This window comes from Agrococcus sp. UYP33 (assembly GCF_054060915.1).
Map to the genome: position 1 here is coordinate 222,141 of NZ_JBSSDR010000001.1, position 448,323 is coordinate 670,463.

430 protein-coding genes, 11 tRNA genes, 1 other RNA gene, 3 pseudogenes and 1 riboswitch (1 of these 446 cut by a window edge) are annotated in these 448,323 nt (G+C 73.0%); of the genes and pseudogenes, 165 read left to right on the plus strand and 280 right to left on the minus strand.

The features are described from left to right. Nucleotides 1–381 carry the end of a hypothetical protein gene (locus tag ACVWW9_RS01025; RefSeq protein ID WP_456515422.1) on the plus strand. The gene continues 2,931 nt to the left of window position 1, outside the view, so the window shows 381 of its 3,312 coding nt (coding positions 2,932–3,312); its start codon lies beyond the left edge, outside the window; the stop codon is at nt 379–381. 191 nt (nt 382–572) lie between these two features. Here the strand turns inward: ACVWW9_RS01025 and ACVWW9_RS01030 are convergent. The 5 genes and pseudogenes from ACVWW9_RS01030 to ACVWW9_RS01050 form a co-directional block, all read right to left on the minus strand. Further along, a pseudogene (locus ACVWW9_RS01030) lies at nt 573–719 on the minus strand (FAD-dependent oxidoreductase); the annotation flags it as partial. 119 nt (nt 720–838) lie between these two features. Further along, on the minus strand, nt 839–3,418 hold the full coding sequence (locus tag ACVWW9_RS01035; RefSeq protein WP_456514037.1) for an excinuclease ABC subunit A: 2,580 nt from the start codon (nt 3,416–3,418) through the stop codon (nt 839–841). 45 nt (nt 3,419–3,463) lie between these two features. Next, a complete protein-coding gene (locus ACVWW9_RS01040) occupies nt 3,464–4,189 on the minus strand; it encodes a competence/damage-inducible protein A (RefSeq protein WP_456514038.1) in 726 nt (241 codons plus the stop codon). Between the two features lie 79 nt (nt 4,190–4,268). Beyond that, nucleotides 4,269–4,781 (minus strand): hypothetical protein, encoded by a 513-nt coding sequence (locus ACVWW9_RS01045; protein ID WP_354259556.1) that lies wholly within the window; start codon nt 4,779–4,781, stop codon nt 4,269–4,271. A 61-nt stretch (nt 4,782–4,842) separates the two neighbouring features. Then, on the minus strand, nt 4,843–5,316 hold the full coding sequence (locus tag ACVWW9_RS01050) for a hypothetical protein (protein ID WP_456514039.1): 474 nt from the start codon (nt 5,314–5,316) through the stop codon (nt 4,843–4,845). A gap of 78 nt (nt 5,317–5,394) precedes the next feature. Here ACVWW9_RS01050 and ACVWW9_RS01055 point away from each other — a divergent pair, with 78 nt between their 5' ends. Beyond that, the gene (locus ACVWW9_RS01055; RefSeq protein WP_456514040.1) at nt 5,395–5,991 is read left to right on the plus strand and encodes a hypothetical protein; all 597 of its coding nucleotides are present in this window, start codon (nt 5,395–5,397) and stop codon (nt 5,989–5,991) included. Here ACVWW9_RS01055 and ACVWW9_RS01060 read toward each other — a convergent pair. Next, nucleotides 5,943–6,596 (minus strand): TetR family transcriptional regulator, encoded by a 654-nt coding sequence (locus ACVWW9_RS01060; RefSeq protein ID WP_456514041.1) that lies wholly within the window; start codon nt 6,594–6,596, stop codon nt 5,943–5,945. The genes ACVWW9_RS01055 and ACVWW9_RS01060 overlap by 49 nt on opposite strands. Before the next feature lie 149 nt (nt 6,597–6,745). On the opposite strand from ACVWW9_RS01060, the gene ACVWW9_RS01065 reads away from it, so the two are divergent. The 3 genes from ACVWW9_RS01065 to ACVWW9_RS01075 all read left to right on the plus strand — a co-directional run bounded on the left by ACVWW9_RS01065 (nt 6,746) and on the right by ACVWW9_RS01075 (nt 8,020). After that, a complete protein-coding gene (locus tag ACVWW9_RS01065; RefSeq protein ID WP_456514042.1) occupies nt 6,746–6,949 on the plus strand; it encodes a hypothetical protein in 204 nt (67 codons plus the stop codon). Between the two features lie 10 nt (nt 6,950–6,959). Continuing rightward, on the plus strand, nt 6,960–7,694 hold the full coding sequence (locus tag ACVWW9_RS01070) for an SDR family NAD(P)-dependent oxidoreductase (RefSeq protein ID WP_456514043.1): 735 nt from the start codon (nt 6,960–6,962) through the stop codon (nt 7,692–7,694). 131 nt (nt 7,695–7,825) lie between these two features. Further along, nucleotides 7,826–8,020, plus strand: coding sequence for a hypothetical protein (locus ACVWW9_RS01075; protein ID WP_456514044.1), 195 nt, complete (start codon nt 7,826–7,828; stop codon nt 8,018–8,020). A 97-nt stretch (nt 8,021–8,117) separates the two neighbouring features. Here the strand turns inward: ACVWW9_RS01075 and ACVWW9_RS01080 are convergent, their stop codons facing one another. The 4 genes from ACVWW9_RS01080 to ACVWW9_RS01095 all read right to left on the minus strand — a co-directional run bounded on the left by ACVWW9_RS01080 (nt 8,118) and on the right by ACVWW9_RS01095 (nt 11,027). After that, complete coding sequence (locus ACVWW9_RS01080) at nt 8,118–8,735, minus strand: hypothetical protein (RefSeq protein ID WP_456514045.1); 618 nt, start codon at nt 8,733–8,735, stop codon at nt 8,118–8,120. A gap of 267 nt (nt 8,736–9,002) precedes the next feature. Beyond that, nucleotides 9,003–9,491 (minus strand): SOUL family heme-binding protein, encoded by a 489-nt coding sequence (locus ACVWW9_RS01085; protein WP_456514046.1) that lies wholly within the window; start codon nt 9,489–9,491, stop codon nt 9,003–9,005. Between the two features lie 39 nt (nt 9,492–9,530). Continuing rightward, nucleotides 9,531–10,604 carry a redox-regulated ATPase YchF gene (gene ychF / locus ACVWW9_RS01090; RefSeq protein ID WP_456514047.1) on the minus strand — a complete coding sequence of 358 codons (1,074 nt, stop codon included), beginning with the start codon at nt 10,602–10,604 and terminating at the stop codon, nt 9,531–9,533. 42 nt (nt 10,605–10,646) lie between these two features. Next, nucleotides 10,647–11,027: a VOC family protein gene (locus ACVWW9_RS01095; RefSeq protein ID WP_456514048.1), complete on the minus strand. Its 381-nt coding sequence runs from the start codon at nt 11,025–11,027 to the stop codon at nt 10,647–10,649. A 159-nt stretch (nt 11,028–11,186) separates the two neighbouring features. On the opposite strand from ACVWW9_RS01095, the gene ACVWW9_RS01100 reads away from it, so the two are divergent. The 4 genes from ACVWW9_RS01100 (at nt 11,187) to ACVWW9_RS01115 (ending at nt 13,461) form a co-directional block, all read left to right on the plus strand. After that, complete coding sequence (locus ACVWW9_RS01100) at nt 11,187–11,612, plus strand: hypothetical protein (RefSeq protein ID WP_123695903.1); 426 nt, start codon at nt 11,187–11,189, stop codon at nt 11,610–11,612. Between the two features lie 29 nt (nt 11,613–11,641). Next, complete coding sequence (locus ACVWW9_RS01105; RefSeq protein ID WP_456514049.1) at nt 11,642–11,887, plus strand: acylphosphatase; 246 nt, start codon at nt 11,642–11,644, stop codon at nt 11,885–11,887. Between the two features lie 206 nt (nt 11,888–12,093). Next, complete coding sequence (locus tag ACVWW9_RS01110) at nt 12,094–13,158, plus strand: Glu/Leu/Phe/Val dehydrogenase dimerization domain-containing protein (RefSeq protein WP_456514050.1); 1,065 nt, start codon at nt 12,094–12,096, stop codon at nt 13,156–13,158. A 117-nt stretch (nt 13,159–13,275) separates the two neighbouring features. Continuing rightward, complete coding sequence (locus ACVWW9_RS01115; RefSeq protein ID WP_456514051.1) at nt 13,276–13,461, plus strand: hypothetical protein; 186 nt, start codon at nt 13,276–13,278, stop codon at nt 13,459–13,461. A 21-nt stretch (nt 13,462–13,482) separates the two neighbouring features. Here the strand turns inward: ACVWW9_RS01115 and ACVWW9_RS01120 are convergent, their stop codons facing one another. Continuing rightward, nucleotides 13,483–14,064 carry a DinB family protein gene (locus ACVWW9_RS01120; RefSeq protein ID WP_456514052.1) on the minus strand — a complete coding sequence of 194 codons (582 nt, stop codon included), beginning with the start codon at nt 14,062–14,064 and terminating at the stop codon, nt 13,483–13,485. A gap of 85 nt (nt 14,065–14,149) precedes the next feature. On the opposite strand from ACVWW9_RS01120, the gene ACVWW9_RS01125 reads away from it, so the two are divergent. The 3 genes from ACVWW9_RS01125 (at nt 14,150) to ACVWW9_RS01135 (ending at nt 16,514) form a co-directional block, all read left to right on the plus strand. After that, complete coding sequence (locus ACVWW9_RS01125; protein ID WP_456514053.1) at nt 14,150–14,671, plus strand: PadR family transcriptional regulator; 522 nt, start codon at nt 14,150–14,152, stop codon at nt 14,669–14,671. Beyond that, entirely contained in the window at nt 14,668–15,459 is a 792-nt protein-coding gene (locus tag ACVWW9_RS01130; protein WP_456514054.1) for an alpha/beta fold hydrolase, read from the plus strand. Before ACVWW9_RS01125 ends, ACVWW9_RS01130 begins: the two co-directional genes overlap by 4 nt. Nucleotides 15,460–15,566: 107 nt before the next feature. After that, on the plus strand, nt 15,567–16,514 hold the full coding sequence (locus tag ACVWW9_RS01135) for a DMT family transporter (protein ID WP_456514055.1): 948 nt from the start codon (nt 15,567–15,569) through the stop codon (nt 16,512–16,514). On the opposite strand, the gene ACVWW9_RS01140 is transcribed toward ACVWW9_RS01135, so the two are convergent. The 7 genes from ACVWW9_RS01140 to leuC are packed head-to-tail and all read right to left on the minus strand — an operon-like array spanning nt 16,489 to nt 23,348. Continuing rightward, entirely contained in the window at nt 16,489–17,040 is a 552-nt protein-coding gene (locus ACVWW9_RS01140; protein ID WP_456514056.1) for a DUF488 domain-containing protein, read from the minus strand. The two genes, ACVWW9_RS01135 and ACVWW9_RS01140, sit on opposite strands and share 26 nt — an antisense overlap. Before the next feature lie 4 nt (nt 17,041–17,044). Beyond that, nucleotides 17,045–18,151 (minus strand): D-alanine--D-alanine ligase family protein, encoded by a 1,107-nt coding sequence (locus ACVWW9_RS01145; protein WP_456514057.1) that lies wholly within the window; start codon nt 18,149–18,151, stop codon nt 17,045–17,047. Between the two features lie 4 nt (nt 18,152–18,155). After that, complete coding sequence (locus ACVWW9_RS01150) at nt 18,156–19,154, minus strand: NAD(P)H-dependent glycerol-3-phosphate dehydrogenase (protein ID WP_245989678.1); 999 nt, start codon at nt 19,152–19,154, stop codon at nt 18,156–18,158. Beyond that, nucleotides 19,147–19,923, minus strand: coding sequence for a lysophospholipid acyltransferase family protein (locus ACVWW9_RS01155; protein ID WP_123695912.1), 777 nt, complete (start codon nt 19,921–19,923; stop codon nt 19,147–19,149). The genes ACVWW9_RS01150 and ACVWW9_RS01155 overlap by 8 nt, the downstream gene beginning before the upstream one ends. Next, nucleotides 19,923–21,239: a UDP-N-acetylglucosamine 1-carboxyvinyltransferase gene (murA, locus tag ACVWW9_RS01160; protein WP_123698353.1), complete on the minus strand. Its 1,317-nt coding sequence runs from the start codon at nt 21,237–21,239 to the stop codon at nt 19,923–19,925. Before murA ends, ACVWW9_RS01155 begins: the two co-directional genes overlap by 1 nt. A 41-nt stretch (nt 21,240–21,280) precedes the next feature. Continuing rightward, nucleotides 21,281–21,889, minus strand: a complete 609-nt coding sequence (leuD, locus tag ACVWW9_RS01165) for a 3-isopropylmalate dehydratase small subunit (protein WP_456514058.1) — start codon at nt 21,887–21,889, stop codon at nt 21,281–21,283. Nucleotide 21,890: 1 nt separating this feature from the next. Beyond that, the gene (leuC, locus tag ACVWW9_RS01170; RefSeq protein ID WP_456514059.1) at nt 21,891–23,348 is read right to left on the minus strand and encodes a 3-isopropylmalate dehydratase large subunit; all 1,458 of its coding nucleotides are present in this window, start codon (nt 23,346–23,348) and stop codon (nt 21,891–21,893) included. Between the two features lie 137 nt (nt 23,349–23,485). Here leuC and ACVWW9_RS01175 point away from each other — a divergent pair, with 137 nt between their 5' ends. Both ACVWW9_RS01175 and ACVWW9_RS01180 read left to right on the plus strand, forming a co-directional pair. After that, the gene (locus tag ACVWW9_RS01175; protein WP_456514060.1) at nt 23,486–24,502 is read left to right on the plus strand and encodes a magnesium and cobalt transport protein CorA; all 1,017 of its coding nucleotides are present in this window, start codon (nt 23,486–23,488) and stop codon (nt 24,500–24,502) included. Nucleotides 24,503–24,564: 62 nt separating this feature from the next. Beyond that, nucleotides 24,565–25,551, plus strand: coding sequence for a malate dehydrogenase (locus tag ACVWW9_RS01180; protein WP_456514061.1), 987 nt, complete (start codon nt 24,565–24,567; stop codon nt 25,549–25,551). Nucleotides 25,552–25,564: 13 nt separating this feature from the next. Here the strand turns inward: ACVWW9_RS01180 and ACVWW9_RS01185 are convergent, their stop codons facing one another. After that, nucleotides 25,565–26,005 (minus strand): TFIIB-type zinc ribbon-containing protein, encoded by a 441-nt coding sequence (locus ACVWW9_RS01185; protein WP_456514062.1) that lies wholly within the window; start codon nt 26,003–26,005, stop codon nt 25,565–25,567. Nucleotides 26,006–26,208: 203 nt separating this feature from the next. On the opposite strand from ACVWW9_RS01185, the gene ACVWW9_RS01190 reads away from it, so the two are divergent. After that, complete coding sequence (locus ACVWW9_RS01190) at nt 26,209–28,104, plus strand: FAD-binding monooxygenase (protein WP_456515391.1); 1,896 nt, start codon at nt 26,209–26,211, stop codon at nt 28,102–28,104. A 187-nt stretch (nt 28,105–28,291) separates the two neighbouring features. Here the strand turns inward: ACVWW9_RS01190 and ACVWW9_RS01195 are convergent. Both ACVWW9_RS01195 and ACVWW9_RS01200 read right to left on the minus strand, forming a co-directional pair. Beyond that, a tRNA-Glu gene (locus tag ACVWW9_RS01195) sits at nt 28,292–28,364 on the minus strand. A 234-nt stretch (nt 28,365–28,598) separates the two neighbouring features. After that, nucleotides 28,599–29,489 (minus strand): diacylglycerol/lipid kinase family protein, encoded by an 891-nt coding sequence (locus tag ACVWW9_RS01200; protein ID WP_456514063.1) that lies wholly within the window; start codon nt 29,487–29,489, stop codon nt 28,599–28,601. Nucleotides 29,490–29,562: 73 nt separating this feature from the next. Between ACVWW9_RS01200 and ACVWW9_RS01205 the strand changes: the two genes are divergently transcribed. Beyond that, nucleotides 29,563–30,195 (plus strand): MBL fold metallo-hydrolase, encoded by a 633-nt coding sequence (locus ACVWW9_RS01205; RefSeq protein ID WP_354259485.1) that lies wholly within the window; start codon nt 29,563–29,565, stop codon nt 30,193–30,195. A 31-nt stretch (nt 30,196–30,226) separates the two neighbouring features. Next, complete coding sequence (locus ACVWW9_RS01210) at nt 30,227–30,988, plus strand: sulfite exporter TauE/SafE family protein (protein ID WP_456514064.1); 762 nt, start codon at nt 30,227–30,229, stop codon at nt 30,986–30,988. A 47-nt stretch (nt 30,989–31,035) separates the two neighbouring features. Here the strand turns inward: ACVWW9_RS01210 and ACVWW9_RS01215 are convergent, their stop codons facing one another. Next, nucleotides 31,036–31,950, minus strand: a complete 915-nt coding sequence (locus ACVWW9_RS01215; protein WP_456514065.1) for an NAD(P)/FAD-dependent oxidoreductase — start codon at nt 31,948–31,950, stop codon at nt 31,036–31,038. Nucleotides 31,951–31,978: 28 nt separating this feature from the next. On the opposite strand from ACVWW9_RS01215, the gene ACVWW9_RS01220 reads away from it, so the two are divergent. From ACVWW9_RS01220 to ACVWW9_RS01230, 3 genes are all read left to right on the plus strand, one after another. Beyond that, nucleotides 31,979–32,428: a helix-turn-helix domain-containing protein gene (locus tag ACVWW9_RS01220; RefSeq protein ID WP_456514066.1), complete on the plus strand. Its 450-nt coding sequence runs from the start codon at nt 31,979–31,981 to the stop codon at nt 32,426–32,428. 75 nt (nt 32,429–32,503) lie between these two features. Next, complete coding sequence (locus tag ACVWW9_RS01225) at nt 32,504–33,235, plus strand: IclR family transcriptional regulator (RefSeq protein WP_123695925.1); 732 nt, start codon at nt 32,504–32,506, stop codon at nt 33,233–33,235. A gap of 2 nt (nt 33,236–33,237) precedes the next feature. Further along, a complete protein-coding gene (locus tag ACVWW9_RS01230) occupies nt 33,238–33,990 on the plus strand; it encodes a TSUP family transporter (protein WP_456514067.1) in 753 nt (250 codons plus the stop codon). A gap of 36 nt (nt 33,991–34,026) precedes the next feature. Here ACVWW9_RS01230 and ACVWW9_RS01235 read toward each other — a convergent pair whose 3' ends face one another. Then, complete coding sequence (locus tag ACVWW9_RS01235) at nt 34,027–35,532, minus strand: APC family permease (protein ID WP_456514068.1); 1,506 nt, start codon at nt 35,530–35,532, stop codon at nt 34,027–34,029. Between the two features lie 145 nt (nt 35,533–35,677). Between ACVWW9_RS01235 and ACVWW9_RS01240 the strand changes: the two genes are divergently transcribed. Beyond that, a complete protein-coding gene (locus ACVWW9_RS01240; protein WP_456514069.1) occupies nt 35,678–36,697 on the plus strand; it encodes an AraC-like ligand-binding domain-containing protein in 1,020 nt (339 codons plus the stop codon). 62 nt (nt 36,698–36,759) lie between these two features. After that, nucleotides 36,760–38,823 carry a primary-amine oxidase gene (locus tag ACVWW9_RS01245; RefSeq protein ID WP_456514070.1) on the plus strand — a complete coding sequence of 688 codons (2,064 nt, stop codon included), beginning with the start codon at nt 36,760–36,762 and terminating at the stop codon, nt 38,821–38,823. 52 nt (nt 38,824–38,875) lie between these two features. On the opposite strand, the gene ACVWW9_RS01250 is transcribed toward ACVWW9_RS01245, so the two are convergent. Then, nucleotides 38,876–40,279: an aldehyde dehydrogenase family protein gene (locus ACVWW9_RS01250; protein ID WP_456515392.1), complete on the minus strand. Its 1,404-nt coding sequence runs from the start codon at nt 40,277–40,279 to the stop codon at nt 38,876–38,878. A gap of 149 nt (nt 40,280–40,428) precedes the next feature. Further along, nucleotides 40,429–43,407, minus strand: a complete 2,979-nt coding sequence (locus tag ACVWW9_RS01255; protein WP_456514071.1) for a cytochrome P450 — start codon at nt 43,405–43,407, stop codon at nt 40,429–40,431. 111 nt (nt 43,408–43,518) lie between these two features. On the opposite strand from ACVWW9_RS01255, the gene ACVWW9_RS01260 reads away from it, so the two are divergent. Both ACVWW9_RS01260 and ACVWW9_RS01265 read left to right on the plus strand, forming a co-directional pair. Beyond that, a complete protein-coding gene (locus ACVWW9_RS01260) occupies nt 43,519–44,442 on the plus strand; it encodes a LysR family transcriptional regulator (protein ID WP_456514072.1) in 924 nt (307 codons plus the stop codon). Next, nucleotides 44,439–44,840, plus strand: a complete 402-nt coding sequence (locus ACVWW9_RS01265) for an HtaA domain-containing protein (protein WP_456514073.1) — start codon at nt 44,439–44,441, stop codon at nt 44,838–44,840. Before ACVWW9_RS01260 ends, ACVWW9_RS01265 begins: the two co-directional genes overlap by 4 nt. 78 nt (nt 44,841–44,918) lie before the next feature. Here the strand turns inward: ACVWW9_RS01265 and ACVWW9_RS01270 are convergent, their stop codons facing one another. Then, nucleotides 44,919–46,334 (minus strand): MFS transporter, encoded by a 1,416-nt coding sequence (locus ACVWW9_RS01270; protein ID WP_456514074.1) that lies wholly within the window; start codon nt 46,332–46,334, stop codon nt 44,919–44,921. A gap of 183 nt (nt 46,335–46,517) precedes the next feature. Here ACVWW9_RS01270 and ACVWW9_RS01275 point away from each other — a divergent pair, with 183 nt between their 5' ends. The 9 genes from ACVWW9_RS01275 (at nt 46,518) to ACVWW9_RS01315 (ending at nt 55,863) form a co-directional block, all read left to right on the plus strand. Further along, the gene (locus tag ACVWW9_RS01275; protein WP_456514075.1) at nt 46,518–48,032 is read left to right on the plus strand and encodes a fumarylacetoacetate hydrolase family protein; all 1,515 of its coding nucleotides are present in this window, start codon (nt 46,518–46,520) and stop codon (nt 48,030–48,032) included. Beyond that, a complete protein-coding gene (locus ACVWW9_RS01280; protein ID WP_456514076.1) occupies nt 48,029–48,733 on the plus strand; it encodes a GntR family transcriptional regulator in 705 nt (234 codons plus the stop codon). The genes ACVWW9_RS01275 and ACVWW9_RS01280 overlap by 4 nt, the downstream gene beginning before the upstream one ends. Nucleotides 48,734–48,791: 58 nt before the next feature. Beyond that, nucleotides 48,792–50,285, plus strand: a complete 1,494-nt coding sequence (gene hpaE / locus ACVWW9_RS01285; protein ID WP_456514077.1) for a 5-carboxymethyl-2-hydroxymuconate semialdehyde dehydrogenase — start codon at nt 48,792–48,794, stop codon at nt 50,283–50,285. A gap of 24 nt (nt 50,286–50,309) precedes the next feature. Beyond that, nucleotides 50,310–51,419 carry a 3,4-dihydroxyphenylacetate 2,3-dioxygenase gene (gene hpaD, locus ACVWW9_RS01290; protein ID WP_456514078.1) on the plus strand — a complete coding sequence of 370 codons (1,110 nt, stop codon included), beginning with the start codon at nt 50,310–50,312 and terminating at the stop codon, nt 51,417–51,419. Beyond that, nucleotides 51,416–52,243: a 2-keto-4-pentenoate hydratase gene (locus ACVWW9_RS01295; protein WP_456514079.1), complete on the plus strand. Its 828-nt coding sequence runs from the start codon at nt 51,416–51,418 to the stop codon at nt 52,241–52,243. Before hpaD ends, ACVWW9_RS01295 begins: the two co-directional genes overlap by 4 nt. Then, entirely contained in the window at nt 52,240–53,037 is a 798-nt protein-coding gene (locus tag ACVWW9_RS01300) for an HpcH/HpaI aldolase family protein (protein ID WP_456514080.1), read from the plus strand. The genes ACVWW9_RS01295 and ACVWW9_RS01300 overlap by 4 nt, the downstream gene beginning before the upstream one ends. A 119-nt stretch (nt 53,038–53,156) precedes the next feature. Continuing rightward, complete coding sequence (locus ACVWW9_RS01305; RefSeq protein ID WP_456514081.1) at nt 53,157–53,984, plus strand: alpha/beta fold hydrolase; 828 nt, start codon at nt 53,157–53,159, stop codon at nt 53,982–53,984. Next, the gene (locus ACVWW9_RS01310) at nt 53,977–54,516 is read left to right on the plus strand and encodes a TetR/AcrR family transcriptional regulator (RefSeq protein WP_456514082.1); all 540 of its coding nucleotides are present in this window, start codon (nt 53,977–53,979) and stop codon (nt 54,514–54,516) included. The genes ACVWW9_RS01305 and ACVWW9_RS01310 overlap by 8 nt, the downstream gene beginning before the upstream one ends. Nucleotides 54,517–54,594: 78 nt before the next feature. Continuing rightward, a complete protein-coding gene (locus tag ACVWW9_RS01315) occupies nt 54,595–55,863 on the plus strand; it encodes a YihY/virulence factor BrkB family protein (RefSeq protein ID WP_456514083.1) in 1,269 nt (422 codons plus the stop codon). A gap of 97 nt (nt 55,864–55,960) precedes the next feature. Here the strand turns inward: ACVWW9_RS01315 and ACVWW9_RS01320 are convergent, their stop codons facing one another. The 5 genes from ACVWW9_RS01320 to ACVWW9_RS01340 all read right to left on the minus strand — a co-directional run bounded on the left by ACVWW9_RS01320 (nt 55,961) and on the right by ACVWW9_RS01340 (nt 57,729). Further along, nucleotides 55,961–56,359, minus strand: a complete 399-nt coding sequence (locus tag ACVWW9_RS01320) for a DoxX family protein (protein ID WP_456514084.1) — start codon at nt 56,357–56,359, stop codon at nt 55,961–55,963. After that, complete coding sequence (locus ACVWW9_RS01325; RefSeq protein WP_123695941.1) at nt 56,359–56,757, minus strand: DUF1304 domain-containing protein; 399 nt, start codon at nt 56,755–56,757, stop codon at nt 56,359–56,361. The genes ACVWW9_RS01320 and ACVWW9_RS01325 overlap by 1 nt, the downstream gene beginning before the upstream one ends. A 34-nt stretch (nt 56,758–56,791) precedes the next feature. Next, entirely contained in the window at nt 56,792–57,034 is a 243-nt protein-coding gene (locus tag ACVWW9_RS01330) for a hypothetical protein (protein ID WP_456514085.1), read from the minus strand. A gap of 65 nt (nt 57,035–57,099) precedes the next feature. Then, nucleotides 57,100–57,513, minus strand: coding sequence for a hypothetical protein (locus ACVWW9_RS01335; protein WP_456514086.1), 414 nt, complete (start codon nt 57,511–57,513; stop codon nt 57,100–57,102). A gap of 144 nt (nt 57,514–57,657) precedes the next feature. Beyond that, nucleotides 57,658–57,729 (minus strand) — tRNA-Gln (locus ACVWW9_RS01340). A gap of 214 nt (nt 57,730–57,943) precedes the next feature. Here ACVWW9_RS01340 and ACVWW9_RS01345 point away from each other — a divergent pair. Continuing rightward, complete coding sequence (locus tag ACVWW9_RS01345; protein ID WP_456514087.1) at nt 57,944–58,498, plus strand: DUF5655 domain-containing protein; 555 nt, start codon at nt 57,944–57,946, stop codon at nt 58,496–58,498. A gap of 135 nt (nt 58,499–58,633) precedes the next feature. On the opposite strand, the gene ACVWW9_RS01350 is transcribed toward ACVWW9_RS01345, so the two are convergent. The 3 genes from ACVWW9_RS01350 to gltX are packed head-to-tail and all read right to left on the minus strand — an operon-like array spanning nt 58,634 to nt 61,819. Continuing rightward, nucleotides 58,634–59,404, minus strand: a complete 771-nt coding sequence (locus ACVWW9_RS01350) for an ABC transporter permease (RefSeq protein ID WP_456514088.1) — start codon at nt 59,402–59,404, stop codon at nt 58,634–58,636. 13 nt (nt 59,405–59,417) lie between these two features. Then, nucleotides 59,418–60,329, minus strand: a complete 912-nt coding sequence (locus tag ACVWW9_RS01355) for an NAD(P)/FAD-dependent oxidoreductase (RefSeq protein ID WP_456514089.1) — start codon at nt 60,327–60,329, stop codon at nt 59,418–59,420. Next, nucleotides 60,329–61,819, minus strand: a complete 1,491-nt coding sequence (gene gltX, locus ACVWW9_RS01360) for a glutamate--tRNA ligase (protein WP_456514090.1) — start codon at nt 61,817–61,819, stop codon at nt 60,329–60,331. The genes ACVWW9_RS01355 and gltX overlap by 1 nt, the downstream gene beginning before the upstream one ends. A 36-nt stretch (nt 61,820–61,855) precedes the next feature. On the opposite strand from gltX, the gene ACVWW9_RS01365 reads away from it, so the two are divergent. Continuing rightward, nucleotides 61,856–62,551 (plus strand): permease prefix domain 1-containing protein, encoded by a 696-nt coding sequence (locus ACVWW9_RS01365; RefSeq protein WP_354259407.1) that lies wholly within the window; start codon nt 61,856–61,858, stop codon nt 62,549–62,551. Here the strand turns inward: ACVWW9_RS01365 and ACVWW9_RS01370 are convergent. The 5 genes from ACVWW9_RS01370 to ACVWW9_RS01390 all read right to left on the minus strand — a co-directional run bounded on the left by ACVWW9_RS01370 (nt 62,520) and on the right by ACVWW9_RS01390 (nt 66,774). Next, nucleotides 62,520–62,846, minus strand: a complete 327-nt coding sequence (locus ACVWW9_RS01370) for a helix-turn-helix transcriptional regulator (protein ID WP_354259404.1) — start codon at nt 62,844–62,846, stop codon at nt 62,520–62,522. The genes ACVWW9_RS01365 and ACVWW9_RS01370 overlap by 32 nt on opposite strands. A 122-nt stretch (nt 62,847–62,968) precedes the next feature. After that, the gene (locus ACVWW9_RS01375) at nt 62,969–63,679 is read right to left on the minus strand and encodes a DUF937 domain-containing protein (protein ID WP_456514091.1); all 711 of its coding nucleotides are present in this window, start codon (nt 63,677–63,679) and stop codon (nt 62,969–62,971) included. Between the two features lie 169 nt (nt 63,680–63,848). After that, complete coding sequence (locus ACVWW9_RS01380; RefSeq protein ID WP_456514092.1) at nt 63,849–64,631, minus strand: fumarylacetoacetate hydrolase family protein; 783 nt, start codon at nt 64,629–64,631, stop codon at nt 63,849–63,851. Then, entirely contained in the window at nt 64,631–65,719 is a 1,089-nt protein-coding gene (locus tag ACVWW9_RS01385) for a branched-chain amino acid aminotransferase (protein WP_456514093.1), read from the minus strand. The genes ACVWW9_RS01380 and ACVWW9_RS01385 overlap by 1 nt, the downstream gene beginning before the upstream one ends. Then, nucleotides 65,716–66,774, minus strand: coding sequence for a 3-isopropylmalate dehydrogenase (locus ACVWW9_RS01390; protein WP_354259392.1), 1,059 nt, complete (start codon nt 66,772–66,774; stop codon nt 65,716–65,718). Before ACVWW9_RS01390 ends, ACVWW9_RS01385 begins: the two co-directional genes overlap by 4 nt. A 172-nt stretch (nt 66,775–66,946) precedes the next feature. Between ACVWW9_RS01390 and ACVWW9_RS01395 the strand changes: the two genes are divergently transcribed. After that, on the plus strand, nt 66,947–67,204 hold the full coding sequence (locus ACVWW9_RS01395; protein WP_123695954.1) for a DUF6458 family protein: 258 nt from the start codon (nt 66,947–66,949) through the stop codon (nt 67,202–67,204). 72 nt (nt 67,205–67,276) lie between these two features. Here the strand turns inward: ACVWW9_RS01395 and ACVWW9_RS01400 are convergent, their stop codons facing one another. Next, nucleotides 67,277–68,800, minus strand: coding sequence for an MFS transporter (locus ACVWW9_RS01400; protein WP_456514094.1), 1,524 nt, complete (start codon nt 68,798–68,800; stop codon nt 67,277–67,279). 94 nt (nt 68,801–68,894) lie between these two features. Between ACVWW9_RS01400 and ACVWW9_RS01405 the strand changes: the two genes are divergently transcribed. Together ACVWW9_RS01405 and ACVWW9_RS01410 are read left to right on the plus strand one after the other, a co-directional pair. Next, the gene (locus ACVWW9_RS01405; RefSeq protein ID WP_170165476.1) at nt 68,895–69,434 is read left to right on the plus strand and encodes a TetR/AcrR family transcriptional regulator; all 540 of its coding nucleotides are present in this window, start codon (nt 68,895–68,897) and stop codon (nt 69,432–69,434) included. A 73-nt stretch (nt 69,435–69,507) separates the two neighbouring features. Continuing rightward, nucleotides 69,508–70,677 (plus strand): sensor histidine kinase, encoded by a 1,170-nt coding sequence (locus tag ACVWW9_RS01410; protein WP_456514095.1) that lies wholly within the window; start codon nt 69,508–69,510, stop codon nt 70,675–70,677. 21 nt (nt 70,678–70,698) lie between these two features. Here the strand turns inward: ACVWW9_RS01410 and ACVWW9_RS01415 are convergent, their stop codons facing one another. Further along, nucleotides 70,699–71,424, minus strand: coding sequence for an alpha/beta fold hydrolase (locus ACVWW9_RS01415; RefSeq protein WP_456514096.1), 726 nt, complete (start codon nt 71,422–71,424; stop codon nt 70,699–70,701). A gap of 96 nt (nt 71,425–71,520) precedes the next feature. Between ACVWW9_RS01415 and ACVWW9_RS01420 the strand changes: the two genes are divergently transcribed. Further along, a complete protein-coding gene (locus ACVWW9_RS01420; RefSeq protein ID WP_456514097.1) occupies nt 71,521–72,225 on the plus strand; it encodes a hypothetical protein in 705 nt (234 codons plus the stop codon). An 18-nt stretch (nt 72,226–72,243) separates the two neighbouring features. Here ACVWW9_RS01420 and serA read toward each other — a convergent pair whose 3' ends face one another. Next, nucleotides 72,244–73,836 carry a phosphoglycerate dehydrogenase gene (gene serA / locus ACVWW9_RS01425; protein ID WP_354259366.1) on the minus strand — a complete coding sequence of 531 codons (1,593 nt, stop codon included), beginning with the start codon at nt 73,834–73,836 and terminating at the stop codon, nt 72,244–72,246. Nucleotides 73,837–73,957: 121 nt separating this feature from the next. Between serA and ACVWW9_RS01430 the strand changes: the two genes are divergently transcribed. Both ACVWW9_RS01430 and ACVWW9_RS01435 read left to right on the plus strand, forming a co-directional pair. After that, nucleotides 73,958–74,422 (plus strand): YbjQ family protein, encoded by a 465-nt coding sequence (locus ACVWW9_RS01430; RefSeq protein WP_456514098.1) that lies wholly within the window; start codon nt 73,958–73,960, stop codon nt 74,420–74,422. Nucleotides 74,423–74,469: 47 nt separating this feature from the next. Beyond that, the gene (locus tag ACVWW9_RS01435; protein ID WP_456514099.1) at nt 74,470–74,865 is read left to right on the plus strand and encodes a DoxX family protein; all 396 of its coding nucleotides are present in this window, start codon (nt 74,470–74,472) and stop codon (nt 74,863–74,865) included. 41 nt (nt 74,866–74,906) lie between these two features. On the opposite strand, the gene ACVWW9_RS01440 is transcribed toward ACVWW9_RS01435, so the two are convergent. The 8 genes from ACVWW9_RS01440 to ilvD form a co-directional block, all read right to left on the minus strand. Further along, complete coding sequence (locus ACVWW9_RS01440; RefSeq protein ID WP_456514100.1) at nt 74,907–75,275, minus strand: hypothetical protein; 369 nt, start codon at nt 75,273–75,275, stop codon at nt 74,907–74,909. Continuing rightward, entirely contained in the window at nt 75,272–75,664 is a 393-nt protein-coding gene (locus tag ACVWW9_RS01445) for a hypothetical protein (RefSeq protein ID WP_354259354.1), read from the minus strand. The genes ACVWW9_RS01440 and ACVWW9_RS01445 overlap by 4 nt, the downstream gene beginning before the upstream one ends. Before the next feature lie 64 nt (nt 75,665–75,728). Beyond that, a complete protein-coding gene (locus ACVWW9_RS01450) occupies nt 75,729–76,718 on the minus strand; it encodes a DUF2332 domain-containing protein (RefSeq protein ID WP_456514101.1) in 990 nt (329 codons plus the stop codon). A 94-nt stretch (nt 76,719–76,812) separates the two neighbouring features. Next, a complete protein-coding gene (locus tag ACVWW9_RS01455; protein WP_456514102.1) occupies nt 76,813–78,288 on the minus strand; it encodes an FAD-dependent oxidoreductase in 1,476 nt (491 codons plus the stop codon). A 106-nt stretch (nt 78,289–78,394) separates the two neighbouring features. After that, nucleotides 78,395–79,420, minus strand: a complete 1,026-nt coding sequence (gene ilvC / locus ACVWW9_RS01460; RefSeq protein WP_123695965.1) for a ketol-acid reductoisomerase — start codon at nt 79,418–79,420, stop codon at nt 78,395–78,397. A 33-nt stretch (nt 79,421–79,453) separates the two neighbouring features. Then, the gene (ilvN, locus tag ACVWW9_RS01465) at nt 79,454–79,972 is read right to left on the minus strand and encodes an acetolactate synthase small subunit (protein WP_354259345.1); all 519 of its coding nucleotides are present in this window, start codon (nt 79,970–79,972) and stop codon (nt 79,454–79,456) included. Continuing rightward, nucleotides 79,972–81,759: an acetolactate synthase large subunit gene (locus ACVWW9_RS01470; protein WP_354259343.1), complete on the minus strand. Its 1,788-nt coding sequence runs from the start codon at nt 81,757–81,759 to the stop codon at nt 79,972–79,974. Before ACVWW9_RS01470 ends, ilvN begins: the two co-directional genes overlap by 1 nt. Before the next feature lie 32 nt (nt 81,760–81,791). Then, a complete protein-coding gene (ilvD, locus tag ACVWW9_RS01475; protein WP_354259340.1) occupies nt 81,792–83,489 on the minus strand; it encodes a dihydroxy-acid dehydratase in 1,698 nt (565 codons plus the stop codon). Between the two features lie 103 nt (nt 83,490–83,592). On the opposite strand from ilvD, the gene ACVWW9_RS01480 reads away from it, so the two are divergent. Continuing rightward, nucleotides 83,593–84,423, plus strand: coding sequence for a sugar phosphate isomerase/epimerase family protein (locus ACVWW9_RS01480; RefSeq protein ID WP_456514103.1), 831 nt, complete (start codon nt 83,593–83,595; stop codon nt 84,421–84,423). Between the two features lie 66 nt (nt 84,424–84,489). Here ACVWW9_RS01480 and ACVWW9_RS01485 read toward each other — a convergent pair whose 3' ends face one another. From ACVWW9_RS01485 to ACVWW9_RS01505, 5 genes are all read right to left on the minus strand, one after another. Beyond that, nucleotides 84,490–85,959: a multicopper oxidase family protein gene (locus ACVWW9_RS01485; protein WP_456514104.1), complete on the minus strand. Its 1,470-nt coding sequence runs from the start codon at nt 85,957–85,959 to the stop codon at nt 84,490–84,492. Nucleotides 85,960–86,053: 94 nt separating this feature from the next. Beyond that, the gene (locus ACVWW9_RS01490; RefSeq protein ID WP_354259331.1) at nt 86,054–86,509 is read right to left on the minus strand and encodes a hypothetical protein; all 456 of its coding nucleotides are present in this window, start codon (nt 86,507–86,509) and stop codon (nt 86,054–86,056) included. 197 nt (nt 86,510–86,706) lie between these two features. Next, nucleotides 86,707–88,761 carry a hypothetical protein gene (locus tag ACVWW9_RS01495; RefSeq protein ID WP_456514105.1) on the minus strand — a complete coding sequence of 685 codons (2,055 nt, stop codon included), beginning with the start codon at nt 88,759–88,761 and terminating at the stop codon, nt 86,707–86,709. Next, complete coding sequence (locus tag ACVWW9_RS01500) at nt 88,758–91,691, minus strand: MMPL family transporter (RefSeq protein WP_456514106.1); 2,934 nt, start codon at nt 91,689–91,691, stop codon at nt 88,758–88,760. Before ACVWW9_RS01500 ends, ACVWW9_RS01495 begins: the two co-directional genes overlap by 4 nt. Further along, complete coding sequence (locus ACVWW9_RS01505; protein ID WP_456514107.1) at nt 91,691–92,278, minus strand: TetR/AcrR family transcriptional regulator; 588 nt, start codon at nt 92,276–92,278, stop codon at nt 91,691–91,693. The genes ACVWW9_RS01500 and ACVWW9_RS01505 overlap by 1 nt, the downstream gene beginning before the upstream one ends. Nucleotides 92,279–92,399: 121 nt before the next feature. Here ACVWW9_RS01505 and ACVWW9_RS01510 point away from each other — a divergent pair, with 121 nt between their 5' ends. The 5 genes from ACVWW9_RS01510 (at nt 92,400) to ACVWW9_RS01530 (ending at nt 95,608) form a co-directional block, all read left to right on the plus strand. Further along, the gene (locus ACVWW9_RS01510; protein ID WP_170165468.1) at nt 92,400–92,624 is read left to right on the plus strand and encodes a hypothetical protein; all 225 of its coding nucleotides are present in this window, start codon (nt 92,400–92,402) and stop codon (nt 92,622–92,624) included. Further along, the gene (locus ACVWW9_RS01515) at nt 92,621–93,484 is read left to right on the plus strand and encodes a PfkB family carbohydrate kinase (protein ID WP_456514108.1); all 864 of its coding nucleotides are present in this window, start codon (nt 92,621–92,623) and stop codon (nt 93,482–93,484) included. Before ACVWW9_RS01510 ends, ACVWW9_RS01515 begins: the two co-directional genes overlap by 4 nt. 68 nt (nt 93,485–93,552) lie before the next feature. Next, nucleotides 93,553–94,776 (plus strand): pyridoxal phosphate-dependent aminotransferase, encoded by a 1,224-nt coding sequence (locus tag ACVWW9_RS01520; RefSeq protein ID WP_123695975.1) that lies wholly within the window; start codon nt 93,553–93,555, stop codon nt 94,774–94,776. Between the two features lie 75 nt (nt 94,777–94,851). Then, nucleotides 94,852–95,097, plus strand: a complete 246-nt coding sequence (locus tag ACVWW9_RS01525; protein ID WP_354259316.1) for a hypothetical protein — start codon at nt 94,852–94,854, stop codon at nt 95,095–95,097. Between the two features lie 58 nt (nt 95,098–95,155). Next, nucleotides 95,156–95,608 (plus strand): hypothetical protein, encoded by a 453-nt coding sequence (locus tag ACVWW9_RS01530; RefSeq protein ID WP_456514109.1) that lies wholly within the window; start codon nt 95,156–95,158, stop codon nt 95,606–95,608. Nucleotides 95,609–95,632: 24 nt separating this feature from the next. Here ACVWW9_RS01530 and ACVWW9_RS01535 read toward each other — a convergent pair whose 3' ends face one another. Continuing rightward, nucleotides 95,633–96,658, minus strand: a complete 1,026-nt coding sequence (locus ACVWW9_RS01535; protein ID WP_456514110.1) for an NADPH:quinone reductase — start codon at nt 96,656–96,658, stop codon at nt 95,633–95,635. A gap of 293 nt (nt 96,659–96,951) precedes the next feature. Between ACVWW9_RS01535 and ACVWW9_RS01540 the strand changes: the two genes are divergently transcribed. Continuing rightward, on the plus strand, nt 96,952–98,112 hold the full coding sequence (locus tag ACVWW9_RS01540; protein ID WP_456514111.1) for an L-dopachrome tautomerase-related protein: 1,161 nt from the start codon (nt 96,952–96,954) through the stop codon (nt 98,110–98,112). Between the two features lie 22 nt (nt 98,113–98,134). Here ACVWW9_RS01540 and speB read toward each other — a convergent pair whose 3' ends face one another. Together speB and ACVWW9_RS01550 are read right to left on the minus strand one after the other, a co-directional pair. Beyond that, nucleotides 98,135–99,043 carry an agmatinase gene (gene speB, locus ACVWW9_RS01545; protein WP_456514112.1) on the minus strand — a complete coding sequence of 303 codons (909 nt, stop codon included), beginning with the start codon at nt 99,041–99,043 and terminating at the stop codon, nt 98,135–98,137. Nucleotides 99,044–99,281: 238 nt separating this feature from the next. After that, nucleotides 99,282–99,354, minus strand: a tRNA-Lys gene (locus ACVWW9_RS01550). Nucleotides 99,355–99,460: 106 nt separating this feature from the next. On the opposite strand from ACVWW9_RS01550, the gene bcp reads away from it, so the two are divergent. Further along, on the plus strand, nt 99,461–99,931 hold the full coding sequence (bcp, locus tag ACVWW9_RS01555) for a thioredoxin-dependent thiol peroxidase (protein WP_456514113.1): 471 nt from the start codon (nt 99,461–99,463) through the stop codon (nt 99,929–99,931). A gap of 6 nt (nt 99,932–99,937) precedes the next feature. Here bcp and ACVWW9_RS01560 read toward each other — a convergent pair whose 3' ends face one another. Then, complete coding sequence (locus tag ACVWW9_RS01560; RefSeq protein WP_354259305.1) at nt 99,938–100,336, minus strand: hypothetical protein; 399 nt, start codon at nt 100,334–100,336, stop codon at nt 99,938–99,940. Between the two features lie 139 nt (nt 100,337–100,475). Here ACVWW9_RS01560 and ACVWW9_RS01565 point away from each other — a divergent pair, with 139 nt between their 5' ends. Next, nucleotides 100,476–100,724, plus strand: coding sequence for a WhiB family transcriptional regulator (locus ACVWW9_RS01565; RefSeq protein WP_021010012.1), 249 nt, complete (start codon nt 100,476–100,478; stop codon nt 100,722–100,724). 76 nt (nt 100,725–100,800) lie between these two features. On the opposite strand, the gene ACVWW9_RS01570 is transcribed toward ACVWW9_RS01565, so the two are convergent. The 3 genes from ACVWW9_RS01570 to ACVWW9_RS01580 are packed head-to-tail and all read right to left on the minus strand — an operon-like array spanning nt 100,801 to nt 104,202. After that, the gene (locus ACVWW9_RS01570) at nt 100,801–102,309 is read right to left on the minus strand and encodes a sensor histidine kinase (RefSeq protein WP_456514114.1); all 1,509 of its coding nucleotides are present in this window, start codon (nt 102,307–102,309) and stop codon (nt 100,801–100,803) included. A gap of 37 nt (nt 102,310–102,346) precedes the next feature. Beyond that, the gene (locus ACVWW9_RS01575; RefSeq protein WP_456514115.1) at nt 102,347–103,597 is read right to left on the minus strand and encodes an AAA family ATPase; all 1,251 of its coding nucleotides are present in this window, start codon (nt 103,595–103,597) and stop codon (nt 102,347–102,349) included. Next, the gene (locus ACVWW9_RS01580; protein ID WP_456514116.1) at nt 103,594–104,202 is read right to left on the minus strand and encodes a hypothetical protein; all 609 of its coding nucleotides are present in this window, start codon (nt 104,200–104,202) and stop codon (nt 103,594–103,596) included. The genes ACVWW9_RS01575 and ACVWW9_RS01580 overlap by 4 nt, the downstream gene beginning before the upstream one ends. Before the next feature lie 105 nt (nt 104,203–104,307). Here ACVWW9_RS01580 and ACVWW9_RS01585 point away from each other — a divergent pair, with 105 nt between their 5' ends. Then, the gene (locus tag ACVWW9_RS01585) at nt 104,308–104,556 is read left to right on the plus strand and encodes a helix-turn-helix domain-containing protein (protein WP_456514117.1); all 249 of its coding nucleotides are present in this window, start codon (nt 104,308–104,310) and stop codon (nt 104,554–104,556) included. A 25-nt stretch (nt 104,557–104,581) separates the two neighbouring features. On the opposite strand, the gene ACVWW9_RS01590 is transcribed toward ACVWW9_RS01585, so the two are convergent. Further along, entirely contained in the window at nt 104,582–105,148 is a 567-nt protein-coding gene (locus tag ACVWW9_RS01590; RefSeq protein ID WP_456514118.1) for a hypothetical protein, read from the minus strand. Nucleotides 105,149–105,326: 178 nt separating this feature from the next. Between ACVWW9_RS01590 and ACVWW9_RS01595 the strand changes: the two genes are divergently transcribed. Further along, nucleotides 105,327–105,719, plus strand: a complete 393-nt coding sequence (locus tag ACVWW9_RS01595) for an Rv3235 family protein (protein WP_354259286.1) — start codon at nt 105,327–105,329, stop codon at nt 105,717–105,719. Nucleotides 105,720–105,934: 215 nt separating this feature from the next. Here ACVWW9_RS01595 and ACVWW9_RS01600 read toward each other — a convergent pair whose 3' ends face one another. Both ACVWW9_RS01600 and mca read right to left on the minus strand, forming a co-directional pair. Beyond that, a complete protein-coding gene (locus tag ACVWW9_RS01600; RefSeq protein ID WP_456514119.1) occupies nt 105,935–106,252 on the minus strand; it encodes a hypothetical protein in 318 nt (105 codons plus the stop codon). Then, nucleotides 106,252–107,106: a mycothiol conjugate amidase Mca gene (gene mca, locus ACVWW9_RS01605; RefSeq protein WP_456514120.1), complete on the minus strand. Its 855-nt coding sequence runs from the start codon at nt 107,104–107,106 to the stop codon at nt 106,252–106,254. The genes ACVWW9_RS01600 and mca overlap by 1 nt, the downstream gene beginning before the upstream one ends. Nucleotides 107,107–107,193: 87 nt before the next feature. Here mca and ACVWW9_RS01610 point away from each other — a divergent pair, with 87 nt between their 5' ends. Beyond that, nucleotides 107,194–107,598: a DUF4307 domain-containing protein gene (locus tag ACVWW9_RS01610; RefSeq protein ID WP_456514121.1), complete on the plus strand. Its 405-nt coding sequence runs from the start codon at nt 107,194–107,196 to the stop codon at nt 107,596–107,598. 42 nt (nt 107,599–107,640) lie between these two features. Continuing rightward, the gene (greA, locus tag ACVWW9_RS01615) at nt 107,641–108,129 is read left to right on the plus strand and encodes a transcription elongation factor GreA (RefSeq protein ID WP_456514122.1); all 489 of its coding nucleotides are present in this window, start codon (nt 107,641–107,643) and stop codon (nt 108,127–108,129) included. A 58-nt stretch (nt 108,130–108,187) separates the two neighbouring features. On the opposite strand, the gene ilvA is transcribed toward greA, so the two are convergent. Together ilvA and ACVWW9_RS01625 are read right to left on the minus strand one after the other, a co-directional pair. After that, entirely contained in the window at nt 108,188–109,483 is a 1,296-nt protein-coding gene (ilvA, locus tag ACVWW9_RS01620; RefSeq protein ID WP_456514123.1) for a threonine ammonia-lyase, read from the minus strand. Next, nucleotides 109,480–110,679 (minus strand): AI-2E family transporter, encoded by a 1,200-nt coding sequence (locus ACVWW9_RS01625; protein WP_456514124.1) that lies wholly within the window; start codon nt 110,677–110,679, stop codon nt 109,480–109,482. Before ACVWW9_RS01625 ends, ilvA begins: the two co-directional genes overlap by 4 nt. Before the next feature lie 68 nt (nt 110,680–110,747). Between ACVWW9_RS01625 and ACVWW9_RS01630 the strand changes: the two genes are divergently transcribed. After that, nucleotides 110,748–111,980, plus strand: coding sequence for a winged helix-turn-helix domain-containing protein (locus tag ACVWW9_RS01630; RefSeq protein ID WP_456514125.1), 1,233 nt, complete (start codon nt 110,748–110,750; stop codon nt 111,978–111,980). A 115-nt stretch (nt 111,981–112,095) separates the two neighbouring features. Here ACVWW9_RS01630 and ACVWW9_RS01635 read toward each other — a convergent pair whose 3' ends face one another. The 9 genes from ACVWW9_RS01635 to ACVWW9_RS01675 form a co-directional block, all read right to left on the minus strand. Continuing rightward, a complete protein-coding gene (locus ACVWW9_RS01635; protein WP_456514126.1) occupies nt 112,096–112,644 on the minus strand; it encodes a LemA family protein in 549 nt (182 codons plus the stop codon). Between the two features lie 35 nt (nt 112,645–112,679). Next, entirely contained in the window at nt 112,680–113,972 is a 1,293-nt protein-coding gene (locus tag ACVWW9_RS01640) for a D-arabinono-1,4-lactone oxidase (RefSeq protein ID WP_456514127.1), read from the minus strand. Nucleotides 113,973–113,988: 16 nt separating this feature from the next. Next, the gene (locus tag ACVWW9_RS01645; RefSeq protein WP_456514128.1) at nt 113,989–115,197 is read right to left on the minus strand and encodes an alanine racemase; all 1,209 of its coding nucleotides are present in this window, start codon (nt 115,195–115,197) and stop codon (nt 113,989–113,991) included. Nucleotide 115,198: 1 nt separating this feature from the next. Next, nucleotides 115,199–115,795, minus strand: a complete 597-nt coding sequence (locus ACVWW9_RS01650; protein ID WP_354259259.1) for a TetR/AcrR family transcriptional regulator — start codon at nt 115,793–115,795, stop codon at nt 115,199–115,201. A 104-nt stretch (nt 115,796–115,899) separates the two neighbouring features. Beyond that, on the minus strand, nt 115,900–117,234 hold the full coding sequence (locus tag ACVWW9_RS01655; protein ID WP_354259256.1) for an NAD(P)/FAD-dependent oxidoreductase: 1,335 nt from the start codon (nt 117,232–117,234) through the stop codon (nt 115,900–115,902). Nucleotides 117,235–117,277: 43 nt separating this feature from the next. Then, on the minus strand, nt 117,278–117,811 hold the full coding sequence (locus ACVWW9_RS01660; protein ID WP_456515393.1) for a DUF501 domain-containing protein: 534 nt from the start codon (nt 117,809–117,811) through the stop codon (nt 117,278–117,280). Between the two features lie 26 nt (nt 117,812–117,837). Then, nucleotides 117,838–118,290: a septum formation initiator family protein gene (locus tag ACVWW9_RS01665; protein ID WP_170165479.1), complete on the minus strand. Its 453-nt coding sequence runs from the start codon at nt 118,288–118,290 to the stop codon at nt 117,838–117,840. Between the two features lie 83 nt (nt 118,291–118,373). Continuing rightward, nucleotides 118,374–119,654, minus strand: a complete 1,281-nt coding sequence (gene eno / locus ACVWW9_RS01670; protein WP_354259253.1) for a phosphopyruvate hydratase — start codon at nt 119,652–119,654, stop codon at nt 118,374–118,376. A gap of 81 nt (nt 119,655–119,735) precedes the next feature. Beyond that, nucleotides 119,736–120,956: a histidine--tRNA ligase gene (locus ACVWW9_RS01675; RefSeq protein WP_456514129.1), complete on the minus strand. Its 1,221-nt coding sequence runs from the start codon at nt 120,954–120,956 to the stop codon at nt 119,736–119,738. A gap of 81 nt (nt 120,957–121,037) precedes the next feature. On the opposite strand from ACVWW9_RS01675, the gene ACVWW9_RS01680 reads away from it, so the two are divergent. Beyond that, complete coding sequence (locus ACVWW9_RS01680) at nt 121,038–121,757, plus strand: Pr6Pr family membrane protein (protein ID WP_456514130.1); 720 nt, start codon at nt 121,038–121,040, stop codon at nt 121,755–121,757. Here the strand turns inward: ACVWW9_RS01680 and ACVWW9_RS01685 are convergent. Next, the gene (locus tag ACVWW9_RS01685; protein WP_456514131.1) at nt 121,664–122,353 is read right to left on the minus strand and encodes a TetR/AcrR family transcriptional regulator C-terminal domain-containing protein; all 690 of its coding nucleotides are present in this window, start codon (nt 122,351–122,353) and stop codon (nt 121,664–121,666) included. The genes ACVWW9_RS01680 and ACVWW9_RS01685 overlap by 94 nt on opposite strands. Before the next feature lie 77 nt (nt 122,354–122,430). On the opposite strand from ACVWW9_RS01685, the gene ACVWW9_RS01690 reads away from it, so the two are divergent. Further along, nucleotides 122,431–123,378, plus strand: coding sequence for an NAD(P)-dependent alcohol dehydrogenase (locus ACVWW9_RS01690; RefSeq protein WP_456514132.1), 948 nt, complete (start codon nt 122,431–122,433; stop codon nt 123,376–123,378). A gap of 30 nt (nt 123,379–123,408) precedes the next feature. On the opposite strand, the gene ACVWW9_RS01695 is transcribed toward ACVWW9_RS01690, so the two are convergent. The 16 genes from ACVWW9_RS01695 to ACVWW9_RS01770 form a co-directional block, all read right to left on the minus strand. After that, complete coding sequence (locus ACVWW9_RS01695) at nt 123,409–124,803, minus strand: PepSY-associated TM helix domain-containing protein (RefSeq protein ID WP_456514133.1); 1,395 nt, start codon at nt 124,801–124,803, stop codon at nt 123,409–123,411. Continuing rightward, nucleotides 124,800–125,528 carry a DUF1775 domain-containing protein gene (locus tag ACVWW9_RS01700; RefSeq protein WP_456514134.1) on the minus strand — a complete coding sequence of 243 codons (729 nt, stop codon included), beginning with the start codon at nt 125,526–125,528 and terminating at the stop codon, nt 124,800–124,802. Before ACVWW9_RS01700 ends, ACVWW9_RS01695 begins: the two co-directional genes overlap by 4 nt. A gap of 101 nt (nt 125,529–125,629) precedes the next feature. After that, nucleotides 125,630–126,271 (minus strand): hypothetical protein, encoded by a 642-nt coding sequence (locus ACVWW9_RS01705; protein ID WP_456514135.1) that lies wholly within the window; start codon nt 126,269–126,271, stop codon nt 125,630–125,632. Next, entirely contained in the window at nt 126,268–126,921 is a 654-nt protein-coding gene (locus tag ACVWW9_RS01710) for a MazG family protein (RefSeq protein ID WP_456514136.1), read from the minus strand. The genes ACVWW9_RS01705 and ACVWW9_RS01710 overlap by 4 nt, the downstream gene beginning before the upstream one ends. Further along, a complete protein-coding gene (gene mfd, locus ACVWW9_RS01715) occupies nt 126,918–130,472 on the minus strand; it encodes a transcription-repair coupling factor (RefSeq protein ID WP_456514137.1) in 3,555 nt (1,184 codons plus the stop codon). The genes ACVWW9_RS01710 and mfd overlap by 4 nt, the downstream gene beginning before the upstream one ends. Nucleotides 130,473–130,518: 46 nt before the next feature. Beyond that, nucleotides 130,519–130,998: a hypothetical protein gene (locus ACVWW9_RS01720; protein WP_456514138.1), complete on the minus strand. Its 480-nt coding sequence runs from the start codon at nt 130,996–130,998 to the stop codon at nt 130,519–130,521. A gap of 50 nt (nt 130,999–131,048) precedes the next feature. After that, nucleotides 131,049–131,627: an aminoacyl-tRNA hydrolase gene (pth, locus tag ACVWW9_RS01725; protein ID WP_456514139.1), complete on the minus strand. Its 579-nt coding sequence runs from the start codon at nt 131,625–131,627 to the stop codon at nt 131,049–131,051. A gap of 18 nt (nt 131,628–131,645) precedes the next feature. After that, a complete protein-coding gene (locus ACVWW9_RS01730) occupies nt 131,646–132,287 on the minus strand; it encodes a 50S ribosomal protein L25/general stress protein Ctc (protein WP_456514140.1) in 642 nt (213 codons plus the stop codon). 198 nt (nt 132,288–132,485) lie between these two features. Continuing rightward, nucleotides 132,486–133,895 carry a GntP family permease gene (locus ACVWW9_RS01735; RefSeq protein ID WP_456514141.1) on the minus strand — a complete coding sequence of 470 codons (1,410 nt, stop codon included), beginning with the start codon at nt 133,893–133,895 and terminating at the stop codon, nt 132,486–132,488. A gap of 81 nt (nt 133,896–133,976) precedes the next feature. Next, on the minus strand, nt 133,977–134,561 hold the full coding sequence (locus tag ACVWW9_RS01740; RefSeq protein WP_456514142.1) for a gluconokinase: 585 nt from the start codon (nt 134,559–134,561) through the stop codon (nt 133,977–133,979). Further along, nucleotides 134,558–135,616, minus strand: coding sequence for a zinc-binding dehydrogenase (locus tag ACVWW9_RS01745; protein WP_456514143.1), 1,059 nt, complete (start codon nt 135,614–135,616; stop codon nt 134,558–134,560). Before ACVWW9_RS01745 ends, ACVWW9_RS01740 begins: the two co-directional genes overlap by 4 nt. A gap of 20 nt (nt 135,617–135,636) precedes the next feature. Continuing rightward, nucleotides 135,637–136,413 (minus strand): SDR family oxidoreductase, encoded by a 777-nt coding sequence (locus tag ACVWW9_RS01750; RefSeq protein ID WP_456514144.1) that lies wholly within the window; start codon nt 136,411–136,413, stop codon nt 135,637–135,639. Beyond that, nucleotides 136,413–137,468, minus strand: coding sequence for a D-2-hydroxyacid dehydrogenase (locus tag ACVWW9_RS01755; protein ID WP_354259208.1), 1,056 nt, complete (start codon nt 137,466–137,468; stop codon nt 136,413–136,415). Before ACVWW9_RS01755 ends, ACVWW9_RS01750 begins: the two co-directional genes overlap by 1 nt. Nucleotides 137,469–137,540: 72 nt before the next feature. Then, entirely contained in the window at nt 137,541–138,305 is a 765-nt protein-coding gene (locus ACVWW9_RS01760; RefSeq protein ID WP_456514145.1) for a fumarylacetoacetate hydrolase family protein, read from the minus strand. Continuing rightward, on the minus strand, nt 138,305–139,732 hold the full coding sequence (locus ACVWW9_RS01765) for an MFS transporter (protein WP_456514146.1): 1,428 nt from the start codon (nt 139,730–139,732) through the stop codon (nt 138,305–138,307). Before ACVWW9_RS01765 ends, ACVWW9_RS01760 begins: the two co-directional genes overlap by 1 nt. Nucleotides 139,733–139,833: 101 nt before the next feature. Then, nucleotides 139,834–140,652, minus strand: coding sequence for an IclR family transcriptional regulator (locus tag ACVWW9_RS01770; RefSeq protein ID WP_456514147.1), 819 nt, complete (start codon nt 140,650–140,652; stop codon nt 139,834–139,836). A 112-nt stretch (nt 140,653–140,764) separates the two neighbouring features. Here ACVWW9_RS01770 and ACVWW9_RS01775 point away from each other — a divergent pair, with 112 nt between their 5' ends. After that, nucleotides 140,765–141,688 carry an NAD(P)-dependent oxidoreductase gene (locus tag ACVWW9_RS01775; protein WP_456514148.1) on the plus strand — a complete coding sequence of 308 codons (924 nt, stop codon included), beginning with the start codon at nt 140,765–140,767 and terminating at the stop codon, nt 141,686–141,688. On the opposite strand, the gene ACVWW9_RS01780 is transcribed toward ACVWW9_RS01775, so the two are convergent. The 3 genes from ACVWW9_RS01780 to ACVWW9_RS01790 are packed head-to-tail and all read right to left on the minus strand — an operon-like array spanning nt 141,685 to nt 144,182. Further along, nucleotides 141,685–142,644 carry a TIGR03557 family F420-dependent LLM class oxidoreductase gene (locus ACVWW9_RS01780; protein WP_456514149.1) on the minus strand — a complete coding sequence of 320 codons (960 nt, stop codon included), beginning with the start codon at nt 142,642–142,644 and terminating at the stop codon, nt 141,685–141,687. The two genes, ACVWW9_RS01775 and ACVWW9_RS01780, sit on opposite strands and share 4 nt — an antisense overlap. A gap of 49 nt (nt 142,645–142,693) precedes the next feature. Continuing rightward, nucleotides 142,694–143,572, minus strand: a complete 879-nt coding sequence (locus tag ACVWW9_RS01785; protein ID WP_456514150.1) for an SMP-30/gluconolactonase/LRE family protein — start codon at nt 143,570–143,572, stop codon at nt 142,694–142,696. Between the two features lie 43 nt (nt 143,573–143,615). Continuing rightward, nucleotides 143,616–144,182 (minus strand): dihydrofolate reductase family protein, encoded by a 567-nt coding sequence (locus ACVWW9_RS01790; protein ID WP_456514151.1) that lies wholly within the window; start codon nt 144,180–144,182, stop codon nt 143,616–143,618. Between the two features lie 134 nt (nt 144,183–144,316). On the opposite strand from ACVWW9_RS01790, the gene gndA reads away from it, so the two are divergent. Continuing rightward, nucleotides 144,317–145,795: an NADP-dependent phosphogluconate dehydrogenase gene (gene gndA / locus ACVWW9_RS01795; RefSeq protein ID WP_456514152.1), complete on the plus strand. Its 1,479-nt coding sequence runs from the start codon at nt 144,317–144,319 to the stop codon at nt 145,793–145,795. Between the two features lie 28 nt (nt 145,796–145,823). Here gndA and ACVWW9_RS01800 read toward each other — a convergent pair whose 3' ends face one another. After that, nucleotides 145,824–146,507, minus strand: a complete 684-nt coding sequence (locus ACVWW9_RS01800; protein ID WP_354259182.1) for a response regulator — start codon at nt 146,505–146,507, stop codon at nt 145,824–145,826. Beyond that, entirely contained in the window at nt 146,504–148,162 is a 1,659-nt protein-coding gene (locus ACVWW9_RS01805; RefSeq protein ID WP_456514153.1) for an ATP-binding protein, read from the minus strand. Before ACVWW9_RS01805 ends, ACVWW9_RS01800 begins: the two co-directional genes overlap by 4 nt. A gap of 122 nt (nt 148,163–148,284) precedes the next feature. Between ACVWW9_RS01805 and ACVWW9_RS01810 the strand changes: the two genes are divergently transcribed. After that, the gene (locus ACVWW9_RS01810; RefSeq protein ID WP_456514154.1) at nt 148,285–149,685 is read left to right on the plus strand and encodes a cation:dicarboxylate symporter family transporter; all 1,401 of its coding nucleotides are present in this window, start codon (nt 148,285–148,287) and stop codon (nt 149,683–149,685) included. 49 nt (nt 149,686–149,734) lie between these two features. Here the strand turns inward: ACVWW9_RS01810 and ACVWW9_RS01815 are convergent, their stop codons facing one another. The 5 genes from ACVWW9_RS01815 to glmU all read right to left on the minus strand — a co-directional run bounded on the left by ACVWW9_RS01815 (nt 149,735) and on the right by glmU (nt 155,099). Beyond that, nucleotides 149,735–151,009, minus strand: a complete 1,275-nt coding sequence (locus ACVWW9_RS01815) for an APC family permease (protein WP_456514155.1) — start codon at nt 151,007–151,009, stop codon at nt 149,735–149,737. Between the two features lie 69 nt (nt 151,010–151,078). Next, nucleotides 151,079–152,200, minus strand: a complete 1,122-nt coding sequence (locus ACVWW9_RS01820; RefSeq protein ID WP_456514156.1) for a methyltransferase domain-containing protein — start codon at nt 152,198–152,200, stop codon at nt 151,079–151,081. A 4-nt stretch (nt 152,201–152,204) separates the two neighbouring features. Further along, complete coding sequence (locus ACVWW9_RS01825) at nt 152,205–152,645, minus strand: hypothetical protein (RefSeq protein WP_354259167.1); 441 nt, start codon at nt 152,643–152,645, stop codon at nt 152,205–152,207. A 22-nt stretch (nt 152,646–152,667) separates the two neighbouring features. Continuing rightward, nucleotides 152,668–153,645 carry a ribose-phosphate diphosphokinase gene (locus ACVWW9_RS01830; protein WP_354259165.1) on the minus strand — a complete coding sequence of 326 codons (978 nt, stop codon included), beginning with the start codon at nt 153,643–153,645 and terminating at the stop codon, nt 152,668–152,670. A gap of 11 nt (nt 153,646–153,656) precedes the next feature. Continuing rightward, complete coding sequence (gene glmU, locus ACVWW9_RS01835) at nt 153,657–155,099, minus strand: bifunctional UDP-N-acetylglucosamine diphosphorylase/glucosamine-1-phosphate N-acetyltransferase GlmU (protein WP_456514157.1); 1,443 nt, start codon at nt 155,097–155,099, stop codon at nt 153,657–153,659. 87 nt (nt 155,100–155,186) lie between these two features. On the opposite strand from glmU, the gene ACVWW9_RS01840 reads away from it, so the two are divergent. The 3 genes from ACVWW9_RS01840 to ACVWW9_RS01850 all read left to right on the plus strand — a co-directional run bounded on the left by ACVWW9_RS01840 (nt 155,187) and on the right by ACVWW9_RS01850 (nt 156,449). Further along, a tRNA-Gln gene (locus tag ACVWW9_RS01840) sits at nt 155,187–155,257 on the plus strand. An 88-nt stretch (nt 155,258–155,345) separates the two neighbouring features. Then, nucleotides 155,346–155,945 carry a hypothetical protein gene (locus tag ACVWW9_RS01845; RefSeq protein ID WP_456514158.1) on the plus strand — a complete coding sequence of 200 codons (600 nt, stop codon included), beginning with the start codon at nt 155,346–155,348 and terminating at the stop codon, nt 155,943–155,945. Between the two features lie 24 nt (nt 155,946–155,969). Further along, a complete protein-coding gene (locus ACVWW9_RS01850) occupies nt 155,970–156,449 on the plus strand; it encodes a MarR family winged helix-turn-helix transcriptional regulator (RefSeq protein WP_123696036.1) in 480 nt (159 codons plus the stop codon). Between the two features lie 6 nt (nt 156,450–156,455). On the opposite strand, the gene ACVWW9_RS01855 is transcribed toward ACVWW9_RS01850, so the two are convergent. From ACVWW9_RS01855 to ACVWW9_RS01880, 6 genes are all read right to left on the minus strand, one after another. After that, nucleotides 156,456–156,890, minus strand: coding sequence for a hypothetical protein (locus ACVWW9_RS01855; protein ID WP_456514159.1), 435 nt, complete (start codon nt 156,888–156,890; stop codon nt 156,456–156,458). 1 nt (nt 156,891) lies between these two features. Continuing rightward, the gene (ahcY, locus tag ACVWW9_RS01860; protein WP_456514160.1) at nt 156,892–158,331 is read right to left on the minus strand and encodes an adenosylhomocysteinase; all 1,440 of its coding nucleotides are present in this window, start codon (nt 158,329–158,331) and stop codon (nt 156,892–156,894) included. Nucleotides 158,332–158,525: 194 nt separating this feature from the next. Beyond that, nucleotides 158,526–159,944, minus strand: coding sequence for a sugar nucleotide-binding protein (locus ACVWW9_RS01865; protein WP_456515394.1), 1,419 nt, complete (start codon nt 159,942–159,944; stop codon nt 158,526–158,528). A 25-nt stretch (nt 159,945–159,969) separates the two neighbouring features. Further along, nucleotides 159,970–160,968 carry a dTDP-glucose 4,6-dehydratase gene (gene rfbB, locus ACVWW9_RS01870; RefSeq protein ID WP_456514161.1) on the minus strand — a complete coding sequence of 333 codons (999 nt, stop codon included), beginning with the start codon at nt 160,966–160,968 and terminating at the stop codon, nt 159,970–159,972. A 41-nt stretch (nt 160,969–161,009) separates the two neighbouring features. After that, nucleotides 161,010–162,398: a phosphomannomutase/phosphoglucomutase gene (locus ACVWW9_RS01875; protein WP_456514162.1), complete on the minus strand. Its 1,389-nt coding sequence runs from the start codon at nt 162,396–162,398 to the stop codon at nt 161,010–161,012. Nucleotides 162,399–162,434: 36 nt separating this feature from the next. Further along, nucleotides 162,435–162,659, minus strand: coding sequence for a DUF3499 family protein (locus ACVWW9_RS01880; protein ID WP_354259140.1), 225 nt, complete (start codon nt 162,657–162,659; stop codon nt 162,435–162,437). 56 nt (nt 162,660–162,715) lie between these two features. Between ACVWW9_RS01880 and ACVWW9_RS01885 the strand changes: the two genes are divergently transcribed. Then, nucleotides 162,716–163,138, plus strand: coding sequence for a hypothetical protein (locus ACVWW9_RS01885; RefSeq protein WP_354259137.1), 423 nt, complete (start codon nt 162,716–162,718; stop codon nt 163,136–163,138). A gap of 14 nt (nt 163,139–163,152) precedes the next feature. Here the strand turns inward: ACVWW9_RS01885 and ACVWW9_RS01890 are convergent, their stop codons facing one another. The 5 genes from ACVWW9_RS01890 to manA all read right to left on the minus strand — a co-directional run bounded on the left by ACVWW9_RS01890 (nt 163,153) and on the right by manA (nt 170,559). Beyond that, nucleotides 163,153–164,742, minus strand: a complete 1,590-nt coding sequence (locus ACVWW9_RS01890) for a DUF5719 family protein (protein ID WP_456514163.1) — start codon at nt 164,740–164,742, stop codon at nt 163,153–163,155. Next, nucleotides 164,739–167,513: a glycosyltransferase gene (locus ACVWW9_RS01895; RefSeq protein WP_456514164.1), complete on the minus strand. Its 2,775-nt coding sequence runs from the start codon at nt 167,511–167,513 to the stop codon at nt 164,739–164,741. The genes ACVWW9_RS01890 and ACVWW9_RS01895 overlap by 4 nt, the downstream gene beginning before the upstream one ends. A 94-nt stretch (nt 167,514–167,607) precedes the next feature. Further along, nucleotides 167,608–168,894, minus strand: coding sequence for a glycosyltransferase family 2 protein (locus tag ACVWW9_RS01900; protein ID WP_456514165.1), 1,287 nt, complete (start codon nt 168,892–168,894; stop codon nt 167,608–167,610). A 72-nt stretch (nt 168,895–168,966) separates the two neighbouring features. Beyond that, complete coding sequence (locus tag ACVWW9_RS01905) at nt 168,967–169,224, minus strand: WhiB family transcriptional regulator (RefSeq protein WP_170165653.1); 258 nt, start codon at nt 169,222–169,224, stop codon at nt 168,967–168,969. A 225-nt stretch (nt 169,225–169,449) separates the two neighbouring features. Next, nucleotides 169,450–170,559 carry a mannose-6-phosphate isomerase, class I gene (gene manA, locus ACVWW9_RS01910; RefSeq protein WP_456514166.1) on the minus strand — a complete coding sequence of 370 codons (1,110 nt, stop codon included), beginning with the start codon at nt 170,557–170,559 and terminating at the stop codon, nt 169,450–169,452. A 119-nt stretch (nt 170,560–170,678) separates the two neighbouring features. Here manA and ACVWW9_RS01915 point away from each other — a divergent pair, with 119 nt between their 5' ends. From ACVWW9_RS01915 to ACVWW9_RS01925, 3 genes are read left to right on the plus strand one after another with little or no spacing between them, the layout of a single operon-like run. Further along, entirely contained in the window at nt 170,679–171,857 is a 1,179-nt protein-coding gene (locus ACVWW9_RS01915) for an acyl-CoA dehydrogenase family protein (RefSeq protein WP_456514167.1), read from the plus strand. A gap of 32 nt (nt 171,858–171,889) precedes the next feature. Further along, nucleotides 171,890–172,135, plus strand: a complete 246-nt coding sequence (locus ACVWW9_RS01920) for a hypothetical protein (RefSeq protein ID WP_354259121.1) — start codon at nt 171,890–171,892, stop codon at nt 172,133–172,135. After that, nucleotides 172,135–173,817: a rhamnan synthesis F family protein gene (locus ACVWW9_RS01925; protein ID WP_456514168.1), complete on the plus strand. Its 1,683-nt coding sequence runs from the start codon at nt 172,135–172,137 to the stop codon at nt 173,815–173,817. Before ACVWW9_RS01920 ends, ACVWW9_RS01925 begins: the two co-directional genes overlap by 1 nt. A gap of 154 nt (nt 173,818–173,971) precedes the next feature. On the opposite strand, the gene ACVWW9_RS01930 is transcribed toward ACVWW9_RS01925, so the two are convergent. The 3 genes from ACVWW9_RS01930 to ACVWW9_RS01940 form a co-directional block, all read right to left on the minus strand. Beyond that, a complete protein-coding gene (locus ACVWW9_RS01930; RefSeq protein WP_456514169.1) occupies nt 173,972–174,754 on the minus strand; it encodes a toll/interleukin-1 receptor domain-containing protein in 783 nt (260 codons plus the stop codon). A gap of 480 nt (nt 174,755–175,234) precedes the next feature. After that, complete coding sequence (locus tag ACVWW9_RS01935) at nt 175,235–175,972, minus strand: polyprenol monophosphomannose synthase (RefSeq protein WP_354259115.1); 738 nt, start codon at nt 175,970–175,972, stop codon at nt 175,235–175,237. An 11-nt stretch (nt 175,973–175,983) separates the two neighbouring features. After that, complete coding sequence (locus tag ACVWW9_RS01940; protein ID WP_456514170.1) at nt 175,984–177,321, minus strand: hypothetical protein; 1,338 nt, start codon at nt 177,319–177,321, stop codon at nt 175,984–175,986. Nucleotides 177,322–177,409: 88 nt separating this feature from the next. Between ACVWW9_RS01940 and ACVWW9_RS01945 the strand changes: the two genes are divergently transcribed. The 3 genes from ACVWW9_RS01945 to ACVWW9_RS01955 are packed head-to-tail and all read left to right on the plus strand — an operon-like array spanning nt 177,410 to nt 181,682. Then, the gene (locus ACVWW9_RS01945) at nt 177,410–178,702 is read left to right on the plus strand and encodes an O-antigen ligase family protein (protein ID WP_354259111.1); all 1,293 of its coding nucleotides are present in this window, start codon (nt 177,410–177,412) and stop codon (nt 178,700–178,702) included. An 11-nt stretch (nt 178,703–178,713) separates the two neighbouring features. Then, complete coding sequence (locus ACVWW9_RS01950; protein ID WP_354259108.1) at nt 178,714–179,571, plus strand: NAD-dependent epimerase/dehydratase family protein; 858 nt, start codon at nt 178,714–178,716, stop codon at nt 179,569–179,571. After that, complete coding sequence (locus tag ACVWW9_RS01955) at nt 179,568–181,682, plus strand: glycoside hydrolase family 99-like domain-containing protein (RefSeq protein WP_456514171.1); 2,115 nt, start codon at nt 179,568–179,570, stop codon at nt 181,680–181,682. The genes ACVWW9_RS01950 and ACVWW9_RS01955 overlap by 4 nt, the downstream gene beginning before the upstream one ends. Before the next feature lie 70 nt (nt 181,683–181,752). On the opposite strand, the gene ACVWW9_RS01960 is transcribed toward ACVWW9_RS01955, so the two are convergent. The 7 genes from ACVWW9_RS01960 to ACVWW9_RS01990 form a co-directional block, all read right to left on the minus strand. Further along, nucleotides 181,753–183,258, minus strand: a complete 1,506-nt coding sequence (locus tag ACVWW9_RS01960) for a DUF222 domain-containing protein (RefSeq protein ID WP_456514172.1) — start codon at nt 183,256–183,258, stop codon at nt 181,753–181,755. A gap of 108 nt (nt 183,259–183,366) precedes the next feature. Further along, the gene (locus tag ACVWW9_RS01965; RefSeq protein ID WP_456514173.1) at nt 183,367–186,162 is read right to left on the minus strand and encodes a hypothetical protein; all 2,796 of its coding nucleotides are present in this window, start codon (nt 186,160–186,162) and stop codon (nt 183,367–183,369) included. A gap of 83 nt (nt 186,163–186,245) precedes the next feature. Beyond that, entirely contained in the window at nt 186,246–187,448 is a 1,203-nt protein-coding gene (locus ACVWW9_RS01970; protein WP_354259097.1) for an ABC transporter ATP-binding protein, read from the minus strand. After that, nucleotides 187,448–188,305, minus strand: a complete 858-nt coding sequence (locus tag ACVWW9_RS01975) for an ABC transporter permease (protein ID WP_354259094.1) — start codon at nt 188,303–188,305, stop codon at nt 187,448–187,450. Before ACVWW9_RS01975 ends, ACVWW9_RS01970 begins: the two co-directional genes overlap by 1 nt. Nucleotides 188,306–188,393: 88 nt before the next feature. Further along, on the minus strand, nt 188,394–189,584 hold the full coding sequence (locus ACVWW9_RS01980) for an alginate O-acetyltransferase AlgX-related protein (protein WP_456514174.1): 1,191 nt from the start codon (nt 189,582–189,584) through the stop codon (nt 188,394–188,396). After that, nucleotides 189,581–190,798 carry an acyltransferase family protein gene (locus tag ACVWW9_RS01985; RefSeq protein ID WP_456514175.1) on the minus strand — a complete coding sequence of 406 codons (1,218 nt, stop codon included), beginning with the start codon at nt 190,796–190,798 and terminating at the stop codon, nt 189,581–189,583. Before ACVWW9_RS01985 ends, ACVWW9_RS01980 begins: the two co-directional genes overlap by 4 nt. After that, entirely contained in the window at nt 190,795–192,642 is a 1,848-nt protein-coding gene (locus tag ACVWW9_RS01990) for a rhamnan synthesis F family protein (RefSeq protein ID WP_456514176.1), read from the minus strand. The genes ACVWW9_RS01985 and ACVWW9_RS01990 overlap by 4 nt, the downstream gene beginning before the upstream one ends. A gap of 120 nt (nt 192,643–192,762) precedes the next feature. Here ACVWW9_RS01990 and ACVWW9_RS01995 point away from each other — a divergent pair, with 120 nt between their 5' ends. Next, a complete protein-coding gene (locus ACVWW9_RS01995; RefSeq protein ID WP_456514177.1) occupies nt 192,763–193,674 on the plus strand; it encodes a glycosyltransferase in 912 nt (303 codons plus the stop codon). A 19-nt stretch (nt 193,675–193,693) separates the two neighbouring features. Here the strand turns inward: ACVWW9_RS01995 and rfbA are convergent, their stop codons facing one another. Then, complete coding sequence (gene rfbA / locus ACVWW9_RS02000; RefSeq protein WP_123696063.1) at nt 193,694–194,578, minus strand: glucose-1-phosphate thymidylyltransferase RfbA; 885 nt, start codon at nt 194,576–194,578, stop codon at nt 193,694–193,696. A gap of 95 nt (nt 194,579–194,673) precedes the next feature. Beyond that, nucleotides 194,674–195,636 carry a hypothetical protein gene (locus tag ACVWW9_RS02005; RefSeq protein ID WP_456514178.1) on the minus strand — a complete coding sequence of 321 codons (963 nt, stop codon included), beginning with the start codon at nt 195,634–195,636 and terminating at the stop codon, nt 194,674–194,676. Between the two features lie 104 nt (nt 195,637–195,740). Here ACVWW9_RS02005 and ACVWW9_RS02010 point away from each other — a divergent pair, with 104 nt between their 5' ends. The 4 genes from ACVWW9_RS02010 to ACVWW9_RS02025 all read left to right on the plus strand — a co-directional run bounded on the left by ACVWW9_RS02010 (nt 195,741) and on the right by ACVWW9_RS02025 (nt 200,222). Further along, a complete protein-coding gene (locus ACVWW9_RS02010; protein WP_354259077.1) occupies nt 195,741–197,111 on the plus strand; it encodes a cell wall-binding repeat-containing protein in 1,371 nt (456 codons plus the stop codon). Nucleotides 197,112–197,173: 62 nt separating this feature from the next. After that, nucleotides 197,174–198,157, plus strand: coding sequence for a dTDP-glucose 4,6-dehydratase (gene rfbB, locus ACVWW9_RS02015; RefSeq protein ID WP_456514179.1), 984 nt, complete (start codon nt 197,174–197,176; stop codon nt 198,155–198,157). Further along, a complete protein-coding gene (locus ACVWW9_RS02020) occupies nt 198,154–199,260 on the plus strand; it encodes a glycosyltransferase family protein (protein ID WP_456514180.1) in 1,107 nt (368 codons plus the stop codon). The genes rfbB (ACVWW9_RS02015) and ACVWW9_RS02020 overlap by 4 nt, the downstream gene beginning before the upstream one ends. A gap of 2 nt (nt 199,261–199,262) precedes the next feature. Further along, on the plus strand, nt 199,263–200,222 hold the full coding sequence (locus tag ACVWW9_RS02025; RefSeq protein ID WP_456514181.1) for a glycosyltransferase family 2 protein: 960 nt from the start codon (nt 199,263–199,265) through the stop codon (nt 200,220–200,222). A 15-nt stretch (nt 200,223–200,237) separates the two neighbouring features. On the opposite strand, the gene ACVWW9_RS02030 is transcribed toward ACVWW9_RS02025, so the two are convergent. The 5 genes from ACVWW9_RS02030 to ACVWW9_RS02050 all read right to left on the minus strand — a co-directional run bounded on the left by ACVWW9_RS02030 (nt 200,238) and on the right by ACVWW9_RS02050 (nt 204,759). Then, a complete protein-coding gene (locus ACVWW9_RS02030) occupies nt 200,238–201,605 on the minus strand; it encodes an LCP family protein (RefSeq protein ID WP_456514182.1) in 1,368 nt (455 codons plus the stop codon). Continuing rightward, the gene (purE, locus tag ACVWW9_RS02035; RefSeq protein WP_456514183.1) at nt 201,602–202,105 is read right to left on the minus strand and encodes a 5-(carboxyamino)imidazole ribonucleotide mutase; all 504 of its coding nucleotides are present in this window, start codon (nt 202,103–202,105) and stop codon (nt 201,602–201,604) included. The genes ACVWW9_RS02030 and purE overlap by 4 nt, the downstream gene beginning before the upstream one ends. Before the next feature lie 197 nt (nt 202,106–202,302). Further along, nucleotides 202,303–203,424: a 5-(carboxyamino)imidazole ribonucleotide synthase gene (locus ACVWW9_RS02040; RefSeq protein WP_456514184.1), complete on the minus strand. Its 1,122-nt coding sequence runs from the start codon at nt 203,422–203,424 to the stop codon at nt 202,303–202,305. 91 nt (nt 203,425–203,515) lie between these two features. Next, nucleotides 203,516–204,016 (minus strand): PH domain-containing protein, encoded by a 501-nt coding sequence (locus ACVWW9_RS02045; protein ID WP_170165487.1) that lies wholly within the window; start codon nt 204,014–204,016, stop codon nt 203,516–203,518. A gap of 17 nt (nt 204,017–204,033) precedes the next feature. After that, nucleotides 204,034–204,759 (minus strand): biotin--[acetyl-CoA-carboxylase] ligase, encoded by a 726-nt coding sequence (locus ACVWW9_RS02050; RefSeq protein WP_354259058.1) that lies wholly within the window; start codon nt 204,757–204,759, stop codon nt 204,034–204,036. Between the two features lie 156 nt (nt 204,760–204,915). Between ACVWW9_RS02050 and ACVWW9_RS02055 the strand changes: the two genes are divergently transcribed. The 3 genes from ACVWW9_RS02055 (at nt 204,916) to ACVWW9_RS02065 (ending at nt 207,723) form a co-directional block, all read left to right on the plus strand. Next, entirely contained in the window at nt 204,916–206,487 is a 1,572-nt protein-coding gene (locus ACVWW9_RS02055; RefSeq protein WP_354261575.1) for an acyl-CoA carboxylase subunit beta, read from the plus strand. After that, complete coding sequence (locus ACVWW9_RS02060; protein ID WP_456514185.1) at nt 206,484–206,684, plus strand: acyl-CoA carboxylase subunit epsilon; 201 nt, start codon at nt 206,484–206,486, stop codon at nt 206,682–206,684. The genes ACVWW9_RS02055 and ACVWW9_RS02060 overlap by 4 nt, the downstream gene beginning before the upstream one ends. A gap of 76 nt (nt 206,685–206,760) precedes the next feature. After that, nucleotides 206,761–207,723 (plus strand): DNA topoisomerase IB, encoded by a 963-nt coding sequence (locus ACVWW9_RS02065; protein WP_354259053.1) that lies wholly within the window; start codon nt 206,761–206,763, stop codon nt 207,721–207,723. Here the strand turns inward: ACVWW9_RS02065 and ACVWW9_RS02070 are convergent. Further along, nucleotides 207,720–209,792, minus strand: coding sequence for an acyltransferase family protein (locus ACVWW9_RS02070; protein WP_456514186.1), 2,073 nt, complete (start codon nt 209,790–209,792; stop codon nt 207,720–207,722). The genes ACVWW9_RS02065 and ACVWW9_RS02070 overlap by 4 nt on opposite strands. A 124-nt stretch (nt 209,793–209,916) precedes the next feature. Here ACVWW9_RS02070 and ACVWW9_RS02075 point away from each other — a divergent pair, with 124 nt between their 5' ends. Then, entirely contained in the window at nt 209,917–211,056 is a 1,140-nt protein-coding gene (locus ACVWW9_RS02075; RefSeq protein ID WP_456514187.1) for an FAD-dependent monooxygenase, read from the plus strand. A 161-nt stretch (nt 211,057–211,217) separates the two neighbouring features. On the opposite strand, the gene ACVWW9_RS02080 is transcribed toward ACVWW9_RS02075, so the two are convergent. Continuing rightward, nucleotides 211,218–212,483: a class I SAM-dependent RNA methyltransferase gene (locus tag ACVWW9_RS02080; protein WP_456514188.1), complete on the minus strand. Its 1,266-nt coding sequence runs from the start codon at nt 212,481–212,483 to the stop codon at nt 211,218–211,220. A 66-nt stretch (nt 212,484–212,549) separates the two neighbouring features. Further along, nucleotides 212,550–213,404: a GDSL-type esterase/lipase family protein gene (locus ACVWW9_RS02085; RefSeq protein ID WP_354259041.1), complete on the minus strand. Its 855-nt coding sequence runs from the start codon at nt 213,402–213,404 to the stop codon at nt 212,550–212,552. Between the two features lie 137 nt (nt 213,405–213,541). Here ACVWW9_RS02085 and ACVWW9_RS02090 point away from each other — a divergent pair, with 137 nt between their 5' ends. Further along, on the plus strand, nt 213,542–214,183 hold the full coding sequence (locus ACVWW9_RS02090) for a Maf family protein (protein WP_456514189.1): 642 nt from the start codon (nt 213,542–213,544) through the stop codon (nt 214,181–214,183). A 2-nt stretch (nt 214,184–214,185) separates the two neighbouring features. After that, entirely contained in the window at nt 214,186–214,920 is a 735-nt protein-coding gene (locus ACVWW9_RS02095; protein WP_456514190.1) for a hypothetical protein, read from the plus strand. A 47-nt stretch (nt 214,921–214,967) separates the two neighbouring features. Here ACVWW9_RS02095 and ACVWW9_RS02100 read toward each other — a convergent pair whose 3' ends face one another. From ACVWW9_RS02100 to ACVWW9_RS02115, 4 genes are read right to left on the minus strand one after another with little or no spacing between them, the layout of a single operon-like run. Continuing rightward, nucleotides 214,968–217,055, minus strand: a complete 2,088-nt coding sequence (locus ACVWW9_RS02100) for an ABC transporter ATP-binding protein (RefSeq protein WP_456514191.1) — start codon at nt 217,053–217,055, stop codon at nt 214,968–214,970. Between the two features lies 1 nt (nt 217,056). Then, a complete protein-coding gene (locus ACVWW9_RS02105) occupies nt 217,057–218,781 on the minus strand; it encodes an ABC transporter ATP-binding protein (protein ID WP_456514192.1) in 1,725 nt (574 codons plus the stop codon). A gap of 2 nt (nt 218,782–218,783) precedes the next feature. Continuing rightward, nucleotides 218,784–219,416 (minus strand): TetR/AcrR family transcriptional regulator, encoded by a 633-nt coding sequence (locus ACVWW9_RS02110; protein WP_456514193.1) that lies wholly within the window; start codon nt 219,414–219,416, stop codon nt 218,784–218,786. Between the two features lie 25 nt (nt 219,417–219,441). Then, nucleotides 219,442–220,293: a hypothetical protein gene (locus ACVWW9_RS02115; RefSeq protein WP_456514194.1), complete on the minus strand. Its 852-nt coding sequence runs from the start codon at nt 220,291–220,293 to the stop codon at nt 219,442–219,444. Between the two features lie 144 nt (nt 220,294–220,437). On the opposite strand from ACVWW9_RS02115, the gene ACVWW9_RS02120 reads away from it, so the two are divergent. Next, nucleotides 220,438–222,204 carry an acetyl/propionyl/methylcrotonyl-CoA carboxylase subunit alpha gene (locus ACVWW9_RS02120; protein ID WP_456514195.1) on the plus strand — a complete coding sequence of 589 codons (1,767 nt, stop codon included), beginning with the start codon at nt 220,438–220,440 and terminating at the stop codon, nt 222,202–222,204. Nucleotides 222,205–222,215: 11 nt separating this feature from the next. On the opposite strand, the gene ACVWW9_RS02125 is transcribed toward ACVWW9_RS02120, so the two are convergent. The 4 genes from ACVWW9_RS02125 to ACVWW9_RS02140 all read right to left on the minus strand — a co-directional run bounded on the left by ACVWW9_RS02125 (nt 222,216) and on the right by ACVWW9_RS02140 (nt 225,977). Continuing rightward, the gene (locus tag ACVWW9_RS02125; protein ID WP_456514196.1) at nt 222,216–223,433 is read right to left on the minus strand and encodes a DUF6596 domain-containing protein; all 1,218 of its coding nucleotides are present in this window, start codon (nt 223,431–223,433) and stop codon (nt 222,216–222,218) included. A gap of 46 nt (nt 223,434–223,479) precedes the next feature. Continuing rightward, complete coding sequence (locus ACVWW9_RS02130) at nt 223,480–223,854, minus strand: YciI family protein (RefSeq protein ID WP_456514197.1); 375 nt, start codon at nt 223,852–223,854, stop codon at nt 223,480–223,482. A gap of 102 nt (nt 223,855–223,956) precedes the next feature. Next, the gene (locus tag ACVWW9_RS02135) at nt 223,957–225,396 is read right to left on the minus strand and encodes an NAD(P)H-quinone dehydrogenase (protein ID WP_354261573.1); all 1,440 of its coding nucleotides are present in this window, start codon (nt 225,394–225,396) and stop codon (nt 223,957–223,959) included. 41 nt (nt 225,397–225,437) lie between these two features. Continuing rightward, entirely contained in the window at nt 225,438–225,977 is a 540-nt protein-coding gene (locus ACVWW9_RS02140; RefSeq protein WP_456514198.1) for a YaeQ family protein, read from the minus strand. A 114-nt stretch (nt 225,978–226,091) separates the two neighbouring features. Here ACVWW9_RS02140 and ACVWW9_RS02145 point away from each other — a divergent pair, with 114 nt between their 5' ends. Beyond that, nucleotides 226,092–226,937 (plus strand): purine-nucleoside phosphorylase, encoded by an 846-nt coding sequence (locus ACVWW9_RS02145; protein WP_354259013.1) that lies wholly within the window; start codon nt 226,092–226,094, stop codon nt 226,935–226,937. Further along, nucleotides 226,934–228,604 carry a phospho-sugar mutase gene (locus ACVWW9_RS02150; RefSeq protein ID WP_456514199.1) on the plus strand — a complete coding sequence of 557 codons (1,671 nt, stop codon included), beginning with the start codon at nt 226,934–226,936 and terminating at the stop codon, nt 228,602–228,604. The genes ACVWW9_RS02145 and ACVWW9_RS02150 overlap by 4 nt, the downstream gene beginning before the upstream one ends. 67 nt (nt 228,605–228,671) lie before the next feature. Here ACVWW9_RS02150 and ACVWW9_RS02155 read toward each other — a convergent pair whose 3' ends face one another. The 11 genes from ACVWW9_RS02155 to ACVWW9_RS02205 all read right to left on the minus strand — a co-directional run bounded on the left by ACVWW9_RS02155 (nt 228,672) and on the right by ACVWW9_RS02205 (nt 240,758). Further along, nucleotides 228,672–229,109, minus strand: a complete 438-nt coding sequence (locus ACVWW9_RS02155) for a PTS sugar transporter subunit IIA (protein WP_456514200.1) — start codon at nt 229,107–229,109, stop codon at nt 228,672–228,674. Next, a complete protein-coding gene (locus tag ACVWW9_RS02160) occupies nt 229,106–230,212 on the minus strand; it encodes an adenosine deaminase (RefSeq protein WP_456514201.1) in 1,107 nt (368 codons plus the stop codon). Before ACVWW9_RS02160 ends, ACVWW9_RS02155 begins: the two co-directional genes overlap by 4 nt. A 61-nt stretch (nt 230,213–230,273) precedes the next feature. Beyond that, nucleotides 230,274–231,566: a thymidine phosphorylase gene (locus ACVWW9_RS02165; protein WP_456514202.1), complete on the minus strand. Its 1,293-nt coding sequence runs from the start codon at nt 231,564–231,566 to the stop codon at nt 230,274–230,276. A 105-nt stretch (nt 231,567–231,671) separates the two neighbouring features. Continuing rightward, nucleotides 231,672–232,085: a cytidine deaminase gene (locus ACVWW9_RS02170; RefSeq protein ID WP_123696099.1), complete on the minus strand. Its 414-nt coding sequence runs from the start codon at nt 232,083–232,085 to the stop codon at nt 231,672–231,674. 8 nt (nt 232,086–232,093) lie between these two features. Beyond that, complete coding sequence (locus ACVWW9_RS02175) at nt 232,094–233,389, minus strand: ABC transporter permease (protein ID WP_354258999.1); 1,296 nt, start codon at nt 233,387–233,389, stop codon at nt 232,094–232,096. After that, entirely contained in the window at nt 233,386–234,792 is a 1,407-nt protein-coding gene (locus ACVWW9_RS02180) for an ABC transporter permease (protein WP_456514203.1), read from the minus strand. Before ACVWW9_RS02180 ends, ACVWW9_RS02175 begins: the two co-directional genes overlap by 4 nt. Next, nucleotides 234,789–236,315, minus strand: coding sequence for an ABC transporter ATP-binding protein (locus ACVWW9_RS02185; RefSeq protein WP_354258994.1), 1,527 nt, complete (start codon nt 236,313–236,315; stop codon nt 234,789–234,791). Before ACVWW9_RS02185 ends, ACVWW9_RS02180 begins: the two co-directional genes overlap by 4 nt. A 132-nt stretch (nt 236,316–236,447) precedes the next feature. Next, nucleotides 236,448–237,551: a BMP family lipoprotein gene (locus ACVWW9_RS02190; protein WP_456514204.1), complete on the minus strand. Its 1,104-nt coding sequence runs from the start codon at nt 237,549–237,551 to the stop codon at nt 236,448–236,450. A gap of 129 nt (nt 237,552–237,680) precedes the next feature. After that, a complete protein-coding gene (locus ACVWW9_RS02195; RefSeq protein ID WP_456514205.1) occupies nt 237,681–238,751 on the minus strand; it encodes a BMP family lipoprotein in 1,071 nt (356 codons plus the stop codon). Nucleotides 238,752–239,004: 253 nt separating this feature from the next. Further along, nucleotides 239,005–239,349, minus strand: coding sequence for a GIY-YIG nuclease family protein (locus ACVWW9_RS02200; protein ID WP_456514206.1), 345 nt, complete (start codon nt 239,347–239,349; stop codon nt 239,005–239,007). A gap of 296 nt (nt 239,350–239,645) precedes the next feature. Continuing rightward, entirely contained in the window at nt 239,646–240,758 is a 1,113-nt protein-coding gene (locus tag ACVWW9_RS02205; RefSeq protein ID WP_354258983.1) for a mannose-1-phosphate guanylyltransferase, read from the minus strand. 111 nt (nt 240,759–240,869) lie between these two features. On the opposite strand from ACVWW9_RS02205, the gene ACVWW9_RS02210 reads away from it, so the two are divergent. The 8 genes from ACVWW9_RS02210 to ACVWW9_RS02245 all read left to right on the plus strand — a co-directional run bounded on the left by ACVWW9_RS02210 (nt 240,870) and on the right by ACVWW9_RS02245 (nt 250,394). Continuing rightward, on the plus strand, nt 240,870–242,021 hold the full coding sequence (locus ACVWW9_RS02210) for a glycosyltransferase family 4 protein (RefSeq protein ID WP_456514207.1): 1,152 nt from the start codon (nt 240,870–240,872) through the stop codon (nt 242,019–242,021). 213 nt (nt 242,022–242,234) lie between these two features. Continuing rightward, nucleotides 242,235–242,582 (plus strand): succinate dehydrogenase, cytochrome b556 subunit, encoded by a 348-nt coding sequence (sdhC, locus tag ACVWW9_RS02215; RefSeq protein WP_245989978.1) that lies wholly within the window; start codon nt 242,235–242,237, stop codon nt 242,580–242,582. Then, nucleotides 242,582–243,040 (plus strand): succinate dehydrogenase hydrophobic membrane anchor subunit, encoded by a 459-nt coding sequence (locus tag ACVWW9_RS02220; protein ID WP_354258980.1) that lies wholly within the window; start codon nt 242,582–242,584, stop codon nt 243,038–243,040. The genes sdhC and ACVWW9_RS02220 overlap by 1 nt, the downstream gene beginning before the upstream one ends. 25 nt (nt 243,041–243,065) lie before the next feature. Then, entirely contained in the window at nt 243,066–244,853 is a 1,788-nt protein-coding gene (sdhA, locus tag ACVWW9_RS02225; protein ID WP_456514208.1) for a succinate dehydrogenase flavoprotein subunit, read from the plus strand. 239 nt (nt 244,854–245,092) lie between these two features. After that, entirely contained in the window at nt 245,093–245,815 is a 723-nt protein-coding gene (locus ACVWW9_RS02230) for a succinate dehydrogenase iron-sulfur subunit (RefSeq protein ID WP_245989981.1), read from the plus strand. A gap of 122 nt (nt 245,816–245,937) precedes the next feature. After that, nucleotides 245,938–246,762, plus strand: coding sequence for a tryptophan-rich sensory protein (locus tag ACVWW9_RS02235; protein ID WP_456514209.1), 825 nt, complete (start codon nt 245,938–245,940; stop codon nt 246,760–246,762). A 21-nt stretch (nt 246,763–246,783) separates the two neighbouring features. Next, the gene (locus ACVWW9_RS02240) at nt 246,784–248,748 is read left to right on the plus strand and encodes a dynamin family protein (protein WP_456514210.1); all 1,965 of its coding nucleotides are present in this window, start codon (nt 246,784–246,786) and stop codon (nt 248,746–248,748) included. Further along, nucleotides 248,745–250,394, plus strand: coding sequence for a GTPase (locus ACVWW9_RS02245; RefSeq protein ID WP_456514211.1), 1,650 nt, complete (start codon nt 248,745–248,747; stop codon nt 250,392–250,394). The genes ACVWW9_RS02240 and ACVWW9_RS02245 overlap by 4 nt, the downstream gene beginning before the upstream one ends. Nucleotides 250,395–250,601: 207 nt before the next feature. Here the strand turns inward: ACVWW9_RS02245 and ptsP are convergent, their stop codons facing one another. Continuing rightward, complete coding sequence (gene ptsP / locus ACVWW9_RS02250; protein WP_456514212.1) at nt 250,602–252,200, minus strand: phosphoenolpyruvate--protein phosphotransferase; 1,599 nt, start codon at nt 252,198–252,200, stop codon at nt 250,602–250,604. Nucleotides 252,201–252,349: 149 nt separating this feature from the next. On the opposite strand from ptsP, the gene ACVWW9_RS02255 reads away from it, so the two are divergent. From ACVWW9_RS02255 to ACVWW9_RS02270, 4 genes are all read left to right on the plus strand, one after another. Next, nucleotides 252,350–253,288: a YihY/virulence factor BrkB family protein gene (locus ACVWW9_RS02255; RefSeq protein ID WP_456514213.1), complete on the plus strand. Its 939-nt coding sequence runs from the start codon at nt 252,350–252,352 to the stop codon at nt 253,286–253,288. Nucleotides 253,289–253,354: 66 nt separating this feature from the next. Further along, nucleotides 253,355–254,185: an exodeoxyribonuclease III gene (locus tag ACVWW9_RS02260; protein WP_456514214.1), complete on the plus strand. Its 831-nt coding sequence runs from the start codon at nt 253,355–253,357 to the stop codon at nt 254,183–254,185. A 21-nt stretch (nt 254,186–254,206) separates the two neighbouring features. Then, entirely contained in the window at nt 254,207–255,202 is a 996-nt protein-coding gene (gene trpS / locus ACVWW9_RS02265; protein WP_456514215.1) for a tryptophan--tRNA ligase, read from the plus strand. Next, a complete protein-coding gene (locus ACVWW9_RS02270; RefSeq protein ID WP_456514216.1) occupies nt 255,199–255,789 on the plus strand; it encodes a GNAT family N-acetyltransferase in 591 nt (196 codons plus the stop codon). The genes trpS and ACVWW9_RS02270 overlap by 4 nt, the downstream gene beginning before the upstream one ends. A gap of 198 nt (nt 255,790–255,987) precedes the next feature. Here ACVWW9_RS02270 and ACVWW9_RS02275 read toward each other — a convergent pair whose 3' ends face one another. Further along, nucleotides 255,988–256,848: a DUF559 domain-containing protein gene (locus tag ACVWW9_RS02275; protein WP_456514217.1), complete on the minus strand. Its 861-nt coding sequence runs from the start codon at nt 256,846–256,848 to the stop codon at nt 255,988–255,990. A gap of 428 nt (nt 256,849–257,276) precedes the next feature. Continuing rightward, nucleotides 257,277–257,420: riboswitch (FMN riboswitch) on the plus strand. A gap of 49 nt (nt 257,421–257,469) precedes the next feature. Between ACVWW9_RS02275 and ribD the strand changes: the two genes are divergently transcribed. The 5 genes from ribD to ACVWW9_RS02300 all read left to right on the plus strand — a co-directional run bounded on the left by ribD (nt 257,470) and on the right by ACVWW9_RS02300 (nt 262,388). Beyond that, a complete protein-coding gene (ribD, locus tag ACVWW9_RS02280; RefSeq protein ID WP_456514218.1) occupies nt 257,470–258,486 on the plus strand; it encodes a bifunctional diaminohydroxyphosphoribosylaminopyrimidine deaminase/5-amino-6-(5-phosphoribosylamino)uracil reductase RibD in 1,017 nt (338 codons plus the stop codon). Further along, a complete protein-coding gene (locus ACVWW9_RS02285) occupies nt 258,486–259,097 on the plus strand; it encodes a riboflavin synthase (protein ID WP_354258952.1) in 612 nt (203 codons plus the stop codon). Before ribD ends, ACVWW9_RS02285 begins: the two co-directional genes overlap by 1 nt. Next, on the plus strand, nt 259,094–260,362 hold the full coding sequence (gene ribB, locus ACVWW9_RS02290) for a 3,4-dihydroxy-2-butanone-4-phosphate synthase (protein ID WP_456514219.1): 1,269 nt from the start codon (nt 259,094–259,096) through the stop codon (nt 260,360–260,362). The genes ACVWW9_RS02285 and ribB overlap by 4 nt, the downstream gene beginning before the upstream one ends. Before the next feature lies 1 nt (nt 260,363). Further along, a complete protein-coding gene (gene ribH / locus ACVWW9_RS02295; protein ID WP_456514220.1) occupies nt 260,364–260,846 on the plus strand; it encodes a 6,7-dimethyl-8-ribityllumazine synthase in 483 nt (160 codons plus the stop codon). Between the two features lie 174 nt (nt 260,847–261,020). Continuing rightward, nucleotides 261,021–262,388, plus strand: a complete 1,368-nt coding sequence (locus tag ACVWW9_RS02300) for an MFS transporter (protein WP_354258943.1) — start codon at nt 261,021–261,023, stop codon at nt 262,386–262,388. 137 nt (nt 262,389–262,525) lie between these two features. On the opposite strand, the gene surE is transcribed toward ACVWW9_RS02300, so the two are convergent. From surE to ACVWW9_RS02325, 5 genes are read right to left on the minus strand one after another with little or no spacing between them, the layout of a single operon-like run. Then, entirely contained in the window at nt 262,526–263,284 is a 759-nt protein-coding gene (gene surE, locus ACVWW9_RS02305; protein WP_456514221.1) for a 5'/3'-nucleotidase SurE, read from the minus strand. Next, nucleotides 263,284–264,213 carry a 1-phosphofructokinase family hexose kinase gene (locus ACVWW9_RS02310; protein ID WP_456514222.1) on the minus strand — a complete coding sequence of 310 codons (930 nt, stop codon included), beginning with the start codon at nt 264,211–264,213 and terminating at the stop codon, nt 263,284–263,286. The genes surE and ACVWW9_RS02310 overlap by 1 nt, the downstream gene beginning before the upstream one ends. Before the next feature lie 48 nt (nt 264,214–264,261). Beyond that, nucleotides 264,262–265,086, minus strand: a complete 825-nt coding sequence (locus ACVWW9_RS02315; protein ID WP_354258934.1) for an ABC transporter permease — start codon at nt 265,084–265,086, stop codon at nt 264,262–264,264. Continuing rightward, the gene (locus ACVWW9_RS02320) at nt 265,083–265,940 is read right to left on the minus strand and encodes an ABC transporter permease (RefSeq protein ID WP_123696120.1); all 858 of its coding nucleotides are present in this window, start codon (nt 265,938–265,940) and stop codon (nt 265,083–265,085) included. Before ACVWW9_RS02320 ends, ACVWW9_RS02315 begins: the two co-directional genes overlap by 4 nt. After that, nucleotides 265,937–266,863: an ABC transporter ATP-binding protein gene (locus tag ACVWW9_RS02325; RefSeq protein ID WP_456514223.1), complete on the minus strand. Its 927-nt coding sequence runs from the start codon at nt 266,861–266,863 to the stop codon at nt 265,937–265,939. The genes ACVWW9_RS02320 and ACVWW9_RS02325 overlap by 4 nt, the downstream gene beginning before the upstream one ends. Before the next feature lie 95 nt (nt 266,864–266,958). Between ACVWW9_RS02325 and ACVWW9_RS02330 the strand changes: the two genes are divergently transcribed. From ACVWW9_RS02330 to ACVWW9_RS02340, 3 genes are read left to right on the plus strand one after another with little or no spacing between them, the layout of a single operon-like run. Continuing rightward, nucleotides 266,959–267,162, plus strand: a complete 204-nt coding sequence (locus ACVWW9_RS02330) for an AsnC family protein (RefSeq protein WP_354258928.1) — start codon at nt 266,959–266,961, stop codon at nt 267,160–267,162. 17 nt (nt 267,163–267,179) lie between these two features. Next, the gene (locus tag ACVWW9_RS02335; protein WP_456514224.1) at nt 267,180–268,967 is read left to right on the plus strand and encodes an ABC transporter ATP-binding protein; all 1,788 of its coding nucleotides are present in this window, start codon (nt 267,180–267,182) and stop codon (nt 268,965–268,967) included. 46 nt (nt 268,968–269,013) lie between these two features. Beyond that, nucleotides 269,014–269,949 carry an NADP-dependent oxidoreductase gene (locus tag ACVWW9_RS02340; protein WP_456514225.1) on the plus strand — a complete coding sequence of 312 codons (936 nt, stop codon included), beginning with the start codon at nt 269,014–269,016 and terminating at the stop codon, nt 269,947–269,949. Between the two features lie 360 nt (nt 269,950–270,309). Here ACVWW9_RS02340 and ACVWW9_RS02345 read toward each other — a convergent pair whose 3' ends face one another. The 3 genes from ACVWW9_RS02345 to ACVWW9_RS02355 all read right to left on the minus strand — a co-directional run bounded on the left by ACVWW9_RS02345 (nt 270,310) and on the right by ACVWW9_RS02355 (nt 274,709). Continuing rightward, complete coding sequence (locus ACVWW9_RS02345; RefSeq protein WP_456514226.1) at nt 270,310–271,779, minus strand: NAD-dependent succinate-semialdehyde dehydrogenase; 1,470 nt, start codon at nt 271,777–271,779, stop codon at nt 270,310–270,312. Nucleotides 271,780–271,858: 79 nt separating this feature from the next. Continuing rightward, nucleotides 271,859–274,057: an MMPL family transporter gene (locus tag ACVWW9_RS02350; RefSeq protein WP_456514227.1), complete on the minus strand. Its 2,199-nt coding sequence runs from the start codon at nt 274,055–274,057 to the stop codon at nt 271,859–271,861. A gap of 79 nt (nt 274,058–274,136) precedes the next feature. Then, on the minus strand, nt 274,137–274,709 hold the full coding sequence (locus ACVWW9_RS02355; RefSeq protein ID WP_354258914.1) for an isochorismatase family protein: 573 nt from the start codon (nt 274,707–274,709) through the stop codon (nt 274,137–274,139). A gap of 76 nt (nt 274,710–274,785) precedes the next feature. Between ACVWW9_RS02355 and ACVWW9_RS02360 the strand changes: the two genes are divergently transcribed. After that, nucleotides 274,786–274,989 (plus strand): hypothetical protein, encoded by a 204-nt coding sequence (locus ACVWW9_RS02360; RefSeq protein ID WP_354258911.1) that lies wholly within the window; start codon nt 274,786–274,788, stop codon nt 274,987–274,989. 12 nt (nt 274,990–275,001) lie between these two features. Here ACVWW9_RS02360 and ACVWW9_RS02365 read toward each other — a convergent pair whose 3' ends face one another. Then, a complete protein-coding gene (locus tag ACVWW9_RS02365; protein WP_456514228.1) occupies nt 275,002–275,880 on the minus strand; it encodes a CHAP domain-containing protein in 879 nt (292 codons plus the stop codon). Nucleotides 275,881–276,128: 248 nt separating this feature from the next. Here ACVWW9_RS02365 and ACVWW9_RS02370 point away from each other — a divergent pair, with 248 nt between their 5' ends. Then, complete coding sequence (locus ACVWW9_RS02370) at nt 276,129–276,482, plus strand: hypothetical protein (RefSeq protein WP_456514229.1); 354 nt, start codon at nt 276,129–276,131, stop codon at nt 276,480–276,482. Nucleotides 276,483–276,548: 66 nt separating this feature from the next. Here the strand turns inward: ACVWW9_RS02370 and ACVWW9_RS02375 are convergent. The 12 genes from ACVWW9_RS02375 to ACVWW9_RS02430 form a co-directional block, all read right to left on the minus strand. Beyond that, nucleotides 276,549–276,624 (minus strand) — tRNA-Thr (locus ACVWW9_RS02375). Between the two features lie 66 nt (nt 276,625–276,690). After that, complete coding sequence (locus tag ACVWW9_RS02380) at nt 276,691–277,533, minus strand: SDR family oxidoreductase (RefSeq protein ID WP_456514230.1); 843 nt, start codon at nt 277,531–277,533, stop codon at nt 276,691–276,693. 72 nt (nt 277,534–277,605) lie between these two features. Beyond that, nucleotides 277,606–279,156 carry an alpha/beta hydrolase gene (locus ACVWW9_RS02385; RefSeq protein ID WP_456514231.1) on the minus strand — a complete coding sequence of 517 codons (1,551 nt, stop codon included), beginning with the start codon at nt 279,154–279,156 and terminating at the stop codon, nt 277,606–277,608. 86 nt (nt 279,157–279,242) lie between these two features. After that, nucleotides 279,243–280,406: a DNA polymerase III subunit delta' gene (locus tag ACVWW9_RS02390; RefSeq protein ID WP_456514232.1), complete on the minus strand. Its 1,164-nt coding sequence runs from the start codon at nt 280,404–280,406 to the stop codon at nt 279,243–279,245. 38 nt (nt 280,407–280,444) lie between these two features. Further along, nucleotides 280,445–281,077, minus strand: coding sequence for a dTMP kinase (gene tmk / locus ACVWW9_RS02395; protein WP_456514233.1), 633 nt, complete (start codon nt 281,075–281,077; stop codon nt 280,445–280,447). Further along, the gene (topA, locus tag ACVWW9_RS02400; protein ID WP_456515395.1) at nt 281,074–283,848 is read right to left on the minus strand and encodes a type I DNA topoisomerase; all 2,775 of its coding nucleotides are present in this window, start codon (nt 283,846–283,848) and stop codon (nt 281,074–281,076) included. Before topA ends, tmk begins: the two co-directional genes overlap by 4 nt. A 73-nt stretch (nt 283,849–283,921) precedes the next feature. Next, the gene (locus ACVWW9_RS02405) at nt 283,922–284,362 is read right to left on the minus strand and encodes an Rv3654c family TadE-like protein (RefSeq protein ID WP_456514234.1); all 441 of its coding nucleotides are present in this window, start codon (nt 284,360–284,362) and stop codon (nt 283,922–283,924) included. After that, on the minus strand, nt 284,359–284,640 hold the full coding sequence (locus ACVWW9_RS02410) for a hypothetical protein (protein ID WP_354258892.1): 282 nt from the start codon (nt 284,638–284,640) through the stop codon (nt 284,359–284,361). Before ACVWW9_RS02410 ends, ACVWW9_RS02405 begins: the two co-directional genes overlap by 4 nt. 28 nt (nt 284,641–284,668) lie before the next feature. Next, nucleotides 284,669–284,842 (minus strand): DUF4244 domain-containing protein, encoded by a 174-nt coding sequence (locus ACVWW9_RS02415; protein WP_123696144.1) that lies wholly within the window; start codon nt 284,840–284,842, stop codon nt 284,669–284,671. 111 nt (nt 284,843–284,953) lie between these two features. Further along, entirely contained in the window at nt 284,954–285,112 is a 159-nt protein-coding gene (locus ACVWW9_RS02420) for a hypothetical protein (RefSeq protein ID WP_456514235.1), read from the minus strand. Between the two features lie 201 nt (nt 285,113–285,313). Then, the gene (locus tag ACVWW9_RS02425) at nt 285,314–286,168 is read right to left on the minus strand and encodes a type II secretion system F family protein (protein ID WP_456514236.1); all 855 of its coding nucleotides are present in this window, start codon (nt 286,166–286,168) and stop codon (nt 285,314–285,316) included. Further along, the gene (locus tag ACVWW9_RS02430; RefSeq protein WP_456514237.1) at nt 286,165–287,169 is read right to left on the minus strand and encodes a TadA family conjugal transfer-associated ATPase; all 1,005 of its coding nucleotides are present in this window, start codon (nt 287,167–287,169) and stop codon (nt 286,165–286,167) included. Before ACVWW9_RS02430 ends, ACVWW9_RS02425 begins: the two co-directional genes overlap by 4 nt. 315 nt (nt 287,170–287,484) lie before the next feature. On the opposite strand from ACVWW9_RS02430, the gene acs reads away from it, so the two are divergent. After that, nucleotides 287,485–289,428: an acetate--CoA ligase gene (acs, locus tag ACVWW9_RS02435; RefSeq protein WP_456514238.1), complete on the plus strand. Its 1,944-nt coding sequence runs from the start codon at nt 287,485–287,487 to the stop codon at nt 289,426–289,428. A gap of 175 nt (nt 289,429–289,603) precedes the next feature. Continuing rightward, nucleotides 289,604–290,581: a hypothetical protein gene (locus ACVWW9_RS02440; RefSeq protein ID WP_456514239.1), complete on the plus strand. Its 978-nt coding sequence runs from the start codon at nt 289,604–289,606 to the stop codon at nt 290,579–290,581. On the opposite strand, the gene ACVWW9_RS02445 is transcribed toward ACVWW9_RS02440, so the two are convergent. Further along, entirely contained in the window at nt 290,578–291,036 is a 459-nt protein-coding gene (locus ACVWW9_RS02445; RefSeq protein WP_456514240.1) for a RidA family protein, read from the minus strand. The genes ACVWW9_RS02440 and ACVWW9_RS02445 overlap by 4 nt on opposite strands. Beyond that, nucleotides 291,033–291,200, minus strand: coding sequence for a hypothetical protein (locus ACVWW9_RS02450; RefSeq protein ID WP_343920604.1), 168 nt, complete (start codon nt 291,198–291,200; stop codon nt 291,033–291,035). Before ACVWW9_RS02450 ends, ACVWW9_RS02445 begins: the two co-directional genes overlap by 4 nt. 49 nt (nt 291,201–291,249) lie before the next feature. Between ACVWW9_RS02450 and ACVWW9_RS02455 the strand changes: the two genes are divergently transcribed. The 3 genes from ACVWW9_RS02455 (at nt 291,250) to ACVWW9_RS02465 (ending at nt 294,865) form a co-directional block, all read left to right on the plus strand. Beyond that, nucleotides 291,250–293,808 carry a transglycosylase domain-containing protein gene (locus tag ACVWW9_RS02455; RefSeq protein ID WP_456514241.1) on the plus strand — a complete coding sequence of 853 codons (2,559 nt, stop codon included), beginning with the start codon at nt 291,250–291,252 and terminating at the stop codon, nt 293,806–293,808. Beyond that, complete coding sequence (locus ACVWW9_RS02460; RefSeq protein ID WP_456515396.1) at nt 293,798–294,742, plus strand: metallophosphoesterase; 945 nt, start codon at nt 293,798–293,800, stop codon at nt 294,740–294,742. Before ACVWW9_RS02455 ends, ACVWW9_RS02460 begins: the two co-directional genes overlap by 11 nt. 46 nt (nt 294,743–294,788) lie before the next feature. Continuing rightward, nucleotides 294,789–294,865 (plus strand) — tRNA-Pro (locus tag ACVWW9_RS02465). A gap of 52 nt (nt 294,866–294,917) precedes the next feature. Here the strand turns inward: ACVWW9_RS02465 and ACVWW9_RS02470 are convergent. Genes ACVWW9_RS02470 through ACVWW9_RS02480 form a run of 3 tightly spaced genes read right to left on the minus strand, consistent with a single transcriptional unit; the run spans nt 294,918 to nt 297,680 of the window. Then, nucleotides 294,918–295,511 (minus strand): thymidine kinase, encoded by a 594-nt coding sequence (locus ACVWW9_RS02470; protein ID WP_354258871.1) that lies wholly within the window; start codon nt 295,509–295,511, stop codon nt 294,918–294,920. 2 nt (nt 295,512–295,513) lie between these two features. Then, a complete protein-coding gene (locus ACVWW9_RS02475) occupies nt 295,514–296,146 on the minus strand; it encodes a helix-turn-helix transcriptional regulator (protein ID WP_456514242.1) in 633 nt (210 codons plus the stop codon). Nucleotides 296,147–296,159: 13 nt separating this feature from the next. After that, nucleotides 296,160–297,680: a malate:quinone oxidoreductase gene (locus tag ACVWW9_RS02480; protein WP_456514243.1), complete on the minus strand. Its 1,521-nt coding sequence runs from the start codon at nt 297,678–297,680 to the stop codon at nt 296,160–296,162. Between the two features lie 104 nt (nt 297,681–297,784). On the opposite strand from ACVWW9_RS02480, the gene ACVWW9_RS02485 reads away from it, so the two are divergent. Next, nucleotides 297,785–298,150 carry a hypothetical protein gene (locus tag ACVWW9_RS02485; RefSeq protein ID WP_354258863.1) on the plus strand — a complete coding sequence of 122 codons (366 nt, stop codon included), beginning with the start codon at nt 297,785–297,787 and terminating at the stop codon, nt 298,148–298,150. 57 nt (nt 298,151–298,207) lie between these two features. Here ACVWW9_RS02485 and ACVWW9_RS02490 read toward each other — a convergent pair whose 3' ends face one another. The 5 genes from ACVWW9_RS02490 to ffs all read right to left on the minus strand — a co-directional run bounded on the left by ACVWW9_RS02490 (nt 298,208) and on the right by ffs (nt 303,747). Further along, entirely contained in the window at nt 298,208–299,284 is a 1,077-nt protein-coding gene (locus tag ACVWW9_RS02490) for an aspartate-semialdehyde dehydrogenase (protein WP_456514244.1), read from the minus strand. Beyond that, nucleotides 299,281–300,555 (minus strand): aspartate kinase, encoded by a 1,275-nt coding sequence (locus ACVWW9_RS02495; protein WP_456514245.1) that lies wholly within the window; start codon nt 300,553–300,555, stop codon nt 299,281–299,283. Before ACVWW9_RS02495 ends, ACVWW9_RS02490 begins: the two co-directional genes overlap by 4 nt. 89 nt (nt 300,556–300,644) lie before the next feature. Then, a complete protein-coding gene (gene recR, locus ACVWW9_RS02500; RefSeq protein ID WP_354258858.1) occupies nt 300,645–301,244 on the minus strand; it encodes a recombination mediator RecR in 600 nt (199 codons plus the stop codon). A gap of 4 nt (nt 301,245–301,248) precedes the next feature. After that, complete coding sequence (locus tag ACVWW9_RS02505; RefSeq protein ID WP_456514246.1) at nt 301,249–303,567, minus strand: DNA polymerase III subunit gamma and tau; 2,319 nt, start codon at nt 303,565–303,567, stop codon at nt 301,249–301,251. A gap of 83 nt (nt 303,568–303,650) precedes the next feature. Next, nucleotides 303,651–303,747: signal recognition particle sRNA small type (gene ffs, locus ACVWW9_RS02510), an RNA gene on the minus strand. A 56-nt stretch (nt 303,748–303,803) separates the two neighbouring features. Between ffs and ACVWW9_RS02515 the strand changes: the two genes are divergently transcribed. Then, on the plus strand, nt 303,804–304,583 hold the full coding sequence (locus ACVWW9_RS02515) for a cytochrome b5 domain-containing protein (protein ID WP_456514247.1): 780 nt from the start codon (nt 303,804–303,806) through the stop codon (nt 304,581–304,583). An 8-nt stretch (nt 304,584–304,591) separates the two neighbouring features. Here the strand turns inward: ACVWW9_RS02515 and ACVWW9_RS02520 are convergent, their stop codons facing one another. After that, entirely contained in the window at nt 304,592–305,779 is a 1,188-nt protein-coding gene (locus tag ACVWW9_RS02520; RefSeq protein WP_456514248.1) for an acetate/propionate family kinase, read from the minus strand. Beyond that, the gene (pta, locus tag ACVWW9_RS02525; protein ID WP_456514249.1) at nt 305,776–307,884 is read right to left on the minus strand and encodes a phosphate acetyltransferase; all 2,109 of its coding nucleotides are present in this window, start codon (nt 307,882–307,884) and stop codon (nt 305,776–305,778) included. Before pta ends, ACVWW9_RS02520 begins: the two co-directional genes overlap by 4 nt. A 146-nt stretch (nt 307,885–308,030) precedes the next feature. Here pta and ACVWW9_RS02530 point away from each other — a divergent pair, with 146 nt between their 5' ends. The 5 genes from ACVWW9_RS02530 (at nt 308,031) to ACVWW9_RS02550 (ending at nt 315,160) form a co-directional block, all read left to right on the plus strand. Beyond that, entirely contained in the window at nt 308,031–311,975 is a 3,945-nt protein-coding gene (locus ACVWW9_RS02530) for a cell wall-binding repeat-containing protein (RefSeq protein WP_456514250.1), read from the plus strand. A gap of 91 nt (nt 311,976–312,066) precedes the next feature. Next, a tRNA-Ser gene (locus ACVWW9_RS02535) sits at nt 312,067–312,151 on the plus strand. 191 nt (nt 312,152–312,342) lie between these two features. After that, a complete protein-coding gene (locus tag ACVWW9_RS02540; protein WP_245989700.1) occupies nt 312,343–312,702 on the plus strand; it encodes a response regulator transcription factor in 360 nt (119 codons plus the stop codon). Next, nucleotides 312,699–313,667 (plus strand): HEAT repeat domain-containing protein, encoded by a 969-nt coding sequence (locus ACVWW9_RS02545; RefSeq protein WP_354258841.1) that lies wholly within the window; start codon nt 312,699–312,701, stop codon nt 313,665–313,667. The genes ACVWW9_RS02540 and ACVWW9_RS02545 overlap by 4 nt, the downstream gene beginning before the upstream one ends. Further along, nucleotides 313,664–315,160 carry a glycosyltransferase family 2 protein gene (locus tag ACVWW9_RS02550; RefSeq protein WP_456514251.1) on the plus strand — a complete coding sequence of 499 codons (1,497 nt, stop codon included), beginning with the start codon at nt 313,664–313,666 and terminating at the stop codon, nt 315,158–315,160. Before ACVWW9_RS02545 ends, ACVWW9_RS02550 begins: the two co-directional genes overlap by 4 nt. Here the strand turns inward: ACVWW9_RS02550 and ACVWW9_RS02555 are convergent. The 14 genes from ACVWW9_RS02555 to ACVWW9_RS02620 all read right to left on the minus strand — a co-directional run bounded on the left by ACVWW9_RS02555 (nt 315,125) and on the right by ACVWW9_RS02620 (nt 331,243). Further along, nucleotides 315,125–316,771 carry a sensor histidine kinase gene (locus ACVWW9_RS02555; RefSeq protein WP_456514252.1) on the minus strand — a complete coding sequence of 549 codons (1,647 nt, stop codon included), beginning with the start codon at nt 316,769–316,771 and terminating at the stop codon, nt 315,125–315,127. The two genes, ACVWW9_RS02550 and ACVWW9_RS02555, sit on opposite strands and share 36 nt — an antisense overlap. A gap of 2 nt (nt 316,772–316,773) precedes the next feature. Then, nucleotides 316,774–318,624, minus strand: coding sequence for a helicase HerA-like domain-containing protein (locus ACVWW9_RS02560; RefSeq protein WP_456514253.1), 1,851 nt, complete (start codon nt 318,622–318,624; stop codon nt 316,774–316,776). Between the two features lie 73 nt (nt 318,625–318,697). Continuing rightward, nucleotides 318,698–319,918 carry a multidrug effflux MFS transporter gene (locus tag ACVWW9_RS02565; protein ID WP_354258830.1) on the minus strand — a complete coding sequence of 407 codons (1,221 nt, stop codon included), beginning with the start codon at nt 319,916–319,918 and terminating at the stop codon, nt 318,698–318,700. Further along, nucleotides 319,915–321,129, minus strand: coding sequence for an amidohydrolase (locus ACVWW9_RS02570; protein ID WP_354258828.1), 1,215 nt, complete (start codon nt 321,127–321,129; stop codon nt 319,915–319,917). Before ACVWW9_RS02570 ends, ACVWW9_RS02565 begins: the two co-directional genes overlap by 4 nt. An 82-nt stretch (nt 321,130–321,211) precedes the next feature. Next, a complete protein-coding gene (locus tag ACVWW9_RS02575; RefSeq protein ID WP_456514254.1) occupies nt 321,212–321,625 on the minus strand; it encodes an SRPBCC family protein in 414 nt (137 codons plus the stop codon). Beyond that, nucleotides 321,622–321,969, minus strand: a complete 348-nt coding sequence (locus tag ACVWW9_RS02580; RefSeq protein WP_456514255.1) for an ArsR/SmtB family transcription factor — start codon at nt 321,967–321,969, stop codon at nt 321,622–321,624. The genes ACVWW9_RS02575 and ACVWW9_RS02580 overlap by 4 nt, the downstream gene beginning before the upstream one ends. Nucleotides 321,970–322,062: 93 nt before the next feature. Then, on the minus strand, nt 322,063–323,373 hold the full coding sequence (mmsB, locus tag ACVWW9_RS02585) for a multiple monosaccharide ABC transporter permease (RefSeq protein ID WP_354258821.1): 1,311 nt from the start codon (nt 323,371–323,373) through the stop codon (nt 322,063–322,065). Then, nucleotides 323,357–324,883 (minus strand): multiple monosaccharide ABC transporter ATP-binding protein, encoded by a 1,527-nt coding sequence (gene mmsA / locus ACVWW9_RS02590; RefSeq protein WP_354261566.1) that lies wholly within the window; start codon nt 324,881–324,883, stop codon nt 323,357–323,359. Before mmsA ends, mmsB begins: the two co-directional genes overlap by 17 nt. Nucleotides 324,884–324,974: 91 nt before the next feature. Beyond that, nucleotides 324,975–326,102 (minus strand): multiple monosaccharide ABC transporter substrate-binding protein, encoded by a 1,128-nt coding sequence (gene chvE / locus ACVWW9_RS02595; protein ID WP_354258819.1) that lies wholly within the window; start codon nt 326,100–326,102, stop codon nt 324,975–324,977. 74 nt (nt 326,103–326,176) lie between these two features. Beyond that, entirely contained in the window at nt 326,177–327,697 is a 1,521-nt protein-coding gene (araA, locus tag ACVWW9_RS02600; RefSeq protein WP_456514256.1) for an L-arabinose isomerase, read from the minus strand. After that, nucleotides 327,694–328,398, minus strand: coding sequence for an L-ribulose-5-phosphate 4-epimerase (locus ACVWW9_RS02605; RefSeq protein ID WP_456514257.1), 705 nt, complete (start codon nt 328,396–328,398; stop codon nt 327,694–327,696). Before ACVWW9_RS02605 ends, araA begins: the two co-directional genes overlap by 4 nt. Nucleotides 328,399–328,524: 126 nt before the next feature. Beyond that, the gene (locus tag ACVWW9_RS02610; RefSeq protein WP_456514258.1) at nt 328,525–329,532 is read right to left on the minus strand and encodes a LacI family DNA-binding transcriptional regulator; all 1,008 of its coding nucleotides are present in this window, start codon (nt 329,530–329,532) and stop codon (nt 328,525–328,527) included. Nucleotides 329,533–329,601: 69 nt separating this feature from the next. After that, the gene (locus ACVWW9_RS02615) at nt 329,602–330,039 is read right to left on the minus strand and encodes an SRPBCC family protein (protein WP_456514259.1); all 438 of its coding nucleotides are present in this window, start codon (nt 330,037–330,039) and stop codon (nt 329,602–329,604) included. A gap of 40 nt (nt 330,040–330,079) precedes the next feature. After that, nucleotides 330,080–331,243 carry an ROK family protein gene (locus tag ACVWW9_RS02620; protein ID WP_456514260.1) on the minus strand — a complete coding sequence of 388 codons (1,164 nt, stop codon included), beginning with the start codon at nt 331,241–331,243 and terminating at the stop codon, nt 330,080–330,082. A gap of 174 nt (nt 331,244–331,417) precedes the next feature. Between ACVWW9_RS02620 and xylA the strand changes: the two genes are divergently transcribed. Further along, complete coding sequence (gene xylA, locus ACVWW9_RS02625) at nt 331,418–332,608, plus strand: xylose isomerase (protein WP_456514261.1); 1,191 nt, start codon at nt 331,418–331,420, stop codon at nt 332,606–332,608. 7 nt (nt 332,609–332,615) lie between these two features. Further along, complete coding sequence (locus ACVWW9_RS02630; RefSeq protein WP_456514262.1) at nt 332,616–334,046, plus strand: FGGY family carbohydrate kinase; 1,431 nt, start codon at nt 332,616–332,618, stop codon at nt 334,044–334,046. On the opposite strand, the gene ACVWW9_RS02635 is transcribed toward ACVWW9_RS02630, so the two are convergent. Genes ACVWW9_RS02635 through ACVWW9_RS02655 form a run of 5 tightly spaced genes read right to left on the minus strand, consistent with a single transcriptional unit; the run spans nt 333,998 to nt 341,170 of the window. Beyond that, a complete protein-coding gene (locus ACVWW9_RS02635) occupies nt 333,998–335,548 on the minus strand; it encodes a family 43 glycosylhydrolase (RefSeq protein ID WP_456514263.1) in 1,551 nt (516 codons plus the stop codon). The two genes, ACVWW9_RS02630 and ACVWW9_RS02635, sit on opposite strands and share 49 nt — an antisense overlap. Before the next feature lie 3 nt (nt 335,549–335,551). Then, entirely contained in the window at nt 335,552–337,987 is a 2,436-nt protein-coding gene (locus tag ACVWW9_RS02640; RefSeq protein ID WP_456514264.1) for a beta-xylosidase/alpha-l-arabinosidase, read from the minus strand. Then, nucleotides 337,984–338,856, minus strand: coding sequence for a carbohydrate ABC transporter permease (locus tag ACVWW9_RS02645; protein ID WP_456514265.1), 873 nt, complete (start codon nt 338,854–338,856; stop codon nt 337,984–337,986). Before ACVWW9_RS02645 ends, ACVWW9_RS02640 begins: the two co-directional genes overlap by 4 nt. After that, nucleotides 338,853–339,887: a carbohydrate ABC transporter permease gene (locus tag ACVWW9_RS02650; RefSeq protein WP_123696183.1), complete on the minus strand. Its 1,035-nt coding sequence runs from the start codon at nt 339,885–339,887 to the stop codon at nt 338,853–338,855. The genes ACVWW9_RS02645 and ACVWW9_RS02650 overlap by 4 nt, the downstream gene beginning before the upstream one ends. After that, a complete protein-coding gene (locus tag ACVWW9_RS02655; RefSeq protein WP_456514266.1) occupies nt 339,884–341,170 on the minus strand; it encodes an ABC transporter substrate-binding protein in 1,287 nt (428 codons plus the stop codon). The genes ACVWW9_RS02650 and ACVWW9_RS02655 overlap by 4 nt, the downstream gene beginning before the upstream one ends. Before the next feature lie 174 nt (nt 341,171–341,344). On the opposite strand from ACVWW9_RS02655, the gene ACVWW9_RS02660 reads away from it, so the two are divergent. Together ACVWW9_RS02660 and ACVWW9_RS02665 are read left to right on the plus strand one after the other, a co-directional pair. Next, the gene (locus ACVWW9_RS02660; protein WP_456514267.1) at nt 341,345–342,391 is read left to right on the plus strand and encodes a LacI family DNA-binding transcriptional regulator; all 1,047 of its coding nucleotides are present in this window, start codon (nt 341,345–341,347) and stop codon (nt 342,389–342,391) included. A 75-nt stretch (nt 342,392–342,466) separates the two neighbouring features. Then, nucleotides 342,467–343,819 (plus strand): MFS transporter, encoded by a 1,353-nt coding sequence (locus tag ACVWW9_RS02665; RefSeq protein WP_456514268.1) that lies wholly within the window; start codon nt 342,467–342,469, stop codon nt 343,817–343,819. Nucleotides 343,820–343,838: 19 nt separating this feature from the next. Here the strand turns inward: ACVWW9_RS02665 and galK are convergent, their stop codons facing one another. Together galK and galT are read right to left on the minus strand one after the other, a co-directional pair. Next, entirely contained in the window at nt 343,839–344,993 is a 1,155-nt protein-coding gene (gene galK, locus ACVWW9_RS02670; RefSeq protein WP_456514269.1) for a galactokinase, read from the minus strand. After that, nucleotides 344,986–346,134 carry a galactose-1-phosphate uridylyltransferase gene (galT, locus tag ACVWW9_RS02675; protein WP_456514270.1) on the minus strand — a complete coding sequence of 383 codons (1,149 nt, stop codon included), beginning with the start codon at nt 346,132–346,134 and terminating at the stop codon, nt 344,986–344,988. Before galT ends, galK begins: the two co-directional genes overlap by 8 nt. A 57-nt stretch (nt 346,135–346,191) precedes the next feature. On the opposite strand from galT, the gene ACVWW9_RS02680 reads away from it, so the two are divergent. Further along, a complete protein-coding gene (locus tag ACVWW9_RS02680; protein WP_456514271.1) occupies nt 346,192–347,028 on the plus strand; it encodes a DeoR/GlpR family DNA-binding transcription regulator in 837 nt (278 codons plus the stop codon). 22 nt (nt 347,029–347,050) lie between these two features. Here the strand turns inward: ACVWW9_RS02680 and ACVWW9_RS02685 are convergent, their stop codons facing one another. Both ACVWW9_RS02685 and ACVWW9_RS02690 read right to left on the minus strand, forming a co-directional pair. Next, nucleotides 347,051–348,214, minus strand: a complete 1,164-nt coding sequence (locus ACVWW9_RS02685; protein WP_456514272.1) for a cystathionine gamma-synthase — start codon at nt 348,212–348,214, stop codon at nt 347,051–347,053. Then, the gene (locus tag ACVWW9_RS02690) at nt 348,211–349,593 is read right to left on the minus strand and encodes a cystathionine beta-synthase (RefSeq protein WP_456514273.1); all 1,383 of its coding nucleotides are present in this window, start codon (nt 349,591–349,593) and stop codon (nt 348,211–348,213) included. Before ACVWW9_RS02690 ends, ACVWW9_RS02685 begins: the two co-directional genes overlap by 4 nt. A gap of 198 nt (nt 349,594–349,791) precedes the next feature. On the opposite strand from ACVWW9_RS02690, the gene ACVWW9_RS02695 reads away from it, so the two are divergent. Further along, on the plus strand, nt 349,792–350,169 hold the full coding sequence (locus ACVWW9_RS02695) for an MGMT family protein (RefSeq protein ID WP_456514274.1): 378 nt from the start codon (nt 349,792–349,794) through the stop codon (nt 350,167–350,169). Between the two features lie 19 nt (nt 350,170–350,188). On the opposite strand, the gene ACVWW9_RS02700 is transcribed toward ACVWW9_RS02695, so the two are convergent. From ACVWW9_RS02700 to ACVWW9_RS02730, 7 genes are all read right to left on the minus strand, one after another. Beyond that, nucleotides 350,189–352,045 (minus strand): ABC transporter ATP-binding protein, encoded by a 1,857-nt coding sequence (locus ACVWW9_RS02700; RefSeq protein ID WP_456514275.1) that lies wholly within the window; start codon nt 352,043–352,045, stop codon nt 350,189–350,191. A 67-nt stretch (nt 352,046–352,112) separates the two neighbouring features. Next, entirely contained in the window at nt 352,113–352,325 is a 213-nt protein-coding gene (locus tag ACVWW9_RS02705; protein WP_456514276.1) for a hypothetical protein, read from the minus strand. A 71-nt stretch (nt 352,326–352,396) separates the two neighbouring features. Continuing rightward, entirely contained in the window at nt 352,397–352,780 is a 384-nt protein-coding gene (rplL, locus tag ACVWW9_RS02710; RefSeq protein ID WP_123696193.1) for a 50S ribosomal protein L7/L12, read from the minus strand. Nucleotides 352,781–352,813: 33 nt separating this feature from the next. Beyond that, complete coding sequence (rplJ, locus tag ACVWW9_RS02715) at nt 352,814–353,332, minus strand: 50S ribosomal protein L10 (RefSeq protein ID WP_123696194.1); 519 nt, start codon at nt 353,330–353,332, stop codon at nt 352,814–352,816. 233 nt (nt 353,333–353,565) lie between these two features. Then, on the minus strand, nt 353,566–355,071 hold the full coding sequence (locus ACVWW9_RS02720; protein ID WP_456514277.1) for a sensor histidine kinase: 1,506 nt from the start codon (nt 355,069–355,071) through the stop codon (nt 353,566–353,568). 34 nt (nt 355,072–355,105) lie between these two features. After that, entirely contained in the window at nt 355,106–355,849 is a 744-nt protein-coding gene (locus ACVWW9_RS02725) for a response regulator transcription factor (protein ID WP_123698394.1), read from the minus strand. 77 nt (nt 355,850–355,926) lie between these two features. Beyond that, a complete protein-coding gene (locus tag ACVWW9_RS02730; RefSeq protein ID WP_456514278.1) occupies nt 355,927–356,928 on the minus strand; it encodes a phosphotransferase enzyme family protein in 1,002 nt (333 codons plus the stop codon). 73 nt (nt 356,929–357,001) lie between these two features. Between ACVWW9_RS02730 and ACVWW9_RS02735 the strand changes: the two genes are divergently transcribed. After that, on the plus strand, nt 357,002–357,598 hold the full coding sequence (locus tag ACVWW9_RS02735; protein ID WP_123696197.1) for a YqaJ viral recombinase family protein: 597 nt from the start codon (nt 357,002–357,004) through the stop codon (nt 357,596–357,598). Next, complete coding sequence (locus ACVWW9_RS02740) at nt 357,598–358,353, plus strand: alpha/beta hydrolase (RefSeq protein ID WP_456514279.1); 756 nt, start codon at nt 357,598–357,600, stop codon at nt 358,351–358,353. Before ACVWW9_RS02735 ends, ACVWW9_RS02740 begins: the two co-directional genes overlap by 1 nt. On the opposite strand, the gene ACVWW9_RS02745 is transcribed toward ACVWW9_RS02740, so the two are convergent. Beyond that, on the minus strand, nt 358,350–359,027 hold the full coding sequence (locus tag ACVWW9_RS02745) for a DUF998 domain-containing protein (protein ID WP_456514280.1): 678 nt from the start codon (nt 359,025–359,027) through the stop codon (nt 358,350–358,352). The genes ACVWW9_RS02740 and ACVWW9_RS02745 overlap by 4 nt on opposite strands. A gap of 100 nt (nt 359,028–359,127) precedes the next feature. Between ACVWW9_RS02745 and ACVWW9_RS02750 the strand changes: the two genes are divergently transcribed. After that, a complete protein-coding gene (locus ACVWW9_RS02750) occupies nt 359,128–360,081 on the plus strand; it encodes an NADP-dependent oxidoreductase (RefSeq protein WP_456514281.1) in 954 nt (317 codons plus the stop codon). A gap of 37 nt (nt 360,082–360,118) precedes the next feature. Further along, nucleotides 360,119–361,777, plus strand: coding sequence for an ABC transporter ATP-binding protein (locus ACVWW9_RS02755; RefSeq protein WP_456514282.1), 1,659 nt, complete (start codon nt 360,119–360,121; stop codon nt 361,775–361,777). 504 nt (nt 361,778–362,281) lie between these two features. On the opposite strand, the gene ACVWW9_RS02760 is transcribed toward ACVWW9_RS02755, so the two are convergent. From ACVWW9_RS02760 to ACVWW9_RS02770, 3 genes are all read right to left on the minus strand, one after another. Beyond that, the gene (locus ACVWW9_RS02760; RefSeq protein ID WP_456515397.1) at nt 362,282–363,202 is read right to left on the minus strand and encodes an ABC transporter permease; all 921 of its coding nucleotides are present in this window, start codon (nt 363,200–363,202) and stop codon (nt 362,282–362,284) included. Nucleotides 363,203–363,216: 14 nt separating this feature from the next. Beyond that, complete coding sequence (locus tag ACVWW9_RS02765; RefSeq protein WP_456514283.1) at nt 363,217–364,221, minus strand: ABC transporter permease; 1,005 nt, start codon at nt 364,219–364,221, stop codon at nt 363,217–363,219. 112 nt (nt 364,222–364,333) lie between these two features. Continuing rightward, the gene (locus tag ACVWW9_RS02770; protein WP_456514284.1) at nt 364,334–366,007 is read right to left on the minus strand and encodes an ABC transporter substrate-binding protein; all 1,674 of its coding nucleotides are present in this window, start codon (nt 366,005–366,007) and stop codon (nt 364,334–364,336) included. Between the two features lie 228 nt (nt 366,008–366,235). Here ACVWW9_RS02770 and ACVWW9_RS02775 point away from each other — a divergent pair, with 228 nt between their 5' ends. Continuing rightward, the gene (locus ACVWW9_RS02775; protein ID WP_456514285.1) at nt 366,236–367,657 is read left to right on the plus strand and encodes a sensor histidine kinase; all 1,422 of its coding nucleotides are present in this window, start codon (nt 366,236–366,238) and stop codon (nt 367,655–367,657) included. Next, nucleotides 367,654–368,301, plus strand: a complete 648-nt coding sequence (locus ACVWW9_RS02780; RefSeq protein ID WP_456514286.1) for a response regulator — start codon at nt 367,654–367,656, stop codon at nt 368,299–368,301. Before ACVWW9_RS02775 ends, ACVWW9_RS02780 begins: the two co-directional genes overlap by 4 nt. On the opposite strand, the gene ACVWW9_RS02785 is transcribed toward ACVWW9_RS02780, so the two are convergent. From ACVWW9_RS02785 to ACVWW9_RS02810, 6 genes and pseudogenes are all read right to left on the minus strand, one after another. Continuing rightward, nucleotides 368,302–369,012, minus strand: coding sequence for a FadR/GntR family transcriptional regulator (locus tag ACVWW9_RS02785; protein ID WP_456514287.1), 711 nt, complete (start codon nt 369,010–369,012; stop codon nt 368,302–368,304). 84 nt (nt 369,013–369,096) lie between these two features. After that, nucleotides 369,097–369,786 (minus strand): 50S ribosomal protein L1, encoded by a 690-nt coding sequence (gene rplA / locus ACVWW9_RS02790; RefSeq protein ID WP_354258725.1) that lies wholly within the window; start codon nt 369,784–369,786, stop codon nt 369,097–369,099. A gap of 80 nt (nt 369,787–369,866) precedes the next feature. Further along, nucleotides 369,867–370,298: a 50S ribosomal protein L11 gene (gene rplK / locus ACVWW9_RS02795; protein ID WP_123696209.1), complete on the minus strand. Its 432-nt coding sequence runs from the start codon at nt 370,296–370,298 to the stop codon at nt 369,867–369,869. Nucleotides 370,299–370,373: 75 nt separating this feature from the next. Next, nucleotides 370,374–370,979 (minus strand): annotated as a pseudogene (gene nusG / locus ACVWW9_RS02800) (transcription termination/antitermination protein NusG); the annotation flags it as partial. Between the two features lie 120 nt (nt 370,980–371,099). Continuing rightward, nucleotides 371,100–371,306, minus strand: coding sequence for a preprotein translocase subunit SecE (gene secE / locus ACVWW9_RS02805; RefSeq protein WP_245989992.1), 207 nt, complete (start codon nt 371,304–371,306; stop codon nt 371,100–371,102). A gap of 131 nt (nt 371,307–371,437) precedes the next feature. Next, nucleotides 371,438–371,510: transfer RNA gene (locus ACVWW9_RS02810), tRNA-Trp, on the minus strand. A 189-nt stretch (nt 371,511–371,699) separates the two neighbouring features. On the opposite strand from ACVWW9_RS02810, the gene ACVWW9_RS02815 reads away from it, so the two are divergent. The 6 genes from ACVWW9_RS02815 (at nt 371,700) to ACVWW9_RS02840 (ending at nt 377,369) form a co-directional block, all read left to right on the plus strand. After that, nucleotides 371,700–372,893 (plus strand): pyridoxal phosphate-dependent aminotransferase, encoded by a 1,194-nt coding sequence (locus ACVWW9_RS02815; RefSeq protein WP_456514288.1) that lies wholly within the window; start codon nt 371,700–371,702, stop codon nt 372,891–372,893. Nucleotides 372,894–372,896: 3 nt separating this feature from the next. Next, nucleotides 372,897–373,793: an alpha/beta hydrolase gene (locus ACVWW9_RS02820; RefSeq protein WP_456514289.1), complete on the plus strand. Its 897-nt coding sequence runs from the start codon at nt 372,897–372,899 to the stop codon at nt 373,791–373,793. Nucleotides 373,794–373,863: 70 nt separating this feature from the next. Continuing rightward, a complete protein-coding gene (locus tag ACVWW9_RS02825; RefSeq protein ID WP_456514290.1) occupies nt 373,864–374,718 on the plus strand; it encodes an ABC transporter ATP-binding protein in 855 nt (284 codons plus the stop codon). Continuing rightward, entirely contained in the window at nt 374,715–375,590 is an 876-nt protein-coding gene (locus ACVWW9_RS02830; RefSeq protein WP_456514291.1) for an ABC transporter permease, read from the plus strand. Before ACVWW9_RS02825 ends, ACVWW9_RS02830 begins: the two co-directional genes overlap by 4 nt. Before the next feature lie 34 nt (nt 375,591–375,624). After that, entirely contained in the window at nt 375,625–376,758 is a 1,134-nt protein-coding gene (locus ACVWW9_RS02835; protein ID WP_456514292.1) for a sensor histidine kinase, read from the plus strand. Then, nucleotides 376,755–377,369 carry a response regulator gene (locus ACVWW9_RS02840; RefSeq protein ID WP_456514293.1) on the plus strand — a complete coding sequence of 205 codons (615 nt, stop codon included), beginning with the start codon at nt 376,755–376,757 and terminating at the stop codon, nt 377,367–377,369. The genes ACVWW9_RS02835 and ACVWW9_RS02840 overlap by 4 nt, the downstream gene beginning before the upstream one ends. On the opposite strand, the gene ACVWW9_RS02845 is transcribed toward ACVWW9_RS02840, so the two are convergent. From ACVWW9_RS02845 to ACVWW9_RS02880, 8 genes are all read right to left on the minus strand, one after another. Further along, complete coding sequence (locus ACVWW9_RS02845) at nt 377,370–377,819, minus strand: SRPBCC domain-containing protein (RefSeq protein WP_456514294.1); 450 nt, start codon at nt 377,817–377,819, stop codon at nt 377,370–377,372. It lies immediately after the preceding gene. 171 nt (nt 377,820–377,990) lie between these two features. Beyond that, entirely contained in the window at nt 377,991–379,136 is a 1,146-nt protein-coding gene (locus ACVWW9_RS02850; RefSeq protein ID WP_456514295.1) for a UDP-N-acetylmuramate dehydrogenase, read from the minus strand. Continuing rightward, the gene (locus ACVWW9_RS02855; protein ID WP_354258714.1) at nt 379,133–379,555 is read right to left on the minus strand and encodes a MaoC/PaaZ C-terminal domain-containing protein; all 423 of its coding nucleotides are present in this window, start codon (nt 379,553–379,555) and stop codon (nt 379,133–379,135) included. The genes ACVWW9_RS02850 and ACVWW9_RS02855 overlap by 4 nt, the downstream gene beginning before the upstream one ends. Nucleotides 379,556–379,572: 17 nt before the next feature. Then, on the minus strand, nt 379,573–380,016 hold the full coding sequence (locus tag ACVWW9_RS02860) for an FAS1-like dehydratase domain-containing protein (protein ID WP_456514296.1): 444 nt from the start codon (nt 380,014–380,016) through the stop codon (nt 379,573–379,575). 9 nt (nt 380,017–380,025) lie between these two features. Next, entirely contained in the window at nt 380,026–381,027 is a 1,002-nt protein-coding gene (locus ACVWW9_RS02865) for a homocysteine S-methyltransferase family protein (RefSeq protein WP_456514297.1), read from the minus strand. A gap of 149 nt (nt 381,028–381,176) precedes the next feature. Then, nucleotides 381,177–381,250: transfer RNA gene (locus ACVWW9_RS02870), tRNA-Met, on the minus strand. Between the two features lie 38 nt (nt 381,251–381,288). Continuing rightward, nucleotides 381,289–381,360 (minus strand) — tRNA-Thr (locus ACVWW9_RS02875). A gap of 56 nt (nt 381,361–381,416) precedes the next feature. Continuing rightward, nucleotides 381,417–382,328 (minus strand): LysR family transcriptional regulator, encoded by a 912-nt coding sequence (locus ACVWW9_RS02880; protein WP_456514298.1) that lies wholly within the window; start codon nt 382,326–382,328, stop codon nt 381,417–381,419. A gap of 72 nt (nt 382,329–382,400) precedes the next feature. Between ACVWW9_RS02880 and ACVWW9_RS02885 the strand changes: the two genes are divergently transcribed. Further along, complete coding sequence (locus ACVWW9_RS02885; RefSeq protein WP_354258705.1) at nt 382,401–383,339, plus strand: EamA family transporter; 939 nt, start codon at nt 382,401–382,403, stop codon at nt 383,337–383,339. Nucleotides 383,340–383,349: 10 nt separating this feature from the next. On the opposite strand, the gene ACVWW9_RS02890 is transcribed toward ACVWW9_RS02885, so the two are convergent. Genes ACVWW9_RS02890 through ACVWW9_RS02905 form a run of 4 tightly spaced genes read right to left on the minus strand, consistent with a single transcriptional unit; the run spans nt 383,350 to nt 387,399 of the window. Next, nucleotides 383,350–384,168 carry a glycosyltransferase family 2 protein gene (locus tag ACVWW9_RS02890; RefSeq protein ID WP_354258702.1) on the minus strand — a complete coding sequence of 273 codons (819 nt, stop codon included), beginning with the start codon at nt 384,166–384,168 and terminating at the stop codon, nt 383,350–383,352. Continuing rightward, a complete protein-coding gene (locus tag ACVWW9_RS02895) occupies nt 384,165–385,133 on the minus strand; it encodes a glycosyltransferase (RefSeq protein ID WP_456514299.1) in 969 nt (322 codons plus the stop codon). Before ACVWW9_RS02895 ends, ACVWW9_RS02890 begins: the two co-directional genes overlap by 4 nt. Further along, the gene (locus ACVWW9_RS02900) at nt 385,130–386,248 is read right to left on the minus strand and encodes a glycosyltransferase (RefSeq protein ID WP_456514300.1); all 1,119 of its coding nucleotides are present in this window, start codon (nt 386,246–386,248) and stop codon (nt 385,130–385,132) included. The genes ACVWW9_RS02895 and ACVWW9_RS02900 overlap by 4 nt, the downstream gene beginning before the upstream one ends. Beyond that, entirely contained in the window at nt 386,248–387,399 is a 1,152-nt protein-coding gene (locus ACVWW9_RS02905) for a glycosyltransferase (RefSeq protein WP_456514301.1), read from the minus strand. Before ACVWW9_RS02905 ends, ACVWW9_RS02900 begins: the two co-directional genes overlap by 1 nt. A gap of 138 nt (nt 387,400–387,537) precedes the next feature. Between ACVWW9_RS02905 and ACVWW9_RS02910 the strand changes: the two genes are divergently transcribed. Genes ACVWW9_RS02910 through ACVWW9_RS02920 form a run of 3 tightly spaced genes read left to right on the plus strand, consistent with a single transcriptional unit; the run spans nt 387,538 to nt 390,697 of the window. After that, on the plus strand, nt 387,538–388,446 hold the full coding sequence (locus tag ACVWW9_RS02910) for a WcbI family polysaccharide biosynthesis putative acetyltransferase (RefSeq protein ID WP_456514302.1): 909 nt from the start codon (nt 387,538–387,540) through the stop codon (nt 388,444–388,446). Then, entirely contained in the window at nt 388,443–389,414 is a 972-nt protein-coding gene (locus tag ACVWW9_RS02915) for a hypothetical protein (RefSeq protein WP_456514303.1), read from the plus strand. Before ACVWW9_RS02910 ends, ACVWW9_RS02915 begins: the two co-directional genes overlap by 4 nt. Continuing rightward, nucleotides 389,411–390,697, plus strand: coding sequence for a glycosyltransferase family 2 protein (locus ACVWW9_RS02920; protein ID WP_456514304.1), 1,287 nt, complete (start codon nt 389,411–389,413; stop codon nt 390,695–390,697). Before ACVWW9_RS02915 ends, ACVWW9_RS02920 begins: the two co-directional genes overlap by 4 nt. 25 nt (nt 390,698–390,722) lie before the next feature. Here ACVWW9_RS02920 and ACVWW9_RS02925 read toward each other — a convergent pair whose 3' ends face one another. From ACVWW9_RS02925 to ACVWW9_RS02945, 5 genes are all read right to left on the minus strand, one after another. Further along, entirely contained in the window at nt 390,723–392,273 is a 1,551-nt protein-coding gene (locus ACVWW9_RS02925; protein WP_456515398.1) for a solute symporter family protein, read from the minus strand. A gap of 50 nt (nt 392,274–392,323) precedes the next feature. Further along, nucleotides 392,324–392,671 (minus strand): DUF485 domain-containing protein, encoded by a 348-nt coding sequence (locus tag ACVWW9_RS02930; RefSeq protein ID WP_456514305.1) that lies wholly within the window; start codon nt 392,669–392,671, stop codon nt 392,324–392,326. 123 nt (nt 392,672–392,794) lie between these two features. Further along, entirely contained in the window at nt 392,795–393,649 is an 855-nt protein-coding gene (locus ACVWW9_RS02935) for a sugar ABC transporter permease (RefSeq protein WP_245989997.1), read from the minus strand. A gap of 74 nt (nt 393,650–393,723) precedes the next feature. Further along, a complete protein-coding gene (locus ACVWW9_RS02940; RefSeq protein ID WP_456514306.1) occupies nt 393,724–395,319 on the minus strand; it encodes an ABC transporter permease subunit in 1,596 nt (531 codons plus the stop codon). Nucleotides 395,320–395,402: 83 nt separating this feature from the next. Further along, nucleotides 395,403–396,665 (minus strand): sugar ABC transporter substrate-binding protein, encoded by a 1,263-nt coding sequence (locus tag ACVWW9_RS02945; RefSeq protein ID WP_456514307.1) that lies wholly within the window; start codon nt 396,663–396,665, stop codon nt 395,403–395,405. A 185-nt stretch (nt 396,666–396,850) separates the two neighbouring features. Between ACVWW9_RS02945 and ACVWW9_RS02950 the strand changes: the two genes are divergently transcribed. After that, on the plus strand, nt 396,851–398,509 hold the full coding sequence (locus tag ACVWW9_RS02950) for a glycoside hydrolase family 13 protein (RefSeq protein ID WP_456514308.1): 1,659 nt from the start codon (nt 396,851–396,853) through the stop codon (nt 398,507–398,509). Nucleotides 398,510–398,732: 223 nt separating this feature from the next. Here the strand turns inward: ACVWW9_RS02950 and ACVWW9_RS02955 are convergent, their stop codons facing one another. Together ACVWW9_RS02955 and ACVWW9_RS02960 are read right to left on the minus strand one after the other, a co-directional pair. Beyond that, nucleotides 398,733–399,917, minus strand: coding sequence for a M23 family metallopeptidase (locus tag ACVWW9_RS02955; RefSeq protein ID WP_456514309.1), 1,185 nt, complete (start codon nt 399,915–399,917; stop codon nt 398,733–398,735). Nucleotides 399,918–400,098: 181 nt separating this feature from the next. Continuing rightward, a complete protein-coding gene (locus ACVWW9_RS02960) occupies nt 400,099–400,902 on the minus strand; it encodes an inositol monophosphatase family protein (RefSeq protein WP_456514310.1) in 804 nt (267 codons plus the stop codon). A 90-nt stretch (nt 400,903–400,992) separates the two neighbouring features. On the opposite strand from ACVWW9_RS02960, the gene ACVWW9_RS02965 reads away from it, so the two are divergent. The 3 genes from ACVWW9_RS02965 (at nt 400,993) to ACVWW9_RS02975 (ending at nt 403,112) form a co-directional block, all read left to right on the plus strand. After that, nucleotides 400,993–401,074 (plus strand) — tRNA-Tyr (locus ACVWW9_RS02965). Nucleotides 401,075–401,168: 94 nt separating this feature from the next. Further along, nucleotides 401,169–401,657, plus strand: a complete 489-nt coding sequence (locus tag ACVWW9_RS02970) for a YajQ family cyclic di-GMP-binding protein (RefSeq protein WP_123696238.1) — start codon at nt 401,169–401,171, stop codon at nt 401,655–401,657. A gap of 9 nt (nt 401,658–401,666) precedes the next feature. Then, nucleotides 401,667–403,112, plus strand: coding sequence for a phospholipase D-like domain-containing protein (locus ACVWW9_RS02975; protein WP_354258656.1), 1,446 nt, complete (start codon nt 401,667–401,669; stop codon nt 403,110–403,112). A 4-nt stretch (nt 403,113–403,116) separates the two neighbouring features. Here the strand turns inward: ACVWW9_RS02975 and ACVWW9_RS02980 are convergent, their stop codons facing one another. Genes ACVWW9_RS02980 through ubiE form a run of 4 tightly spaced genes read right to left on the minus strand, consistent with a single transcriptional unit; the run spans nt 403,117 to nt 407,087 of the window. Continuing rightward, a complete protein-coding gene (locus ACVWW9_RS02980; RefSeq protein ID WP_456514311.1) occupies nt 403,117–403,881 on the minus strand; it encodes a sulfite exporter TauE/SafE family protein in 765 nt (254 codons plus the stop codon). Nucleotides 403,882–403,911: 30 nt separating this feature from the next. Continuing rightward, nucleotides 403,912–405,261, minus strand: a complete 1,350-nt coding sequence (locus ACVWW9_RS02985; protein ID WP_456514312.1) for an FAD-dependent oxidoreductase — start codon at nt 405,259–405,261, stop codon at nt 403,912–403,914. A gap of 54 nt (nt 405,262–405,315) precedes the next feature. Continuing rightward, on the minus strand, nt 405,316–406,326 hold the full coding sequence (locus ACVWW9_RS02990; protein WP_456514313.1) for a polyprenyl synthetase family protein: 1,011 nt from the start codon (nt 406,324–406,326) through the stop codon (nt 405,316–405,318). Then, on the minus strand, nt 406,326–407,087 hold the full coding sequence (gene ubiE / locus ACVWW9_RS02995) for a bifunctional demethylmenaquinone methyltransferase/2-methoxy-6-polyprenyl-1,4-benzoquinol methylase UbiE (protein WP_456514314.1): 762 nt from the start codon (nt 407,085–407,087) through the stop codon (nt 406,326–406,328). Before ubiE ends, ACVWW9_RS02990 begins: the two co-directional genes overlap by 1 nt. Before the next feature lie 99 nt (nt 407,088–407,186). Here ubiE and ACVWW9_RS03000 point away from each other — a divergent pair, with 99 nt between their 5' ends. After that, nucleotides 407,187–408,395: an isochorismate synthase gene (locus ACVWW9_RS03000; RefSeq protein ID WP_456514315.1), complete on the plus strand. Its 1,209-nt coding sequence runs from the start codon at nt 407,187–407,189 to the stop codon at nt 408,393–408,395. 356 nt (nt 408,396–408,751) lie between these two features. Here ACVWW9_RS03000 and ACVWW9_RS03005 read toward each other — a convergent pair. From ACVWW9_RS03005 to ACVWW9_RS03025, 5 genes and pseudogenes are all read right to left on the minus strand, one after another. After that, nucleotides 408,752–409,582 (minus strand): annotated as a pseudogene (locus ACVWW9_RS03005) (PPK2 family polyphosphate kinase); the annotation flags it as partial. A gap of 22 nt (nt 409,583–409,604) precedes the next feature. After that, the gene (locus ACVWW9_RS03010; protein WP_354258641.1) at nt 409,605–410,762 is read right to left on the minus strand and encodes an AI-2E family transporter; all 1,158 of its coding nucleotides are present in this window, start codon (nt 410,760–410,762) and stop codon (nt 409,605–409,607) included. After that, nucleotides 410,762–411,634 (minus strand): SDR family oxidoreductase, encoded by an 873-nt coding sequence (locus ACVWW9_RS03015; protein WP_456514316.1) that lies wholly within the window; start codon nt 411,632–411,634, stop codon nt 410,762–410,764. The genes ACVWW9_RS03010 and ACVWW9_RS03015 overlap by 1 nt, the downstream gene beginning before the upstream one ends. Further along, nucleotides 411,618–413,285, minus strand: coding sequence for a 2-succinyl-5-enolpyruvyl-6-hydroxy-3-cyclohexene-1-carboxylic-acid synthase (gene menD / locus ACVWW9_RS03020; RefSeq protein ID WP_456514317.1), 1,668 nt, complete (start codon nt 413,283–413,285; stop codon nt 411,618–411,620). Before menD ends, ACVWW9_RS03015 begins: the two co-directional genes overlap by 17 nt. Continuing rightward, entirely contained in the window at nt 413,278–413,730 is a 453-nt protein-coding gene (locus ACVWW9_RS03025) for a PLDc N-terminal domain-containing protein (RefSeq protein WP_456514318.1), read from the minus strand. Before ACVWW9_RS03025 ends, menD begins: the two co-directional genes overlap by 8 nt. Nucleotides 413,731–413,778: 48 nt before the next feature. On the opposite strand from ACVWW9_RS03025, the gene ACVWW9_RS03030 reads away from it, so the two are divergent. Continuing rightward, nucleotides 413,779–414,096: a DUF4229 domain-containing protein gene (locus tag ACVWW9_RS03030; RefSeq protein ID WP_354258629.1), complete on the plus strand. Its 318-nt coding sequence runs from the start codon at nt 413,779–413,781 to the stop codon at nt 414,094–414,096. A gap of 20 nt (nt 414,097–414,116) precedes the next feature. Here the strand turns inward: ACVWW9_RS03030 and ACVWW9_RS03035 are convergent, their stop codons facing one another. The 8 genes from ACVWW9_RS03035 to ACVWW9_RS03070 form a co-directional block, all read right to left on the minus strand. Then, nucleotides 414,117–415,073, minus strand: a complete 957-nt coding sequence (locus tag ACVWW9_RS03035; protein WP_456514319.1) for a 1,4-dihydroxy-2-naphthoate polyprenyltransferase — start codon at nt 415,071–415,073, stop codon at nt 414,117–414,119. Nucleotides 415,074–415,105: 32 nt separating this feature from the next. Then, on the minus strand, nt 415,106–416,107 hold the full coding sequence (locus tag ACVWW9_RS03040) for an AMP-binding protein (RefSeq protein ID WP_354258624.1): 1,002 nt from the start codon (nt 416,105–416,107) through the stop codon (nt 415,106–415,108). Between the two features lie 25 nt (nt 416,108–416,132). Further along, nucleotides 416,133–417,029 carry a 1,4-dihydroxy-2-naphthoyl-CoA synthase gene (locus ACVWW9_RS03045; RefSeq protein ID WP_123698397.1) on the minus strand — a complete coding sequence of 299 codons (897 nt, stop codon included), beginning with the start codon at nt 417,027–417,029 and terminating at the stop codon, nt 416,133–416,135. A 76-nt stretch (nt 417,030–417,105) separates the two neighbouring features. Further along, nucleotides 417,106–418,044, minus strand: a complete 939-nt coding sequence (locus ACVWW9_RS03050) for a hypothetical protein (protein ID WP_456514320.1) — start codon at nt 418,042–418,044, stop codon at nt 417,106–417,108. A 20-nt stretch (nt 418,045–418,064) separates the two neighbouring features. Beyond that, entirely contained in the window at nt 418,065–419,105 is a 1,041-nt protein-coding gene (locus ACVWW9_RS03055) for a hypothetical protein (protein ID WP_456514321.1), read from the minus strand. 90 nt (nt 419,106–419,195) lie between these two features. Beyond that, nucleotides 419,196–420,227: a hypothetical protein gene (locus tag ACVWW9_RS03060; RefSeq protein ID WP_456514322.1), complete on the minus strand. Its 1,032-nt coding sequence runs from the start codon at nt 420,225–420,227 to the stop codon at nt 419,196–419,198. A gap of 67 nt (nt 420,228–420,294) precedes the next feature. Beyond that, a complete protein-coding gene (locus ACVWW9_RS03065) occupies nt 420,295–420,672 on the minus strand; it encodes a hypothetical protein (RefSeq protein WP_456514323.1) in 378 nt (125 codons plus the stop codon). A gap of 48 nt (nt 420,673–420,720) precedes the next feature. Beyond that, nucleotides 420,721–421,050, minus strand: a complete 330-nt coding sequence (locus ACVWW9_RS03070; RefSeq protein ID WP_456514324.1) for a hypothetical protein — start codon at nt 421,048–421,050, stop codon at nt 420,721–420,723. 34 nt (nt 421,051–421,084) lie between these two features. Here ACVWW9_RS03070 and ACVWW9_RS03075 point away from each other — a divergent pair, with 34 nt between their 5' ends. Beyond that, on the plus strand, nt 421,085–422,053 hold the full coding sequence (locus tag ACVWW9_RS03075; RefSeq protein ID WP_456514325.1) for an o-succinylbenzoate synthase: 969 nt from the start codon (nt 421,085–421,087) through the stop codon (nt 422,051–422,053). 139 nt (nt 422,054–422,192) lie between these two features. After that, nucleotides 422,193–423,062: an endonuclease domain-containing protein gene (locus ACVWW9_RS03080; protein ID WP_456514326.1), complete on the plus strand. Its 870-nt coding sequence runs from the start codon at nt 422,193–422,195 to the stop codon at nt 423,060–423,062. 73 nt (nt 423,063–423,135) lie between these two features. Here the strand turns inward: ACVWW9_RS03080 and ccsB are convergent, their stop codons facing one another. From ccsB to ACVWW9_RS03105, 5 genes are read right to left on the minus strand one after another with little or no spacing between them, the layout of a single operon-like run. Continuing rightward, complete coding sequence (gene ccsB, locus ACVWW9_RS03085) at nt 423,136–424,026, minus strand: c-type cytochrome biogenesis protein CcsB (protein WP_456515399.1); 891 nt, start codon at nt 424,024–424,026, stop codon at nt 423,136–423,138. A 47-nt stretch (nt 424,027–424,073) separates the two neighbouring features. Next, nucleotides 424,074–425,693, minus strand: a complete 1,620-nt coding sequence (resB, locus tag ACVWW9_RS03090; RefSeq protein WP_456514327.1) for a cytochrome c biogenesis protein ResB — start codon at nt 425,691–425,693, stop codon at nt 424,074–424,076. After that, nucleotides 425,677–426,453: a cytochrome c biogenesis CcdA family protein gene (locus ACVWW9_RS03095; protein ID WP_456515400.1), complete on the minus strand. Its 777-nt coding sequence runs from the start codon at nt 426,451–426,453 to the stop codon at nt 425,677–425,679. The genes resB and ACVWW9_RS03095 overlap by 17 nt, the downstream gene beginning before the upstream one ends. Nucleotides 426,454–426,488: 35 nt before the next feature. Next, complete coding sequence (locus ACVWW9_RS03100) at nt 426,489–427,049, minus strand: TlpA family protein disulfide reductase (RefSeq protein ID WP_456514328.1); 561 nt, start codon at nt 427,047–427,049, stop codon at nt 426,489–426,491. A gap of 11 nt (nt 427,050–427,060) precedes the next feature. Further along, entirely contained in the window at nt 427,061–427,714 is a 654-nt protein-coding gene (locus ACVWW9_RS03105) for a histidine phosphatase family protein (RefSeq protein ID WP_456514329.1), read from the minus strand. Between the two features lie 77 nt (nt 427,715–427,791). Here ACVWW9_RS03105 and ACVWW9_RS03110 point away from each other — a divergent pair, with 77 nt between their 5' ends. From ACVWW9_RS03110 to aspS, 3 genes are all read left to right on the plus strand, one after another. Further along, on the plus strand, nt 427,792–428,508 hold the full coding sequence (locus ACVWW9_RS03110) for a 3-keto-5-aminohexanoate cleavage protein (protein WP_456514330.1): 717 nt from the start codon (nt 427,792–427,794) through the stop codon (nt 428,506–428,508). A gap of 37 nt (nt 428,509–428,545) precedes the next feature. Further along, nucleotides 428,546–428,839: a hypothetical protein gene (locus tag ACVWW9_RS03115; RefSeq protein ID WP_456514331.1), complete on the plus strand. Its 294-nt coding sequence runs from the start codon at nt 428,546–428,548 to the stop codon at nt 428,837–428,839. Nucleotides 428,840–428,901: 62 nt separating this feature from the next. After that, nucleotides 428,902–430,194 carry an aspartate--tRNA(Asn) ligase gene (aspS, locus tag ACVWW9_RS03120; RefSeq protein ID WP_354261556.1) on the plus strand — a complete coding sequence of 431 codons (1,293 nt, stop codon included), beginning with the start codon at nt 428,902–428,904 and terminating at the stop codon, nt 430,192–430,194. A 57-nt stretch (nt 430,195–430,251) separates the two neighbouring features. Here aspS and ACVWW9_RS03125 read toward each other — a convergent pair whose 3' ends face one another. From ACVWW9_RS03125 to ACVWW9_RS03135, 3 genes are all read right to left on the minus strand, one after another. Continuing rightward, on the minus strand, nt 430,252–430,509 hold the full coding sequence (locus ACVWW9_RS03125) for a glutaredoxin family protein (RefSeq protein ID WP_456514332.1): 258 nt from the start codon (nt 430,507–430,509) through the stop codon (nt 430,252–430,254). A gap of 85 nt (nt 430,510–430,594) precedes the next feature. After that, the gene (locus tag ACVWW9_RS03130) at nt 430,595–430,693 is read right to left on the minus strand and encodes a 30S ribosomal protein bS22 (RefSeq protein ID WP_021011861.1); all 99 of its coding nucleotides are present in this window, start codon (nt 430,691–430,693) and stop codon (nt 430,595–430,597) included. A gap of 160 nt (nt 430,694–430,853) precedes the next feature. Next, nucleotides 430,854–431,570: an ArsR/SmtB family transcription factor gene (locus tag ACVWW9_RS03135; RefSeq protein ID WP_456514333.1), complete on the minus strand. Its 717-nt coding sequence runs from the start codon at nt 431,568–431,570 to the stop codon at nt 430,854–430,856. Nucleotides 431,571–431,764: 194 nt separating this feature from the next. Between ACVWW9_RS03135 and ACVWW9_RS03140 the strand changes: the two genes are divergently transcribed. Genes ACVWW9_RS03140 through ACVWW9_RS03150 form a run of 3 tightly spaced genes read left to right on the plus strand, consistent with a single transcriptional unit; the run spans nt 431,765 to nt 434,256 of the window. Next, entirely contained in the window at nt 431,765–433,195 is a 1,431-nt protein-coding gene (locus ACVWW9_RS03140) for a TrkH family potassium uptake protein (RefSeq protein ID WP_456514334.1), read from the plus strand. Beyond that, nucleotides 433,188–433,859, plus strand: a complete 672-nt coding sequence (locus tag ACVWW9_RS03145) for a potassium channel family protein (RefSeq protein WP_354258579.1) — start codon at nt 433,188–433,190, stop codon at nt 433,857–433,859. Before ACVWW9_RS03140 ends, ACVWW9_RS03145 begins: the two co-directional genes overlap by 8 nt. A 7-nt stretch (nt 433,860–433,866) precedes the next feature. Continuing rightward, the gene (locus tag ACVWW9_RS03150) at nt 433,867–434,256 is read left to right on the plus strand and encodes a YchJ family protein (protein ID WP_354258576.1); all 390 of its coding nucleotides are present in this window, start codon (nt 433,867–433,869) and stop codon (nt 434,254–434,256) included. Between the two features lie 27 nt (nt 434,257–434,283). On the opposite strand, the gene proC is transcribed toward ACVWW9_RS03150, so the two are convergent. Beyond that, entirely contained in the window at nt 434,284–435,108 is an 825-nt protein-coding gene (proC, locus tag ACVWW9_RS03155; RefSeq protein ID WP_456514335.1) for a pyrroline-5-carboxylate reductase, read from the minus strand. Nucleotides 435,109–435,249: 141 nt separating this feature from the next. Between proC and ACVWW9_RS03160 the strand changes: the two genes are divergently transcribed. From ACVWW9_RS03160 to ACVWW9_RS03170, 3 genes are read left to right on the plus strand one after another with little or no spacing between them, the layout of a single operon-like run. Beyond that, on the plus strand, nt 435,250–436,212 hold the full coding sequence (locus tag ACVWW9_RS03160) for a cation diffusion facilitator family transporter (protein ID WP_456514336.1): 963 nt from the start codon (nt 435,250–435,252) through the stop codon (nt 436,210–436,212). A 23-nt stretch (nt 436,213–436,235) separates the two neighbouring features. Continuing rightward, nucleotides 436,236–436,652: a hypothetical protein gene (locus ACVWW9_RS03165; RefSeq protein ID WP_354258571.1), complete on the plus strand. Its 417-nt coding sequence runs from the start codon at nt 436,236–436,238 to the stop codon at nt 436,650–436,652. Between the two features lie 10 nt (nt 436,653–436,662). After that, complete coding sequence (locus ACVWW9_RS03170) at nt 436,663–436,923, plus strand: hypothetical protein (RefSeq protein ID WP_456514337.1); 261 nt, start codon at nt 436,663–436,665, stop codon at nt 436,921–436,923. 52 nt (nt 436,924–436,975) lie between these two features. Here the strand turns inward: ACVWW9_RS03170 and tadA are convergent, their stop codons facing one another. After that, complete coding sequence (gene tadA, locus ACVWW9_RS03175; RefSeq protein ID WP_456514338.1) at nt 436,976–437,437, minus strand: tRNA adenosine(34) deaminase TadA; 462 nt, start codon at nt 437,435–437,437, stop codon at nt 436,976–436,978. Between the two features lie 50 nt (nt 437,438–437,487). Here tadA and upp point away from each other — a divergent pair, with 50 nt between their 5' ends. Next, nucleotides 437,488–438,126 carry a uracil phosphoribosyltransferase gene (upp, locus tag ACVWW9_RS03180; protein ID WP_123696269.1) on the plus strand — a complete coding sequence of 213 codons (639 nt, stop codon included), beginning with the start codon at nt 437,488–437,490 and terminating at the stop codon, nt 438,124–438,126. A 463-nt stretch (nt 438,127–438,589) separates the two neighbouring features. Beyond that, nucleotides 438,590–439,309 (plus strand): winged helix-turn-helix domain-containing protein, encoded by a 720-nt coding sequence (locus ACVWW9_RS03185; protein WP_456514339.1) that lies wholly within the window; start codon nt 438,590–438,592, stop codon nt 439,307–439,309. 182 nt (nt 439,310–439,491) lie between these two features. Here the strand turns inward: ACVWW9_RS03185 and ACVWW9_RS03190 are convergent, their stop codons facing one another. Continuing rightward, nucleotides 439,492–440,247 carry an alpha/beta fold hydrolase gene (locus tag ACVWW9_RS03190; protein WP_456514340.1) on the minus strand — a complete coding sequence of 252 codons (756 nt, stop codon included), beginning with the start codon at nt 440,245–440,247 and terminating at the stop codon, nt 439,492–439,494. A 69-nt stretch (nt 440,248–440,316) separates the two neighbouring features. Between ACVWW9_RS03190 and ACVWW9_RS03195 the strand changes: the two genes are divergently transcribed. After that, nucleotides 440,317–441,006 carry a type 1 glutamine amidotransferase gene (locus ACVWW9_RS03195; protein WP_456514341.1) on the plus strand — a complete coding sequence of 230 codons (690 nt, stop codon included), beginning with the start codon at nt 440,317–440,319 and terminating at the stop codon, nt 441,004–441,006. 88 nt (nt 441,007–441,094) lie between these two features. Beyond that, nucleotides 441,095–441,880 (plus strand): MerR family transcriptional regulator, encoded by a 786-nt coding sequence (locus ACVWW9_RS03200; protein WP_456514342.1) that lies wholly within the window; start codon nt 441,095–441,097, stop codon nt 441,878–441,880. On the opposite strand, the gene ACVWW9_RS03205 is transcribed toward ACVWW9_RS03200, so the two are convergent. Next, nucleotides 441,877–442,143 (minus strand): helix-turn-helix domain-containing protein, encoded by a 267-nt coding sequence (locus ACVWW9_RS03205; RefSeq protein ID WP_354258550.1) that lies wholly within the window; start codon nt 442,141–442,143, stop codon nt 441,877–441,879. The genes ACVWW9_RS03200 and ACVWW9_RS03205 overlap by 4 nt on opposite strands. Before the next feature lie 61 nt (nt 442,144–442,204). Here ACVWW9_RS03205 and map point away from each other — a divergent pair, with 61 nt between their 5' ends. After that, nucleotides 442,205–442,984, plus strand: a complete 780-nt coding sequence (gene map / locus ACVWW9_RS03210; protein WP_456514343.1) for a type I methionyl aminopeptidase — start codon at nt 442,205–442,207, stop codon at nt 442,982–442,984. 78 nt (nt 442,985–443,062) lie between these two features. Next, a complete protein-coding gene (locus ACVWW9_RS03215) occupies nt 443,063–443,749 on the plus strand; it encodes a Type 1 glutamine amidotransferase-like domain-containing protein (RefSeq protein ID WP_456514344.1) in 687 nt (228 codons plus the stop codon). Nucleotides 443,750–443,756: 7 nt separating this feature from the next. On the opposite strand, the gene ACVWW9_RS03220 is transcribed toward ACVWW9_RS03215, so the two are convergent. The 4 genes from ACVWW9_RS03220 to ACVWW9_RS03235 form a co-directional block, all read right to left on the minus strand. Next, nucleotides 443,757–444,674, minus strand: a complete 918-nt coding sequence (locus ACVWW9_RS03220; RefSeq protein WP_354258541.1) for an asparaginase — start codon at nt 444,672–444,674, stop codon at nt 443,757–443,759. A 62-nt stretch (nt 444,675–444,736) separates the two neighbouring features. After that, nucleotides 444,737–445,351 (minus strand): methylated-DNA--[protein]-cysteine S-methyltransferase, encoded by a 615-nt coding sequence (locus ACVWW9_RS03225; RefSeq protein ID WP_456514345.1) that lies wholly within the window; start codon nt 445,349–445,351, stop codon nt 444,737–444,739. Next, complete coding sequence (locus tag ACVWW9_RS03230) at nt 445,344–445,808, minus strand: RNA polymerase sigma factor (RefSeq protein WP_456514346.1); 465 nt, start codon at nt 445,806–445,808, stop codon at nt 445,344–445,346. Before ACVWW9_RS03230 ends, ACVWW9_RS03225 begins: the two co-directional genes overlap by 8 nt. Beyond that, nucleotides 445,805–446,308 (minus strand): methylated-DNA--[protein]-cysteine S-methyltransferase, encoded by a 504-nt coding sequence (locus ACVWW9_RS03235; protein ID WP_456514347.1) that lies wholly within the window; start codon nt 446,306–446,308, stop codon nt 445,805–445,807. Before ACVWW9_RS03235 ends, ACVWW9_RS03230 begins: the two co-directional genes overlap by 4 nt. A 91-nt stretch (nt 446,309–446,399) precedes the next feature. Here ACVWW9_RS03235 and ACVWW9_RS03240 point away from each other — a divergent pair, with 91 nt between their 5' ends. Next, the gene (locus tag ACVWW9_RS03240) at nt 446,400–446,960 is read left to right on the plus strand and encodes a histidine phosphatase family protein (RefSeq protein WP_456514348.1); all 561 of its coding nucleotides are present in this window, start codon (nt 446,400–446,402) and stop codon (nt 446,958–446,960) included. After that, nucleotides 446,957–448,300, plus strand: a complete 1,344-nt coding sequence (locus tag ACVWW9_RS03245; RefSeq protein WP_456514349.1) for an FAD-binding oxidoreductase — start codon at nt 446,957–446,959, stop codon at nt 448,298–448,300. The genes ACVWW9_RS03240 and ACVWW9_RS03245 overlap by 4 nt, the downstream gene beginning before the upstream one ends. The last annotated feature ends 23 nt before the right edge of the window (nt 448,301–448,323 follow it).

The window sequence follows — 448,323 nt, forward strand, 5'->3', positions numbered from 1 at the left end:
CTCGACTGGTACACGGTCGAGAACCGGCAGTTCCGTGCCGACCTGGACGAGGTCCGGTCCTCCGGGCTCGTGATCTCCTGGGTGCGGGAGGACCGCGACTACTGGCAGCGGTGGCTCGACCGGGCGGATGATCCGGAGGACCCGGGCATCGGCCTGCATCTCTGCCCTGCGGTCGTCTCTGCCGCTGCGCCGGCAGTGCCTCCGAACATGCTGGCGCGGCCCGTCGTGTTCGACCACGCGTCGGTGACGAAGCGGAACGACCCGGGCGCTGCGTTCACCGAGGGCGAGATCGTCCTGCCGCTGGGCAACGGCGACCCCTCGCGCTTCCACCTGAGCTTCCACGCCGAATCGGCGGGGCACGTCAGCCTGTGCGTGCTGTGATCCGCGGCTGCATCAGCTGCGCGCGCTGAGGCGGCGCTCCACGGCACGGCCCGCGCGATCACCAGCGACGAGCGCTCCCTGGATCGATGCCGTCTCGCGGTCGTCGCCCGTGACGAGCACGCGCCGCGCTCCCCGCCCGGAGCGGACCTCGGCGGAACGGCCCGGGCGCCTGGGCAGTCCGACGGCGTCGGGAAGCCGTCGATCACGTCGGTGCGCATCTGGCCGCCGACCGCGTCCTCCGCCTCGAGGACCACCACCGACCGGCCGCCGGCCTCGAGTCGCCGAGCGCGCTGCAGCCCGGCGAGACCCGCCCCGATCACGACGACATCCGCGTCCATGCAGCCTCCCCCGATCGCGTGACGCTCAGTCGCTCGCGTGCCGCCTCGCCGCCGTCTCGATGGTGACCGACGAGGTGTCGGGCATGGCGGCATCGAGCTCCAGCACGCCGAGTGAGCCGTCAGGCAGGCGCGGCCAGGCGCTGCAGCGCTGAAGCAAGATACGGCGCCGTCCGGCTCGCGTCGACCCCCGCGACGTGCTCGGGCGTGCCCTCCGCGACGACGGTGCCGCCCGCATCCCCGGAGCCCGGTCCGAGATCGATCACCCAGTCGGCCTCGGCCACGACCCGCATGTCGTGCTCGACCATGATCACGGTGCTGCCGCCGTCGACGAGGTCGTGCAGGTGCGCCAGCAGCCGGTCGGCGTCGGCAGCGTGCAGGCCGGACGTGGGCTCGTCGAGCAGGTAGAGGGTGTCGCCGCGTTGGCCTCGCCGCAGCTCGGATGCGAGCTTCACCCGCTGCGCCTCTCCCCCGGAGAGCTGCGTCGCCGGCTGCCCGAGCGCGACGTAGCCGAGCCCGACGTCGATCAGGGCGTCGAGGTGGCGATGCACCTCGGCGTCGGTGAACCACGCGCGCGCATCGCTGACGCTCATGCCGAGGACGTCGGCGATCGTGCGTCCGTCGAGCTTGACCTCGAGCGTCTCCCGGTTGTAGCGGCTGCCCCCGCAGGTGGCGCAGGGCGCGTGGACCGTCGGCAGGAAGAGCAGCTCCACCTCCATGGTCCCCTCGCCCTTGCACGTCGGGCAGCGGCCGGCGGCCACGTTGAAGGAGAACCGGCTCGCGCTGTAGCGGCGACTGCGAGCCTCCGGTGTCGCCGCGAACAGCGCTCGGACGCGGTCGAAGAGCCCCGTGTAGGTGGCGACGTTCGACCGCGACGTGCGGCCGATCGGCTTCTGGCTCACCTGCACGATGCGCCGCAGACGCTCCTTCGGGCCCCGCGCTCGGCCGGTCGTGACCGAGACCGTGCCCTGCGCCAGCGGATCCTCGGGCGCCGCGGGCCGCTCGTCGGCTCCGGATGCGTGCTCGTCGACCTCGGCGGCGAGGCTCGCCTGCAGCAGCTCCGGCAGCGCCTGCACCACGAGCGTGGACTTGCCCGAGCCGGAAACGCCCGTGACCGCGGTGAGCGCCCCGAGCGGGAACGCGACGGTGAGGTCGTGCACATTGTGGCGCGAGACGTCGATGAGCTCGACGCGGTCGTCGCCGGTTCGCCGCGAGCGCGGGTCGCGCTCGGCGTGCGGCGCCTCGAAGAGGTAGCGACGCGTCACCGAGCCCCTCTCGTCGCGCAACCCGTCGAGCTCGCCGCTGTAGATCACGTCGCCGCCCTCGGCGCCGGCACCAGGCCCGATGTCGACGATCCAGTCGGCCTGCCGGATCACGTCGAGCGAGTGCTCGACGAAGTAGACGGTGTTGCCGGTGTCGCGCAGGGTGGTCAGGATGCGGAGGAGCGACTCCGTGTCGGCCGGATGCAGGCCGGCCGACGGCTCGTCGAGCACGAAGACGACGCCGAAGAGCTGCGAGAGCACCTGCGTCGCGAGCCGCATCCGCTGCAGCTCGCCGGACGACAGCGTCGAGGTGGCCCGGTCGAGCGAGAGCGAGCCGAGCCCGAGATCGATGATGGGCGACAGGCGTGCGAGCACGTCGGTGACGAGCCGCCTCGCTGCGAGCAGCTGCTCCGGGGCGGGCGCGCCGGACGCGGCGCGCGGCGTCCAGTCGGGCTCGAGGACCGCGCGGAGCACCACGGCGACGTCGTCGAGCGGCATGGCGGCGAGCTCGATGATGTCGCGCCCCTCGAACGTCACCGCGAGCGCCTCGGGCTTCAGCCTCCTGCCCCCGCACTCGGGGCAGCGGACGCTCACCATGAACGATGCCGCGCGCTCCCGCATCCGGGCGCTCTTCGAGTTCGCGAAGGTGCCCAGCACGAAGCTCCGGACGCCCTGGAACGTGCTCATGTACCGCGGCTCGACGCCCTCGGCGACGGCCTTCCGCACCTCCGCCGGCCCGCGATCCGTGAACACCGGCACCTGCGGCGACTCCTCGGTGAAGAGCACCCACTCACGCTGCTCGCGAGGCACGTCCCGCCAAGGGATGTCGATGTCGTAGCCGAGGGAGATGAGGCTGTCGCGCAGCTGCTTGCCGTGCCACGCGGTCGGCCACGCGGCGAGCGCGCCCTCCCGGATGGTGAGCGAGTCGTCCGGCACCATCAGCGCCTCCGGCACGTCGTGCACGCGCCCGAGCCCGTGGCACGTGGGACATGCGCCCTGCACGGTGTTCATGGAGAAGTCCTCGGCGAGGAGCATCGGCGCTCCCTCCGGGTACGTGCCGACGCGGGAGTAGAGCATCCGGAGCACGTTCGCGATCGTGGTGGCGCTCCCGACGGTGGAGCGCGCCGAGCCGCCCGACCGCTGCTGCGGGAGCGCGACCGCCGGCGGCAGCCCTTCGATCGAGTCGACGTCGGGGCTCCCGACTTGGCTCATGAGGCGTCGCGCATAGGGCGCGACCGACTCGAAGTAGCGGCGCTGCGACTCGGCGTAGATCGTGCCGAACGCGAGCGAGCTCTTGCCGGAGCCGGAGATGCCGGTGAACGCGACGAGCGCATCGCGGGGGATGTCGAGGTCGACGCTCCGCAGGTTGTGCTCGCGGGCGCCGCGGACGCGGACGCGCTCGAGCCCGGCGTTGTGCGGCCAGCGCTCGGGTGCATCCATGTGCGCCAGTCTCTCGTGCTCCCGCTGAGCCGGAGTCGAGACCGCTCAGCCGACCGAGCGGCGGATCGCCGTGAGCCGCTCGATCGCGCGGTCGATCGCCGCCTGATCGGTGCCGCGGACGACGATGTTCGTGCCGTAGCCGGAGCCGTCGCTGAAGGGGTACGACCCGATGCTCAGCTCGGGCATCGCCTCAGCGAGCTCGCGCAGCGGCGCGGCGATCCGACCCTCCCCCACCTCGAAGCGCAGCTCGCCGGACAGGACCGGCAGCCCTGCCTCGAGGCTCGGCAGCAGCGCGTCGAGCATCGCGACGAAGATCGACGGGACACCCGCCATGACGTGCACGTTCTCGACGCTGAAGCCGGGGGCACCGCTGATGCGATTGGCGATGAGCTCGGCGCCGTGCGGGATGCGCGCCATCCGCAGATGCTCCGCCGTGAGCGTCCGCCCTGACCCGACCGCGGCCTGCAGGTCCGCGCGGGCGTCGTCGCGCACGTCGATGCCCACGCCGAACGCAGCGGCGACAGCGTCCGCCGTGATGTCGTCGTGCGTCGGGCCGATGCCACCCGAGGTGAACACGTGCGTATGCCGCGCACGCAGCGCGTTCAGCGCATCGACGATCACGGCGTGGTCGTCGGGCACGACGCGGATCTCACGCAGGTCGATGCCGGCTCGCCCGAGCCGGCCGGCCAGGTGGTGCGCGTTCGCCTCGCGGGTGCGCCCGGACAGGATCTCGTCCCCGATCACGAGCATCGCGGCGGTCGGATTCGTCATGCCTGCAGACTGTCGTGCCGGGCTGTGGGAATCCAGGGCGCGGTGATGCGGCGGGCGCAGATCTCGGCGGATTGCCCCGTCACTCCCAGCGCGCCGGATCGATCGCGGCGTCGGGTGACCACGCATGGAGCTGGAAGGAGGTGACGACACGAGGCCCGTCGACGAGCTCACCGCGGTCGCCGAGGTGCAGTGCGCGAACGTTGAGCCGCTCGAGCGGCGCTCCCGCGCCATGGGCTTCGATCGACACGGCGATGGCCGTGGCCGCCTCGATCAGCTCGTCGCGCGACATCGGCTGCTCGCGGCAGACGCCGACGAACGCTTCGATCTTGACGCCGTCCGAGGGCATCCACTCCATCCATGGCCGCTCGCCGACGAACGCACCATCGCCCACATCCGCTGCATAGGCCGCCTCCCAGATCTCCTCTGAGCCATCGGGCACCCCGATGTCGGCGTGGTTGAGCCAGCAGTTCGAGATGATCTCGGCGACGGGCGTCGCCGTCGGAGCGGGCGTCGGTGCCGGCTCGACCGCGCTCGCGCAGCCGCTGAGTGCGGCGGCGATCAGGATGAGCGAGGCGACGGTGCGTGCGCGCATGCCCTGAGCATAGGTCGCGACCGCGCCACCCCCTCCTGGCGAGGCGCGACCGCTCGCGGCGTCACATGCCGAAGAGTGAGAACGGGCCGCCGTCCTGCGGCAGCTGCGCGAAGACCGTCCCGACGACATCACGGCGATCGTCCTCCGACAGCTCCAGCCCACTGAGGTCGATGACGACGTAGCGGTCCTGCTCCGCGTCGTCCACGCCGCTCGCGAATCCAGTCGCCACGTCGATCGAGTCGAACCGGATGAACGTGCCGAGGTCGGAGACCCACGCTTCGGCGCACGGGATCGCGGCCGAGCAGAGCTCCGCGGTCGCGAGGCGCAACGACGAGACGGCGCCCTCGGGCAGCGGCATCTCGGGATTGGTGAGCGTCCTCTCGAGCGCGAACTCGTCAGCGCTCGGCGGCAGGTACGACGTGTAGCAACCCGTGAGCGAAGCGCACAGGAGGACCACGGCAGCGATCGAGCTCGCTCTGCTGACGCGGGTCGGCCGATCGGCGCGGCCAGACGCTCCAGCGGTCGTGGTGAACACGTCATGAGGATAGGCACGTTCTCCACAGGAGCGCTCGACCCGCACCCGTCGTCGTGGCGTTCGGCGCAGAGTGTGGCCATGACCGACTTCGATGGCACCGCTCAGCAGCATCCCGTCCTCGTGGATCCCGCCAGCCGGCGCGGCAAGGCCTGGACCGAGGAGGACTACACCGACCTCATGCGCGGGTGCCGGAGCGACTCGGACGTCGTCGACCTGGCGCGTCAGCTGGGCCGTTCGGTGCAGAGCGTGCAGTCACAGCTGCGGCGCCTGCTGCCCGCCGACGAGCGACATCTGCCGCTCGACCTCGCGCTGCCGCGACTCCGACAGCTCGACATCGACGGCGACTACGACTGGCTCGAAGCGCTGGCCAAGCGCACACCGTCTCCGTGGGACCCGAACCCGCTCGTCGTGACCGACCCGGACGCGCGAGGGCTCGGCGGACTGACGGATGACGAGCTGCTCAGCGTCGCGCTCTCGATCGTGATCTCCGGTCAGGAGTGCCCAGCGGACCTGCTGCGCCGGCTCGGACGGGAGCTCCGCCGGCGCGGCATGCTCGAGCAGCTCGAACGCGGTGCCGCCATGGCCCACCGCGAGGCGCTCGATCGTCTGCGCGAGCCCGACTGGCCCTATGGCGCGTTCACTCCAGGCTCCGAGCCACCCACCTGGCCGATGTGATCCGAAGCCCTGGTCGTGCTGGGGGCGTCGGCCGGTGCCCAGCTCCGGACGATCGTCGTGATGACCGACCGCCGGCGAGCGAGCCGGGCCGCGTCGCCGGGCGCCGCCCCCGTGTACAGGACATCCAGGTTGGGCAGCGCCTGCCAACCGTCGGCCAATGTGAGGATCGTCAGCAGCAGCTCCTCCGCCTCCTCGCGCGTGAGCTCCGGCACCGCGGCGAGCACGCGGTCGACCTTGTCGACCGACCGCACCCGTCGATGCTCCTCCGCGACGGGGGTTCCCAGCTCGAGGCCCTCCCAGAAGGTCAGTCGCGCGAGCTCGGGGTGGGCGCACTGGTAGTCGAAGAGCCGGCCGGCGTAGTCGGCGATCGCGTCCATCCCGGTGCCGCGGATCGGCACCGCGTCGACGATCAGCCCGAGCTGGTGGGTGAGGACCGCGCCGAAGAACTCCTGCTTCTTGCCGAAGTACTGGTAGATCCGCTCCTTGTTGACCCCCGCGGCGGTGGCGATCCGATCGACGCGCGCGCCGGCGAGGCCGTGGGCGCTGAACTCCACGACGCCAGCGTCGAGCAGGAGTCGCTTCGTCCGTTCGGGATCCCAAGCCATGCCCCCAGCCTACGACAAGCCAACCACTCGGTTGGAAATCGTGCTACGGTCAACCCAACCATCCAGTTGGAGGCATCATGGAACCCACCCGTTCGTCCTTCGTCCCGCCCGTCGCCACGCTTGCACCGCCCTCGGTCCACGCGCGGGCCGTGATCACCTGGCTGGCGATCTTCCCCCTCGTCGCCATCGGCATGAGCCTCATGGCGCCGGTCTCCGTCGACTGGCATCCGATCCTGCGCTCCTTCGTCCTCACGCTCGTGGTGGTGCCGCTCGCCGTCTACGTGGTGGTGCCGCGGCTCATCGCGCTCTACCAGCGGCTGCGCTCCAGGCGCCGCCCGACGAGCGAGCGATAGCGGGCACGGCATGGACCGCATCCTGGTCACGGGCTCCACCGACGGCGTCGGTCGCGCCACCGCTGAGGCGCTCCTCGACGCCGGTCACGGGGTCGTCCCGCATGCGCGCACCACGTCACGCCTGGACGCCATCGCGAACCTCGTCGATCGAGGTGCGGAGGCGATCGTCGGCGACCTGAGCCGCCTCGAAGAGGTGCACGACCTGGTCGAGCAGGCGAACGCGCTCGGGCCGTTCGACACGGTCATCCACAACGCCGGCGTGCTGCGCGGCCCGGTGCTGCCGGTCAACGTCACGGCTCCCTACGTGATGACCGCGGGCATCCCGGCGTCGCGGCTCATCTACCTCAGCAGTGGCATGCATCGCGGCGGACGCCCCGACATCGCCGGCGTCGACTGGATCCGCGAGACCGGAACGCGCTCGTACTCCGACTCGAAGCTGTTCGTCACCGCGCTCATGGCCGCCGTCGCCCGGCTGCGGCCGGACGTCGTCGCCCACGCCGTCGATCCCGGCTGGGTGCCGACGAGGATGGGCGGCCCAGGCGCGAGCGACGACCTCGCCCTCGCGCACGTCACACAGGTCTGGCTGGCGACGACCACCGACGACGAGGCGCGCGCGCCCGGCCGCTACTGGCATCACCGGAAGGTGCAGGAGACGCACCCGGCGGTGGGCGACGTGGACTTCCAGCAAGCGCTGCTCGCCTCGCTCGCAGAGCAGACCGGCATCGAGCTGGCCGCCGCACGCTGAGGCCGATTCGGCGGGCGGGAGCCTCACGGCTGCACTCCCCACCTCAACGCAAACATGGTGATTGCTCAGCACACGCCGTCGGGGGTGCGCCACGCCAGCGTCACCCGCATCCCGTGACTACGTTCGAGCGCATGACAAATGCAGAGACGAGGGAGCTCGGAGCAGGAGACGCGGCCGCGCGCCTGCGCGAGCTGCTCAACCAGATCGAGAACGCGGTGACCGCACCGCGCTCCGACCCCCGAGCCCAGCAGCAGCTCGAGCTCTGCGAGGAGATCGAGGCGATCCTGCGCGTCCGGTCAGAGGCGCGGGTGTCGCCGCTGCGCTGAGCAGCGACCGGTTGCAGCGAAGGTCCCGCGCGGGTCGTGGAGACGGGGAAGCAGGACCGCAAGCGCGGGCGGGCACCAAGGGCGGCGCCCCGCGTCATCAGCCTTCGGACTCCATCGTCGCGGGCGCATCCCGGGTGGCTGCCACGACGTCGAGCGCTCCCTGCAGGCTCGAGCGCACCTCCTCGACGACCGGTTCGGGCGATCCCAGCGAGCCCACCACCAGCCGACCAGCCGCGGTGTCGATGCCCACGGACACCAGGTCGCCGCCGGACGTCGTCTCGTCCATGATCCGCTGCATGCCATCGCACAGATCTGCGAACGTCACGGGCGACTCGCTCTCCTCGATCTCGATCGGCGCGGACGCCACGGCATCCGAGTACATCGCAGGCAAGGCGGCGACGGCCGCGCTGACCGCCGCGTCGGCGTCGAACTGCGAGCCCTGCGAGAGCGAGACGCGCAGTCCCGTCACGGCTCCGCTGTCGTCTGTGGTGCGATCGACCGTGGCGATTGCAGCGGCGTGCGCGTTCAGGAGGTCGTGCTGCAGCGTCCTCGCCGCGACCTCGAGCACAGCGCTGGCAGGAGGTTCGTGGCCCAGATTGGCGGGAGCGATCGGCACGATCGCGTTGCGCAGCAGGCAGGTGCCCACGTCCGCCGACGGCAGCGCCTCAGCGGCGTCCGGCGTCGACGACGGCGCGGGAGCTGCGGGTGGCGTCACGGCACTCGAGACCGCGAGCGACGAGCATGAGACGAGACCGCCAGCGACGGCCAGCACCAGGACGACCACAGTTCGCGGCCGCACCTTCGGACCGGCTGCATTCCCTCGCGCGTTCATGCGGGCCTCCCTCGCCTCGACCAGACATGTCCGGTCTGCTCGTGAGGTTACATCGTGCGGAGCCGATGTGCACGGGTGTCGGCCGATGTGCAGCGCTGAAGCGGAACGTCGCGCGGTGCCGTCAGACAGCGGCCCATCGTGCTCGACGCGTCACGCGAGCGCGACGAGCGCCTCGTTGCGCTTCAGGAATCCGGGCTTCCAGGGCGGGTCGTAACGAGCGAAGTAGACCGGTCCCTCTGCTGCTCTGCCATCCCGAGCAAGGGCAGCCACGAGTGCGTCGGCGTTCTGCTGATATCGCGTCTCATTCGATCCACCGCTGAACCTTCGCGCGGCAACTCGCCTCTCGGGGACTTCGACGGTGCGGACGGAGGCGTCGGTCGGAGCGGGTATGCGCGTGGCACCGGCCGGCATCACGAAGCTCACGGTGTACGTCTTCTCTGCGCGAGGAGCCTGGATCACGGGTGCCGTCATCGAGATGTTCGACGCGGTGATGTAGCGGATGAGTGGGCCGAAGCCCCGATTGCCCGCCTCGAAGAACGACCCTGCGGCGTCCACCTGCGCGAGCAGATGCGCGGGATACACGCGCACCTCGTAGCCGACGTGTGCGGATACCACTGTGTAGCGCTGCTGCTCCGTCATGCAGCCACGGTACGCTCGCCCGATCGCGGACGCGCCCGCTCACACGTTGAAGCGGAACTCCACGACGTCACCGTCGGCCATGACGTAGTCCTTGCCCTCGATGCGAACCCGGCCGGCGGCCTTCGCATCCGCCATCGAGCCCGCGGCGTCCAGGTCGGCGAACGAGACGACCTCCGCCTTGATGAAGCCGCGCTCGAAGTCGGTGTGGATGACGCCGGCGGCCTGCGGGGCGGTCCAGCCCTTGCGGATCGTCCAGGCGCGCGATTCCTTCGGCCCGGCCGTCAGGTAGGTCTGCAAGCCGAGCGTCTCGAAGCCGATGCGGGCGAGCTGGTCGAGGCCCGACTCCTCCTGGCCGAGCGACTGCAGCAGCTCGAGCGCCTCGTCCTTCTCGAGGTCGACGAGCTCCGACTCGACCTTCGCGTCGAGGAAGACGGCCTTGGCGGGCGCGACGAGCGCCGCGAGCTCCGCCTTCTTGTCGGCATCCGAGAGCACGTCCTCGTCGACGTTGAAGACGAACAGCACGGGCTTGGCGGTGAGGAGGCCGAGCTCCTTGATGGGCGTCGTGTCGAAGCCGACCTGTCCCAGCGTCCTGCCGCTGTTGAGGATCTCGTTCGCCTCGACCGCGGCCGCGAGCACGGAGGCGTCGACCTTCTTGCCCTTGACCTCCTTCTCGAGGCGCGGGATCGCCTTCTCGAGCGTCTGGAGGTCGGCGAGCATGAGCTCGGTGTTGATCGTCTCCATGTCGGAGGACGGGTCGACGGCACCCTCGACGTGCACGACGTCGCTGTCGCCGAAGCCGCGCACGACCTGCGCGATCGCATCGGCCTCGCGGATGTTGGCGAGGAACTTGTTGCCGAGCCCCTCACCCTCGCTCGCGCCCTTCACGATGCCGGCGATGTCGACGAACGACACCGCGGCAGGCAGGATGCGCTGCGAGCCGTGGATCTCGGCGAGGCGCGTCAGGCGCTCGTCCGGCAGCTCGACCACCCCGATGTTCGGCTCGATCGTGGCGAACGGGTAGTTCGCCGCGAGCACGGTGTTCTTGGTGAGCGCGTTGAAGAGGGTCGACTTGCCCACGTTGGGGAGTCCGACGATGCCGATCGTGAGTGCCACAACAGGTCAGCCTACCGGCGACCCGAGCGCCACCGACCCGGCTCAGCTGCTGCCGTCGTCGCCGATCACCGCGATGATGTTGCCCGCGGGGTCGCTGCACCACGCGATGTCGGGTCCCAAACCGCTCGCGATGCCCCGCTCGTCCTGCTCGAAGCCGTCGTAGCGCTCGAACGTCACGCCCTTGCCGACGAGCTCGTCGATCGAGGACGTGATGTCGGGCACGACGAGGTTGAGGATCGTGAACACCGCGGGCTGGTGATCGTCCTTCTGGTAGACGAACACCCTCGCGCCGCCGGGCAGGGTGAGCGCGAGCTGTCCCATCTCCTCCCCCACCTCCAGCCCGAGCACGTCGCCGTAGAACGTCCGTGCCGCATCGAGGTCGGGTGCGGCGAAGCCGCTGAAGCCATCCGTGTACTGCGCCATCTCGGCACCTCCTGCGGGCATCCTCGCGCCGCATCCGCTCGCGCACCAGGGGCGAGTTGGTGCGCGAGCCCGCACGCGGGGCCGGCGCCCTGGCCACCCACAGGCAGCGGCCGTAGCGTGTGGATCCAGCGCCGCCCCGGCGCACGTTGAGGAGCGATCATGGGCACGAACGACGACAACCCCCCGCACGACAGCCGCGAGGGCCTCCCGGTCTACGAGGGCGCCGACCAGCCGGACGACGGACGCGACGTCTCGCAGGCCGCCAACGGAGGCGACGGCTCGCTCGGCCAGGACACGACCCCCGAGCACGACAACCGCGAGGCCGACCAGACCTACCAGGAGGCACCCCCCGCCGGCTCCGGTGGCGCTGACTCATTCGACTCCCGTCACAACGAGTTCGACGAGGGCGAGGGCCAGCCCGGGGCCGGCATCGACCCGCAGACCGGCGAGGCCGTGCACGGCGACGGCCTGGCGCACGAGCACGCGGAGGAGACCCGTTCCACGGGCTTCGACGCCGAGCAGCCGCAGCAGGTCCAGGACGCCGGCGACGAGCCCAACGCGGAGCAGCCGCGGGAGCAGCGCTGACGACCGACCGCATCCGACGCCGATTCGTCGTGCACGGCAGCGTGCAGGGCGTCGGCTTCCGCTGGGCCGCGAACGCCGAGGCCGAGCGCCTCGGCGTCGCGGGCAGCGCCCGCAACCGCTTCGACGGCACCGTCGAGGCGGAGGTCGAGGGCGCGCCGGATGCGGTGGCCGCCATGGCCGAGTGGTTGGGGCACGGTCCTTCCTCCGCGCGCGTCGATCGCGTCGACGTGGACGAGCTCGAACCGCGTGGGGACACGGGCTTCCGGATCAGCTGACGCGAGCCGCCACCGCGCACCGGGTCGTGTCGAGCTGCGCAATCGAGCCGACGTCGCGGGGCGCTGCCTGCGCGCCATGCGCAGCGGCGACGATCCGGCTTGCGCGGGCAGCGCATCCGGACGATGATCTGAGCAGCCGCGCGACCCGCGGCACCACCCTCACAGCGCCGTGAGATCCGCGGCGCCATGCATGGAAACGAGCTGCCATGAGCGCCATCCCCGAGTTCACCCACGAGCGCGTCCTGACCTCCATGGGAGCGAGGAGCGACGTCGTCATCACCGTGGCCCTCCATTCGAGCGTGCTGGGACCGGCGCTCGGCGGCTGCCGGATGTGGACGTACCCGACGTGGGCGGATGGACAGGCGGATGCGCTGCGGCTCTCGTCCGCGATGACGCTCAAGAACGCCGCGGCCGGCCTCGACGCGGGCGGCGGCAAGGCCGTGATCGCGCTGCCGATGGGCACGCACATCGACGCGGACCGCCGCCGCGCCGCCCTCCTCGACCTCGGTGACCTCGTCGAGGCGCTCGACGGGCGCTACCGGACCGCCGAGGACGTCGGCACGACCGAGCACGACATGCTCGTCGTGCGCGAGCGCACCGAGCACGTCGTCGGCCTGCCCGCTGAGAACGGCGGCGCCGGCGAGCCCGCGGGCGCGACCGCGCTCGGCGTCTACTCGTCGATCGCGCCCACGCTCGAGGAGGCCTTCGGCTCCGAGGACATCGCCGCCCGCTCCTTCGTGATCTCGGGCCTCGGCCAGGTCGGCGGCCGCCTCGCGCGCATGCTCGCCGGCCACGGCGCGACGCTCTTCCTCACCGACATCGATGGCCGCAAGCAGCAGCTCGCCGACGACCTCGGCGCCACCTGGATCGCGCCCGGCGAGGCCCTCACCACCCCGGCCGACGTGCTCGTGCCGGCCGGCCTCGGCGGCATTCTCACCGAGGAGGCGATCGAGGCGCTGCCCGTGCGTGCCGTGGTCGGCCCCGCGAACAACCCGCTCGCCGAGCACTCCGGCGCCGCGCGGCTCGCGGAGCGCGGCATCGTCTACGCCCCCGACTTCGTGGTCAACGCGGGCGGCGTCATCCACCTGCAGGGCATGGCCGACGGCATGCAGTGGCCGGCGATCGCCGAGCGGCTCACCGGCATCAGCGACACCCTCCGCGGCGTGTTCGCCAGCGCGCGGCAGCGCGGCATCACGCCGCTCGAGGCCGCCGAGGCGCTCGCCGCCGAGCGCATCGACGCGGCCCGCGGGCACATGACGGTGAGCGCCTGACGCATCCGCCTCGCTCTGCGGGCGCGCACGGCACCCGGCGGATGCGTGGCGGGCGTCCAGGCGCCCGGCGTAGCGTCGCCGTGCGGGGTGCCGACGCCCCGCGGAGAGAGGATCACCATGAGCCAAGAGCAGCAGCCCGGCCACGACCACTCCAGCCAGGACGAAGCCGTGACCGGCGGCTACGGCGACCCCGGCGAGGCGGAGGCGCTCACGGGCGACTCCGAGTCCGAGACGGATCCCAAGGAGCACCCGAAGGCGGATCCCGCTGAGGGCTCCGACCCCGAGAACCCGCGCGGCCTCTAGTCGCGCGAGCGGCCGGCGGCGTCAGTCGCCGGCCGCCTCGGCCGTCGCGCGGAGTCGCGCGACGTAGTCCGCCCACCAGGCCGCATCGTGATCCGGCAGGTTCGAGACGCCATCGCGGAGGCCCGCGGCGCCGTCGATCGTCTCGCGCACGATGTCGGCGTGGCCCGCGTGCCGCGCGACCTCAGCGATCATGTGCACGATCAGCCGATGCAGCGTCGTGTCGGCGTTCGGTCCCCACCACGGCACGTGCGCTGGGGCATCGAGCGGCAGCTCGTCGATCGATGCGTCGGCATGCGCCCAGACCCGGTCCCAGAGCTCGAGCACCGACGCCCGCGTCTCGTCGGGCCCGGCCCACATGTCGGCGTTGTCCTCGGCGTCGTCGTCGGCCCAGGCGAGGTGCTCGGGGAACGGACGGCCGACGCACGCGCCGAAGTAGTCGGCCGCCACCGTCGCGACGTGCTTGACGAGCCCGAGCAGGTTCGTGCCCGTCGGGGTCATCGGCATGCGGGCCTCCCGCTCCGACAGCCCCTCGAGCTTCCAGCGCAGCGCCTCGCGCTGCACGCGCAGGTAGCGGACCAGGGTCGCCTCGGCATCCTCGCTCATGCCCGCATCCTCGCAGGTGCCGCCGACCACACCCAGCGGCAGGCGGTAGTTGACATGTCGACTAGTTGCATGGTCGACTAGCGCCGTGATCCTCTCCCGCATCATCCTCGGCCTGCTCGCGATCGCGCCGATGACCGGCGCCGACCTCAAGCGCCACTTCGACTCGACCGTCACACACCTCTGGTCGGCCGACAAGGCGCAGATCTACCGCACGCTCGCCGCGCTCGTCGAGCAGGGCTTCGCGAGCGTCACCGTGGTGCCCGGCACGAACGCCCCCGACCGCCAGGAGCACCACCTCACCGACGCCGGCCGCGCCGCGCTCGTCGCGTGGCTGCGCTCCGACCTCGACCGGCAGCCCGAGCGCGAGGCCTTCCTCGCGCGGCTCTTCGTCGCCGACGCGCTCGACGACGCAGACGTCGTCGCACTCGTCGAGCGGCGCCGCGCGGCGGCGCTCGAGCAGCTCGCCGTCTACGAGGGCATCCGCGCCTCGACGCTGCCCGCCGAGGACCGCGGGCAGCGCCTGCGACTCGCCACCCTCGACCACGGCATCCGCCACGTGCGCACCGAGCTCGCGTGGCTCGACGCGCTCGAGGAGCAGCTGCGATGACCGCGTTCCCCGAGGTGCACCCGCCCCGCGTCGGGGCTGGCGCTGAGCACCGCCCGGTCGTGCTGCTGCACGGCGGCAACGTGGCCAACTGGATGTGGGAGCCGCAGCTCGGCGCCCTCGGCGACCGGCTCGCGCTCACACCGCACCTGCCCGGCTTCGGCGCGCGGATCGCGGACGACTGGCCCGGCCTCGCGGGCGCTGCCGACGACCTGGCCGACCGCATCCGCGACCTCGCCGGCGGCCGCGGCGTCGACGTCGTCGGCCTCTCGCTCGGCGGTGTCGTCGCCCTGCACCTCGCGGCCCGCCACCCTGACCTCGTCACGTCGGTGCTCGCGAGCGGCGTCGCTGCGCTGCGGGTCGGCGGCGCCGCGCGCGCGACCTCCGCGCTGCAGCTCGCCCTCTGGCACCGGCGCTGGTTCTGGAAGGCGCAGGCGGTCGCCTTCGGCCTGCCGGCCGACTCGCACGCGCCCTACGTCGAGCACGGCGTCTCGATCCGGCGCGAGACCGCCGCGGCGATGCTCGCCGAGGTCTACGCCGGCGGCGTCCCCGAGGGGCTCGCCGACTACCCGGGGCGGATGCTGCTGGTCGCCGGCGAGCGCGAGCCGCAGGTGATCCGCCGGTCGCTCGCCGCCCTCCGGCGCAGCGTGCCGCAGGCGGCGACGCGCATCGCACCCGGCATGCACCACGTCTGGAACGTCGAGGACGTCGACCGCTTCAACGGGATGCTGCGCACGTGGCTGGGCGGCGACGTCGACGACTGGCTGGTCGCGCCCGCGACCGCTCGATGACAGCGGCCGCCGCTTGCTCGCAGCGCCCGCCGCGCTTGGCGGGATCTTGCCGAACACCGGCGGCCACGGCGCTCGTGGCCGTCACCTGCCGACCGTAGGCTCACGAGGTGACCGCAGCACCGCTCCGCGCCCGAGCATCCGTCGTCGTCGCGATCGCCATCGCACTGGCGGCGTGGGCCTCGGCCTTCGTCGTCATCCGCGCCGTCGCCGACGACTTCGACCCCGGTGCGCTGACGCTCGGCCGGCTCGCCGTCGCGGTGATCGTGCTGGGCATCGCGCAGGCGGTGCACGGGTCGTGGGTGCGTCCCAGCGGCCGGCAGTGGCTGCTGCTCGGCATCTTCGGCGTCCTGTGGTTCCTCGTCTACAACCTCGCCCTCAACGCGGCGGAGCATCTGCTCGACCCGGGCACCGCGGCGCTGCTCGTCAACGTCGCGCCGCTCATCGTGGCGCTCGTCGCCGGGACGCTGCTCGGCGAGGGGTTCCCGCGCTGGCTCATCATCGGCGCGATCGTCGCCTTCGGCGGCATCGCGATCATCGGCGCGGCGACCGCGACCGGCTCGCTCAGCCTGCTCGGCGTCGTCCTCGCGCTCATCGCGGCGGTCACCTACGCCATCGCGGTGCTGCTGCAGAAGCCGCTGCTCGCCGCCCTGCCGGGCCTGCAGATCACGCTCATCGGCGTCGCGATCGGCGTCGTCGGCAGCCTCCCGTGGGGTGGCGCGCTCGTCGCGCAGCTCGCGGCAGCGCCGGCCGCGTCGACGATCGGCGTCGTGTACCTCGGGGTCGTGCCGACGGCGATCGCGTTCCTCGCGTGGGCCTACGCCCTCAAGCGGATGCCCGCCGGCCGCCTCGCGATCACCACCTACCTCGTGCCCGTGCTCGCGACCGGCATGGCATGGGTGCTGCTCGGCGAGGTGCCGCCGCCGCTCGCGCTGCTCGGCGGGCTCGTGTGCCTGAGCGGCGTGGCCCTCACGCGCGTCCGGAGCACCGCGCGTGCGGCGGACGAGACGGCCCGCGCGGCGGCGACCGAGATCACGCCGGCGGAGGAGCCGCGCTAGCGTCCGCAGGCCATCGCACGGCGCCGTCGACGGCGGTCGCCGCCTCGCTCAGCGGATGCGGGCGCAGCGTGCCGTCGTGCATGAGGTGCTGCACCTCGACGCCGTGCAGGAGCGTCGCGACGTCCGCGACGACGCGGCGATGGCACCGCCACCACACCGCCTCCGAGCACATCACCGCCGTGCGCACGCGGGATGCGTCGTCGAGCACCGACGTGAGCCCGTCGACGAAGTCGGCCGACCGCGTCCACGCGGCGTAGGCACGGAACGCGTCGACGCGCCACCAGCCGTCGGGCGAGACCGCGTCGTCGGCGGCGCTCAGCCTGCGGCGGCCGCCGAGCCGCTCCTCCCAGCGCCAGCGGATGCCGCCGGCGCCCAGCTCCGCCTCGATCGCGTCGCGCGACGCCGCCGGGTTCGCGCGGCTGCCGGGGAAGCGCCGGATGTCGACGACGAGCTCGACCCCAGCATCCGTCAGCAACGCCCGGAGGGCGTCGCCGTCGAGCCTGCCGTGGCCGACCGTCAGCAGCACGGGGCTACCGGTCCTCCTGCAGCCCCAGCTCGATCAGCTCGGTGATGAGGTCGGCGTAGGCGATGCCCGTCGCCTCCCACAGCACCGGGAACATCGAGATCGACGTGAAGCCCGGCATGGTGTTGATCTCGTTCACGACGATGCCGTGCTCGGGCGAGACGAAGAAGTCGACGCGCGCGAGGCCCGCACCCTCGATCGCCTCGAACGCGCGCACCGCGGTCGCCTGCAGCGCGGCGAGCGTCGCGTCGTCGAAGGGAGCCGGGCAGACGATGCGGGCGCCGTCACCGCCGCGGTACTTGAGGTCGAAGTCGTAGAACCGACCCTCGTCGAGCTCGATCTCGCCCGGGACCGATGCGCGCGGCAGCTCGCCGGCGCGGCCCGAGAGCACGCCGAGCTCGACCTCGCGGCCGCTCACACCCACCTCGACGAGGGCACGCGAGTCCTCCGCGAGCGCGACGGCCATCGCGCGGTCGAAGTCGAGCACCGAGTCGACGCGGCTGACGCCGACCGACGAGCCGGCGCGCGCCGGCTTCACGAAGACCGGCATCGGGAAGTCGCCGAGCCGCGCGCGCACCGCGTCCGGGTCGCGCTGCCAGTCGCCGCGCGACACGGTCATCCACGGGGCGACGCGGATGCCCGCGTGCTCGAGCACCGTCTTCGTGTAGTGCTTGTCCATGCCGACGGCGCTCGCCAGCACACCGTTGCCGACGTAGGGCAGGCCTGCGAGCTCGAGGGCGCCCTGCAGGGTGCCGTCCTCGCCGAACGGCCCGTGCAGGATCGGGAACACGACGTCGACGGTGAGCGTGCGCTCGCCCGCCTCGTCCTGCACGGTGAGCTCGCGCTCCCCCGCCACCTGCGGCAGCCGCACGCGAGAGCCGTTGTCGGCCACGACGGCCATCGCCTCGAGCGTGAGGTCGGCGGGGTCGCCGTCCCAGAGCGTCCACGCGCCCTCGGGCGTGATGCCGACGACGATGGGCTCGAAGCGCTCGCGGTCGAGGTGCCGCAGCACGCTGCCGGCGGTCGCGCACGAGATCGAGTGCTCGCTCGAGCGTCCGCCGAACAGCAGGGCGACGCGGATCCGCTGCGCGGCTCCAGGCTGGGTGTCGTGCACGGTCCTACTCCTCGATCGGCTCGTCGTCGGTCGTCAGGTGCGGCGCGATGTCGCGGGGGTCCATGGCGCCGTCGAGCACGAGGCGCACCTGCTCGAGGATCGGCATCCGCACCCCGCGGGCGGCGGCGAGCTCGGCGACCGGGTCGACGGATGCGAGGCCCTCGGCCACCTGCTCCATGCGCGCGATCACGTCGGTGCGCGAGTAGCCCATGCCGAGCAGCCGGCCGGCGGTGAAGTTGCGCGAGAGCGGCGAGCCGCACGTCGCGATGAGGTCGCCGAGGCCCGCGAGGCCGCGCAGGGTCTCGCGCTCGGCGCCGTGCGCCACCGCGAAGTCAGTGAGCTCCGCAAGTCCGCGCGTGATGATCGACGCCTTCGTGTTCTCGCCGTAGCCGACGCCGTCGACGATGCCGATCGCGAGCGCGACGAGGTTCTTCAGCACGCCGCCGAACTCGGTCCCAATGACGTCGGTGTTGATGAAGGAGTGGAAGTAGTCGTTGCGCGCGCGCTTCGCGACGTCGCGGGCCGTCGTCGGGCTCGTCGACGAGACGACGGCGGCCGTGGGCTGCTCCTGCGCGATCTCGAGCGCGAGGTTCGGGCCGGAGACGACCGCGATGCGCTCGGGATCGATGCGCAGCTCCTGCGCGATGACCTCGCTCATGCGCAGCCGCGTGCCCGCCTCGACGCCCTTCATGAGGCTCACGACCGGGGCGCCCGCCTCGATCGCGTCGCCGTGCTCGCGCAGCAGCTGGCGCAGCTGCTGGCTCGGCACGGCGAGGTACACCTGGGATGCGCCCTCGAGCGCGGCACGGATGTCGCTCGTCGCGTGGAGCGACGCGGGCAGCGTGATGCCGGGCAGGTAGCGGGTGTTGCGGCGCGACTCGTCGATCTCGCGCGCGGCCTCGGGTCGGCGCGCCCACAGCACCGTGTCGGCGCCGCCGTCGGCGAGGGTCTTCGCGAAGGTGGTGCCCCAGCTGCCGGCACCCAGCACCGCGACGTCAGCCACGCGGCAGCCCGTCGTCGCCGTCCTCGAAGCGCCCGATCTCCGACTGGCCGGCTGCCGACGGGTTCCACCGCTCGGGCGGCGGCACCTCGCCGCGCAGCTCGCCGAGCAGGGCGGCGATCGCGGCCATGAGCCGGTCGGTCGCCTCGTTCATCGCGGCCTGATCGGTGCGCCCGGCGAAGTCGCTCAGGTCGATCGGCGGGCCGAAGAGGATCTCGATGCGCTTCCGCGGGAAGGGATGGATCGTCTTCCCGTAGCGCGGCATCAGGTGCTGCGTTCCCCAGTGGGCCGCCGGGATGAGCGGCACGCCGGCCTCGAGCGCCATGCGCACCGCGCCGGTCTTGCCCCGCATCGGCCACAATCCGGGATCGCGCGTGAGCGAGCCCTCGGGGTAGATGATCACGCCGAGCTCGTCACGCACGACCTGCCGCGCGGCCTCCATCGGCGCACCCTGCGCTGCACGACCCGCGCGCTCGACGGGAATCTGCCCGGCGGCCGCGAGGATGCGTCCGACCACGGGGATCTTGAACAGGCTCGCCTTGGCCATGAAGCGCGGGATGCGACCCGACTTGTAGATCGCCACGGCCATGATGATCGGGTCGATCTCGCTGTAGTGGTTCGGCGAGAGCACGAAGGCGCCCTTCGCCGGCACGTGCTCATGCCCACGGATCTCGAGCTTCGCCATGCCCGCGACAGCAGGCAGCACGAGCGCGGCGAGGCCGCGGTAGACCGGCACCCGCTCCGCGCTCGGCGGCTTGCCGGGCAGCGCCATCAGCCCTCCACGTCGAAGTCGGCGCCCAACGTCTCGAGCTTCTCGATGAAGCGCTCGTAGCCGCGGGCGATGATCCCGACGTTCGAGATGCGGCTCGTGCCCTCTGCGGTGAGCGCGGCCACGAGGTGGCTGAAGCCGCCGCGCAGGTCGGGCACCACGACATCGGCGCCGTGCAGCTGCACCGGCCCCGCGATGACGGCCGAGTGCTGGTAGTTGCGCGCGCCGAAGCGGCACGCGTGGCTGCCGAGGCAGTCGGTGTGGATCTGGATGCGCGCACCCATCTCGACGAGCGCCTCCGTGAAGCCGAAGCGCTGCTCGTAGACCGTCTCGTGCACGATCGAGATGCCGTTCGCCTTCGCGAGCGCGACCACGAGCGGCTGCTGCCAGTCGGTCATGAAGCCGGGGTGCACATCCGTCTCGACCACGACCGGCTTGAGGTCGCCACCCGGGTGCCAGAAGCGGATGCCGTCGTCCTGGATGTCGAAGCGGCCGCCGGCCTTGCGGTAGACGTTGAGGAACGTCGTCATCTCGGGCTGGCGGGCGCCCTCGAGGAAGATGTCGCCGCCGGTCGCGAGCGCCGCGCACGCCCACGAGGCTGCCTCGTTGCGGTCGAAGAGCGCCGTGTGGCTGTAGCCGTAGAGGCGGTCGACGCCCTCGACGCGGATCGTGCGGTCGGTGTCGACCTGGATCTCGGCGCCCATCTTCTGCAGGATCGCGATGAGGTCCATGATCTCGGGCTCGACCGCGGCGTTCTTGAGCTCGGTGCGGCCCTTCGCGCGCACGGCGCCCAGCAGCACCTGCTCGGTCGCGCCGACCGACGGGTAGGGCAGCTCGATCTTCGCGCCGTGCAGGCCGTTCGGGGCCGACATGCGGATGCCGCTCGGCAGCTTCTCGACGACGGCGCCGAAGTTGCGCAGCACCTCGAGGTGGAAGTCGATCGGGCGGTCGCCGATGTGGCAGCCGCCGAGGTCGGGGATGAACGCCTCGCCCAGCTGGTGCAGCAGCGGCCCGCAGAACAGGATCGGGATGCGGCTCGAGCCGGCGTGCGCGTTGATCGACGTCTCGTGCGCCGTGCGGACGTTCGCGGGGTCGAGCGTGAGCGTGTCGCCGTCGCGCACGACGGTGACACCGTGGAGCTCGAGCAGGCCCTGCACGACGCGCACGTCGCTGATCTCGGGCACGCTGCGCAGCTCGCTCGGCGTCTCGCCCAGGAGCGCAGCGACCATCGCCTTCGTGACGAGGTTCTTCGCGCCCTTCATCTGGATGCGGCCGTTGAGCGGCTTGCCGCCGCGCACGGTGATGCGGTCGACGTTCATGCCGACGGCTGCGCCGGCATTCTTCGAGAACTCGGTCAGGTTCACGCTGTTCCTTCCCTGACGGGCTGCGTCGTGGGCATCCACGCCGGTCGGTTGGCTTCGAACGCGGTGATCGCGTCCTCATCTCGGAGGGTCAGGGCGATGTCGTCGAGGCCCTCGAGCAGGCGCCAGCGAGTGTAGTCATCGATCTGGAAGTCGTGCGTGACGCCGCCCGCGGTCGCGGTGCGCGCCTCGAGGTGGACGGTCACGGGCTCGCCCGGGTTCGCCTTCGCGACCGCCCAGAGCGCCTCCATGGCGCTCTCGGAGATCTGCCCGACGAGCAGCCCCTGCTTGCCCGCGTTGCCGCGGAAGATCTCGCCGAAGCGCGGGCCCAGCACGGCGGTGATGCCGAAGTCGCGCAGCGCCCAGACGGCGTGCTCGCGGCTCGAGCCGGTGCCGAAGTCGTGACCGACGACGAGCACGCCGCCGTGGCGGTAGGGCTCCTGGTTGAGCACGAACGTGGGGTCCTGGCGCCACGAGTGGAAGAGGGCGTCGTCGTAGCCCGTCTTCGTGACGCGCTTGAGGAACACCGCGGGGATGATCTGGTCGGTGTCGACGTTCGATCGCTCGAGCGGGATGATCGGCCCGGTCAGCGTGCGGATCTTGTCCATGTCAGGCCTCCTCGGTCTGCTGGCCGTGCTGGGTGTCCTGCGTGTTCTGGCTCTGTGCCTGCAGATCCCAGGGGCTCGACAGTGTGCCGCGGATCGCGGTCGCCGCCGCGACGAGCGGCGACACGAGGTGCGTGCGGCCGCCCTTGCCCTGGCGGCCCTCGAAGTTGCGGTTCGAGGTCGACGCGCAACGCTCACCGGGGGCGAGCTGGTCGGGGTTCATGCCGAGGCACATCGAGCAGCCGGCGAAGCGCCACTCGGCGCCGAAGTCCTTGAACACCTTGTCGAGCCCTGCGGCCTCGGCCTCGAGGCGCACCCTGGCCGAGCCCGGCACGACCATGACGCGCACGCCATCCGCCTTCTTCTGGCCGCGGATGATGTCGGCGGCCGCCGTGAGGTCCTCCATGCGCGAGTTCGTGCAGGAGCCGATGAAGACGGTGTCGACCGGGATCTCCTTGAGCTTCGTGCCCGGAGCGAGGTCCATGTACTCGAGCGCGCGCTCGGCGGCGGCGCGGTCGTTGGGGTCGTCGAACGAGGCCGGGTCGGGCACCACGCCCGAGAGCGACGCACCCTGGCCGGGGTTCGTGCCCCAGGTGACGAAGGGCTCGAGCAGGTCGGCGTCGATCGTGATCTCGTTGTCGAAGACCGCGTCGTCGTCGGTCGGGAGCGTGCGCCAGTACTCGAGCGCGGCATCCCAGTCGGCGCCCTTCGGCGCGTGCGGCTTGTCCTTGACGTAGGCGAAGGTCGTCTCGTCGGGCGCGACCATGCCGGCACGTGCGCCCGCCTCGATCGACATGTTGCAGATCGTCATGCGGCCCTCGATCGAGAGAGCGCGGATGGCGCTGCCGCGGTACTCGAAGACGTAGCCGGCGCCGCCACCGGTGCCGATCTTCGCGATCACGGCGAGGATGATGTCCTTCGCGGTGACGCCGGGGCGCAGCGTGCCCTCGACGTTGATCGCCATCGTCTTGAAGGGCTTGAGCGGGAGCGTCTGCGTCGCCATGACGTGCTCGACCTCGCTCGTGCCGATGCCGAACGCCATCGCGCCGAAGGCGCCGTGCGTCGACGTGTGCGAGTCGCCGCACACGACCGTGACGCCTGGGAGCGTGAGCCCGAGCTGCGGGCCGACGAGGTGCACGATGCCCTGCTCCTTGTCGCCGAGCGAGTGGATGCGCACGCCGAACTCCGCTGCGTTGTGGCGCAGCGTCTCGATCTGCTTGCGGCTCGTCGGGTCCTGGATGGGCTTGTCGATCTCGAGCGTCGGCGTGTTGTGGTCCTCGGTCGCGACGGTGAGGTCGGTGCGCCGGAGGCCGCGGCCCGCCTGCCGGAGGCCGTCGAAGGCCTGCGGGCTCGTCACCTCGTGGACGAGGTGGAGGTCGATGTAGATGAGGTCGGGTGTGCCGTCGGCACCCTTGACGACGACGTGGTCGTCCCACACCTTCTCTGCGAGCGTCCTGCCCATTTCCGTCTCCCCAGCACTTGTCGACCGCGACCGGCCATCTCCCGAGTCTACGCGTCGGGGCGATCCGCTCCCCTGACGGCGAACACGCTCGGCAGGGCGCCGCATTCCCGAGCGCCTGCCCGACGTACAGTGCTCCCATGCCCATCGCCGACGCATCCGTCTGGGCGCACGGCGCCCGCGTGGCTGATCCCGTGCCGTTCGACCGGGTGTTCGAGACCGCCGCAGAGCGGGGCGGCTTCGCGTGGGTCGACCTCGTCGACCCGACCGAGGCGGAGCTCCGGCAGGTGGCCGACGAGCTCGACCTGCACCACCTGCTCGTCGAGGACGTCATCTCTCGCGGGCAACGGCCGAAGCTCGAGCCCTACGGCGACACCGAGTACTGCGTCGTGCACCGGGTCGAGGCGCGGGGCGACGCCGACGACGACGAGCTCGTCGGGCGCGAGGTGCACGCGATCCTGAGCGAGCGCTGCATCGTCACGGTCTCGTGGCACGGCGACGACGCCCCCACCCGCGTGCGCGAGCGCTTCGAGCGCGGCATCCTGCCGCTCGAGCTCGCGCCCCGCACCGTGCTCTACGCGATCCTCGACGACATCGCCGACGCGCACGAGAGGCTGGCGATGGCGGTGCACGGGCAGATCGAGGGCGTCGAGGACATCTTCTTCGGCGAGGAGCACCCGCCGACCGTCGAGATCTACCGCGCGATGCGCCGGGTGCTGACGCTGCAGCGCGCCGCGGATCCGATGAGCGACGTCGTCTCGCGGGTCGCCGCGCGCGTCGGCGACGACCAGCTCGAGCTGCGGCGCCACCTCCGCGACGTGGACGACCACGCCCGGCGCACCGCGACGCGGCTGAGCGGCGACCGCGACCTGCTCGCGAGCATGCTGCAGCTCGCCTCCGCGCGCGTCGCCGAGCGGCAGAACGACGAGCTGCGCTCGATGACCGAGCACCAGATCGAGCAGAACGACCAGACGAAGAAGGTCACGTCGTGGGCGGCGATCCTCTTCGCGCCGACGCTCATCGCCGGCATCTACGGCATGAACTTCACCCACATGCCCGAGCTGCACTGGCTGCTCGGCTACCCGTTCGCGATCGTGCTCATGCTCGCGTTCGCGGGCGTGCTGTACCTCGTCTTCAGGCGGCGGCGCTGGCTGTAGGACGCGCTGGCCTCATCCGGAACCACTGGCCGCGCCGAGGCCGGGAGGTGCACGATGGTCGCATGACCGCTCCCCTCACGATCGCCGTCACCGGCGGCGCCGGCCAGATCGGCTACCAGCTGCTGTTCCGCATCGCCGCCGGCGACATGCTCGGCCCCGACCAGCCCGTGCGGCTGCGCATCCTCGAGGTGCCGCAGGCGATGGCGGCGCTCGAGGGCGTCGTCATGGAGCTGCAGGACGCCGCCTTCCCGCTGCTCGCGTCGGTCGACACGACGGCGGATGCGTCGGTCGCCTTCGAGGGGGCCGACCACGCGCTGCTCGTCGGCGCGCGGCCCCGTGCGAAGGGCATGGAGCGGTCCGACCTGCTCGCCGCGAACGGGGCGATCTTCGCCGCCCAGGGGCGCGCGATCCAGGAGGCTGCGAGCGACCGCATCCGCATCACCGTGACCGGCAACCCGGCCAACACCAACGCGCTCATCTCCGCGGCGGCCGCGCCCGACATCCCGCGCGAGCGATTCTCGGCGCTCACCCGGCTCGACCACAACCGCGCGATCGCGCAGCTCGCCGCGAAGACCGGCGCGCCGGTCGCCGACGTGCGGCGGATGATCGTGTGGGGCAACCACTCGGCGACGCAGGTGCCCGACATCACGCACGCGACCGTCGGCGGTGAGCCGGCGGTCGACCTCGTCGAGCGCGAGTGGGTGAAGGGCGAGTTCGTGCCGACCGTCGCCAATCGCGGCGCGGCGATCATCGAGGCGCGCGGCGCCTCGTCGGCCGCCTCTGCGGCGGCGGCCACGATCGACCACGTGCGTGACTGGGTGCTCGGCACAGCCGATGGCGACTGGACCTCGATGTCGGTCATCTCGCGCGGCGAGTACGGCGTACCCGAGGGGCTCGTGTCGTCGTTCCCGGTCACGACCGCCGACGGCGACTGGTCGATCGTCGAGGGCCTCGAGCTCGACCTCGACGTCGAGGCGCAGGTGCGCTCGTCCGTCGCCGAGCTCGACGACGAGCGGACGCAGGTGCGGGCGCTCGGCCTGCTGGGCTGAGCGCCTCCCGCGATCAGCCGAGGATGTCGCCGAGCCAGCCGCCGCGGCTGCGGCGCTGCTGCTGGTCGTAGCGCCCGCGCTGCCCGCCGGAGCGCTCCTGCACCATGCGGAGGGCCTTGTCGGCGAGCTTGCCGACGGTGTCGGTCGATCCGGACTGCTGGCCGGGCTGCTGGGCGTAGGGCTGCTGGCCGCCAGCCTGCTGGCCGTACGGCTGCTGGTGGCCGTACGACTGCTGCCCGTGGCCCTGCTGCTGGCCGTGGCCCTGGCCGTAGGGCTGCTGCTGTCCGGCGGAGGACTGGTGGCCGTAGTCCGGCTGCTGCTGCTCCGCGCGCTCGATGATCTTGTCGAGCTCACCGCGGTCGAGCCAGATGCCTCGGCACTCCGGGCAGTAGTCGATCTCGATGCCGCTCCGCTCGCTCATCACCAGGGTCGCTGCGTCGTTCGGGCACTGCATGGGCGTCTCCTTCCAGACGCGACGAGCCTGACGCATCCGCCTGTGGCCGAGCCCAGTGCCTGGCGCGTGCCGCCGCAAGCCCGTGCTTGTCCGCGTCCGAGCCGCACCGTATGCTCGTACTCAGTAGTTGAAGCCGGTGTTCAGATATAGAACACTGCGAGACCATGTCGTCCGACGTCCCACAGAGAAGTGAGGCAGCTGCCGTGCAGTTCCACCACCACGGATACGTGTCCACCGACCCGCGCATGCAGCCCGCCGCAGGCATCGGACTCGACCGGCCGACGACGCTCCCCGACGAGGTCGACGTGCTCATCGTCGGGACGGGGCCCGCCGGCATGATCACCGCCGCGCAGCTCGCGCAGTTCCCCGACGTCAACGTGCGCATCATCGAGCGCCGACCGGAGCGGCTCGCGATCGGGCAGGCCGACGGCATCCAGGCACGCAGCGTCGAGACCTTCCAGGCCTTCGGCTTCGCCGAGCACATCACGGCGGAGGCGTACCGGATCACCGAGATGGCCTTCTGGGGACCCGACCCCGAGGACCCGACGCGCATCGTCCGCGGTGCGACGCCCGACGACGACCCCGCGGGGATCAGCGAGTTCCCGCACCTCATCGTGAACCAGGCGCGCGTGCTCGACTACTTCGCCGAGGCGGCGCGGTTCGCCCCCGGCCGCGTCGAGCCCGACTACGGCTACGAGTTCAAGACCCTCGAGGTGACCGACGAGGGCGAGTTCCCCGTCGTCGTGACCCTCTCCCACACCTCCGGCGACCGGAAGGACGAGGAGCGGATCATCCGCGCCAAGTACGTCGTCGGCGCGGACGGCGCCCGCAGCGCGGTGCGCTCGGCGATCGGCTGTACGCTCGCGGGCCAGTCGGCGAACCACGCGTGGGGCGTCATGGACGTGCTCGCGGTGACGGACTTCCCCGACATCCGCACGAAGTGCGCGATCCAGTCGGCGTCGGGCGGCAACATCCTGCTCATCCCCCGGGAGGGCGGCTACCTCTTCCGCATGTACGTCGACCTCGGCGAGGTGCCCGAGGACGACCGCGGCGCGGTGCGCAAGACCACGGTCGAGCAGATCATCGCCAAGGCGAACGCCATCATCGCGCCCTACACGCTCGATGTGCGGAACGTGGCGTGGAGCAGCGTCTACGAGGTCGGCCACCGGCTCACCGACCGCTTCGACGACGTGCTCGCCGACGAGCGCGGCACCCGCACGCCGCGCGTCTTCATCGCCGGCGACGCGTGCCACACGCACAGCGCGAAGGCGGGCCAGGGCATGAACGTGTCGATGCAGGACGGGTTCAACATCGGCTGGAAGCTCGGCCACGTGCTCGACGGCCGCGCGCCCGAGTCGCTGCTCGACACCTACTCGCTCGAGCGGCAGGTGGTCGCGCAGGCGCTCATCGACTTCGACAAGGAGTGGTCGACGCTCATGGCGAAGCCGGTGAGCGAGCTCGGCAGCCCGCAGGAGGTCGCCGAGTTCTACACGCGCACGGCGGAGTTCCCGGCCGGCTTCATGACGCAGTACGAGCCGTCGATGATCGTCGGCAGTCCCAAGCACCAGGAGCTCGCGACCGGCTTCCCGATCGGCAAGCGCTTCAAGTCGGCGCGCGGCGTCAAGGTGTGCGACACGAACCCGGTGCACATCGGCCACTTCCACCAGGCCGACGGCCGCTGGCGGATCTACGCCTTCGCCGACAGCGCCGCCCCCGGGCAGGCCTCGGCGCTCGCCGAGTGGGCGGCGTGGCTCGCGCACGACCCGCAGTCCCCCATCGCCGTGCACACCCCGGCGGGGCGCGACACGAGCGCGCTCTTCGACGTGCGGGCGATCTACCAGCAGGGCCACCACGACATCGACCTGAACGACGTGCCGGAGGCGTTCAAGCCCATCGTCGGACCGTTCGGGCTCATGAACCTCGAGAACGTCTACGCGACGCTCCCCGACGACGACATCTTCGACGTGCGCGGCATCTCGCGCGACGGCGCCGTCGTGGTCGTGCGCCCCGACCAGTACGTCGCGCACGTGCTGCCGCTCACCGCGACGGACGAGCTCGCGGCGTTCTTCCGCGGGGCGCTGACGCCCGCAGCCGCGTAGTCGGTGCATGCAGGGGCCCGGTCGCATGTCGGCCGGGCCCTTCGCGTGCGTCCCGCCGTGCGTTCGATCGGCCCGAGCGGCGGGCGGAGCGCACATGGCGCTCGACGGCGCGCTGTGCCCGATCGGACGCACTCGCCCGCGAACAGCGAAGCGCCCCCGGTCGATGACCGGGGGCGCTGTCTCACTGTGACCCCAGCGGGATTCGAACCCGCGTTACCGCCGTGAGAGGGCGGCGTACTAGGCCGCTATACGATGGGGCCGGTGTCGCTGTCCTGCGAAAGCAACCTGGATAGTGTGCCACACGGATCGGCGCAGTTCCAAATCGGGTGGGTTGCGGCCGCTGGAGATGCGTCGGTGGGCGTGTCGCGACCGGGGCGTGGCGCGGGAGTTCGGGCAGCGTCCTCGGCCCGGGTTGCGGTACGAACGTGTCGTCTCGGGGCCTCGCAGGCGACACTTCGGTACCGCAATCGGGCGGGCGCCCAGAGGCCGGACCGTCAAGGCAGGCGGTGCACCTGCAGGGCGCCGGGCATCACGCTGCAGCGGACCGGCAGCCGACCGACGATCTCGCCGTCGGCGCAGACGATCACCGTCTCGTCGCTCGCGATCTCGGCGGTCTCACAGTCGACGACCGTGACGCGCCGATCGCTCGTGTGCGTGCCGCGCAGCACCCGCGCGAGCAGCGCGAGGAACGCCGGGTACCGCAGCTCGTCGGCGAAGACGGCGGTGAGTCGACCGTCGCGCATCGACGCGTCCGGCGCGATGGGGATGCCGCCGCCGAAGGTGCGGTTGTTCGCGATCGCGGCGACGAGCGTGCGCCAGGTGCGCTCCGCTCCCCCGTCGAGCCGCACCCGGAACGTGCGATGCTGCGGCCGCAGCACCGTCGCGAGGATCGACGCCTGGTAGCGGATGCGGCTCGGCACGCGGGTGAACCGGAACGACCGCACGTTGACGTCGGCATCGAACCCGACCGAGACGACGCCCGCGGCGATGGTCACGCCGTCGGGGTGCTCGATGCGGAGGAGGTCGACGCGGTCGGGCTCGGACGCGAGCATGGCCTCCAGCCCGTCGAGGGCCGCCTGCAGCGACCCGATCCCGAGGCCCGCCGCGAAGTCGTTGCCGCTGCCCGCCGGGATCACGACCAGCCGCTTCGACGTGCCGCCGACGATGTTGACCCCGAGGTGCACCATGCCGTCGCCGCCCACGACGACGAGGGCATCCGCTCGGATCATCGCGAAGCGCGTCTGCTCGAGCTGGCCCGCGTAGTCGGCCGCGGCGATGTGCTCGACCTCGTTGCCGAGATCCGCGATGCGTGCCGCGACGATCGCGCCGAGCGCGCCGTTGTGGCCGAAGCGGGCGGTGGGGTTCGAGGCGACGACGATGCGCACGCGACAGAGCCTAGGGGCGGGCGGGAGCCATACGAGTGCGCGCCGACGGTCGCGAGCGCATATCGTGGAGCGCATGCGAGTGACGAAGCGAGAGCACGCCTGCATGATCCTCGACGAGGAAGGGCAGCAGCTCGTCATCGACCCGGGCAACCAGACGGGTGCGGTCGTCGCGCGTGGCCTGGTCGCGATCGTGATCACGCACGAGCACGCAGACCACTGGGACGTGCCGCACCTCGAGGCGCTGCGCGCCGCCCACCCGTCGGCGCGCATCTTCGCGCCCGCCGGCGTCGCCGCCGCGGCCGAGGGCTTCGACATCACCGTGGTCGAGGCGGGCGAGCGCGTGACGGCCGGCCCGTTCCGGCTGCGCTTCTTCGGCGGCACGCACGCCGAGATCCACCGCACCATCCCGCTCGTCGACAACCTCGGCGTGCTCGTGAACGAGCGCTTCTACTACCCGGGCGACTCCTACGCGACGCCCGACGTGCCGGTCGCCGTGCTCGCGACGCCGGCGGGCGCCCCGTGGCTGAAGATCGGCGACGTGATCGACTTCGTCACCGAGGTCGCCCCGCGCGCGACCTTCGCCGTGCACGACGCGCCGCTCTCCCCCATGGGCCTGGGCATGGCCCACGGCCGCATCGAGGCCGCGGTGCAGGAGGGTGGCGGCGAGCACCACCGACTGGAGCCCGGCGACTCGATCGAGGTCTAGTGCCGCACCCGCTCCCAGGGGCGGCCTCCGCGTGATCGACCCCGTCACGCTGCTGCTCTACGCGGCAGCGCTGCTCATCGCGACCGTCGCCCAGCGCGTCATCGGCCTCGGGTTCGGGCTCATCATGGGCCCGGTCTCGGTGATGGTCGCCGGCCCCATCGCGGCCGTGCCGCTCAACTGCATCTTCGCGACCGTCGGCTGCGCGCTCATGCTGCCGGGCGTCTGGCGCGACGTCGACTGGCGGCGCCTCGCCTGGCTCGTGCTGCCGGCGATCCCCGCGAGCGTCGCCGGGCTGCTGCTCGCGCGCACGGTGCCGGCGGATGCGCTGCGCATCGCCGTCGGCGTCGTCACGATCGCGGGCCTGCTGCTCTCGCTCGCCTTCACCCGCTCCCGCCACACGCTCGACGGCCCCGCGACGCGCATCACCGCCGGGCTCGCCATCGGCGGACTCAACGCGGCGGTGGGCGTCGGCGCACCGCCGGTCGGCGCGTACGCGCTCGTCAGCCGCTGGACGCCGCGCACGATGGCCGCGACGATGCAGCCGTTCTGGGTCGTGCTCAACCTCTCGACGCTCGCCGGGCGCGAGCTGCTCGTGCCGCAGGGCTTCCCCGAGTGGCCCTGGTGGGCGTGGCTCGGGGCGTCGGCGGCCGCCGTCCTCGGCACCCTGCTCGCGCACCGCATCGCCCACCTCGTGCCCGAGCGCGCGGCGCGCGTCACGATCGTGGTCCTGTCGCTCGCCGGCGGCGCCGCCGTCATCGCGAGCGGCGTCGCGGGCCTCCTCGCCGCCGCCTGACGCCGCCGGCCCCGACGGCGCCCGGCCCGGCAGCCCGCCCGACCGCGCTACGCGATCAGCGCCCGCACGACGCCGAGCGCGGCCATCTGCCCGGCCGCTGCGCTCGCGATGACCGAGTGGCCAGGGCCGGCGGTCGCCCGGTGCGCGGCGTCGCCCGCGGCGAAGACCCGCGGCACGCTCGTGGCGCCCACCTCGTCGACCTCGATCGCGCCGTCCGGCAGCATCGCGCATCCGAGGTTCTCCGGCAGCGCCGACCGCTGCACCCACGCGCCGCCGGTGAGCACGCCGTCGCACGGCAGCACGTCGCCGTCCTCGAGCCGGATGCCGACGAGCCGCCCGTCCCGCTCCTCCACGCCGACCGCGCGCCGCGCATCGACCGCGATGCCGAGCGGCTCGAGCCCAGCGACGACCGCAGGGTCGAGTGGCACGCCGTCGGTCAGCCACGTGAGGTGCTCGGCGACGCCCGCCATCATCCGCAGCGGGTGCTCGCGCTGCGGCTCACCGCCCAGCACGATCACCCGCTCGCCCAGCTCGTGGCCGTGGCAGAACGGGCAGTGCGCGACCTGCCCGCCCCAGTGCCGGGCGAGCCCCGGCAGCGGGAGCGGCAGGTCTGCGACGCCGGTCGCGAGGATCAGGTGGCGGGCCCGCAGGAGAGCGCCGTCCGCGAGCTCGACGCGCACCTCGTCGTCGGTCGCGCGAGCGTCCACCACAGCGCCGTCCGTGATCCGCACGGTGGCGTACGCGCCGAGCTGCTCGCGCGCGATGGCGCGGAACTCGGCGGGCGGTGTGCCGTCGCGCGTGACGACGTTCTGCATGTGGGCCGCGGCGGCGTTGCGCCCCGCCCCTTCGTCGACGAGCGCGACGGTGCGGTGCACCCGCGCGAGGGTGAGGGCGGCCTGCAGCCCGGCGGGGCCGCCGCCGAGGACGATGCAGTCGAGGAGCTCGGTGTCAGGAGTTGCCATGTGCACCAGGATGTGACTTCATGTCGACATGAGGTCAAGTCTGCTGTCGATCGGCGAGCTAGCGAGCGAGTTCGGGCTCGAGCCGCACGTGCTGCGCCACTGGGAGTCGGAGGGCGTGCTCGCGCCGACGACGCGCGTCGGCGGCAAGCGGCGCTACGACGACGCGGCGCGGATGCGCATCGGCACCATCCTGCGCGGCCAGGACGCGGGGATGTCGCTCGCCGCCATCCGCGCCGTGCTCGCGACCTCGAGCGCAGCCGAGCGGCACGCGATGCTCGCCGACCAGGTGGCCGCGCTCGAGCAGCGGCAGGCGGAGCTCGAGGCGGCGCTCGCGGTCGTCCGCCACCTGCAGTCGTGCGAGCACAGCGACTTCGCACAGTGCCCCGGGTTCCGCGACCTGATCACCGCGGAGCCGCAGCCGATCGCGCCCTCGCCGCGGGTGCACGCTCGCGCCCGACGCGAACGAGCCGCTATCTGAACGCCCTGTTCTATGCTTGCGACACGCGCTCGGCACGTGCGATGACGAGCGGGAGCGACACGGAAGCGAGCGACGATGCCCGAGCCCCGCACGACCCCCGCGAAGGGCGCCGGCGGCGCGGGTGACACGAGCGGCTCCCAGACGCTCTCCCGCGGCCTGACCGCCCTCGCGCTGCTCGCGGACCACGGCAGCCAGACGATCCAGTCGCTCGCCGACCTGCTGGGCGTGCACCGCTCGGTGGCCTACCGGCTCGTCCGCACGCTCGAGGAGCATCGGCTCGTCGTGCGCGCCGGCGGCCTGCTCTCGCTCGGACCGCAGCTCGTCGTGCTGGCGCGCGACGTCGAGCACGACCTGCAGTCGGCGTCCCTCCCCCACCTGCAGCAGCTCGCCGACGAGCTGGGCATGACCGCGTTCCTGACGGTGCGCGACGGCGACGACGCCGTCACGCTCGTGACGGCCGTGCCGCGCGGCGTGAACGCATCCGTCGCCCAGCATCCCGGCCACCGCCATCCCATCGCGCTCGGCGCGCCCGGCATCGCGATCCAGGCGATGCTCGACGACGCGGTCTGGCGCGAGCTCGGGCACGACGAGCCGATGCACCCCGAGGTCGCCTCGGTGCGCTCGCGCGGCTGGGCGGTGAGCGCGAACGAGGTGATCCAGGGCATCACGTCGGTCGGCGCCCCCATCCGCGACCGCCGGTCGACGGATGCGTCCGTCGCGGTCGTGACCGTCGGCCAGCCGGACACCGACGCGCTCGGGCGTGCCGTGGTGGCGACGGCCGCCGCGATCGCGGCCGACCTGCGCTGAGCGTGGACCTCGTCTCGTTCGTCGTCGCGCTCGTCGCGGTGCTCATCGGCGCCGTCGGCCAGCGGATGATCGGCATGGGCTGGGGGCTCGTCGTCACGCCCGCGATCGCCCTCGTCGCGGGCCCGCTCGCGGCCGTGCTCGTCGTGAACCTCTACGGCGCGATCGCGTGCCTTGTGATCCTCCCGACGGTCTGGCGCGACGTCGACTGGCGGCGGCTGCTGTGGATCGCGATCCCCGCGGTCGCGCTCATGGTGCCGGGGCTGCTGCTCGCGAAGGGGCTCGACACCGACCTGCTGCGCGTCGTCGTCGGCGCCATCGCGATCGCCGGCGTCGTCATCAGCGTCGCGTTCACGAGCGCGGCCCGCACCCACGACGGGCCGGTGCTCCGCGTCGCCACGGGCACCGTGATCGGCGTGCTCAACGCGAGCGTCGGCATGGGTGCGCCGGCGGTCGGCGTCTACTCGCTCGTCTCCGGGTGGCAGGACCGCACGTTCGTCGCCACGATGCAGCCGTTCTGGGTGCTCGTGAGCGGCGCGATCGTCGTCGTGCGGCCCTTGGTCGCGCCCGACGGCTCGCCGGACTGGCCGCTCTGGGCATGGCTCGTGCTCGCGGTGCCGGTCGTGGCCGGCGTGCTGCTCGGCAACCGCCTCGCCCACCTCGTGAACCGCACCGTCGTGCGAGCCGCCATCATCGGCCTGTCGGTGCTCGGCGGCGGCGCCCTCATCGTGACGGGCGCGATGGGCCTCGCCGGCTGACGCGGTCCGTTCGGCCCGCGCCAGCCAAAGCCCGCTTCAGCGGGCGTCCGTGCGCACCGCGGGCATGACGCCCGTGCCGATCGACTCGAACGCCTCCGGCCGCCGGTGCCGCGCGTGCAGCGCGATCGCCACCCCGACCACGGCGGCGACGACGAGCAGCCCCGGGAGCACGAACGTGAGCGGCGTCGACGACTCCTGGCCCAGCAGCAGGTTCCAGTTCGAGAGCGTCAGCACCGTCACCGTCGCGAAGAAGACCGCCGCGATCGCCGGCGCGATGAGCCGCGACCAGGTCGTCGTGTCGCGCCGGTCGCGGGCGAAGAAGCCGATGACCGCCGCCGAGACGACCGCCATGAGCACGATGAGCCCGAGCGCGCCGAGGTTGGTCAGCCAGGTGAAGAGGGTGAGCACCGGGTAGAGCGGCCCGAGCTCGCTGCCGGTGCCCGCGATCGCGAAGGCGATCACGATGACGGCCGCGAGCACCGACTGCGCCATCGAGCCGAGCGCGGGCGCGCCGCGGCCGTTCGCGCGCCCGAAGGCTCGGGGCAGCATGTGCTCGCGCCCGAGCGCGAAGGCGTAGCGGGCGACGGCGTGGTGGAACGAGATGAGTGCGGCCAGCAGGCTCGAGATGAAGAGCACCTGGCCGATGTCGGCCATGAGGGTGCCGGCGCGGTCGCCCAGCTCGACGAAGAGCAGGTCGGGACCGTTCGCCTGCGCGTTCGCGACGACGGCGCTCGGGCCGCTGCTCATCTGCATCGCCCACGCGCTGAAGGCGTAGAAGAGGCCGATGACGATGACCGCCGCGTAGGTCGCGCGCGGCACCGTGCGCGCAGGGTCGCGCGCCTCCTCCGTGTAGATAGCCCCCGACTCGAAGCCCATGAAGGCGGCGATGCCCATGACGAGCACGACGCCGATGCCGGTCGCGAAGAGATCGCCCGGCAGGAAGCCGGCGGCCGAGATGCCCTCGGGAGCCGTGCCGAGGGCCAGCAGATCGTAGACGATCACGACGAGGAACTCGAGGGCGACGAGCACGCCGACCACCTTGACCGAGACGTCGACCCGGTTCACGCCGAGCACCGCGATGAGCGCGATGGCGACGAGCACGAAGACCCACCACGGGATCTCGACGCCGGTCTTGGCCGCGACGAAGCTCGAGGTCGCGAAGCCGAGCATGCCGTAGATGCCGATCTGCATGGCGTTGTAGGCCACGAGCGCCGTCCAGGCGCTGCCGACCCCCGCCTCCGGACCGAGGCCGCGCGCGATGTAGGCGTAGAAGGCGCCCGCGTTGCGCACGTGCCGGCTCATCGCGACGTAGCCTGCCGCGTAGATGAGCAGCCCCGCGGCGAGCAGCAGCATGCCGAGCGGCACTCCGGTGATGCCGGAGACCGCGTAGTTCGTCGTCACGCCGCCCGCGACGACGGTGAGCGGCGCGGACGCCGCGATGATCATGAAGACGATCGCGGGCACGCCGAGGCGCCCGACGCCGCCGCCGAGGGCGGTGCGCGAGCGCTCCGTCGCGCCGGTCTCCTGAGATGCGATGGCCATGGCAGCTCCCTTGCTGTCACCGATGTTGCATCCGATGCTCGTCCTCGCCCGTAGCGATCGAGGGCCACCGGCTTGACGCACCGCGCACGATCGCCGCGGCGGCTATCCTGGCGACGACCGCACCGGCGCGGCGGCAGGAGGCACGGTGGCAGGCAACTTCGACTTCCCCCCGCTCGAGGGTCCGACCCACGGCATCGCGGCGTGGCGCCGCGAGGTGGCGACGAGCTTCGTGCCCCTCGACGTGCATCCGCTCGGCGACACGCCGTTCTGGGCGCGCAGCAGCCGGATCGACGTCGGCGAGGTGTCGGTGTTCCGCATCGAGCACGCGCCGAGCGTCGTGGCGCGCACGCCGAAGCTCGTGCGCCGGAGCCCGTCCGACCTCATCAAGGTGAGCCTCCAGCTCGAGGGCGAGGAGCTCATCGAGCAGGACGGCCGCGTCGCGCTCCTGCACGCCGGCGACCTCGCCATCTACGACACCTCGCGCCCCTACGCGCTGCGGTTCGACGGGCCCACGAGCCTGCTCGTCTTCACGTTCCCGCACGGCTACCTCGACATCCCCCGCGACGAGCTCGCGGCCGTCACCGCGACGGCCTTCGCACTCGAGTCGCCGCTCGGCCGCGTCGTCAACCCGTTCCTCGTCGGGCTCGCCCACAGCCTCTCGGAGCTGCCGGGCGCGAACGGCCAGCGCCTCGCGCGCACGGGCCTCGACCTGCTCATGACGCTCGTCTCGACGCAGCTGCAGCAGGGCGTGCAGCGCGACCCGCGCCGGCAGCTGCTGCACGAGCTGCTCGCCACGATCGACCGCATGCTCGACGACCCGTCGCTCTCCCCCGCAGCGATCGCCGCGGCCCACTACATCTCCACCCGGCACCTGCACGCCGTCTTCGCCGAGCACGGCATCACCGTCGCCGGCTGGATCCGCGAGCGCAGGCTCGAGCACATCCGGCGCGACCTCGCCGACGCCTCGATCGCCGACCAGCCGATCGCCCGCATCGCCGCGCGCTGGGGGCTCGTCAACCCCGCCCACTTCTCGCGCCTCTTCCGCACCACGTTCGGGCAGAGCCCGAGCGAGTACCGCGCGTCGACCTCGCTCGAGCCCGCGTCGGCGCCCGCACCCGCGCCCGCACCCGCCGACGAGCATCGCCTCGCAAGCAGCCTGCGCTGAGGGGCAACCGCCCGGACCTCGGCCGCGCCTAGCGTGAGGAGCACGCTGGACGAGGAGGTCCCATGCCCGACGCCACCCACACCCACGGCGCCCGCGACTCGCACGTGCTCGAGGCGACGCATCCGCTCGACGGCCTGACGCCGAGCGAGATCGACCGCGTGCGCGCCGCGCTCGAGGCCGCGGGCGAGCTGCTGCCTGACACGCGCTTCCCGCTGCAGGTGCTGCTCGACCCGCCGAAGGCGACGGTCGCCGCCTGGCGCCCCGGCGTGCCGCTCGGCCGTCGCGTGCTCTCGACGCTGCTCGACACCGCATCCGGCCGCGTGCGGGAGGCGGTGGTCGCGCTCGACGACGACCGCGTCGAGTCGGTCGAGGTGCTGCCGACCGCCGAGCACCCCTACGGCCAGCCGCCCTACCTGTTCGAGGAGTACGAGCTCGTCGACGCGGTCGTCAAGGCGGATGCCGGCTGGCGGCAGGCGATGGAGGCGCGCGGGCTGCACGACCTGGATCGCGCGCTCGTCGTGCCGCTCGCGCCCGGCCAGTTCGGCGAGGTCGACGAGGTCGGCAAGCGCATGATGCGCTCGCTCACCTTCATGCCGCCGAACGAGGGCGACAACCCGTGGTCGTTCCCGGTCGAGGGCCTCGTGCTCATGGTCGACGTGACGGGTCAGCGGGTCGTGAAGCTCGTCGACGAGCGCCAGGTGCCGCTGCCGGTGCTCGACGCGAACTACGACGACGCGTCGGTCGGCGAACGGCGCACATCGCTCAAGCCGCTCGAGATCACGATGCCGGAGGGCCCGAGCTTCTCGGTCGACGGGTCGGAGGTGATCTGGGAGCAGTGGCGGTTCCGGGTCGGCTTCTCGATGCGCGAGGGCCTCGTGCTCCACCAGCTGGGCTGGCAGGACGGCGACGAGCTGCGCCCGGTGCTGCACCGCGCGAGCGTGCCGGAGATGGTGGTGCCCTACGGCGACACGACCGAGACGCGGCGCTGGATCAGCTACTTCGACGCCGGCGAGTACAACCTCGGCAAGAACGCGAACGCGCTGTCGCTCGGCTGCGACTGCCTCGGCGCCATCCACTACTTCGACGCGCACCTCGCCGCCGACACCGGCGAGGCGATCACCATCCCCCGCGCCGTCTGCATGCACGAGGAGGACGCCGGCATCCTGTGGAAGCACCGCGAGCTCGACGGCGAGACCGTGCACGGGCGTCGCTCGCGCCGGCTCGTCATCTCGTACTTCGCGACCGTCGGCAACTACGACTACGGCTTCTTCTGGTACCTCTACCTCGACGGGTCGATCCAGTTCGAGGCGAAGGCGACCGGCATCGTCTTCTGCGGCGCCGACCTGCCCGGCCTCGACCTGCCGCACGCGACCGAGATCGCGCCGGCGCTCTACGCGCCGATCCACCAGCACATCTTCTGCGCGCGGCTCGACTTCGACGTCGACGGCACCGACAACTACGTCGACCAGGTCGACCTCGTGCGGATCCCGATGGGCGACGCGAACCCGTGGGGCAACGCCTTCGGGCACCGGCGCGATCGCGTCCGCGAGGCGTCGGGCGTCTCGGGCGACGGGTCGCTCGGCCGCACGTGGCACATCGGGTCGTCGAGCCGCACGAACGCCGTCGGCCGGCCCACCGAGTACCAGCTCATCCCCGAGGCGCGGGCGACGCTCATGGCGGACCCGGGCTCGACGGTGGCGGCCCGCGCGACCTTCGCGACGAAGCACCTCTGGGTGACGTCGCAGCAGGACGACGACCTCTATCCCGCCGGTCGCTACCCGAACCAGCACGCGGGCGGCGCGGGACTCCCGGCGTCGGTCGCGGCCGGCGGCGACGTCGACGGCGCCGACCTCGTCGTCTGGCACGCGTTCGGGCTCACGCACATCCCCCGGCCCGAGGACTGGCCCATCATGCCGGTCGACCTCACGGGCTTCTGGGTGAAGCCCTACGGGTTCCTCGACCGCAACCCGGCGCTCGACGTGCCGGATGCGATGGACGAGTGCGCGCACGAGCACGGCGGTCACGAGCACGGCCACGAGGCCAGCCACGAGGGCGGCGGCGACGAGCGCGGCGGCCACGAGGGGCACCACGGCCACGACGGCGAGGAGCACGTCGCCATCCGCTGACCCCACGACGAAGGGACCCCCGCACCGCGGGGGCCCTTCGCCGTGCTGCCCGTCAGCCGTGGATGACCTGCGGCACGCCCATCGCCTTGAGGCCCTCGACGCCGAACTCGAGGCCGTAGCCGGAGCCCTTCACGCCGCCGAACGGCGCCATGGGGTGGATGGTGCCGTGCGAGTTGATCCAGACGGAGCCCGCCTGGATGCGCGCCGCGACCTCGCGGGCGCGCTCGGGGTCGGACGACCACACGCTCGCGCCGAGCCCGGCGTCGCCGCGGTTCGCGCGCTCGATCGCGTCGTCGACGTCGGCGTACTTGAGGATCGGCAGCGCCGGTCCGAACTGCTCCTCGCGCACCAGGTCGGCGTCGTCGTCGAGGCCGTCGATGAGCGTCGCGGGGTAGAACCAGCCGGCCGCATCCCGGTCGGGGTCGCCGCCGAGCACGACCCGGCCGCCGCGCGCCTTCGCGTCCTCGACGAGCCGGTCGACGACGCCGAACTGCTGCTCGGTCGTGAGCGGACCGAGCACGTTCTGCTCGTCGGTGCCCGGACCCATGGGCATCGCGCCGGCGATGGCCGCGAGCTCCCGCACGACGTCGTCGTAGACGTCCTCGTGCACGTAGAGGCGCTTGAGCGCCGCGCACGTCTGGCCGGTGTTGATGAAGGCGCCCCAGAAGAGCCCCTCGGCGATCGCCTTCGGGTCGACGTCGGGCAGCACGATGCCGGGGTCGTTGCCGCCCAGCTCGAGCGTGAGCCGCGTCAGGTTGTCGGCGGATGCGCGCATGATCGCCTGCCCCGTGCGCGCCGAGCCGGTGAACGTGACCTTGCCGAACGCGGGGTGGCTGCCGATCGCCTCGCCCAGCTCGCGGTCGCCCGCGAGCACGGTGAAGAGGCCCTCGGGCAGGTGGCGGTTCACGAGGTGCGCGGTGGCGAGCACGCTGAGCGGCGTGTACTCGCTCGGCTTCATGACGACGCCGTTGCCCATCCGCAGCGCCGGCGCGAACTGCCAGGTGGCGATCATCGCGGGCCAGTTCCACGGGCCGATCGCGCCGACGAGGCCGATCGGGCGGTAGTAGACGGTGGCCTTGGCCTGCCCGTCGTCGACGACGACCTCCGGCTCGAGCGGCGTGGCGATCGTGGCGCGCAGCCAGCCGACGACCGCGCCCACCTCGAAGCGCGCGCCGGGGCCGCTCAGCGGCTTGCCCTGCTCGCGGGCGATGAGCTGCGCGAGCGCCTCGGCGCTCGCCTCGACCTCGTCGGCCGCGGCGGAGAGCGCGGCGCGGCGCTCCTCGTCGGTGCGGGCGGCCCACTCGCGCTGCGCTGCGCGCGCGGCCTGGATGGCCTGCTCGAGGTCGTCGAGCGTCGCGCGCGGGGCGTGCGCGAACGCCTGCCCCGTCGCCGGGTCGATCACCGGCGTGCCGTGCTCCACGCTGACCGCTGCCAGCAGGCTCTCGTACGTCTCCACGGTCCCTCGTCCTTCCATGACGTCCGGCATGGGGCTCCCCTCCGCCGCGCTCCGTCGCACGGCTGCCGCCATGCTCACAGAGCCGCGCGGCCGCCGGTTATCGCGTCACGGTGCTCGGGTTGCCGATCCGTGCACGGCCATCGCAGTACCTAGACCCCGACCGCCGCGCCAGCGACCGAGAGCACGCCGTCGGCCCAGTCGCGCGCCGCCTCGGTGGCCAACACCGGCCCGCCAGCGTCGTGCCGGCCGTACTCGCCGACGCGCTGCGCGCCCCGCGCCGCGAGCGCCTCGTCGACGAGCTCGCTGCCGCGCGAGTAGGTCTTCGTGTAGCTGCGATCGCCCATGCCGAAGACGCCGTAGCGCAAGGCTCCGAGATCGGGCCGCTGCTCCTGGAGCGCACGCAGGAAGGCGCGCGCCGCGGTCGGGACCTCGCCGTCGCCGTACGTCGAGCACACCACGAGGTGCAGGCGCGACGCATCGAGCCCGGACGGGTCGGTCTCGGCGAGGTCGAGCACCTCGACCGACGCGCGATCCGCGAGCGCGCGGCGCAGCTCGTCGGCGACGAGCTCCGCACCGCCCGACTCCGTGCCGAAGAGCACGGTGACGGGCAGCCCGCCGCCGGATCCCACGGCGTCCTCGGCGACCTCGGGCAGCGGGATGCCCGCGTCGGCGGCGGCCGCGAGCATCCGGTCGACGGCCTTGAGCTTGACGCGCTCCCGCCCGGGGGCCGCGCCGAGCCGCTCGAGCACATCGATGCGGCGCCAGCCGTCGAAGCCGACCTCGCCCGTGGTCGCGGCGAGCCCCGGCGCACCGAGCGCGACGGCGCCCGAGTCGATGTCGTCGGCGATCGCGCGCGCGAGCTCGCGCGCATCCGTCCGCTGGTCGGGGATCGTGCCGCGCGGTCCGCGCCGCAGCCATCCCGCCGTGTAGAGGCCCGGTTCGACGCGCCCGTCCGGATGCGCCCCCGGCACGCTCGGCGAGTCGGCGTCCGCCTCGAACCCGACGGCCGTCACCACCGCGTCCGCCGCGAGCGCGACCTCGCCCTCCGCACCCGCGAAGACCGCGCGCTCGACGCGGCCGTCGCCCTCGATCCGGGACGGCGCGAGGCCGAACCACCAGTGGACCTCGACGCGCGCGGACTCCGCCGACGCTGCCGAGAGGGCGCGCACCGCATCCGCACGCGCATCCTTGCCCTCCGCGAGCGCCTCGAGCGCCGCGCCGTGCACGTGGTGCGCGACACCGGGCAGACCCGCGAGCTCGCGCACCATGACCGGGTCGAACTTCGCCGCGGTCGGGCCGCTGCGCCCGACGACGTGGATCGTCCGCACGCCCGCCGCGAGCCGCGCGTGCGCCTCGTCGTCGACGTCGGTGCCCTCGAGCCCGTCGGCGTCGCGAGCGAGCAGCCGCACCAGGTCCATCGCGACGTTGCCGTGCCCCACGACCACGACCCGCTCGCCGAGCGACGGCGCGTCCCCCTCGTCGGGATGCGCGTTGAGCAGCCGGGTGATGCGGCCCGCGCCGTGCACGCCGTCGAGCGCGGCGCCCGGGATGCCGAGCCCACGATCGGCGTGCATGCCGGTCGCGAGCACGACGGCGTCGTACGCGCCGCGCAGCGCGTCGAGCGAGACGTCGGTGCCGAGCCGCAGGTTGCCGCGGAACCGCACGCCCTCGCGCAGGAACAGGCGGTCGAACTGCGCCGTCACCGACTTCGTGCCGGCGTGGTCGGCGGCGACGCCCGAGCGCACGAGCCCGTACGGCACGGGGAGCGCGTCGAGCACGTCGAGCTCGGCGCTGGGGAACCGGCGCCGCAGCGCCTGCGCCGTGAAGCAGCCGGCGGGGCCGGAGCCGACCACGGCGATGCGCGGTGCGACGGCCTGGCCTGTCCCCTCCGACTCCGACGCGCCGGGGGATGCCGCCGTGCGGGGTGCGACCGAGGCCCAGCGCACCGGCAGCCGCAGCATGCCGCGGAAGACCCATCCGCCGATCTCGGCCGGCTGCTCGGGCACGAGCTCCAGCCCCCGCAGCCGCTCGAACAGCATCGGCAGCGCGACGTCGGCGACCTCCGAGCGCGCGACCCACGCGCCGAGGCAGACGTGCACGCCCTTGCTGAACGCGAGGTGCGGCTTGACCTCCCGACGGATGTCGAACGCGGCTGCGTCGTCCCAGACGCGCTCGTCGCGGTTCGCGGACAGGATGCAGATGCCCAGTCGGGCGCCCGCCGGCAGGCGCACACCGGTCAGCTCCACGTCGCGCGTCGTCTGCCGGGAGTAGAGGCCGATGGGCGCGATCCAGCGCAGTGTCTCGTCGAACGCCGCGTGCCAGAGGCTCGGGTCCGCCTCGACCGCGCGACGCTGCTCGGGATGCGCGAGCAGCCCCCACGCCGCGACGCCCAGCACGTCGCGAGGCTCGTTCAGCCCGCCGCCGATCGTCATCTTCACATTGGCGCGGATGCGCTCCATCGGCATCTCGTAGTCCGGGATGCGCAGCAACTGCGACAGCAGCGACTCGTTGGGGTGGGCCGCGTGCCACGGCAGCATCTCGTCGAGCACCGCGTCGACCTCGTCGAACGAGCGCTTGCCCTTCGCCCAGACCTCGGGGTCGTCGGCGTAGTTGCCGGTCGCGTCGATCAGCGTCTGCGACCAGCGCTGCAGATCCTGCTGGCTGGCGCTGTCGAGGCCGATGATCTGCCGCAGGCTCTCGGCGGCGAAGGGCGCGGCGAAGTCCCAGATGAGGTCGGCATCGCCACCCCGCTGCACCTTCGCGACCATCTCGTCGAGGTACTGCTCGGCAGTGCGCTCGAACACCTGCTGCCAGTGGCGCTTCACGACGCCGGGGCGCAGGGTCGGCTGCCATGCCTTGCGCTCGAGGTAGTGCTCGGGGTCGTCGCGCCGCAGCATCGAGTGCCCCATGGCGCGGATCTGCAGCGAGCCCCGCTCGTTCGCCGAGAAGACGGTCTGGTCGAGCTCCGTCTCGTGCACTGCCGCGTACGAGGTGATCAGGTAGCGACCGACGGCCGGCACCCAGTGCACACCGCCCTCGGCGCGTAGGCGCTCGTAGATGGGGAACGGATCGCGGTACAGGTCCGGGATGGTCACCCAATCGGCGACGGGAGCTTCCTTGCTCGGCATGGCACGTCCTCGTGGTCGGAGCAGCCACATCGGTGCTCGTCTCGAGTCTGCCCGCGCGTCTACTGTTGGAAAAGCGGATTGATCGTCCGTTCAACTTCGGATGGACCGAACATGCACGCCTTCGACTCGCCGCCCTTCACGCTGCGGCAGCTGTCGTTCCTCGTCGCCGCGGCCGACGAGGGCACCGTCGCCGGCGCCGCCGCACGGGTGCACGCCTCGCCGTCCGCGGTCTCGGAGGCGCTCACCGAGCTGGAGCGCTCGCTCGGCGCGCGCCTCATGGTGCGGCGCCGCGCGCGTGGGCTCACGCTGACGAGCACCGGCGTGGAGGTCGTGGCCCGGGCGCGCGAGCTGCTCACCTCGGCGCGCGAGCTCGAGAGCTCGCTGCACGGCGCGGCGGGCGAGCTCGTCGGGCCGATCACCATCGGCTGCTACCCCACGCTCGCGCCGACGGTGCTGCCGCCGATCCTGCAGGGCTTCGGCAGCGCGCATCCGCGCGTCGAGCTCGAGATCGTCGAGGCGACGCACGACCGGCTGCAGGGCAGGCTCGAGTCGGGGCAGGTGGACGTCGCGTTCGTCTACGACACGCTCGTGCCCGGGCAGCCCAGCCGGGCACGGCTGTTCGAGCTGCCCGCCCACGCCGTGCTCGCGGCCGACGACCCGCTCGCCGCCGGCGAGACCGTGCGGCTCGAGCAGCTGGTCGAGCGCGACCTCATCCTGCTCGACGCCCCGCCCTCGAGCGAGCACACCATGTCGCTCTTCGCCGCCCAGGGGCTCGTGCCGCGCGTGCGCCACCGCGTGCAGAGCTACGAGGCGGTGCGGGCGCTCGTGGGACGGGGTCTCGGCTACGGCATCCTCGTGCAGCGGCCCGCGAACCGCGCGAGCTACGAGGGCTACCCTGTCGCCATGCTCGAGATCACCCCGGCGGTGCCGCCCGTCGGGATCGACGTCATCTGGCCGACCGCACCGGCGCCGACCGAGCGCGTGCAGGAGCTCATCCGCTTCGCCCGCTCGCTGCCCTGGCCGCAGCCGCGATGACGGCGCTGGACTGGGGCATCAAGGCCTCGCTGCTCGCGTACGTGCGCAGGATGGCCGACGGCTCGGTCGAGGCCACCGACGGCGCCACGACGACGGACGCGGGCATCCGCTTCGAGGGCGTCGGCGGGCTCGCGTTCCGCGGCGCGGTCGCGCTCACCGGGCACGGCGGGATGCTGCGGGTGACGATCGCCGACCCCGCCATCGTCGAGGCCGACGACGGCTGGCTGCTCGAGATCGCCGATCCCGACGACCCGTCGAGCCGGCTCGCCTTCGCCACGATCGCCGCGTTCGACGGCCGGCGCGCGAGTGGCACCGCGCTGACGCAGGACGGCGCGGACCTGTTCTTCGGGCCCTACGCGCTCGGGACGGCGATCGACGACCCGGTCATCACCGACTGACCGGCCGCTCCGCAGCCCTCGAGCCGCCCAGGCACGCGAACGGGGGCCCCGCCGCAGCGGGACCCCCATCGGATGCGCCTACTTGGCGGCGTGCGCCGCGCGGTCGACGTCGGAGAGCTCGACGTACTCGTCGCCCTTCTGCCACGACTCCCAGCGGCCCGAGCGCTCGAACTCGATCGAGAGCGGGATGCCGGTGCGGTCCTTCATCAGCAGCGTGCCGATGAGCGAGATCACAACGGTCACGAGCAGGTAGCCGACGATCGACCACGTCGAGCCGGTCGCCTGCAGGAGGGCCTGGGCGATCGTCGGCGCGAACGCGCCGCCGATGATCGCGCCGATCGCGTAGGCGATCGAGACGCCCGAGTAGCGCACGCCGGCCGGGAAGGACTCGGCGTACCAGGCGGCCTGCGCGCCGTAGGTGAGGCCGAGGCCCGCGCCGAGCAGGATGGTGCCGAGCGCGACGCCCCACACGCCCTGCTCCACGAGGACGAACAGCGGCACGATCGTCACGGCGAGCACGATCCAGCCCATGATGTAGAGGCGCTTGCGGCCGATGCGGTCGGAGAGCGCACCCGCGACGAACGTGAACACGAGCCACGACAGCGAGCCGGCGAAGGTCGCGAGCTGCACGCCCACCGGGTCGAAGCCGAGCCCGGGCGGGGTGCCGTCGACGGGGCGGGAGGCGAGGCCCTGCACGTAGCCACCGGTCGTCATGTAGCCGGTCGCGTTGTTGGCCATGAAGACCATCGCGGCGAAGAGCACGATGAGGCCGTACTTGCGGAAGACCTGGACGATCGGCGCCGACTCCTGCTGGGCCGTCTGCTTGATCTCCTGGAAGACCGGCGACTCGTCGACCGAGCGGCGCACGACGTAGCCGACCACGACGAGCAGGATCGAGACGAAGAACGGGATGCGCCAGCCGACCTCGAGGAACGCGTCGCCCGGGAAGGCGGCGCGGATGCCCGCGAGGATGCTCGTCGCGAGCAGCATGCCGAGCGGCACGCCCGCCTGGACGAACGAGCCGTAGAGGCCGCGACGACCCTGGGGCGCGTGCTCGATGGCCATCAGCACGGCGCCGCCCCACTCACCACCGGCGGAGATGCCCTGCAGGATGCGGAGCAGGATGAGCAGCACCGGTGCGAGGAAGCCGGCCTGCTCGAACGTCGGCAGCGCGCCGACGAGCGTGGTCGCGATGCCCATGAGGAGCAGCGTGAGCACGAGCATCGGGCGGCGGCCGATCTTGTCGCCGAAGTGGCCGGCGAGGAACGCGCCGAGCGGGCGGAACAGGAACGAGATGCCGATGGTGATGAGCGACAGGATCTGCATCATGCCCTCGCCGGCGGGCTGGAAGAACAGCTGCGCGAAGACGAGGTTCGCCATGAAGGCGTAGATGAAGAAGTCGTACCACTCGATGGTGGTGCCGACGACGACGGCCGCGAGGACCTTGTTGCGCTCCTTGGTGGAGGTGATGCCGTGAGTCGTGCTGTGAGACACGCTGACTCCTTTGTCAGTGAGGTGGCCAGGAGGGGTCCAGCCGGGATCTGTGGCGAACATATACGATTTCGTGCACGACAGCAAGGCCCGCTTGGAGCGCCAGACTGCGGCCCTCGCAGGGCCACCATCGACTCCTCCAATGGAGCCTTGCACGGCCGATACGGAATCGTATACGATGCCCGCATGGATGCATCGTCGCACCGCCCAGCGGGCGCTCCCCCTGCCGCCGAGGCCGCCTGGGCGCTGCTCGGCGCGAGGCCCGGCAAGGTCTTCGCGATGCACATCGGCTACGCCGCCCGCGCCGCGCAGAAGGGCCGCACGCCCGAGGCGCCGGGCTTCTTCCTGAAGCCCGCGACGTCGCTCTCCACCGGCGGCGAGGCCGAGGTGCCGGCCGGCACCGCGATCTTCGGCTTCGAGGGCGAGATCGCCATCGTCATCGGCCGGCACGCGCGCCGCGTCGACGAAGCGGATGCCTGGGCCCACGTCGCCGCCGTCACCGCGGCCAACGACCTCGGCGTCTTCGACCTCCGCTGGGTCGACAAGGGCGCGAACCTGCGCTCGAAGGGCGGCGACGGCATGACGCCGATCGGCCCCGTGCTGCTGCCCGCCGAGCGGCTCGATCCGGCGGCCATCGAGGTGCGCACCTGGCTCGACGGCGAGCTCGTCCAGGCCGACTCCACCTCGACGCTGATCTTCTCGCTGCCGCAGGTCGTCAGCGACCTCTCGCAGCTCATCACCCTCGAGCCGGGCGACGTCATCCTCACCGGCACGCCCGCCGACGCCTCGACGTTCTTCCCCGGCCAGCGCGTCGAGGTCGAGGTCACCGCGACCGCGCTCGACGGCGAGCAGCTCGCGACCGGCAGGCTCGTGACCACCCTGCGGGTCGGCGAGCAGCAGCTGCCGCCGTACTCCGCGCAGCCGAAGCCGACCCCCGAGCAGTGGGCCGACGCATCCGGGCGCCCGATCGCCGAGTTCCAGGCGCCCGCCGCACCCGTGCTCGACGACGAGCTGCGCGCGCGGCTCTCGCAGGTCGCCCTCGCGACCCTCTCGTCGGGGCTGCGGAAGCGCGGCCTCAACAACGTCTCGATCGACGGGCTGCGCACGACGCAGCCGGGCAAGCGCCTCGTCGGCACCGCCCGCACGCTGCGCTACGTGCCGAACCGCGAGGACCTCTTCAAGACCCACGGCGGCGGCTACAACGCGCAGAAGCGGCTCTTCGACTCGCTGCAGCCCGGCGAGGTCGTCGTGATCGAGGCGCGCGGCGACAACCGCTCCGGCACCCTCGGCGACATCCTGGCCCTCCGCGCCCGGCACCTCGGCGCAGCGGGCCTCATCACCGACGGCGGTGTGCGCGACCTCGACGTCGTGACCGAGATCGGCGTGCCGACCTACCACGCGGGCGGCCACCCCGCCGTGCTCGGCCGCCTGCACGTGCCGTGGTCCTTCGACGAGACGATCGCCTGCGGCGGCGCCACCGTGCAGCCCGGCGACATCATCGTCGGCGACGGCGACGGCGTGCTCGTGATCCCGCCGGGCATCGCGCGCGAGCTCGTCGACGAGGCGATCCAGCAGGAGCGCGAGGAGGAGTTCATCGCGGCCCAGGTCGACGCCGGCCACCCGGTCGACGGCCTCTTCCCGATGAACGCCGAGTGGCGCGCGAGGTACGAGGCGTCGATCGCCGACGCGGGGGACGCGTGAGCGGCCGGCGCGCGAAGACCGCGGCGATCGCCGGGGACGGCGGCGCCATCGCGCCCTCGAAGTCGCAGCGCGCCTATGACCTGCTCCACGATCGCATCGTCGACGGCACCTACTCCCCCGGCTACCGGCTCGTGCTCGACGCGATCGGCCGCGAGCTCGACATGAGCGTCGTGCCCGTGCGCGAGGCGATCCGCCGGCTCGAGGCCGAGGGCATGATCACGTTCGAGCGCAACATCGGCGCGCGCGTGGCCGAGATCGACGAGCTCGAGTACCACGACACGATGGAGACGCTCTCGTTCGTCGAGGGCGCGGCCGTGATGCTCGCCGCGGGCCTGTACTCGAAGTCGGACGTCGACGAGGCGCGGGCGATCAACGCGCAGATGCGCGAGAGCCTCGCCGCCTTCGACCCCGTGCAGTTCACCGCGCTCAACGAGGCGTTCCACCGGCGGCTGACGGATGTCTGCCACAACGAGGTGCTCGGCGACGTCATCGACAACGGCTGGAAGCGGCTCGCCCGGCTGCGCCAGTCGACGTTCTCGTTCGTGCCCAGCCGCGCGATCTCATCCGTCGACGAGCACGACGCGATCCTCGCCCTCATCGAGGAGGGCGCCGACCCGCGCTCCATCGAGCTCGCCGTGCGCGCGCACCGGCTCGCGACGCCCGACGCCTTCCTGCACCGCAAGCGCCCCGCCGCTCCCTGACCTCCCCATCCCCTCGCCGCCCATCGGCGCGCCCCGAACCGACAGAAACGGAGCCATCATGGCCACCCAGCCCGCAGGCATCCCCGACCTGATCCCCCACTACATCGACGGCGAGCGCGTCGGCTCGGTCGACGGCGACACGTTCGGCGTGCTCAACCCCGTCACGAACGAGGACTACACCGTCGCCGCGTCGGGCAAGCAGGCAGACATCGACCTGGCCGTCGCCGCCGCGACGCGCGCGTTCCACGAGGGCCCGTGGCCGCGCATGAAGAACCGCGAGCGCGCCCGCATCCTCAGCCGCATCGCCGACATCGTCGAGTCGCGCGACCAGGAGCTCGCGCAGCTCGAGTCGTGGGACTCCGGCCTCCCGATCACCCAGGCGCGCGGCCAGGCGCAGCGCGCGGCCGAGAACTTCCGCTTCTTCGCCGACCTCATCGTGGCCGGCCGCGACGACACCTACAAGGTGCCCGGCACCCAGGTGAACTACGTCAACCGCAAGCCCAAGGGCGTCGCCGGCCTCATCACGCCCTGGAACACGCCGTTCATGCTCGAGTCGTGGAAGCTGGGCCCCGCGCTCGCCTCTGGCTGCACGGTCGTGCTCAAGCCCGCCGAGTTCACGCCGCTGTCGGCCTCGCTCTGGGCCGGCATCTTCGAGGAGGCCGAGCTGCCGCGCGGCGTCTTCAACCTCGTCAACGGCTTCGGCGAGACTGCCGGCGACGCGCTCGTGAAGCACCCCGACGTGCCGCTCATCTCGTTCACCGGCGAGAGCAGCACCGGCAAGCTCATCTTCGGCAACTCGGCGCCGCACCTCAAGGCGCTGTCGATGGAGCTCGGCGGCAAGAGCCCCGCCGTGGTCTTCGCCGACGCCGACCTCGACGCAGCGATCGACTCGACGCTCTTCGGCGTCTTCTCGCTCAACGGCGAGCGCTGCACCGCCGGCAGCCGCATCCTCGTCGAGCGCTCCGTCTACGAGGAGTTCCTCGAGCGCTACGCCGAGCGCGCCAGGAACATCGTGGTCGGCGACCCCGGCGACCCGAAGACCGAGGTGGGCGCGCTCGTGCACCCCGAGCACTTCGACAAGGTGATGTCGTACGTCGAGATCGGCAAGGGCGAGGGCCGCCTGCTCGCCGGCGGCGGCCGGCCCGATGGCTTCCCCGAGGGCAACTACGTCGCCCCCACGGTGTTCGCCGACGTCGCGCCGGATGCGCGGATCTTCCAGGAGGAGATCTTCGGCCCGGTCGTCGCGATCACGCCGTTCGACTCCGACGAGGAGGCGCTCGAGCTCGCGAACAACACGAAGTACGGGCTCGCCGCCTACATCTGGACGAACAACCTGAAGCGCGCGCACCTGTTCTCGCAGAACGTCGAGGCCGGCATGGTGTGGCTGAACAGCCACAACGTGCGCGACCTCCGCAGCCCGTTCGGCGGCGTGAAGGCCTCCGGCCTCGGCCACGAGGGCGGCTATCGCTCGCTCGACTTCTACAGCGACCAGCAGGCCGTGCACATCACGCTCGGCGACGTCCACACCACCCGCTTCGGCGCATCCGCCTGACCCGAACTGCGAAGGAGCAGCACCATGAACGCGACCCCCACGCCCGAGATCACGAAGCCCAGCGTCCCGGCGCCCGACATCATCCGCTGCGCGGCGATGGACCTCGTCGTCACCGACCTCGCCGCGAGCCGCGCCTTCTACGTCGACGTGCTGGGCCTGCACGTGACCGAGGAGGACGACGAGGCGATCTACCTGCGCTCGTTCGAGGAGTTCATCCACCACAACCTCGTGCTGCGGAAGGGCCCGGTCGCGGCCGTCGCCGCCTTCGCCTACCGCGTGCGCGCCCCCGAGGACGTCGACCGCGCCGAGGCCTACTACCGGGAGCTCGGCTGCCGCACCGAGCGTCGCGCCGGCGGCTTCCAGAAGGGCTTCGGCGACAGCGTGCGCGTCGAGGACCCGCTGGGCTTCCCCTACGAGTTCTTCTACGCGACCGAGCACGCCGAGCGCCTGCACCAGCGCTACGACCTGATCTCGGCGGGCGAGCTCGTGCGCCTCGACCACTTCAACCAGGTCACCCCCGACGTGCCGCGCGGCCGCAAGTACCTCGAGGACCTCGGCTTCCGCGTCACCGAGGACATCCAGGACGACCAGGGCGTCACCTACGCGGCGTGGATGCAGCGCAAGGGCACCGTGCACGACACGGCGCTCACCGGTGGCAACGGGCCGCGCATGCACCACATCGCGTTCTCGACGCACGAGAAGCACAACATCATCCAGATCTGCGACAAGCTCGGCGCGCTCCGGATGTCCGACCACATCGAGCGCGGACCGGGCCGCCACGGCGTCTCGAACGCGTTCTACCTCTACATCACCGATCCCGACGGGCACCGCATCGAGATCTACACGCAGGACTACTGGACCGGCGACCCGGACAACCCCGTCATCACGTGGGACGTGCACGACAACCAGCGTCGCGACTGGTGGGGCAACCCGGTCGTGCCGTCCTGGTACACCGAGGCGTCGCCGGTGCTCGACCTCGACGGCAACGTCGTCGAGGTCGTCGAGCGCACCGACTCCAGCGAGATGGAGGTGACGATCGGCGCCGACGGCTTCTCGTACACGCGCGTCGGCGACGACGACGGCACCTACCGGGGTGAGGCGTCGAAGGGCTTCAAGATCGGCACCCAGCTGTGACGGCGGGACCCGCGGCGACCCCGGGCGGCCCCGGCCGGGGCCTCGACGACGCGACGGTGGCGCGGATCGCCGACGAGCTCGCCGAGGCCACCCGCTCGCGCGGCACGATCGAGAGGATCTCGGCGCGGTTCCCCGAGGCGACGATCGAGGACTCCTACGCCGTCCAGCGCATCTGGCGCGCGCGTCGCGAGGAGGCCGGCGCGCGCCTCGTGGGCCGCAAGATCGGGCTCACGAGCAAGGCGATGCAGTTCGCGACCGGCATCACCGAGCCCGACTACGGCGTGATCTTCGCGGACCAGGCGTACCCCTCGGGCGCCACGGTCGAGCACGCGCAGTGGTCGAACGTGCGCGTCGAGGTCGAGCTCGCGTTCGTGCTCCGCTCGCCGCTCGAGGGGCAGGGGCTGACGGTCGAGCAGGTGCTCGACGCGACCGAGGTCGTCGTGCCGGCGCTCGAGATCCTCGACTCGCACATCGAGCTCGAGGGGCGCACGATCGTCGACACGATCAGCGACAACGCGGCGCTCGGCGCGATCGTCGTCGGCGACGTCGAGATCGGGCCACGCGACCGCAACCTGGCGTGGATCGGGGCGCACTGCCTCGTCAACGGCGAGATCATCGAGACGGGCGTCTCGGGCGGCGTGCTCGGCAATCCCGCGCACGGGGTCGCGTGGCTCGCGGGCAAGCTCGCGCAGCACGGCGACCGCCTCGAGGCGGGCGAGCTCATCCTCGCCGGGTCGTTCACGCGACCGGTGTGGGTGCAGCCCGGCGACGTCGTCACGACGCACTTCCAGGACATGGGCTCGATCGAGGTGACGTTCCGATGAGCACCTTCCGCGATGTGCTCGCCGCGGCCGACGCGCCGCTCGTGGGCCTGTGGAACGCATCCGGCAGTGCCGTCGCCGCCGAGATCATGGCCGGCTCCGGCGCCGACCTGCTGCTCGTCGACGGCGAGCACGGGCCGATCTCGATCAGCGAGATGCTGCCGATCCTGCAGGCCGCGGCCGCGTACCCCGTGACGACGATCGTGCGGGTGCCGTGGAACGACCCCGTGACGATCAAGCAGGTGCTCGACCTCGGCGCCGTCAACGTGCTCGTGCCGATGGTGTCGACCGCCGCGGATGCGGCGGCCGCCGTCCGCGCCGCCCGCTACCCGGGCGGCGACGGCGCGCGCGAGGGCGCGCGCGGCATCGGCTCGGCGCTCGCGCGCTCGTCGCGCTGGGGCCGCATCGCCGGCTACGTGCAGGACGCGGATGCGCACGTCTCCGTGACCGTGCAGATCGAGACCGCCGAGGGGGTCGCGAACGCGGCCGAGATCGCGGCGGTCGACGGCGTCGACGCCGTCTTCATCGGCCCCGCCGACCTCGCGGGCTCGATGGGCTTCCCGGGCCGACCGTCCGAGTCGGCGGTCGTCGCCGCCGTCGACGCGACGATCGAGGCCGTGCGCTCGACCGGCACCCCCGTGGGCGTGAACACGTTCGCCGAGGCCGACGCCGACCGCTGCCTCGAGCGCGGCGCGGCGTTCGTCTTCGTCGCGGCCGACGTGACGCTCATGGCGCGCGGCTCCGAGGCGGCGGTGGCGCGGCTCAAGCGCACCGACGCCGCAACCGACGCGTACTGACCCCCAGCGAGCGCGAGCTTCCCCGAACTCCGGGTTCTCAGGCCGAGAACCCGAAGTTCGGGGAAGTTCGGCGTTGCCGCGCCCTTGCGCTCGTTGGCTAATGGCATTAGCCTGAGCGCATGACCACCACCGCATCCGCCTCGCTCGACCTCGACGGCGTCGCGCTCGCCTACGACCTCGCCGTGCCCGCGGGCACCGCCGACGCCCCGCTCATCGTCCTCCTGCCCGGCATGGGCGACCTGCGCAGCGCCTACCGGCACCTCGTGCCCCTGCTCGTCGCGGAGGGCTTCCGCGTCGCGACGCTGGACCTGCCCGGCCACGGCGACTCGGGCATCTCGCCGACGCCCGTCGGGCAGGCGCAGATCGCGCGCGCCGCCGCCGCCCTCGTCGAGCGGCTCGGCGGCCCCGCGATCGTCGTCGGGCACTCCTTCACGCCGGACAGCGCGCTGCTCGCGACACAGCTGGCACCGGGGTCGATCGTCGGCGCGGTGGCGATCGCGCCCTGGGCCACGACCCCCCGGGTGTCGGCGCTCATGCGCGCGGTGACGTCGCTCGTGACCCACTCTCCCTTGCTCTGGTCGCTGTTCTACCGCTCGCTGCACAAGGCGCCGCCCGCCGACCTCGGCGCGCACCGCCGCCGCATCGTGGCCGCGCTTCGCCGCCCGCACGGCACCGACGCGCTCGTCGCCATGGGCACCGGCACCACGAAGGACGCGATCGACGCGCGCGGCAGCCAGACCGCACCGGTGGCGGTCGTGATGGGCAGCGCCGATCCCGACTTCTCGGACCCCGCAGCCGAGGCGCAGGTGTACGCCGACGCCACGCGCGGCGAGGTCACGATGATCGACGGCGCGGGGCACTACCCGCACGCCGAGCGGCCGGCGGAGACGGCGGCGGCCGTGCTGGCGCTCGCGCGCCGCATCGGGTGGCCGGTGGCACGTGCCTAGGGCGGGGCTCAGCCCCGCCGCCCTCGTCGACCTCGCGCTCGCCGAGCTCGATGCCACCGGTGGCGCGCCGCTCTCGCTCGGCGCGGTCGCCGCGCGCGCGGGCGTGAAGCCACCGTCGCTCTACAAGCACGTAGCGGGGCTGCCCGAGCTCGAGGCACTCGTCGGCGCGCGCATCACCGACGACCTGGGCGCCGCGATCGGCGAGGCCGTCGGCGAGTCGACCGGGGCGGATGCCGCACGGGCGTTCTTGCGCGCGTACCGCTCGTTCGCGGTGCGGTACCCGGCCCGCTACCGCGCACTGCCGGCCCGGCCGATCGCGCATCCAGCGCTCGAAGCGGCCGGCGCGCGCGTCATGGCGATCGCCGAGCGGGCGGTCGACCACCTCGGTGGCGATGACGCCGTGCACGCGCTGCGCGGCCTCCGCGCCGTCGCGCACGGCTTCGCCACCCTCGAGGCCGCGGGCGGCTTCGGCCTGCCCGCCGAGGTGGACGCATCCTTCGACCGGCTCGTCGACCGGGTCGTCGGCGACTGACGCGTTCCCGGGGTACACCGCGCAGGTGACTGGGGTACAGTTCTGCGCCATCACAGGAACCCGGCGAGAGGACACACCGTGTCGAGCAGAGACCCCATCGACGCCACGCTCGACGCAGCGGACGCGCCGGCACCCGACCACGACGAGAAGCCCGACGCCCCGCAGAAGCTCGAGGGCTCGAGCTGGAAGTACGCGCTCAAGCGCGCGCTGAAGGAGTTCGGCAGCGACGGCGGCACGGATCTCGCCGCGATGCTGACGTACTACATGGTGCTCTCGCTCGCGCCCGGTCTGCTCGCCGTCTTCTCGATCATCTCGCTCGTGCTGGCCAACAACGCGTCGACCGTGACCGGCATCCTCGACGAGGCCGTGCGGCAGGTGCCCGAGGACTTCCAGGATCTCGTCGTCAACCTCGTGGAGACGATGACGGACTCGGCGGCCGGCGGCGTCATCGCCCTCATCATCGGCATCGCGACCGCTGTGTGGTCGGCATCCGCCTACGTCAAGTCGTTCTCGCGCTGCATGAACATCATCTACGGCATCGAGGAGGGCCGCGGCTTCATCAAGCAGACCGCGACGATGCTGCTCATCACGGTCGCGCTGCTCGTGGGCGTCGTCGTCATCCTCGTGTCGCTCGCCATCAACGACGCGCTCGTGACCGGTGTGCTCGGGCCGATCGCCGAGCCGCTCGGCCTCGGCGGCTTCCTCGCCTTCATGACGCAGACCTTCCTGCCGATCTGGGCGTGGGTGAAGTGGCCCGTGATCCTCGCACTCGTCATCGCGATGATCGCGCTGCTCTACTACCTGGCGCCGAACCTGCAGCAGCCCAAGTTCACGTGGGTCAGCATCGGCTCGATCGTCGCCATCATCGGCATCGCGATCGCCTCCGTTGCCCTGGGGCTCTACTTCACGTTCGGCTCGGGCTACAGCTCGTACGGCGCGATCGGCACCGTGATGGCGCTGCTGTTCGCGCTCTGGATCTTCAACATCGTGCTGCTGCTCGGCGCAGAGGTCGACGCCGAGGTCGAGCGCGCTCGAGAGCTGCAGGCGGGCATCGAGGCCGAGTCGGCGATCCAGCTGCCGCCGCGCGGCACGAAGAAGGTCGAGAAGCAGGCGGAGGCGCGCGACAAGCTCGAGGCCGAGGGCCGCGAGATCCGCGAGCAGCACGAGGACGGCACGGGCGAGCTCGGCAACGACTCCGGCGACGACTCGCGCGACGACCGCGGCGCACGCCAGGGGCAGCGGTCGGACGAGCGTCCGCGCACGAGGGCTGCGGCTCGCGAGCCGGAGCGCCGCCGTTCGTCGTCCCGCCGGTTCCTCGGCATCTTCCCGCGCCGCGACCGCGACTGACTCAGGCTCCCACCGCCGCACGGACCCGGTTCCGGCTGCTGGACCCCAGATCTCGGGTCCAGCGGCAGGGATCGGGTCCTTCCGTCGCTCGAGTCGGTCAGCGACTGGGCGGCCGCGTCGACCACAGCGCCCACGCGATGAGCACGGGCTGGAAGAAGAGGCGGCCGAAGCGGCGCTCGTCGGTGTCGAGGCCGAAGGCGTCGCGGTGGTGCAGCCACTGCGCGATGTTGCCGGGGAAGACAGCGCCGAAGAACGCAGCGGCCACCTTCCCCACGAGCGGGCGGATGCCGGCGGGCGCGAGCGCGATTGCGGTGCCGAGCGCGATCTCCACGACGCCCGAGGCGAGCACGATGCCGTCCTCGTCGAGGGGCGCGAGCTCGACGACCGTCTCGGGCACCTGCGCCCGGAAGTCGCGGCGCGCGAAGGTGAGGTGGCTGATGCCGGCGAAGACGAGCGCGCCGCCGAGCACGAGCCGGGCGGCGCCGCGGAGCGCCATCACGCAGCCTGCCCGAGCGCGACGAGCCCCGTGATCACGGCGATCGCCGGGAAGAAGCCCTGCACCACCGCGGCGCGGGCCTTCGTGCGGTCGGACATCACGAGGTAGAGCGCGGCGGCGAGCATGATGCCGGTCGCAGCGAGCAGTACCGCGAGTCCGGCGCCGCGCGCTCCGGCGACGATGATCACGACGCCCGCGAGCGCGGCCACGCCGAGCAGCAGGTTGTAGACGCCCTGGTTGGCGGCGAGCTGCTTCGACTGCGCAGCCTGCTGCTCGCTCGTGCCGAAGACGCGTCGCGTGCCCGGCTCCTCCCACCGCAGCGTCTCGAGCACGAAGATGTAGCCGTGGACGGCCGCGGCGAGCGCGGCGGCGATGCAGGCGATGACGGCGAGGTCCATGCGCCGCAGTCTAGGGCGCGAGGGCGCCGCGAGCTCAGTAGCGACGGATGCCCAGCTCGCGCTCCATCTGCGGCGTGCGGTCCGCGAGCAGCAGGAACGCGATGAGGCCGGCGATCGGGAACGCGAGGATCGCGACCGCCCACATCACCTTGGTGATGAGCGCGACGTCCATGCGGAGCAGCTTCCCGACCGCCCAGACGCAGGTCGCCGCCCAGAGCACCATGAGGCCGAGCGGCACCAGCCACCAGGTGATGTCGAAGAACGTGCCCATGGTCATGCTCCCGTCTCGCTCTGGGCATCATGCCACGGCGCGGTCTCTGCGACGAGGGACCGGCGAGCGGGTCAGCCGTCCTCGCGCTCCGGGTTGTCGAGCCGGAAGAAGTTGGACTCCGAGCCGTCGGAGCGGGTCTCCTGGTAGATGAAGTTGAGTCGCCGCTCGTCGAACGTCTCGAACCACTCCTCCCACTCCACGTGGCGCAGCCGGTCGGAGTCGCCGCCGAAGTCGAACCGCAGCACGCCGAGGTGTCCGTCGTGCTCCGTGCCGTCGACCGTCGCCGGCGTCGCGTCGCGAGCCTCCGCCCACGCGCGGATCACGTCGTGGCTCGTGGTCGCGAGGCTGCGGCCGTCGCGCTCCGGCTCGTCGTCGGGCGACGTGACCTCCTGCGAGTACTGCAGCGAGTCCGAAGCTTCTGGCCCGGTGCGGATGTGCCCGCCGTCGGGGCCCGCGCCGCTCGTGGTGTCCGTCTCGTCCGCCATGGTGTCCTCCTCGACCTCTTGGGGGACAGACCACGATGCCGCCACGCGCTCCTCATGTCGAGAGGCGTGTCGAACACCAACGACGAAAGACCTGTGAGACGACGAAAGCCCCCGCGTTGCGGGGGCTTCTTCGGTACTTCAGTGCTGGGGTACCTGGACTCGAACCAAGAACAAAGGTACCAGAAACCTCCGTGTTGCCAATTACACCATACCCCAATGGTCGCGCACCGGAGCGAGCGAGCCAAGAGTCGAGCATAGCGGCTCCCGCGCCAGCGCGCCAATCGTGGCCGCCGCCGACGGCTGCCCGACCCTCCGGTACCGATCTGGGGATGCGCGCCCGCGCGACCCGCAGATCGGTACCGGAGACCGCCGTCGCACCCCGTCGATCTCGTGCGACCACGTGCCGCGGCGCGGCGGTAGCGTCACGCACATGGACGTGGATGCCGCGACGCAGTCGATGATCGACAACATGCCGGCGAAGACCGGCAGGAGCCTCGACGAGTGGTTCGCGGTGCTCGACAGCACGAGCCCCTCCCCGACGAAGCACGGCGAGATCATGGCGCTGCTGAAGGGCGAGCACGGCATGAGCCACGGCTTCGCGAACCTCGTCGCGCTGCGCCACCGCGCGCGGGAGGCCGGGCCGATGACGGCTGATGACCTGGTCGACGCGCAGTACGCGGGTGGCAAGGCGGCGCTGCGGCCCATCCTCGACCGGCTCGCCGCGGCGGCGACGGCACTCGGTGACGACGTCGAGGTCGCGCCGAAGAAGACGAGCGTCTCGCTGCGGCGGCACAAGCAGTTCGCGGTCGTGGAGGCCGCGAGCGCGAAGCGCGTGCGGGTCGGGCTGAACCTGGCGGATGCGCCCGCGAGCGGGCGGCTGCAGATCGCGGGCGGCATGTGCACGCACCGAGTGGACGTGGGGTCGATCGATGAGGTCGACGACGAGCTGCTGGGATGGCTGCGGGCGGCGTACGCGCTGGCGTGAGGCGGGGGTCATTCGTCTCGATACGCGCGGCGGCTGGCGCCGCCGTGCTACTCGACGAGCGGGTGGGGGCGCGGCGGCTGGCGCCGCCGTGCTACTCGACGAGCATGTGGGGGCGCGGCGGCTGGCGCCGCCGTGCTACTCGACGAGCGCGTGGGGCCGGGCCACGGCGGCCGTGCGGTGCGCCGTGAAGGCGAGGATCGAGCCGGTGACGACGCCGGCCGCGACGATGCCGGCCAGCACGATGAGCTGGAACCTGCCGGCCTCGATGGGCGAGAGTCCGGCGAACACCGCACCGACGAACGCCCCGGGCAGCACGACGATGCCCGTCGTCCGCGTCGTGTCGATGATGGGCAGCAGCGCGGTGCGCACCGCCTCACGCGCGAGCGGCGCGATCGAGCGCCGCGGTGTCGCGCCGAGCGCGAGCCAGCCCTCCACCTCGGACCAGTGATCGCGGATCGAGGCATGCAGCACCCGCTGCACGAGGATGCCCATCGTCATCGCATTGCCGATGACGATGCCGCCGACCGCGAGCAGGTACTGCGGCGTGAGCTCGATCGCGGCCGTGCCGAAGACCACGAGCATCACGACGAGCGGGCCAGCGGTGATCGCCGTGGCGAGCAGCAGGACCTCGGCAGCCCTCCCGCCGCTGCGGCGCGCTGCCGTGACGATCGCCGCGACGAGCATCCCCACGAGCCCGAGCGCGACCCAGCGCACGTCTTGGATGATCCCGGTCAGGACGATGCTGAGCAGGGCGAGCTGCACGATGGCGCGCAGGATCGCGACGACGGCCTCGCGCGGCGCCTCGACGCGGAACACGCGCTGCCCGACATAGGCGATGGCAGCGAGGAGCACCAGGGCGACCCCCGTGCGCAGCCAGGATGCGAGGTCGAGCGCGCCGAGGTCCACGCCGTCGCCCGCGTCAGCGCTCGCGGGCGATGAGGTCGCGGTTGATGACCGAAGCGGCGATCGTGCCCGCGCCCGCGGCGACCGCGAGCTGCCGGTAGCCCGGCGTGATGTCGCCGGCGGCGTAGATGCCCTCGACGGAGGCGCGCTGCGACCGGTCGACGACCACGAGCCCGTCGTCGTCGCGCTCGAGGCCGAGCGACTCGGCGAACTCGAGCTGCGGGTGCCACCATGGGCGCACGAAGCCGCCGGTGCGGATGCTGCGCTCGCCGTCGTCGAGGACGATCGCCTGCATGCCGGTCCGGTCGCCCTCGATCGCGGCGATCGGCGTGCGCACGAGCGTCACCCCGTGCTCGGCGAGCCGGGTCGCGCCGGCGTCGTCGACCGCATCCGACCCGTTGGTGAACACGGCGAGGTCGTCGGTGTGGCGGCGGATGACCATGGCGCGCTCGACGAGGTCGGGCGTCTCGCCGATGAGCGCGAGCGCCTGGCCGCGCTTGTCGTAGCCGTCGCAGTCCATGCAGGAGTGCAGGCTCGTGCCGTACCAGGGGCGCACGTGCTTCGAGGCGGGGAGCGTCTCGGAGAGCCCGGTCGCGATGAGCACCGCCGGGGCGCGCGTCTCGCTCTCGGCGCGGGAGCCGGGCTGCTCGGCCTGCACGGCGAAGCCGTCGTCGACGGCGACGATCTGCCGCACGAGGGTGCGCTCGTGCGTCACCGTCGGGTAGCGCAGCACCTCCTCGCGGCCGAGCGAGCGCATCTCGAGCGGCGAGATGCCGTCGCGCGTGATGAAGCCGTGCGACTGCAGCGTCGCCGCGTGCCGCGGGCGGTTCGAGTCGACGAGCGCGACCGTGCGCTGCTGGCGCGCGAGGTTGAGCGATGCGGCGAGGCCAGCGGGTCCGGCGCCGATGACGACGACGTCGACGTCCATCAGACGCTCGCGGCCAGCCGCTCGATGCGCGCGAGCACAGCCTCGCGGCCGAGCAGCTCCATCGACTCGAACAGCGGCGGCGAGATCCGGCGGCCCGTCACAGCCACGCGCAGCGGCGTGAAGGCGAAGCGCGGCTTGATGCCGAGCCCCTCGACGAGCACCTCGCGCAGCACCTGCTCGATGCTCGCGGTGTCGAACGTCTCGAGCTCCTCCAGCGCGCGCCGCGACGCCTCGAGCGCGGCATGCGCGTCGTCGCTGAGGCCCGCCACCGCATCCGCGTCGTGGTGGATGTCCTCGGTGTCGAGGAAGAGGAAGCCCAGCATGTCCTCGGCCTGGCCGAGCAGCTGCATGCGCTCCTGCACGAGCGGGGCCGCCTTGGCGAGGAGCGCACGCTCCTCGTCGCTCGGCGGGCCGCCGAAGACCCGGCCCAGGTAGGGCTCGAGGCGCGCGGCGAACTCGTCGGCTGGGAGTCGGCGCACGTGGTCGCCGTTGATCGACTCCGCCTTCTTGGGGTCGAAGCGCGATGGGTTCGGGTTGACGTTCGCCACGTCGAAGGCGGCGATCAGCTCGTCGCGCGAGAAGACGTCGCGGTCGGGCGCGATCGACCAGCCGAGCAGCGACAGGTAGTTCAGGAGGCCCTCGGGGATGAAGCCGGCCTCGCGGAGCAGGAACAGGTTCGACTGCGGGTCGCGCTTCGAGAGCTTGCGGTTGCCATCGCCCATCACGTAGGGCAGGTGGCCGAAGCGCGGGATCGCCGTCGCGACGCCGATGTCGGCGAGCGCGCGGTAGAGCGCGATCTGGCGCGGCGTCGACGAGAGCAGGTCCTCGCCGCGCAGCACGTGCGTGACGCCCATGAGCGCATCGTCGACCGGGTTCACGAACGTGTACAACGGGGCGCCGTTCGGGCGCACGACCACGAAGTCGGAGAACGAGCCTGCCGGGAAGGTGATCTCGCCGCGCACCAGGTCGTCGAACGAGAGGTCCTCGTCGGGCACGCGCAGGCGGAGGCTCGGCTGGCGACCCTCCGCGCGCAGCGCCTCGCGCTGCGCCTCTGTCAGGTCGCGCTCGAAGTTGTCGTAGCCCTGGCGGGGGTCGCGGCCCTGCTCGCGGTTGCGCGCCTCGATCTCCTCGGCGGTCGCGAACGACTCGTAGAGGTGGCCGGCCTCGCGCAGCCGCTCGATGAGCTCGGCGTAGATCTCGCCGCGCTGCGACTGGCGGTACGGCTCGTGCGGGCCGCCGGTCTCGACGCCCTCGTCCCAGTCGATGCCGAGCCAGCGCATCGCCTCGAGCAGCTGGTCGTACGACTCCTGGCTGTCGCGCGCCGTGTCGGTGTCCTCGATGCGGAAGACGAGCTTGCCGCCGTGGTGCCGCGCGTACGCCCAGTTGAACAGCGCCGTGCGGATCAGGCCGACGTGCGGCGTGCCCGTGGGCGAGGGGCAGAAGCGGACGACGACGTCGCCGCCCGTGGCGGTCGAGAAGGGGACGCTCATGATGGTCCCCATCCTAGGCGTGGGAGGATCGACGCGATGCCCGCCGCCGATCCCATCGCCGACCTGGTCGGATCGCTCGAGCGCGCCGTCGTCGCCTCCGGCCGCCGTCGTCGCGACGTCGTGCGCGAGATCGAGGGCGATCTGCGGGAGGCCGTCGCTGCGCGCACCGCGGCCGGCGTGCCGGAGGGGTCCGCCGCATCCGCCGTCGTCGCCGAGTTCGGCGATCCGGCACCGATCGCCGCCGAGCTCTCGCGCGAGCTGCTCGCCGACGTGGGCCGCCGCTACTCCCCCGCCTCCGCGGGCATCGTCGCCGTGCTCGTCGTCGCGTGGGTCGTCGGCATGACCGCGATCGCCGCGCTGCCCGGCTTCCGCGTGCCGCTCGACGTGGCCTGGATGCTGCCGGTCTCGCGCGCGCTCGACGTCGTGGCGCCGCTCGTCGCGATCGCCGCGACCGTGGGTGCGGTCGCGATCCGCCGCGCCGGCTCGATGCCCGCGCTCGTCGCGGTCGCCGGCCTGCAGCTCGTGCTGGCGGTCGTGCTCGTCGGCGGCGCGATCGCGCTCGCCGTCGCGCTGCCGGTGCCGCCCGCGGGTGCCGCGATCGCGGCCGCGCTCGTCGCGCTCACGGTCGTGCTCGGCACTGCCGTCGGTGCAGGCGCCGGCGTGCTGCTCGTGCGCTTCGCCGCGGTGCGGCTCGGGGCAGCTACGCCTGCGCCTGCCCGAGCACGCGCGTGATGATCGTCGAGGTCGCCGCCCAGTCGTCGCGCTCCGTCGCGAGCGCCGCGGTGCCCGCGGTCGTCAGCCGGTAGACGCGCTTCGAACGACCCTCGGACGCCCACTCCCCCTCGATGAGGCCGCGGCGCTCGAGCCGCTTGAGCGCCGGGTAGACGGTGCCGCTCGGGAAGTCGAGCGCGCCGTCGGAGCGATGCCGGATGCGCTCGATCGCGCCGTAGCCGTGCACCGGTCCTTCGGCGAGCACGCTGAGCAGCATCGCGTCGACGTGGCCGCGGAGCGCATCGGGAGAAGCCATGCGGTCACTCTACGGGAGCCAGCCTGCATATGCAGGCAGGCTCCACCCCGTGCGCCGAGCTTCCCCGAAGTGCGGCTTCGAGCGCGGGAGAGCCGCAGTTCGGGGAAGCTCGGCAGCAGACGTCAGCGCCGGCCGCCGCCGAGGAGCCCGCCGAGGATGTCGCCGAGCGGGCCGAGCGGGCCGCTGCCCTGCTGGCCGCCCTGCTGCGTCGACGATCCACCGCCGAGGATCCCGCCCAGCAGGTCGTCGAGGCCGAAGCCGTCCTGCTGCTGCGCCTGGCCCTGCGGCTGACCGGAGGGCCGACCCTGGGGCTGGCGCTGCGGCACCTGCACAGGCTGCTCCGCGCCCGCGGATCCCTTGCCGAACGGCGAGTCGAAGCCGCCGCCCTGCTGCTCGGCGGGCGCGGGCTGCTGCTGCGCTTGCCCGCGCTGCGACTGACCGTCTCGGCCGAAGAAGCGGTTCGCGATCCAGGCGAGCACCATCGGTGCGACGATCGGCAGCACCTTCTGGATGATGCCGCCGAGCGCGGACCCGCCGCCCGCGGCCCTGGCGATCTGGTCGGCGTTGTCGCCGAAGACGTTCCGCACGATCTTCTCGCCGTCGGCGGTGTCGACGCTGCCCGCGAGCCGCTCATCCAGGTGCCCGGCGTGCGCGCCGAGCGCACCGGCGAGCGACCGCGCGCCCGCGGGGTCGTGGGCGTTCGCCTGCATCCCGCCGACGAGCGCAGGCACGATCGCCTCGATCGCCTGCCGCGCCTCGTCCTCACCGACGCCGGCCTGCTGCGCGATCTGCTGGATCGGCATGCGGCCGAGCAGCTGCTGGATCTCCGACATGGCTCCTCCTCGAGTCCCGGGCGACCGACGCCGCCCTGGGCCCGATGCTAGGCACCGACCCTGAGACCGGACCCCGACCCCGACCGGACCCCCGAACGGCGAACTTCCCCGAACCGCGCGTTTCCGCCGCGGAAACTCGGAGTCTCGGGAAGTTCGGCGGTGTGGAGGGCTAGGCGGGGGTCGCGACCGTCTGCGCGACGACCGGGTTGCGCAGCGTGCCGACGCCCGGCACCTCGACCTCGACCGTCTGGCCTGCGGCGAGCGGGCCGACGCCCTCTGGCGTGCCCATGAGCACGACGTCACCGGGCAGCAGGGTCATGGCCGCGGTGATCCACTCGAGCACCGTCGGCGCGTCGAAGATCCAGTCGCTCGAGACGCCGTCCTGCCGCACCTCACCGTCGACACGGGTGATGAGGCGCAGGTCGTTCCAGTCGGGCTCCGTCTCGATCGCCGGGCCGAGCGGGCAGAACGTGTCGAAGCCCTTCGCGCGCGCCCACTGCTGCTCGCGCCGCTGCAGGTCGCGCGCCGTGACGTCGTTGGCGACCGTGACGCCGAAGACCGCGTGCAGGGCGTTCGCCTTCGTCAGGCGGCGCGCGACGCGGCCGATGACGATCGCGATCTCGCCCTCGAAGTGCACGTCCTGCGACTCCGGCGGCATGACGATCGCGTCGCCCGGGCCGATCACCGACGTGTTCGGCTTCAGGAAGACGAGCGGCTCGGTGGGCACCTCGTTGCCGAGCTCCGCGGCATGCTTCGCGTAGTTGCGGCCGACCGCGACGACCTTCGAGCGCGGGATGACGGGGGCGAGCAGCCGTGCCTCGCCGAGCGGGATCCGCTCCCCCGTCGTGTCGAAGCCGGCGACGATCGGGTCGCCGGTGAGCACGACCAGGGCGTCCTCGTCGACGACGCCGTAGCCGATCCGCTCGCCGTGGGCGAAGCGCGCGACCCGCATCAGCGGGCGCCCGTCAGCTGGACCATCCAGCCGTGCGGATCCTCCGCGCGGCCGTACTGGATGTCCGTGAGCGCCTTGCGGAGCGCGAGCGCGACCGGGCCCGCAGGCGCGTCCGGGTCGCCGATCGTCTCGTCGGGGCTGCGGAGCGCCGCGATCGGCGTGAGCACCGCGGCCGTGCCGCACGCGAACGCCTCGGTGATCGTGCCGTCGGCGACGCCGTCGCGCCACTCGGCGAGCGTGACCGGACGGCGCTCGACCGCGTGCCCGGCATCCGCCGCGAGCTGCAGCAGGGAGTTGCGCGTGACGCCGTCGAGGATCGTGTCGGAGTCGGGCGTGATGAGCGTGCCGTCGGCCTTCACGAGCACGACGTTCATGCCGCCGAGCTCCTCGAGGTCGGTGCCCTCCTCGTTCAGGAAGAGCACCTGCGCGCAGCCGTTCGCGACCGCGAGCTGCGTCGGCAGCAGGCTCGCGGCGTAGTTGCCGCCGCACTTGGCAGCGCCCGTGCCGCCCTTGCCGGCGCGGTTGTACTCACGCGAGAGCCAGATGGAGACGGGCTTCACGCCGCCGGCGAAGTACGGGCCCGCGGGGCTCGCGATGACCATGAACCGCACGGTCTGCGCCGCCCGCACGCCGAGGAAGACCTCGTTGGCGATCATGAACGGCCGGAGGTAGAGCGAGTCCTCGCCGCCGTCGGGCACCCACGCCTCGTCGACCTCGACGAGCCGGCGGATGGCCTCGAGGAAGAGCTCCTCGGGCAGCTGCGGCAGCGCGAGCCGCGCGGCCGAGCGCTGCAGGCGCTGCGCGTTCTGGTCCGGGCGGAACGTCCAGACCGAGCCGTCGTCGCGACGGTAGGCCTTCATCCCCTCGAAGATCTCCTGGCCGTAGTGCAGCACGGCCGAGGCGGGGTCCATGAGCAGCGGCCCGTAGGGCTCGATGCGGGCGTCGTGCCAGCCGCCGTCGGCGGTCCAGTCGATCGACACCATGTGGTCGGTGAAGTGCTTGCCGAAGCCCGGCTCGGCGAGCACGCCGGCGCGGACGTCGTCGGCGACCGGCTCCGCGTTCCGCGTGAGGGTGAACTCGAGTGTCATGCCTGCTCCTTCGAGGTGCGGATGCGGTCGACGATGGCGTCGCCGACCTCATGGGTTGCGCGGCTCGCGCCGCCGCGGGCGTCGACGTCGGCGTCGACCGCGTCGCGGATGCGCCGGCCGGCGTCGGGGTGGCCGGAGTGCTCGAGCAGCAGCGCCGCCGAGAGGATCGCGGCCGTCGGGTCGGCGATCGCGCGACCGGCGATGTCGGGCGCGGAGCCGTGCACGGGCTCGAACATGCTCGGGAACTCGCCCGAGGGGTTGAGGTTGCCGGATGCGGCCATACCGATGCCGCCGCCGACGGCGCCGGCGAGGTCGGTGAGGATGTCGCCGAACAGGTTGTCGGTGACGATCACGTCGAAGCGGCTCGGGCGGTCGACGAGGAAGATGGTCGCCGCGTCGACGTGCAGGTAGTCGACCGCGACATCCGGGTGCTCGGCCGCGACGGCGTCGACGATGCGCTGCCACAGCCCGCCGGCGTGCACGAGCACGTTCTTCTTGTGCACGAGCGTGAGCCGACGGTCGCGCTGCTCGGCGAGCTCGAACGCGAAGCGCACCACGCGCTCCACGCCGAACGCGGTGTTCACGCTCGTCTCGTTCGCGATCTCGTGGGGCGTGCCGGTGCGCAGCGATCCGCCGTTGCCGACGTAGGGGCCCTCGGTGCCCTCGCGCACGACCACGAAGTCGATGTCGCCCGGGTCGCGGAGCGGGCTCGCGACCTTCGGGTGCAGGCGGGTGGGGCGCAGGTTGACGTGGTGGTCGAAGGCGAAGCGCAGCCGCAGCAGCAGGCCGCGCTCGATGATGCCGCCGGCGAGGCGGGCATCCGCGGGGTCGCCGCCGACCGCGCCGAGCAGGATCGCGTCGTGGTGCCGGAGCCGCTCGAGCGTCGCGTCGTCGAGGATCTCGCCGGTCTCGAGGTAGTGGGCGGCGCCGAGCTCGTACTCGGTCTCGACCAGCTCGACCCCGTCGAGGGCGGCGCGCATGGCCCGCCTGGCCTCGAGGGTGACCTCGGGGCCGATGCCGTCTCCTGCGATGACCGCGAGGCGCAGCTGCTGCACTCTTCCTCCCTGGGGCGCACCGTGTGCGCGTCGACCGGCAGCGCCGCATCCGCGCGGGCCGCGCGCTCCAGCCTAGCCGCGCCGATGTTCGCACCCGCGTCCCAGCCTGCGCGCAGTACATTCGCCCCACAGGCCGCCTGGTCCCTGGCGTCCGCAACGAACGGAGAGCACCTTGAGCATCGGCTTCGGCATCTTCCTCATGGCCGTCGGCGCGATCATCGCCTGGGCGGTCCCCGCCCTGTGGCAGGTCGAAGGCGCCAACTGGGCCCTGATCGGCTACATCCTGCTGGGCGCCGGCGCGCTCGTCACCCTCATCGGCATCATCATGGCCGCCCGCTCGGGGCGGACGTCGCAGGTCTCGCGCTCGAGCGTCGACCCCGCCTCCGGCACGCGCGTCGAGCGCACCGAGCGCCGCGACGACGTCATCTGACCATCATCTGACGCACGAGAGGAGGGGTGCTGCCGTGAGGCGGCACCCCTCCTCGCTCGTCGGGCGCTGCGGTCAGGCCCTCCGCAGCGTGCGCAGCGCGACCACGATCGCGATCGCCATGAGCGCGGCGCCGGTGAGGGCCGTCGCGAGCGCGCCGTCGTCGAACGCCGTCATCGCAGCCTGCGCGAGGGCATCGCCGAGCGGCACGGGGAGGCCGTCGGCCACGTCGAGCGCGCCGGCGAGGGTCTCCCGGGCTGCGGCGCCGTCGGCGGCCCCCACCCCCTCGGGGATCACGAGCGACGAGCGGTAGACGGCGCTCACGACGCCGCCCAGCACGGCCGTGCCGAGCACCGCGCCGAGCTCGTACGCGGTCTCCGAGACCGCGCTCGCCGCGCCCGCGCGCTCCGGTGGCGCCGTGCTCACGACGATCTCGTTCGACAGGGTCTCCGCCGCGCCGACGCCCGCGCCCAGCAGGCCGTAGGCGACCGCCACGAGCAGCGGCGACAGCGCGTCGCCGCTCAGGGCGACCACGAGGTAGCCCGCCGTCGAGCTCGCGAGCCCGAGCGCGACCACCCGGTGCGCGGGCATGTGCCGCACGAGCACGACCACCCCGAGGCCCGTGCCGACCATCGCGATCGTGCCGGGCACGAGCAGCAGCGCGGCGTCGAGCGTCGAGAGCCCCTCGACGAGCTGGAGGTGCTGCGTGAGGAAGAACAGCGCGCCGACGAGCGCCATGACGCTCAGCAGGTTGATGGCGATGGCGCCCGAGAACGCGGGGATGCGCAGCAGGTCGATGTCGAGCATCGGTGCGGCCGACGACCGCATCCGCCGCACGAACAGCCAGCCGGCCACGACCGCCACGACCGCCATGCCCACGGCGATGAGGTCGAGCCCGTCGACCGCGACGTGCTTGATGCCGGCGGCCAGCGCCCCGAGGGCGACGATCGACAGCACGATGCCGATGGGGTCGAGCCTGCCCGGGTTCGGGTCGCGGCTCTCGCGCACGAGGAGCGGCGCGAGCACGAGCAGCGGCAGCAGCACCGGCACCGCCATGAGGAACACCGAGCCCCACGCGAAGTGCTCGAGCAGCAGGCCGCCGACCGTCGGGCCGAGCGCGCTGCCGACCGAGAAGGCGGTCGCCCAGACGGCGATCGCGAGCCGCCGGTCGCCGCGGTGCGGGAACGTCGAGCGGATGAGCGAGAGCGTCGACGGCATGAGCATGGCGCCGAAGAAGCCGAGCGCCGCGCGGGCCGCGATGAGCGCGGGGGCGGTGGGCGCGAAGGCCGCGAGCACCGAGACGAGCGCGAAGCCGGTCGCGCCGATGAGCAGCATCCGGCGGCGGCCGAAGCGGTCGCCGATGCCGCCCATCGCGACGAGCAGGCCGGCGAGCACGAGCGAGTAGGCGTCGACGATCCACAGCTGCTGCGCCGCGGTCGGCTCGAGGTCGAGCGCGATCTGCGGCAGGGCGAAGCCCAGCACGGTGTTGTCGATCGCGATCAGCAGCACCGGGAGCATGAGCACGACGAGCGCCGCCCACTCGCGACGACCGGCTCGCTGCTCGCTCGCCTGGTCGGTCGCCCGCTGCTGGATGTCCATGATCGCTCTCCGTCCGGTTCGCCGGCGCGCGGATGGGCGCCGACCGCTTTACTGTACCGTCTGGACGGTTTGTGGACAAGGGTATGCTCGCTGCATGGCCCGCGACGCATCCGGCACCGTCCGAGAGCAGCTGCTCGACGCCTACGTCGCGATCCTCATCGACGAGGGCGAGCGGGCGGCGACCGTGCAGGCCGTCGCGCAGCGCGGCGGGGTCTCGAAGGGCGGGCTGCTCTACCACTTCGGCTCGAAGGCCGCGCTCGAGGCGGGGCTCATCGAGCGCTTCCGCGAGCTCGGCGCTGCGGACGTCGAGGCGCTGCGCGGCGCCGACGACATCGTCGCGACCTTCCTGCGCACCTCGGTCGCCGCCGACAGCAGCCTCGACCGCGCGACCGTCGCGCTCGTGCGCATCGCCCAGTCCCCCGCCGGCGCGGCTGCGCGCGCGGCCCTGCAGCGGCTCGACGACGAGTACGTCGCGGCGATCGCCGAGCGGCTCGGCGACGAGGAGCTCGCGCTGACCGTCGTGCTGCTCGCCGACGGCGTCTACTTCCGCTCAGCGCTCGGCGCCGTCGAGCCGACGCGCGCCGGCGAGGAGATCGAGCTGCTCGTGCGCGTCGCCCGACGACTCGGCGCCTGAGCGGCGACTCCCCCATCGCTCGGTACCCTGGGCACACCAGGGGCGGCCATCGCGCTGCAGGAGAGGATCGTGCGTGCGCACTGCCGACGACATCACCCGCCGTGAGGCGATCGCCGAGTATCGCGTGGTGGGTCAGCCGCCCGAGCCCGACCTCGAGGGCCTCGTGCAGCTCGCGGCATCGATCTGCGGCGTCTCGACCGCGGTCATCAACATCATCGACGACCGCAGCCAGCACCAGATCGCGGCGGTCGGCTTCGAGCCCAACGTCTGCGCGCGCGAGGACTCGATGTGCGCGGTGGTGTTCCGCCACCCCGGGCACGTCGTCGTGCCGGACGCACGGGTCGACGATCGCTTCCGCGACAACCCCTTCGTCACCGGTGAGATCGCCGACGTGCGCTTCTACGCCTCGAGCCCGCTCATCACCCCGGCCGGCGTGCCGATCGGCACGCTCTGCGTCTTCGACGAGGAGGTGCGCGAGCTCAGCGAGCAGGACAGCCGCGCGCTCGCGCTGCTCGCCCGGCAGGTGATCGACGTGCTCGAGCTGCGGCGCATCACGCGCGAGCTCGGCCGCTCGAACGAGCAGCTCGCGCACTTCGCCGGCCAGGTGAGCCACGACCTGCGCAACCCGCTCACGGCGCTCGTCGGCTTCCTCGAGCTCGCCTCCGACGGCCTCGAGTCCGCCGACGCGGGGCTCGTGGCCGAGGCGCTCGAGCGCGCGGACGGCGCGGCCGGCCGGATGGGCGACCTCGTCGCCGACCTGCTGGACTTCGCGCGCGTCGGCGGCAGGCCGCGCCGCAGCGCCATCGACCTCGACTCGCTCCTGCACGACGTGGTGGACGACCTCGACGCCCCCATCCGGGCATCCCGGGCGACGATCGACGTCGGGGAGCTGCCCCGCATCAGCGGCGACGCGACGCAGCTGCGCGCGCTCATGCAGAACCTGCTCGCGAACGCGCTCAAGTTCAGCGCCGCCGGTGGTGCGCAGCCCACCATCCAGGTGCGCGCGCACGAGCTCACCGCGGGCTGGCGGATCACCGTCGACGACGACGGCCCGGGCGTGCCCGCCGAGCAGCGCGAGCGGGTCTTCGGCCTGCTCGAGCGCGGCGAGGGCGCCGACGTCGAGGGGCTCGGGATCGGCCTCTCGACGTGCCGCCGGATCGTCGAGGCGCACGGCGGCCGCATCGGCATCGACGATGCCGAGCTCGGCGGCGCGAGCGTCTGGGTGGTCCTGCCGCAGCAGTGAGGAAGTCGGTCTCGACCGGGATCAGCGCTGCGCGGCAGCGCGGGCTGCGACGTCGATGATCGCGGCGAGCTCCACCGGCTTCGACCACATCGGCCAGTGGCCGGTCGGCAGGTCGACGAGGGTGAGCGCCCGGTGCTCGAGCACGCCTGCGAGGAACGGCACGCCCTGCTCGGCGTAGGCGCGGTAGTCGGCCGCCGAGAACGCGGTGCAGACGATCGTGGCGGGCACCTCGAGCCGCCGGTCGTCGGTGAGCGAGACCGCCTCGCGCACGACGCCACCGGGCTCCGGCACCGCCCTGCTGCGGAACTCGTCCAGCTGCGCGAGCGTGAGGTCGCGCATCGAGCCCTGCTCCATCTCGTCGTCCCACGCGGCGTCGAGCGGCATCGCCTCGCCCTCGAACGACGCATCCATCGCCGCGCCGTCGACGACCGGCGCGGTGTCGACCCAGACCGTCCCGGCGATGCGGTCGACGTGACGGTCGACGGCGACGGTCGCGGGGATCGCCGCGCCGCTGTGCGCGACGAGCAGCACGGGGCGGTCGCCCTCGATCGCTGCCTCGATGGCGGCGACGTGGTCGTCGAGCGAGACGTCGCCGCGGGCGGCGTGGTCGGGCTCGAGCCCGGGGAGCGTGAGCGCGACGACCTCGTCGCCCTGCCCGCGCAGCAGCTCGGCGACCTCGTCCCAGGCCCAGGCGCCGAGCCAGAAGCCGGGGACGAGCACGATGCGGACGGGTGTGGTGGAGTCCATGCCCGCGACGCTAGCCGGGCGCGCTGACACCGCGCCAGTGGGGACTGTCCCGTCGAGCACCGCGGGCGTATCCTGCGGGCGTCTGAGGGGGTCGTCATGGCCTGGTCGAGATCGGCACTCGTGCTGGCCGTGCTGCTCTCGGTGCTGACCGGGTGCACGGCTCCTCCGCCCTCGCCCACGCCGTCGGATCCCCCACCGACCGAGGCCGCCTCCGCGAACCCGCTGCCGTCCCAGGATGCGACGCCGCCCGTGGGCCCGACGCCCCGGGTGGACCCCGCGCCGTCCGCATCCGCCGGCCCGAGCAGCTGGCCCACCTACGTCTCGACGCGCTACGGCTTCCGGATCGGCCACCCGCCGGGCTGGCGCCTCGAGCCGTCGCAGCGGGCCTGGACCATGGAGGTCGACGCGGCGGACTGGGACAGCGTCGCGCACGAGTCCTTCTGGTCGCCGCACGGCGACGTGCGGGTCAGCGCGTGGGCCGTGCCGTTCCGCGGTGAGGCGTCGATGCTCGCGGTCGAGCGATGGGCCCAGCAGCTGTGCCACGAGAGCGGCAACAGCGACTGCGCGACGATCGGCCAGCGGGCGGTGCGGCTCTGCAGTGAACGCCGCGCCTGCCATCCGGGCCTGCTGGTGCCCTTCGACACCGACGTCCACGCGTTCTTCGTCGGCGGTCCGCACGCCGACCGGATGACCGTCGTCGCCGTCTGGCGGCCCGCCGACTGGTCGTCCGACCGGAACGGCAGCGCGCGCGACCTGCTCGCCGCGTTCCTCTCGACGATGGACGTGCGGCCGCTGACCTAGGCCGGCTGGCCCGCCGGCTCAGAGCGCGCGGATGCCGATCTGACGGATCGTCGTCGCCTCGATGGCGCTGCCGACCTGCTCGACGAGCTCGTCGGGCGCCGCCTGGTCGATCGTGATGATCGAGAGCGCGTCGCCGCCCGCGGAGGTGCGGGCGATCTGCATGCCGGCGATGTTGATCTGCGCCTCGCCGAACGCGGCGCCGTAGGCGGCCACGATGCCGGGCCGGTCGACGTACTCCATGACGACGAAGTGGTCGGCCATCGGCACCTCGACCGACTGGCCGTTGACGCCGACGATCTTCTCGACCTGCTTCGGGCCCGTCAGGGTGCCCTCGACGCTCACGCGGCGGCCGTCGCTCGTCGCGGCGACGACCTCGACGACGTTGCGGTACTCCTCGCTGCGCTCGTCGGCGGTCAGCGCGCTCGTCACGCCGCGCGACTCCGCGATGACCGGCGCGTTCACGAAGGTCACCTGCTCGCTCACGATCGACGAGAAGAAGCCCTTGAGCGCCGCGAGGCGCAGCACCTTGACGTCGTAGCCGGCGAGCTCGCCGTGGACCGCGACGTCGACAGCCTCGACGGGGCCCGCCGCGAGGCCGGCGACGAACTGGCCGAGCCGCTCGGCGAGCGGGATGCCGGGACGCACGTACTCGTCGATGATGCCGCCGGCGACGTTCACGGCATCCGGCACGAGGTCGCCGGAGAGCGCGAGCCGCACGGAGCGGGCGACGGCGACGCCGGCCTTCTCCTGCGCCTCGTCGGTCGAGGCGCCGAGGTGCGGCGTGACCTGGATGTTCGGGGCGCTCGTGAGCGCGTCGTCCTTCGGCGGCTCGGAGACGAAGACGTCGATCCCGGCGCCGGCGATGCGGCCCTCGCGCAGGGCGGTCGCGAGCGCCGCCTCGTCGATGATGCCGCCGCGCGAGGCGTTCACGATGCGGAGCGAGGGCTTCGCGAGCGCGAACTGCGCCTCGCCGATGAGGCCGACCGTCTCGGGCGTGCGCGGGATGTGGATGGTGATGAAGTCGCTCTCGGCCATCAGCTCGTCGAGCGAGCGCAGCTCGACGCCGAGCTGCGCGGCGCGGGCCGGGCTGACGAACGGGTCGAAGGCGATGAGCTTCGTGCCGAAGGCGGCGAGGCGCTCGGCGACGAGCACGCCGATGCGGCCGAGGCCGACGATGCCGACCGTCTTCTCGTAGAGCTCGACGCCCGTGTAGGCGCTGCGCTTCCACTCGCCGCGCTTGAGCGAGGCGTCAGCGGCGGGGATGTGCCGGGCGAGGCCGAGCAGGTGCGCGATGGCGAGCTCGGCGGCCGAGACGATGTTCGAGGTCGGCGCGTTGACGACCATGACGCCCGCGGCGGTGGCGGCGGGGATCTCGACGTTGTCGAGGCCGACGCCGGCGCGGGCGATCACCTTGAGCTGCGGCGCGTGCGCGATCGCCTCGGCGTCGAGCTGCGTGGCGCTGCGGACGAGCACGGCGGATGCGTCGGCGAGGGCGGCGAAGAGCGCCTCCCGGTCGGTGCCGTCAACCTGGCGGATGTCGAAGTCGGGCCCGAGGGCGTCGACGGTCGCGGCCGAGAGCTCCTCGGCGATCAGGACGACGGGCTTGGACATGGGGACTCCTTGCGCGGTGCGGTGGGGTGGCAGCACCTCGTCGTGCCGCCCCCAGCGTACCGAGCGTCGCGTGCCGGCCTCGGCCCAGGCGTCACGCAGGGCAACACGACAGGATGCCCGCGTGCTGATCGTGACGACGAACGAGATCCCTGGGTTCCGCATCCTCGCCGTGCAGGGCGAGGTGATGGGCCTGACGGTGCGGAGCCGCGACGCGGCCTCCAGCTGGGTCGCGGGCTTCCGCGCCATCGGCGGCGGCGAGATCCCCGAGTTCACGCAGATGCTCTACGAGGCGCGCATGCAGGTCATGGGCCGGATGGTCGACGAGGCGCAGCGCCGCGGCGCGAACGCCATCGTCGCCATGCGGTTCGACGCGAGCGAGATCGCCACGCAGTGGACCGAGATCTGCGCGTACGGCACCGCGGTCGTCGTCGAGGCGATCCCGAGCGGCCAGGAGGGGTCGACGCCCCAGTCCGCCGAGCTCGCGCACCGGCATCCGCGGCACGACGGGCAGTTCGCGCCGCCCTCCGACGTGCCGCCCGTCCGGCCGGACGCGCCGATGCCGTTCGGGATGCCGCCGCAGGGCTGACGCCGAGCGCGTCGGCGCGGGCCCGCGCGTGCGGGAGGATGGAGGCGATGGACGCCTTCGCAATCGCGCAGCTCGTGCTGCGCATCATCCTCGCCGCCGTCTTCCTCGGGATGGGCGCGGCCCACTTCGTGCCGCGCGTCAAGCGCACGATGGCCGCGATGGTGCCCGCACCGCTCGCGGGCCCCGAGCGGCGCTGGGCGCCGACGCTCGTCGTCGTCTCGGGTGTCGCCGAGATCCTCGGCGGCCTCGGCCTGCTCGCGCCCTGGTGGCCGGTGCGCTTCGCCGCTGCCCTCGGGCTCATCGCGCTGCTGATCGCGGTCTTCCCCGCGAACGCGCAGGCGGCACGGCAGCCGGAGCGCTTCGGCGCGGTCGCGGTGCCGCTCGTGCCGCGAGCGATCGGCCAGGCGGTGCTCGGGCTGCTGCTGCTCGTCAGCGTCATCTGACGGATGCGCGGGGTGACCACCCGCCGTGCGGCGAGTGGCGGTCAGCCGACGAGCGCCGCGAGCGCGATCTGCCTGGCGAGCTGCTCGGCCAGCAGGCTGAGCTGCGCGCTCACCGCGAGCGCGGCCAGCAGGACGCCCGCCCTCGCGACCAGCCGCATCCGCCGACCGATCCACAGCGCCGCGACGAACAGCACCGCGGGGAGCGCGACGAGCGCGATCAGCAGCCACCACGGGGTGGCTGCCTGGATGCCGGCGCCGAGGTAGAGCAGCGGCAGCTGCTGCAGGTTGGTGACCGCCTCGACCGTGTCGTAGCCGAACGCGAGCGCGAACAGCGTCGCGATGATCCAGGTGTCGGCGGGACGCTCCTCGCGCGGCTCGCGCTCGGCGCCGGCCTCGAGGTCGGCGCTCATGCGAGCACCCCCGCGACGAGCGGCCAGGGCGCCGTCACGACCAGGCCCGCGAGCCACAGCGGCGCACGCCGCGCGGTCGCGAGCCGGTCGACCAGGAACCACCACAGCAGCGGCGCGATCGCCGCGAGCAGCTCGCCGAGCTGGTACATCGCGAGCCCGAGCAGGCTCGGCTGCTCGACCGGGTTCGCGACGATGATGACGATCCAGCCGGCCGTGGCGGCGAGCGCGAGGGCGAGCATCAGCCAGCGCAGCGCACCGCGCGAGCGGGCGGCGGGCTCGTCGGCGGCGACCGATGCCGTGGTCGCCGCAGGCTGCTCGGTCGCGTCGGCGGTCGGGTGATCGAGCTCCTCGTCGCCCTCCCAGTGGAGGGCATCCTCGTCGCGGCTCACCCGATCGAGCCTAGCCGCCCGGCTCCCCCGAGCCGCGCCGTGGCGCCCGGCCGCAGGCAGGCGCCTACGTCGCGATGTCGTCGATCCAGGTGACGGACGCCCCGTGCGGGTCGGTGATCGCGATCGGCTCGGCGTCGCGGCGGAGCACGAAGTCGCCGGGCCCCGCCCACGGCGCCGGCGGCCCGATCTCGAGCGTCGCGCCCTCGTTCGCGACCCACGTCACCGGCAGCTCGCCCATGAGGTCGGCGAAGCCGGCGCGCTCGAACGCGGGCACGTAGGCGAGCACCGCCGAGTGCCAGACGACGACCGTCGGGGCGTGCCGGGCAGCCTCCTCGACGAGCGCGCGGGTGTCGGTCGTGAGGTCGCCGCGGCGCAGGTCCGCGCCCTCGCGACGCGCGATCGCGATCGCCGTGCGCAGCCGGTCGACGCGGGCGCCGTCGACGCCCCCGGTCGCATCCGGCCAGACGAGCGCCTCGAGCCACGCCCGCGTGTCGGGCTCCGCCGGGTCGAGCGGCTGCAGGTCGAGCCCGCCGCGCCAGGCGATGGACGGCAGCCCCTCCGGCAGCGGGGTCGACGGCGACGCCTGCGTCTCGAGCAGCGGCAGGCTCGCGTCGCCGACGTACTTGCCGGCCCCGAAGCGGTAGCGCCAGCGGTCCGGATACAGGCACAGCCCCGCCGAAGCGCCCACCTCGACGAGCGCGATCGGGCCGCGGAGGTGCGCGATGGCGGGCAGCAGCGTCGCCATCCGCCGCGCCTCGTTCGTCTGCGTCATGCGGGCGAGCATCGTCGAGCGGATGCGCGTCCACGCGCCCGCGATCATGTCGCGCACGTCGGCCCACGGCGCGACCGGGACGCCCTCGAAGCGCGCGGCCGCGAACAGCAGGTTGGGCTGCCGCTTCACGTGCTCGAGGTCGGCGAGCGCCGCGCAGAGCCAGGCATCAGCGGCGACCCCGCGCGCCCACTCCGCGTACCGCGGCGACCGGCCGTCCGCCTCGACGGCCGCCCAGCGCTCGAAGGAGCGGGCGACGGAGCGATCCTCGGTGACGTCGTGCACGGCTCCACCTTGCCAGTCGGCGCCGATCCGCGCGCGGTCGCGGTGCAGCGACGGCGCCGCGGCACCGCGGCACGGCGACCGCGCCGGAGCGCGGTCAGCCCGCGCGCCGCAGCTCCTGCAGCGGGCAGGCGGTCGGCCCCTCGAGCCGCGACCCGTCGGCGGCGAAGCGCGACCCGTGGGCGGTGCAGTCCCAGCTGCGCTCCTGCGCGTTCCACTGCACGAGCGCGCCGACGTGCGGGCAGCGCGCCGACACCTGCCGGGTCTGGCCGTCGACGGTCGAGGTGCCGACCGCGCGCAGCCCGACGCGGCCGAGCACGCCCTCGCCCTCGGCGGGCGCCTTCGCGGGGCGCAGCGTGCGGGCGAAGGCGACCGCATCGGCGCGCGCCGTCGCGGCCACGCCGCCCGCGAGCCGGCCGGCCGCGCGCGGCGTCGTGCCGCGTCGACGCAGCGTGCGCGCCCAGCCCGGCTCCTCGCCGCCGATCCGCGCGCTGAGCGCGATCGCCGCCATCGCGCCGGAGCTCATGCCCCACTTGTCGAAGCCGGTCGCGAGCAGCACGCGCCCGCGGGAGCCCGGCCGCGCCGAGACCCAGGGCAGCCGGTCCGGCGTGCGGTAGTCCTGAGCGCTCCACACGTGCGTGCGCTGCGCGTCGGGCCAGTGCGCGCGCACCCAGTCGTCGAGCTCGGCGACCAGCCGGCGCGGATCGGAGTGGCGGCCGACGGCGTGGCCGACGCCGCCCGCGACGAGCAGCTCTTCGCCGCCGACCGTCGCGGTGCGGAGCGACCGGCTCGGGGCGTCGACGCTCAGCGCCATGACGGCCGGGAGCGGGCCGGCGGTGCGGTACGCGGCCGCGTAGGAGCGGTGGGCCGTCAGCATCGCGGCGGTGCCGCGAGCGGGCACCGGCGAGCCGGTCGCGAGCACCGCGACGCCGCCCGACCACGACCCGGCATCCGTGTCGAGCTCCACGCCGCGGCCGACGACGCGCACGGTGCGCACGGATGCGCGCACGATCGTGCCGCCGTGCGCGCGCAGCTCGGCCGCGAGGGCCGCGAGCATCGCCATCGGCTCGAGCTGCGCCTGATCGGCGAGCTGGATGGCGCCGGCGGTCTCGAACGGCAGCGACTCGGCGCCGCCGCGCTCGACCGGGAGGCCGAGCTCGGCCGCCGCGAGCAGCTCGCGCTCGAGCGACTCGGCGCCCTCCCCGCTGTTCGCGTAGGAGACGGCAGGCCTGGACTGCACCGCGTCGGTGTCGGCGAGCAGCGCGCGCAGCTGCCGCATGCCCTCGATCGACCCCTCCACGAACGCCCTGGCCGCGTCGCGCCGGGCGAGCTCGAGGATGCGGTGCAGGCGGTCGCCCTGCAGCACGCTCAGCTTCGCGGTGGTGCTGCCGGTCGCTGCCGCGCCCACCTCGCGCGCCTCGAGCACGACGACGTGCGCGCCGCCGCGGGCGAGCAGCACCGCCGTGGTGAGACCCGTGATGCCCGCGCCGACCACGACGACGTCGAAGCTGTCGCGACGGCCGGGGGCATCGAGGTGCACGGAGGGGCCGGTGGCGTGCCAGAGCGAGGTCATGTCCCCCACTCAACGCGGCGGACGGCTCCCGCACAAGACGAGTCGAGGGTTTGCGTCCGAGTTGTCAGCAACTCGGACGCAAACCCTCAACTGGCGCAGAGGTGGGTCAGCGCTGGGCGCTGCCGTCGACGTAGTCGGCGTCGGGCTGCTCCCACGCGAACAGGCTGCGCAGCTTCTTGCCGGTCGCCTCGATCGGGTGGCCCTCGGCCTTGGCCCGCAGCTCCTTGAACTCGGGGCCGCCCGCGTCCTGGTCGCCGATGAAGCGCTCGGCGAAGGCACCCGTCTGGATGTCCTTCAGCACCGCCTGCATGTTCTCCTTGACGCGCGGGTCGATGACGCGCGGGCCCGAGACGTAGTCGCCGTACTCGGCCGTGTCGGAGACCGACCAGCGCTGCTTGGCGATGCCGCCCTCCCACATGAGGTCGACGATGAGCTTCAGCTCGTGGAGCACCTCGAAGTAGGCGATCTCGGGCTGGTAGCCGGCCTCGGTGAGGGTCTCGAAGCCGTACTGGACGAGCTGCGAGACGCCGCCGCAGAGCACGGCCTGCTCGCCGAAGAGGTCGGTCTCGGTCTCCTCGGTGAAGGTGGTGGTGATGCCGCCGGCGCGGAGGCCGCCGATCGCCTTCGAGTACGACCAGGCCGTCTGCCATGCCGAGCCGGACGCATCCTTCTCGACGGCGACGATCACGGGCACGCCGCGGCCTGCCTGGAACTCGCGGCGCACGGTGTGGCCCGGGCCCTTCGGCGCGACGAGCACGACGTCGACGCCCTCGGGCGCCTCGATGTAGCCGAAGCGGATGTTGAAGCCGTGGCTGAAGAGCAGCGTCTTGCCCTCGCCCATCGACGACGCGATCTCGTCGTTGTAGATGTGGCGCTGGTGCTGGTCGGGTGCGAGCAGGACGACGACGTCCGCCCACTCGGCGACCTCTGCGGGCGTGCCCACCTCGAAGCCGGCCTCTGCGGCCTTCGCGCGGCTCTTCGACTCCGGCTGCAGGCCGACGCGGACCTCGACGCCCGAGTCGCGCAGGTTCTGCGCGTGCGCGTGCCCCTGCGAGCCGTAGCCGATGACGGCGACCTTCTTGCCCTGGATGATGCCGAGGTCGGCACCGTCGTCGTAGATGACCTCAGTCATGGTGTCTCCTTGCTTGTGGTTCAGAACGGGTGGTCAGCGCGCGTCGGACTTGAGGACGCGCTCGCTGATGGACTTGCCGCCGCGGCCGATGGCCAGCAGGCCCGACTGCGCGATCTCCTTGATGCCGTACGGCTCGAGCAGCTTCAGCAGCGCCTGGCACTTCGCGGAGTCGCCGGTCACCTCGACGACGAGCGCGTCGGTCGTGACGTCGACGACCCGGGCGCGGAACAGCGTCGCGGCCTCGAGGATCTGCGAGCGCGTCGAGTTGTCGACCCGCACCTTGACGAGCAGGTGCTCGCGCTGCACGGACTGGCTCGGCTCGAGCTCGACGATCTTCACGACGTTGATGAGCTTGTTCAGCTGCTTCGTGACCTGCTCGAGCGGCAGGTCCTCGACGTCGACGACGACGGTGATGCGGCTCAGGCCGGGCACCTCGGTCTTGCCGACCGCGAGCGACTCGATGTTGAAGCCCCGGCGCGCGAAGAGCGCGGCGACGCGGGTCAGCAGGCCGGGCTTGTCCTCGACCAGGAGCGACAGGACGTGCGTGCTCATCACTCCTCCTCCCACACCGGGCTGTGCTCCTTGGCGTACTGCACGAAGGAGTTCGAGACGCCCTGCGGCACCATCGGCCAGACCATCGCGTCCTTCGACACGATGAAGTCGATGACGACCGGGCGGTCGTTCGTCTCGAGCGCGAGCTTGATCGCCGGGTCGATCTCCTCGGGCTTCGTGACGCGGATCGCGAGGCAGCCGTAGGCCTCGCCGAGCTTCACGAAGTCGGGGATCATCTTCGCGTCGTCGCCGGTCTCGAGGTCGGTGAACGAGTGGCGGCCCTCGTAGAACAGGCTCTGCCACTGCCGCACCATGCCGAGCGACGAGTTGTTGATCACCGCGACCTTGATCGGGATGTCGTTGAGCGTGCAGGTGGCGAGCTCCTGATTGGTCATCTGGAAGCAGCCGTCGCCGTCGATCGCCCAGACCACGCGGTCGGGCTCGGCGACCTTCGCGCCCATCGCCGCGGGCACGCCGTAGCCCATGGTGCCGGCGCCGCCGGAGTTGAGCCACGAGTTCGGGCGCTCGTACTTGATGAACTGCGCCGCCCACATCTGGTGCTGGCCGACGCCGGAGGCGTAGATGCCCTCCGGACCGGTCAGCTCGCCGATGCGCTTGATCACGAACTGCGGCGAGAGCTTGCCGTCGCTCGGCTCCGTGAAGCCGAGCGGGAAGCGCTCCTGCAGCCCCTGCAGCCGTTCCCACCAGTCGGTCAGGTCGGTGCGGCGGCTCGACGCGAGCTCTTGGAAGGCGATCGACAGGTCGCTCAGCACGTCGCGCACGTCGCCCACGATCGGGATGTCGGCGGTGCGGATCTTCGAGATCTCTGCCGGGTCGACGTCGACGTGGATGACCTTCGCGTTCGGCGCGAACTCGTTGACCTTGCCGGTCACGCGGTCGTCGAACCGGGCGCCGAGCGCCAGGATGAGGTCGCACTCCTGGAAGGCCAGCACCGCGGGCACCGAGCCGTGCATGCCGGGCATGCCGAGGTGCTGCGGGTGCGAGTCGGGGAACGCGCCGCGCGCCATGAGCGTCGTCACGACCGGCGCGCCGGTCGCCTCGGCGAACTCGAGCAGCTCGGCCGACGCGTGCGCGCGGATGACGCCGCCGCCCACGTAGAGCAGCGGGCGCTCGGCGTCGGCGAGCATCGCGGCCGCCGCGGCGACCTGCTTGCCGTGCGCCTTCGTCACCGGGCGGTAGCCGGGCAGGTCGACCGTGTCGGGCCAGACGAACGGGGCCGACTGCTGCTGCGCATCCTTCGTCACGTCGACGAGCACCGGGCCGGGGCGGCCCGTGGAGGCGATGTGGAAGGCGGCGCGCATGACGGCGGGCACGTCCTCAGCGCGGGAGACCTGGAAGGAGTGCTTCGTGATCGGCATCACGATGCCGGTGATGTCGGCCTCCTGGAAGGCGTCCGTGCCGATCAGGTGGCTGAACACCTGGCCGGTGATGGCGACCATCGGCACCGAGTCCATGTAGGCGTCGGCGATCGCGGTGACGAGGTTGGTGGCGCCGGGGCCGCTCGTCGCGATGCAGACGCCGACCCGGCCGGTCGCGGCCGCGTAGCCCTCGGCGGCGTGGCCGCCGCCCTGCTCGTGGCGCACGAGGATGTGGCGGATCGCCGACTGCTGCATGAGCTCGTCGTAGAACGGGATGATGGCGCCGCCCGGGATGCCGAAGACGTCCTCGACGCCGAGCAGCTCGAGCGATCGGAGGACGGCGCCGGATCCGGTGAGGATCGGCGGCTCGGCGCTGCGCGGGGCGGCAGGCCTTGGTGCGATGGACATGGCTCTCCTGGCTCGTCTCTCGAAGACGTGCGTCAGCCTGTGACGGCGCCGGTGGCGGCCGACCGCACGAGGCGTGCGTACTTGGCGAGGACTCCGCGCGTGTAGCGCGGGGGCAGCGGCTCCCAGCCCTCACGCCGGGAGGCGAGCTCTGCCTCGTCGACGATCAGGTCAAGCGAGCGAGCGGCGATGTCGACCCTGATGCGGTCTCCGTCGCGCACGAAGGCGATCGGACCGGAGTCGACCGCCTCAGGGGCGATGTGGCCGATGCACAGGCCGGTTGTGCCGCCTGAGAATCTGCCGTCTGTCAGCAAGAGTACATCCTTGCCGAGGCCCGCTCCCTTGATGGCCGCGGTGATGGCCAGCATCTCGCGCATCCCGGGTCCGCCCTTGGGCCCCTCGTAGCGGATGACCACCACGTCGCCGGCCTGCACCTCGCCGTTCGTGAGGGCGTCCATCGCGGCGCGCTCGCGGTCGAACACGCGCGCCGGGCCCTCGAAGACCTCGGCGTCGAAGCCTGCCGTCTTCACGACCGCGCCCTCCGGCGCGAGCGTGCCGTCGAGGATCGTGAGGCCGCCGGTGGCGTGGATGGGGTCGTCGAGCGCGCGCACCACGGTGCCGTCGATCGGGGCCGGGTCGAGCTCGGCGAGGTTCTCGGCGACCGTCTTGCCGGTCACCGTGAGCGCGTCGCCGTGCAGCAGGCCGGCGTCGAGCAGCGCCTTCATGACCACCGGCATGCCGCCCACGCGGTCGAAGTCCTGCGCGACGTAGGCGCCGAACGGCTTGACGTCGGCGAGGTGCGGGGAGCGCTGCCCGATGCGGCGGAAGTCCTCGAGCGTGAGCTCGACCTCGGCCTCGTGGGCGATCGCGAGCAGGTGGAGCACCGCGTTCGTCGAGCCGCCCAGCACCATCGCCACGGTGATGGCGTTCTCGAACGCCTCCTTCGTGAGGATGTCGCGGGCGGTGATGCCGCGGCGCAGCAGCTCGACGACCGCCTCGCCCGAGCGGCGCGCGTAGAAGTCGCGGCGACGGTCGGCCGACAGCGGCGTCGACGAGCCGGGCAGGCTCATCCCGAGCGCCTCGGCCACGCACGCCATCGTGTTGGCGGTGTACATGCCGCCGCACGCGCCCTCGCCGGGCGCGAAGCCGCACTCGATGCGGTGCAGGTCCTCGGCAGAGATCTTGCCGGCCTTGAAGGCGCCGACGGCCTCGAACGAGTCGATGATCGTCATCGACTGCGGGATCGTGCCGTCCTCGAGCTTCGCGAAGCCGGGCGCGATCGAGCCGGCGTAGACGAAGACGCTCGCGAGGTCGAGGCGCGCCGCGGCCATGAGCATGCCGGGCAGCGACTTGTCGCAGCCCGCGAGCAGCACCGTGCCGTCGAGGCGCTCCGCCATGACGACGGTCTCGACGCTGTCGGCGATGACCTCGCGGCTGACCAGCGAGAAGTGCATGCCCTCATGGCCCATCGAGATGCCGTCCGAGACCGAGATCGTGCCGAACTGCAGCGGGTAGCCGCCACCGGCGTGCACGCCCTCCTTCGACGAGCGCGCGAGGCGGTCGAGCGAGAGGTTGCAGGGGGTGATCTCGTTCCACGAGCTCGCGATGCCGATCTGGGGCTTCTCCCAGTCGCCGTCGCCCATCCCGACCGCGCGCAGCATCCCGCGGCTCGTGGTGGCCTCGACGCCGTCCGTCACGGCGCGCGAACGCGGTTTGATGTCGATCTCTGGCATAGGCCGATCCTACGCCGCACGGACATGTCAGATCGGGCGCGCCGTCCGGCGGACCGGCGCGCGGATGCGCGTCGTCCAGGCTGGAGGGTCTAGCGTCGTCGGCATGATCCAGGTCGGCCTCAGTACGATCTCCGTCTTCCCCAAGGGGGTCGAGGACGGCTTCCGGCTCGCGCACGAAGCGGGCTACGACGGCGTCGAGGTCATGGTGACCACCGACGCGAAGACGCGCAGCCCCGAGAAGCTGCTCGAGCTCTCCGAGCGCTACCAGCAGCCGATCATGGCGATCCACGCGCCGGTCGTGCTGCTCACGACCTTCGTCTGGGGGCGCGACCCGTTCGTGAAGCTCGACCGATCGGCCGCGCTCGCGGTGTCGGTCGGCGCGCCCACCGTGGTGGTGCATCCGCCCTTCCGGTGGCAGGGCAAGTACGCGAGCACCTTCACGGATGCGGTGCGGACGACCGAGCAGAAGCACGGCATCGAGGTCGCGGTCGAGAACATGTTCCCCTGGTCGATGGGAGGCGCTGACCGCCAGGCGTACCTCCCGGGCATCGACCCGAGCGAGATGGACGTCGACCACGCGACGCTCGACTTCTCGCACTGCGCGCTCGCCCGCCGCGACTCGATGGAGCTCGCGCTCGACCTCGGTGACCGGCTGCGGCACCTGCACCTCACGGACGGCGTCGCCGCCGACGAGGACAAGGTCTTCGACGAGCACCTCATCCCCGGCCACGGCAACGAGCCGGTCGCCGAGGTGCTGCAGATGCTCGCCGCGCAGCGGTGGACCGGGCAGGTCATCGCCGAGATCAAGACGCGGCACGCGCGCTCGGAGCGCGACCGGCTGCGACTGCTCGTCGAGACGCTCGAGTTCGCGCGCGAGCACCTGGGGCAGAACGCGCCCGCGGATGAGGGAGCCGACGCGGAGGCGCGGCCCTAGCGGGAGCGGTCGGTCTCGACTCGCTCAGCGCGCTGCGCGCGCGGAGCGGCTCGACCAGCGCAGGGGCTACTCGGGGGCGTTGCCCGAGCCGCCGCCGAGCAGGAACGGGGTCGAGACGCCCTCGTACATCATGTGCGTCATGAGCCCCTCGACGGCGTGCGGCAGCGTGTGGCAGTGGTCCATCCAGATGCCCGGGTTGTCGGCGACGAAGGCGACCTCGTACGTCTCGCCGTGCCCGACGTCGAGCGAGTCGACCCACCAGGGGCTGCCGGATGCGGGCACGCCGTCGCGCGAGAGCACGACGACGTGGTGCCCGTGCAGGTGCATCGGGTGCACCTCGCCGCTGCCGTTCGTGATGCGCATCGTCACCACGTCGCCCTCCGCCACGTGGTACGCCGGGACGTCGCCGCCCATCCGCCCGTTGATCGTCCACCAGATGCCGGGGACCCCGTTCAGGAACCCCGGGAAGCGGCCGATGTCGTAGGCGAAGTCGCGGTCGGCCGCGGCCGGGTCGAAGCCGAGCGGGGCGGGTGAGCCGTAGGCGAGCGGATCGAGCGCCTCCGCGGGCGCGGCGGCCGCGGGGGGCGCGGCCGTCCCGAGCGCGAGGGAGACGCCCGGCGCCTGCACGCGCGCGCCGCCGCTCGGCACGCGCACCTCGAGGTCGACGCGGCCGCCGGCGGTGACCGCGACCTTGCGGCCCTCGACGTCGGTCGGCTCGTGCACGTCGGTGCCGTCGATGGCGAGCAGCCGGAAGCCTGCGCCCGTGACCCACACGACCGTCGGTGCGTTGTCGGTGTTCACGACGCGCACGCGCACCACCGCACCCGGCTCGGAATCGCGCGCGATGTCGCCGGAGACGCCGTCGATCGTGCGGGAGGTGCCGGGGTAGGTGTGCAGCAGCGCGACGACGTCGATATCGTGGGCGGCCGGCTCGGCCGGGTCGACGACGAGCGCGCCGAAGAGCCCGCCGAGCACCTGCGCGTGCGACACCTGGTGCGCGTGGTACCAGTAGCTGCCCGCGTCCTCGGCGACGAAGCGGTACGTGAAGGAGCCACCGGGCGGCACCGCGTCCTGCGTCACGCCCGCGACGCCATCCATCGCTGCGGGCACGTCGACGCCGTGCCAGTGCAGCGTCGTGCCGGCGGCGACCGACTCGTTGCGGAGCACCACCTCGACGAGCTGCCCCTGCCGCGCGCGGATCTCCGGCCCGGGCGTCGACCCGTTGAGCGTGAAGGCGTCGACCTGCTCGCCGCCGGGCAGCGTGATGCGCTCTGCGCGCGCGACGAGCTCGACGCGCACGTCGGCGGCGCGCGCGGGGTCGGCGACGAGGGTCGTCAGGTCGACCGCTGCTGCCGCGCCCGGCTCGTGGCCGTGGCCGCCCTCCCCCGCCACGACCGGACCGCCGCCGGGGTCCGCGACGCCCATCGCCATCGCCGAGTAGGTGTCGGGCCGCAGGCTCGACCACCAGGCGGCACCGACCGCGACGACGAGCGCCACCGCGGCGAGGATGCCGACGAGCCGGGCGAGGCGCCGCACCGGCCGGTCCGGGTGGGTGGGCCGGTCAGGATGGGCCGGCCGATCCGAGCCGGCACCGGGGCGGCGCCGCGCGCGGCGCTGCGAGGGCTCGGGGTCAGGCGACACCGACGGTGGATCGCGCCTGGACGCCGGTGTGGCGTCCCCCGGCGCGCATGCCCGCCCAGAACGCGACGCCGAACAGGGCGATCGCGTTCACGCCGTGCAGGAAGGCGAGCGCGGTGAGCTCGTGGCCGAGCAGTCCCAGCGTCACCTGCAGCACGACGAGCACGAGCACGATCGCGGCGCGCATCACCCCGCCGGGGATCTTCGCGAGGAAGGCCACGACGAGCAGCGCGAGCGCGACGATCGGGATCGCGTACATGCCGTTCATCCCGTGGATCATGAGGCCGAGCGCCTCCGGGAACGGCGGCGGGCCCTCGGCGGCGAAGTCGACGGTGCCGCCCTCCGCGAGGAAGAGCGCGATGCCGGCGGATGCCCAGGCATGCGAGGCGGCCTGCAGCGCGACGAGCGCGCAGATGAGGTAGGCGAGGACGCGGTAGGTGGTGCGCACGGGACTCCTTCGTCGGAATCGGTGGGATGCGGGGCCGTGCCCGGCGGATGCGCCGAGGCGGGAGGGCGATGCCGGCACAGGCTGCCGACGGGCGCGCGCAGTTTCGCGGACACCGTTATCGAACTCCGCAGTCCGTTTCCTGTCAAGTGCCTGTGCGCCGGCCCCTCACGCCCGGCGCGCCCGACGGCGCCGCCTCGCTACGCCGGCGTCGGCGCGAGGGTCTCGAGGGCGCGGATCCGCTCCCCCGTCGCCCGTCGCCGAGCGCCGCGGAGCGCGAGGTACGCGGCGAGCAGGCCGACGCCGAGCCACAGCACGAGCATCGCCGCCGCGCCGCCTGCGCCGCCGGTGCCGGCCGCGATGGCGACGAGCGCATCGACCGCCGGCGTCATCGGCAGCACCGGAGCGACGGCCTCGAACCCCTGCCCGAGCACGTCGCGCGGCACGATCCCGCCCGCCGCGACCGCCTGCAGGCCGAGCAGCACCACCGACACGATGCCGCCGCCGGCGCCGAGCCACGCGACGAGCGCGAGGTGCAGCAGCGTCGCCACGGCGCCGAACAGCAGCGCCACCGCGAGCGTCAGCGGTGCCGACGACCACGCGACCCCGCCGATCGCGTGCACCACGACCGTCGCGAGCACGGCCTGCAGCGCGACCACCCACGACGAGCGGATGAGCATGGTCGCGAGCACCCGGCCGTCGGACTCGGCCGACGCCGCGATGCGGCGAGCCGACCGGGCGAGCACGAGCACGAGGACGAGCGCGCCGAGCCAGAGCCCGATCGGCACCGCGAGCGACGCGATGCGCGCCTCGCCGCTCGGGAGCGCGCGCTGCTCGTCGAGGTCGAACCCGACCGGGTTCGTGGCCACCGCCGACAGGTCGTCGAGCTCGTCGTCGCTCAGCTGCGGCAGCGCCGCGACGCCCTCGCGGAGCCCGTCGCCCAGCTCGGTCGCGCCGTCGCCGAGCTGCGTCGCGCCGGACTCGGCCGAGCGGGCGCCCGCTGCGAGCTGCACCGCGCCGGACTCCAGCTCGCCGAGGCCGTCGCCGAGCTCGCCCGCGCCGTCGGCGAGCTGCCGGGCGCCGGTGACGGATGCGCCGAAGCCGGCGTCGAGCTGCGCCCCGCCGGCCGCGAGCTGCGCGGCGCCGTCGCGCACCTGCGGGCCCGCGTCGACGATCGCCGTCGCACCGGTCGAGAGCTGCGACAGCGGTGCGGTCGCCTGGCGCAGCCCCTCCGTGAGCTGACCGCTGATGTCCTGCTGGCTGAGCTGGCCGAGCCCGCCCGAGAGCTGCCGCGCGACCTCGAGCGCGGCGGGGTCGGTGGGGTCGGCCTCGAGCAGCTGCACGAGCTGCGCCGCTGCGCCCGACGAGGCGTCGAGCGACGACTCGAGCCGGCCGATGCCGCCCGCCTCCGCGGCGCCGGCGAGCCCCGCGTCGAGCTGCGCGGCCGCCTGCTGCACGCCGCCGGCGAAGCGGTCGACGCCCGCGGTGTAGTCGGCCACGCCGCTGCTGAGCGCCGCGCTGCCGTCCGCGAGCCCCGAGATGCCGCCAGCGGCGGTGCCGAGGCCGTCGGCGAGCTGGTCGGCGCCGGTCGCGAGCTGCGCCGCGCCGTCCTGCGCGCCGCCCGCGCCGTCGGCGAGCTGGTCGATGCCGCCCGCGAGCTCGTCGAGCCCGGTCGCGAGCTCCGTGCCGCCTGCGCCCAGCGCATCCGCGCCGTCGGCGGCCGTGCCGAGCTGCTCGGCGAGCGTGCCCATGCCGCCGTAGATGCCGGAGATGAAGCCGGTCGTCACGCGGTCGCCGAAGGAGGCGACGATCGACTCGCCGGTCTCGCTCGCGAGGCTCGTGGCGAGGCCGTCGGCCGACGCATCCGTGACGATGCGCACGCCGGCCTGCTGCGGGTCGTCGCCCTGCAGGCTCGTGACGCGTCGCGAGAAGTCAGCGGGGATCGTGACCACCGCGTGCACGGTGCCGTCCGCGAGCGCCGCCGCCGCATCCTCCTCGTTCAGGATGCGGAAGTCGAAGCCATCGGCGTCGTCGGCCACGAGGTCGGTGACGACCTGGCGGCCGGCGAACATCGTGGTCTCGGTGCCGTCGGCCGCGGTGGTGGTGAGCAGCTCGTCGAGGTTCACGACCGCGGCTGGCACGTCCCGGTCGCCGTCTGCGGCCGGGCCCATCGACCAGGCGGCGAATGCCGCGATGGCGAAGGGGGTGGCGGTGGCGGCCGTCAGCGCGACGGCCTTCCTGAGCGCGGTGGTCATCGGTCTGCTCCCGTGTCTGCTCCGGCCGTCGCGAGCGCCTCCGTGGGCGCATCGCCGGCGGGATCCGTGTCGTGTGCGTCGGCCGCGGCCGCGTCGTGCGCGTCCTCCTCGGCGGCGTCCGCGGGTGCGAGGTCGATCGCGGCGCGGCCGTGCGCCTCGGGCGACGGCTCGCTCGTGACGATCGTCACGTCGGCGCCCGCGAGCCGCGCGGCGACGCCGGCGGCACCCGCGGGGGCACCGCTCGCGGCATCGACCCACAGCAGGCTCGGGCCGCGCTCCAGCGCGATCGCGAGCAGCACCGCGGCGCGCTCGATCGGTGCGAGCCGCGAGAGCGGCGCGGCGGGGTCGATCGGGGTGCCGGCCGCCGTGCCCGCGCGCGCGACGAGCGCCGCGGCGCGGCGGTCGAGCACGGGCGCCGCCGCGAACGGCGAGCGGAGCGCGAGCGCACCGCGCGCCGCCTCGAGCGCGGTCTCCCCGCGCTCGCCGACGCCGACGAGGTCGAGGTCGACGAGCCCGATCCGGGCGCGGAGCGCGCCGACGTCGCCGGGGAGGGCAGCACCACCGAGGTGCGCACTCCCGCGAGCCGGGATGTCGCCGAGCAGCGCGTGCACGAGCCGCTGCCGGTCGGCGAACGGGGCGTCGAGTCGCACGACCGCGCCGCGCGGTGTGGTGACCGTCCAGGACGCGGCGCCGGGCTCGTGGTCGATCGCCGGCCGCAGCCGGTCGAGCGCGAGGTGACCGCCGGCATCCGCCGCCCAGGCGAGCGCCGCGCGGTGGCGACCGAGGCTCTCTCCCTCGACGTCCATGTCGGGCATCGCGCGGTCGAGCCGGCGCGGCAGCCACCAGGCGCGCTCCCCCAGCAGCGTCATGACCGCCGGGATGAGGGTCATGCGCACGAGGAAGGCGTCGACGGCCACGCCGACCGCGAGGCCGAGCGCGATGGCCTTGATCATCGCCATGCCCTCCGGCACGAAGGCGAAGAAGACGAGGAACATGATGAGCGCCGCGGCCGTCACGACGCGCGCGTTGGCGGCGAAGCCGTGCCGCACGGCGCTGACGGCGCTGTGGCCGTGGGCGTGCGCCTCGCGCATGCCCGAGACGAGGAACACCTGGTAGTCCATCGCGAGGCCGAAGAGCACCGCCATGAGCAGCACCGGCATGAACGAGAGGATCGGCCCCGGCTCGACGTGCAGCAGCTCGGCGCCCCAGCCCCACTGCATCACCGCGACGACGGTGCCGAAGGCGGCGAGCACCGAGAGCACGAAGCCGATCGCGGCGGTGATCGGCACGAGGATCGAGCGGAAGACGAGCAGCAGCAGCACGACCGCGAGCGTGACGACGACGATGCCGAACGGCAGCAGCGCGTCCTGCAGGCGCTGCGACACGTCGATCTGCACGGCGGTCGCACCGGTGACGGCGATCGGGGTGTCGTGCTCCGCCTCGATCTCGGGGGCGGCGGCGCGGATGGCGCGCACGAGCTCGGCCGTCGCGTGATCGGTGGGGCCGGTCTCGGCGATCACCTGGATGATCGCGGTGTCGGCCGTCTCGTCGGGGAAGGCGCTGCCGATGCGGTCGACGCCCGGGATCTCCTCGAGGTCGGCAGAGATCTCATCGAGGACGCCGAGGATGTCGGTCACCTGCGTGATGTCGGCCATCACGACGAGCGGGCCGGTCGTGCCCTCGCCGAAGCCCTCCTGCAGCATGTCGTAGGCCATGCGCTGCGTGCTGCCGCGCGCCTCGCGGCCGTTGTCGGGCAGCGCGAGCTCGAGGCTCGCGGCCGGCACGGCGGCGACGCCGATGATCGCGAGCACGCCGACGATGGCGAGCACGGGGCGCTTCGTGATGCCGGTGACCCAGCGCATCCCGAGCGTCGGCGCCGTGTCGACGTCGCGCTCCGCGAGCCGGGCCGCCCGGCTGCCGGCCTTCGGCCGCAGCCGCTCGCCGAGCAGCGCCATGATCGCCGGCAGCAGCGTGGCAGCGGCTGCGACGGCGATCGCGACCGAGGCCGCGGCACCGATGCCCATGACCGACAGGAACGGGATGCCGACGATGAGGAGCCCGACGAGCGCGATGACGACCGTGAGCCCGGCGAACACGACGGCGGTGCCGGCGGTGCCGACCGCGAGCGAGCCCGACTCGATGACGCCCATGCCCCGCGCGAGCTGCGTGCGGTGCTTCGACAGGATGAAGAGCGCGTAGTCGATGCCGACCGCGAGCCCGATCATGAGCGCCATGAGCGGCGCCGAGTTCGAGACCGTGACGAGCGCCGAGGCGCCGAGCACACCGCCCATCGTGATGCCGACGCCGATGAGCGCGGTCAGCAGCGGCAGGCCCGCGGCGAGGAACGACCAGAAGGTCACGAACAGCACGACGCCGGCGAAGATGACGCCGAGCCCCTCGACCCACGAGATCGGCACGCTCGTGGCCTGGAACGCCTGGCCGCCGAACTCGGCCGTCAGGCCGTCGGCGCGGGCGGCATCCGCCGTGGCGACGAGCGCGTCGAGCCCGGCTGGCGTGCTGCCGGAGCCCTGCGGCTCGAACTGCACCTGCGTGTAGGCGAAGCGGCCGTCGTCGGAGATCTGCTCGGCCGCGAACTCGCTCCAGGGCTGCACGACGCTCGCGACGTCGTCGATGGCGTCGATGTCGGTCGCCTGCTGCTCGATGGCGTCCCGGTGCTGCTCGACCGACTCGCCGTCGGGCGCGCGGTAGACGACCTGCACGCTCGAGCCCGCGACCTGCGGGAACACGCTGCCGAGGTGGTCGAGCGCCTCCTGCGACTCGGTGCCCGGGATCGCGAAGGACTCCTGCATGTTCGGACCGAGCGCGAGGGCGCCGCCCAGCACGCCGCCGAGGATCGCTGCCCAGGCGACGATGACGAGCCAGGCGCGGCGCATGGAGGCGGCGCCGACGCGGGAGAGCCAGGTGGCCATCAGGCGTCCACCTCCTGCAGCGTCGCGGGGGTGCACGCGGCAGCGGGCAGGCAGAGCTCGAGCAGCGTCTCGATGAGCACCTCGCGCATCTCGGCGGGGTCCGGGTGGTCGCGCGTCTCCTGCAGCGCCTCACCGAGGATGAACGCGACGCCGGCGAGGCCGATCGAGAGCCGCGTGAGCGCGCGCGTCGAGGGCGCCTCGGCGATCAGCGTGCCGGCGATGGCGTCGACGAGCTCGTTGCCGCGCTGGATGACGGGCACGTCCTGCAGGGCGCCGCGCTGGCTGATGAAGATCGAGACCGCGGCGCTGTGCTGCAGGAGCGTGTCGACGAAGCCGGTCACGAGGGCGGGCGCCGCTGCGACCTTGTCGTCGCGCAGGCCCGGCAGCGAGTCGATGATCTGCGTCAGCGCGTCGAGCGCCGGTGCCATCGCGGCCTCGAGCAGCGCCTCCTTCGAGTCGAAGTGGTAGAGCACCGACGACTTCGAGGTGCCGACGTCCGCCGCGATCTGCTGGATCGAGCTGCCGAGGTAGCCGTACCGGGCGAAGCGCTCGAGCGCGGCCTGGACGAGGGTGTCGCGAGTGGTCACGAGGGATCAGCATACTGACCGATCGGTCAGAAGTCGACCGATCGGTCAGGATGACCGGCCACTCCCTGCGAGAGGCGCCGTCCAGTCGCCGCCGGTAGGTTGATCGCGACGAGGAGGCACAATGCGCAAGTACCTGTTCAACATGGGTGTCATCGGCTCGCTCACGAGCGCGCTGCCGGTGGTGAAGGCGACGCGGCAGGGGCCGCGCGACTGGCGGCTCGGCCTGCTCTGGGCCAGCTGGATCATCGGCGTGGCGCTCGCGGTGGGAGCGGTCGCGCAGCGCGAGGACGGCATCCGCCAGGACGAGCTCGAGCGCAAGCTGAAGAAGGCGGCGAAGGGCAAGTGAGCGACCGCGTCGTCGTCATCGGCGACGCGCTCGTCGACGAGGTGGATGGCGCCTCGATCGTCGGCGGGGCCGCGCTCAACGTCGCCGTCGGGCTCGCCCGGCTCGGCGTGCCCGCCCGCCTCATCGCGATGGTCGGCGACGACGCGCCCGGCGCCCAGGTGCGCGCGCACTGCGCCGCGCACGGCGTCGAGCTCGTCGCGACCGCGGCGCCCCGCGGCACCGCCGTCGCGACCGCCGTGCGGGACGGCGGCACGATGCGCTACGAGTTCAACGAGGCCGGCACGAGCCGCTTCGTCGAGCTGGACGGCCACGAGGACACCCTCGAAGCCGCGCCGCTCGTGCTCGTCTCGTGCCTCGCGCTCGAGCTCGAGGCGCAGGTCGCCCCGCTCGCCGCGCTCCCCCGCTCCCGCGAGCGGCTCATGCTCGACCCGAACGCCCGCCCCGCCTACCTCCGAGAGCCAAGCGCGACCCGGCGCTTCGCCGCGGGCCTTGACCTGCTCGCCTCGCGCGCGCTGCTCGTGAAGCTGAGCGACGAGGACGCCGAGCTCGTCTACGGCGCGGATGCCGACGCGACCGCCGCCCGGCTCGTCGCCGCGGGCGCCGGCGCGGTCGCGGTCACGCGCGGCGCGGCGGGCGCGACGGTCTTCACCGACGGCGGCCGGGTCGACGCATCCGTGCCGCAGCTCGACGCGCCGATCGTCGACACCATCGGCGCCGGCGACAGCGTGCTCGCCTCGCTCGCAGCCTCGGTGCTCGAGGGCGGTCGCGCGCGCGGATGGGCCGGGCCGCTCGAGCGGGCGATGGCCGTCGCCGCGGCGACGACGCGCTCCGCCGGCGGGCTGCTGCAGCTGCCCGCCTGAGCGGCGATCCGCCCGGAGCGGGCCACGCCCGGCCGAGTGGCCCGCGGGCGCCCGCCTAGCATGGTGCAATGGCGCTCAAGTCCCTCGATCAGTCCTCGAAGCTCAAGCACGTCCTCTACGAGATCCGCGGCCCGGTGGCCGCCGAGGCCGCGCGGCTCGAGGCCGAGGGGCACCGCATCCTCAAGCTCAACATCGGCAACCCGGCGCCGTTCGGCTTCGAGACGCCCGACACGATCGTGCAGGACATGATCGCGAACCTGCCGCTCGCCGAGGGCTACTCCGACTCGAAGGGCATCCTCTCCGCCCGACGCGCGGTCGTGACCCGCTACGAGGACGTCGACGACTTCCCGCGGCTCACCGTCGACGACGTCTACCTCGGCAACGGCGTCTCCGAGCTCATCACCATGACGATGCAGGCGCTCCTCGACGCGGGCGACGAGGTGCTCATCCCCGCGCCCGACTATCCGCTCTGGACGGCCATGACGTCGCTCGGCGGCGGCACGCCCATCCACTACCTGTGCGACGAGGACACCGACTGGGCGCCAGACCTCGCCGACATCGAGGCGAAGATCACGCCGCGCACGAAGGCGCTCGTCGTCATCAACCCCAACAACCCGACCGGCGCCGTCTACTCGCGCGAGGTGCTGCAGGGCATCGTCGACCTCGCGCGCAAGCACTCGCTGCTGCTGCTCGCCGACGAGATCTACGACCGGATCCTCTACGACGGCGCGGAGCACACCTCGATCGCGACCCTCGCGCCGGACCTCCTCGTGCTGACCTACAACGGCCTCTCGAAGACGTACCGCGCGGCCGGCTTCCGCGCCGCGTGGCTCGCGATCACGGGACCGAAGGAGCACGCGAAGGGCTTCCTCGAGGGCCTCACGCTGCTGGCCTCGACCCGCCTGTGCCCGAACGTGCCGGCGCAGTACGGCATCCAGGTCGCGCTCGGCGGCCACCAGTCGATCGAGGACCTCATCCTGCCCGGCGGCCGCCTGCTCGAGCAGCGCGACGCCGCGGTGCAGGGGCTCAACCGCATCCCTGGCGTGAGCGTCGTGACGCCGAAGGGCGCGCTCTACGCGTTCCCTCGCCTCGACCCGGAGGTGCACGAGATCCACGACGACGCGCAGTTCGCGCTCGACCTGCTGCGGCAGGAGAAGATCCTCGTCACCCACGGCACGGGCTTCAACTGGCCGACGAACGACCACTTCCGGATCGTGACGCTGCCGTGGAAGCGGGATCTCGACGACGCCGTGCAGCGCATCGGCAGCTTCCTGGCCTCGTACCGCCAGTAGCGCGGCGGCGGGCGGCGATGACGCGCCGACCGCGCCGATTGTGACCGAACGTTTGTACCCCACTATTCTTCGAACGTGGACTACGACTCGGCCGAGCGCTCCGTCTTCGCGGAAGAGGACATCGCTCGCATCCTGCTCGAGCTCGCCGCCGTCGCGACCGACCACACGAGCCTGCGCTCGTGGGCAGAGGACCCGGGCGTGCAGCTCGACCGCGTCGTCGCGATGGAGGCGCTCACCTATGTGCGGCTGGCGGTCCGCGACGAGCACGGCGAGCCGATCGTGCTGATGCTGCTCGACGGCACGTGGGAGCGCATCCTCTGACCGCCGGACACCTGCGACGGCTACGGTGGTCCGGGCCGCATCCAGATCGGAGTCCGCAGTGAGTGAAGCGCTCTACGAGTCGCAGGTGCAGAAGGCCGCGCGCATCGGCCGGCTCGCCGCCGAGGAGCGCCTGGAGCACGAGCTCGCGCACGAGGTCGCAGACAGGACCGAGCGGCTCGCCGCGCTCGAGCTCGCCGACGCGGCCCGCCGGGCGCGGCCGCGGTGGGTCGGCATCCTGCTCGGCGCGGGCGCCGCGCTGGCCATCAGCCTCTTCGTGACGCGGGTGATGAACGGCACCTTCGTGCCCTCGCTCACCTCGATCGTCGGCCTCCTCGGCCTGCTCGCGATCGTCGTCGACCTCTTCTGGGGCAGCAGTCTGCTGCGGCTCGGCGTCGCGCTGCGCGTGCGCTGGCTCTACCGGACGCCGGCGCCCGTGCGGGCGGCGGTGCTGCAGAGCTACACCGAGCAGCGCCAGCTGCTCGGTCAAGCGGGCTGCGACTGCCCGCGCTGATCGCCTCGGCGCCCGCCGGGCGCCTCAGCGCAGGTCGTCCGCGACGCGGATGAGCACCTTGCCGGTGACGCCCTGCTCGACGGCATCGTGCGCGGCTGCCGTCTCCTCGAGCGGGAACCACGTCAGCGGCAGCCCGGCGTCTGCGCCCACCGGCAGCGCGCCGGCCTCGAGCGCGGCGGTGATGTCCTCGGCGGCCACGGCGAGCGCCTCGGTCCCGACGGTGTAGAGCAGCAGCCCCTGCCAGCGAGCGTTCTTCGCGAAGCTCGCCATGATCGGAGCGGTGAACTCCTCGCCGTTGTTGTTGGCGTAGTAGGCGATGCTGCCGTGGTTGGCGAGCACCGCGACATCGAGCGCGGCGTTCTGCGCAGGCGCGACCTCGACGACGTGGTCGACGCCGCCGGGAGCGATGGCGAGCACCTCGCCGGCGAGGTCGTCGGCCGGGTACTGCAGCACGTGGTGGGCGCCCGCGGCACGGGCGAGCGCCGCCTTCTCATCGCTGCTGACCGTGGCGATCACGGTCGCACCCGCCCAGACCGCCAGCTGGATCGCGGCGTGCCCGACGGCCCCCGCTCCGCCCTGCACCAGCACCACGCGGCCGTCGAGGCTGCCGGGCGCGAGTCGCGCCGGGCCGAGCTCGTGCACGGTGAGCGCACGGTGCGCGGTCATCGCCGGGACGCCGAGGCTCGCGGCGACGTCGAAGCCGACGCCGTCGGGCAGGCGGACGACGCGGCTCGCCGGCACCACCGTCAGCTCCTGCGCCGTCCCGGTCGGGCGCTGGTGCGCGGCGAGGAAGAGCCAGACGCGGTCGCCGACCTGCAGCTCCTCGACCTCCGAGCCGACGGCGTCGACGACGCCGGCGCCATCCTGGTTCGGGACGATCTCGTCGAGCTCGAGGGGCCGATTGCCCGCGCGGGCCTTCCAGTCGGTCGGGTTGACGCGCGAGACGGCGATGCGGACCCGCACCTCGTCCGGGCCGGGCACGCCTGGTTCGCGGTCGGTGAGCTGGAGCACCGACGAGGGACCAGACCGGGAGTAGCTGATGGCACGCATGATGGGTGCAAGCGGGGATCGGCAGCGGGTATTCCTCTCTCGGGCCAGCCGGGTCGACGAAGCCTCTCCCGTGCGCCTGACGTGATGCTCGCGGTCGTCGTGCTCGCGATCGCGATCTGGCAGTCTGCGCGAGCGAGCCGAGGCCGCGACCGGGCCGCGGCGGCCAGGTGACCGCGTCGTCCCTCGGCCGGCGGCTGTCCACCGCGTGAGGCCCCGGCTCATGCGCATGCGGAAGTGCGACCTGGCGAAGACCGGGGGCCATTGGGAGGGTTGGCCATGCGCCACTCCCTCCAATGGCGGCAAGGCCGAATCCGACTGACAGGGACGAAGTGATGGAGAACCGATCGGAAGACCTCCCAGCGGAGCAGCCGGTGGGCGAGCTCGAAGAGGTGGCCCACTTCCACGGCGCCATGCCCACCGGCGTCGCGGTCTCGCACCGGGGGCGGATCTTCGTCAACTACCCGAAGTGGGGCGATGACGTCGCGTTCACGGTCGCCGAGATCCGCGACGGCGAAGCGGTGGCATACCCGAACGAGACCATCAATCGCACCGATCCCGAGGACCTGGCGAACACCCTGGTCTCGGTGCAGAGCGTGGTGGTGGATCCCGCCGACAGGCTGTGGATCCTGGACACCGGGAGCCCGCTCTTCAAGCCGACGACGTACGGCGGGCCCAAGCTCGTCTGCGTCGACCTCACGAGCGACACGGTGGTCAGCACCATCCTCTTCCCCCAGGACGTCGCGCTGCCCACCAGCTACCTCAACGACGTGCGCTTCGACCTGCGCCGCGGTGCCGGGGGCGTCGCCTACCTCACCGACTCCTCCGACAAGGGGCCCAACGGGCTGGTGGTGGTGGACCTTGCGAGCGGCGAGAGCTGGCGGCGGCTGCACGACCACCCCTCCACGAAGGCGGAGCGGCTCACGGACTTCGTGCCGGTCGTCGAGGGTCGCCCGGTGGTCGATCGCCAGGACGACGGGAGCGTTGCGCCGGCGATCGCGATGGGCTCCGACGGGATCGCGATCGGCGCCGACGGTGCTCGCCTCTACTACTGCCCGCTCGCGTCCCGCCGGCTCTACAGCGTGGCCACCGACGCATTGGTGGACCGGGCTCTCGAGGACGCGGCGGTGGCCGCGACCGTGAGCGACGAAGGCGACAAGGGCGGGGCCGGCGACGGACTGGAGTCCGACGCACAGGGCAACCTGTACGCGACGAACTACGAGCACAACGCGGTGCTGCGCCGCCGAGCGGACACCGTCGGGGCGTGGGAGACCGTGGTGTCCGATCCCCGGCTGCTGTGGCCCGACACGCTCTCGGTCGGGGCAGACGGCTACCTCTACGTCACCGCGAACCAGCTCCACCGCCAAGCCGACTACCGGCAGGGACGGGACGAACGGGTCAAGCCCTACACGCTGTTCCGCACCCGCATCGACGCCCAGCCCGTCCTGCTGCGCTGACGACAGCGGACGGACGCGCCCGCTAGGCCTCGCGACTGGTCATGAGCGCGATCAGCTCCCATGCCGTGTGCGCCGCGGCGAGCCCTGTGATCCCGGCGTGGTCGTGCGCGGGAAGCGTCTCGACCACATCCCCGCCGACCACGTGGAGGCCGCGGAGCTCGCGCAGCACCGAGAAGAACTCCCGTGTGCTGATGCCGGCGACCTCGGGCGTGCCCGTGCCCGGGGCGTGGGAGGGGTCGAGGACGTCGATGTCGACCGAGATGTACACCGGTCGGTCGCCGAGCCGTCCGCGCACCTGGGCGGCGATGTCGTCCGCGGATCGGCGCTGGAACTCCTCGCTGCGGATGATGCGGAAGCCGGCCTCGCGGTCCTCGTCGAGCTCGCTCGGGTCGTAGATGCCGCCTCGGATGCCCACGTGCTGGCAGTGCTCGAGGTCGAGCAGCCCTTCCTCGGCCGCGCGTCGGAACGGCGAGCCGTGCCAGATCGATGCGCCGTGCAGCGTGTCCCAGGTGTCGAGGTGAGCGTCGAAGTGGAGCACGGCGAGCGGTCCGTGCTTCGCGGCGGCCGCGCGCAGCAGGGGCAGCGCGACGGTGTGATCGCCACCAAGCGCCACGATGTCGGTGCCCGCCTCGACCAGCGCTCGGGCCTGCACCTCGATCGCGGTCACCGCGGCCTGGATGTCGTAGGGCCCGACGCGGAAGTCGCCGGCGTCCACCACCTGGCGATCGGCGAAGAGGAACCGCTCGTGGATCTGGTGATACGGGTGCAGCTGACGCGAGTTCTCGCGGATGTGCGCGGGGCCGAATCGCGCGCCCGGCCGGAAGCTCGTCCCCGAGTCGAAGGGGATGCCCACGACCGCGATGTCCGCGTGCGCCACCTCATGCAGCTGGGGCAGCAGCGCGAACGTCGCGATGCCCGCGTACCGCGGCATCTCCGGATCGTGACGCTGACCGACGACGGCATCGTGAGACATCTCGCCACCTTCCCTTGCGACCGCAACGATGTGGCCGTTCCAGGCGACTGTACGGGGCGAGCGGCGCAGGGCATGGATCGGCGAGCTGCGCGTCATGTCGAGCGTTGGCGCGCCACCCGTCGCCGTTCAGCCGAGCGACCTTGCGCGCAGCACGACGAAGGCCCGGTCAGGATCGCTCCTGACCGGGCCTTGCTCGTACACCCCCCCGGACTCGAACCGGGAACCGATTGATTAAGAGTCAACTGCTCTGCCAATTGAGCTAGAGGTGCAAGGTGTCTCCACCGAGGATCAAGCGTAGCACGCTCCGGGCGCTTGACGCGAGCCGGGACCGAGATCGGTCGGCTGGAGCCCGCAGACGCTGGTTGGATGGAGGCGATGACGCACCTCGAGCCCGGCATGCCCGCACCCGACTTCACCCTCCCCGATCAGGACGGAGAGCCCGTGTCGCTCGCCTCGCTGCGCGGTCGGCGGGTGATCGTCTACTTCTACCCGGAGGCACTCACCTCGGCCTGCAAGCAGCAGGCCTGCGACTTCCGCGACGCGCTGCCCGACCTCGGCCGCCACGGCTACGCGGTGCTGGGCATCTCGCGCGACAGCGTCGAGAAGCTCGCGCACGCGAGCGACCTCGACGCGCTGCCGTTCCCGCTGCTGAGCGACGCCGACCTGACCGTGCATCGCGCGTGGGGCACGTTCGGTGAGAAGAACAGCTACGGCCGCATCGTCGAGGGCGTGCGCCGCTCGACCTTCGTGCTCGACGAGGACGGCGTCATCACCCAAGCGTTCTACAACACCCGCGCGAAGGGCCACCTCGAGATGCTCGACAAGCGGCTCGCCTTCAGCGCCTGAGGCGACTCACGGCTCGCGGCGCAGCCAACCGGTGACGCTGGCGCGCAGCACGAGCGCGAGCCCCGCGATCGAGAGCGCAGCGAGCACGAGCGCGAGCGGCACCGGCCCCTCACCGCCGTCGTAGGTGCCGAGGGCGACGCCCAGCTGCAGCACCTGCCAGACGATGGTGGCGCTCCGCGACCACGCGCGGCCGTCGAGCATGGCGCGACCGGCAGCCATGAGGAAGGCCGCGGAGCCCGCGGCGAGCACGGCGAGGAAGAGCCCGCCGGCGATGTGCTCGAGCGGATCGCCCAGCGCTGCGATCGCGAGCCAGACGGCGACGGCGAGCATGCCGAGCGCCTCCACGAGCAGGATCGCGCCGACCCACGTGGCCGTCCTCGGACGCCCCTCGGAGAGTTCGCTCACGAAGAAACCCTTGCCTCTCTGGGGGCGCTGTGAAACCATAGGACCTTGGGCAAGCAGTGCTGCAGCGCCCGAAGACTTCCGCGCCGCGACTGCCTCGCGAAGCGCGACCTCCCCCCTCCAATGTACAAGGAGCACATGTATGGATTGGCGTGATGACGCTGCCTGCCTCACGGTGGACCCCGAGCTGTTCTTCCCGGTGGGCAACACCGGACCAGCGCTCGAGCAGATCGAGAAGGCGAAGGCCGTCTGCGCGACGTGCCCGGTGACCGAGATGTGCCTGCAGTACGCACTCGAGACCAGCCAGGACTCCGGCGTGTGGGGCGGCCTCTCGGAGGACGAGCGCCGCGCGCTCAAGCGTCGCGCCGCGCGCGCCCGCCGCGCAGGCTGAGCAGCACCACGGATTCGAGCGGGGTCGCCGGAAGGCGGCCCCGCTTCTGCGTGTCCGGCCGGATGGGCCGACTCGCCTAGGGCTCGTCGTCCTCGCGGATGTACGAGATCGGGATCTTCACGGTCACCTCGGTGCCCTCGACCGCACGCGCACCCCAGTCGATCGTGCCCGAGAGCTCGCCGGTGACGAGCGTCTTGACGATCTGCGTGCCGAGGCCCGAACCGACGCGCCCGGGCGGCAGGCCCGCACCGTTGTCGCACACCTGCACCGTGAGCCAGCCGTCGGCGCGGTCGGCGGTGATGCGCACGAGCCCGTCCTGCCTGCCGACGAGCCCGTGCTCGACGGCGTTCGTGACGAGCTCGGTGAGCGCGAGCGCGAGCGGCGTCGCGTAGCCGCTCGGCAGCACGCCGAACGAGCCCACGCGCTCGGTGCGGACCTGCGCGCCGTGGATCGACGCGAGCTCCGAGGTGAGCTTCATCGACCGGTCGAAGACGGCGTCGAAGTCGACCGACTGGCTCAGCCCCTCCGAGAGCGTGTCGTGCACGACGGCGATCGACGAGACGCGCCGCTCGGCATCCTGCAGGGCGGTGCGCGCCTCGACGCTCTTCGTGCGGCGCGACTGGATGCGCAGCAGCGCCGAGACCGTCTGCAGGTTGTTCTTGACGCGGTGGTGGATCTCGCGGATCGTCGCGTCCTTGGTGATGAGCGTCTGCTCCTGCATGCGCATGTCGGTGACGTCGCGCACGAGCACGATCGCACCGAGCCGCGTCGCGCGGCTCCGCAGCGGCACCGCGCGCAGCGACAGGGTCACGGAGCGCGTCTCGATGTCGGTGCGCCACGGCGCGCGCCCCGTGACGACGAGCGGCAGCGCCTCGTCCACCTCGTGCGACTCGTCGATGAGGTCGGTCGTGATCTCGGCGAGCGACTCCCCCTCGAGCTCGCCGCGGAAGCCGAGCCGGGTGAACGCGGACAGCGCGTTGGGGCTCGCGAAGGTGACCATGCCCGCCTGGTCGAGGCGGATGAGGCCGTCGGATGCGCGGGCCGCGCCGCGGCGCGGACCGCTCGGCGCCGCCTGGTCCGGGAAGTCGCCGTCGGCGATCATCCGGAACAGCTCCCCCGCGCACTCCCGGAAGGTGCGCTCCTGCCTGCCCGCACTGCGGGTGTCGGCGTGGTTCGCGTGCCGGGTGATCACCGCGATCGGGCGCTCCACGAGCGCGGTGGACGGCTCGGCCTCGCGGCGGCGCACCGGGAACGCCTTGACCTTCGCGTCGGTCTCGACGCCCCACTCGGGCGAGTCCGCGTCGAGCGAGACGCCCTCCTCGTAGGCGCGGCCGACCTGCTCGCGCCACGAGTTGCGCACAGGCTGGCCCACGATGTCGCGGTAGAAGAGGGTCGCAGCGCCCGCGGGCCGCGCGTGCTGGACGGCGATGTAGCCGTCGTCGTCGCCCGTCGGCAGCCAGAGCACGATGTCGCCGATCGCGAGGTCGGCCAGCAGCTGGAAGTCGGCCACGAGGCGGTGCAGCCACAGCACGTCCTGCGATCGCAGGAGACCGTAGCGCTCGGCGATCGACGTCAGGCTCGTCACCGGGTCAGCCTACCGCGGGCCCCTTGGCGCCAGATGCTCAGCGGAGGGCCGCCCGCCAGCTGCGGCGCGGCCGCTCGGCGGCGCGCAGCGACGCCCTGCTCGGCGCCGGCTGCGGCAGCAGCGAGACGGCGAGCTCCTGCACGCGCCGCCGCAGCCGCGATCGGCCCGCGACGTCGAGCAGCGGCCGGCCCTCGATCAGCGCGGCGTCGGCGGCGCGGCCGTCGAAGGGCCAGCACGCCTCCGGCGTGACCTGCGCCAGCCGGCGCAGCGTCTCGTGCACCGCCCGCTCTGGCGCGACGCCCGTCGCACCTGGCCGCACCTTGTTCACCACGATGCGCAGCCGCGCCTGCGGGGCGAGCTCGCGTAGATCCGGCAGCGCCCGCACGAGCCGCGCCACGCCGATGGGGTCGCCGCCCGCGACCACGACGACATCATCGGCTGCCTCGAGGGCCGCGATCGTCGCGGCGTGGCGGCGCGGCGCGAAGAGGTCGCTTGAGATCTCCTCGTCGCGCTCGAGGCTCGCGGCCACGTCGACGACGGTCGCCTCGGCCCAGTCGCGGCACCGCGCGAGTACCTCGGTGACGCGATCGCCGCCGAGCTCGGGCCAGCGGCTCGCGCGCCCGATACCGGTCAGCACGCGCACCACGCCACCGGACGTGGGGACGAGCTGCGCGATGCGGTCGAGCTCGTCGACGGTGAGGCTGCCCGCACGCGCGAGTCGCGCCGCCGCCGCGAAGCCGGGTGACTCGTCGAGCAGTCCGAGCGCCGGGGCCACGGCAGCGCTCGTGGTGTCGGCATCGACGAGCGCGACGCGGCGGCCGAGCGCGGCGAGCTCCGCGGCGAGCGCGATCGCCGCGGTCGTGCGACCCGGCGCGCCGGCCGGGCCCCAGACGACGACCACTCGGCCTCGGGACCGCTCGTCCGGCGGCTCGGCCCCCGCGGTCGGGGCCACCGCCGCCTCGACGGCCTCGAAGCCGTCGGCCCACGCGACCGCGTAGAGCCCGAGTGTCTGCGCCTGAGCGCGCTCCCCTGCGTCGTCGGCGAGCGCGACGAGCCGCAGGCCGCGCTCGTCGCACGCGTCGACGAGCCGCCTGCTCGCGTGCCGGGCGTCGGCGACGACGAGCACGAGGTCGATGCGCGGCTCCGCGTCGGCGCCGCGGACCGTGAGCCGTTCGACGAGGTCGTCGGCGGTCGCCGCGCGCACGACGACGCGGTGGCCGTGCCGCGCGACCTCGCGCACGATCGCGTCCTCGCGCTCGAGCGGAGCGGAGACGGCGATGCCGATCACGGCGAGCCCACCGGCTGCGCGAGCGGCACGACGCTCAGCGCGTGCTCGTTCGACATCGCCTCGAGCAGCGGCGCGGTCTGGTCGAGCGGTACGAGCAGCTCGAGCTGCCGGCCCGCCGACGCGAGCAGCCCCTCGTCCTCGAGCACGCCGACGACGATCGCGTCGTCGACGAGCACGCTCGGAGCCGCGAACCCCTCGTCCGTCGGCGGCGCCGTCCAGACGTCGACGAGCGCGCCCGCGCGGATGGCCCGCGGCAGCGCGCCGTCGACGTCGATGACCACGGCCGCGCGGTCCGCGCTCGCCGCCTGCCCGACCGCCCGCAGCGGCAGCACCTCCCCCTCGCCGACCGTCGCCGCGACGACCAGCCCGAGCGGGTCGACCGAGCCGTCGAGGTAGCGCTCGTGCGACTGCGGCATCCGCACCGCGACCTGCTGCACGTCGCCGCCGGCGATCGTCTCGCCCGGCAGCAGCGTACGGGTGGCAGACCAGGCCGCCTCGGCGCGCGACGACTGCTGCACGACGAGCCAGACGCCCGCGAGCGACGCGAGCACCAGCACGACCCCGATCGCGAGCCTCGGATCCATCCAGGTGCGGCGCGCTGCCATGCGGACCTCCTCGTCGCGCACCACGCTCGCAGGTCGCTGCGGTGGGTCGCAGCAGTTCTCCACAGGCTCCGCTCGCGCCCACCCGGACTGGCTCAGAATGGGGCCATGGAGTACGAAGCACGACGATTCCTCGCCGTCGCCGACGTCGCCGACGTGCTCGGCATCACGCCTGCCGCGGTGGTCGAGCTGCTCGAATCGGGCGAGCTGCGCGGCCTCCGCGTGCGCGGCGCGTGGCGCATCGCCGACGACGAGGTGCAGGCGTGGGTTGAGCGCGCGCTCGAGCTCGAGCGCCGACGGGGCCTCTGGCGGCAGGCGCAGGCGGCGAGCATCGCCGACCTCTTCGGCGACCGCTGACGCCGGGGTCGCGCGGCCGCGCCGGTCAGGCCACGCGCACCCAGTCGAACGACGAGAAGGGCACGATCCGCCAGGACCGCACGGTGCCGAGCCGCGGCGGTGCGCCCGGCTCGTGCTCGGCGAGGTCGAGGTGATCGCGACCGACGCGGTCGATCGTGCCGGCGGCCGGCATCGCCCCCTCGAGGATCACCGACACCCGCCGGCGAGCGAGGTCGCGCAGCGCGAACGCGAAGCTCAGCCGCGCCTGCAGGTCGCCGGCCGGCGCCGCGCGCAGCGACGCGGCCGCCGCGTCGGCGTCGACCCCGATGCTCGCGATCGCGTGCAGCGGCACGAGCGCGCCAGTCTCGGCCGGCGCGCCCTCGAGCACGATGCCGTTGAGCCAGTCGCGGCCGAGCGCCATGCGCCGCAGCCGGAGGCGGTCGCCGCCGCGCAGCGTCAGGTCGAGCTGCCGGGGCGCCGCGGCGATGCGGTCGCGCAGCTCGAGCCTCCCGATGCGGAAGCGCTCCTCCTCGGCCTCGAGGTCGCGGCGCTCCGCCCCGAGCTCCGCCTCGAGCTGGCTCTCGAGGTCGTCGAACAGGTCATCGAAGCGCACATCGGCGAATGTACCGAGGGCTCGGACGCCGCCGCGCGGCGTTCTCCACAGGCGCGACATGCCCATCCCCTCACCTTCGCGGATGGGTCTATGTTCTCCCGCACACGGCGTCGCCACCGCGGAGCGCCGTCCGGGCAGGCACCGGATGCGAGGGGGCGGCGCAGTGACGCGACAGCGGATGACGTCGGTGGACGCGGAGGAGTTCTTCGACTTCCAGCCGTGCTCCTCGGAGGGGCTGCCCGACCCGGTCTCGCTGCTCGAGAACCTGGCGACGAGCGTGATCGAGATTCTGCTGGGCGTGCGCGACGTGCAGCAGATCGCGCGCTGGGTGACCGAGCCGACCTACGACCAGCTCGCGCGGCGGGCGCTCACCGCGCGTCGCACGCGCGCGGGCCTGCGCGACCGGTCGGTGCCGGAGTTCGCGATCCGCACCGTGCGCGCGTGCCACGCCGCCGACGGGGTGGTCGAGGGCGCGGTGGTCGTGCGGGCCGCGGGCCGGTCGCGGGCGGTCGCGATCCGGCTCGAGGGTCTCGACCACCACTGGCGGGCGACCGCGGTCGCGGTGCTGTAGCCGGTCCGTGGGCTGCTCCCGGCGCTTACGACCGCCCTGCGGTTTGGGGCACGGAGTTGCCGCTGCATGGCCCCGGGACGCGGCCACTTCGTGCCGCAAAGTCGCCGAGGTCGTGGACGTTCTGCCGTTTGGGGCACGGAGTTGCCGCGGGAGAGCATCCGAACGCGGCTACTCGTTGCCGCAAACCCGCCGCTGGAGTGGCCGGTCGGACGCGGCTACGCGCCGCGCTGCGGTGACTCGTCGGGTGCCGTGGCCGGCGACGACGGCGCATCCTGCGTCGCGGGGTCATCCGGCGAAGGATCGCCCACTGCCGCGCCGTCCGCCGCCGCCTCCTCCGCCTCGCGCTCCGCGAGCTCGGCCTCGATCCGCTCCTTGATGTGCGCGCGGTCGTTGATGCGGCGCACCCGGCGGTTGAAGTCCCACATGAGCAGCATGACCGCGACCGCGACGAGCACCGTCGCGGCGAAGCCGATGACGCCCGGGGTGACCTGGTTCGCGTCGAACGGCAGCGGCTGCGTGCGCAGGATCTCCATCAGTCCTCCTCGACGCCCGCGAACAGGTCGTCCTCCGGCACGTAGTGCGTCGCGCGCGACCGCGCCAGCTCGTAGTCGTCGGTCGGCCACGTGCCGAGCAGCAGCTCGTGCGGCCAGAAGAAGAAGCGCGAGTCCGGCTCGACCTGGCTCGCGTGCGCGCGGAGCGCGCTGTCGCGTGCGGACAGGTGCGGTCCGACGTCGACGCGCGTCGTCATCGTCTCGCCGCGCTCGCCGAGCCGCTCGGCCCACTCGCGCATGAACGGGAGCCGGTCGTCGTCGGGCGTGACCGCCTCGACCGCCGAGAGCAGGGCGCGCAGCCGCGCACCGCTCATGCTGCGGTCGAAGTACACCTTCTGCACCTCCCACGGCTCGCCGAGCTCGGGGAGCCCAGCCGCGGCGTGCTCCACGGCCCACATCGTCACCTCGTGGCAGCGGATGTGATCGGGATGCGGGTAGCCGCCGGTCTCGTCGTACGTGACGACGACCTGCGGTCGTAGGCGGCGGATGAGCCGCACGAGCGGGCGCCCGGTGATCTCGAGCGGCAGCGTCGCGAACGACAGCTCGCGCAGCGGCTCGCCCTCGTCCGGCAGGCCGGAGTCGACGTAGCCGAGCCACACGTGGTCGACGCCGAGCGCGGCGCGCGCCTGCTCCATCTCGACGCGGCGGAGGCCGGTCATGTCGCGCTCGGCGCGGTGCTTCGGCTCGAAGGCCTCGTTGAGCACGCTGCCGCTCTCGCCGCCGGTGCAGGAGACGACGGTGACCTCTGCGCCCTCGGCCGCGTAGCGCGCGAGCGTCCCGGCGCCCTTGCTCGACTCGTCATCGGGGTGCGCATGCACGGCGAGCAGGCGTCGCACGGCCTCTCCTTCCCTGCCCGCACGAGCCGCGCCGGACGGCGCGACGACTAGACTGGACAGGCCCCCATCCTCCCACGACAGGCCCTGATGACCGACCTCGACGCTCGCTACGGACGCACGCGCGCCCGCACGCAGCGGGAGCGGACGCTCGGCTGGATCGTCGGCGTCAGCATCATGCTCGTCGCGGTCGCGTGGGTCTGGTGGGTGGGCACCGATCCCGCGTCGACGCAGCTGCAGTCGCGCAACATCGGCTACGTCGTCGAGGACGACGCGACGACCGTCGTGACCTTCGAGGTGTCGGTCGACGCCGGCACCCCCGTGCGCTGCGCGGTCGAGGCGCTCAACACCGCCTTCGGCATCGTCGGCTGGGTCGAGCTCGACCTGCCGCCCGCCGACGCCCACACCACGAGCCACCGGGTCGAGGTGCGCACGAGCGAGCGCGCGAGCAACGGATTGGTCTCGGAGTGCTGGGTGACATACGATGCTGAGTGAGCCGGCCCACGCGGGGCCGGTTCTCTGCATATCGGGAGAGACATGAACGGCACCACGGAGACCTGGCTGACCCAGGAGGCGCACGACCGCCTGCAGGGCGAGCTGGAGCACCTGCAGGGGCCGGTGCGCGCCGAGATCGCGAAGCGCATCGAGGAGGCCCGCGACGAGGGTGATCTCAAGGAGAACGGCGGCTACCACGCCGCGAAGGACGACCAGGCCCAGATCGAGGCCCGGATCAGCCAGCTCGTGCAGCTGCTGCGCACCGCCAAGGTCGGCGACGCACCGCAGGCGTCCGGCGTGGTCGAGGCCGGCACCGTCGTCACGGCGACGATCGCCGGCGACGAGACGACCTTCCTGGTCGGCAACCGCGAGATCCAGGAGGCCGGCGACGACCTCGACGTCTACAGCGAGGCGAGCCCGCTCGGCGCGGCCATCATGGGCCTGAAGATCGGTGCGACCACCACGTACCAGACCCCCACGGGTGTGACGATCGACGTCAAGATCAAGGACGTCCAGACCTACCGCGGCTAGACCGCAGACGAAGGGCCCCGCGAGATCGCGGGGCCCTTCGTCGTCCGTGCGGGTCGCGCTAGAGCACCTGCGGCTCGTAGCCGGCACGGCGGAGCGCCTCGAGCACGCGCTGCGCGTGCTCCGGTCCGCGCGTGGTGACCGAGATGTCGATCGAGACGTCGGTGATCGACGTCCAGGCGTCGTGCTGCGTGTGCAGCACCTCGACGACGTTGGCCTGCTCGTCCGAGACGATCTGGGCGATGATGGCGAGCTGACCCGGTCGGTCGGGCAGCGCCATCCGTACCTTGAGGTACCGCTCCGAGGCCGCGAGGCCGCGGGCGATGACGCGCTCCATGAAGAGCGGGTCGATGTTGCCGCCCGAGAGCACCGCGACCGTCGGCCCGTCGGACGTGACGAGGCCGGTCATGATCGCGGCCGTCGTCACCGCGCCCGAGGGCTCGACGACGAGCTTGGCGCGCTCGAGCAGCACGATCATCGCGCGGGCGATGTCGTCGTCGGAGACCGTGACGATCTCGTCGACCGCTGCGCGGACGATCTCGAACGGCAGCGTGCCGGGCCGCGCGACGGCGATGCCGTCGGCGATCGTCGGCCGCGTCACGATCGTGGTCGGCTCCCCCGCGGCGAGCGAGTCGACGAACGACGCGGCCCGCTCGGCCTGCACGCCGACGATCCGCACGCGGCGGCCGTCGAGCGCCGTGCGCTGGCGCACCGCCGAGGCGACGCCGGCCGCGAGCCCGCCGCCGCCGAGCGGCACGACGATGGTGGCGACATCCGGCACCTGCTCGAGGATCTCGAGCCCGACGGTGCCCTGCCCGGCGATGATGTCGGCGTGGTCGTAGGGCGGCACGAACGTGGCGCCGGTGCGCTCGACGTGCTCGATCGCCGCGGCGAGGGCCGTCTGGAAGTCCGCGCCCCGCAGCTCGACCGCCGCGCCGTAGTCGCGGGTCGCCTGCAGCTTGGGCAGCGCGACGCCGACGGGCATAAAGATCGTCGAGCGGATGCCGAGCTCGGTGGCCGAGAACGCCACCCCCTGCGCGTGGTTGCCGGCGGAGGCGGCGACGACGCCGCGAGCGCGCTGGTCGTCGTCGAGCAGGGCGAGCATGTTGTAGGCGCCGCGGATCTTGTAGGCGCCGGTGCGCTGCAGGTTCTCGCACTTCAGCAGCACCTCGGCACCGAGCATGCCGCTCAGGTAGCGCGAGCGCTCCATGGGCGTCTCCTGCACGATGCCCTGCAGCCGCTCGCGCGCCGCCTCGAAGTCGGCGAGCGTCGGTCCCGGCAGGGGCTGCTGCGCGACGGCGGGCTCGGGCACCACCGGCTCGGCGAGCACGGGGTCGGGCAGCGCTCGGTCGATCATCGGACCACCTCTTCCACCGACGGGTCGGGGTTCGTGCGCCACGAGCCGGAGGCGATCGTCTTGACGAACACGTTGAGGAAGGCGACCGTCGGCACGGCGAAGAGGGCGCCCGCGATGCCACCGATCGTCGATCCCGCGGCGACCGCCACGACGACCGCGAGCGGGTGCACCTTGACGGCGGTGCCCATGATGATCGGCTGCAGGATGTGGCTCTCGACCTGCTGCACGAGCAGCACGATGCCGACCATGATGATCGCCGGGATCGGCCCGAGCGCGATGAGGGCGACGAGCACCGCGATCGCGCCGGTCGCGACGGCACCGATGATCGGGATGAAGGAGCCGAGGAACACGAGGATCGCGATCGGGAGCACGAGCGGCATGCCGCCCTCGTGGAACAGCCCGAGGATGAACGCGCCGAGGCCGATGCCGATGGCGTCGATCGCCGCGACGACGACCTGCACGCGGACGAAGTTGCCGAGCGTCACCCAGCCGGCGCGACCGGCGCCGTCCGTCGGGCGGCGCGCCGGGCGCGGCAGCAGGCCGACGATCCAGCGCCAGATGCCCCGGCCGTCGGCGAGGATGAAGATGAGCGCGAAGATCGCGAGCAGCATGCCGGCGAGGAAGTGGCCGACCGACGAGCCCACCGTGAGCGCGCTCGACAGCACCGACGAGATGTCGTCGCGGAGCGTGCCGAGGATGTTCGTGCCGAACTCGTTCACATCCTCCTGCGTGATGCCGAACGGCAGCGAGAGCAGCCAGCCCTGCGCATCGCCCCAGAACGCGACGGCGCGAGCCTGCAGCTCGGGGTACTCGCTGCGCATCTGCGAGACGACGAGCCAGCCGAGGCCGGAGACCAGCACGATGAGGCCGACGATCGCGAGCGCGACCGCGAGGGCGCGGGGCCAGCGGTTGCGCACGAGCACGTCGACGAGCGGCTGCAGGAGCGCGGTGAGCAGCGCTGCGACGAGCACCGGGATGACGATGAGCGAGAACTGCATGACGAGCCAGATGCCGATCGCGGCGGCCGCCGCGATGACCACGATCCGCCACGACCAGGCGCCCGCGATGCGCATGCCTCGCGGCAGCGCGTCGCCGAGCTCGCTCGCGTCGCCGCGAGGCGTGGCGACGCCGCGAGGCGTGGCGGGGTCGGGTCGGCCGGGGGGCCGGGCCTGATCCGGGGTTCGACCGAACAGCATCTGCCGATCGTACGGTGCGGCGCTGGGCCCCGTGCGCATGCGTCGGAGGCCGCGGCTAGGCTCCGGGCATGGCAGCACCAGCGAGGATGACCGCGGCGCAGGCGCGCAGGATCGCGATCGCGGCCAGCGGCCTAGACGGTGCCGTGCCGGGCGAGCGGGGGCGCACCGGGGTGCGCACGCTCGAGCGCACGATCGAGCGGCTCGGGCTGCTGCAGCTCGACTCCGTCAACGTCTTCGAGCGCAGCCACTACCTGCCGCTGCTGTCGCGCGTCGGGCCCTACGACCGCGCGACCCTGGACCGGCTGCTGCACCACGATCGCCCGAGGCAGCGCCTGGGCGGTTACACCGAGTACGTGGCGCACGAGGCCGCCGTCATCGCGGTCGACGACTGGCCGCTGTGGGGCTGGAAGCGCCGCCAGCCGATGCGCGCCAGCGGCGAGCAGTGGGCGGCGCAGCACGCGACGATCGTCGACGGCGTGCTGGCCGAGTTCGCCGAGCGCGGCCCGATGCGCCCGAGCGACATGGAGCATCCCGCCCACGAGCGGCTGCCGGGCGGATGGTGGAACAAGTCCGACGCCTACTGGGCCACCGCGGTGCTCTTCCAGCGCGGCGAGCTCGTGACGGTCGGCCGCTCGAGGTTCGAGCGCCAGTACGCCGTCGCCGAGCGGGTGCTGCCGGAGGCCGCCCGCGCGGAGGTCGACCGCGTCGACGCGCAGCGCACGCTCGTCGCGCGCGCGGCGCAGGCGTTCGGCGTCGCCGCGCTCGACGACCTCGCGGACTACTACCGGCTGCCGGTGAAGGATGCGCAGGCCGCGGTCGCCGACCTCGTCGACGAGGGCAGCCTCGAGCCGGTCGACGTCGACGGCTGGGGCAGGCCCGCGTGGGTCTGGGCGGGCGCGCGACGGCCGCGACGGGTGCGCGCGACGGCGCTGCTCTCGCCGTTCGATCCGCTCGTCTGGCACCGGCCGCGCGCGGAGCGCATGTTCGGCTTCTCCTACCGGATCAGCATCTACACGCCCGCGGCGCAGCGCGCGCACGGCTACTACGTGCTGCCGGTGCTCGTCGACGACGAGCTCGTCGGTCGCGTCGACCTCAAGAGCGATCGGAAGGCCCGCGTGCTGCGCGTGCAGCACGCGACGATCGAGCCCGGGCTCGAGCACCGGGCCGGCGAGCTCGCGGCGCGGCTCGAGCCGGTGCTGCGCGAGGCGGCGGCGTGGCAGGGGCTCGAGCGGGTCGAGGTCACGGGGCCGGGGACGTGGGCGGCGGAGGTGGCGGGGGCGCTCGACGCAGCGGGGGCGTGAGCCGTCGGGGGCGTGAGTGCCGTCGGGGTCTCGATACGCGCGCCGCAAGCGGCGTGCTACTCGACCTTGACGTCGGAGGACGCAAGGCCGCTGCGCGGCTTCGCGTCCTCTGACGTCAAAATTGAATGCGGGGCGGCTCGGCGACCGCGCCGGCCTGGTCGACCTCGAAGAACTCGCGCGGCACGCCGAAGGTGTTCGCCCACATCGAGCTGGGGTATCGACGGCCCTTGGCGTTGAGCTCGCGGGCGCCGGTGTTGTAGTCGCGGCGGCGGGCCTGCGCCTCGTCGTCGAGGGCGGCGAGCGCGGAGCGGGCCTCTGCGGCATCCGAGCCGAGCGGCTGCGACCCGGCCGCCTGCACGAGCGGGCGCAGCACCCGCTGCACCTCCGCCTCCGCCTCGGCCTTCGACTGCGGCTGGGAGGCGGCGTCGAGCGACGAGAAGGCCTGCGCGGCCTGCTGCTGCTGCGGCTCGGGTGCCGTCGCGAGCAGCGGGGCGGCGACGGCGCGACGCCGCTCGAGCGTCGCGGCGAGCGCGTCCCACCGCTCGTCGACCGTCGCGCTCAGCCGGCGCATCCCGGTCATCGCGGTGACGAACCAGATGCCTGCGGCGAGGCCCAGGACGACGAAGGCACCGGCGGCGATCAGGATGACGTCGAGCAGCTCCATGGCTCCCATCGTAGGCGAGCCTGCTCGGCGACCGATCAGTCGCCCAGCACCCGCCGGGTCCAGCTGCTCGAGAAGGTGCGATCCGGGTCGAGCTCGTCGCGCGCCGCGGCGAAGTCGGCGAAGCCCGGGAACCGCTCCGCCAGCTCCGCGGCGCGCAGCGAGTGCAGCTTGCCCCAGTGCGGTCGGCCGTCGTGCGCCAGCAGGATCGGCTCGATGAGCGAGAAGAGCGGCCGGGGATCCTCGCGCCACCAGCGGTGCGCCGCGATGTAGCCGGTGTCGCGGCCGTGCGCGGTCGAGAGGTGGGCGTCGTCCGGGGCGCTCGTGCGCGCCTCGAACGGGAACGTGAGCACGAGGTCGGCCCGGCGCAGCGCGCGGTCGATCTCGCGCAGCGCCTCGGGCACGGCCTCGACCGGCAGCCCGTACTCGAGCTCGCGGAAGCGCACGGCGCGCGGCGCCGTGAACACGTCGTGGCTGGGCTCGGTGAAGGTGCCGCGCGGCATCGCGCGCGCCGAGAGCTCGTTCACGGCGGGCGCGAGCGCCGGCACGAGCGCCGCGGCGCCGAGCAGCGCGCGATGACCGCTCACCGTGAGCACGCGCTCGTCGAGGAACCTGGCCACCGAGGACCGGGGCCGCAGCGGGCCGGTGACGCGCGTGTTCGACTTCGTCGCGGCCACGCGGGTCGCCGCGAACCAGTACAGCTCGAAGTGGTCGGTGCGCGCGTTCAGGCCCATCCAGTCGTCGAGCACGGCGTCGAGCGGCGCCGTGGTCTCGACCGCCTCGAGCGCGAAGGCCGGCACGCACTGCAGCGTGACGTCGACGAGCACCCCGAGCGCGCCGAGGCCCAGCCGCACGGCCGGCAGCAGATCCGGCCGCTCGGTCTCGCTCACGCGCAGCAGCTCGCCGCGGCCCGTGACGAGCGTCGCGGCGACCACGGTCGCGCCGATCGACGCGTGCCGGAGCCCCGTGCCGTGCGTGCCGGTCGAGATCGCGCCCGCGAGCGTCTGGGTGTCGATGTCGCCGAGGCAGTCCATCGCGAGCCCGCTCGGCGCCAGCAGGGCGGGCACCTCGTGGATCCTCGTCCCCGCCAGGAACGTCGCGCGGCCCCGCTCCTCGTCGACGCGCAGCAGCCCGGCGAGCCCGTCGATCGTGAGCTGCGCGTCATCGGGGCGCGCGGCGCCCGAGAAGGAGTGACCGCTGCCGACAGGGCGGATCGTGCCGCCGCGGTCGCGCACGCGCTCGACGGCGCGGCGGACATCCTCGACGGTGACGGGAGCGTGCACCTCGCGCGGCTCGGCCGACTGGGTGCGCGCCCAGTTCTTCCACGTCACGCATCGCTCCTTCAGGTCACAGCAGCTTCCTGCCCTCCCCACGATACGTGGGGATGCTGTCGACCACCCGATCACCGGCCACGAGGTGCAGCGCCTCGGTGCGTTCGCACGGCTCCCCCGCCTTCGCGTGCCGCAGCCAGACGCGGTCGCCGAGCGCGAGCCGGTCGGCGGCGGCGCCGAGCACGGGCGTCTGCACCTCGCCGGCGCCCTCCTGCGGGTCGATGCGCAGCCCCTCCGGCCAGGCGATCACCGGCTGACGGTCGGGTCCGTGCGGGCCCGACGCGATCCAGCCGCCGCCGAGCAGCGTCACGCAGCCGGCGCCGGGCCGTCGCACGACGGGCAGCGCGAAGGCGAGCGCCGGGGCGGGCGAGAACCGTCGGTAGCCATCGAAGAGGTGGGGACCGAACAGGCCGCTGCCGGCACCGATCTCGGTCACGGACGGGTCGGCGGCCGTCAGCTCGATCGAGCCGGTGCCGCCGCCGTTGACGAACGCGAGCGGTGCGAGCGAGCGGACCGCGGCCACGGCGGCCGCCCGCCGCTCGCGCAGCTCGGCGACCGACCTCCGCTGCATCGAGCGGAGCAGCGCGGGCGGCGCGAGCCCTCGCCGCCGCGCATCCTGCACGCCCGCGACCTGCGCCTCGTAGGCCATCAGCCCGACGAGCTCGAAGCCGGGTCGCTCGACGACCGCGCGGGCGAGCGCGGCGAGCCGCTCGGGGGTGCGCACGGGCGAGCGCCGCACGCCCGCGCGCACCGGGCCGAGCTCGAACGACGCGTCGAGCTCGAGCGCGATGCGGATCGGCGGATGGCCGGGGGCTGCCGCGTCGATGCGGTCGAGGTGCTCGACGCTGTCGATCATGACCGCCACCCTGGCGAGTGCGCGCTCGTCCGCGGCGAGGGCGCGCAGCGCCGCCCGGTCGACCGTCGGGTAGCCGACGAGGACGTCGTCGATCGTCGCCGACAGCCACAGCCCCTCGGGCAGCGTCGCGGCGAGGACGCCGTGGAAGCCGGGCAGGCGCAGCACGGCCTCGAGCACCGGGCGGCTCCGCACCGACTTCGTCGCCACCCGCAGCCGCGTGCCCGCCGCGCGGGCCACCATCGATTGCGCGTTGTGCGCGAGCGCCTCGAGCGAGAGGGCGGCGAACGGGCCGTCGAGCTCGGCGGTCGCCGCGTCCATGCGCTGCCAGTGCCCCGCGGGGCTCCACGGCATCGCCTCGTCGAGGCGCATGTCAGGCCGTCCCGAGCGCGGTCACGAGCACCGGCACCGCGGCCTGGATGACGCGTCGGGATGCGTCGGTGTCCCGCGTGCGCAGCCAGGCGTAGGTGATGCCGTCGGTCATGTGCAGCACGAGCTCGGCGAGCTCGCGCGCGCCCATGCCGCCGGCGAGCCGGTAGCGGGACCGCAGCGCGTCGATGGCGGCGACGAGCACCTCGAGGTACCGCTCCTGCACCTCCCCCGGCAGGTGCGCGAGCGCCGGCGTGCGGCTGCAGTACGCCATGATCTCCATGATCGCGAGCTCGTACTCGGGGTGCTCGATGAACCGGTCGAACCAGAGCGTGAGCACCGCCTGGACGGCCTCGTCGAGCGGCGCGCCGTCGGGCACGATCGCGGTCGGGTCCTCCCCCGGCCGCAGCGCGACGTAGGCGTACGCCTCGCCGATCATCTCGTCGCGCGACGAGAAGATGTAGTGGAAGGTCGCGAGCGGCACGCCGGCCTCCGCGACCACGGCGCGCACGGTCGCCCCGTGCATCCCCTCGCGCGCGATGACCTGCAGGCCCGCCTCGATGAGCTCCCCGCGGCGCTCGACCGCCGACTTCCGTGCCACATCGCCTCCGTCGCCCCTGTACTTGGACGATCGTCCGAGTACACAGTACGACAGCGCCGCGCCCCCGAAGGGACGCGGCGCTGTCGTGGTGCGTCGGGGACGGGCTAGGCGTCGACCTTCGGCTTCGGGCGCGAGGCGAACGTCTCGAACGCGACGCGCGGCTGCTCGCGCGCCGAGAGCTCGACGATGTCGCGGCCGAGCCAGAAGTTGTTCCACCAGCCGCCGAAGACGCGCAGCTTGCGCTCCCACATCGGCATCGCCATGACGTGGTAGCCGCGGTGCGCGAGCCACGCGAGCGGGCCCTTGATCGCGATCTTGCCGCTCTGGAAGACGCCGTTGCCGATGCCGAGGCCCGCGACGGCGCCGAGGTTGTCGTGGATGTACTCGCGGGGCGCCTCGTCGCGGAGCACCGCGACGATGTTCTTCGAGAGCAGCTTCGCCTGACGGACGGCGTGCTGCGCGTTCGGCACGCAGAAGCCACCGGGCCCAGGGGTCTTCGACTTGTCGGGCACGGCCGAGACGTCGCCGGCGGTCCACGCGTCCGGCACGACCACGCCGTCCTTCGCGACCTGCAGGGTCGCGAGGGCCGTGATGCGACCGCGGTCGTCGAGCGGCAGGTCGGTCTTGCGCACGACCGGGTTCGCCATGACGCCGGCGGTCCAGATGATGAGGTCGGAGCCGAAGCGGTCGCCCGTCGAGAGCTCGCAGACGCCGTCCTGGGCGCTCTGCAGCTGCGTCTCGAGGTGCACGTCGACGCCGCGCTTGCGCAGGTCCTCGACGACCCAGTCGGCCGTCGTCGCGCTGACCTCAGGCATGATCCGGCCCATCGCCTCGACGAGGTGGAAGCGCACCTCGTCGAACGTGATCTCGGGGAAGCGCGACAGCAGGTGCGTCGCGAAGTCGCGGAGCTCGGCGATCGTCTCGATGCCGGCGAAGCCGCCGCCCACGACGACGGTCGTCAGCAGGCGGTCGCGCTCGGGGCCGAGCGGCAGCGCGGCGGCGCGCGCGAAGTTGCCGATCAGGCGGTCGCGCACGGCGGCGGCCTCCTCGATCGTCTTCATGCCGATCGCCTCGTCGGCGACGCCCGCGATGGGGAACGTGCGCGAGACGGAGCCGGCGGTCATGACGATGACGTCGTACTCGAGCGTCGACGCCTCGCCCAGCTCGGGCTGGATCGTCGCGACCTTGGTGGCGTGGTCGACGAACGTGACGCTCGCCTGGATGACGCGCGTGCGCGACAGGTGGCGGCGCAGCGAGACGACGGCGTGGCGCGGCTCGATCGAGCCGGCGGCCACCTCCGGCAGGAACGGGAGGTACGTCATGTAGGGCAGCGGATCGACGATGGTGATCTCGGCCTCCGCGGCGCCGAGCTGTCGCTCGAGACCGCGAGCGGTGTACAGGCCGGCGTAGCCGCCGCCGACGATGAGGATCTTGGTCAAAGCGCGCTTCTTCCCCGATATCAGATGTGGATGTGCGTCGAGTCTATCGCGGCTCGGCGTGCGCTTCGCGGTCGGCCGGTCCGCGGGCGTCGGGCTGGCACGCGCAGACCTCGGGCGACCAGTCCGCGAGCGCGAGCGCCTCGTCGCCGATCGGGTTGACGCCCGGGCCCGCGGCGAGCGCGTGCGCGATCACGGCGTGCAGGCACTTCACGCGCGTCGGCATGCCGCCGGCGCTGATGCCGGCGATCTCCTCGACGTGGCCGTGCGGCTCGCGATCGGCGAGGTAGGCGACGTGGGCCGCGGCGTACGCATCCGCCACCGCCGGGTCGTCGAGCCGCTCCTGCAGGGCCGCCATCGTGCCGTCCGCCTCGAGCCTGGATGCGGCGGCCGCGGCGGCCGGATGCGTGAGGTAGTAGTAGGTCGGGAAGGGCGTGCCGTCGGGCAGCCGCGGGCTCGTCACGACGACCGTCGGCGCGCCGCACGCGCAGCGCGCGCCGATGCCGAGCACGCCGCGCATCGTCCTGCCGAGCTGGGCAGCCATGATCTCGAGGTCGCGGTCGGTCGCGGGGTCGAGCATGGGGGTCTCCGGGATGGTCGGCGCGGTCACTGCGGATCAGGCGCGACGCCGACGAAGGACGACGGCCCCTCGTCCGTCAGGCCGGCGATGAGGAACGAGCTCGCGGCCGCCGACGCCCAGTCGCCCGCGGGCTCCTCGAGCGTCGCCGAGGGCACCTCGACGGATGCGGCGTCGAGCGCCGCGCGGTCGTCGAGCACGACGAAGCTCGTCTCGCCCGGGTAGACGAAGAAGAGCCGGTCGCGCGCCTGCGCCTCGATGTAGGCGGGGTCGTCCCAGCGCGCCTGGTCGCTCTGCAGCGCCTCGACGTTGGCCTGCTGCGCGGCGACCTGCGCCTCGAGGGCCGCGATGTCGCGGCGCTGCTCGAGCAGCAGGCCGATCGTGGGCGCGAGCACGACGAAGCCCGCCACCACGAGGCCGACGACCACGAGCAGCAGCCACGACACGCGCAGCTGGCCGGAGGCATCACGGGAGGAGGGCACCCACCGAGGATATCGGCGAGTGCCCTCCTGCAGCGCCCGAACCGCCTGGGGCGGCGACGCTGCGGCGATCCTGTGCGGCGGCGTCAGCCCTCGAAGCGCGGGAACGCGGCGGCGCCGGCGTACTCGGCGGCCTCGCCCAGGTCCTCCTCGATGCGGAGCAGCTGGTTGTACTTCGCGACGCGCTCGCTGCGGGCGGGCGCACCCGTCTTGATCTGGCCGGCGTTCACGGCGACCGCGATGTCGGCGATCGTGGTGTCCTCGGTCTCGCCCGAGCGGTGCGAGAGCACCGACGAGTAGCCGGCCTGCGTCGCGATGCGGATGGCGTCGAAGGTCTCGGAGAGCGTGCCGATCTGGTTGACCTTCACGAGCAGCGCGTTCGCCGCACCGCGCTCGATGCCCTCGATGAGGCGCTCGGGGTTGGTCACGAACAGGTCGTCGCCGACGATCTGCACGCGCTCGTCGAGGCGCTCGGTGAGGGCGGCCCAGCCCTCCCAGTCCTCCTCGTTCATCGGGTCCTCGATCGACACGAGCGGGTACGAGTCGACGAGGTCGGTGAAGTAGTCGGTCATGTCGGCGCTCGAGCGGTCCTGGCCCTCGAAGCGGTACACGCCGTTCTCGTAGAACTCAGATGCCGCGACGTCGAGGCCGAGCGCGATGTCGCTGCCGGGCGTGAAGCCCGCCTTCTCGATCGCCTGCACGAGCAGGTCGAGCGCGAGGCGGTTGCTCGCCAGGTCGGGCGCGAAGCCGCCCTCGTCGCCGAGGCCGGTCGAGAGGCCCTGCTCCTTGAGGATGCTCTTGAGCGCGTGGTACGTCTCGGCGCCCCAGCGCAGGCCCTCGCGGAACGTCTCGGCGCCGATCGGCAGCACCATGAACTCCTGGATGTCGACGCCGGTGTCGGCGTGCGCGCCGCCGTTGATGACGTTCATCATCGGCACGGGCAGCAGGAAGGCGTTCGGGCCGCCCAGGTAGCGGAAGAGCGGCAGCTTGGCCGAGTCCGCGGCCGCCTTCGCGACGGCGAGCGAGACGCCGAGGATGGCGTTCGCGCCCAGGTTCTTCTTGTTGTCGCTGCCGTCGAGCTCGACGAGCGTGGAGTCGACGATGCGCTGGTCGTCGGCGGAGAGGCCCTCGATGGCCTCCGCGATCTCCTCGTTGACGGCGTCGACGGCCTGCTCGACGCCCTTGCCGAGGTAGCGGGCGCTGTCGCCGTCGCGCAGCTCGAAGGCCTCGAAGGCGCCGGTCGAGGCGCCGCTGGGCACGGCGGCCCGGCCGACCGAGCCGTCGGAGAGCAGAACCTCGACCTCGACGGTCGGGTTGCCGCGCGAGTCGAGGATCTCGCGAGCCTGCAGGGTGTCGATGAGTGCCACAAGTGCTCCTTGTTTCGCAGTGGACGGCGGTCGCAGTGGATGGCCGCTGTCGAGCCTAGTCGGCACCGTGGAGCGGAGGGCTCAGGAGATGGGCTTGACCTCGATGGTCGCCGCGGCGTCACCCGGTCGCACGAACGCGAAGTGCGTGGCGCCGGATGCGGCGAGCTGCTCGAGCAGGCCCGTCACGTTCTTCGTGCGCCGCTGCATCCGCACGGTCTGGCCCGCCGCGACCAGGTCGCGCTTGATCGCGAGCGCCGCGGCGGGCTCGACCGCCTTGTCGACGAGCAGCGCGACCGCCTCGCGGGCGCCCTCGTCGGGCAGCGCGACGAGCTCGACGAGCCGCTCGAAGCCGAGCGAGATGCCGACGGCCGGCAGCTCCTGGCCGAGGAAGCGGCCCACCATGCCGTCGTAGCGACCGCCGCCGCCGATCGAGTAGGGCAGGTCGGGGTGGGCGATCTCGAAGATCGGGCCGGTGTAGTAGCCCATGCCGCGCACGAGCGTGGGGTCGAAGTCGAGCCGGATGCCGACGTTCGCGTCGAGCAGCTCGCGCACGCCGTCGAGCACGCTCGCGTCGAAGCCCTCGAGCATCCGCCCATCTCGGATCGCGTCGAGCGTGTCGAGCAGTCGCGCGCCGTCGATGCCGCGGCCGCCCAGCTCCTCCGCGACGCCCTCGCGGCCGATCTTGTCGAGCTTGTCGACCGTGATGAGCGCGCCCTCGCGCTGCTCCTCGGCGATGCCCGCGTGCTCGAGCGCCGCCGCGAGGATGCGGCGGTCGTTGATGCGGATGAACGCGTCGGGGATCCCGAGGCGCGTGAGCGCATCCCCCGTCGCCGCGAGCAGCTCGAGCTCCGCCGCGATGCCCGGCTCCCCCGCGATGTCGATGTCGCACTGCACGAACTGGCGGAAGCGGCCGCGCTGCGGGCGCTCGGCGCGCCAGACCGGGGCGATCTGGATCGCGCGGAAGACGGGCGGGAGGGCCGCGCGGTTCGTCGCGATGAAGCGGGCGAGCGGCACGGTGAGGTCGAACCGCAGCCCGAGGTCGGCGAGCTCGAGCGGCGCCTCGGCGGCGCGCAGGTCGTCGACGGAGAGGCCGCGGCGCATGACGGCGAAGGCGAGCTTCTCGTTGTCACCGCCGAGCCCGGCGTGCAGCCGGGCGGCGTCCTCGACCACGGGCGTCTCGATCTCCTCGAAGCCGTGGTCCTCGTAGGCGTCCCGGATGACGCGGAGCACGCGCTCGCGGCGCCGCTTCTCGACGGGCAGGAAGTCGCGCATGCCGCGCGCCGGGTGCACCTGGGTTGCCATGGCGACCATTCTCCCGCACGCGCTGCACGGCCGCCGCCGCACGGCATCCGCCGGCCGCCCGGTGCGTGCCATCATGGCGGCATGCGACCCCGTTGGCCCCTGCACGACCGCGCGGTCCCGGTGGTCGCCTGGCGGGTGGTGATCCTGCTCGGCGCGCTGCTCGCCGAGGGCTGGAACATCGTCAACATGGTGCGGTCGGGCGAGCCGCCGACCGAGCACTTCGCCTACTTCACGGTGCAGGCCAACATCCTCGTGATCGTCCTGATGCTGTGGATGCTCGGCACGCGCGAGGAGCACCGGCCGCGCTGGTTCGACCACGTGCGCGGCGCGATCACCGCCTACATCGTGCTCGCGGGCATCGTCTACGCCGTGCTGCTCGCGCAGCCCGACGAGGTGTGGTCGTGGACCGTCGACTTCACGAACGCCGCCCAGCACCGCTTCGTGCCCTGGATGGTGGGGCTCGACTGGCTGCTCGTGCCCACCGCCCGCCGCATCCGCGTCTCGCGCGCGGCCTGGTGGATGGCCTACCCGGTCGCGTACCTCGTGGCGGCGTGGCTGCGCGGCGGGCTCGTGGACGGCTGGTTCCCGTACCCGTTCCTCGACCCGGGCGAGCACGGCGGCTGGGCGGGGCTCGTCGGCCCCACCGGCCAGGTGCTGCTCGCCTTCCTCGTCGGCATCCTTCTCGTGGCCGCCATCGGCCGGCTGCGCTACCGGGCGACGGACTCGGCCGAACCGTCGGCGAGCCTCGCCTCGAGGCCGTCGAGCACGAGCTCGAGGCCGTACTCGAACTCGTCCGCGTAGTCGTACGACCGGCCGACGATCGCCTGCCCGATGAACTCGACCATCCGGGGGAACACGTCGGCGGGCAGCGCCAGCTCGGCCGCGAGGTCGTCGACACCGCCGCCCGGCTCGAACGGCAGGCTCCGCTCGGTCGAGACGAACCCGTAGACGTAGGCATCGAGCACCGAGAAGGCGTGCGCGGCCAGCTGCACGGGGAAGCCGCCGCGGTGCAGGCACTCGAGCACCGCCTCGAGGTGCCCGAGGAGCGCCATCCCGGGCGCGCGGCGCGACTCGACGAGCGCCGGCCCCCACGGGTGATCGCGCATCACGGCACGGAGCGAGCGGCACCGCGCGGCGATGGCCTCGCGCCACGGCCCGTCGGGCGACGGCCGCTCCACCCGGACCATGAGCCAGTCCGCGAGCGCGTCGAGCAGCGCGTCCTTGCCCGCGACGTGGTGGTACAGCGACATCGCCTCCACCCCGAGCTCTCCTCCCACGCGGCGCATGCTCACGCCGTGGAGCCCCTCGCGGTCGGCGACTGCCGCAGCCGCCTCGACGACGCGCTCGCGGGTGAGGCCCGGACGTGGCGCAGCACGCGGATCCGGCGATGTCGCCATGGTGCCTCCGATCGCTTGCCGACTTACACCGGTAAGGGTACGCTCGCGAACAGGCTTACAGTCGTAAGGAGCACAGCATGCGCGCAGTCGTCGTCAAGCGGTACGGTCCGCCGGCCGTCGCCCGGGTGGCAGAGGTCGCCGACCCGGTGGCGCGTCCCGGTGAGGTGGTCGTGCGCGTCGCGTCGGCCGCCGTCACGTCGGGTGACGCGCGGATGCGCTCCGGGCGCTTCCCGCGCGGCTTCGCACTGCCCGCGCGGCTCGCCATCGGGCTGCGCGGACCGCGGCGGCGCGTGCTCGGCATGGCGCTCTCGGGCACCGTCGACGCGGTCGGCGAGGGGGTCACGGCGCTCGCCGTGGGCGACGAGGTCGCCGGCATGGTCAGCGGCCGGCCGGGCGCGCACGGCGAGCTCGTCGCGGTGCGCGCCGACCGGCTGGTGCCGAAGCCCGCAGGCGTCTCGCACGATACGGCCGCGGCCGTGCTCTTCGGAGGCTGCACGGCCATGCACTTCCTGCTCGACGTCGCCCACCTGCGCGCCGGCCAGTCGGTGCTCGTCGTCGGCGCGTCCGGCGCGGTCGGCTCGAGCGCGGTGCAGGTCGCGCGGCTCACCGGCGCACGCGTGACGGGCGTCACGAGCGGGCGCAACGCCGAGCTCGTGCGGCGCCTCGGCGCGGAGGCCGTCATCGACTACACGACGACCCCCGTCGACCGGATCGCTGAGCGCTTCGACGTCGTGGTCGACACCGTCGGTGCGCTCTCCACCGCGGCCGGCCGCGCGCTGCTCGCCGACGGCGGCTCCCTCCTGCTCGTGCTCGCCACGCTCGGGCAGACGATCACCGCCCGCGGGCAGGTCACGGCAGGGGTCGCCACCGCCAAGCCCGAGCACGCGTCGCGCCTGCTCGGGCTCGTGGCGAGCGGCGAGCTCGACCCGGTCGTCCAGGCGTCGCTGCCGATGGCCGAGATCGCCCGCGCCTACGAGATCGCCGACTCGGGCCGCAAGGTCGGCAACGTCGTCATCCGCCCGTAGCCGCGATCCCGTTCGACCCCGGCCACGGCATCACGCGCGCGAGCGCACCGCCACGAGCACCGCGTCGACGACGACGAACGCGACGAGCGTCCAGCCGACGAGCGGCAGCAGCAGGCCGATCGCGGAGCCGACGACGATCACCGCCGCCACGCCCCACCAGGGCGCCCGAGCGAGGGCACCGGCCTCCGGCGCCGGCCCCGGCCGGCGGTACGGCCCGCGCCGCCACCACATCCGCATGCCGAGCGCGACGATCGCCGCGATCCCGAGCGCGAGCGCTGCCAGCACGAGCTGGTTCGCCAGCCCGAACATCGTCCCCATGTGGAGGTCGATGCCCCATCGCGCGAGCTTGGGGATGAGCCCGAAGTCAGCGAAGTCGACGCGGTCGACGACCTCGAGCGTCGCGCCGTCGACGGCGACCGCGTCGACCTGCGTCGGGAAGGAGCGCTGGATCTCCTGCACGACCCACGCGCTTTGGTCGTCGACCGGCGGCCGCAGCTCGATGAGCCCGACGTCGACGTTCTCGGTGCGGGCGACGGCGAGCACGTCGTCGAACAGCGCGGGGTCGACCTCGGCCGCAGCGGCAGCCGCGCCGTGGTCGCCGTGCGCGGCAGCGCCGGACGCCTCGTCTCCGAGGGCGGTCGAGACCGACGGCGTCGACCAGCCGAGCGCCGCGCGCAGCCCGGTCACGTTCGCCCCTGCGAGCTGCGACCAGGTGATGCCGGTGGCAGAGAGGAAGAGCGCGCCGAGCGCGAGCCAGATGCCGAGCGACGCGTGCCACGAGCGCAGGCGCCGGGCGCCGGTCGCACCGCGCTCCGGCCGCACGAGCTCGCGCGCGGAGCGCCCGCGGCGGCGGAGCGCCACCCACTGCCCGATCCACAGCCCCACGCCCGCGAGCACGACGATGCCGAGCCAGCTCGCGGCGAGCTCGGAGTAGAGCCTGCCGACGTCGCCGAGGCCGAGGCCCCGGTGGAAGTGGTCGATCGCGGTGCGCAGCGGCAGCGAGCCGCTCGTGCCGTAGACCGTGAGGTCGCCGCGCACCTCGCCGCTCACCGGATCCACGAAGATCGCACGGCTCTCGCTCTCGACGAGCGACGGGTCGGCGAAGAGCACGCGGGTCGTCGCGCCAGGCTCGGGCGCCGGCCGGAGCGCCGACAGCGATGCGTCGTCGCCGGCCGCCGCCTGCGCCACGCGCACCTGCTCGGCGAGCGGCAGCGGCTCGCCCTCGGTCGGGGCCGTGAGCGCGTCGCGGTAGAGCACCTGCTCGACCGATGGCGCGAGCGCGTACGCAGCGCCCGAGAGCGCCGCCACCAGGATGAAGGGGCCGACGAGCACGCCGGCCAGCCAGTGCAGGCGGCGCAGCAGCGGCGAGAGCCACGGCTGCCGTCCCGCGGGGGCCTCCGCCGCCCGCTCGAGCGTCGCGGTCATCGGGTCGCCCGCTGGCGCCGCAGCGCGATCGCGCTGAGCACGGCCGCGACCGCGGCGGCGACGAGGGCCGCGATCGCGACCGGCAGCGTGGCGCCGGAGCCGGCATCCGCCGCGGGTGCCACGGCGGCCTCGGCCTCGTGCTCGGCGTGCTCGGCACCGGCCGCTTCGGCGGCGCCGGCTGCGGCGCCGTGGCCGTGCGCCTCGGCGGCCTCGCCGATGGTGAGGATCGGCGCCGGCGTCTCGGATGCCTGGTCGTCGCTGCTCCAGTCGCTCTCGCCGACCTCGCACGACTGCAGCGCCGGGAAGGCGAGCACCGTGCCGTCGGCGGCATCCTCGGGGAGCGTCACCTCGAGCTCGAGGGTCTCGCGGACGCCGTCGGGCATCGGCTCGTCGGCGGTGAACCGCACGACGCGGCCGTCGGCGACGTCGAGGGCGACATCCCACCCGGGGTTGGCGATCAGGGTCACGGCCGGGACCTCCTCGGGGATCGTGACGGCGACGCCCGTGGTGGGCGAGCCGTCGCAGCCGTGGCTGAAGGTGAAGGCGAGCTCGCTCGTGGCGCCGGCCTCGGTGCTCGAGGGCGTGACGTGCACGTGGGCGCTCGCGGCGGCGGCGGGGCCGAGCACGACGAGCGCGGTGGCGGCGATGCCGGCGCCGAGCCCGGCGACGGTGCGCGAGCGACCGATGGTGCGGCGCGGGGTGCTGGGACGGGTCGTGGTGGTCATGGGTGCTCCTGGTGCTGAAGGGCGCTGGCGCGCGGTCGTCTGAGCGGCGCCGCACGCGCGGTCGCCGAAGGGGTTCGCGGCCCGTGGGCGCGCGGATGGGTTCAGACGGCGAGCACCGGCGGTCCGCGCCGGACCAGGGCGCTGCGGAGCACGTCGAGGGCCGCGCGGTGCGCGGGGCTGACGGCGGAGACGGATGCGGCGCGCCGCACGCGCGGCGGCGTCCAGGCGAGCGCGGCCGCGGCGAGCCGCAGCGACACCGCCTCAAGCACGGCGGCGACGGCGCGCGGCACCGCGCGCAGCAGCCAGAGGGTGATGACGCCTGCGGCCACGTGCGCGAGCGGCATCGCGGCGTGCGCATGCTCGACGAGGATCGGGCCGAGCACTGCGTCGTGAAGCGCCGCATCGTGGTGCCCCGATGCGTGGCCGGCATGGCCGGCCGACGGCCGCGGCAGCGAGTAGACGCCGTGCTGCAGCAGCTGGGCGATCGTGACTGCGACGACGCGACGGGGCGCCGAGCCGCGTGCGCCGAGCACCGGCGCGAGCACGAGCAGGGTCGCCACGAACGCCGCGAGCAGCAGCAGCGCGTCGGGCGCGACGCCGCCGCCGACGGCGTGGGCGCAGCCGGTGATGACCGTGGTCGCGGCCGCGACCACGAGCGACGACGCGAACGCGCGGCGACGCAGGGCGAGTCGACGCAGGGAGAGGCGGTCCTCCGGCGCGGTCGTCTCCCCCTCGGCCGTCACGTCGCGTCGGCCTCCGCGGCGCGCAGCCGCTGCTCGAGCGCCCGCGTCGCGGTGCGCAGGGCGCGCTCGGCGTCGAGCCCGCGATCGCTCGCCGAGCGGACCAGCGCGAGCAGGGCCTCGCCGAGCGCCGCCTCGTCGTCGCCGACGTCGACGGCCGCCGCCTCGGGCAGCGGCAGGCCCGCGCGCTTCGCCCGGCTCATCGTCTTCTCGGCGCGCGCGAGCGCCGGCAGGCTCACGGGGATGCCGTCGAGGGCGCTCCCCCGCTCCGGCTTCTCCTCGCGCTTGATCGCATCCCAGTTCGCCACCACGTCGGCGACGCCGTCGACCGCGAGGTCGGCGAACACGTGCGGATGCCGGCGGCGCAGCTTCTCGATGAGCGTCCACGCGACGTCGTCGACGTCGAAGCGGCCCTCGGCGCGCGCGATGTCGGCGTGGAAGACGACCTGCAGCAGCACGTCGCCGAGCTCCTCCCGGAGGTGCGCGTCGTCGCCGTCGCCCGCCTCCCTGGCCTCCACCGCCTCGGCGAGCTCGTGCGCCTCCTCGATCGCGTACGGCACGAGCGACGCGTGCGTCTGCTCCGCGTCCCACGGGCAGCCGCCCGGACCCCGCAGCCGCGCCATCACCTCGACGAGCTCGTCGAGGGCGCTCACGCCGCACCCTCGGCGGCGGCGTCGCCCGCCGGCTCCTTCGGCGGCGGGAAGATGGCCGTCAGCAGCGCGTCGACCCAGGCGATGAGCTCGGCGTCGGGCAGCGGCTGCGCCTGCGTGCCCGCGAGCCGCCCGCCGCCCGCGGTGGGGATCGGCACGACGATCGTCTTCGCCTGGGCGTTGAGCTTCGCTTCCGGGTACATGCGGCGGAGGCGCAGCTGCACCGACTCGGCGAGGTCGGCGGGCCCGATGCGCAGGTTCGGGCCGACGGTGATGACCTCGGAGAGCTGCGCGCGCTGCGCCTTGCGCCGCAGCCGCGCCATGGCGATGAGCGCGCTCACCTGCGCGGGCGGCTCGCCGTAGCGGTCCCGCAGCTCGTCGAGCACGTGGTCGATGGCCTCGTCGTCGCGGGACGACGCGGCCGCCGAGAGCTTCTGGTACGCCTCGAGGCGCAGCCGCTCGGCGTCGACGTAGTCCTCGGGGATCACCGCGTCGACGGGCAGCTCGAGCCGCAGTTCGCGCGGCCCCTCGTCCTCCTCGCCGCGGAAGAGCGCCACGGCCTCCCCCACCATCCGCAGGTAGAGGTCGAAGCCGACGCCCGCGATGTGCCCGGACTGCTCGCCGCCGAGCAGGTTCCCGGCGCCGCGGATCTCGAGGTCCTTGAGCGCCACCTGCATGCCGGCGCCGAGCTCGTTGTGCACCGCGATCGTCTCGAGCCGGTCGTGCGCGAGCTCGGACAGCGGCGCATCCGGGTCGTAGAGGAAGTACGCGTACGCGCGCTCGCGGCCGCGGCCGACGCGGCCGCGCAGCTGGTGCAACTGGCTGAGCCCGTAGCGCTCGGCGTGGTCGAGGATGAGCGTGTTCGCGTTGGGGATGTCGAGGCCGGTCTCGACGATCGTCGTCGAGACGAGCACGTCGTACTGCTTCTCCCAGAAGTCGACGATCACGCGCTCGAGGGCCGTCTCGGGCATCTTGCCGTGCGCGACGCCGATGCGCGCCTCCGGCACGAGCTCCGCGAGGTGCGCCGCGACGCGGTTGATCGACGAGACGCGGTTGTGCACGAAGAACACCTGCCCCTCGCGCAGCAGCTCGCGCCGGATGGCGGCGGCCACCTGCTGGTCGTTGTAGGCGCCGACGAAGGTGAGCACCGGGTGGCGGGCCTCGGGCGGCGTCGCGAGCGTCGACATCTCGCGGATGCCGGTGACCGCCATCTCGAGCGTGCGCGGGATGGGCGTCGCCGACATCGCCAGCACGTCGACGTTCGTCTTCAGCGCCTTGAGCTTCTCCTTGTGCTCGACGCCGAAGCGCTGCTCCTCGTCGATGATGACGAGGCCGAGCTCCTTGAAGCGGACGGACTCGGAGAGCAGCCGGTGGGTGCCGATGACGACGTCGACCGTGCCGTCGGCGAGCCCCGCCATGGTCTCGCGGTGCTCCTTGTCGGTCTGGAATCGACTGAGCGCGCGGACGTGCACGGGGAAGCCCGCGAAGCGGGCCGCGAAGGTCTCGAAGTGCTGCCGCACGAGCAGCGTGGTGGGCACGAGCACCGCGACCTGCGCGCCGTCCTGCACGGCCTTGAACGCCGCGCGCACGGCGACCTCGGTCTTGCCGTAGCCGACGTCGCCCGAGAGCAGCCGGTCCATCGGCACCTCGCGCTCCATGTCGCGCTTGACCTCGTCGATCGTCGTGAGCTGGTCGGGCGTCTCGGCGTAGGGGAACGCGTCCTCGAGCTCGCGCTGCCAGGGCGTGTCGGGACCGAACGCGCGGCCCTTCGACGCCATCCGCGCCGAGTAGAGCTGCACGAGCTCGACCGCGATCTCGCGCACGGCCTTGCGCGCCTTCGCCTTCGACTGCTGCCAGTCGCTGCCGCCCATCTTCGACAGCTGCGGCGCCTCGCCGCCGACGTAGCGGTTGAGCTGGTCGAGCTGGTCCGTCGGCACCGACAGCCGGTCGCCCGGGTGCCCGCGCTTCGACGGCGCGTACTCGATCACGAGGTACTCGCGCGTGGTCTTCACGGGGTTCCGGCCGCCGGTCGACACGGTGCGCTGGGTGAGCTCGACGAAGCGGCCGACGCCGTGCGTCTCGTGCACGACGTGGTCGCCGGGCTTGAGCTGCAGCGGGTCGACGACGCTCCGGCGCCGGGTCGCGAGCCGGCGCGACTGGCGGGAGTCGACGCCCACGGCGCGGCCGAAGAACTCCGCCTCGCTCACGAGCTCGATGCGCTCGTCCGGCAGCGAGAAGCCGTGCTCGATCGACGCCTGCGTCACGTGCACGATGCCGGGCTCGAGCTGCGGGGGCAGCGCCTCGACCTCGCGCGCGGCCACCTCGTGCTCGCCGAGCACCTGCGCCGCGCGCGTGACGAGGCCGTGCCCGGCGGCGGTGACGACGACGCGCCACCCCGCCTGCGCGCGCTCGCGGAGGTGGTCGACGGCGCCGTCGGCGCGACCGGCGAAGCTCGGCACCGGCTGCCCCTCGACCGCGGTCACCGAGTCGTCGGCCTGCAGGGTCGAGAACGTCCACCAGGGCGCGCGCACCGCGTCGCGCAGCTCGTCGAGGCTGAGGAAGCCGCCCGCGAGGTCGACCGGCGCCTCGCCGCCGGCGGTCGCGGCGCTCCACGCCGCCTCGAGGAACTCGTGGTTCGTCTCGTTGAGGCTCGCGACGCGGTCGCGGATGCGCTCGGGGCCGAGCACGACGACGCCCGCGTCCGGCAGGTAGTGCGTGATGGGCACGAGCCTCGGCAGCAGCGCGGGCGCGAGCGACTCCATGCCCTCGACCGGGATGCCCTCGCCGATGCGCTCGAGCATCTGCTGGATGCCGGGGAACTCGGGGGCGAGCTGGCGCGCGCGGCTGCGCACCGCCTCCGTCAGCAGCATCTCGCGGCTGGGCGGCAGCACGACGCGGTCGATCGGCTCGGCGTCCGAGCGCTGGTCGGCGACGTGGAACCAGCGCATCTGGTCGACCTCGTCGCCGAACAGCTCGATGCGCACGGGGTAGTCCTCGGCGGGCGCGAAGACATCGACGATGCCGCCGCGCACGGCGAACTCGCCGCGCCTGGTCACCATGTCGACGCGCGAGTAGGCGAGGTCGACGAGCCGGCGCGACAGGGCGGCGAGGTCGATGCCGCGCGCCCCGGCGACGAGCTCGACGGGGTCGACGGAGAGCAGGTTGTCGGCGACGGGCTGCAGGGCCGCGCGCACGGAGGCGACGATGACCATCGGCGTGCCCGGCTGCCGCTCGGCGACCGCGCGCAGCGTCGCGCCGCGGCGGCCGACCGTCTCGGCGGAGGGGCTCAGCCGCTCGTGCGGGAGCGTCTCCCACGCGGGCAGGTCGAGCACCTGTGCCTCGGGGAGCCAGGCGGAGAGGTCGTCGCGCACCGCGTCCGCCTCGCGCCGGGTGGCGGTGATGACGAGCAGTGGTCGGTCGTGGGCGCTCGCGATCGACGCGACGACGGGTGCGCGCATCGACTCGATGCCCGTGAGCGCGCCACCGCGGCTCGCTTCGACGACCGGGGCGAGCGCGCTGCGCTCGAGCAGCTCGAGGAGGGGCCGGAGGCTCACTGCGCCCGTCTCACTGACTGTGCCTGTCTCGCTGACTGAGCCCGTGTCACTGCGTCATGACCACGGCGCCTGCGGCGTCGAACACCTCGACGCTGTACGAGCCCTCCGCGCCGACGGGCGGCATCACGCCCGCGAAGACCGGTGGGGCGTCGTCAGGGGTCTGCTCGCCGCGCACGAGCTCGACGTCGGTGCCGTACCAGTGCATGACGGCGCGCTCCGCGCCGGCCGGGCCGATCACGAGGGCGCCGCGGGCCTCGTCGGTGCCGCCGACGCACAGCAGCGGACCGCGGCCGAGGCACGACGCGAACATGCGACCGCCCTCGTCCTCGAGGATCAGGTCGGTCAGGCCGGACTCGTCGCCGCCGTCCCACCACAGCATGGACCCGTCGTCGAAGCTCGCGGAGAGCGTGTAGCCGTTCGGGCCCTCGGGCGCGGCGTCCTGCTCGGGCGTGCCGCTCGCGCAGCCGGCGAGCGCGAGCCCGACCGCCAGCATGACAGCGGCGACTCGCGGGGCGTCTCTGCGCACAGTCACTCTCCTCCGGATCGACTCTCCATGCTAGCGGCGAGCCGCGCCGCTCAGCTCGGGGCGTGGATGCGCTGCTGCGCCTCGGCGAAGCCGTCGGCGATGATGCGCTCGACGGCGTCGGCGCCCAGCTGCACGAGCAGGTCGGCCTCGTCCTGCTCGGCCTTCGCGAAGGGCTTCAGCACGAAGTCGGCGGGATCCTGCCTGCCGGGCGGGCGCCCGACGCCCAGCCGCACGCGCAGCACGTCGCCGCCGCGCGCGGCGATGATGTCGCGCATCCCGTTGTGGCCGCCGTGCCCGCCGCCCTGCTTGAGGCGCACGGTGCCGAGCGGGAGGTCGAGCTCGTCGTGCAGCACGATGACGTGCTCGGGGTCGACGCCGTACCAGTCCATGAGCTTCGCGACCGGGCCACCCGAGCGGTTCATCCAGCTCGTCGGGAAGGCCGTGACGACCTTGGGTCCGCCGATGATGCGGGACTCGGCGACGAGGGCGTCAGCGCGGCCGTGCCGCTTCGGCGTCGCGCAGGCGCGGCGCTCGACCTCGGCCAGCGCGAGCTGGCCGATGTTGTGGCGCGTGCGCGCGTAGTCGGGCCCGGGATTCCCGAGCCCGACCACGAGCCACGTCTGCGCCATGGGACGCGAGGGGTCCGACTACTCCGCGGACTCGTCCGTCTGCTGCGAGGCCTCGCCGCTCTCGACGACGTCGCCCTCGGCCGGTGCGGCGTCCTCGTCCTCGAGCTGCGGCGCCGCGGGCACCATGATGCCGACGACGAGCGCCTCGGGGTCAGTGAGGAGCGTGGAGCCCTTGGGCAGCTCGATGCCGCCGGCCAGGATGTGCGCGCCCTCCTCGAGGCCCTCGATCGAGACGACGAGGTTGTTCGGGATGTGCAGCGCCTCGACCTCGATCGAGACGCTCGTGAGCTCGAGGTTCGTGATCGTGCCGGGGGCGGACTCGCCCTCGACGTGCACGGGCACGTCGACGACGACCTTCTCGCCGCGCTGGACGATGATGAGGTCGAGGTGCTCGATCGCCTGCGCGCCCTGCAGCACCGGGTTCCGCTGGATGTCCTTCACGAGCGCGAGCTGCGAGCCGCCCTCGATCTCGAGGTCGAAGATGGCGTTCGAGCGACGCACGAGCATGAAGACATCGTGCGCGTCGAGCGTGAGGTGCTGGGGCTCGGTGCCGTGGCCGTAGAGCACGGCGGGGACCTTGCCGATGGCGCGCAGCTTGCGCGCCGCGCCCTTGCCGAATGCCGTGCGGGTCTCGGTGACCAGCTTGCTGCCGTCAGTCATGGAAGTGCTCCTTGTGGGCCGCGGCCCGTCGATGGTCGACTCGAACGCGCGAAGCGTGAGGACTGGGTCCGCTGCTGCCACTGCGTCGATCACGGATGCGTCCGCACCCCTCGCCGAAGTTCAGCCTCCGACTCTACAGCACGGCCCCGGAACGGCGAAAGCGGAGGTCCTCCCGGACCTCCGCTCTCGCGCACCGGATCAGCCGAACACGCCGCCCAGCAGGTAGATCGCGTAGGCGATGATGAAGCCGACGATGGACATGAGGCCCTGCGCGACCGTCCAGGTCTTCAGCGTCGTCTTGACGTCGAGGCCGAAGAACTTGCTGACGAGCCAGAAGCCCGAGTCGTTGACGTGGCTGAAGCCCACCGAGCCGGCGGCCGTGGCGAGCACGATCGCGGCGGTCTCGACCGGGTTGAAGCCGCCCTCGATCACCACGCCCGCCATGAGCGACGCGGCGGTCGTGAGCGCCACGGTCGCCGAGCCCTGCGCGATGCGGACGATGAGCGAGATGAGGAACGCCGCCACGATGACGGGCATGCCGACAGAGTTGAGCGACTCGGCGATCGCGTCGCCGATGCCGGTGACGCGGAGCACGCCGCCGAACATGCCGCCCGCGCCCGTGACGAGCACGACGGAGCAGATGGGGCCGAGCGCGCTGTCGGCGACCTTCTCGAGCAGCGAGCCCTTCTTGCCCATGCCCCAGCCGAGCAGCCAGAACGACACGATCACGGTGATGAGCAGCGCGATGGGCGTCTCGCCGAGCGTGCGCAGCAGCGCGACGACGGGCTCGGCCTTGAACGCGTCGGGGTCGGCCGTGGTCGCGGCGTACATGTTCAGGCCCGTGTTGAGCAGGATGAGCACGAGCGGCAGCACCAGCAGGAAGACGATCTTGCCGAACCGCGGGTTCGACTCCATCTCGTCGTGCTGCTCGGACGTGCCGTCGAGGATCGTCGGCACGCCCACGTCGTACTTGCGGCCGACGTAGCCGCCGAAGAGCACGCCGACGATGTACCAGACGGGCAGCGCGACGACGAGGCCGAGGATGAGCACGAGGCCGACGTCGGCGCCCAGGATGGCGGAGGCGCTCACGGGGCCGGGGTGCGGCGGCACGAAGATGTGCATCGAGCTGAAGGCGAGCGCCGCGGGGAAGGCGACCGACAGCAGCGAGCCGCCGAGGCGGCGGGAGACGGCGTAGATGATCGGCATCATGACGACGAGGCCCGCGTCGAAGAAGATCGGGAAGCCCATGAGCAGGCTCGCGACGCCGACGGCCATGCCGGCGCGCTGCTCGCCGAAGCGGCCGATGAGCTTGTCGGTCAGCACGCGCGCGCCGCCCGAGGTCTCGATCATGCGGCCGAGCATCGCGCCGAGCGCGACGAGCAGCATGACGCTGCCGAGGGTCGGGTTGAAGCCGAACTGGAGCGCTGCGATGAGCCGGTCGAACGGGATGCCGGCGGCGACGGCCGTCAGCAGGCTCGTGATCATCAGCGCCAGGAAGGCGTGGATCTTGAACGCCATGATGAGGACGAGCAGCAGCGCGATGGACGCGGCTGCCAGCAGCAGGAGCCCTCCGGTGCCGAGGTCCCAGTTGAGGACGAGATCTTCCATCGGGTGTCTCCAGTGTGCGTGTGCGGGTGATGCGTGACCGCCGGCGGCGGTCGAGGGGATCAGGGCGTGATCACGGGGTGATCAGGAGGGCTGCGTGTCGATCGCGCCGGTGACCGTCGCGCCGGGACGGGGCTCGACGGCGCGGCCCGCTGCCCGGCCGGTGAGGATGCGGGTGACCTCGTCGACGATCGCCTCGGGCCGCTGCTCGATGGAGATGACGATGCCGCGCTCCCAATCGGCGAGCGGCTCGAGCGTCTCGAGCTGGCTCTCGAGCAGCGTCGTCGGCATGTACTCGTGGTCGCGGTGCGCGAGCCGCTCGGCGACGAGGTCGCGCTCGCCGCGCAGGTGCACGAAGACGAGGTCCTGGTCGCTCGCGCGCAGCAGCTCGCGGTACCAGCGCTTGAGCGCCGAGCACGCGACGATCGTGATGCGGCCGTCGACGCGGCCGTCGGCGATCGTCTGCCCGATCGTCTTGAGCCACGGCACGCGGTCCTCGTCGGTGAGGGGCGAGCCGCCGGCCATCTTGTCCTTGTTCGCCTTGGGGTGGAGGTCGTCCCCGTCGATGAAGTCGATGTTCAGCCGCTCGGCGAGCGCCTTCCCGATCGTCGACTTCCCCGACCCCTGCACGCCCATGATGATCATGGGCGGGTATCGCGTCTCGCTCATCGCACCGCTCCTGTGTCCGTCGTGGCTGCGAACATCAGCAGCACCTTCGAGGATACGGATGCGTCGCGTGCGACGGCGAGCGCCTCGAGCCCGTCCTCGATCGGCAGCTCGTGGCTGATGACCGCGGCCGCGTCGAGCGAGCCGTCGGCGAGGGCGCCCAGCACGTCGTCGATCTCGTCGTTGAACCGGAAGGAGCCCACGAGCGTCAGCTCGCGCGTGATGGCGCTCGCCATCGGCACGGCGATGTCGCCCGCGCGCTGCAGCCCGAGCATCACGACGGTGCCGCCCCGCCGCGCGCCGCTGATCGCGGCGGCGAGGCCGGGGACGGTGCCGGACGACTCGATGACGACGTCGGCGTGCACGGCGGCGATCGCGTCGGCATCGGTCGCGTCGAGCGCGCGGGCGCCGAGCCGCTCGGCGAGCGCGCGCGGGTGCTCGTGCAGGTCGGTCGCGACCACCTCGGCGGCGCCGTGGTGGCGCGCGACCGCGATCGCGAGCGCGCCGATCGGGCCGGCGCCGATCACGAGCACGCGGCGGCCGGCGACGTCGCCGGCCTGGCCCACGCCGTGCCACGCGACCGCGGCGGGCTCGGCGAGCGCCGCGAGCCGCAGGTCGAGGCCGTCGGGGATCGCGCGGAGCATGCGCGCGGGCAGCGCCACGCGGCGCGCGAAGGCGCCGGCGGTGTGCGGCATGCGCGCCGCGGAGCCGAGGTAGGTGCCCGCGGGGCTGAGGTTCGGGCGGTCGGCCGGGAACGGGCTCGAGCCGTCGTCGATCGGGGTCGCGGGGTGCACCGCGACGCGCGCTCCCGCCGCGGGCCCTGTGCCGTCGGCGGCCGCGGTCAGCACGGTGCCGACGATCTCGTGGCCGAGCAGCATCGGCTCCCGCAGGATCGACTGGCCGGCCGCGCCGTGCAGCCAGTAGTGCAGGTCGGAGCCGCAGATGCCGCCGTAGGCGATCTCGACGACCGCCTCGTCGGCACCCGGCGCGGGCTCGGGCAGCGCCTCGACGCGCACGTCGTCCTTCGCGTGGGCGACGAGGCCCAGGTTGTCGGTCATCATGTCCCGCTCTCGATTGCCTAGACGACCGCGGTCATGCCGCCGTCGACGTAGATGGTCTGGCCGTTCACGAAGGCGCTCGCGTCGCTCGAGAGGAACACGAGCGTGCCCACGAGGTCCTCGACCCTCCCCCAGCGGCCGGCGGGCGTGCGCTGCGCGACCCACGCCGAGAACTCGGCGTCGTCGACGAGCTTCTGCGTGAGCTCGGTGGCGAAGTAGCCGGGCGCGAGCGCGTTGACGCTGATGCCGTGCGGCGCGAGGTCGGCGCAGAGGCCCTTCGTGAGCATGACGATCGCGCCCTTCGTCGCGCTGTAGGGCGCGATGGAGGGCCTCGCGAGCTGCGACTGCACGCTGCCGATCGAGACGATCCGGCCGGAGCCGCGGGCGATCATGCCGCGCGCGACGCGCCTGGACAGCAGGAAGGCGCTCGTGAGGTTCGTGGCGACGAGGTCGTGCCAGTCGGCGTCGGTGAAGTCGGCGATCGGGTTGCGGCGCTGGATGCCCGCGTTGTTCACGAGGATGTCGGGGGTGCCGAGCCGCCCCTCGACGTCGGCGATCCCGGCGTCGACCGCCTCGGCATCGGTGACGTCGAAGATCGCGACGTGCGCCTCGCGGCCCGTCGCCGCGGCGATCTCGGCCGCCGCGCGCTCCGCCTTCGCGCGGTCGCGGCCGTGCACGACGACGGTGGCGCCGGCCTGCGCGAGGCCCTCGACGAGCGCGCGGCCGATGCCCTGGCTCGAGCCGGTGACGAGCGCGGTGCGCCCGGTGAGGTCGAACAGCGCGGGGCCTGCGGGCATCAGTAGAACTCCTTGGTCGACATCACGTTCTGCATGGGCTCGCCGTCGAGGAGGCGGGTCGCGTTGGCCGCGAAGAGCTCGGCGATGCGGCGCGGCTCCTGCACCGAGAGGGCGGCGGTGTGCGGGCTGAGCAGCACGCTCGGGTGCTCCCACAGGCGCGACTCGGTCGGGAGCGGCTCGACCGCGGTGACGTCGAGCGCCGCGAAGCCGATGCGGCCGGCGTCGAGGGCGTCGAGCAGCGCGTCCTCGTCGACGACGGTGCCGCGGCCCACGTTGACGAGGATCGTGTCGTCGCGCACGGCGCCGAGCACGTCGGCGCCGATGAGGCCGGTCGTGTGCGCCGTGCCGGGCAGGGTCGCGACGATCGCGTCGACCTGACCGGCGGCCTCGACGAGCTCGTCGATCGGCACGAGGCGATCGACGTGCTCGACGGGCTCGCCGGAGCGCGTCGTGCCCCACACGGTCGCCCCGAGCGCCGAGAAGCGCTCGGCGACGACGGCGCCGATGCCGCCGAGCCCGACGACGAGCACCGTCATCTCGCTGACGTGCCGCATGAGCCGCCGGCCGTCGCCCCACGTGCGCGACGCCTGGTCGGCCTCGAGCCGGCGCAGGCCCTTCGCCCCCGCGAGCACGCCGAAGACGGCCCACTCGGCGAGGGTCGTGGCGTGCATGCCCGCGCTCGTCGTCACGACGACGCGCTCGAGCTCGTCGTCGGTCAGCTGCGCGTTCCGCACCTGGCCGCCGCCGCCGGCCGCGGTCGTGTGCAGCCACCGCAGCCGCGGGTTCGCGCGGACCGTGCGGGCGAGCGCCTGCGGCGACACGTCCGGGAGCCCGAAGAGGGCGTCCGCCGAGTCGAGCATCGCCTCGAACGCCTCCTGCTGCTCGGGGGTGCGCTCCCACGAGGGGTCGCCCTCCCAGTCGCCCGTCCAGCGCCAGGGGCGCGTGAGCGAGGGGTCGCGCAGCAGCTCGACGCGCGGCTCGAGCTCGCGGATGCGGTCGGCGCTCGCGTCGTCGATGCTCACCGCGACGGCGACCTTCAGGGTGGGACCGGGCATGGCTGTCTCCTTCGTTGCAAGGCTATCGATGCGGCGCGCGATGCGCGGCGCGCGGTGTGCGGCGCGGTGCGCTCAGCGCAGGGGCGTCTCGAGCCGAAGCCCGCCGACGACGACCGAGACCGTCGAGCCCGCTGCCACCTCGTGGTTCGAGCGCGGCGCGCCGGCCATGATCACGTCGCCCGGACCGAGCCGCAGCCAGCCGGCGACGTACGCGATCGACTCGCGCACGGGCACGGGCATGGCCTGCGCGCTCGTGTCGCGCACGATCTCGCCGTCGACCTCGAGCCGCAGGACGAGGTCGTCGATCGGGGCGTCCGTGTCGATCCAGGGGCCGAGCGGCGTCGAGCCGTCGCCGCCCTTCGACTCGAAGTTGCGCACGTCGAGCACGGCGCGGTCCGGGTAGGAGAGGTCGTTGACCGCCGAGACGCCGAGCACGAACTCGTGCGCGTTCGCCGTGGTGACGAGCGTCTCGGTGGGGTCGCCCGTGTCGCGGCCGATGACGACCGCGACCTCGGCCTCCGCGACGACGCGGCCGGCGTCGCGGCGCACGCGCACGGGTGCGCCGTGCGGCACGACGCCGCGCGGGCTCTTCAGCCACGCCTGCACCGGCAGCGGCGGCTCCGGATCGGCGCCGCGGTTCTGCGCGATGCCGACGAGCACGGTCGGCACGGCCGGCGCCAGGAGCGTCGCGTCGCGACCGTCGACGCGCTCCCCCGCGTCGGCGACCGGCGTGCCCGCGGCGAGCGCGGCGTACGGGTCGTCGATCGGCACCCACCCGTCGCCGTCCGCGCGGACGTGCAGCGCGCGGCCGTCGACGGCGATCCGGGCGATGCGCATCAGCGGGCGGCCGTCAGGACGGGCAGGTCCGCGTCGCGGTCGTGCCCCTCGTCGGTCGAGACGTTCACGGCGTCCTCGAGGCGCAGCAGGTCGCGACCGCGCGTCTCGGGCACGAGGAACGTCGATGCGGTCGAGATGAGCGCGAGCGTGGCCATGTAGATCGCCGGCAGCAGCCAGTTGCCGCCGGACGTGGCGAGCAGGTAGGCGCCCAGCACGCCCGCGAGCCCGCCGCCCAGCACGGCGGAGATCTCGCGCGCCATCGCGACGCCCAGGTAGCGGTGCCGGTTGCCGAACATCTCGGGCAGCATCGCGCACTGCGGGCCGAGCATGGTGTTCACGGCGATGCCGATGCCGAGCGCGATGACGACCACGACCGTCGCCGGGTCGCCCTGGGACAGCAGCCACCAGGCGGGGAACGCGTAGAGCAGCATGAAGACGGCGCCGAAGCGGTACACCGCGCGGCGGCCGAAGCGGTCCGAGAGGTGGCCGGTGAGCGGGATCGTGCCCATGCCGATGAGCGAGCCGATCGTGACGCCCCAGGTGGCGACGCCGCGGTCGACCGGGTTGGCGATGAACGTGCCGGCGACGAAGGCGAGCGCGAGGTTCTGGAACATGTAGGAGCCGCCGTTCTCGGCCATCCGCAGCCCGATGCCGACCACGACGCCCGGGAAGCCCTTCGTGAAGATGTCGCGGATCGGGCGCTCGGCCACCTGCTCGTGCTTCTCGAGCTCGACGAACGTCGGCGTCTCGCGCAGGCGCATCCGGATGAAGAGCGCGACGAGGATGAGCACGAACGACAGCAGGAACGGCACTCGCCAGGCCCAGCCGAGGAAGACGTCCTCCGGCAGCGACGAGAGGAACGTGAAGACGACGGCGGCGAGCAGCGTGCCGAGCTGGATGCCGATGAAGGGCAGCGACGAGAAGAAGCCGCGGCGCCGCACGGGTGAGTACTCCGCCATCAGCACGGTCGCGCCGGCCTGCTCGGCGCCGGCGCCGAAGCCCTGCGCGAGGCGCAGCACCGTCAGCAGCACGGGCGCCCAGATGCCGATCTGCTCGTAGGTCGGCAGCAGCCCGATGAGGGTCGTCGCGCCGCCCATGAGCAGGATCGTGACGACGAGCACCCACTTGCGCCCGATGCGGTCGCCGATCGTGCCGAAGAAGAGGCCGCCGAGCGGCCGGGCGGCGAAGCCGACGCCGAACGAGGCGAACGCCGCGACCACGCCCATCGCCGGGTCGAGGTCGCTGAAGAACAGCGTGTTGAAGATGAGCGCGGACGACAGGCCGTAGAGGGCGAAGTCGAAGTACTCGAGGGCGCTGCCGACGCTCGAGGCGAGCGTCGCCCGGCGCAGGTTGGCTGCGTACTCCGGATCGTCGGTGTGGGCGGGGCGCTGGGGCGTGGGGTCCTGCTGCGCGGTGGTCTCGGTCACGGTCCATCTCCTTCGACAGTCGTGCAATGCGTCGTTGCACGGGCGAGCGTACCACTGGGCTGAACGCCGTACAACCCTCTGAACAGCGCGAGCGCGGTGCGCTAGGAGGCGGGACCTCGGAGCGGGTTCGACAGCGCGGCGACCGCGGCGCGCAGCGCTGCCCCGACCTCCGCCACCCGCGCCTCGTCGGCATGCTCGGCGGGCAGCGCCGCGCCCATCGCGAGCGGCGGATCCGCAGGCGCCCACGGGTCGAGCGCGACCGCGACGCCGGTGATGCCGCCGAAGGAGCCGCCGCGGTCGACCGCGAAGCCCCGCTCACGCGCCTCGCGCAGCATCGGCAGCAGCTCGTCGACCGTCGTGATGCTCGTGGCCGTCAGCGGCGGGAAGGGCTCGGCGGGCGCGAGGAGCGCGCGCACCTCGTCGTCGTCGAGGCGGGCGAGCAGCGCCACGCCGGTCGCGCTGAGGGGGGCCGGCAGCCGAGAGCCGAGCGGCGTCCCGAGCCGGTAGGGCGAGCGCCCCTCGTGGCGCGCGAGGTAGAGCGCGTCGACGCCGTCGAGCATCGCGATCTGCACGACCTCGCGGTGCAGCTCGGGCGAGGCCGCGACGACGCGGTAGAACTCGCGCACCTGGTTGAACTGCTGCGCGAACGCGCCGCCGAGCTCGGCCGTGCGGCGACCGAGGCGGTAGCCGCCCGCCTCGCGCTCGACCATGCCGCCCTCCTCGAGCGCCGCGCAGAGGTTGGCGGTCGACGACTTGGCGATGCCCAGCGCCCGGGCGATGTCGCTGAGCGTCATCGGCACGCCCTCGGCCTCGGCGAGCGAGGTGAGGATGCGGAGGGCGCGCGAGACCGCGGGCGCCGGGTCGCGATCGGTGCGCTCGGTCGCGCCGTCGGGCGGCTGCGTCGCTGCGTGCTGGGCCATGGTCCGCTCCTTCGCGGTCGAGGTCGTCGCCGTCCACCCTAGGGTGCATCCACATCGGTGGACAGCGTCCGACATGCTGGCCATCGCGCGTCCTCGGCCGTAGCCTGAGCGCATGGACACCGCAGTCTCCGGCGCAGCAGCCGACGCAGCATCCTCGGAGCACCGGGCCGGCGCGATCGGCGTCATCGGGCTGGGCGCGATGGGCGAGCCCATGGTGCGTCGCCTGCTCGACGGCGGCAGCCGCGTGCTGATCACCGGCCGCTCCCCCCGGCCCGCGCTCGTCGAGGCCGGAGCCTCATGGGCGGCGACGCCGCGCGAGCTCGCCGCCGGAGCCGGTGCCGTGCTCTCGATGCTGCCCGACCTGCCCGAGCTCGAGCAGGCGCTCGACGGCCCCGATGGGTTGCTCGCCGGGCTCGGCGACGGCGAGCTGCTGCTGCTCATCGGCTCGACCTCCTCGGCCCCCGCGGTGCGGTCGCTCGCCGAGCGGCTCGCGACCGAGACGCAGGGGCGCGTGCGGGTGGTCGACTGCCCCGTGTCGGGCGGCGTCGACGGCGCGGAGGCCGGGTCGCTCTCGATCATGCTCGGCGGCAGCGCCGAGGACGCCGCGCGCGCCGCGACCCTGCTCGCGCCGTGCGGACGCCCGGTGCACCTGGGCCCGCTCGGCGCCGGCGAGGTGGCGAAGGCGTGCAACCAGCTGGTCGTCGCCGCGACGATCACCGCCCTCGGCGAGGCGACGGTCCTCGCGGACCGATCCGGGCTCGACCTCGACGCGCTCTGGACGCTGCTCGGCGGCGGCTACGCGGGCTCGAACCTGCTCGAGAGCCGACGCGACAAGCTCGTGCGCGGCGACGACTCGCCGTCGGGGATCGCGCGCTACATGATCAAGGACCTCGGCTTCGCGGCCGACATCGCCGAGGCGACCGGCACGAGCCCGGCGCTGCTCCCCGCGCTGCGGGAGTTCTTCGACGAGATCGTCGCGCGCGGCTACGGCGACCGCGACATCGCCGTCAGCCGCCGCGTGGTCGCCGAGCGCTAGGCCGACTGGCGCAGGCGCGGGCCCAGCTCGTCCTGGAAGAAGCCCATGAAGGCGTCGGGGTCGGTGCTCGCGTCCATGAGCACGAGGTGGTCGAAGCCCGCCTCGCGGAACTGGGAGAACACCTCGACGTGCCGCTCGACGTCGGGGCCGCACGCGAACGCCTCCTCCATGTCCTCGACGCGGATCGACTGGGTCGCCTGGTCGAAGGCCGTCGGGTCGGGCAGCTCGGCGAGCACCTTCCAGCCGAGCGGTCCGAAGCGGAACCGCTCGTGCGCGGCCTCCGCGCCGGCGCGCGCGTCGGGCGCGAACGCGGTCGGCACCTCGCAGTAGCGCGGCCCCTCGCCGCCCGCGGCCGTCCACGCCTCGATGAGCGACGCATCCGGGTCGGTCGAGAACAGGCCGTCGCCGAGCTCGGCCGCGAGCGCGGCGGCCTGCGGGCCGCCCGCCGCCACCACGATCTCGGGCAGCGTCTCCGGCAGGTCGTAGATCCGCGCATCGACGAGGTCGAGGAACTCGCCGCGGTACGAGTGCGTGCCGCCGCCCCACAGCAGCCGGATGATCTCGAGCGCCTCCCGGAACCGCCGGTGCCGATCGCCGACCTCCGGCCAGCCCTGCCCGACGATGCGCTCGCTGAGCCGCTCCCCCGCGCCGACGCCGAGCGTGAAGCGGCCGTCGGAGATGATTTGGAGCGTCGCCGCCGCCTGGGCGATGATCGCCGGGTGGTAGCGGATCGACGGGCACGTGACGCCGGTCGCGAGCCGCAGCGTCTCGGTCTTCGCCGCGATCGCCGACAGGATCGCCCACGCGAATGACGAGTGCTGGTGCTCGGGCAGCCAGGGGTGGAAGTGGTCGCTGATCTCGACGAAGTCGAAGCCGGCGCGCTCGGCCTCGACCGCTCGCCGGATGAGCTCCTTGGGTGCGACGTCCTCGGCGAAGAGCTTGTATCCGATCTGCATGCGTCGACGGTAGGAGCCCCACCTGGACGCCCGGTGGGGGACGCGACGCTCAGGCCGCGAGGGTCGCCGTCCGGATCCGGTAGACGCTCGTCGTCGCCGCGATCCACAGCCAGCCGTCGTCGCCGAAGCACAGGTTCGCGACCGTCTCGGGCACCGGCACGTGGCCGATGCGCTCCCCCGTCGGCGTGATGACGTGCACGCCGTCGCTGCTCGACGACCAGATGCGCCCCTCCGCGTCGATCGCGATGCCGTCGGGCGTGCCCGCGTCCATCGCGAACAGCCGGCGCCCGTCGACCGCGCGCACCTCGGCGCCCGCGCCCTCGAGCCGGTAGGCGCGGATCGTGCTGGCTTCCGCCGTCTCGTCCTCACCGCCCGATTCCGTGACGTAGAGGGTCGAGAGATCGGGGCTGAAGGCGATGCCGTTCGGCCGCGCCATGTCGGTGATCACCGCGCGAAGCCCGGCGTCGGCGCTCCAGCGGAACACGAACGACCCGCCGTACTCGCGCTCCCCCGGGTGGCCCTCCTCGGGCTTCTCGATGCCGTAGGGCGGGTCGGTGAACCAGATGGAGCCGTCGGGGTGCACGGCGAGGTCGTTGGGCGAGTTCAGCCGCCGCCCCTCGAAGCGGTCGACGAGCACCGTGACCTCGCCGTCGACCTCGAGCTCGATCGCCCGCCGGCCGTGCGAGCACTGCGCCACGCCGCCGAGCCAGTGCCCGCGGCCGTTCGTGAACTCGACGCCCACGCGGTGCTCGCGCATGCTGCCGGCCTCGTCGACCTCGAGGATGCGGTCGCCGTGGATGTCGCTCCAGCGCAGCACGCGCTCCTCCGGCAGCCAGAGCGGGCCCTCGCTCCACGAGGCGCCCGTCGCCATCCGCTCGAGGGTCGCGCCGGGCGCGAGCAGGTCGTGGTCGGAGCCGTCAGCGTGCATGCCGCCGATGCAAGCACCCGCGCCTGCGCGGTGCCTGGGCGGGTCAGTGGCGGGTCGGCCGGTAGCTCAGCTCGAGCGCGCGCCCGTCGAAGGTGCGCGATCCGATGAGCTCGAGGTCGAAGTCGTCGGCGCCCTCGAAGATGCGGCCGTCGCCGGTGCGGCCCGTGATGACGGGGAAGACCGTCAGCTGCACGACGTCGACGAGCCCCGCGGCCATGAGCGCCCGGTTCAGCCGCAGGCTGCCGTGGGAGCGCAGCGGCACGTCGGACGTCTCCTTGAGCCGCGCCACCTCCTCGAGCACGTCGCCGCGCGCGATCGTCGCGTCCTGCCAGTCGAGCGGCTCCTCGAGCGTCGACGACACGACCGTGAGCGGCATCCCGCGCATGCGCGTCACCCAGGCGTCCTCCTCCCACGTGCCGTCCGGCACCATCGCGACGAAGTCGCGGTAGGTGTTCGCCCCGAAGACCATCCGCTGCGGCGTGCCGAAGAGCGCCTCGCGGTGCTCGAGCAGCTCGGGACCCTGCTTGCCCCAGTAGCCGCCCCAGTCGCCGTGGTGGGAGCCGTAGCCGTCGACGCTCGTGAAGACGTCGAACGTGTAGGTGGCGGTCATCGGGGTGCTCCTCGCCTCGGCGGGCCCATCGACGAGCCATCGACGGGCTCAGCTCGATCGTGCGGCGGATGCCGGAGCGTGTCAAGGCCGCGGGCTCCATCCGCCCGCGGCGGCGCATCCGCTGCTGGGTAGCCTTGCCTCAGACCCCCGAGCCGTCCAGGAGGACCTCCGTGACCACTGCCAACATCGCCGTCGTCGGCCTCGCCGTGATGGGTTCGAACCTCGCCCGCAACCTCGCGTCCCGCGAGGGCAACACCGTCGCGGTCTACAACCGCACGACGGCGAAGACCGACGACCTCATCGCCGCGCACCCGGAGGCGGGCTTCGTGAAGGCCGCGACGATGCAGGAGCTCGCCGACTCCCTCCAGAAGCCGCGCACCGCGATCATCATGGTGAAGGCCGGACGCCCGACCGACGCCGTCATCGACGAGCTCGTGTCGGTGTTCGAGCCGGGCGACATCATCGTCGACGGCGGCAACGCGCTCTTCACCGACACCATCCGCCGCGAGGCGGCCGTGCGCGAGACGGGCATCCACTTCGTCGGCTGCGGCATCTCCGGCGGCGAGGAGGGCGCGCTCAACGGCCCGTCGCTCATGCCCGGCGGCACGGCGGAGTCGTACGAGACGCTCGGCCCGATCCTCACCGGCATCGCCGCGGTCGCCGAGGGTGAGCCGTGCGTGACGCACGTCGGCACCGACGGCGCAGGCCACTTCGTGAAGATGGTGCACAACGGCATCGAGTACGCCGACATGCAGCTCATCGCCGAGGCCTACGACCTCATCCGCCGCGGCACCGGCAAGTCGCCCGCCGAGATCGCGGAGGTCTTCGAGGAGTGGAACCGCGGCGAGCTCGAGTCGTACCTCATCGAGATCACCGCGGAGGTGCTGCGACAGGTCGACGCCGAGACGGGCCAGCCGCTCGTCGACGTCATCCTCGACGCCGCCGGCGCGAAGGGCACCGGCGCCTGGACCGTGCAGACCGCCCTCGACCTGGGCGTGCCCGTCTCGGGCATCGCCGAGGCCGTCTTCGCCCGCTCGCTGTCGTCGAAGCTCGACCAGCGCGCCGCCGCCTCCGACCTCCCCGGCCCGTCGGACGCGTGGCTCGTCGACGACGCGGATGCCTTCGTCGAGGACGTGCGCAAGGCGCTCTTCGCGTCGAAGATCGTCGCCTACTCGCAGGGCTTCGACGAGATCGTCGCCGCCGCCGAGGAGCACGGCTGGGACATCGAGAAGGGCGAGGTCGCGCGCATCTGGCGCGCGGGCTGCATCATCCGCGCGCGCTTCCTCAACGACATCACCGAGGCCTACGCGACGACGCCCGAGCTGCCCGCGCTCATCCTCGCCCCGTACTTCCGCGAGATCATGGGTCAGACCCACGAGGCATGGCGCCGCGTCGTCATCGCCGCGGCGCAGGCGGGCATCCCCTCGCCGGCGTTCTCGTCGAGCCTCGCCTACTACGACGGCCTGCGCGCCGACCGCCTGCCGGCCGCGCTCGTGCAGGGGCAGCGCGACTTCTTCGGTGCCCACACGTACCGCCGCGTCGACAAGCAGGGCACCTTCCACACCCAGTGGTCCGGCGACCGCACCGAGGTCGAGGCCGTCGACACGCACTGAGGCGTCTGCGCCTCAGGTCGTCGGCGCCTCAGGCCGGCCGCGAGTACTCGAGCTCCGGCCGGCCCTTCGCGCCGTAGCGCGGGCTCCGCTCGACGTCGCCGCTCGCGGCGAGGTGCTCGAGGTAGCGGCGCGCGGTGACGCGCGACAGCCCGAGCGCCGCGGCCACCTCGGTCGCGGAGCGCGCGGCGCCGTCGGCGAGCAGCGCCGCGACCGCGTCGAGGGTGTCGCCCGAGAGCCCCTTCGCGAGGCCGGGCGCGTTCGTCGTGCGGAGCGCCGCGATCGCGCGGTCGACCTCCTGCTGCGTGATGCGGCCGGTGCCGCCCACGCGCTCGCGGTAGTCGCGGTACCGCTGCAGGCGCTCCGCGAGCGCCGCGAACGCGAACGGCTTGATGAGGTACTGCACGACGCCGACCGCGATGGCGTCGCGCACGGTCTCGAGCCCGCGCTCCGCGGTGACGGCGATGACGTCGACGAGGTGGCCCTCGGCGCGCATCCGCCGGCAGACGTCGAGGCCGTGCCCGTCGGGCAGCTGCATGTCGAGCAGCACGAGCTGCATCGGCACGCCCGCCGCGGCCGCCTCGCGCATCGCCTGCAGCGCGGCCGCCGCCGAGTGCGCGACGCCCGCGACCTCGAAGCCCTCGCAGCGCTGCACGTAGGCGACGTGCGCCGCCGCGGTGCCGCGCTCGTCCTCGACGATGAGCACGCGGATCATGGCGCCGCCGCCGGTCGCGGCAGCAGCACCGTGACGACGGCGCCCGCCGCGGCGTCGCCTGCGCGGGTCTCCCCTGCGGCGACCTCGCCGGCCGCGATCTCCACCGAGCCGCCGAGCCGCTCGACCGTCTCGCGCACGATGCTGAGGCCGAAGCCGCGCCCGTGGGCGCCGGCCGGCTTCGTCGACCAGCCCGGCGCGAACGCCTGCGCGCGCTGCTCGGGCGCGAGCCCTGCACCGCTGTCGCTCACCTGCAGCACGATCGAGCCGGCGTCCTCGTCGAGGTAGACCTCGACCCACGCGTCGCGATCGCCCGCCGGCGCGCGCGCGGCGCGCTCCGCGGCCGCGTCGATGGCGTTGTCGACGAGGTTGCCGAGCACCGTGACGAAGTCGACGGGGTCGATGCCGTGCGTGCCGGGCGCGAGGTGCGTCTCGACGTGCATCTCGACGCCCCGCTCGTGGGCCTGCGCGGCCTTGCCGAGCAGCAGCGCCGCGATCACCGGCTCCTCGTCGTCGCCGACGACGCGGTCGGCGAGGCGCTGCCCGAGGTCGCGGCCCGCCGTCGCCACCTCGAGCGCGCGGCGCGGCTCGTCGAGCTCGATGAGCGTCGCGACCGTGTGCATCCGGTTGCCGAACTCGTGCGTCTGGGCGCGCAGCGCGCTCGCGAGTGTGCGGACGGCGTCGAGCTCGCCCGTCATGCGCTGCAGCTCGGTGCGGTCGCGGATCGTGAGCGTCGTCGTGCCCGCGCGCGCCGTCTCGTGCCGCGCGACGACGAGCCAGCGATCGCCGACGAGCACCTGGCCGCCGTCGCCGTCGAGGACGGCGCGCACCCCCGGGGGCAGCGGCGCGTCCGGCGGGATCGGCGTCGCGAGCTCGCCGAGGCCGAGCATCGCGCGGGCGCGGTCGTTCGCGAGCACCACGGCGCCCGACTCGACGAGCACGAGCCCGTCGTCGACCGCGTGCAGCGCCGCCTCGTGCGCCGCGAAGAGGCGCGCGAGCTGCTCCGGGCCGTGCCCGCCGGTCGCCCGGTCGAGCCTGCGGGCGAGCAGCCAGGCCGCGAGCGCCGCGACGGAGAGCGTCGCGACGAGCAGCCCGCCGACGGCGAGCAGCCGCGTGACGACGAGCGAGCCCACGCGCTCGATCGTGACGCCGGCCGCCACGAGGCCGACCACGCGGCCGTCGTCGAGCACGGGCGTCACGGCCCGCACCGACGGGCCGAGCGTGCCCTCGAAGACCTCGGTGAACGTCGAGCCCGCGAGCGCCGGAGCGGTCGTGCCGAGGAACTCGCGGCCGATCTCTTCGAGGTCGGGATGCGTGTAGCGCGTGCCGTCCGGATGCATCACGGTGACGAAGTCGAGCCGCGTCGCCATCCGCACGTCCTCGACGTAGTGCTGCATCGCATCCGTCGCGGCGGCGATCGCCGCACCGCGGTCGTCCGGGTAGCGCTCGAAGGCGTCGGCGACCGCCTGCCGCACGGTCGGGGTGGCCGCCATCGCGAGCGCGAGCTCCTGGCTCGCGAGCGCCGCCTCCCGCTCGCGCTCCTGCCGCGCGTCGACGGCGAGCAGCGCGAACGCCACGGCGGCGGCGAGCACGAGGATCGCGGCGGTCTGCGCGAAGACGCGGGTCGCGATGCTCGCCGAGCGCCACCATCCCCGCATCGCACCCCTCCCGCTCGCGCTGTGAACACTATGCACGAAACACGGGCGCCGAGCGCCGCCGGGCGCAGGCTGACTGCTCGGAAGCGTCGCGCAGGGGCGGCGCCCGATGCGAGGAGCACAGCATGGCAACGACGCCCAGCACCGCGGACGACCGCACGTTCGGAGCACGGCTCCGCAGGCTCGACAAGACCCACTGGCTCTACATCTCGGTGATCGTCGCCGTGGTCCTCGGCGTCATCGTGGGCCTCGCCTCGCCCGAGACCGGCGAGGCGCTCGCGCCGATCGGCAAGGGCTTCGTCGCCCTCATCAAGATGATGATCGCGCCGGTCATCTTCTGCACGATCGTGGTGGGCATCGGCTCGATCGCGAAGGCCGCCACCGTCGGCAAGGTCGGCGGGCTCGCGCTCATCTACTTCCTCATCATGTCGACGTTCGCGCTCGCCATCGGCCTCGTCGTCGGCAACTTCGTGCACCCGGGCGAGGGCCTCAACATCGCGGGCGCGACCTACGAGACCGAGGGCGAGGCGGAGACCACGACCGACTTCCTGCTCGGCATCATCCCGACGACGCTGCTGTCGCCCCTCACGGGCGAGTCGGTGCTGCAGACGCTGTTCGTGGCGCTGCTGGTCGGCTTCGCCGTGCAGGCGATGGGCGAGCGCGGCAAGCCGATCCTCTCGGTCGTGAAGCAGTTCCAGGCGCTCGTCTTCCGCGTGCTGACGATGATCCTGTGGGTCGCGCCGATCGGCGCCTTCGGCGCCATCGCCGGGGTCGTCGGCTCGACCGGCTGGGGCGCCGTCGTGGCGCTCGCGACGCTCATGCTCGGCTTCTACGCCACGTGCATCCTGTTCATCGTCATCGTGCTCGGCACGCTGCTGCGAGTGGTCACCGGCGTGAACATCTTCCGGCTCATGCAGTACCTGGGCCGCGAGTACCTGCTCATCGTCGGCACCTCGTCGTCGGAGTCGGCGCTGCCGCGCCTCATCGCCAAGATGGAGCACGCCGGGGTCTCGAAGCCCGTCGTCGGCATCACGGTGCCCACGGGCTACTCCTTCAACCTCGACGGCACCGCGATCTACCTGACGATGGCGTCGCTCTTCATCTCCACCGCGATGGGCATGCCGATGTCGATCCCGGAGCAGATCGGCCTGCTCGTCTTCATGATCATCGCCTCGAAGGGCGCGGCCGGCGTCACCGGTGCGGGGCTCGCGACCCTCGCGGGCGGCCTGCAGACCTACCGCCCCGACCTCGTCGACGGCGTCGGCGTGATCGTCGGCATCGACCGGTTCATGTCGGAGGCCCGCGCGCTGACGAACTTCACCGGCAACGCGGTCGCGACGCTGCTCATCGGCACCTGGACGAAGCAGATCGACATGGAGCAGGTGCGCGCCGTGCTGGCCGGCCAGCGGCCGTTCGACGAGCGCACGATGCTCGCCGACGAGCACGGCGCCAACGAGCCCGGCGCGAATGAGCCCGGCGCACCCGACGAGGACCCGCGCGAGCTCGAGCCCGTCGAGCGCCGCTGACCTGCCCGAGACCGACCGACGGCCCGCGCCCACGCGCGGGCCGTCGGCGTCAGCGCCGCAGGAGCTCGCGGGCGCCGAGCCCGATGGCGAGCCAGGCGGCGGCGGCGAGGACGCCCGGCCACGGCAGCGTGACGACGACGAGCCCGCACGCCGCGACGCCCGCCCACGGCAGCGCGGCCGGCAGCCACTGCCGCGCCCCGCGCCGCCGCATCCGGATCGCGGCGACGTGCGCGATGGCGTAGTACGTCAGCACGCACGTCGACGAGACGGCGACGAGGCTGCCCGCCGGCAGCAGCAGCGCGCCGGCGATCGCCGCCGCGGCGACGGATGCCTCGGCGACGGCCGGCGTGCGGGTGCGCGGCGCGATCCACGAGAGCGCGCCCGGCAGGTCGCCCTCCCGCGCCATCGCGAGCCCCGTGCGGCTCAGCCCGGCGAGGATGCCCATGAGCGAGCCGAGGCACGCGAGCGCGCCGGCGCCGAGCACCGCCGCGTGCAGCGCCGGCTGCGCCACGAGGTCGGCGACCGGCGTCACCGACACCGGCAGCAGCGCGCCGAGCCTCGCGGTGGTCGCCCACGCGACGAGCGCGTAGAGCACGAGCACGACGCCGAGCCCGACGACGATCGCGATCGGCAGCGTGCGGCGCGGGTCGCGCGCCTCCTCCCCCAGCGTCGCCATCCGGGCGTAGCCGGCGAAGGCGAAGAACAGCAGCCCCGCCGCCTGCAGCACCGCGAGCGGGCCGGCAGGTGCCGGGAGCCCGAACGGCACACCGCCGGCGCCTCCGACGACGCCGAAGTTCCCGGCCCGGCCGCTCGGCGTCGTGAGCGTCGTCGCACCGCCCGCCGCCGCCCAGCCGAGCGCGGCCAGCACGACGACCAGCACGACCGCGACGATCGCGGCCGACGTCCACGCCGTCACCCGCACGCCGAGCATGTTGAGCGCGGCGAGCGCCGCGACCGCGACGGCCGCGACGACGGCGGCGTGCTCGGGCCACAGGTGCTGCCCGGCGATCACCGCGATCGCCGCGGCCGACGCCGTCTTGCCGGTGAGGAACATCCAGCCCGCGGCGAAGCCGACCCGCTCGCCCACCTCGGCGCGGCCGTAGGCGTAGGCGCCGCCCGAGACCGGATGCTCCATCGCGAGCTGCGCGGTCGAGAGCGCGTTCAGCACGGCGATCGCGCCCGCGAGCGCGAGCGCCGCCGGCAGCAGCGGTCCCGCGAGCGCCGCGGCGGGCGCCCACACCGAGAAGAGCCCGGCGCCGATCATCGCGCCGAGGCCGATGGCGATCGCGCCCGGCACGCCGAGGCGCCTCGCGAGCTGGGTCATGCCGCCGACGCTACCGGCGCCCGGTGAACGGCCGGTGCGGTGCCGGCCGGTGCGATCCCGGCCGCGCGGTCAGGCGCGCTCGAGCTCGACGAGCACCTCGGCGTGCGCGGTGTGCGGGAACATGTCGAAGACGCGGCCGCGGACGGCCCGGAGGCTCGGCATCGCCGCGAGGTCGCGCGCGAGGCTCGCCGGGTTGCAGCTCGAGTAGAGCACCCGCCGCACCGCGCTCCGCTCGAGCCGGTCGGCGAGATCACCGATGCCGCGCCGCGGCGGGTTCACCACCACGAGCTCGGGCGCATCGGCGCCCTCGAGGTCGACGCCGGTCGCGTTGCCCACCGCGAAGACCGCGTCGGCGCCGAGCTCGGCCGCGGTCTCGCGCGCGGCGTCGATCGCCTCCGCCGTGACCTCGACGCCCGCGACGCAGCGGCCGGGCCGCGCGGCGTGCAGCGCGAAGCCGCCGACGCCGCAGTAGAGGTCGAGCACACTCGCGGGATCCGCGTCGTCGATCCAGGCGGTCGCCTGCCGGTAGAGCGCCGCGGCGACCGACGTGTTCGTCTGGAAGAAGCTGCGGGGCCGCAGCCGCAGGCCGATGCCGTTCACGCGCATCCGCAGCACGCCGGAGCCCGCGAGCAGCACCTCCTCGGCGCCCTCGAGCACGGCCTTGTGCTCGGGCTGGAGGTTGGCCGAGACGCTCGTCAGCGGCAGCCCGTCGAGCACGGCCAGGTGCTTGCGGATGCGCGGCAGCGACTCGCTCGAGCGCAGCACGAGGCGCAGCGCGAGCTCGCCGTCGGGCGACGAGGTGAGGATGAGGTGCTTGAGCTCGCCGCGTCGGCCCGGCACGTCGTAGGGCGTGAGCCGCGCCGCCCGCACGAGCGCCTCGAGGGCCGGCATCGCATCCACGATCGGCTGCTCGTGCAGCGGGCACGCCCGCAGGTCGATGCCGGAGCCGTCCGCGGCGAGGATGCCGAGCGTCGGCGCGTCGACCGAGCCCGCGACGGCCATCTTGGCCTTGTTGCGGAAGCCGCCCACGGGGCTCGCGTGCGGCGCATCCCACGCCATCGGCGGCAGCGCCGCCTCGACGCCCGCCTGCTGGTCGGCGAGCTGCAGGTCGTAGGCGACGTCGAGCAGCGAGCACGAGCGGCAGCGCCACGCGTCGAAGTACGCGCACGCGAGCGCGACGCTCGTCGTCACGGGCCTACGGCTCGACGGAGGCGGATCCCGGGGTCGGGCCGCCGGCGTCCTCGATCTGCTCGGTGAGGAAGGCGTCGAGGATCTCGGCGCGCAGCGCGTCGACGCGCGTGCGCAGCCGCTTCCGGTCGGCCTTCGCGCTGCCCGCGCCGAGCAGCGCGACCGCGTGCTCCAGCTTCGTGAGCGAGAGCGCCCACGCCCGGGCGCGCAGCCGCTCCGGCTCGTCGTCGGCGCTGTCGCGCAGGTACTCGACCTGCTCGCGCATCGCCCGGAGCGTCGCGCGCATCGCGGCCGGGTCCTCGCCCGACGCGCCGCGTAGGCGCTGCACCTCGCGCTGCAGCCGCTCGGCGATGTCGGGGTTCGTGCTCAGCCACGCGAGCACGACGGGTCCGTAGCGCAGGCCGTTCTGGCCGAGGAACTTCAGCACGGGGATGATGGGGAACGCCATGTCGGCCTCCGGTCGATCCGGCTCAGGCAGCGCCGTCGAAGAGGCTCGTGACGGAGCCGTCCTCGAAGACCTCGGTGATCGCGCGCGCGAGCAGCGGGGCGATCGAGAGCACCTGCAGCTTCTCGAAGCGCTGGTCGTCGCGCAGCGGCAGGGTGTCGGTGACGACCACCGTGTCGATGAAGTCGGAGTTCAGCAGCTCCGGTGCGGGGCCGGAGAAGATCGCGTGGGTGGCGGCGACGACGACGCTCGTCGCGCCGTTCTTCTTGAGCGCCTCCGCAGCCTTCACGATCGTGCGGCCGGTGTCGATCATGTCGTCGACGAGCAGGCAGACGCGCCCGTCGACCTGGCCGACGATCTCGTGCACCGACACCTGGTTCGGCACCAGCGGGTCGCGGCGCTTGTGGATGATCGCGAGCGGTGCGCCGAGCTTGTCGCTCCACACGTCGGCGACGCGCACGCGGCCCATGTCGGGCGAGACGACCGTGACGGTGTCGGGGTCGAGCGTCGCGCGGAAGTGCTCGAGCAGCACCGGCATCGCGAACAGGTGGTCGAAGGGACCGTCGAAGAAGCCCTGGATCTGCGAGGCGTGGATGTCGATCGACATGATGCGGTCGGCGCCGGCGGTCTTGAACAGGTCGGCGATGAGGCGGGCCGAGATCGGCTCGCGGCCGCGGCCCTTCTTGTCCTGCCGCGAGTACGGGTAGTACGGCATCACGACGGTGATGCGCTTCGCGGACGCGCGCTTCAGCGCATCCACCATGATGAGCTGCTCCATGAGCCACTCGTTCACGGGGGCGCCGTAGGACTGCATGATGAACGCGTCGGAGCCGCGCACGGAGCCCTCGTAGCGGGCGTAGATCTCGCCGTTCGAGAACGTGCGGCTGTCGACGTCCATCAGGTCGGCACCCATCTCGGCCGCCACCGACCTCGCGAGCTCCGGGTGCGACCTACCGGTGGCGAGCACCAGGTGCTTGCGGTTCTTCGCGACGATCGATCCCACTCGGGTGCCTCCTAGGCCTCAGGTGCCTGCGTGTCCGCCGCCGCTGCCGCGTCGGCTGCCTTCGTCCCGGGGCGATTCGTCGCGACCCAGCCCGCCATGCTGCGCTGCGGTGCGACCGAGATCGCCAGCGCGCCCGGCTCGACGTCCTTGCGGACGACCGTGCCTGCTCCAGTGTAGGCGCCGTCGCCGATGGTCACGGGGGCGACGAAGACGTTGTGGCTGCCGGTGCGCACGTGCGAGCCGACCGTGGTGCGGTGCTTCGCCTGGCCGTCGTAGTTCGCCGTGATGGTGCCGGCACCGATGTTCGAGCCCTCGCCGACCACCGTGTCGCCGATGTACGACAGGTGCGGCACCTTGCTGCCCGCGCCGATCTGGGTGTTCTTCGTCTCGACGAACGTGCCGACCTTGCCGTCGTCGCCGACGACGGAGTTGGGCCGCAGGTAGGCGAAGGGGCCGACGGATGCGCGGGCGCCGATCACCGAGAGGGTCGCGTCGGTGCGCTTGACGACCGCGTCCTCGCCGACCTCGGTGTCGACGAGCGTCGTGTCGGGGCCGACCGTCGCGCCCGCGGCGATCGCGGTGGCCCCGTGGAGCTGCGTGCCGGGCAGGATCGTGACGTCCTCGGCGAGCGTGACGTCGATGTCGATCCAGGTCGACGCGGGGTCGGTGATCGTGACGCCCGCCATCTGCCAGCGGCGGATGATGCGGTCGTTGAGCTCGTGCGCGGCGGCGGCGAGCTGGACGCGGTCGTTGATGCCCCAGATCGCCCAGCTGTCGCTCGCCGGGACGGCCTGGATGCGGCCGCCGGTCGACTGCATCGCGAGCGCGGCGTCGGTGAGGTACATCTCGCCCTGGGCGTTGTCGCGGCCGATCGTGCGGAGCGCTGCACGGAGCGCTGCCGCGTCGAAGACGTAGATGCCGCCGTTGACCTCGTCGATGGCCCGCTCGGCGTCGCTCGCGTCCTTCTGCTCGACGATGCGCACGAAGCTGCCGGCCTCGTCGCGCACGATGCGGCCGAGGCCGGTCGGGTCGCCGAGGTGCGCCGACAGCAGCGTCATCTGGTTGCCCTCGCGCTCGTGGCGGTCGACGAGCGCGCGGAGGGTGTCGGCGTCGATGAGCGGCACGTCGCCGGAGAGCACGACGACGTGGCCCTCGAAGTCGGCGATCGCGTCGAGCCCCTGCTCGACGGCGCGGCCGGTGCCGGGCACGTCGTCCTGGTCGGCGATCCGCACGTGCGGGGCGAACTCGAGCACGGCCTCGGCCATCCGGTCGCGCTCGTGCCGCACGACGGCGACGATCGCCTCGGGGTGCAGCTCGCCGGCCGTGTGCAGCACGTGCGCGATGAGCGGCTTGCCCGCGAGCGGGTGGAGCGGCTTGGGCGTGCGGCTCTTCATGCGCGTCCCCGCGCCTGCGGCGAGGACGATGACGGCGACCTGGGGCACGAGCTCTCCCATCGGGGTGCGGTGGACTGCACTCAGGCTATCCGGGCCGCGCACCGCGACGCGGACGGCCCGGTGGCACGACTACCCTGGATCGCGCCCTCCGCCATGGTGTAACGGCAGCACAGCGGCCTTTGGAGCCGTTTGTCCAGGTTCGAATCCTGGTGGCGGAGCAGGAGACCCGGTGGGTCTCCTGCGACGTCACCAGTCGCGAGCGCAGCGAGCGAGGGCGGAGCGACGCTCGTCTGGCACCCTGTCGTGGTGCCCACCCCGCTCCTCACCGCCTCCGCGCACCCCGGTCGCCGCTGGGCGTCCCGCCTCGGCCGCGCGCTCAGCTGGCTCGGGGTGGTGATCTTCGCGGTCCTGGCGTTCGTGAGCGCGGGGTGGACGGCGCTCTTCGTCGTCGTCGTGGCGCTGAGCATCGCCGTGCATCGCCGCACGCGGCTGCGGCGCTGGGAGCTCGATGCGCCGGGCGCCGACGCCTGCTTCCGGTTCGGCCCGCGCGCGTCGCGCAGCGTCCGGCTCGCCGACGTCGCGGGCATCGTGATCGTCGACGCGCCGGGCAGCTCCTCGCGCGGCATCCCGGTCACGCGCGATCACGAGCGGTGGTGGCTCGTCGACGACGCCGGGCGGGCGCTCGGGCAGGCGAACACCGAGGGCCTGGACCCGGCCGACGTGGCGCGGTTCCGGAGCGCCCTCGGCGTGCCCTTCGTGCCGCTCGCGCTCGCCCGGCGCGCCGGCGCGGTGCCGCACGGCATGCCCTGGTACCAGGCGCATCCGGCGGGCGCGATCGCCGTCGCGATCCCCGCCACCGCCGCCGTCATGCTCCTCGTCGTGCTCGTGCCGCCCTACTGGGCGTGAGCCGGCCGATGCCAGGATGAGGGCATGACCGACGACGTCGACCGCATCATGGCCCAGTGGATGCGTGTGCGGCCCGACGCCGACGTCTCGCCGCTCGCGGTGCTGAGCCGCATGACGCGCATCTCCCGCCAGCTCGGCCGCGTGCGCGCGGAGGCCTTCCAGCTCGCCGGACTCGAGCCGTGGCAGTGGGACGTGCTCGCCGCGCTCCGCCGCGAGAACGGCCCGCTCAGCCCGAAGGACCTCATCGCGCAGACGATGGTGACGAGCGGCACGATGACGAACCGCATCGACAACCTCGTCGCATCCGGGCTCGTCGAGCGCGTCGACGGCTCCGCCGACCGCCGCGTGCGGCTCGTCGGCCTCACCGACGAGGGCATCGACCGCGTCGACGTGGCGCTCGACGCGCTGCTCGAGGCGGAGCGCCGGCTGCTGCGCTCCATCCCCGCCGACGACCAGGCGCGCCTCGCGGAGCTGCTCCGGGTGCTCGCCGACGCGATGCTCTGAGGCGGCTCAGCCTCGCTCGAGCGGCACCCGCCACAACCGCAGCTCGGTCTCGAGCGCGCGGAGGTCCTCGGACCGCAGGCCGAGGTCGGCCGAGCGGGCGAGGCGCGCGCCGTCGTGACCGAGGGCCTCCCAGATGTCGTAGGCCCGGCCGTGGCCGCCGGCGACGAGTCCGCGTCGCACGCGCGCGACCGACGACAGCGGCACGCGTCGGCGCCCGAACGCGCTGCCCAGCTCGAGCGTCGGCTCGGGCGTCGGCTCGAGCACGAAGCGCGTGGTGACGGCACGCACGCCGAGCACGACCATCCACGCCACCATCGCGCCCGCGCCGAGCGTGAGCGGCCATGCGGGTAGCCAGAGGCTGACGACCCCGACGGACCCGATGATCAGAGCCAGCGGGACGAGCTCGAACGGGAGCCGCCCCTTGAGGCGCACCTCCCGCACGTCAGTACCGGTAGTGCTCGGGCTTGAAGGGGCCCTCCACCGGCACGCCGATGTAGGCGGCCTGCTCGGGGCGCAGCGTCGTGAGGCGGGCGCCGAGCGCGTCGAGGTGGAGGCGCGCGACCTCCTCGTCGAGCACCTTCGGCAGCCGGAAGACGCCCAGCTCGTAGTCCTTCGTCGCGAGCTCGATCTGCGCGAGCACCTGGTTCGAGAACGAGTTCGACATCACGAACGACGGGTGGCCGGTCGCGTTGCCGAGGTTCATGAGCCTGCCCTCGGAGAGCACGAGGATCGAGCGGCCCGACGGCATCCGCCACTCGTGCACCTGCGGCTTGATCTCGATGCGCTCCGCGCCGGAGCGCTCGAGCGCCGCGATGTCGATCTCGTTGTCGAAGTGGCCGACGTTCGCGACGATCGCCAGGTGCTTCATGCCCTGCAGGTGCTCGAGCGTGATGACGTGCTCGTTGCCGGTCGTCGTGACCCAGATGTCAGCCTCGTGGAGCGCATCCTCGACGCGCGCGACGCGGAAGCCGTCCATCGCCGCCTGCAGCGCGCAGATCGGGTCGACCTCGCTCACGATGACGCGAGCGCCCTGGCCCTTGAGCGCCTCCGCCGCGCCCTTGCCGACGTCGCCGTAGCCGACGACGAACGCCGTCTTGCCGCCGATGAGCACGTCGGTCGCGCGGTTGAGCCCGTCGGGCAGCGAGTGCCGGATGCCGTAGCGGTTGTCGAACTTCGACTTCGTCACCGAGTCGTTCACGTTGATCGCCGGGAAGAGCAGGCGGCCGTCGGCGAAGAGCTGCTCGAGGCGGTGCACGCCGGTGGTGGTCTCCTCGGTGACGCCGCGCAGCTGCTCCGCGATGCGCGTCCACCGCTGCGGGTCGTCGGCGAGCGTCGTCGCGATGAGCGCGTCGATGACGCGCAGCTCGTCGGGGGCGCCGTCGGGCGTCACCGGCGCGCTGCCGGCGAGCTCGGCGTCGCGGCCGCGGTGCACGAGCATCGTCGCGTCGCCGCCGTCGTCGAGGATGAGCGTCGGGCCCTCGGGGAAGTCGAAGATGCGCGTGGTGCACGCCCAGTACTCCTCGAGCGTCTCGCCCTTCCAGGCGAAGACGGGCACGCCCGCGGGCGCCTCCGGGGTCCCGGTGCCGACGACGATCGCCGCGGCGGCCTCGTCCTGCGTGGAGAAGATGTTGCAGCTCGCCCAGCGCACGTCGGCCCCGAGCGCGACGAGCGTCTCGATGAGCACGGCGGTCTGCACCGTCATGTGCAGGCTGCCGGCGATGCGCTGGCCCGCGAGGGGCTGCTCGTCGGCGTAGCGCCGGCGCAGCTCCATGAGCCCGGGCATCTCGTGCTCGGCGAGCCGGATCTGGTGGCGGCCGGCCTCGGCGAGCGCCAGGTCGCGGACGCGGTGCTCGAAGGTCGTGGGCGCAGCGGTGTCGGTCATGCCGACCATCCTCCCACTCGCCCCGAGGCCTCGTCTGCGCCGCACCCGAGACCCGAGGGGTGCGCTCGATCGGGCTGACCCGGTCACCGAGCCCGAGGAGCGGCTCTCGCCGGTGTCAGCCCGATCCGTCTCACTGGCGGGACCGGTGGTGCGACTCCGATCGGCCCCTGGCGCTCGCCGAGCGCGCGGCCCCGTCAGGCGGTCGGCAGCGCTCGCACGTACTCCTCGAGCATCGCGAACTGGTCGCGGGGCTCGAAGCCGGTCGACTCGAGCTTCGCGAGCCGCATCGCGCTGTGCCGGGGCCGCGGCGCGATGCCGGTCTTCGACGCGAAGTACGCCTCGGTCGACACCGGCGACACCCTCGCGCCGTCGTTCCCGGTGAGGTCGAACACGCGGCGGGCGATCTCGGCCCAGCTCACCGGCTCGCCGCCGTTGCTCACGTTGTAGAGGCCGTGCGGCGCCGCCACCCGCAGGAGGTGGTCGATCGCGCGGGCGAGCTCGCTCGCGAACGTGAGCCTGCCGACCTGGTCGTCGACGACCTGCGGCGCGACGCCGCGGCGCGCGAGCGACGCCATGGTCGAGACGAAGTTCGTGCCCTCGCCGACGACCCAGGAGGTGCGGACGATGTAGTGCCGGGGCGCAGCGGCGACCGCCAGGTCGCCGGCCGCCTTCGTCTGCGCGTAGACGCCGAGCGGGCCGAGCGCATCCTGCTCGTCGCGCTCCCCCTCCCGGTCGTCGAACACGTAGTCGCTCGAGACGTGCACGAGCGTGAGCCCGTGCTCGGCCGCGATCGACGCGAGCCTGGCCGGGCCGGAGGCGTTGACGGCCCAGGCGTCGCGCCGGCCGTCCTCGGTCTCGGCGGCGTCGACGGCCGTGTAGCCGGCGGCGTTCACGATCGTGTCGTAGGCCGACCAGCGGATGCCGTCGAGCGACTCCGGGCGCGCCAGGTCGACGCGGTCGCGGCCGGCGTAGTCGACGTCGTGCCGGTCGGCCCAGTGCGCGCGGAGCGCCACGCCGAGCTGGCCGTTCGCGCCGAGCACGAGCGTGCGCCGGGGCGGCATCGGCGTGACGTCGGCGAGCATCGGGTGCGCGCGGTCCTTGTCGCTCAGCTCCGCCTCGTCGAGCGGGATCGGCCAGGCGATCGCGGCGGTCGGATCGGCGAGGTTGAGGAAGGTGTACTCACCCTGCGCCTCGGCCGACCAGTGGTCGTTGACGAGGTAGGAGTAGGCGGTGTCGACCTCGAGCGCCTGGAAGGCGTTGCCGACGCCGCGCGGCACGAACACCGCGATCGACGGGTCGATCTCGATGCTGAAGGTCGCGCCGAACGACGGCCCCTCGCGCAGGTCGACCCACGCGCCGAAGACGCGCCCGGAGGCGACCGAGATGTACTTGTCCCACGGCTCGGCGTGGATGCCGCGGGTGACGCCGGGCGCGGCGTTGAAGGAGATGTTGTTCTGCACCGGGCCGAAGTCGGGCAGGCCGAGCGCGAGCTGCTTCTCGCGCTGCCAGTTCTCCTTGAACCAGCCGCGGTTGTCGCCGTGCACCGGCAGGTCGAAGACCAGGAATCCCGGGATCGGGGTCTCGCGGACCGCGAGCTGCTTGCCCGTCTGCATGGGCTCCGTCGTCACGTGCGCGGCCTCAGTGCCCGGCCTGGGCGTACTTCGCCTCGGCCTCGGCCTTCTGCTTGCGCCACCACGGCTCGTTCGCGCGGTACCAGTCGATCGTGTCGGCGAGGCCCGACTCGAAGTCGGTGAAGGCCGGCTCCCACTCGAGCTCCTCGCGCAGCTTGCTCGCGTCGATCGCGTACCGCAGGTCGTGGCCGGCGCGGTCCTTCACGTGGTCGAACGCGTCCGGCTCCTGGCCCATGAGGCGCAGGATCGCCTGCACGACCTCGAGGTTGTTCTTCTCGCCGTCCGCACCGATGAGGTACGTCTCGCCCGTGCGGCCGCGCTCGAGGATGCGCAGCACCGCGCTCGAGTGGTCGTCGGCGTGGATCCAGTCGCGCACGTTCTCGCCCGCGCCGTAGAGGCGGGGCCGCACGCCGTCGATCACGTTCGTGATCTGGCGCGGGATGAACTTCTCGACGTGCTGGCGCGGGCCGTAGTTGTTCGAGCAGTTCGAGATCGTCGCCTCGAGCCCGAACGAGCGCACCCATGCGCGCACGAGCAGGTCGGAGCCCGCCTTCGTCGAGGAGTAGGGGCTCGAGGGGTTGTAGGGCGTCTCGGGCGTGAACTTCGCCGGGTCGTCGAGCTCGAGGTCGCCGTAGACCTCGTCGGTCGAGATGTGGTGGAAGCGGGTCCCGCTGCGGCGCGCGGCCTCGAGGAGCGTGAACGTGCCGATGAGGTTCGTGTGCACGAACGGCGCCGGGTCGTGGAGCGAGTTGTCGTTGTGCGACTCGGCCGCGTAGTGCACGACCGCGTCGGCGTCCGCGACGAGCGCGTCGACGACCTCCGGGTCGGCGATGTCGCCGACGACGAGCTGCACGCGGTCCTCCGGCAGGCCCGCGAGCGTCTCGCGGTCGCCCGCGTAGGTGAGCTTGTCGAGCACCACCACGTCGTGGTCGGTGTTGGCGACGACGTAGTGGACGAAGTTCGAGCCGATGAAGCCGGCGCCGCCGGTGACGAGGAGCTTGCTCATGTGCTCCAGCGTACTGGGCGGCGCGCGGCGGCCCGGCCCGCTCAGGCGCGGATGAGCGCCAGCACCTCGTCGCAGATCGCGACCATCGTCGGCTCCTGCTCGGCCTCGACGTTGAGCCGCAGCAGCGGCTCGGTGTTCGACGGGCGCACCGAGAACCACCAGGCGCCGTCGGGCGCCGTGACGGTGAGGCCGTCCATCTCGTCGAACTCGCCGCGGCCGGCGAACGCCTCGACCACGCGCGTGTAGGCGGCCGGCACGTCGGCGACGGTCGAGTTGATCTCGCCGGACGCGAAGTAGGGCGTGTAGCGCGCCGCGAGCTGCGACAACGGCTCCTCGTCGACGCCGAGCGTCGCGAGCACGTGCATCGCCGCGAGCATGCCGTTGTCGGCGCCCCAGAAGTCGCGGAAGTAGTAGTGCGCCGAATGCTCGCCACCGAAGACGGCGCCGGTCTCGGCCATCCGGTCCTTGATGAGCGAGTGGCCGACGCGCGTGCGCACGGCGGTCGCGCCGGCGGCCACGATGGCCTCGGGCACCGACCGGCTGGTGATGAGGTTGTGGATGACGACGACGTCCTGCTCGCCCTCGGCCTGCACGCGGCGGATCTCGCGCTCGGCGACGATCGCGGCGACCGCCGACGGCGAGACGGCCCCGCCGCGCTCGTCGATGACGAAGCAGCGGTCGGCGTCGCCGTCGAACGCGAGCCCGAGGTCGGCGCCGTGCTCGACGACCGCGGCCTGCAGGTCGACGAGGTTCTTGGGGTCGAGCGGGTTGGCCTCGTGGTTGGGGAAGGTGCCGTCGAGCTCGAAGTACATCGGCACGATCTCGAGCGGGAGCGCGCCGAGGCCCGCGGCGTCGCCGAGCACGGCGGGCACGGTCATGCCGCCCATGCCGTTGGCCGCATCCACCACGACCTTGAGCGGCCGGATCGACGAGAGGTCGACGAGCGAGCGCAGGTGCTTCGCGTAGTCGGCGAGCACGTCGAGCTCGCGCAGCGAGCCGGGCTCGGCCGCGTCGGGCAGCCCGTCGTCGAGGTAGCGCTGCGCGCGGTCGCGGATGGCGGCGAGGCCGGTGTCGAGGCTCACGCCGCGGGCGCCGGCGCGCGAGAACTTGATGCCGTTCCAGGCCGCCGGGTTGTGGGATGCGGTGAACATCATGGCCGGCGCGTCGAGCGAGCCGGAGGCGAAGTAGGTGCCGTCGGTCGAGCACAGGCCGATCGCGATCACGTCGGCGCCGCGCGCCCGCGCCCCCTCGGCCGCGGCGGCGGCGAGCGCCGGCGACGACGGGCGCATGTCGTGGCCGATCACGATCGGCGCGGCCGTGCCCACCTCGTCGGCGAACGCGGCACCGAGCGCGCGCACGACCTCCTCGGTGAGCTGCCCGTCGACGAGGCCTCGCACGTCGTACGCCTTCACGATGTCCGTCAGCGCCATGGTTCCTCTTCGTGTCGGGGTGGGTGGGGCCGTCGCCTAGCGCGACGCCCGGTCGGGCTCGTGGCGCACGACCTGCCAGCCGGTGGGCCCGCTCGCGCGGTCGGCGTGCGGGTCGCACAGGTCGTAGCTGCCCTCGATCGCGCCCTGCCTGCTGGCCGCCTGCAGCGGGCCGACGACGAGCAGCTGCGCCGCGTAGTCGACGGTGACGGTCCGGTCGGCGTACCGGCGGCACCCGGGCCGAGAGCACATCGCGACATCCATCCCGCCAAGGGTAGCGGCGCCGGACCCGTCCGCCGGGCGACACGTAGGATGTGGCCATGCACGCGCGCCAGCACTCCCGCGGCTCGCGCCACGGGCGTGAGATGCGATCGTCGGTCGCCGGCCCGGTGCTGCCGTTCCTCTCGTCGCGCGAGACGCGCTTCGAGGACATCGCCGCGGATGCGGCCGACTACGTCATGGGGCTGTGGCCCGCGGAGCTCGGCGACGTGCTCTTCCAGTGGGCCGACATGCCGCCGCGGGCGATCGCCGACCGCATCGACGAGGTGCCGGAGTGGGCGGTGGACGCCGCGCAGCGCACGATCACCATCTATCGACTGCCGCTGCAGCGCCTGCCTCGCGTGCACATCGACGACCCCTGGCACCGCCAGGTCGCGATCGAGGGCGCGGTCTTCCGGGCGGCGGCCGAGCTCATCGGTCGCGACCCGTGGGAGGTCGCGCCGGACCGCTGGCGGCACCACTAGTCGACCAGCGAGGGCTAGTGCAGGACGCGCACGCCCTCCGCGGCCGGCCCCTGCGGGCTCGCCGTGAAGCCGCCCACCTCGCTGTCGCTGCGGTAGCCCACGCCGATCACGAGGCCCTCGCCGATCACCTCGACGGAGCCCGCGTCGACCGCACGCTCGATCGTGCCGCCTGCGGCGAGCACGACCTCCTCGCCGTCGATCGTCACGCGCTGCTCCGCGGCGGCGGTGCTCGCGATGTGGAGCGTCGCCGCAGGGCCCTCTGGCACCGCGATCGCGGATGCGCCCGAGCGCGGCTCGCCGCTCGCGATCCAGTCGAAGTCGAGCCCGTCCGCCGACGTCGCGACGGCGCGCGCGCCCGCGACCACCGGCGCATCCGACGACACCCGGATGGCGTAGGTGCCGACCGGCAGGTCGCCGAGCGGGAAGTCGGTGACCACGCCCGCCTCGAGCCTGCCCTCCGACTCGATGACCGAGCCGTCGCTCGCACGGAAGGCCAGCTGCAGCGCGCCTCCCGTAGGTGAGAGCACGCGCAGCACGGGCACGGTGTCGTCGAAGTCGGCCTGCGTCTCGAGGCCGGACGGCTCGTCGATGCGCACGGCGGGCAGCACCGCGGCGGTGCCGGCGACGACGGGGTCGACGACGTCGAAGCCGCCGCGCTCGAGCCCGCGCGTCGTCGTCTGCTGCAGGTGCGCCGCGACGGGCGCACCGGTGGAGGCGACGCGCACGACCGCGTCGGCGACGCCGGGCGCGACGGCCGCGAGGTCGAGCACGGCCTCGGTGCCGGGGGCGACCGCGAGACCCGTCGAGCCGACCGACTCGATGGGCCCCTCCGGGCCGAAGACCGTCACGTCGACGCTCGCGCCGACCTCTGACGCGTTCGCGATCGTGAGCACGGTCTGCCTGCCGGTGCGCGTCGAGCCGCCGACGAGCCACTGCTCGAGCCGCGTCTCGGCGCACTCGCTCGCGGCGAACCCGCCGACCGCGTCGACGTCGACGTCGAGCGACTGGGCGGCCGAGAGCGTCGACTCCTCGCCGCGCTGCACGACGGCGTCGCCGCCGCTCAGGTCGCCCGCGGTGGGCACGGCGAGCTGCGACTGCTCGACCTCGCCGCCCAGGCTGCCGACCTGGACCCGGGCGTCGGCGACGCCCGTGATCGCCAGGGCGTCCTCGCCGTCGGAGGTGCCCACGCGCAGCGCCGGGCCCGCGCAGACGCGCGACTGCAGCGGGGACGCGGGCTGGACGAGCGTCGAGGGTGCTGACGCGGTGACGCGCGCGTCGTCCGGCAGCGCATTCGCCCCCAGCACGGCGCTCACGCCCAGCGCCGCCGCGACGAGCCCGGCGGCGGCGCGGCCGCTCCAGCGGGCGACGCCGCGGCGGTCGACGCGCCGCACCGCCTCGGCCGCGTCGTTGGCGGCGGCCTCGCGGTCGGTGAGCGCGACGTCGCGCGCGATGTCGCCGTCGACCGGCTCGTCGCGCGCGGCCGCCTCGAGCGCGAGCTCCTCGGCCGTCGGCTCGTGCTCGATCGGCGGCTCCGGCTCGCCGATGGGCGAGGGGTCGTCGAACTCCTGGGAGTCGTCGAGCGGCTCCAGGTCCCGGTCGCTCATCGCCACTCCCCCGCTCCCTCGAGCCGCTTCGTGCGCACGCGCGCCCCGCGCCGCAGCGACGGCAGCGCCGCGACGACGGCGGCCGCGAGCGCGACCAGCTGGCCGAGCAGCAGCCAGCCGGCCCACGCGGGACGCTCGATCGGCGGCGTCGGCGCGGACTCGAGCCGCTGCCACAGCAGTCCGGCTTCCGTCTGGCCGATGGTCTGCAGGTCGCCGCGCGCGTCGAGCGACCGCTGCGCGCGATCGTGGAGCCCGGCGGCGCCCTCGCGCTCCTGCTCGAGCAGCACGAAGCGCACGCCCTGCGCGTCGAGGAGCGCGTCGACGTCGACGTCGCCGCCCGACGCGAGATCGACGGCGGCCTGTGCGACCTGCGCGTCCAGGTCGCCCGGTGCCTCGCGCACGAGCTCGCCGGTGGCGAGGTCGTCGAGGGTCGTCCCTCGACCGCGCTCGAGGTCGACGCCGAGGTCGCCCTCGGCGAGCGGATGCAGGACGAGGGTGCCGACGCGCGCGTCGTCGGCGGTCGCCGCCTCCACGAACGCGGGCATGCGGCGGTCCGGCGCGGGGATGACGATCGCGGGCGCGAGGAACGTCGACGCGACGACGGGCACGGCCGCGACCACCGCGACGACCGCGACGAGACCGCCGGGCAGTGCGGCACGCCGGTCCTCGACGTCGGCCGCGGTGACGGCGAGCGCGATGAGCGCGGCGAGCGCGAGGGAGGCGCCGGAGCCCGCCCAGACGGTGATCGCCTCGCCGTCGACGCTCGTGAGCGCGAGCCGCGATGCGCCGACCGCGGTCGCGTAGCCCGCGAGCAGCAGCAGCACCCACGGCCATGCGCGCGTCGGCCGCAGCACGACGCCCGCGAGCGCCGCGAGCGCGAGCGGCGCGAGCAGCGCGAGCGCGACCCAGCGGGCGTCGACCCCCGGCGCCATCGCCGCGACCACGCCCTCGAGCGTCGTGAGCGTGCCGTCGGGCGACAGCAGCGCCGCCTCGGTGGCGGTCGGCGGGGCGGATGCGCGCGGCATACCGGGATCGGCGAGCGCGGCGAGCGGCGTGCCGGCCGTCCAGCGCGCCACGACGACGGGGCCGATGAGCGCGAGCGCCGGGAGCACCGCCGCGAGGGGCCGCAGCGGCGAGCGCCAGCCCACGCCGATGCCGATGAGCGCGAGCAGCAGCATCGCCGGCAGCAGCACCGGCGCGGCCGCGACGACGATCGCGAGCGGGATGGCGGCGAAGCCCGCCGCGCGCCACGACCGGTGCGCGAGCAGCATCCCCGCGGCGGCGAGCGGCAGGGCGAGATGCCCGAGCACCGCGCCCACCCGGCCGTCGACGATGGCCGCGAGCAGCGTCGGCGAGAGCGACCAGACGGCCGCCGACACCGCGGGCGCCCAGCGGGAGTCGGTCATCCGCCGCACCGCGAAGAAGGCCGTGACGGCCGCGATCGCCGGCGCCAGGAAGAGCAGCAGCACGATCGCCGTCGACGGCTGCCAGAACGTGATGGAGCCGAGCAGCGCGAGCAGGATCACGAACGGGTCGGCCGGCCCCTGGACCTCGCCGAGCGCATCCCTCGGCCCCGCGAGCGCGTTCGCCCACAGGTCGCCGAGCGAGTCGGAGAGGGGCAGCAGCGCACCGCCCGTCGCCGCCGCGGCACCGAGCAGCTGCGGGGACAGCACGACCCCCACGACGAGTGCCGCGACCGCGACCCACAGCCCCGCCCCCTCGACGAAGCCGACGCGCTCGTCCACCAAGCGCTGCGTGTGCTCGGGGTCGCCCACCGCGCGGCGGTGCGACCGCACGGTGCGCCACGACGCGCGCAGCGGTCGCAGCGACGCCCAGCCCGCCGCGCGGGCGCGGGCGATGCGGCGGCGGGCGCGAGCGGTCGAGGGCACGGCGACGAGCGTCGCGAGCGTGGCCTGCCACTCGGCGAGCACGGCGGCCGGCCGCTTCGCGAGCAGGTGCGCGATCGAGCGCACGACGGCGAGCGGCAGCAGCAGGAGCCAGTGCACGACGAGGGCGAGCGGGTTCGCGTAGGCGAGCCGGCGGTGCAGCTGCGCGCGCCGCGCGATCGCGACCCGCCCGGCGTCGCTCACCGCGCGCGCGGCGAAGTGCTCCGGCCCGCCCGCGCGACGCACGCGCGCTCGCGGCTCGACGGCGACGCGATGGCCGGCGAGGCGGGCGCGCACGCCCAGGTCGAGCCCGGCATCGATCGAGCGGAGGGCCAGGTCGAAGCCGCCGAGCGCGGCGAACGCGTCGCGGCGCACGAGCACGCCCGTCTCGGCGACGCCGAGGCGATCCGAGTCGTCGTCGTGCTGCCCCTGGTCGAGCTCGCCCTCGTGCAGCAGCAGGCTGCGGCCGAACGGCGTCATCGACTGGCCGAACTCGGCGAAGCGGTCGGGCTCGTCGGCGCGCATGACCTTCGACCCGACGACGGCGACGCTCGGGTGCGCCTCGGCGTGCGCGAGCAGCGCCTCGAGCGAGCGCGGGTGCGGCGCGGCATCGTGCGCGAGCAGCCACAGCCAGTCGTCGTCCTCGGCCTCCGGCAGCGTCGCGACGCCCTTGCCGATCAGCGCGCCGTACGGCAGCCGCTGCGTGATGACGACGCTCGACGCCTGCGACGCCTCGAGCAGCGCGCGGGAGCCGTCGCGCGAGGCGCCGTCGACGGCGACGAGCCGCTCGGGCTGCGTCGTCTGCGCGCCGATCGCCGCGAGGGTCGCCGGCAGGTACGCGGCGCCATTGCTGGCCGCGAGCACGGCGAAGACCCTCGGATGCACCCGGCAAGGCTAGGCGGGATCGGCGCCGCGCCCCGGGTTGCCGCCGGTGTGCCGTGCGATCGGCGCCCGAGCGGGCGGCGCTCGAGGGTGCGGGTCAGGCGCGGCCGGGCCGGACGACGCGCTTCACGGCGCTCGCGGCACGGAAGGCGGGGTGCTCGCGCACGAGCCGCAGCCGTGACTCCGCAGCGTCGCGCGCTGCGGCGGCCCTCGTCGCCTGCTCGCGCGCGTCGGCGAGCTGGCCCTCGAGCGCGCGCCGCGCGGGCGCGCCGGCCTCGAGGCCCGCGAGCCACGCCTCCTCGCGCTCCGCGGCGATGCGCGCCGCGAGTCCGGGGATGCCGTCGAGCGTCTCGCGCTCGAGCCGCAGCCGGTAGAGCTCGGTGTTGCGCGCGTCGAGCTCGTCGCGGAGCGCGACGATGTCGTCCTGCGCCACCTGGTCGAGCGGTGCGAGCAGCTCGGCGAGCGCGCGCAGCTCCTGGATCTCGCCGGTCGAGAACGGCGCATCGTCGGCGTCGTCGAGCACGGCGGCGAAGCGCGCGGGCAGCAGCGGCTCGAGCCGCTCGAGCTGCTCGAGGAGCGAGGTGTCCTCGCGCAGCCCCGGCGCGCGCAGCTCGTCGGCCGTCGGCATCCGGCGGGCGAGGAAGGGCAGCAGCTGGTTCGCGCGCATGCGGCGCCAGTCGCGCATGCCGTGGTGGTTCGCGCTCGGGCGGAGGTCGGGGTTCTGCTCGTAGGCGCGCCCCATGTTCTCGGTCTTGCGCTCGACCTGCGACGACGAGCGCCACGGCAGGTGCAGCACCTCGAGCGCCGCATCGGCCGGCGGCTCGCCCTGCTGCTCGATCGAGACGAAGTGGTTGCCGTGCGCGACCTCGACGTCGGCGCTGCCGACGTGGATCGCGTTCGGGGTCGGGTGCGCGTGCACGCCTGCGGCCCGCAGCGCCTCGAGGGTGCGCTCGTCGCGGCGCACGAGCCGGCGGAGGCCCGAGCCCTGTCGCGCGATCGGCCCGACGAGGTTGACGACCGGCACCGTGAACGCGCCGATCTCGCGCGGCGTGCGCGCGAGCGCCTCCCCCACGGTGAGCGCCGGGTCGACCGCGCGCACGAACTCGTCGGCGTCGCCGTTGATCACCCAGTCGGCGCCGTGCTCCTCGAACGCGAGGCGGGCCATCCGCGTGACGACCTTCGCCTGCTGCTTGCGGTGCTCGGGATCGTCGAAGACGGTGACCGGCGCGACGGCCGCGTACTCGGCGAGGATCTCGCGCGTGCCGTCGACGGATGCGTTGTCGGTCACGAGGATGCGATCGATCCCCTGGGCGAGGTGGTGCTCGATCGTCGCGGCGATGATGTCCGCCTCGTCGCGCACCATCATGGTCATCACGACGGTCATGCGGCGAGCATATCGGTGGGTGAGCCCTGCTCAGCGACTGCTCGGCCGAGCCTGCGGATCACGCGTGTCGGATCAGGCGAGCTTGCGCAGCTTGCGGCGCTCGCGCTCCGAGAGTCCGCCCCAGATGCCGAAGCGCTCGTCGTTCTCGAGCGCGTACTCGAGGCACTGCTGCCGCACGTCGCACGACTCGCAGATGCGCTTCGCGTCGCGCGTCGAGCCGCCCTTCTCGGGGAAGAACGCCTCGGGATCGGTCTCGGCGCACAGCGCGTCGGCCTGCCAGCCGAGCGGCTGGTCGTCGATCTCGCTGCGCACACCCGGGACGCCGAGCATGACCGGGTCGACGAACCAGTCACCGGGCACCCCTCGGCGCAGCCCGCGATCGTCGATGGCCTGCGCTGCTGTCGTGCTGCGCTGCACTCCCTCTCGCATGGCGTTCCCCCGGTTCTGCAGGACCCCGGCCGGGCCTGCGTTGCACCAATTACACCGGTGTAGTTCGCCTCGCGTCAAGTCGGAGATTCTAGGAGTGTCGCGCCCTCTCGCCCGGGAGCGACGCGCCTACGGCGTGTCGATCTCGAGCGCGAGCCACGCCTCCGCGGCGTCGATCTCGAAGGGCGCCTCGGCGTCGATCCACGCGGCCTCCGCCGGCGCGAGCGCACGCGTCTCGCCGTCGACCGTCGCGGTGCCGCCGGAGACGGCGAGCAGCAGTCCCCTGCCGCCCTCGACGACGTGGGCGCCGGTGATGCGGCGCAGCTCGAACGGCGCGGCAGGCCGGTAGGCGGTCGCGCCCTCGAGCGGCTCCGCGGGCAGCCGGGGGTCGTCGAGCGGCGTCGGGTCGACGACCGCGAGCAGCTCGGCGACGTCGACGTGCTTCGGCGTCAGCCCGCCGCGCAGCACGTTGTCGCTCGGTCCCATGAGCTCGATGCCGAGGCCGGAGAGGTAGGCGTGCAGGTTGCCGGCGGGCAGGAAGAGCGCCTCCCCGGGCGCGAGCGAGACGCGGTTGAGCAGCATCGCGACGAGGATCCCCGGGTCGCCCGGATGCGTGGCCGAGAGCCGCGCGATGGTGTCAGCCTCCACCGGATGCGTCTCAGCGAGCGCATCCGCCGCGGCGACCGCGCCCGCGACGACCGGCGCGACCTCGGCGTCGCCGGAGAGCAGCCACGCGAGGGCGTCGCCGGCCGCGAGGTGCCCGAGCAGCGGCTCGACGCGCTCGTCGGCGGCCGCGAGCGCCTCGGCCACCGCCCGCGCCTGCGCCTCCGGACGGAACCCGCTGAGCGCCTCGAACGGCGTCACGGCGACGATGATCTCGGGCTTCGGGTGCGGGTCGCGGTAGTTGCGGTGCGGGGCGTCGCGCGGGATGCCCGCCGCGTCCTCCCGCTCGAACCCCTCGCGGGCGCGTGCCGCATCCGGGTGCGCCTGCAGCGAGAGGGGCTCCGCGGCGGCGAGCACCTTGAGCAGCATCGCGGGCTGCCGCGCGCCGAGGGCCTCGAGCGCGGGCCCGAGCGCGGTCCCCGCGTGCGGGCCCGCCGTCACGACGGCGGGGCACCCCGCGTGCGCGCCGAGCCACAGCTCGGCCTCCGGTCCGCCGGACGCGGTGCGGCCCAGGTACTCGGACAGGAGCGTGGTGCTCCCCCAGGCGTAGTCCCTCGGCTCATTGGCGATCGGCACAAACACAGCCGCGGTCTCCTTCCGCCGGTTTGGTCGAGCGTACCAACGGCCCGCCGCCTGGCCCGCGGGCGGCCGTAGCCTGACCGCGACGGCCAGGACGGCCGGGAGACTGAGGAGCAATGACGTTCACGCCGCTCACGAGCGACTTCTACGGGTTCGCCGCCGACCTGACCGACGCCGAGCGCGCGTCGCTCGCCGAGATCCGGGCCTTCATGGAGGAGCGGGTGCGCCCGGTCATCCTCGACCACTGGCACCGCGACGCGTTCCCGACCGACCTCATCCCCGAGCTCGGCGCGCTCGGCGTCGTCGGCGGCGCGTGGCCCGAGACCGCCAGGTTCGAGAACTCCGCCGTCTACCGCGGCTGGGTCGCGCTCGAGATGAGCCGCGTCGACGCCTCCGTCTCGACCTTCATCGGCGTGCAGAACGGCCTGGTGGCCGGCACGCTCGGCGTCACCGGCAGCCCCGAGCAGCGCGCCGAGTGGCTGCCGCGCCTCGCGGACTGCTCGGTGGTCGGGGCGTTCGGCCTCACCGAGCCGCTCTCGGGCTCCGACTCGGCGCAGGGCCTGCGCACGACCGCCCGGCGCGAGGGCGACGAGTGGGTCATCGACGGCGCCAAGCGCTGGATCGGCAACGCCACGCAGGCCGACATCGTGGTGGTCTGGGCGAAGGACGCCGAGAGCGGGCGCGTGCTCGGCTTCATCGTGCCGACCACGACGCCCGGCTTCTCGGCGACCCGCATCGAGCGCAAGATCTCGCTCCGCATGGTGCAGAACGCCGACATCGTGCTCGACGGCGTGCGCGTGCCGGAGTCCCTGCGGCTGCAGGGCGCGAACAGCTTCCGCGACACCGCCCGCGTGCTGCGGCTCACGCGCGCGGAGGTCGCCTGGAGCGCGGTCGGCGTGATGATGGGCGCCTACGAGGCGGCCGTCCGCTACACGACCGAGCGGGTGCAGTTCGGCTCGCCGATCGCCGGGCACCAGCTCGTGCAGGACCTGCTCGCGAAGTCGCTCGGCCACATCACCGCATCGATCGCGCTGTGCGTGCAGGTCTCGCGGATGCTCGACGAGGACCGGCAGGAGGACGCCCACTCGGCGCTCGCGAAGGCCTACGCGACGAGCCGCATGCGCGAGGTCGTCTCGTGGTGCCGCGAGGTGTGCGGCGGCAATGGCATCGTCACCGACTACGAGGTCGCGCGCTTCTTCGCCGACGCGGAGGCGCTCTACACCTACGAGGGCACCGCGCAGATGAACTCGCTCATCGTCGGACGGGCGATCACCGGGCAGTCGGCCTTCGCCTGAGCGGGGCCGATCGGGCGAATAGGCTGACCGGCATGGATGCGAACGCGCCGGACCAGCCTGAGCTCGAACGACTGCGGAGCGAGCTCTCGCGGCTCGAGCGCGAGCGCGCGACGGAGGTCGCCGAGCTGCGCTCCGCGCGCCACCGCATCATGGAGCTCGAGGCGCAGCTCGCCGCGAGCCGCGACCGGCTGCCCCACCCGCGGGCGATGGCCGTGCGGGCGAAGCGGGTCGCGCGCCGCGGCGTCGGCTCGCTGCTGCGCAGGCTGCGGAACCGCTAGTGCGGCTGGCCAACCTCGACGCGGTGCGCCGCGTCGGCATCTTCTTCTTCTACGACGGCGACGGCGTCGCCGACGAGACCGTCACGACGCTGCTCGACGGCGTGCAGCCGCACTTCGAGCGCACGATCGTCGTCGTCAACGGCGCGCTCGACGAGGCGAGCCGGGCAGCCTTCGAGGCGCGGCCCGGCACCGAGCTGCTGCAGCGCGAGAACCAGGGCTTCGACTCCTGGGCCTACAAGACCGCGATCGAGCACATCGGCTGGGACGGGATCGCCGAGATCGACGAGCTCGTGCTCTACAACTTCACGATCCTCGGGCCGGTCGCGAGCGTCGACGCGATGTTCGCCGACATGGATGCGCGCGACCTCGACTTCTGGGGCCTCACCGTGCACCACGGCGCGCCCTTCGACCCGTGGGGCCTGCTCGAGACGCCGACGCTGCCCGAGCACCTGCAGTCGCACTGGATCGCGGTGCGCGCGTCGATGCTGCAGTCCGCGCCCTTCCGCCGCTACTGGGACGAGCTGCCCCCGATCCCCGACTACGCGCACGCGGTCGCGAAGCACGAGGCCCGCTTCACCCACCACTTCGCGTCGTTCGGCTTCCGCTGGGAGCCCTTCGTCGACACGGCGGACCTGCGGCAGACCACCTTCTACCCGCTCAACTCGATGCCGGTCGAGCTGATCCGCGACCGGGGCTGCCCGATCTTCAAGCGCAAGACGCTCTTCGCCGGCATCGACTCGGTGATCGACGAGCACGCCACCGGCAACGCCCGCGAGCTCTACCGCTTCCTCGCCGCGTCGGGCCGCTACGACATGGGCGTGCTCGACCGCCACCTCACCCGCTCCGCCGACCAGCGCGACGTCTTCGAGACCATGCACGAGTGGCGCATCCTCGCGCCGTCCGCGGCGTCGCGACCGTCGACCGTCGCGCTCGTCGAGGCCTCGGAGGGCTGGGAGCAGCGCGTCGACGCCGTGCGCGGCGCCGACCGGATCGTGCTCGCCGGGGCGCCCGGCACCCTCGCCGCGATCGACGCGAGCGCGGAGGTCGACCTCGGCGGCGTCGAGCTCGTGGGCGTGCGCGCGCATCCGCTCGAGGCGCTCGCCGATGCCGACGAGTCGCTCGCGGTGCTCGCGCTCGCCGACGGCATCCCGGCGGAGCTGCCCGGCCTCGACCGCGACGACCGCCGCGCCGACGCGCTCGAGTCGCTCGGGCTGCCGGACCGGCTCGCGGACGCGGCCGCCGCGTTCGACGACGCCGCCGTCGGTGCGCTCGTGTCGGCGCCCGCGCTGCAGCGCGGCTGGTTCGGCGAGCTCGGCCACGAGGCCGACGGCGCCACGGCGCGACTCGAGCTCGCGGCGAACCGGCTCGCGATCCGCGCCCGCTCGAACGCGCCCGTCGTGCCGCAGGCGGGGGCCGCCATCGTGCGCGGCGCCGTCGCGGCATCGCTCGGCGCCCGGATCCGCGACGCGGCCGCCGAGCTGCCGCAGCTGTCGGTGGACGAGTGGGGGCGGCTGCTCGCGCTCGCGGTGCAGGACGCCGGGCTGCGGCCGCAGGTGTCGATCTCGGCGCGACTCGCGGAGCAGCGGCTCTCGGTCATGCAGCACCAGCTGCGCGGCCTCACCGGCGCGGTGGGGCGCGGCGTGGGCGAGTCATACACGCAGCTGCTCGGCAGGATCCGCTAGCTTCATCTGCCGGAAGCGGCCGACCCCTAAGTTGAGTGGAGGCCGCCCTGGAGGGCGTGTCTCATCACCGACGGTCATGCATCTCTCATCGAGCGCATCAACGATGTTTGCCTCCAGAACTCTTTCGGCAACATCGGGTCGTGCAGGTTACGGCTCAGCGGAGATGAGGCGGCAGCTGCGCGCCCGGCGCCATGGATGAGGTGTTTGCAAACAAGCGCTCCAGAGTGCGCCGATCAGAAACGAACCCGACCTCTTTGAAGCGACACCGCACGAAATGCACATCATTGAGGCCCAACGCCCCGACAATCACATACGGCGAGTCGAGTTCGATGAAGGCCTCTGGCCCGTTGAAAATGCACTCGCTGAAGGTGATCTTGCGCTCGGGATCGATATTCAAGATGCAGATCCCCTGGACGACGCAGTCTTCGAACTTCATGTGCGATAGCGCCTGCGTCTCGTCGAGAGGCAGCTCCGGCAGGCGCACGGCCTGACCGCGGTAGACGACGTACCCGTCCTCCTCGACCTGGGCGCCAAGCACCTTCTTCGCGATCGGAACCACCACGTTGCGAATATCGCCCTTGACCTCAAGGCCCTTGACGTCAGCAAGAAGAGGGTCGTAGACAGCGACTTCTGCAGGCGAGATCTGATGGAAGAGAGGTATCACGCGCCCGTCATCGAGGAGCATCGACAGAGCCGCCAACTCTCGCTTGGGCCACTTCTTGGCGAAGAAGTTATGGGACAGCACGACGATCCCGTACTCGCTCTGACCCAGACCTTCATTGATCTTCGCCCGGATACTGTCGCCAGCTTGGATCTCGTAGTCGTCGTACCAAGCAGCAACCCGATATCGCATCAGCGTGTCCGCAAGATTCTTGACAACGCCCTTGTCCTCACTGGCGTGCGAGATAAAGGTTACTCGCCTTTCCTGATTCGACATGGGTCGAACGTAGCACCGCACGCGAACCGCGAATCAACCCCGGCGGACTTGCGACAGGCGGCGCGAGCGCGCCGTGCTACGGGGGGCGACGCGGCCGATGCAGACGAGCGCGCTCAAGGCTATCCCCCTCGGCAGAGGCTGACCGGCGATCGCGGGTTCTTCAGCTGAGTCGATGAGCGCTTAACAAGCGACCCCTTGGAAGCATCCAGCGCGGTTGTGACAGTTCTGTCGCAGAACGTTGAGTTTGAGCCAGACGGTCGCGGCGCTACCAAGGAAGCCAGGAATCGCGACGTCCTGCTCGCAGCGGGGCTGGCGCCAATCGAAAGCGCAAGTTGGTCGAGTTCCGTCCGAAGAACCGCGTGTTCGACATGGACAAGAAAATTTGCAAGCGCGGCGCCGCCGACTTCGAGCGCGACGATTTTCTGGAATGACCTCCAGGTTCGCGGGCGAGTCCTACACCCAGCTGCTCGGCAGGATCCGCTAGCGCGGCAGCAGCGCGCGCAGCTGCGCGGCGCGGCGGCCGATGCCCCAGCCGGTCACCTTCGTGAGGGCCTCGCCGATGATCGAGCCCGACATCTTCGACTCCCCGGCCTCGCGGTCGCGGAACTGGATGGGCACCTCGCTGATCGACGCGCCGGCGTCGTGCGAGCGAACCGTCATGTCGATCTGGAAGCAGTAGCCGCGGCTCTCGAGCGACTCGAGGTCGAGCCGCTGGAGCAGCTCGGTGCTGTAGACGCGGTAGCCGGCCGTCATGTCGTGCGCGGGCACCCCGAGCATGAGGCGGGCGTAGAGGTTCGCGCCGCGGCTGAGCACCTCGCGGCGCATCGGCCAGTCGACCACGCTGCCGCCCGGCATCCAGCGGGAGCCGATGACGAGCTCGTCGCCGGCGGCGGCGCGCTCGAGCATCGCCCGCAGCCGCTCCGGCGGGTGGGAGCCGTCGGCGTCGATCTCGATCACGTGGGTGTAGCCGCGCTCGATGCCGAGGGCGAAGCCGTCGAGGTAGGCGGCGCCGAGACCCAGCTTGCCGGGCCGGTGCCGCACCGTGATGCGCGGGTCCGCCGCGGCCATCCGGTCGGCGAGCTCGCCCGTGCCGTCGGGGCTCGCGTCGTCGAGGATGAGCACGTCGAGCTCGGGCACGGCGGCGAGCAGCCGGTCGACGAGCACCGGGAGCGACTCGACCTCGTCGTACGTCGGGATGAGCGCGAGCGCCTTGATCATGGATGGTCCCTTCACGGCTCGCCCACGATCGAAGGGCAGTCGAGCACCAGCGCACGATTGTACGGGGCGATGAGCAGATCCTCCGGCGCATCGCCGCCCCCGCAAGCGGCCGCCTGGCGGTCGACCTGCACGCTCCACGGCTCGACCCCGATGCGGTGGGAGCCGGTGTCGGGCGACTGCCAGGCCATCGCGCCGACGAACGCGGCGAGCCCGAGGGCGAGCACCGGCTTCGCCACGGCGAGCCATCGACCTCGGAGCCGCTCGACCGCGACCGACGCCGCGATCGGCACGATGGCGGCGAGCAGCATGCCGGCCGCGCCGCCGTAGCGCAGGTCGACGATCGCGGTCAGCCAGTCGTCGCCGTGGAACGAGGCGTACTGGAACTGCTCGATCGGCGAGGCGAGCAGCGAGCCACCGAACGACGACGCGGAGGCCAGCAGCACGACCGCGCCGGCGATGCGCGCCCGCCACGATCCCCAGATGATGACGACGAGCGCCGCGATCGTGAAGACCGCGAGGATCGGCGCGGCCGCGAGGGGCCCCTGCGCCGCGAACGCCTCGCGGATGCCCTGCTCCGTCGGCTGGAGCGTCGGCATCACGACGTTCGACAGCCAGCCGACGACGACATCCGGGATGCCGATCGGCACGCCGTCGTAGCCGCCGCGCGGGGCGAGCAGCCACGACAGCGCCTGGCCGCCGAGCCCGAGCAGGAAGCCGCCGATCACGGGCCAGAGCAGGCGACGGCGCAGGTGGATGCGCAGCAGCAGCACGGGCAGCATGAGCAGCAGCTGCACCTCCGTCATCGCCGCGACGAACGCGGCGACGGCGACGAGCCACGACTCGAGCCGCGAGGTCGGCATCGAGAGGGCGATCCAGACGCCGAGCCACAGCATGAACGTGTGGAGGTCGGCGAGGTTCCCGATGATCTCGGGCGCGATGAGGGGCACGACCACCGGCACGACGCCGAGCGCCATGCGCGCGGGGAGCCACGGCACGGCCCAGCGCGCGAGCGGGATCGTCGCCGCGCAGACGAGGGCGGCGACGATCGCGCTTGCCCAGAAGACGACGGCGGCGTAGCTGGCGAGCGGCGCGAGCGCGACGACCGCGCCCGCGAGCAGCCTCGGCAGCAGGTGCTGGTAGCCGGCGTAGGGCGCGAGGATCGATCCCGCGGGATCCTGCAGCGCGCCGAGCAGGAAGATCGCGCCGTCCTCGGCCCAGACGACGTCGTGCTCGAGGGGCGGGATGCGCGCCACCTGGAAGGCGAGCGCGACGACGAAGACGGCCGCCGCGGCCGCCCACGCGGGCCAGCGACGCCCGCTCGAGGGCGCTCGATCCGCCGCCTGCTCCATGCGTCCAGCTCCATCCCGGAGCGCGTCCGCCCCTCGGCGAGACTACGACACGGCGGTCACCCGTCCCCCGCGTGCGACAATCGCCACCATGCTCGTGCGCGCCCCTCACCGGCTGCTCGCGACCTTCATTGTGCTGCAGCTCGCGTGCGGCGACCTCGTGCGCAACCTGCTGGGCTGGCCGCTGTGGGGCGCGCTCAGCGGCGTGACGCTGCTCTGGGCGCTCGTCGCGCTGCGCCGCTCGGGCGCGAGCTGGCAGTGGCTGCCCGCGCCGCTGCTCGCCTTCATCGGCGTCGCCGCCGCGACGATCATCGTCACGCCGCACCCGCTCGCGACCCTGCTCGGCGTCGCGCTGCTGCTCGTGCACGTGATGCTCGCCGTGCTGCTCGCGACGCTGCCGCTGCACACGCTGCTCGAGGTGCTCCACCGCTGCCTGCAGGGCATGCTCATCGCCTCCCTCGCCTTCGAGGTGGGCATCGCCCTGTTCGTGCAGGGCCCGGTGTATCCCGTCTGGCTCGACAACGACAGCGGGCTGCCGATGATCCCGTGGTCGACCGGCGGCATCTTCTGGGGCCACCGCATCCAGGGCATCACCGGCAACCCGAACCTCACGGCGATGCTCGCGCTGCTCGCGCTCATCGTGGCCATCGGCCGCCACCGCGCGGGCCTCGACCGTCGGCTGTGGTGGGTGTGGACGGCGCTGCCGGTCGTCGTGCTCGCGCTCACGCGCTCGATGACGGTGCTCGTCGCGGCGCTCGTCGTGCTCGTCTCGTTCTGGCTCGTCTACACCTGGCGCCGCCGCCCGCGCGGCGCCTTCCGCCCGGCGGTCGTCGCGGCCGCCGGCGTGCTGGCGGTCGTCGCCGCGTGGGCGATCAGCAACTGGGACCGCGTCGTCGAGGCGCTCGGCCGCGAGGCGTCGATGGAGGACCGCTTCCAGATCTGGGCGGCCGCGCTCGACTGGTGGCGCGGCTCCCCGCTGCTCGGCAGGGGCTGGATGGGCTACTGGATGCCGTGGGTCGAGCCGTACGACCGGCTCGGGCTGCAGGACGGCATCGTCTACCTGCAGGCGCACAGCGTCTGGATCGACGTGCTCATGCAGGCGGGCATCCTCGGCGTGCTCGCCTGGGCGTGGCTGCTCGGCTCGACGCTCCGCGGCGCGGGTCGCGACCTCGCCGAGGCGCCGACCGGCGCCGGCCCGATCGCGGCGGTGCCGCTCATGATCCTCGTTGCCGAGGCGGTGCAGGGCATCGCCGAGTCGCGACCGCTCATCGAGCTCGGCATGGTGCTGCTCGTCATCTTCGCCGTGCGCCAGCAGCGCGCCCGCGTCGAGCTCGGCCGGCTGCAGACGATGGCCCTCCCGCTGCCCCTGCAGCGCGGCGGGTAGCATCGATGGCGATGGAGAACACCCAGACTGCGCAGCACATCCTCGTCACCGGCGCGGGCGGCTACATCGGACGGCACGTCGTCGCGGCCCTGCTCGACCGGGGCGCGCGCGTCACCGCCGTGGTGCGCCACTTCCGCGCCTACCGCATCGACGAGCGCGCGACCGTGGTCGAGGCCGACCTGCTCGACCCGCACACCGACCTCGACGCGCTCATCGCCGACAAGCCGGACGCGGTCGTGCACCTCGCGTGGGAGGCGGGCTTCGCCCACAACTCCCCCGTGCACATGCTGCGGCTCTCCGATCACTTCCGGGTGCTGACGCACTTCGCGAAGGCCGGCATCACGCGGCTCGCGATCCTGGGCACGATGCACGAGATCGGTCGCTTCGAGGGCGCGATCACTGCCGAGACGCCGACGGCGCCCGCGTCGCTCTACGGCATCGCGAAGGACGCCCTGCGCCGCGCGGTGCTCGCCGACCTCGGCGACACCACCATCCAGTGGCTGCGCGCCTTCTACATCTACGGCGACGACCGCAACAACCAGTCGATCTTCACGAAGCTGCTCGAGGCAGCGGAGCAGGGCAAGCGAACCTTCCCCTTCACCTCCGGCAAGAACCAGTTCGACTTCATCCACGTCGACGAGCTGGGCCGGCAGATCGCCGCCGTCGCGCTGCAGGACGAGGTCGCCGGCGTCATCAACGTGTGCTCCGGCGAGCCGGTCGCGCTCGGCACCCAGGTGGAGCGCTTCATCGCGGACCACGGCCTCGACATCCAGCTCGAGTACGGCGCCTTCCCGGACCGCCCCTATGACTCGAAGGTCGTCTACGGCGACGCCACCGAGATCCGGGCGCTGATGGCCAAGCAGGCATGACCGGATCCGGCGACCCGGACCGGATCGAGCTGCAGCAGCAGATCGACAGCCTGCGGGCGCAGCTCGAGCAGGCCGAGGCGCGCGCCGAGCGGCCCGACGCGTGGGACCCGAAGGTCTGGGCGTCGCGCGCGAGCCGCATCGGCTCGATGGGCGTGCGCGCCGTGCGGCGCGCGAAGGCCGCCGCGAGCGGGCCGAGGGCGAAGCGCGCCACCGACCGCACGCGGCCATCCTCCTTCCCGGCGTGGCAGCGGCGGCTCGAGGGCGCGCGGTTCGTCGGCTTCCCCACCCACTGGCGCGAGCGCACCGGCCCTGTCACGCCCGCGCCGGTCGCGGTCCTGCTGCACTGCCACTACGCCGAGCTGCTCGACGAGCTGCTCGCGGCGCTGCCCGCGGTCGGCGAGCCGTTCGACCTGTACGTCACGAACTCCTCTGGCCAGGCGATCTCCGCGGCTCGGCTCGCGGCCGCGGGCGCCGCGCACGCCGAGGTGCTGACGGTCGAGAACCACGGCCGCGACATCTGGCCGCTCGTGCAGGTGGTGAACGCGGGCATCCTCGACCCCTACGACGTCGTGCTCAAGGTGCACACCAAGCGCAGCGAGTGGCGCGAGGGCCATGGCGAGCTCGAGGGCTCCGGCGCCGACTGGCGCGCGGCGCTCGTCGGCTCGCTGCTCGGGCCGCACTCCCCCGCGGTCGTCGACGCGTTCCGCCGCGACCGCTCGATCGGCATCGTCACCGCCGACGGCAGCGTCGCCGGGCCCGAGCACTGGGGCTCGAACCTCGACCTCGTGCGCGGCATCCTGGAGCGGCTCTCGATGCCGCTCGAGCCCGACGAGCTGCGGTTCGCGGCCGGCTCGATGTACTGGATCCGCGGCTTCCTGCTGCAGGCGCTGCGCGCCCTCCGCATCGATCGCGACGACTTCGAGGACGAGGCCGGCGACATCGACGGCACCGCGGCGCACGCGATCGAGCGCATCATCGGCATCGGCGCTGTCGAGGCCGGGCTCGACGTGCTCGAGCTGCGCGAGCTCGACGGCCGCGGCGACCGCGCGTCGGTCGACGGCCGGGTGGTCGCCTTCTACCTGCCGCAGTTCCACCGCACGGCCGAGAACGACCGCTGGTGGGGCGCCGGGTTCACGGAGTGGGCGAACGTCGCGAAGGCGAGGCCCCTCTACCCCGGCCACCAGGTGCCCCTCATGCCGGGCGAGCTCGGCTTCTACGACCTCGCGCTCGACGAGGTGCGGCAGCGGCAGCGCGACATGGCCGAGGCGCACGGCGTCGCCGGCCTCATGTACTACCACTACTGGTTCGCCGGCCGCCGCGTGCTGGGGCTGCCGCTGCAGCGGCTCGCCGACGGCGACGTCGACCAGCCCTTCTGCGTCATGTGGGCGAACGAGAACTGGACGCGTCGCTGGGACGGCCTCGACGCGAACGTGCTCATCGGCCAGGACTACGACCGCGTGCCGGCGACCGAGTTCATCGAGGACATCCTGCCGATGCTGCGCGACCCGCGGTGGATGCGCGTCGACGGCGCCGCGATCGTCGCGGTGTACAAGATCGGCACGGTGCCGGATGCCGCGGCGACGATCGCGCACTGGCGCGAGCGGGCGCGGCAGGAGGGCGCCGGCGAGCTGCACGTGCTCGCCGTCGACATCGGCGAGCAGATGGGCGGCCTGCCGCGCGACGAGCTCGTCGGGCTCGCGGACGGCACGCTCACGTTCGCGCCGCACAACCTGCCCTGGATCCCGTCGGACCGTGCCGGAGAGGCCGACGAGCGCTTCGCGGGCAACCTCATGGGCTACCGCGGCACCGCCGACGCGGCGATCGCGCAGCTGGGCTCCCTCGACGAGCACCACTACCCCGGCGTGATGGTGACGTTCGACAACACCGCGCGCAAGCAGTGGACGCCGATGGCGTTCACGGGCGCGAACCCGTGGACCTTCCGTCGCTGGCTCGCCGCCGCGCTCGACGCGCAGGCCGACCGACCCGCCGAGCGCCGGATCGTGTTCGTCAACGCCTGGAACGAGTGGGCGGAGTCGGCAGTGCTCGAGCCGACCGACCAGTTCGGCCAGACCTACCTGCTCGCCTGCCGCCAGGTGTCGCCGCCTCGATAGAGCCCGCCTGCCGAGCGGCACGGCCGCCCCGTCCCGCCTGGCCGGCGAGGATCGCCTGAGCGGAGTGGGTTCAGAAGGGTGGCGGGTCGCCGGGCGGCCCTGCGCCGGCGGTGACGGGCAGTCCCCAGATGGGGTCGCGCTCGACGAAGACCGGTCCTTGCGGTTCGGGCTCGTCGCGGATGATGCGGCCGAGGGGTGAGGTCCACTCGAGCACCCCGCCGGGCAGCTGTCTCACCGTCCACCTGGTCGCGTGCTTCATGACGTGGTGGCGGCGGCAGAGGTGGGCCAGGTTGCCGATGGTGGTCTTGCCGCCGTTGGCCCAGTCCTGGGTGTGGTCGAGGTCGGCGCGGTGCACGGGGTTCGAGCAGCCGGGCCAGCGGCAGTGCCCGTCGCGGGCGCGCAGCGCGCGCCGCTGCGCCCGGTTCGGCGTGTAGGTGTCGACGGTGACCGGCATGCCGGTGACGGGGTGGAGGAAGAGCCGCTCCCACGTGACCGTCTCGGCCGCGAGGGACCGGATGGTGGCGGAGTCGACGAGGATCTTCCCGTCGAGGAGCGCGGGGAAGCGCAGCTGCGGCACGTCGGGGTTGTCGGGGTCGCCGAGCAGCTCGGTCGCGGGGATGGTGATCGTGACGGTCGCGGTGATCGGGCTGATGCCGTGGAGGTCGTCGGGGGAGACGCCGGCGAGCAGCAGCTCGGCGAACGCGTCGGCGCGGAACTGGTCGAAGGTGCGCGCGTCGTCCTTGGCCTTGCCCTTCGCGGCCTGCGTGAGCCGGTCGAGGATCGCCGTCCCCACCAGCGCCGGCAGCCGGGCGCCGACGTCGACCATCCCGTCGCCCGCGTCGACGAGGTACACGTCCCGGCGCTCGCGCGCGACGTCGTGCCGCTGCTGCAGCGGGGCGGTCAGCACCCGGTTGACGACGAGCTTCGCCCGCGACCGCAGCCGCGACGGGGTCGTGTCCTCGGCGATCGCGACCAGCTCCGCCTCCACCCGGCCCCGCTGCACCGCATCCACGCCGTCGTCGACCCGCACGGCGCGGGTCTCCTGCTCGATCACCCGCAGGTGGCCGGCGGAGATCCGGCCCGCCTTGTGCGCGGCGTGGGCGAGGGGCAGCTCGTGCACGATCGTCCACGCGGCCGACATGCGCTGCTCGATGCCGCGATCCGACTGGCGCAGCTCGACCGCGAGGATCGACGCCGCCTCCCGCAACCCCGTCGAGACCTCCCCGCCGCCGGCCCGCACCCGGTCGAGGCGGGCGGCCAGCATCTCCCGCTCCTCCGCCTCCAGCCGCGCCCGCTGCGCCTCCAGCGCCTTCACCCGGCCCGCGAACTGCTCCTCCAGCCGCAGCAACCGCATCGGCTCCGACTCCGCCGGCCGCGGCAGCTGCGGCACCTCCATGCGCCCCTCGACCACCGCGTCGAGCTCCGCCGGCGTCATCGCGATCAGCCGCTCCGCCCACTCCGCATCATGCGCATCGAGCTCCGCCTGCAGCTCGTCGGCAGTGCGGCCGAACGGATCGATCGCACCCGCACGGATCGCAGCGATGTAGCCCTCGCCATCGATCCCCCAGTCATCCATGAGCGCAGTACACCACGGGCCACTGACATCGGACGAGGGCTGTGGATAACCCGGGCGGAGCACGACGAAGGGCCGACGGCGTCGCCGTCGGCCCTCGTCAGCGGTGCGTCAGCTCGTCCAGGTCGCGCCCACCGGGATCGCGCTCATGATGGTGCGGTCGACGTCGACGATGCGGTTCGCACCGCCCAGGCGCGCGAGCGCCGGACCACCGAGCCAGTGCCGCACGCCGGCCTCGACGTAGTACACGCGCCCGTCGGTGCCGCGGATGAACTGGGTCATCGGCGTCGTCGAGAGCCGCAGCCGCTCGCACAGCGCGACCTTCAGCTGCGTGAACGCGGCGGCCGGGTACTGGGCGCGCACCTCCGCGGTCACCGGCCGGAGCGAGCCGCCCACGGCCGCGTAGGCGGTCGTGCCGCACAGCACGAGCGACGAGCGCAGCTTCGGCGGGGTGGAGAAGGTCGCGATCGCCTGGTTGGGCACGCGGGTGCTCGTCGTGGGGAGCCCCATCGACTGCGCGGTGGCGAAGTCGCCGAGGTGCAGCAGCCCGTCGCCGTTCGCCATCCAGACCTCGCCGCGGCCCTCCGTCGTGATGAGCGAGCCCGACGGGTAGACCGGGCGCACCCACGAGCCCTCGGGGATGCGCTGCATCTGCGTCGCGGGCAGCAGCAGCCTCGGCGTGGTGTTGCCGCCGACCGAGGCGAAGGTCGCGCCGGAGTCGATGTACCGGCGCTTGCCCGCGTCGAGCAGGTAGGTGCGCCCCGCCGCATCGTAGACGAGCTGCGTCGCCGCCTGCGTCGAGATGGTGAGCGACGAGCCGAGGCTCGTGAACGTGATCTCGCGCATGCCCCACGCCGTCTTGACCGCCGCCGAGGCGAAGGGGTGCAGGGTGCCGTTCACGGCGACGTACGACGTCTGGCCGATGCGCACGCCGTACGTGCTGAGCACGCCTTCGCGGCTCGCGAGGCCGTTGATGATGCCGGACGAGACGTCGGTGATGCGCGTCTGCAGGCCGAGCGCCGAGACGAAGTCCATGCTCGCGACGTGGATGGCGTTGCCGCCGTCCATGAGGTAGACGGCGCCGGACGGGCCGCGGACGAGCGTGCCGTCGGCGTAGGACGAGCGCACCGGCACCGCGTCGACTGCGTTGCGCGACACCTCCCAGACCTTCGTCGGGATCGCGTAGGTGCGCGAGTACCACTCCATCGTCGAGGCGGAGACCGCCTCGGCGTAGCCGTGCGACATCAGGTAGGTGGTGGTGCCGCCGAAGGGGCGGGCGAAGTGCGGACCCGCGGGCGCACCGCTCGTCGACACGGTCGCGCTGAGCGCATCCGACACCTGCGTGAAGTACGCCGAGCCGCCGTAGTGCTGCGGGTCGACGCGCATCGCGCCGTCGGTGGTCAGCACCCACGAGCCGGAGCTGTCGCGGAAGCGGTCGGGCAGCGCGCCCGCCGTGGCGGGCAGGAGCGCGATCGAGCGGTTCTCGAACGCCGGGGCGAACCAGAGGAACTCGAGGCCGATGTGCGACGACTGCGACGAGTAGACGCGGCCGTTCGACGAGATGACGCGGTTCTGCAGCCGGTCGCTGCTGCGCACGACGTCGCCCGGGGCCACGACGGGGTGCCCGATGGTGATGGCGGCGATCGTCTCGGCGTCGACGGCGCTCGGCTCGGCGCGATACCCGAAGGGCGTGACGCGCGCCGGGTCGGTGAGCTGCCTGCGCGTGCCGGACTGCACGAGCCAGTAGGCGCCGTCCTCGGTGGTGACGAGGTCGTTGAGCGCCCCCATGTTGAGCATGCGCGCCTCGTGGCCCGGCTCGAGGGTCGGCATGTCGCCGCACGTCTGCTTCCAGGCCGTGAGCTGCGCGCACGACTGGAAGTGCAGCAGCTGGCTGTTCTCCACCAGGTACACGGCGCCGTTCGCGGCGCGCACCGTGCGGCCGAGGTCGGGACCCGAGGGGATGGCCGCGATCTCCGCGGCGCTGCGGTCCTGCGAACTGCCGAGCTGGCGGTACTCCGCGAGGATCGCGCTGCTGGGCACGTAGTACTTGCGACCGCCGCTCGCGAGGTAGATGCGGCCGTTCGACGCGTCGCGCACGAAGGCGCCGCTCGCGATCGCGGTCGGGCTGCCGAACCAGTCGGTCCAGAGGCGCCAGGTGTTGCGGTTGCCGTAGGCCGAGCAGCTGTCGCCGGTGCCGTACAGGTTGCGGAGGGCCGCGGCGTTGGGCTGGTACGGCGTGTAGTTGTAGAGGCCCGCGGTGGCGACGTTGCGGATGAGCACCGGGCTCGAGCCGCACGCCGCGTTCGGGTTGTAGAGCACGTTGTTGACGACGCCCGCGCGGTGGTTGTAGTTGCCAGGGTGCGCCGCGTAGCGCTGGAACTGCCGCGCGCCGTAGTAGATCTGGTAGAAGAAGCCGCCGACGCTCGCGTCGCACGGGGCGGTGTCGGGGCAGCCGAAGCCGGTGGCCTTCTCGTAGCGGGAGGCGCTCGGCGATCGGTGCGTGACGAGCGACTGCTCCTTCTCGAGCAGCACGATGAGGAAGCGCTGCGAGATGTCGCACGCCGCGCCGACCCGGGCGATGATGCTCGCGGCCGACTCGCTCGCGCGCCCCGTGAACGCCGAGCAGTACGCGTCCGCGGGCATCGACGGCGTGCGCTGCGTGTAGGTGTCGAGGCACGTGTAGCCCGCGCTGCAGCCCGGGTGCTTCGCGTCGATGAACGCCTGCACCTGCCCCGCCGTCATCGCACCGCCGGCGAAGAACTGCTCGTCGGAGATGATGAAGCCGGGGTCGAAGTCCGACGCCGTGGCGGCCGTCGCCTCGTCGGCGACGCCGACCGGGGACACGACCGTCAGCAGGGCGCCGACGAGCGACGCGACGACCGTGGCGACGATGAGTCGGGGGCGCAAGCGCATCCTTCAACCATTCATAGAGGGTTAGGGCTCCTCACAGGGTACATGGAGGAGGTTGCCTCTAGAAGAACTTTGCCGGATCAGCTCTCGGTCATGGGCATCGTCATCGACGCGTCGAGCACCATCGAGCCGCCGGCCGCGCGCGGCGAGCCGCTCGTCACCTGGAACCGCAGCGAGCGCTCGAGGGCGTCGAACGTGCGCGTCTTGTGGTGGTCCTTGACGTCGGCGTTCACGTCGAACAGGTCGGGCATGAGCGCGAGGCGGTCGATCCGGATGTCGAGCGAGCCCGAGCCCGCGTCGATGCTGTCGGGCACCGCGCCGGCGGCGATGCCGTCGTAGCTCCAGAGGTGCTTGCCGCCCGCGGTCGCGAGGCTCACGCCGAAGACCGGGCGCTCGACGCGCTGCCGCGCGGTGTAGCGCAGGCGCAGCGCGACCGCGGAGCCGGTCGGGGCCGACTCGATCGGCTGCCCCTCGGCGTCCAGGAGGTGGATGTCGTCGATGCGGATCTCCCCGGTGCCGTAGCGCTTGCCGCCGCCGGCCGCCTCCTCGGCGCCGTGGCCGACGTCGGAGTAGCGGTCGACGATGTCGGACGCGTCACCGATCGCCTGCAGCGTGCCGTGGTCGAGCCAGGCCGCCTGGTCGCAGAAGCTGCGCATCTGCTCGACGCCGTGGCTCACGACGACGACCGTGCGGCCCTCGTCGCGGAACTGCGCGAACTTGTCGAGGCACTTGTCCTGGAACTCCATGTCGCCCACGGCGAGCACCTCATCGACGAGCAGCACGTCGGGCTCGACGTGGATCGAGACCGCGAAGCCGAGGCGCACGTACATGCCGGACGAGTAGTTCTTCACCGGCTGGTCGATGAACGCCTCGACGCCGGAGAAGTCGACGATCTGGTCGAACTTGCGGTCGATCTCCTGGCGCGACATGCCGAGGATCGAGCCGTTGAGGTAGACGTTCTCGCGGCCCGAGAGCTCGGGGTGGAAGCCGGAGCCCACCTCGAGCATCGCCGCGACGCGGCCGCGCGTGGTGATCGAGCCCGAGTTCGGGTTGAGGATGCGCGCCATGCACTTCAGCAGCGTCGACTTGCCCGAGCCGTTGCGGCCGAGCAGGCCGAAGGTCGTGCCCTGCGGCACGTCGAAGGTGACGTCCTTGAGCGCCTCGAACGACTGGTACTTGGCGCGGCGGCCCGAGAGCACCGTCGCCTTGAGCGACTGGTTGCGGTCGGAGTAGACGCGGAAGTGCTTCGACACGTGGTCGACGCTGACGGCGGGCTCGCTCATCAGATCTCCTCGACGATGTTGCGGGCGAGCTTGCGGAAGACGAGCGAGCCGATGATGAGGGAGATCGCCGACCAGGCGATGAGCTGCAGCCAGATGTCCAGGCCCGGGACCGTGAAGTCGTACAGCACGTCGCGGTACGCGGTGAGGAACCGCTCGGCCGGGTTGAGCTGGAAGAGGGTGACGAGCGGCAGCGACGTGCCGGACTGCGCCTCGAGCGTCTGCTCGGCGTTGCGGACGATGTCGACCGAGAACATGACGCCGGAGCCGTACATCCACACCTGCGCGAGGATCGTCCAGAGGTGCTGGAGGTCGCGGAAGTAGATGCTCGCGACCGAGAGCAGCAGCGCGATGCCGAGCACGAAGACGCAGGTGAGCAGGAGCAGCGGGACGAGCAGCACGGCGTAGAGCAGCACGGCCGGGCCGCCGATGACGAGCATGATGACGAGCAGCACGAGCAGCTCGGTCGCGAAGGTCGACGCCTTCGCGAGCACCGTCGACACCACGAGCACCCAGCGCGGGAAGTAGACCTTCGTCAGGAGCCCCGCGTTGCTCATGAGCGAGCCCATGCCCGCCGAGATCGAGCCCGAGATGAAGCCCCACGCGATCACGCCGACGCCGATCCAGGCGGGGAAGGACTGGATGCCGGAGTTCTCGCCGGGCGCGACCGCCACCTGCAGGATGAGGCCGAACACGATGGAGTAGACGGCGATCTGCGCGAGCGGGTTGATGAGCGACCAGACGCGGCCGAGCGCGGTGCGCTTGTACTCCGCCCGGATCTCGCGCAGCGTGAGGTTCTTGAGCAGGTTGAACGTGATCTCCCGCTCGGCTGCGCGCGGGCTGGGCTGGGTCTTGGTCATCGTCCTCCGTAGGGCGCCCTGGAGCGCGCGCACGATGGATCAGGGTAGCACCGGGGCGTCAGCCACCGGCCGCCGTCGGGGCCCTGGCTCACGGCACGGGCCCGACGCCGGGGACGAGCGCGAGGTACCGCTCGGTCATGACGAGCAGCACGACATCCGCGTCGATCTCGGCGGCGAGTGCCGGCGCATCCGGCATGTCAGCCGGCCGGTCGAGCGCGTGGACGACCTGCATCGTCTCGGCGAAGGCGGCCTGCAGCGGCGGGCCGAAGCCGTTGCCGGTCGAGTCGCGCAGCACGAGCGCGGTGTGGTCGGTCGACGCGTCGGCCGTACGGGTGGTCGCGGGCAGCTGCAGCATGTCGAGCTGCGCGGTCGACTCGAGCGTCTCGGTCGACCCGTCGGCGTACGTGACCTCCATCGCGGAAGCCGGCTCGGCGTAGACCGGCACGGTCCAGTCCTCGCCGGGCTCCCCTGTCCAGCCGGCAGCGCCGTACTCGCTGTGGTCGGTCGTGCGCTCGACACCGGTCACGGCGGGCGCCTCGACGTCGGCGAGCGCCGGCGACGCCTGCCGCAGGCAGCCGGCGAGCGCGTCGAACGCGACCCACGCGCCGTAGTCCGTCCAGTGGCTGTTGAGCGGGCTGTACAGCGGGGTCTCGTCGTCGGCGGCCTCCATGGCCGCGCGCACGTCGACGATCGGCAGCTCCGGATGCGCGGTGAGCAGCTGGTCGAGCACGGTCGGCCCGAGCAGCCCCTCCGTCCACGCCGGCAGCGCCTCCGGCACCGTCTCCCACTTCGCGGGGGCGACGAGCACGAGCAGCTCGCGGCCATCGGCCTCGAGCGTCGCGCGCATGTTCGCGAGGTAGCCGTTCCACGCCTCGACCCGGTCGGCGGTCAGCTGGAAGCGGCCGAGTGCCTGCGAGATGTTCTCGGAGTGCGGCTCGCCGAGCAACAGGTGGCCGCCCTCCCCCTCGACGTAGTAGCCCTGCAGGTCGGCGTCGTGCGCCTGGAACGCGGCCTCCGCTGCTGCCGGGTCGGCCGTCCAGGCGTCGCTCGCGCCCTCGCGCTGGAACGCCGGCGTGCAGGCCTCGGGCAGCGGCTGCCCCGGCGCCGCAGTGGGCTCGGGCAGCGCCACCCCGTACGGGTTCGTCGCCTTCCAGATGTAGCCGCCCGCGAGCGCCACCGCCGCGAGCAGGAACAGCACGATGAGCGGCACGAGCCGGAGCCGCGACCAGTGCGACGGCTTCACCTCCTGGTCCGGGGGCAGCTCCCGCAGCGCGCTCACGCCGAGACCTCCGCCCGCCGGCGCGCGGCGCGCGGCGTCGAGGAGAACCTCGGGTCGACGAGACCGTCGGCGAGCCTGTTCCAGGCCGGGTCGACCCAGCGGTCGACCACGCGCCGCAGCCAGCGCGGCGTCCAGTTCTTGAGGCTCATCGCCGGCTTCTCGATGAGGTGCCACGAGCCGAAGGCGAGCACGTGCACCACGACGATGATCACGAGGTGGTAGACGAACCAGCCGAGCGTGTGGAGGCCCGCGGCGGCGCCGAGCTGCATGAGCGGCCAGGCGAAGATGTAGACGCCGTAGCTGAGGTCGCCGTGCTTCTCCCAGTGCTGCAGCTTCGTCGCGCGCACGGCGAACCACATCAGGAAGTACGAGAAGGCGTGCATCCCCCAGATGTTCCAGCCGCCGAAGGCGTAGGAGGCGATCGCGAGCGCGAGCGCTCCGAGCGCGAGCCGGTCGTCGATGGGGATGACGTGCTGCCACATCGCGAACAGCATGCCGAAGGCGAACGGCGCGAGGAACATCAGCATGAAGGGGTCGGCGAAGATCGGGAACCACGCGGCGACGTCGCCTGCGCCCGACCACTGCAGCGCGTTGAGCAGCAGGATCGCGGTGGCGAACAGCGTCGTCAGCCACCGGTACGCGAGCACGCCGACGAGGCCGAGCAGCCCCACGATGATGTACGCGAAGAACTCGTACTGCAGCGTCCAGGCGGAGCCGTTCCAGTCGTAGCCGCCGTGCAGCTGCGCGTAGGGCAGGGTCGAGCCGGCCTCCGCGATGTTGCGCTGGCCGAGCATGAGCCAGACGTTCGAGAGGAAGTAGGTGAACGGCGACTGCGTCGGCGCATCCCAGTAGCCGTCGATCGAGCCGGTCTCGAGCGTCCACGCGATCGGCGCGAACAGGAACGCGGTCACGAGCAGCGCTGCCCAGAACGCGGGGAAGATGCGCATCGCGCGCCGCCACATGTAGCGGAAGATCGTCGACCGGCCCATGCGCGAGAGCGTGATGAGGAAGCCGGAGAAGAAGAAGAAGCCGGCGACGGCCACGCCGCCGAGCGACTGCTCGTCGGAGATCTGCGAGCCGAGGTCGTGGCCCCCGTAGAACCCGCCGAGCGGACCCGCGTGGCTGAAGATGACCGCGAACGCGAGCAGCCAGCGGATGAAGCCGATGCTGTTCGCGCGCGGGTCGAACGACTCCTTGAGGGTGACGGCGGTCACCGGCCGAGCACCCGTCGGGCACCCCGGCGGGCGACGCGCGCGGCGCGCAACGGCACGAGCAGCGCGCGGGCGGTGCCCGGGCTCGCGTCGGCGATCGCGCGCTTGATGCCGGCGATGCCGTGCGAGCCGCGCACGTGCGCCTGCACCCAGGCGATCTGCTCGAGCGGCCAGCCCGGCACGCCGTGTGACATCGCGTCGAGCTTGTACTCGAGCCGCATGTAGCTGACCGCGGCGTTGCGCGTCGTCATGACGTTCCGCACCTCGAAGCCGGCGCCGAGCGCGGCGTAGCCGAACAGCCGCTCGAGCGTGTGCGGCAGCCCGCCGTCCTCGTAGCCCTGCTCGGTCGGGAAGTCCTCCCACGCGAAGTCTGCGTCGAGCAGCAGCCGGAGCGCCGCCGGCCGGGCGATGAACATCGAGCCGTACGCCGCGAGCGGGCTGCGGTCGTCGATGGGCACGCGGATGCCGAGGCGCGCGGCCAGCTGCGCCGCGGGCTCGCGGTTGGCGAACCAGCCGCGCCCCATGGTCGGGAAGCCCGAGTGGATCATCGGCGGGAACACCATGCCGAGCCCAGGCCGCGCCTCGAACAGGCGCAGCAGGTTGCGCACGTAGCCCGGCGAGCCGAGCAGGTTCTCGAAGAGGTGCGCCTTGAAGTGCGCGGCGGGGCCCGCGCCGTTCTGCGGGCTGCGCTTGGAGTGCAGCTTCACGACGAGGTCGAAGCGGTCCGACAGCAGCACGTCGCGGCAGCCGAGCAGGAAGGCGGAGACGTCGCGACCCCGGTTGGATCCGACCACCCGCACCTCGTCGCCCGTGCGTCCGGCCGCCTCGAGCGCCGCCTCGAGCCGGGCGCGCTTCTCGTCGGTGTCGGTCGTCGCGATGAGCGTCCAGCCCGCGGGCAGGTTGGCCGCCTGGGCGAGGATCTCGTCGAGCATGTCGTCGTAGTAGAGGTGCGCGAGCACGCCGATGCGGAGCCCCGACACGTCGGCGTCGCCCGTGTCGACGTCGGGCATGATCTCGAGCGTCGCGAGGTTCGTCGCGAGGTCGCGGGGCTTCGACGTGCGCGCCATGTCGCGGTAGACGAGCTCCATCGGGTAGCCGGCCGCGCGCATCCGGTCCTCGACGTCGCGCGGCATGACCGCGAGGCTGTCGTGGTAGAGCGGGTCGTGGAAGAACAGTCGGCGCTTGACGATCGGCAGGCCCGCGTCGATCATCTGCGTCGGCACGTCGAAGACCGGGTGCTGCGCGCCGTAGTCGGAGGCGGGGAAGGCCGTCTCGGAGCGGAAGCCGCGCTCCTCGAACCAGCTCGTGAAGCGCGACTCGTGCTGGATGATCGAGGCCTCGTAGGAGTCGATCACCGGCATCGTCGACCAGTACTCGCGCCACGCGTCGCTCGTCGCCATGCGGCGTCGCACCGCGATCCAGTGCGACTGGATGTGCCGGGGCATGACGCCCGTGCCGGTGTAGGGATGCGGTCGCACCTCGGCGTGGTCGGTCACGCCCCAGAAGTCGGCGTCCGATGCGTCCATGCGCTCGAAGAGCTCGTCGTACGAGCCGATCGGCCCGTAGAACGTGTAGTTCATGAGCACGATCTCGTCGAAGTCGGCGATGCGGTCGCCGTGGCGCTCGAGGATGTCGCGGTAGGCGCCGACGTCGAAGCCGGTGTTCTCGCGCTCCCAGACGCTGTCGGCGACGGCCTCGAGCGCGACGCGGCTCTCGGTCGTGAGCGCCGAGTTCGAGACGATGGCGATCTCGTCGACGTGCGGCCGCAGCGCCCGCAGGTGGTGGGTCACGTGCTCGCCGACGAGTCCGTCGGGGTCGTAGACCAGGAAGAACACCGCTCTGCGCATGAAAGGGACCTCGCTCACCGACGCGAATCGCTCGCGCCGCCCTCCAGGGTACCGACCGCGCGCCAGCGGCTAGGCTGGGCGGGCCCGCGGCACGCGCGCGGGTGCTGCCTGGGAGGTGCCGTGCCGGATCGACCGCTCGTCGTCGTGCTGCTGGCGACCCACGACGGCGCCGCCTTCCTCCGCGAGCAGGTCGACTCGATCCTCGCCCAGCAGGGCGTCGACGTGCGCATCGTCGTCTCGGACGACGGGTCGACCGACGCGACGCCCGCGCTGCTCGACGAGCTCGCCGACGACCCGCGCATCCTGCAGCTGCCGCCCGGCGCGTACGGCTCGGCCCACGCCAACTTCCTGCGGCTCATCCGCGACGCGCCCGTCGACGGCGCCGCGGCGATCGCGTTCTCCGACCAGGACGACGTCTGGAACCCGGGCAGGCTCGCTGCCCAGCTCGAGCAGCTGCGCACCGCCGACGCGGTGAGCGCCAACGTCATCGCCGTCTACGACGACGACCGCCGGGTGCTGCTCGACAAGGCGCAGCCGCAGCGCTCGCTCGACTTCGTGCTCGAGAGCGCGGGACCGGGCTGCACGTTCGTGCTCTCCCCCGCCGCGTTCGACCTCGTGCGGCACGTCGTGCGCACCGACCCGGAGGCCGACGCGGCGCCGATCCACGACTGGCTCGTCTACGCGATCGTGCGCGCCGCCGGCATGCGCTGGCACATCGACCCCTCGCCCGTCATCGACTACCGGCAGCACGCCGCGAACGACACGGGCGCGAACCTCGGCTGGTCGCAGGCGCGCACGCGGCTGCGACGGATGCGCTCCGGCGGCTTCCGGCGCGAGGCCGCGGTCGTGGCGCGCATCGCGTCGCGCGTCGCCGAGGGCGAGCAGCGCGCGCGCCTCGCGGCGCTCGCCGCCCTGCTCGAGCGCGGCGACGCCCGCGCGCGGCTCGCGCTGCTCCGCGGCATCGGCAGCCTCCGGCGGCGCGGCTCCGAGCGGATCGCGCTCGCCGGGATGCTGCTGCTCGGCGTCTGGTGAGCCGAGCCCGCAGCTCGGCTCAGCTGCGGGCGCGCGAGCGCTCCCGCTCGAGCAGCCGCACGAGATAGCGACCGTACCCGCTCTTCACGAGCGGCTGCGCGAGGCGCTCGAGCTGCTCGTCGTCGATCCACCCGGCGCGCCAGGCGATCTCCTCGATGCAGCCGATCTTGAAGCCCTGGCGGTCCTCGATCACGCGCACGTACTCGCTCGCCTGCATCATCGACTCGAAGGTGCCGGTGTCGAGCCACGCGACGCCGCGGTCGAGCACCTGCACCTGCAGGCTGCCGGCGTCGAGGTAGCGCTCGTTGACGGTGGAGATCTCGAGCTCGCCGCGCGCGGAGGGCTCGATCGTCTTCGCGATCTCGATCACGTCGTTGTCGTAGAAGTAGAGGCCAGGCACGGCGTAGTCGCTCTTGGGCTCGGCCGGCTTCTCCTCGATGGAGATGGCCTTGAAGTCGTCGTCGAACTCGACGACGCCGTAGGCGGTGGGGTCGGCCACCTGGTAGGCGAAGATGACGCCGCCGTCGACCTCCGCGTGCGCCCGCAGGCTCGAGCCGAGGCCCGTGCCGTGGAAGATGTTGTCGCCGAGCACGAGCGCGACCGACTCGTCGCCGATGAACTCCTCGCCGATGATGAACGCCTGGGCAAGGCCGTCGGGCGAGGGCTGCACCGCGTACTGGATGTCCATGCCGAGGCCGGAGCCGTCGCCCAGCAGTGCGCGGAACTGCTCGTTGTACTCGGGGGTCGTGATCACGAGCACCTCACGGATGCCGGCCATCATGAGCGTCGACAGCGGGTAGTAGACCATCGGCTTGTCGTAGATGGGCATCAGCTGCTTCGAGATGCCCTTCGTGATCGGCCACAGCCTCGTGCCCGAGCCGCCAGCCAGGATGATGCCGCGCACGTGCCCTGCCCCTCTGCGGCCACCCGGCCGCGTCCGAGCGAGTCTAACCCGCGGGCCAGGCGGGGCGTCGGGCTCCGCCGCGGCGGAGCGCGGCCTCAGCCCTCGCGCGCCGCCTGGATCGTGGCGAAGTCGGCGCAGATGCGCGCGACGTCGGCGGGCTCGAGCGATCGGGCCAGCTGCCGGTCGTTCTCGCGCCCCGCGACGTTCAGCTGGTACAGCCCGGTCGCCTGCGTCGCCGGCACGAACGGGAAGTTCCTGGCCTGCTCCTCGACCTGCGCGGTGCGGATGCCGAGGCCGACCGCCGTCGCGTTGATCCAGACGTCGTCGGCGCGCGGCGACCGCTCGAGGAACGCCTCGCCACGCTCGTGCAGGCGGTCGAGCAGCGCCGTCGGGAGGATCTGCCCCGAGACGCCGGTGCCGAAGTGCGCGAAGCTCGGGGCCGTCCCGCTCGCCGGCATCCACAGGTGGTACGGGCGCAGCGCGCCGTCGGCGCACTGCATCTCGTGCACGCGGAAGCCGTGGACGAGCTCGGGCCGCGCGCGGTGCGCATCCGTCAGCACGCGCAGCCAGCGGCGCGGGTAGATCATGTCGTCGTCGCCGACCACGAGCGGCAGCTCGTGCCGCGCCGTGCTCACGACGTGGGGCCAGTACTTCGCGTGCACGCGCAGGCCCGGCGCAGCGGGCAGGATCTCGAGGCCGCGGCGCTGCAGCCGGCGCAGCGGCGCGGGCAGCGGACGGGCGAGCTCCGGCTCGTCGAGGAACAGCACGAGCCGGCGCGGCAGCCGCTCGCCGCGGGCGATCGACTCGAGCGCGACCCAGGCGAGGCGGATGCGATCGCCGTGCGTCGTCATGGTGACGACCGCCTCGCCCGCGGGGTCGACGACGCGCGCGCGGGAGAGCAGGTTCGACCGCCGGAGCGCGGCGATCTCGCGCAGCAGCGCGGGCGAGGGCCGGTCGTCCTGGGCTGCGGTCGGGTGCTCGTGCAGCGGCACGCCGATCACCCTCGCGAGGGCCCGCCGCGCGGTCGATCGCGAACGCGCGAGCAGCGATGGGGGCATGCCGACACGATAGCGATCTCATGCGCAGTACTTGACACGGCTGGGAAACAGCCGAGAGGCTGTTGCAGTTGTCCCCCGCGTGTCACGAACGAGGAGAGCCCATCGTGCGCTATGCACTTGCCGCCATCGCCACGATCGGCCTGGTCGCGTCGACCCTGCTGGGCTCCGCGCCCGCAGCGCAGGCCGCCACCGCCCGCCTCGACGGCGACGACCGCTTCGAGACGAGCGTGCTCGCCTCCCAGCGCCTCCCCGCGACCGACACCGTCTTCCTCGCATCCGGCACCGCGTTCCCTGACGCGCTCGCTGCCGCGCCGGTCGCCGCGGCCGAGGACGCGCACCTCCTGCTCGTGCGCCCGGAGGGCATCCCGCAGATCGTGCAGGACGAGCTGCGCAGGCTCGCGCCCAGCGAGATCGTGCTCATCGGCTCGGAGGCGTCCCTCTCCGCCGACGTCGCGGCACAGGCCGCCGCGACCGGTGCGCGCACCGTCACCCGCATCGGCGGCGCCGACCGCGTCGCGACCTCGATGCTGCTGCTCGACCGGATGCGCGACGAGGGCGCGGCCGTCACCGACATCTGGGTCGCGAGCGGCTACAGCTTCCCGGACGCGCTCGCCGCCGGCGCCGTCGCGGCGCGCGAGGGCCACGCCCTCGTGCTCACCCTCGGCGCCGACGCCGGGTTCCGGCAGCAGGTCACTGCTCGGATCGGCGGCGTGCAGCGCTTCCACATCCCCGGCAGCACGGGCAGCGTCAGCGCCGACGTGCAGTCGATGCTCGCGAGCACGGGGCGCGCGGTCGACCGCTTCCCCGGCGCGGACCGCTACGAGACCGCGGTGCAGATCAACCAGGCCTTCACCCGCACCGGCAGCGGCGGCCAGCTCGTGCTCACGAGCGGCGCCGACTTCCCCGACGGCCTCGTCGGGGCGGTCTACGCGGGCATCCGCGGCGAGTCGCTCTACCTCACCGACCCGAGCTGCGCGACGAGCGGCTCCGTGGCCGCCGAGCAGCGCCGCATCGCGAGCACCGGCACGACGGTGCTGGGCGGCGTGAACACCGTCTCCCCCGTCGCCGCCGAGCTCGTGCCGTGCGCTGCGCTCAACGCCTCCGCCTCCGACCTGCTCGACCGCATCAACGCGGCCCGCGCCGCCGCCGGACGGGCACCGCTCGCGCTCGACGGCTGCCTCTCGCGGATGGCGGGCGGCTGGGCGAGCGCGATGGCCGCCGGCAACCTCACCGGCTCCGCGCACAACCCGTCGCTCACTGCCGAGGCACGCGCGTGCTCGCTGCGCGGCTGGGGCGAGAACGTCGGCCGCACGATGGGCTCGAGCCCCGACGCCGCGCGCATCATGAGCGCCTGGATGGCGTCCCCGGCGCACAAGCTGAACATCGAGCGGGCGAGCTTCACCCACATCGGCATCGGCATCGACCGCGGCTCGAACGGCTCCTGGTACTACGTGCTGGACTTCGGCACGCGCTGACGCCGGGTGCGCGACGGCTAGACTCGGCCGGACGTGACCTCGACCGTTAGGCCAGCCTCCTCGTGAAGATCCTCCTGACCGGCGGCGCCGGCTTCATCGGCTCGAACTTCGTGCGGATGGCGCTCGAGCACCGCCTGCCCGGGCTCGAGGGCGCGGCGATCACCGTGCTCGACGCCCTGACCTACTCCGGCAACCCGGCGAACCTCGCGTCGGTCGCCGGGCATCCGCGCTACGCGTTCGTGCACGGCGACATCCGCGACATCGGCCTGCTCGACCGCATCATGCCGGGCGTCGACGCCGTCGTGCACCTCGCGGCCGAGAGCCACGTCGACCGGTCGGTGCGCGACGCGTCGATCTTCGTCGAGACGAACGTCGTCGGCACCCAGCGGCTGCTCGACGCGGCGCTCCGCCACGACGTGCGTCGCTTCATCCACGTCTCGACCGACGAGGTGTACGGCTCGATCGACGAGGGCGAGTGGACCGAGCAGAGCCCGCTCGAGCCGAGCAGCCCCTACTCGGCGTCGAAGGCCGGCAGCGACCTGCTGGCGCGCTCGTACCACCGCACCCACGGCCTCGACGTGCGCATCACGCGCTGCTCGAACAACTACGGGCCCTTCCACTTCCCCGAGAAGCTCGTGCCGCTCTTCGTCACGAACCTCATCGACGGCCTGGGCGTGCCGCTCTACGGCGACGGCGAGCACGTGCGCGACTGGCTCCACGTCGACGACCACTGCCGCGGCATCGCGCTCGTGCTCACCGGCGGCCGCCCCGGCGAGGTCTACAACATCGGCGGCGGCACCGAGCTGACGAACCGCCGCCTCACCGAGCTGCTGCTCGAGGCGACCGGGCGCGACTGGTCGGCCGTCGAGCCCGCGGTCGACCGCAAGGGCCACGACCGCCGCTACGCGGTCGACGCGACGAAGATCGCCGACGAGCTGGGCTACGCGCCGCAGGTGCCGTTCGAGCAGGGCATCGCCGACGTCGTGCAGTGGTACCGCGACCACCGCAGCTGGTGGGAGCCGCTCAAGGAGCGGGCAGCGCTGTGAACGGCCGCCTCACGGTGGTGCTCGACGAGGTCGGCGAGCGAAGCCCCACGACCGTCGGCCGCTACGCCGCCGCGCTCACGCATGCGCTCGCCACGACCGCGCCGTCGGGCTTCGACGTCGCCGCGATGTCGGCCAAGGTGAGCGACGGCCGCGAGCAGCGCATCCGCGAGCTGCTCCCCGGCATCGGCGAGCTGCGGCAGACGGCCATGCCCGCGCGCGAGCTGCGGCAGGCGTGGCTCCACTCGCTCACGACGCTGCCGGTGCGCGGCCTCGTGCACTCGACGAGCCTGCTGGCGCCGATGGTGCGCGAGCCCGAGCCGGGCGACCAGGTCACCGTCACGGTGCACGGCCTGCACCCGCTCTCCGACCGCTCCGAGCGCAAGCAGCGCTGGTTCGACCGCGCGCTGCGGCGGGCGCTCCGCCGTGCCGACGGGATCGTCGTGCCGTCGACCGCCGTCGCCGAGGATCTGCAGCTGCTGCACGACCTCGGTGACCGGGTGCGCGTCGTGCACCCGGCGCCCATCGTCGCGCAGTCGCTGCCCGCCGACCGGGGCGCCTCGAGCACCCTGCCGCTGCCCGACGAGTACGTGCTCGCGATGACGGCGCCCGGTGCGCGCGGGCAGGCGGAGGCGCTCATCGAGACCGTCGCGAGCTCGTCGATGCCGGATGTGCGGGTCGTCGTGGCGGGGCCCGTGCAGTGGGGCGAGTCGACGCTCGCGGCGATGGCCGTCGAGGCGGGGCTCCCGCCCGGGCGGCTCGTGATGCTCGGCGACCTCGACGCGACGCAGCTCGCGATCGCGCACCACCGCGCGCTCGCGCACCTGCACGTCTCCGAGCTCGACGCGCTCGGCCTCAGCCTGCTCGACGCCGCCGCGCTCGGCACGGCCACCGTGCATCCCGCCAACCGCTCGCTGCAGGAGATCGCCGGCGACGCGAGCGTGCCGGTCGAGGGCGGCCCGCACGAGCTCGCCGCGGCGCTCGGGCGGCTGCTCGCGGACGACGCGGAGCGCGAGCGGCTCGCGATGCACGCGATGGACCGCGCGCGGGCGTTCACGTGGGAGGCCGCCGCCCAGCAGGTGTGGCGGCTGCACGCGGAGCTGTGACCGTGCGGGTCTCCGTCGCGCTGTGCACCCACCAGGGCGAGCGCTGGATCGAGGAGCAGCTGCGCAGCATCCTGGCGCAGACGGTGCCGGTCGCCGAGATCGTCGTCGGCGACGACGCGTCCACCGACCGCACGCTCGACATCGTGCGGGCGGTCGCCGCCGAGACCGATGTGCCGATCCGCATCCGGCACCACGCGGTCGCCCTCGGCGTCGCGGGCAACTTCGCGGATGCGATCGCCGCGACCACCGGCGACGTCGTGGCGCTCTCGGACCAGGACGACGTGTGGCAGCCCGACCGGCTCGAGCGCCTGCTGCCGCACCTCGAGGGCGTCGCGCTCGTGCACTCGGATGCGCGGCTCGTCGACGCCGACGGCGCCCCGCTCGGCGCGACGCTCGCCGAGTCGCTCGAGATGAGCGCGTGGGAGCGCGCGGCGATGGCCGACGGGCGCGCCGTCCAGGCGCTCCTGCGGCGCAACCTCGTCACCGGCGCCACCGCGATCGTGCGGCGCGGCGCCGCGATGGCGGCGCTCCCCATCCCAGCAGGCTGGATCCACGACGAGTGGCTCGCGATGTGCGCCGCGCTGGGCGACGGCGTGCGGTTCGTGCCCGAGCAGACGATCGACTACCGCCAGCACGGCGGCAACCAGATCGGCGTGCGCCGGCTCGGGGCCGCCGACAAGCTGCGGCGGGTGCTCGAGGCCGACTCCGGCAAGCACGCGCTGAAGGCCCAGCGGGCGACGTCGCTCGCGACCGAGGCGACCCGTCGCGGGCTCGCGAGCGGCGCCGACCTCGAGGCGCTCGTCGAGAAGGCGCGCCACGAGCGAGACCGCGCGGCGCTCCCCCGCCCCCGGCTGCTGCGGGTGCCCGGGGTGCTGCGCGGCGTCGCGGCCGGGCGCTACGCGCGCTTCTCGCGCGGCGCGATCGACATCGCCCGCGACCTGCTCGAGCAGCACGGCGACTGACGGCCGCGCGCGCTCCTAGGGCTGGGGCGTCCCGGTCGGCGGCACGATCGCGTCGGCCTCCGCGAGCGACGCCTGCACCATCGCGTGGATCTGGTCGAAGTCGGGATCGCCGGTGTTGACACCGGAGTCCGGCACGAGCTCGAGGTTCGTGATGGGCAGCTGCCGCGTCTGCAGGGCGAGCTCCGACAGCGAGCCGATCATCGACTGCGGCACGTCGGTCTGCACCATGTCCTGGCCCGCGGCGGAGAGCTGCGAGTACTTCGTCAGCAGCGTCTCGGGGGTGAACTGCGAGATCACCGCCTCCTGCACCTGCCGCTGGCGCTCCATGCGCGCGTAGTCCGAGGAGCCGGCGCGGCTGCGGGCGTACCAGAGCGCGTGGTAGCCGTCCATGCGCTGCACGCCCGGCTCGATCCACTCCTCCACCGGGCCGCCCTCGATCGCGATCGGCACCCGGTCCGTGACGGTCAGCTCCACGCCGCCGAGCGCATCCACGAGGTCGGAGAAGCCGTGCATGTCGACGAGCACGAAGAACTGCAGCTCGAGGCCCGTGACGCCCTCGACCGCGTCGCGCGTCGCCTCGATGCCCGGGCTCGAGCCGTTCGCGACGGCGTCGGGGTAGAGCTCGGGGTGCCCCTCGCCGTAGGTGTAGGTGCCGTTGAGGTAGCAGTCGCTCGACTCGCAGTCGAAGCCGTTCGGGTACGGCCCCCACATCGGCGAGCCCTCCGAGAAGGGCGCGTTGCGCAGGTTGCGCGGCACGCCGATCATCGTCGCAGCGCCGGTCTCGGCGTTGACGGTCACGACGGTCATCGAGTCGGCGCGCAGGCCCTGGCGGTCCTCCCCCGCGTCGCCGCCGAGCAGCAGGAACGTGAAGCGGCCGTCGACGGGCTCGACCGCGGGGCGGGCGAAGTCGAACAGGTCGGAGACGAGGCCCCGGGATGCGTCGACGATCGTCGCGCCGTAGCCCGCGAGCGCCGCCGGCGCGATCGTCGCGATGATCGACAGCGCGGCGATGCCCGCGCGGGCGCCGCCCACGACCTTCGGCAGCCGCGCGAGCCGCAGGGTGTCGAAGCCGAGCACGAGCCAGAGGATCGCGTAGCCGATGAGGAGCGCCTCGACGACGAGCAGGCCGATCGAGTTCGCGACGACGGTGAGCAGCGCGCTGCGCCAGGCGAACCATCCGATCGCGGCGACGAGCAGCAGCACGAGCAGCACGATGGTCGCGCCGATGCCGAAGCGGCCGAGGCGGCGATTGCCGGCGAGCACCTGGGCGCTGCCGGGCAGCAGGAAGCCGACCCCCACGAGCCACCAGCCGCGCCGCTGCATGACCTCCGGGCGGTCGACCGCCGGGTGGCGGATCGGTGTGCCGGTCTCCAGCAGCGTCATGTGCCCGCGTCCACGCGGTCGCGGAGCGCCTGCGCCTTGGCGTCGACCTGCTGCTCGAGGTCGGCCGCGAAGGCGTCGAGGCGCTCGGCGACGGCGGGGTCGCTCGAGCCGAGGATGCGCGCGGCGAGGATGCCGGCGTTGCGGCCGCCGCCGATCGAGACGGTGGCGACCGGGATGCCCGCGGGCATCTGCACGATCGAGAGCAGGCTGTCGAGGCCGTCGAGCCGCTCGAGCGGCACCGGCACGCCGATGACGGGCAGGCGCGTCATCGACGCGACCATGCCGGGCAGGTGCGCCGCCCCACCGGCGCCGGCGATGATGACGCGCACGCCGCGGTCGGCCGCGCCGCGGGCGAAGTCGACCATCTTCTGCGGGGTCCGGTGCGCGGACACGACGTCGACCTCGGAGGCGACGCCGAGCTCATCGAGCGCGACCTTCGCCGCCTCCATGACCCGCCAGTCGGAGTCCGATCCCATGATGATGCTGACCTGCGCAGGCATGGCGTCAAGGGTACGCGCGCCAGCACCCTCCCTCCGACGCCTCGCCGCCGCGGTCCGCCTCGCCCGCATCCGGACCCGAGCCGACAGGTGCCCGCACCCGCGAGGGGTGGCGCGGCAGGCCCACCCCGCGCGGGCAGCCCCACCCGTCGCTGGCGGAGCCACCCGTGGTGGGCGGCTCCAGCGCTGGCCCGCGCGGGTCAGGCGTCGAAGTGGGCTGCCGCCGCTCGGGCGCGGTAGGCGACCTCGTCCATGTCATCGCCGATCGCGGTCACGTGGCCCACCTTGCGGCCGGGGCGCGTCGCCTTCGCGTAGGAGTGCACCTTCACGTCCGGGTGGGAGGCGAGCGCCGCCGCGTAGCGGTCGGCCATCGCACCGGAGGCGGGACCGCCGATCACGTTGATCATCACGCTGGCCGGGGCGAGGATCGCCGTCGAGCCGAGCGGCAGGTCGAGCACCGCGCGCAGGTGCTGCTCGAACTGGCTCGTCACCGAGCCGTCGATCGTCCAGTGGCCGGAGTTGTGCGGGCGCATCGCGAGCTCGTTCACGAGCACGCGGCCGTCGTCGGTCTCGAACATCTCGACCGCGAGCACGCCGGTGACCTGAAGCCCCTCGGCGATCGAGCGCGCGATGTCGTCGACGAGCGGCTGGATGCGCGACGCGTGCGGCGCCGGCGCGAGCACCTCGGCGCAGATCGAGTCGCGCTGCACCGTCTGCACGAGCGGCCACACGACCGCATCGCCCGACGGGCGGCGCGCGACGAGCTGCGCGAGCTCGCGCCGGAAGGGCACGAGCTCCTCGACGAGCAGCTGCGGACCGCCCGAGGCGGCACCGGCGAGCCAGTCGGCCGCCTCCGTCGCGTCGCGCACGACGCGCACGCCCTTGCCGTCGTAGCCGCCGGTGGCTGTCTTCACGACCCCGACGCCGCCGTGGTCCGCGAGGAAGCGCTCGAGGTCCTCCACGCCGTCGACGGGCGCCCAGTCGGGCTGCGGTGCACCGAGCTCGGCCATGCGCTCCCGCATCGCCCGCTTGTCCTGCGCGAACCGCAGCGCGTCCGGGCCCGGATGCACCGCGTGCCCGGCGTCGACGAGCGCGCGCAGCACCTCCTGCGGCACGTGCTCGTGGTCGAACGTCACGACATCGACGTCGGCGGCGAACGCGAGCACCGCGTCGACGTCGCGGTAGTCCCCGACGGCCGTCGCCGCGAGCGCCGCCGACATGCCCTCGGCCTCCGCGAGCACGCGCAGCTCGATGCCGAGCTCGACAGCCGCCGGGATCATCATGCGGGCCAGCTGCCCGCCGCCCACCACGCCGACGATCATGCCGCTCGCCCCGCATCCGCTGCGGCGTGCATCGCGGCGCGGCCGCATCCGATCACGGCGATCCTCATGGAGCTCCTTCGTAGCCGGCGCGTCAGCCGCGCGCGATGGTGGTGGCGCCGTCGCCGGCGTCGGGGACGACGATGCCGCGGGCGCCGAGCTGCTCGGACAGCATGCGCTGCACGAGGGATGCGCTCGGCACGTCGGCGAGGATGACGGCGCGGTCGCCGCCCGTCGACAGCAGCACGTCGCCGGCGCCGAAGAGCGCCTGCAGGCCGCGGCGGCGCACCGTCACGTCGTGCACGCGGGAGAGCATCGTCTCGCGCCGCGTGCCGCCGAAGCTGCCGCGGATGATGACGCGCTCGGTGGTGAAGACGAAGGCGCGCGAGAGCCAGGCGAGCGTTGGCACGAGCGTGAGCAGCCCCGTCACGAGCCCGGCGACGGTCAGCACGGCGACGTTCCAGAGCGGCCAGTCGACCCGGTCGAGCAGGAGCGCGACGAGGCCGGCGCAGCCCCACAGCACGAGCACCGGCACGATGAGCACGCGCGCGTGCGGTCGCATGCGCGCGATCACGCGCTCCTCGCCGGTCGACACGGGACGATCATCTCGCATCAGCGCACGTGCACGACGTCGCCCGCCCGCACGTCGACGATCCTGTCGTCGGTGTCGACCTGCAGCTCGCCGTGCGGTCCGAGGCCGACGGCGCGGCCGACGAGCTCGCCGGCGGGCAGCGCGACGCGCACGTCGCGGCCGATCGTGCTGAGGTCGGCGGCGACCGCCGCGCGCAGCGCCTCGGTGCCGAGCGCGGGCAGCAGCGCGCCGAGCGAGCGCAGCACGCCGCACAGGATGGCGTCGGCGAGCACGGGCGCGGAGCCCTCGGCGCCCTCGAGCGTGAGCGAGGTCGCCTGCGCCGTCGGCAGCTCGGCGGCGGTGAGCGTGAGGTTGACGCCGAAGCCGACCGCGACGCCGGTCCTGCGGCGCTCGCACAGGATGCCGGCGACCTTCTTGCCCTCGACGAGCACGTCGTTCGGCCACTTCAGGGAGGCGCGGTCGGCGACGAGCGGGTCGAGCGCGTCGGCGAGCGCGAGGCCGGCGGCGAGCGGCAGCCAGCCGATCGCCTCCTCGCTCAGCCGCTTCGTGCGCACGAGCACGGTCGCCGCGAGGCACTTGCCGGCCGGTGAGACCCACTCGCGGCCGAGGCGGCCGCGGCCGGCCCGCTGGTCGAGCGTCGCCCAGGTCGTGAGGTGCTCCGCGCGCTCGTCGACGGCGTCGAAGGTCGAGCCGACCGTGCCGAGCTCGATGACCGTGCCGGCACTCGACGCGCCTGGGAAGAGCATGGCTCCAGCCTAGGACGAGGGGCGCCCTGTAGCGGCCGCAGATGGAGAGGATCACCACCGGACCGCGGCAGGACGCTGTGGGAGTCCACAAAGGCCGGGCATGGGGCGCCGTCTAGAGTGGCATCCGTGACCGACGAGACCACTGCTGCTGCGCCCATGTCGACGACGGCCGAGCGGATCGACGACCTCCGCCTGCGGCACCGCGAGGCGGTGACCGACAAGGAGTCGAAGGCCAAGCAGCGGCAGGGCGCGAAGGGCAAGAAGACGGCCCGCGAGCGCATCGAGCAGTTCGTCGACAAGGGCTCGTTCGTCGAGTTCGACGCCTACGTGCGGCACCGCACCACGGCGTTCGGCATGGAGGGCAACCGCCCCTACGGCGACGCGGTGGTGACCGGCATCGGCACCGTCCACGGTCGGCGCGTGGCCGTCTACGCCCAGGACTTCACCACCTTCGGCGGCTCGCTCGGCGAGGTCGCCGGCGAGAAGATCATCAAGATCCAGGACTACGCGATGAAGGTGGGCGTGCCCATCGTCGGCATGCTCGACTCCGGCGGCGCGCGCATCCAGGAGGGCGTCGTCGCGCTCGGCAAGTACGGCGAGATCTTCAAGCGCAACACCGCCGCCTCGGGCGTGATCCCGCAGATCTCGATCGTGATGGGCCCGGCCGCCGGCGGCGCCGTCTACTCCCCCGCGCTCACCGACTTCGTGATCATGGTCGACAAGTCGAGCCACATGTTCGTCACCGGCCCCGACGTCATCAAGACGGTCACGGGCGAGGAGGTCGGCTTCGAGGAGCTCGGCGGTGGCCGCACCCACAACACGGTGTCGGGCGTGAGCCACTACCTCGCCGCCGACGAGGACGACGCCCTCGACTACGTGCGCGCGCTGCTGGCCTACCTGCCTGACAACAACCAGTCGGAGGTGCCCGCCTACGACCACGCGGCGGAGCGCGTCGTCAACGACAGCGACCGCCGCCTCAACACGATCATCCCCGACTCGCCGAACCAGCCCTACGACGTGCTGGGCATCATCGAGACGCTCATGGACGACCGCGAGTTCCTCGAGGTGCAGCCGCTGTACGCCCCGAACATCGTGATCGGCTTCGGTCGTCTCGAGGGTCGGACGATCGGCGTGATCGCGAACCAGCCGAAGCAGATGGCGGGCACGCTCAACATCGAGGCGGGCGAGAAGGCCGCGCGCTTCGTGCGCTTCTGCGACTCGTTCTCGATCCCGATCCTGACCGTCGTCGACGTGCCCGGCTACCTGCCCGGCACCGACCAGGAGTGGTCGGGCGTCATCCGCCGCGGCGCGAAGCTGCTCTACGCCTACGCCGAGGCGACCGTGCCGATGGTGACCGTCATCACGCGGAAGGCCTACGGCGGCGCCTACATCGTCATGGGCTCGAAGCAGCTCGGCGCCGACATCAACGTCGCGTGGCCGTCGGCCGAGATCGCGGTGATGGGCGGCCAGGGCGCGGTGAACATCCTGTACCGCAACGAGATCCGCGACGCCGAGGCCGCGGGCCACGACGTGGCGGAGGTGCGGAAGCGCCTCGCGAGCGAGTACACCTACAACGTCGCCTCGCCGTTCCTCGCCGCCGAGCGCGGCGAGCTCGACGGCATCATCGAGCCTGCCGAGACGCGCGTCATGATCACGCGGGCCTTCCGCGCGCTGCGCACGAAGCGCGTGCAGCGCCCCGAGAAGAAGCACGGGAACATCCCGCTGTGAGCGACGCGGACGCATCCGAGCCCATCATGACCGTGGTGGGCGGCTCGCCCACCGACGAGGAGCGCGCGGCGGTCGAGGCCGTGCTGCTCGGCATGGCCGAGGAGTGGGCCGAGACCAAGCACCGTCGCGTGCTCGACACCGAGAGCGAGTGGCAGTCGCGGGCTCGCGCCGACACCGGGCGCGGCGCGCGCCGCTGAACGCCGGGCGCGGACCCCGTCGGGCGCAGCCCGGCCCCAGGCGGCCTCCCGGCACCCCGCGGCTAGCATCGCCCCCATGGTGAGGCTGCGAAAGGCACGTCCGCGATCGGATGCCGGCATCCGGCGGCGCAGGTCGGGGCGCGGCTGGTCGTACCGGCACGACGACGGGCGGCCGGTCACGCGCGAGGAGCGCGAGCGCGCCGAGTCGCTCGCGGTGCCGCCCGCCTGGAAGGACGTCTGGATCGCAGCCGACCCGCTCGCGCACATCCAGGCGATCGGCGTCGACGACGCCGGCCGCACGCAGTACCGCTACCACCCGCACTGGCGCGAGCGGCGCGACCGCGCGAAGCACGAGCGCGCCCTCAGCCTCGCCGAGTCGCTGCCGGCGATGCGACGGCGGGTCACGCTGGATCTCGAGCGCGAAGGACTCCCGCGCGAGCGCGTGCTCGCGGCCGCGCTGCGCATGCTCGACACCGTGGCGATCCGCGCGGGCGGCGACACCTACGCCGAGGAGCGCGGGTCGCGGGGGCTCATGACGCTGCTGTGCCGACACGCGACCGTCACGGGCGACTCGGTGCGGCTGCGCTTCCCGGCGAAGTCGGGGCAGCGCTTCGACGTCACGATCGAGGACCCGGCGCTCGCGCGCTGCGTCGAGGAGCTCATGGCGGGGCGCTCCCGCACGTCCCGCCTGCTCGCCTTCCGCGACGCCGACGGCATGCATCCGCTCCGCGACGTCGACCTCAACGACGCGGTGCGCGAGGCGACCGGCGGCGAGTTCACCGCGAAGGACTTCCGCACCCTGCACGGCACGATCGTGGCCGCCGTCGCGCTCGCCCGCGCTCGCGACATCGGCACGAAGACCGCCAGGGCGCGCGCGGTGCGCGCCGCGGTCGTCGAGGTGTCGCAGGCGCTCGGCAACACCCCGTCGGTCGCGCGCGCGAGCTACATCGACCCGGAGGTCTTCGCGCGCTTCGAGGCGGGCGCGACGATCGGGCTCACCGGCTCGCGCGAGCGCGCGCTGCTCGACCTGCTGCGCTAGTCCTGCAGCAGCGGCGCGATCGCGTCGGCGACGACCTGCTGGCGCATCGTCGACGCCGCCGCACCCATGTGGGTGCGGTCGACCCACGTCGGCACGCCCTGCAGGATGCTCGGGCACGTGCCGGTCCCCGGGTCGCAGAACCAGCCGAGCGTGTCGACGACGGCGACCCCGCCCGCCTCGAGCCCGGCGTCGAGCGTCTCGTGGCGTGCGATCTGCGCATCCTGCAGCGCGATCGCGCAGGCGTCGAGCGGCGTGCCGGCCGCGTGCGCCTCGATGCAGGCATCCGGCTCCGGCCCGGGCGGCGGGCTGTCGAGCCAGAGCGTGCGGATGCCGAGCGCGTGCAGCTGCTCCGCGTACGCGAGCGTGCCAGCGGCGAGCTGGTCGCCGGTGTCGGCGGCGCGATCCTCGTAGCCCTCGCCCACCCACCAGGCGCCGTAGCTGATGATGACGAGCTCGGGGAGCCGCTCCGCGGCCAGCTCGAGCACGGTGCGGGCGTGCGCATCGCACACGCGCATGAAGTCGCCGATCTGCTGCTCGACGGCCGGGCCGCTCGAGAACGGGCACATCTCGCGGCCGAGCAGCTGCACGTCGGCGGAGCCGCCGAGCGCGCCGCGCACCGCGGGCGACCAGGTGACGGCCTGCGAGTCGCCGACGATCCAGACCTCGCGGTCGCTCTCGGAGTCGTCGAAGCGGCACTGCGCCTGCTGATCGGGGCCGACGGTGAGGCAGTCGTCGACGAGCCACTCGGCCGAGCGGCCGTCCTCGCCGACGACGGCGCCGGGCGAGGGCGCCGACGGCGTCGCCACGGCCTCCGCGATCCAGCGGGCGAGCTCGTCGTCGTCGGCGGCGACCGGGTTCGTCGCCGCCGCCTCGGCGACCGCCGCGCGCTGCAGGAGCGGTGCGACGACGATGCCCACGGCGCTGATCGCGGCGACGACCGGCAGCGCGTACGCGAGCAGCGGTCGGCCGCGCGCCGGCCGCCCCGTGGGTGCCGCCGCCTCGACGCGGCGCCTGCTCGGTCGGTGCAGCAGCGCGATGAGGCGGTAGGACCCGTACGAGAGCCCGATCGAGAGCGCGAGGATCGCGGCGCCCTCGAGCGCGTCGATCTCGAGCCCGGCGGTCGGGAAGAAGGCGATGAAGCCCTTGAGCACCGGCCAGTGCCAGAGGTAGAGCCCGTAGGAGATGCCCCCGAGCCAGACGAGCGGCTTGAGGCGCAGCAGCCGGGTCACCGGCGCGCCCTGGTCGCCCTCGCCGGCGAGCAGGATGAGCAGCGCGCCCGCGACCGGCCAGAGCGTGACCCAGCCGGGCTGCTGCCACTCGGGCGGCAGCAGGCCGGCGGTGAGCACGAGCGCGATGCCGACGACGCCCATGAGGATGCGGGCCACGCGGTGCAGCGGGATGCGCGTCACGACGAGCGCGGCGAAGCCGCCGAGCGCGAGCTCCCACGTGCGCGCGAACGTGTCGTAGTAGGTCGGGACCGGGTCGATCGACAGCTGCACGAGCGCGAACACGAACGACGCGACCGCGGCCGCGCCGAGGACGACGCCGAACCACAGGCGCGCGTCGCGCATCCGCGTCGCCTTCGCCACGAGCGCGAACAGGCCGGCCGCGATGATGCACATCGCCGTGAACTGCCCCTGGGCACCCATCGCCCAGAAGTGCTGGAACGCCGACTTGTCGTGACCGGCGGCGACGTAGTCGGTCGCGTCGGCCGCGAGTCGCCAGTTCTCCCAGTAGGTGGCGGAGGCGAGGATGTCGGTCATCACGCGGTCGATGCCGAGCGGGCCGGAGAAGACGAGCGCGATCGTGCCGACGACGACGAGCACGATCACCGCCATCGGGAACAGGCGCTGCGCGGTGCGCCAGAGCGTCTTCGGCACGTGCACGCCGCCGGTGCGCTCGAGCTCGCGCATGAGGCTCATGGCGAGCAGGTAGCCGCCGATCGCGAAGAAGACATCGACGCCGCCGGAGACGTTGCCGAACCAGATGTGGTAGCTCGCGACGAGCAGGGAGGCGATGGCGCGGAGACCCTGGATGTCGAGCCTGCGATCCTTCGACTGCGCTGCCATGGCCCCTTGGTGTCCGGTGATGGGATGCGTCGGCGCGAGCGCGCGCCGAGGAGCCATCCTACCGGGGGCCGCAGCGGCGGCCGATTCCCTGCCTGGTGAGAGCCGCGAGCGCTAGCGTGCGCACATGCACGCGATCGTCTCCGGCGCCGGTGTCGCCGGGCTCGCGCTGGCGGGCAGGCTGGCGCTCGACGGGTGGACCGTCGACGTCGTCGAGCGCGCCCGCGCGCCGCGCGCATCCGGCTACCTCATCGACTTCTTCGGGCAGGGCTTCGCGGCGGCGGAGCGGCTCGGGCTGCTGCCCGCGCTCCGCGCTCGCGCCGAGTGGTACGGCGAGCTGCGGTCGGTCGACGCCGCCGGCCGCGTGCGCGGCAGGCTGCCGATGTCGGTCGTCGAGCAGGCGGTCGCGGGGCGCTACCTCACCATCCTGCGCCCGCAGATCGTCGAGGCGCTGCAGTCGTCGCTGCCCGAGGGCGTGCGGATGCGCTGGGGCGCGCAGATCGAGACCGCGCACGAAGACGGCACCCGCGTGCAGGTGCTGCTCTCGGACGGCGAGCGGCTCGAGGCCGACGTGCTCGTCGGCGCCGACGGGGTCGGCTCGCGAGTGCGGCGGCTGCTCTGGGGGCCGCACGAGCAGTTCGTGCGGCCGCTCGGCGACCTGCTCGCGGTCGCGTGGATCGGCGAGGACGCCGAGCTCTCGGCCGACCTCGGCGGCCGGGTCGCGATGCAGGTCGAGCTCGACCGGCAGCTCGTGATGGCGCCGCTCGGCGCGTCGGGCGTCACCGGCTTCGCCGTGCTGCGGGGCGTGACGCCCGCGCAGGCGCGCGCGTCCATCGCCGGGATGGGTGCGCTCGGCCGGCGCGCGGTGCGCGGCATCCGCGAGCCCTACGTCGACCATGTCGCGCAGACGGTCGTCGAGCCGTGGGTGCGAGGGCGCGTCGTGCTGCTCGGCGACGCGTGCGCGGCCGTCTCACTCGTCGCGGGCCAGGGCGCCTCGCTCGCCATCGCCGGTGCGGAGCGGCTCGCGGAGGAGCTCGCGTGGGCGCGGCATCCGAGCGACGTGACCGCGGGGCTCGCGGCCTACGAGCGCGACTGGCGGCCCATCGTCGAGCGCGAGCAGGCGCGGGGACGACGCGTGCAGGCGACGTTCGCCCCGCACACGCGCATCGAGCTCGAGGGCAACCGCGCGATGTGGCGGGCAGCCGCGATCCCCGGCGTCGCGCACCTCGTCGCGCGCGCGGCCGGCGGCGTCACCAAGGCGAGCTGAGGCGGAGCGCCGCTCCCCCTCGGCCGCTCAGCTCAGGCCCCAGCGCACAACGCAAGCCCCGCCGGCGCGATCAGCGCCACGCGGCGCAGCAGTGCCGGCTCCGTCGCGAGGATGCGCTCGAGGGCTTGCGTCGTGCGCCTGGAGCCGGGCGGCGGGAGCCCCTAGCGGCGGAAGGACGCCACGGCCTCGACGTGGTGCGTGTGCGGGAACAGGTCGAACGCCTCGAGCGACTCGACCTGCCAGCCGGCCTCGCCGAGCAGCTTCGCGTCGCGCGCGAGCGCGACGGGGTCGCACGCGACGTAGACGATCTGGCCGGGCTCGAGGCCGACGACCTGCTCGATGACCTCGCGGCCGGCGCCCGCGCGCGGCGGGTCGAGCACGATGAGCCCGCGCGCCAGGCGCTCGCGCTCGGCGCGGCTCGCGCGCTGGCCGAGCTCGCGCAGCCAGCGGTCGACCTTGCCCGTCTCGGCGCTCGCGCCCAGCCACTCCGCGAGGTTCTCGCTCGCGTGATCGGTCGCCACCTCGTCGGCCTCGACGCTCGTGATGCGCGTGCGCTCCCCCAGCGCCTCCGCGACGGTGGCCGCGAAGAGGCCGACGCCGCCGTAGAGGTCGAGGCTCCACCCGCCCGCGTCGACGCGGTCGGTGTCGATCGCGCGACGGACGGCATCCGTGAGCACGGCGGGCGCCTCGCGGTGCACCTGCCAGAACCCCGAGCGGTCGAGCTGGAACTCGCGCTCGCCGACCGTCTCGACGATCGTGTCGGTGCGGCCGCGCTCCGGCTCGCCCTCCATCGCGATGACGTCCACCTCGCCCTCGCTCCACTCGACGTAGTCGACGGCCGTGACGCGCGGCAGCCGCTGGTCGAGCTGCGCCGAGCGCTGGATGCCCTCGGTCGCGAGCGGCAGGCTCGTCACCGGCACGACCTCGTGGCTGCGCGGCGCGAACGGCCCCTGGCGACCGCGGTCGTCGACGTGCAGGCGCACTCGCGTGCGCCACGCGAGGCCGCCCCGCGCGTCGTCGCCGGGCGCCGCTGCCACCGGCACCTCGCGCTGCATGCCGCCGGTGCGCTCGAGCGCGTCCTCGATGACCCGCTGCTTCAGCTGCCGCTGTCGCGGCAGCGCGATGTGCCCGAACTCGGCCCCACCGGCGCGCTCGAGCGGCGCCCGGTCGATGGCTGCCTCGGCCCACACGTGCGGCACCCGGTCGGGGCTCGCCTCGACGACGCCGAGCGCGACCGCGGTCGCGAACGACTTCTTCACCTCGACGACCTGCGCGCGCACGGTCTCGCCGGGGATCGTGTCGGGCACGAACACGACGCGCCCCTCATGGCGGCCGACGAATCGGCCGCCGTGGGCGACGTTGTCGATCGTGAGCTCGACGATCTGGCCGGGCTCGACCTGGCCTCGGGGCGCGTGGGGTGCGGACATGCCTCCATCCTCCCATCGACCTCCGGTCGGGGCGCTCCGAGCAGCCGCTCGACCCCGATCAGCGCGTCAGGGCGACACCCACTGCGTGGTCGGCCACGTGATGCTCGACAGCCTCGCCTGCCCCGCGACCGAGGGGTGGAAGTAGTCGCGCGTCGAGATGTCGGTCCTCGCAAAGGCGTAGGCCGCGACGGCACCGCCGTCGAAGCGGCAGCTCGCGACCGCCGCGCACGCGTCGCGCAGCGCGATGTTGTATTCGTCCACGCGCTGCTGCACGGCAGCACGTCGCTGGACGTCCGCCGGCTGGGTGCTGCTCGGATTGGCGAGCATCGACTGGCAGATGCGGAGCAGGCTCCACGTGAACCGGGCGCTGCTGCTCGCGCGGTTCACCTCGTAGAGGCGCTGCAGGCTCGGGATGCTCGCGACGAAGATCTGCGGCGCACCGCCGCCCGTGGCGAGCGTGGCGAGCGCGGCCGCCACGTTGGCCTTGAAGGTCGCCGTGGGCGTCATCTCGGCGACCGTGCGGGTGCAGGCGTCGTTCGCGCCGATCTCGATGGTGACGTACTGCGCGCCCTGCCGCACCGCCTGCTGCGCCTGCGTGGCGAGCGCGGCGGAGCGCGAGCCCGAGACCGCGTCGTTGGACGCGACCAGGTTCGTGGCACCGGCGGCCCGCAGCCGCAGCAGGTGCGAGCCGACGGCCGTGCTGGAGCCGGTCGCCCAGCTGTTCTGGGCGCAGCCGGACCAGCTGCTGCACGACGACACCCCGAGCGTGATCGAGTCGCCCAGGGCAGCCATGCGCGTGACCTGCGATGGCGGAGGAGCCGCGGCCTGGGCGGCAGTCGTCGAGACGACCGAGCCCGAGAGGATGAGCGCTGCCGCGGCGACGGCGGCGAGCAGGTGACGGGTGCTGCGACGGATGCCCATGGCGGGCTCCTTCCGATGGCGCGGTGTGCGCGAACCGTACACCCGAGGCTGGGCGGCGACAACGCACCTCCTGCGCGGTCGTCGACGAGCCCTGACGCCTGGGAGGGAACACGAGCGCGCGATGCGAGGATCGTCGCGTGCAGCTCATCCTCGCCTCCGCATCGCCCGCCCGGCTCGCGCTGCTGCGCCAGGCGGGCATCGAGCCCGTCGTGGCACCGACCGACCTCGACGAGGAGCTGCTCGTCGCGGCGCACGAGGCCGAGCACGGCCCGCTGACGCCGCACGAGTACGTGCTGCTGCTCGCTCGCGCGAAGGCCGAGGCGCTGCTCGACCAGGACCCGCTCACGGCGTTCGACGGCCTCGTGCTGGGCGGCGACTCGTCGCTCGAGCTCGACGGCGCGATGCTCGGCAAGCCCCACACCCCCGAGCGCGCGCGCGAGCGCTGGCTCGCGCAGCGCGGCAGGTCGGCGACGCTGCACTCCGGGCACTGGATGCTGCGGGTGCGGCACGGCAGGATCGACGACTCGGCGGGCGTCGCGACCGCGACGCACCTCGACTTCTCGCCCGACATCGACGACGCCGAGATCGACGCGTACGTCGCCACCGGCGAGCCGCTCGAGGTGGCGGGCGCCTTCACGATCGACGGGCGCGGCGCCGCCTTCATCGACCGCATCGACGGCGACCCGTCGACCGTGATCGGCATGAGCATCCCGGCCGTCCGCCGGCTCGCGCGCGAGCTCGGCGTCGCATGGCCAGCACTGACCACGACGGAGGGATGACGATGGCGAGCAGCGCACGAGCGATGTGGGTGTGGGTGCACGAGGCCGCCCCGCCCGACCCCGCGGCAGTCGCGGCCTTCGCCGCGCAGCAGCGCATCACCGAGGCGTTCGTCAGCGTGCCGTGGGGCGGGCCGACGGCCGCGACCCACCAGTGCGTGGCGGCGCTCCGCGGCAAGGGCGTGCGGGTGTCGGCGCTCGGCGGCGACCCCTCCTGGACCACCGGCACGGATGCCATCACCTGGATGCAGCGCGCGACCGCCGCCTGGCTGTTCGACGGCGTGCACCTCGACATCGAGCCGTGGACGCGGCGCGACTGGCCGGGCCGCGAGCAGGAGCTGCTCGCGGGGCTCGAGCGCACCGTCAAGGACGTCGCTGCGCGCACGGCGCTGCCGGTCGAGGTCGACCTCTCCCCCTGGCTCGCCGACGTGCATCCGGCCGCCTTCGCCGCCATCGTGCGCCGCGCGGACGCGGTCGGCCTCATGGCGTACCGCGACCGCGCGACCGACATCCTGGCCGGCAGCGCGAGTGCGCGGCGGCTCATCGCGGAGGCCAGGAAGCCCTACCGCATCGGCGTCGACACGTTCCCCGTGCCCGAGCCGCGCGAGACGTTCGCCGACGACGGCCGGACCGTGCTCGAGCGGGAGCTCGCCGCGGTCGCCTCCCAGCTCGCCGGCGACCCGAGGTTCGCGGGCGTCGCGGTGCACGACTACGAGTACTGGAGCGCCCTGCCCGGTTGAGCATCTGCGTCCGAGTGCAGGACGACTCGGACCCAGACCCTCGACCGCTAGGTGGACTGCTGCGTGGCGATGCTGCCGGTGCGGTCGGCGAGCGACGCGTCGAGCTCCATGTCGACCGCCGCCTGCTCGAACTGGGCGTTGAGCAGCCGCCAGTAGGCGCCGCGCTCGGCGACGAGCTGCTCGTGCGAGCCCTGCTCGACGATGCGGCCCTGCTCCATCACGAGGATGAGGTCGGCGTCGCGGATGGTCGACAGCCGGTGGGCGATCACGAACGACGTGCGGTCGGTGCGGAGCGCCGCCATCGCGTGCTGCAGCAGCAGCTCGGTGCGGGTGTCGACCGACGACGTCGCCTCGTCGAGGATGAGCACGCTCGGCTGGGCGAGGAACGCCCGCGCGATCGTGACGAGCTGCTTCTCGCCCGCGGACAGGTTGGAGGCGTCCTCGTCGATCACGGTGTCGTAGCCGTCGGGCAGGGCGTGCACGAAGCGGTCGACGTACGTCGCCTGCGCCGCCTCGAGGATCTCCGCCTCGGTCGCGTCCGGCCGGCCGTAGGCGATGTTCTCGCGGATCGTGCCGCCGAAGAGCCAGGTGTCCTGCAGCACCATGCCGGTCTGCGACCGCAGCGCATCCCGCGTCATCGTCGCGGTGTCGACGCCGTCGAGCGTGATGCGGCCGCCGTCGATCTCGTAGAAGCGCATGAGCAGGTTCACGAGCGTCGTCTTGCCCGCGCCGGTCGGCCCGACGATCGCGACGGTCTGCCCGGGCTCCACCTCGAGCGAGAGGTCGTCGATGAGCGGCTTCTCGGGCGAGTACGCGAAGCGCACGTGCTCGAAGGTGACGCGACCGGAGCTCGCCGCGGCGGTCGTGCCGTCCGCGTCGGACTCCTCCTCGTCGGCGTCGAGCAGCTCGAAGACTCGCTCGGCGCTCGCGACGCCCGACTGCACCATCGTCACGGTCTGGCCGATCTGGCCCAGGTTCTGCGAGAACTGCTGCGAGTACTGGATGAACGCCTGCACGTCGCCGACCAGGATCTGTCCCGCAGCCACGAAGAGGCCGCCGGCGACGGCGACGAGGACGTAGCCGATGTTGCCGACGAAGGTCATGAGCGGGAAGACGAGGCCGGAGAGGAACTGCGCCTTGAACGACGCCTGGTAGACGCCGTCGTTCTCGGTCGCGAAGCGCGCGCGCACGGCCTCCTCGCGTCCGAAGACCTTGACGAGGGCGTGGCCGGTGAAGGCCTCCTCGACGATCGCGTTGACGCGACCGGTGCGGCGCCACTGCTCCTTGAAGAGCCCCTGCGCCGGGCCCATGACGGCGCCCAGGATGACGCCCGTGAGCGGCACTGCGATGAGCGCGACGAGCGCGAGCCAGACGTTGATCGTCAGCATCATGACGAGCACGCCGACGACGGTCAGCAGGCCGGTGACGATCTGCGACATCGTCTGCGAGAGCGTCTGGCCGACGTTGTCCAGGTCGTTCGTGACGCGCGAGAGCAGCTCACCGCGCTGCGTGCGGTCGTAGTACGACAGCGGCAGCCGGTGGATCTTCTCCTCGACGTCGCGGCGCAGGCCCTGCACGGTGCGCTGCACGACGCGGTTGACGACGTAGCCCTGCAGCCACTGGAACACGGCGCCCACGAGGTAGATCGCGAGCACGACGAGCAGGATGCCGCCGAGGGCGTCGAAGTCGATGCCCTGGCCGGGGTTCAGCCCCTCCATGCGCTCGACCATGTTGGCGAACTCGTCCTGGCCGCTCTGGCGGAGGCCCGCGACGACCTGCTCCTGGCTCGCGCCGGCCGGCAGGTTCCGCTGCACGAGCCCCTGCACGATGATGTTCGTCGCCTGGCCGAGGATCTTCGGCCCGAGCACGACGAGCACGACGCCGATCGCGCCGAGCGCGAAGACGAGCGCCAGCAGCCAGCGGTAGGGGTGCATGAGGCCCAGCAGCCGCTTGGCGGATGCGCCGAACGACTTGGCCTTGCCGGGCGGCGGCTCCCAGTCCCCGGCGCCCAGGCGAGCGGCCTCGGCCTGCTCGGCCTCGATCCGCTCCTCCTCGGTGAGCTCGGGCTCGGGCTTCGCCGAGCGCGCCCTGCGCGCCTCGAGGCGCTGCTCCCTCGTCAGCTTCTCGCGTGCCATGTCAGGCCTCCACTGCCATCTGCGATTCGACGATCTCGCGGTAGGTGTCGCTGCGCTCGAGCAGCTCCTCGTGCGTGCCCGTGCCGACCACCCGGCCGGCCTCGAGCACCACGATGCGGTCGGCGTCGACGATCGTCGACACGCGCTGGGCCACCACGATCTGCGTGGTCGAGCCGACGGCCTCGCGCAGCGCTGCCCGCAGCCGCGCATCCGTCGTCAGGTCGAGCGCCGAGAAGGAGTCGTCGAAGACGAGCACGTCGGGCTCGGCGACGAGCGCCCGCGCGATCGAGAGGCGCTGCCGCTGCCCGCCGGAGACGTTCGTGCCGCCCTGCGAGATCCGCGACTCGAGCTGCCGGTCCATCTGCTGGACGAAGCCCGCAGCCTGCGCGATCTCGAGCGCGCGCCAGAGCTGCTCGTCGGTCGCGTCCTCGTTGCCGTAGCGGAGGTTCGACGCGACGGTGCCGGCGAAGAGGTAGGGCCGCTGCGGCACGATCGCGATGCCGCGCCAGAGCGTCTCGGCGTCGACGTCCTTCACGTCGGCGCCGCCGACGAGCACCTGCCCGCCGGTGGCGTCGAAGAGCCGCGGGATGAGGTTGACGAGCGTCGTCTTGCCCGAGCCTGTCGAGCCGATGATCGCGACCGTCTCGCCCGGCGCGGCCTGCAGCGAGACCCCGTCGAGCACCGGGGTGTCGGCACCCGGGTAGTGGAAGTGCACGTCGCGCAGCTCGATCGTGCCGGGCGTCGGCATCCGGTCGCCCACCGCGACGCGCGAGATCGACGGCTCGGTGTCGAGCACCTCGCCGATGCGCTTCGCGGAGACCGCGGCCCTCGGGATCATGATCGTCATGAAGGTCGCCATGAGCACGCCCATGAGGATCTGCATGAGGTACTGCAGGAAGGCCATCATCGTGCCGATCTCGAGCTCGCCCGAGTCGACGAGGCCGGCGCCGAACCAGAGCACCGAGACGCTCGAGACCTCGACGATGAGCATGATGATCGGGAACATCAGCACGAACAGGTTGCCGGTGCGCAGCATCGCGTCGGTGACGCCGTCGTTGGCGACCGCGAACCGCTCCCGCTCGCGCCGCTCCTGCACGAAGGCGCGGATGACGCGGATGCCGGTGAGCTGCTCGCGCAGCACCTTGTTGATGCGGTCGATGCGCTCCTGCAGCTGCCGGAAGATCGGCACGAGCCGCGACACCAGGAAGCCGAGCACGAGCAGCATGAGCGGCACGGCGACGGCGATGAGCCACGACAGCGTCGCGTCGGCGCGCACCGCCATGATGACGCCGCCGATCGCGAGCATCGGCGCCGACAGCAGCATCGTGCACGACATGAGGATGAGCATCTGCACCTGCTGCACGTCGTTCGTGTTGCGGGTGATGAGGCTCGCGGCGCCGAAGCGCTGCACGTCCTGCTCGCTGAAGTCGCCGACCTCGCCGAAGATGTCGGCGCGCAGGTCGCGGCCGGCGCGCATCGCCAAGCGCGCGCCGAAGAGGATGGCCAGGATGTTGGCGGCCACCTGGCCGAGGCTCAGCCCGAGCATGAGGAAGCCGAGCCGCCAGATGGTGTCGGTGTCGCCCCGCAGCACGCCCTCGTCGATGATGTCGGCGTTGATGGTGGGCAGCATGAGCGACAGCACCGACTGCGCGAACTGGAACAGCACGACGAGGAGGAGCGCAGGCCACGAGGGCTTGACGTAGCGGACGATGAGCTTCCAGAGCATGGTCAGACCTTCTGGGCCTCGGGAGCGGATGCCGCGACTGCGGCGGAGGGATGACCGGTGGGATCGACCGGCCCGGCATCGGTGCGGGCGATGCCGTGCAGGAGCACTTGCAGGATGTCATCGACCGATGACACGGCATCCTGCTCGCCCCAGTTCGAGGCGGCCGCCCACGCGAGCGTGCGCACCACCTCTGCCGCCACCACCGGCGGCACGCGCAGGTCGTCGCGGAAGGGCACGAAGCGCTCCGCCAGCCGGTGCTTCGACGACTCGAAGTCGGCCCGCGCCGCGCCGGCCGCGCGCTGCCCGATCGGCCCGAGCACCATGATGAGCCGGAAGATGAAGCCCATCCGGTCGACGAGCACGCGCAGCGTCCATGCCACGACCTCCTCGAGCGAGTCGAGGCCGAGCACGCCGGCCTCGCCGGACTCGTCGATCGAGAGGTGATGCTCGGCGAGCGCAAGCAGCAGCGACTCCTTGTCGCCGAACGCCTTGAAGAGGGTGCCCTCGGCGACGCCGGCCGCGTCGGCGAGCTGGCGCGTGGTGATCGCGAGCCCGTGCTCGAGCACGGCGGGCGTCACCGCCTCGATGATCTGCGCGCGGCGGTCGTCGCCGCTGAGGCGTGGGATCGGAGTCACGCGACGATGCTAGTTGAGTGAGTGCTCACTCACCAGGGGTACACGACGCGGCGTGTCGCCGGGTCACCGCTCCGGGGGCCGCCTGCGGCCCCGGTCGCTGCCACGCCTCGGCCGAGCGGACGATCTCGTGCTGCGCCCTGCCGAGCAGCTCCTGCGCGAGCGTCGCCCAGTCGGTGCGGTCCCCGATGCTCGGCTGCCAGTCGCCGGCACCGCGTCGCGCCGCGTGCTCGGCCGCCTCGAACGCGTGCGTCGCGCGCCGCACCGCGTCGCGGTAGGTCGCGAAGTCGCCGGGCGCCATGCGGGCGTCGACGCTCGCGGGCCGCAGCTCGAGCGCGAGCCGCTGCTCGCGCAGGAACTCCTGCAGCGCAGGGGACCTGGCGTCGCTCATCGCCGGGTAGTCGATCGCCTTCGCAGGGTCGGTCTCGTAGGCGATCCAGCGCGCCGTGAGGCGGTCGTGCTCGGCGCGCAGCCGCGCGAGCGGCATGGCCTCGAGCGGTGCGCGGCTCGCGGGCAGGGTCGCGCGCGCCGCCTGCACCGACGCCCGCCGAGCCTTGAGCTCCGCGACCGCGACCTTCACCCCGCGCTCGGCCGCCTGCACGCGTCGCTTGGCCTCGAGCACCGCGCCGAGCCCGACGCGCGCGGCGGCCTGCTCGGCCTGCGAGCGCAGCAGCTCGGCGCGCGCGACCTTGAGGTCCGCGCGCGAGCGGGTGACCGCATCCTGCGCCCGCCGCGCGTCGTGCACGGCCGCGAGCAGCTCGAGCCGCCGGCCGGTCGGCCGGGCGCGCCGCACGCCGACCACGCCGAGCGCGCCCGCACCCGCGCCAGCCGGTGCGATCCACCACCACTCGGCGACGAGCGCGAGCACCACGGGGTCCACGGGTCCATGCTAGGTGCGGCGTCCCGCCGCGCACAGGGAGCGACCTCGATCGGCCCGTGGCTGTGGGAAACCGCAAGCGAACCGGGCATTCCTGTGTGCGGTGTGCACGCATCCGTCATGCATCGCCGCCTAGGCTGAGTGACCATGCCCCGCATCACCAAGGTCCTCATCGCCAACCGCGGCGAGATCGCCGTCCGCATCATCCGCGCCGCGCGCGACGCGGGCATCGGCTCGGTCGCGGTCTACGCCGAGCCCGACCGCGATGCGCAGCACGTGCACCTCGCCGACGAGGCCTACTCGCTGACGGGCTCGACGAGCGCCGAGAGCTACCTGGTGATCGACAAGATCCTCTCGGTCGCGCGGCGCTCCGGCGCGGACGCCGTGCACCCCGGCTACGGCTTCCTGGCGGAGAACGCCGACTTCGCCCGCGCGTGCATCGACGCCGGTCTCATCTGGATCGGCCCGAGCCCGACCGCGATCGAGCAGCTGGGCGACAAGGTCTCGGCGCGCCGCATCGCGGAGTCGGTCGGCGCCCCGCTCGCGCCGGGCACGATCAACCCGGTCTCGGGCGCCGACGAGGTGCTCGAGTTCGTCGACCAGCACGGCCTCCCGGTCGCGATCAAGGCGGCCTTCGGCGGCGGCGGTCGCGGCCTGAAGGTCGCCCGCACGCGCGAGGAGGTCGCGCAGCAGTTCGACTCCGCGACCCGCGAGGCCGTCGCCGCGTTCGGCCGCGGCGAGTGCTTCGTCGAGAAGTACCTCGACAAGCCGCGGCACGTCGAGACGCAGTGCCTCGCCGACGCGCACGGCAACGTCGTGGTCGTGTCGACCCGCGACTGCTCGCTGCAGCGCCGGCACCAGAAGCTCGTCGAGGAGGCGCCCGCGCCGTTCATCTCGGCCGCGCAGGATGCGGAGCTGCGCCGTGCGTCGAAGGAGATCCTGCGCGCCGCGTCGTACGTGGGCGCCGGCACCTGCGAGTTCCTCATCGGCGCCGACGGCACGATCTCGTTCCTCGAGGTGAACACCCGCCTGCAGGTCGAGCACCCGGTCTCCGAGGAGGTCACCGGCATCGACCTCGTGCGCGAGCAGTTCCGCATCGCCGAGGGCGAGGCGCTCGGCTACGACGACCCGGAGGTGCGCGGCCACTCGATCGAGTTCCGCATCAACGGCGAGGATGCCGGCAGCGGTTTCATGCCGCAGCCCGGCCCGGTGCGCATCTTCCGCGCCCCGACCGGCCCCGGCATCCGCATCGACTCAGGCGTCGTCGCGGGCGACGTGATCGGCGGCAACTTCGACTCGATGCTCGCGAAGCTCATCGTGACCGGCCGGGACCGCGCCGAGGCGCTCGAGCGCTCGCGCCGCGCGCTCGCCGAGTTCGAGGTCGAGGGGCTGCCGACGGTGCTGCCCTTCCACCGCCGCATCGTCGACCACCCCGCGTTCGCGCCCGCCGACGGCGCCGCCTTCTCGATCTACACCTCGTGGATCGAGACCGAGTTCGAGAACGACATCCCGGCGTGGGGCGGCGAGCCGGGCGAGCTCGGCGGCCCCGAGCCGCGGCGCACGGTGGTCGTCGAGGCCGACGGCAAGCGCATCGCGGTCTCGATGCCGAAGCAGCTGTTCTCCGACACGAAGGACGCGAAGGGCCCCGCGCCGCGCCGCACGCGCGCCGCGCTCGCCGGCGGCGCAGGCTCCGGCTCGATCGTCTCGCCGATGCAGGCGACCGTCGTGAAGGCAGCCGTCGCCGCGGGCGACCGCGTCGTGGCCGGCGACCTGCTCGTCGTGCTCGAGGCGATGAAGATGGAGCAGCCGCTCTCCTCCCCCATCGACGGCGTCATCAGCGCGATCGACGCGCCGGTCGGCAAGACGGTGCCGTCCGGCCACCTGCTCGTCGCGATCACGCCCGACGCGGGCTAGGCCAGCGCGGGTCAGGCCAGCCCGGCTTCGACCAGCGCGGCACGACGCCTGGCGAAGGCCGCGAGCGGCGGCGGCAGGACGTCCGCGAGCGCCGCGTAGCGCGCGGCGGCCTCGGCGCGCTCGCCCCGCTGCCACGCGAGGTCGGCGAGCGCGAGCGACGCGTCGCGGCGCGACGCCTCGGCGCCCTCGTGCTCGAGCCCGGCGAGCGCCGCCGCGACCTCGTCGAGGTCACCGCCGTCGCGCAGCGCGAGCCTGCCGCGCGCGACCGCTGCCGCGACCCGCGCCGCGGGGGTGGGCCGCAGCGCGACGAGCCGCTCGTGGAGCGCGACGATCGTCGTCCAGTCGGTCGCGGCCGCCGTCGGCGCCGCGACGTGCAGCGCGGCGATCGACGCCTCGAGCGCGAAGCGCCCGCCGGTCCCCGCCGTCGCGGCCGCGCGCTCGAGGCCGGCGAGCGCGAGCCGCCGGTCCCAGCGCGTGCGGTCGACCTCGTCGAGCGGCAGCGCGACGCCCTCGTCGTCGAAGCGGCCGGGCCGACGCGCGAGCGCGAGCAGCACGACCGCGACGAGCGCCCGCGCCTCCGCGTCGTCGGGCTGGTCGAGCGACGCGGCGGTCGCGAGCGTCAGCGCGCTGCGGCCCAGGTCGTCCGCCGGGGTGTCGGGCTGCAGCGCGTCGCGCTGGCCGACGGCATGGACGGCGGCGACGCACTCGAGCACGGCCGGCAGCCGGGCCCGCCGCTCGAGGCGGTCGGGCACGCGGAACGCGCCCGCCGCCTCCGCGAGGCCGCGCTTCGCGCGCGTGAGCCGAGCGGATGCCGCGCGAGGGTCGATGCCGAGGTGCCACGCGATCCGGGCCGTGTCGACCCCGCACACGAGCCGCAGCGCCAGCACGAGCCGGCTGCCGAAGCCGAGCGCCGGATCGCACGCGACGTGCAGCAGCGCGAGCCGATCGTCGACGCCCGTCTCGCCGGGCACCCGCGCCTCGGCCCGCCGCGCGAGGTCGGGCAGGGCGCGGTCGCGCACGGCGCCCCGGCGCACCCGGTCGAGGTGCAGGCGCCGCCCGACCGTCGTGCACCAGGCGACGAGGTCGTCGATCTCGTCGGGGTGCGCGACGGCGCGGGCGAACGCCTCCGCCGCGAGCTCCTCGCCCTCGTCGATCGACCTGGCGTGCGCCGCGAGCTGCCGCACGACGCTCGGCCATGCGGCCGTGAAGGCATCGTCAGCCGGGCGCACGCGCCCATCGTGGCACGAGGCGGCGCCGGCCTCCGTCGGGCTTGGCTCAGCCGAAGTCGAAGACCCGCCGCCACTCGATGTGGCCGCCGGTCGGCACCATCACGGCGAGCTGCTTCGCGATCTCGACGTCGTCGGCCTCGATCAGGTAGAAGCCCGTGATGACCTCGTCGCTCTCGATGCTCGCGCCGTCGGTCCACACCGCGTCCTCGAGCTCGCGGCCCTCGGCGCCGGGGCGCACCGTGCCGCCGTGCTTGCGGTGCTGCAGCGCGTTGCCGCCGACGATCCGCGCGCCCAGCTCCTCGACCCGGCGCTCGAACACCTCGAACTCGGGGAACTCGACCGCGATCTGCGCCGGCTGGTCGCCGTAGGCGTCCGAGTCCCAGTCGGGCTCGACGATCATGAACATGTACTGGTCGGCCATGGCCGCGTCCTCTCCGTCACGGACTGCGCGTGTCGGCAGTCTCGCATGGGAGACGCACGGGGCCGCAGGGATTCGACATCCCGACCGGAACGCGTCCGCGGGTCAGGGCTCGACGCGGTGCATCGCCCTCGCGGCATCGGAGATCGAGCCGGTGAGCGACGGGAAGACCGGGAAGACGCGCGCGAGCTGGTCGACCGTGAGCCGGTGCTCGAGCGCCATCGTGACGGGGAAGATCAGCTCCGAAGCCTTCGGCGCCACGATGACCCCGCCGATCACCGTGCCGGAGCCGGTGCGGGCGAAGAGCTTCACGAAGCCGTCCTCGACGCCCATCATCTTGGCGCGCGCGTTGGTGGCGAGGTCGATGCGGTACACCTCGCCCTGCGCGATGCCCTCCTCGATCTCGCGCTGCGACCAGCCGACCGTGGCGATCTCCGGCTGGGTGAAGATGTTCGACGCGACCGTGCGCATCGAGATCGGGTCGACGGCGTCGCCGAGCGCGTGGAACATCGCCGTGCGCCCCTGCATGGAGGCGACGGATGCGAGCGGCAGCGCGTCGGCGCAGTCGCCGACCGCGTAGACGTTGGGCAGGTTCGTGCGCGCGACGCGGTTCACGAGGATGGTGCCGGAGTCGGAGAGCTCGATGCCCGCCTCCTCGAGGCCGATGCCCGCGGTGTTCGGGATCGAGCCCACGGCCATGAGGCAGTGCGAGCCCTCGACCGTGCGGCCGTCGGTGAGCGTGACGACGACGCCGGTCTCGGTGCGCTCGACCTTCTCGGCGCGCGACTTCGAGAGCACGTGCATGCCCTGCCGCGTGAAGACCTCCTCGATGACGCCCGCCGCGTCGGCGTCCTCGCCGGGCAGCACCTGGTCGCGGCTCGAGACGAGCGTGACCTCTGCGCCGATGAGGCTGTAGGCGCTCGCAAACTCGGCGCCGGTGACGCCGGAGCCGACGACGATGAGGTGCTCGGGCACCTCCTCGAGGCTGTAGAGCTGCGTCCAGGTGAAGATGCGCTCGCCGTCGGGCATCGCGCTCGGCAGCTGGCGCGGACGCGCGCCGACCGAGACGACGATGGTGTCGGCCTCGAACTCGTCGAAGTCGGCGCCCTGCTTGCCGGTCGACACGACGACCCGCCCGGGGCCGTCGAGGCGGCCCTCGCCCTGCACGATCGTGACGCCGGCCTTCTCGAGGTCGGCCTTCATGTCGAGCGACTGCTTCGCGGCGAGCGACAGCAGCCGCCGGTTCACCGCGCGCAGGTTGACCGAGACCTCGGGCTTCTGCGGCCGCCCGGAGGCGCCGCGCACCGAGAACTGCACGCCGAGCTGGCTCGCGTCGCGGATCGCGGCCGCCGACTCCGCGGTCGCGATGAGCGACTTCGAGGGCACGACGTCGGTCAGGATCGCGCTGCCGCCCACGCCCGTCCGCTCGATGAGCGTCACCTCGGCGCCGAGCAGGGCGCCCGCGAGCGCCGCCTCATAGCCGCCGGGTCCGCCGCCGATGATCACCACGCGCTGCTTGCGCTCGAATGCACTCACGCGCTCCATCATCCCGCATCCGGAGCCGCGTTCCGGTCGGCCGCCCGCGGTCAGCCCGCGCGGCGCTCGTGGACGGCGGTGGAGAGCGTCGTGCCGTTCACCTCGACGTAGAGGGTGCCCTCCGTCACGGAGACCGACATCGTCGTCCGCCGGGCCACCGCGTCGGCGACCGCATCGATGAAGCCGGGGTCGAACGAGACGAGCCGCACGTCCTCCGCGCGGTGGATGCGCTTGCCCGACCACCGCCCCGCGACGCCCTCCGGGTCGCGGTGCGTGTAGACGACGGCGCGATCGGCCGCCATGCTGCCGCGGTGGATGCGCTCCGCCTCCGGGGCGCCGACCTCGATCCAGGCGGTCAGCGAGCCGGTCAGGTCGCGCGCGACCACCGCGGGCTCGTCGCCGCCCGAGATCCCGTCGCCGAAGGCGATGCCCTCCTCGTGCTCGAGGCAGAGCGCGAGCACGCGCGTGACCATGAACGGGAGCGTCTCCGACGGGTGCTGCGCGACCTTGAGCGACAGCTGCTCGTACACGCCGCGGTCGACGTCGGAGAGTTGGATCTCGAAGGTGTGGATGGTCGCGCCGATGGCCATGGTCGCCGAGCCTACGCGAGCGCGGGGGCGTGCCTCGCGCGCCCGGATGCGCAGCGCGGGCACGCGCTGTGCCGCTCACGGCTCGGTGGCGGCGGCGCGCCTAGAGTGGGCGCCATGACGCACGAGCACGACATCCACCCGCTCGACGGCGGCGCCGACCCGCGCGCCGTCGCCCGGCAGGCCGCCGACGACATCCGCCGCATCACCGGCGTCGAGTCGCACGACATCGCCCTCACGCTCGGCTCGGGCTGGGCGAAGGCGGCCGACCTCATCGGCGAGACGACGCACACCATCCCCGCGACCGACGTCACCGGCTTCTCGAAGCCCGCGCTCGAGGGGCACGTGGGCACGCTGCGCTCGATCCTGCTCGACGACGGCCGCCGCGCCCTCGTCATCGGCGCGCGCACCCACTACTACGAGGGCCACGGCGTGCGCCGGGTCGTGCACTCGGTGCGCACCGCGGCCGCGGCCGGCGCATCCGTCATGGTGCTCACGAACGGCGCCGGCGGCATCAAGCCGCACTGGACGCCCGGCCAGCCCGTGCTCATCAGCGACCACATCAACCTCACCGCCGACTCCCCGCTCGAGGGCGCGACCTTCGTCGACCTCACCGACCTGTACGCGCCGCGCCTGCGCGACATCGCGAGATCGGTCGACGGCTCGCTCGACGAGGGCGTCTACGTGCAGTTCCGCGGGCCGCACTACGAGACCCCCGCAGAGGTGCAGATGGCGAAGGCGATCGGCGGCCACATCTGCGGCATGTCGACCGCGCTCGAGGCCATCGCGGCGCGCGAGGCCGGCATGGAGGTGCTGGGGCTCAGCCTCATCACCAACCTCGCCGCGGGCATCCAGACGACCCCGCTCTCGCACGCCGAGGTCATCGAGGCGGGCAGGGAGGCGGAGGGCCGCCTCGGACGCCTGCTCGCCGACGTCGTCGCCGCGATCGGCCAGCAGGCATGACCGCGCCCGACGTGCTCGACGCCGCGCGCGCCTGGGCCGCCGACGATCCCGACCCCGAGACGCGCGCCGAGCTCGAGGCCGCCATCGCGGCCGCCGAGGCCGGCGACGAGCTCGCGGTCGCCGCGGTGACGGATGCGTTCCGCGGCCGCCTGCAGTTCGGCACCGCCGGACTGCGCGGCGCGATCGGCGCGGGCCCGAACCGCATGAACCGGGTGGTGGTACAGCAGGCGTCCGCCGGGCTCGCCGCCTTCCTGGTGGGACGCGAGCCGCACCCGTCGATCGTGATCGGCTGGGACGGGCGCCGCGGCTCCGAGGAGTTCGCCCGCGACGCGGCCGAGGTGTTCGCCGGCGCGGGCGTGCGGGCGATCCTGCTGCCGCGCCTGCTGCCGACGCCGGTGACGGCGTTCGCGGTGCGCCACCTGGGCGCGAGCGCGGGCGTGATGGTGACCGCGAGCCACAACCCGCCCGCCGACAACGGCTACAAGGTCTACCTCGGCGGCGCCGACGAGGGCAGCCAGATCGTGCCGCCCGTCGACGGCGAGATCGCCGAGCGGATCGTCGAGGCGGCGGCCGTGCCGGTCGCCGACTACCCGCGCGGCGAGCCGGAGGTCGCGGGCGAGGGCGTCTGGGAGGCGTACGTCGCCGCCACGGCCGCGATCGGCCTGCCGACCGACCAGGACGCAGGATCCGCGCTCACCGTGGTCTACACGCCGCTGCACGGCGTCGGCCTGGAGACGGTCGAGGCGGTGCTCGCCGAGGCCGGCTTCCCGCCCGTCATCGTCGTGCCGGAGCAGGCGGAGCCCGACGGCGCGTTCCCGACCGTCGCGTTCCCCAACCCCGAGGAGCCCGGCGCGCTCGACCTCGCCATGGCGCTCGCGACCGAGCGCGGCGCCGACCTCATCCTCGCGAACGACCCCGACGCCGACCGGCTCGCGGTCGCCGTGCCCGACGCCGCGGCTCCCTCGGGCTGGCGGATGCTGACGGGCAACGAGGTGGGCCTGCTGCTCGGCTGGGACGCGGCTCGCGCGGCCCGCGGGCGCGGCGTGCTCGCCGCATCCATCGTCTCCTCCCCCGGCCTCGGCACGATCGCCGAGGCGCACGGGCTGCGCTTCGTGCAGACGCTCACGGGCTTCAAGTGGGTCTCGCGCGTGCCCGACCTCACCTTCGGCTTCGAGGAGGCGCTCGGCTACCTCGTGAACCCGGGCACCGTGCGCGACAAGGACGGCGTCTCGGCGCTCGTGCGGGTGCTCACGCTCGCCGCAGAGCTGCACGAGCGCGGCTCGTCGCTCACCGAGGAGCTGCTCGCGCTCGCCGGCGAGTTCGGCGCGTTCGAGTCGGGCCAGGTGAGCGTGCGCGTGACGGATCTCGCGCGGATCCCGGCGACCATGGCCGCGCTGCGGGCGACGCCGCCGGCCGAGCTCGCGGGCTCCGCGGTGCTCGCCGCCGATGACCTGTCGCTGCCCGAGCACGGCGAGATCGGCGACATCCTGCGCTTCACCCTCGACGACGGCTCGCGCGTGATGGTGCGGCCGAGCGGCACCGAGCCCAAGGTCAAGGTCTACATCGACGCGATGTCGGCCGAGGGCGCGCCGGCCCAGCGCGTGCGCGCGGCGCGTGCCCGCGTCGCGGCGATCGCCGAGGCGGTGCGTCCACTCCTCGAGGCCTGACGCTCGACGTCGCCTGTGGTCGCTGAGCCGCGCATGCGCGTCGCACGACCACCGGCGACGTCGAGGATCAGCGGCGGAGGGCGGCGATCGCCTCGTCGCGCGTGGTGGCGGCCGCGAGCGCGTCGGTGACGCCGGATCCGTCGAGCGCGTTGGCGAGCTCGGCGAGCATCCGGAGGTGCTGCCGCGCGCTCGTCGCCGCGAGGCCGATGACGACGCGCACCGGGTCGTTGTGCGGGTGGCCGAACGCCACCGGCTCGTCGAGCACGACGATCGCGAGCGCGTCGCGCCGCACGACGCCGCTCGCCTTGGCGTGCGGCACGGCGACGCCCGGGGCGACGACGCAGTAGGGCCCCGCCGACTCGATCTGCTGCACGAGCTCCTCGACGTAGGCCCGCCCCACGGCGCTCGCCGTCACGAGGTCGACGCCCGCCGCGCGCACGGCCGCGCGCCAGTCGTCGGCGTGCACCCCTGGCGAGAAGGTGGCCTCGTCGAGCGGCAGGCTCATCGCAGGTCGTCGAACCCGTCGGCGATCTCGTCCGCCAGCTCCTCGCGCTCCTCGAACGAGCAGAACGCGCTCGCCGCGGCGTTCTGCGTCACCTGCTCGAGGTCGTCGAGGTCCCACTCGAAGGCGTCGACGAGCAGCCCGAGCTCGCGCGTGAGCGTCGTGCCCGACTGCAGGCGGTTGTCGACGTTGACGGTGACGCAGAAGCCCAGCTGGTGCAGGAGGTCGATCGGGTGGTCCTCGAGCGCGGTGCCCCACTGCGCGATCGTGCCGGTCTGCAGGTTGGAGGACGGGCTCACCTCGAGGGCGATCTGCCGGTCCTTCACCCACTCGGCGACCTCGCCGAGGCGCACGACGACCGCGTCGTCGGTCTCCTCCTCGACGTGGATGTCCTCCGCGATGCGGGTGCCGTGCCCGAGCCGCAGCGCGCGGCCCGAGAACAGCGCGTCGGCGATGCTCGCGATGCCGTCGCCCTCGCCCGCGTGGACGGTGGCCGGGAAGTGCGCGCGCGCCAGGATGTCGAAGGCCGACTGAATGCGCGACGCGGGGAAGCCCGCCTCGGGGCCCGCGATGTCGAAGCCGACCGCACCGCGATCGCGATGCCGCAGCGCGAGCTCGGCGATCTCGTCGCCGCGGTCGAGGTGGCGCATGGCGCTGACGAGCTGCCCGACGCGGATGCGGCCGCCGTGCGTCGCGACGAGCGCGATGGCCTCCTCGATGCCGGCCTGCACCGCCTCGACCGCCGCGTCGAGCGTCAGGCCGCGCTGCAGGTGCTGCTCGGGCGCCCAGCGGATCTCGCCGTAGATCACGCCGTCCTCGGCGAGGTCGAGCACGAACTCCTTCGCGACGCGGTGCAGGCCGTGCTCGGTCTGCATCACCGCGGTCGTGATGTCGAACGTCTTCAGGTACTCGGGCAGCGAGCCGGAGTTCGACTGCTCGGCGAACCACGCGCCGAGCGACGCGGCGTCGCTCGCGGGCAGCTCGAGCCCGATCTCGTCGGCCAGCTCGAGGATGGTCTGCGGTCGCAGTCCGCCGTCGAGGTGATCGTGGAGGCTGACCTTTGGCAGCGTCTGGATGTCGACGCCGTCGACCTCGTAGCGGCTCATCTCGTCCCCGTCGTCGGTTCCTGCAGGACCTCGATCGTACCTGCCGCGGATGCCGACGGCTTCAGGCGCCGATCCGCTCGCGCACGATCGGCGGGACCGTCACCTCGGTGCCCGGCGCGGCGAGCTCCCACGCGCCCTCGAGCGCCTCCAGCGCGCGCGGGATGCGGGTGGCGTCGTCGGCCGAGATCGTCCAGAGCGGGTCGCCCTTCCGCACCGCGTCGCCCGGCTTCACGTGCAGGTCGATGCCCGCGGCGTGCACGACGGGGTCGCTCGCGCGGGCGCGGCCGGCGCCGAGCCGCCACGCGGCGATGCCGAACGGCAGCGCCTCCTGGCGGGCGAGCACGCCGTCGGCCTCCGCAACGACCGTGTGCGTCTCGTTCGCGGTCGGCAGCGCCGCATCCGGGTCGCCGCCCTGCGCGACGACGAAGCGCCGCCAGACGTCCATCGCACGGCCGTCGGCGAGCGCGGCCTCGACGTCGGCGTCGGGCTGCCCGACCGCGTCGAGCATCTCGCGCGCGAGCGCGACGGTGAGCTCGACGATGTCGGCGGGGCCGCCGCCGGCGAGCACCTCGACCGACTCCCGCACCTCGTTGGCGTTGCCGATCGCGAGGCCGAGCGGCGTGTCCATGGCGGTGAGCAGCGCCCGCGTCTCGACGCCCGCGTCGCGGCCGAGCTCGACCATCGTGAGCGCCAGCTCGCGCGCCCGCTCGAACTCCTGCATGAAGGCGCCTGAGCCGAACTTCACGTCGAGCACGAGCGCGCCCGTGCCCTCCGCGATCTTCTTCGACATGATCGAGGAGGCGATGAGCGGGATGGCCTCGACGGTGCCGGTGATGTCGCGGAGCGCGTAGAGCCGCTTGTCGGCGGGCGCCAGGCCGGCGCCGGCCGCGCAGATGACGCCGCCGACGGTGCGCAGCTGCTCGAGCATCTGCTGGTTCGAGAGGTCGGCGCGCCACCCCGGGATGGACTCGAGCTTGTCGAGCGTGCCGCCGGTGTGGCCGAGGCCGCGCCCCGACAGCTGCGGCACGGCGGCGCCGAAGGCGGCGACGAGCGGCATGAGCGGCAGCGTGATCTTGTCGCCGACGCCGCCGGTCGAGTGCTTGTCGACGGTGGGCGCGTCGAGCGACGAGAAGTCCATCCGCTCGCCCGAGGCGATCATCGCCATCGTCAGGTCGTGGATCTCGCGGCGGTCCATGCCGTTCAGGAGGATCGCCATCGCGAGCGCCGCCATCTGCGGGTCCTCGACGTAGCCGCGCGTGTAGGCGTCGACGAGCCAGTCGATCTGCGCCGTGCCGAGGCTGCCCCGGTCGCGCTTCGTGCGGATGATGTCGACGACGTCGAACGCCTCAGCCATGCTGCTCCTCGCCTCGCCCGACCGCGCGGTCGGGCCCTCGTGGTGGTCCCTGCATCCTCGACCCAAGCACATCCGCGCCGAGAGGCCCGCGGCCGGGCCGGATGGTCAGGCGTCGCGGGTCGCCGCGTAGTCGTCGAGCTCCCGCGGGCCGAACGCATCCGGGAGCACCTGGTCGATCGTGCGGATGCCGCTGACGGTGTCGAGCAGCATGCCGGGCGCCGCGTGCTCCGACAGCAGCTGGCGGCAGCGGCCGCACGGCATGAGCCGCTCCCCCGCGCCGTTCACGCACGCGAACGCCACCAGCCGGCCGCCGCCGCCCATCACGAGCTCGCTCACGAGCGAGCACTCCGCGCACAGCGTCACGCCGTAGGCGGCGTTCTCGATGTTCGCGCCGGTGATGAGGCGGCCGTCGTCGACGAGCGCCGCCGCGCCCACCGGGAAGCCCGAGTAGGGCGCGTAGGCCTTCGCGGCCGCGCCAACGGCGGCGCCGTGCAGCGCCGGCCAGTCGATGTCGGGCATCCGTCGTCCTATTGCTTGATGTACGGCTTGCCGCTCGCCGCCGGCGCCCGCGACTGGCCGATGAAGCCTGCGACCGCGAGGAGCGTGACGACGTACGGGAGCATGAGCATGAACTCGCTCGGCACCGGGGAGCCGATCGCGCCGAGCGTCTGCTGCAGCGCCGACGCGAAGCCGAACAGCAGCGCCGCCGCGGTCGCCTTGATCGGGTGCCACTGACCGAAGATCACCGCGGCGAGCGCGATGTAGCCGAGGCCCGCCGTCATCTCGCGCGTGAACGAGCCGTTCGAGTCGAGCGTGAAGTACGCGCCGCCGAGGCCCGCGACCGCACCGGCGAGCGAGACGTTCCAGAAGCGCAGCCGGTTGACCTTGATGCCGACGGTGTCGGCGGCCATCGGGTGCTCGCCGATCGCGCGCAGGCGGAGGCCCCAGGTGGTCTTGAAGAGGCCCCACGCGATGAGCGGCACGGCGATGTACATCGCGTAGACGATGATCGACTGGTTGAAGAGGGCGGGTCCCAGCAGCGGGATGCCCTCGAGCAGCGGGATCGGGAGCTTCGGCAGGCGGTCGGGCGAGTTGAGCGCCTCGTTGTCGGTGAGCACCGACGAGTAGAAGAAGTTCGTGAGCCCGGCGACGAGCACGTTGAGCACGACGCCGACGATGACCTGCTCGACGAAGTACCGGATCGCGAAGACCGCGAGCACCATCGAGATGAGCACGCTCGCGAGCATCGCGGCGAGCACGCCGACGATGGTGCTGCCGGTCGCCGAGGCGACCACCGCGCCGGTGAAGGCGCCGCCGAGCAGCTGCGCCTCGATCGCGATGTTCACGACGCCCGCGCGCTCGGAGATGACACCGCCCATGGCGCCGAAGATGAGCGGCACCGAGAGGCCGACGGTCGCGAACAGCAGGCCGGCGATCGGGATCATCGACCCTGCGCCGGCCCAGCTGAGGAAGCCGACGACGAACAGCAGGCCGAAGACGACCGGCAGCCAGGCGCCGACGCGGCGCGCGGAGGCCGCGGCCCAGAACGCGAACGCAGTGAGCGCCGCGAGCACGAGCGCGATGACGATGCCGGTCGGACGCGACGGGAGCACCGCATCCGGGAGCGCGATGAAGTCGCCGGAGTCGGCGAGCCGGAGCGTCGCGCTGCCGTCGCGGCCGAGCCCGATCATGAGGATCGCGGCGACGACGGTGAGCACGGCGTAGGCGACGGGCGCCTTCCAGTGCCGGACGACGGCGCGCTCGAGCTCGACCGTCTGGACGGGCGCAGGCGACTGCGCGTCGATGGGCTGCTGCGTGCTCACGCCTGCTCCCCCTTCGTCTGGGTCGCGGCGGCGAGCGCGGCCTCGTCGCGGCGCTGGCGGCGCGACTTCCTGCCGGGCTGCGGCAGGCCGAACATCGCGCGCACGAGCGGCGGGGCCGCGATGAAGAGCACGATGAACGACTGCACGACGAGGATGATGTCGATCGGCACGCCCTCGGCGGCCTGCATGCGGAAGCCGCCCGCCTTGAACGCGCCGAAGAGCAGACCGGCGAAGAACGTGCCCCACGGGGTGGAGCCGCCGAGCAGCGCGACCGTGATCGCGTCGAAGCCGATGCCCGCGTCGATGCCGGAGGTGAAGCCGGTCGTGACCGCGCCCGTCACCTGCTGGGCGCCCGCGAGGCCCATGAAGCCGCCCGAGAACAGCATCGCGAGCACCGTGATGCGCCGCACGTCCATGCCGGCGTTGAGGGCGGCGTTGGCGTTGAAGCCGACCGCGCGGAACTGGAAGCCGAGGCTCGAGCGGTTGATGAGCCACGAGCAGAAGATCACCGCGGCGACCGAGAGCACGAAGCCCCAGTGCAGCGTGAACGGCGGGCCGAACATCGATGGCAGCGTCGCCGACGGCGGCATGGGCGGGGAGATCGGGTTGTTGCTGCCCGGGTTCTGCAGCAGGCCCGGGGTGCGCAGCATCCAGGTGATGAACCAGAGCGCGACGAAGTTGAGCATGATCGTGACGATCACCTCGTGCGCGCCGGTGAACGCCTTGAGCGCACCGGCGATGCCACCCCAGATCGCGCCGGCGGCGATGCCGACGGCGATCGCGACGAGCACGTGGAGCACGGGCGGCAGCTCGAACGAGAAGCCGACCCAGCCCGCCGCCGCGGCGGCCCACAGCATCTGGCCGCGGCCGCCGATGTTGAACAGCCCGACGCGGAAGGCGAGCGCGACGCCGAGGCCCGCGGCGATGAGCGGGGTGGCGAAGTTCAGCGTGTCGGTGAGCGGCTTGATGAGCTGCGCGAAGCCGGCGTCGGCGCGCGACAGGTTGAGGATCGAGCCCTGGAAGAGCGCCGAGTACGCGCCGAAGACGGCATCCCAGGCGGCGCCGAGCATGTCGCCGGGGCGGGCGAAGAAGTAGCCGCTCGTCTCCTGCACGCGCTCGTCGGTCGCGGCGATGAGGATGCCGCCGACGACGAGCGAGGTGAGGATCGCGAGCACCGCCATGACGAGGTTGCCGCCCATGATGCGGCGGAAGGCGCCGCCCCAGGGGTCGTCGTCCTCGACCGTGCGGTCGTCGGTCGGCACGACCGCAGCGGGTGCCGCGACCTCCGCGACCTCTGGCGCGTGCACGACGGCCGGCGCGGATCCGGAGTCGGGCGAGCCGCCCGGGCGCTGCGGCGGGTCGGGCTGGATCGGGTCGTCGCCGTCGAGCGGTCGGTCGTTCACGCTGCGGCTCCTTCGAGGTGGGCGGGTCGCTCGCCGGCCATCATGAGGCCGAGCGTGTCGCGGCTGGTGTCCGCGGGCACGATGCCCACGATGCCGCCCCGGTACATGACCGCGATGCGGTCGGCGAGCCCGACGACCTCGTCGAGCTCGGTCGAGACGACGATCACCGGGATGCCGGCGTCGCGCGTCGCGATGATCTGGCTGTGCACGAACTCGATCGAGCCGACGTCGAGGCCGCGGGTGGGCTGCGAGGCGACGAAGAGCGCGAGCGGCCGGCCGAGCTCGCGCGCGAGCACGACCTTCTGCTGGTTGCCGCCCGAGAGGGTCCCGACGTGCGTGTCGATCCCCTGCGCGCGGATGTCGAAGGCACCGAGCTTCTCATCGGCGAACGCGTCGCGCGAACCCCGGTCGACCGTGCCGGCCTTGATGAACGGGGCGCCGCGGTAGCGGTCGAGCATGAGGTTCTCGGCGATCGAGAAGTCGCCGACGAGCCCGTCGACCTTGCGGTCCTCGGGCACGAAGCCGACACCGGCGTCGAGCACCTCGCGCACCGAGTCGCCCAGCAGCTCGTTGCCGTTGAGGTCGATCGAGCCCTTGGCCCGCGACTGCAGGCCGAGGATCGCCTCGGTGAGCTCGGTCTGCCCGTTGCCCTGGACGCCGGCGATGCAGAGCACCTCGCCGCCGTGCACCGTGAACGAGACGTCGTTGACGACCTTCTGGCCGATAGCGTCGAGCACGGTCAGGCCCGAGACGGTGAGCAGGTTGTCGGTGAGCACCGGCGGGCTCTTCTGCACGGTCAGCTCGACGGGGCGGCCGACCATCATCGACGCGAGCTCGGTGCTCGTCGACGTGGGGCTCGCCTCGCCGACCACCTTGCCGAGGCGGATGACCGTGATGCGGTCGGCGATCGCGCGCACCTCGCGCAGCTTGTGCGTGATGAAGACGATCGCGGTGCCCTCGTCGCGGAGCTGCTGCATGATCGCCATGAGCTCGTCGGTCTCCTGCGGCGTCAGCACGGCGGTGGGCTCGTCGAAGACGAGCACCTTCGCGTCCTGCGACAGGGCCTTGATGATCTCGACGCGCTGCTGGACGCCGACGGGCAGGTCCTCGATCTTCGCGTCGGGGTCGACGTGGAAGCCGAAGCGCTGCGAGATCTCGCGCACCTTCTGCTTCGCGCCGGCGAGGCCGCCGAGCGCCTTCTCGTGGCCGAGCAGCACGTTCTCGGCGACGGTGAACACGGGGATGAGCATGAAGTGCTGGTGCACCATGCCGATGCCGGCGTGCATGGCATCGCCGGGTCCTGCGAAGCGCTGGGGTGCGCCGTCGAGCAGGATCTCGCCCTCGTCGGCCTGGTAGAGGCCGTAGAGCACGTTCATGAGGGTCGACTTGCCTGCGCCGTTCTCACCGAGCAGGCAGTGGATCTCGCCGGCCTTGACCTCGAGGTCGATGTGATCGTTGGCGGTGAGCGCGCCGAACCGCTTCGTGATGCCACGAAGCTGGAGGGTCGAGTGCGGGGCGGTCATGGTGCCTTCCTTCGACGGCGCTGACGACTCATGAATCTAGCCGGAACGGCGCATCGGGCGCGCGCTCCTGTGCCGCTCACGCGTGTGGGGGCCGGCCGGAGCCGACCCCCACGCGCATGCGCTGGCCTGCGACTACGGGCTGGCGGGCGACTCGACCGTGATCTCGCCGGCGATGATCGCCTCGCGGATGTCGTCGAGCTGCGACTGCAGCTCCGGGTCGACCGAACCCTCGAAGTCGTGGAACGGCGCGAGGCCGACACCGTCGTTCTCGAGCGTGCCGACGTACGGCTCGCTGGAGAACTCGCCGGCCGCAGCCTGCTCGACGACCGTCTGGACGCCCGTCGACATGCCCTTCAGCACCGAGGTGAGGAAGAGGTCGGCGTTGTCGGGCGAGGTCTCGTAGAGGTCGGCGTCGACGCCGATCATCACGATGCCCGAGTCGTCGCCCTGGTCGCGGATGGCCTCAGCGGCCGACAGGAAGATGGGGCCGCCGACCGGCATGAGCACGTCCGCGCCCTGGCCGATGAAGGTCTCCGCCATCGCCTTCGCCTCGACGCCGGCGGCGAAGCCACCGGTGAACGAGCCGGACTGCGCCTCGGCGTCCCAGCCGAGCACCTGCACGTCGGTGCCGTTCTGCTCGTTGTAGTACTCGGCGCCCTCGACGAAGCCGTCCATGAAGATCGTCACCGGCGGGATCTGGAGGCCGCCCCAGGTGGCGATGGTGCCCGACTCGGTGTACGAGGCGGCGGCGTAGCCGGCGAGGAACGCGGCCTGCGCCGTGTCGTAGACGATCGGCTGCACGTTCTCCGCCGTCACCGACTGGTCGTCGATGATCGCGAAGTTGATGTCGGGGTTCGCGGTCGCTGCTGCACCCGTGGCCTCGGCGAGCTGGAAGCCGACCGAGACGACCATGTTGCAGCCCTCGGCGATGACGCTGTCGAGGTTCGGCGCGTAGTCGGCGGGCGAGGCGGACTCGACCTCGATCGGCTCGACGCCCAGGCCCTCGGCCGCGGCACGGAGGCCCTCGGCGCCGAGCTGGTTGAACGAGCGGTCGTCGAAGCCGCCCTCGTCGGAGACGATGCAGGGCTGGATGTCGGTGGTCGGGGCCGCGGACTCGGAGCCGGCCGGCTCGGAGCCGGTGGGGGCCTCCGGCGCTGCGGCGCAGCCGGCGAGCAGGAGCGCCGCGCCGATGGCGATGACGCCGCCGCGCGCGGCGGAACGGTTGAACTTCCTCAAGGGATCCTCCAGTGCAAAGGATGCTCGCCGCGACGCGGCTGAGCGCATGATGGTTGAGCATAGGGCCGCCCGAACGGCGCCAGCGCACCGATCGCGCCACCGAAACGCAATCGTTGCAAACCCGTCACGTCACGGGCTCGAGGGCGACTCCACCGTGATCTCGCCGGCGATGATCTGCTGCCGCAGCGCCTCCAGCTCGGCCTTCGTCTCGTCGCTGACGCGGGCGTCGAGGTCGTGGAACGGGGCGATGTCGACGCCGCCGTTCTCGAGGGTGCCGATGATCGGCTCGTCGGAGAGCGTGCCGTCGAGCGCGTCGCTCACGGCGCCCACCACGGCATCCTCGGTGTTCTTCAGCACGCTCGTCAGCAGCAGCGGGCGGAACTCCGCGGGGAGCGTGTCGTAGCCGTCGTTGTCGACCCAGAGCACGAGGGCGGTGCCGCCGGCGTCGAGCGAGGCGCGGAACGCGCCCTCCCCCACCTGGCCGGCGACGGGCAGGATCACGTCGGCGCCCTGCGCGATGAACGCCTGCGTCTGCGTCTGGCCGAGCTGCACGTTCTCGAAGTCGCCGGTGAAGGTGCCGTCCTGCGTCTCCGGGTCCCAGCCGAGCAGCCGCACCTCGGTGCCCTTGGCCTCGTTGTAGGCCTCGATGCCGGCGGCGAAGCCGTCCATGAAGAGGGTGACCGGCGGCTGGTTGCCGCCGCCGAAGGTGGCGACGATGCCGGTCTCGCTCACCGATGCCGCCGCGTAGCCGGCGAGGTAGGCGGCCTGCGCGGTGTCGAACACGATCGAGCGCACGTTCGGCGCCTCGACGATCTCGTCGACGATCGCGAACTGCACGTCGGGGTTCGCCTCCGCCTGCTCGCCGGTCGCGGCGGCGAGCTCGAAGCCGACCGTGAGCACGAAGCCGCAGCCGGTGTCGACCGCCGCCTGCACGTTGGGCGCGAGGTCGCTCTCGGAGGTGGAGACGAGCACGTTCGCCTCGATGCCGAGCTCCTCCTGCGCGCGCTCCATGCCGGCCCAGCTCGTCTCGTTGAACGAGCGGTCGTTGAGGCCGCCGGAGTTCGTCACCATCTGGGCGCACTCGAGCGCCTGCTCGGGCGCCTCTGAGCCTGTGGTCTCGGTGGCGGCGGGCGGCGGCGTGGCGCAGCCCGCGAGGAGGACGAGCGCGGCGAGCGCGGGCAGGGCGAGCGTGCGGGACACGGGGACTCCTTCGAGCGGGTGACCGAATCGTAGCCCGGCGCCCGTGCGCCCGCGCGCACCCGCCCGGCGGCGCCCCCTGCTCGTCGAGTAGCACGGAGGCGCAGCTTCCCCCGCTCGAGCAGCGCGGAGGCGCGGCCTCTCCCCCGCTCGTCTCCTTGCACGGAAGCGCGGCCTCTCCCCCGCTCGTCGAGTAGCACGGAGGCGAAGCCGACGCGCGTATCGAGACGACCACGCGAGCGCGCCGCCCCGCCGATTACTCGGAAGACGCAGGCCCCGCCCGCCCCTCCCGCTCCGCCAGCCGCCGCTCGGCGTGCCCCCGCCAGTCCACCTTCTTCGCCGCCGCCGCGATCGCCTCGAAGTCGCCCCTGATCAGCGCCTCCCGCTTCGCCCGGCTCCAGCCCTGGATCCGCTTCTCGAGCGCGAAGGCTGCCGCGATCGACTCGTCGTAGTGCGCGAACGCGAGCTCGACCGGGAGGCGGCGGCGCGTGTACTGAGCGCCCTCGCGGCGCTGATGCTGGTCGAGCCTCCGGTCGAGGTCTCGGGTGCTGCCCACGTAGGTCGACCCGTCGGCGCAGCGGAGGATGTAGACCCAGGGCATGGGTGGAGGGTGCCGGAGGGGCGTGGGCGCGCGGAGTGTGCGCGGGGGCGGCTGTGGATGGCGGGTGATCTCGATACGCGGTCGGCTTCGCCGGCTGCTACTCGATCAGCAGGTGGGGGCGGCCGGCTGCGCCCGCTGCTACTCGATCGGCGTGGGGAGGGCCGCCGGGCATCTGCCGGGGATGCTCGAGTCGCGGTGAGGCGGCGTGATCTCGATACGCGGCCGGCTCCGCCGGCTGCTACTCGATCAGCGTGGTGGGGCGGCCGGCTTCGCCGGGTGCTGCTCGAAGAGCGGGGCTAGAGGGCGTCGGTGTTGCCCGAGCGGCGCACCGCGTCGACGACCTGCTTCACGCGCTGCGCGTTGTCGGTCGTCGTGACCAGCAGCGCATCCGGGGTGTCGACGACGACCACGTTCTGGATGCCGACGACCGACACGATGCGGTTCGACTGCGAGACGACGATGCCCGAGGCGGAGTCGGCGATCACCGTGCCCTCCGTGCCGAGGATCGCGAGGCGGCCCCGGTGCGCGCCGTTGTGCAGCTTCGCGACCGCGGAGAAGTCGCCCACGTCGTCCCAGTCGAAGTCGCCCGGCACCACGACCATCCGGCCGCGGGCCGCCGCGGGCTCCGCGACGGCGTAGTCGATCGCGATCTTCTTGAGCTGCGGCCACAGCCGGTCGACGGCAGGTCCGCGCTGCGCCGGCTCGTCCCAGACCTCGGCGAGCTCCTCGATCTGCGCGGCCAGCTCGGGCTCCTCGCGCGCCAGCTCCTCGAGCAGCACGTCGGCGCGCGCGATGAACATGCCCGCGTTCCAGAGGTAGTCGCCGCCGTCGACGTACTTGCGCGCGACCTTCGCCGAGGGCTTCTCGACGAACTCGCGCACGAGCGCGGCGCTCGGGGCGCCGTCCACGCCCGCGGACTCGCCCGCGCGGATGTAGCCGAAGCCGATCGCCGGCTCCGTCGGGGTGATGCCGATGGTCGCGATGTAGCCGGCACGGGCTGCGGCGACGGCCTCGCCGACCGCGCGCCGGAACGAGCGCTCGTCGTCGATCACGTGGTCCGCGGCGAACGAGCCGACGATCACGTCGGGCTCGCGGCGGCGCAGGATCGCGGCGGCGAGCGCGATCGCGACCGTGGAGTCGCGCGGGTCGGCCTCGAGCACGATGCTCGCGTCGTCGAGCTCGGGGATCTGCGCCTCGACCGCCGCGCGGTGCGACCGGCCGGTCACGACCATGGTGCGTCCGGGCCCGGCGAGCGGCCCGAGCCGGTCGAAGGTGGCGCGCAGCAGCGTCTTGCCGCTGCCCGTCAGGTCGTGCAGGAACTTGGGCGCGTCGGCGCGCGAGAGCGGCCAGAGCCTCGAGCCCACGCCACCCGCGGGGATGATGCTGAAGAAGTCGTCGATCGCCGTCACGGCCCCGAGCCTAGCCAAGGGCCTCCCGGGCGCCCCCGCGCGCACCCCAGTTCATGCACCGTTCACCGTGCGCTCGCCCGCCCGTCGGGCGCTCCGACGTACCGTGGCATCGTGCGCATCGAGCGAGTCGCCATCGTGACCGAGAGCTTCCTCCCCACCGTCAACGGCGTGACCACCTCGGTCTGCCGCGTGCTCGACCGCCTCGTCGAGACCGGCCGCGAGGCCATCGTCATCACGCCCCGCTGCGGCGCCCCCGTCCACTACCGCGGCGTGCCCGTGCACGAGGTGCCGTCGTTCGCCTACCGGCGCTTCCCGGTCGGGCTGCCGAGCCCGCAGGTCGCCGCGCTGCTCGCGCGCTTCCAGCCCGACGTGCTGCACGCCGCGAGCCCGTTCATGCTCGGCGGGCAGGCGATCGCCGAGGCCGCCCGCATCGGCCTGCCGAGCGTCGCGATCTACCAGACCGACGTCGCCGGCTTCGCGCGCCGCAACCGGCTCGCGGCCGGCTCGCCCTTCGCGTGGCAGATCATCCGGCTCATCCACAACGCCGCCGACCGCACGCTCGCGCCGTCGACGTCGGCGATCGCCGACCTCGAGGACGCCGGCGTCAAGCGCGTCCACCGCTGGGTGCGCGGCGTCGACCTCGAGGGCTTCCACCCCGACAACCGCCAGGGCCCGGCGGCCGCGAACCTGCGCCGCCGGCTGGCCCCGGGCGGCGAGGTCGTCGTGGGCTACGTCGGCCGCGTCGCGCCCGAGAAGGGGCTCGACCGGCTGCGCGCGCTCGCGGGCGTGCCGGGCATCCGCGTCGTGATCGTGGGCGACGGCCCGGCGATGGACGAGACGCGCAGGCAGCTCGCCGACGTCGGCCCCGTGTTCCTCGGCCAGCTGCACGGCGCCGCGCTCCGCGCCGCCTACGCCGCCATGGACGTGTTCGTCCACACCGGCACGGAGGAGACCTTCGGGCAGACCCTGCAGGAGGCGGCGGCGAGCGGACTGCCGGTCGTCGCGCCGCGCGCCGGCGGACCGATCGACCTCGTCGACGACGGCACGACCGGGTTCCTCTTCGACCCCGACGACGCATCCGACCTGCGCGCCGCCGTCGCGCGGCTCGCCGCCGACGCGTCGATGCGGGCGCGGATGGGCGAGGCCGGCCGTCGGCGCGTGCTGCCCCGCTCGTGGTCGGCCGTCGTCGACCAGCTGCTCGCGCACTACGAGCGGGCATCGCACCGCGCGCTCCGCGGCATCGACGGCCTCGTCGGGGCGTAGGCCCCGCGCGCCGCTCCTGGCGTTCGCCCGGAGCGCACCGCGACGACCCGCCGAGCCCGGACGCCGTTCGCCACGGGCATAGGATGGATGCATCTGCCCGGTCGAACAACGGAGGGATTGCGCGTGTCGAAGACGCAGAGCAGCCTCGTCCTCCCCGATCCCTCCCCTCGCAAGACCACGTTCAGCGGCACGCTGTATCGCGGCAACGAGGGCATGTGGTCGTGGGTGCTGCACCGGATCACCGGTGTGGCGATCTACTTCTTCCTGCTGGTGCACGTGCTCGACACGGCACTCATCCGGGTGAGCCCGGAGGCGTACGACGCCGTCATGGCGACCTACAAGAACCCGATCATGGGTCTCGGCGAGGTCGGTCTCGTCGGCGCCGTGGTGCTCCACGCCCTCAACGGCCTGCGCATCATCCTCGTCGACGTCTGGCCGTGGGCGACCAAGAACCAGCGCGTGCTGTTCTGGATCGTCATGGGCCTCGTCGTGGCGCTCATGCTCTACTTCACGCCGAACCACCTCATCAACGTGTTCTCGCCGATGGAAGAGGCCCACTGATGAGCGTCACCGTCGAGAGCCCGAACTACGCCTACCCCGCCCGCTCGGGCAGCCGTCGCGGCCCGAACCTCGAGAAGGCCGGCTGGATCTTCATGCGCGCCTCCGGCGTCGTGCTGATCGTGCTGATCTTCGGCCACCTGGCCTACAACCTCATCTGGACGCCCGGCGGCATCCACGCGATCGACTTCGGCTTCGTGGGCGGCAAGCTGGCCCAGCCCTTCTGGCAGTGGTGGGACGTGCTGATGCTGTGGCTCGCCATCCTGCACGGCTCGAACGGCATGCGCACGATCGTCAACGACTACGTGCACAAGCCGAGGGTCCGCACGCTCGCGCTCGGCGCGATCGGCACCGCCGCCGTGCTGCTCATCCTGCTGGGCACGCTCATCACCTTCACGTTCAACCCCTGCCCGGAAGCCGCGGACCCCGCGCTGCTCCCGTCGTTCTGCGCCTCCCTCTAGGCGAGATTCGGAGTCCCCCACATCCATGGCTGATCAGCATTCCGTCGTCGACGGCATCCACTACCACCAGCATGACGTCGTCATCGTCGGAGCGGGCGGCGCAGGCATGCGCGCCGCCATCGAGTCGGCCCCGAAGGCGTCGACCGCGGTGATCACGAAGCTGTACCCGACCCGCTCCCACACGGGCGCGGCGCAGGGCGGCATGGCTGCCGCCCTCGCGAACGTCGAGGAGGACAGCAACGAGTGGCACACCTACGACACGGTCAAGGGCGGCGACTACCTGGTGGACCAGGACGCGGCGGAGATCCTCACGCGTGAGGCGATCGACGCGGTCTACGACCTCGAGAACATGGGTCTGCCGTTCAACCGCACGCCGGACGGCAAGATCGACCAGCGCCGCTTCGGCGGGCACACGCGCGACCACGGCAAGGCGCCGGTCCGCCGCGCCTGCTACGCGGCCGACCGCACGGGCCACATGATCCTGCAGACGCTGTACCAGAACTGCGTCAAGCACGGCGTCGACTTCTTCAACGAGTTCTACGCGCTCGACCTGATCATGGGCGAGGTCGACGGCGTGCCGCGGCCCGCCGGCGTCGTCGCGTACGAGCTCGCGACCGGCGAGATCCACGTCTTCCAGGGCAAGTCGGTCGTGTTCGCGACCGGCGGCTTCGGCAAGATCTACAAGACCACCTCGAACGCGCACACGCTCACGGGCGACGGCGTCGGCATCATCTGGCGCAAGGGCCTGCCGCTCGAGGACATGGAGTTCTACCAGTTCCACCCGACGGGCCTCGCCGGCCTCGGCATCCTCCTCACCGAGGGCGCCCGCGGTGAGGGCGCGATCCTCCGCAACGCGTCGGGCGAGCGCTTCATGGAGCGCTACGCGCCGACCATCAAGGACCTCGCGCCGCGCGACATCGTCGCCCGCTCGATGGTGCAGGAGGTCCTCGACGGCCGCGGCGCCGGCCCGAACAAGGACTACGTCTACCTCGACTGCACCCACCTGGGCGCCGAGGTGCTCGAGACGAAGCTGCCCGACATCACCGAGTTCGCCCGCACCTACCTGGGCGTCGACCCGGTGACCGAGCGCGTTCCCGTGTACCCGACGGCGCACTACGCCATGGGCGGCATCCCGACGAACAACGACGCCGAGGTCCTCCGCGACAACGACACCGTCATCCCCGGCCTCTACGCCGCCGGCGAGTGCGCGTGCGTCTCGGTGCACGGCGCCAACCGCCTGGGCACGAACTCGCTGCTCGACATCAACGTGTTCGGCAAGCGTGCCGGCAACAACGCGGTCACGTACGCGCAGACGGCCGAGTTCGTCGACGTGCCGGCGGATGCCGCCGACGGCGTCGTGAAGCTGCTCGCGCAGCTGCGCGAGGGCGACGGCACCGAGTCGGTCGCCGCGATCCGCAAGGCGCTGCAGGAGACGATGGACCGCAACGCCCAGGTGTTCCGCACCGAGGAGACGCTGCAGACCGCGCTCGCCGACATCGCCGTCCTCCGCGGCCGCTACCCCAACGTGCGCGTGCACGACCGCGGTCGCCGCTTCAACACCGACCTCCTCGAGGCCGTCGAGCTGGGCTTCCTGCTCGACCTCGCCGAGGTGGTCGTGATCTCCGCGATCAACCGCAAGGAGTCGCGGGGCGCCCACATGCGCGACGACTACCCCACGCGCGACGACGTGAACTTCATGCAGCACACCATGGCGTACCGGACGGCCGCCGAGACGGGTGACAGCCAGGGCATCCGTCTGGACTGGAAGCCGGTGCGCTTCACGCACTACGAGCCGACGGAGCGGAAGTACTGATGAGCGACAACCAGCTGCCCCAGGGCGACCCGAAGGGCCAGGAGTCGGGCGTGCACCCGGCGCAGAGCGGCCCCACGGGCGCGCCCACGCCGATGGCCGACCAGCCCGACATGGGCTCGACCGACGACCAGGCGAGCGCGCACCAGGTCGCCGAGGCCGCGGCCCAGTCGTCGACGAGCCCGAAGCCGGTCGAGAACGAGTACGACGGCGCCGACCGCGAGGTCGAGCCGTCGGAGCCGATCGACGTGCCGCAGAGCTTCAACGTCACGGTCATCGTGCGCCGCTACGACCCCGAGGTGGACGAGGAGCCGCGCTGGGTCGACTACGACGTGCAGATGTACCCGACCGAGCGCATCCTCGACGCCCTGCACCGCATCAAGTGGGACATCGACCCGTCGCTCGCCTTCCGCCGCTCGTGCGCGCACGGCGTCTGCGGCTCCGACGCGATGCGCATCAACGGCAAGAACCGCCTCGCCTGCAAGGCGCTCGTGAAGGACTTCGACATCTCGAAGCCGATCTACGTCGAGGCGATCAAGGGCCTGCCGCTCGAGAAGGACCTGATCGTCAACATGGAGCCGTTCTTCGACTCCTTCCGCGAGATCCAGCCCTTCCTGCAGGCGACCGGCAAGCCCGAGAAGGAGCGCCACCAGACGATCGCGCAGCGCGAGCGCTTCGACGACACGACGAAGTGCATCCTCTGCGCCGCGTGCACGACCTCGTGCCCGGTGTTCTGGACCGACGGCCAGTACTTCGGCCCCGCCGCGATCGTCAACGCGCACCGCTTCATCTTCGACTCGCGCGACGAGGGCAGCCAGGTGCGGCTCGACATCCTCAACGACAAGGAGGGCGTGTGGCGCTGCCGCACGACCTTCAACTGCACGGATGCCTGCCCCCGCGGCATCCAGGTGACCAAGGCGATCGCCGAGGTCAAGCAGGCCATGATGACGGGCGTCCGGCTCTAGCCGCACCGCTCGACCGAGGGCCGGCATCCACGCGGATGCCGGCCCTCGCTGCGTCGGTCGGCGCCCACGGCCGTCGGTCCGCTCTCGGCTGATGTGTAGGCAGCCGATGTATCGTCCCGGCCATGGACGCTTCGACGACGACCGCTGACCGCATCCGCCCCTGGGTCGTGCTCATCGCGCTGCCCGTGACGCTCGCCGCCGCCGCGCTCGGCTCCGGGCTCTTCGGCGGCACCGAGGTCGAGGCGTCGTCGAGCGGCGCGCTCTCCGACTCGGCGACGCCGCTCGCGCCCTACGGCCCGGCGTTCTCGATCTGGTCGCTCATCTACCTCGGCCTCGCCGCCTACGCGGTGTGGCAGGTGCTGCCGCGCCAGCGCCACGATCCGCGGCAGCGCCTGCTCGGCTGGCTCGCCGTGGCCTCGCTCGTGCTCAACGCCGCGTGGATCCTCTGCGCACAGGCGGGGCTGCTGCCCGTCACGGTCGTCGTGATCCTCTTGCTGCTCGCGGTGCTGCTCGCGATCTTCGAGGTGCTGCGGCGCTCACGCCCGGCGTCGCTGGTCGAGACCGTGGTCGTCGACGGCACGTTCGGCCTGTACCTCGGCTGGGTCGCGGTCGCGACGGTCGCGAACATCGCGGCGTTCCTCGCGGATGCCGGCGTGCGACCCGCCGACTGGGAGCTGCCGACGATCCTCGTGCTGCTGCTCGTCGCGGTGGTCGCCGCGCTCCTCGCCGTGCGCGGGGCGGGTCGCATCGCGCCGGCGCTCGCGATGCTCTGGGGCGTGGCATGGATCGGCGTCGGCCGGGCGATCGGCGAGCCCGCCTCGGCCACGGTCGCGATCGCCGCAGCGGTGGTCTGCGTGCTCATCGGGTTCGTCACCGTCGCGGCACGGCTGCGCGCGCCCGCGCCCGCCCGCGTCGCCCCGGCGGGACGGCGCCAGGTCGCGCCGTGAGCGAGGGTGCAGACTAGCCGCGTGACCTCGACCATCGCGGCGCTCGACCGCCTCGACGCGCTCCGCTCCGCGCTCGACGGCGTGGCGCTGCCGCTGTCGATCGCCGGGGCCGACGCGGCGCGCGACGCCCGCGGCGCCGCGGTGCGGCAGATCGACGACTACGTCGAGCCCCGCCTGCGGCACCTCGACGCCCCGCTGCTCGCGGTCGTGGGTGGCTCGACCGGCGCGGGCAAGTCGACGCTCGTGAACGCGCTCATCGGCGTGCCCGTCACCCGCACCGGTGTCATCCGCCCGACGACGCGGCAGCCGATCCTGCTGCACTCCCCCGCCGACGCCGCCTGGTTCGGCTCCACCCGCATCCTGCCCGGGCTCGCGCGAGTGACCGGCGTCGTGCGGGAGGCGCCCGCGAGCCGCGCCGGCGAGGAGCCGGACGCCGCCCAGATCGGCTCCGTCGTGCTCGTCGCCGACGACCGCGTGCCGCGCGACCTCGCGATCCTCGACGCGCCCGACGTCGACTCGATCGCCGACGAGAACCGGCTGCTCGCCGCGCAGCTGCTCGCCGCGGCCGACCTCTGGCTGTTCTCGACCACCGCGAACCGCTACGCCGACGCCGTGCCGTGGCGCCTGCTCGACGACGCCGCGGCGCGCGACATTACCGTCGGCGTCGTGCTCAACCGCGTGCCCGCCGGCGCCGAGGGCGAGGTGGAGGCCGACCTGCGGCAGATGCTCGAGCTCCGGGGCCTCGGCACCGCGCCGGTCTTCGTCGTCACCGAGGCACCGCTCGACGACCGCGGCATGCTGCCGGCCGCCGCCGTCGCCGAGATCCGCGGCTGGCTCGCGGGGATCGCCGGCGATCGCGCCGAGCGCGCCCGCATCGCCGGCCGCACCCTCGCCGGCGCCGTCGGCCGGCTCGGCGTCACGGCGCGAGCGATCGCCGACGCGCGCGACGAGCAGGTCGTGACGGCCGCCGACCTGCGCGGCACGGTCGACACCGCCTACGACGACGCCGCCGATCGCGTCGGCGACGCCACCCGCGACGGCGTGCTGCTGCGCGGCGAGGTGCTCGCGCGCTGGCAGGACTTCGTCGGCACCTCCGACGTCTTCCGCACCATCGAGTCGTGGTACTCCCGTACGCGCGACCGGGTGGTCGCGTGGTTCCAGGGCCGGCCGACGCCGCCGGTCGAGGTCGAGCACGAGATCGAGAGCGGCCTGCACGCCGTGATGGTCGACGAGGCCGGCCGCGCGGCGTCGGATGCGTGGCAGCGGGTGCGCCAGTCGGCTGTCGGCCGCGAGCTGACCGCCGGGGCCGACCTCGCGCATCCGTCGCCGGCGCTGTCGGAGCGCGCGAGCCTGCTCGTGCGCGACTGGCAGCTCGCGCTCATGGCGCTCATCACCGAGCAGGCCGCGGGCAAGCGCACGAAGGCGCGGGTGATGTCGCTCGGGCTCAACGTCATCACCGTGGCGCTCATGGTCGTCGTCTTCGCGTCGACCGGCGGGCTCACGGGCGGCGAGCTCGCGATCGCGGGCGGCTCGGCCGTCGTCGGCCAGAAGCTGCTCGAGACGATCTTCGGCGAGGACGCCGTGCGCCGCCTCGCCGCGCAGGCGCGCGACGACCTCGACACCCGCGTGCGCGCGCTCATGGGCGCCGAGGCTGCCCGGTGGGACGCGCTGCTCACGCCGGTCGAGCAGGGCGCGTCGGGCGACGTGCTGCGCGACGCCGCCGCCGAGCTCGAGGCCGCGATGCGCGCCGTCGCGACGGCGCCCGACGCCGCCGGGCCCGACGCTGCCCGATCCGACGCCGCCGGGTCCGACGCGGCGTCACCCGCCGCGCGCTCGCGGGCGCTGCTGCCGAGCGAGCTCGTCGAGGGTGAGGCGCTCGACGACGCCGCGCCCGACGCGGAGGCGCCGCTCGACGGCGAGGCCGACGACGTGCGGGAGCTCGAGCGCGGCGTGCCACGCGAGCGCGACGCGGGGCACGACCGGTGAGCGAGCGCGACCGCGACGACCACGGCCGAAGAGAGCGCGGCGTCGACGCGCTGCTCGGCGCGCTCTCCGAGGCGGCGGAGCTCGGCGCCGGGCGCGTGCCGCAGGCAGAGCTCGAGGCGGTGCGGCGCATCACCGCGAGCGCCGGCGAGCGCCGCGCGCTCTCCTCGGAGCACACCGTCGTCGGCTTCTTCGGCGCCACCGGCTCCGGCAAGTCATCGCTCATGAACGCGCTCGCCGGCGAGGCGATCGCGCGCACGCACGTGCGCCGGCCCACCACCTCTGCGCCGCTCGCCGCCGTCTGGAACCCGCGCGGCGCATCCGCGCTGCTCGACTGGCTGCAGGTCTCCGACCGCCGCATCATGGACCGGCCGTTCGCGCCCGGGCAGGAGCTCTCGCTCATCGTGCTCGACCTGCCCGACTTCGACTCCGTCGCGCTCGAGCACCGCGCGATCGCGGAGCGGCTCGCGGGGCAGGTCGACGTGCTCGTGTGGGTCGTCGATCCGCAGAAGTACGCCGACGCGGTCATCCACCGCGACTTCATCGCGCCGCTCGCGACGCACGCCTCCGTCACCACCGCGGTGCTCAACCAGGTCGACCGGCTGCCGCCGGACGAGGTCGGGCACGTCGTGGAGTCGCTCCGCGGGCTCCTGCGCGGCGACGGCCTCGACGGCGTGCAGGTGCTGCCGGTGTCGGCGACGACCGGGGCCGGGATCGACGAGCTGCGGACGCGCATCGCGCGCTTCGCCGCCGAGCGGAAGGCCGCATCCGAGCGGCTCGCCGCCGACGTGCGCGGGATCGCGGCCCGCCTCGAGCACGCGGGCGTGCCCGGCTCGCTGCGGTCGGCCGACGTGCAGGCGCTCGAGCGTGGCCTCGCCGCCGCGGCGGGCGTCGACGCGGTCGCCGACGCCGTGGCCGGCTCGTACCGCAAGCGCGCCGGCCAGGTCACCGGCTGGCCGCTCACGGCCTGGGTGCTGCGGCTCGCGCCCGACCCGCTGCGGCGCCTCCACCTCGCCGCCGGCCGAGACCGAGGCCGCGACGCCGACGTGCACCGCACCGGGCTGCCGCCGATGAGCGCCGCGCAGCGCGCGCAGGCCGGCATGGCCGTCCGCGCCTACGCCGACGCGGCCGCGAGCGGTCTGGGTGAGGGATGGTCGGCGGCCGTCCACGAGCACGCCGGCGATGCGCTCGAGTCGCTGCCGTCGGAGCTCGACCGCGCGATCGCCAGGACCGATCTCGGCGCCCGGGGGTCGTGGTGGTGGCCGGTGCTCGCCGCGCTCCAGTGGCTCGCGCTCATCGTCGCGGTGATCGGCGGGGTGTGGCTGCTGCTGCCGATCCTGCTGCCGCTCTGGGGCATGGTCGCGCCGGTGCTGCCCCAGCTCGAGGGCACCGGCAGCTGGCTCGACGGCTGGCCCGTGCCGCTCGTCGGGCTCGTCGGCGGGCTGCTGCTCGGCGTCGTGCTCGGGCTCGTCGGCGCGCTCGTGAGCGGGGCGGTCGGCGCTGCGCGCCGCGCCCGCGCCCGGCGGCGGCTGCGCAAGCAGGTGCACCGGGTCGCGCAGGAGGTCGTCCTGCTGCCGATCGAGGGCGAGCGGGAGCGAGCGCGCGAGTTCGCGGTCGCCGTGCGTCGGGCGGCGGGCCGGAAGCGCTGACACGTCAGTCGACGAGCAGCAGGCGGCCGATCACCGCGCGGCAGCCGCGCGACCCCGATCGGCCCGAGCCGGCCTCCGAGCCCGCATGGACGCTCGCACCCGGCTCAGCCCGATCGGACGCACGAGCCCGACCCGTGCGACGGCTCCGTCGCCGCGCTGCTCGACGACCGCGGCGGACGCGCGCGGCGGGCCGGAAGCGCTGACCGGTCAGTCGACGAGCGAGGCCGCGGCCAGCTGCCGCGCCTCCGCCGCCGAGCGCGCGCCGAGCACGCGCTCGGCGCGCGCCTTCGCCTCATCGAGCGTCACGGTGAGCAGCTCGGCGCGGACGTCCGCGAGCGCCGACGCGCTCATCGAGAGCGACGTCACCCCGAGGCCGACGAGCACGACCGCGAGCGCGGGATCCGCCGCGGCCTCGCCGCACACGCCAACGCCCTTGTCGGCGCGAGCGCCCGCATCGCCGAGCATCTTGATGAGCCGCAGCACCGCCGGGTGCCACGGGTCCTGCAGCGCGGCGACCGAGCCGAGCTGCCGGTCGGCGGCGAGCGTGTACTGCGTCAGGTCGTTCGTGCCGATCGAGACGAAGTCGGCGACCTCGAGCACCTGGTCGGCGAGCACGGCGATCGACGGCACCTCTGCCATCGCGCCCACGACCTCGAGCCCCAGCTCGCGCCCGAGCCCGACGAAGTACTCGGTCTCCTCGACGTCGGCGATCATCGGCGCCATGACGTACAGCCGCGCATCCGACGCCGCCTGCGCGTTCGCGAGCGCCGTCAGCTGGTCGCGCAGGATGTGCTCGCTCGCGCGCAGCGCGCGGATGCCGCGGAGCCCGAGCGCCGGGTTCTCCTCGTGCGCGTCGTTGAGGAACGACAGCGGCTTGTCGGCGCCGGCGTCGAGCACGCGGACGACGACCTTCTTGCCCGAGAACGCCTGCAGCAGCTCGGTGTAGGCGGCGGTCTGCTCCTCGACGGTCGGCGCGGTCGCCGAGTCGAGGAACAGGAACTCGGTGCGGAACAGCCCGACGCCCTCGGCGCCGAGCTCGATCGCCTTCGCGGCGTCCTTCGGCGAGCCGACGTTCGCGAGCAGGGGCATCTTCGTGCCGTCGGCGAGCGCGCCCTCGGTGATGGGGGCGGATGCGGCACCGAGGCGCGCGGTGCGCTCCTCCTCGGCGGCGGCGACCGCGGCGTCGTCCGGGTCGAGCTCGACCGTGCCGGTGCGGGCGTCGACGATGACGCGCTGGCCGTCGGCCACCGCGTCGAGCAGCCCGACGACGCCGACCACGGCCGGCAGCGACTTCGAGCGGGCGAGGATCGCGGTGTGGCTCGTGGGTCCGCCGTCCTGCGTGACGAGCGCGAGCGTCTTCTCGAGGTCGAGCGTGGCGGTGTCGGCAGGCGCGAGATCGCGCGCGATGAGGATGAAGGGCTCGGCCGAGACCGGCACGCCGGGCGCTGCGACGCCGCGCAGCCGCGCGACGACGCGCTGGGCGACGTCGTCGAGGTCGGTCGCGCGCTCGGCCATGTAGCCGCCCATCGACGTGAGCAGGTCGCGGAAGCCCGCGTAGGCATCCCACGTCGCGCGCTCCGCGTTCGCGCCGCCCTGGAGCCTCGCCCGGACGTCGTCGAGGATCGCCGGGTCCTGCGCCATGAGCGCGGACGCCTCCAGCACCTGCTGGGCGTCGCCGCCGGCCGCCGCGGCGCGCGCGTTCAGCTCGTCGGCCACGGCCTGCAGCGCGACGCTGACGCGCTCGTGCTCGCCGTCGACGTCGGCCGCGAGCGGCTCGTCGCTCGGCGGCGCGAGGGGCTCCGGCATCCTCAGCACCTTGGCGACAGCGATGCCGCGTCCGACTCCGACTCCTGCGAGCGCACTCATGCCGCCACACTACGCTGGGCAGCCGGTGGCCGCCACGCGCCGCCGCTGCCGCAGGAAGGGCGTCGATGAAGGCTCTGATCGACAGGCTCATGCGGTCGCGACCCCTGCGGGCGTGGCAGCGCTACACCGGCGAGCGTGGGCCGGTGCTGGCGCAGGGCATGACCGTGCAGGCGTTCCTGTCGCTTTTCGCGGCACTCTTCGTCGGCTTCGCGGTCTTCATGGCGGTGCTCGGCGACAACGCGACCCTGCGGGACGCGGTGATCGACTCGATCTCGTCCGCCGTGCCGGGGCTGATCGGCGACGGCGGCGCCGTCGACGTCGACACCCTCACCGGCTCGACGATCCTCGGCTGGGCGGGCGCGGTCGCTGCGGTGTCGATCCTACTGACCGCAATCGCCTGGGTGGCCGTGAGCCGTGAGGGATTCCGCGCGATGTTCGAGCTCGAGGCGCCTCCGGCGAACTTCATCCTGCTCAAGATCGGCGACCTCGGCGTCGGCGTCGGGATCGGGCTGCTCGTCGTCGTCTCGTCCGGCCTGCTGCTCGTCGCGCAGGCGCTGGCGGATGCGCTCGGCCTGGGCTGGGCGGCGCCGGTCGTCGCCTTCGGCGTGCAGCTGCTGCTCGACACGGCAGTCGTGCTGCTGCTCTACCGCTTCGGCGGGCGCCTGCGGCTCCCCGCGAAGCAGATCGTGCCTGCGGCGCTCGTCTGCGCGGTGGTGTTCTCCGGCCTCAAGCTCATCGCGTCCGCGCTCTTCCGCGGGGTCGAGAACAACCCGCTGCTCGCCGGCATCGCGGCGCCCGTGATCATGCTCATCTGGCTCGGCTTCATCATGCAGATCCTGCTGCTCGCGCTCGCCTTCCTGGCCGTCGGCCCCACGGGGCGCGCCTACACGCGGCTCGTGCAGGCGGGCGGCATCGACGCGACGCTCTCGAAGGACGAGGCGAAGGCGCTGCTCGAGGAGGTGCAGGCCAACCGCGCGGAGGGCGGCGACGCCGTGCGGCTCCACAAGCGGCTTGCGAGGCGCCGCTGACGCGAGTCGATCAGCCGCCGGTCGCCGCGTCCGTCCGCGTGGGCGGGCGTCGGTAGGCTCGTCGGCATGGTCCGCATCGCCTCCGTCAACGTCAACGGCGTGCGCGCCGCCTTCCGCAAGGACATGGGCGGCTGGCTCGAGGCGGGCGGCTTCGACATCGTCGCGCTGCAGGAGGTGCGGGCCCTCGACGAGGACCTGCTGCCGCTCGTGCCCGGCTGGCACGTGCTGCACGACCCCGCCACCGCCAAGGGCCGGGCCGGCGTCGCCGTCCTCTCCCGCGAGCCGTCGATCGAGCACCGCACCGACATCGGCCTCAAGACGTTCGACACGAAGGGGCGCTGGCTCGAGGCCGACTTCCTCATCGGCGAGACGCTGCTCACCGTCGTGTCGGCCTACGTGCACTCCGGCGGCGAGGTCGGCAGCCAGAAGCAGACCGACAAGTACCGCTTCCTCGACTCGATGGCGAAGCGCCTGCCGCAGCTGCGCGCGCACACCGAGCACGCCGTCGTGATGGGCGACTTCAACGTCGGCCACACACCGCTCGACATCAAGAACTGGCGCGGCAACCAGAAGACCGCCGGCTTCCTGCCCGAGGAGCGCAGCTACCTCGACCGCTTCCTCGGCACCGGCATGGTGACCGGCGTCGACGGCAAGCGCGGCCGCGGCCACGGATGGGTCGACGTCGGCCGCGCCGCGCATCCGGGCGTGGACGGCCCCTACACGTGGTGGTCGCAGCGCGGCAAGGCGTTCGACACCGACACCGGCTGGCGCATCGACTACCACATGGCCACCCCCGCGCTCGCGGCGACCGCGAGCGGCTACCGCGTCGACCGCGCGAGCGCGTGGGACACGCGATGGTCCGACCACGCGCCCGTCATCGTCGACTACGACCTGTGATCACTCAGACTGGAACCCCCCATGACCAAGCCCCGGCTCTACTCCGGGATGCAGCCCTCGTCGGGCTCGCTCCACCTCGGCAACTACATCGGCGCGCTGCAGCAGTGGCGGCGCATGCAGGACGAGGTCGACGCGTTCTTCTCGATCGTCGACCTGCACGCGATCACCGTGCCGCAGTCGCCGCAGGTGCTGCGCGAGCAGGTGCGCACGCTCGCGGCGCAGTACATCGCCGGCGGCATCGACCCCGACCGGTCGTGCCTCTACGTGCAGTCGCACGTCGCCGCGCACGCGCAGCTCGCCTGGCTGCTCGGCACCATCACCGGCTTCGGCGAGGCGAGCCGGATGACGCAGTTCAAGGACAAGGCCGCCAAGGGCGGGCAGGACGCGGCCTCCGTCGGCCTCTTCACCTACCCCATCCTCATGGCCGCCGACATCCTGCTGTTCGACGCCGACGTCGTGCCGGTCGGCGACGACCAGAAGCAGCACGTCGAGCTCACCCGCGACCTCGCCGAGCGCTTCAACAAGCGCTTCGGCGCGACGTTCACGGTGCCGAAGCCGGTCATCCTCGCGGGCGGCGCGCGCATCTACGACCTGCAGTCGCCCGAGTCGAAAATGTCGAAGTCGGCCGACAACGACAAGGGCGTGGTCTGGCTGCTCGACGAGCCCGCGAAGACCGCGAAGAAGATCCGCTCGGCGGTCACCGACACCGAGGGCTCGATCCGCGCCGACCGCGCGCAGAAGCCCGGCGTCACGAACCTGCTCGACATCCTCAGCGCGACGACCGGCTCGCCGGTCGCGACGCTCGAGGCGGAGTTCGAGGGGCAGGGCTACGGCGTCTTCAAGACGGCCGTCGCCGACGCCGTGGTCGCGGAGCTCGCCCCGGTGCGCGAGCGCACCCTCGAGCTGCTCGACGACCCGGCCGAGCTCGACCGCCTGCTCGCGGCGAACGCCGAGCGCGCGGCCGCTGTCGCGGATGCGACGCTCCGGCGGGCGCTGGAGGCGATGGGCCTGCGATGAGCGCGCCCCTGGCCGGCCCCTCGCTGCCCGTGCTGGGCGGCAAGGTGCTGCTCACGGCGCTCCGCGAGGACGACGTCGACCGGATCGTCGAGGCCTGCTCGACCGAGGACGCAGAGCGGTTCCTCGACACCCCGTGGCCTTACCGCCGCGCCGATGCCGAGTCGTTCGTGCGCGAGTTCGCGCCGGCCGGCTGGCGGGGCGAGCACGACGAGCGCACCTGGGCGATCCGCGAGTCGCTGCGCGGGCCGATCGCGGGCGTCGTGGGGCTCCGTGGCGAGCGCGCGGAGGTCGGCTACTGGCTGCACCCCGACGCGCAGGGGCGAGGCCTCATGGCGGATGCGCTCCGCACCCTGGTCGGGCACGCCGAGGGCTGCCTCACCTGGCCGGAGGTGCACTGGCGCTGCTTCGACGGCAACGTCGCGTCGATGCGCGTCGCCAAGGCGGCCGGCTTCTCCTACCTCGGCGCGCACGAGACCGAGCCCACCGTCGGCCGCCGCAGCGCGGGCGACCGCCGCCTCGAGCACCACGCGGTGCGCGTCGCCGGCGGCATGCCTGCCGACGCCCGCCCCTGGCCGCCCCTCGACTGACCCGCTCCTCCCCCTCCCCCTCCCCCTCCCCCTCCCCCTCCCCCTCCCGGGCTCCGCGGGGCTCGGCGCACAACGCAAGCCCGATCACCGCTTGCCGCCGCTGTCCCGACCGATCCCGGGCGATCGCCGCGGGGTCGCACGCCGCGGCTTGCGTTGTGCGCGAGCGCCGTGCCTCGGCCGGCACCGGTGAGAGCAGCCTCAGCCCTGCGGGTGCAGGCGGAGCGCCGCCAGCACCAGCTCGATGAAGCGGTCGGGATTGCGGTCGAGCCAGGCTGCGGACACCCGAACGGGTATGTAGCCCTGCAGCACGGCCTCTGCATCGCGTGCGCGATCCTGCTCGAAGGTCGTCTCGTGCGTCTCCCGGCCGTCGACCTCGACGACCACGCATCCGCAGACGACGAAGTCGACGGTGCCGACTCGCGGGATCCGGACCTGTTGCACGAACGACAGCCCCGCGGCCCGGAGCAGCAGCTTGGCGTCGGTCTCGTAGCCGGACCCGCTCCGCTCGTCGACCATCGCGATGGCCGGCTCCTCGAGCCAGCGCAGGCCGTCCATCGCCCGAGCGATCTCCGACCTGCGGGCGAGCCCCCGCTGCAGCGCGGAGTCCGCCACGCGGATCGCTTCCTGCACGCCGAAGCACCGCGCGACGCATCGCACCACGGATGCGACCGAGGTCGCGCAGCGGGTGCCGTCCTCCGTGTCGAGGTCCTCCCAGTGCAGCACGAGCCCGTCCCGGTGCTCGAGACGGGCGCGCTGGTCGTGTCGATCCCGCAGTCGCGTCGACCCGTCCCAGACGTGCACGTGCAGCCTGCCGTCGCGGGGCACCCACAGACCGAGGGCCTCTGCGGCTGACGAGCAGGCGAGCCGCCCACCGATCCTCAGGGCCTGCATCAGCGGCGCGGGAGCGGGTTGCCAGACATAGACGTCGCGACGCGCGCGCTCGATGAGCCCGAGCCTGAGCCCCTCCTCGATCGCCGCGCGCGAGTTGCCCTGCGCACGCAGCTCCCGGTACTCCTCGACGAGCACGGATCCTTGGCGCAGCGGCCGCAGTGTCGACATGGCGGGAGGATGCGCCCGATCGCACCCGACGGGGCGGCCGGGGTGGAGCGGGTGTGGACAGACCGCCCACCGCGCGCTCGGACACCTCGCACAACGCAAGCCTCGGGCCGCCGATCAGCGGCGGATCGGCGGCTCGTCTCCCACCTGCGGCGGATCATCAACTCACGACTTGCGTTGTGCAGCGGGCCGCACCGGGCGTCGTTGGCGAGGCGGCCGGGGGCAGACGCGGATGCGGGCAGACCGGCCCCCGTGGGCTCGCACAACGCAAGCCCCGGCGCGCGGATCAGCGGCGGGTCGGCGGCTCGCCTCCCATCGGCGGCGGATCGGGCGCGCGCGGCTTGCGTTGTGCGCCTGAGCGGCGGGGCGGCGGGGCGGCTGCGGATGCGCGGGAATGGGGCGGCGGAGGGGTGAGTTGTAGGGTGGCAGTGCAACGTGCCCGGGGTCAGTGCAAGTCTGAACCGGCGGTGATAGTCCGCGACCCGTGAGTGCTGCTCGAACCCGAGCAGCGCGATTGGCTGAGCTGGTGGAACTCCAGCACCGACGGTGAGAGTCCGGAGGGGAGGCGCACGTGGGGTCGCACGCGACCCCTCGTTCCCCGCGCGCGCTTCGGAGAGGAACGTCATGGCTGGGAACCCGGTCGCAGAGCGCGACGCGATGGCCCGCGCCCGCGAGCTCGCGGCCCGCGGCCCGCGCGGCGTGAACCCGCAGGTCGGCGCCGTGCTCCTCTCCCCCGACGGCCGCGTCCTCGGCGAGGGCTGGCACCGCGGTGCCGGTACGCCGCACGCCGAGGTCGACGCGCTCTCGCGCCTCCGCCCCGAGGAGGCGCGCGGCGCGACCGCCGTCGTCACCCTCGAGCCGTGCAACCACACCGGCCGCACCGGGCCCTGCGCAGAGGCGCTGCTCGCCGCCGGCGTGGCGCGCGTCGTCTACGCGAGCGCCGACCCTGGCGAGGCGTCGAGCGGCGGCGCAGCCCGGCTCGCGTCGGGCGGCGCCGACGTCGACCGCCTCGACGAGGCCGAGGGCGAGGCCCTCATCGCCGACTGGCTCTTCGTGCAGCGCACCGGCCGGCCGCGCGTGACGGTCAAGTGGGCGCAGTCGCTCGACGGCCGCGCCGCCGCCGCGGACGGCACGAGCCGCTGGATCACCGGCCCGGAGGCGCGCGCCCACGTGCACCGCGAGCGCAGCGCGCACGACGCGATCGCGGTCGGCACCGGCACGGTGCTCGCCGACGACCCGCTGCTCACCGCACGCGTCGACGGTGAGCCCGACGCCCCGCAGCCCATCCCCGTCGTCTTCGGCACCCGCGAGATCCCAGCCGGCGCCGCCATCCTGCAGCACCCGCGCGGGCACCGCACGGCCGGCCACGAGCTTGAGCGCGAGCTCTTCGGGCTCGCCGCCGCCGGCCTCCAGACGCTCTACGTCGAGGGCGGACCGACGCTCGCGAGCGCCTTCCTGCGCGCCGGCCTCGCCGACCGCCTCACCATCTACCTCGCGCCGACGCTCCTCGGAGGTCCGCGCACCGTGCTCGACGACATCGGCGTCGGCACGATCGACGAGCAGCGGCGCCTCACGGTGACGCGGCTCGAGCAGCTCGGCCGCGACCTCCTGGTCGAGGCCACGACAGGGAAAGAGCACTGATGTTCACCGGCATCATCGAAGAGCTCGGCGAGGTCGTCTCGTTCGAGCGCAGTGGAGACGCGTGGCGCCTCACCGTGCGGGGGCCGCTCGCGGTCAGCGACGCATCCCACGGCGACTCCATCGCCGTCGACGGCCTCTGCCTGACCGTCGTCGACCAGACGGCGGATGCGTTCACGGCCGACGTCATGCAGATCTCGGTCGACATGTCGACGCTGGGCGACCGCACGCCGGGCGACCGCGTCAACCTCGAGCGCGCGGCCGCCGTCGGGGACCGCCTCGGCGGCCACATCGTGCAGGGCCACATCGACGGCACCGCCGAGGTGCTGTCGATCGTCGAGGGCGACGGGCAGCGCACCGTCCGGATCTCGCTCGACCCCGCGCACGCGCACCTCGTCGTGCGGAAGGGGTCGATCGCCGTCGACGGCATCAGCCTCACCACCTCGGCCGTGAGCGACCCGTCCGAGGCGCAGCAGTGGTTCGAGGTCTCGCTCATCCCCGAGACGCTCGCGTCGACGACGCTCGGCTTCCGGGCCGTCGGCGACCGGGTCAACCTCGAGACCGACATCGTCGCTCGGCACGTCGAGCGCATGCTCCAGCGGGAGGCCTCATGAGCATCACCACCATCGACGTCGCGCTGCGCGCGCTGCGCGAGCGGAAGCCCGTCATCGTCGTCGACGACGAAGGTCGCGAGAACGAGGGCGACCTCATCATGTCGGCGCAGCTCGCGACCGCCGAGCAGGTGGCGTTCATGGTGCGCCACACCTCCGGCTACCTGTGCGCGCCGCTCACGGCCGAGCGCGCCGACCTGCTCGAGCTGCCCCTCATGGTGCTCGAGAACGAGGATGCTCGGCAGACGGCGTACACGATCACCGTCGACGCCGCCGACCGCGACTCGACCGGCATCTCCGCCGACGACCGCGCGCACACCCTGCGGGTGCTCGCCGACCCCGCGTCGACGCCCAGGAGCCTCCGCCGGCCCGGCCACATCGTGCCGCTGCGCGCGGTCGAGGGCGGCGTGCGCGAGCGCAAGGGCCACACCGAGGCGGCCGTCGAGCTCATGACGCTCGCGGGCCTCGAGCCCGTCGCGGTGATCGGCGAGCTCGTCGAGGACAGCGGCGAGATGCGCCGGCTGCCCTCCCTCATCGCCTTCGGCGAGGAGCACGACCTGCCCGTCATCACGATCGAGGACCTCGTCGACCACCTCGAGGCCGGCGGCCTGCCGACCGCGTGCAAGGGCGCGAACGACGAGTCGGCGCGCGTCTCCTTCGAGGTCGAGACGAAGGTGCCGACGCAGTTCGGCACGTTCCGCGTCGCCGCCTACCGCGACCGCCAGACCGGCGCGGACCACGTCGCGATCATCGCCGGCGACGCGCTCGCCGACGGCGCGCTCGTGCGCGTGCACTCGGAGTGCCTCACGGGCGAGGCCCTCCACTCGCTCAAGTGCGAGTGCGGACCGCAGCTCGACGCGGCCCTGCAGCAGATCCAGGAGGCGGGCAGCGGCATGGTCGTGTACCTGCGCGGGCACGAGGGCCGCGGCATCGGCCTCATCAACAAGCTCCGCGCCTACCGGCTGCAGGAGGACGGGCTCGACACGCTCGACGCCAACCTCGCGCTCGGCCTGCCTGCCGACGCGCGCGAGTACGGCGCCGCGGCCGGCATCATCCGGCAGCAGGGCGTGCAGTCGATCCGGCTGCTGTCGAACAACCCGCTCAAGCAGCAGCAGCTCGAGCAGCACGGCATCGCCGTCACCGAGCTCGTCCCGCTGCTGGTCGGCGTCGGCGAGTACAACGAGCAGTACCTCGAGGCCAAGCGTGACCGCATGGGGCACCAGCTCCCGGCCGTGATCGAGGCATTCGACGAGCAGGGAGACGACTGACATGGCTGGAGCTGGAGCGCCCACGACGGGCGGACTGGACGCGAGCGGACTGCGGATCGTGGTGGTGCACGGCCGGTGGCACGAGCAGATCGCGGCGGGGCTGCTCGAGGGCGCGCGCCGCGCGCTCGCCGAGATGGGCGCCGACGTGCTCGAGCTGCCCGTGCCGGGCTCCTTCGAGCTGCCGGTCGTCGCGCAGGCCGCGCTCGAGGCGGGCGCCGACGGCGCGGTGGCGCTCGGCGTCATCATCCGCGGCGGCACCCCGCACTTCGAGTACGTCTCGCAGGCCGCGACCATGGGACTGACCGAGGTCGCGGTCCGCACGGGCAAGCCCGTCGGCTTCGGCGTGCTCACCCTCGACGACGAGCAGCAGGGCATCGACCGGGCCGGCCTGCCCGGGTCGAAGGAGGACAAGGGTCGGGAGGCTGCGGAGGCGGTCGTCGAGGCGGCGCTCGCCCTGCGGTCGCTGCGCTCGCTCGACGGCTAGTGAGGACGCGCCCGCGCGCACGGCGTCGAGGGCACACGGGCGGTCGCTAGGCTGGATCGCCGCCAACCGGGACCGATGTCGCTCCCTCGACGGCCGGTGCGCCACGAGCGCGCCGAGCGCCCGGGCCCCACACCGGCGACGGGTGCGCGCAGACCTTCCTATCCTCGGAGCACCATGTCCACCCCCACCACCGCAGCAAAGCCGACGGGCAAGGCCAACACCCCGCGCCGCGTCATCCTCGCGAGCCTCATCGGCACGTCGATCGAGTTCTACGACTTCTACGCCTACGCGACCGCCGCCGTGCTCGTCTTCCCGGCGCTCTTCTTCCCCGCCGACGACCCGACCGCACAGCTGCTGTCGTCGTTCGCCGTGTTCGGCGTCGCCTTCATCGCCCGGCCGATCGGCTCGATCCTGTTCGGCCACTTCGGCGACCGGATCGGCCGCAAGGCGACCCTGGTGGCGTCGCTGCTCACCATGGGCGTCGCGACCGTCCTCATCGGCCTCCTGCCCACCGCGCTCACGCCCGGCTGGGAGATCGCCGCGCCGGCGCTGCTCGCGCTGCTGCGCTTCTGCCAGGGCCTCGGCCTCGGCGGCGAGTGGTCGGGCGCCGCACTGCTCGCGACCGAGAACGCGCCGGCCGGCAAGCGCGCCATCTGGGGCACCTTCCCGCAGCTCGGTGCGCCGATCGGCTTCATCCTCGCCAACGTCACCTTCATCATCATCAGCTACACGATGAGCCCGGAGGCCTTCCAGGAGTGGGGCTGGCGCGTGCCGTTCCTCGCCTCCGCGGTGCTGCTCTTCGTCGGCCTGTGGGTGCGCCTCTCGCTGCTCGAGACCCCCGCGTTCACGCGCGTCGTCGAGCGCAACGAGGTCGTGAAGCTGCCCCTCGCCCGCGTGTTCCGCCGCAATGGCGTGCAGCTGCTGCAGGGCACGTTCATCATGCTCGCGACCTACGTGCTCTTCTACCTGATGACCGCGTTCACGCTCACCTACGGCACCTCCCCCAGCGACGCGCCCGTGCCGGGACTCGGCTACGCGCGCATCGACTTCCTGTGGATGCTCATCGCCGGTGTCGTCTTCTTCGGCGTCTTCACGCTCGTCGCCGGCCCGCTCGCGGAGCGCTTCGGCCGCCGCAAGATGCTCGGCGCGGTCACGATCGGCATCGTCGTCTTCGGCCTGCTGTGGGTGCCGCTGTTCTCGTCCGGCTTCGTCGGCACGATGGCCATGCTGGTGCTCGGCTTCTCGCTCATGGGCCTCACCTTCGGCCCGATGGCGGCGTTCCTGCCGGAGCTCTTCCCGAGCAACGTGCGCTACACCGGCTCGGCGATCGCGTACAACTTCTCGTCGATCCTCGGAGCGGCGCTCGCGCCGTTCATCGCCGTCGCGCTCTGGCGCGCGGCCGGCGGCTCGACGCTGCTCGTGGGCCTCTACCTCGCGGCGGCCGGCGCGATCACGTTCATCGCGCTGCTGCTGACGAAGGAGACGCGCGACCAGGAGTACGTCGAGAACAGCTCGGTCGTGATCGCGGCCGAGGAGCCGTGATCGACGCTCGCTGACCGACGTCGGGGCCGCGCCACTGGGCGCGGCCCCGCTGTCGTCTCAGCGCGGTGTCGTCTCAGCGCGGTGTCGTCTCAGCGCGGTGTCGTCTCAGCGCGGTGTCGTCTCAGCGCGGTGTCGTCTCAGCCCCCGGAGGCCGCGAGCGCCCGCACGGCCGTCACGGTCGCGACGCCGGCGGCGAGCCGCTCCATGTCGGTGCCGGGCGCGGAGGCCGCGGCGTGCTGCCGGATCGAGAGGCGCACCTCGTCGCCGTCGATCTCGGTCATCGTGGTCTGCACGATGCCGAACGGCGCCAGCGGCGCGGTCGTGAGCTCGACCGCCTCGGGATCGGCGACGTCCGGCACGTTGAGGTTGTGCACCGCACCCGCGGGCGCGTCGAGGAGCCCCGGCAGCGCACGCGCGGCGAGCGCCGCCGCCGTCTCCCAGTGCTCGGCGCCGCCCTCGCGGAGCCCCACGTCGAGCGACACCGCGAGCGCGCGGACGCCGCCCTGCCCCGCGGTGAGGGCCGCGCCGACGGTGCCGGAGTGCAGGATGGCCGTGCCGACGTTCGCGCCCCGGTTGATGCCGCTCAGCACGACGTCGGGCACCGGCCCGAACGAGCCGTGCAGCGCGAGCAGCACGATGAGCGCGGGCGCCGCGTGCACCGCGTAGGCCTCGCCCTCGTGCCCGGCGATCGTGCGCCGCTCGGAACGCACCGTCCCCTTGCCGCCCGCGGCCGTGACGGCCGTGCCCTGCGTGGCGATGATGGATGCGCTCGCCCCCGAGTGCTCGTGGGCCGGCGCCGCGATCACCACCTCGAGCCCTGCCGCGGCCGCCGCGCGCGCGAGCGCGGCGAGGCCCGGCGAGTCGATGCCGTCGTCGTTCGTGATGAGTGCCCGCATCAGTCGTCCTCCTCGATGTCGTCCAGCTGCACCTGCTCCGCGATCGCGCGGATCGCCTCGGCGTCGCCCGTGCCGAGCCCACGACGGGTCGCGTTCACCGCCCCCGCCGCCGCGCCCATCCGGATCGCCGCATCGTGCGCGCCGCCGCCGGCGAGCACCGACGCGACGCCCGCCGCGTAGGAATCCCCCGCGCCGCGCGTCTCGACCGGCTCGAGCTGCGGCGCCGACACGCGCCACGCGCCGCCGTCGCCGACGACGACGGAGCCGGCGTCCGCGCGCGTCACCGCGACCAGGCCGATGCCCCCGTCGTGCAGCTCGCGCGCCGCCGCGACGAGCTGCGCCTCGTCGTCGCCGTCCTCGACGCGGCCGTCGGCGACGAGCTCCTCGTGGCTGACCTTCAGCACGTCGACGCCGCCCTCGAGCGCCGCCTCGAGCCGGGGACCGGCGAGGTCGACGAGCACGGGCTTCCCGAGCGCGCGCACGTCGCTCGCGAGTCGGCGGTAGACGTCGTGCTCGAGCACGTCGTCGCCGTCGGGGCCGGAGAGGATGACGAGGTCGGCCCGTGACGCCTCGCGCAGCGTTGCCGAGTAGAGGTCGTCGAGCGCGTGGCGCTCCAGGACCTCGCCGTCCTCCTCGACGACGGCGATCCGCTCGCCGCCTCGGCGGTCGTGGACGTACGCCGGGCTGATGCCCTCGCGCTCGATCGCGACGACCTCGAAGCCCTCGTCGTCGAGCAGGTGACGGACGACGCCCCCGACCTCGCCCGTCACCGAGCACGTCAGCACCACGTCGAGTCCGAGCGCCGTCAGCATGCGCGCCTGCCAGACGCCCTGGCCGCCGACGTGCACGTGCACGTCCGCCTCTCCGCGGAGGTCCTCGATCGTGACGGTGAGCGTCGGAGCGGGGGCGAAGATCAGCACGCGAGCCATGCCCGCAACCCTAGGGAGCCAGCCTGGACGCGTCCGGAGCGGGGAGGCTCAGCGGAGGAAGAGCGCCTTCAGCCGTGCGGTCGTGAACCAGAGCCCAAAGACGATCATGACCGCGAAGTAGAGCAGGTGCAGCAGGATCGAGGGCTGGATGAGGCCCGTCGTGAGCTGCCGCACCATGTCGACGCCGTGCCACAGCGGCATCGCCTGGATGACCCACTGCACCCCCTGCGGGTAGACCTCGATCGGGAAGAACGTGGCCGAGAGCAGGAACATCGGCATCATCACGAAGTACACGTAGTCGAGGTGCTGGAACGTCTTCATGTAGCTCGTCACCGCCATGCCGAACGACGCGAAGCCGAACGCGATGATGAGCGCTGCCGGGATCGCGAGCACGGCCGTCCACGACAGGTTGAGCCCCATGAGCGTCGTCACGAGCATGAACCCGCACGCGTACAGCAGCCCGCGGAACAGCGCGAGCAGGATCTCGCCGAGCGCGACGTCGAGCGGGCCGAGCGACGTCGAGAGCATCTGCTGGTAGAGCTTCGCGAAGTTCATCTTGAAGAAGACGTTCATCGTGGAGTCGTAGACCGCGCCGTTCATGGCGCTCACAGCCATGAGCGCGGGCGCGATGTAGGCCGCGTAGGGCACGTCGACGCCGTAGAAGTCGACGGTGCCGATGAGCGCGCCCAGGCCGATGCCCATCGACAGCAGGTAGAAGACGGGCTCGAAGAAGCCGGTGACGACGATGAGCCAGTTGTTGCGCGCGATCACCTGCAGCCCGCGGGCCACGACGGAGCGGGTGTTGCCGGCGTAGAGGCCGCGCAGCGGGCCGCGGATGGCGGGCGCGGGCGCCTCGAGCAGCTGCTCGGTCACTTGTCGAGCCTCTTTCGGAAGGTGCGGATGGAGAGCGCGCACGTGACGGCCGCGAGCAGCACGAGGTAGCCGACGTGCACGAGCAGCATCACGGCGGGCAGCGGCGCACCGTAGAGCGCGGCCCGGCCGAGCTCGGCAGCATGCCAGAGCGGCGAGATCCAGCCGATCCACTGCAGGAAGGCCGGCAGGGTCTCGAGCGGGAAGTAGGTGCCCGAGAAGAGCGTGAGCGGCACGACGACGAACCGCTCGATGAACGAGAGCTGTCCGCGATCCTCCGTCTGCGTCGAGACCCACGACATCACGGCGAAGCCGACGGCCGTCGCCATCAGCAGCCCGATCGGGAGGAGCAGCAGCGCGCCGAGCGGGTCGCCGATGCCGAAGAGCATCATCACGAGCACGAAGGCGACGAGCGAGACGAGCACCCGGACGAGCACGGCCACCTGGAAGCCCAGCACGATGTGGGCGGGACCGATGGGCGTGCCGTTCATGGCGAAGAACATCGGGAACCACTTGAAGCCGCCGAAGACGCCGTAGGTGTTCTCCTGCGACGACGTCTGCATCGCGCCCGCCATCGCGAGCGCGGGGGCGAGGAACACGAGGTAGGGCACGCCATCGACGCCCTGCGACCCCTGGTTCGCGTCGACGAGCAGGCCGAGCCCCACGCCGAGGCCGATGAGGAACAGGAACGGCGAGCCCAGGCCGATGATGACCGCGGAGGCGACGTACGACCGCATGGCGCGGATGCGGTGCTCGGCGACGAACCACCAGCCCCACGCGCGCGACGATCGCGCGACGGCGGCGTGGTCGACCCGCCCGGCCGCAGCCAGGCCGCCATCGACGACGGTGCCGCTCATTCGACCAGCGACCGTCCGGTCAGGCGCAGGAACACGTCCTCGAGGCTCGAGCGGCGCACGAGGCTCGTGATCGGCTGCAGGCCGCGGGCGTGCACGGCCGCCATGGCGGCCTCGCCGTCGTCGTCGTAGACGAGCACGCGGTCGGGCAGCACCTCGATGCGCGAGCCGATGCCCTCGATGCGCTCCGCTGCCTCGGCGTTGCGGCTCGAGCCGAAGCGCACCTCGAGCACCTCGCGCGTCGAGTACTGCCGGATGAGCGACGACGGGCTGCCCTCCGCGACGATCGCGCCCTTGTCGACGACGACGAGCCGGTCGCACAGCTGCTCGGCCTCGTCCATGTAGTGCGTCGTGAGCACGAGCGTCGTGCCCTCCTCCTTGAGGCGGAAGAGGCGGTCCCACAGCACGTGCCTGGCCTGCGGGTCCAGCCCCGTCGTCGGCTCGTCGAGCAGCATCGCCTTCGGGCTGTTGATGAGGCCGCGCGCGATGGTCAGGCGGCGCTTCATGCCGCCGGAGAGGCCGTCGACGCGCGCCTTGCGCTTCTCGGTGAGCTGCGCGAACTCGAGCAGCTCCTCGGCCCGGCGCTTCACGTACGGCAGCGGCAGCCCGAAGTAGCGGCCGTAGACGATGAGGTTGTCGACCACCCGCAGCTCCTCGTCGAGCTGGTCGGCCTGCGGCACGATGCCGAGCTGCGCGCGGATCTCGGGGCCGTGGCTCTCGGGGTCGAAGCCGAGCACCTGCAGGTCGCCGGACGTCCTGGTCGAGGTGGCCGCGATCATCCGCATCGTCGTGGACTTGCCGGCGCCGTTGGGGCCGAGGAACCCGAAGGCCTCGCCCGCCTCGATGGCGAAGTCGATGCCGTCGACGGCGGTGAAGTCGCCGTACTCCTTGCGCAGGCCCTTGGCCTCGATCACTGGTGCTGGCACGAGACCCAACGCTAGACCGTGCCACCCACGCGCGGCATCCTCCGCTCCGTCAACCCGGGTTGACATCCATCCGTCGTGTCAACCATCATTGACACATGGACCGCATCACCGCATCGTCGGAGCAGCCGCTGGGCGTGCTCGAGCTGCTCTCCGAGTCCGCCGCCGCGCGGCGCGAGATCGAGCGCGAGGAGTCGGCGCTCGTCCGACGCGCAAGAATGGAGGGGTTCCCCTGGCAGGCCATCGCCGACGCGCTCGGCGTCACGCGCCAGGCGGTGCACAAGAAGCACGGCAAGCGGTAGACGGGACAGCGCGGCACATGAGCGAGCGACGAGGGATGTTCGGCCGGCGGCGGCGCGACGACGACGGGCCGCGCGCGTCGGTGCGCGAGCTGCTGCCCTACCTCTTCCCCAAGAAGGGGCTGCTCGTCGGCGCGATCGTGCTCTCGGTCGTCGGCGCCGGGTTCGCGCTCGCGCAGCCGGCGCTCGCGCAGGAGCTCATCGCGCGCGTCGAGCAGTCGCGGCCGCTCGAGTGGCTGCCCGCCGTGCTGCTCGTCATCGTCGTCGTCGGCGCGCTGCTCGACGGCTTCCAGCACTTCCTGCTGCAGGTGCTCGGCGAGCACGTGGTGCTGCGCACGCGGCGCACGCTCGTCGAGCGGATGCTGCGCCTCCCGATCGCGGAGTTCGACGCGCGGCGCATCGGCGACCTCGTGAGCCGCGTCGGCAGCGACACCACGCTGCTGCGCGCCGTGCTCACGCAGGGCCTCGTCGAGTCGATCGGCGGGCTGCTGACGCTCGTCGGCGCCGTCATCGCGATGCTCGTCATCGACCCGCTGCTGCTCGGCCTCACCGTGCTCGTGCTGGCCGTCGCGATCGCGGCGATGCTCGCCGTCATGCCGCTGCTGACGCGCGCGTCGGGCAAGGCGCAGGAGCAGGTGGGGCATCTCACGAGCGCGCTCGAGCGCGCCATCAGCGCCGTGCGCACCGTGCGCGCCGCCGGCGCCACCGACCGCGAGGCCGCCGCGATCGGCGAGCGCGCGAGCGGCGCGTTCGACGCCGGCGTGCGGGTCGCGCGCATCTCGGCGCTCGTCGTGCCGATCTTCGGCGTCGCGATGCAGCTCGCCTTCCTCGTCGTGCTCGGCGTCGGCGGCCTGCGCGTCGCCACGGGCGAGATCGGCATCGCCCAGCTCGTCGGCTTCCTGCTGTTCCTCTTCCTCATGATCATGCCGCTCGGCCAGCTGGCCGGGGCGATCTCAGCCGTGAGCGTCGCACTCGGCGCGCTCGGCCGCATCCAGGAGATCGTCCGGCTGCCGAGCGAGACGGATGCCGACGCCTCGGCGCCGCTCGAGCCGCGCGCGGATGCGCCGATGGTCGCCTTCGAGGACGTCACCTTCGCCTACCCCGCCGCCGACGAGCCGCGCGTCGTGCTCGAGGGCGTCTCGTTCTCGGTGCCCGCCGGCACGCGCACCGCGCTGGTCGGCCCATCCGGCGCCGGCAAGTCGACGACCTTCGCGCTCATCGAGCGCTTCTACGACGCGACGGCCGGCAGCGTGCGGATCGGTGGCGCCGACGTGCGCGACGTCGACCGCGACTCGCTGCGCGCGCGCATCGGCTACGTGGAGCAGGACGCCCCCGTGCTCGCCGGATCGCTGCGCGACAACCTGCGGCTCGGCGCCCCCGACGCGACCGACGCGCAGCTGCTCGACGCGCTCGAGGCGGTCAACCTCGGCGACCTCGTGCGGCGCGCGAGCGCCGGGCTCGACGCCGAGGTCGGCGAGGGCGGCGTGCTGCTCTCCGGCGGCGAGCGGCAGCGGCTCGCGATCGCCCGCGCGCTGCTCGCGGCCACGCCCATCCTGCTGCTCGACGAGTCGACGGCCAACCTCGACGCGCGCAACGAGGCGTCGCTCAAGGCGGCGCTCGACGTCGCGAGCGAGGGCCGCACGACGCTCGTGATCGCGCATCGCCTCGCGACGGTCGTCGACGCCGACCAGATCGTCGTGCTCGACGGAGGTCGCGTGCTCGCGCGCGGCACCCACGACGAGCTGCTCGACGCGTCGCCGCTCTACCGCGAGCTCGCGGCCCACCAGCTGCTGGCACCCGCGGCCTGACGCATGGACGGATCCGCCCGGCACGCGCACGAGTAGCGTGGCGCGCATGCGCATGGTGATGCACGAGCGGTTCGGCGGGCCCGAGGTGCTCGAGCTGCGCGAGGTCGACGAGCCGCACGCGGGGCCGGGTGAGGTGCGGGTCCGCGTCGAGGCGGTCGCGCTCAACCCCGTCGACTGGAAGATCTTCACGGGCGGCCCGGCCGCGGCATCGAGGGGGCTCGAGCCGCCGCTCGGCGTCGGCAACGACATCGCGGGGACCGTCGACGAGGTGGGCGACGGCGTCGACGGATGGGCGGTGGGCGATCGCGTCTTCGGCTCCGCGCGCACGCGCGCCCTGCAGGACCGCACGGTGGTGGACCCGCGGGCCGAGCGCCTCGCGCGCATCCCCGACGGCCTCGACCCGGGCGTCGCCGCGAGCCTCGTCGTCGCGGGACGGACGGCATGGGACGCCGTGGAGCAGCTGGTGGAGCGCGCGGGCGACACGATATTCGTGCACGGGGCTGCTGGCGGCGTCGGTCAGCTCGCGGTGCAGCTCGCCGAGCGCCGGGGTGCTCGCGTGATCGGCTCGGCGAGCGAGCGCAATCACGCGCTGCTGCGCCGGCTCGGGGCGGAGCCGGTCGCGTACGGCGAGGGGCTCGCCGACCGGCTGCTCGGGATGCTCCCGGTCGACGCGTGCTTCGACTGCGCGGACGGCGCCGGTGTGGCGGCGGCGCTCGAGGCGGGCGTGGTGATCGAGCGGTGCATCGCGATCGCGGCGAAGGGCGCGCACGGCGCGCGCGGTGTCGCGACGGACCTCGCGAGCACGGGCGCGCTCGACGAGCTCGCGGCCCTCGCCGCGTCGGGCGAGCTCGAGGTGGCGATCGACGCGCGCTACCCGCTCGAGGAGTTCGCCACGGCGTACCGCCGCCTCATGACGGGCCACGTGCCCGGCAAGCTGATCCTGGACCTCGTGCCGCGGTCGCCCGACCCGCTCGTCGAGTAGCGCGCCCCACCCACGCTCGTCGAGCAGCTCGCCCCCACCCACGCTCGTCGAGGGGCACGCCCCCACCCACGCTCGTCGAGGAGCACGCCCGAAGGGCGCGCGTATCGAGACGACTGAGGCGGGTGATCTCGATACGCGTGCGGGCTGCGCCCGCGCCGCTACTCGATCAGCAGGTGGGGGCGCCGCTCGTCGAGCAGCACGCCCCACCCGCTCGTCGAGTAGCACGCCCGGAGGGCGCGCGTATCGAGACGACGCCGCGAGTTGATCTCGATACGCGTGCGGGCTGCGCCCGCGCCGCTACTCGATCAGCGGGTGACGTGCGGGCTGCGCCCGCGCCGCTCGTCGATCAGCAGGTGGGGGTCAGGCGAAGGGGTTGGGCATGAGGGTGTACTTCGTCTCGAGGTACTCGTGGATGCCCTCCGCGCCGCCCTCGCGTCCGAGCCCGGACTGCTTCACCCCGCCGAACGGGCCTGCCGCGTTGGAGACGACGCCGACGTTGAGGCCCATCATGCCGGTGTCGATGCGGTCGATCATCCGCTGCCCGCGCTTGGTGTCCTCGGTGAACACGTAGCCGACCAGCCCGTACTCGGTCGCGTTCGCGAGCCGCACCGCGTCGTCCTCGGTCGCGAACCGCTGGATCGCCACCACCGGCCCGAAGATCTCCTCGATCGACACCGCCATCTCGGCGGTGACGTCGTCCAGCACCGTGGGCTGGAAGAACGAGCCGGGCCCGTCGATCGCCTTCCCGCCGGTCACGAGCGTCGCCCCGTCGGCGACCGCCCCGTCGACCAGCCGGACCGCATTGTCGACCGCCTTGTCCTCCACCAGCGGGCCGATCTGCACGCCCTCCTCGGTGCCGCGGCCGATCTTCATGCCCTTGACCGCCTCACCGATGCGGCGGGAGAACTCGTCGGCGATCGACTCGTGGACGATGAACCGGTTCGCGGCGGTGCAGGCCTGCCCGATGTTGCGGAACTTCGCCAGCAGCGCCCCGTCCACGGCCTTGTCGAGGTCAGCGTCGTCGAACACCACGAACGGGGCGTTCCCGCCCAGCTCCATCGACGCCTTCAGCACGTTGTCCGCCGCCAGCTTCAGCAGCTGCACCCCCACCGGCGTGGAACCGGTGAACGACACCTTCCGCAGGCGCGGGTCGGCGAGCAGCCGCTCCGAGAGGGCACCGGTCGACTTCGTGGTGATGACGTTCACGACCCCCTTCGGCAGCCCCGCCTCCTCCAGCAGGCCCACGAGCGCGAGCGTCGTCAGCGGCGTGAGCGTCGCGGGCTTCACGACCGCAGTGCAGCCGGCCGCGAGCGCCGGCCCCAGCTTCCGGGTCGCCATCGCGAGCGGGAAGTTCCACGGCGTGATGAGGAAGCAGGGACCCACCGGGCGGTGGGTGACGATCATCTGGCCCGTGCCCTCGGGGGTCATCGTGTAGCGGCCATCGATCCGGACCGCCTCCTCCGAGAACCAGCGCAGGAACTCGCCACCGTACGCGACCTCGCCCCGGGCCTCCGCGAGCGGCTTCCCCATCTCGAGGGTCATGAGGAGCGCGAACTCCTCCTTCCGCTCCTGCAGCAGATCGAACGCCTTCCGCAGGATCTCCCCACGCACACGCGCCGGCGTGCGGCCCCACGCCTCCTGCGCAGCCACCGCGGCATCCAGGGCGCGCACCCCGTCGTCGACCGAGCCGTTCGCGATCTGCTTCAGCACGTCGCCCGTCGCGGGGTCGCGGACGTCGATCGTGCCCTGCTCACCATCGATCCACTCGCCGCCGATGAACAGCTGGCCGCGGACGGCGTCGAGGACCTGGGACTCGCTGATCGCGCTCATGGGGACTCCTTGCGTGGGGACGTCGATCGGACGGTGCCGCGACGCATCCGCCATGCGACGCAGCGCGGCTCCCTCCAGCCTACGACTGCGGCGATGCCGCCGGTGCGACCGCAGGCTCCCCTGCCCGCTCGCGAGCGAGCTTCGACGGCCACCAGGTCTTCGGCCCGATCTCGAGCGCGAGCGCGGGCACGAGGAGCGACCGCACGAGGGTCGTGTCGATGAGCACGCCCAGGGCGACGATGATCGCGAGCTGCAGCAGGAAGAGCACCGGGATGACCCCGAGCGCGGCGAAGGTGGCCGCGAGCACGACCCCGGCCGAGGTGATGACGCCGCCGGTCACGCGCAGCCCGCGCAGCACGCCGCGGCGGTGCCCGATCCGGCCGACCTCCTCGCGCACCCGCGTCATGAGGAAGATGTTGTAGTCGACGCCGAGCGCGACGAGGAAGACGAAGGCGAAGAGCGGCACCGACGGGTCCATCGCCGGGACGCCGAGCGCGGTGAGGATGAGCGCACCGACGCCGAGCGCGGTGCCGTACGACAGCACGGTCGTGGCAAGCAGCAGCAGCGCGGCGGCGATCGAGCGCAGCAGCAGCATCAGGATGAGCGAGATGACGACGAGCACGATCGGGATGATGAGCGCCCGGTCGCGCTGGGACGCGTCGTTCGTGTCGATCGCGGTGGCCGTCGGCCCGCCGACGATGCCGTCGGCGGACGCGCCGTGGACGACCTCGCGCAGCTCGCGCACCACCTGCTGGGCCTCGTCGGAGTCCGGTGCGGCGACGAGCGTCGCCTGCAGCAGCACCTGCCCATCGACCACGGTCGGGGCGGCCGCCGCGAACGGCGACGCCGGGTCGACAGGCAGCGGGATGGAGCCGGACGGCGAGTCCTCGCTCGCCACCGCGACGCCCTCGACGCCCTCGGCGTCTGCCAGCGCCTCCGCCACCGCGTCCTGGTCGGCCTCCGGCACGACGACCTGCGTGGGGCTGCCCGAGCCGCCCGGGTAGTGCGCCGACAGCAGCGCCTGCCCGTCGCGCGCCTCGGACTCGCCGACGACGAAGTCGCTCGAGGGCACACCGTTGGCCTGCAGCTGCGTGACGCCGAGCGCACCGGCGCCGAGCACGAGCGCGGTGACGATCCAGACCGCCCGCGAGCGGCGGTCGACCAGGCGGGCGACGGCGCCCCACAGGCCCTTGTCCTCGGGCTTCGTGCGGGGACGCGCGGGCGTCGGGGCGACGGGCCAGAAGGCGACGCGACCGAAGGCGAGCAGGAGCGCGGGCAGGAGCGTGAGCCCGGCGAGGATCGAGGTCGCGATGCCGATCGCCGCCACCGGCCCGAGCTGCTGGTTGGAGACGAGGTCGCTCAGCAGCAGGCAGAGGAGGCCGGCGATGACGGTGCCGCCGGAGGCCACGATCGGCTCGGTCGAGCCGCGCAGCGCGGCGAGCGTCGCCTGCCAGCGCGACTGCGTCTGCCCGAGCGCCTCGCGGAACCGCGCGGTGTACAGCAGCGCGTAGTCGGTGGCGGCGCCGACCACGAGGATGAAGAGGATGCCCTGCGTCTGACCGCTGAGCGTGAGGATGTCGGCCTGCGCGAGCGTGAACACGATGAGGATCGCGAGGCAGAGCGCCGCCACCGACGTGAAGAGCACGAGCAGCGGCAGCAGCGGCGAGCGGTAGACGAGCACCAGGATGATGAAGACCGCGCCGAGGGCGACGAGCAGCAGGATGCCGTCGATCCCCTCGAAGGCCGCGGCGATGTCGGCGGTGAAGCCGGCCGGCCCGGTGACCGCCGCCTGCACGCCCTCGCCCAGGTCGGCATCCGCCACCTCGGCGCGCAGCTCCTCGACGACCCCGGTGAGCTCGCTCGAGGGTCCGCTCGCGTCGAGCAGGGCGACGATCTGCGCTGCCTGGCCGTCGTCGCTCGGCACGACGGGTGAGGTCTCGACGACGCCGTCGAGCTCGGCGATGGTCTGCTGCAGCGCGTCGACGCCCTCGAGCGAGGAGGCGTCGAGCTCCGCGTCACCCGCGACCACCACGATCGCCGGCACCTCGTCGGCACCGAGGAACTCGGGCAGCAGCGCCTGCACCTCGGTCGACTCGGCCGTCGCGGGCAGGAAGCTGGTCTGGTCGTTCGAGACGACCGTCGAGAGCTTGCCGAAGGTCGGTCCGCCGATCCCGGCGGCCGCGAGCCAGCCGAGGATGAGGACCGCGGGGATGAGCACCCGCAGCCAGCGAGGCACGCCGAGGCGGTCGGAGCGGTCGGTGGCGCGCGACGAAGTCATGCAGACAGCCTATATGTACTCGGCCTACTTGTCGTCGGCTAACGATGCGATCATCGATCCACCCCGACGGACTCCGTGGTCACGGCCTGGCCACGACCTCCACGCCCGCGTCTCGCAGCTCGTCGAGCGCCGTCGCCCGTGTCTCGGCGCTGACCGCCGACGTCAGGCCATCGATGACGCGCACCGTGATGCCCGCGAGCGCCGCGTCGAGCGCTGACGCCTTGACGCAGTAGTCCGTGGCGATCCCCACGACGTCGAGCTCGTCGATCCCCTGCTCCGCGAGCACCTCGTCGAGCGTCTCGCCGTCGTCGGTGATGCCCTCGAAGGCGGAGTAGGCGGGCTTGCCCTGCCCCTTCTTGACGTGCACGTCGATCGCGAGCGCGTCGAGCGCCGGGTGGTACTCGGCGCCGGGCGAGCCCGCGACGCAGTGCACGGGCCACGTGTCGACGAAGTCGGGGGCTCCCGGCGCGAAGTGGCCGCCGTTGTCGCCGGTCGCGTCGTGCCAGTCGCGGCTCGCGGCGACGAGGTCGTAGGCGTGGCCGCGGAGGTGCTCGGTGATGGCCGCGGCGACCGCGGCACCCCCGTCGGTCGCGAGGGCGCCGCCCTCGGTGAAGTCGTTCTGGACGTCGACGATGAGGATGCCACGGGTCATGCATGCAGGGTAGCGAGCAGCGGTGCGCCGGGTCGCTCCATGGCGCATCGCAGACGGGCTCTGCCACGATCGACCCATGAGCCAGCACCCCAGCCGCGACGCGGCCGCCGAGCACCTCCGCACCGCTCTCGTCGAGCTCGATCCCGACGGCAGCGTCGACTGGTCGGAGGTCGAGGGCCATGCGATCACCCACCACCCGCGCGAGGGGGTCGAGGACGACTGGCGCGTCGCCGAGGGCACCGAGCTCGAGCAGATCGTCGGCCGGCTGCGCGACCGCTGACCGCCGCGGTGCTCAGCCGTCGCTCAGCCGCTTCGCGAGGTCCGTCGCCGCATCGGCCCCGAGCCCGTCCTTCAGCTGTGCAGCGAGCGCGTCGACGTCCAGGGCAGGGCGCGCCTTGAGACGGCCGACCGATCCGGTCAGCCCCTGCACCAGCGCGAGGATGGCCTGGTCGTAGCTGTACTGCCCCGGGGCGATCTGGCCCTCTCTGATGGCCTTCACATATGCGAGGGTCTCGTCGAGACGCTTGCTCGCGTCGTCCACCTTCTGGACCATCGCGCGCAGCTCGTCGACCGTCACGTCGCCCCACGAGTACCTGCCACGACCGCCAGGGCTCAGGAGGTTGTCGAGGTGGTCGCGCAGTCCAGCGATCTCCGCGCGGATCTCGGCTGCTTCGGACATGGTGAGCTCCCCTTCTGCCTTGCTGTCGTGCGCGCTCGCGACGCCCGGCGCACCGGCGAGCGGCTGGATCGGCCGGAGGTAGCCGAGCAGGTGCCGCTTCCTGATCGTGCTGCGCTCCGAGTACCGATGCCCCCTGAAGTTCTGGTTCATGACGTCCAGGCTCGAGCCACGGTCGCGCTCCACGACCGCGACATGCCCCGACTCCGACGCTGGCCGAGTCATCGCAGCCGACCAGATCGCGACGTCGCCCCACTGCGCTCGGGCGTCGCGCGCGACCCGCTGGAGCCATCTGCTCGGGCGATCCACGTCGGTCTCGAATGCCGTCCACCATTGCCACGCGTAGTCGGCGACGTGCCCGATGCCCCACGGCGCACCGAGCACCCGCATGTAGTAGTCGCGGACGAGATCCGTGCACTGCGGATGCGGCTGCCCAGCCGAGTTGTCGATCTGCTTGCCCTCGACGTCCTCCAGCCACTCGGCGAAGGTGATCACGGATCCTCCGCTCTCGGGCAGCAGCGTCTCGCGATCGCACGCGTGACCGCGGCACCCGTGACCGGTGCGCTCCTGTTCTTACTCGCCTCGCTGGCGCTCGTCCAGGTGCGATCTACGGACGCGGACCGCGGCCGGACAGCGGTGACTCGCGCGTCCGTGGCGCACCCTGAGCCGATCGACGGTGGACCCTCGGCTCGGGCTCTGCGTCACCCCGGCCGCCGTCCAGACGGCGTCCCTAGCGTTCGAATGTGCAGAAGCTCGCGGTCACAGCCAACCTCATCACCGATGCCCTGGTCGGTGCGATCCTCGACGACCTCAACGAGGGCGACGGGGGCCTCCAGGACCTCGACCGATGGGCCGCCCGGTCGTCCGTCAAGCCCGACCGGGTCATCGTCGGGCCCGACGCCACGTACGTGCGGCTCGCCGGCGAAGCGGAGCACGGTGGGCCCGTCATCCTCGTGCACGTGGAGCACTCGTGGGAGCGCGCGACGCCGCGGCCGCTCGCACCCCGTATCGACGACCTGGCGCTGCACCGCGCGCGGCGCAGGAGCGCGTCGGGCACCCGAGTGCGAGAGACGCGTCGGGCGGCGAGCCGGGGATAGCAACCGGACGGCGGAACGGCCCCGACCCGGACTCCTCGAGGAGTCCTGGTCGGGGCCGTTCTGTGGTGGTGCCGCCTCGGAGAATCGAACTCCGGACCTATTCATTACGAGTGAATCGCTCTGCCGACTGAGCTAAGGCGGCGTGCCGAGGCACGATCAACGATCATAGCGCATGTCTCGATCGCACCACGAACCGTGGCGGCCGTCGCTACACCGAGCGCCAGTCGTCGCTCTGCAGGTGCGATCCGGCCTGCGGACCCATCTGCAGCATCCCGCCGTCGACGACGATCGAGGCGCCCGTGACGTACGAAGCGGCGGGCGATGCGAGGAACGCGATGACGGATGCGATCTCCCGCGCGTCGCCCGGCCGGCCGAGCGGGATGCCCGGACGGTCCTTGCCGTGGGGGTCCTCGTCGGTCTGGCCGGTCATCGGCGTCGCGACCTCGCCGGGCGCGACCGTGTTCACGGTGATGCCGTGCTGCCCGAGCTCGAGCGCCGCCGTCTTCGCGAGGCCGCCGAGCCCGTGCTTCGCGGCGTCGTAGGCGCTCGAGCCGACGCGCGGCTGGTGCTCGTGCACGCTCGAGACCGCGATGATGCGGCCGCCCGCACCGCCGGCGACCATCCGTCGAGCTGCACGCTGGAGGCAGACGAAGGCACCGCTGAGATCGGTCTTCACGATCTCGTCCCACTCCTCGTACTCGAGGTCGAGCAGCAGCGTCGCGCCACCCGTGCCCGCGTTGTTCACGAAGACGTCGAGCCCGCCGAGCTCGTCGGCCAGGCTGTCGACGACGTCGCCGCATCCGGGGATGTCGGTCGCGTCGAGCCGCGCGACCGCCGCCCGCGACCCGTGGGAGCGCACCTCCTCGGCGGTGTCGAGGGCGCCCTGCTCATCCGTGTGCCAGGTGATGCCGACGTCCATGCCGGCCTCGGCGAGCGCGACGGCGGTCGCGCGGCCGATGCCCGAATCGGAGGCGGTGACGATCGCGCGGCGCGGCTGGAAGCGCGTGTCGGCGTCGGTCGCGGTGCTGGTCTGCTCGCTCGTGTCGCTCATGCCGGCGACGGTACGCGCGGCGTCTGCGAGCGCGCTCCGCTCCCCCGCCGCGTTCGCTGAGACGTGGGGCGCTCAGCAGTCGATCTGCGCGGTCGGCGCGATGCCCTCCAGGAAGTAGCGGTTCACGGGCTGGTCGACGCACTCGTTGCCCGTGAAGTACTGCCCGTGCCCCTCCGCCTCCACCGAGATCAGCACGCCCGACTCGAGCATCGCCGCGAGGTCGACAGCCTGCTGGTAGGGCGTCGCCGGATCGTTGACGCCGCCGATGACGATGATCGGCTCCGCGCCCGGCGCGGTGACCTCGTGCGGCTCGCGGGTCGCCTCGACCGGCCAGGCGGCGCAGCTGCCGAGGCCCACGAAGTCCGGGCCGAGCGTCGGCGCGGCCGCCAGGATCTGCTCGGCGTTCGCGCGCACCTCGTCGAAGTCCGTCACGGCCGGGTAGTCGAGGCAGTTGACCGCGATGAGCGTCTCGAGCGAGTTGTCGGCGAACGTGCCGTCCGGGTTCACGCCGTAGTACGCGTCCGCCTCCGCGAACGCCGACTCCCCGCTGCCCGAGAGCACGTCGGTGAGCACGCTGCGCAGCGTCGACCACTGCGCATCCGCGTAGAGGTTCGCGGCCATCGCGGTGAACAGCGCGCTCGAGCCGAGCTCGCGGCCGTCGGCGACCGGGATCGGCTGGGCGTCGAGGCGGTCGAGCAGGTCGCGCGTCTGCTGCAGCGCGTCCTCCTTCGAGCCGACGAACGGGCAGTCGTCCTGCTGCAGGCAGTCGGTCACGAAGTTGCCGTACGCGAGCTCGAAGCCGGCCGCCTGGTAGAGCGTGCCCTCGAAGTCGGTCGAGTCGGGCGCGACGGCGGCGTCGAGCACCATCCGTCCGACGTTCTCCGGGAACAGGTCGGCGTAGGTCGAGCCGATGAGCGTGCCGTAGGAGACGCCGAGGTAGTTGAGCCGCTCCTCGCCGAGCAGCGACCGCACGAGGTCGAGGTCGCTCGCGACCTGCTCGGTGCCGATCTTGCCGAGCAGCTCGCCGCTGTGCTCGAGGCACGAGTCGCCGAACCACTGCGCGTCGGCCAGCTGCTGCTCGAGGTCCTCGTCGCTGAGCGGCTCGGGCCGCGGCCCCTCCGGGATCTCCCACAGCCAGTCGTAGAGCTCCTGCGGGTCGCCGTAGCACGAGATGGGCGTCGAGGCGCCGACGCCGCGGGGGTCGAAGCCGACGAGGTCGTAGTGCTCCCGCACCTCAGGCCGCAGCAGGTAGTCGGCGTACTGCTGCACGTACTCGACGCCGGATGCGCCCGGGCCGCCGGGGTTGTAGAGGATCGCACCGAGCCGCTCGCCGGTCGCCGGCGCGACGGTGACCGCGACGTCGATCGACTCCTCGCCGACCGCGAACCAGTCGAGCGGCGCGCGCACGGTGCCGCACCAGTTCTCGTCGCACTGCTGCCAGTCGACGTCCTGCGCGAAGTAGCCCTCGAGCTCGGGGGCGACGTCCTCGCCCGTCGGCGTCCAGCCGGGTCCGTCGGCGAGCGTCGGCACCGGCGGCGCCAGGATGATGCACCCGGTCAGGGCGACCGAGGTCGCAGCGACGACGGCGGTGAGGGCTGCGAGGCGGCGGCGGGTGCGGAGCATGCCTCCAACGGTACGCGGCGTCGGGTGTGCGACCCCACCGCCGCGGCACATGATCCGCTCAGCGGCGTCGACGCAGCGGCGTCGAGTCAGCGGCGCTGCGCCGCGCGCGCAGCGCGCACGAGCATCGCCTCGAGCGCGAGCACAGGCGGCACGTTCGCCTCGATGCGCTCCCGCGCGATCCGGATGCTGTCGAGCACGTCGATCACGGCGGCGCGCTGCAGGTAGGCGGCCGCGGCGAGCACCGTCGGCCGCATCGCCTCGTTGACGAGATCGCTGCCCACGCCGAGCTGCGTCATGAGGATGTCGCGGTAGAGCGAGAGGAGGTCGACGAGGATGCGGTCGACGCCGTCGCGCATGCCGCGCTTCGCGCGCTGCTTCTGCGCGTCCTCGAGCTCCTTGAGCTGGCGCCGGAGCGCCGGGGGCACGGTGCCGCCCGGCTCGATGCCGAGCTGGTGGAGCGCCTGCGCGCGCTCCGCCTCGTCGCGCTCCGCCGAGAGCGCGTCGGCGTCGGCGGTGGCGATCTCGACGTAGCGGGCGGCCGCGAGCACCGCCGACGCCGCGGTGGAGACGCGCATCGCGATCTGGAGCGTCTCGGCGCGACGAGCGCGCGCCTCCTCGCTCGTCGCCAGCCTGCGCGCCATGCCGATGTGGCTCTGGGCCTCGCGCGCGGCGCGCGCGGCGACCTCGGGGGCGACGCCGTCGCGGTCGATGAGCAGCTGCGCGACCGCTGCCGGGTCGGGCACCTGCAGGGTGAGCGTGCGGACGCGCGAGCGGATCGTCGGCAGCAGGTCGGCCTCGCTCGGCGCGCACAGGATCCACACCGTCTCGGGCGGCGGCTCCTCGAGCGCCTTGAGCAGCGCGTTCGACGTGCGCTCGGCCATCCGGTCGGCGTCCTCGACGACGATCACCCGGTACCGGGCGGTCGACGGCGCGAGCGACGCGCGCTGCACGACGGCGCGGGCCTGCGCGATCGTGATGAGCACGCCCTCTGTCGACAGCGTCACGAGGTCCGGGTGGGTGCGCGCGTCGACGAGCGTGGCGACCCCCTCGTCGATGCCCGTCGGGGGTGACAGCAGCGCGGCGGCGAACGCGTAGGCCAGGTTCGAGCGGCCGGAGCCGGGCGGGCCGGTGAGCAACCAGGCGTGCGTCATGGCCCCCGAGCCGTCGACATCAGGGTCGACGGCGGCGGCCCGCTGCAGCTGTGCGACGGCATCGGCCTGGCCGACGATCGCGTCCCAGCCGCTCGCCATGCGCACCCTCTCGTCCGCGGCCGCCATCGCCCGGTCGATCAGCGGTCCGCGTCGAGCATCGCACGCACGTGCGACACCACGCGCGCGTGCACGTCGGCGGGACTGCCGGATGCGTCGACCACGGCGAAGCGGTCGGGCTCGGCCGCCGCGAGCTCGAGGTAGGCCTGCCGCACGCGGAGCGCGAAGGCCTCCCCCGCCTCCTCGAGGCGGTCGTACGGCGCGTCCTCGCGCGCAGCCATCCGCTCGCGCCCGGCGGCCGGGTCGAGGTCGAGCAGGATCGTGAGGTCGGGCAGCAGGCCGTCGGCCGCCCACAGCGAGAGGTCGCGGATCTGCCCGGCGTCGAGCTCGCGGCCGGCGCCCTGGTAGGCGACGGACGAGTCGAGGTAGCGGTCCTGCAGCACGACCTCGCCGCGCTCGAGCGCCGGGCGCACGAGGGTCGCGACGTGGTGCGCGCGGTCGGCGGCGTAGAGCAGCGCCTCGGCGCGCGGCGCGACGTGGCCCTCGGTGTGCTGCACGAGCCGGCGGATCTCGACGCCCAGCTCGGTGCCGCCCGGCTCGCGGGTGCGCACGACGGTGCGGCCCTCGCCCTCGAGCCACGCCTGCAGCATCCCCGCCTGCGTCGACTTGCCCGAGCCGTCGCCGCCCTCCAGGGTGATGAACGCCCCGGTCACGACGCGTCGGTGGTGGGCGCCGGCTTCGCGGCCGGCTTCTTCGCTGCGGGCTTCTTGGCGGCCGTCGTCTTCGCAGCCGGCTTCTTGGCAGCGGCCGTCGTCTTCGCAGCCGGCTTCTTCGCCGCCGGCTTCTTGGCCGCGGCCTTGCGCACCGGCTTCTTCGCGGGGCCCTTCTCGCGCTTGAGCTGCAGCAGCTCGATCGCGCGCTCGAAGGTGATGCCCTCGACGTCCTCGCCGCGCGGGATCGTCGCGTTCGTCTCGCCGTCGGTGACGTACGGCCCGAACCGGCCGTCGCGCACCTTGACCGGCTTGCCCGAGACGGGGTCGGCGTCGAACTCCTTGAGCGCGGTCGCCGCCTTCCTGGCGCCGTACTTCGGCTGCGCGAACTTCTCGACCGCCTGCTCGAGCGTGATCGAGAAGATCTGGTCCTCCTCGTCGAGCGAGCGCGTGTCCTCGCCCTTCGACAGGAACGGCCCGTAGCGGCCAGGACGCGCGGTGATCTCGACGCCGGACTCCGGGTCGACGCCGACGACGCGCGGCAGGCCGAGCAGCTTGAGCGCGGTCTCGAGGTCGACCGACTCCGGCTCCATCGCCTTGAAGAGGGATGCGCGGCGCGGCTTGGGCGCGGCCTTGCCCTTCTTCGGGGCCACGGGCTTGCCCTCGTCGTCGAGCTCGACGGGCAGCGCCTCCTCGATGTACGGTCCGAAGCGGCCGTTCTTCACGACCACGTCGAGACCCGTCTCGGGGTGCGGGCCGAGGACGCGGTCCTGCACGGGCTCCGCGGCGAACAGCTCCTGAGCCTTCTCGGGCGTCAGCTGGTCCGGGGTCAGGTCCTCGGGGATGTTGGCGCGCTTCGTCTCGCCGTCGGCGTCGGTGCCCTCGAGGTACGGCCCGTACTGGCCCACGCGGAGCGTGACGCCCTCGGCGACCGGGATCGAGTTCACGGCGCGCGCGTCGATGTCGCCGAGATTGGCGACGGTGCTCTGCAGGCCCGGCCGCGCCTCGCTGCCGAAGTAGAAGCGCTGCAGCCACTCCTGGCGGTCGAGCTCGCCGTCGGCGATGCGGTCGAGGTCGGCGAGCATCTCGGCGGTGAAGTCGTAGTCGACGTAGTCGCCGAGGTTGTCCTCGAGCAGCTTGATCGTCGAGAACGCGATCCAGTTCGGCACGAGCGCGCCGCCGCGCTGCGTGACGAAGCCGCGCCGCACGATCGTGTCGATGATCGACGCGTAGGTCGACGGACGGCCGATCTCGAGCTCCTCGAGCGCCTTCACGAGGCTCGCCTCGGTGTAGCGGGGCGGCGGCGTGGTGGCGTGGTCCTTGCGCTCGAGCTCCGCGAGGCCGAGCGGGTCGCCCTGCTTGACCTCCGGCAGCCGCGCGTCGCCGGCCGCGGCGTCGCTCGACGCCTCGTCGGCGTAGCGCGACGCATCCGTCGACTCCTCGTACGCCTGCAGGAAGCCGGGCTCGGTGATGACGGTGCCGGATGCGGTGAACTCGGCGATGCCGCGGGACGTCTTGTCGGACGCGATCGTGATGGTCGCGGTCTGCCCGGTGGCATCGATCATCTGGCTCGCGACGGTGCGCTTCCAGATCAGCTCGTAGAGGCGCTGCTCGTTCGGCGTGAGCGAGCCCTTGACGTCGCTCGGCGTGCGGAAGCGCTCGCCCGAGGGGCGGATAGCCTCGTGCGCCTCCTGCGCCGACTTCGACTTGCCGGCGTAGTGCCGCGCGGCCGCCGGGATCGAGCCGGCGCCGTAGAGGCTCGTCGCCTGCGCCCGGGCGGCCGTGATGGCCTGCGACGAGAGCGAGGGCGAGTCGGTGCGCATATAGGTGATGTAGCCCTGCTCGTACAGCGACTGGGCGACCGACATCGTCTGCTTGGCCGAGAGCTTGAGCTTGCGGCCCGCCTCCTGCTGCAGCGTCGAGGTGGTGAACGGCGCGGAGGGGCGGCGGCGGTAGGGCTTCGACTCGACGCCGGCGACGGCGAACGCGGAGCGCTCGAGCTCGGTCGCGAGCGTCTCTGCGGCCTCCTCGTCGAGCACCGTGCGCACGCCCTTGATCTGGCCGCGGTCGTCGAAGTCGGAGCCGGTCGCCACGCGGGCGCCGTCGAGCCGCACGAGGCGGGCGCCGAAGCGGGTGCCGTCGGCCTCGAACTGCGCGGCGAGGCTCCAGTAGCCAGCGGAGACGAACGCCATGCGCTCGCGCTCCCGGTCGACGATGAGCCGCGCGGTGGGCGACTGCACACGGCCGGCCGAGAGGCCCTGCCGCACCTTGCGCCACAGCACCGGGCTGACCTCGTAGCCGTAGAGGCGGTCGAGGATGCGGCGCGTCTCCTGTGCGTCGACGAGCGGCATGTTGAGCTCGCGCATCGAGTCCTTGGCCTGCTGGATCGCGTCCTCGGTGATCTCGTGGAACACCATCCGGCGCACCGGCACCTTCGGCTTCAGCACCTCGAGCAGGTGCCACGCGATGGCCTCGCCCTCGCGGTCCTCATCCGTCGCGAGGATGAGCTCGTCGGCGTCCTTGAGCGCCTTCTTGAGCTCGGCGACGGTCTTCTTCTTCTCGTCGCTGACGACGTAGTAGGGGGCGAACCCGTTGTCGACGTCGACGGCGAACTTGCCGTACGACCCCTTCTTGAGGTCGGCGGGCAGGTCGCGCGGGCTGACGAGGTCGCGGATGTGGCCGACGGATGCCAGCACCTGGTATCCCTCGCCGAGGTACCGCTCGATCGTCTTTCCCTTCGCGGGGGACTCGACGATGACGAGCTTCTTGCCCATGCTCACGCTCACTGCTTCTTCGTATAGGGGTTCCGGCCCGACCGGGCCATGCCTCGCCACAATACACACGGTGTCATGGTGCGCCCACCGCGGGCGGACCGGCGATCGCGGCCCCGGATGCCGTCAGCGGTCCGATCGGGACGGTGGTCGTCACGCGCGCCTCGAGGCCATCGACGACGCACGCGCCGACCCGCGCACCGCTCGCCGCGGCGACCGCCTGGGCCAGCCCGCACGGGCTGCCGTCGGCATAGCCGGACAGCGCGTCGGCGGCCGCGAGCGCCGCCGCATCGGCCGCCGACGCGGCGCGCGCCTGGGCGATCGAGGCGGTGCCCGCGCCGACGACGAGCAGCGCGAGCAGCACCGCCGCGGTGGCGATCGCGAGCGCGAGCGCCGAACCGGCGCCGCCGTCCCCTCGGAGGTCCAGGCGGCGCTGCGCGGTGCCGTCGAGCGCGCCCGCCGCGCCACCCGCCCAGTGGTCGAGCGCGCGCGCTGCACCGCGTCGAGCGCGGGTCACCGCCCACCGCCGTGCGCGCAGCTGCGGGCGACGAGCGTCAGCGCGCCCGCGAGCGCATCCCGCGACAGCTCGGCGCAGACGAGCTCGCCCTGCCGCTCGATCTGGAGCCGCGCGTGATCCGCGTACGCGGCCGGATCGTCACCGCGTCCCGCGGCTCTCGCAGCGGCGCCCGCGGACTGCTCCAGCGCGACCTGCTCCGCAGCGGCGGCCACGCCGCCGACCGCGAGCCCGATCGCGAGCACCGCGGCCGGCAGCGCCGCGGCGAGCTCGGCCGTCACCGCGCCGAGCTCGCCACGGCTGCTCCCGCTACTGCACGGAGAGCGCACGCTCCACCATGTCGGTGAGCATCCCGCGCACCTCGTCGGAGCGCAGGATCACCACCAGCAGCCCCGCGAACCCGACCGCCGCCATCGTCGCGATGACGTACTCGGCCGTCGCCGCGCCATCCTCCTCGTGCACCAGCCTCTCGAGCATCCGCATGCTCGCCTCCTTCCCTCAGGAGGCCCAGCGTGCGGCACGTCGGCGCTGCCGCGTGCGGGAGCCAGCGCGGCCTGTGGAGGGCGGTGCGCGGACGGACCGGACCGCGGTGGCTCAGCGGCGTCGGCGCTTGGGCTTGCGCGAGGGCTGCCGCTTCCGGGACGTCGGAGGCTTGCGCGCGCGGTCCGTCGCGACGATCGGGTGCGGCGCGCCGCTGCCGGCCGCGAACAGCGCGGCGATCCAGTTGACGATGGCGCTGAAGGGGTTGCGCATCCCTCGACGCTACGAGCGGCGGCTGGATGTGCGCTCGATGGCGCTGAGCCGCCGGCGAACCGGCATGCGACGGCGGAGGGCCGCTCTGCCCGATCGGGCTCGCACCCGGGGCGCTCGCCGCCTCGCTCCCGCGAGTGTCGGGTTCGCGCGCGAGTGTCGCGACACTTGCGCAGCGACTCGACACACGGCGCGGCTGAGCCTTCAGCCGAGGGGCGCGAGCGCCCCCTCGAGCATCGAGACCACGAGCGGCACGACCACGAGCAGCGAGAACGCCGGCAGCACGCAGACGCCGAGCGGCAGCGCGAGCTGCACCGCGGCGCGCTCGGCACGCGCCTCCCCCTCGAGCCGGGCACGCACGCGGGCGGCCGACGCCTCCGCGAGCAGCAGCCCGCGCACCGGTACGCCTGCCCGGCGGGCGAGGTCGAGCGCCGCGTCGACGTCGTCCCAGCCGCTCGACGCGACGCCCGCGTCGATGAGCGCCGCCGCGGCGGCGGTGCGCGCCCGGTCGGCCGCGCCCCCGCCCGCGAGCGCCACCGCCACGAGGTCGAGCGCGATCCCTGGTGCTTCATCGCCCCGTGCGGCGTGCCGCACGATCCCGCGTGACCAGCTCCACGCGGCGACGAGCAGCACGGCTCCCGCCAGCACCGACCAGGTCGCGAGGCCGCCGCCCGCGAGCGCGCCCACCACGTCGAGGCCGAGCGCCGCGCCGAAGCCGAGCCCGACGATCGGCAGCACCATCACGAGCCGCGCCGTCGCCCGGGGTCCCGCGAGCGCCGCATCGAGTGCCCGCGCCTGCGCCGCGCGCTCGCGCAGCATTCCGGCGAGCCGCTCGAGCGTCGGCGCGGTCGGCGCGCCTGTCTGGCGGGCGACGTCGAGCACAGCGGTCACGAGGCCACCGCCCTCGCGCACCGCGCCGATGCGGGCGTCGACCTCGGCGGCATCCGTGCCGAGCATCCGCCACGCGCGGTCGAGCGGCAGTCCGCCCGCCACGAGCGCCGCGAGGCGGTGCACGGTTGCCGCCGCGTCCTCCGTCGCCGTCGCCGCCGACGCGCTCATCGCCGTCGCACCACCAGCCGGTCGTCGTCGAGCGCGAGCTCGCCGACCGCCGCGACGCGCCGCCCGTCGGCGTCGCGCTCGACGTGCAGCACCGCATCGAGCGCGCTCACCGCCTGCCTCGCGAGCGCCGCGGTCGTCAGCCCCGCGAGCGCGCCGAGCGCCTCCAGGCGCGCGGGCACGTCGTCGAGCGAGTTCGCGTGCAGCGTGCCGGCGCCGCCGTCGTGCCCGGTGTTGAGCGCCGCCAGCAGCTCGCGCACCTCGGCGCCGCGGCACTCCCCCAGCACGAGCCGGTCGGGCCGCATCCGCAGCGCCTCGCGCACGAGCTGCTCGAGCCCGACCGCACCTGCACCCTCTGCATTGGCCTGCCGCGCCTCGAGCGCGACGACGTGGGGGTGGCAGATGCGCAGCTCGGCCACGTCCTCGATCGTCACGATCCGCTCGGTGGCGGCCGCAGCCGAGAGCATCGCCCCGAGCAGCGTCGTCTTGCCCGACCCGGCGGCGCCGGTCACGAGCACGTTCGCCCGTCGGGCGACGAGCGCCCGAACGAGGGGCAGCGGCACGACGGCGAACATCCCCGTGCGCTCGAGCTCGTCGAGCGAGAGCGCCCGCACGCGCGGCAGCCGGATCGACAGCTGCGTGCCCGAGACGGCGATCGGCGGCAGCACCGCGTGCACGCGGATGCCGTCGTGCAGCCGCACGTCGACGCACGGCGTCGCCTCGTCGACGTGCCTGCCGCCCGCCGCGACGAGCGCCACCGCGAGCGCCCGCGCGCGCTCCGGCTCCAGGCGCAGGCCGACGCGAGCCGCGCCCCCACCGCGATCCACCCACACCTCGCCACCGGTGACGAACACGTCCGTCACCGCGGCCTCGGCGACGAGCGGGGCGAGCTCGCCGAACTCGCGCAGCGCCGCGCCGTCGGCCGCCGTCCGCGCGGGGCCCGTCGCCGGCGCGCGCGTGGCGCCCGCCACGAACGGGATGCCGGTGGTCGGCGGTGCTGGCATGGGCGCACGGTAGGACGAGGCGCGCGGACGGCGCGCGATCGACGGGTCGACCTGTGGACGGGCAGGGAGGCGGCGCCCGCCTGGGGGGAGGGGGCGCCGCCACAGGGAGGCGGATGGGGGATCCGCCGGTCACCTGCTTGGTCGGCCAGGCCGACGGGGCCCATGCTAGGCGCACGTCCGCGCCCAGCACCGCTGCAACACGATCCGGCTCGCCGTGCTGCCGCCCGAGGACGCACACGCCCGGGCGTGACGAGCCGCGCGCGGCGAGCGCCCTCGCTAGGCTCGGGCTCGACGACGACGTCTGGAGGAATGCCCGTGTCTGACCGCATCGACCACCTGCTCACCGAGACCCGCCGCTTCGCACCGCCGGAGGAGCTGGCCGGTGCGTCGGCGACCTCCGCCGAGCTCTACGAGCAGGCGGGCGCGGACCGGCTCGGCTTCTGGGCGGAGCAGGCCCGCGAGCTGCGGTGGGAGACGCCCTTCACCGAGGTGCTCGACTGGCAGCCGCCGCACGCGCGGTGGTTCCACGACGGCTCGCTCAACGTGGCCGTCAACTGCCTCGACCGCCACGTCGAGGCCGGCAACGGCGACCGCGTCGCGTTCCACTGGGAGGGCGAGCCCGGCGACCGCCGCACGCTCACCTACGCCGACATGACGGCCGAGGTGAAGCGCCTCGCCAACGTGCTGACCTCGCTCGGCGTCACGGCTGGCGACCGCGTCGCGATCTACCTGCCGATGCTGCCCGAGGCGGTCGCGGCGATGCTCGCGTGCGCGCGGATCGGCGCGGTGCACACCGCCGTCTTCGGCGGCTTCAGCCCCTCGAACCTGCGCGGCCGCATCGACGACGCCGGCGCGACGCTCGTCATCACCACCGACGGCGCCTGGCGCAAGGGCAAGGTCTTCCCGCTCAAGCCGACCGTCGACGAGGCGCTCCGCAAGCCCGGCCACGGCGTGACGAACGTGCTCGTCGTGCGCCGCGGCGAGAACGAGATCGACTGGGTCGACGGCCGCGACGTCTGGTACCACGAGGCGATGGCCGACGCCGAGGCCGAGCACGTCGCCGAGGCCTTCCCCGCCGAGCACCCGCTCTTCATCCTCTACACATCGGGTACGACCGGGAAGCCGAAGGGCATCCTCCACACGAGTGCCGGCTACCTCACGCAGACGGCGTTCACGCACCGGCACGTCTTCGACCTCAAGCCCGAGTCGGACGTCTACTGGTGCACCGCCGACATCGGGTGGGTGACGGGCCACAGCTACATCGTCTACGGCCCGATGGCCAACGGCACGACGCAGGTGATGCACGAGGGCACGTTCGACACCCCGACACCCGAGCGGCCGTGGCAGATCATCGAGCGCTACGGCGTGACCGTGTTCTACACGGCGCCCACGGCCATCCGCACGTTCATGAAGCTCGGCCGGCAGCACACGCAGTCGAGCGACCTGTCGAGCCTGCGGGTGCTCGGCACGGTGGGCGAGCCCATCAACCCGGAGGCGTGGATGTGGTACCGCGACGTCGTCGGCGGCGGCACGACACCCGTCATGGACACGTGGTGGCAGACCGAGACGGGCGCGATCATGATCTCGGGTCTCGCGTCGGTGACGACGCTCAAGCCGGGCAGCGCTCAGGTGCCGATCCCCGGCATCGAGATCGACGTCGTCGACGAGGCGGGCGAGCCGGTGGGCGACGGCGACGGGGGCCTCCTCGTCGTGACGAGCCCGTGGCCCTCGATGCTCCGCACCATCTGGGGCGACGACGACCGCTACCGCGAGACCTACTGGCAGAAGTTCGGCGACCGCTACTTCGCCGGTGACGGCGCCCGCAAGGACGACGACGGCGAGATCTGGCTGCTCGGCCGCGTCGACGACGTCATGAACGTGTCGGGGCACCGGCTCTCGACGGCCGAGATCGAGTCGTCGCTCGTCGCGCACGACGGCGTCGCCGAGGCAGCGGTCGTGGGCGCGGCGGACGCCACCACCGGACAGGCGGTCGTCGCGTTCGTGATCCTCAAGCAGTCCGCGTCGCGCGAGAACACCGTCGAGGAGGCGGAGCAGCTGCTGCGCCAGCACGTCGCAACCGACATCGGCGCGATCGCCCGGCCGCGCCAGGTCTTCATCGTGCCGGACCTGCCGAAGACCCGCTCCGGCAAGATCATGCGTCGCCTGCTGCGCGACCTCGCCGAGGGCCGCGACCTCGGCGACACGACGACGCTCGCCGACCAGACGGTCGTCGACGCCATCCGCTCGCAGCTGCGCTAGCCGCCCCCCCGATTCGTCGAACTTCCCTGAACTGCGGGTTCCCGCCCGGATATCCCGGAGTTCGGGGAAGTTCGGCGGACGTGGCGTTCGAGCGGCCGCGACAACGCCGGCGGACCGTCCACAGCGCGCGGGCTTACCCGCACGGCGCCGGAGCCGATACGGGCAGGATGCCGCCGTGGACGACGGATGGGCACTGCCGGACTCGCTGCGCGGGGGGCTCTTCACGAGCGCGGAGGCGCGAGCGGCAGGTGTCGGCGCCGAGCGCCTGAGCAGTCGCCGCACCGTGCGCTTGGCTCGAGACGTGTACGTCGACGCCTCGACGTCGATCGATCTGCGGCAGCGCGCGGCCGCGGCCCTGCGATCCGTCGACGGCAGCGCCTGGCTCAGCCACGCGACCGCCGCTTCGCTCCTCGAATGTCCCCTGCCTCCCCGGCTGCGCGAGCTCGACCGCATCGACGTCACGGTGCCGAGCCCCCAGCACGCCCCGCGCGGCACCGGTCTCCGCGGTCGGCAGCGCGCGCTCGATCCCGGGCAGATCCGCCTGCACGACGGGCTGCGGATGTCGAGCCCCGCCCAGACCTTCGTCGACGGTGCCGACTACCTCGGCTTCGAGGATCTGGTCGCGCTGGGCGACTCGATCGCGAAGGAGCGTTCGCCGCTCGCGACCGTGGCTGAGCTTCGTGCCGCCGTGGCAGCCCATGCCGGCCAGCGAGGCCACCGTCGGCTCCTCGCCGCCGCGCATGCGCTGCATCCGCGAGCGTGGTCGCGCCCGGAGACGATCGTCCGGCTCGGGTTCGAGGCGCTCGGCGTGCCCGAGCCGTGGTGCAACGTGCCCGTCGTGCTCGCCGGCGTCACGCTCGCACCCGACGTCGCCTTCTGGCGCTCCGGCGTACTGATCGAGGTCGAGGGCGACCAGCACCGGACCGACCGGGCGCAATGGCTCACGGACCTCGGCCGCTACAACCTCGTGCAGCGCCTCGGCCTCGAGCAGTACCGAGTGACGGTCGCAACCCCTGCCAAGACCGCCCGCGACCTCGCCCCCATCGCCGAACGGATCCGAGCGCGCCACCGGCCCAACGCCGAACTTCCCCGAATCGCGGGATTCTTCCGCGGAATCCCGGAGTTCGGGGAAGTTCGGTGGTGGGAGCGCTAGGCGAACTCGGCGATGACCTCGACCTCGACGGGGGCGCCGAGCGGCAGTTCGGCGACGCCCACGGCGCTGCGCGCGTGGCGACCCGCGTCGCCGAAGATCTCGCCGAGCAGGTTGCTCGCACCGTTGATGACGCCCGGCTGGCCGTGGAAGCCCTCGGCCGACGCGACGAACCCGACCACCTTGACGATGCGGGTGATGCGGTCGAGCGAGCCGATCTCGGCGTCGATCGCCGCGAGCGCGTTGAGCACGCACTGCCGGGCGTCGGCGGTCGCCTCGTCGGCCGAGACCTCGGCGCCCACCTTGCCGGTGCGCGGCATCGCGCCGTCGACCATGGGCAGCTGGCCGGAGGTGAACACCAGCCGGCCGCTCGAGACCGCGGGCACGTACGACGCGACCGGCGGCACGACGGCGGGCAGCTCGAAGCCGAGCTCCTGCATGCGCTGCGCGATGCTCATGCGGAGGCCTCCACCGGGCGCTTCAGGAACGCGACCAGGCCGCCCTCCGGGCCGTTCGCCACGTGCACGAGCTCCCACCCGTCGCCGCCCCAGGTGTTGAGGATCGCCGTCTCGCGGTGGATGAGGAGCGGCGTGGTCGCGTACTCCCAGGTCGTCTTCGCCATCGGTGTGCTTCCTCTGCCCTCATAGGTTGGTCCCGTACCCTCGTATGCTATGGCCGCCACAAGACACAAGCCAGGAAGCCTGCTGGGCTCGCTCCTCGGGCTCATCGGGTTCAGCGCGATCGCCGGGATCCTGGTCTCCGCGACGCTGACGCCTGCCCTCGCCGTCGCCTCCACCACGGCCAACAGCGGCCTCGACGTCTTCGAGAGCCTGCCCTCCTACGCCCAGATCACCGAGCAGGCCGAGCGCAACCGCATCTACGGCATGCGCGACGGCCAGCCCGTCGAGATCGCCTCGTTCTACGCGCAGGACCGCCAGGTGCTGCAGTGGCAGCAGGTGCCCCGCACCGCGGTCGAGGCGCTCATCGCGGGCGAGGACCGCCGCTTCTACACGCACGGCGGCGTCGACGCCCCGTCGGTCGTGCGAGCTGGACTGTCGCAGCTCGGCTTCGGCGGCGACTCCGGCGCCTCGACGCTCACGATGCAGCTCGTGCGCCAGCAGATCGCGATGGATGCGTTCATCCGCGGCGACCAGGAGACCTACGAGCAGCAGTACGAGGCGAGCTACCAGCGCAAGCTGGCCGAGATGCGCCTCGCGATCGGGCTCGAGCAGCGGTACACGAAGAACGAGATCGTGCTCGCCTACCTGAACATCGCCAACTTCGGCGGCAACGTCTACGGCATCGAGGCCGGCGCGCAGCGCATCTTCGGCAAGCCGGCGTCCGAGCTCTCGATCGGCGAGTCGGCCGCCCTCATCGCGACGGTGCAGAACCCGTCGACCCGCAACCTCTTCAGCGCCGACAACTTCGCGCGCAACCAGGAGCGGCGCGACTTCATCATCAGCTCGATGGCGGCCGAGGGCTACATCACCGCGGAGCAGCGCGACGAGGCGCTCGCGATCCCGGTCGACGAGGCCTTCGTCAACATCCAGCCGCCGAACAACGGCTGCATCGCCGGCTACGACTCGGCCCGCTTCTTCTGCGACTACGTGCAGCGCGTGCTGCAGACCGACCAGGTCGACGGCCACCACATCCTCGGAGCGACGCCCGAGGACAACGCGGCCGCGCTCTTCCAGGGCGGCTACCAGATCTACACGTCGATCGACCTGAACCTCAACGACGCCGTGCAGGCGATGGTGGATGCGAACGTGCCGAACGACGAGACCCGCTGGCAGTCGGGCGCGGCGGTGACGCAGCTCGAGGTCGGCACCGGACGCATCCTCACGATGGTGCAGAACAAGGACTACTTCCCCACCGAGGATGCGCCGCCCACCGCGACGAGCGTCAACTTCAACGCCGACTACGCGCACGGCAGGTCGGGTGGCTTCCAGCCCGGCTCCGGGTTCAAGATCTTCACCCTCGCGCAGTGGGTGATCGACGGCCACTCGGTGAACGAGCAGCTCGACGCCACGCGCGAGAAGTGGCCGCAAGGCTCCTTCACCGCGTCGTGCACCGGGCTCGTCTCCGAGGAGTGGGACCCGCAGAACAACGAGGGCCAGGAGTACACGCGCATGACGCCGACCGAGATCATGGTGAACTCGGTCAACACCGGCATCGCGCGCATGGCGAGCGAGATGGACCTCTGCGACATCCACGACACCGCCGAGCGCATGGGCACGACGCCCGCGAACGGCGGCGACTGGGAGATCTTCGCGCCTGCCGTGATCGGCTCCGGCTCGAACGTGACGCCCATGGGCATGGCAGAGGCCTTCGCGACCATCGCGAACGGCGGCATCCACTGCGAGCCGACCGCGATCGACCGCATCGTCGCGCGCGACGGCTCCGAGGTGCAGCCGCCCGCGCAGCAGTGCCAGCAGGCGATCACGCCCGAGGTGGCATCGGTGCTGCAGCTCACGCTCGAGACGGTCACCCAGCGCAACCCGCTGAACAACCCGGCCGGCGCGACGCCGGTCATCTCGAAGACCGGCACGTCGAACGGGGTCGTGCAGACGTGGGTCAACGGTGCGAGCCCGACCATCGCCACCTCGGTGTGGGTCGGCAACATCGTCGGCAACTACTCGCTGCAGCCGCGCTGGAACATCCGGTCGACGCTCTTCCGCGGCGCGATGGAGGAGGCGATGGCCCGCTACCCCGGCGGTGAGTTCCTGACGCCCGACGCCGAGACGGTGCGCGGCAGCGCGAGCGAGCTGCCGAACGTCGCGGGCCAGTCCGCGGCCGACGCGCAGGCGTCGCTCGAGGCGCTCGGCTTCACCGTGCAGGTCGCGAACCCGATCGACGGGCTGCAGGCCGAGGGGCTCGTGGAGTACACCGCGCCGGGTGCCGGCTCGCTCGTGACCACGGCGACGCCGATCATCATCTACCCGTCGAACGGCGCGCTCGCGGCCGGTGCCGGTGAGACCGAGGCGCCTGCCGACCCGAACGCGCAGACCTGGCCGAACCTCGTCGCGCAGTCCCTCACGGATGCGCGGGCGACGCTCTCCGGCGCCGGGTTCGATCCCGCGAACCTGCAGGTCTCGTGGCAGGACTACGGCGAGGAGTTCCTCTGCCAGGTGCTGGCGCAGAACCCCGAGCCCGAGACCGCCGGCGCACCCGGCGACCCGATCTCGGTCGTGGTCGGCACGAACGCCTCCGGGGGCGACCCTGGCTGCTAGCGCGCGGGCGCTCAGCGCTGTCGCCGGCGGTGTGCTCGCCGCCGGCGCGGCGGTGGCCGCCTACGCGACCGCCATCGAGCCGCGCGCCTTCCGCATCCGCACCGAGGAGCTGCGGGTGCTGCCCGTGGGCGCTCGGCCGATCTCGGTGCTGCACCTCGCCGACATCCACCTCGCCCCGTGGCAGGAGACGAAGCTCGACTGGCTCGAGGGCCTGCGCAGCCTGGAGCCCGACCTCATCGTCAACACCGGCGACAGCCTCGGGCACCGCGCCGCGCTGCCCGCGCTCACGGAGGCGCTGCGCGTCTTCGACGGCGTGCCCGGCTACTTCGTGCACGGCTCGAACGACGTGTACGGGCCCGTGCTGAAGAACCCGCTGCGCTACTTCGGCGGCCCCTCGAAGCTCGCGTCCGCGGGCGACGTGGAGCGGCTCGACACGGCGGGCCTCGAGCGCGCCTACGAGGGCTTCGGCTGGCTCGACCTCAACAACACCGCGCGCGCGATCGAGGTGCGCGGCACCACGATCGCCGCCTTCGGCGTGGCCGACGCGCACCGCCACTGGGATCGGCTCGACGAGACCGAGGCTGCCATCTCGCGGATGCGCAAGGCGCTCGGCGACGCGCCGCGCGTCACGCTCGGCGTCACCCACGCGCCGTACCGGCGGATCCTCGACGCGTTCGTCGACCTCGGCGCGGATGCGATCCTCGCCGGCCACACGCACGGCGGCCAGGTGCGCGTGCCGGGCGGGCACGCGCTCGTCACGAACTGCGACATCCCGCGGGACCAGGCATCCGGTCTCAGCACGTGGTCGCACGACGGTCGCTCGGCGCCGCTCAACGTCTCGCAGGGCATCGGCTCGTCGATCTTCGCGCCGTTCCGACTGGGGACACCGCCGGAAGCGGTCGTCGTGTCGCTCCTGCCCCGCTCGATCGGGTAGACTGGCGAGGTTGCAAAGTCGGAGCCTCGGCTCCGGTCTCGCACTTCGGGGTGTGGCGCAGCTTGGTAGCGCGCGTCGTTCGGGACGACGAGGTCGCAGGTTCAAATCCTGTCACCCCGACCAACATGAAGGGCCCCCGCCGAGAGGCGGGGGCCCTTCCTCGTGGAGCGAGGCGCTAGCCCAGGCGCCCGCCGGACTCCTCGAGGTAGCAGGACGCGCAGAGCGACTCGTAGGTGACCGCCTCACCGTCGATGGCGACCTGGTCGCCGTCGAAGATGAACCGCTCCCCCACCTTCCGGCCGTTGAACAGCGCCTTGCGGCCGCAGCGGCAGATGGTCTTCAGCTCCTCGAGCGTGTGCGCGAGCTCGAGCAGCCGCGCGGAGCCGGGGAACGCGTGCGTGAGGAAGTCGGTGCGGATGCCGTAGGCCAGCACGGGCACGCCGCGCTCGACCGCGACGCGCAGCAGCTCGTCGACCTGGTGGGGCTGCAGGAACTGCGCCTCGTCGACGAGCAGGCACGCGACGGGCTCCTCGCGCGCGCCCGCGGCGGCCTCGAACCCGGCGAGCACCGACTCCTCGGGGCCGACGACGAAGTCGACCTGCCGCGTCATGCCGAGGCGCGAGACGACGTCGCGTTCGCCCTTCGTGTCGGTCGCGGGCTTGGCGAGCAGCACGCGCTGCCCGCGCTCCTCGTAGTTGAAGGCCGCCTGGAGCAGCCCGGTGGACTTGCCGGAGTTCATCGCCCCGTAGCGGAAGTACAGCTTCGCCACCGCTAGAGGATGCCGTCCTCTTCAGCGCGCACGATGAGCTCGGCGCGCTTGCCGGCGGGGCGGTCGATGGCCGCGTACTTCGCGCGGACGCGCCGCAGGAACGTCTTCGCCGTCTCGTAGCCGACGCCCATCTCGGCGGCGACCTGGACGGTCGTCAGGCCCTGGGCGTAGTGCCCGAGCGCGCGCCGCTCACCCGCCGACAGCCGGGGCCTGCGGTCGAGCGCGTCGATGCGCGGCCGGCCCGCGCCACGGCCTCGGCGCGCGCGACGCACGGCGACGACCTCGGCGGCGACGTCGTCGGCACTCACGTCGCGGGACAGCACGACCGCACCCACGGCCTCGAGCTGCTGGAGCAGCTCGCCCTGGACGTCGGCCTGCACGACGACGGCCGCACCCGCGGCCACGGCCGTGCGCGCGTGCGCGAGCAGCGGATGACCCGGCTCCTCGGCCAGCAGCACCACGTCGCCGGGGAACCCGGCGGCGACGACGAGCTGCGCGAAGCGCGGCGCCTCGGCAGCGAGGTGCAGCGACGGCTCAGCGGCGATCGCGGCGCGCAGCGGCCCGCTGCGCGCGGCATCCGCGACGATGCTCACGCTGCGGGGCGCGCCCGCCGGGGGTGCCGCTTGGGTGTCCATGGTGGTTCCTGGGTCAGGGAGTCGCAGCTGCGGACGCAGCCGCCTCGAGCTGGCGCTCGGGCTCGTCGACGAGTCGCAGCACCCGGGCGGTGCGCGCGATGCTCTCCCGCGCAGCAGCCGTATCCGCGTTGAGCTTCGAGCCGTAGCTGGGGATCAGCTCGCGGATGGTGTCGCGCCACTTCGGCATGTGCTCGGGGAAGCACCGCTCGAAGATGGTGAGCATGATGTGGACGGCGGTGGATGCGCCGGGAGAGGCGCCGAGCAGGCCGGCGATCGTGCCGTCCGCCCCGGTCACGACCTCGGTGCCGAACTGGAGCACGCCGCCCTTCTCGGGGTCCTTCTTCATCACCTGCACGCGCTGGCCGGCGGTGATGAGCCGCCAGTCCTCGTCGCGCGCGTCGGGCATGAACTCGCGGAGGGCGTCGAGGCGCTGGGCGCGCGAGGCGAAGACCTGCCCGCCCAGGTAGCCGACGAGGGGCAGGTTCGCCAGGCCGGCGCGGATCATGGGCATGAGGTTGTGGCCCTTGATCGTCTCGAACATGTCGGTGTACGAGCCGGTCTTGAGGTACTTGGGGCTGAAGCCGGCGTAGGGGCCGAAGAGCAGGCTCGCCTCGCCGTCGACGACGCGGGTGTCGAGGTGCGGCACCGACATCGGCGGAGCGCCGACGCTCGCCTTGCCGTAGACCTTCGCGTTGTGGCGCGCGACGACCTCGGGGTTGTCGGTGCGCAGGAAGGCACCGGTGATCGGGAAGCCCGCGAACCCCTTGGCCTCCGGGATGCGGGACTGCTGCAGCAGCTTGAGCGCGCCGCCGCCGGCGCCGACGAAGACGAAGCGCGCCTGCACCTCGGCGGGCGTCATGCCGACCTCGCGGCGGGCCTTGAGCCGCCAGGTGCCGTCGGAGAGTCGCTTGAGGCCCGAGACGGTCGTGTCGGTGTGCACGATCACGCCGTCGTCCTGCAGCCTGCCGAACAGCATCCGCGTCAGCGCACCGAAGTCGACGTCGGTGCCGTCGGTCGAGCGGGTCGCGGCGATCGGCTGCGACTTCTTCCGGCCGGGGATGAGGGTGGGCGCCCAGGAGCGGATGACCTCGGCGTCCTCGGAGTACTCGAGCCCGGCGAAGAGCGGCTCGTCCTTGAGCAGCTCCCAGCGCCGGCGCAGGTAGTCGACGTTCTGCTCGCCCCACACGAAGGTCATGTGCGGGGTCGCCGAGATGAAGCCGCGCGGGTCGGGCAGCGTGCCGTCCTCGACGAACGACGCCCACAGCTGGCGGGAGAGCTGGAACTGCTCGTTGATGTCGATCGCCTTCGCGCTCGACATCGAGCCGTCGGGCGCCTCGGGCGTGTAGTTGAGCTCGCAGAGCGCTGCGTGCCCCGTGCCGGCGTTGTTCCAGGGGTTCGACGACTCCTCGCCGACCTTCGGCAGCCGTTCGAAGACCTCGATGGTCCACGAGGGCTCGAGGCGGTGCAGGAGCGCGCCGAGCGTCGCGCTCATGATTCCGCCGCCGATCAGGGCGACATCGATGGTCTTCGTCACGCCGTCGAGTCTACGACTTCCATCCGTACCCCGTTCGCGTCCATCCGCTATGGATCGCGCAGGCCTAGCATGGGCGCGCCGACACACGACAGAAGGAGCCGCACATGGGAATCCTGGACGACGCGAAGGACAAGCTCGGCGACGCCGCGGAGTGGGTCAAGGACAAGGCCGGACAGATCGGCGAGCAGGCGCAGGGCGCGGGGCAGACGCTCGGCGAGAAGGCAGCGGACGCCCGCCACTGGGTGGGCTCGAAGGTCGGCACGGACGACCCCGAGGCTCGCGTGGCCGGCGGCGGCACGTTCGAGGCCGCGCCCGAGCCCGAGCCCGCTCCCTCGCCCGCCGAGGAGTGGGTCGAGGTGACCGGCGACGGGAGCACGGTCGACAGCGACGGGGAGGGCGACGCGAGCGCGACCGACGCCGCTGCCCACGCCGCGGCCGGCGAGGACGACGAGCAGGACCGCCAGGCCTGAGATGCAGCGGAGGGCGGGACCGACCGGCCCCGCCCTCCGCTCACACCGCGCGCCGCGTCAGCCGAGCCGGTGCGCGACGAGCTCCGCGAGCTGCACCGCGTTGAGGGCCGCGCCCTTCCGCAGGTTGTCGTTCGAGACGAACAGCACCAGGCCGCGACCGGGCTCCGCCGACTGGTCGGCGCGGATGCGGCCCACGAGCGAGGCGTCGGCGCCGGCGGCCTGCAGCGGGGTCGGCACGTCGACGAGCTCGACGCCCGGGGCGTGCTCGAGCAGCGCGCGCGCCTGCTCGGGCGACAGGTCGCGCTCGAACTCGGCGTGGATCGCGAGCGAGTGGCCCGAGAAGACCGGCACGCGCACGCACGTGCCGGCCACGCGCAGCTCGGGGCGCTCGAGGATCTTGCGCGACTCGTTGCGGAGCTTCTGCTCCTCGTCGGTCTCCTCGGAGCCGTCGTCGACGATGCTGCCGGCGAGCGGCAGCACGTTGTGCGCGATCGGCGCCGTGTAGACGCGCGGCTCCCCCAGGTCGACGGCCGAGCCGTCGAGCGCGAGGCGCTCGGGGTGCTGGTCGGCGGCGGCCGCGAGCTGGCCGCGCAGCTCCTCGACGCCGGCGATGCCGGAGCCGGAGACCGCCTGGTAGGTGGCGACGACGAGCCGCACGAGGCCGGCCTCGAGGTCGAGCGGCTTCAGCACGGGCATCGCGGCCATCGTCGTGCAGTTCGGGTTCGCGATGATGCCCTTGACCGCGCCGGCGATCGCGTGCGGGTTCACCTCGGAGACCACGAGCGGCACGTCCGGGTCCATGCGCCAGGCCGACGAGTTGTCGATGACGACGACGCCCGCCTCGGCGAACCTCGGCGCGAGCCTGCGCGAGGTCGCGCCGCCGGCCGAGAAGATCGCGACGTCGAGCCCCGTCGGGTCGGCGGCGTCCGCGTCCTCCACGACGACCTGGCGGCCCTGGAAGTCGATCGTCGAGCCCGCCGAGCGGGCGGAGGCGAAGAGCCGCAGCTCCTCGATCGGCAGGCCGCGGTCGGCGAGCAGGCGCAGCACGACGCCGCCCACCTGCCCGGTCGCGCCGACGACGCCGAGGCGCAGCGCGCGGGCCTCGCCCGGCTCCTCGCTCAGCCGGCGGATCATCGGCCGGTCCCCGCGTGCACGACGGCCTCGTCGTCGCCGTCGAGCTCGAACGCCGTGTGCACGACCCGCACGGCGTCGACCAGCTGGTCGGCGCGCGTCACGACCGAGATGCGGATCTCGGAGGTCGAGATCATCTCGATGTTGATGCCGGCGTCGGACAGCGCCTTGAAGAGACGCGCGGAGACGCCCGCGTTCGTGCGCATGCCGGCGCCGACGAGCGCGAGCTTGCCGATCTGGTCGTCGTGCTGGAGCGATGCGAAGCCCACGTCGGAGCGGTGCGACTCGAGCGCCTGCAGCACGCCGCCGGCCTCCTCCTTCGGCAGCGTGAAGGAGATGTCGGTGCGGCCGGTGGCCGCCTCCGACACGTTCTGCACGATCATGTCGACGTTCGCGCCCGTCTCGGCGACGATCGTGAAGATGCGGGCAGCGGTGCCAGGCACGTCGGGGACGCCGACGACGGTGACCTTGGCCTCCGACAGGTCGTGCGCGACGCCGACGATCATCGGCTCTTCCATGGTGGAGCCTGCTCTCTCTGGGTCGTAGACGATGGTGCCCTCGTCGTTCGTGAACGACGAGCGGACGTGCAGGGTGACGCCGTGGCGGCGGGCGTACTCGACGCTGCGGATGTGCAGCACCTTCGCGCCGGCGGCGGCGAGCTCGAGCATCTCCTCGCTCGTGACGCGGGCGATGCGCCGAGCCCTGGGGACGACGCGGGGATCGGCGGTGAAGACCCCGTCGACGTCGGTGTAGATCTCGCACACGTCGGCGTCGAGCGCTGCGGCGAGCGCGACGGCGGACGTGTCGGAGCCGCCACGGCCGAGGGTCGTGATGTCGCCGGTCACCTTGTTGAAGCCGGCGAAGCCCTGGACGATCGCGATCTGGCCCTTGTCGAGCGCGTGCCGCACGCGGTCGGGCGTGACCGAGACGATGCGGGCGGCGCCGTGGCGGTCGTCGGTGAGCATGCCGGCCTGGCTGCCCGTGAACGAGACGGCGTCGGCGCCCTGCGACTTGATCGCCATCGCGAGCAGCGCCATCGAGATGCGCTCGCCGGCGGTGAGCAGCATGTCGAGCTCTCGGCCGACGGCCGGCAGGCCGGGGACGACCGCGTGGGCGAGGTCGAGCAGCTCGTCGGTCGTGTCGCCCATGGCGGAGACCACCGCGACGACGTCGTCACCGCGCTTGCGCGTCTCGACGATGCGCTTGGCGACGCGCTTGATGCTCTCGGCATCGGCCACGCTGGACCCGCCGAACTTCTGCACGATGAGGCTCACACCGCTCCTTGGAGTCCTGGACTGCTCAAGTCTAGGCGGCGGTGCGTGCTGATCCCGGCCAGACGGCGGCGGCCGCGAGCGCGCCGCGGTCATCGCTCGACGGTGCGACGCCCCTCGAACGCGCGACCGAGCGTCATCTCGTCGGCGAACTCGAGGTCGCCGCCGACCGGCAGGCCGCTCGCGAGCCGGGAGACGCGCACGCCGAGCGGCAGCAGCGAGCGGATGAGATAGGTCGCGGTCGCCTCGCCCTCGACGTTGGGGTCGGTGGCGATGATGACCTCCTCGACCGTCGGGTCCTGGAGCCGCGTCATGAGCTGCGCGACGCGCAGCTGGTCGGGGCCGATGCCCTGCATCGGGTTCAGGGCGCCGCCGAGCACGTGGTACAGCCCGCGGTACTCGCGCGTGCGCTCGATCGCGACGACGTCCTTCGCCTCCTCGACCACGCAGATGGCGGTCGGCACGCGGCGCGGATCGCGGCAGATGGCGCAGCGCTCCTCCTCGCCGATGTTGCCGCAGATGATGCAGAACCGGACCCGCTCGCGGACGGTCTGCAGGATCGTCGCGAGCCGATCGACGTCGAACGTCTCGGTCTGGATGATGTGGAAGGCGATGCGCTGCGCCGACTTCGGACCGACGCCGGGCAGCCTGCCCAGCTCGTCGATCAGGTCCTGGACGATGCCGTCGTACACGCGCTCAGCGCTCCCCTCGCACCCGCGGGCGCTCCTCGATCAGCTCGGCTCCGAGCTCCTCACGCACGACGGACTCGCCGTAGCGCGCGGCCTGCGACGCCGACAGCACCGGCTCGGGCGCGACCGGCTCGCTCGCGCGCGCGGCGCGCATGGGCGAGGGCGCAGCGGGTGCCGCCTCGACCTCTGGCGCGAGCGGCGTGCCCTCCGGCGCATCGGGCGCCGAGACGAACGAGAACGGGTCGGGCTCCGGCTGGTCGGGCAGCGCCTGCTCGGGCAGGTCCTCGGGCGGCGCCTCGGCGTCGGTCGGGATCACCGCGACGGCCCAGCCGGTCACGGCCGTCGCGGCGGCCGGCTCCGTCGCGCCCAGCCGCGCCGCGGGTGCGGATGCGGCAGCGGCCTCCGCCCCTCGCGCGGGCGTCGACTGCCGCGCGGCGGCTGTCGGCTGCGACGCAGTGGCGGCCGGCCGCGGAGTCGCCGGCGCCGGGGTGGCCGTCGCAGGGGGCGCGGGCGTCGGGGCGGATGCGGCGACCGGCTGCGTGGTCGGCGCCCGCTGCGCGGGCGGAGCGACGGGCGCGGGGGCGGACGCGGCGGGCAGGTCGGCGGCGTCGGACGCGGCTGCCTGCTCGCGCGCGCCCCGGGCGGACGGCTCGGCGCGAGCGATGTACTTCACCTCGATGCCGAGGAGCGACCTGATAGCGGTGCGCAGCAGGTCGGCGATGCTCGGCTTGCCGGCCTGCGACTCGCGGAAGCGCTGCACGTCGGCCTCCGACCGGAAGCTCAGCACGAGCACGTCACCCGGCCGGAGCTCCTTCGGGGTGATCGTCGCGGCGACCATCCACGCCGAGCGGTTCTGGTCGGCGAGCTGCTGGAGCACCTCGTCCCAAGCGTCACGCAGCTGCGCGAAGGCGACGGGCTCGGCGGCCGCGACCTGCGGTGCGGCGGGCGCTGCCGGATCGGTGCTCAGGTGCACAGCGGCGGGCTGACGCTTCTGGGACCCGCTCGACCCGTCGGGACCCGGTGCACCGGGTCCCGCTCGGTGGGAGGGGTCCCGATCGGCCGGAGCCTCGGGCGTGGGGGCCGGGGCGGATGCGGAGGCTGGGCCCCGCGCGGGCGCGGCGGCCTGCGCAACCGTCGGCGCAGCAGCGGGCGCGGGCGCAACGGGCACGCCGCCGTCGAGGCGCTGCTCGAGCCGCTCGACGCGCGCGAGCGTGCCCACCTCGGGGTCGCCCGACTCCGGCACGAGCAGTCGCGCGGCCATGAGCTCGAGGTGCAGGCGCGGGCTCGTGGCGCCGGCCATGTCGGTGAGCGCCTTCGCCACGATGTCGGCGGCGCGTGAGAGCTCGGCGCTGCCGAAGCCGCCGGCCTGCTCGACGAGCGTCGCGAGCTCGTCCTCTGGCACGCCGTGCAGGATCGCCGCGGGATCGCTCGCCGCGTGCGCGACGATCAGGTCGCGCAGCCGCTCGAGCAGGTCCTCGACGAAGCGGCGCGGGTCCTGGCCGGACTGCACGACCCGGTCGATCGACGCGAACAGCCGCGGCGCATCCGCCGCCGAGAGCGCCTCGACGATCTCGTCGAGCAGCTCGCCGTGGGTGAAGCCGAGCAGCGCGACGGCGTGCCCGTAGGCGACGCGACCCTCCGACCCGGCGATGAGCTGGTCGAGCAGGCTGAGCGTGTCGCGACCCGAGCCGCCGCCGGCGCGGACGACGAGCGGCAGCACGCCGGGCTCGACCTCGACGCCCTCCTTCGCGCACAGCTGCTGCACGTACTCGAGCATCGGCGCGGGCGCGATGAGCCGGAACGGGTAGTGGTGCGTGCGCGAGCGGATCGTGCCGATGACCTTCTCGGGCTCGGTCGTCGCGAAGATGAACTTGATGTGCTCCGGCGGCTCCTCGACGATCTTCAGCAGCGCGTTGAAGCCGCCGGAGGTCACCATGTGCGCCTCGTCGATGATGAAGACCTTGTAGCGGTCGCGGCTCGGCGCGAAGGTGGCGCGCTCGCGCAGGTCGCGGGCGTCGTCGACGCCGCCGTGGCTCGCCGCATCGATCTCGACGACGTCGAGGGAGCCGCCGCCGTCGCGCCCGAGCTCGACGCACGAGTCGCAGACGCCGCAGGGATCGGGCGTCGGACCCTCGGCGCAGTTGAGGCAGCGGGCGAGGATGCGGGCGCTCGTCGTCTTGCCGCAGCCGCGCGGGCCGGAGAAGAGGTAGGCGTGGTTGACGCGGTCGGCACGCAGCGCGGTGCTGAGCGGGTCGGTGACGTGGGACTGCCCGATCAGCTCAGAGAACGACTCCGGTCGATAGCGACGATAGAGGGCAGCGACCATGCGTTCAGGCTACTTCCCGCCGCCCACGCCGGTGGCCGCTTCCGCACACCTGCCCCGATGACGCAGGCCGGATGGGCCGCGACATGAGGGACTCCCCGCGCACCCGCCAGAGCCCGGTTGCCCTTGCTTCGTCTCCGACCTGGGGGATTTGGCCTGGATGGCGCCACGCGGGGAGCCGTGACCATCGTACCGGGCGCGCGGCCGAGCGCGAAGCCGGCGCCCAGTACGGTTGGCGCATGCTTCCGCCCGCGGCCTCGAGCGGCCCCTTCGACCTCGCGTTCGGCCTGCCCCTGCACCCGCTCGCGGTGCACGTGCCCGTCGTGCTCCTCCCGCTCGGCGCGCTGTCGGTGCTGCTCATGCTCGTCGTGCCCCGCTGGCGCGCGCAGCTCGCATGGCCGGTCGTCGCGGTGCTCGGCATCGCCGCGGTCGGCTCGCTCGCGGCGAAGCTCTCCGGCGAGGCGCTCGCGGCGCGGGTCGGCGCGCCGGGCCAGCACCAGGAGCTCGGCAACTGGCTCGTCGCGATGGCGTGGATCCTCTTCGCCGCGACGCTCGCGTGGTGGCTGTGGCAGCGCAAGCGCCGCCGGCAGCGCCGCGCGACCGGCGTCACGGGCGTCATCGTCGGGATCGTGCTGGGGACGCTCGCCGCAGCATCCCTCATCGTCACCGTGCTCACCGGCCACACCGGCGCGACGTCGGTCTGGGGCGGCCTGGCCGCGGACGCCGCACCGGCCGCGGCGCCGTCGCCGAGCGCGAGCGCGGGCGGCAGCGAGGGCACCGAGGGCATCTCGATCGGCGAGGTCGCGCAGCACGACGACTCCGCGAGCTGCTGGGTCGCGATCGAGGGCACCGTCTACGACCTCACCGGCTGGATCACGCAGCACCCGGGCGGGCCCGACCGCATCCTCGGCGTCTGCGGCACGGATGCGACCGACGAGTTCGGCACGCAGCACACCGGCCAGGCGGCGCCGGCCGAGCAGCTCACCCAGTTCGCGATCGGCGAGCTCGCCGACCGCTGAGCCGCGGCTCAGCCGACGAGGTCGGCGACCTGGCGGGCGATCTCGAGCTCCTCGTTCGTCGGCACGACCCACACCTCGATCGCGGAGCCGGCGGCCGAGATGCGGCGCTCGCCCCGCCCAGCGTTGCGCTCGGGATCGAGCACGATGCCGAGCCCCTCGAGGCCTTCGAGGGCGATCTCCCGCACCCGTGCCGCGTTCTCGCCGATGCCGGCGGTGAAGGCGATCGCGTCGGTGCGCCCGAGGTGCGCGAGGTAGGCGCCGACGGTGCCGCGGAGGCGGTGCCCGACCACCTCGAGCGCCTCGACGGCCCGCTCGATGCCCGCGTCCGCGGCCTGCAGCACGTCGCGCATGTCGCCGGTGCCCGTCATGCCGAGCAGCCCGGAGCGCTTGTTGAGCAGCGTGTCGATCTCGTCGATCGAGAGGCCGGCGACCCGGTGGAGGTGGAAGATGACGCCGGGATCGATGTCGCCGGAGCGCGTGCCCATCACGAGCCCGGCGAGCGGCGTCATGCCCATCGACGTCTCGACGCTCCGCCCGCCGCGCACAGCGGTGGCGGACGCGCCGTTGCCGAGGTGCAGCACGATCGTGTTCACGTCGTCGAGCGGCCGCCCGAGCAGCTCGGCCATGCGGCGCGAGACGAACTGGTGGCTCGTGCCGTGGAAGCCGTACTTGCGGATGCGGTGCTCGGCGGCGACCTGCGCCTCGATCGCGTAGCGATGCGCCGCCGGCGGGATCGTGAGGTGGAAGGCGGTGTCGAAGACCGCGACGTGCGGGTAGCCCGGGAAGGTCGCCCTGGCCGAGCGGATGCCCTGCAGGTTGGCCGGGTTGTGCAGCGGCGCGAGCGGGGCGAGGTCCTCGATCTGCTGCTGGACGTCCTCGTCGATGCGCACCGCGCGGTCGAAGCGCGCGCCGCCCTGCACGACGCGGTGCCCGACGCCCAGCAGCTGGGCGCTGTCGAGCGACGGCCCGTGCTGGTCGAACTGGCGCAGCACCCAGCCGAACGCGTGCTCGTGGTCGGGGATGACGCGCCGCTCGACGACCTTCTCGATGCCCGGCGCCTCGTGCTTGGCCTCGCCGGTCGTCTCGCCGATCCGCTCGATGAGGCCGCCCGCGAGCGCTGCGCCAGAGTCGACGTCGACGAGCTGGTACTTCAGGCTCGACGAGCCCGCGTTGATGACGAAGACCGAGCGCGTCATGCTGCGCCGCCCGCGCTCGCCTCTGCCTGCGCCTGGATGGCGGTGATCGCGATCGTGTTCACGATGTCGCTCACGAGCGCACCGCGCGAGAGGTCGTTGACCGGCTTGTTGAGGCCCTGCAGCACCGGCCCGATCGCGAGCGCGCCCGCGGATCGCTGCACGGCCTTGTAGGTGTTGTTGCCGGTGTTGAGATCGGGGAAGACGAAGACGGTCGCCCGCCCCGCCACCTCGGAGTCGGGCATCTTCTTCTGCGCCACCGCCGCATCCGCCGCCGCGTCGTACTGCAGCGGACCCTCGACGAGCAGTTCGGGGGCGCGCTCGCGCACGAGGGCGGTCGCCGCCCGCACGCGGTCGACCTCCGCACCGGTGCCCGACTCGCCGGTCGAGTACGAGAGCATCGCGACGCGCGGCTCGATGCCGAAGTCGCGGGCGGTCTGCGCCGACGAGACGGCGATGTCTGCGAGCTCCTCGACGGTCGGCTCCGGGATCACCGCGCAGTCGCCGTAGACGAGCACGCGGTCCGAGAGCGCCATCAGGAAGACGCTCGAGACGACGGAGACGCCCGGCTTCGTCTTGATGGTCTCGAACGACGGCTTGATCGTGTGCGCGGTCGTGTGCGCCGCGCCGGACACCATGCCGTCGGCGTCGCCGGTGTGCACCATGAGCGTGCCGAAGTAGGAGACGTCGAGCAGCCGCTCCATGGCCTGCTCGATCGTGACGCCCTTGTGCGCGCGCAGCCGCTGGTACTCGGCCGCGTAGCGCGGCCGCAGCTCGGCGTCGTCGGTCGCGACGATGCGGGCGTCGGCCAGGTCGAGCCCGAGCGCTGCGGCGCGCTGCCGGATCGCGGCCTCGTCGCCGAGGATCGTGAGCCGGGCGATGCCGCGCGCGAGCACCGTCGACGCGGCCTGCAGGATGCGGTCGTCCTCGCCCTCGGGCAGCACGATGTGGCGCACGTCGGCCCGCGCCCGCTCGATGAGGCTGTGCTCGAAGATGAGCGGCGTGACGACGTCGCTCGTCGCGACCTCGAGCCGCTCGAGGAGCGCGTCGGCGTCGACGTGCTCGTCGAAGAGCGCGAGCGCGGCGTCGCGCTTGCGCTGCGTGCCGTCGATGAGGGAGCCGCGGGTGGTGGCGATGCGCCGCGCGGTCTCGTAGGTGCCGTGCGGGCTGCGGCCGATCGGCAGGTCGAGGTCCAGGCCGTCGAGCAGTCGCTGCACCGCCGGGTGCAGCTCGAAGCCGCCGTTCAGCACGATGCCCGCGATCGACGGGAAGGTGTCGGACTGCTGCGCGAGCAGCGTGCCGACGACGACTTCGGAGCGGTCGCCCGGCATGACGAGGATGCCGCCCTCGATGAGGCGCTCGAGCACGTGCTCCATCGACATGCCCGCGACCACGGTGCCGAGCGACTCCCGCTGCAGCAGCTCGGGGTCGCCGCGGATGAGCTCCGCGTCGGTCGCGCGGAAGAGCGTGCCGACGCTCGGGGCGCTCAGCAGGGCGTCCTCCGGGATCGACCACACCGGCACCTCGGCGGGCACGGCATCCGCGATCGCGGCGGGGATGCCGTCGATCGCATCCGGGTCGGCGCGGTTCACGATCACGCCCGCGATGGACGCGTGCGCCGCGGTGAGCTCCGCCGTCGTCACCTCGGCCAGCTGCCGCAGCTCGTCGGGGGTGCGAGGGGCGTCGGTCTCGGGGTCGTGGCCGCCGAGCACGAGCAGCACCGACGCGCCGAGGTTGGCGGCGACGCGCGCGTTGAAGCCGAGCTCGGTAGGGCTGCCTACGTCGGTGTAGTCGGATCCCACGATCACGATGGCATCGAAGCGCTCGTCGATGCGGTGGTACCGGTCGACGATCGTCGAGAGGGCCGCCTCCGCGTCGTCGTGGACGGCGGCGTAGGTCGTGCCGATCGCCTCGTCGTACTCGAGGTCGACCGCGTCGTGGGCGAGCAGCAGCTCGAGCACGCGGTCCCGTTCCTGCGAGGAGCGGGCGATGGGGCGGAACACGCCGACCCGGCCGACGCGGCGGCTGAGGGCCTCGACGAGCCCCAGCGCGACGATCGACTTGCCGGCATGTCCCTCCGGGGACGCGATCACGATGCGGGTCGGCACGTCCCCCAGGCTAGTGCCCTGTTTCTGCGAGGTCACGAAACGGTAACGCTTCCTCAGCCCCATGTTCACGGACCACAGTCCAGGCATAGGTTCGAGCGCATCCGCCCCCGACGACGGGGGCTTCGTCCTGAACGAAGGATCACCTTGTGAGCACACTGAATTCCAAGCGTGTGCGCCTTCGCAGCGGCATCGCACTCACCACCGCCCTCGCGCTCAGCGCGGGGGCGTCGGTGCTTGGTGCGTCCGCGGCGAGCGCCGCTCCCACGCAACCGCCGATCGACACGAGCGGCTTCGACGCCGGTCGGTACATCGTGGTCCTCGACCAGGACCCGCTCGCCATCTACCGCGGCGGCCTGCCGAACCTGGCTCGCACCGCACCGGTCGGCACGGACGACATCGACCTCGACACGGCCGCGGCCGACGCGTACACCGCGCACCTCGAGACGGAGCAGGCCGCGGTGGCCTCGGAGATCGGCGCGCAGATCGCGGCGAACCTCACCGTCACGATGAACGGGTTCATCGCCGACCTGTCACAGGAGCAGGCGCTCGAGCTCTCGCGTGACTCGCGCGTCTCGCAGATCTTCCCGGACGAGATCCAGCAGATCCAGGCGAGCCCCGCCAACGAGTACCTCGACCTCGAGGGCCTGTGGGAGCAGGTCGGCGGCGTGGACGCCGCTGGAGAGGGCGTCGTCGTCGGCGTGCTCGACACGGGCATCGCCCCCGAGAACCCGCTCTTCGCGGGCGACCCGCTGGGCACGACGCCCGGTGCGGAGCCCTACCTCAACGCGCAGGGCCAGATCGTCTACGAGAAGGGCGACGGCAACACCTTCACCGGCGTCTGCCAGACCGGCGCGCAGTTCGACGCGTCCGACTGCTCGACGAAGATCGTGTCGGCCCGCTACTACGTCGACGGCTTCGGCGCCGAGAACCTCGGCACCGAGACGCAGGTCCCGGGCGAGTACCTCTCGCCGCGCGACGGCGACGCCCACGGCTCGCACACCGCCTCCACGGCGGCCGGCAACGCCGACGTGCCGGTGACGTCGCCCGGCGGCGCCGACCTCGGCACCATGTCGGGCGTCGCGCCCGAGGCGCGCATCGCCGCGTACAAGGTGTGCTGGTCCGGACCCGACCCCGCATCGACCGAGGACGACGGCTGCGCGACGAGCGACTCCGTCCTCGCGATCGAGCAGGCGACGGAGGATGGCGTCGACGTCATCAACTTCTCCATCGGTGGCGGCGCGGCGACCTCGGTCGTCACGGCTGACGACATCGCCTTCCTCGGCGCTGCCGCGGCCGGTGTCTTCGTCTCCGTCTCGGCGGGCAACGACGGCCCCGGTGCCTCGACGCTCGACCACGGCGCCCCCTGGTACACCACGGTGGCCGCGGCCAGCGTGCCGAACTACGAGGCGACCGTCGTCCTCCCGGGCGACGTGCGCATCCCCGGGGGCTCGGTGACGGTGCCGATGGGCGACGACGCTGAGACCGTCAGCGGCGAGTTCATCTACGCGGGCGACATCCCGGCAGCGGGCGTGGACGCGGAGGACGCGGCGCTCTGCCAGATCGACACCCTCGACGAGGCGGCGGCAGCGGGCAAGATCGTGCTCTGCGACCGCGGGGTCAACGCACGCGCCGAGAAGTCGCAGGTCGTCGCAGACGCCGGCGGCATCGCGACGGTGCTCGTCAACGTGACGCCGGGGTCGATCGACCTCGACGACCACGCCGTGCCGACGATCCACGTCGACGCCGAGTACCGCGACGAGCTGCTCGCAGCCGCCGACGGCACCACCGTCATCTCGTTCGAGCCGGGCAACACGTCGGGCATCGAGACGATCGCTCCTGTCGTGGCGGGCTTCTCGTCGCGCGGTCCGGTGCTGGCCGAGGGCAGCGATGTCCTCAAGCCGGACATCACCGCACCGGGCGTCGGCATCATCGCTGCCGGCCCCAACCCGGCTGACGGCGAGCCGAGCTTCGAGTTCCTCTCGGGCACGTCGATGTCGGCGCCCCACGTGGCGGGCCTCGGCGCGATCTACCTGGGTGCGCACCCGAACGCGTCGCCGGCGGAGGTCAAGTCCGCGCTCATGACGACGGCGACCGACACGCGCAACCTCGACGGGACCGTCTCGACGGACCCGTGGGCACAGGGTGCGGGCTTCGTGAACACGCAGTCGATGCTCGACGCGGGCCTGTACTACGAGGCAGGCACGGCCGACTGGTACGGCTACCTCCGCGGGTTGGGCTACATCCTGCCCGACGAGTGGGTGGGCAGCCCGATCGATCCGAGCGACCTCAACCAGGCGTCGATCGCGATCGGCTCGCTGGCAGGCACGCAGACGATCACCCGCTCGGTGACGTCGCTCGAGGCGGGTACGTACACGCCGTCGATCGAGGGCGTGCCCGGCATCGACGTCGAGGTGTCGCCGTCGTCGCTCGCGTTCACGGACGCCGGCCAGACGCTCGACTACACGGTGACGTTCACGACCGCCGGCGCCGAACTCGGCACCTGGTCGTCGGGCTTCCTCACCTGGACGAGCGCCGAGCACACGGTCCGGTCGCCCATCGCGGTGCAGCCGGTCGCCGTCGCGGCGCCCACGTGGGTCGAGGGCATGGGCACGGTCGGCGAGACGCCGATCACCGCGGTCTCCGGCATCGAGGGCTCCATCGGCCTCGAGGCGAACGGCCTCGCGCCGTACGTCCAGCTCGGTGCGGACACCGGCGCCAAGGGCGATTCGTTCGACTACAGCTTCTCCATCCCGGAGGGCGAGCTCGTGCACTACTTCTCGCTCGACGCCGCGGACGACACCACGGATCTCGATCTGTTCGTGTACCGCCTCAACGCGCAGGGTCAGGCGGTCGAGGAGATCGTCGCCGCGACCGGCTCTGCCGACGAGGAGCTGCTCATCGAGGCCCCGCAGGCGGCGAACTACGTCGCCTTCGTGGACGTCTACGCGGTCAACCAGGCCGGCGAGCCCGCGAGCTTCACGCTCGACCACGTCGGTGTCGGCGAGGGCCAGCAGGAGGGCCAGTTCCGCACCGAGCCCACCTCGGTGGACGTGGGGATCGGCGAGGAGTTCACCTACACGGCCAAGTGGAACGGCCTGGACGTGAACTCCGAGTACCTGGGCGTCGTCGAGTACACCGGCACCGACGTCACCACGATCGTGCACGTCACGACCGGTGACGCGACGATGCCTGTGCCCGAGCGGCTCGCAGGCGACGACCGCTATGAGACCGCAGTCGAGGTCTCGCAGCACGGCTACCCGGGCGGCGCTGACGTCGTCTACGTGGCCAGCGGCGAGAACTTCCCCGACGGCCTCGCAGCGGCTCCGGCCGCGGCGCACGAGGGCGGCCCGCTGCTCCTCTCGTCGCGTGCCTCGCTGAACAACGTCGTGATGGAGGAGATCGAGCGACTCGCACCCGAGCGCATCGTCATCGTGGGTGGAGAGCCCACGCTGACGGCCGCGGTCGAGGATGCGCTCGAGCCGCTCGCGGCCGAGGTCGTCCGACTCGCGGGCGCAGACCGGTACGAGACCAGCCGTCTCATCGCCGCCTACGCCTTCGACGCCTCGGGCTCCGCGTTCATGGCCACCGGCCGCGCGTTCCCCGACGCGCTGACGGCGGGCTCTGCTGCCGGCTCGATCGACGCACCGGTCATCCTGGTCGACGGCAAGGCCGGCGGTCTGGACGACGCGACGGTGGCTGAGCTCGACCGACTGGGTGTGCAGAACGCGTACCTGATGGGCGACCAGCAGTCGATGTCGAACGGCATCGAGCTCCAGCTCGACAACGCCGGACTGGCCGTGAACCGCTTCGGCGGCTCCGACCGGTTCGACACGGCCGTGCTCGTCAACCGCGCGATGTTCGACGCACCGGTGCCGGCGATGTACATCGCCAGCGGCGAGAAGTTCCCGGACGCCCTGGCCGCTTCGGCGCTCGCGGCTGCCGAGGGCTCCCCGCTGTACCTGTCGCGCTCGTCCTGCGTGGACTCGGCCGTGGTGACGGAGAGCCTGCGGCTCGACCAGCCGCCGGTGTACCTGCTCGGCGACGAGCAGACGCTGTCGGCCCAGGTCGCGGCGTACGCGATCTGCCCGTAGTGCAGCACTGACGGGAGGGGGCGAGGACTTCGGTCCTCGCCCCCTTCCGCTACCGGGTAGGATCGCAGGGTTGGTCTCTCGGGACCGGCCTGGAGGATTCGCCTAGTGGCCTATGGCGCACGCTTGGAAAGCGTGTTGGGTGCAAGCCCTCGGGGGTTCGAATCCCCCATCCTCCGCCCCGCGACGCATGTCGCGCACGAAGAGCCCTCGGCCCCGCCGGGGGCTCTTCCCGTGCCGGGGGCGACCGATCGGGCGTGGCCATGGCCGCCGGTGTACCGTGAGAGCACCGGTAGAGCAGACTCGTCACGTTGGAGCACCCGATGGGCCCAAGCAGTCCGCGCTCGTTCGGGTGTGCTGGAGCACGCTCGTGAGCAAGCGCATCCTGGTCGTCGACGACGACCGCGACATCCGCGACCTCGTCGCGATCAAGCTCGAGTCCGCGGGGCTCGAGGTCGAGACGCGCGCCGACGGCTCCGAGGCCCTGCAGGCCGCGAGCGAGGGCGACTGGTCGGTCATCGTGCTCGACGTCATGATGCCCGGGATGTCGGGGATCGACGTGCTGCGCCTCATCCGCGACCGCGGCGACCGGACACCGGTGATCCTGCTCACCGCTCGGGGCCAGGAGAAGGACATCGAGGCGGGGTTCGCTGCCGGCGCGGACCACTACGTGACGAAGCCGTTCAGCCCGAGGGCGCTGCTCGCTCGTGTGACCGCCGCGCTGGGATGACCACGCTGCTGCCGCCATCGCTGCTGTGGTGGCTGCTCGCCATCGCGTCGCTCGTCGTGGTCGGCATGCTCATCAGCCTCGTCACGCAGCGGCTCGTGCGCCATCGTCGTGAGCGACGGCGCGCCGAGCTCGACGAGCGCCTGCGACCGCTCGTGCTCGAGGCGTCGATCGCCGAGGACGACGAGGTCGACGCGCTGCTCGCCCGCGTGCGCGCGCTCGACGCCGAGGAGCGGGCGCACGTGGGCCGCACGGTGTCGCTCATGCTGCGCGGCATCACCGGCGAGGCCGCCGACCGGCTGCGCGCCGTCGCCGACGCCAGCGGCCTCGCACCGCGCGTCATCGCGGCCGCGCACCACCGCGACCCCGTGATCCGGGCCGACGTCGCCGAGGCCCTCGGGCTGCTCGCGCCGGACGGCGCGCTCGCGCTGCTGCTCGAGCTGGCGGACGACCCCTCCACCGACGTCCGCACGGTCGCGATCCGCGCCCTCGGCGCCTTCGACGAGCCCGCCGCGATCGACCGCGTCGTGGCGGCGCTCGCCGAGGGCAGCGGCGTCCCGACGAGCGTCGCGGCATCGGCGCTGCTGCAGCAGGGCGGCGCGGTCGGTGACCGCGTGCGGCTCGCGCTCGAGGACGACGACCCGGGCGTGCGCCGCGGCGCCGCGCGCGTCGCCGGCCTGCTGCAGGCATCCGGCACCGCCGACGCGCTCGCCCGCCTGGTGGCCGACGAGCACGAGTCGGTGCGGCTCGCCGCGATGCGGTCGCTCGAGCGGATGCCCGTGCGCGCCGCGGTGCCGGCGCTCCGGTCGGCCGCCCTCGACGGCGGCACGGTCGGCGAGGCGGCTGCCCGGGCGCTCGTCGCGATGCCCCGCAGCTGGACCGCCGACGCGCTCGCCGAGATCGCTGCCGAGGCGCAGCTCGGCGTGCGGCGCGCAGCCGGGCTCCCGAGGGCGGAGGCGCGCGCGTGAGCTGGCTGCACGACACCCTCGAGGCGATCTTCGCCGTCATCGCGTGGCCGGCGGCGGCGTACTTCATCCTCGCGAACACCTCGATGCTGCTGCTCGTGCTGCTCGCCGCTCGGCACTTCGCCCGCTACCTGCGCCGCAGCGAGCACCGCGGCGAGGACGCCATGGCCGCGTCGCCGCTCAGCCTCGGCGTGAGCGTGATCGTGCCGGCCTACAACGAGGCCGCCGTCATCCTCACGAGCGTCCGCTCCGTGCTCGACCTCCGGTACCCCGACCACGAGGTCATCGTCGTCAACGACGGCAGCAAGGACGACACGATGCGCCTCCTCAAGGAGGGGTTCGGGCTCGTGCCCGACGAGCGCGACGTCCCGGGACGCATCCCCGTGCGCGGCGCGCTGCGCGGCGTGTGGCGCTCCCCCGACCCGGCCGTGCCGCTGCTCGTCGTCGATAAGGAGAACTCCGGGCGCTCCGACTCCGTCAACCTCGGCCTCGACCTCGCGAGCAAGGAGCTCGTGGTGATGGTCGACGCCGACTCGATCCTGGAGCCCGACGCGCTGCTGTCGGTGTCGAAGCCGTTCGCCGACGACCCGGAGCGCGTCGTCGCCACCGGCGGCGTCGTGCGCATCGTCAACAACAGCCGCGTGCAGGCGGGGCGCATCGTCGACATCCGCATGCCCAAGGAGCTCATCACCCGCATCCAGGTGGTCGAGTACCTGCGCGCCTTCCTGCTGGGGCGCACCGCCTGGTCGGACCTCAACGCGCTCATCCTCATCTCGGGCGCCTTCGGCATGTTCCGCCGCGACGTGCTCATCGACGTGGGCGGCCTCGACGCCGACTCGATCGGCGAGGACTTCGAGCTCGTCATGCGCATCCAGCGCTGGATCCGCCACGGCCATCGCGAGTCCCGGGTCGAGTTCGTGGCCGAGCCGGTCAGCTGGACCGAGGCGCCCTCGACGCTCAAGGTGCTCGCGCGGCAGCGGCGCCGCTGGCATCGCGGGCTCTGGGAGGTGCTGTGGAAGTACCGCAGCATGCTCCTGAACCCCCGCTACGGCCGCGTCGGCATGCTGGCGCTCCCCTACTACTGGCTCTTCGAGCTGTTCGCGCCGCTCATCGAGCTCGTGGGCATCGTGCTCGTCGTGCTCGGGCTGCTCGTCGGTGCCGTCCACCCCGGGATGGCGCTGCTGCTGCTGATCGTCGCCTACGTCTACGGCACCATCGTCACGCTCGCCGCCGTCGTCGTCGAGGAGGCGAGCTTCCACCGCTACGAGCGCTGGCGCGACATGGGCACGACGCTCTGGGCGGTCGTCGCCGAGAGCCTCGGCTACCGCCAGCTCACCGCGATCTGGCGCATCCAGGGCTGGTGGGCCGGCCTCACCAACCGCACGCAGGTGTGGGGCGAGATGACCCGCACCGGCTTCGCCGGCGCCTCGGATGCACCGGACGCGGTCATGCCCGGCGCATCAGCGACCGGCGGGCAGCCGGACCGTCGCGACTGAACCGGCGCCGACCTCGCTGTCGAACGCGATCGCGCCGCCGTGCGCCTGCGCGATCATGCGGCAGATCCAGAGCCCGAGGCCGGCACCCTGCACGCCCGATGCGCGCGCGGCGGACGAGCGGTAGAAGCGCTCGAAGACGCGGGCCGCCTCGTCGGGCGCGACACCGGGTCCGTCGTCGCTCACCTGCAGCAGCGCGTCGGTGCCCTCTGTGCCGACCCGCACCTCGACGAAGCCGTCGTCGCTCGTGTACTTGATGCCGTTCGAGATGAGGTTCTCGACCACCTGGCTCACGCGGCGCGCGTCCGCGACGAGCGGCACGGGCGGCCCGTCGACGAGCCGCAGCTCGACGCCGCGGTTCCGCGCCCGGTGGGCGAGGGTCGCGACGGCGTCCTGGGCGACCGAGCGCAGGTCGGTCTCGCCAGGCTCGAGGTGCAGCTCGCCGCGGCTCATCTCGCCGACGATCAGCAGGTCCTCCACGAGCGTGCGCAGGCGCGTGCTGTTCCGCTCCACGATCTTGAGCCACGAGCGGAGCTGCTCCGACATGTCCTCGTCGATCGCCAGCTCGATGTACCCGGCGATCGAGGTGAGCGGGGTGCGCAGCTCGTGCGAGATGAGCGCGACGAAGTCGTCGCGGTCCTCGAGCATGCGCATGTAGGCCGTCACGTCGTCGACCGACGCGATCGACCCGCGGAACTCGCCGTCGACCATGAGCGGCCGCGACGACACCGTCACGGCGAACATGTCGTGGCCCGGGCGCGCGATCCAGAACCGGCTGTTGTCGAACGACTCGCCGCGCGCGGCCCGCAGGAACGGCATCTCCCCGTACGGGATCGGCTGCCGGGACTCCAGGTCGAGGAAGCTCGCACCGTCGAGCACGTGCTCGAGGTCGGTGCCGTCGAGCGCGGGGTGGCCGCTCAGCGTCGGGTTGATGCGAACGACGCCGCCGTCGGCGTCGAGCAGCATGAGGCCGACGCGCGCGGTGTCGAAGATGTTGTCGAGCAGCACGCCGTCGGCGACGAGCTGGCGCGCCATCTCGGTCTTCTCGCGCTCCCGCTCGAGGAGGGTGAGCTGCTGCTGCTCGATCCTTCCGGTGTAGCTGTCGGCGAAGTAGGCGGCGGCGACGAGCGCGAGCGGCACGAGCACGGCACCGACCGCGTTCGCCGTGAGGGTCGTGCCCGTCGACGCTCCGATCCGCAGCGCCATCGCGATGCCCATCGCGACGCCGCCGGCGGCGACGATCACGAGGCCGAGTCGGCGAGCGACGAAGCCGAGCCAGAACGCCGGCACCACCGCGAGCATCGCCACGATGCGCGGCACCTCCGCGTCGCCGAGCAACAGCATGATGACGAGGAGGTCGAGCGCCGGCACGAGCACCGGCATCCAGGGCGCGTCGTAGAGCGGCCCCTGCCCGAGGAGGGCGACGCAGGTCGCCACCGCGACCGCGATGACGCTCGCCCACAGCCACGGCCCGTCCCAGACGCCGGGTGCGACGACGGTGAGCACGATCAGCACGAGCGCGAGCACCGCGAGGGACAGCAGCTGCCCGCGCAGCGTCTCGGTCAGGGCGGCGAGGCCGCGCGGTCGCTCGCGAGCCTCGAGGCTATCGGTCACGCTCACCGGCGCCGGTTGCCGAACACGCCGCGCACGATCTCGCGGATGAGCGACTGGCCGGTGCGCGACCCGATGAAGTCGGTCACGACGTTGCCGCCGGCGCGCTCGCCGGAGGAGCGGCCGGTCGAGCGGCCCCGCTGCGCCTCCTTCTCGAGGCGCTGCGCCTCCTTCTCGAGCCGCTGCGCCTCCTGCTCCGCCGCCTCGCGAGCGGCCTCGTCCTGCTCGGCGCGCTGCGCCGACGCGAGCCGCGCCTGCAGCAGCTCGTACGCCGACTCGCGGTCGACCGCCTGCCCGTAGGTCGCCGACAGCGGCGACGCCTGGACGCTCTGCTGCATGGCGACGGCCGGGGTCGGCTCCATCGAGCCCTGCGGCGCCCGCAGGCGCGTCCAGGCGACCGGGGTGGGCGCGCCGCGCTCGTCCATCACCGTGACGATCGCCTCACCGATGCCGAGGCTCGTGAGGACCTCCTCGAGGTCGTACCCGCTGCGCGGGTAGGTCCGCACCGTCTGCCGAAGCGCCGTCGCGTCGTCGGGCGTGTGCGCGCGCAGCTGGTGCTGCACGCGCGAGCCGAGCTGCGCGAGCACGTCGGAGGGCACGTCCTTGGGCGTCTGGGTGACGAAGAAGATGCCGACGCCCTTCGAGCGGATGAGCCGCACCGTCTGGGTGATGGCCGTGAGGAAGTCCTTCGACGCGTCCTGGAAGAGCAGGTGCGCCTCGTCGAAGAAGAAGACCAGCTTCGGCCGCTCGATGTCGCCCACCTCGGGCAGGTCCTCGAAGAGGTCGGCGAGCAGCCACATGAGGAAGGTCGAGAAGAGCGCCGGGCGGCTCGCGACGTCGGGCAGCTCCAGCAGGCTGATGACGCCACGGCCGTCCTGCGTCGTGCGCATGAGCGCGCGGGTGTCGAGCTCGGGCTCGCCGAAGAACACGTCGGCGCCCTGCTCGCTGAACGCGGTGATCTCGCGCAGGATGACGCCGGCGGTCTGCGTCGAGATGCCGCCCAGGCGCTTGAGGTCCGCCTTGCCCTCGTCGCCCGTGAGCCACAGCAGCAGCTCGCGCAGGTCCTTGAGGTCGACGAGCGGCAGCCGCTGCTCATCGGCGTAGGCGAAGACGATGCCGAGGCTCGACTCCTGGGTGTCGTTGAGGCCCAGCACCTTCGCGAGCAGCGTCGGTCCGAACGACAGCACGGTCGCGCGCACCGGCACGCCGGTGCCCTGGCCGCCGAGCGCGAAGTACTCGACCGGGAAGGCGGCACCCTCCCACGCCTGGCCGATGCCGGCCGTGCGCGCGAGCAGCTTCTCGCTCGACGCACCCGCCGTCGCGACGCCGGAGAGGTCGCCCTTGATGTCGGCCGCGAAGACGGGCACGCCGGCAGCGGAGAGCTGCTCCGCGAGCACCTGCAGCGTCTTGGTCTTGCCCGTGCCGGTCGCACCGGCGATCAGGCCATGGCGATTGACCATCGCGAGCGGGATGCGCACCTGCGTCGCCGCGTCGGGCTCGCCGTTGACGAGCGCACCGATCTCGAGCACGGGGCCCGTGAAGGCGTAGCCGGCGCGCACGGCGGCCACCTCGTCGACGCTGAGCGGGCCGGCGGTGGCCGCGGGCTCGACGCGGTCGCCGGGCTCCGACGGGTGCTCCGGGTCGGCAGGCGCGGTCTCTGCCTCGGGCGCCTGCGTGTACGACTCCGCGACGGGCGGCGCGCCCTCGGGCGTCGCCTCGTCGGCCGCGGACGGCGGGGTGTCGATCCTCGAGCGCGCCTCGCCCGCCTGCAGCTCCGCGAGGCGGGCCGCGGCGGCGGCCTGCGCCTGCCGAGCCGCGTCGAGTTCGGCCTGGGCCTTCGCCAGCTCGTCGGTCATGTCGCCATCCTAGGTCTCGACCGCATGGCGCCCACGAGCGCCGCGGCCGCGGCGCGCGGGCCCGCGCGCAGGCTCACGCGATCGGCTGCACCTGCCGCGGGCGCACGACGAGCCACAGCGAGCATGTCGCGAGGATCCCGCACAGCAGCATCACGACGCCCATCGGGATGGCGTTCTCGATGCGGAAGAGCCCGACGATCGGGCTCACGAGCCCGGCGATCGACATGTTGAGGGCGCCGAGGAGCGACGCCGCGGTGCCGGCCTCCTGGCCGTGGTTCGCGAGCGCGAGCGACTGCACGCACGGCATCGAGAGGCCGAACGCGAAGGCGAAGACGGCGAGCGGCGGCACCAGGCCGACGATGCCGAGCCCGGCGAGGTCGAGCAGGATGATGGCCGATGCACCCACGATGAGCAGCGACGTCGACACCGCGAGCACCCACTGCGCACCCCAGCGGTTCGCCGCGCGGCCCGCGGTCTGCGTGCCGATGAGCACCGCGACCGAGCACAGAGCGAAGATGAGGCCGAACTCCTCCGGCGAGAAGCCGTACACCTCCTGCAGCAGCAGCGACGAGGTGGAGAGGTAGGCGAACATGCCGCCGAAGATGCTCGCGCCGATGATCGCGACGCCGACGAAGACGCGGTCGCCCAGCACGGCGCGGTATCGCTGTCGGAGCGTGGAGTGCCCGGGCTCCTGCCGCAGGTGCGGCGGCAGCGTCTCGCGCAGGAAGAGCAGCTGCAGCACGATGACGAGCACCGCGTAGCCCGCGAGCACCCAGAAGAGCCCGCGCCAGTCGAGCAGGCCGAGGAGCCACGAGCCGAGCACGGGTGCCGCGATCGGCGCGATGCCGATCACGAGCGCGAGGCGCGAGAGCGCCGTCACGAGCCGGGAGCCGCTGAACAGGTCGCGCACCATCGCCATGGCGACGACCGTGCCGGCCGCCGCGCCGAAGCCCTGCAGCACGCGCAGCAGCATGAGCGTCGTGACGTCGGGCGCGATCGCGACGCCGACGCTCGCGAGCACGTGGACGGTGGTGGCGATGAGCAGCGGCCGTCGGCGCCCGATGCGGTCGGAGAGCGGTCCGACCACGAGCTGGCCGAGCGCGAAGCCGATCGTGGTGGCCGACAGCGTGAGCTGCACGACCGCATCCGTCGTCGCGAACTCCTCCTTCACCGCCGGGAACGCCGGCAGGTAGAGGTCGATCGTGAACGGCCCCAGCCCGGCGAGCAGCCCGAGCACGAGCAGGGTGGTGAAGCGACGGCTGGGGCTCAGCGCGTCTCCGGGGTGCCCCGTCACGCGGACAGCGCCAGGGGCACCTCGTCGCGCGACGCGATGCGCTCGTCGCCGGTGGCGGCGTCGTGCTCGAACACGACGCGGCCGTCGATGAGCACCGTGCGGGGTCGCGCCATCGGGTCCATCCAGTCGCCGCCCCAGACGACGACGTCGGCGCGCTTGCCGACCTCGAGCGAACCGACCTCCGCGGCGACGCCGAGCGCCTTCGCCGGGTTGATGGTGATCGCGCGCAGCGCCGTCTCGCGGTCGAGGCCCTCGCGGACGGCGAGGGATGCCTGGTGGACGAGGAACGAGATGGGGATCACCGGGTGGTCGGTGATGAGCGACAGCTCGACGCCGGCCCTCGCGAGCTTGCCCGGGTTCGCGATCGAGCGCTTGCGCAGCTCCATCTTCGACTTCGTGGTGAAGAGCGGCCCGATGAGCACCGGCACGCCGCGCTCGGCGAGCAGGTCGGCGACGATGTGCGCCTCGGTGCCGTGGTCGATGATGAGGTCGTAGCCGAACTCCGCCTGCAGCCGCAGGGCCGTGACGATGTCGTCGGCGCGGTGCGCGTGCTGGCGCCACGGGATCTCGCGGCGCAGCACCTTGCCGAGCGCCTCCATCGTCAGGTCGACGTCCTGCTGGCTGCCCTTGTCGGGGTCGGCGAGCCTGCGCTGGTAGTTCTGCGCGGCGACGAACGCGTCGCGCAGGATCTTGGCCGTGCCCATCCGCGTCGACGGCATGACCTTCTTGTCGCCGTAGACGCGCTTCGGGTTCTCGCCGAGCGCGCTCTTGATGCCCGCGGGCTCGCGCAGCACCATGTGGTCGACGATCCGGCCGTGCGTGTGGAGGGTGACCGCCTGTCCGCCGATCGGGTTGCCCGATCCGGGGTTGACGTTCACGGTGGTCACGCCGCCGGCGAGCGCGAGGTCGAAGCCCTCGTCGAAGGGGTCGATCGCGTCGAGCGCGCGCACCCCCGCCGTGTTGGGGTTCGTCATCTCGTTCGTGTCGCTCGCGGTGGGCCCGTCGCCCTCGGGGTGCACGCCGAGGTGCACGTGCGCGTCGACGAGGCCGGGCGTGACCTGAGCGCCCGCGGCGTCGAGCACCTCGGCGCCCTCCGGGACGGCGACGTCGGCGCCCAGCTCGGCGATCCGGCCGTCGCGCACGACGATCGTGCCGTCGAACTCCTGGCCCTCGACCGGGATGACCTTGGCGTTGACGATGGCGAGCAGCATGCGTTCCCTCTTCGTGTCAGACTTCCTCCGACCAGCCTACCTCCTTAGCCGGACGAACGACTTCTGCGCCGACGAGCGGCGATCAGGCCGACTGCGGCAGCTCGGCGAGCGTGTCGCGCCAGCCGAGCTCGTAGTCCGCGACCCCCGCCGCATCCGTCTCGTGCACGACGGTCACGGCGGTGCCGCCCGCCGCATCCGCGAACCGGACCGTCACGGTGTCGAGCGCCTCGCCCTCGACGCCGTCGTCGATCCAGCGCCACGTGAAGACGAGCAGCTCGAGCGGCTCGACCTCGAGGTACTCCCCCGTGACGCCGAAGCCGGCGTCGACGCTCTCGAACCGGTAGGCGCCGCCGACCCGCGCATCCGCCGCGATCGTCGTGCCGGGGATGCGATGCCACCACCATCGCGCGATGCGCTCCGGGTCGGTCCACGCGGCCCATGCGGTCTCGCGCGGCGCCGCCACCTGCTGCGTCAGCTCGATCTGCGTCTCGGTCATGGCTGCTCCTCCTGGTCTGCGGCCGCGGGCTGCGACTCCACATGGGTGGCGAAGTCGGCCAGCTGCGCGCGCCACATCGCGCGCACGCCCGTCGCCCAGTCGGCGAGCAGGTCGAGCCCGCCCGGCTCGAGCGTGACGATCGCGTGCCGGCCGGCCCTGCGCTTGCGCGCGAGCCCCGCCGCCTCGAGCACGCGCACGTGCTTGTCGATCGCGGGCAGCGTCACGCCGATGACGGCCGCGAGCTCGCTCATCGTCGCCGGGCCCTCCGCGAGCCGGCCGACGAGCAGCCGCCGCGGCGCGGACGCGATCGCGTGCGCGACTCCGTCGACCGATGACTTCACCATGTGGTGAAGTGTATGAGCGCGTCGCGTGAGCCGCAAGCCCCAAGCACGACGACGGCCCCGGGCATCCGCCCGGGGCCGCCGCAGTGCCGCTCGTCAGCCGAGCGAGCGTGCGCGCCGCTTGTTGTAGACGTCGAACGCGACGGCCAGCAGCAGGACCATGCCCTTGATGAATTGCTGGTAGTCGGTCGAGACGCCCATGAGCGACATGCCGTTGTTGAGCACGCCCATGATGAGACCACCGGTGATCGCGCCGACCACGGTGCCGATGCCGCCCTGGACGGCCGCGCCGCCGATGAACGCCGCGGCGATCGCGTCGAGCTCGAACAGGTTGCCGGCGCCGGGGCCCGCGGAGTTCAGGCGACCGGTGAACACGATGCCCGCGAGCGCCGCCAGCATGCCCATGTTGACGAACAGCATGAAGTCGATGCGCTTCGAGCGGATGCCCGACAGGTCGGCCGCGTGCCGGTTGCCGCCGACCGCGTAGATGTGGCGGCCGAAGCGGGTGCGCTGCATCACGACCGAGTAGGCCACGATGAGCGCGCCGAGCACGATGAGCACGATCGGCGTGCCGCGCGAACCCTCGGCGATGCCGAGCAGGTAGGTCAGCAGCACGATCAGCAGCGCGCCGAAGCCGGTGCGGGTCCAGAACCACCACGCCGGCTCGCCCTCGACGCCGAGCTTGACGCGCTTGCCGCGACCGCGCAGCTGCGAGCCGACGAACAGCACGAGCGTCAGCAGGCCGAGGCCGACCGTGATCCACTCCGCCGGGCTCGTCGATGCCGGGAAGAGCTGCGGGAACAGGTAGCCGCCGCCGAGCTGCCGGTACTCGGCCGGGAACGGGGTGATCTGCGTGTTCGACAGGGTGATCTGCGTGAGGCCGCGGAAGATGAGCATGCCCGCGAGCGTCACGATGAACGCCGGTATCCCCACCACCGCCACCCAGAAGCCCTGCCAGGCGCCGACGACCGCGCCGAGCACGATGCCGACGACGATGGCGAGCCACCACGGCCATCCCCACTGCACGACCATCACGCCGGTCGCGGCGCCCACGAAGGCGGCGACCGAGCCGACCGAGAGGTCGATGTGCCCGGCGATGATGATCATCACCATGCCGATCGCGAGGATCAGGATGTAGCTGTTCTGGACGATGATGTTGGCGACGTTGCCCGCGGTGAGCAGGCGGCCGCCGGTGAGGCCCTGGAACAGCAGCACGATCACCACGAGGGCGATGAAGATGCCGATCTGCTGCACGCGCGAGAGCAGGAACGAGCCTGCGGTGCGCAGCGGCGAGGGGCTCAGGTCGCGGCCCGCGTCGCCGCGGGGCGCACGCCGGCCGGCGCCGCCCTGTGCCGGCGAGCCGCCGGTCGACGTGCCCTGGGTCGACGTGTCATTGGGCGAGGACATGGTCCGCCTCCTTCTCCTGGGTCATGCGCTGCATGAGCGCCTCTGGCGTCGCCTGGGCGATCGGGAACTCACCCGTCATGCGGCCCTCCGACAGCGTGTAGATGCGGTCGCAGATGCCGAGCAGCTCGGGGAGCTCGGACGAGATGACGATCACCGCCTTCCCGGCGGCGGCGAGCTGGTTGATGATCGTGTAGATCTCGTACTTGGCGCCCACGTCGATGCCGCGGGTGGGCTCGTCGAGGATGAGCACCTCCGGGTCGGTGAAGAGCCACTTCGACAGCACGACCTTCTGCTGGTTGCCGCCCGAGAGCTTGCCGACGACCGCGTTCACGGTCGGCGTCTTGATGCGCATGCTCTTGCGGTAGCCCTCGGCGACGATGATCTCCTGCTCCCCGTCGACGAGCACGCGCTTCACGAGCTTGTCGAGGGCGGCGGCGGAGATGTTGCGCTTGATGTCCTCGATGAGGTTGAGGCCGTACATCTTGCGGTCCTCGGTCGCGTACGCGAGGCCGGCGCGGATGGCGGCCGGCACGGTGCGCACGTCGATCGGCTTGCCGTGCAGGTAGGCGGTGCCGGTGATGTGCGAGCCGTAGGAGCGCCCGAAGACGCTCATCGCGAGCTCGGTGCGGCCCGCGCCCATGAGGCCGGCGATGCCGACGACCTCGCCGGCGCGCACGGACAGGTTCGCGTCGTGGATCATCACGCGGTTGGCCTCGGTCGGGTGGTGCACCCGCCAGTCCTCGATGCGGAAGACCTCGTCGCCGATCGTCACGTCCCGGTCGGGGTAGCGCGACTCGAGGTCGCGGCCCACCATGCCCTTGATGATGCGGTCCTCGGTCACGTCGTGGGTCACGAGCGTCTCGATCGTCCGGCCGTCGCGGATGACCGTGACCTTGTCGGCGATCGCCTTGATCTCGTTCAGCTTGTGGCTGATGATGATCGACGTGATGCCCTGCTGCTGCAGGTGGCGGATGAGGTCGAGCAGGTGGGCGGAGTCCTCGTCGTTGAGCGCCGCGGTGGGCTCGTCGAGGATGAGCAGCTTCACGTCCTTGGAGAGCGCCTTCGCGATCTCGACGAGCTGCTGCTTGCCGACGCCGACCTCGTTGGCGCGCACGGCCGGGTTGTCGCCCAGGCCGACGCGCGCGAGCAGCTTCTGCGCCTCGGTGTTCGTCGCGTGCCAGTCGATGAGGCCGCCGCGGCCGACCCGCTCGTTGCCGAGGAAGATGTTCTCCGCGAGCGACAGGTGGGGGCTGAGCGCGAGCTCCTGGTGGATGATCACGATGCCCTTGTGCTCCGAGTCGCTGATCGACCGGAACTGCACCGGCTCCGCCTCGAACACGATCTCGCCGTCGTAGGTGCCGTGCGGGTACACGCCCGACAGCACCTTCATGAGCGTCGACTTGCCCGCGCCGTTCTCGCCGCAGATCGCGTGGACCTCACCGCGCTCGACGGTGAGGTTGACGTCGGAGAGGGCCTTGACGCCCGGGAACTCCTTGGTGATGCCGCGCATCTCGAGGATCGCCGTCACAGCGCCCCTCCTTCCGTTCCGATGCCGATGGGTGATGGTGCGGGGCGGGGGCTCGCGCCCCCGCCCCGGACCGTCAGGAGAGCTCGTCCTCGGTGTAGTACTCCGAGTCGATGAGCACTTCCTCGTAGTTGTCGACCGTCACGATGGTCGACTCGAGCAGGTACGACGGCACGATGTGGTCGCCGTTGTCGTAGGTCTCCGTGTCGTTGACCTCCGGCTCGTCGCCGTGCAGGATCGAGTCGACCATGGTCACGGCCTGCTCGGCGAGCAGTCGCGTGTCCTTGAAGATCGTCGAGTACTGCTCGCCGGCGATGATCGACTGCACCGAGCCGACCTCAGCGTCCTGACCGGTGATGACCGGCAGGGCGTCGGTCGAGTAGCCGCCCGACGTGAGCGCCGAGATGATGCCGATCGAGAGGCCGTCGTAGGGCGAGAGCACGCCGTCGAGCTTCGTGTCGCCGATGACGGTGAGGATGTTCTCCATGCGCTCCTGCGCCGTCTCGGGCAGCCAGCGGAGGATCGCCGCCTGCTCGAAGTCGACCTGGCCGCTGGGGACCACGAGCACGCCCTCGTCGATCAGGGGCTGCAGGACGCTCATCGCGCCCTCCCAGAAGAACGTGGCGTTGTTGTCGTCCGGGCTGCCGGCGAAGAGCTCGACGTTGAGCGGGCCAGCCTCGTCGGTGCGCTCGCCGCTCTCGTCCACCAGGCCGAGGCCGGTTAGCAGGCTCGTCGCCTGCTGCACGCCCACCTGGAAGTTGTCGAACGTCGTGTAGTAGTCGACGTTCGGGCTGCCGTTGATGAGGCGGTCGTAGGCGATGACCGGGATGCCGGCGTCGCCGGCCTGCGCCAGCACGTCGGTGAGGGTGGTGCCGTCGATCGAGGCGATGATCAGGGCCTCAGCGCCCGAGGAGATCATGTTCTCGATCTGCGAGACCTGCGTGGGGATGTCGTCGTTCGCGTACTGCAGGTCGACGGTGTAGCCCATCTCCTCCAGCTGCGAGCGGACGTTGTCGCCATCGGCGATCCAGCGCTCCGACTGCTGCGTCGGCATGGCCACGCCGACGATCTGGCCCGTGCCGCCGGGCTCCTGTGCCCCGTCGGACGCAGCCGGCTCTGCGGTGCCGCCACGGCCGCAGCCGGTCGCGACGAGCGCGATCACGCCTGCAGCGGCGACAGCGCCGAGGATGCGGTGCTTCTTCACTGTGGTTCCTTTCATGGGGTGCCGCGATGCGGCGGGTTGGTGCGACCGGGACGGTCGCGGCAAGGGTCGGGGCGTCAGCCGAGGCCCTGTGCGAGTCGGTGGTAGGCGGCGTTCCAGCGCACCTCGCGCTCGAAGCCGTCCTTCGTGGTGGTCTCGTCGATGGCGAGGAACTCGATGCCGGACTGGCGGGCGAATTCGCGGAAGGCGTCGATGCCGACCTGCGTCGACATGACGGTGTGATGGGCGGCGCCGGCGGTGAGCCAGGCGGTGGCGGAGGTCGCCAGGTCCGGCGCGGGGCGCCACACGGCGTGCCCGACCGGGAGCTTGGGCATCGGCTGCGGCAGCGCGACGTTCTCGACCGCGTTCGCCGTCATCCGGAACCGCTCGCGCATGTCGCTGAGCGCGACGACGACGGCCGGGCCGGCGTCGGCCGTGAAGACGAGCCGCACCGGGTCGTCCTTGCCGCCGATGCCGAGCGGGTGCACCTCGAGGCGCGGGCGCGACGTCGTGAGGCTCGGGCTCACCTCGAGCATGTGCGCGCCCAGGATCACCTCCTCGCCCTCGACCAGGTGGTACGTGTAGTCCTCCATGAGGCTCGCGCCGCCCGGCAGGCCGGCGCCCATGTGCGCGGCCGCGTGCACGAGGATCGCCGTCTTCCAGTCGCCCTCCGCGCCGAAGCCGTAGCCGTCGGCCATCAGGCGCTGCACCGCGAGCCCGGGCAGCTGCGGCAGCGACCCGAGGTCCTCGAAGCTCGTGGTGAAGGCGCCGAACCCGCCGGCCTCGAGGAATCCGCGGAGGCCCACCTCGATGCGGGCGCCGTCGCGCAGCGACTCGTGGCGCTCACCGCCGGGGAGCAGCTCGTCGGCGACGTCGTAGGTCGCGACGTACTCGTCGACGAGCGCGGCGACCGCGGCGTCGTCGGCCGCGGCGACGGCATCCGCGAGCTCGTTGACGCCCCAGGTGTTGATCTGCGTGCCGAGGCGGATCTCGGCCTCGGTCTTGTCGCCCTCGGTGACGGCGACGAAGCGCATGTTGTCGCCGAAGCGCGCGACCTTCAGCGACCGCACCGCGGCGGTGCCGAGCGCGGCGCGCGACCAGGTGCCGATCTCGGCGCGGACGCGGGGTGCCGAGGCGTGGCCCACGACGATCGTGCGCGGCACGCCGAGGCGTGCGGCCAGGTACCCGAACTCGCGGTCGCCGTGCGCCGCCTGGTTCAGGTTCATGAAGTCGAAGTCGATCTCGTCCCACGGCAGCGCCACGTTGTGCTGCGTGTGCAGGTGCAGCATCGGCTTCGCGAGCGCCTCGAGGCCGGCGATCCACATCTTCGCCGGGCTGAAGGTGTGCATCCAGGCGATCACGCCGATCACGGAGTCGTCGGCGTTCGCCTCGAGCGCGGCGCGGCGGATCGCGTCCTGCGAGGTCAGCACCGGGCGCCACTCGACCGTCACGGGGATCTCGTCGGCGTCCGCGAGGAGCGCCGCGACCTCCTGCGACTGGGCCGCGACCTGCGCGAGCGTCTCCTCGCCGTACAGCCCCTGGCTGCCGGTGAGGAACCAGACGGTCCGCGTCGTGGGGTCGGGGATGATGCTGGTCACTGCGTCTCCTCCATGGCCGAAGCCTTCTGCTGGCCGTACACGTGCTGGTAGCGGTCGAAGAGCGCGTCGATCGCCGCCGGGTCGATGGGGATCGTCGCGCCGCCCTGCCGCGCGAGGTGCATCGTGCGCGCGACGTCCTCGCACATGACGGCGGCCTTGACGGCGTCGCGCGCGTCGCTGCCGATCGTGAAGGGGCCGTGGTTCTGCATGAGCACGGCGCGCGACCGGTGGCCGGTGAGCGTCTCGACGATGCCGTGGCCGATCGAGTCGTCGCCGATGATCGCGAACGGGCCGACGGGGATCTCGCCGCCGAACTCGTCGGCCATCGCGGTGATGTGGCACGGGATCGCCTCGCCGCGCGCGGCCCACGCGGTCGCGTAGGTCGAGTGCGTGTGGACGACGCCGCCCACCTCGGGCATGTGCCGGTAGACGTAGGCGTGCGCCGCGGTGTCGCTCGAGGGCGATCGCTCGGAGCCCTCGCTGCCGGGGACGACGACGCCGTCGAGGTCGCACAGGATCATCGACGCGGGCGTCAGGTCGTCGTAGTCGACGCCGGACGGCTTGATGACGAAGAGGTCCTCCCCCGGCACCCGGCCGGAGACGTTGCCGCCGGTCCAGACGACCAGGCCGTACCGGACGAGCTCCGCGTGCAGCGCGGCGACCTGCTCGCGCACAGCAGCGACCGCGTCATCTCGGCTCATTCCCATGGGACTCCGTCGTCTCGTGCGGCGGCTGCCGCGATGCAATGGGTGACACTGTATGCGAAACGGTCACATGCATGCCACTCCGTGGCCGAACCGTGACCTTCGGCGTGGCGCGGCGAGGCTTCAGCCGGGGCGCGCGACCGACGCGCGGGTGACGAGCACGGGCGGGATCCGCAGGTGCACGAGCCCCGCCCGGCCCGCCAGGTCGTCGAGCAGCACGCGCATGGCGGCGGCGCCGACCTGCTCGAACTCCTGCCGAACGGTCGTGAGCGGCGTGGGGAAGTGCGCCGCCTCCGGTACGTCGTCGAAGCCGACGATCGACACGTCGCGCGGCACGTCGAGGCCGGCGTCGCGGCACGCGTGCATGAGGCCGAGCGCCATCTGGTCGTTGCCGACGACGATCCCCGTCGCCCCGAGCGCGAGCACGCGCGCGCCGACCGCGTGGCCGGAGTCCGGCGTCCAGTCGCCCTCGACCGTGCCGACGAGCTCGAGGCCGAGCTCCGCGATGCGCTCCTCGGTGCCGGACGTGCGCGCCGTCGCGTCGATCGAGCCGCTCGGCCCGCACAGCTGGGCGATGCGACGGTGACCGAGGCTCGCGAGGTGGTCGATCGCCATGCGCGCGCCGAGCCGCTGGTCGATGGCGACGCTGTGCCCCGAGGCGAGGCCGGTCGGCTCAAGCGTGACGTAGGGCACCTCCACGCGGAGCTGCGCGAGCGCCTCGAGCATCGCGGTCTCGGCGACCGAGACGACGAGCGCGTCGACGCTCGTCTCGCGCAGGAACGTGACGCCCGCGGCGAGGTCCTCGACGCTGCCGCTGGCGGCGTTCGTGAGCGCGATCCGGTACCCCGCGTCGCGTGCCGCCATCTCGATCGCGATCTGCTGCGCCTGCGGCCCGTAGTGGGTCGTGGGCAGCGTGAGGAGCCCGATCGTCTGCGAGCTGCGTCGCACGAGCGCGCGCGCCGCGGCGTTCGGCCGGTAGCCGAGCTCGACGATGGCCGCCTCGATCCGCGCGAGGGTCTCGGGGCGGATGTTGGGATGCCGGTTCAGCGCGCGCGAGACCGTCTGATAGCTGACCCCGGCGACCGCCGCGACGTCGCGGATGTTCGGTCGCCTCCGCTCTCCGGACGCCATCGCCCCTCCGCTCGCTGCATGCTGAGCCCCAAGCATCGCACGAAGTGACCGTTTCGCATCCGACCGCCGTCAGTCGTCGAGCAGCTCCTCGAGCCGCGTGAGGATGTCGCTCCAGCCCTGCTCGAGCTGCTCGAGCTCGTCCGCGGGCCCGGTCTGCGTCACCCGCACGAGCGTGCCGCCGTCGAGCTCCTCGAGCTCGACGGTGACGAGCTGCGTCGCGGCGGTGCCCTCGCCGCCGAGCCAGTCCCACGTCTGCACGATGCGCTCCCCTTCGAGCAGCTCGACGTACGTGCCCTGCACGCCGATGCCGCCCTCGGCCGTGCGGATGCGGTACCAGCCGCCCTCCTGGGCGTCGAGCTCGTAGCGCGTGTCGTCGAACTGCGGCCACCACCACTGCCGCAGGCCGTCGGCCGTCGTCCAGAGCGCCCACACCGCGTCGGTCGTCGCGGCGACGAAGCCGGTCACCTCGACCCGCTGCCCGCCGTCGTGCTCGCTGTCGAGTGCCATGCCGCAACGCTAGCCGCACTCGGGTCCGCGCCGTCGCGCGTCACGTGCCGAGCGGATCCTCGAGGAGCCCGCGGAATGCGAGCTGCGCGGCGCCGATGAGCAGCCGGTCCTCGCCGAGCGCGCCGCGCACCACCACGAGCGACTCGGCCATGGGCGGCATGAGCTGGGCGCGGAGCGCCGCGAGCAGCGTCTCGGGCTGCTCCGCGAAGAGCGCGCCGAGGAACCCGCCGAGCACCACGGCCTCGGGGTCGAAGGCGTTGACCGCGTTCCGCAGCCCGATCGCGAGCCGCCGCAGCTGCTCCGCGACGAAGGCGTCGACCTCCGGGCTCGCCGCCTCCCGCAGCGCCGCGCTCACGTCCGGCAGGTCGAGGCGGTCGCGACCGAGCACGCCGAGCAGCAGGTCGAAGCGCACCTCGGTCTCGAGGCAACCGGTGGCGCCGCAGCGGCAGCGCTCGCCGCGCGGGTCGACGAGCGTGTGCCCGAGCTCGGCCGCGAAGCCGTGCGCGCTCGCCGGCGCGCTGCCGCCGAGGCGCACGCCGGAGCCGATGCCGGAGGGCCCGCCGTGCAGGTACACGAGGCTCGAGACCCCTCGGCCGGCGCCGAACGTCGACTCCGCCGCGGCGCCGAGGTTCGCGTCGTTGTCGGCGAACGCGGGCAGGCCGGTGCGATCGGCGAGCAGGCGCGCGATCGGCTCGTCGACCCAGCCCGCGTGCGGCACCATCCGCACGAGCCCGTCGGCGGCGCTCACGAGCCCCGGCACCGCGGCGCCGATGCCGAGCACGCGGGCGCCCGAGAGCGCCGGCGCGAGCGAGTCGACGAGCCTGCCGACGATCTCGACGGTCGCCGCCGCCGAGGGCTCGGCCTCGTACTCGTGGCGGATGCGGTGCGCGACGGCGCCGTCGAGGCCCACCACCGCGACCGTCACCGCGTCGGCCTCGACGCCGGCGCCGATCGCCACGACGTGGGCCGACGCGTGCACGACGGGCGACGGCCTGCCGACGCCGCCCGTGCCGGCCGGATCGCGCTCGACGACGAGCCCGGCCGCCTCGAGCGAGGCGACGAGGTCGGCGATCGTCGAGCGGCTGAGGCCCGTGCGTCGCGTGAGCGCGGCGCGCGACGCTGCGCCCTCCTCGTGCACGAGCCGCAGCACGCGCGAGAGGTTGGCGCGGCGCAGCTCGCGCGAACCGGTGTGCGCCTGCGTCATGTCGCTCCTTCGGAGTCGGGCCGCTCGCATGCTACGGCCGCGCGACGGATCTCACCGGGTGCGCGCGGCTCGTGCGCCTGATATGTTTCCGTCCAGAACATTCTAGTCGTCGACGCTGACGGTCTTTGCCCGAGGCGCGACGCATCCTGCGACGCAGCACGGAAGGCACCGCTCATGGCCACGACCCCCACCCCCGACGACCGCTTCTCCTTCGGCCTCTGGACCGTCGGATGGACGGGCAACGACCCGTTCGGCCCGCCGACCCGCCCCGACCTCGACGTCGTGGAGGCCGTCGAGCGCCTCGCCGGCCTCGGCGCGTGGGGGCTCACGTTCCACGACGACGACCTGTTCCCCTTCGGCTCGAGCGACGCCGAGCGGCAGCAGCAGATCGACCGGCTGCGCGGCGCGCTCGACGACACCGGGCTCGTCGTGCCGATGGTCACGACGAACCTGTTCTCGCACCCCGTCTTCAAGGACGGTGGCTTCACGAGCAACGACCGCTCGGTCCGCCGCTTCGCCCTGCGCAAGGTGCTGCGCAACATCGACCTCGCCGCCGAGCTCGGCGCGCAGACCTTCGTCATGTGGGGCGGCCGCGAGGGCGCCGAGTACGACTCCGCGAAGGACGTGCAGGCCGCGCTGGCCCGCTACCGCGAGGCCGTGAACCTGCTCTCGGAGCACGTCGTCGAGCGCGGCTACGACATGCGCTTCGCGATCGAGCCGAAGCCGAACGAGCCGCGCGGCGACATCCTGCTGCCGACGCTCGGGCACGCGCTCGCGTTCATCGCGACGCTCGACCGGCCCGACCTGGTGGGGGTCAACCCCGAGGTGGGGCACGAGCAGATGGCCGGACTGAACTTCACCGCCGGCATCGCGCAGGCGCTCGAGCACGGCAAGCTCTTCCACATCGACCTCAACGGGCAGCGCGGCATCAAGTTCGACCAGGACCTCGTCTTCGGCCACGGCGACCTGTTCAACGCGTTCTCGCTCGTCGACCTGCTCGAGCACGGCTCGCCGACCGGCGGCCCCGCCTACGACGGACCGCGGCACTTCGACTACAAGCCGTCGCGGACCGAGGACTACGACGGCGTGTGGGCGTCGGCCGCCGCGAACATGCGCAACTACCTGCTGCTCAAGGAGCGCGCCCAGTCGTTCCGCGCCGACCCCGAGGTGCAGGCCGCGCTCTCGGCCGCGAAGGTCGACGAGCTGCGCACCCCGACGCTCGCCGAGGGCGAGTCGATCGCCGACCTCGTCGCCGACCGCAGCGCGTTCGAGGACTTCGACGCCCAGGCCTACTTCGGCGGCAAGGGCGCCGGCTTCGTGCACCTGCAGCAGCTCGCGACCGAGCACCTGCTCGGCGCGCGCTGACCGGCGCATGACCCTCGTCGCGGGCGTCGACTCCTCGACGCAGTCGTGCAAGGTCGTCGTCCGCGACCTCGAGACCGGGGCGACGGTGCGCGCGGGTCGCGCACCCCACCCCGACGGCACGGCCGTCGACCCCGAGCGGTGGTGGGAGGCGCTGCTGGCCGCGGTCGCCGACGCCGGCGGCCTCGACGACGTCGCCGCCATCTCGGTCGGGGCGCAGCAGCACGGCATGGTGGCGCTCGACGACCGCGGCGAGCCCGTCTTCGACGCGCTGCTGTGGAACGACGTGCGCTCCGCGGCCGCGGCCGCCGCGCTCGTCGACGAGCTCGGCGCCGAGGCGCTCGCGCGGCGCACCGGCGTCGTGCCGGTCGCGTCGTTCACGATCGCGAAGGTGCGCTGGCTCGCCGACGCGCACCCCGAGCTCGCGGCGCGCGTCGCCGCGATCGCGCTCCCTCACGACTGGCTCACCTGGCGGCTGCGGGGCTTCGGCCCCGCAGCCCCCGAGCTGTCGGCGCTCACGACCGACGCCTCCGACGCCTCCGGCACCGGGTGGACGACGGTCGACGGGGAGCACGACCGCGCGCTGCTCGGTGCGGCGCTCCGCCGGGACGCGAGCGACGTGGCGCTGCCGCGCGTGCTGCCGGCCGGGGCGACCGCGGGCGTCACCGCAGCGCACCCCGGCATCCCTGCGGGGCTCGCGATCGGCGTCGGCTGCGGCGACAACGCCGGCGCCGCGCTGGGCCTCGGCGCGGCGGAGGGCGACGTGATCGTCTCGCTCGGCACCTCGGGGGTCGTGACGGCCGTGACGCGCGCGTTCGCCCCGGATGCGACGGGCACCGTCGCCGGCTTCGCCGACGCCTCCGGGCTGCGGCTGCCGCTCGTCGCGACGCTCAACGCGGCACGCGTGCTCGACGCCGCCGCGCGGCTGCTCGGCGTCGACCACGCCGCGCTCGGCGAGCTCGCGCTCGCCGCGCCCGCCGGCGCCGACGGCCTCGTGCTGCGGCCCTACCTCGAGGGCGAGCGCACGCCGAACCTCCCGACCGCGACCGCGACCCTGTACGGCATGACGAGCCGCTCGCTCACGCGCGAGGGGTTCGCGCGCGCGTCGATCGAGGGCATGGTGTGCGGGCTCGCCGACGGGCTCGACGCGCTCGAGCGGCTGGGCGTGGAGCCGCGCCGCGTGCTGCTCATCGGCGGCGCGGCGCAGTCGCCCGCCGTGCAGCGCGTCGCGGCGGCGGTGCTCGGCCGGCCGATCGCCGTGCCGACGCCGGGCGAGTACGTCGCCGCCGGCGCCGCGGTGCAGGCGGCCTGGGCGCTCACCGGCGCTCGGCCGTCCTGGGCCGTCGAGGCGGCGACCGTCGTCGAGCAGCCGCGGCCGGAGGTGCGCGCGGCCTACGCCGCGACACCCGCCGACCCGATCGGCGACGCGGCCGGCCGGTAGTCGAGCGCCCCGAAGCGGGCCTCGGCACCGCCCGCCCCGACGGCGGCGATGCCGATCCAGACGCCGAGGAAGCCGCCCGTCGACGCCGTGTCGAGCGTGCGGGCGTCGACCGTCGCGACCACGTCGCCGTCGACGAGCAGCCGGTAGTCGCTGCCGCGCGCGCGGACGCCGAGCAGCGCGGCGCCGGCGTCCAGGTCGACGGCGCCGACCTCGGTCTCCTCGCGCGCGCGGCGGTGCACGGCGCGCACGCGCGTGCCTGCGCCGCGCTGCTCGACGAGCAGCGCGACGTGGTCGTCCTCCGACTGGCGGATCACGAGGCCGGCGGCCGCGCCGTCGGCGACGTGCTCGACCCGCACCGTGACGTCGAGCTCGCGGTGCTGCTGCCGCACGCCCAGGAAGGCGGGCGTCCCGGGGTCGCCGAGGCCGTCGCCGGTCGCCCGGAGCGACCAGCCCTCGCCGTCGGGCGTCGCGAACGACGCGGCGAAGCCGCGCACGCTCGTCCAGCGCGGATCCTCGGGCACGACGGCGCCCGCCGAGCGCGAGTCGGGCTGCCAGACGCCAGGCGGAGGCTCCACGCCGAGCTCGACCGTGGCGGGCACGCGCCCCTCCCCCGGCGCGAAGACGGGCCAGCCGTCCTGCCACTCGACGGGGCACAGGAAGGTCTCGCGGCCGAGCGGGTGCCGGTGCCCGTCGTAGGGGCGGGTGCCGAGCAGCACCGCCCACCAGCGCCCGTCCGGCGCCTGCACCAGGTCGGCGTGGCCGACCGCCTGCACCTCCGCGCCGTGCCCGAGCTGCCGGTGCGTGAGCACGGGGTTGGCGGGCGAGCCGACGAACGGGCCGGTCGGGTGCTCCGCCCGCGCGATGCACACCGCGTGCTCGAACGCCGTGCCGCCCTCCGCCGCGAGCAGGTAGCACGTGCCGTCGATGCGCAGGAGGTGCGGGCCCTCGGCCCACACGGCGCCGCGCACGGCACCGGTCCACACGACGTGCTCATCGCCGACGAGCCGCCCCTCGGCGATCGAGAGCTCGCGCACCCAGACCTCGGTCTGGTGGTGCCACTCGGGCTCGGCGACGAGGCGCGTGCCGTGCATCCACACCCGGCCGTCGTCGTCGAACAGCAGCGACGGGTCGATGCCGGCCACGTCGATCCAGATCGGGTCGCTCCACGGGCCGGCAGCGTCGTCGGCGGTGACCAGGAAGGTGCCGCCGCGCTCGCCGTCCGCGGGGTCGACGAGCGTCGTGATGATCCAGAACCGCTCGCCGTCGTGCCGGATCGTGGGCGCGAAGATGCCGCCGGATGAGCGGATGCCGGCCAGGTCGACCATCCCTGGCCGGTCGAGCACGTGGCCGATCGTCTCCCAGGTCGCGAGGTCGCGCGACCGCATGACGGGCATGCCGGGCAGCAGCTCGAACGTGGACGTGACGAGGTAGTGCCACTCCCCCACGCGGCAGATCGAGGGGTCGGGGAAGCAGCCCGGCAGGATCGGGTTCGCGACCGGCACGCGTCAGCCGATCGTCACGTCGACGATGCGCCGGTCACCCGGGCCCACCTCGTGCACGGGCCCGGTCAGCGTCAGCCGCGCGCGAGCCGTCGCGGTGCCGGGGATCGCGACCGCCTCGCTGCGCCGCGCGTTCGAGATGACGCCCTGCGACGGGTCGTCCCCGTCCGACCGCGGTGCGGAGGCCGCCGCGTGCGATGCGATCCACACCTCGACCTCGCCGGGCTCGACGACGCGCACCATCCGCCGATCGGTGAACGAGAAGCGGCGCGCGGGCACGCTGAGCTCGACGCGCGCCGAGGCGCCGGGGGCGAGCGAGACGCGCGCGTAGCCCAGCAGCTGCACGAGCGGCCGCGGGATCGAGCCGACGAGATCGCGGCCGTACAGCTGTACGACGTCGCCGCCGGCACGGTCGCCCGTGTTCGTGACGACGACGGAGGCGCGGAACGCTCCGCCGGTCGGCGCCGTCGCGTCGACCTCGAGGTCGGTGTACGAGAACGACGCGTACGAGAGGCCGAAGCCGAACGGGCGCAGCGGCGTCGGGTCGGCGGTCGTCACGTCGGACGGCCCGCCGAGCCGCGCGTGCGCGTACGTGTAGGGCTGGGCCCCGGTGGTGCGCGGCAGCGAGACCGGGAGCCGGCCGGACGGCGAGGTGGCACCGGTGAGCACGTCGGCGATCGCCTCGCCGCCCGCCTCCCCGGGGAAGAACGCCTGCAGCACGGCCGCGGGCGCCGCGTCGCCCTCGAGCGCCCACGGCACCGCATAGGGCCTGCCGGTGAGGAGCACGAGCACGACGGGCGTACCGGTCGCGACGACCGCCTCGACGAGCTCGCGCTGCCTGCCCGGCAGCTCGAGCGAGGCGACGTCGTTGCCCTCCCCGACCGTGCCGCGGCCGAAGAGCCCCGCGTCGTCGCCGACGACGACAACCGCGACGTCGGCGCGCGCCGCGGCAGCCGCGGCATCCGCGATGCCGCGTGCGTCGCCGTCCTCGACGCCGACCCCCTCGACGGCCTCGATCGCGCTGCCGGGGAGCGCAGCCGCGAGCGCCTCGAGCACGGTGGGGATCGCGAAGCCGGGCTCGACGCCCGGGTGGTGCGCGAGCACGTGGTTCGCGAAGGAGTAGCAGCCCTGCAGCGCCTCGGACCGGTCGGCGTTGGGGCCGATGACCGCGACGCGCGCGGGTGCCGCGAGCGGGAGCGTGCCGTCGTTGGCGAGCAGCACGAGCGACTCCGCGGCGAGGCTGCGGGCGATGGCGCGGTGCCGCGGCGAGTCGAGGTCGATCGTCGCCGGCGCGTCGTCGGCGAAGGCATCGGGCTCGAGCAGCCCGAGCTCCTCCTTCTGCGCGAGCACGCGCAGCACGGCGCGATCGACGTAGGCCTCGTCGAGCTCGCCGGCGCGGATGCGCGCGGCGAGCGGGCCGAGGAACGCGTCGCCCGTCGGCAGCTCGACGTCGATGCCGGCGATGAGCGCCTGCGCCGCCGCCTCGCCGCGGTCGGCGGCGATGCCGTGCATGACGTCGAGGAACGCGACCGAGAAGTAGTCGGAGACCACCACGCCGTCGAAGCCGAGCTCGCCGCGCAACACGTCGGTGAGCATCCGCTCGTCGGATGCCACGGGGATGCCGTCGACGTCGGTGTAGCTGTTCATGACGGAGCGCGCACCGGCGTCGCGGATGGCCATCTCGAAGGGCGGCAGGTAGGTGTCCGCGATCTCGCGCGGCCCCGCCGAGACGGGCGCGTGGTTGCGGCCCGCGTTCGAGGCGCTGTAGCCGACGAAGTGCTTGAGGGTCGCGTGCACGCCGGCGCCCTGGAGGCCGCGCACGTAGGCGCTGCCGACGGTGCCGACGAGGTACGGGTCCTCGCCGATGCACTCGTCCACCCGGCCCCAGCGCGGGTCGCGGACGACATCGAGCACGGGTGCGAGGCCCTGGTGGATGCCGAGGCTGCGCATGGAGTCGCCGATCGCGCGCCCCATCTCCTCGACGAGCGCCGGGTCGAACGCGGCACCCCAGGCGAGCGGCGTGGGGAAGGTCGCCGCCTTCCACGCCGCGAGCCCCGTGAGGCACTCCTCGTGCACGATCGCCGGGATGCCGAGCCGCGTCTCGCGCTGGAGCCGCCGCTGCTCGGCGACGAGCCACGCGGCGCGCGCCGCGGGCTCGACGGGTCGCGTGCCGTAGACGCGGGTGTAGTGGCCGATCCCGTGCTCGGTGATCGACGCGAGCGACGCGCCGGCCGCCGCGCTCGCCATCTCCCCCTGCATCGGGGCGACGACGCTGCCGCCCTGGTCGAGCCAGTAGCCGACGAGCTGGGCGAGCCGCTCCTCGAGCGTCATGCGGGCGTGGAGCTCCCGCACGCGCTCGGAGACGAGCGGGCTCGCGGGCAGGGCAGGCGCCCGTCCGACGTCGGCGAGCGGTGCGCCGCTCGTGTGCACGGTGGTGGTCATCCCTTGATCGCTCCCGTCAGGCCGCCGACGATGCGGCGCTCGAAGATGCTGAAGAACACGAGGGCCGGCACCGTGGAGAGGGCGGTGAAGGCCATCACGCGCGCGGTGTCGACGGAGTACTGCGACGAGAAGTTCTGCACGCCGAGCGGCAGCGTGTAGAGGTTCGGGTCGTTGAGGATGAACAGCGGCAGCATGTAGCCGTTCCACGAGCCGACGAACGCGAGGATGCCGGTCGTGATGACGCCCGGCAGGCTCAGCGGCACGACCATCCGGAAGAAGAAGCCGAGCCGGCTCGCGCCGTCGATCGCCGCCGCCTCCTCGAGCTCCACCGGGATCGCCCGGAGGAACGGCACGAGGATGATGATCGTGACCGGCAGCGCGAAGGCGATCTGCGGCAGGATCACGCCGGCGAGCGCGTTCGTCAGGCCGAGGTTGCGCACGAGCAGGTAGAGCGGCGTGATCGCGACCGTGACGGGGAACATGAGGCCCGCGGCGAAGAGCGCGTACATGGCGCCCTTGCCGACGAACTCGTAGCGGGCGAGCACGAAGCTCGCCATGAGGCCGAGCGCGACGACGCCGACCGCGGTCGCGACGCCGACGACGGCGGAGTTGCCCATCGTCTGCCAGAAGCTGCCGCTCGCGAGCACCTCGAGGTAGTTCGTGGCGACCCAGGGGCTCGGGAAGCCGGACGGGCTCGTGGTGATCTGCGAGTTCGTGCGGAACCCGCCCAGGATGATGTAGATCACCGGTCCCATGCAGATCGCGATGAGCACGATCGAGCACAGGTAGACGACCGGGCTGCCCCAGGCGGCGACGCGTCGGTTCGGGCGCCGCAGCGCGGGTCGCGCGGGGAGGATGGAGGTCGTCACGGTCGCGGCTCCTTCGTGCTGGATCCGGCCATGCCGGTGAGGGCCCCCTCGGTGTCGCGACGCAGCACGAAGCGCTGGTAGCCGAGCGCGATGGCGAGGGAGATGATGAAGAGCACGACGGCGACGGCGTTGCCGTAGCCGTAGCTGCCGGCCATGTGGCCGTTGAGGTACATGTACGTCGCCATCGTCGACGTGCCCGCGGTCGCGGAGACGTACTGGCCCCAGATGATGTTGACGAGGTCGAACAGCTGCAGCGAGCCGATGATCGACAGGAACGCCCAGATGCGGATCGTCGGCCCGAGCAGCGGCAGCGTGATGCTGCGCTGCATCTGCCAGAACGACGCGCCGTCGATCGACGCCGCCTCGTAGAGCTCGTCGGGGATCGACTGCAGGCCGGCGAGCATGAGGATCACCGCGAAGCCGATGTACTTCCACGTGATGATCACCATGAGCGTCCAGAGTGCGATCTGCGGGTCGGCGATCCAGGAGTTGCGCAGCGCGTCGAGCCCGACGCTCGAGAGCAGGTCGTTGACGGCGCCGCGGTCCTGGAGCATGAGGCTCCAGCCCGTGCCGACCACGACCTCCGAGATCACGTACGGCACGAAGATGAGCACGCGGATGATCGAGCGGCCGCGGATGCGCTGGTTGAGCAGCAGCGCGAAGAGGACCGCGAGCGGCCCCTGCAGCGCGAGGGAGGCGACGACGATGAACAGGTTGTGCGCGACGGCGTCGCGGAAGGTCGAGTCGCCGAGGATCGTGACGTAGTTCTGCAGCCCGACGAAGTCGGTCGGGGCGCCGAAGCCGTTCCAGCGGAAGAAGCCGTAGAAGGCCGCCATCAGCACCGGCACGATGACGAAGAAGACGAAGACGCCGACCGCGGGCCCCGCGAGCAGCAGGATCTCCGCGCGCTTCCGCCAGTCCGTCCGCCCGCGGCGCGGGCCCCGCGGGGCCGGGGCCGACGCCTGGGCGTCGACCTCCGGCTCCGCGGATCCCTGGCGCACCGGCGCGACGGACGCCGCCGCGGTGCTCACCCTCGCTGTGCTGCGGTCGTGACGGCGTCGACGATGCCCTGCGGCGTGCCGTTGCCCGCGAGCAGCTCGACGACCGCCGTGTTGAGCGAGTTGCCGATGTTCTGGCCGAGCAGCGTGTCGAGCCAGACGACCACGTAGTCGGCCGACTCGTAGGCCTCGACGAGCGGCTCGAGCGCCGGGTCCTCGACGGCCGTCTGCGCCTCGGACGACGCGGGGATGGTGTCGAACGCCTCGGCGTAGCCGGCCTGCGACTCGGGCGAGGCGATGAAGTTCAGGAACGCCTCGCACGCTGTCGGCGCGTCGTTCGCGCACGAGTAGCCGTCGACGCCGCCCATCATCGCGGAGGGCGAGCCAGCGCCGCCCTCGACCTCGGGGAACGGGAACCAGCCCAGGTCGGGGAGCGGCTGCTGGTCGGGCGTGAGCCCGCCGATGACACCGACGTTCCAGCCGCCCATGAGCTCCATGCCCGCCTGGTGGTTGGCGATGAGGCCCGCGGAGGAGCCGGCGCCCTCCTGCGCGGCGGTCGTGAGGAAGCCCTCGTTGAAGGGCTCGGTCGCGGCGAACTCCGCCAGGTCCTCGCCCGCGGCGAGCCAGCACGCGTCGCTGAAGTCGAGCGTCGAGGCGATCGACTCCATGACCTCCTGGCTGCACTCGCGCAGCGCGAAGAAGTAGTACCAGTGGGCGGCGGGCCACGCGGCCATGCCGCCGAGCGCGATCGGCTCGACGCCGCTCTGCTCGAGCGCGCCGACGGCGTCGCCCAGCTCCGACATCGTGGTGGGCGTGCCGTCGATGCCGGCGTCGGCGAAGAGGTCCTCGCTGTAGAAGATGCCGCCCGGCAGCACCGCGACCGGCATGCCGTAGATGGCGCCCTCGACCGTGAAGGCGCTGAAGACGCCCTCGCCGTAGTCGCTCGACACGTCCTCCGAGATGAGGTCGGTGAGGTCGCGCACGGCGCCCGCGCCGACGATGTCGGCGAGCTTGCCACCGCCGCGCGCCATGAAGATGTCGGGCATGTCGCCCGAGTTCACGGCGGTCTGCAGGCGGCCGTCCATGTCCTCGTTCTGGATCGACTGGATCTCGATGGTGACGCCCTCGTTCGCCGCCTCGAAGGCAGCGACCCGGTCCTCCCAGTAGGCCTTGCCGTCGCCGGTCGTGGAGTTGTGCCAGAAGGTCATCGTCACCTCGCCCCCGGATGCCGCAGGGTCGCCTTGCGCGCCCGAGCAGCCGACGAGGGCGGTGACCCCCGCGATGGCTCCGAGCGTCAGCACGGTGCGTGATTTCATGGCAGTGCTCCTCGTCATTGAGTGGTGTGCCCCGCACCTGCGATCGCTGATCGGCGGTGCGCGTGCTGATGACGATGGCATCGGCGCGAGCACTTGTCAAACGTTTTCGATAACGTTTTCGCAACCCGGGCGTCGGACGACGTCGGGACGCGCCGGCTCCGCTATGGTCGGCACGTGACGACAGCATCCGACGTCTTCGGCGACTCCGGCGATGGCCGGGTCACGATCACGGACGTCGCCCGCAGCGTCGGCGTCTCGGTCGCCACGGTGTCGAAGGTCGTCAACGGCCGCTACGGCGTCGCGCCCGGCACGATCGCGCGCGTGCAGGCCGCGATCGCCGAGCTCGGGTACGAGACGTCGCTCGTCGCGCGCAGCATGCGCGGGCAGAGCACGGGCAACATCGGCGTGCTCGTCTCGGAGTTCGAGTCGTACTCGACCGAGCTCCTCAAGGGCATCTCGGAGGCCGTCGCGGGCACCGGGTACGGGCTCCTCGCATACGCCGGACGTCGCGACGACGTCACCGAGGTCGGCTGGGAGCGGCGCTCGCTCTCGCGGCTCGCCCGCACCCTCTTCGACGGCGCCATCGTCGTCACGCCGTCGACGCTCATCACCGGCAGCTTCGGCATCCCGATCGTCGCGGTCGACCCGCACTCGGGCCCGGAGGGGCCGCACACCGTCGACTCCGACAACCGCACGGGCGCTCGGCTCGCGACCGAGCACCTGCTCGCGCTCGGGCACCGCCGGATCGGGCTGCTCGGCGGCCGTGAGGACCTCGAGTCGGCGCGGATGCGCGAGGCCGGCTGGCGGGAGGCGCTCGACGCCGCGGGCGTCGCCCCGGACCCCGCGCTCGTCCGTGTCGTCGGCTACCGCCCCGACCTGGCCGAGCAGGCCGCGCGCGAGCTGCTCGCGCTCCCCGCCGACGTGCGACCGACCGCGATCTTCGCCGCGAACGACCGCTCCGCCCTCCCCGTGCTCGAGGTCGCCGCCGAGTTCGGCATCCGCGTGCCGCACGACCTGTCGGTCATCGGCTACGACGACATCCCGGAGGCGGCGATCGCGAGCCCGCCGCTCACGACGATCGCGCAGCCGCTGCACGACATGGGCCGCTCGGCGCTCGCCCTCATGCTCGACCTGCTCGAGGGCCGCGAGACCGAGCGCCACCTGCGGCTGCCGACCCGGCTCGTCGAGCGCAGCACCACCGCGCCCCTCGCCCGGCCGTAGCCGATCGCCCGCGGCCGCGCGTCCCGCCGGGCACTATCGTGGTGGCATACGCGCCGCCGCCCGAGAGGCCTCCGCATGACCGCGCTGCCCACTGCCGGCGAGCTGACCCGCTCCGAGCGGCTCGACCGCCTCCCCTTCACCCGCAAGCACGGCCGCCTGCTCGGCACCGCCGGCATCGGCTGGGCGCTCGACGCCATGGACGTCGGCCTCGTGTCGTTCGTCATCGCGGCGCTCGTGCAGCAGTGGGACCTCTCGACGACCGAGACGAGCTGGATCGCGTCGATCGGCTTCGTCGGCATGGCGATCGGCGCGACGGTCGGCGGGCTGCTCGCCGACCGCATCGGCCGCCGCAGCGTCTTCGCGCTCACGCTCATCGTCTACGGCCTCGCGACCGGCGCCTCCGCGCTCGTCGGATCGCTCGCGGCGCTGCTCGTGCTGCGCTTCGTCGTCGGGCTCGGCCTCGGGGCGGAGCTGCCGGTCGCCTCGACGCTCATCAGCGAGTTCGCGCCCAAGCGCATCCGCGGCCGCGTCGTCGTCTGGCTCGAGGCGTTCTGGGCGGTCGGGTGGATCGCGGCAGCGGTGATCGGCACGTTCGTGGTCGGCGCGTCCGACGACGGCTGGCGCTGGGGGCTCGCGATCGGCATGGCGCCCGCGATCTTCTCGATCGTCGTGCGCTGGGGCATGCCCGAGTCGGTGCGCTACCTCGAGGCCAAGGGGCGGCTGCCCGAGGCGGAGCGCACCGTGCGCGGGTTCGAGGAGGCCGCGGGCGTGCCGGTGGCCGCGTCGGCCGGCGCCGGCGTCGGCGTCGCTGCCGCGGATGCGGGAGCCGGCACGTCGACGCCCCGTACCTCGATCTGGTCGCGGGAGCTGCGCGGCCGCACGATCGCCCTCTGGGTCGTGTGGTTCTGCATCAACTTCTCGTACTACGGCGCGTTCATCTGGATCCCGTCGCTGCTCGTCGCGCAGGGGTTCTCGCTCGTGCGCTCGTTCGAGTTCACGCTCATCATCACGATCGCGCAGCTGCCCGGCTACGCGGTCTCCGCGTTCCTCATCGAGAAGTGGGGGCGCAGGCCGACGCTCACGGTGTTCCTGGTCGGGTCGGCGCTCGCCGCAGCCTGGTACGGCACCGCCTCGACGGAGGCGATGATCATCGCCGCGGGCTGCACGCTGTCGTTCTTCAACCTCGGGGCGTGGGGCGCGCTGTACGCGATCGGGCCGGAGCTCTACCCGACCGACGTGCGCGGCACGGGCACCGGCGCGGCCGCCGGCTTCGGCCGCATCGCGTCGATCCTCGCGCCGCTCGCGGTGCCGCTGCTGCTGGGCGCGGGCGGCACGATCGCGCTGTTCGGCGTCTTCGCCGCGGCGTTCGCGGTCGCCGCGATCGCCGCGTGGACGCTCCCCGAGCGCCGCGGCCGCCCGCTCGACTGAGCCGGGCAGGCGTCCGGGGTCAGGCGTCCGGGTCGCGGCGGGCGCCCTGCGACGCCCGCACCGTGAACACGACCGGGCGGGCGTGGCCGGCGGCCTCGACCGCATCCGCGACCTCGGCGCCGATGCGCGCCGACTCGGCCGCGTCGACGAGCGCGATCGCGGCGCCACCGAAGCCGCCACCGGTGAGCCGGGCCCCGAGCGCGCCCGCCACGAGCGCGGCCTCGACGGCCGCGTCGATCGCGGGCACGGAGTCCTCGAAGTCGTCGCGCTGCGAGACGTGCCCATCGGTCAGGATGGGCCCGATCTCGCGGGCCCGGCCGTCGCGCACGAGCGCGGCGACGCGGGCGGCACGATCGGTGTCGGTGACGATGTGGCGCATCCGCCGGTGCACGTGCGCGGGCATGCGGTCGGCCCACGCCTCGACGTCGTCGACCGCGATCTCGCGCAGGGTCGGCACGCCCGCGATGCGAGCGGCCTCCTCGCACTCGCGACGCCGCTCGCCGTAGCCGCCGGTCGCGTGGTCGTGGCGCACGAGCGAGTCGATCACCAGGATCTCGAGCCCTGCCGCCTCGAAGCCGAGCGGCACCTGCTCCGCGGTGTCGGCGCGGAAGTCGAGCAGCACGGCGTGGTCGCGCTCGGCGAGCAGCACGGCGGACTGGTCGAGCGTGCCGGTCGGCGCACCGACCACCTCGTTCTCGACGAGCTGGCCGAGCCGCACCATCTCGCCGCGCGGGATGCCGAGGCCCCAGAGCTCGTCGAGCGCGACGAGCGCGGCCGACTCGAGCGCGGCGGACGACGAGACGCCGACGCCGACGGGCACCTCGCTCGAGACGAGCGCGTCGAAGCCGACACCCTCGACGGCGCGCTCGCGGCGCAGCACGTGCACGACCCCCAGCAGGTAGCGGCTCCATCCGGTCGCCTCGCCCGCCGTGGCGAGCGTCGCGGTGACGATGCCGCCGCCGTCGTCGGCCTGCGCCTGCGCGGAGTCGGTCGCGACGCGCACGACGTCGTCGTCGCGCAGCCGCACCGCGACGCGCGTGCGGCGGTCGATGCCGAACGGCAGCGCGAGGCCGCCGTTGTAGTCGGTGTGCTCGCCGATCAGGTTGACGCGGCCGGGCGCCGACCAGATGCCGTCGGGCTCCGCGCCGAACGCGGCCGCGAACGCGTCACGCATCCGAGGCTCCGGTCGTGGCGAGCGGCTCGACGGGGCGGGCCTCGTCGGCCTTCGCGATCGCGTCGCGCAGCCGCGCGGCGCCGCCCTCGGGGCTGATGTCGGCGACCCACGCGCCCATCGCGGCCTCGGAGCCGGCGAGGAACTTCAGCTTGTCGGCGGCCCGGCGCGGGCTCGTCACCTGCCACGTGAGCCGCACGTCGTCGCGGTGCCGCCCGACCGGCGCCTGCAGCCAGCCGGCGATGTAGGGCAGCGGCGCGTCGTAGAGCGCATCGAGTCCGCGCGCGATGCGCAGCGTCAGCACGGCGAGCTCGTCGCGCTCGGCGTCGGTCGTCTCGGCGAGGTCGGGCACCTGCCGGTGCGCCATGAGCTGCACCTCGACGGGCCAGCGGGCCGCGAACGGCACGAACGCGGTGAAGTGCTCACCCGCGATCAGCACGCGCGGCCCGGTCGCCTCGCTGTCGAGCAGGTCGGCGAAGAGCCCCTGCCCGTACGCCTCGACCGACTGGCAGATGCGGCGGATGCGCTGCGGCACGTAGGGGTAGCCGTAGATCTGGCCATGCGGGTGGTGCAGCGTCACGCCGATCTCGACGCCGCGGTTCTCGAACGGGAACACCTGCGCGATCCCGGGCACGGCGGAGAGCGCCCGCGTGCGCTCCGCCCACGCCTCGACGACGGTGCGGGCGCGGAGCGTCGACTGGGTGCCGAAGGAGCCCGCGTGGTCGGGGCTGAAGCACACGACCTCGCAGCGTCCGACCGCGGGCCGCGCCGCGCCGAGCGCGATCGGCGCCTCGACGGCGAGCTCCGGCAGGTCGTCGGCGGCGATGCCCGGCCCGAAGGACGGCGACCGGTTCTCGAAGACGGCGACGTCGTAGTCGTCCGGGATCTCGCTCGGGTTCGTGGGCGACTGCGGAGCGAGTGGGTCGAACTCGGCCGGCGGCAGGTGCACGCGGCCCTGGCGCGCGGTCGCGACCGTGACCCACTCCGCGCTCAGGGCGTCGAAGCGCATCGTCGGCGTCTGCGGGCGCGGGTCGAGGGCGCGGCTGTCGGCCCGGCGCTCCCGCGCCGGCGTCCCGGGGTCGTCGAAGTAGACGATCTCCCGCCCGTCGGCGAGCAGGTCGAAGGTCTGACGGATGCGGCTCACCCCTCGATCATGCCGTACCCCGTGCGGTCCTGCGCGTTCGTGTGCGAAAGTGTGCACATGGACGACGATCGATCACGTCCCGGTGTCGCTCCCCGTGGTTCGAGCGACGCGCGTCCCGGTTCCGCGCTCGAGGCCGGGCTCCTCGACGTCGAGCGCCGCGAGCGCATCCTCAGCCACGTGCGCGCGGCGGGCACCGCGCGCGTCGCCGATCTTGCCGCCGCCCTCGGCGTCTCGCCCATGACGGTGCGCCGCGACGCCGATCGGCTCGTCGGCGAGGGCCGCGCGGAGCGCGTGCGCGGCGGCATCCGGCTCGCACGATCCCCCGTGACCGACGAGCCCGGGCCGCTCGCGAAGGCTGCGCTCCACAGCGACGAGAAGGCGCGCATCGCGCAGGTGGCGGCGACGCTCGTGCGGCCGGGCACGGCGATCGGCATCGGCGCGGGCACGACGACGCTCGCCTTCGCGCGGCTCATCGGGGCGGTGCCCGGGCTCACGATCGTGACGAACTCCCTGTCGGTCGCGCTCGCCCTCCCCCACCACGACCACGTCGTGCTCACGGGCGGCGAGCGCACGCGGTCGGATGCGCTCGTCGGGCCGGTCGCGAACCGCAGCGCCGCGTCGATCGGGCTCGACGCGCTCTTCCTCGGTGCGCACGGCATCGACGCCGAGCGCGGCTGCACGGCGCCGAACCTCGCGGAGGCCGAGACGAACCGCGCGCTCATCGCGGCGGCGCGCGAGACGATCGTGCTCGTCGACGCGTCGAAGTGGGGGGTGCAGGGGCTGTCGACCTTCGCCGCGCTCGACGAGCTCGACGTGCTCGTGAGCGATGTGTCCCTCCCGGCGGCCGCTGCGCGCGCGGCGCGGCGCGGTGCCGCGCGGCTCGTGCTCGCGTAGCGGCGCCGCCCCTACGGCCGCGCTAGAGCGAGTCGAGCGCCTGCCGCAGGTCCTCGACCAGGTCGTCGGCGTCCTCGAGGCCGACCGAGAGCCGCAGCAGGTCGTCCGGCACCGCGAGCTCCGTGCCCTGCACCGACGCGTGCGTCATCTCGGTCGGGTAGCAGACGAGCGACTCGATGCCGCCGAGCGACTCCGCGAGCTGGAAGAGGCGGGTGCGCTGCACGAGCGCGAGCGCCGCCTCCCGGCCGCCGGCCAGCTGCATCGACACCATGCCGCCGAAGCCGCGCATCTGCCGGGACGCGAGCTCGTGCTGCGGGTGGTCGGGCAGCCCCGGGTAGTGCACCGCGGTGAGGGCCGGGTGGCCGACGAGCGACTCCGCGACCGCCTGCGCGTTGCGGCAGTGCCGCTCGACGCGCACGCTGAGCGTCTTGAGCGACCGCGACGTCAGCCAGGCGTCGAAGGGGCTGTTGACGGCGCCCACCGCGAACTGCTGGAAGGCGATGCGCTCGGCCAGCTCGGCATCCGAGGTCACGACCGCGCCGCCGACGAGGTCGGAGTGCCCGCCGATGTACTTCGTCGTCGAGTGGATGACGACGTCGGCGCCGAGCACGAGCGGCTGCTGCAGGTAGGGCGTCGCGAACGTGTTGTCGGCGACCACCATCGCGCCGGCGGCGTGCCCGAGCTCGACGAGGCCGGGGATGTCGGCGACCTTCATGAGCGGGTTGGAGGGCGTCTCGACCCACAGGATGCGCGTGTTCGGCTGCATCGCTGCGCGCACGGCGTCGAGGTCGGAGGCGTCGGCGGTCGTGATCTCGATGCCCCAGCGCGCGTGGATCTGCGAGACGAGCCGGTGCGTGCCGCCGTAGACGTCGTTGCCCATGAGCACGTGGTCGCCCGGCTGCAGCACGGCGCGCAGGATCGCGTCCTCGGCGGCGAGGCCGGAGCCGAACGTGTAGGCGTGCGTGCCCGCCTCGAGGCTCGCGAGCTGCTGCTGCAGCGCGTCGCGGCTCGGGTTGCCGCCGCGCGAGTACTCGTAGCCGTCGCGGAACCCGCCGACGCCGTCCTGCACGAACGTCGAGGTCATGAAGATCGGCGGGATCACCGCGCCGGTGCGCGGCTCGAACGCCTGTCCGGCGTGGATGGCGCGGGTCGAGAAGCCGAGGTCCGGTGCATCGGTCACGGTCATGCCTCCTTGGCGAGGTAGCTGAGCAGGTCGGTGCGGGTGATGACGCCCGCGGGCTTGGCCTCGTCGAGCACCAGCAGTGCGTCGGCGTCCTTGAGCGCGGCGCGCAGCGCGTCGACCGACTCGGAGATGCCGATCTGCGGCAGCCGCGGCCCGACGTGCTCGGCGATCGGGTCGGCGAGCTGCGCCCGCTCGGCGAAGACCGCGTCGAGCAGCGATCGCTCGTCGACGGCGCCGGCGACCTCGCCGACGACGACCGGCGGCTCGGCGGTCAGCACGGGCAGCTGGCTCACGCCGTACTCGCGCATGATCTCGATCGCGTCGTGCACGGTGTCGCTCGGATGCGCATGGACGAGCGCGGGCACGCCGCCGTCGGCGGCGGCGCCCTTGCCGGTGAGCACGTCGCGCACCGTCGTGCCCTCGTCGGGCGCCGCGAAGCCGTAGGAGCGCATCCAGGCGTCGGAGTAGACCTTCTGCAGGTAGCCGCGACCGGAGTCGGGCAGCAGCACGACGAGCACCGCGTCGGCGGGCAGCTCGCGCGCGACTCGCAGCGCGGCGACGACGGCCATGCCGCTCGAGCCGCCGACCAGCAGGCCCTCCTCGCGCGCGAGGCGGCGGGTCATCGCGAACGACGCCGCGTCGTCGACCGCGATCACCCGGTCGATGACGCTCGGATCGTAGTTGCCGGGCCACATGTCCTCGCCGACGCCCTCGACGAGGTAGGGGCGACCGGTGCCGCCCGAGTAGATCGATCCCACCGGGTCGGCGCCGATGACGGCGACCCCGCCGTCCGAGGCTCGCTTGAGGAAGCGCCCGGTGCCGGTGATCGTGCCGCCGGTGCCGACGCCGGCGACGAAGTGCGTCACGCGGCCGTCGGTGTCGCGCCAGATCTCGGGCCCGGTCGTGACCTCGTGCGCGTCGGGGGCCGCCGGGTTGAAGAACTGGTTGGGCTGGTAGGCGCCCTCGATCTCGGCCGTCAGGCGGTTCGCGACCCCGTAGTACGACTCGGGGCTGTCGGGCGCGACGGAGGTGGGGGTGACGACGACGTCGGCGCCGTAGGCGCGCAGCGTGGAGCGCTTGTCCTCCGAGACCTTGTCGGGGCAGACGAACACGCAGCGGTAGCCGCGCTGCTGCGCGACGAGCGCGAGCCCGACGCCGGTGTTGCCGCTCGTCGGCTCGACGATCGTGCCGCCGGGGCGCAGCAGCCCGCGCTCCTCGGCGTCGAGGACCATCGCGAGCGCGATGCGGTCCTTGACCGAGCCGCCGGGGTTGAGGAACTCGACCTTCGCGAGCACCGTCGCGGCGATCCCCTCGGTGACCTTCGAGAGCCTCACGAGCGGGGTGTCGCCGATGGTCTCGAGGATCGACTCTGCGTAGCGCATCGTGCCTCCTGACTGACGATCGAGCCTATCGGCCCGCTGAACCCGGCGAGGCGGCAGCCCCGGTCCCCGACGCACAACGCAAGCCCGAGCCGGCGATCCCGCGGCCGATAGGCGGCTGCTCCTCGCTGGGGGCTGGATGGGGTCTTGCGGGCTTGCGTCGTGCGGCCGGCCGGGTGGGACAGCGGGCAGGATGGGTGCGTGGACGCCAGGCGGGAGCTCGTGATCGAGCGGGTGCTGCGCTGCGTCGAGCAGGTGCCGCCCGGCCGCGTCGCCTCCTACGGCGCGATCGCCGCCGTCTGCGGCATCGGCCCGCGCCAGGTCGGCTCGATCATGAAGGCCTACGGGCACGACGTGACCTGGTGGCGCATCACGAACGCCTCCGGCGACCTGCCCGCCAACCTGCTCGCGGAGGCGCGCCCGCTGTGGGACGCCGAGGGCATCCGGGTGAAGCTCAACGGGCTCGGCTGCCGCTACGCCGACTTCGCGGCCGACCCGGATGCGCTCGCCCGGGCATGGCGGGCGGCGATCGCCGACCTGCCGCACCCGGATGCGGTCGCCGAGGACGCCTCCGCCTGACGCGACGCAGCGGGTCGCGTCAGCCGCGCGCCTGCTGCGCGAAGAGCGTCGCGTAGGTGCCGCCGCGGGCGAGCAGCTCGTCGTGCGTGCCCTGCTCGACGATCCGCCCGGCGTCGATCACGAAGATGACGTCGGCGTGCCGGATGGTCGACAGCCGGTGCGCGATCGCGAGCGTCGTGCGACCGCGCGCGGCCTCGTCGAGCGCGGCCTGCACGACGCGCTCGGAGACGGTGTCGAGCGCGCTCGTCGCCTCGTCGAGCACGAGCACGGCCGGGTCCTTGAGCAGCACGCGCGCGATCGCGATGCGCTGCTTCTCGCCGCCCGAGAGGCGGTAGCCGCGCTCCCCGACGATCGTGTCGTAGCCGTCGGGGAAGCGGTGGATGGTGTCATAGATGCTCGCGGCGCGGGCGGCGGCGTCGAGCTCTTCGTCGGTGGCGTCGGGCTTGGCGTAGCGCAGGTTCTCGGCGATGGTGGCGTGGAACAGGTACGGCTCCTGGCTCACGATGCCGATGTTGTCGGTGAGCGCCGCGGGGTCGAGCTCGCGCACGTCGACGCCCGCGAAGCGCACCGCGCCAGCGCTCGCCTCGTGCAGGCGCGGCAGCAGGTAGCCGATCGTCGTCTTGCCAGCCCCGGACGGCCCGACGAAGGCCGCGAAGGTGCCGGGCTCGAGCGAGAAGGAGACGCCGTCGAGCGTCGCGCGCTCCCCCTCCTTCGCATCCGGGTAGTGGAACTCGACGTCGTCGAACGCGACCTCGCCGAGCCGCGCCGGGTCGACCGGCTTCGGGTCGGCCGGCGGCTCGATCGCGGGCACGAGGTCGAGGTACTCGAAGATGCGGGCGAAGAGCGCTCCCGACGTCTGCAGGTCGAGCGCGACGCGCAGCAGGCCCATGAGCGGCATGAGCAGCCGCGCCTGCACGGTCGTGAACGCCACGAGCGTGCCGGCGGTGACCGCCGCGTCGCCGCCGACGATGAGGAAGCCGGCGATGAGGTAGACGACCGCGGGCAGCACCGAGATGAAGATCGAGACGAGCGCGAAGAACGTCTGGCCGCTCATCGTCAGGCGCACCTGCAGGTCGATCTGGCGGTCGTTCTCGTCGCGGTAGCGCTTGGACTCGTCGGCCTGGCGGCCGAAGGCCTTCGCCAGCAGGATGCCGGAGACCGACAGCGACTCCTGCGTGATCGCCGTCATGTCGCTCAGCGACTCCTGCGTCTTCGTCGCGATGCGCGCGCGCACCTGGCCGACGCGGCGCTGCAGCAGCACGAGCACCGGAGTGAGCAGCACGGCGACGATCGTCAGCTGCCACGACAGGATGAGCATCGTCACGAGGCTCGCGATGACGGTGACGGTGTTGCCGACGACCGACGAGACCGTGCTCGAGAGCACGTTCGCGACACCGCCGACGTCGTTCTGCAGGCGGGACTGGATGACGCCGGTCTTCGTGCGAGTGAAGAACGCGAGCTCCATGCCCTGCAGCCGCTCGAACAGCGCGTTGCGCAGCTCGCCCATCACCTGGTTGCCGACCCTCGACGTGATCCACGTCTGCCAGACGCCGATCAGGTTGGCGGCGACGAGCAGCGCGACCATCGTGCCGACCAGCACCCAGAGCAACTCGAGGTTCGGGCCGCCGGCCGCGGGGAACAGCGCCTCGTCGAACACGCGCTGGGTGAGCAGCGGCGGGAAGACCGTGATCGTCGCGACGAGCAGCACGAGCACGATGGTGAGGGTGAGCGCCGACCGGTGGGGCGCGAAGAGCGCCATGATGCGCCGGCCCAGGTCGGGGACGCGCGGGGCGTCGGCGTTGACCGCCTTCTGCGCCGCCTCGTCGCGCATCGCCACGCGGCCGCCACGGCCGCCGCCCCCACCCATCATGCTCATCGGGTCAACCGTAGCGCCGGGCGCCGACCCCGATCGCCGCGCGCGATCGTCGTCGATCGGGACCGACTCAGGGGCGGAAGCCGAGCCCCGCCTCGTCGAGCGCGGAGCGCAGGATGCGCACGGCGCTCGGACCGACGCCGTGCAGCGCGACCATGTCGGCCTCGCGCCACTGCGCGACCTGGGCGAGCGTCGTCACGCCCTGCGCGAGCAGCGCACCCGTGGCCGGCCTGCCGATCCGGGGCAGGTCGCCGAGCTGCTCTGGCAGGTCCTTCGTCGACATGCCCTCGATGATGCCGGGAAGAGACGAAGGGCCGCACCCTCGCGGGTGCGGCCCTTCGCAGGTGATGCAGGCTACTTGACGGTGACCGTCGCGCCGACCTCTTCGAGGTCAGCCTTCGCCTTGTCAGCGTCGTCCTTCTTGGCGCCCTCGAGCACCGTCGCGGGTGCACCGTCGACGAGTGCCTTGGCCTCGCCGAGGCCGAGGGACGTCAGCGAACGGACGACCTTGATGACCTGGATCTTGCTCGCGCCGGCGGCCTCGAGGACGACGTCGAACTCCGTCTTCTCCTCGACCTCCTCGGCGGCAGCAGCGGCTGCGGGGGCAGCAGCGGCAGCAACCGGAGCGGCGGCGGTGACCTCGAAGGTCTCCTCGAACGCCTTCACGAACTCGCTGAGCTCGATGAGGGTGAGCTCCTTGAACTGCTCGAGCAGCTCGTCAGTCGACAGCTTTGCCATCGTCTTCTCCTTGTTTCTGGTATCGACCGGGCCTTACTCGGCCGCGGACTCCTGCTTGATCCGCAGCGCGTCGACCGTGCGAACGGCCTGGGCGAGCGGAGCGTTGAACATGTAGGCAGCGCCGAAGAGCGAGGCCTTAAAGGCACCGGCCAGCTTGGCCAGCAGCACCTCCCGGGACTCGAGATCGGCGAGCTTGTTGACGTCGTCGGCCGTGAGCGGGTTCCCGTCGAAGAAACCGTTCTTGACCACGAGCGCCGGGTTCGCCTTGGCGAAGGCACGCAGCTCCTTCGCGACGGCGACAGGGTCGCCGTGCACGAATGCGATCGCGGACGGGCCGGCAAGCGACTCGTCGAACGCCGAGATGCCGGCGTTGTTGGCTGCGATCTTGGTGAGCGTGTTCTTCACCACGGCGTACGTCGCGTGCTCACTGATGGATCGGCGCAGCGTCTTCAGCTGGCCGACGGTGAGACCGCGGTACTCGGTCAGCAGAACGGCGTTCGAGGTCTCGAAGAGGTTCGAGAGCTCGGCGACCGCAGCTTCCTTGTTCGCCATGGTGCTCCTTGCGTCGTTGCTGGCTTCCCTGGCTCGAACATGAAAAGAGCTCCGGCGCACGCGCTCGGAGCTCGACCCTCGACGGGGTGTCACACCTGCGCGGGACGTCGCTCCTGGGCGAGCCTTCGACTGCTGCACGCCCTTGCGGGCACGCACCAGCGACCAGCGGTCTTTGGTATGGCATCAGACTACGGCACGACGGACGCGCGGCGCAACCTGGCGCGGTCCCTGCCCTACGCCTCTGCGGCGAGCGGAGCCTCGCGGAGCGCGTCGGCCGGCGCCTGCTGCCAGCGCGGCAGCCGCACGGTGAAGGCCGTGCGACCGGGCTCGCTCTCGAGCTGGATGCTGCCGTGGTGGGCGTCGACGAGCGCCTGCACGATCGCGAGCCCGAGGCCAGACGAGCCCGTCGCTCGCGAGCGTGACGAGTCGCCGCGCGCGAAGCGCTCGAAGACCGTGCGCTGCTGCTCCACCGGTATGCCCGGTCCGGCGTCGACCACCTGGACGATCGCGTGGCTGCCGTCCGCCCGGAGCGTGACGTCGATCGCGGTGCCGTCGGGCGTGTGCACGCGGGCGTTCGCGAGCAGGTTGGCGATCACCTGCTGCAGCCGCAGCGCGTCGCCCGCGACCGTCACGGGCTCCTCGGGGAGCTCGAGGGCGATCGGATGCTCCGGACCGGCGGCCTGCGCGTCGGCGACCGCTTCGACGACGAGCAGCGAGAGGTCGACCTCGGCGCGCTCGACCTCACGGCCCTCGTCGAGGCGCGCGAGCAGCAGCAGGTCGTCGACGAGCGCCTGCATGCGGCGGGCGGCGGCCTCGATGCGCTCGAGCGACTCGCGCGAGTCGGGGCGCAGGTCGTCGTCGTGCTTGCGCGTCACCTCGGCGTAGCCGCGCACCGCCGCGAGCGGCGTGCGCAGCTCGTGCGAGGCGTCGGCGACGAACTGCCGCACCCGCCGCTCGCTCGCGGCGCGCGCGTCGAACGCCTCCTCGATGTGGCTGAGCATCCGGTTCATGCTCTCCTGCACGCGACCGACCTCCGACGCGGGCTCCTCGATCCGCACCCGGTTGGTCAGCTGCGCATCGCCCGAGGCGAGCGGCAGCTGCGAGATGCGCTCGGTCGTCGCGATGAAGGCGGTGAGCGGGCGGAGCGCACGCCGGATGATCATGTCGCCGACGAGCAGCACGATCGACACCGCGGCGAAGGCCGAGACGGCGATGACGAACGCGAGCGCGGCGAGCGTCTGGTTCGCGTCCGCGAGCGAGAGCCCGACGAGCACGCGAGCGCCGCCGACGTCGTGGGCGACGACCCGGTAGGAGCCGTAGCCCGGCAGGGTGGCGCTCGAGATGCTTCCGGAGGGCACGGCGAGCACGGCCTGCTCGCCCGCGGCGGTGAGCGCCTGCTCCGTCTGCGTCTTCGTCAGGATGAAGGCCTCGCGCAGGGCGTCGCCCTCCTGCACCGCGAACAGCGCCCCGGCGGGCGCGCTGCGCGGGTCGACGAGCGCCGGCGTGCCCGTCGCCATCGCGCGCTCGACCTCGACCGCGGTGCGGTTGCCCAGCTCGGTGAGCTGCTCGTCGACGCGCGTCTCGAGCACGACGCGCATCGTCATGACGCTCGCGATCGCGACGGCAGCGGTGAGCAGCGCGAAGAGCGTCACGACCACCACGAGCAGGCGTCGGCGCAGCGACCACGACGACGGGTTCTGGATGCGCCGGGTCTGCGATGCGGACGTCGCCGGGTTCACGGGTGCGGTCGGCCGGTGGTCACGCCCGCCGGGCTCACTCAGCGGCGCGCAGCTGGTAGCCCACGCCGCGCACCGTGTGGATCATGGGCGGGCCGAGGGTGTCGATCTTCTTGCGCAGGTACGAGATGTAGAGCTCGACGACGCTCGCGCGCCCGCCGAAGTCGTACGACCAGACGCGGTCGAGGATCTGCGCCTTCGAGAGCACGCGGCGGGGGTTGCGCATCAGGTAGCGCAGCAGCTCGAACTCGGTGGCCGTGAGGTCGACCTGCTGGCCGCCGCGGCGCACCTCGTAGGAGTCCTCGTCCATCATCAGGTCGCCCACCCAGAGCACGCTCGACTCCTCGGCGGTCGCGGCGGTGCGACGGATGAGCCCGCGGAGGCGTGCGACGACCTCCTCGAGGCCGAACGGCTTCGTCACGTAGTCGTCGCCGCCGGCGGTGAGTCCGGCGACGCGGTCGTCGAGCGAGTCCTTCGCGGTGAGGAAGAGCACCGGCACGTCGAAGCCCGCGGAGCGGAGCCGCTGCAGGACGGTGAGGCCGTCGATGTCGGGGAGCATGATGTCGAGCACGACCGCGTCGGGCCGGAACTCCCGAACGGCCTGCAGCGCCTGCTGGCCGTTCGCGGCGGTCTTGACGTCCCAGCCCTCGTACTTGAGGCCCATGGCGACGAGGTCGGCGAGGCTTTGCTCGTCGTCGACCACGACGATGCGGATGGGCGACCCGTCGGGGCGCGTGAGGCGGGGCTGTGCACGCAGCTGCTGCTGAGCGGTGTCGGTCATGCCATCCATTCCGTCAGAGCATCCTGTGGAGGCGTCCCAGTCTACCTATGCGCTTCCTGTGCGTCGCCTTTCCCTGATCACCCTTGGCCGGGGTGGAGCGAGAAGCTGCCGGAGGCGAGCCAGTGCCGCAGCCTCGCGAGCGCGACGCCCGTGTAGTCGGCGGCCTGCGCGCGGTGCTCCGCGGTGGTCGAGACGAGCAGGGCGTTCGCGAGCAGCAGCTGGCGGGAGGCGACGAGCGCCTCGACGTCGGCGGGGTCGACGTCCGGCAGCGGCGCGATCTCCGCGTACCCCTCGCCCAGTGCGGCCTCGAGGGCAGGATCGCCGCCGCGCAGGTAGAAGGCCGAGATGGCGAGGTCGAGCACCGGCAGCCCGAGCCCTGCGTCGTCGAAGTCGAAGACCGCGAGCTGCCCCTCGTGCCACTTCAGGTTGCCGCCGTGCAGGTCGGCGTGCAGCGGCCGCACCTCGGCGCCCCGGTGCAGCCGGTCGAAGACCTCCGTCGCCCGGGACCGTGCCGTGTCGAGCACCGAGCGGTCGTCGGCGGTGAGGCCGGGGGCGTCGTCGAGCACGTCGAGGTCGCCGAACAGCGGCGCGTCCAGCCGCGGCAGCGCGCCGCCCGCCGGCGGCTCCCACCCCGCGGCCTGGACGTGGAGCGCCGCCATCGCGCGGCCGAGCGCTCGCGCCGAGTCGTGCGCGAGCACCTCGGCGTCGGGGCCCTCGAGCCAGCTCGCCATCGTGACGAGCACCGCCCGACCCAGCTCCTCGGCGTCGACCGATACGAACCATCCGCCGTCGGGGGTGCGCAGCGGCTCGGGCACGCGCACGTCGGTCTCCGCCGCGATCGCGCCGAGCCACGCCTGCTGCGCGACGGCGTGCACCGGCGTGCTGTGCGAGTTGGTGCCCACCCGGAGCGCGAGCCGCCGGCGGTCGCGGACGTCGACGCGGAACGTGGTGTTGTAGCCGTGCAGCGCGAGCGCCATGCCCTCGACCTCGAGCCCGAACGCCTCCGCCGCGCGCTGGGCGACGCCGCGCAGCACCTCGACCTGGTCGGCCTCGCCCAGCTGGTCGTACGCCTGCGTCATGCGGCCATCCCATCACGTCGCGCTCGGCGCGCGGCGCGCGGCCGGCGTCGGTCCGGCGTGGGACGATGGAGGCATGCAGCTCCAGCTCGACATCTTCGGCGATCAGCCGACGGTGCTGGGCCACACCAGCCGCATCGTGGCGCGCTCGAGCGACCGCATCGCCTGGCTGCGCGCCCGCTCGCGCGGGGTCACCGCGACCGACGCCGCGCGGCTCAGCACCTCGCGCGCCGTCGAGGCCGTCGCGCGAGAGAAGATGGGGCTCCGCGGCTTCTCGGGCAACGCCTTCACCGACCACGGTCGGGCGCGCGAGCCGCACATCGCGCGGTGGGTGCACGACCACTTCTCGCTCGTGCCCTCGGATGCGCTCTTCCACGCGGTGCCGGACCGCCAGCACCTCGCGACGCCGGACTGCGTCAGCGACGACGGCAGCGTGCTCGCCGAGATCAAGACCACGTCGAAGCCGTTCGACCGGGTGCCGAAGCAGTACCTGCGCCAGATCTGGTGGCAGCAGTACGTGCTCGGCGCCGAGCGCACGCTCTTCGTCTGGGAGCTGCACAGCGAGTTCGTGCCGGTCGGCCGGCCGAAGCACGTCTGGGTCGAGCGCGACGAGGACGAGATCGCGATGCTCGTCGACCGCGCGGACCGGCTGCTCGCGATCCTGCGCGGCTGATGCTGCTCGCCATCCACGGGCTGGGCTCGGATGCGGGCGCGATGCACGGCTACCTCGACGGCGCGGTGCCCGCGGGCGTGCAGGTGCTCGCGCCCGACCTCCGCGCCCACGGCTCGAGCACGCTCATCGGCGAGCCCGACGACTTCGCGCTCGAGGCGCTCGCAGCAGAGGTCGCGGACGAGCTCGCCGACCGGCGCACCCGCGCGCGCGACGGCTCGCCCGTCTCGATCGTCGGGGTCTCGCTCGGTGCGGCGCTCGCGGCGAGCATCGCCCGCTCCGGCCGCTTCCCGCTCGACCGCGTCGCGCTCGTCCGGCCCGCCTTCACGACCGAGCCGCTGCCGCCCAACCTGGCGATCTTCCCCGTGCTCGGTCGGCTGCTCGAGGAGCACCGGCCGCGCAGGGCGCTCGCCGAGCTGCACCGCTCCGGCGCGTGGCGCGCGATCGCGCACGAGTCGCTCGCGCATGCCCACGGCCTCGAGGCGCAGCTGACGCAGCCGCTCGCGGCCGAGCGGCGCATCCGGTTGCTCGAGATCCCGCGCGACGTCGCCTACCGACCGGGCGAGCTGCGCATCGCCGCGCCCACCGTCGTGCTCGCGAGCCCGCGCGACCCGGTGCATCCGCTGCACGTCGCCGAGGCCTGGCGCGACGAGCTCGGGTGCCGGATGCTCGTCTCCCCCGCCCGCGACGACGGCGAGGCCGCGATGTTCGCGTGGTTCCGCGAGCGGCTGGGCAGCTTCCTGGTCGGGATCCGCTAGCGCTCGGCGTCGACGAGCGCGTCGGCCGGCGCGACCGGCCGGCCCGCACGGGTCGGGACGGTGTGCACGATGACCATCGCGAGCATCCACACGACGCCGAGCCCAGCCGCCACGTACTCGAGCGTCGAGCCGATGTCGGTGTTGCCGCGGGCGAGCGAGATGATGCCGCCGGTGGCCGAGATCACCCCGACCGCGATGCCGCTCACGGCCGAGAGCCGCGCGACCCAGCGGTCGCCCGCGGTCGCGAACTGCAGCATCGCGACGCAGCCGGCCGCGAAGGCGAGCACCGCGGCCGCGATGTGCACCCAGTCGCGCCACTGCGCCCCGTCGGTGAGCAGCGAAGGGCAGCCGAGCGAGCACGGCACGGCGGCCGCGACGAGGAAGAGGCCGCCCGCGGTGACGAGCGACGCCGCCGGCGCCCAGCGCCGCAGCACCGGCAGCCGCGTGCGGACGTCCCGCACGACGACGCCGACGAGCACGATGCCCGCGGCGACGAGGAGGAAGCCGACCTGGAAGAGCTCGGCCGTCGGCATCGTGAGGGCTCCGAGCTCCGAGATGTAGAGGTAGCGGTCCAGCACGACGCGGGCGACACCGATCACGACCGCCCCCGCGACGAGGCACGCGGCGGCGAGCACGGCGACGGCGGCGTCGGCGATCCGGGGGCGCAGCGGCACACGAGCACTGTAGCCGCGCCGCGACCTGCCGCGTCTCCAAGCCGTCATCTGCCCGTCACACGCGTGCGCTAGCGTCGAAAGCGAGGCGAGGGGAAGTGCGATGCGCGCAGTGCTGGTGCGGGAGTTCGGTCCGACCGACGAGGTCGAGGTGGGCGAGACGGAGGCCCCGTTGAAGCTCGGCACCGAGGTCGTCGTCGACGTCCACGCCGCGGGCATGAACCCCATCGACTTCAAGACCGTCATCGGCAAGGGTGCCGCGAAGGCCGTCGCGCCGCTGCTGCCGTGGATCCCGGGCGGCGACGTCGCCGGCGTGGTCGCGGAGGCCCCCTACGAGGCGCACGACCTGCAGCCGGGCGACGCGGTCTTCGGCATCGTGAACCACTGGCGCACGCGCGGCTCCTACGCCGAGCAGGCGGTCGTGCCGAGCCTCGCGCTCGCCCTCAAGCCCGAGTCGCTCAGCTTCGAGCAGGCCGCGGCCGTGCCGTGCGCGGCGCTCACCGCGTGGGACGCCGTGGTGCGGGTCGCGAAGGCGCGCGCCGGGCAGCGCATCCTCATCCACGCCGGCGCCGGCGGCGTCGGCCACTTCGCCGTGCAGTTCGCGAAGTACTTCGGCGCGCAGGTCGCGACGACGGTCTCGACCCGCAACGTCGACTTCGCCAGGTCGCTCGGCGCCGACGAGGTCATCGACTACACGCAGTCGCGCTTCGAGGACGCGCTGCAGAAGGTCGACGTGGTCATCGACCTCGTCGGCAACGTCGCCGACGACACCGGCACCCGCTCGCTCGACGTGCTGAAGCACGGCGGCCTCTACCTCAACGTGCCGACCGGGTCGTGGCCCGAGTACGCAGCAGCCGCTGCCGAGCGCGGGCTGCGCTCCTCCTCGGTCAAGGTGGAGTCGGACGGCTCCAACCTCGGCATCATCGGCCGCCTCATCGACGCCGGCGACGTGCACGTCGAGGTGCAGCACATCTACCCGCTCGACCAGGTGCACGAGGCCTTCGCCGAGCTCCAGGGCGGGCACGTGCGCGGCAAGCTCGTGCTGAAGATCCGCTGAGTCACCGAAAGCCCCCGGGGCAGTGCAGGATGGTCGCATGAGCGACGCGAAGAAGCCGCTGCTGGAGGTCTCCGGACTCAAGGTGGAGTTTACGACCCAGGACGGCCTGGTCACCGCCGTGCACGAGGCGGACCTCACGCTGGCCGCGGGCGAGACGCTCGCGATCGTGGGCGAGTCCGGCTCGGGCAAGTCGACGACCGCGATGGCGATCATCGGGCTGCTGTCCGGCAACGGCCGGGTCACGTCCGGCAGCATCCGGCTCGACGGCGAGGAGCTCGTCGGCGCGAACGAGGCCGCGATGCGCAAGGTGCGCGGACGCCGCATCGGCCTCGTGCCGCAGGACCCGATGTCGAACCTCAACCCGGTCGCGCGCATCGGCTCGCAGGTGGCCGAGACGCTGCTCGCGCACGGCCTCGCCGACCGCCGCACCGTCGACGCGAAGGTCATCGAGACGCTCGAGGCCGCCGGGCTGCCGAACGCCGCCGAGCGCGCCAAGCAGTACCCGCACGAGTTCTCCGGCGGCATGCGGCAGCGCGCCCTCATCGCCATCGGGCTCGCCTGCCGGCCGCAGCTGCTCATCGCCGACGAGCCGACGAGCGCGCTCGACGTGACGGTGCAGCGCACCATCCTCGACCAGCTCGACACCATGACCAAGGAGCTCGGCACCGCCGTGCTGCTCATCACGCACGACCTCGGGCTCGCCGCGGAGCGCGCGCAGCGGGTCGTCGTCATGCACCGCGGCCGCGTCGTCGAGCAGGGGCCGGCCAAGCAGATCCTCGAGGCGCCGCAGCACCCCTACACGCAGTCGCTCGTGAAGGCGGCGCCGTCGGTGGCGATGGCGCGCCTGCGGCCCGAGGACTTCGCCCGCACCGAGGGGCGACCCGACGTCGCGGTGCCGCGCAACGCATCCGACATCATCGTCGAGTTCGAGAACGTGTCGAAGGAGTTCCACGTGCGCGGGCGGCGCGAGCCGTTCAAGGCCGTCGACGACATCAGCCTCAAGGTGCCGCGCGGCACGACGGTCTCGATCGTGGGCGAATCTGGCTCGGGCAAGACGACCGCCGCGCGCATGCTGCTGAAGGCGTTCGAGCCGACGAGCGGCACGGTGCGCTTCGAGGGCAAGGACGTGTTCGCGCTCTCGCGCGAGGAGCAGAAGGCGTTCCGCCAGCGCGTGCAGCCGGTCTTCCAGGACCCGTACTCGTCGCTCAACCCGATGTTCACGATCGAGCGCATCATCGACGAGCCGCTCTCGTTCTACAAGCAGGGCTCGAAGACCGAGCGGCAGCGCCGCGTGCGCGAGCTGCTCGACCACGTCGCGCTGCCGAGCGACATGGCGCGCCGCTACCCCTCGGAGCTCTCGGGCGGGCAGCGGCAGCGCGTCGCGATCGCCCGCGCGCTGGCCCTCTCCCCCGACGTCATCGTCTGCGACGAGCCGGTGTCGGCGCTCGACGTGCTCGTGCAGGACCAGATCCTGCGGCTGCTCGGCGACCTGCAGCGCGACCTCGGGCTCAGCTACCTCTTCATCTCCCACGACCTCGCGGTCGTTCGGCTCATCAGCGATTACGTCGCGGTGATGCAGAACGGCAAGCTCGTCGAGGCGGCGACCTCCGAGGAGATCTTCACCAACCCGCGCGACCCCTACACGCGCAGGCTGCTCGCCTCGATCCCCGGCAACGAGCTGAAGATCGCGAGCTGACCCCGAGCGGTCACTCCCACGCTCGAGCGGTCACTCCCGCGCCTGAGCGGTCACTCCCGCGCCCGAGCGGTCACGCCCGCGCCTGAGCGGTCATTCCCGCGCCTGAATGGTCACTCCCACGCCTGAGCGGTCATTCCCGCGCCCGAGCGGCTGCTCGCGCAGGTGCGTGGGCGTCCCTGAGCTCAGTGGCACCTTCGAGCGCCCGCGATGCGGCAGGGATGCCGTGACCACCCGCCGGGAGCGTCACTCACCACGCGCGTCGCTCATCACTTCCTGGATGCGTTGGTCTCCACATCCGAGACCGGCGGCTGCACTCGCCCTGACCCGCCAACGTCACCACTCACCTGCGGGAGTGACCCCTCAGGTGCCGGCGTGACCGCTCACCCGCGGGCGTGACCACTCGCGCGGGGAAGCGACCAGTCACGTGCGGAAGCGACCACTCACGCGCGGAGGTGACCACTCGCCGCGGGCGGGACGCGCCCGACCTGCCGCGCGCGGGGGCCGTCAGCGCTTGCGGGTGCGGGGGTCCATCGCCTCGCGGAGGGCCTCGCCGAGCAGCGTGAAGCCGAGCGCGGTGATCATGATGCAGATGCCGGGCAGGAACGCGAGCTGCGGCGCGATCGCGAGCTCCTGCTGCGCGTAGGTGAGCATGCGCCCCCACTCCGCGGTCTCCGGGCGCCCGCCGCCGAGGCCGAGGAACGACAGCGCGGCGGCGTCGATGACGGCGGTCGCGAGCGTCAGCGTCGCCTGCACGATCACGGGGCCGACGGAGTTGGGCAGCAGGTGCGACATCGTGATGCGACCGGTGCCGAGCCCCAAGGTGCGGGCGGCGAGCACGTAGTCGGCCTCGCGCTGGCCGAGCATCGACGAGCGCAGCAGGCGGGCGAAGATCGGCACCTGCGCGACGCCGATGGCGATCATGATGGCGAGCGGCGTGCGGCCCAGCACCGCGGCGATCGAGACGGCGAGCAGCAGGTGCGGCACCGAGAGCAGGATGTCGACCACGCGCATGACGATCGTGTCGACCCATCCGCCGAACGCGCCGGCGAGGGCGCCGAGCACCATGCCGCCGAGCAGGCCGAAGAACGTCGAGGCGATGCCGATGAGGAGCGACGCCTGCGCGCCCCAGATGAGCTTCGAGACGACGTCGCCGCCGAAGCGGTCGATGCCGAGCGGGAACTCGGGGATCTCGCCGATGCCCGGCAGCGACGTCGGCCGCAGGTACTCGCGGCCAGGGGTCGCGAGCTCGGGGTACGGCGCGATCCACGGCGCGAGGAGCGCGACGAGCACGAACGCGGCGATGACGACGCCGCCGATCCAAGCGGCGGGGTTGCGGCGCACGCGGCGCAGGACGTCTCCCCAGAAGCTGCCGCTGCGGCGCCCGCTCGCGGCCGGCCCGGTCTCGGGCGTGGGGACGGTGGGCAGGACCTCTGCGGCGCTCACTGGATCCTCACTCTCGGGTCGATGAAGCTGTAGGAGATGTCGACGAGCAGGTTGATGAGCGCGTACGAGATCGCGATGAAGAGCACGAAGGCCTGCAGCACCGGGAAGTCGCGGGCGAAGATCGCGCTCGCGAGGAACGCGCCGATGCCGGGGAACGCGAAGACGGTCTCCGTCAGCACGGCGCCCGAGATGAGCAGTCCGGCTTGCAGGCCGATCGTGGTGACGACGGGCAGCATCGCGTTGCGCAGCACGAAGCGGTTGCGGATGACCTGCGTCGAGACGCCCTTGGCCCGGCCGGTGCGCACGTAGTCGGCGTTGACGACCTCGAGCACCGAAGCGCGAGTGATGCGCACGATGATCGCGAGCGGGATGGTGGCGAGCGCGAGCGCCGGCAGCAGCAGGTGCACGATCGCGTTGATGGAGGCGTCGAGCTCGCCGGTTAGCAGACCGTCGAGCACGAAGAAGCCCGTCACATGCGTGGCATCGATCTCCCTGTCCTGCCTGCCCGTCGAGGGCAGCCAGCCGAGCTGGACGGCGAAGACGTACTTCAGCATGAACGCGAGGAAGAAGACGGGGATCGTGATGCCGATGAGGCTGCCCGTGACCGACAGGTGGTCGATCAGGCGGCCGTGGTTGCGCGCCGCCCAGTAGCCGAGCGGCACGCCGATGCCGACCGCGATGATGAGCGAGATGATCGCGAGCTCGACGGTCGCGGGGAACCGGTTCACGAACTCCTCGAGCACCGGCCTGCGGGTCTCGATCGAGTTGCCGAAGTCGCCCTGGAGCAGCTTGCCGAGCCAGGTGATGTACTGCTCGGGCAGCGGCCGGTTGAAGCCGTAGGCCTCGTTGATGCGCTCGATCGCCTCCGGGGTGGCGCGCTCGCCGAGCAGGGCTGCGGCAGGGCCGCCGGGCAGCGCCCGCACCCAGAAGAAGAGCAGCACGGTCAGGCCGAACAGCGTCGGGATCAGCAGCAGCAGTCGTCTGCCGATGGTTCTCAGCACGTGGTCTCTCCGTCGGGGGCGGGCGGGTCACGGCGCGCGGGTCGCGCGAGCCGATCGTGGCGGATGCCGCGGGCCGGTAGGGGCCCGCGGCATCCGCTGGTGACGATCGAGGCTACTCGCTCAGCTCGATCATGTTGAACACCTCGTCGTTGACGGGGCTGGCCGGGTACGACGTGACCCGCGGGTCGAACGCGAGCGACGGCGCGGGGTGCGCGAGCGGCACTCCGGGCACGAACTGCGCGATCTGCTCGTTGATCTCCTGGTAGGTGCTCGCGGCCTCCTCCGGGGTCGGGATCTGCCGAGCCTCGGTGAGCGCCGAGAACAGCTCCGGGTTCTCGAAGCCCCACTCGTTCGAGTAGCCGTTGAAGAAGACGCCGACGAAGTTGTCGGTGTCGTTGTAGTCACCGGTCCAGCCGAGCAGGTGGATGCCGTGGTCCGACGTGCCGCGCATGCGGTCGAGGTAGTCGGTCCACTCGTCGGCGACGGGGTTCACCGTGATGCCGACCTCCGCGAGCTGCGACGACAGCGCGGTGAAGATCTGCTCCGGGTTCGGCATGTACGGGCGCGAGATGTTCACCGGGTAGTTGAACGTCAGCTCGAGGCCATCGGCGAAGCCGGCCTCGGCCAGCAGGTCGCGCGCGGCGTCGGGGTCGTACGCGTAGTCGGTGACGCCCTCGTTGTAGCCGTTCACGACCGGCGGGATGAACTGCGACGCGACCTCGGTGCCCTCGGGGAGCACCTGCGTCACGAGCGACTCGCGGTCGATCGCGTGCGCGATGGCCTGGCGGACGCGCACGTCCTGGAGCTCCGGCACGGTCTGGTTGAAGCCGAGGTAGAGCACCGTGAACGGGTCGCGCTGCATGACGTTGAAGCCGGCGTCCTCGAGCGCGGCGGTGTCGGCCGGAGCGACGAGGTCGTAGCCGTCGATGTCGCCAGCCTCGAGCGCCTGGCGGCGCGCGGTCGACTCGTCGATGACGCGGAAGACGATCTCCTGGACCTGGCCCTGCTCGCCCCAGTAGTCGGGGTTCGCCGCGAGGACGACCTCGTTGCCGGGCGACCACGACTCGAACACGAACGGGCCGGTGCCCGTCGGGTGCGCCTCGCCGTACTCGCTGTACTCGGGTGCCTCCTCCGAGCCGCCGACCTCATCGGCGCCGTACTCCTCGAGCGCCGTCGGGCTCTGCATCGAGAAGGCCGGGAGCGAGAGGGAGGCGATGAAGCCCGAGAACGGACGCGTCAGGTTGATCGTCGCCGTGGTCTCGTCATCGGCGGAGCAGGACTCGTAGAGCGCGTTCTCGTCGCCGGCGAAGCCGCCGTAGAGCGAGCCGTAGTAGTAGGAGAGGCTCTCGGTCGCGGTGAGGCCGGTCCAGTTGTACCAGCGGTCGAAGTTGGCGCAGACGGCCTCGGCGTCGAACGGGGTGCCGTCGTGGAACATCACGCCGCTCTTGAGCGCGAACGTGTAGGAGAGGCCGTCCTCGGTCGACTCCCAGCTCTCGGCGAGCAGCGGGGCCGGGTCGGCCGTGCCGGGCTCGACGCCGACGAGGCCCTCGAAGATCTGGCGCGAGATGCGGAAGGTCTCGCCGTCGGATGCGAACGCGGGGTCGAGGCCCGAGGGGTCGCTCGACGAGCCGAAGACGAACGTCGAGTCGACGTCGCTGGCTGCTCCCGGCTCTGACGCTGCGGGATCGCCGTCGTCTCGCTGGCTCTGGCAGCCGGTGAGCAGGAGCGCGAATGCTGCGCCTGCCGCGAGACCCCCGAGGAGTCGCCGGTGTGCGGTTCGGTTCACGGTGCTGGACCTTTCCTTCTGGGACTGGACGCACGCCGCGGCTCGGCCGTGAGGCTGCGTAGGGACAACCTAGCGAGTCACAGGCGCCTCGAATGTCACAGCAGGGTCACGATCAGGTTTCGGTGCGTCCGGGTGATCCGAGCCCGTCGATGCGCGGGTCTCGTCCTCGGGGAGGAGATCCGGCCGGATGCCGTGCATCGGCTCCGCGGGCAGGCCTAGCCTGACGCCATGGACATGACCCGGAGCCGTCGGCTCGCCGAGCGGTGGTGGCCCGCGCCCATCGCTGCGATCGTCTTCGTCGCGAACCTGCTGACGCGCTTCGGGGAGCCCCTGCTCATGCTCGCGGTCCTCGTGCTCTGCCTCGCGCTCGCCGTCGCGCGCATCGGACCGCTGCAGGCGTTCTGCATCGCCGCGCTGGGTGCCCTGCTCGCCCCGCTCGCCGGGGAGTCGGGCACGGGGTGGGCGCTGCTCGCCTTCGCGCTCGCCGTCGGCCTGCTCGCGAGCTGGGGCGTCGAGCCGCTGCGGTGGCGACTGCTGCTCGGCATCCCGGTGGCGGTGACGGCCGCTGCGGCGCTCACCCTGCTCGGCCTGCGCGCCGAGGCGAGCATCGGCTCCTCCTCGGTGGCGACCTGGGAGGCCGGGTACGCGTGGACCTTCGCCGTCGTCGCGTGGGCAGCGGTCGTCGGCGCTCGCGCGCTGCGCGACTACCTGCGGGTCGAGTCCGCGAAGCAGCAGGCCGTCGCCCGCACGACCGTCGTCGAGTCAGAGCTGCGCGACGAGCGGCTGCGCGCCGACCTCACCCATGACTTCCACGACGTCATCGCCCACTCCCTCGCCGTGCTCGCCGCCCAGGCCGAGGGGCTGCGGCTCAGCCACCGGCAGCATCCCGAGCGCATCGACCCGGTGCTGACGACGATCAGCGACACCGCGCGGCTCGCCCTCGTCGAGGTGCGGCAGCTGCTCGAGCGCGTCGACGACGACGACCGACGACCGCAGGCGACGAGCGCCGACATCCCGGGGCTCGTCGCGCAGCTGCGCTCCGCTGGTCCCACCGTCACGCTCCAGGACGTGGGCACGCGCGGGCACCTGGCTCGCGTGGCCGACATCGCGGCCTATCGGATCGTGCAGGAGAGCCTCACGAACGCGCTGCGCCATGGCGGCGCGGACGTCGAGGTCTCCGTCTCCCTCACCTGGACGGGCCCGGGGCTGACGATCGTGGTCTCCTCCCCCATCCGCGACCGCGCCACCCTGCGACCCGCCGGGCGCGGCATCGCCGGCATGCTCGAGCGGGCACGGCTCGCCGGCGGCTCGCTCGAGATCGCGGCGGAGGGAGATCGCTTCGTGGTGAGCGCGCACCTGCCGTACTCGCCCGTCAGCGACGCCCCGACGCCTCCCCTCAGCGAGGACCAGCTCGCCACGCTGCCCGTGCCGGTGCAGCGGCGGCCCGAGGAGGTCGTGGCGCCCTGGATCGTGGAGGCGTCGCGGCGCTACGAGCAGCGCCACCCGCGGCAGCCGGCCGCCGACTGGTCGCACGCGACGACGGTGGACCTGACCCCCGTGCCGCCGTCGGACGGCAGTGTCACCAACCCGGTGTCGGGACCGGATGGGGTGCCGCGACCGGATGCTGCGCCGCGGCCGGAGCGCGCGTGATCCGGCTGCTGCTGGTCGACGACCAGGAGCTCTTCCTGCAGGGGCTGTCGATGATCCTCGAGAGCCAGGACGGGCTCGAGGTCGTCGGCACCGCACTCGACGGCGCGCAGGCGGTCGAGCGCGCGCGCGAGCTGCAGCCCGACGTCGTGCTCATGGACATCCGCATGCCGGTGCTCGACGGCGTCGCGGCGACCGCCGCCATCCGCCGCGCGTCGGCCGAGCCGCCGCACATCATCGTCCTCACGACCATCCGGCACGATCGCGCGGTGGTGGATGCGCTCCGCGCGGGCGCGAGCGGGTTCCTGCTGAAGGACGCGCGACCGGAGTTCCTCGTGCAGTCGATCCGGGCGGTCGTCGACGGCCAGCAGGTGATCGCGCCCGCCGAGACCTTCGACCTGCTGCGGGCGTTCGCGCCGGTGCGGCCGGCGCCCGACACCAGCGTGCTCGAGCCGCTCACCGACCGGGAGCGCGAGCTCTTCGCGCTCGCCGCGCGCGGGCTCTCGAACGCCGACATCGCGCAGCAGCTCTGGGTCGCGGAGACGACGGTGAAGACGCACATTCGCGCGATCCTCGCGAAGCTCGGCGTCGCGTCCCGCGTGCAGCTCATCGCGCTCGCCTACGAGCACCGCCTCATCGAGGCGTAGTCAGCGGCCGGGCGACTCGATCGCCGCGACGATGCCCGCGACCGACGCCATGTGCTCGCGCATGGCGGCCTCGGCGGCGGGCGCGTCGCCCGCGGCGATGGCCGACGCGATCGCCTCGTGCTGCTCGTGCTCGATGCCGAGCAGCCCGTGCTCCGCGCGGTGCTGGCGCACCTGCACGATCGCCTCGTAGACGCGGTGGCGCACGGCGCCCGTGAACCACAGCAGCGCCGGGTTGCCGGCCAGATCAGCGATGCTGCGGTGCAGGTCGAGGTCGGCGAGCGCGTAGGCGTCGCGGTCGTCGGCGAGCGCGGCCATCCGGTGCACCTCGTCGACGAGCTCGGCTCGCGCGTCGGGCGTCGCCCGCTCGGCGGCGAGGCGGGCGGCCTGGATCTCGAGCGGCCCCCGCACCTCCATGAGCGCGGCGAGCGGCTCGCCCGTCGCCTGCAGCGCGCGCGTCAGGAAGAGCGAGATGAGGTGGTCGTCGAGCTGCCGGACGATGGCGTTGCGGCCGTTCATGAGCTCGACGACGCCGGTGGCGTGCAGCGCGCTCAACGCCTCGCGCACGACCGGCCGCGACACCTCGAAGCGCTCGCTCATCGCGGCCGTCGACGGCAGCGACTGCCCCGGCTCGAGCCCGTCGGCCTCGATGAGGTCGAGGATGGAGCGCTGCACCTGCGCGGTGAGCGTGCTCGAGGCGGAGGCTGGTGGCATTGCTCCATCCCACCACGAGTTCGCACCGTCCCCCAAACGCAGGAGAGCCCCGCCGAAGCGGGGCTCTCCTGGAACGCGGGATCGTCAGATGGTGGTGACGTCCACCGGCACACCCGGACCGAACGTGGTCGAGACGGTCGCCTTCTGCACGTAGCGGCCCTTCGACGACGACGGCTTCAGGCGGACGATCTCGTCGAGCGCGGCCTGGATGTTGTCGCTGAGCTGCTCTGCCGAGAACGAGGCCTTGCCGACGATGAAGTGCACGTTGGCGTGCTTGTCGACGCGGAACTCGATGCGGCCGCCCTTGATGTCCGTCACGGCCTGCGCGACGTTCGGGGTGACGGTGCCGGTCTTCGGGTTCGGCATCAGGCCGCGCGGGCCGAGCACCTTGCCGAGACGACCGACCTTGCCCATGAGCTCGGGGCTCGCGACGGCGGCGTCGAAGTTGGTCCAGCCTGCGGCCACCTTCTCGATGAGCTCGTCGGAGCCGACCTCGTCGGCGCCGGCGGCGATGGCGGCCTCAGCGGCCGGGCCCTGCGCGAAGACGATGACGCGAGCGGTCTTGCCGGTGCCGTGAGGAAGAGAAACGGTACCGCGGACCATCTGGTCAGCCTTGCGGGGGTCGACGCCGAGCTTCAGCGCGACCTCGACGGTGGAGTCCGTCTTCGTCGAGCCGGTCTCGCGAGCGACCGCGACGGCCTCGGCGGCCGTGTAGGACTTGTCAGCGTCGATCTTCGCCGCTGCGGCCTTGTAGGCCTTGGACTTCTGTGCCATGTGGATCTCCTAGATCAGAGTTCGTGGTGCGCGCCTGGCAGGCGCTCCCACTGGTGAGCCGTGCGGCTCGGGAGTCGAGGTCAGCCCTCGACGGTGATGCCCATGGAGCGGGCGGTGCCGGCGACGATCTTCTTCGCGCCCTCGATGTCGTTCGCGTTGAGGTCGGCCATCTTCTGCTCGGCGATCTCGGTGATCTGCGCCGACGTGAGCTTGCCGACCTTCGTCGTGTGCGGGACGCCGGAGCCCTTCTTGACGCCTGCGGCCTTCTTGATGAGCTCTGCGGCCGGCGGGGTCTTGAGGATGAAGTCGAACGAGCGGTCCTCGTAGACCGTGATCTCGACCGGGATGACGTTGCCGCGCTGGTTCTCCGTCGCGGCGTTGTACGCCTTGCAGAACTCCATGATGTTGACGCCGTGCTGACCGAGCGCCGGTCCGATCGGGGGCGCCGGGTTCGCGGCGCCGGCCTGGATCTGCAGCTTGATCAGACCCGTGACCTTCTTCTTGGGTGCCATGTCTCTTCCTTCTTGGTGTGTCGCGATCGCGGGCAGCGGTGAGCGCCCGGGACCGCATCCAGTCCCCTGTGGGGGCTAGAGCTTGCTGACCTGTCCGAAGCCGAGCTCGACAGGGGTCTCGCGCTCGAACAGGCTGACGAGCACGGTGAGCTTGCGGCTCGCCGGCTGGATCTCGCTGATCGTGCCCGGGAAGCCCGCGAACGAGCCCTCGGTGATGGTGATGGTCTCGCCGACCTCGAAGTCGACCTCGACCGCGAGCTGCGTGGGCTGCTGCGACGGCGCAGACTTCTGCTGCTCGGCGAGCTGCTCGTCGGCGATCGGCTTCAGCATCGTGAAGGCCTCGTCGAAGCGCAGCGGCGCGGGGTTGTGGGCGTTGCCCACGAAGCCGGTCACGCCGGGCGTGTGCCGGACGACCGACCAGGTGTCCTCGTCGAGCTCCATGCGGACGAGCACGTAGCCGGGGACGCGCACGCGGTTGACGCGCTTGGCCTGGCCGTTCTTCGTCTCGAGCACGTCCTCGGTCGGGACCTGGATCTCGTAGATGCCGTCGACCTGCATGTTCTCGGCACGGGAGGCGATGTTCGCCTTGACCTTCTTCTCGTAGCCGGCGTACGAGTGGATGACGTACCAGCGGCCGGGCTTCAGGCGCATCTCGCGCTTGAAGTCGTCGTACGGGTCGGTCTCGGGCTCGGCCGGCTTCTCGTCGGCAGGCACGAGGTCGTCGAGCGCCTTGTTCAGCTCGATGTCGAGGTCGTTGACGTCAGACACAGTCCACCTTCTCCTTCAGGTCCTGGATCGGGCTCAGCCGGCGAGGCCGAACATCGGCAGGTCGCCGAACATCCAGCCCACGAACGAGCCGAACAGGAGGTCGAGGCCAGACACCAGCAGCATCATGAAGACGACGAACACGAGCACGACGAGCGTGTACCGGATCAGCTCCTTGCGGGTCGGGGTGACGACCTTGCGCAGCTCGACCAGGACTTCCTTGAGGAAGGTCCACAGGCGCATGAACGGGTTGCGAGACGCACCCTCGCGCGTGCGGGGTGCCTCCTCGATCGCGTTCTCAGCCACGGTGACCCTTCGGTTTGTTCGGCCCGGCGGGTGCCAGGCCCGTCAGGCGCCCTCACGGGCGCCTCGAGCAGGGCGGACAGGACTCGAACCTGCAACCTGCGGTTTTGGAGACCGCTGCTCTACCAATTGAGCCACCGCCCTGGGCGGGTGGAGTGCCATGGCGTCGAACATGATCGCCCGTGCAGGGCATACGACAGCATGGCGGTTGTCAACCACCAAGGAGAGAGTCTACGACGGGTCGGCATCCCCTGTCCACTTGACGGCGCGCCACCGCCGGCTCGATCCGAGAGATCCGGGCGGCGACACGCGGTGCCGCCTAGGCTGGGCGCCGTGAACCGCATCGCCGCCCGCATCGCCGCCATCAACGAGTCCGCGACCCTCAAGGTCGACGCGAAGGCCAAGGCGCTCAAGGCCGCCGGCCGCGACGTCATCTCCTACGCCGCGGGCGAGCCGGACTTCGCCACCCCGCAGAACATCGTCGAGGCCGCGCAGCGCGCGCTCGCCGACCCGAAGAACTACCGCTACACGCCCGCGGCCGGCCTGCCGGAGCTGCGCGAGGCGATCACCGCGAAGACGCGGCGCGACTCGGGCCTGGAGGTCGAGCCCAGCCAGGTGCTCGTCACGAACGGCGGCAAGCAGTCGGTGTACCAGGCGTTCCAGACGATCCTCGACCCGGGCGACGAGGTGCTCGTGCCGACGCCGTACTGGACCACCTACCCCGAGGCGATCGCGCTCACGGGTGCGCGGCAGGTCGACGTCTTCGCCGGCGCCGAGCAGGGCTACCTCGTCACCGTCGACCAGCTCGAGGCCGCCCGCACCGACCGCACGAAGGCGCTGCTCATGGTGAGCCCGTCGAACCCGACGGGCGCCGTCTACCCGGCCGACCGCGTGCGCGAGATCGCCGAGTGGGCGGAGGCGAACGGCCTGTGGGTCGTGAGCGACGAGATCTACCAGAACCTCGTCTACGACGGCGAGCGCGCCGTCTCGGTGACGGAGGCCGTGCCCGCCCTCGCCGACCGCACCATCCTCGTGAACGGCGTCGCGAAGACCTACGCGATGACCGGCTGGCGCGTCGGCTGGATGGTCGGCCCCGCGGACGTCATCAAGGCCGCCGCGAACCTGCAGTCGCACCTGACGAGCAACGTGAACAACGTCGCCCAGCGCGGGGCGCTCGAGGCGCTCACCGGCCCGCAGGACGCGGTCGGCGAGATGCTCGCGGCGTTCGACCGCCGTCGGCAGACGATCGTCGCCGAGCTCTCGCAGATCGACGGCATCACCGTGCCGACGCCGAAGGGCGCCTTCTACGTCTACGCGGACGTCGCCGGGCTGCTCGGCCGGACGTGGGGCGGCGTCACGCCCTCGTCGAGCCTCGAGCTCGCCGACCTGATGCTCGAGCAGGCCGACGTGGCCGCCGTGCCGGGCGAGGCCTTCGGCCCCTCGGGCTACCTGCGCTTCTCGTACGCGCTCGGCGACGACGCGCTGCTCGAGGGCGTCCAGCGGCTCCAGCGCCTCTTCGCCGCGTAGCCGGTGGAGCTCGAGCGGGTCGCGCCCGAGCTGCGCGATGCCGTCGCGAGGCTCGGCGGCGTCCCGCTCGAGCGTCGGGTCGGCCGCGCGATTGGCAGGATCGCGCCCCGGCTCATGCGCTGGCCGCGGGAGCCGGGCGTGCGCATCGGCCGCGCCCGCATCGGCGGCGTGCGCGTGCGCACCTACGCGCCGCCTGAGCTGCGCAGCGACGCCGTGCTGCTGTGGATCCACGGCGGCGGGATGCTCATCGGTGCGCCGCCGACGGACGACCACTTCTGCTCCGAGACCGCCGCCCGCCTCGGCATCCGGGTCGTGAGCGTCGACTACCGGCTCGCGCCCGAGCATCCGTTCCCGGCGCCGCTCGACGACTGCGCGCGCGTCTTCGCCGGGCTCATCGCCCGCGGTGATTCGCGGATCGCGCTCGGCGGCCAGAGCGCCGGCGCCGGCCTCGCCGCGGGGCTCGCCCAGCGGCTGCTCGACGAGGGAGGACCGCAGCCGATCGCGCAGCTGCTCGACTGCCCGATGCTCGACGACCGCACGGCCGCGGACGCGACGCGCGACGACGAGGCGCACTTCGTCTGGGACAACCGCGAGAACCGCCTGGGCTGGCGCTCGCTGCTGGGCCAGGAGCCGGGCGCGCCGACGGTGCCCGCCCATGCCGTGCCCGCGCGCCGCGCGGACCTCGTCGGACTGCCGCCGGCCTGGATCGGCGTCGGCTCGATCGACCTCTTCCACGACGAGGACGTCGCGTACGCCGAGCGGCTGCGCGCCGCCAGGGTCGACGTCGAGCTGCTGGTGGTGCCGGGTGCGCCGCACGGGCTGCTGGCGATCGCAGCGCGGTCGGCGCTCGCGGAGCGCTACCGGCGCGCGGCGCAGGACTGGCTCCGAGCCCGGATCTGACCGCGGCGAGGGCTGCAGAGCCCACCGATCGGTGGATGCCGTGCCCGCGCAGCCGCGCCAGCCTGGGAGCATGCACCAGCACCCCGCCGTCGTCGTCGACGGCCTCACCAAGCGCTACGGCCGTCGCACCGTCGTGGACGACGTCTCGTTCGAGATCGCCCGCGGCGAGACCTTCGCCCTGCTCGGCCCGAACGGGGCGGGCAAGTCCACGACCGCCGAGATGCTCGAGGGGTTCCGCACCCCGACGAGCGGCACCGCCCGCGTGCTCGGCATCGACCCGCAGCGCGGGGACCGCGACTGGCGCAGCCGCATCGGCGTCGTGCTGCAGTCGTCCGGCCAGGCCGGCGCGCTCACGGTGCGCGAGATCCTCACGCACTTCTCGCGCGTCTTCCCCTCCACGCGGGACGTCGACGAGACGATCGCGGCGGTGGGGCTCGCCGAGCACGCCAGGCGGCGCGTGAGCAAGCTCTCCGGCGGCCAGCAGCGCCGCGTCGACGTCGCGCTCGGCATCATCGGGAGGCCGGAGGTGCTGTTCCTCGACGAGCCCACCACCGGCTTCGACCCGCAGGCGCGGCGCGCGTTCTGGGACCTCATCCGCGGCGTCGCCGCCGACGGCACCACCATCCTGCTCACGACCCACTACCTCGACGAGGCGGAGCAGCTCGCCGATCGGGCGGGCATCATCGCGGGTGGCCGGCTGCTCGCGCTCGACGAGATCGGGCGGATCGGCGGCGCCGCGGCGCGCACGCCGCTCGTGCGGTGGTCGGACGCCTCCGGCCGCCACGAGGTGCGCACGAGCGAGCCGGCCTCGGTCGTGCGCGCGCTGCGCGGCGAGCCGACCGACCTCGAGGTGGTGCGCCCCTCGCTCGAGGACGTCTACCTGTCCATGATCAGCACCGTCGAGGCCGAGGAGGCCGCAGCATGACCGCCATCACCACCGGCTCGGCTGGCGTCGCCCCCATCCCGCAGGCCGCACGGCGGCACATCCGCCCCGGGCACACGCTGCGGTGCGCCGCCGACCGCGTGCGCGTCGAGCTGCTGCAGTACCTCCGTCTCAGCGACGCGCTCGTCTTCACGTTCCTGTTCCCGGTGCTGCTGTTCTCGATCTTCGCGAGCGCCTTCAGCGCGGTGCCGCCCCTCATCGCGATGGGCGGCGAGGAGGTGACGCAGCCCCACAGCTACCTGCCGGCGATGCTCGCCGCCGGGGTCTTCCTGTCGGGCGTGCAGAACCTCGGCATCGAGATCGCGACCGAGCGCGCCGACGGCACGCTGCAGCGGCTCGCGGCGACGCCGCTGCCGGTGCTGTCGTACTTCCTCGGCAAGGTCGGGCAGCTGCTGCTCACGTCGCTCGTGCAGGCGGCGCTGCTGCTCACCGTCGCGACGACCGTCTTCGGGCTCGAGCTGCCGACCGAGCCGGGGCGCTGGCTCACGCTCGCGTGGGTGTTCTTCGCCGCGCTCGTCTGCTTCGCCGTGCTGGGCGTCGCGGTCGCGCAGATCCCCCGCACCGCCGCCTCGGCCTCCGCCGTCATCATCCCGATCGCGCTCGTGCTGCAGTTCGTCTCGGGCATCTACCTGCCGTTCACCATCCTCCCCGACTGGCTGCAGGCGGTCGCGAACCTGCTGCCGCTCGCCTGGGTCGGGCACGGGATGCGCGCGGCGCTGCTGCCCGACGTCGCCCGTCACCTCGAGGTCGGCCAGGTCTGGGACCTGCAGACCGTCGCGATCGCGCTCGGCATCTGGGCGGTCGTCGGTACCGTGGTCGCAGCGATGACGTTCCGCTGGATCAAGCGCGCCTGACCGGCGCGGAGCCGGCGGCGGAGAGGCCCCAACGATGACCGAGGTCGCAATGCGCCGGCCGCCGACGGAGGACCCGCGGATGTGGGATGCCTTCGTCGGCATCGGCGTCGTCGTGCTGATCGGCGTCGCGTGCTTCGCCGGCAGCCCGCTCGCCATCGCGCTCGGCGCCGCCGGTCCTGTCGCGATCGGCGTCGCCTGGCTCCTGCTCGGCCGCAGGGCGGCGCGGCTCGACCGCGCGAGCACCGCCTTCCAGGTCGTGGTGATCCTCTGCACCGCCATCGCGGCGCTGGCCTACGGTCCGCTGGGCGCCGCGCAGGCGCTCGCCGCGCCGCTCCTGTGGGTCTCCTCGGGCCCGAGCGTGCGGCGCGCGGTGATCGCGAACGTCGGGCTGTTCGGCGCGGTGCTCGCCGCGTTCAGCGTGGACGAGCGCTCCGTGCTGCTCCTCACCGTCACGCAGGCGCTGAGCTTCGCCTTCAGCATGGTCATCGGCCTGTGGATCGCGGGGCTCGCCCGCGCCACCGAGGAGCGCGATCGGCTGATCGCCGAGCTCGAGCGGGCGCAGGCGGCGGTCGCGCGGCTGAGCGGTGAGCAGGCGACGGCCGCCGAGCGCAGCCGCATCGCCCGCGACCTGCACGACACGATCGCGCAGGACCTCACCGCCATCGCGATGCTCGCGCAGCGCACCGAGCCGGATGCCGCGACGCTGCGCACGATCGAGGAGATGGCGCAGCGGTCGCTCGCCGAGGTGCGCGGCCTCGTCGCGGCCACGGCCGGCGTCGGGCTCGGCGACGGACTGCCGGTCGCGCTCGAGCGCCTCGGCGCCCGGTTCGAGGCCGAGACGGGGGTGGCCGTCAGCGTCTCGGCCGAGCGGCTGGAGCTGCCGGTCGACGCCGAGGTCGCGCTGCTGCGCACGGCGCAGGAGGCGCTCGCCAACGTCCGCAAGCACGCCGCCGCGACGCGCGTCGAGGTGGTGCTCGCCGCGGATGCGACGGGGTCCCGGCTCGTCGTCCGCGACGACGGGCGCGGCTTCGATCGCGCATCCATCACCCGCGGTCTCGGCCTCCACGGCCTCGACGAGCGGATGGCGCTCGCCGGCGGCAGCCTCGACATCGCCTCGAGCGCGGCGGGCACCACGGTCACCGCGCGGCTCGCCGGGAGCGCCGCGTGATCCGCGTCGTCGTCGCCGACGACCACCCGGTCGTGCGGGGCGGGCTCGTCGCGCTGCTCGCCGAGGCGAGCGGCATCGAGGTCGTCGGCGAGGCGGCCGACGGCGCTGCGCTCGTCGCCGTCGCGCTCGAGCGCCGCCCGGACGTCGTGCTCACCGACCTGCGCATGCCGGGCGTCGGCGGCGCGGAGGCGACCCGGCGCATCCTCGCAGCGCTGCCGGCGACGCGGGTGCTCGTGCTGACCACCTACGAGAGCGACGCCGACATCCTGGCCGCGACCGAGGCCGGCGCGACCGGCTACCTGCTGAAGGCGTCGCCGCCGCTCGAGATCTTCGCCGCCGTCCGGGCGGTCGCTCGCGGCGAGCGCGCGATGGCGCCCTCCGTCGCCAGGGCGCTCGCCGGTCGGCAGCGCCCGGCCGCGGCGCCGCTGTCGGCGCGCGAGCAGCAGGTGCTCGCGCTCATGAAGCGCGGAGCGACGAACGCCGCGATCGGACGCCAGCTGTTCATCGGCGAAGCCACGGTGAAGACGCACCTGCAGTCGATCTTCGCCAAGCTCGGCGTGCGCGACCGCACGGCGGCCGTCGCGGTAGCGATCGAGCGGGGTCTCGTCTAGCTAGACGTGCTGGGCGTAGGCCCGGTAGCGCTCGAGCAGCTTCGGCCAGCCGGCGTGCAGCTCGCGGCCGCCCTGGTTGGAGTCGTTCCAGCCGGAGTGCGTGAGGTGGACGCGGGTGCCGCCGTGCGGCAGGTCGGTGAAGGTGACGAGCACCGTGGTCGCGTCGCCCTCGTGGGTGAGGCGGAAGGTGTGCCCGAAGCGCTCGCCCGGGATCGTCTCGATGACCTCGCCCCAGACGACCTCGCGGCCGTCGCGCCCGTGCTCGACGATGCGCAGGCCGTCGCGCTGCTCGACCTCGATGCGATCGAGCCCCGATCCCGTCGCGGTCCAGCCGGGGTGCCACCACTCGCTGAGGCCGTGCACGTAGGCGTCCCAGGCGCGCGTCCGGCTCACCGCCACCTCGAGCTCGTGCTCGATCGGCGAGGTGTCGTCCGGCTCGTGCTGATCCATGGCTGTCCCCTGAGCATCGACTCTGCCACGGCCCGACGCGGGGAGCAATCGTGGCGCCACTCGCCGCGGACGGGGCGCCGCCATCCGATGTGCGCTCGATCGGGCTGACGCGGCCGCGAGCCGCTCCTCGCGCTCGGCGCGCGGCTCCGCCCGATCGGACGCGCGGTCGGGCTAGAGCGTCAGGCCGACGAGCACGGGCTCCGGCGCGAGGTGCACGCCGAACTGGTTCTCGACGCGCGCCTGCACGAAGCGCGCGAGCTCGGCGATCTCCTCGCCCGTCGCGCCGCCGCGGTTGGTGAGGGCGAGGGTGTGCTTGTCGGAGATGGCGGCGTGCGAGCCCGGCAGCGAGAAGCCGCGTCCGATGCCCGCGTGCTCGATGAGCCACGCGGCCGACAGCTTCACCTGCGGCACCGGTCGCTCGAGCGACGGCACCGCCGTGTCGGCGTCGAGCGGCAGCACCGTCGCCTGGGGCGCGGGCGACGTCGACCAGCTCGGCACGTCCTTCGGCAGCGCCGCGGCGAAGCGCGCGGAGACGATCGGATTGGTGAAGAACGAGCCGGCGCTCACCGAATCGGGGTCGTCCGACAGCACCATGCCCTTCGAGCCGCGCAGCGCGAGCACCGATGCGCGCACGTCCTCGAGCGGCACGCGCGTGCCGAGCTCGACCCCGAGCGCCGAGGCGAGCTGCTGGTACGCGATCGGCTGGCTGCGACCGTCGGGCGAGCGGCGCAGTTTCAGGTCGACCGACAGCACGACGCCGCGCAGCACGCCCCGCTTGATCGCCGAGTCGCGATAGCCGAGCCGCAGCTCGGAGGCCGGCACCGACCGCACCTCGAGCGTCTCGGCATCCAGCAGCTCGATGCCCTGCAGCGTCGACGACAGCTCCTGGCCGTAGGCGCCGATGTTCTGCACGGGTGAGGCGCCGACCGAGCCAGGCACGCCGCTGAGGGCCTCGATGCCCGTCAGGCCCTGCTCGACCGCGAGCGCGACGAGCGCATCCCACGACTCCCCGGCCTCCACGCGCAGCACGACGGCGTCGTCGACGGGCGCGTCCTCGCCGGCGGGCCGATGCGGCCGCTCCGCCGCGGGGAGCATGCGGATGCCGCGCGTGGTGATGTGCAGGACGGTGCCGTCATAGGGCTCGTCCGACGCGACCGTGTTCGAGCCGCCGCCGAGCAGCAGGTGGTCGCCGCCGTCCGCCACGATCTCGCTGTAGGCCGCGATGACCTCGTCGCGCGTGCCCGCCTCGATCCAGCGGCCGACCTCGCCGCCGACGCGCATGGTCGTGGCGTCGGCGAGCCTGCGCGACGCGGTCATCGGTCGGTCGCCACGACGACCTGCGCCTTGCCGAGCACGGTCTGCTCGCCGACGGTGACCGTGAGGTCGATGCGGGCGCTGCCCTCGTCGACGCGCGCGACCTTCGCCACCACGTGCAGCGCCGCGCCCGTCTGGGGATCGACGACCACGGGCCGCGTGAAGCGCACCTGGTAGTCGAGGATGCGCGCGGGGCCGGCCCAGTCGACGACGGGCTGCACGGCGGCGCCCATCGTGAGCATGCCGTGGGCCAGCACGCCCGGCAGGCCGACGGACTCGGCGACGTCGTCGCGGTAGTGGATGGGGTTGAAGTCGCCAGAGGCACCGGCGTACCGGACGAGCGAGTCGCGCGTGAGCGCGAGGTCGCGCTCCGCGACCACCTGCCCGACCTCGAGCTCGCCGAGCTGCTGCGTGCCGGTCATCGGCGTCGTCCCCTCCATCAGGCGGCCCGCACCACGAGCGTCGACGTGGCCGTGACCACGTGCTCGCCGTCCGCATCCGTGATGACGCTCTCGCTCGTCACCATGTCGTTGCCGCCGAGCGACTTCACGCTGGTCACGGTCAGCTGCGCCGTGAGCTCGTCGCCAGCGACGATCGGCCGCGTCGCGCTGAAGCGCTGGTCGCCGTGCACCACGCGGGTGAAGTCGACGCCGGCGGTCTCGTCCTCGAGCAGCTGCCGGAGCGTGAGCTCCTGGATGACGATCGGGAAGGTGGGCGGCGCGATCACGTCGGCATGGCCGGCGGCGCGCGCGGCGTCCACGTCGAGGTGCTCGGGGTGCGTCGCCTGCACCGCGCGGGCGAACTCGCGGACCTTCTCTCGCCCGACGAGGTACGGGGCCGTGGGCGGGTACTGCCTGCCCTGGATCTCGGGGTTCACTGGCACGCAGCCAGTCTAGGCAGTGGCGCGCGCCTCCCAGAGGGCGGCGACGTGGCGGCTGTCGGTGCCGCAGCATCCGCCCACCACCGACAGCGACGGCAGCAGCGTCCGCACCCGCTCGTGAGCGCGCCCCAGCTCGCCGATGTCGCCGGCGTCGAGCGTCGTCGCGGCGTCGAGCTCCGCGTGGCTCCTCGTCGACGCGTTGTAGCGCACAGCGGCGATGCGCTCGCGCCACGACCCTCCGTCGAGCGCGAGCAGCACGTGCTGCGGATGCGCGCAGTTGACCATGAAGTGCACGGTGTCGGTCTCCCGATCGACGAGCTCGACCGCCTCGCGGAGGGTCATGCCGCCGCGCAGCCGTCCGTCGGTCTCGACCGTGAAGCCGATCACCGCGGGCAGCCCGTGGAAGTAGGCGGCGCGGGCGATGCCGATCGCCTCGCCGGGGTCGCTGAGCGTGAACGCGGTGACGAGGTCGACCCCGCCCTCCGCGAAGGCGTCGACCTGCGCCTCGTGATACGTCCTCGCGTCGTCCGGGTCGACGGGCGGGACATCGGCGTACGCGTCGGCACGCGGACCGATCGCGCCGCTGATGAGCACCGCGTCGAGGTCGACGTACGACTCGCGCAGGTGCTGCAGGTGGCGCACCGCCAGCACGTTGACGTCGTAGAGCGCCCGGCGCCCGTCGCCGAGCCTCGCACCCCAGTCGGGGTTCGCCCGCCACGTCGCCGTCTCGAGCACCAGACCGGCGCCGACGGCCGCGGCGATCGCCGCGTACTCGCCGAAGTACGCCGCGAGCGTCGCCCTGCCCTGCTCGCTGCGCAGCAGCGGGTAGGCGGCGAAGTGCGGCAGGTCGATCCCGTGGCGGAAGATGAGGTCGGTCTCGAGCCCGCCGTCGGTGACGAACGGATGCTCGGGCGACGGCCAGCGTCCCGTGCGGCGATGCGGCACGACGTGGTGGTGGGTGGAGGGCTTCTCCGTGAGCGAGGGCGATCCCGCCCTGGGGATCAGGCTGGACATCGTCGTCCTTCCGCCGAGCGCAGCGGCAGGCCGGGCGGTCTGCCCGGCCGCAGGTTACTCGCGGCGGCGCTGTCGGTCCATGCCCCGATCTGCGCCCTGCTGCCGACATACCGAAGGGGACCGGACGCATCCGATCCCCTTCGTGGCGGTAGCGAGGGCGGGGTTCGAACCCGCGACCTCACGATTATGAGTCGTGCGCTCTCACCAACTGAGCTACCCCGCCAGAACGCCCACCCAAGCACGAAGCATCAAGCGAACGCGAGCCCCGAGCGAGGATTGAACTCGCGACCCCTTCCTTACCATGGAAGTGCTCTACCGCTGAGCTATCGGGGCGAAGCCGTGATGGCAACCGGAATATCGTAGCACCGCGGACGGGCCCTTCGCGCACCTCACGGCGCGAGCGCGTCGACGCCCCCGATCGCCTGCGCGCAGCGCCGCAGCGCGTCGATCGTGTGCGCGACGACGGCGCGCTCCGCGACGTCCGGCCGGGCGAGGACGCTGACGATCCGGCCGGTCGGGAGCCCCGCGAGCGGCACGAGCGCGATGCCGCCGCCGGGCCGCGTGCTGAAGCGCGGCAGCATGCCGATCCCGAGGCCCGCGGCGACGAGCGCCTCGACGAGGCGGTTGTCGCGCACGCGCTGCCCGATCGCGAACCGCTCCCCCGCCGCCGCCTCGACCGCGACGCGCAGGTCGTCGAAGGGGTAGCCCTCTGGCACGCCGATCCAGCGCTCGCCCGCGATGTCCGCCGGCCGCACCGAGACGCTCCCCGCGAGCGGATGCGCCTCGGGCACGGCGATGTCGATCGGCTCCCGCAGCAGGTCGACCACGTGCAGGCCGCGCCAGTCCGGCAGCGGCGTCGGCGCCATCCGATGCCCGATCACGAGGTCGTGGTCGCGCGCGAGCGCCGCGTAGTCGGCCTCCGCGACGTCGTGGTCGTGCACGCGGAGGTCGACGTCCGCGCCGAGCGCCGCGATGAGGGACGGCAGCAGCACGACGCCCGCGCTCGGCAGGGCCGCGACGTCGACCCGCCCGCCGATCCCGCCGCGGTAGGCGGCCAGCCTGCCCTCCACCCGGGCGACGACGGCCGCGACCTCGATCGCGCCGGCGGCGAGCAGCCGCCCGGCCTCGGTCAGCCGCACCCCGCGGCCGAGCGGTTCGGTGAGGGGCAGCCCGATCGTGCGCTCGAGCGATCGGATGCGCTGCGACACGGCCGACGGGGTCACCTGCGTCGCCCGCGCCACGGCCGTGAGGCTGCCGCGCTCGTCGAGCTCGCGCAGCAGGATGAGGTCGCGCAGCTCCATGCAGCAACGCTACACAGTCGATGCAGCATTCATCGCTTGTGCTGCATGGTGCTCGCCTGCTCGGCTGTCCGCATGACGACGAGAGAACGACTGCTGGGCCTGCTGGTCGCCGTGCTGTGGGGGCTCAACTTCCTGGCGATCCACCTCTCGCTCGAGCAGTTCCCGCCCTTCTTCCTCGTGGCGCTGCGGTTCGCGCTGCTCGCGGTGCCGACCATCCTGCTCGTGCCGCGGCCGGACGTGCCGCTGCGGTGGCTGCTCGGCTACGGGCTCGGGTTCGGCACGCTGCAGTTCCTCTTCCTCTACTGGGCGATGGCGACCGGCATGCCGACCGGGCTCGCCTCGCTCGTGCTGCAGGCATCCGCCCCGTTCACGGTGCTGCTCGGCGCCACCCTGCTGCGCGAGCGCCTGGACCGCGCGCAGGTGCTCGGCATCCTGCTCGCGGTCGCGGGGCTGACCGCGATCGGCGCGCAGCAGCTCGGCACCGCCGCGCTCGGTCCGTTCCTGCTCACGCTGCTCGGTGCGCTCGGCTGGGCGCTCGGCAACGTCTCGAGCCGGCTCGCGCGCCCGTCGAAGCCGCTCCACCTGACGCTGTGGATGTCGGTCGTCCCGGTGCTGCCGATGCTCGCGACCTCGCTGTGGGTCGAGGGCCCCGACCGCATCGCGCAGTCGTTCGTCGGGCTCGAGACCACCACCGGCCTGCTCGCGATCGCCGGCCTCGCCTACACGATGCTGCTCGGCACGGTCGTGGGGAGCGGCATCTGGACCTGGCTGCTGAGCCGCCACCCGGCCGCGCGCGTCGCACCGTTCTCGATGCTCGTGCCCGTCGTCGGCCTGCTCACCGCCTGGATCGTGCTCGGCGAGACGCTCACGGCGGTCGAGATCGCCGGCGCCGGCGTGGTGGTAGCCGGCGTGCTGCTGGGATCCGGTGCGCTGGGCGGCGGGAGCCGCGCCGCCAGACCTGCCCCGGCCGAGCCGCCCACGGAGCGCGCGCCATCACCCGCCGCGCGCTGACGCGCGCTGGCTAGCGAGGAGTGGCGGCCGCGCGGCGCCAGCCGCCGTCGACGCGCTCGACCGCCCCCGCGGCCTCGAACGCCTCGAGCCATCCGCGCATGGGCCAGAACCCCCAGCGGTCGGCGAAGAGCCCGCCGTTGCGGAGGATGTCGTCCAGGTGCTGCCACGGCGGGCTCGAGGTCGGGTGGTGCTGGTGGTACGCGTGCGCGCCGCCCACCCACGCGAGCGGCGCCCGCGCTGCCTGCGCGCGCATCGCGAAGTCCGTGTCCTCCGCGCCGTAGCCCACGTAGGCCTCGTCGAAGCCGCCGATGCGGCGCCAGGTCGACGCGCTGAGGGCGAAGGAGAGCGACCAGAACAGCAGCTGGTCCTCCGGCGCCGCGACGTCGACCTCGCCGTCGGGCGGCGAGGGACGCGCGGCATGCGGGGCGGTCAGCGCCGCGAGATCCGTCTGGGCGTCGACGGCGACGCCCTCGGCAAGGTACGTCACGGGGCCGGCGAGCAGCGCTCCCGGGTGGGCGCGGAGCGCCCGGTCGTAGCGATCGAGCAGCGCGTCACCGGGCACGCAGTCGGCGTCGAGGAAGACGAGGCGGTCGCAACCGTGGTCGATCGCGGCCTGCGCGCCGGCGTTGCGGGCGGCGGCGAGCCGCATGCCCGCGGCCGCGGGCGGCACGTGCAGCAGGAGCGTCGCGGGCACGTCGTCGCCGGGCGGCTCGGCGTCGAGCCACACGACGATCCGCTCCAGGCCCGGGATGCCCCGCAGCCGCTCCTGCTGCCGGTCCAGGTGGTGCGCCCGCGCGCGCGACGCGAGCGTGATGGTGGCGATGGTCATGGCCGTCCTCCTGCCGCGACGCGATCGATGATCGCCGCGGCCCTGCCTGCGGCGCCGCGCACGCCCCACGCGCTCCAGTCCGGCTCGAGCGCCTGCGCGCGGGCGAGCAGTGCCGGCCAGTCACCGGGCGCGGATGCGTCGGCGACCACGGCGAGGCCCAGCTCGTCCAGCATGGCGGCCGTGCGGTGCTGCTCGTCGAACGGGCGCGGCCGCGGCACGACGATCGCGCTGGCCCCCGCCGCGGCGATGTCGGCGATCGCGTTCTGCCCCGCCGCCGTGACCACGACCTCCGCCTCGCAGAGCGCCTCCCACGGGTCGTCGATCCACGTGGCACCGCCGGCGACCCGCCACTGCCGGTCGGGCGTCGCCGCGATCGCCTCGCGCAGCATCGCGTCCCACGCCGCGTCGCGGCCGCCGCCGCCGAGCGCGAGCACGGTGCCCGGACGGCGCGCGGCCGAGCGCTCCCGGGTCGCGAAGCGCGAGATGCCGCCCACGGGGTGGACCTCGCCGTCGTCGGCCGGCCACGGGGCGAGCACCGCGTCGGCGAGCCGCCGGCCGAGCACGTGCGGGTCGTCGGTGCGGTCGCCCGGCTGGGTCATCAGCACGACGCGGCGCCCGAGGAGCCGCGCGAGCAGCGTCACCTCGACCGAGACGTCGACGACGATCGCGTCGAGGTGCGGGGCGCGGGCCGCGATCGCCGCCATCCGTTCGACGTGACCGCGGTGCCCGATGGGCGCCCAGTGCAGCGCGCCGCGCGCCGTCGGCTCGGCCGCCGACGGCGCGCCGGCCCCTTCGTCCTCGTCGTCGCGGGGCAGCTGCACCCACGTCGTGCCGCCTGGCAGCGCCGCGGGCTGCGGCAGCGAGCTGAACGCGACCACCGACGCTGCGACGTGCGGCCGGATCGCGAGGAAGCGGGTCAGGTGCCCCATGCCGTGGTGGTGCACGTACCAGCCGACCGCGGTCACGGCAGGACCGCCGTGCGCTCGACGGCGTCGAGCCGGTCGCGGTAGAGCGCCTCGAGCTGCCGGTCCCGGCGCAGCGCGGAGAACCGCTCGACCGCGTGCTCTCGGATGCCGATCCGCGCGGTGCTCGGCAGGCGCAGCAGCTCGTCCGCGGCGGCCGCGAGTGCCACGACATCCCCGGGCGGCACGAGGCGCGTGCCGGGCAGCCCCTCGAGCACCTCGGAGATGCCGCCGCGGTCGAACGCGGCGACCGGCGTGCCGGTCATGAGCGCCTCCGCCAGCACGAGTCCGAAGGGCTCGTCCCAGCACGGCGTCACGAGCGCGCAGCCGCTGCGCCCCACGAGGTGGGCGAGCCGACGACGACGCATGGGCCCGACGTGGCGGATGCCGCCCCCGAGCCGCGGCACCACGGAGCGCTCGAAGTACTGCTCGTCGCCCACGCGACCCGCCACCACCAGGGGGCGCCCCATCGCGCGCGCCGCATCGGCGGCGAGGTGCGGGCCCTTCTCGGGCACGATGCGCCCGAACCACACGAGCCCTGGTCCGCCCGGCCCGAGCGGCCACGCGTCGGCGTCGACCGTGTTGAGCAGCACCGACGACTCGACCCCGCTCGCGCGCCACTCCCCCGCCGTGTGGCTGCTCACCGCGACGAACGAGTGCGCGGGCCCGGCAGCATCCGCCGCCGCGACGAGCTCGGGCAGCGGCGGCGTGTGCAGCGTCGTGAGCATCGGGATGCCGTGCTCGGCGGCGCGGGCGATCGGCACCGGGTGCAGGCTGTGGTTGTCGATCAGGTCGAAGGCGGTGCGGTCGACGACGAGCTCGTCGACCACGGCGTCGAGCACGCTCGCCACCTGGTCGAGGTAGCCGTCCGGATACGCCTCGTCGGACGAGCGCCCGCCGCCCCAGACGACACGGGGCAGCCGCATCCGCTCAGGGGTGCGATCGAGGAAGTCGGAGCCGCGCGCCGCCACGAGCGTGACGTCGTGGCCGCTCGCCCGCAGCGATCGCACGCGGTCCCACACGAGCGCCTCGAGGCCACCCGCGTGCGGCTCGCGGATCGGGTGGCGCGACGGGGCGATGACCAGGATGCGGAGCCGGTCGCCGAGCGGGCGCCGCATCACCGCGTCCCGCCCTCGGCGAGCACCTCGCGGTAGAGCGCCGCGTGCGCCTCGGCCACGACCGCGCGCTCGACCAGGCGCCGCTCGCGACGCTCGGCCACCAGCCGCCGCCGCTCCGGCGATCCGGCGCGGGCACCGCGCGAGACCGCCTCGAGCACGGCCCGGCCCGCGTCGTCCGGCGTCGCGACCCCGACGTAGCCGTCCGGGTGCTGCCCCGCCATGGCGAGCGACCCGGGCCCGACCACGGTCACGCCGCGGTCGTAGCAGAGCTCGACCCAGCCGGAGTGGGTGCCGTGGCCGTACGGCAGCAGCGCGACGTCGAGGCGGTCGAGCTCGGCCAGCAGGGCGGCGTCGTCCGGACGCGGGCGCACGATGAGGTCGCAGTCCCGGCGGCCGCGCAGCGACGCCTCGAGCCGGCTCGCGAGCGCCTCGTCGCGCGTCGCCGCGTTCAGCAGCACCCGTCCGGTCGCGGCCACGCCGGCGCTCGCGAGCGCGTCGAGCGCCTGCAGGAGCGCACGCACCGCCGCCTCGGCGTCGATGTTCGGGCGGAGGTCACGGAGGTGCACGCCGACGACGAGCGGCGCGTCGAGCCCGGCGTCGGGGTGCGGATCCGCGTCGACCGGGTCGTCGGCATCGTCGTCGAGGAGCGTCGGGTGCGCGAGCACGAGCGCGTCGCGGCCCCACGTGCGACGCACCTCGTCGGCCGCGGTGCGCGTCAGCGTCACCAGCCGGGCGGCACGCGGGACGAGCAGGTCGAGGTCGCCCCGGTGCCCGGTCTGCTCGCCCAGCTGCGGGTTCTGCAGGTCGTGGACCGTGTAGACGACGGGCTTGCCGAGCGCGTCGAGCGCGTCGAGCGCTGCTGCGAGGCGCCCCTGTGGCAGCGACTCCATGCCGAAGTGCACGTGCATGACGTCGAAGCGGTCGGCGGACCGCTCGATCCACTCGGCGTCGAGCATCGCCGGCGGCCACCAGCGGTCCGGATGCGCGGGGTCGGGCACCGGGTCGGCGAGCACCACGACGCCCTCGGCCGCGGAGACGGCCCGCACGTACGGGTGCGCGGCCGGCACGGAGGCGACCCGGACCGAGGCGACCCGCACGGTGGCGGTCCGCGATGCGGGCTCGATGACGTCGATGCGGTGCTCCTTCTGCAACAGGCGCGGGGACAAGCGGCGCGAGGCGTCGTCGGTGCGCAGCAGTGGAGGACCACCGGTTCGTACACTAGATGCTGGCGGCTGAGCGACCGCCCCGCGACCATGCCGCTGTCGGCGCGCGCGCCGACAGGAGGCAGCATGACGAGCGAGGCCGCATCGGACGCCGGCCGCCGGCAGCACTACGCCGACCTCTACGACCCGACTCCCCACGACGGTCCGACCGGCGTGCTGCTCGGCAACTGCCAGGCGGAGTCGCTGCGCCAGGCGCTCTCGGGCTCCGACGTGCGGCTGCTGCGGGTGCCGCCCGTGCACGAGCTCGAGGCGTCGGACCTGCCGCACCTCGAGCGGCTGCTCGCCGGCGTCGACGTCGTGGTCGCGCAGCCGATCCGCGACGACTACCGCGGCATGCCGCTCGGCACCCGGCAGCTGCTCGACGCCGCACGGGTCGGCGCGCGCTCGGCGATCGTGCCGGTGATCCGATTCGCCGGCCTCCACCCGTGGCAGGCGATCGTGCGGCCGCCGCACGACCCCTCTGCCGCCCCGCCGATCGTGCCGTACCACGACCTCCGCACGCTGGCCGAGGCCGCGGGGGCGGATGCGTCTGCGCCCGCGGCCTCGGCCGCCCTCCGTGAGGTCGGCCAGGCCTCGCTCGACCAGCTGCGGTGGCGGGAGGAGCGCTTCGGGACCGTGCCGATCTCGGACGTGCTCGCGCGCCCGACGTTCGACCACATGCGCACCATCAACCACCCCGGCAACCCCGTCTGGCACGCGCTCGCGGCGCGCGTGCACGACGTGCTCCGGCTCGGCGGAGCTCCCGCGCCGCTCCCCCGGCCGCTGCTCGACCGCGTGCACGCGCCCCGGGCCGCGCAGGTCATCGACGCCCTCGGCCTCGACGCGGAGCCGCGCGAGCACTGGATCGTCGACGGCGAGCGCGTGGACGACGGCGACGTGCGCGCGGCGCACCTGGCCTGGTACGGCGAGCACCCCGATGTCGTGGTCGCGGGCACCCGGCGGCACGCCGACGCGATGGCGGTGCTCGGGCTGTGACGGCCGCTCCGCCCGCGCTGCTCCATAGGGGCGACGCGCAGCACGGCGTCGACCGGTGCGCCCGGACGCTCGCCGACGCGACGCGGGCGATCCACCCCGGCGTGCGGCTCGAGCTGGACGGCGACGCAGCGGACGCCGAGCGCGTGCACCTGCACTTCACCGACCGGCTCTGGGGCGCGTCGCCCGAGTCCGCGGCCGACGCGGTCGAGGCGATCGCCGCCGGATCGCGGGTGGCGGTGACGCTGCACGACGTGCCGCAGCCCTCGGACGGCGTCGCCTCGATGCGGCGCCGCACCGAGGCCTACCGTCGCGTCGTCGACGCCGCCGAGCTCGTCGTCTGCAACAGCCAGCACGAGCGAGCGCTGCTGCGGGCGGCGCTCGGCGACGTGGCGGCGGAGGTCGTGCCCCTGCCCGCGGCGGCACCGCTCCGGCGGCCGCAGCGCTGGGAGCCGCTCGCCGAGGTCGCGGTGCTCGGTTTCTTCTACCCCGGCAAGGGACACCGCGAGGCGGTCGACGCCGTCGCCTCGCTCGAGCCGCCGATCGCCGTGACCGCGATCGGCCGTGCCGCCCCCGGCCATGAGGCGGAGCTCGCCGAGCTGCAGCGGTACGCCGCCGCCCGAGGCGTCGACCTCTCGGCGACGGGCTTCGTGCCCGACGACGCGCTGCTCGAGCGCGCGCAGCGCGCGGCCGTGCCGGTCGTCGCGCACCAGCACGTGTCGGCGTCCGGCTCGCTCAACGACTGGATCGCAGCAGGCAGGCGGCCCATCACGATCGTGAACGACTACTTCGCCGAGATGGCGGCCCTCCGACCCGGCACCGTCGAGCTCGTGGAGCGCGATGGCCTCGCAGCCGCCGTCGCCGCGGCGCTCCGCGACCCGTCGCGCACGTGGCTGCCGGACGACGCCCGCAGCGCCCCGCACCTCGACGACACCGCGGCCGCCTACCTCGACCTGTGGGCGGCGTGGTGACGGCGCCGTTCGGCCGTCCCATCGCGGGCAACGGCTGGGAAGCGCTCGACGCGGAGCCGGCGGCGCCACGGTCCGTCTCGGTGATCGTCGCGCACTACGACCAGCAGGAGCAGCTCGACCGCACGCTCGCGGCGCTGCGCCGCCAGACGCATCCCGCCGAGCTGCTCGAGGTGATCGTCGCGGACGACGGCTCCCCCACCCCGCCCCCGGTGCCGGACGACGTGACGCTCGTTCGGCAGCAGGATCTCGGCTTCCGCGTCGCTGCGGCTCGCAACCTCGGCGTGCGGCACAGCTCCGGCGACGTGCTGTGCTTCCTCGACGCCGACACAGCCCCCGAGCCGGACTACGTGTCGACGATCGCGCGGCTGCCCTCGCTCGCCCCGGACGTCGTCGCGGTCGGGCGGCGACGCCACGCCATGCTGGCCGGCAGCGGGGACGACCGTGCCATCGAGGTGGCCGGTGCGGCGCGCGCGATCGACGAGCCGGCCTGGCTCGCCGATGCCTACGCGCGCTCGCGCGACCTGCGCGACGCCGACGCGCGCTCCTACCGCTTCGTCATCAGCGCGGTCGTCGCGTGCAGCCGCTGGCTCTTCGACGACGTCGGCGGCTTCGACGAGACGTTCGACGCCTACGGCGGCGAGGACTGGGAGTGGGCGTACCGCGCGTGGCTCGGCGGCGCGGCCCTCGCGCACGTGCCCGACGCCGTCGCCTGGCACGACGGCCCCGACTGGGCGGGCCGCGACGAGGCCGACCGCCTGCGGCGCAAGAACGTCGAGACGCTGCGGCTCATGCAGTCGATCGCGGCACCGGGCTCAGCCCCGCGCGGCGTGCTCGTGCGCGAGGCGGATGTGCTCGTCACCCTGCGATCGGCCGGCTCCGCGGCCTCCGGCGTCGTCTGCGTCGACAGCATCCTGCAGGCCATGCCCGGCGCCCGCGTCATCGTGCCGCCGATCGCGCGGGAGGCGCTCGCCGCCGACCCGCGGGTCGTCGAGCGCTGGAGCGGCACGCCGAGGGTCGAGGTCGACCTCGCGGCGCCCGTGCACGTCGACGCCGCGGCCGCCGCGCGGCTCCGGGCGGCGATCGCCGAGGTGGGCGAGGGCGACCTGGGATCGATCGCGCTCGGTGCGCTCGTCACCGTCGCGGCCACGCGGGCGGGTGCGCGCGACCGCCGGTGGGGCCGGCCGACCGGGTGGCGCCGGGTCGAGCGCCCGGGCGACGGCATCGTGCCGCTGCCCGAGGCGCCCGACCTCGAGGCGTACCTCGGCGGCTGGTGGGCTCCCTGAGGCCGATCCTCAGTGCTCGGTGGCCTCAGTGCTCGGTGGCCTTCTCGGCGCCGGCGCCCGTGAAGGATCGCACCTCCATCTCGGCCTGCTTGACCTCGTGGTCGGCCGACGGCTTCGTGACGAGCGTGCCGATGATGCCGAGCAGGAACGCGAGCGGGATCGACACGATGCCGGGGTTCGACAGCGGGAAGATCGCGAAGCTCGCATCCGGGAACATCGACGTCTCGCGACCCGACACGGCGGGCGAGAGGACGATGAGCAGCACGCACGAGATGAGCCCGCCGTACATCGACCAGAGCGCGCCGCCGGTGTTGAAGCGCCGCCAGAACAGCGAGTAGAGGATCGTCGGCAGGTTGGCGCTCGCCGCGACCGCGAATGCGAGCGCCACCAGGAACGCGACGTTCTGCCCCTGCGCCACGATGCCGCCGATGATCGCGATGATGCCGATGACGACCACGGTGTAGCGGGCGACCCGCACCTCCGCACCCGGCGCGACGTCGCCGCGCTTGATGATGGATGCGTAGATGTCGTGCGCGAACGAGGTCGCCGCCGTGATCGCGAGTCCGGCGACCACCGCGAGGATCGTCGCGAACGCGATCGCCGAGATGATCGCCATGAGCACCGGGCCGCCGAGGGCGAGCGCGAGCAGCGGCGCCGCGGCGTTCTCGCCGCCCGCGGCCTCGCGGATCGTCTCCGGTCCGACGAGCGCTCCGGCACCGAAGCCGAGCACGAGCGTGAACAGGTAGAAGATGCCGATGAGCCAGATCGCCCAGACGACGCTGCGCCGGGCCTCCTTCGCCGACGGCACCGTGTAGAAGCGCATGAGCACGTGCGGCAGGCCCGCGGTGCCGAGCACGAGCGCGAGGCCCAGCGAGAGGAAGTCGATCGGGTTCGTGTACTTCAGGCCCGGGGCGAGGATCGCCTCGCCGTCGGGCGACGCGTCGATCGCGCGCTGCAGCAGCTCGTTGAAGTCGAACCGCACGATGAAGAGCACCATCAGGGTCAGGATGCCGGCCCCCGCGATGAGCAGCACGGCCTTGATGATCTGCACCCAGGTGGTGCCCTTCATGCCGCCGAAGATGACGTAGACGATCATCAGCACGCCGACGACGGCGACGGTGATCGTCTTCGCGATCGGCTCGGTGAAGCCCATGAGCAGCGCGACGAGGCCACCGGCGCCGGCCATCTGCGCGACGAGGTAGAAGAAGCAGACCGTGAGCGTCGCGAGCGCCGCCGCCATCCGCACCGGGCGCTGCTTCAGCCGGAAGCTGAGCACGTCGGCCATCGTGAAGCGGCCGGTGTTGCGCAGCAGCTCGGCGACGAGCAGCAGCGCGACGAGCCACGCGACCAGGAAGCCGATCGAGTAGAGGAAGCCGTCGTAGCCCGCGACCGCGATCGCGCCGCAGATGCCGAGGAAGCTCGCGGCCGACAGGTAGTCGCCGGCGATCGCGATGCCGTTCTGGCGGCCGGAGAACGACCGCCCCGCGGCGTAGAACTCGTTCTCGGTCGCCTTGCGGCGCGAGACGCGGAAGACGATGAAGAGCGTGACCGCGACGAACGCCGCGAACACGATCATGTTGATGGTCGGGTTGATCTCTTCGAGGCTCACGGGGCCGGCCTGGATGATCACCGCGCACCCCCCGACTGCGCCGCCTGCTCCATCTCGTGCGCGAGCGGCTCGGTGAGCGGGTCGTAGGTGCGGTTCGCCCAGCGGCTGTAGGCCATCGTGATGACGAACGTCGAGACGAACTGCGCGAGGCCGAAGAGCAGCCCGACGTTGATGTTGCTGTCGCCGATGCGGGTCGCGAAGAAGCTCGGCGCGAAGCCGGCGATCAGCACGTACGCGAGGTACCAGCCGAGGAAGAGCACCGTGAGCGGGACGATGAAGCCCATGAAGGTGCGCCGCAGGCGCTGGAACTCGGGTGAGCGCTGCATCTGCAGGCTGCGCTCGGCTACGGGGTCGGACTCAGGCATGCGTGACGCTCCCATTCCCGGACGCGACGCTGCGCCCGCCTCACCGTCGAGGTGCGACGAGCGTAGCGGCGCGAGGCGCGGATGCTGAGGAATCCGCGGAATCCGGCCCGGCCGGGCGCGTCGCTATTTCACGGCTCCCGCGGTCAGGCCGCCGACGATGTACTTCTGCAGCCAGAGGAACAGCGCCATGACGGGGATGGCCGCGAGCACGGCACCGGCGGCGAACACCGGGTAGTTCGAGTTCGTCTCGTCCGAGACGAGCCGGAAGAGGCCGACCGCGAGGGTCAGCTTGTCGTTGCTCGACAGCAGCGTCGAGGCGATCACGAACTCGCTCGTCGTGGCGATGAACGAGAGCAGGCCCACGACGGCGAGGATCGGGGCCACGAGCCGCAGGATGATCGTGAAGAAGATGCGGGCGTGCCCCGCGCCGTCGATCTTCGCCGCCTCGTCGATCGAGGTCGGGATCGTGTTGAAGAAGCCGTACATCAGGTAGGTGTTCACCCCGAGCGCGCCGCCGAGGTAGACGAGGATGATGCCGATCTGCGAGTCGAGCCCCAGCACCGGGAAGATGTCGCTGATGCCGCGCATGAGCAGGTAGATCGCGACGACCGCGAGCAGCTGCGGGAACATCTGCACGAGGATGAGGCTCAGCAGCCCGACCCGGCGGCCGGTGAACCGCAGCCGGCTGAAGGCGTAGGCCGCGAGCGCGCCGAGGAAGACGGTGCCGGCCGACGTGACGAGGCCGATCACCATCGTGTTGGCGAACCACGCGGCGTAGGGGCGGTTCGGGTCCGTGAAGAGGTCGACGTAGTTCTCGAGCGAGAAGTTGCGGAACAGTGCGTTCGAGCCGGTGAGCGTGCCGCCGGGGTTCAGCGAGGCGCTCAGGACGTAGACGAGCGGGAACGCGGCGAAGATCACCACGGCGATCCCGATGAGGTGGCGCCAGCCGAGCTCCCGCACCCACTTGCGGAAGCTCATCCGCGGCTGCGGGGCGGGGCGGCGCTCGGGCTCGGCGTCGAGCTCGATGGCGGCGGGGTCGATGTTGATGCTCATCAGTGCAGATCCTCCAGTGCCCTGGTCTGGCGGAACGAGATCGCCGAGACGGCGGCGACGACGATGAAGATGAGGATCGAGAGCGCGGCCGCCAGGCCGTAGTCGCGGTTGCCGCCCTCGAACGCCGTCTTGTAGACGAGCGTGATCAGCAGGTCGGTGTGGCCGACGTTCTCGGTGACGCCCTCCATGCGGGGACCGCCGCGCGTGAGCATGTAGGTGGTGTTGAAGTTGTTGAAGTTGAAGGCGAACGACGAGATCAGCAGCGGCGCGGTCGACACGAGCAGCAGCGGGAACTTGATGCCGCGGAACACCTGCCAGCCGTTCGCGCCGTCGACGGTCGCCGCCTCGGTGAGCTCCTCCGGGATCGACTGCAGCGCGCCCATGCAGACGAGGAACATGTAGGGGAAGCCCAGCCACACGTTCACGAGCAGCACCGAGAACTTCGCGAGCCACGGATCCGTGAGCCACGGGATGTTCGCCGACCCGAACAGCACTTCGTTGACGAAGCCGAACTCGGTGTTGAGCAGGCCGAGCCAGACGAGCGCCGAGAGGAACGACGGGAAGGCGTAGGGGAGGATCGAGAGCACGCGGTAGACCTTGCGCGAGCGCATCCGCGGGTCGTTGAGCGTGAGCGCGAGGAACAGGCCGAGGAAGAACGACAGCCCCACCGAGAGGATCGCGAAGGCGAAGGTCCAGACCGCGACGCCGAGGAGCGCGCCGCCGAACCGCGGGTTCTCGAACGGATAGAGGAAGTTCTCCGGGCCGACCACGATCTGCCAGCCGGTGCCGAGCACCTCGCCGCCCTCGGTCTCGAACTGGCCGTTGCCGAGGTCGGCGTAGACGGTGTCGGTCGTGGTGTCGGTCATCGTGCCGGCGGCCTCGTCGTAGACGAAGACCGACTGGAAGACGAAGGCGTTGCGCGCATCCGTCGTGCGGAGGAAGCCGTCGGCGAGGTCGTCGCTCAGCGGCACCTGCAGGGCGGCGACCTCCTGTTGCCGCTGCAGCACGTCCTGCTGCTGCAGGCTCGTCCATCCCTCTGCCGCGACGGCGCGGTCGCCGTCGAGCGTCACCGCTCCCGGCTCGAGGGGCTGCAGCGGCTCCCCCTGGGTGCCGACGAGCACCTCACCCTCGGGCGAGGTCGCGAGCAGGCCGAGCCCGCCGGGGCCCTCGACGAGCTGCACGAGGTAGGTGGGCGACCCCTCGACGCGCTGCGTGTTCTGCAGCACGATCGCCGAGATCGCGTCCTCCTTCGTCGAGTTGTGCCCGTCGCCGTAGTTCGTGAACGCGATGTAGAGCGAGTACACGACCACGAACACCTGGAACACGGCGAGGAAGATGAGGCCCGGCGTCAGGTACTTGCCGGGCAGCAGCCCCGGCGACAGGTAGACGATGTTGACGAGCAGCGTGGTGACGGCGACGAGGCCGAGCACGAGCCAGTCCCCGCGGAAGAACAGCATCGACATCGCGAAGACCGCGACGGCGTCGACGATCGCGAGCAGGAGGATCTTGACCGCCAGCACCTTCATGCTGGGCGGCGCGGTGCTGATGCTCCGCTTGCGCGTCGCCTTGCTGTCCTTCGAGACGGTCGTCGTCACGCGGAGCTCCTGATCACCGAGGTGGGTTGCGGGGATGGCGCGGCGGCCGGCCCGATGGGACCGACCGCCGCGTCGAGAGGGGGTCAGCCGTCGAGCGAGCTCTGGATCTTGTCGGCCATGGTCGTCCAGACCGTGGCCGGGTCACCGCCCTGCTGCGCGATGATCTGTCCCTCCGCGACGCCCCAGTCCTCCCACAGGAGGCCCATCTCGGGGATGTTCGGCATCGGCACGCCGGCAGCGCCGACCTCACCGAAGGCGGCGACGTCCTCGTTGGACTGCGCAGCCTCGAACGCCGAGGTCAGCGCGGGCGCGCGCTGGCCGGTCTCGTAGATGGCCGTCTGCGCCTCCTCGCCGGCGATGTACTCGGTGAGGAACTGCGAGGCGACGATCGGGTTGTTCGCGTAGGCCGAGACCATGAAGCCCTGCACGCCGACGAACGGCGTGGCGGGCTCGCCGCCGGCGGACGGGATCTCGCTGACCGCGTAGTTGACGCCGGCCTCCTGGAACGCGGAGAGGTTCCACGGACCGGTGATCGTGTAGGGCGACGCACCGCTCGCGAACTGCTCCTTGGCGATGTCCTGGCTGATGTTCGGGTTGATGATGCCCTCTGCCGACCACTGGCCCAGCGCCTGCGCGAACGCGACGTTGCCCTCGTTGCCGAGCTGCAGGTCGTCGGCGTTGTAGGAGCCGTCCTCGTTGATGCCGAAGACCGGGCCGCCGAACGACGCCTGCAGCGGGTACAGGTGGTACGGGTCGGCGTTGTTCGGGTCGATGCCGACGAGCAGCGGGAACTCCGCGGATCCGGCGTCGACCGCGGCCTGACCGGAGGAGATGAGCTCGTCCCACGTGGCGGGCGCCTCGGGGGCGAGGTCGGTGTTGCGCACGAGCGCGATGTTCTCGATCGACACGGGCACGCCGTAGGTCGATCCCTCGAACGTCATGGCGTTGACGGCGATCTCCTGGAAGTCGCCCGCGGTGTCGCCGAGCTCGACCGGCGCGATGACGCCGTTCTGCGCGAGCTTGCCGATCCAGTCGTGCGCGCCGACGATGACGTCGGGGCCCTCGCCGGACGGCGCCTGGGTGGTCAGGTTCTCGTCGATCGAGTCGAAGTCCTGCACGACGACCTCGACGGTCGTGCCGGTCTCCTCCTCGAACGTCGCGACGACGTCGGTCAGGGCATCCGCCCGGTTCTGGTCCATCCAGATGACGAGCTCGCCGCCGCCCTGGGGCGCTGCCGACTCGCTCTGCGACGGAGCGGGGGCGGGGGTGCCGCCGCCGGAGCATGCCGCGAGCGAGAGCGCGAGCGCCCCGACTCCGGCGACCTTCATGAGGCTGCTCTGCTTCATGGTTGCGTTCCTCAGCTTTCGGGACTCGCGGCGCCGACGGCCATCGTCGGCTGAGCCCGGCTCATCGTGGCGGTCGGGTGCGGCGAATGGCAAGCCGAAGCGCCCCCGCTCCGCCAATCGTTCGCAACTCGTGACCTTGCGCGTGCTCCGCGCGCACCCAGTCGCCTCCGCATAGCCTTGGTCGCATGACCGACGCCTCGACGCAGTCCGCGCCCGACGCCCACCTCACCCCGACCGCCCCCGGCAGCGAGTGGTGGCGATCCGCCGTCATCTACCAGATCTACCCGCGCTCGTTCGCCGACGCCTCGGGCGACGGGATCGGCGACCTCGCCGGCATCGCCGCTCGCCTCCCGGCGATCGCCGACCTCGGCGTCGACGCGGTGTGGCTGAGCCCGTTCTACCGCTCGCCGCAGAAGGACGCCGGCTACGACGTCGCCGACTACACCGACGTCGATCCGCTCTTCGGCACGCTCGACGACTTCGACCGGATGCTCGCCGAGGCGCACGCGCTCGGCCTGCGGGTGATCGTCGACCTCGTGCCCAACCACTCGTCCGACCAGCACGCCTGGTTCCAGGAGGCGCTCGCCGCCGGCCCCGGCAGCGAGGCGCGCGAGCGCTACATCTTCCGCGACGGCAAGGGCGAGTCCGGCGAGCTGCCCCCGAACAACTGGCAGAGCGTCTTCGGCGGCCCGGCGTGGACGCGCGTGCCCGACGGCCAGTGGTACCTGCACCTGTTCGACACGTCGCAGCCCGACTTCGACTGGAACCACCCCGCCGTGGGCGACATGTTCATCGACGTGCTGCGGTTCTGGCTCGACCGCGGCGTCGACGGCTTCCGGGTCGACGTCGCGCACGGCAACGCGAAGGCCGAGGGGCTGCCCGACGTCGACGTCGAGCTCGTCGCGGCCGGCTCGATGGACTCGCCGTTCTTCGGCCAGGAGCACGTGCACGAGATCTACCGCCGCTGGCACGAGGTGCTCGCCGCCTACGACGGCGACCGCGTGCTGTGCGCGGAGGCGTGGGTCACGCCGCTCGAGAAGATGGCGCGCTTCGTGCGCCCCGACGAGATGCACCAGGCGTTCAACTTCGTCTACCTCGAGACCCCGTGGGACGCGAAGCTGCTGCACGAGGTGATCGACGACTCGATCTCGGCGTTCGGTGCCGTCGGCGCTCCCCCGACCTGGGTGCTCTCGAACCACGACACGATCCGGCACCGCACGCGGCTCGCGCTCGTGCCGCCGCCCATCCACGGCGCCGGCATCGGGCCGACGTCGCGCTCGAAGGCCGACCCGACCGTCTCGCTGCGCCGCGGCCGCGCCGCCACCGCGCTCATGCTCGCGCTGCCCGGCGGCGCCTACGTCTACCAGGGCGAGGAGCTCGGGCTCCCCGAGGTCACCGCGATCGAGCCGCACGAGCGCCAGGACCCGACGTTCGCGCGCACGGGCGGAGAGCTGTGGGGCCGCGACGGCTGCCGCGTGCCTATCCCGTGGGAGTCGGCCGCGCCCGCCTACGGCTTCAGCGAGACCGGTGAGACCTGGCTCCCGCAGCCGCCGCTCTGGGGCGAGCTCGCCCGCGACCGCCAGGAGCACGACCCCGACTCGACGCTCGCGATGTACCGCCGCGCGCTGCACCTGCGGCGCGAGCTGGGTCTCGGCACCGGCACCCTCGAGTGGCTCGACGTCGGCCCGACGGCGCTCGCGTTCCGCAACGGCTCGATCACGGTGGTCGCGAACCTGGGCCACGACGCGGTCGACGTGCCCCGCGGCGAGATCCTGCTCGCCTCGTCGCCGCTCGACTCGGCGTCGCTCTCGGCCGACGAGGTCGTCTGGGTCCGCACGGCGTAGCCGCCGCCCCGCGACGACGAAGGGCCCTGCCACCCGGCAGGGCCCTTCGTCATCCACCCGCTGGTCGCACCCACCCGCTGGTCGAGTAGCACGCCGAAGGCGCGCGTATCGAGACCACACTCCACCCGCTGGTCGAGTAGCACGCCGAAGGCGCGCGTATCGAGACCACACCCTCCGGTCGAGCACCGACCCACCGGCGCGCGCATCGAGACCGGCACCCGCGCTAGCGGTACTCCAGGTTCATCTCGCGCGTCTGCAGCCACAGCAGCGGGTCGAACGACACGTAGTCGGCGTTCTTCAGCTCGAGGTGCAGGTGCGGGCCCGTGGAGCGGCCGGAGTTGCCCACCTGCCCGATGACGGTCGTGATGTCGACGACCTGCCCGACCTCGACGGTGAGCGAGCCGGGCAGCATGTGGCCGTACCAGGACTGCACGAACTGGCCGTCGATGTTGTGGTCGATGAAGACGGAGTAGCCGCCACCGCCAGGGTTGTTGCCCTGGAAGACGGCCGAGACGACGCCGTTGGCGATCGGGCGCACGTCGGTGCCGATGCCGGGGATGAAGTCGCTGCCGCCGTGGAAGCCGCCGGGCCGGTAGCCGAAGCCGCTCGACATCGGCACCTGGTCGAGGTTCGGGAAGGGCGTCTGCACGAAGCCGGTCTCGAGCATCCCCCACACCTGCGGGAACGCGGGGTCCCCGGTGTAAGACGGGCCGGCCACCTCGGAGTCCGCGACCGCCTGGTAGGCGGCGAGCTCGCCCGGCGCCATGCGCGCGGCGGCGATCTGGTCGTTGACGATGATGTCGTCGCGCTGGAAGTAGCCGGTCGACTCCGCGTTGACGCCCTCGAGCGTCTGGACGCCCTCGCTCATCTGCGCGACCTCGGGGTCGAGGCCGTTCGGCGCCTGCACGGCCTGCGCAGGCAGCGACGTGACGACCACGAGCGAACCGATGAAGAGCAGCGCGCCACCGGCGGTGATCTTCTGCACGATCTTGCGCGCACCGCGCTTGGACTGCGTCGGCGGCGCGATCGGCGCCTGGCGGATGACGCGCGGCGCAAGGGCGCGCGGCACGGGCCGGACGCTGGGGATCAGGTCACCGCCGTTGCCGAGCGACGGGGCGTCGACGACGATGCTGGGCGACTCGAAGGTCGGCTCGGCGATCTGCACCGGGAGGTCACGGGCGATCTGCGTCGCCGCGTCGCGCATGGCGCGTCGCGTCGTGTAGAGCGGCGCGGAGCCCTCGACGACGGTCACGCGCTCGGCGGCGCGCGCCTCGCTCGCGGTGAGGGCGATGGCCTCGGCGGCGCGCTCGCGATCGCGGACCGATCGCCGCGTAGCGGCGGGAGCCGCATCGGGTCGGGAGACGCCCTCAGGGGACGAGCGGAGTGCTCGTCGGGTGGGGTGCGTCACGCTGGATGCCGTCCTGATGCTCGATGTGCGGTGGGGCGCGCAGCTGGATCTGTCTGCAACTGTGCGGTGCCGGAAACGATGCTCGCATGAACCGGCCGTGGCGAGAAGCGGCACGCTGTGCGTCCGATCATCACTCGCTCAAGGTTCAAATATAACGGAACGGTAACGAGAGGGCAAGGTGTCAGACCTCGTGCGGGGCGAGCGGCTCGAGCAGCGCCGCGAGCTCGCCGGCGAGCGCCGGATGCGCGGCCAGCAGGAACGCGGAGCTCGCGGGCGCGCCGTCCCAGCCCCGGACGTCCCCGCCCGCCTCCTCGACAAGCAGCGCGCCTGCAGCCATGTCCCACGGCTGCAGGCCGCGCTCGTAGTAGCCGTTGAGCCGGCCGCAGGCGACCGAGGCGAGGTCGAGCGCCGCCGAGCCGATCCTGCGGATGTCGCGCACCGAGCCGATGAGGCCCTGCACGACCGCCGCCTGCCGCTCGCGGCGCCCGGCGTCGTAGCCGAAGCCCGTGCCGACGAGCGCCATCGAGGCCGGCACCGCATCCGCGACCCGGATCTCCCTGCCGTCGAGCCGGGCTCCCTCGCCGCGGAGCGCCTCGAACCGCTCCCCCGTCGCGCCGTTGATGACGACGCCCGAGAGCGCCCGCCAGGTCGTCGGCTCGGGCTCACCCTCGACGAGCGCGATCGAGACCGCGTAGGCCGGGATGTCGTAGAAGTAGTTGACCGTGCCGTCGATCGGGTCGATGACCCACGTGAGGCCGGAGGTGCCGGCGACGCTCGCGCCCTCCTCACCGAGGATGCCGTCGTCGGGCCGCGCCGCCTGCAGGCGCTCGACGACGAAGCGCTCGACCTCGCGGTCGGCCTCGGTGACGATATCGACGAGGCTCGACTTGCTCGCCGCGACGGCGACGCCCTCGTGCCGGCGCGTGCGCGCGAGCTCGGCCGCCTCGGTGGCGATGCCGACGACCAGGTCATGGAGCTCGCGCATGCCTCGAACCTACCGCGCACGCCGCCGGGCGGCCGCGGTCGCCCGGCCGCCTGTGGGGCATGTATCCTTGACGACGGCCTGTGCGGCCACGGCGAGTTACCCAAGCGGCCAAAGGGATCTGACTGTAAATCAGACTGCTCAGCATTCGGGGGTTCGAATCCCTCACTCGCCACCGATCCGAAGCCCCGCCCTCGAGGCGGGGCTTCGTCGTTGCCGCACGTGGCCCGGTGGATCCCCTCGGAACCTCGGTGATCTAGGGTTGCGGTATGGCAGATTCCTCGTTCGATGTGGTCAGCAAGGTCGACAAGATGGAGGCCGAGAACGCGGTCAACCAGGCCCGCAAGGAGGTCGAGCAGCGCTACGACTTCAAGGGGGTCGGCGCCGACGTCTCGTGGAGCGGCGACAGCCTGCTGCTGAAGGCCTCCAGCGAGGAGCGCGTGAAGGCCGTGCTCGACGTCGTGCAGTCGAAGTTCGTCAAGCGCGGGATCGACCTGAAGATGCTCGACGCCGGCAAGCCGTACGCCTCCGGCAAGGAGTTCCGCATCGAGGTCGGCCTGAAGGACGGCATCTCGACCGAGGACGCGAAGAAGGTCACGAAGCTCGTGCGCGAGCAGGGCCCCAAGACCGTGAAGACGCAGATCCAGGGCGACGAGGTGCGCGTCACCTCGAAGAGCCGTGACGACCTGCAGGCCACCATCCAGCTGCTCAAGGGCGCTGACCTCGACATCGACCTGCAGTTCATCAACTTCCGCTGACCGCCGGCCGTGGAGCTGACGCAGGCGCTGGGCGCGCTCTGGATCGCCCTCGACGTGGCGCTGCGCCTGCTCGCACTCGTCGTCATCCCCCACAACCGCAGGCCCGCGACCGCCATCGCGTGGCTGCTCATCGTCATGATCCAGCCGGTCGTCGGCTGGATCGTGTTCCTGCTGCTCGGGAACAACCGGGTCTCGCGCGGCCGTCACGCGAAGATGTCGGCGATCCAGGAGCTCATCGGCGAGAGCACGGAGGCGATCGACGACGCGACGCCGCCCACGGAGCGCCCGTCGTGGCTGCCGGGCGTGCTCGAGCTCAATCGCACGCTCACCTCGATGCCGCACGTCGGTCCCTCGTCGGGCATCGTCTGGGGTGAGTTCGACGCGCAGCTCGAGGCGATGGCCCGCCGCATCGACGAGGCGGAGCACTGGGTGCACGTCGAGTTCTACCTCATCGTCGCGTCGGAGCGCACCGAGCCGTTCTTCGCGGCGCTCGAGCGGGCGACCGCCCGCGGCGTCACCGTGCGGGTGCTCGTCGACCACTTGACGAGCGTGCGCTACCCGCGCCGCAAGGAGACGCTCGCGCGCCTCGACGCCATGGGGGCCGAGCTGCGCGACATGCTGCCGCTGCGACCGTGGGCGGGCAAGTGGCAGCGCCCGGACCTGCGCAACCACCGCAAGCTCCTGGTGGTCGACGGCCGGGTGGGCTTCACCGGCTCGCTCAACCTCATCGACCCCTCCTACCTGTGGCGGCGCAACCTGCGGCGCGGCCTGCAGTGGCGCGACACCTGGATCGAGCTGAGCGGCCCGCCCGTGCGGGCGCTCGACGTGCTCTTCTGGTCGGACTGGTGGGCCGAGACGAACGAGCTCGTCGAGCTCGCGACGAGCGAGTCCGAGACGGGCGGCGACCTGCTGGCATCCGCCATCCCCTCGGGGCCGGGCTTCGAGGGCGAGATCAACCTGCGCGTCTTCGTCGAGCTCGTGCACGCCGCGGAGGATCGCATCACGATCGTCAGCCCGTACTTCGTGCCCGACGACGCGATGCGCTACGCGATCACCTCCGCCGCGATGCGCGGCGTCCAGGTGGAGCTCTACGCGAGCGAGATCGGCGACCAGTTCTGGACCTATCACGCGCAGCGCTCCTACTACGAGGAGCTGCTGCGCGCCGGCGTGCGCATCATCCTGTTCGAGAAGCCGACCGTGCTGCACTCGAAGTTCATGACCTTCGACGACCGGGTCTCGGTCATCGGCTCGTCGAACATCGACCTGCGCTCCTTCGGCCTCAACTTCGAGGTGTCGATGCTCATCGAGGGGACCTCGATGGTCGCGCAGCTCCACGGCATCGCCGAGGGGTACCGGCGGCAGTCGACCGAGCTGCAGCTCGACGACTGGATGGCGCGACCGCGCGTCGCGCAGCTGTTCGACAGCGTCGCGCGGCTGACCTCCGCCCTGCAGTAGCGGCTCAGCCGAGCAGCATCGCGAGCCCCACGACGACCGCGAACGCGATCACCACGGTGCGCAGCGCCCACGACGGCACCCGCCGCGAGAGCCAGCCGCCGGCGAGCCCGCCGAGCAGCGAGCTCGCGAGCATGACGAGCACGACGCCCCAGTGGATGAGCGGCGAGAAGGCGAGGATGAGCACGCCCGTGCCGTTGATGACGCCGGCGATCGCGTTCTTGAGCGCGTTGTGGTGCTGCAGCGAGTCGTGGATGACGAGCCCGAGCATCGCGAGCATCATCACGCCGATGCCGGCGCCGAAGTACGAGCCGTAGATGCCGATCGCGACGAACGCCGCCCTCGTGACCCAGCCGCCGGTCGACTCGACGTCGAACCCGGCCGCGTCGTCGCGGCGGAGGCCCTTCGCCACGAGCGGCTGCGCGGCGAAGAGGGCCGCAGCGGTGAGCACGAGCCACGGCACGATCGCCTCGAAGGAGTCGGACGGGGTGAGGAGCAGCAGCACCGCGCCGATGACGCCGCCGACCGCGGCGAACGGGGCGTTCGCGATGAAGCGGCGGCGCTGGCGGCGCAGCTCCTGGCGGTAGCTCCACGCGCCACCCACCGTGCCGAGCAGCAGTCCGACCGACGACGTCATGTTGGCGGCGAGGGGGCTCATGCCGGCCGCGAGCATCGCCGGGAAGGTGATGAGCGTGCCGCCGCCCGCGGCCGCGTTGATGGCGCCTGCGCCGAGGGAGGCGAGCGCGATCAGCAGGTAGCCGGGCAGCTCCACGTCAGCGCCCGCCCCGCGGCTGCGGCGCGGTCACTCGTCGCGCGAGACGGAGATCATCTCGTCGCGCGGCACGACCTTGATGCGGGTGCGGCCGTGCGGCTCGCCGAGGGCCATCTCGTGCTGGTCGAGGCGGATCCAGCCGTCGATGTCGGTCCAGGCGACGCCGCGCTCGCGCAGCAGCGCGGGCACCGCATCCGGGTCGTACGCCTCGGGCGTCCACCACGAGTGCTCGTCGCCGAGCAGGTGCTCGACCGTCTCCTTCGCGTCGGACTTCGTGTGCCCGATGAGGCCCACCGGCCCGCGCTTGATCCACCCGGTCGCGTACATGCCCGGCATCGGCCGCGAGCCGTCCTGCACGCGCCCGGCGATGTTGGGGACGACCCCGCGGCGCTCGTCGAAGGGCACGTCGGGCAGCGGCGAGGAGAAGTAGCCGACCGCGCGGTAGACCGCCTGCACGGGGATCTCGCGGTACTCCCCCGTGCCCTCGAGCCCGTGCTCGGTCGGCCGGGTGCGCTCGATGCGCAGCGCCTCGACGCGGCCGTCGCCGAGCACGGCGTCGGGCCGCGACCAGAAGTGCAGGTGCAGCCGGCGCGACGCCTGCCCGACCTCGCGCTGCCGCCACTGCTCGAGCACGCGCGAGATGACGAGGATCTGCTTGTTCTGCTTGAGCGTCTCCTCGTCGGGGTCGACGCCGAAGTCGTCGTCATGGAGGATCATGTCGACGTCGCGCAGCTCGCCGAGCTCGCGCAGCTCGAGCGGCGTGAACTTGACGTTCAGCGGGCCGCGACGGCCGAAGACGTGCACGTCGGTGACCGGGGATGCCTCGAGGCCGTCGACTACGTTGGCCGGCACCTCGGTGGGCATGAGGTCCTCGGGGTGCTTCACGAGCATCCGGGCGACGTCGAGCGCGACGTTGCCGTTGCCGATCACCGCGATCTCCTTGGCCTCGAGCGGCCACTCGCGCGGCACGTCGGGGTGGCCGTCGTACCAGGAGACGAAGTCGGCTGCGCCATAGGAGCCGGGCAGGTCGATGCCGGGGATGTCGAGCGGCGCGTCCTTCGTCGCCCCGGTCGCGAAGATGACGCCGTGGTAGAGCCGCTCGAGGTCGGCGAGCGTGATGTCCTCGCCGAACCGCACGTTGCCGAACAGCCGCACGACGCCCGACTCGAGCACCTCGCGGAGCGCGGCGATGATGCCCTTGATGCGCGGGTGGTCGGGCGCGACGCCGTAGCGGACGAGCCCGTAGGGCGCGGGCAGGTGCTCGAACAGGTCGATGAGCACCTCGCGGCCGGACTCGGCGGCCGACTTCTTCAGGATGTCGGCGGCGTAGATGCCCGCCGGGCCGGCGCCGACGACGGCGATGCGGAGCGCTGCGCTCACGATTCTCCTCAGGTGCGGGGCGGCCTCGCCGCCCGAGTCTTCTTCAGTCGGGGTTCAGCGGGTGCGCGAGACGACGTGGTCGGCGAAGGTCTCGAGCCCGCGGCGCACGGTGCCCCGGGGCAGCGGCGCGAGCGCCTCGAGGGCGCTGCGCTGCCAGCGCTCGGCCTCGGCGATCGTCTCGTCCACGACCGGATGCGCGGCGAGCTCGGCGACCGCGGCCGCGAGGTCCGCGTCGTCGGCCGGGCTCTCGAGCCGGGCGTGCAGCCGGGCGGAGGCCTCGTCGTCGCGCTTCGCGAGCAGCAGCACGGGCAGCGTCGCCACGCCCGCGCGCACGTCGTTGCCCTGGTCCTTGCCCGTCTCCGGGTCGGCGGAGAGGTCGATGACGTCGTCGACGATCTGAAAGGCGACGCCGATGCGCTCGCCGAACAGTCGCAGCGGCTCGCGGAAGGCGTCGTCAGCACCGCTCACGACCACGCCGAGCTCGGCGGCGGCGGCGATGAGCGAGCCGGTCTTGTCGGCGAGCACCTGCAGGTAGTGGTCGACCGCATCCGCGTCGCCCGGTCCGAGCGTCTCGTGCAGCTGGCCGAGGCACAGCCGCTCGAACGTGCGCGCCTGCAGCACCGCGACCTCGCGGCCGAGCGGCGCGGCGATCTGGCCGGCGCGGGCGAAGAGCAGGTCGCCGGCGAGGATCGCGACGGAGTTGCCCCAGACGGTGTGCGTCGACGGCACCCCGCGGCGGGTGTCCGCCTCGTCCATCACGTCGTCGTGGTACAGGCTCGCGAGGTGCGTGATCTCGACGACCTCGGCGGCCGAGAGCACGTCGTCATCGACGCCGGAGCCGAGGTGGGCCGTGAGCAGCAGCAGCAGCGGGCGGGCGCGCTTGCCGCCGGCCTCGAGCAGGTAGCGGGTGACCGCATCCGCGACCGGGTCGGCGACCCGCAGGTGCGCGTCGAGGCGCGCCTCGAGCTCGTCGAGGCCGCGGTCGACGTTGTCGACCACGCGAGCGTCCGCGGGCGCGACGAAGCGCGGCCCTCGCAGGCCGAAGGCCTCAGCGATCGACGGCATCAGTCGGCCTGCTCCTCCGCCTGCGCGTGGCGCGCGATGCGCATCGCGGCGGTCTGCTCCGTGGGCTTGCGGCCGCGGTGCAGCGCCACCACGCCCATGGTGAGGTTGCGGTGCGCGACGCGCGTGAAGCCCGCGGTGCGGATCCACTGCGAGAGCGACTGCTGGTCGGGCCACGAGCGGATCGACTCGACGAGGTAGCGGTAGGCCTCGGGGTTGGAGCTCGCCACCTTGGCCATGCCGGGCAGCATCGTGCCGAGGTAGAGCTCGTAGCCCTTGCGCACGACGTTCACCGGCGGCTGCGAGAACTCGCAGATCACAAGGCGGCCGGAGGGCTTGAGCACGCGGTAGAACTCGCTCAGCGCGACGCGCGGGTGCTGCACGTTGCGCAGCCCGAACGAGATGGTGACGGCGTCGAAGGTGTCGTCCTCGAACGGCAGCTCCTCGGCGGAGCCGTGCACGAACTCGATGTCGGCGTGCCGCTTGCGACCCTCCTCGAGCATCCCCTGGCTGATGTCGAGCGCCGTCACGAGCGCGCCGGCCCTCGCCATCGGGGCGGCCGAGGCACCGGTGCCCGCGGCGACGTCGAGGATGCGCTCGCCCGGCTGCGGCCGCACGGCGCGCTGCATGTGGATGCGCCAGAGCTTGTCGTTGCCGCCCGAGAGCAGCGAGTTGAGGAGGTCGTAGCGCTTGGCCGTCGCGTCGAACATGCCCGCGACCTCTGCTGGGTCCTTCTGCATGTCTGCTCGGCTCACGTCCTCCATCCTAGGCTCCCCGACGTGCGGGCCTTCCGGCGGCCGTCCAGGCTCGTGGTCGCCGGCCGGCACGGCCTCGTCGCGCGGCGCGACGATAGGCTGGCTGGCATGCCGGCCCTGCGGGCGCGCACCGAGCGCGCGGAGCTCGGACGCCTGCTGGAGCACGCCGATCCGCGCGCACCGCTCGCGATCCGACGCGGCGCCGACGGCATCGTCGGGCGCGGCGAGGCCCTGCGGCTCGAGTTCCGCGGCCCCTCCAGGCTGACGGATGCGGCGGACGCGTGGCGCGAGGTGGCCCGCGACGCGCAGGTCGACGACGAGGTGGGCGTGCCCGGCACCGGGCTCATCGCCTTCGGCGCCTTCGCGTTCGACGACGCCTCCGCGGCCACGAGCGTGCTCATCGTGCCGCAGCTCGTCGTGGGCCGCCGCGGCGATGACGAGTGGGTGACGTGGATCGGCGACGGCAGTCGCCTGCACCCGACCGCGATCGACGAGGTGCGCGTCGAGCTCCACGACGGCGCCATCGGCGCGAAGCGCTACCGGGCGATCGTCGCCGCGGCGACCGAGCGCATCCGTGCCGGCGACGCCGAGAAGGTCGTCGTCGCGCGCGACCGGGTGGGCCAGCTGCCGCCCGAGGGCGACATCCGCTCGGTCGTGGTGGGCCTCGGCCGCCGCTACCCGGATGCCGTCACCTACGCTGTCGACGGCGTGGTGGGCGCGAGCCCCGAGACGCTCATCGCCGCGCACCGGGGCCACTTCTTCTCGCGCGTGCTCGCGGGCACCGCAGCGCGCGGCGCGACCCCGTCGCTCGACGCGGAGATCGCGGAGTCGCTCGCAAGCGGCGACAAGGACGTGCGCGAGCATCGCTTCGCGGCCGACTCGGCCATCGAGGTGCTGCGCGAGCTCGCGCCCGACACCCGGGCGTCGGAGCCGTTCCCGCTGCGGCTGCCCAACCTGTGGCACCTCGCGACCGACATCACCGGCACGCTGGGCGGCAGCTCGACGCTGGACGTCTTGGCGCTGCTGCATCCGACGGCCGCGGTCGCCGGGACGCCGCGGGCCGCGGCGCTGGCGATCATCCGAGAGCTCGAGCGCGTCGATCGGGGCCGCTACGCGGGGCCGGTCGGCTGGGTCGACGCGGAGGGCGGCGGCGAGTGGGTCATCGCGCTGCGCGGCGCCGAGATCGACGCGGACGGCTGCATCCGCGCCTTCGCGGGCGCCGGCGTCGTCGCCGGCTCCGACCCGCACGACGAGCTCACCGAGACGGCCGTGAAGCTGCGCCCGATCACCGACGCGCTCGCCGATCCGCTCCCCTAGCGCCCGTCACGGATCGAGGGAGGTCCGTCGGCGCATGAGCAGCGGTCGTCCGGCCGCTGCCGGTGCGATCCCCCTCGTCCTGCGCCACCCGGCTACATCGCAGCCTGGTGCTCGCCCTTCGCTGCGACCTGCTTCCCGACCTTCTCATCCTGCTTCCCGGCCTTCTTGCCCTGCTTCCGGGCCTTCTTGTCCTTCTCCTCGTGCTTCTTGTTCTTCTTGTTCTTCTTTTCCTTCTTGCCGGCCTTCTTGCCCTGCTTCTCGGCCTTCTTGCCCTGCTGCTCGTCCGCCCCGCCCTGCTCCTCGCCGGCTGCCGACTGCTCGTCCGCGTCCCCGGTATCCGTCACCGCGACATCCCCCGTCGCCAGCAGCCGCTCCCGCTCCGCGGCCACGTCGAAGTCGGCCACCGGCCACTGCGGGTCGATCCGCTCGAGGGCCTCGACGAGCAGCTCGTGCACCGCGAGGCGCGCGAACCACTTCCGGTCGGCGGGCACGACGTGCCACGGCGCCGAGGCGCGGGCGGTGCGGTTGATCGCGATCTGGTATGCCTCCATGTAGTCGTCCCACCGCTGGCGCTCGTCGATGTCGCCGGGGTTGAACTTCCAGTGCTTGTCGGGCCGATCGAGCCGCTCGAGCAGCCGCGTGCCCTGCTCCTCGCGCGAGATGTGCAGCATCACCTTCACGAGCGCGATGCCGCGCTCGGCGATTCCCCGCTCGAACTCGACGATGTGGCCGTACCGCTCCTGGATGGCATCGGGCGTCGACAGCCCGCGCACGCGGTGGATCAGCACCTCCTCGTAGTGCGAGCGGTCGAAGACGCCGATGAAGCCGGGCTGCGGCAGCTCCCGCTCGACGCGCCAGAGGAAGTCGTGCAGCCGCTCGGCGGCCGTCGGCGCCTTGAACGCCTTGATGCGCACGCCCTGCGGGTCGACCTGGCCGACCACGTGGCGCATGATCCCGCCCTTGCCGGAGGTGTCCATGCCCTGCACCATCAGCAGCACCGCGCGCTGGCCGCCCACACGGCTCTCGGCGAAGAGCCGCTCCTGCAGCTCCTCGAGCCGGTCGGCGCCGGCCGCGAGCGCGGCCTCCCCGGCGGCCTTGTCGCCGTCGAAGCCGGGGGTGGATGCGGGATCCACGTCGGCGAGGCGGACGGAGCGGGTGACGCGCAGCGCGTCGGTGATCGCTGTCATGGGCCGAGCGTAGTCGGCCGGCTCAGCGCCTGCCCTGGACCCCCGGCGAGACGGCGCGGCCGAGCCTGCCGGCCTTCGGCGCCTCGAGCTTGCTCGACATGAGCGTGCTCACCCAGCCGAGCCGCGGGTCGGGGTCGACGATGAGCGTCTTCACGGCGAGCGTGGCCGGCAGCGCCAGCAGCGCGCCCACCGGCCCGAGCGCGTAGGCCCACACGAGCAGCGACAGGAACGAGGTCGCGGGCGTGACGCCCACCGCATCCCCCGCGACCTTCGGCTGGATGAGCGACTGCATCACGAAGTTGATGACGCTGAAGAGGATCGCGGTCAGCAGCGCGTTGATCGGCCCGTTCGCGAGCAGCGCCATGAGCGTCGGCGGGATGACGCCGACCACGAAGCCGACGTTGGGGATGTAGTTGGTGACGAACGCGAACACGGCCCAGACGAGCGCGAGCGGCACCCCGAGGGCGGTGAGCGCCACGAGGTCGAGCGCGGAGACGATGAGGCCGAAGAGCGTCGTCACGACCCAGTAGCGCTGCACGCCGGCGGCGAAGCGGTCGACGCCGCGGACGATGCCCGGGTTGGTGAGCGCGATCCGCTCGACCCGCGCGGGGATGTTCATCGAGTCCCACGCGAGGAAGAACACCACGACCGTGAGCGTCGCGAGGAAGGCGAGCACGCTGCCCGCGTTCGACAGCACGCTCGTCAGCGCGCTCGCGATCGCGCTCGGGCTGAAGGCGCTCTGCAGCTGGTGCAGCGCCTCGTCCTGCGAGACGCCGAAGCCCTCGAGCCACGTGAGCACGTCGCGGTAGAGCGCGTTGAACTCCGGGCCGTAGGACGGCAGCTCCTGCACGAGCGACTGCACCGACCAGTAGATCGACCAGAAGAGCGCCGCGAGGAACACGTAGACGGTCAGCAGCGCCGCGAGCGCGGCCACGAGCCGCGGCGCGCCCTTGCGCAGCAGCCACTGCTGCAGCGGCAGCACGGCGATCACGAGGTTCACGCCGAGGAACACCGGCGCGACGAAGGTCGCGACCTGGCTGAGCAGGATGAGCACCGCGATGGTCGCGATGATCGACAGCAGGATGATGAGCGTGCGCGGCAGCATCCAGCGCCGCTCGACCGCCTCGGTCACCGCCGGCACGACCGGCAGCTCGCGCTGCCGCTGCCACGGCCAGCGCATCAGTCGCGCCTCGCGCGCGGCGGCTCGACGACCGCCTCGCGCCCCGTGAAGCCGTCCATGCCCTCGTTGACGCCGAGCGCATCCGCGAGCCGGTCGGCGATCGCCGCGGGCAGCACCTTGAGCGCCGGGACGACGCGGACGAGCGGCGGCAGCGCGAGCATCGACCGGCGGGAGTCGATCGCGGCGAGGATGCGCGTGGCGACCGCGGCCGACGACAGGATCGGCAGCAGCGCCGGCACCTTCGTCGTGACGCCGGCGAACATCCCGGTGTCGATGTAGAAGGGCGCGACGGTGAGCGTCGTGATCGGCGACCGCTCCTTGCGCAGCTCGGCCCGCAGCGACTCCATGAAGCCGACCGCCGCGAACTTCGAGGCCGCGTAGTCGGTCTGGCCGGCGACCCCGATGAGCCCCGCCGCGCTCGCGACCGTGACGATGCGGCCGCGGCCGGCATCGCGCATCGCGGGCAGGAGCGCTCGGGTGACGAGGATGGGCGCGATCGCGTTCACGCGCATCGTGCGATCGATCTGCGCGGCGGTGAGCTCGGCGAGCGGGCGGCCGGAGACGACGCCGGCGTTGTTGATGAGCACATCGACCGGCCCGAGCATGAGCGTCTCGGCGGCGGCGAGCTCGATCGCGTCGGCGTCGGCGAGGTCGACCACCACGACCGTCCCGCGGCCGCCCGCCTCGTGCACGGCATCGGAGACCGAGCGCGCTGCCTTGGCGTCGCGGTCCCAGATGACCACGTGCGCGCCGTTGCGAGCGGCGCCGAGCGCCACCAGCCGGCCGATGCCGCTCGCGGCACCGGTGATGACGATGGTCGTGCCGGCGCCGATCGCACCCGGCCGGCCACCGGCGTCAGAGCCCCTGCGCATCCGTCTCCCCCTCCAGCACAGCCTCGATGATGCCGGGCTCCGACTGCGAGAGCGCCCTGCGGAGGCCGGCGCGGTCGACGACCCGCTCGTAGGGCCAGCCGTAGGCAGCGGCGAGGTGCTCGAGGTCGACGTCGTGGGGGGTGCGCTGGACGCGCGAGAAGTCGTCGGGGTCGGCGCTGCCCGCCACCTCGAGCAGCTCGAAGAGCGAGCCGCCGCGGTCGTTGCCGACGATGATCTGCAGCCGCGGCCGCTCCTCGCCGGGCGGCACGAGCAGCCCGCCCGCGTCGTGCAGCAGCGCGAGGTCGCCGATGAGCAGCCGCGTGAGCCCGCCGGCGCCCGACCGCTCGTGCGCGATCGCCACGCCGGACGCCGTGCTGACGGTGCCGTCGATGCCGGCGAGGCCGCGGTTGGCGCGCGCCGTGACCGCCTTCGGCCCGGCATAGGAGTCGAGCTCGCGGATGAGCCGGGAGGCGGCGACGACGAGCCGGTCGTGCGGCCAGGTGCGGTCCCACACCGCCGTGACGAGGTCGCGGCGCGAGATGGCGGTGCGACCCTCGGCGAGCTCGGCGCGGGCGTAGGCGGCGCGGGGCAGCTGCGAGTCGGGGGCGCGCTCGGCGTCGCGCTCGGCTGCGAGGGCTCGGCCGGCGGCGATCCAGCGGTCGATCCACGCCCGGTCGGGCTCGGCCTCGATCACCTGGATGCGTCCGGAGCGCACGCTCGTGACGCCGGTGCCGCGCACGTTGTCCTGCCCGGCGCGGCCGATGGCGACCACCTCGACGTCGGGGCGGCGGATGAGCCCGGTCACGGCGCGCGCGAGCGTCGGGTGGCCCATCACCACCACCCGCCGCACCTCGTCGGCGAGCGAGGCGATGACGTCGCGGCCGTGCGGCACGAGCATGGGGCCGAAGCGGGCACCGGAGGTGGGCTCGGCGATGAGCGGCGCGCCGATCGCCTCGGCGAGGTCGACGGCCGCGGGACCGGCGTCGGCGCCGGCGATGACGACGGTGCGCTCTGCCGCCTCGAGCGTCGAGGTCGGCAGCGGCGGGCGCTCGACGCGGGCGACGGCCGGTCCGTGTGCGCGCTCGCCGCCGGAGAGCGGCTCGCGGAAGGCGATGTTCAGCTGCACCGGGCCCGGCTCGGTGTGCGCGGCGGGATCGCCCTCGCCGCGCCAGCCGAGCGCGGCGCGCACGGCGGCGACGGCGTCGCCCTCGGGGTCGTGCAGGGCATCCGCCCCGATGTCGAGCACCACGCGCGCCGCCTCGCCGAAGATGCCGGGCTGGCGGGTCGTCTGGTTCGCGCGGATGCCCTGCAGCTCAGCCGGGCGGTCGGCCGTGATGGCGATGATGGGCACGTCGCTGTGGTGGGCCTCGAGCATCGCGGGGTGCAGGTTCGCGAGCGCGGTGCCGCTCGTGACGACGATGGCGGCGGGCTGCCCCGTCTCGCGCGCGAGGCCGAGCGCCAGGAACGCGGCGGTGCGCTCGTCGACGCGCACGTGCAGGCCGATGCCGTCGTCGCGCGCGGCGCGGGCCGCGGCGAGCGCGATCGCCTGCGAGCGGGAGCCCGGGCAGACGACGATGTCGGCGACGCCTGCGGCGGCGAGGGCGGCGACCAGCCGGTCGGCGTATGCGGCGGCGGCGAGCGCCTCAGGCACGCGCGGGGTCGCCGTCGTCAGGTGCCCGGTGGCCCTGCCCGTCTGTGTCGTCGTCCGCCGGGGCATCGCGCTCGGCCTCGGGCTCGGGAGCCGGCTCGGGCTTCGGCTGCGGCTTCTCGGGCCGCACGATCTCGACCTCCGCGTCGAGCGCGGCGAGCTGCGCCTCGATCTCGGCGATGCGGCGATCCGCCTCGTCGTCGGTCACGTCGCTCGAGCGCTTGAAGGACGGGTCGTCGTCCGGGGCCATCGGGCGGGCCGAGGAGACCGGTCCCTTGCCCCAGGCGAGCCAGCCGAGCGGACCGATGATCGGCAGCACCACGATGAGCACGACCCACAGCACCCGGTTCAGTCGGCGGATGCGTCGATCGTCGGTGACCGTGAGGTCGACGAGCGCGTAGACCGTGACCACGAGGGCCAGGACTCCGCCGATGATCAACCACCTCATGGCTCCACCCTACGTCCGGAGTCTGTGGGTCGCTCATAGACTTGGTGCATGGCTCCCTCGATGCGATACCTCATCGCGCGCGCCCTGCTGTTCGTCGTGCCGTTCGCGGTGCTCATGATCGCGCAGGTGCCGTGGTGGCTCGCGCTGCTCGTCGCGCTCGCCTTCGCCTTCGCCGCCAGCATCGTCTTCTTCGGGAAGCTGCGCGACGAGGCCGCGGCCGACCTGCAGCGGATGCGCGAGGGCCGTCGGCGCGACGGCGCGGCCCCCGACGACGGCGACGTCGAGGATGCCGCGCTCGGCGACGACGCCGCGGACGACGCCGAGGTCACCGACCGGCGCGACGAGCCGGACGCATCCGGTCGCTGAGCGCTCGCGAACGACCCGCGCTACGCGCCGACGAACCCCGCCGGACCGCCCCAGATGGCGACCGCGAGGCCGACGCCGTAGAGCAGCGCCGAGATGCCGGTGAGGCCGAGCGCCGTGATGAGGTCGCGCGCGTTGCGGGCGAGCAGCACGATCACGATCGCCGGGCCCGCGAGCAGCAGCACGGCGAACACCGCGAAGCCGTAGGCGAGCGCGTAGGAGAACACCCACAGGATGCCGAACGGCACGAGCATCAGCAGCGCGTAGAGCGCCTTCGAGGCGCGCCGGCCGATGAGCGTCGGCAGGCTGCGCTTGCCCGCCGCGCGGTCGGTGTCGATGTCGCGCAGGTTGTTCGTGAGCATGAGGGCGGCCGAGAAGCAGCCGATCGCGACGCTGAGCGCGACCGCGTCCTCGGTGACGCGGCCGATGATGGCGTAGGTGGTGCCGAGCACGGCGACCGGGCCGAAGAACAGGAACGACATCAGCTCGCCGAGCGCGAAGTAGCCGTAGGGGCGCTTGCCGCCGGTGTAGGTCCAGGCGGCGACGATGCAGACCGCGCCGACGAGCAGCAGCCACCAGCGCCCCGAGACGAGCACCACCGCGATGCCGGCGAGCGCGCCGGCGGCGAGGAAGCCGATCGCGACGTTCCGCACCACGCGCGGCGCCGCCTTGCCCGCCCCGACGAGTCGCCCCGGGCCGACGCGCACCGCGTCCGTGCCCTTCACGCCGTCGGAGTAGTCGTTCGCGAAGTTGACGCCGATCTGCATGCAGAGCGCGAGCACGAGGCACGCGAGCGCGATCCCGAGGTGGAACCCCTCGGCGTTGAACGCCGCCGCGGAGCCGAGCGCGACGGGCGCGATCGCCATGCCGAGCGTGCGCGGCCTCGCCGCGGCCACCCAGTCGCGCCAGGTCGCCCGGCCGGACGAGGTGCCGGCCGTCTGCGAGCGTCGAGCAGGGTTGCCGGAGCGGTTGGAAGCCATCCCCTCGATGCTACTTCCGGTGCGGCGACCGGTCAGCCGAAGATGCCGCGGCGCCGGCGCTCCTGCGTGCGGTTGGCGACGAGCCGGGCGAGCCGCTTGCGATCGGGCTTGCCGGATGCCGTGGTCGGCATCACCGAGACCGTCACGAGGTGGTTGGGCCTGGCCGGCTTGCCGAGCGCGTTGCCGACCGCGGCGCGGATCTCGGCGAGCGACGGCTTGAGCGTCGTGACGACCGCGGGCACCTCGCCCCACTCGGCGTGCGGCGCGGCGACGACCACGGCATCCGGCGCGAACGTCTGGACGACGTGCTCGACCGCGGCGAGCGACACCTTGATGCCGCCCGAGATGATCACGTCGTCGATGCGGCCGGAGACCTGGAGGGTGCCGCCGAGCAGCGAGCCGGCGTCGCCGGTGCGGTACCAGCGCGTGCCGGTGCCGTCGGTGATGAAGCGCTGCTCGGTGAGCTGCGGATCGTCGTAGCCGTCGGCGAGCTGGGGGCCGGAGATCTCGATCTGGTCGGTGAGGCGCACCTTGACGTCGCGCAGCGGCCGGCCGTCCCAGACGCACCCGCCGACCGTCTCGGTCGCGCCGTAGGTGCGCGTGATGCGCCAGCCGAGCCGCGCGGCGCGCTCGATGAGGCCGAAGGGCGCCCGCTGGCCGCCGAGCAGGATGCGGTCGAGGCGGGCGATGGGTCCGATGAACGAGCGGTCGAGCAGCGCGGCGTCGACGAGCCGGGCGAGCTGCGTGGGCACGAGTGAGGTGAACTTGCGGTCGTGCTCGAGGCTCTGCACGGCCTCGACGAAGGCCTCCGCCGTGAAGGAGCCCTCGGTCCGCACGAGCGGGGCGCCGGAGGCCTCGTTGCGCCAGATCACGTTCTTGCCCGCGATGTAGTGCTCGGGCAGCGCCAGCACCCACTGGCCGGGTCCGCCGAGCCGCTCGTTCGCGGCATCCGTCGACGCCTGGATCGCGGCCTCGGAGATGATGACGCGCTTCGGCACGCCGCTCGATCCGCTCGTCTCGACGACGATCGTCATGGGCACCTCCGTCCGCGTCGCTCGATCAGTACTGCCAGGGGAAGGGGGACCAGTCGGGCTCCCGCTTCTCGAGGAAGGCATCTCGCCCCTCGACCGCCTCGTCGGTGCCGTAGGCGAGCCTCGTCGCCTCGCCCGCGAAGATCTGCTGACCGACGAGCCCGTCGTCCACCGCGTTGAAGGCGAACTTCAGCATCCGGATGGCCGTCGGGCTCTTCGTGAGGATCTCGCGCGCCCAGTCGAGGGCCGTCGACTCGAGCTCCGCGTGCGGCACCGCCGCGTTGATCGCGCCCGCCGCGAGCGCGCGCTCCGCGCTGTACTCGCGGGCGAGGAAGAACACCTCGCGGGCGAACTTCTGCCCCGTCTGGCGCGCCATGTAGGCGGAGCCGTAGCCGGCGTCGAACGAGCCGACGTCCGCGTCCGTCTGCTTGAAGCGGCCGTGCTCGGCGCTCGCGATCGTGAGGTCGCAGACGACGTGCAGCGAGTGGCCGCCACCGGCCGCCCAGCCGGGCACGACCGCGATGACGACCTTCGGCATGAAGCGGATGAGCCGCTGCACCTCGAGGATGTGGAGGCGGCCCGACCTGGCCGGGTCGATCGAGCCGGCGGTGTCGCCCTCGGCGTACTTGTAGCCGTCGCGGCCGCGGATGCGCTGGTCGCCGCCCGAGCAGAACGCCCAGCCGCCGTCCTTCGGGCTGGGGCCGTTGCCGGTGAGCAGCACGACGCCGATGCGGCTGTCCTGCCGCGCGTCGTCGAGCGCGCGGTAGAGCTCGTCGACCGTGTGCGGGCGGAAGGCGTTGCGCACCTCCGGGCGGTCGAACGCGATGCGGGCGATGCGCCCGTCGCGGGACCGGTGCACGGTGATGTCGTCGTAGCCCGGTGCCGCGTCGGCCCATTCGGCGGGGTCGAAGAGCGGCGATGGCATCACGTGTCCACCCTAGCCATCGGGCCGTGCGCGTGGCGGGTCACGGCGCTCAGCGAGCGGCCGCGGTGCAGCAGGATCACGGCCCGCACGGCTGGAACCCGGTGCCGGACGCCGAGCACTGCAGCTCGACCGGCAGGTCCCGGTCGTCGAGCCGGACGCGCACGATGACGTCGCGCCACTCCCAGCCGGCGGCATCGCGCGCGACGAGCGGCACCTTGAGATCGACCGTGCTGCCGTCGTCGAGCGCCTCGAGCACGCTGATCTCGCCGGCGAGCTCGAAGTCGTAGCCCGTGCGGATCGGGCAGTCCGGGCGCTCCCGGCACGCGCCGATCGCCTCGAGGCCGAGCCGCGCGAGCCGATCCTGGAACGAGGGCATGAGCTCGCGCGCGGCCTGCACCTGCGTCGGCGTCGCCGGGTCGCCGTCGACCGCGAACGCATCCCCGCCCCACGCGAAGAGCGGCCCCTCGACGACGTCGAGCCGGTACACCCCGGGGTAGAGCAGCAGCGCGCCGCCGTCCGGGAGCGGCACGCCGCTGACGCGCAGCACGGCGGTCGGCTCGTTGTACCGGGTGTCGGGTGCCTCGGCGAGCGACGTGGCGAGCCGCCAGCCTGCGGGCGTGAGCGACGCCTGCAGCGTGCGCTGCACCTCCGCACCGCCCACCCGGTAGCGCACGTCGATGCTCCCTCGCGCGCCGTCGACGCGCGTCGGTCCCACCGCGACCGGCTCGATGCGCGTCGCGGATGCGAGCGCGGCCTCCGGCGCAAGCACGCGTCCAGGCCCGAGCGGCGAGAGCTGCACCGCTCGGACTGCCTCGCCGTCGGCGATCGCCTGCAGGTAGGCGCTCGCCGTGGCCTCGAGGCCGACCGCCGGATCGCCCGCGCTCGCATCGTCGGCGGCTCGGATGCCGACGACGACCGCGGCTCCGACGAGCCCGCCCGCGACGAGGGCCGCCACCAGGTGCCGCCAGCCGAACGACCGCCGTGCGCCGACCCCGTCAGCCTGTGCTGCCGCCATCGTCGAGGCCTGCCATCGGCTCAGGGTGCGCAGGGCTGGAGCTCGGCGCCGTACTCGCCGGGCTCGCCGCACAGCCACTCGGTCGCGACGCCGTCGTCGTCGAAGACGACGCGCACGCGCACCTCGAACCACTCCGGGGCGCCGTCGACCGTCGCCGTGACCGGCACCGACAGGTCGATCGAGCCCATCGTCGTGCCCATGCCCATCGGGTACACCTCGCCGGCCGGCTCGAGCCGCGCCTCCGCGGGCACGGGGCAGCCCGGCTCGACCTGGCAGGCCGCGATGGTGACGAGCGCGAGCTGGGTGGCGTAGTCGCTGATCTGCGGCACGATCCCCGCGGTGACGTAGGGCACGGTGGGGGTGAGCGGATCGCCGTCGACGACGAAGACGTCGCCGCCGGTGAGGAAGATCGGTCCGGAGACGATGTCGATCGTGTAGGTGCCCGGGTAGAGGAGCACCGGCTCATCGCCGCCGAGCGGCACGCCCGCGATCTGCACGCGGGTGATCGGGTCGTAGTAGGCGAGGTCGGCGACCTCGGCGAGCGAGGTCATGAGGCGCCACGTGCCGCCCGCGCGCTCGGCCTGCAGCGTGCGGAAGACGTCGCTGCCGCCGACGCGGTAGCGCACCTCCGCCGTGCCGACGTCGCCGTCCACGTGCACGAGCCGCACCTCGAACGCCTCGATGCGGTCGGCGGCCTGCAGCACCGCGTCGGGCGCCACCGCGCCCCTGCTCTCGAGCGGCACGACCTCCGACGCGAGCTCGGCCCTGCCCTCGGCGATCGCCGTCAGGTAGTCGAGCGCCACCGCGCGGAGTCCGTCGACGCTCGCCGTCGCGGCGCTGCGCTCCGACGCCTCGAAGGCGGCCGGCACCGCTGCCCCGAGCACCGCGCCGACCACGGCCGCGATCGCGATCTGGCGCCACCCGAAGCTCGGGATGCCGCGACGGCGGACGACCGGCGGCTCCACCACCTCCGCACGCACGTCGACGGCGGGCTCGACCACCATCGCGGGCGGGGCGACCGCCTGCGACGGCATCTCGAACTCCGGCATCGCCGTCGACACGCGACCATTGTCACGCGGTCGCGGCACCCCGAGAAGAGGGCAGTTCAGGGCAGGCGGCGCCCCGATTCGTGCGCTGGCGGCGCGATCGCGCTAGCCCCGGCAGGGCTCCAGCTCGAACTCGGAGGCGCTGGGCATCGCGCACTGCCACGAGACGAGCGTGCCGGCCTCGTCGACGATCGCGCGGAGCTGCATCTCCACCGTCTGACCGCTGAAGGTGCTCGTGTATACCTGCATGGAGACGTTGACTGCGCCCGTCGACTCGTCGACGCCCATCACCCACGGCCCATCGGCGCGGAGCTCTGCATCCGGCTCGAACGTGCACTCGGCGTCGCAGGCGCGCACGTGCGCGAGCGCGACCTCCTCCGCGAGCTCGTCGAGCCCGGGCGTGAGCTCCATGGTCGAGATCAGCTCGGTCGGGGTCAGCGGGTCGCCGTCGACGATGATCGGGTTGCCGCCGCTGACGACGAGCGAGCCCTCCACGCGGTCGGACTCGTATGCCCCGGGGTAGAGCAGGGTGCGGGAGGAGGAGGGCAGCTCGACGCCGGCGATGGTGACCGCCGCGTAGCCCTCGTAGGTGTAGGCCATCGTGGGCTCGGCGATCGACGTGCGCAGCTGCCATGTGCCGTCGACCTCCTCGGCCTCGAGCGCTCGCGTGACCGTCTGCCCCGCGACGCGGTAGCGCACCTCGACCGTCGCCGCGTCGCCGTCGACGGTCGTCATCCGCACCTCCGGCTGGTCCAGGCGCTCGGCCGACTGCAGCACCGCGTCCGGCGGCGTCTCCCCATCGACCGGCGCCATCGCGGTCGCGCGGTCGGAGGCGCCCTCCGCGATCGCCGTGAGGTAGTCCATCGCGGTCTGGCGCAGGCGCTCGACGCGCGCGTCGGCGGCGGCCTCGTCGAGGCCCTGCATGGCGGTCGGCAGCCCCGCCCCGACGAGCACGCCGATGAGCGCCGCGATCACGAGCTGCCGCCACGGGCGACGCGGGCGGGCGAACGGCTCGGCGAGGTCGCGCTCGGCGACCGGATCGGGCGCGCTCGACCGCTGCGCGCTGACGGGCGGCGGCTCGACCGGCGCCTCGATGACAGGCGCCGGCTCGGGCATCACGAACTCCGGCGACGGCACGCCCTCATCCTGTCGCGCAGCGGTGCCGACGACCAGGGCAGTGCGCGAATCGTTACCGCGCGACCGGTCAGACCGAGGCGGAGAGCGCCTCGAGGAAGCCCCAGCCGAACGAGCTGGCGGCGCCGAAGAGCACGAGCGTGCCGAGCCCGAGGGCGGCACCGAAGACGCCCGTGCGTCGGCCGTCCGGCACGGTCGCGCCGACGCATCCGGCGACGATCCCGCAGAGGCTGACGAGCACGGCCGTCACGAGCACGGCCACGAGCAGCGGGAGCTCGCCTGGCCGCGGCGCGAAGAGGTAGCTGATTTGCTGCACGAGCGAGACGACCTGCAGCGCCACCGCGGCGGCGAGCAGCCACAGCGAGAGCACGCCGAAGCGGGCACGGCGGTCGGTGCTGCGCGCGCGCGGGGGTCTCGGCGGGGCGTCGGTCATGAGGTCGTCGAGCATCGGTCGATGCTACGAGCGCTGCGGCGCTCGGCGCGCGAGGCGCGCTCGCTACTCCAGCAGGCCGAGCGCAAAGCCGGTGACGAGGAACACGACCGGGTTCGAGATCACCAGCAGGCCGCCGCTGATCGCCGCCATCGTGATGTTGGCGGTGCCGCGCTTCACCGCGGCGGTGATCGCGAACGCGATCGACAGCAGCGTGCAGACGCCCCAGATGGGGAGCAGCCAGATGACGAGGCCGTCGAGGTCGACGAACGCGACGCCGATCGCGACGAGCAGCATCGCGCCGCAGAGCACGGCCGCGACGAGCGCGAGCACGCCCCAGATGGGATTGCGGCGGGGCGCGAGGCGGGTCTCGAGCACCCAGGGCAGTTCGGTCACGCGACGATTCTGGCAGGCATGCGAGCATGGCGGCGTGGACCTCGCCCTGGAACGGCTCGCCGATCGCATGCACGTCGTCTCGCTGCCGCTCGTCACGCGCTTCCGCGGGGTGGAGGTGCGCGAGGTCGCGCTCTTCTCGGGCGAGGCCGGGTGGGGCGAGTGGAGCCCCTTCCTCGAGTACCCGCCCGAGGAGGCCGCGCGCTGGCTGCGGGCAGCGCTCGAGGACGCGGATCTCGAGCGTCCGGCGATGGTGCGGGACCGCATCCCGGTCAACGCGACGCTGCCTGCCGTCGCGCCGGATGCCGTCGCGGGCGTGCTCGCGCGCTACGACGGCTGCCGCACGGTGAAGGTCAAGGTCGCCGAGCGGGGGCAGACGCTCGCCGACGACGTCGCCCGGGTCGCGGAGGTTCGGGCGCTGCTGCCGGACGCGCGCATCCGCGTCGACGCGAACGGCGGCTGGAACATCGACGAGGCCGAGCACGCCGTGCGGGCGCTCGAGCGCTTCGACCTCGAGTACGTCGAGCAGCCGTGCGCGACGGTGCCGGAGCTCGCCGAGCTGCGGATGCGCGTGCACCGGCTCGCGATCCCGATCGCCGCGGACGAGTCGGTGCGCAAGGCCGAGGACCCGCTGCTCGTGGCGCGCGCGGGTGCCGCCGACGTGCTCGTCGTCAAGGCGCAGCCGCTCGGCGGCGTGCGGTCGGCGCTCGCGATCGTCGCCGAGGCGGGGCTGCCCGCGGTGGTGTCGAGCGCGCTCGACTCGAGCGTCGGGCTGTCGATGGGCGCGGCGCTCGCGGGCGCGATGCCGTCGCTCCCCTACGACTGCGGGCTCGGCACCGGCGCGCTGCTCGCGGCCGACGTCGCCGAGCCGCTCGTGCCGGTCGCCGGCTCGATTCCGGTCGCCCGCGTCACCCCGACCCCCGAGCTCCTGGCCGCCCACGCGGCCTCCGCCGAGCGCACGGCCGCCTGGCGAGCCCGCCTCGCCGCCGCCCACCCCCACCTCTGAGATTTCTCAACGGAGCAGCTGGTAGCTAGAGGGGATGGTGCCCTCGAGTCACCAATCGCTCCGTTGAGATCGAAGGCTCCGTCCACAGGCGGGGCTCGGAGCGCAGCGGCGGCTCGAGCCGCGGCGCGACGATGCGCCGATGGAGCTCTTGGAATGGCTTTCGGCCAACGGCGGCGTCAGCACCGTCCAGGCGGCGCGCGACCTCGTCAGCGCTGAGCAGCTGCTCGACCTGAAGGGCAGCGGCGCGATCTGGACGCCGCTGCGCGGGTGGGTGGCGCTGACCGGTGTCAGCAACGACGTGACCCGCGCGCTGCGGATGGGCGGCGTCGCGACCTGCGTCACAGCGCTCCGGATGCACGGCCTGTGGACACCGCATGGCGAGACTCGGCTCCACGTCCGTGTGAACCGACGCTCCCATAGCGCTCGCATCACCGAGGCGGAGCGGACGGCTGGTGTCGTCGTGCACCGGATGCACGAGTGGTTGGACGACGCGCGACCGGCGCACGGCTTCGATCCAGTGGTGGCGACGCTCGCCGTCGCATCCGGGTGCGTCTCGGCCGAGGATCTCGCCGCTGCCGCCGAGCGCGGGCTCGCGCTCGGGACCCTGCAGCCGCACGAGGTCAGGACGATCGCTGCGGGACTGCCCCGTCGCCGACGGCGCGGGCTGGAGCGACTGTGCGACCGCTCCGGATCCGGTGTCGAGTCGATGTTCGCGCTCATGCTCCGCGACGCTCACATCGCCTACGTGCAGCAGTTCGAACCCATCCCCGGGATGTTCGTCGACTTCCTCATCGGGACGTCGCTCATCGTGGAGCTGGACTCGCGAACATGGCACGGCCGTCCGGTCGACATCGAGACCGATCGGCGCCGGGACGCCGAGCTGCTCGCGCTCGGCTACCGCACGCTCCGCTTCACGTACGAGCAGATGCTGTTCCAGCCGGACCTCGTGCGGGAGCGCGTGCTCGCGCTCGTCCGGCGCGACGCGCACCGCCGCAAGCTCTGGACCTGAACCTCAACGGAGCGGCTGGCGCTGCGAGGGCACTATCCCCTCCTGCTACCAGCCGCTCCGTTGAGAAGAACCGCTAGAGGCCGCTGTAGGCGTGCAGGCCCTTGAAGAAGAGGTTCACGACCGTGAAGTTGAAGAGGATGGCGGCGAAGCCGATCAGCTGCAGCCAGGCCGACCGCGAGCCGCGCCAGCCGCGCGTCGCGCGCGCGTGGATGTAGCCGGCGTAGATGACCCAGATCACGAAGGTCCAGACCTCCTTCGTGTCCCAGCCCCAGTAGCGGCCCCACGCGTGCTCGGCCCAGACGGCGCCGGCGATGAGCGTGAAGGTCCAGAAGATGAAGCCGACCACGCCGACGCGGTACGCGAGGTCCTCGAGCTGCACCGCCGAGGGGAGCGAGCGCAGGAAGCCGCTGTCGCGACGCTCCTTGACGAGCTGCAGGATGCTGAGGCTCGACCCCAGCGCGAAGAAGCCGGTCGCGAGCGTCGCCACGAAGACGTGGATGACGAGCCAGTACGACTGGAGCGCCGGCGGCAGCGGCGTGGGCGCGACGTAGAAGTTGACGGTCGCGACGCCGAGGCAGACCGTCGCGAGGCCGGTGATGAACACGCCGAGGAAGTTCAGGTCGCGCCAGACGCGCGAGACCACGAAGACGCCGACGATGACGGCGACGCCGGTGAGCGCGAACTCGTACATGTTCGCCCACGGCACCCGGCCGGCGGAGAGCCCGCGAAGGACGTCGCCCGCGACGTGCAGCACCCAGGCGAGCACCGTCAGCACGTAGCCGATCCGGGCGCCGCGACCGGGCAGGGCAGCCGCGGGCGCAGCCGCGGCCGGAGAAGCGGGAACCGCCGGCGCATCGATCGGCGCGCCCGCACCGACGAGCTCGCGCTCGGCGGGCGCCTTCGCCGCCGACCGGCGCGCGACGTCGACCGCGTACGCGATGAACGCGAGCGTATACACCGCCATCGCGGAGTACACGAGCAGCAGCGAGTAGGAGTCGAGGTCGGCCAGGGTCACGGTTCGATCCTACGCTCGTGGCCGTCGCCCGGCTCGTCGGGAGCCTCGCCCGGCCACCCCTCGCGGACGCGCTTGGCGAGGTCGTCGACCGCGCGCTCGAGCGTCGGGTCGTCGCCGCGCGCGAGGCCCGCGAGCTCGAGGCCCGCAGGGGTCGCCTTCACCCACATGCGGCGGCGCGGGATGAGCAGCGACCCGAGCAGCGAGACGAACAGCACGATCACGATCCACAGCACCGGCGTCTGCGTGTGGTCGACGTGCACCTCGATGACGCCATAGCGCCGCACGTCCTCGAACGTGATCGTGCCGAGGCCGCCGGGGATGTCGATCGTCTGCCCGGCCGCGAGCGTCAGCGACTCGGTGCCCGAGTCGCCGCCGGCGATCTGCGTCATCGTGTCGGTGTCGAGCGCGTAGACCGAGCGCGGGATGCCCGCGTCGAGCCCGAGGTCGCCGGTGAACGCCTGCAGCGACAGCACCGGGTTGGCGAGGTCGGGGTAGGCGGATGCGAGCGCGCCCGTCTCGAGCGGCACGGCCGTCGGGTAGAAGAAGCCGCGCAGGCCGAGCTGCTCCTCGAGCCCATCGGGCAGCTTGATCACGCCGAGGCTCGTCATGTTGTCGTCCTGCGCGAGGAAGGGCGTGTACTGGTCGTAGACGACCTCGCCGGAGGCGTCGCGCACCGAGATGCGCGGCGCGTACCCGTTCGAGATCAGGTAGAGGTCGGCGCCGGCGACCCGCAGCGGCTCGTTGACCTTGATCTGTCCCTCGCGCTGCACGCCGTCCTCCGTCGCCGACACCCGCGCCGTGAAGTCGAGCGGAGCGCCGACGGCGTTGGGGTTCTCGGTCTCGTAGACGACGTCGAGCCCGTCGAGCTCGACCGCGAACGGCTCGAGGGCGTCGTCGTCAAACCACTGCCCCGCCGTGAACGAGTCGTAGCTCGTCAGCGTGTTCGCGAACCCACTGCCCTCGACGAGCAGCCGCTGCCCCGAGTAGCCGAAGCCCGACCCCAGGCCGACGACGAGCAGCAGCGCGAGCATCGAGATGTGGAAGAGCAGGTTGCCGGTCTCGCGCAGGTAGCCGCGCTCCGCCGACACCGAGTCGCCGTAGCGCGTCGTGCGGTAGCCGAGCCGGCGCAGCACGCGGTCGGCGCGGTCGAGGTCGGAGGCCCCGCCCGGCACGACCTGGAACCCGACGAGCCGCGACAGCCGCGCCGGGGTGCGCGGCGGGAGGGCCCGCATCGCCTTCCAGTGGTGCGCGAGGCGCGGGATGACGCAGCCCACGAGCGAGGTGAACAGCAGGATGTAGATCGCGGAGAACCACGGGCTCGAGTAGACATCGTGCAGCGACAGCGCGTCGTAGAGCCAGACGAGCTCGGGGTTCTCGGCGCGCACCTGGATGACGCCGTTCGGGTCGGAGGAGCGCTGCGGCACGAGGCTGCCCGGCACCGCCGCGATCGCGAGCAGCAGGAGCAGGACGATCGCGGTGCGCATCGAGGTGAGCTGCCGCCAGAGGAAGCGCGCCCAGCCGCGCGGGCCGAGCTTGGGGTCGCCGGGCTGGCGAGCCGGCGCCTCCGGCGAGTCGATGTGGTCGCCCGGCCGCAGCGGGTCAGATGATCGTGACAACGGAGGCGATCCATCCTTGGAGCGATTGCATGATGGCGTTCCACGCGCCCGTGACCATGAGCACGCCGACGGCGATGAGCATCGCCCCGCCGAGCACGTTCACGAGGCGGATGTGCCGGCGCAGCCACGCGACGGCGCCGCCGGCCCAGCCGAGGCCGAGCGCGATGAGCAGGAAGGGCACACCCAGGCCGAGGGCGTAGGCGAGGCCGAGGATCGCGCCCTGCCAGGCGGATCCGGTGGTGACGGTGAGCGCGCTGATGGCGGCGAGCGTCGGCCCGGAGCAGGGCGTCCAGCCGAGCGCGAAGACGACGCCGACGAGCGGCGCGGCCCACATGCCGCCGGTCTTCACCTGCTGCGGCTTCCAGATGCGCTGCAGGAACGAGAACTGCCCGACGAAGACGAGCCCGAGCAGGATCAGCACGACGCCGAGGATGCGCACGATGAGGTCGCTGTACTGCAGCAGGAACGAGCTCACCCCGCCGACGATCGCGGTGCCGAGCACGAAGACGAGCGTGAAGCCGGCGATGAAGAGCGCGACGCCGGCGACGAGCCGGCCGCGACCGCCCCGCTCCCCCACGAGCGATCCGACGAGGCCGAGGTAGCCGGGCACGAGCGGCAGGATGCACGGGCTCGCGAACGAGACGAGGCCGGCGAGCAGCGCGATCGGCAGCGAGACGAGCAGCTGACCGCTCAGCACCGCGCCGGCCGGGTCGAACGCAGCCGCGTCGATGGCGGCAGCGCCGGCGACGGCGGGGACCATCGCGGCTGCGGGTGCGACGAGCGCGAGAGCGGCACTCACCGCTCGAGCTCCTCCCGCAGCAGCGTCGAGAGGATGCTCGTGTCGGTCACGGCGCCCGAGACGCGGGCGGCGACGCGGCCCTCCGCGTCGAGGATGATCGTCGACGGCACGGCGTTCGGCGCGACGATGCCGGTGAAGGCGAGCTGCGCGGATGCGGTCTCGTCGTCGAGGACCGACGGGTACTCGATCCCGAACTGCTCCTCGAAGGCGGCCGCCTGCGCCGCGCCGTCGCGGGTGTTGACGCCGAGGAAGCTCACCCGGTCGCCGAGCTCGGCGTGCAGCTCGGCGAGCACCGGCGCCTCGATGCGGCACGGCGGGCACGCGGCGTACCAGAAGTTGATGAGGGTGACGCCGTCGAGCTCCGCGGAGTCGAGGTCGCCGCCGTCCACGAGCGGGCCGGCGAAGGCGGCGGGCGCAGCGCGCTGGTCGGGCGCGATCTCGGTGACAATGCCATCGCCGGCGATGTAGCCCGCGTCGCCGACCTGCCCGGCCACGCCGTCGGCCGACGCGCAGCCCGCGAGCGCGAGCCCGGCGAGCGCCATGGCGGCCACGCGCATCCGGCGGCGCATCACACCGCCCCCGCGTCGATCGCCGCGACGCCGGCGGCGGGCTCGGCGTAGTCGACCTCGACGAAGCGGCCATCGACGCGCGCGAAGCTCGTGATCGACGACAGCTGGCAGCGCCGCGAGCGCGGGTCGTGCCACAGCCGCTGCCCCGCGATGGCGAGGTGCGCCATCCAGATCGGCGACTGGTGGCTGACGAAGACGATGTCGCCGTCGTCCTCGGACTCGGCGACCTCGTCCCAGGCGTCCTCCATCGCGGCGATGACGCGCTGCGCGATCGCGCGGTACGGCTCGCCCCACGACGGGCGGAACGGGTTGCGGAGCAGCGGCCACGCGGAGGGGTGCCGCAGCGCGCCGCTCGCCTCGAACGTCTTGCCCTCGAACTGGTTCGTCGGCTCGATGATGCGGCGCTCGGTGCGGATGTCGAGCGAGAAGGCGTCGGCCCACGGCTGCGCCGACTGCTGGGCGCGCTCGAGCGGGCTCGCGGCGAGCCGCACGACCGAGCGGGCGGCCTGGCCGGTCGCGAGGTGCTCGGCGGCGAGCTCGGCCATCCGGTGGCCGCGCTCGGAGAGCACGAAGCCCGGCATGCGGCCGTAGAGCACGCGACCGGGGTTGTCGACCTCGCCGTGGCGCACGAGATGGAGGCGGCGGGCGGGCATGGCCTCCATCGTACCGGCGCTCCCTATCAACGCGGCACGGGCGGCCCGCCCCGGGCGAGGCCCGTACGCTCGCTCGCATGCTGGTGAAGGCCTGCCTGAACGGCGCCCGCGACGCGTCCGCCCACCCGCGGCTCCGGCCCGATCCCGGGGTGCTCGCCGCCGAGGCGGCGGCTTCGGTCGCAGCCGGCGCGGCCGCGGTGCACCTGCACCCGAAGGATGCGGACGGGCGCGACAGCCTCGCGCCCGGCGACCTCGACCGCTTCGTGGCCGCCGCGCGCGCCGCCGTCGACGTGCCGGTCGGCGTGACGACGGGTGCCTGGACCGGCGACGCCGACGCGCGCATCGCAGCGATCCGCGGTTGGCGCACGCTGCCCGACTTCGCGTCCGTCAACGCCCACGAGGAGGGTGCGGAACGGGTCGCCGCGACGCTGCTCGACCGGGGCGTCGGCATTGAGGCGGGGCTCTGGAGCGTGGCGGCGCTCGAGCGCTGGCTGCGCTGGCCGATGCGCTCGGCCTGCATGCGCGTGCTCGTCGAGATCCCGGACCTCGACGACCGGGTGGCGATCGAGCGCCTCGCCCGCCGGCTCGTGGACGGCGCGCGCGCCGCGGAGCCGTCGATCGAGGTGCTGCTCCACGGCGAGGAGCGATCCACCTGGCGCGCGATCGACCTCGCGCTCGCGTGGCGGCTGCCGACCCGCGCCGGCCTCGAGGACTCGACGCTCCTGCCGGACGGGAGCGTCGCCGAGGGCAACGCCGCCCTCGTGCGGGCGGTCGTGGAGCGCGCGGCGACCTGAGCGCCGCCTGGACCGAGCGGCAGGGGAAGATGGACCCGTGCCCCTCCTCGTCCCGCTCGCGATCGCGCTCGTCGTCGTGCTCGCCGCGAGCCTCATGTGGACGTGGGCGCGCTACCTCGCCCATCGCGCCTACGCGACGCCCGCCGCGCTCGTCGTCGGCGCGCTCGCGGCCGCGGGCGTCTGGCTGCTCGTCGCCTCCGACGGGCCGGGTGCGCCGGTGAGCGCGACAGCCGGATGGGTCGTGCTCGCCGCATCCGTCGTCGCGCTCGTGGGCGGCTGGGTCGCCCTCGCGACCGTCGCCCCCGCAGCCGTCGAGCGCCGCCGCCGCTGACCCGGCGCACCGCCGGGGGCGCCGCACCGGGCCGGTAGGATCGGGCCGTGACCTCTCGCACCCTGATCCATGACCTCGCATCGCTCCCCGACGGCCCCGTGAAGGTGCAGGGCTGGGTCGAGACGGTGCGCGATCAGAAGCGCGTGCAGTTCGTGATCCTGCGCGACGAGTCGGGCTCTGCCCAGCTCGTGAACCCCGTCAACGACGACACCGCGGAGACCGCCGCGACCATCTCGGGCCTCATGCACGGCTCGTTCATCACCGTCGAGGGCGACCTCAAGGCGGACGAGCGCGTCAAGCTCGGCGGGCTCGAGGTCAAGGTGCGCTCGCTCACGGTCGAGTCGGTCGCGAAGGACAGCCCGATCGCCGACGACTCGTCGATCGACAAGCGCCTCGACTGGCGCTTCCTCGACCTGCGCCGCCCCGAGGCCCAGCTGATCTTCCGCGTGCAGACGACGATCGAGCACGCGATGCGCCAGCACTGGATCGACGAGGGCTTCATCGAGCTCCACACCCCCAAGCTCATGGCGACGGCCTCCGAGTCGCGCGCCGAGCTCTTCGAGGTGCCCTACTTCGAGACCACCGCCTACCTCGCGCAGTCGCCGCAGCTCTTCAAGCAGATGGCGCAGTCGGCCGGCTTCGGCAAGATCTTCGAGATCGGCCCGGCCTTCCGCGCCGACCCCTCCTACACGAGCCGCCACGCGACCGAGTTCACCTCGATCGACAGCGAGATCTCCTGGATCGACTCGCACGAGGAGGTCATGCAGCTGCACGAGGCGCTGCTGGCCAAGGCGGTCACCGCGGTCGTCGAGCGCCACGGCGCCGAGATCGAGCAGCACTTCGGCATCGTGCTCGAGGCGCCCACGCTGCCCTTCCCGCGCATCCCGCACGCCGAGGTCAAGGCGATCGTGGAGGCCCGCGGCCACACGATCGAGCGCGAGGACGGCGACCTCGACCCCGAGGCGGAGCGCCAGATCTCGGCGCACGTCAAGGAGACGATGGGCCACGACTTCGTCTTCGTCACGGAGTTCCCGTCGAGCGTGCGGCCGTTCTACCACCTGCGCCCCGAGGGCCGGGCCGACGTCACGAACTCGTACGACCTCATCTACAACGGCGTCGAGATCTCGACCGGCGCGCAGCGCGAGCACCGCGTCGAGGTGCTCGAGGCGCAGATCGTCGAGAAGGGCATGAACCCCGCGGAGCTCGAGGAGTACCTCGACTTCTTCCGCTACGGCACGCCCCCGCACGGCGGCTTCGGCATGGGCCTCGCGCGCGTCGTCATGCTCATGCTCGGCCTCGGCTCGATCCGCGAGTCGACGTACCTCTTCCGCGGGCCGACGCGCCTGACGCCGTAGCGGCAGCCGCCCGCCCGGGGCCTGCGTCCGAGTCGCCCTGCGCTCGGACGCAGGCCCTCACGTCGTCGCGGCGATGGTCGCCTGGATGCGGTCGGTCAGCTTCGCGGCGTCGACGCGCCATGCGGAGTGCGGCCGGCCGTCGATCAGCACGACCGGGATGTCGTCGTGCCAGCGCGACTCGAGCGCGGGGTCGTCGAGGATCGACAGCTCGGTGAGCGCCGCTTGCGGGAACCCGGCGACGACCCGCTCGACGATCGGGCGGGCCTCGTCGCAGAGGTGGCAGCCGGGCTTGCCGATGAGCGTGATCTCGACCATGCAGCAAGTCTAGGTGGCCGCGCCGCCGCCCGGGGGAACGCAGAAGCCGGGACCCCGATGGGGATCCCGGCTCTGGCGCAACCGACTACTTGCGGTTGCGACGCTGGTGGCGCGTCTTGCGAAGCAGCTTGCGGTGCTTCTTCTTCGCCATGCGCTTGCGGCGCTTCTTCACCACAGAACCCATAGAGGTTCCTCACTTCCGATCGGGATTGCTCGCTGACGCTGCACGACCTCGAGGTCCGCGCAGGGAAAACGCTCTCGGCATCCTACCGGAAAGCGGTGGACGCGCGCCCGGGGGCCTCCGGGCCCTCGGCGGATGCCGCAGTCGACCCGGCGCGGATCCCTCAGTCGAGGCGGGCGTCGTCGTCGTCGCGTGCCGCGTGGTCGTGCCCCGGACCGTCGTGCCCGGCGCGCTCGCTCGGGCCGTCGACCTCGCCCTCGATCGCCCGCGGGCGCTTCTTGTCGCGGGCGTCGTCGAACCGCTGGGTCGCGCGTGCCTGCAGCTCGACGAGGCGCTCCTGCACGTCGTGGATGCGATCCCTCGCCTCCTGGACGCGCTCCTGGACGTCGTGCACGCTCTCGGCGGCCCGACGGCCCAGGGAGGCGCCGACGGGCGCCGGGTGCTCGACGCGGTCGGCCACCCGCGCGAGCGCCTGCTCGGCGGCGACCCTGGCCTGCTCGGCGGCGATGCGCGCCTGGTCAGCGGCGGCGCGCAGCGGTGCCTGCACGTTGACGCCCGCCCAGGCGGCGAAGGCGGCCGCGCCGAGCGTCGCCTCCTCCTGGTCGCCCTCGGCGAAGATGAAGGGCATCAGCCAGTCGTCGATCTCGTCGAAGGGCGTCAGCACGATGGCGTAGTGGCGGTGCTGGCCGTCCTCGCGCACCGTGACGAGCCCCGCGTCGCGGAGCGTCCGGAGGTGCTTGGACACCGTCGGCTGCGGCACGCCGAGCGCATCCACGATCTGGCTGACGCTCGCGTCGCCCGTCGTCGCGCGCCGCTCGAGCAGCACGCTGAGGATGTCCCGTCGCGTGCTGTCCGCGATCACGCTGAAGATGTCGGCCATGGCGAAAGCATGCCAGCGCGGGAGAGGCGCGCCAAACCGCGCCCCGGGGCCGGCGATCGACGCGCCCGACGCCTCGACCGCGATGTCCCCGCCGACGCCCGTCCCGATCGTCCCGAGCAGTCGGCGCAAGAGGACTACAGTGGGCCCGTTCTGCGCCGCTCCGCGGCGCTCGGTCCCCGCGAGAGGCACAGCAGGTGGCGCAGTTGCGGACGTCGGACGGCACGACGTTCCTCAGCCGATCCCGCGACGCCCTGGACCGCTTCACCGGCAGCTATCCGGCGCGCTTCGCCATCATGGTCTTCGCCGCCATGAACCTGCTCTTCATGCTGCTCTTCATGACCCCGTGGGCGAGCGCGACCGGCGAGCCGACCGGCCCGGTCGACGCCTTCTTCCAGGCGGTGAGCGTGGTCTGCGTCACGGGCCTCACGGTCGTCGACATGTCGACGCACTGGAGCCCGTTCGGCAACGCGGTCGTGCTGCTCGGCGTGCAGGTGGGCGGCATCGGTGTGCTGACGCTCGCCTCGATCCTGGGGCTGACCGTTGCGCGCAAGCTCGGCCTGCGGCAGAAGCTCATGGCCGCGAGCGACTCGAACCCCTCCCGCGTGCGCAAGGGCGTCGTCAAGGAGGGGCAGGCGATCCGGCTCGGCGAGGTCGGCGGGCTGCTGCGCACGGTCGCGCTCTCGGTGCTCGTCTTCGAGGCCGCGCTCATCGTGCTGCTGTTCCCGCGCATCCTGCTCGAGGGCAAGAACCCGCTGCAGGCGCTCTACGAGGCGACCTACTGGGCGTTCATGGCCTTCACGAACTCCGGCTTCGTGCCGACGGTCGAGGGCCTCGCGCCCTATGCGACCGACCCGTGGTTCCTCATCGTGCTCATGCTCGGCGTCTTCACCGGGTCGCTCGGCTTCCCCGTCTACTTCGTGCTGCTGCGGCACCTCGGCCGCCCCCGCCAGTGGTCGCTGCACGTCAAGCTCACGATCTCGGTCTCGCTCCTGCTCTTCCTCCTCGGCGGCCTCTCGTTCCTCGTGCTCGAGTGGGGCAACCCCGACTCGTGGGGCACGGATGGCTTCGGCCAGCAGCTGCTGCACGCGTTCTTCCTGTCGTCGATGGCGCGCTCCGGAGGCTTCGCCCTCGAGGATCTCGGGCTGCTCCACAACTCGAGCCTGCTCGTGACCGACATGCTGATGTTCGTCGGCGGCGGCTCCGCCTCGACCGCCGGCGGCATCAAGGTGACGACCCTCGCGATCCTGTTCCTCGCCGCCGTCGCCGAGGCGCGCGGGCGCAAGTCGATGGAGGCGTTCGGCCGCCGCATCCCGTCGGACGTGCTGCGCCTGGCCGTCTCGGTCACGCTGTGGAGCGCGACGATCGTCGCCGGCGTCACGATCGTGCTGCTCGAGATCACCGGGGCGCCGCTGTCGTTCGTGCTGTTCGACGTGATCAGCGCCTTCGCGACCGTGGGGCTGTCGACCGGCTTCACCCACCCGGGCCTCGAGGACCCGGCCAAGATCATCCTGGCCATCACCATGTTCGTCGGGCGCATCGGTAGTGTGACGCTCGCCGCCGCGCTGGCGGCGAGCCAGACGACGCAGCTGTTCACCCGCCCAGAGGAGAGGCCGATCGTTGGTTGACAGGATCCCGCACGACGCACCGGTGCTCGTGATCGGCCTCGGCCGCTTCGGCGCCGCGACCGCCGGCCAGCTCGCGCGACTCGACCGCGAGGTGCTCGCCATCGACGGCGACATCAACCTCGTGCAGAAGTGGTCGGAGCGGCTCACGCACACGGTGCAGGCGGATGCGCGCTCGATCGACGCGCTCAAGCAGGTCGGTGCGCAGGACTTCGCGATCGCGGTGTGCGCGGTCGGCTCGTCGATCGAGGCGTCGGTGCTCATCGTCGCGAACCTCGTCGACCTCGGCATCCCGCAGATCTGGGCGAAAGCGATCAGCCAGTCGCACGGCAAGATCCTCAGCCGCATCGGCGCGAACCACGTCATCTACCCCGAGGCGGAGGCCGGCGAGCGCGTCGCGCACCTCGTCTCGGGCCGGATGCTCGACTACATCCAGTTCGACGACCAGTTCGCGATCGTGAAGATGTACCCGCCGAAGCACATCCGCGGCGTCACGCTCGCGGAGTCGAGGATCCGCTCGAAGTACCACCTGACCGTCGTCGGCGTGAAGAGCCCCGGTGGCGAGTTCACCTACGCGACGCCCGAGACGATCGTCTCGAACCACGACCTGATCATCGTCTCCGGCAACCAGGCCGACATCGAGCGGTTCGCGGGCCTGGGCGCATGAGCGGCCGATGACGATCGACGACGCGAAGCGCTGCCCGTGCGGGACGGGCCTCGTCTACGGCGAGTGCTGCGGACCGATCCACCGGCGCGAGCGCGAGGCGGCGACCGCCGAGGTGCTGATGCGCTCCCGCTTCACGGCGTTCGCGACCGGCGACGTCGACTGGCTGCTCGCCTCCTGGCACCCCACCACCCGGCCCCGATCGCTCGAGCTCGACCCGGGCATCCGCTGGCTGCGCCTCGAGATCCAGGGCACGAGCGGCGGCGGCCCCTTCGATCGCGAGGGCACGGTCGCCTTCGAGGCGCACTGGGTCGCTGACGGGCAGCGCGGCGTGCTGCGGGAGCTCAGCAGCTTCCGGCGCGACCAGGGCTGGCAGTACGTGGACGGCGACGCCGTCTGACGGGTCGGCGCCGGTGCGCCGGCGGGCTCAGCTCGCGGCGAGCTCCTGCGCCCGCGCGAGCGCCGCGGCGGTCGCGCGGTCGAAGACCTCGCCGAGCCGAGCGTCCTGCAGCACCGCGACGGCGCGCTCGGTCGTGCCCTTCGGGCTCGTGACCCGGCGGCGCAGCTCCGCCGGTGCCGAGCCGTCGGCGGCGAGCAGCTCGCTCGCGCCGCGGAACGTGCCCTGCACCATCGTCGCCGCCTGCTCGGGCGTGAAGCCCATCCGCTCGGCCGCGGCCGTGAGCTCCTCGATGAGCAGGAAGACGTACGCGGGGCCGGAGCCCGAGATGGTCGAGAGCGCGTCGATCTGCGACTCATCGACGACGATCACCTCGCCGACCGCCTCGAACATGCGGGCGACGAGCGCGACGTCGTCGTCGGAGGCGCGCGTGCCGCCGGCGACGCCCGTGACGCCCAGCCCGACGTGCGACGGGGTGTTCGGCATGGCGCGCACGACGGCGACGGATGCCGGCAGCGCCGCCTCGATCGACGCCACGGTCGTGCCGGCCGCGATCGAGACGACCACGGCATCCTCGGCGAGGTGCGGGGCGATCTCGCGCGCGAGGTCGACGATGCCGGCGGGCTTCACGCCGAGCACGACGAGCTTCGCGCCCGCGACCGCGCGGGCGTTGCCGTCCGGCTCGTCGGCGAGCGCGATCGACTCGACGCCGTCGAGCCGCACCGCGGCCGCCTTCTCGGCGGTGCGGTTGGTCACGACGATGCGCTCGGCGCCGTGGCGGGCGAGCCCGGCGAGGATCGCACCGCCCATCGAGCCGACGCCGAGCATGGCGATGGGAGGGAGGGTCGCAGGCATGCGGCCAGGGTAACCGGGCGGCACAGGTAACCGGGCGGCGCGGGTGCCCGGGCAACCAGGCGGACCAGGTGACCGGGCGGCGCGGGCGGCCGGACGGCACGCGCCGACCCGCGCGCGTGCGTCGCGCGTAGACTCCCGGTCGTGAGCGCATCCCACGGGTCGAGGGCAGTGATCGCGGCATTCCTCGCGAACACCGGCATCGCCATCACCAAGTTCATCGCCTGGTTCTTCTCGGGCTCCGCATCGATGCTGGCCGAGGCCATCCACTCGGTCGCCGACGCCGGCAACCAGCTGCTGCTGCTGCTCGGCGGCAGGCTCGCGAAGAAGCAGGCGACGCCCGACCACCCCTTCGGCTACGGCCGCGAGCGCTACGTGTGGGCGTTCATCGTCGCGCTCGTGCTGTTCTCGGTCGGCGGCCTGTTCTCGATCTACGAGGGCATCTCGAAGATCCAGGACCCGCACGAGCTCGACATCATCTGGCTGCCGCTCGTCGTGCTCGGCATCGCGATCGTGCTCGAGAGCTTCTCGTTCCGGACGGCCATCGTGGAGGCCAACAAGGTGCGCGGCAAGACCGGCTGGTGGGCGTTCATCCGCACGTCGAAGAGCCCCGAGCTGCCCGTCATCCTGCTCGAGGACCTGGCCGCGCTCGTCGGCCTCTCGCTCGCGTTCGTCGCCGTCGGCCTCACCGCCATCACCGGCAACCCGCTCTTCGACGCGATCGGCACGCTCTGCATCGGCGTGCTGCTCATCGCCGTCGCCGCGATCCTCGCGGTCGAGATGAAGTCGCTGCTGATCGGCGAGGGCGCGACCCGCGAGGACAACGCGCGGATCGCCGCCCTGCTCAACGCGCACAAGGGCGTCGAGTCGGTCATCCACATGAAGACGCTCTACCTCGGCCCCGACGAGCTCATGGTGGCCGCGAAGATCGCGTTCCCGCCGCAGTCCGACATCGAGCACGTGTCGCGCACCATCAACGACCTCGAGGCCGACCTGCGCACCCAGGTGCCGCACGCGCGGGTCATCTACATCGAGCCGGACCTCTACGTCGAGCAGCCCGAGACCGCGCCCTCCACCGACCACATCGTCATCCAGTCGGGCAACTGAGCGCGACTGCGTAGGCTGACTGCATGGAGTTCCTGCACTCGCTGCTGCTCACCGCCCACCTCGTGGGGCTGTCGATGCTCATCGGCACGTTCATCCTCCAGATGCGTGCACGGGCGGGCTACAGCTTCACGATGATGCTGATCGGCGCGTCGATCCAGCTCGTCTCGGGCGTCGGCCTCTACGGCCTCGCCATGGCGGGCGACGGCGACGTCAACCACGCGAAGCTCGGCGTGAAGGGCCTCATCGCAGTGGTCGTCTTCGTCGCCGCGCTCATCGGCTTCCTGCGCCAGCGCGCGATCCACGCCGAGCGGTCGCGCCTGACCGCCGGCGGCGCCGTCTCGGTCGGCAACCTGCAGGTCGAGCGCAAGCTCGGGCCGTTCTTCCACACCGCCGGCGGCCTCGCCGCCGTGAACCTGCTCATCGCCGTCTTCTGGCGCTGACGGCCGCCCGATGCCCTGGCTCGACCTGCTGGCCTGGGCGGGCGTCCTCGGCGCCGCGGCCGTGCTCGTCGCGCTCGGCCCGCGCATCTGGCACAGCGCATCCACGCAGCGCGCTCGCCGCATGGGCGGGCTCGGCGTGATGGACGAGATCTACCGACCGGCCACGTACGAGCAGCGCATCGCGGAGCAGCGCAGCGCCGAGGCGGGCGACAGCGTCGACGACCTCGAGCCCAAGGAGCGCCGCCCGCCAAGGGCATCCTCAACGGAGTGACCGGTCGCGCGAGGGCACTATCCCCTCGCGCTACCAGCCGCTCCGTTGAGGATCAACGGCGGGGGGCGAAGAAGGCGCGGAGCTGGGCCTCCGCCTCGGCGGCGAGCACGCCGGCGACCACCTCGACGCGGTGCGGCAGCCGGCGCTCGCGCAGCACGTCGACGACGCTGCCCGCCGCGCCCGCCTTGTCGTCCCACGCGCCGAACACGACGCGCTCGACCCGGCTCGCGAGGATCGCGCCCGCGCACATGACGCACGGCTCGAGCGTGACGACGAGCGCGCAGCCGTCGAGGCGCCAGGAGCCGAGCCGCGCCGCAGCCTCGCGCAGCGCCACCACCTCGGCGTGGGCGGTCGGATCGTGGCGCAGCTCGCGCTCGTTGCGTCCGGTGCCGAGCACCTCGCCGGATGCGTCGACCACGATCGCACCGACCGGCACGTCGGCGCTGGCAGTCGCGGCCGCCGCCTCGTCGAGCGCGAGGCGCATGAGCGCCTCGTCGCGTGCCGCAGGCCGCATCCGCCCTCCCCGATCGGGCGTGCCGTCCCGCGCCCACTACCCTGAAGCCTATGCGCGTCCACGTCGCCGACCACCCGCTCATCACGCACAAGCTCACCGTCCTGCGGGACGAGCGCACGCCCTCCCCCACGTTCCGATCGCTCGTCGGGGAGCTCATGACGCTGCTCGCCTACGAGGCGACCCGCAACGTGCGCGTGACGCCGAAGGAGATCACCACGCCGGTGACGACCACGACGGGTGTCGAGATCGCCGAGCCGCGGCCGCTCGTGGTGCCGATCCTGCGCGCCGGCCTCGGCATGCTCGACGGCATGACGACCCTCGTCCCGACGGCGGAGGTCGGTTTCCTGGGCATGGCCCGCAACGAGACGACGCTCGAGCCGTACACGTACGCCGAGCGCCTCCCGGAGGACCTCTCCGACCGCCAGTGCTTCGTGCTCGACCCCATGCTCGCGACCGGCGGCTCGCTGTCGGCCGCGATGCGATTCCTCTTCGACCGCGGCGCGGTCGACGTCACCGCGATCTGCCTGCTCGGCACGCCGGAGGGCATCGAGCGCGTCGAGCGCGACATGGACGGCCACGACGTGACGATCGTGCTCGGCGCGCTGGACGAGCGCCTCAACGAGCACGGCTTCATCGTGCCTGGGCTCGGCGACGCGGGGGACCGCCTCTACGGCACCGTCGACCACTAGGCGCTCGCGCGGCCCGGTTTGTGTCACCGGAGCGGTCGGCGACCGCGCCCGGGCGGCTCCGCCCGCCGACGTCACACTTCGTCACATTCGCTGACGGCGTCGTTTGACATCGCCGGATGCAAGCCGCGATACTGACAGGCATGACGACCACCTCTGCCCTCCCGACCGTCTTCGCGGCCGATGGGACGAACGGCATGATGATGCCGATGGTTGCCATGCGTCGAATGTGTGCTTGAGCGCAGCTCGCACCGTCCGATCGCTCCAGCAGCGCTGACGCCCTCGCGCGTCGCCTGCGGGCCTGAGCAGCCCTAGCGAGCGATCTCCGAACCGCATCGTCGGTTCGCACTCGACACTCGACACCGAGCCCTGGCGCATCGGTGTCCTCCACGAGTCGACGGCCCTCATCGCCCGTCCCAGCATCGCAGGCCGGACGGCCGTCGACCGCTCGCCGGAAGGCATCCCCATGACCATCACCGCTCTCCCCACCCGCACCCGCCGCCCGTCGCTCGAGACCCGCGTCGACGGCTCCTCGGCGCTCGCCCCGAAGCGTGCCATCGCTCCGGCGGCCCGGCCCGCTGCCCGTGCGCCGCAGATCCGCCCGGTCCCGGACGGCACCGAGGCCCGCGGCTTCGTGCTCTACGTCGGCCTCGGCGAGGACGCCGCGGCCTCCGACCACATCGAGCTCGCCCGCCTGGTCGGCGAGCTGCGCGCCCTCACCTCGCGGCTCGCCCCGAGCGCCGAGACGCACGCCGCCGTCGCGCTCGCCCCGGCCGGCGCGGGCGGCCGCGACGTGGATGTCGTGCGTCGCGCGCTGCAGGACCCGGCCGTGCAGCAGCCGGTCGTCGACACCGACCCCGGCATCGTCATCGACCTGACGCGCAAGCGCGTCGCGATCGGCGATGAGATCGCCGCACTCACCTACCGCGAGTTCGAGCTGCTCCAGCACATCGTGCTGCGCGAGGGCTCGACCGTCGGACGCTGCGCCATCATCGACGCGCTCTGGGACGCGGACGACGAGAACCGCCCCAACGAGCGCACGATCGACGTGCACGTGCGCCGCCTCCGCTCGAAGCTGGGCGACTACGCGGAGATCATCCGCACGGTGCGCGGCGCGGGCTACCGGTTCGACCGGCACGCCGACGTGACGGTGCTCGCGACGGGCCCGAGCCCCGACCGCTTCTGAGCGGCCACAGCCTTCTCACAGGCGGCTCTGGGGCGGTTCGTTACCGATCCGTTATACGTTGGGCGCACGTTGATCGTAGTGCTGTGGCGGTCGACGGAAGCGATGGCCGATGCCTCGCTTGGTGCAAGGGACTGGGGCCGGTCGGGAGAACCCGACCGGCCCTTTGCACGCCCGCCGACGCGTCAGCGGGCGGCGGCGAGGAACTCCGCCGCACGCCGCCGGAAGGTGCCGGAGGTCGGCGCGTTCATGTGGTTCCGACCGGGGATCGGCTCGAAGCGGCCGTCCGGCAGGAGCGGCAGCAGTTCCTGCGTATCGGCCGCACGCCGGTCCTTGTCGCCCGTCATCAGCAGGGTGGGCATCGTGGGGGGCGCCGCCTCGGGGTCGAAGAGCGTGCGCGACACCTCGCCGGCGAGCGTCACGAGCGTCTCGGGGTCGTGCTCGGGGAAGACGCCGGCGAGCTCGACCACGAAGGCCTCCATCTCGCCCGGCTCCGCCTCGTCGCGGAGCGCGCTGCGGGCGAGGTCGACGTCGAACCGCTGGAACGGATCGCCGGCGGGCAGCCCGCCGAGCACGAGCGCGCGGAACGCCTGCGGCCGCGTGCCCGCATGGCGCCACAGCAGCCTCGCGCCCATCGAGTAGCCGACCGCTCCGGGCGCCTCCGGCAGCGCGAGCTGCTCGAGCACCGCGTCGACGTCGTCGAGGAAGTGCGGCACGGTGTAGCCGACCGACGGCCGGTCGCTCTCGCCGTGCCCTCGGAGGTCCATCGCGATGCCGCGCAGCCCCCGCTCGGCGAGCGCATCGCCCCAGCGGGTGTCGATCCAGTTGCGCTTCGCGTTCGACGAGAACCCGTGGATGAGCAGCACCGGTGCGCCGTCCGGGTCGCCGAGCTCGTGCAGTGCGATGCGGACCCCGTCGGGGGCCATGGCGAAGACGGTCATGCAGCTCCTCACGATGCAGGACGCGCATCCCGCTCGTCATAGGCTACGCACATCCGAGAGAGGGTCCGCGTGGCACGTTCCGTCCTGTTCATCAAGCACATCGAGTACGAGACGGGCGGGCACGCGGCGACGCTGACGTCGCACCTGCCGACGCGCGAGGCGGTCTTCCCGTCGCAGCTGCCGCCGCTCGACGAGATCGCGGGCATCGTCATCACGGGTGGGCAGATGAGTGCTGCGGAGGAGGACGAGCACCCGTCGCTCGCGCTGACAGCCGACCTCGCGCTGCGCGCGATCGATGCGGACATCCCGGTGCTCGGGCTCTGCCTCGGCCACCAGATCATCGGGCGCGCGCTCGGCGGGGAGCACCGCGAGGGCGCGGTCGACGAGGTGGGCATCATCGACATCGACGTCGTCGCGCCAGAGCCGTGGCTCGGCGGGCACGTCGGCCCGGTCGGCGCGATGCGCTGGAACAGCGACGTCGTCGCCCTCCCGCCCGGCGCGACGCTGCTCGCGACGAGCGCGACGGTCGAGAACGAGGCCTTCCGCTACGGGTCCGCGGTCGGCATGCAGTTCCACCTCGAGGCGGACGACCGGGTCATGCGGCTCTGGGACTCGGTCGCGTCGCCGACGCTGTCGGAGCTGCGCACGCCGGATGCGGTGGCCGCGTGGCGAGCGCACCTCGCGACCGACACGACGCTGCAGGGCATCGTGCAGCGCGGCTTCGCCGCGTTCGCCGAGGACTGCGCCCGGCGGCTCTAGGCCGGCCCCGTAGCACGGCACCGGCCGCGGCCGCGGCCGCGGCACGACGCTTGCGGTTCACACCGTGTGAAGGGATGAGGTGAGCGGCATGGAGACCATCGGGCAGCTCGCGCAGCGCACGGGGACATCGCGTCGCATGCTGCGGCACTGGGAGGCGCAGGGGCTGCTCGTCCCTGCTGCGGTCGATCCGTGGACGAAGCAGCGGCGCTACGCCTCGGCGCAGGCCGGGCGGGTGCGCGCGATCGCCGCGCTCCGCGAGGTCGGCTTCGGGCTGGACGCCATCCGCGACCTCCTCGACCAGGGCCTCACCGAGCCGCGGCTGCTCGAGCTCCTGCGTGATCGGGAGTCGGAGCTCGCCGCTCGCATCGCGCAGGACTCCACCGCCCTCGAGCGGGTGCGGGCACGACTGCGCTCGATCGAGCGCGACCGGAGCACCATCACGCATGCCCTCACCCTCTCCGCCGTACCCGCCGTCGACCTGCACGGCGTGACGGAGGTCGTCGCGGACGAGACGGAGCTGCCGGATGCGGTCGGACGCCTGCTGGCGCTGCTCGGCGTCGATGAGATCCCGACCGCGGATGTCGTGCTCACCTTCGACGGGACCACGGACGAGCGCGTCATCACCGTCGCGGCAGCCATGCAGGACGTCGGCCCCGCGCCGGCAGCGCGACCCATCTCGCTGCCGCGCATCGGTCAGGCAGCGAGCGTGCGGCTCGACGAGCGGCCGAGCAGCACCGCAGACGCATGGGTCGCACTGGACGCCGCGCTCGAGGCCCGAGGGCTGTACGCGAGGGGGCCGTACCTGCAGATCCTGCATGCGGACGGCGGCATCACACTCGTCGTCGCGGTGAGCGGGGCGCCCGCGTGCCCCTAGGAGGCCGCGCGCTGGCGACCGCGGTCGTCGACGTCGGACCAGATCGCGTCGAGCGACAGGTCGAGCACGGCAGCGATCGCGGCCACCGTCGAGAATGCGGGCGTCGCGACGCGGCCGGCCTCGATCTTCCGGAGCGTCTCGGGCGAGACGCCGGCGTCGAGCGCCACCGACAGCATCGTGCGATCGCCCCTGGCGCGCCGCAGCACCGCGCCGAGGCGCCGGCCGCGCTCCACGTCGGCGGGAGTGAGCGGCAGTCGGACCATGGCTCGATGCTAGCCGGGATAGTCTTACCGGGATAGGTATTGGTCGCGGAAGGGGCGATGCATGATCGAGATCCTGAACCCGTCCGAGCTCGGGCGCGCGAGGGTCACCGGCCGGATCGTCGCCGACATCCTGCAGGCGCTCCGCGCACGCACCGCGGTGGGCACGAACCTGCTCGAGATCGACCGCTGGGCGCAGGCGATGATCGTCGAGGCGGGCGCCGTCTCCTGCTACGTCGACTACGCACCGTCGTTCGGCCGCGGGCCGTTCGGCCATTACATCTGCACGGGCGTCAACGACGCGGTGCTGCACGGCCTGCCGCATGACTACGCGCTCGCCGACGGCGACCTGCTGACCCTCGACCTCGCCGTCTCGAAGGACGGCATCGCCGCCGACGCGGCCATCAGCTTCGTGGTCGGCGACAGCCGCCCCGCCGAGAGCGTGGCGATGATCGAGGCGACGGAGCGCGCGCTCGCCGCGGGCATCGCCGCGGCCGTCCCCGGCGCCCGCATCGGCGACCTCTCGCACGCGATCGGCAGGGTGCTCACCGAGGCCGGCTATCCGATCAACACGGAGTTCGGCGGGCACGGCATCGGCTCGACGATGCACCAGGACCCGCACGTCGCCAACACCGGGCGGCCCGGCCGCGGCTACCGCCTGCGACCCGGCCTGCTGCTCGCGCTCGAGCCGTGGATCATGCAGGACACCGCGACGCTCGTCGTCGACGCCGACGGCTGGACGCTCCGCAGCGCGACGGGCGCGCGGACGGCGCACAGCGAGCACACGATCGCGATCACCGACGACGGCGCCGAGATCCTCACGCTGCCGACGACGCGAGGCTGACGGTCGCGGGGCGCGCTGGCCCCCGACGCTCGCCGCGCGGCATGATGCAGGCATGCACCGCACCCCGAGGCGACCCTCGTGAAGCTCCTGCTCACGTCGATGGGCGTCACCAACCCGAGCATCGCCGAGGCCCTCGAGCGGCTGCTCGGCAAGCCGATCGCCGAGTCGAGCGCGCTCATCATCCCGACGGCCGCGTACCCGTTCGCCGAGGGACCCTGGATGGCGCGCGAGGCGATCGCCGGCACGGCGCCAGGGCCGCTGAGCGAGCTCGGCTGGCGATCGCTCGGCGTGCTCGAGCTCACGGCGCTGCCGACCATCCGCGAGGAGAGCTGGGTGCCCGCGGTGCGGGATGCCGACGCCCTGCTCGTCTGGGGCGGCGACGTGCTGTACCTGTGCCACTGGATGCGCGAGTCCGGCCTGGCGGACCTCATCCCCTCGCTCTCCGAGACGGTCTACGTGGGGGTGAGCGCCGGCAGCATCGCGGTGACGTCGTACAACTGCGATGCCGAGTTCGACCTGCAGTTCGTGCCCGACGGCAGCGACATGGCGCTGGAGGCCGAGCGCACGCTCGGCCTGGTCGACTTCGCGCTCGTGCCGCACCTCGTCGGCGACGGTGGGGATGGCGCCTCGCTCGCCGGCATCCAGCGCTGGGCGGCCGGGATCCCCGCCCCGACGTACGCCATCGACGACGCGACCGCGATCGTCGTGGTCGACGGTGCGGTGGAGGTCGTCTCCGAGGGCCGGTGGAAGCTGCTGCAGCCCTGACGCGGCGCTAGACGACGGGGCGCAGGCGGCCGACCGCGACGTCGGCGCTCAGCTGCAGCAGCCCGAGCGGCTCGGTCAGGCGCTCGAGCGTGCCCTCGGGGATCGCCCCCGCGCGCTCGAGCATGGCGAGCGCGACCGGTGCGCCGGCGCGGCGCGCCCCATCCGCCGTCTTCACCACGGCTGTGGTGCCGTCGGGGGCGACCATCGCCTGCGTGCCCTCCGCGCCGAACTTCGTGGCGCATCCCGTCTCGGCGATCACGACGGCGTCGGGGCGACCCGCGCCGTCGATGAGCGTCGGATGCGCCCGCATCGCGTCGCCGACGGAGCGCCCGCCGCCGATCGCGTCAGGCGCGAGCCGGCGGAAGGCGCGCGCGAGCCCGACCGGCGAGGTGGGGAACACGAGCGCGCCGCAGCCGTCGTGCGCGAGCCCGATGATGGGCTCGCCGGCCGCCGTCGCGACGCCCTGGCGCAGCACGTCGGCGAGCTGGTGGTCGTCGGCCCAGTAGTCGCTGGGCGTGCCGAGCGCGCGGGCGGCCGCTGCGAGCGCGATGTGCTTGCCGACGCACATGTGCGCGAAGCGGCGCATCGAGCCGTCGGGCGCCTTCATCGGCGGGCAGCGCAGCGCATCCTCGGCGACGCCGAGGCGCTCGGCCATGGCCTGCGCGGTGTCGAGGTGCTCCTGATCGGCCCAGTGGCTCGCGCTCGCGAGCGCCGCGTGCGCCGGTGCCAGCTCGACGAGTCCGGCGTCGAGCAGCGCCGCGGCGAAGAGCGGCTTGAGCGCGCTGCGGGCGAGGAAGGGCGCCGCGACGTCGCCATGCGCCTCGATGACGGTGCCATCGGGATCGATGAGGACCGCGACGCCTCGGTGCTGGGACTCGATGAAGCCGTCGCGCTCGACGACGGCGAGGAGCTCGGTGGTGGGCACGGGATCCAACGTAGCGGCGCGGGCCTGCGCGGAGATGCGCGTCAGGTGGGCGCCCCGCCGCGCTACTCGGCGCGCAGGACCGGCGGGCTCGCCGCCTCCACGCCGAGCAGCAGCCGCTTCGCCTCGACACCGCCCGCGTACTGGCCGAGCGCGCCATCGCCGCGCACCACCCGATGGCACGGGATCGCGATCGGCAGCGGGTTGCGCCGGCATGCGGTACCGACCGCGCGCACCGCGCGCGGCGAGCCGGCCGCTGCGGCGACCTGCGCGTAGCTGCGCGTCTCGCCATACGGGATCTCGCGCAGCCGCTCGACGACGTCGCGCCCGAAGCCGCGGGCGAGCGCGAGGTCGAGCGGGCCGTCGAACGCGCGAGCACGACCGTCGATGAGTGCCTCGAGCCGGCGCGCGGCGTCGTCGAGCCGGGCGGGCGCCTCGAGCACGCGCGGGCTCAGCGCGGTCGAGAGCCGCTCGAGCGTCGCCGCGGGGTCACGACCGTCGAACGTGACCGAGACCAGCCCCGCGGGCGTCGCCGCGAGCAGCAGCGAGCCGACAGCGGTGTCGAGCGAGCGGTACGCCACGTCGAGCAGCCCGCGCTCGGCGGCGCGCTCGACGAGCCGCGCGTGCAGCGCGACCATGGGCACGTCGGGGATGGCGCCGAGCATGTCGACCTCAGGCATCGGCGCCTCCCAGCAGCTCGCGCAGCCGGCGCACGCCGTCGGAGGACGCGCGCCGCGCCGCATCCGCCGACGATCCGAGCGTCGCCGCGACCTCGGCGAAGGGCAGCCCGCCGAGGTGGTGGAGCACGACCGCCTCGCGCTGCCGCGTCGGCAGCAGCGCGAGCGCCCGCGCGAGGTCGAGGTCGCGCGCGACCGCGGGCGACGGCCGGTCCGGCACCTCGCCGACCACGAGCCGCGCGCGCCGCCGCAGCACGTCGATCGCCTTCCGGTGCGCGATCGTCACGAGCCACCCCTCGATGCGCGCGTCGTGCGCGAGCCGCGGGTACGCCTCGAGCGCGGCGAGGAACGTCTCGCTCCAGGCGTCGTCGGCGTCGACCTCGTCGAGCAGCGCCCGGCACACGCGCCAGACCCTCGCGCCGTGCAGCGCGACGATCGACTCGAAGGGCGCACGGGTCACGCGACCGAATCTAGCCCGACCGCCACCAGCGACGATCCGGCCTCGTGGTCGAGCAGGAAGCGCTTGCGCTCGACGCCGCCGGCGTAGCCGGTGAGCGACCCGGTCGACCCGACCACCCGGTGGCAGGGCACCACGATCGAGATCGGGTTGCGGCTGTTGGCGAGCCCGACCGCGCGCACCGCCGTCGGCTGCCCGATCGACGCCGCGATCCAGCCGTAGCTGCGCGTCTCGCCGTAGGGGATGGAGCGCAGCGCCTCCCACACGCGCAGCTGGAAGGGGCTGCCATCGGGGTCGAGGTCGAGGTCGAACGCCCGGCGCTCCCCCGCCCAGTACTCGCCGAGCTGCTGCGCCGCATCCGCGAAGCCGGCGTCGTCGCGCTCGCCGAACGTCGCCTCGTCTGGCGCAGGGCGATGGGCGGGCATGTACAGGCCCGTGATGCCGCGCTCGCTCCGCACGAGCGTGAGCCGGCCGATGGGGCTGTCGATGATGGTGTGGGTCATGGCCGCATTCCTCTCATACTCCGCTAACGCGCGGGGGCGACGGAATGTGAGCCTGTGGATGGGCGACGTCGCACCGCTCTAGGCTCGGGGCATGGAGATCGCCCTCGTCCGACACGGCCAGACCGACTTCAACCGCGACGGCAGGCTGCAGGGCACGAGCGACATCCCCTTGAACGAGACCGGCATCGCGCAGGCGCACACCGCGGCTCGACTGCTCGCCGACGGCCCGTCGACCGACGCGCGCTGGGACGCGGTGGTGTCGTCGCCGCTCGTGCGGGCGGCCGTCACGGCCGACATCATCGCCGCCGAGCTCGGGCTCGAGGTCTGCGGTCGCTACCCGAGCCTCATCGAGCGCGCCTACGGCGAGGTCGAGGGGTTGACGAAGGAGGAGGCCGTCGAGCGCTTCGGCACCGACTGGCCCGGCGAGGAGGACTTCGACGACCTGCAGCGCCGCGCCGTCGCCGCCGTCGACGACGTCGCCGCCCGCAACCGCGTCGACGCGCTCGTCATCGTCACGCACGGCACCTTCATCCGCGCCTTCGCCGACCACGTCACCGGCCAGGAGACGCGCACCCCCGACAACGCGCACTCGGTCCGCTTCACCGGCGTCCCGGGCGCCTGGCACGTCGTCGACGGGCTCGTGCTCGCGTGAACCTCGACGCCCTGCGGGCAGCGCTGCCCGCCCACGTGCTCGTCACCGACCCTGTCGCGCTCGACGTCGCGCGCGCCGACAAGTCGGGCCACCGCTCCGTCGCGCCGCCGCTCGCGATCGTCGAGGCGGAGGACGCCTCGCACGTGCAGGCTGCGCTGCGCTGGGCGACCGAGCACGGCGTGCCGGTCGTGCCGCGGGCCGCCGGCACCGGGCTCGCCGGCGGTGCGATCGCCGGCGAGGGCGAGCTCGTCGTCTCGGTCGACCGGATGCGGCGGCTGCTCGACGTCTCGATCGTCGACCAGTCGTGCCGGGTCGAGCCGGGCATCCGCAACGCCGAGCTCAACGACATGCTCGCCACCCACGGCCTCTGGTGGCCGCCGGACCCGGCGAGCCGTGCCATCTCGTCGGTGGGCGGCAACATCGCCACGAACGCGGGCGGCCTGCTGTGCGCGAAGTACGGCGTGACGCGCGAGTGGGTGCTCGCGCTCGACGTCGTGCTCGCGGACGGCAGCCGCATCTCGACCGGCCACCGCACCGTGAAGGGCGTCACCGGGCTCGACCTCACGGCGCTCATGATCGGCTCGGAGGGCACGCTCGGCATCGTCGTCGGCGCGACCCTGAAGCTGCGGCCGCTCCCCGATGGCGGCGTCTGGACGGTCGGCGCCTTCTTCGACGACGAGACCGCCGCGGCCGCGGCGTGCACGGCGGTGACGGCCGCGCGCATCCGCCCGGCGATCATGGAGCTCGTCGGCCGCGACGCGGTGTCGATGCTCGCCGCCTACACGGGGCAGCCGATGGCCGGCGCATTCGTGCTCGTGCAGACCGACGAGCTGGGCGCCGCCGCGACCTCAGAGGTCGTGGCGGAGATCCTGGCGGCGCACGGGGGTCGGGTCGAGCGCACCGACGACGCGGCGCGGTCGGATGTGCTGGTGCAGGTGCGCAGACAGGTGCACTTCGCGCTCGAGTCGTTCGGCACCGTGCTCGTGGAGGATGTCTCGGTGCCGCGGTCGCGGATGGCCGACATGTTCCGCGCGTGCGACGAGGCCGCAGAGCGCCACGGGGTGCGGCTCGCGACGACCGCGCACGCCGGCGACGGCAACCTGCACCCGACCTTCGTCTTCGACGGCACCGAGCCCTCGGAGGCGATCTGGGCGTGCGCGAACGAGGTGTTCGAGGCGGCGATCGCGATGGGCGGCACGCTCACCGGCGAGCACGGCGTGGGCATCCTCAAGCGGCGATGGCTCGTCGACGAGCTCGGCGAGCGCCAGCTCGCGCTGCAGCGGGCCGTGAAGGCAGCCTTCGACCCCGCCGGCATCCTGAACCCCGGCAAGGCGATCTAGCCGGGCAGAGCCTCCCCGACGGC

Coding starts and splice junctions, on each gene's coding strand:
- ACVWW9_RS01035 (WP_456514037.1), bottom strand. CDS start 3,418: ATGGATGCACCCGAGCGCTGGCCGCACAACGCCGGGCTCGAGCGCGTC.
- ACVWW9_RS01040 (WP_456514038.1), bottom strand. CDS start 4,189: ATGACGAATCCGACCGCCGCGATGCTCGTGATCGGGGACGAGATCCTG.
- ACVWW9_RS01045 (WP_354259556.1), bottom strand. CDS start 4,781: ATGCGCGCACGCACCGTCGCCTCGCTCATCCTGATCGCCGCCGCACTC.
- ACVWW9_RS01055 (WP_456514040.1), top strand. CDS start 5,395: ATGACCGACTTCGATGGCACCGCTCAGCAGCATCCCGTCCTCGTGGAT.
- ACVWW9_RS01060 (WP_456514041.1), bottom strand. CDS start 6,596: ATGGCTTGGGATCCCGAACGGACGAAGCGACTCCTGCTCGACGCTGGC.
- ACVWW9_RS01070 (WP_456514043.1), top strand. CDS start 6,960: ATGGACCGCATCCTGGTCACGGGCTCCACCGACGGCGTCGGTCGCGCC.
- ACVWW9_RS01075 (WP_456514044.1), top strand. CDS start 7,826: ATGACAAATGCAGAGACGAGGGAGCTCGGAGCAGGAGACGCGGCCGCG.
- ACVWW9_RS01085 (WP_456514046.1), bottom strand. CDS start 9,491: ATGACGGAGCAGCAGCGCTACACAGTGGTATCCGCACACGTCGGCTAC.
- ACVWW9_RS01095 (WP_456514048.1), bottom strand. CDS start 11,027: ATGGCGCAGTACACGGATGGCTTCAGCGGCTTCGCCGCACCCGACCTC.
- ACVWW9_RS01100 (WP_123695903.1), top strand. CDS start 11,187: ATGGGCACGAACGACGACAACCCCCCGCACGACAGCCGCGAGGGCCTC.
- ACVWW9_RS01110 (WP_456514050.1), top strand. CDS start 12,094: ATGAGCGCCATCCCCGAGTTCACCCACGAGCGCGTCCTGACCTCCATG.
- ACVWW9_RS01115 (WP_456514051.1), top strand. CDS start 13,276: ATGAGCCAAGAGCAGCAGCCCGGCCACGACCACTCCAGCCAGGACGAA.
- ACVWW9_RS01120 (WP_456514052.1), bottom strand. CDS start 14,064: ATGAGCGAGGATGCCGAGGCGACCCTGGTCCGCTACCTGCGCGTGCAG.
- ACVWW9_RS01130 (WP_456514054.1), top strand. CDS start 14,668: ATGACCGCGTTCCCCGAGGTGCACCCGCCCCGCGTCGGGGCTGGCGCT.
- ACVWW9_RS01155 (WP_123695912.1), bottom strand. CDS start 19,923: ATGGCGCTGCCCGGCAAGCCGCCGAGCGCGGAGCGGGTGCCGGTCTAC.
- murA (WP_123698353.1), bottom strand. CDS start 21,239: ATGAACGTCGACCGCATCACCGTGCGCGGCGGCAAGCCGCTCAACGGC.
- leuD (WP_456514058.1), bottom strand. CDS start 21,889: ATGGACAAGATCCGCACGCTGACCGGGCCGATCATCCCGCTCGAGCGA.
- leuC (WP_456514059.1), bottom strand. CDS start 23,348: ATGGGCAGGACGCTCGCAGAGAAGGTGTGGGACGACCACGTCGTCGTC.
- ACVWW9_RS01175 (WP_456514060.1), top strand. CDS start 23,486: ATGCCCATCGCCGACGCATCCGTCTGGGCGCACGGCGCCCGCGTGGCT.
- ACVWW9_RS01180 (WP_456514061.1), top strand. CDS start 24,565: ATGACCGCTCCCCTCACGATCGCCGTCACCGGCGGCGCCGGCCAGATC.
- ACVWW9_RS01185 (WP_456514062.1), bottom strand. CDS start 26,005: ATGCAGTGCCCGAACGACGCAGCGACCCTGGTGATGAGCGAGCGGAGC.
- ACVWW9_RS01205 (WP_354259485.1), top strand. CDS start 29,563: ATGCGAGTGACGAAGCGAGAGCACGCCTGCATGATCCTCGACGAGGAA.
- ACVWW9_RS01215 (WP_456514065.1), bottom strand. CDS start 31,950: ATGGCAACTCCTGACACCGAGCTCCTCGACTGCATCGTCCTCGGCGGC.
- ACVWW9_RS01220 (WP_456514066.1), top strand. CDS start 31,979: ATGAGGTCAAGTCTGCTGTCGATCGGCGAGCTAGCGAGCGAGTTCGGG.
- ACVWW9_RS01225 (WP_123695925.1), top strand. CDS start 32,504: ATGCCCGAGCCCCGCACGACCCCCGCGAAGGGCGCCGGCGGCGCGGGT.
- ACVWW9_RS01235 (WP_456514068.1), bottom strand. CDS start 35,532: ATGGCCATCGCATCTCAGGAGACCGGCGCGACGGAGCGCTCGCGCACC.
- ACVWW9_RS01245 (WP_456514070.1), top strand. CDS start 36,760: ATGCCCGACGCCACCCACACCCACGGCGCCCGCGACTCGCACGTGCTC.
- ACVWW9_RS01255 (WP_456514071.1), bottom strand. CDS start 43,407: ATGCCGAGCAAGGAAGCTCCCGTCGCCGATTGGGTGACCATCCCGGAC.
- ACVWW9_RS01260 (WP_456514072.1), top strand. CDS start 43,519: ATGCACGCCTTCGACTCGCCGCCCTTCACGCTGCGGCAGCTGTCGTTC.
- ACVWW9_RS01265 (WP_456514073.1), top strand. CDS start 44,439: ATGACGGCGCTGGACTGGGGCATCAAGGCCTCGCTGCTCGCGTACGTG.
- ACVWW9_RS01275 (WP_456514075.1), top strand. CDS start 46,518: ATGGATGCATCGTCGCACCGCCCAGCGGGCGCTCCCCCTGCCGCCGAG.
- hpaE (WP_456514077.1), top strand. CDS start 48,792: ATGGCCACCCAGCCCGCAGGCATCCCCGACCTGATCCCCCACTACATC.
- hpaD (WP_456514078.1), top strand. CDS start 50,310: ATGAACGCGACCCCCACGCCCGAGATCACGAAGCCCAGCGTCCCGGCG.
- ACVWW9_RS01300 (WP_456514080.1), top strand. CDS start 52,240: ATGAGCACCTTCCGCGATGTGCTCGCCGCGGCCGACGCGCCGCTCGTG.
- ACVWW9_RS01305 (WP_456514081.1), top strand. CDS start 53,157: ATGACCACCACCGCATCCGCCTCGCTCGACCTCGACGGCGTCGCGCTC.
- ACVWW9_RS01320 (WP_456514084.1), bottom strand. CDS start 56,359: ATGGCGCTCCGCGGCGCCGCCCGGCTCGTGCTCGGCGGCGCGCTCGTC.
- ACVWW9_RS01325 (WP_123695941.1), bottom strand. CDS start 56,757: ATGGACCTCGCCGTCATCGCCTGCATCGCCGCCGCGCTCGCCGCGGCC.
- ACVWW9_RS01330 (WP_456514085.1), bottom strand. CDS start 57,034: ATGACCATGGGCACGTTCTTCGACATCACCTGGTGGCTGGTGCCGCTC.
- ACVWW9_RS01335 (WP_456514086.1), bottom strand. CDS start 57,513: ATGGCGGACGAGACGGACACCACGAGCGGCGCGGGCCCCGACGGCGGG.
- ACVWW9_RS01345 (WP_456514087.1), top strand. CDS start 57,944: ATGGACGTGGATGCCGCGACGCAGTCGATGATCGACAACATGCCGGCG.
- ACVWW9_RS01355 (WP_456514089.1), bottom strand. CDS start 60,329: ATGGACGTCGACGTCGTCGTCATCGGCGCCGGACCCGCTGGCCTCGCC.
- gltX (WP_456514090.1), bottom strand. CDS start 61,819: ATGAGCGTCCCCTTCTCGACCGCCACGGGCGGCGACGTCGTCGTCCGC.
- ACVWW9_RS01365 (WP_354259407.1), top strand. CDS start 61,856: ATGCCCGCCGCCGATCCCATCGCCGACCTGGTCGGATCGCTCGAGCGC.
- ACVWW9_RS01370 (WP_354259404.1), bottom strand. CDS start 62,846: ATGGCTTCTCCCGATGCGCTCCGCGGCCACGTCGACGCGATGCTGCTC.
- ACVWW9_RS01375 (WP_456514091.1), bottom strand. CDS start 63,679: ATGTCGGAGATCCAGCAGCTGCTCGGCCGCATGCCGATCCAGCAGATC.
- ACVWW9_RS01380 (WP_456514092.1), bottom strand. CDS start 64,631: ATGCGGGTCGCGCGCTTCGCCCACGGCGAGCGGATCGGCTACGGCGTC.
- ACVWW9_RS01385 (WP_456514093.1), bottom strand. CDS start 65,719: ATGACACTCGAGTTCACCCTCACGCGGAACGCGGAGCCGGTCGCCGAC.
- ACVWW9_RS01400 (WP_456514094.1), bottom strand. CDS start 68,800: ATGGACATCCAGCAGCGGGCGACCGACCAGGCGAGCGAGCAGCGAGCC.
- ACVWW9_RS01405 (WP_170165476.1), top strand. CDS start 68,895: ATGGCCCGCGACGCATCCGGCACCGTCCGAGAGCAGCTGCTCGACGCC.
- ACVWW9_RS01415 (WP_456514096.1), bottom strand. CDS start 71,424: ATGGACTCCACCACACCCGTCCGCATCGTGCTCGTCCCCGGCTTCTGG.
- ACVWW9_RS01420 (WP_456514097.1), top strand. CDS start 71,521: ATGGCCTGGTCGAGATCGGCACTCGTGCTGGCCGTGCTGCTCTCGGTG.
- serA (WP_354259366.1), bottom strand. CDS start 73,836: ATGTCCAAGCCCGTCGTCCTGATCGCCGAGGAGCTCTCGGCCGCGACC.
- ACVWW9_RS01435 (WP_456514099.1), top strand. CDS start 74,470: ATGGACGCCTTCGCAATCGCGCAGCTCGTGCTGCGCATCATCCTCGCC.
- ACVWW9_RS01440 (WP_456514100.1), bottom strand. CDS start 75,275: ATGAGCGCCGACCTCGAGGCCGGCGCCGAGCGCGAGCCGCGCGAGGAG.
- ACVWW9_RS01455 (WP_456514102.1), bottom strand. CDS start 78,288: ATGACCTCGCTCTGGCACGCCACCGGCCCCTCCGTGCACCTCGATGCC.
- ilvC (WP_123695965.1), bottom strand. CDS start 79,420: ATGACTGAGGTCATCTACGACGACGGTGCCGACCTCGGCATCATCCAG.
- ilvN (WP_354259345.1), bottom strand. CDS start 79,972: ATGAGCACGCACGTCCTGTCGCTCCTGGTCGAGGACAAGCCCGGCCTG.
- ACVWW9_RS01470 (WP_354259343.1), bottom strand. CDS start 81,759: ATGTCCATCGCACCAAGGCCTGCCGCCCCGCGCAGCGCCGAGCCGCCG.
- ilvD (WP_354259340.1), bottom strand. CDS start 83,489: ATGCCAGAGATCGACATCAAACCGCGTTCGCGCGCCGTGACGGACGGC.
- ACVWW9_RS01480 (WP_456514103.1), top strand. CDS start 83,593: ATGATCCAGGTCGGCCTCAGTACGATCTCCGTCTTCCCCAAGGGGGTC.
- ACVWW9_RS01495 (WP_456514105.1), bottom strand. CDS start 88,761: ATGACCACCGCGCTCAGGAAGGCCGTCGCGCTGACGGCCGCCACCGCC.
- ACVWW9_RS01500 (WP_456514106.1), bottom strand. CDS start 91,691: ATGGCCACCTGGCTCTCCCGCGTCGGCGCCGCCTCCATGCGCCGCGCC.
- ACVWW9_RS01510 (WP_170165468.1), top strand. CDS start 92,400: ATGCGCAAGTACCTGTTCAACATGGGTGTCATCGGCTCGCTCACGAGC.
- ACVWW9_RS01520 (WP_123695975.1), top strand. CDS start 93,553: ATGGCGCTCAAGTCCCTCGATCAGTCCTCGAAGCTCAAGCACGTCCTC.
- ACVWW9_RS01535 (WP_456514110.1), bottom strand. CDS start 96,658: ATGCGTGCCATCAGCTACTCCCGGTCTGGTCCCTCGTCGGTGCTCCAG.
- ACVWW9_RS01540 (WP_456514111.1), top strand. CDS start 96,952: ATGGCGGCAAGGCCGAATCCGACTGACAGGGACGAAGTGATGGAGAAC.
- speB (WP_456514112.1), bottom strand. CDS start 99,043: ATGCCGCGGTACGCGGGCATCGCGACGTTCGCGCTGCTGCCCCAGCTG.
- bcp (WP_456514113.1), top strand. CDS start 99,461: ATGACGCACCTCGAGCCCGGCATGCCCGCACCCGACTTCACCCTCCCC.
- ACVWW9_RS01565 (WP_021010012.1), top strand. CDS start 100,476: ATGGATTGGCGTGATGACGCTGCCTGCCTCACGGTGGACCCCGAGCTG.
- ACVWW9_RS01580 (WP_456514116.1), bottom strand. CDS start 104,202: ATGGCAGCGCGCCGCACCTGGATGGATCCGAGGCTCGCGATCGGGGTC.
- ACVWW9_RS01585 (WP_456514117.1), top strand. CDS start 104,308: ATGGAGTACGAAGCACGACGATTCCTCGCCGTCGCCGACGTCGCCGAC.
- ACVWW9_RS01595 (WP_354259286.1), top strand. CDS start 105,327: ATGACGTCGGTGGACGCGGAGGAGTTCTTCGACTTCCAGCCGTGCTCC.
- ACVWW9_RS01600 (WP_456514119.1), bottom strand. CDS start 106,252: ATGGAGATCCTGCGCACGCAGCCGCTGCCGTTCGACGCGAACCAGGTC.
- ACVWW9_RS01610 (WP_456514121.1), top strand. CDS start 107,194: ATGACCGACCTCGACGCTCGCTACGGACGCACGCGCGCCCGCACGCAG.
- greA (WP_456514122.1), top strand. CDS start 107,641: ATGAACGGCACCACGGAGACCTGGCTGACCCAGGAGGCGCACGACCGC.
- ilvA (WP_456514123.1), bottom strand. CDS start 109,483: ATGATCGACCGAGCGCTGCCCGACCCCGTGCTCGCCGAGCCGGTGGTG.
- ACVWW9_RS01625 (WP_456514124.1), bottom strand. CDS start 110,679: ATGCTGTTCGGTCGAACCCCGGATCAGGCCCGGCCCCCCGGCCGACCC.
- ACVWW9_RS01630 (WP_456514125.1), top strand. CDS start 110,748: ATGGCAGCACCAGCGAGGATGACCGCGGCGCAGGCGCGCAGGATCGCG.
- ACVWW9_RS01635 (WP_456514126.1), bottom strand. CDS start 112,644: ATGGAGCTGCTCGACGTCATCCTGATCGCCGCCGGTGCCTTCGTCGTC.
- ACVWW9_RS01645 (WP_456514128.1), bottom strand. CDS start 115,197: ATGCGCCTCGACGAGGCGATGCCGTGGAGCCCCGCGGGGCACTGGCAG.
- ACVWW9_RS01660 (WP_456515393.1), bottom strand. CDS start 117,811: ATGCTCGACCCCGCGACCGACCGCGACCTCGAGATCATGGCTGCCCAG.
- ACVWW9_RS01675 (WP_456514129.1), bottom strand. CDS start 120,956: ATGGCAACCCAGGTGCACCCGGCGCGCGGCATGCGCGACTTCCTGCCC.
- ACVWW9_RS01680 (WP_456514130.1), top strand. CDS start 121,038: ATGCGACCCCGTTGGCCCCTGCACGACCGCGCGGTCCCGGTGGTCGCC.
- ACVWW9_RS01685 (WP_456514131.1), bottom strand. CDS start 122,353: ATGGCGACATCGCCGGATCCGCGTGCTGCGCCACGTCCGGGCCTCACC.
- ACVWW9_RS01690 (WP_456514132.1), top strand. CDS start 122,431: ATGCGCGCAGTCGTCGTCAAGCGGTACGGTCCGCCGGCCGTCGCCCGG.
- ACVWW9_RS01695 (WP_456514133.1), bottom strand. CDS start 124,803: ATGACCGCGACGCTCGAGCGGGCGGCGGAGGCCCCCGCGGGACGGCAG.
- ACVWW9_RS01700 (WP_456514134.1), bottom strand. CDS start 125,528: ATGACCACCACGACCCGTCCCAGCACCCCGCGCCGCACCATCGGTCGC.
- pth (WP_456514139.1), bottom strand. CDS start 131,627: ATGGCGCAGACGTGGCTCGTGGTCGGGCTCGGGAATCCCGGGCCCGAC.
- ACVWW9_RS01730 (WP_456514140.1), bottom strand. CDS start 132,287: ATGACTGACGGCAGCAAGCTGGTCACCGAGACCCGCACGGCATTCGGC.
- ACVWW9_RS01735 (WP_456514141.1), bottom strand. CDS start 133,895: ATGGAAGATCTCGTCCTCAACTGGGACCTCGGCACCGGAGGGCTCCTG.
- ACVWW9_RS01740 (WP_456514142.1), bottom strand. CDS start 134,561: ATGAGCGAGACGCGATACCCGCCCATGATCATCATGGGCGTGCAGGGG.
- ACVWW9_RS01745 (WP_456514143.1), bottom strand. CDS start 135,616: ATGACCGACAACCTGGGCCTCGTCGCCCACGCGAAGGACGACGTGCGC.
- ACVWW9_RS01750 (WP_456514144.1), bottom strand. CDS start 136,413: ATGCCCGCAGGCCCCGCGCTGTTCGACCTCACCGGGCGCACCGCGCTC.
- ACVWW9_RS01755 (WP_354259208.1), bottom strand. CDS start 137,468: ATGCCCGGTCCCACCCTGAAGGTCGCCGTCGCGGTGAGCATCGACGAC.
- ACVWW9_RS01760 (WP_456514145.1), bottom strand. CDS start 138,305: ATGCGCATCGCCCGGATCGCCGTCGACGGCCGCGCGCTGCACGTCCGC.
- ACVWW9_RS01770 (WP_456514147.1), bottom strand. CDS start 140,652: ATGGCCCAGCACGCAGCGACGCAGCCGCCCGACGGCGCGACCGAGCGC.
- ACVWW9_RS01775 (WP_456514148.1), top strand. CDS start 140,765: ATGGACACCGCAGTCTCCGGCGCAGCAGCCGACGCAGCATCCTCGGAG.
- ACVWW9_RS01780 (WP_456514149.1), bottom strand. CDS start 142,644: ATGCAGATCGGATACAAGCTCTTCGCCGAGGACGTCGCACCCAAGGAG.
- ACVWW9_RS01785 (WP_456514150.1), bottom strand. CDS start 143,572: ATGCACGCTGACGGCTCCGACCACGACCTGCTCGCGCCCGGCGCGACC.
- ACVWW9_RS01790 (WP_456514151.1), bottom strand. CDS start 144,182: ATGACCGCCACCTACACGTTCGACGTCTTCACGAGCGTCGACGGCTAC.
- ACVWW9_RS01800 (WP_354259182.1), bottom strand. CDS start 146,507: ATGATCCGCGTGCTCATCGTCGAGGACGAGCGCGGCACCGCGGCGGCG.
- ACVWW9_RS01805 (WP_456514153.1), bottom strand. CDS start 148,162: ATGCGGGGATGGTGGCGCTCGGCGAGCATCGCGACCCGCGTCTTCGCG.
- ACVWW9_RS01810 (WP_456514154.1), top strand. CDS start 148,285: ATGGCAACGACGCCCAGCACCGCGGACGACCGCACGTTCGGAGCACGG.
- ACVWW9_RS01815 (WP_456514155.1), bottom strand. CDS start 151,009: ATGACCCAGCTCGCGAGGCGCCTCGGCGTGCCGGGCGCGATCGCCATC.
- ACVWW9_RS01825 (WP_354259167.1), bottom strand. CDS start 152,645: ATGGCGTTCCCCATCATCCCCGTGCTGAAGTTCCTCGGCCAGAACGGC.
- glmU (WP_456514157.1), bottom strand. CDS start 155,099: ATGGGAGAGCTCGTGCCCCAGGTCGCCGTCATCGTCCTCGCCGCAGGC.
- ACVWW9_RS01850 (WP_123696036.1), top strand. CDS start 155,970: ATGACCGACGACGTCGACCGCATCATGGCCCAGTGGATGCGTGTGCGG.
- ahcY (WP_456514160.1), bottom strand. CDS start 158,331: ATGACCGACACCGCTGCGCCCACGACCTTCGAGCACCGCGTCCGCGAC.
- ACVWW9_RS01865 (WP_456515394.1), bottom strand. CDS start 159,944: ATGCAGACGGGCAAGCAGCTCGCGGTCCGCGAGACCCCGATCCCGGGA.
- rfbB (WP_456514161.1), bottom strand. CDS start 160,968: ATGAGCAAGCTCCTCGTCACCGGCGGCGCCGGCTTCATCGGCTCGAAC.
- ACVWW9_RS01875 (WP_456514162.1), bottom strand. CDS start 162,398: ATGGCGCTGACGGACATCGTGAAGGCGTACGACGTGCGAGGCCTCGTC.
- ACVWW9_RS01880 (WP_354259140.1), bottom strand. CDS start 162,659: ATGGATGTCGCGATGTGCTCTCGGCCCGGGTGCCGCCGGTACGCCGAC.
- ACVWW9_RS01885 (WP_354259137.1), top strand. CDS start 162,716: ATGCACGCGCGCCAGCACTCCCGCGGCTCGCGCCACGGGCGTGAGATG.
- ACVWW9_RS01890 (WP_456514163.1), bottom strand. CDS start 164,742: ATGAGCGACCGGGACCTGGAGCCGCTCGACGACTCCCAGGAGTTCGAC.
- ACVWW9_RS01900 (WP_456514165.1), bottom strand. CDS start 168,894: ATGACCGTCGTGATGACCATGATGGTGCGCGACGAGGCGGACATCATC.
- ACVWW9_RS01905 (WP_170165653.1), bottom strand. CDS start 169,224: ATGCTCGGCGTCCCGGGTGTGCGCAGCGAGATCGACGACCAGCCGCTC.
- ACVWW9_RS01915 (WP_456514167.1), top strand. CDS start 170,679: ATGACGTTCACGCCGCTCACGAGCGACTTCTACGGGTTCGCCGCCGAC.
- ACVWW9_RS01920 (WP_354259121.1), top strand. CDS start 171,890: ATGGATGCGAACGCGCCGGACCAGCCTGAGCTCGAACGACTGCGGAGC.
- ACVWW9_RS01930 (WP_456514169.1), bottom strand. CDS start 174,754: ATGTCGAATCAGGAAAGGCGAGTAACCTTTATCTCGCACGCCAGTGAG.
- ACVWW9_RS01935 (WP_354259115.1), bottom strand. CDS start 175,972: ATGATCAAGGCGCTCGCGCTCATCCCGACGTACGACGAGGTCGAGTCG.
- ACVWW9_RS01940 (WP_456514170.1), bottom strand. CDS start 177,321: ATGGAGCAGGCGGCGGATCGAGCGCCCTCGAGCGGGCGTCGCTGGCCC.
- ACVWW9_RS01945 (WP_354259111.1), top strand. CDS start 177,410: ATGCTCGTGCGCGCCCCTCACCGGCTGCTCGCGACCTTCATTGTGCTG.
- ACVWW9_RS01950 (WP_354259108.1), top strand. CDS start 178,714: ATGGAGAACACCCAGACTGCGCAGCACATCCTCGTCACCGGCGCGGGC.
- ACVWW9_RS01955 (WP_456514171.1), top strand. CDS start 179,568: ATGACCGGATCCGGCGACCCGGACCGGATCGAGCTGCAGCAGCAGATC.
- ACVWW9_RS01960 (WP_456514172.1), bottom strand. CDS start 183,258: ATGGATGACTGGGGGATCGATGGCGAGGGCTACATCGCTGCGATCCGT.
- ACVWW9_RS01970 (WP_354259097.1), bottom strand. CDS start 187,448: ATGAGCGAGCCCGCCGTCAGCGTCGACCACGTGTCGAAGCACTTCCGC.
- ACVWW9_RS01975 (WP_354259094.1), bottom strand. CDS start 188,305: ATGACCAAGACCCAGCCCAGCCCGCGCGCAGCCGAGCGGGAGATCACG.
- ACVWW9_RS01990 (WP_456514176.1), bottom strand. CDS start 192,642: ATGCGCAGAGCGGTGTTCTTCCTGGTCTACGACCCCGACGGACTCGTC.
- ACVWW9_RS02005 (WP_456514178.1), bottom strand. CDS start 195,636: ATGCCCCCATCGCTGCTCGCGCGTTCGCGATCGACCGCGCGGCGGGCC.
- ACVWW9_RS02030 (WP_456514182.1), bottom strand. CDS start 201,605: ATGACGCTGCTGGAGACCGGCACACCGATCCGCCACCCGGCGGTCGAC.
- purE (WP_456514183.1), bottom strand. CDS start 202,105: ATGCCTGCGCAGGTCAGCATCATCATGGGATCGGACTCCGACTGGCGG.
- ACVWW9_RS02040 (WP_456514184.1), bottom strand. CDS start 203,424: ATGATCGTCGGCGTGGTGGGCGGCGGGCAGCTGGCCCGCATGATGATC.
- ACVWW9_RS02050 (WP_354259058.1), bottom strand. CDS start 204,759: ATGCTCTTCCCAGGCGCGTCGAGTGCCGGCACGGTCATCGAGCTCGGC.
- ACVWW9_RS02055 (WP_354261575.1), top strand. CDS start 204,916: ATGTCGACGACGGCCGAGCGGATCGACGACCTCCGCCTGCGGCACCGC.
- ACVWW9_RS02065 (WP_354259053.1), top strand. CDS start 206,761: ATGGTGAGGCTGCGAAAGGCACGTCCGCGATCGGATGCCGGCATCCGG.
- ACVWW9_RS02070 (WP_456514186.1), bottom strand. CDS start 209,792: ATGGCAGCGCAGTCGAAGGATCGCAGGCTCGACATCCAGGGTCTCCGC.
- ACVWW9_RS02075 (WP_456514187.1), top strand. CDS start 209,917: ATGCACGCGATCGTCTCCGGCGCCGGTGTCGCCGGGCTCGCGCTGGCG.
- ACVWW9_RS02080 (WP_456514188.1), bottom strand. CDS start 212,483: ATGTCCGCACCCCACGCGCCCCGAGGCCAGGTCGAGCCCGGCCAGATC.
- ACVWW9_RS02085 (WP_354259041.1), bottom strand. CDS start 213,404: ATGGGCATCCGTCGCAGCACCCGTCACCTGCTCGCCGCCGTCGCCGCG.
- ACVWW9_RS02095 (WP_456514190.1), top strand. CDS start 214,186: ATGGCGAGCAGCGCACGAGCGATGTGGGTGTGGGTGCACGAGGCCGCC.
- ACVWW9_RS02100 (WP_456514191.1), bottom strand. CDS start 217,055: ATGGCACGCGAGAAGCTGACGAGGGAGCAGCGCCTCGAGGCGCGCAGG.
- ACVWW9_RS02105 (WP_456514192.1), bottom strand. CDS start 218,781: ATGCTCTGGAAGCTCATCGTCCGCTACGTCAAGCCCTCGTGGCCTGCG.
- ACVWW9_RS02120 (WP_456514195.1), top strand. CDS start 220,438: ATGCCCCGCATCACCAAGGTCCTCATCGCCAACCGCGGCGAGATCGCC.
- ACVWW9_RS02130 (WP_456514197.1), bottom strand. CDS start 223,854: ATGGCCGACCAGTACATGTTCATGATCGTCGAGCCCGACTGGGACTCG.
- ACVWW9_RS02135 (WP_354261573.1), bottom strand. CDS start 225,396: ATGGAGCGCGTGAGTGCATTCGAGCGCAAGCAGCGCGTGGTGATCATC.
- ACVWW9_RS02140 (WP_456514198.1), bottom strand. CDS start 225,977: ATGGCCATCGGCGCGACCATCCACACCTTCGAGATCCAACTCTCCGAC.
- ACVWW9_RS02145 (WP_354259013.1), top strand. CDS start 226,092: ATGACGCACGAGCACGACATCCACCCGCTCGACGGCGGCGCCGACCCG.
- ACVWW9_RS02150 (WP_456514199.1), top strand. CDS start 226,934: ATGACCGCGCCCGACGTGCTCGACGCCGCGCGCGCCTGGGCCGCCGAC.
- ACVWW9_RS02155 (WP_456514200.1), bottom strand. CDS start 229,109: ATGAGCCTGCCGCTCGACGAGGCCACCTTCTCGCCAGGGGTGCACGCC.
- ACVWW9_RS02160 (WP_456514201.1), bottom strand. CDS start 230,212: ATGAGCCGCTACGAGGTCGACGGCGTCGACATCCAGACGCTGCCAAAG.
- ACVWW9_RS02165 (WP_456514202.1), bottom strand. CDS start 231,566: ATGGCTGAGGCGTTCGACGTCGTCGACATCATCCGCACGAAGCGCGAC.
- ACVWW9_RS02170 (WP_123696099.1), bottom strand. CDS start 232,085: ATGCCCGACATCGACTGGCCGGCGCTGCACGGCGCCGCCGTTGGCGCG.
- ACVWW9_RS02185 (WP_354258994.1), bottom strand. CDS start 236,315: ATGACCGCCCCGCACTCGACCCTCCAGCTTCGTGGCATCACGAAGCGG.
- ACVWW9_RS02200 (WP_456514206.1), bottom strand. CDS start 239,349: ATGCCCTGGGTCTACATCCTCCGCTGCGCCGACGGGTCGACCTACGTG.
- sdhC (WP_245989978.1), top strand. CDS start 242,235: ATGTGGTCGTGGGTGCTGCACCGGATCACCGGTGTGGCGATCTACTTC.
- ACVWW9_RS02220 (WP_354258980.1), top strand. CDS start 242,582: ATGAGCGTCACCGTCGAGAGCCCGAACTACGCCTACCCCGCCCGCTCG.
- sdhA (WP_456514208.1), top strand. CDS start 243,066: ATGGCTGATCAGCATTCCGTCGTCGACGGCATCCACTACCACCAGCAT.
- ACVWW9_RS02235 (WP_456514209.1), top strand. CDS start 245,938: ATGGACGCTTCGACGACGACCGCTGACCGCATCCGCCCCTGGGTCGTG.
- ptsP (WP_456514212.1), bottom strand. CDS start 252,200: ATGCCGGAGCCCCTCGCGCCGCCGAGCGACGAGCCGCTCGCGGCCGAC.
- ACVWW9_RS02255 (WP_456514213.1), top strand. CDS start 252,350: ATGCGGTCGCGACCCCTGCGGGCGTGGCAGCGCTACACCGGCGAGCGT.
- ACVWW9_RS02260 (WP_456514214.1), top strand. CDS start 253,355: ATGGTCCGCATCGCCTCCGTCAACGTCAACGGCGTGCGCGCCGCCTTC.
- trpS (WP_456514215.1), top strand. CDS start 254,207: ATGACCAAGCCCCGGCTCTACTCCGGGATGCAGCCCTCGTCGGGCTCG.
- ACVWW9_RS02270 (WP_456514216.1), top strand. CDS start 255,199: ATGAGCGCGCCCCTGGCCGGCCCCTCGCTGCCCGTGCTGGGCGGCAAG.
- ACVWW9_RS02275 (WP_456514217.1), bottom strand. CDS start 256,848: ATGTCGACACTGCGGCCGCTGCGCCAAGGATCCGTGCTCGTCGAGGAG.
- ribD (WP_456514218.1), top strand. CDS start 257,470: ATGGCTGGGAACCCGGTCGCAGAGCGCGACGCGATGGCCCGCGCCCGC.
- ACVWW9_RS02285 (WP_354258952.1), top strand. CDS start 258,486: ATGTTCACCGGCATCATCGAAGAGCTCGGCGAGGTCGTCTCGTTCGAG.
- ribB (WP_456514219.1), top strand. CDS start 259,094: ATGAGCATCACCACCATCGACGTCGCGCTGCGCGCGCTGCGCGAGCGG.
- ribH (WP_456514220.1), top strand. CDS start 260,364: ATGGCTGGAGCTGGAGCGCCCACGACGGGCGGACTGGACGCGAGCGGA.
- ACVWW9_RS02300 (WP_354258943.1), top strand. CDS start 261,021: ATGTCCACCCCCACCACCGCAGCAAAGCCGACGGGCAAGGCCAACACC.
- surE (WP_456514221.1), bottom strand. CDS start 263,284: ATGCGGGCACTCATCACGAACGACGACGGCATCGACTCGCCGGGCCTC.
- ACVWW9_RS02310 (WP_456514222.1), bottom strand. CDS start 264,213: ATGGCTCGCGTGCTGATCTTCGCCCCCGCTCCGACGCTCACCGTCACG.
- ACVWW9_RS02320 (WP_123696120.1), bottom strand. CDS start 265,940: ATGAGCGGCACCGTCGTCGATGGCGGCCTGGCTGCGGCCGGGCGGGTC.
- ACVWW9_RS02330 (WP_354258928.1), top strand. CDS start 266,959: ATGGACCGCATCACCGCATCGTCGGAGCAGCCGCTGGGCGTGCTCGAG.
- ACVWW9_RS02335 (WP_456514224.1), top strand. CDS start 267,180: ATGAGCGAGCGACGAGGGATGTTCGGCCGGCGGCGGCGCGACGACGAC.
- ACVWW9_RS02340 (WP_456514225.1), top strand. CDS start 269,014: ATGCGCATGGTGATGCACGAGCGGTTCGGCGGGCCCGAGGTGCTCGAG.
- ACVWW9_RS02345 (WP_456514226.1), bottom strand. CDS start 271,779: ATGAGCGCGATCAGCGAGTCCCAGGTCCTCGACGCCGTCCGCGGCCAG.
- ACVWW9_RS02350 (WP_456514227.1), bottom strand. CDS start 274,057: ATGACTTCGTCGCGCGCCACCGACCGCTCCGACCGCCTCGGCGTGCCT.
- ACVWW9_RS02355 (WP_354258914.1), bottom strand. CDS start 274,709: ATGACCCGTGGCATCCTCATCGTCGACGTCCAGAACGACTTCACCGAG.
- ACVWW9_RS02360 (WP_354258911.1), top strand. CDS start 274,786: ATGAGCCAGCACCCCAGCCGCGACGCGGCCGCCGAGCACCTCCGCACC.
- ACVWW9_RS02380 (WP_456514230.1), bottom strand. CDS start 277,533: ATGAGCGACACGAGCGAGCAGACCAGCACCGCGACCGACGCCGACACG.
- ACVWW9_RS02385 (WP_456514231.1), bottom strand. CDS start 279,156: ATGCTCCGCACCCGCCGCCGCCTCGCAGCCCTCACCGCCGTCGTCGCT.
- ACVWW9_RS02390 (WP_456514232.1), bottom strand. CDS start 280,406: ATGGCGAGCGGCTGGGACGCGATCGTCGGCCAGGCCGATGCCGTCGCA.
- topA (WP_456515395.1), bottom strand. CDS start 283,848: ATGGGCAAGAAGCTCGTCATCGTCGAGTCCCCCGCGAAGGGAAAGACG.
- ACVWW9_RS02415 (WP_123696144.1), bottom strand. CDS start 284,842: ATGCGGATGCTCGAGAGGCTGGTGCACGAGGAGGATGGCGCGGCGACG.
- ACVWW9_RS02420 (WP_456514235.1), bottom strand. CDS start 285,112: ATGCGCAACCCCTTCAGCGCCATCGTCAACTGGATCGCCGCGCTGTTC.
- ACVWW9_RS02425 (WP_456514236.1), bottom strand. CDS start 286,168: ATGAGCGCGTCGGCGGCGACGGCGACGGAGGACGCGGCGGCAACCGTG.
- ACVWW9_RS02430 (WP_456514237.1), bottom strand. CDS start 287,169: ATGCCAGCACCGCCGACCACCGGCATCCCGTTCGTGGCGGGCGCCACG.
- ACVWW9_RS02445 (WP_456514240.1), bottom strand. CDS start 291,036: ATGAGCATCGCGCAGCGCATGCAGGAGCTCGGCTTCGAGCTGCCCGCC.
- ACVWW9_RS02450 (WP_343920604.1), bottom strand. CDS start 291,200: ATGGCGAAGACGACCTGGGAGTACGCGACCACGCCGCTCCTCATCCAC.
- ACVWW9_RS02455 (WP_456514241.1), top strand. CDS start 291,250: ATGGCCGCCACAAGACACAAGCCAGGAAGCCTGCTGGGCTCGCTCCTC.
- ACVWW9_RS02475 (WP_456514242.1), bottom strand. CDS start 296,146: ATGGACACCCAAGCGGCACCCCCGGCGGGCGCGCCCCGCAGCGTGAGC.
- ACVWW9_RS02485 (WP_354258863.1), top strand. CDS start 297,785: ATGGGAATCCTGGACGACGCGAAGGACAAGCTCGGCGACGCCGCGGAG.
- ACVWW9_RS02490 (WP_456514244.1), bottom strand. CDS start 299,284: ATGATCCGCCGGCTGAGCGAGGAGCCGGGCGAGGCCCGCGCGCTGCGC.
- ACVWW9_RS02505 (WP_456514246.1), bottom strand. CDS start 303,567: ATGGTCGCTGCCCTCTATCGTCGCTATCGACCGGAGTCGTTCTCTGAG.
- ACVWW9_RS02515 (WP_456514247.1), top strand. CDS start 303,804: ATGCTTCCGCCCGCGGCCTCGAGCGGCCCCTTCGACCTCGCGTTCGGC.
- ACVWW9_RS02520 (WP_456514248.1), bottom strand. CDS start 305,779: ATGACGCGCTCGGTCTTCGTCATCAACGCGGGCTCGTCGAGCCTGAAG.
- ACVWW9_RS02545 (WP_354258841.1), top strand. CDS start 312,699: ATGACCACGCTGCTGCCGCCATCGCTGCTGTGGTGGCTGCTCGCCATC.
- ACVWW9_RS02560 (WP_456514253.1), bottom strand. CDS start 318,624: ATGACCGACGAGCTGGCGAAGGCCCAGGCCGAACTCGACGCGGCTCGG.
- ACVWW9_RS02570 (WP_354258828.1), bottom strand. CDS start 321,129: ATGCTGCTCGCCATCGTCAACGCCAAGGTCATCCCGGTCGAGGGCCAG.
- ACVWW9_RS02575 (WP_456514254.1), bottom strand. CDS start 321,625: ATGACCGAGACGCAGATCGAGCTGACGCAGCAGGTGGCGGCGCCGCGC.
- ACVWW9_RS02580 (WP_456514255.1), bottom strand. CDS start 321,969: ATGGTGAAGTCATCGGTCGACGGAGTCGCGCACGCGATCGCGTCCGCG.
- mmsB (WP_354258821.1), bottom strand. CDS start 323,373: ATGTCCTCGCCCAATGACACGTCGACCCAGGGCACGTCGACCGGCGGC.
- mmsA (WP_354261566.1), bottom strand. CDS start 324,883: ATGCGCGGCATCACCAAGGAGTTCCCGGGCGTCAAGGCCCTCTCCGAC.
- ACVWW9_RS02605 (WP_456514257.1), bottom strand. CDS start 328,398: ATGAGCCGAGATGACGCGGTCGCTGCTGTGCGCGAGCAGGTCGCCGCG.
- ACVWW9_RS02610 (WP_456514258.1), bottom strand. CDS start 329,532: ATGGCGTCCGGAGAGCGGAGGCGACCGAACATCCGCGACGTCGCGGCG.
- ACVWW9_RS02615 (WP_456514259.1), bottom strand. CDS start 330,039: ATGGCACTCGACAGCGAGCACGACGGCGGGCAGCGGGTCGAGGTGACC.
- ACVWW9_RS02620 (WP_456514260.1), bottom strand. CDS start 331,243: ATGACGCAGGCGCACACCGGTTCGCGCGAGCTGCGCCGCGCCAACCTC.
- xylA (WP_456514261.1), top strand. CDS start 331,418: ATGGCCACGACCCCCACCCCCGACGACCGCTTCTCCTTCGGCCTCTGG.
- ACVWW9_RS02630 (WP_456514262.1), top strand. CDS start 332,616: ATGACCCTCGTCGCGGGCGTCGACTCCTCGACGCAGTCGTGCAAGGTC.
- ACVWW9_RS02640 (WP_456514264.1), bottom strand. CDS start 337,987: ATGACCACCACCGTGCACACGAGCGGCGCACCGCTCGCCGACGTCGGA.
- ACVWW9_RS02655 (WP_456514266.1), bottom strand. CDS start 341,170: ATGAAATCACGCACCGTGCTGACGCTCGGAGCCATCGCGGGGGTCACC.
- ACVWW9_RS02665 (WP_456514268.1), top strand. CDS start 342,467: ATGACCGCGCTGCCCACTGCCGGCGAGCTGACCCGCTCCGAGCGGCTC.
- galK (WP_456514269.1), bottom strand. CDS start 344,993: ATGCGTGACGCGTTCGCGGCCGCGTTCGGCGCGGAGCCCGACGGCATC.
- ACVWW9_RS02680 (WP_456514271.1), top strand. CDS start 346,192: ATGGACGACGATCGATCACGTCCCGGTGTCGCTCCCCGTGGTTCGAGC.
- ACVWW9_RS02685 (WP_456514272.1), bottom strand. CDS start 348,214: ATGACCGTGACCGATGCACCGGACCTCGGCTTCTCGACCCGCGCCATC.
- ACVWW9_RS02690 (WP_456514273.1), bottom strand. CDS start 349,593: ATGCGCTACGCAGAGTCGATCCTCGAGACCATCGGCGACACCCCGCTC.
- ACVWW9_RS02700 (WP_456514275.1), bottom strand. CDS start 352,045: ATGAGCATGATGGGTGGGGGCGGCGGCCGTGGCGGCCGCGTGGCGATG.
- ACVWW9_RS02705 (WP_456514276.1), bottom strand. CDS start 352,325: ATGTCGACGAAGGACCTGCCAGAGCAGCTCGGCGACCTGCCCCGGATC.
- rplL (WP_123696193.1), bottom strand. CDS start 352,780: ATGGCAAAGCTGTCGACTGACGAGCTGCTCGAGCAGTTCAAGGAGCTC.
- rplJ (WP_123696194.1), bottom strand. CDS start 353,332: ATGGCGAACAAGGAAGCTGCGGTCGCCGAGCTCTCGAACCTCTTCGAG.
- ACVWW9_RS02725 (WP_123698394.1), bottom strand. CDS start 355,849: ATGACCGACACCGCTCAGCAGCAGCTGCGTGCACAGCCCCGCCTCACG.
- ACVWW9_RS02730 (WP_456514278.1), bottom strand. CDS start 356,928: ATGACGCAGGCGTACGACCAGCTGGGCGAGGCCGACCAGGTCGAGGTG.
- ACVWW9_RS02735 (WP_123696197.1), top strand. CDS start 357,002: ATGCAGCTCCAGCTCGACATCTTCGGCGATCAGCCGACGGTGCTGGGC.
- ACVWW9_RS02740 (WP_456514279.1), top strand. CDS start 357,598: ATGCTGCTCGCCATCCACGGGCTGGGCTCGGATGCGGGCGCGATGCAC.
- ACVWW9_RS02750 (WP_456514281.1), top strand. CDS start 359,128: ATGCGCGCAGTGCTGGTGCGGGAGTTCGGTCCGACCGACGAGGTCGAG.
- ACVWW9_RS02755 (WP_456514282.1), top strand. CDS start 360,119: ATGAGCGACGCGAAGAAGCCGCTGCTGGAGGTCTCCGGACTCAAGGTG.
- ACVWW9_RS02775 (WP_456514285.1), top strand. CDS start 366,236: ATGGACATGACCCGGAGCCGTCGGCTCGCCGAGCGGTGGTGGCCCGCG.
- ACVWW9_RS02785 (WP_456514287.1), bottom strand. CDS start 369,012: ATGCCACCAGCCTCCGCCTCGAGCACGCTCACCGCGCAGGTGCAGCGC.
- rplA (WP_354258725.1), bottom strand. CDS start 369,786: ATGGCACAGAAGTCCAAGGCCTACAAGGCCGCAGCGGCGAAGATCGAC.
- rplK (WP_123696209.1), bottom strand. CDS start 370,298: ATGGCACCCAAGAAGAAGGTCACGGGTCTGATCAAGCTGCAGATCCAG.
- secE (WP_245989992.1), bottom strand. CDS start 371,306: ATGCGCCTGTGGACCTTCCTCAAGGAAGTCCTGGTCGAGCTGCGCAAG.
- ACVWW9_RS02825 (WP_456514290.1), top strand. CDS start 373,864: ATGCACCAGCACCCCGCCGTCGTCGTCGACGGCCTCACCAAGCGCTAC.
- ACVWW9_RS02830 (WP_456514291.1), top strand. CDS start 374,715: ATGACCGCCATCACCACCGGCTCGGCTGGCGTCGCCCCCATCCCGCAG.
- ACVWW9_RS02835 (WP_456514292.1), top strand. CDS start 375,625: ATGACCGAGGTCGCAATGCGCCGGCCGCCGACGGAGGACCCGCGGATG.
- ACVWW9_RS02845 (WP_456514294.1), bottom strand. CDS start 377,819: ATGGATCAGCACGAGCCGGACGACACCTCGCCGATCGAGCACGAGCTC.
- ACVWW9_RS02850 (WP_456514295.1), bottom strand. CDS start 379,136: ATGACCGCGTCGCGCAGGCTCGCCGACGCCACGACCATGCGCGTCGGC.
- ACVWW9_RS02855 (WP_354258714.1), bottom strand. CDS start 379,555: ATGACCGGCACGCAGCAGCTCGGCGAGCTCGAGGTCGGGCAGGTGGTC.
- ACVWW9_RS02865 (WP_456514297.1), bottom strand. CDS start 381,027: ATGTCCAGCCTGATCCCCAGGGCGGGATCGCCCTCGCTCACGGAGAAG.
- ACVWW9_RS02880 (WP_456514298.1), bottom strand. CDS start 382,328: ATGGAGCTGCGCGACCTCATCCTGCTGCGCGAGCTCGACGAGCGCGGC.
- ACVWW9_RS02885 (WP_354258705.1), top strand. CDS start 382,401: ATGACGACGAGAGAACGACTGCTGGGCCTGCTGGTCGCCGTGCTGTGG.
- ACVWW9_RS02890 (WP_354258702.1), bottom strand. CDS start 384,168: ATGACCATCGCCACCATCACGCTCGCGTCGCGCGCGCGGGCGCACCAC.
- ACVWW9_RS02900 (WP_456514300.1), bottom strand. CDS start 386,248: ATGCGGCGCCCGCTCGGCGACCGGCTCCGCATCCTGGTCATCGCCCCG.
- ACVWW9_RS02910 (WP_456514302.1), top strand. CDS start 387,538: ATGACGAGCGAGGCCGCATCGGACGCCGGCCGCCGGCAGCACTACGCC.
- ACVWW9_RS02925 (WP_456515398.1), bottom strand. CDS start 392,273: ATGATCGTGTTCGCGGCGTTCGTCGCGGTCACGCTCTTCATCGTCTTC.
- ACVWW9_RS02930 (WP_456514305.1), bottom strand. CDS start 392,671: ATGCCTGAGTCCGACCCCGTAGCCGAGCGCAGCCTGCAGATGCAGCGC.
- ACVWW9_RS02935 (WP_245989997.1), bottom strand. CDS start 393,649: ATGAGCTTCCGCAAGTGGGTGCGGGAGCTCGGCTGGCGCCACCTCATC.
- ACVWW9_RS02945 (WP_456514307.1), bottom strand. CDS start 396,665: ATGAAGCAGAGCAGCCTCATGAAGGTCGCCGGAGTCGGGGCGCTCGCG.
- ACVWW9_RS02950 (WP_456514308.1), top strand. CDS start 396,851: ATGACCGACGCCTCGACGCAGTCCGCGCCCGACGCCCACCTCACCCCG.
- ACVWW9_RS02960 (WP_456514310.1), bottom strand. CDS start 400,902: ATGCGCGAGCTCCATGACCTGGTCGTCGGCATCGCCACCGAGGCGGCC.
- ACVWW9_RS02970 (WP_123696238.1), top strand. CDS start 401,169: ATGGCAGATTCCTCGTTCGATGTGGTCAGCAAGGTCGACAAGATGGAG.
- ACVWW9_RS02990 (WP_456514313.1), bottom strand. CDS start 406,326: ATGCCGTCGATCGCTGAGGCCTTCGGCCTGCGAGGGCCGCGCTTCGTC.
- ubiE (WP_456514314.1), bottom strand. CDS start 407,087: ATGGAGGACGTGAGCCGAGCAGACATGCAGAAGGACCCAGCAGAGGTC.
- ACVWW9_RS03000 (WP_456514315.1), top strand. CDS start 407,187: ATGCCGGCCCTGCGGGCGCGCACCGAGCGCGCGGAGCTCGGACGCCTG.
- ACVWW9_RS03010 (WP_354258641.1), bottom strand. CDS start 410,762: ATGCGCTGGCCGTGGCAGCGGCAGCGCGAGCTGCCGGTCGTGCCGGCG.
- ACVWW9_RS03015 (WP_456514316.1), bottom strand. CDS start 411,634: ATGCGCAGGGGCTCTGACGCCGGTGGCCGGCCGGGTGCGATCGGCGCC.
- ACVWW9_RS03025 (WP_456514318.1), bottom strand. CDS start 413,730: ATGAGGTGGTTGATCATCGGCGGAGTCCTGGCCCTCGTGGTCACGGTC.
- ACVWW9_RS03030 (WP_354258629.1), top strand. CDS start 413,779: ATGGCTCCCTCGATGCGATACCTCATCGCGCGCGCCCTGCTGTTCGTC.
- ACVWW9_RS03035 (WP_456514319.1), bottom strand. CDS start 415,073: ATGGCTTCCAACCGCTCCGGCAACCCTGCTCGACGCTCGCAGACGGCC.
- ACVWW9_RS03040 (WP_354258624.1), bottom strand. CDS start 416,107: ATGACGATCGTCGTCGAGACGAGCGGATCGAGCGGCGTGCCGAAGCGC.
- ACVWW9_RS03045 (WP_123698397.1), bottom strand. CDS start 417,029: ATGCCATCGCCGCTCTTCGACCCCGCCGAATGGGCCGACGCGGCACCG.
- ACVWW9_RS03050 (WP_456514320.1), bottom strand. CDS start 418,044: ATGGCGGCAGCACAGGCTGACGGGGTCGGCGCACGGCGGTCGTTCGGC.
- ACVWW9_RS03065 (WP_456514323.1), bottom strand. CDS start 420,672: ATGCTCGACGACCTCATGACCGACGCCCCGCCGAGACCCCCGCGCGCG.
- ACVWW9_RS03080 (WP_456514326.1), top strand. CDS start 422,193: ATGGAGCTCTTGGAATGGCTTTCGGCCAACGGCGGCGTCAGCACCGTC.
- ccsB (WP_456515399.1), bottom strand. CDS start 424,026: ATGGCGGTGTATACGCTCGCGTTCATCGCGTACGCGGTCGACGTCGCG.
- ACVWW9_RS03095 (WP_456515400.1), bottom strand. CDS start 426,453: ATGGTCCCCGCCGTCGCCGGCGCTGCCGCCATCGACGCGGCTGCGTTC.
- ACVWW9_RS03100 (WP_456514328.1), bottom strand. CDS start 427,049: ATGCGCGTGGCCGCCATGGCGCTCGCCGGGCTCGCGCTCGCGGGCTGC.
- ACVWW9_RS03105 (WP_456514329.1), bottom strand. CDS start 427,714: ATGCCCGCCCGCCGCCTCCATCTCGTGCGCCACGGCGAGGTCGACAAC.
- ACVWW9_RS03110 (WP_456514330.1), top strand. CDS start 427,792: ATGCTGGTGAAGGCCTGCCTGAACGGCGCCCGCGACGCGTCCGCCCAC.
- ACVWW9_RS03125 (WP_456514332.1), bottom strand. CDS start 430,509: ATGGTCGAGATCACGCTCATCGGCAAGCCCGGCTGCCACCTCTGCGAC.
- ACVWW9_RS03130 (WP_021011861.1), bottom strand. CDS start 430,693: ATGGGTTCTGTGGTGAAGAAGCGCCGCAAGCGCATGGCGAAGAAGAAG.
- ACVWW9_RS03135 (WP_456514333.1), bottom strand. CDS start 431,570: ATGGCCGACATCTTCAGCGTGATCGCGGACAGCACGCGACGGGACATC.
- ACVWW9_RS03150 (WP_354258576.1), top strand. CDS start 433,867: ATGACGATCGACGACGCGAAGCGCTGCCCGTGCGGGACGGGCCTCGTC.
- proC (WP_456514335.1), bottom strand. CDS start 435,108: ATGCCTGCGACCCTCCCTCCCATCGCCATGCTCGGCGTCGGCTCGATG.
- ACVWW9_RS03165 (WP_354258571.1), top strand. CDS start 436,236: ATGGAGTTCCTGCACTCGCTGCTGCTCACCGCCCACCTCGTGGGGCTG.
- ACVWW9_RS03170 (WP_456514337.1), top strand. CDS start 436,663: ATGCCCTGGCTCGACCTGCTGGCCTGGGCGGGCGTCCTCGGCGCCGCG.
- tadA (WP_456514338.1), bottom strand. CDS start 437,437: ATGCGGCCTGCGGCACGCGACGAGGCGCTCATGCGCCTCGCGCTCGAC.
- upp (WP_123696269.1), top strand. CDS start 437,488: ATGCGCGTCCACGTCGCCGACCACCCGCTCATCACGCACAAGCTCACC.
- ACVWW9_RS03185 (WP_456514339.1), top strand. CDS start 438,590: ATGACCATCACCGCTCTCCCCACCCGCACCCGCCGCCCGTCGCTCGAG.
- ACVWW9_RS03190 (WP_456514340.1), bottom strand. CDS start 440,247: ATGACCGTCTTCGCCATGGCCCCCGACGGGGTCCGCATCGCACTGCAC.
- ACVWW9_RS03200 (WP_456514342.1), top strand. CDS start 441,095: ATGGAGACCATCGGGCAGCTCGCGCAGCGCACGGGGACATCGCGTCGC.
- ACVWW9_RS03205 (WP_354258550.1), bottom strand. CDS start 442,143: ATGGTCCGACTGCCGCTCACTCCCGCCGACGTGGAGCGCGGCCGGCGC.
- map (WP_456514343.1), top strand. CDS start 442,205: ATGATCGAGATCCTGAACCCGTCCGAGCTCGGGCGCGCGAGGGTCACC.
- ACVWW9_RS03225 (WP_456514345.1), bottom strand. CDS start 445,351: ATGCCTGAGGTCGACATGCTCGGCGCCATCCCCGACGTGCCCATGGTC.
- ACVWW9_RS03235 (WP_456514347.1), bottom strand. CDS start 446,308: ATGACCCACACCATCATCGACAGCCCCATCGGCCGGCTCACGCTCGTG.
- ACVWW9_RS03240 (WP_456514348.1), top strand. CDS start 446,400: ATGGAGATCGCCCTCGTCCGACACGGCCAGACCGACTTCAACCGCGAC.